The sequence below is a fragment of the Streptomyces sp. GESEQ-4 genome (assembly GCF_017948455.1).
GTDB lineage: Bacteria > Actinomycetota > Actinomycetes > Streptomycetales > Streptomycetaceae > Streptomyces.
In genome coordinates, this window is sequence record NZ_JAFFSU010000001.1 from 514126 (window position 1) to 969062 (window position 454937).

General features: G+C 70.9%; 419 protein-coding genes and 8 pseudogenes (2 of these 427 only partly in view). 240 read left to right on the plus strand and 187 right to left on the minus strand.

Annotated features, from left to right (window positions below; translation table 11 throughout):
* The 5 genes from KCH48_RS02270 to rhaI form a co-directional block, all read right to left on the minus strand.
* Positions 1-569: the beginning of a LutB/LldF family L-lactate oxidation iron-sulfur protein gene (locus tag KCH48_RS02270; protein WP_210569843.1), read on the minus strand. Its footprint begins 925 nt before the window's first position; only the first 569 of its 1494 coding nucleotides appear in the window; the start codon lies at positions 567-569; the stop codon falls past the left edge of the window.
* A 28-nt stretch (positions 570-597) separates the two neighbouring features.
* Positions 598-1353, minus strand: a complete 756-nt coding sequence (locus KCH48_RS02275; RefSeq protein WP_210569845.1) for a (Fe-S)-binding protein — start codon at positions 1351-1353, stop codon at positions 598-600.
* A 71-nt stretch (positions 1354-1424) separates the two neighbouring features.
* Positions 1425-2873 (minus strand): rhamnulokinase family protein, encoded by a 1449-nt coding sequence (locus tag KCH48_RS02280; RefSeq protein WP_210569847.1) that lies wholly within the window; start codon positions 2871-2873, stop codon positions 1425-1427.
* The gene (locus KCH48_RS02285) at positions 2870-4909 is read right to left on the minus strand and encodes a bifunctional aldolase/short-chain dehydrogenase (RefSeq protein WP_210569848.1); all 2040 of its coding nucleotides are present in this window, start codon (positions 4907-4909) and stop codon (positions 2870-2872) included. Before KCH48_RS02285 ends, KCH48_RS02280 begins: the two co-directional genes overlap by 4 nt.
* Before the next feature lie 114 nt (positions 4910-5023).
* Complete coding sequence (rhaI, locus tag KCH48_RS02290; RefSeq protein WP_210569849.1) at positions 5024-6184, minus strand: L-rhamnose isomerase; 1161 nt, start codon at positions 6182-6184, stop codon at positions 5024-5026.
* 287 nt (positions 6185-6471) lie between these two features.
* Here rhaI and KCH48_RS02295 point away from each other — a divergent pair, with 287 nt between their 5' ends.
* From KCH48_RS02295 to KCH48_RS02325, 7 genes are all read left to right on the plus strand, one after another.
* Positions 6472-7989 (plus strand): sugar ABC transporter ATP-binding protein, encoded by a 1518-nt coding sequence (locus KCH48_RS02295; protein WP_210569850.1) that lies wholly within the window; start codon positions 6472-6474, stop codon positions 7987-7989.
* Positions 7986-9023, plus strand: coding sequence for an ABC transporter permease (locus tag KCH48_RS02300; RefSeq protein ID WP_210569852.1), 1038 nt, complete (start codon positions 7986-7988; stop codon positions 9021-9023). The genes KCH48_RS02295 and KCH48_RS02300 overlap by 4 nt, the downstream gene beginning before the upstream one ends.
* The gene (locus tag KCH48_RS02305; protein ID WP_210569854.1) at positions 9016-9987 is read left to right on the plus strand and encodes an ABC transporter permease; all 972 of its coding nucleotides are present in this window, start codon (positions 9016-9018) and stop codon (positions 9985-9987) included. The genes KCH48_RS02300 and KCH48_RS02305 overlap by 8 nt, the downstream gene beginning before the upstream one ends.
* Positions 9988-10067: 80 nt before the next feature.
* Positions 10068-11150, plus strand: a complete 1083-nt coding sequence (rhaS, locus tag KCH48_RS02310) for a rhamnose ABC transporter substrate-binding protein (protein WP_210569856.1) — start codon at positions 10068-10070, stop codon at positions 11148-11150.
* A gap of 17 nt (positions 11151-11167) precedes the next feature.
* Positions 11168-11488, plus strand: a complete 321-nt coding sequence (locus KCH48_RS02315) for an L-rhamnose mutarotase (protein ID WP_210569857.1) — start codon at positions 11168-11170, stop codon at positions 11486-11488.
* 15 nt (positions 11489-11503) lie between these two features.
* Entirely contained in the window at positions 11504-12937 is a 1434-nt protein-coding gene (locus KCH48_RS02320; RefSeq protein WP_210569859.1) for a BNR repeat-containing protein, read from the plus strand.
* 90 nt (positions 12938-13027) lie between these two features.
* Complete coding sequence (locus tag KCH48_RS02325; protein WP_210569861.1) at positions 13028-14056, plus strand: LacI family DNA-binding transcriptional regulator; 1029 nt, start codon at positions 13028-13030, stop codon at positions 14054-14056.
* 104 nt (positions 14057-14160) lie between these two features.
* Here KCH48_RS02325 and KCH48_RS02330 read toward each other — a convergent pair whose 3' ends face one another.
* Positions 14161-14361 carry a DUF5999 family protein gene (locus KCH48_RS02330; protein ID WP_210569863.1) on the minus strand — a complete coding sequence of 67 codons (201 nt, stop codon included), beginning with the start codon at positions 14359-14361 and terminating at the stop codon, positions 14161-14163.
* 149 nt (positions 14362-14510) lie between these two features.
* On the opposite strand from KCH48_RS02330, the gene KCH48_RS02335 reads away from it, so the two are divergent.
* The gene (locus KCH48_RS02335) at positions 14511-15341 is read left to right on the plus strand and encodes a pentapeptide repeat-containing protein (protein ID WP_210569865.1); all 831 of its coding nucleotides are present in this window, start codon (positions 14511-14513) and stop codon (positions 15339-15341) included.
* Here the strand turns inward: KCH48_RS02335 and KCH48_RS02340 are convergent.
* Complete coding sequence (locus KCH48_RS02340) at positions 15303-16808, minus strand: cytochrome P450 (protein WP_210569866.1); 1506 nt, start codon at positions 16806-16808, stop codon at positions 15303-15305. The genes KCH48_RS02335 and KCH48_RS02340 overlap by 39 nt on opposite strands.
* A gap of 108 nt (positions 16809-16916) precedes the next feature.
* Here KCH48_RS02340 and KCH48_RS02345 point away from each other — a divergent pair, with 108 nt between their 5' ends.
* A complete protein-coding gene (locus KCH48_RS02345; RefSeq protein WP_210569867.1) occupies positions 16917-17525 on the plus strand; it encodes a TetR/AcrR family transcriptional regulator in 609 nt (202 codons plus the stop codon).
* 94 nt (positions 17526-17619) lie between these two features.
* Positions 17620-18345 (plus strand): DUF2470 domain-containing protein, encoded by a 726-nt coding sequence (locus KCH48_RS02350; RefSeq protein ID WP_210569869.1) that lies wholly within the window; start codon positions 17620-17622, stop codon positions 18343-18345.
* Here KCH48_RS02350 and KCH48_RS02355 read toward each other — a convergent pair.
* The 3 genes from KCH48_RS02355 to KCH48_RS02365 form a co-directional block, all read right to left on the minus strand.
* Positions 18313-19503 (minus strand): lactonase family protein, encoded by a 1191-nt coding sequence (locus KCH48_RS02355; RefSeq protein WP_210569872.1) that lies wholly within the window; start codon positions 19501-19503, stop codon positions 18313-18315. The two genes, KCH48_RS02350 and KCH48_RS02355, sit on opposite strands and share 33 nt — an antisense overlap.
* Before the next feature lie 98 nt (positions 19504-19601).
* Complete coding sequence (locus KCH48_RS02360; protein WP_210569874.1) at positions 19602-20648, minus strand: hypothetical protein; 1047 nt, start codon at positions 20646-20648, stop codon at positions 19602-19604.
* Between the two features lie 44 nt (positions 20649-20692).
* On the minus strand, positions 20693-21949 hold the full coding sequence (locus tag KCH48_RS02365; RefSeq protein WP_210569876.1) for an FUSC family protein: 1257 nt from the start codon (positions 21947-21949) through the stop codon (positions 20693-20695).
* A gap of 361 nt (positions 21950-22310) precedes the next feature.
* Between KCH48_RS02365 and KCH48_RS43105 the strand changes: the two are divergent.
* The 6 genes and pseudogenes from KCH48_RS43105 to KCH48_RS02390 all read left to right on the plus strand — a co-directional run.
* Positions 22311-22406 (plus strand): annotated as a pseudogene (locus tag KCH48_RS43105) (hypothetical protein); the annotation flags it as partial.
* Positions 22407-22515: 109 nt separating this feature from the next.
* Positions 22516-22974: an erythromycin esterase family protein gene (locus KCH48_RS43110; RefSeq protein WP_307840777.1), complete on the plus strand. Its 459-nt coding sequence runs from the start codon at positions 22516-22518 to the stop codon at positions 22972-22974.
* 56 nt (positions 22975-23030) lie between these two features.
* Positions 23031-23930 (plus strand): DUF3626 domain-containing protein, encoded by a 900-nt coding sequence (locus tag KCH48_RS02375; RefSeq protein WP_210569878.1) that lies wholly within the window; start codon positions 23031-23033, stop codon positions 23928-23930.
* Between the two features lie 92 nt (positions 23931-24022).
* Positions 24023-25003: a phosphotransferase family protein gene (locus tag KCH48_RS02380; protein ID WP_210569880.1), complete on the plus strand. Its 981-nt coding sequence runs from the start codon at positions 24023-24025 to the stop codon at positions 25001-25003.
* 37 nt (positions 25004-25040) lie between these two features.
* On the plus strand, positions 25041-26330 hold the full coding sequence (locus KCH48_RS02385) for an ROK family protein (protein ID WP_210569882.1): 1290 nt from the start codon (positions 25041-25043) through the stop codon (positions 26328-26330).
* Between the two features lie 147 nt (positions 26331-26477).
* Positions 26478-26699, plus strand: coding sequence for a hypothetical protein (locus tag KCH48_RS02390; protein ID WP_210569884.1), 222 nt, complete (start codon positions 26478-26480; stop codon positions 26697-26699).
* Positions 26700-26938: 239 nt separating this feature from the next.
* Here the strand turns inward: KCH48_RS02390 and KCH48_RS02395 are convergent, their stop codons facing one another.
* Positions 26939-27973, minus strand: a complete 1035-nt coding sequence (locus KCH48_RS02395; protein WP_210569886.1) for a PHP domain-containing protein — start codon at positions 27971-27973, stop codon at positions 26939-26941.
* Positions 27974-28091: 118 nt separating this feature from the next.
* Here KCH48_RS02395 and KCH48_RS02400 point away from each other — a divergent pair, with 118 nt between their 5' ends.
* Positions 28092-28328, plus strand: coding sequence for a hypothetical protein (locus KCH48_RS02400; RefSeq protein WP_210569888.1), 237 nt, complete (start codon positions 28092-28094; stop codon positions 28326-28328).
* 92 nt (positions 28329-28420) lie between these two features.
* Entirely contained in the window at positions 28421-29281 is an 861-nt protein-coding gene (locus KCH48_RS02405; RefSeq protein ID WP_210569889.1) for a DUF1963 domain-containing protein, read from the plus strand.
* 18 nt (positions 29282-29299) lie between these two features.
* Here the strand turns inward: KCH48_RS02405 and KCH48_RS02410 are convergent, their stop codons facing one another.
* Entirely contained in the window at positions 29300-30517 is a 1218-nt protein-coding gene (locus KCH48_RS02410; RefSeq protein WP_210569892.1) for a GNAT family N-acetyltransferase, read from the minus strand.
* A gap of 245 nt (positions 30518-30762) precedes the next feature.
* Positions 30763-31611, minus strand: coding sequence for a family 16 glycosylhydrolase (locus tag KCH48_RS02415; RefSeq protein ID WP_210569894.1), 849 nt, complete (start codon positions 31609-31611; stop codon positions 30763-30765).
* A gap of 192 nt (positions 31612-31803) precedes the next feature.
* On the opposite strand from KCH48_RS02415, the pseudogene KCH48_RS02420 reads away from it, so the two are divergent.
* Positions 31804-32611 (plus strand): annotated as a pseudogene (locus tag KCH48_RS02420) (IS5 family transposase).
* A gap of 4 nt (positions 32612-32615) precedes the next feature.
* Here the strand turns inward: KCH48_RS02420 and KCH48_RS02425 are convergent.
* Positions 32616-33089 (minus strand): hypothetical protein, encoded by a 474-nt coding sequence (locus KCH48_RS02425; RefSeq protein WP_210569895.1) that lies wholly within the window; start codon positions 33087-33089, stop codon positions 32616-32618.
* An 89-nt stretch (positions 33090-33178) separates the two neighbouring features.
* Positions 33179-33862, minus strand: coding sequence for a VanZ family protein (locus KCH48_RS41935; protein WP_307840778.1), 684 nt, complete (start codon positions 33860-33862; stop codon positions 33179-33181).
* A 299-nt stretch (positions 33863-34161) separates the two neighbouring features.
* Here KCH48_RS41935 and KCH48_RS02435 point away from each other — a divergent pair, with 299 nt between their 5' ends.
* Genes KCH48_RS02435 through KCH48_RS02460 form a run of 6 tightly spaced genes read left to right on the plus strand, consistent with a single transcriptional unit; the run spans position 34162 to position 37875 of the window.
* Positions 34162-34344: a hypothetical protein gene (locus KCH48_RS02435; RefSeq protein ID WP_210569896.1), complete on the plus strand. Its 183-nt coding sequence runs from the start codon at positions 34162-34164 to the stop codon at positions 34342-34344.
* Positions 34341-34793, plus strand: coding sequence for a monovalent cation/H+ antiporter complex subunit F (locus KCH48_RS02440; protein WP_210569898.1), 453 nt, complete (start codon positions 34341-34343; stop codon positions 34791-34793). Before KCH48_RS02435 ends, KCH48_RS02440 begins: the two co-directional genes overlap by 4 nt.
* Positions 34786-35037 carry a hydrogenase subunit MbhD domain-containing protein gene (locus tag KCH48_RS02445; RefSeq protein ID WP_210569899.1) on the plus strand — a complete coding sequence of 84 codons (252 nt, stop codon included), beginning with the start codon at positions 34786-34788 and terminating at the stop codon, positions 35035-35037. Before KCH48_RS02440 ends, KCH48_RS02445 begins: the two co-directional genes overlap by 8 nt.
* Entirely contained in the window at positions 35034-35771 is a 738-nt protein-coding gene (locus tag KCH48_RS02450) for an MnhB domain-containing protein (protein ID WP_210569901.1), read from the plus strand. The genes KCH48_RS02445 and KCH48_RS02450 overlap by 4 nt, the downstream gene beginning before the upstream one ends.
* Positions 35768-36118, plus strand: coding sequence for a sodium:proton antiporter (locus KCH48_RS02455; RefSeq protein WP_210569903.1), 351 nt, complete (start codon positions 35768-35770; stop codon positions 36116-36118). Before KCH48_RS02450 ends, KCH48_RS02455 begins: the two co-directional genes overlap by 4 nt.
* Positions 36118-37875, plus strand: a complete 1758-nt coding sequence (locus KCH48_RS02460) for a complex I subunit 5 family protein (protein ID WP_210569905.1) — start codon at positions 36118-36120, stop codon at positions 37873-37875. Before KCH48_RS02455 ends, KCH48_RS02460 begins: the two co-directional genes overlap by 1 nt.
* On the opposite strand, the gene KCH48_RS02465 is transcribed toward KCH48_RS02460, so the two are convergent.
* Positions 37876-38556, minus strand: coding sequence for a DUF4230 domain-containing protein (locus KCH48_RS02465; RefSeq protein WP_210569907.1), 681 nt, complete (start codon positions 38554-38556; stop codon positions 37876-37878). It abuts the gene before it with no gap.
* 210 nt (positions 38557-38766) lie between these two features.
* On the opposite strand from KCH48_RS02465, the gene KCH48_RS02470 reads away from it, so the two are divergent.
* Complete coding sequence (locus tag KCH48_RS02470; protein WP_210569909.1) at positions 38767-39720, plus strand: ribose-phosphate pyrophosphokinase; 954 nt, start codon at positions 38767-38769, stop codon at positions 39718-39720.
* A 31-nt stretch (positions 39721-39751) separates the two neighbouring features.
* On the opposite strand, the gene KCH48_RS02475 is transcribed toward KCH48_RS02470, so the two are convergent.
* Positions 39752-40132 (minus strand): anti-sigma factor antagonist, encoded by a 381-nt coding sequence (locus KCH48_RS02475; RefSeq protein ID WP_210569910.1) that lies wholly within the window; start codon positions 40130-40132, stop codon positions 39752-39754.
* Positions 40133-40254: 122 nt separating this feature from the next.
* Entirely contained in the window at positions 40255-40692 is a 438-nt protein-coding gene (locus KCH48_RS02480) for a MarR family winged helix-turn-helix transcriptional regulator (RefSeq protein ID WP_210569912.1), read from the minus strand.
* A gap of 116 nt (positions 40693-40808) precedes the next feature.
* Here KCH48_RS02480 and KCH48_RS02485 point away from each other — a divergent pair, with 116 nt between their 5' ends.
* Both KCH48_RS02485 and KCH48_RS02490 read left to right on the plus strand, forming a co-directional pair.
* Positions 40809-42263 carry an aldehyde dehydrogenase gene (locus KCH48_RS02485; RefSeq protein ID WP_210569914.1) on the plus strand — a complete coding sequence of 485 codons (1455 nt, stop codon included), beginning with the start codon at positions 40809-40811 and terminating at the stop codon, positions 42261-42263.
* A 25-nt stretch (positions 42264-42288) separates the two neighbouring features.
* Positions 42289-43395 carry an NAD(P)-dependent alcohol dehydrogenase gene (locus KCH48_RS02490; RefSeq protein WP_210569915.1) on the plus strand — a complete coding sequence of 369 codons (1107 nt, stop codon included), beginning with the start codon at positions 42289-42291 and terminating at the stop codon, positions 43393-43395.
* A gap of 6 nt (positions 43396-43401) precedes the next feature.
* Here the strand turns inward: KCH48_RS02490 and KCH48_RS02495 are convergent, their stop codons facing one another.
* Positions 43402-44352, minus strand: a complete 951-nt coding sequence (locus tag KCH48_RS02495) for an NADP-dependent oxidoreductase (RefSeq protein WP_210569917.1) — start codon at positions 44350-44352, stop codon at positions 43402-43404.
* 71 nt (positions 44353-44423) lie between these two features.
* Between KCH48_RS02495 and KCH48_RS02500 the strand changes: the two genes are divergently transcribed.
* The 7 genes and pseudogenes from KCH48_RS02500 (at position 44424) to KCH48_RS02525 (ending at position 50847) form a co-directional block, all read left to right on the plus strand.
* Positions 44424-45371, plus strand: coding sequence for a GlxA family transcriptional regulator (locus KCH48_RS02500; RefSeq protein ID WP_210569918.1), 948 nt, complete (start codon positions 44424-44426; stop codon positions 45369-45371).
* A 228-nt stretch (positions 45372-45599) separates the two neighbouring features.
* Positions 45600-45896 (plus strand): annotated as a pseudogene (locus tag KCH48_RS43115) (urease subunit gamma); the annotation flags it as partial.
* Between the two features lie 15 nt (positions 45897-45911).
* Positions 45912-46457 (plus strand): urease subunit beta, encoded by a 546-nt coding sequence (locus KCH48_RS43120; protein ID WP_307840809.1) that lies wholly within the window; start codon positions 45912-45914, stop codon positions 46455-46457.
* Positions 46454-48490, plus strand: a complete 2037-nt coding sequence (gene ureC / locus KCH48_RS02510) for an urease subunit alpha (protein ID WP_210569919.1) — start codon at positions 46454-46456, stop codon at positions 48488-48490. Before KCH48_RS43120 ends, ureC begins: the two co-directional genes overlap by 4 nt.
* A gap of 98 nt (positions 48491-48588) precedes the next feature.
* On the plus strand, positions 48589-49263 hold the full coding sequence (locus tag KCH48_RS02515) for an urease accessory protein UreF (protein WP_210569920.1): 675 nt from the start codon (positions 48589-48591) through the stop codon (positions 49261-49263).
* Positions 49264-49291: 28 nt separating this feature from the next.
* Positions 49292-49987: an urease accessory protein UreG gene (gene ureG, locus KCH48_RS02520; RefSeq protein WP_210569921.1), complete on the plus strand. Its 696-nt coding sequence runs from the start codon at positions 49292-49294 to the stop codon at positions 49985-49987.
* Positions 49984-50847: an urease accessory protein UreD gene (locus KCH48_RS02525; RefSeq protein WP_210569922.1), complete on the plus strand. Its 864-nt coding sequence runs from the start codon at positions 49984-49986 to the stop codon at positions 50845-50847. Before ureG ends, KCH48_RS02525 begins: the two co-directional genes overlap by 4 nt.
* A gap of 194 nt (positions 50848-51041) precedes the next feature.
* On the opposite strand, the gene KCH48_RS02530 is transcribed toward KCH48_RS02525, so the two are convergent.
* Together KCH48_RS02530 and KCH48_RS02535 are read right to left on the minus strand one after the other, a co-directional pair.
* A complete protein-coding gene (locus KCH48_RS02530; protein ID WP_210569924.1) occupies positions 51042-51605 on the minus strand; it encodes a TetR/AcrR family transcriptional regulator in 564 nt (187 codons plus the stop codon).
* The gene (locus KCH48_RS02535; protein WP_210569926.1) at positions 51602-51964 is read right to left on the minus strand and encodes a DUF1304 domain-containing protein; all 363 of its coding nucleotides are present in this window, start codon (positions 51962-51964) and stop codon (positions 51602-51604) included. Before KCH48_RS02535 ends, KCH48_RS02530 begins: the two co-directional genes overlap by 4 nt.
* Before the next feature lie 164 nt (positions 51965-52128).
* On the opposite strand from KCH48_RS02535, the gene KCH48_RS02540 reads away from it, so the two are divergent.
* Positions 52129-52521, plus strand: a complete 393-nt coding sequence (locus tag KCH48_RS02540) for a VOC family protein (protein WP_210569928.1) — start codon at positions 52129-52131, stop codon at positions 52519-52521.
* Between the two features lie 72 nt (positions 52522-52593).
* Here KCH48_RS02540 and KCH48_RS02545 read toward each other — a convergent pair whose 3' ends face one another.
* Together KCH48_RS02545 and KCH48_RS02550 are read right to left on the minus strand one after the other, a co-directional pair.
* Positions 52594-52857, minus strand: coding sequence for a DUF4235 domain-containing protein (locus tag KCH48_RS02545; protein WP_210570897.1), 264 nt, complete (start codon positions 52855-52857; stop codon positions 52594-52596).
* 65 nt (positions 52858-52922) lie between these two features.
* Positions 52923-53939 (minus strand): glutathione S-transferase family protein, encoded by a 1017-nt coding sequence (locus KCH48_RS02550; protein ID WP_210569930.1) that lies wholly within the window; start codon positions 53937-53939, stop codon positions 52923-52925.
* A gap of 162 nt (positions 53940-54101) precedes the next feature.
* On the opposite strand from KCH48_RS02550, the gene KCH48_RS02555 reads away from it, so the two are divergent.
* The gene (locus KCH48_RS02555; protein WP_374104650.1) at positions 54102-55019 is read left to right on the plus strand and encodes a cation diffusion facilitator family transporter; all 918 of its coding nucleotides are present in this window, start codon (positions 54102-54104) and stop codon (positions 55017-55019) included.
* Positions 55020-55079: 60 nt separating this feature from the next.
* On the opposite strand, the gene KCH48_RS02560 is transcribed toward KCH48_RS02555, so the two are convergent.
* Positions 55080-55529 carry a nitroreductase family deazaflavin-dependent oxidoreductase gene (locus KCH48_RS02560; protein ID WP_210569934.1) on the minus strand — a complete coding sequence of 150 codons (450 nt, stop codon included), beginning with the start codon at positions 55527-55529 and terminating at the stop codon, positions 55080-55082.
* A gap of 175 nt (positions 55530-55704) precedes the next feature.
* Between KCH48_RS02560 and KCH48_RS02565 the strand changes: the two genes are divergently transcribed.
* Positions 55705-56139: a nuclear transport factor 2 family protein gene (locus KCH48_RS02565; protein WP_210569936.1), complete on the plus strand. Its 435-nt coding sequence runs from the start codon at positions 55705-55707 to the stop codon at positions 56137-56139.
* A 12-nt stretch (positions 56140-56151) separates the two neighbouring features.
* On the opposite strand, the gene KCH48_RS02570 is transcribed toward KCH48_RS02565, so the two are convergent.
* Positions 56152-56784, minus strand: a complete 633-nt coding sequence (locus KCH48_RS02570; protein ID WP_210569942.1) for a LysE/ArgO family amino acid transporter — start codon at positions 56782-56784, stop codon at positions 56152-56154.
* 298 nt (positions 56785-57082) lie between these two features.
* Here KCH48_RS02570 and KCH48_RS02575 point away from each other — a divergent pair, with 298 nt between their 5' ends.
* Both KCH48_RS02575 and KCH48_RS02580 read left to right on the plus strand, forming a co-directional pair.
* Positions 57083-58270 carry a cytochrome P450 gene (locus KCH48_RS02575; RefSeq protein WP_210569944.1) on the plus strand — a complete coding sequence of 396 codons (1188 nt, stop codon included), beginning with the start codon at positions 57083-57085 and terminating at the stop codon, positions 58268-58270.
* Between the two features lie 12 nt (positions 58271-58282).
* Positions 58283-58483, plus strand: coding sequence for a ferredoxin (locus tag KCH48_RS02580; protein ID WP_210569946.1), 201 nt, complete (start codon positions 58283-58285; stop codon positions 58481-58483).
* Between the two features lie 13 nt (positions 58484-58496).
* Here KCH48_RS02580 and KCH48_RS02585 read toward each other — a convergent pair whose 3' ends face one another.
* On the minus strand, positions 58497-59051 hold the full coding sequence (locus KCH48_RS02585; RefSeq protein ID WP_210569948.1) for a TetR/AcrR family transcriptional regulator: 555 nt from the start codon (positions 59049-59051) through the stop codon (positions 58497-58499).
* Positions 59052-59143: 92 nt separating this feature from the next.
* On the opposite strand from KCH48_RS02585, the gene KCH48_RS02590 reads away from it, so the two are divergent.
* Together KCH48_RS02590 and KCH48_RS02595 are read left to right on the plus strand one after the other, a co-directional pair.
* Positions 59144-59602 (plus strand): nuclear transport factor 2 family protein, encoded by a 459-nt coding sequence (locus KCH48_RS02590; protein WP_210569950.1) that lies wholly within the window; start codon positions 59144-59146, stop codon positions 59600-59602.
* Positions 59603-59611: 9 nt separating this feature from the next.
* Positions 59612-60142, plus strand: a complete 531-nt coding sequence (locus KCH48_RS02595; protein WP_210569952.1) for a flavoprotein — start codon at positions 59612-59614, stop codon at positions 60140-60142.
* 1 nt (position 60143) lies between these two features.
* Here the strand turns inward: KCH48_RS02595 and KCH48_RS02600 are convergent, their stop codons facing one another.
* On the minus strand, positions 60144-60983 hold the full coding sequence (locus KCH48_RS02600) for a hypothetical protein (protein ID WP_210569954.1): 840 nt from the start codon (positions 60981-60983) through the stop codon (positions 60144-60146).
* A 122-nt stretch (positions 60984-61105) separates the two neighbouring features.
* Positions 61106-61855 carry an endo alpha-1,4 polygalactosaminidase gene (locus tag KCH48_RS02605; protein ID WP_246884807.1) on the minus strand — a complete coding sequence of 250 codons (750 nt, stop codon included), beginning with the start codon at positions 61853-61855 and terminating at the stop codon, positions 61106-61108.
* A 216-nt stretch (positions 61856-62071) separates the two neighbouring features.
* Between KCH48_RS02605 and KCH48_RS02610 the strand changes: the two genes are divergently transcribed.
* Positions 62072-63040 carry an aldo/keto reductase gene (locus KCH48_RS02610; RefSeq protein WP_210569955.1) on the plus strand — a complete coding sequence of 323 codons (969 nt, stop codon included), beginning with the start codon at positions 62072-62074 and terminating at the stop codon, positions 63038-63040.
* Positions 63041-63131: 91 nt separating this feature from the next.
* On the opposite strand, the gene KCH48_RS02615 is transcribed toward KCH48_RS02610, so the two are convergent.
* Positions 63132-63950, minus strand: coding sequence for a phytanoyl-CoA dioxygenase family protein (locus KCH48_RS02615; protein ID WP_210569956.1), 819 nt, complete (start codon positions 63948-63950; stop codon positions 63132-63134).
* A 69-nt stretch (positions 63951-64019) separates the two neighbouring features.
* Here KCH48_RS02615 and KCH48_RS02620 point away from each other — a divergent pair, with 69 nt between their 5' ends.
* Both KCH48_RS02620 and KCH48_RS02625 read left to right on the plus strand, forming a co-directional pair.
* On the plus strand, positions 64020-64928 hold the full coding sequence (locus tag KCH48_RS02620; RefSeq protein ID WP_210569957.1) for a helix-turn-helix domain-containing protein: 909 nt from the start codon (positions 64020-64022) through the stop codon (positions 64926-64928).
* Between the two features lie 241 nt (positions 64929-65169).
* Entirely contained in the window at positions 65170-67017 is a 1848-nt protein-coding gene (locus KCH48_RS02625) for a ricin-type beta-trefoil lectin domain protein (protein ID WP_307840779.1), read from the plus strand.
* A gap of 15 nt (positions 67018-67032) precedes the next feature.
* Here the strand turns inward: KCH48_RS02625 and KCH48_RS02630 are convergent, their stop codons facing one another.
* Together KCH48_RS02630 and KCH48_RS02635 are read right to left on the minus strand one after the other, a co-directional pair.
* Positions 67033-67731: a DUF4232 domain-containing protein gene (locus KCH48_RS02630; protein ID WP_210569959.1), complete on the minus strand. Its 699-nt coding sequence runs from the start codon at positions 67729-67731 to the stop codon at positions 67033-67035.
* A 110-nt stretch (positions 67732-67841) separates the two neighbouring features.
* On the minus strand, positions 67842-69206 hold the full coding sequence (locus tag KCH48_RS02635; RefSeq protein WP_210569961.1) for a serine/threonine-protein kinase: 1365 nt from the start codon (positions 69204-69206) through the stop codon (positions 67842-67844).
* 81 nt (positions 69207-69287) lie between these two features.
* Between KCH48_RS02635 and KCH48_RS02640 the strand changes: the two genes are divergently transcribed.
* Complete coding sequence (locus KCH48_RS02640; RefSeq protein WP_307840780.1) at positions 69288-69839, plus strand: RNA polymerase sigma factor; 552 nt, start codon at positions 69288-69290, stop codon at positions 69837-69839.
* Between the two features lie 122 nt (positions 69840-69961).
* Here KCH48_RS02640 and KCH48_RS02645 read toward each other — a convergent pair whose 3' ends face one another.
* Positions 69962-72334, minus strand: coding sequence for a SpoIIE family protein phosphatase (locus KCH48_RS02645; RefSeq protein WP_210569964.1), 2373 nt, complete (start codon positions 72332-72334; stop codon positions 69962-69964).
* Between the two features lie 255 nt (positions 72335-72589).
* On the opposite strand from KCH48_RS02645, the gene KCH48_RS02650 reads away from it, so the two are divergent.
* Together KCH48_RS02650 and KCH48_RS02655 are read left to right on the plus strand one after the other, a co-directional pair.
* Complete coding sequence (locus KCH48_RS02650; protein ID WP_210569967.1) at positions 72590-75685, plus strand: glycoside hydrolase family 2 TIM barrel-domain containing protein; 3096 nt, start codon at positions 72590-72592, stop codon at positions 75683-75685.
* A gap of 153 nt (positions 75686-75838) precedes the next feature.
* The gene (locus tag KCH48_RS02655; protein WP_210569969.1) at positions 75839-78073 is read left to right on the plus strand and encodes a glycoside hydrolase family 9 protein; all 2235 of its coding nucleotides are present in this window, start codon (positions 75839-75841) and stop codon (positions 78071-78073) included.
* Here the strand turns inward: KCH48_RS02655 and KCH48_RS02660 are convergent.
* The 3 genes from KCH48_RS02660 to KCH48_RS02670 form a co-directional block, all read right to left on the minus strand.
* Positions 78018-79544, minus strand: a complete 1527-nt coding sequence (locus KCH48_RS02660) for a cytochrome bc complex cytochrome b subunit (protein WP_210569971.1) — start codon at positions 79542-79544, stop codon at positions 78018-78020. The two genes, KCH48_RS02655 and KCH48_RS02660, sit on opposite strands and share 56 nt — an antisense overlap.
* Positions 79541-80470: an RNA polymerase sigma factor SigJ gene (gene sigJ / locus KCH48_RS02665; RefSeq protein WP_210569973.1), complete on the minus strand. Its 930-nt coding sequence runs from the start codon at positions 80468-80470 to the stop codon at positions 79541-79543. Before sigJ ends, KCH48_RS02660 begins: the two co-directional genes overlap by 4 nt.
* Before the next feature lie 110 nt (positions 80471-80580).
* Complete coding sequence (locus KCH48_RS02670; protein ID WP_210569975.1) at positions 80581-81303, minus strand: 2OG-Fe(II) oxygenase; 723 nt, start codon at positions 81301-81303, stop codon at positions 80581-80583.
* A gap of 184 nt (positions 81304-81487) precedes the next feature.
* Here KCH48_RS02670 and KCH48_RS02675 point away from each other — a divergent pair, with 184 nt between their 5' ends.
* From KCH48_RS02675 to KCH48_RS02685, 3 genes are all read left to right on the plus strand, one after another.
* Positions 81488-81733 carry a hypothetical protein gene (locus KCH48_RS02675; protein ID WP_210569977.1) on the plus strand — a complete coding sequence of 82 codons (246 nt, stop codon included), beginning with the start codon at positions 81488-81490 and terminating at the stop codon, positions 81731-81733.
* A 3-nt stretch (positions 81734-81736) separates the two neighbouring features.
* Positions 81737-82114: a toxin Doc gene (locus KCH48_RS02680; protein ID WP_210569979.1), complete on the plus strand. Its 378-nt coding sequence runs from the start codon at positions 81737-81739 to the stop codon at positions 82112-82114.
* 501 nt (positions 82115-82615) lie between these two features.
* Positions 82616-84211, plus strand: a complete 1596-nt coding sequence (locus KCH48_RS02685) for an RICIN domain-containing protein (protein ID WP_210569981.1) — start codon at positions 82616-82618, stop codon at positions 84209-84211.
* 17 nt (positions 84212-84228) lie between these two features.
* On the opposite strand, the gene KCH48_RS02690 is transcribed toward KCH48_RS02685, so the two are convergent.
* The 4 genes and pseudogenes from KCH48_RS02690 to KCH48_RS02705 form a co-directional block, all read right to left on the minus strand.
* Positions 84229-85209, minus strand: a complete 981-nt coding sequence (locus KCH48_RS02690) for a 2-hydroxyacid dehydrogenase (protein ID WP_210569983.1) — start codon at positions 85207-85209, stop codon at positions 84229-84231.
* Positions 85206-86375, minus strand: coding sequence for a lactate 2-monooxygenase (locus tag KCH48_RS02695; protein WP_210569985.1), 1170 nt, complete (start codon positions 86373-86375; stop codon positions 85206-85208). Before KCH48_RS02695 ends, KCH48_RS02690 begins: the two co-directional genes overlap by 4 nt.
* Positions 86376-86449: 74 nt before the next feature.
* Positions 86450-86566: pseudogene (locus KCH48_RS43355) on the minus strand (alpha/beta hydrolase); the annotation flags it as partial.
* 6 nt (positions 86567-86572) lie between these two features.
* The gene (locus KCH48_RS02705) at positions 86573-87124 is read right to left on the minus strand and encodes a hypothetical protein (protein ID WP_210569986.1); all 552 of its coding nucleotides are present in this window, start codon (positions 87122-87124) and stop codon (positions 86573-86575) included.
* Positions 87125-87450: 326 nt separating this feature from the next.
* On the opposite strand from KCH48_RS02705, the gene KCH48_RS02710 reads away from it, so the two are divergent.
* Positions 87451-87882, plus strand: a complete 432-nt coding sequence (locus tag KCH48_RS02710) for a protease inhibitor (protein WP_210569987.1) — start codon at positions 87451-87453, stop codon at positions 87880-87882.
* 132 nt (positions 87883-88014) lie between these two features.
* Here KCH48_RS02710 and KCH48_RS02715 read toward each other — a convergent pair whose 3' ends face one another.
* The 7 genes from KCH48_RS02715 to KCH48_RS02745 form a co-directional block, all read right to left on the minus strand.
* Complete coding sequence (locus KCH48_RS02715) at positions 88015-88491, minus strand: STAS domain-containing protein (RefSeq protein WP_210569988.1); 477 nt, start codon at positions 88489-88491, stop codon at positions 88015-88017.
* A gap of 137 nt (positions 88492-88628) precedes the next feature.
* Positions 88629-88844: a CDGSH iron-sulfur domain-containing protein gene (locus KCH48_RS02720; RefSeq protein WP_210569989.1), complete on the minus strand. Its 216-nt coding sequence runs from the start codon at positions 88842-88844 to the stop codon at positions 88629-88631.
* Positions 88825-89490, minus strand: coding sequence for a HemK2/MTQ2 family protein methyltransferase (locus tag KCH48_RS02725; RefSeq protein ID WP_210569990.1), 666 nt, complete (start codon positions 89488-89490; stop codon positions 88825-88827). Before KCH48_RS02725 ends, KCH48_RS02720 begins: the two co-directional genes overlap by 20 nt.
* Before the next feature lie 21 nt (positions 89491-89511).
* Positions 89512-90525: an iron-containing redox enzyme family protein gene (locus KCH48_RS02730; RefSeq protein ID WP_210569991.1), complete on the minus strand. Its 1014-nt coding sequence runs from the start codon at positions 90523-90525 to the stop codon at positions 89512-89514.
* Between the two features lie 60 nt (positions 90526-90585).
* Positions 90586-90777, minus strand: coding sequence for a hypothetical protein (locus KCH48_RS02735; protein ID WP_210569992.1), 192 nt, complete (start codon positions 90775-90777; stop codon positions 90586-90588).
* Between the two features lie 71 nt (positions 90778-90848).
* Positions 90849-91856, minus strand: a complete 1008-nt coding sequence (locus tag KCH48_RS02740; RefSeq protein ID WP_210569993.1) for a Ppx/GppA phosphatase family protein — start codon at positions 91854-91856, stop codon at positions 90849-90851.
* Positions 91857-92033: 177 nt separating this feature from the next.
* Positions 92034-93536, minus strand: a complete 1503-nt coding sequence (locus KCH48_RS02745) for an MFS transporter (RefSeq protein WP_210569994.1) — start codon at positions 93534-93536, stop codon at positions 92034-92036.
* Positions 93537-93742: 206 nt separating this feature from the next.
* On the opposite strand from KCH48_RS02745, the gene KCH48_RS02750 reads away from it, so the two are divergent.
* Positions 93743-94087, plus strand: coding sequence for a helix-turn-helix transcriptional regulator (locus tag KCH48_RS02750; RefSeq protein ID WP_210569995.1), 345 nt, complete (start codon positions 93743-93745; stop codon positions 94085-94087).
* A gap of 6 nt (positions 94088-94093) precedes the next feature.
* Positions 94094-94621: an SRPBCC family protein gene (locus tag KCH48_RS02755; protein ID WP_210569996.1), complete on the plus strand. Its 528-nt coding sequence runs from the start codon at positions 94094-94096 to the stop codon at positions 94619-94621.
* 90 nt (positions 94622-94711) lie between these two features.
* Here the strand turns inward: KCH48_RS02755 and KCH48_RS02760 are convergent, their stop codons facing one another.
* The 5 genes from KCH48_RS02760 to KCH48_RS02780 form a co-directional block, all read right to left on the minus strand.
* Positions 94712-97528, minus strand: coding sequence for an NHLP bacteriocin export ABC transporter permease/ATPase subunit (locus KCH48_RS02760; protein ID WP_210569997.1), 2817 nt, complete (start codon positions 97526-97528; stop codon positions 94712-94714).
* 1 nt (position 97529) lies between these two features.
* The gene (locus tag KCH48_RS02765) at positions 97530-99755 is read right to left on the minus strand and encodes an NHLP family bacteriocin export ABC transporter peptidase/permease/ATPase subunit (protein ID WP_210569998.1); all 2226 of its coding nucleotides are present in this window, start codon (positions 99753-99755) and stop codon (positions 97530-97532) included.
* Positions 99752-100558, minus strand: a complete 807-nt coding sequence (locus tag KCH48_RS02770) for an HlyD family efflux transporter periplasmic adaptor subunit (protein ID WP_210570000.1) — start codon at positions 100556-100558, stop codon at positions 99752-99754. The genes KCH48_RS02765 and KCH48_RS02770 overlap by 4 nt, the downstream gene beginning before the upstream one ends.
* 118 nt (positions 100559-100676) lie before the next feature.
* A complete protein-coding gene (locus tag KCH48_RS02775; RefSeq protein ID WP_210570002.1) occupies positions 100677-100892 on the minus strand; it encodes a type A2 lantipeptide in 216 nt (71 codons plus the stop codon).
* A gap of 458 nt (positions 100893-101350) precedes the next feature.
* A complete protein-coding gene (locus tag KCH48_RS02780; RefSeq protein ID WP_210570954.1) occupies positions 101351-101509 on the minus strand; it encodes a hypothetical protein in 159 nt (52 codons plus the stop codon).
* A 177-nt stretch (positions 101510-101686) separates the two neighbouring features.
* On the opposite strand from KCH48_RS02780, the gene KCH48_RS02785 reads away from it, so the two are divergent.
* A complete protein-coding gene (locus KCH48_RS02785) occupies positions 101687-103012 on the plus strand; it encodes a S1 family peptidase (RefSeq protein WP_210570004.1) in 1326 nt (441 codons plus the stop codon).
* Positions 103013-103164: 152 nt separating this feature from the next.
* Here the strand turns inward: KCH48_RS02785 and KCH48_RS02790 are convergent, their stop codons facing one another.
* A complete protein-coding gene (locus KCH48_RS02790; RefSeq protein ID WP_210570006.1) occupies positions 103165-105315 on the minus strand; it encodes a SpoIIE family protein phosphatase in 2151 nt (716 codons plus the stop codon).
* Between the two features lie 164 nt (positions 105316-105479).
* Between KCH48_RS02790 and KCH48_RS02795 the strand changes: the two genes are divergently transcribed.
* From KCH48_RS02795 to KCH48_RS02815, 5 genes are read left to right on the plus strand one after another with little or no spacing between them, the layout of a single operon-like run.
* Positions 105480-107936, plus strand: a complete 2457-nt coding sequence (locus KCH48_RS02795; protein WP_210570008.1) for a SpoIIE family protein phosphatase — start codon at positions 105480-105482, stop codon at positions 107934-107936.
* 45 nt (positions 107937-107981) lie between these two features.
* Entirely contained in the window at positions 107982-109049 is a 1068-nt protein-coding gene (locus KCH48_RS02800) for a glucose-1-phosphate thymidylyltransferase (protein WP_210570010.1), read from the plus strand.
* On the plus strand, positions 109046-110017 hold the full coding sequence (gene rfbB, locus KCH48_RS02805) for a dTDP-glucose 4,6-dehydratase (RefSeq protein WP_210570012.1): 972 nt from the start codon (positions 109046-109048) through the stop codon (positions 110015-110017). Before KCH48_RS02800 ends, rfbB begins: the two co-directional genes overlap by 4 nt.
* Complete coding sequence (gene rfbD / locus KCH48_RS02810) at positions 110014-110889, plus strand: dTDP-4-dehydrorhamnose reductase (RefSeq protein WP_210570014.1); 876 nt, start codon at positions 110014-110016, stop codon at positions 110887-110889. Before rfbB ends, rfbD begins: the two co-directional genes overlap by 4 nt.
* Entirely contained in the window at positions 110886-111689 is an 804-nt protein-coding gene (locus KCH48_RS02815; protein ID WP_210570017.1) for a class I SAM-dependent methyltransferase, read from the plus strand. The genes rfbD and KCH48_RS02815 overlap by 4 nt, the downstream gene beginning before the upstream one ends.
* Here KCH48_RS02815 and rfbC read toward each other — a convergent pair.
* Together rfbC and KCH48_RS02825 are read right to left on the minus strand one after the other, a co-directional pair.
* Complete coding sequence (gene rfbC, locus KCH48_RS02820) at positions 111679-112281, minus strand: dTDP-4-dehydrorhamnose 3,5-epimerase (protein WP_210570018.1); 603 nt, start codon at positions 112279-112281, stop codon at positions 111679-111681. The two genes, KCH48_RS02815 and rfbC, sit on opposite strands and share 11 nt — an antisense overlap.
* A 4-nt stretch (positions 112282-112285) precedes the next feature.
* On the minus strand, positions 112286-114193 hold the full coding sequence (locus KCH48_RS02825; protein ID WP_210570020.1) for a glycosyltransferase family A protein: 1908 nt from the start codon (positions 114191-114193) through the stop codon (positions 112286-112288).
* Positions 114194-114330: 137 nt separating this feature from the next.
* Between KCH48_RS02825 and KCH48_RS02830 the strand changes: the two genes are divergently transcribed.
* Entirely contained in the window at positions 114331-114834 is a 504-nt protein-coding gene (locus tag KCH48_RS02830) for a metallophosphoesterase (RefSeq protein ID WP_210570021.1), read from the plus strand.
* Between the two features lie 49 nt (positions 114835-114883).
* Here KCH48_RS02830 and KCH48_RS02835 read toward each other — a convergent pair whose 3' ends face one another.
* Genes KCH48_RS02835 through KCH48_RS02865 form a run of 7 tightly spaced genes read right to left on the minus strand, consistent with a single transcriptional unit; the run spans position 114884 to position 122293 of the window.
* Positions 114884-115501, minus strand: coding sequence for an SRPBCC family protein (locus tag KCH48_RS02835; RefSeq protein WP_210570022.1), 618 nt, complete (start codon positions 115499-115501; stop codon positions 114884-114886).
* A gap of 11 nt (positions 115502-115512) precedes the next feature.
* On the minus strand, positions 115513-116616 hold the full coding sequence (locus KCH48_RS02840; protein ID WP_210570023.1) for an XdhC family protein: 1104 nt from the start codon (positions 116614-116616) through the stop codon (positions 115513-115515).
* Complete coding sequence (locus KCH48_RS02845) at positions 116609-117715, minus strand: VWA domain-containing protein (protein ID WP_374104638.1); 1107 nt, start codon at positions 117713-117715, stop codon at positions 116609-116611. Before KCH48_RS02845 ends, KCH48_RS02840 begins: the two co-directional genes overlap by 8 nt.
* A gap of 5 nt (positions 117716-117720) precedes the next feature.
* A complete protein-coding gene (locus KCH48_RS02850) occupies positions 117721-118605 on the minus strand; it encodes a MoxR family ATPase (protein WP_307840810.1) in 885 nt (294 codons plus the stop codon).
* A gap of 6 nt (positions 118606-118611) precedes the next feature.
* On the minus strand, positions 118612-119466 hold the full coding sequence (locus KCH48_RS02855) for a xanthine dehydrogenase family protein subunit M (protein ID WP_210570026.1): 855 nt from the start codon (positions 119464-119466) through the stop codon (positions 118612-118614).
* Positions 119463-121826 carry a xanthine dehydrogenase family protein molybdopterin-binding subunit gene (locus KCH48_RS02860; protein ID WP_210570034.1) on the minus strand — a complete coding sequence of 788 codons (2364 nt, stop codon included), beginning with the start codon at positions 121824-121826 and terminating at the stop codon, positions 119463-119465. The genes KCH48_RS02855 and KCH48_RS02860 overlap by 4 nt, the downstream gene beginning before the upstream one ends.
* Positions 121823-122293 (minus strand): (2Fe-2S)-binding protein, encoded by a 471-nt coding sequence (locus tag KCH48_RS02865; RefSeq protein WP_210570037.1) that lies wholly within the window; start codon positions 122291-122293, stop codon positions 121823-121825. Before KCH48_RS02865 ends, KCH48_RS02860 begins: the two co-directional genes overlap by 4 nt.
* A gap of 268 nt (positions 122294-122561) precedes the next feature.
* Here KCH48_RS02865 and KCH48_RS02870 point away from each other — a divergent pair, with 268 nt between their 5' ends.
* From KCH48_RS02870 to KCH48_RS02880, 3 genes are all read left to right on the plus strand, one after another.
* On the plus strand, positions 122562-124532 hold the full coding sequence (locus tag KCH48_RS02870; RefSeq protein ID WP_210570040.1) for a translation factor GTPase family protein: 1971 nt from the start codon (positions 122562-122564) through the stop codon (positions 124530-124532).
* A 73-nt stretch (positions 124533-124605) separates the two neighbouring features.
* Positions 124606-126465, plus strand: a complete 1860-nt coding sequence (locus tag KCH48_RS02875) for a cellulase family glycosylhydrolase (protein WP_210570041.1) — start codon at positions 124606-124608, stop codon at positions 126463-126465.
* A gap of 120 nt (positions 126466-126585) precedes the next feature.
* A complete protein-coding gene (locus KCH48_RS02880) occupies positions 126586-126951 on the plus strand; it encodes a hypothetical protein (RefSeq protein ID WP_210570042.1) in 366 nt (121 codons plus the stop codon).
* A gap of 20 nt (positions 126952-126971) precedes the next feature.
* Here the strand turns inward: KCH48_RS02880 and KCH48_RS02885 are convergent, their stop codons facing one another.
* Positions 126972-128228 (minus strand): YncE family protein, encoded by a 1257-nt coding sequence (locus KCH48_RS02885; protein ID WP_210570043.1) that lies wholly within the window; start codon positions 128226-128228, stop codon positions 126972-126974.
* 184 nt (positions 128229-128412) lie between these two features.
* Between KCH48_RS02885 and KCH48_RS02890 the strand changes: the two genes are divergently transcribed.
* Together KCH48_RS02890 and KCH48_RS42800 are read left to right on the plus strand one after the other, a co-directional pair.
* Entirely contained in the window at positions 128413-129069 is a 657-nt protein-coding gene (locus KCH48_RS02890) for a TetR/AcrR family transcriptional regulator (RefSeq protein WP_210570045.1), read from the plus strand.
* 783 nt (positions 129070-129852) lie between these two features.
* The gene (locus KCH48_RS42800) at positions 129853-130488 is read left to right on the plus strand and encodes a TetR/AcrR family transcriptional regulator (protein WP_210570047.1); all 636 of its coding nucleotides are present in this window, start codon (positions 129853-129855) and stop codon (positions 130486-130488) included.
* Between the two features lie 9 nt (positions 130489-130497).
* On the opposite strand, the gene KCH48_RS02900 is transcribed toward KCH48_RS42800, so the two are convergent.
* Complete coding sequence (locus tag KCH48_RS02900) at positions 130498-131709, minus strand: FAD-binding protein (RefSeq protein WP_210570049.1); 1212 nt, start codon at positions 131707-131709, stop codon at positions 130498-130500.
* 285 nt (positions 131710-131994) lie between these two features.
* Between KCH48_RS02900 and KCH48_RS02905 the strand changes: the two genes are divergently transcribed.
* Complete coding sequence (locus KCH48_RS02905; protein WP_210570051.1) at positions 131995-133296, plus strand: MFS transporter; 1302 nt, start codon at positions 131995-131997, stop codon at positions 133294-133296.
* Between the two features lie 41 nt (positions 133297-133337).
* Here KCH48_RS02905 and KCH48_RS02910 read toward each other — a convergent pair whose 3' ends face one another.
* The 6 genes from KCH48_RS02910 to KCH48_RS02935 all read right to left on the minus strand — a co-directional run bounded on the left by KCH48_RS02910 (position 133338) and on the right by KCH48_RS02935 (position 140667).
* Positions 133338-135089, minus strand: coding sequence for an iron ABC transporter permease (locus tag KCH48_RS02910; RefSeq protein ID WP_210570052.1), 1752 nt, complete (start codon positions 135087-135089; stop codon positions 133338-133340).
* A 4-nt stretch (positions 135090-135093) separates the two neighbouring features.
* On the minus strand, positions 135094-136302 hold the full coding sequence (locus KCH48_RS02915) for an ABC transporter ATP-binding protein (protein WP_210570055.1): 1209 nt from the start codon (positions 136300-136302) through the stop codon (positions 135094-135096).
* Between the two features lie 76 nt (positions 136303-136378).
* Positions 136379-137443 carry an ABC transporter substrate-binding protein gene (locus tag KCH48_RS02920; RefSeq protein ID WP_210570061.1) on the minus strand — a complete coding sequence of 355 codons (1065 nt, stop codon included), beginning with the start codon at positions 137441-137443 and terminating at the stop codon, positions 136379-136381.
* A gap of 287 nt (positions 137444-137730) precedes the next feature.
* Positions 137731-138828: an NADP-dependent oxidoreductase gene (locus KCH48_RS02925; RefSeq protein ID WP_210570063.1), complete on the minus strand. Its 1098-nt coding sequence runs from the start codon at positions 138826-138828 to the stop codon at positions 137731-137733.
* Complete coding sequence (locus KCH48_RS02930) at positions 138825-139580, minus strand: SDR family oxidoreductase (protein ID WP_210570065.1); 756 nt, start codon at positions 139578-139580, stop codon at positions 138825-138827. The genes KCH48_RS02925 and KCH48_RS02930 overlap by 4 nt, the downstream gene beginning before the upstream one ends.
* A 46-nt stretch (positions 139581-139626) precedes the next feature.
* Entirely contained in the window at positions 139627-140667 is a 1041-nt protein-coding gene (locus tag KCH48_RS02935; RefSeq protein ID WP_210570074.1) for an NAD(P)-dependent alcohol dehydrogenase, read from the minus strand.
* A 120-nt stretch (positions 140668-140787) separates the two neighbouring features.
* On the opposite strand from KCH48_RS02935, the gene KCH48_RS02940 reads away from it, so the two are divergent.
* The 5 genes from KCH48_RS02940 to KCH48_RS02965 all read left to right on the plus strand — a co-directional run bounded on the left by KCH48_RS02940 (position 140788) and on the right by KCH48_RS02965 (position 148447).
* Positions 140788-141588, plus strand: a complete 801-nt coding sequence (locus tag KCH48_RS02940) for an SDR family NAD(P)-dependent oxidoreductase (RefSeq protein WP_210570076.1) — start codon at positions 140788-140790, stop codon at positions 141586-141588.
* 206 nt (positions 141589-141794) lie between these two features.
* Positions 141795-142958, plus strand: coding sequence for an acyl-CoA dehydrogenase family protein (locus KCH48_RS02945; RefSeq protein WP_210570078.1), 1164 nt, complete (start codon positions 141795-141797; stop codon positions 142956-142958).
* Positions 142959-143022: 64 nt separating this feature from the next.
* On the plus strand, positions 143023-144969 hold the full coding sequence (locus KCH48_RS02950) for an FAD-dependent oxidoreductase (protein WP_210570080.1): 1947 nt from the start codon (positions 143023-143025) through the stop codon (positions 144967-144969).
* 403 nt (positions 144970-145372) lie between these two features.
* Entirely contained in the window at positions 145373-146830 is a 1458-nt protein-coding gene (locus KCH48_RS02960) for an aldehyde dehydrogenase (protein ID WP_210570084.1), read from the plus strand.
* 87 nt (positions 146831-146917) lie between these two features.
* Positions 146918-148447: a GMC family oxidoreductase gene (locus KCH48_RS02965; RefSeq protein ID WP_210570086.1), complete on the plus strand. Its 1530-nt coding sequence runs from the start codon at positions 146918-146920 to the stop codon at positions 148445-148447.
* A gap of 125 nt (positions 148448-148572) precedes the next feature.
* Here the strand turns inward: KCH48_RS02965 and KCH48_RS02970 are convergent, their stop codons facing one another.
* Positions 148573-149436, minus strand: a complete 864-nt coding sequence (locus KCH48_RS02970; protein WP_210570088.1) for a 3-hydroxybutyryl-CoA dehydrogenase — start codon at positions 149434-149436, stop codon at positions 148573-148575.
* A gap of 240 nt (positions 149437-149676) precedes the next feature.
* Between KCH48_RS02970 and KCH48_RS02975 the strand changes: the two genes are divergently transcribed.
* From KCH48_RS02975 to KCH48_RS03050, 16 genes are all read left to right on the plus strand, one after another.
* Positions 149677-150465, plus strand: a complete 789-nt coding sequence (locus KCH48_RS02975) for an enoyl-CoA hydratase/isomerase family protein (protein WP_210570090.1) — start codon at positions 149677-149679, stop codon at positions 150463-150465.
* 5 nt (positions 150466-150470) lie between these two features.
* Positions 150471-150866 (plus strand): Zn-ribbon domain-containing OB-fold protein, encoded by a 396-nt coding sequence (locus KCH48_RS02980; protein WP_210570092.1) that lies wholly within the window; start codon positions 150471-150473, stop codon positions 150864-150866.
* A complete protein-coding gene (locus KCH48_RS02985) occupies positions 150863-152008 on the plus strand; it encodes a thiolase family protein (protein ID WP_210570094.1) in 1146 nt (381 codons plus the stop codon). Before KCH48_RS02980 ends, KCH48_RS02985 begins: the two co-directional genes overlap by 4 nt.
* A gap of 18 nt (positions 152009-152026) precedes the next feature.
* Positions 152027-153244 carry an acyl-CoA dehydrogenase family protein gene (locus KCH48_RS02990; RefSeq protein ID WP_210570097.1) on the plus strand — a complete coding sequence of 406 codons (1218 nt, stop codon included), beginning with the start codon at positions 152027-152029 and terminating at the stop codon, positions 153242-153244.
* Complete coding sequence (locus KCH48_RS02995) at positions 153241-154215, plus strand: phosphotransferase family protein (protein WP_210570099.1); 975 nt, start codon at positions 153241-153243, stop codon at positions 154213-154215. Before KCH48_RS02990 ends, KCH48_RS02995 begins: the two co-directional genes overlap by 4 nt.
* Positions 154216-154260: 45 nt before the next feature.
* Positions 154261-155490, plus strand: a complete 1230-nt coding sequence (locus KCH48_RS03000; protein WP_210570104.1) for an acyl-CoA dehydrogenase family protein — start codon at positions 154261-154263, stop codon at positions 155488-155490.
* Positions 155487-156284, plus strand: a complete 798-nt coding sequence (locus KCH48_RS03005) for an SDR family oxidoreductase (RefSeq protein WP_210570105.1) — start codon at positions 155487-155489, stop codon at positions 156282-156284. The genes KCH48_RS03000 and KCH48_RS03005 overlap by 4 nt, the downstream gene beginning before the upstream one ends.
* Entirely contained in the window at positions 156281-157054 is a 774-nt protein-coding gene (locus KCH48_RS03010; protein ID WP_210570107.1) for an SDR family NAD(P)-dependent oxidoreductase, read from the plus strand. The genes KCH48_RS03005 and KCH48_RS03010 overlap by 4 nt, the downstream gene beginning before the upstream one ends.
* Positions 157051-157854: an enoyl-CoA hydratase/isomerase family protein gene (locus KCH48_RS03015; protein WP_210570110.1), complete on the plus strand. Its 804-nt coding sequence runs from the start codon at positions 157051-157053 to the stop codon at positions 157852-157854. The genes KCH48_RS03010 and KCH48_RS03015 overlap by 4 nt, the downstream gene beginning before the upstream one ends.
* A 47-nt stretch (positions 157855-157901) precedes the next feature.
* Positions 157902-159050 (plus strand): acetyl-CoA C-acetyltransferase, encoded by a 1149-nt coding sequence (locus tag KCH48_RS03020; RefSeq protein ID WP_210570112.1) that lies wholly within the window; start codon positions 157902-157904, stop codon positions 159048-159050.
* An 85-nt stretch (positions 159051-159135) separates the two neighbouring features.
* On the plus strand, positions 159136-159759 hold the full coding sequence (locus KCH48_RS03025; protein ID WP_210570114.1) for a TetR/AcrR family transcriptional regulator: 624 nt from the start codon (positions 159136-159138) through the stop codon (positions 159757-159759).
* A 192-nt stretch (positions 159760-159951) separates the two neighbouring features.
* Complete coding sequence (locus KCH48_RS03030) at positions 159952-160332, plus strand: nuclear transport factor 2 family protein (RefSeq protein WP_210570116.1); 381 nt, start codon at positions 159952-159954, stop codon at positions 160330-160332.
* Entirely contained in the window at positions 160329-160706 is a 378-nt protein-coding gene (locus KCH48_RS03035; RefSeq protein WP_165256547.1) for a hypothetical protein, read from the plus strand. The genes KCH48_RS03030 and KCH48_RS03035 overlap by 4 nt, the downstream gene beginning before the upstream one ends.
* 49 nt (positions 160707-160755) lie before the next feature.
* Positions 160756-161082 (plus strand): EthD family reductase, encoded by a 327-nt coding sequence (locus KCH48_RS03040; RefSeq protein ID WP_210570118.1) that lies wholly within the window; start codon positions 160756-160758, stop codon positions 161080-161082.
* A 31-nt stretch (positions 161083-161113) separates the two neighbouring features.
* Complete coding sequence (locus KCH48_RS03045; RefSeq protein ID WP_210570120.1) at positions 161114-162622, plus strand: class I adenylate-forming enzyme family protein; 1509 nt, start codon at positions 161114-161116, stop codon at positions 162620-162622.
* A gap of 79 nt (positions 162623-162701) precedes the next feature.
* Positions 162702-163742: an MBL fold metallo-hydrolase gene (locus KCH48_RS03050; RefSeq protein WP_210570123.1), complete on the plus strand. Its 1041-nt coding sequence runs from the start codon at positions 162702-162704 to the stop codon at positions 163740-163742.
* Between the two features lie 82 nt (positions 163743-163824).
* Here KCH48_RS03050 and KCH48_RS03055 read toward each other — a convergent pair whose 3' ends face one another.
* Genes KCH48_RS03055 through KCH48_RS03065 form a run of 3 tightly spaced genes read right to left on the minus strand, consistent with a single transcriptional unit; the run spans position 163825 to position 166887 of the window.
* Positions 163825-164583: an SDR family NAD(P)-dependent oxidoreductase gene (locus tag KCH48_RS03055; RefSeq protein ID WP_210570125.1), complete on the minus strand. Its 759-nt coding sequence runs from the start codon at positions 164581-164583 to the stop codon at positions 163825-163827.
* A gap of 55 nt (positions 164584-164638) precedes the next feature.
* A complete protein-coding gene (locus tag KCH48_RS03060; RefSeq protein ID WP_210570127.1) occupies positions 164639-165688 on the minus strand; it encodes a phosphotransferase family protein in 1050 nt (349 codons plus the stop codon).
* The gene (locus KCH48_RS03065) at positions 165685-166887 is read right to left on the minus strand and encodes an acyl-CoA dehydrogenase family protein (RefSeq protein ID WP_210570130.1); all 1203 of its coding nucleotides are present in this window, start codon (positions 166885-166887) and stop codon (positions 165685-165687) included. Before KCH48_RS03065 ends, KCH48_RS03060 begins: the two co-directional genes overlap by 4 nt.
* A 203-nt stretch (positions 166888-167090) precedes the next feature.
* Here KCH48_RS03065 and KCH48_RS03070 point away from each other — a divergent pair, with 203 nt between their 5' ends.
* Positions 167091-167816: a TetR/AcrR family transcriptional regulator gene (locus tag KCH48_RS03070; protein ID WP_210570132.1), complete on the plus strand. Its 726-nt coding sequence runs from the start codon at positions 167091-167093 to the stop codon at positions 167814-167816.
* Positions 167817-167818: 2 nt separating this feature from the next.
* A complete protein-coding gene (locus tag KCH48_RS03075) occupies positions 167819-168586 on the plus strand; it encodes an SDR family NAD(P)-dependent oxidoreductase (RefSeq protein WP_210570134.1) in 768 nt (255 codons plus the stop codon).
* A 34-nt stretch (positions 168587-168620) separates the two neighbouring features.
* Here the strand turns inward: KCH48_RS03075 and KCH48_RS03080 are convergent, their stop codons facing one another.
* A complete protein-coding gene (locus KCH48_RS03080; RefSeq protein WP_210570137.1) occupies positions 168621-169490 on the minus strand; it encodes a DUF72 domain-containing protein in 870 nt (289 codons plus the stop codon).
* Between the two features lie 58 nt (positions 169491-169548).
* A pseudogene (locus KCH48_RS03085) lies at positions 169549-169784 on the minus strand (hypothetical protein); the annotation flags it as partial.
* 246 nt (positions 169785-170030) lie between these two features.
* Here KCH48_RS03085 and KCH48_RS03090 point away from each other — a divergent pair.
* Positions 170031-171977 (plus strand): ricin-type beta-trefoil lectin domain protein, encoded by a 1947-nt coding sequence (locus KCH48_RS03090; protein ID WP_210570139.1) that lies wholly within the window; start codon positions 170031-170033, stop codon positions 171975-171977.
* Between the two features lie 155 nt (positions 171978-172132).
* Here KCH48_RS03090 and KCH48_RS03095 read toward each other — a convergent pair whose 3' ends face one another.
* Positions 172133-172489 carry a nuclear transport factor 2 family protein gene (locus KCH48_RS03095; RefSeq protein ID WP_374104639.1) on the minus strand — a complete coding sequence of 119 codons (357 nt, stop codon included), beginning with the start codon at positions 172487-172489 and terminating at the stop codon, positions 172133-172135.
* A 189-nt stretch (positions 172490-172678) separates the two neighbouring features.
* On the opposite strand from KCH48_RS03095, the gene KCH48_RS03100 reads away from it, so the two are divergent.
* The gene (locus tag KCH48_RS03100; protein WP_210570141.1) at positions 172679-174139 is read left to right on the plus strand and encodes an aldehyde dehydrogenase family protein; all 1461 of its coding nucleotides are present in this window, start codon (positions 172679-172681) and stop codon (positions 174137-174139) included.
* Between the two features lie 9 nt (positions 174140-174148).
* Here KCH48_RS03100 and KCH48_RS03105 read toward each other — a convergent pair whose 3' ends face one another.
* Positions 174149-175903 carry an ABC transporter ATP-binding protein gene (locus KCH48_RS03105; RefSeq protein WP_210570143.1) on the minus strand — a complete coding sequence of 585 codons (1755 nt, stop codon included), beginning with the start codon at positions 175901-175903 and terminating at the stop codon, positions 174149-174151.
* Positions 175904-175979: 76 nt separating this feature from the next.
* Here KCH48_RS03105 and KCH48_RS03110 point away from each other — a divergent pair, with 76 nt between their 5' ends.
* The 5 genes from KCH48_RS03110 (at position 175980) to KCH48_RS03130 (ending at position 179483) form a co-directional block, all read left to right on the plus strand.
* On the plus strand, positions 175980-176267 hold the full coding sequence (locus tag KCH48_RS03110) for a metal-sensitive transcriptional regulator (protein ID WP_210570145.1): 288 nt from the start codon (positions 175980-175982) through the stop codon (positions 176265-176267).
* 93 nt (positions 176268-176360) lie between these two features.
* Entirely contained in the window at positions 176361-177449 is a 1089-nt protein-coding gene (locus KCH48_RS03115; RefSeq protein ID WP_210570147.1) for an S-(hydroxymethyl)mycothiol dehydrogenase, read from the plus strand.
* Positions 177449-178078, plus strand: coding sequence for an MBL fold metallo-hydrolase (locus tag KCH48_RS03120; RefSeq protein WP_210570149.1), 630 nt, complete (start codon positions 177449-177451; stop codon positions 178076-178078). Before KCH48_RS03115 ends, KCH48_RS03120 begins: the two co-directional genes overlap by 1 nt.
* Positions 178068-178466, plus strand: a complete 399-nt coding sequence (locus tag KCH48_RS03125) for a DUF4180 domain-containing protein (RefSeq protein ID WP_307840781.1) — start codon at positions 178068-178070, stop codon at positions 178464-178466. The genes KCH48_RS03120 and KCH48_RS03125 overlap by 11 nt, the downstream gene beginning before the upstream one ends.
* 102 nt (positions 178467-178568) lie before the next feature.
* Positions 178569-179483 (plus strand): SDR family oxidoreductase, encoded by a 915-nt coding sequence (locus KCH48_RS03130; protein ID WP_210570151.1) that lies wholly within the window; start codon positions 178569-178571, stop codon positions 179481-179483.
* Between the two features lie 41 nt (positions 179484-179524).
* Here KCH48_RS03130 and KCH48_RS03135 read toward each other — a convergent pair whose 3' ends face one another.
* Positions 179525-180157, minus strand: coding sequence for a DUF2461 family protein (locus KCH48_RS03135; protein WP_246884695.1), 633 nt, complete (start codon positions 180155-180157; stop codon positions 179525-179527).
* 74 nt (positions 180158-180231) lie between these two features.
* Between KCH48_RS03135 and KCH48_RS03140 the strand changes: the two genes are divergently transcribed.
* Positions 180232-181014: an SDR family NAD(P)-dependent oxidoreductase gene (locus KCH48_RS03140; protein WP_210570152.1), complete on the plus strand. Its 783-nt coding sequence runs from the start codon at positions 180232-180234 to the stop codon at positions 181012-181014.
* Between the two features lie 94 nt (positions 181015-181108).
* On the opposite strand, the gene KCH48_RS03145 is transcribed toward KCH48_RS03140, so the two are convergent.
* Positions 181109-182497 (minus strand): pyridoxal-dependent decarboxylase, encoded by a 1389-nt coding sequence (locus tag KCH48_RS03145; protein ID WP_210570153.1) that lies wholly within the window; start codon positions 182495-182497, stop codon positions 181109-181111.
* A 183-nt stretch (positions 182498-182680) separates the two neighbouring features.
* Here KCH48_RS03145 and KCH48_RS03150 point away from each other — a divergent pair, with 183 nt between their 5' ends.
* Positions 182681-183376 (plus strand): L,D-transpeptidase, encoded by a 696-nt coding sequence (locus KCH48_RS03150; RefSeq protein ID WP_210570902.1) that lies wholly within the window; start codon positions 182681-182683, stop codon positions 183374-183376.
* 28 nt (positions 183377-183404) lie between these two features.
* Here the strand turns inward: KCH48_RS03150 and KCH48_RS03155 are convergent, their stop codons facing one another.
* The 4 genes from KCH48_RS03155 to KCH48_RS03170 are packed head-to-tail and all read right to left on the minus strand — an operon-like array spanning position 183405 to position 187886.
* Complete coding sequence (locus KCH48_RS03155) at positions 183405-184607, minus strand: Gfo/Idh/MocA family protein (RefSeq protein WP_210570903.1); 1203 nt, start codon at positions 184605-184607, stop codon at positions 183405-183407.
* A gap of 14 nt (positions 184608-184621) precedes the next feature.
* Positions 184622-185971, minus strand: a complete 1350-nt coding sequence (locus KCH48_RS03160) for a sugar ABC transporter substrate-binding protein (RefSeq protein ID WP_210570155.1) — start codon at positions 185969-185971, stop codon at positions 184622-184624.
* A gap of 10 nt (positions 185972-185981) precedes the next feature.
* A complete protein-coding gene (locus tag KCH48_RS03165; protein ID WP_210570157.1) occupies positions 185982-186902 on the minus strand; it encodes a carbohydrate ABC transporter permease in 921 nt (306 codons plus the stop codon).
* A gap of 18 nt (positions 186903-186920) precedes the next feature.
* A complete protein-coding gene (locus KCH48_RS03170; RefSeq protein WP_210570159.1) occupies positions 186921-187886 on the minus strand; it encodes a carbohydrate ABC transporter permease in 966 nt (321 codons plus the stop codon).
* Positions 187887-188045: 159 nt separating this feature from the next.
* Between KCH48_RS03170 and KCH48_RS03175 the strand changes: the two genes are divergently transcribed.
* Together KCH48_RS03175 and KCH48_RS03180 are read left to right on the plus strand one after the other, a co-directional pair.
* Positions 188046-189206, plus strand: a complete 1161-nt coding sequence (locus tag KCH48_RS03175; RefSeq protein ID WP_210570161.1) for an ROK family transcriptional regulator — start codon at positions 188046-188048, stop codon at positions 189204-189206.
* Positions 189207-189279: 73 nt separating this feature from the next.
* Positions 189280-189465 carry a hypothetical protein gene (locus KCH48_RS03180; RefSeq protein WP_210570168.1) on the plus strand — a complete coding sequence of 62 codons (186 nt, stop codon included), beginning with the start codon at positions 189280-189282 and terminating at the stop codon, positions 189463-189465.
* Positions 189466-189522: 57 nt separating this feature from the next.
* On the opposite strand, the gene KCH48_RS03185 is transcribed toward KCH48_RS03180, so the two are convergent.
* Together KCH48_RS03185 and KCH48_RS03190 are read right to left on the minus strand one after the other, a co-directional pair.
* Positions 189523-190908 (minus strand): S1 family peptidase, encoded by a 1386-nt coding sequence (locus KCH48_RS03185; protein WP_210570169.1) that lies wholly within the window; start codon positions 190906-190908, stop codon positions 189523-189525.
* Between the two features lie 96 nt (positions 190909-191004).
* Positions 191005-192036: a hypothetical protein gene (locus KCH48_RS03190; protein WP_210570170.1), complete on the minus strand. Its 1032-nt coding sequence runs from the start codon at positions 192034-192036 to the stop codon at positions 191005-191007.
* A gap of 25 nt (positions 192037-192061) precedes the next feature.
* Between KCH48_RS03190 and KCH48_RS03195 the strand changes: the two genes are divergently transcribed.
* On the plus strand, positions 192062-193240 hold the full coding sequence (locus tag KCH48_RS03195; RefSeq protein WP_210570172.1) for a MalY/PatB family protein: 1179 nt from the start codon (positions 192062-192064) through the stop codon (positions 193238-193240).
* Between the two features lie 24 nt (positions 193241-193264).
* Positions 193265-193651 carry a PPOX class F420-dependent oxidoreductase gene (locus KCH48_RS03200; RefSeq protein ID WP_210570174.1) on the plus strand — a complete coding sequence of 129 codons (387 nt, stop codon included), beginning with the start codon at positions 193265-193267 and terminating at the stop codon, positions 193649-193651.
* 110 nt (positions 193652-193761) lie between these two features.
* On the opposite strand, the gene KCH48_RS03205 is transcribed toward KCH48_RS03200, so the two are convergent.
* Positions 193762-196536, minus strand: coding sequence for a hypothetical protein (locus KCH48_RS03205; protein WP_210570176.1), 2775 nt, complete (start codon positions 196534-196536; stop codon positions 193762-193764).
* 173 nt (positions 196537-196709) lie between these two features.
* Between KCH48_RS03205 and KCH48_RS03210 the strand changes: the two genes are divergently transcribed.
* Positions 196710-198062 (plus strand): Gfo/Idh/MocA family protein, encoded by a 1353-nt coding sequence (locus KCH48_RS03210; protein WP_210570177.1) that lies wholly within the window; start codon positions 196710-196712, stop codon positions 198060-198062.
* A gap of 162 nt (positions 198063-198224) precedes the next feature.
* Here the strand turns inward: KCH48_RS03210 and KCH48_RS03215 are convergent, their stop codons facing one another.
* Both KCH48_RS03215 and KCH48_RS03220 read right to left on the minus strand, forming a co-directional pair.
* Positions 198225-198638, minus strand: coding sequence for a Zn-ribbon domain-containing OB-fold protein (locus tag KCH48_RS03215; RefSeq protein ID WP_210570179.1), 414 nt, complete (start codon positions 198636-198638; stop codon positions 198225-198227).
* A 160-nt stretch (positions 198639-198798) separates the two neighbouring features.
* On the minus strand, positions 198799-199476 hold the full coding sequence (locus tag KCH48_RS03220) for a TetR family transcriptional regulator (protein ID WP_210570904.1): 678 nt from the start codon (positions 199474-199476) through the stop codon (positions 198799-198801).
* A gap of 199 nt (positions 199477-199675) precedes the next feature.
* Between KCH48_RS03220 and KCH48_RS03225 the strand changes: the two genes are divergently transcribed.
* The 4 genes from KCH48_RS03225 to KCH48_RS03240 all read left to right on the plus strand — a co-directional run bounded on the left by KCH48_RS03225 (position 199676) and on the right by KCH48_RS03240 (position 204987).
* On the plus strand, positions 199676-201232 hold the full coding sequence (locus KCH48_RS03225; RefSeq protein ID WP_210570187.1) for a hypothetical protein: 1557 nt from the start codon (positions 199676-199678) through the stop codon (positions 201230-201232).
* A 214-nt stretch (positions 201233-201446) separates the two neighbouring features.
* The gene (locus tag KCH48_RS03230) at positions 201447-202742 is read left to right on the plus strand and encodes an AAA family ATPase (RefSeq protein ID WP_246884697.1); all 1296 of its coding nucleotides are present in this window, start codon (positions 201447-201449) and stop codon (positions 202740-202742) included.
* Between the two features lie 128 nt (positions 202743-202870).
* Positions 202871-204076 carry a VWA-like domain-containing protein gene (locus tag KCH48_RS03235; protein ID WP_307840811.1) on the plus strand — a complete coding sequence of 402 codons (1206 nt, stop codon included), beginning with the start codon at positions 202871-202873 and terminating at the stop codon, positions 204074-204076.
* A gap of 233 nt (positions 204077-204309) precedes the next feature.
* On the plus strand, positions 204310-204987 hold the full coding sequence (locus KCH48_RS03240) for a peptidoglycan-binding protein (protein WP_210570189.1): 678 nt from the start codon (positions 204310-204312) through the stop codon (positions 204985-204987).
* 22 nt (positions 204988-205009) lie between these two features.
* Here the strand turns inward: KCH48_RS03240 and KCH48_RS03245 are convergent, their stop codons facing one another.
* The 5 genes from KCH48_RS03245 to KCH48_RS03265 form a co-directional block, all read right to left on the minus strand.
* A complete protein-coding gene (locus tag KCH48_RS03245) occupies positions 205010-205387 on the minus strand; it encodes a hypothetical protein (protein WP_210570190.1) in 378 nt (125 codons plus the stop codon).
* A 278-nt stretch (positions 205388-205665) separates the two neighbouring features.
* Positions 205666-206589, minus strand: a complete 924-nt coding sequence (locus KCH48_RS03250) for a MurR/RpiR family transcriptional regulator (protein ID WP_210570191.1) — start codon at positions 206587-206589, stop codon at positions 205666-205668.
* 58 nt (positions 206590-206647) lie between these two features.
* Positions 206648-208360 (minus strand): phospholipid carrier-dependent glycosyltransferase, encoded by a 1713-nt coding sequence (locus tag KCH48_RS03255; RefSeq protein WP_210570197.1) that lies wholly within the window; start codon positions 208358-208360, stop codon positions 206648-206650.
* Positions 208361-208453: 93 nt separating this feature from the next.
* A complete protein-coding gene (locus tag KCH48_RS03260) occupies positions 208454-210394 on the minus strand; it encodes a phosphatase PAP2 family protein (protein ID WP_210570199.1) in 1941 nt (646 codons plus the stop codon).
* A gap of 101 nt (positions 210395-210495) precedes the next feature.
* A complete protein-coding gene (locus tag KCH48_RS03265) occupies positions 210496-211404 on the minus strand; it encodes an N-acetylglucosamine kinase (RefSeq protein ID WP_210570201.1) in 909 nt (302 codons plus the stop codon).
* 262 nt (positions 211405-211666) lie between these two features.
* Here KCH48_RS03265 and KCH48_RS03270 point away from each other — a divergent pair, with 262 nt between their 5' ends.
* The 6 genes from KCH48_RS03270 to KCH48_RS03295 all read left to right on the plus strand — a co-directional run bounded on the left by KCH48_RS03270 (position 211667) and on the right by KCH48_RS03295 (position 219905).
* Positions 211667-212797: an ROK family transcriptional regulator gene (locus KCH48_RS03270; RefSeq protein ID WP_307840782.1), complete on the plus strand. Its 1131-nt coding sequence runs from the start codon at positions 211667-211669 to the stop codon at positions 212795-212797.
* A 276-nt stretch (positions 212798-213073) separates the two neighbouring features.
* Entirely contained in the window at positions 213074-214402 is a 1329-nt protein-coding gene (locus KCH48_RS03275; RefSeq protein WP_210570205.1) for an extracellular solute-binding protein, read from the plus strand.
* A 117-nt stretch (positions 214403-214519) separates the two neighbouring features.
* Complete coding sequence (locus KCH48_RS03280; RefSeq protein ID WP_210570208.1) at positions 214520-215431, plus strand: carbohydrate ABC transporter permease; 912 nt, start codon at positions 214520-214522, stop codon at positions 215429-215431.
* The gene (locus tag KCH48_RS03285) at positions 215428-216330 is read left to right on the plus strand and encodes a carbohydrate ABC transporter permease (RefSeq protein ID WP_210570210.1); all 903 of its coding nucleotides are present in this window, start codon (positions 215428-215430) and stop codon (positions 216328-216330) included. Before KCH48_RS03280 ends, KCH48_RS03285 begins: the two co-directional genes overlap by 4 nt.
* A 2-nt stretch (positions 216331-216332) precedes the next feature.
* A complete protein-coding gene (locus KCH48_RS03290; RefSeq protein WP_210570212.1) occupies positions 216333-218051 on the plus strand; it encodes a hypothetical protein in 1719 nt (572 codons plus the stop codon).
* A gap of 24 nt (positions 218052-218075) precedes the next feature.
* Positions 218076-219905, plus strand: a complete 1830-nt coding sequence (locus KCH48_RS03295; RefSeq protein WP_210570214.1) for a hypothetical protein — start codon at positions 218076-218078, stop codon at positions 219903-219905.
* Here the strand turns inward: KCH48_RS03295 and KCH48_RS03300 are convergent.
* Positions 219889-220542, minus strand: a complete 654-nt coding sequence (locus tag KCH48_RS03300) for a nucleoside/nucleotide kinase family protein (protein WP_210570216.1) — start codon at positions 220540-220542, stop codon at positions 219889-219891. The genes KCH48_RS03295 and KCH48_RS03300 overlap by 17 nt on opposite strands.
* Before the next feature lie 237 nt (positions 220543-220779).
* Here KCH48_RS03300 and KCH48_RS03305 point away from each other — a divergent pair, with 237 nt between their 5' ends.
* The 3 genes from KCH48_RS03305 to KCH48_RS03315 all read left to right on the plus strand — a co-directional run bounded on the left by KCH48_RS03305 (position 220780) and on the right by KCH48_RS03315 (position 224635).
* Positions 220780-222258, plus strand: coding sequence for a hypothetical protein (locus tag KCH48_RS03305; protein ID WP_210570218.1), 1479 nt, complete (start codon positions 220780-220782; stop codon positions 222256-222258).
* Between the two features lie 185 nt (positions 222259-222443).
* Positions 222444-223298, plus strand: a complete 855-nt coding sequence (prcB, locus tag KCH48_RS03310) for a proteasome subunit beta (protein ID WP_210570220.1) — start codon at positions 222444-222446, stop codon at positions 223296-223298.
* 206 nt (positions 223299-223504) lie between these two features.
* Positions 223505-224635, plus strand: coding sequence for a HoxN/HupN/NixA family nickel/cobalt transporter (locus tag KCH48_RS03315; RefSeq protein WP_210570222.1), 1131 nt, complete (start codon positions 223505-223507; stop codon positions 224633-224635).
* 15 nt (positions 224636-224650) lie between these two features.
* Here KCH48_RS03315 and KCH48_RS03320 read toward each other — a convergent pair whose 3' ends face one another.
* The 3 genes from KCH48_RS03320 to sthA all read right to left on the minus strand — a co-directional run bounded on the left by KCH48_RS03320 (position 224651) and on the right by sthA (position 228733).
* Positions 224651-225610, minus strand: coding sequence for a hypothetical protein (locus KCH48_RS03320; RefSeq protein ID WP_210570224.1), 960 nt, complete (start codon positions 225608-225610; stop codon positions 224651-224653).
* A gap of 11 nt (positions 225611-225621) precedes the next feature.
* Positions 225622-227094, minus strand: coding sequence for an APC family permease (locus KCH48_RS03325; protein WP_210570225.1), 1473 nt, complete (start codon positions 227092-227094; stop codon positions 225622-225624).
* A gap of 235 nt (positions 227095-227329) precedes the next feature.
* The gene (sthA, locus tag KCH48_RS03330) at positions 227330-228733 is read right to left on the minus strand and encodes a Si-specific NAD(P)(+) transhydrogenase (protein ID WP_210570227.1); all 1404 of its coding nucleotides are present in this window, start codon (positions 228731-228733) and stop codon (positions 227330-227332) included.
* Between the two features lie 146 nt (positions 228734-228879).
* On the opposite strand from sthA, the gene KCH48_RS03335 reads away from it, so the two are divergent.
* Positions 228880-230004 (plus strand): sulfite oxidase, encoded by a 1125-nt coding sequence (locus KCH48_RS03335; RefSeq protein WP_210570228.1) that lies wholly within the window; start codon positions 228880-228882, stop codon positions 230002-230004.
* 76 nt (positions 230005-230080) lie between these two features.
* Here the strand turns inward: KCH48_RS03335 and KCH48_RS03340 are convergent, their stop codons facing one another.
* Together KCH48_RS03340 and KCH48_RS03345 are read right to left on the minus strand one after the other, a co-directional pair.
* Positions 230081-230284, minus strand: a complete 204-nt coding sequence (locus KCH48_RS03340) for a hypothetical protein (RefSeq protein ID WP_210570229.1) — start codon at positions 230282-230284, stop codon at positions 230081-230083.
* Between the two features lie 157 nt (positions 230285-230441).
* A complete protein-coding gene (locus KCH48_RS03345) occupies positions 230442-231632 on the minus strand; it encodes a glycoside hydrolase family 64 protein (protein WP_210570230.1) in 1191 nt (396 codons plus the stop codon).
* 337 nt (positions 231633-231969) lie between these two features.
* On the opposite strand from KCH48_RS03345, the gene KCH48_RS03350 reads away from it, so the two are divergent.
* Complete coding sequence (locus KCH48_RS03350; RefSeq protein ID WP_210570232.1) at positions 231970-232866, plus strand: GNAT family N-acetyltransferase; 897 nt, start codon at positions 231970-231972, stop codon at positions 232864-232866.
* Positions 232867-232949: 83 nt separating this feature from the next.
* On the opposite strand, the gene KCH48_RS03355 is transcribed toward KCH48_RS03350, so the two are convergent.
* Entirely contained in the window at positions 232950-233822 is an 873-nt protein-coding gene (locus tag KCH48_RS03355; RefSeq protein WP_210570233.1) for a Gfo/Idh/MocA family protein, read from the minus strand.
* Positions 233823-234037: 215 nt separating this feature from the next.
* Here KCH48_RS03355 and KCH48_RS03360 point away from each other — a divergent pair, with 215 nt between their 5' ends.
* The 3 genes and pseudogenes from KCH48_RS03360 to KCH48_RS43360 all read left to right on the plus strand — a co-directional run.
* Positions 234038-234895, plus strand: a complete 858-nt coding sequence (locus KCH48_RS03360) for an aldo/keto reductase (RefSeq protein ID WP_210570234.1) — start codon at positions 234038-234040, stop codon at positions 234893-234895.
* A 176-nt stretch (positions 234896-235071) separates the two neighbouring features.
* Positions 235072-235308, plus strand: coding sequence for a hypothetical protein (locus tag KCH48_RS41940; RefSeq protein WP_246884698.1), 237 nt, complete (start codon positions 235072-235074; stop codon positions 235306-235308).
* 539 nt (positions 235309-235847) lie between these two features.
* Positions 235848-235913 (plus strand): annotated as a pseudogene (locus tag KCH48_RS43360) (hypothetical protein); the annotation flags it as partial.
* A gap of 234 nt (positions 235914-236147) precedes the next feature.
* Here the strand turns inward: KCH48_RS43360 and couO are convergent.
* Genes couO through KCH48_RS03390 form a run of 4 tightly spaced genes read right to left on the minus strand, consistent with a single transcriptional unit; the run spans position 236148 to position 241680 of the window.
* Positions 236148-237014 (minus strand): 4-hydroxyphenyl-beta-ketoacyl-CoA hydrolase, encoded by an 867-nt coding sequence (couO, locus tag KCH48_RS03375; protein WP_210570235.1) that lies wholly within the window; start codon positions 237012-237014, stop codon positions 236148-236150.
* A 42-nt stretch (positions 237015-237056) separates the two neighbouring features.
* On the minus strand, positions 237057-239024 hold the full coding sequence (locus KCH48_RS03380) for an acetoacetate--CoA ligase (protein ID WP_210570236.1): 1968 nt from the start codon (positions 239022-239024) through the stop codon (positions 237057-237059).
* Entirely contained in the window at positions 239021-240322 is a 1302-nt protein-coding gene (locus KCH48_RS03385; RefSeq protein WP_210570237.1) for an aspartate aminotransferase family protein, read from the minus strand. The genes KCH48_RS03380 and KCH48_RS03385 overlap by 4 nt, the downstream gene beginning before the upstream one ends.
* On the minus strand, positions 240319-241680 hold the full coding sequence (locus tag KCH48_RS03390) for an aminotransferase class III-fold pyridoxal phosphate-dependent enzyme (RefSeq protein WP_210570244.1): 1362 nt from the start codon (positions 241678-241680) through the stop codon (positions 240319-240321). The genes KCH48_RS03385 and KCH48_RS03390 overlap by 4 nt, the downstream gene beginning before the upstream one ends.
* Before the next feature lie 273 nt (positions 241681-241953).
* On the opposite strand from KCH48_RS03390, the gene KCH48_RS03395 reads away from it, so the two are divergent.
* From KCH48_RS03395 to KCH48_RS03415, 5 genes are all read left to right on the plus strand, one after another.
* On the plus strand, positions 241954-243270 hold the full coding sequence (locus KCH48_RS03395; protein WP_307840783.1) for an MFS transporter: 1317 nt from the start codon (positions 241954-241956) through the stop codon (positions 243268-243270).
* Positions 243267-244295, plus strand: coding sequence for a phosphotriesterase (locus KCH48_RS03400; RefSeq protein WP_210570248.1), 1029 nt, complete (start codon positions 243267-243269; stop codon positions 244293-244295). The genes KCH48_RS03395 and KCH48_RS03400 overlap by 4 nt, the downstream gene beginning before the upstream one ends.
* Positions 244292-245269, plus strand: a complete 978-nt coding sequence (locus KCH48_RS03405; protein WP_210570249.1) for a phosphotriesterase — start codon at positions 244292-244294, stop codon at positions 245267-245269. The genes KCH48_RS03400 and KCH48_RS03405 overlap by 4 nt, the downstream gene beginning before the upstream one ends.
* 59 nt (positions 245270-245328) lie before the next feature.
* On the plus strand, positions 245329-246045 hold the full coding sequence (locus KCH48_RS03410; protein WP_210570250.1) for a TetR/AcrR family transcriptional regulator C-terminal domain-containing protein: 717 nt from the start codon (positions 245329-245331) through the stop codon (positions 246043-246045).
* 494 nt (positions 246046-246539) lie between these two features.
* Positions 246540-247358 carry an SAM-dependent methyltransferase gene (locus KCH48_RS03415; protein WP_210570251.1) on the plus strand — a complete coding sequence of 273 codons (819 nt, stop codon included), beginning with the start codon at positions 246540-246542 and terminating at the stop codon, positions 247356-247358.
* A 21-nt stretch (positions 247359-247379) separates the two neighbouring features.
* On the opposite strand, the gene KCH48_RS03420 is transcribed toward KCH48_RS03415, so the two are convergent.
* Both KCH48_RS03420 and KCH48_RS03425 read right to left on the minus strand, forming a co-directional pair.
* A complete protein-coding gene (locus KCH48_RS03420) occupies positions 247380-248300 on the minus strand; it encodes a helix-turn-helix transcriptional regulator (RefSeq protein ID WP_210570252.1) in 921 nt (306 codons plus the stop codon).
* A 95-nt stretch (positions 248301-248395) separates the two neighbouring features.
* Entirely contained in the window at positions 248396-248626 is a 231-nt protein-coding gene (locus tag KCH48_RS03425; protein ID WP_210570906.1) for a DUF397 domain-containing protein, read from the minus strand.
* A 292-nt stretch (positions 248627-248918) separates the two neighbouring features.
* On the opposite strand from KCH48_RS03425, the gene KCH48_RS03430 reads away from it, so the two are divergent.
* Positions 248919-249377, plus strand: a complete 459-nt coding sequence (locus KCH48_RS03430) for a hypothetical protein (protein ID WP_246884835.1) — start codon at positions 248919-248921, stop codon at positions 249375-249377.
* 6 nt (positions 249378-249383) lie between these two features.
* Here the strand turns inward: KCH48_RS03430 and KCH48_RS03435 are convergent, their stop codons facing one another.
* Together KCH48_RS03435 and KCH48_RS03440 are read right to left on the minus strand one after the other, a co-directional pair.
* A complete protein-coding gene (locus tag KCH48_RS03435; protein WP_210570255.1) occupies positions 249384-249737 on the minus strand; it encodes a hypothetical protein in 354 nt (117 codons plus the stop codon).
* A 197-nt stretch (positions 249738-249934) separates the two neighbouring features.
* Positions 249935-250900: a GlxA family transcriptional regulator gene (locus tag KCH48_RS03440; protein WP_210570256.1), complete on the minus strand. Its 966-nt coding sequence runs from the start codon at positions 250898-250900 to the stop codon at positions 249935-249937.
* A 177-nt stretch (positions 250901-251077) separates the two neighbouring features.
* Here KCH48_RS03440 and KCH48_RS03445 point away from each other — a divergent pair, with 177 nt between their 5' ends.
* Entirely contained in the window at positions 251078-251548 is a 471-nt protein-coding gene (locus KCH48_RS03445) for a hypothetical protein (RefSeq protein WP_210570258.1), read from the plus strand.
* Positions 251549-251649: 101 nt separating this feature from the next.
* Complete coding sequence (locus KCH48_RS03450; protein WP_210570260.1) at positions 251650-251868, plus strand: hypothetical protein; 219 nt, start codon at positions 251650-251652, stop codon at positions 251866-251868.
* Between the two features lie 35 nt (positions 251869-251903).
* Here the strand turns inward: KCH48_RS03450 and tgmB are convergent, their stop codons facing one another.
* The 3 genes from tgmB to KCH48_RS03465 form a co-directional block, all read right to left on the minus strand.
* Positions 251904-252881 (minus strand): ATP-grasp ribosomal peptide maturase, encoded by a 978-nt coding sequence (gene tgmB, locus KCH48_RS03455; protein WP_210570262.1) that lies wholly within the window; start codon positions 252879-252881, stop codon positions 251904-251906.
* A gap of 16 nt (positions 252882-252897) precedes the next feature.
* Positions 252898-253089, minus strand: a complete 192-nt coding sequence (tgmA, locus tag KCH48_RS03460; RefSeq protein WP_210570264.1) for a putative ATP-grasp-modified RiPP — start codon at positions 253087-253089, stop codon at positions 252898-252900.
* Positions 253090-253266: 177 nt separating this feature from the next.
* On the minus strand, positions 253267-253563 hold the full coding sequence (locus KCH48_RS03465; protein WP_210570266.1) for a DUF1232 domain-containing protein: 297 nt from the start codon (positions 253561-253563) through the stop codon (positions 253267-253269).
* 199 nt (positions 253564-253762) lie between these two features.
* On the opposite strand from KCH48_RS03465, the gene KCH48_RS03470 reads away from it, so the two are divergent.
* Positions 253763-254794 carry a hypothetical protein gene (locus KCH48_RS03470; RefSeq protein ID WP_210570268.1) on the plus strand — a complete coding sequence of 344 codons (1032 nt, stop codon included), beginning with the start codon at positions 253763-253765 and terminating at the stop codon, positions 254792-254794.
* A 12-nt stretch (positions 254795-254806) separates the two neighbouring features.
* Here the strand turns inward: KCH48_RS03470 and KCH48_RS03475 are convergent, their stop codons facing one another.
* Positions 254807-255913, minus strand: a complete 1107-nt coding sequence (locus KCH48_RS03475; RefSeq protein WP_210570270.1) for a hypothetical protein — start codon at positions 255911-255913, stop codon at positions 254807-254809.
* A 345-nt stretch (positions 255914-256258) separates the two neighbouring features.
* On the opposite strand from KCH48_RS03475, the gene KCH48_RS03480 reads away from it, so the two are divergent.
* Positions 256259-256849 (plus strand): DM13 domain-containing protein, encoded by a 591-nt coding sequence (locus KCH48_RS03480; protein WP_210570272.1) that lies wholly within the window; start codon positions 256259-256261, stop codon positions 256847-256849.
* A 59-nt stretch (positions 256850-256908) separates the two neighbouring features.
* Here KCH48_RS03480 and KCH48_RS03485 read toward each other — a convergent pair whose 3' ends face one another.
* The 4 genes from KCH48_RS03485 to KCH48_RS03500 form a co-directional block, all read right to left on the minus strand.
* A complete protein-coding gene (locus tag KCH48_RS03485; protein ID WP_210570274.1) occupies positions 256909-258273 on the minus strand; it encodes an FAD-dependent oxidoreductase in 1365 nt (454 codons plus the stop codon).
* Between the two features lie 183 nt (positions 258274-258456).
* Entirely contained in the window at positions 258457-259263 is an 807-nt protein-coding gene (locus tag KCH48_RS03490; protein ID WP_210570276.1) for a chitosanase, read from the minus strand.
* A 169-nt stretch (positions 259264-259432) separates the two neighbouring features.
* Positions 259433-262171, minus strand: a complete 2739-nt coding sequence (locus tag KCH48_RS03495; RefSeq protein WP_210570278.1) for a SpoIIE family protein phosphatase/ATP-binding protein — start codon at positions 262169-262171, stop codon at positions 259433-259435.
* 70 nt (positions 262172-262241) lie between these two features.
* Positions 262242-264737 carry a SpoIIE family protein phosphatase gene (locus tag KCH48_RS03500; protein ID WP_210570280.1) on the minus strand — a complete coding sequence of 832 codons (2496 nt, stop codon included), beginning with the start codon at positions 264735-264737 and terminating at the stop codon, positions 262242-262244.
* 262 nt (positions 264738-264999) lie between these two features.
* On the opposite strand from KCH48_RS03500, the gene KCH48_RS03505 reads away from it, so the two are divergent.
* From KCH48_RS03505 to KCH48_RS03530, 6 genes are all read left to right on the plus strand, one after another.
* Complete coding sequence (locus tag KCH48_RS03505; RefSeq protein ID WP_307840784.1) at positions 265000-266151, plus strand: SpoIIE family protein phosphatase; 1152 nt, start codon at positions 265000-265002, stop codon at positions 266149-266151.
* Between the two features lie 136 nt (positions 266152-266287).
* Positions 266288-267676 (plus strand): rhodanese-like domain-containing protein, encoded by a 1389-nt coding sequence (locus KCH48_RS03510; RefSeq protein ID WP_210570284.1) that lies wholly within the window; start codon positions 266288-266290, stop codon positions 267674-267676.
* Positions 267673-268041: a rhodanese-like domain-containing protein gene (locus KCH48_RS03515; protein ID WP_210570286.1), complete on the plus strand. Its 369-nt coding sequence runs from the start codon at positions 267673-267675 to the stop codon at positions 268039-268041. Before KCH48_RS03510 ends, KCH48_RS03515 begins: the two co-directional genes overlap by 4 nt.
* On the plus strand, positions 268038-268994 hold the full coding sequence (locus KCH48_RS03520; RefSeq protein ID WP_210570288.1) for a sulfite exporter TauE/SafE family protein: 957 nt from the start codon (positions 268038-268040) through the stop codon (positions 268992-268994). The genes KCH48_RS03515 and KCH48_RS03520 overlap by 4 nt, the downstream gene beginning before the upstream one ends.
* Positions 268995-269055: 61 nt before the next feature.
* Positions 269056-269643: a rhodanese-like domain-containing protein gene (locus tag KCH48_RS03525; RefSeq protein ID WP_210570290.1), complete on the plus strand. Its 588-nt coding sequence runs from the start codon at positions 269056-269058 to the stop codon at positions 269641-269643.
* A gap of 172 nt (positions 269644-269815) precedes the next feature.
* Entirely contained in the window at positions 269816-271294 is a 1479-nt protein-coding gene (locus KCH48_RS03530) for an MFS transporter (protein WP_210570907.1), read from the plus strand.
* Positions 271295-271666: 372 nt separating this feature from the next.
* Here KCH48_RS03530 and KCH48_RS03535 read toward each other — a convergent pair whose 3' ends face one another.
* The 6 genes from KCH48_RS03535 to KCH48_RS03560 form a co-directional block, all read right to left on the minus strand.
* A complete protein-coding gene (locus tag KCH48_RS03535) occupies positions 271667-272413 on the minus strand; it encodes a carbonic anhydrase (RefSeq protein ID WP_210570291.1) in 747 nt (248 codons plus the stop codon).
* 187 nt (positions 272414-272600) lie between these two features.
* Positions 272601-272975 carry a peptidase M23 gene (locus KCH48_RS03540; protein WP_210570292.1) on the minus strand — a complete coding sequence of 125 codons (375 nt, stop codon included), beginning with the start codon at positions 272973-272975 and terminating at the stop codon, positions 272601-272603.
* A gap of 53 nt (positions 272976-273028) precedes the next feature.
* On the minus strand, positions 273029-273415 hold the full coding sequence (locus KCH48_RS03545; RefSeq protein ID WP_210570293.1) for a hypothetical protein: 387 nt from the start codon (positions 273413-273415) through the stop codon (positions 273029-273031).
* A gap of 2 nt (positions 273416-273417) precedes the next feature.
* Positions 273418-273774 (minus strand): SH3 domain-containing protein, encoded by a 357-nt coding sequence (locus KCH48_RS03550; RefSeq protein WP_210570294.1) that lies wholly within the window; start codon positions 273772-273774, stop codon positions 273418-273420.
* A gap of 111 nt (positions 273775-273885) precedes the next feature.
* Entirely contained in the window at positions 273886-274338 is a 453-nt protein-coding gene (locus KCH48_RS03555; protein WP_210570296.1) for a hypothetical protein, read from the minus strand.
* A 196-nt stretch (positions 274339-274534) separates the two neighbouring features.
* Positions 274535-275686, minus strand: coding sequence for a S1 family peptidase (locus KCH48_RS03560; protein WP_210570298.1), 1152 nt, complete (start codon positions 275684-275686; stop codon positions 274535-274537).
* A gap of 247 nt (positions 275687-275933) precedes the next feature.
* Here KCH48_RS03560 and KCH48_RS03565 point away from each other — a divergent pair, with 247 nt between their 5' ends.
* Positions 275934-276572, plus strand: coding sequence for a cyclopropane-fatty-acyl-phospholipid synthase family protein (locus KCH48_RS03565; RefSeq protein WP_210570300.1), 639 nt, complete (start codon positions 275934-275936; stop codon positions 276570-276572).
* Positions 276573-276592: 20 nt separating this feature from the next.
* Here KCH48_RS03565 and KCH48_RS03570 read toward each other — a convergent pair whose 3' ends face one another.
* Both KCH48_RS03570 and mgrA read right to left on the minus strand, forming a co-directional pair.
* Positions 276593-277273, minus strand: coding sequence for a class I SAM-dependent methyltransferase (locus KCH48_RS03570; RefSeq protein ID WP_210570301.1), 681 nt, complete (start codon positions 277271-277273; stop codon positions 276593-276595).
* A gap of 159 nt (positions 277274-277432) precedes the next feature.
* Positions 277433-278476, minus strand: a complete 1044-nt coding sequence (gene mgrA, locus KCH48_RS03575) for an L-glyceraldehyde 3-phosphate reductase (protein WP_210570908.1) — start codon at positions 278474-278476, stop codon at positions 277433-277435.
* 311 nt (positions 278477-278787) lie between these two features.
* Between mgrA and KCH48_RS03580 the strand changes: the two genes are divergently transcribed.
* Positions 278788-280770, plus strand: a complete 1983-nt coding sequence (locus tag KCH48_RS03580; protein ID WP_210570909.1) for a DUF1996 domain-containing protein — start codon at positions 278788-278790, stop codon at positions 280768-280770.
* Positions 280771-280871: 101 nt separating this feature from the next.
* On the opposite strand, the gene KCH48_RS03585 is transcribed toward KCH48_RS03580, so the two are convergent.
* On the minus strand, positions 280872-281798 hold the full coding sequence (locus KCH48_RS03585; RefSeq protein WP_210570304.1) for a GNAT family N-acetyltransferase: 927 nt from the start codon (positions 281796-281798) through the stop codon (positions 280872-280874).
* Positions 281799-282044: 246 nt separating this feature from the next.
* Here KCH48_RS03585 and KCH48_RS03590 point away from each other — a divergent pair, with 246 nt between their 5' ends.
* Positions 282045-283703, plus strand: coding sequence for a hypothetical protein (locus tag KCH48_RS03590; protein WP_246884699.1), 1659 nt, complete (start codon positions 282045-282047; stop codon positions 283701-283703).
* Between the two features lie 167 nt (positions 283704-283870).
* Here KCH48_RS03590 and KCH48_RS03595 read toward each other — a convergent pair whose 3' ends face one another.
* On the minus strand, positions 283871-284503 hold the full coding sequence (locus KCH48_RS03595; RefSeq protein WP_210570305.1) for a TetR/AcrR family transcriptional regulator: 633 nt from the start codon (positions 284501-284503) through the stop codon (positions 283871-283873).
* Positions 284504-284583: 80 nt separating this feature from the next.
* Here KCH48_RS03595 and KCH48_RS03600 point away from each other — a divergent pair, with 80 nt between their 5' ends.
* Together KCH48_RS03600 and KCH48_RS03605 are read left to right on the plus strand one after the other, a co-directional pair.
* The gene (locus KCH48_RS03600) at positions 284584-285507 is read left to right on the plus strand and encodes an NADP-dependent oxidoreductase (protein ID WP_210570307.1); all 924 of its coding nucleotides are present in this window, start codon (positions 284584-284586) and stop codon (positions 285505-285507) included.
* A gap of 155 nt (positions 285508-285662) precedes the next feature.
* Positions 285663-286256: an alkyl sulfatase dimerization domain-containing protein gene (locus KCH48_RS03605; RefSeq protein ID WP_210570312.1), complete on the plus strand. Its 594-nt coding sequence runs from the start codon at positions 285663-285665 to the stop codon at positions 286254-286256.
* Positions 286257-286291: 35 nt separating this feature from the next.
* Here KCH48_RS03605 and KCH48_RS03610 read toward each other — a convergent pair whose 3' ends face one another.
* Both KCH48_RS03610 and KCH48_RS03615 read right to left on the minus strand, forming a co-directional pair.
* Positions 286292-287593 carry a hypothetical protein gene (locus KCH48_RS03610; protein ID WP_246884700.1) on the minus strand — a complete coding sequence of 434 codons (1302 nt, stop codon included), beginning with the start codon at positions 287591-287593 and terminating at the stop codon, positions 286292-286294.
* Positions 287577-288899: a family 43 glycosylhydrolase gene (locus KCH48_RS03615; RefSeq protein WP_210570313.1), complete on the minus strand. Its 1323-nt coding sequence runs from the start codon at positions 288897-288899 to the stop codon at positions 287577-287579. The genes KCH48_RS03610 and KCH48_RS03615 overlap by 17 nt, the downstream gene beginning before the upstream one ends.
* 292 nt (positions 288900-289191) lie before the next feature.
* On the opposite strand from KCH48_RS03615, the gene KCH48_RS03620 reads away from it, so the two are divergent.
* The 10 genes from KCH48_RS03620 (at position 289192) to KCH48_RS03665 (ending at position 300976) form a co-directional block, all read left to right on the plus strand.
* On the plus strand, positions 289192-290433 hold the full coding sequence (locus tag KCH48_RS03620; protein ID WP_210570912.1) for an ROK family transcriptional regulator: 1242 nt from the start codon (positions 289192-289194) through the stop codon (positions 290431-290433).
* A gap of 19 nt (positions 290434-290452) precedes the next feature.
* Positions 290453-291265: an ABC transporter permease gene (locus KCH48_RS03625; RefSeq protein ID WP_210570314.1), complete on the plus strand. Its 813-nt coding sequence runs from the start codon at positions 290453-290455 to the stop codon at positions 291263-291265.
* Positions 291262-292041 carry an ABC transporter ATP-binding protein gene (locus tag KCH48_RS03630; RefSeq protein WP_210570317.1) on the plus strand — a complete coding sequence of 260 codons (780 nt, stop codon included), beginning with the start codon at positions 291262-291264 and terminating at the stop codon, positions 292039-292041. Before KCH48_RS03625 ends, KCH48_RS03630 begins: the two co-directional genes overlap by 4 nt.
* Before the next feature lie 66 nt (positions 292042-292107).
* Entirely contained in the window at positions 292108-293094 is a 987-nt protein-coding gene (locus KCH48_RS03635; RefSeq protein ID WP_210570319.1) for an aliphatic sulfonate ABC transporter substrate-binding protein, read from the plus strand.
* Between the two features lie 88 nt (positions 293095-293182).
* Positions 293183-294667, plus strand: a complete 1485-nt coding sequence (locus KCH48_RS03640) for a sulfatase-like hydrolase/transferase (protein ID WP_210570913.1) — start codon at positions 293183-293185, stop codon at positions 294665-294667.
* Positions 294664-295665, plus strand: coding sequence for a formylglycine-generating enzyme family protein (locus KCH48_RS03645; RefSeq protein WP_210570321.1), 1002 nt, complete (start codon positions 294664-294666; stop codon positions 295663-295665). The genes KCH48_RS03640 and KCH48_RS03645 overlap by 4 nt, the downstream gene beginning before the upstream one ends.
* A gap of 12 nt (positions 295666-295677) precedes the next feature.
* Positions 295678-298341: a LuxR C-terminal-related transcriptional regulator gene (locus KCH48_RS03650; protein ID WP_307840785.1), complete on the plus strand. Its 2664-nt coding sequence runs from the start codon at positions 295678-295680 to the stop codon at positions 298339-298341.
* 144 nt (positions 298342-298485) lie between these two features.
* Entirely contained in the window at positions 298486-300102 is a 1617-nt protein-coding gene (locus KCH48_RS03655) for an MFS transporter (RefSeq protein ID WP_210570325.1), read from the plus strand.
* 15 nt (positions 300103-300117) lie between these two features.
* Positions 300118-300633 (plus strand): hypothetical protein, encoded by a 516-nt coding sequence (locus KCH48_RS03660; protein ID WP_210570327.1) that lies wholly within the window; start codon positions 300118-300120, stop codon positions 300631-300633.
* A gap of 145 nt (positions 300634-300778) precedes the next feature.
* Positions 300779-300976, plus strand: coding sequence for a hypothetical protein (locus tag KCH48_RS03665; protein ID WP_210570329.1), 198 nt, complete (start codon positions 300779-300781; stop codon positions 300974-300976).
* Positions 300977-300979: 3 nt separating this feature from the next.
* Here KCH48_RS03665 and KCH48_RS03670 read toward each other — a convergent pair whose 3' ends face one another.
* Positions 300980-302389, minus strand: coding sequence for a DUF2252 domain-containing protein (locus KCH48_RS03670; protein ID WP_210570331.1), 1410 nt, complete (start codon positions 302387-302389; stop codon positions 300980-300982).
* Between the two features lie 219 nt (positions 302390-302608).
* On the opposite strand from KCH48_RS03670, the gene KCH48_RS03675 reads away from it, so the two are divergent.
* The 4 genes from KCH48_RS03675 (at position 302609) to KCH48_RS03690 (ending at position 305738) form a co-directional block, all read left to right on the plus strand.
* Positions 302609-303271: an HdeD family acid-resistance protein gene (locus KCH48_RS03675; RefSeq protein WP_210570333.1), complete on the plus strand. Its 663-nt coding sequence runs from the start codon at positions 302609-302611 to the stop codon at positions 303269-303271.
* Positions 303272-303342: 71 nt separating this feature from the next.
* Complete coding sequence (locus KCH48_RS03680) at positions 303343-304686, plus strand: hypothetical protein (protein ID WP_210570335.1); 1344 nt, start codon at positions 303343-303345, stop codon at positions 304684-304686.
* Positions 304687-304799: 113 nt separating this feature from the next.
* A complete protein-coding gene (locus KCH48_RS03685) occupies positions 304800-305252 on the plus strand; it encodes an SHOCT domain-containing protein (protein ID WP_210570337.1) in 453 nt (150 codons plus the stop codon).
* Between the two features lie 39 nt (positions 305253-305291).
* Entirely contained in the window at positions 305292-305738 is a 447-nt protein-coding gene (locus KCH48_RS03690; protein WP_210570339.1) for a hypothetical protein, read from the plus strand.
* A gap of 107 nt (positions 305739-305845) precedes the next feature.
* Here the strand turns inward: KCH48_RS03690 and KCH48_RS03695 are convergent, their stop codons facing one another.
* A complete protein-coding gene (locus tag KCH48_RS03695) occupies positions 305846-306196 on the minus strand; it encodes a DoxX family protein (protein WP_210570341.1) in 351 nt (116 codons plus the stop codon).
* 118 nt (positions 306197-306314) lie between these two features.
* Between KCH48_RS03695 and KCH48_RS03700 the strand changes: the two genes are divergently transcribed.
* From KCH48_RS03700 to KCH48_RS03710, 3 genes are all read left to right on the plus strand, one after another.
* The gene (locus tag KCH48_RS03700; RefSeq protein WP_210570343.1) at positions 306315-307211 is read left to right on the plus strand and encodes a LysR family transcriptional regulator; all 897 of its coding nucleotides are present in this window, start codon (positions 306315-306317) and stop codon (positions 307209-307211) included.
* A 69-nt stretch (positions 307212-307280) separates the two neighbouring features.
* Complete coding sequence (locus tag KCH48_RS03705; protein WP_210570345.1) at positions 307281-307643, plus strand: helix-turn-helix transcriptional regulator; 363 nt, start codon at positions 307281-307283, stop codon at positions 307641-307643.
* Positions 307636-308268 carry an SRPBCC family protein gene (locus KCH48_RS03710; protein ID WP_210570347.1) on the plus strand — a complete coding sequence of 211 codons (633 nt, stop codon included), beginning with the start codon at positions 307636-307638 and terminating at the stop codon, positions 308266-308268. The genes KCH48_RS03705 and KCH48_RS03710 overlap by 8 nt, the downstream gene beginning before the upstream one ends.
* A 48-nt stretch (positions 308269-308316) precedes the next feature.
* Here KCH48_RS03710 and KCH48_RS03715 read toward each other — a convergent pair whose 3' ends face one another.
* Both KCH48_RS03715 and KCH48_RS03720 read right to left on the minus strand, forming a co-directional pair.
* Positions 308317-308964 (minus strand): lipoprotein, encoded by a 648-nt coding sequence (locus tag KCH48_RS03715; protein WP_210570349.1) that lies wholly within the window; start codon positions 308962-308964, stop codon positions 308317-308319.
* 67 nt (positions 308965-309031) lie between these two features.
* Positions 309032-309355, minus strand: coding sequence for a DUF6010 family protein (locus KCH48_RS03720; RefSeq protein WP_246884846.1), 324 nt, complete (start codon positions 309353-309355; stop codon positions 309032-309034).
* A 212-nt stretch (positions 309356-309567) separates the two neighbouring features.
* Between KCH48_RS03720 and KCH48_RS03725 the strand changes: the two genes are divergently transcribed.
* Together KCH48_RS03725 and KCH48_RS03730 are read left to right on the plus strand one after the other, a co-directional pair.
* Complete coding sequence (locus tag KCH48_RS03725; protein ID WP_210570351.1) at positions 309568-310146, plus strand: TetR/AcrR family transcriptional regulator; 579 nt, start codon at positions 309568-309570, stop codon at positions 310144-310146.
* Positions 310147-310162: 16 nt separating this feature from the next.
* Positions 310163-311347 carry a GDSL-type esterase/lipase family protein gene (locus KCH48_RS03730; protein WP_210570353.1) on the plus strand — a complete coding sequence of 395 codons (1185 nt, stop codon included), beginning with the start codon at positions 310163-310165 and terminating at the stop codon, positions 311345-311347.
* A gap of 26 nt (positions 311348-311373) precedes the next feature.
* On the opposite strand, the gene KCH48_RS03735 is transcribed toward KCH48_RS03730, so the two are convergent.
* Both KCH48_RS03735 and KCH48_RS03740 read right to left on the minus strand, forming a co-directional pair.
* Positions 311374-312075, minus strand: coding sequence for a VOC family protein (locus KCH48_RS03735; protein WP_210570355.1), 702 nt, complete (start codon positions 312073-312075; stop codon positions 311374-311376).
* Positions 312076-312118: 43 nt separating this feature from the next.
* Positions 312119-313318 (minus strand): hypothetical protein, encoded by a 1200-nt coding sequence (locus KCH48_RS03740; protein ID WP_210570357.1) that lies wholly within the window; start codon positions 313316-313318, stop codon positions 312119-312121.
* A gap of 91 nt (positions 313319-313409) precedes the next feature.
* Between KCH48_RS03740 and KCH48_RS03745 the strand changes: the two genes are divergently transcribed.
* The 13 genes from KCH48_RS03745 to KCH48_RS03800 all read left to right on the plus strand — a co-directional run bounded on the left by KCH48_RS03745 (position 313410) and on the right by KCH48_RS03800 (position 329776).
* On the plus strand, positions 313410-314387 hold the full coding sequence (locus KCH48_RS03745; protein ID WP_210570359.1) for an ABC transporter substrate-binding protein: 978 nt from the start codon (positions 313410-313412) through the stop codon (positions 314385-314387).
* 104 nt (positions 314388-314491) lie between these two features.
* Complete coding sequence (locus tag KCH48_RS03750) at positions 314492-315553, plus strand: iron ABC transporter permease (RefSeq protein ID WP_210570914.1); 1062 nt, start codon at positions 314492-314494, stop codon at positions 315551-315553.
* On the plus strand, positions 315550-316557 hold the full coding sequence (locus KCH48_RS03755; protein ID WP_210570364.1) for an iron ABC transporter permease: 1008 nt from the start codon (positions 315550-315552) through the stop codon (positions 316555-316557). Before KCH48_RS03750 ends, KCH48_RS03755 begins: the two co-directional genes overlap by 4 nt.
* Positions 316558-316577: 20 nt before the next feature.
* Positions 316578-317399, plus strand: coding sequence for an ABC transporter ATP-binding protein (locus KCH48_RS03760; RefSeq protein ID WP_210570366.1), 822 nt, complete (start codon positions 316578-316580; stop codon positions 317397-317399).
* A gap of 57 nt (positions 317400-317456) precedes the next feature.
* Positions 317457-317570 (plus strand): streptamidine family RiPP, encoded by a 114-nt coding sequence (gene amiA, locus KCH48_RS41950; RefSeq protein ID WP_246884701.1) that lies wholly within the window; start codon positions 317457-317459, stop codon positions 317568-317570.
* Positions 317571-317660: 90 nt separating this feature from the next.
* Positions 317661-318497 carry a hypothetical protein gene (locus tag KCH48_RS03765; protein ID WP_210570368.1) on the plus strand — a complete coding sequence of 279 codons (837 nt, stop codon included), beginning with the start codon at positions 317661-317663 and terminating at the stop codon, positions 318495-318497.
* Positions 318494-319975 carry a CocE/NonD family hydrolase gene (locus tag KCH48_RS03770; protein ID WP_210570375.1) on the plus strand — a complete coding sequence of 494 codons (1482 nt, stop codon included), beginning with the start codon at positions 318494-318496 and terminating at the stop codon, positions 319973-319975. Before KCH48_RS03765 ends, KCH48_RS03770 begins: the two co-directional genes overlap by 4 nt.
* A complete protein-coding gene (locus KCH48_RS03775; protein WP_210570376.1) occupies positions 319972-321351 on the plus strand; it encodes a YcaO-like family protein in 1380 nt (459 codons plus the stop codon). Before KCH48_RS03770 ends, KCH48_RS03775 begins: the two co-directional genes overlap by 4 nt.
* 11 nt (positions 321352-321362) lie before the next feature.
* Positions 321363-322496, plus strand: coding sequence for a SagB/ThcOx family dehydrogenase (locus tag KCH48_RS03780; RefSeq protein WP_246884702.1), 1134 nt, complete (start codon positions 321363-321365; stop codon positions 322494-322496).
* Positions 322493-324232: an ABC transporter ATP-binding protein/permease gene (locus KCH48_RS03785; protein WP_210570379.1), complete on the plus strand. Its 1740-nt coding sequence runs from the start codon at positions 322493-322495 to the stop codon at positions 324230-324232. Before KCH48_RS03780 ends, KCH48_RS03785 begins: the two co-directional genes overlap by 4 nt.
* The gene (locus tag KCH48_RS03790; protein ID WP_210570381.1) at positions 324229-325971 is read left to right on the plus strand and encodes an ABC transporter ATP-binding protein; all 1743 of its coding nucleotides are present in this window, start codon (positions 324229-324231) and stop codon (positions 325969-325971) included. The genes KCH48_RS03785 and KCH48_RS03790 overlap by 4 nt, the downstream gene beginning before the upstream one ends.
* A gap of 187 nt (positions 325972-326158) precedes the next feature.
* Positions 326159-327847, plus strand: coding sequence for a hypothetical protein (locus KCH48_RS03795; RefSeq protein WP_210570383.1), 1689 nt, complete (start codon positions 326159-326161; stop codon positions 327845-327847).
* Positions 327848-327946: 99 nt separating this feature from the next.
* A complete protein-coding gene (locus KCH48_RS03800; protein WP_210570385.1) occupies positions 327947-329776 on the plus strand; it encodes an NAD(P)/FAD-dependent oxidoreductase in 1830 nt (609 codons plus the stop codon).
* 7 nt (positions 329777-329783) lie between these two features.
* Here the strand turns inward: KCH48_RS03800 and KCH48_RS03805 are convergent, their stop codons facing one another.
* The 4 genes from KCH48_RS03805 to KCH48_RS03820 all read right to left on the minus strand — a co-directional run bounded on the left by KCH48_RS03805 (position 329784) and on the right by KCH48_RS03820 (position 333173).
* Entirely contained in the window at positions 329784-329999 is a 216-nt protein-coding gene (locus KCH48_RS03805; protein ID WP_210570387.1) for a DUF4177 domain-containing protein, read from the minus strand.
* A 47-nt stretch (positions 330000-330046) separates the two neighbouring features.
* Entirely contained in the window at positions 330047-330523 is a 477-nt protein-coding gene (locus KCH48_RS03810; RefSeq protein ID WP_307840786.1) for a transcriptional repressor, read from the minus strand.
* A gap of 9 nt (positions 330524-330532) precedes the next feature.
* On the minus strand, positions 330533-332743 hold the full coding sequence (locus KCH48_RS03815; protein ID WP_210570389.1) for a cation-translocating P-type ATPase: 2211 nt from the start codon (positions 332741-332743) through the stop codon (positions 330533-330535).
* A 115-nt stretch (positions 332744-332858) separates the two neighbouring features.
* Complete coding sequence (locus KCH48_RS03820) at positions 332859-333173, minus strand: DUF1490 family protein (RefSeq protein WP_246884703.1); 315 nt, start codon at positions 333171-333173, stop codon at positions 332859-332861.
* A gap of 252 nt (positions 333174-333425) precedes the next feature.
* On the opposite strand from KCH48_RS03820, the gene KCH48_RS03825 reads away from it, so the two are divergent.
* The 5 genes from KCH48_RS03825 (at position 333426) to KCH48_RS03845 (ending at position 336912) form a co-directional block, all read left to right on the plus strand.
* Positions 333426-334367 carry a metal ABC transporter solute-binding protein, Zn/Mn family gene (locus KCH48_RS03825; RefSeq protein WP_210570391.1) on the plus strand — a complete coding sequence of 314 codons (942 nt, stop codon included), beginning with the start codon at positions 333426-333428 and terminating at the stop codon, positions 334365-334367.
* A gap of 11 nt (positions 334368-334378) precedes the next feature.
* Entirely contained in the window at positions 334379-335245 is an 867-nt protein-coding gene (locus tag KCH48_RS03830) for a metal ABC transporter ATP-binding protein (RefSeq protein WP_374104640.1), read from the plus strand.
* A complete protein-coding gene (locus KCH48_RS03835; protein WP_210570392.1) occupies positions 335242-336123 on the plus strand; it encodes a metal ABC transporter permease in 882 nt (293 codons plus the stop codon). The genes KCH48_RS03830 and KCH48_RS03835 overlap by 4 nt, the downstream gene beginning before the upstream one ends.
* A gap of 129 nt (positions 336124-336252) precedes the next feature.
* On the plus strand, positions 336253-336555 hold the full coding sequence (locus tag KCH48_RS03840) for a hypothetical protein (protein ID WP_210570393.1): 303 nt from the start codon (positions 336253-336255) through the stop codon (positions 336553-336555).
* 51 nt (positions 336556-336606) lie between these two features.
* Positions 336607-336912, plus strand: coding sequence for a helix-turn-helix transcriptional regulator (locus tag KCH48_RS03845; protein WP_210570395.1), 306 nt, complete (start codon positions 336607-336609; stop codon positions 336910-336912).
* A 68-nt stretch (positions 336913-336980) separates the two neighbouring features.
* On the opposite strand, the gene KCH48_RS03850 is transcribed toward KCH48_RS03845, so the two are convergent.
* Complete coding sequence (locus KCH48_RS03850; RefSeq protein WP_307840787.1) at positions 336981-337574, minus strand: TetR/AcrR family transcriptional regulator; 594 nt, start codon at positions 337572-337574, stop codon at positions 336981-336983.
* Between the two features lie 113 nt (positions 337575-337687).
* On the opposite strand from KCH48_RS03850, the gene KCH48_RS03855 reads away from it, so the two are divergent.
* Together KCH48_RS03855 and KCH48_RS03860 are read left to right on the plus strand one after the other, a co-directional pair.
* Positions 337688-338707 (plus strand): aldo/keto reductase, encoded by a 1020-nt coding sequence (locus KCH48_RS03855; protein WP_210570397.1) that lies wholly within the window; start codon positions 337688-337690, stop codon positions 338705-338707.
* 160 nt (positions 338708-338867) lie between these two features.
* Positions 338868-341705, plus strand: a complete 2838-nt coding sequence (locus tag KCH48_RS03860; RefSeq protein WP_210570399.1) for a BTAD domain-containing putative transcriptional regulator — start codon at positions 338868-338870, stop codon at positions 341703-341705.
* 93 nt (positions 341706-341798) lie between these two features.
* Here the strand turns inward: KCH48_RS03860 and KCH48_RS03865 are convergent, their stop codons facing one another.
* Both KCH48_RS03865 and KCH48_RS03870 read right to left on the minus strand, forming a co-directional pair.
* Positions 341799-342299 (minus strand): cysteine dioxygenase family protein, encoded by a 501-nt coding sequence (locus KCH48_RS03865; RefSeq protein ID WP_210570403.1) that lies wholly within the window; start codon positions 342297-342299, stop codon positions 341799-341801.
* Between the two features lie 34 nt (positions 342300-342333).
* On the minus strand, positions 342334-343224 hold the full coding sequence (locus tag KCH48_RS03870) for an amidohydrolase family protein (protein WP_210570405.1): 891 nt from the start codon (positions 343222-343224) through the stop codon (positions 342334-342336).
* Between the two features lie 144 nt (positions 343225-343368).
* On the opposite strand from KCH48_RS03870, the gene KCH48_RS03875 reads away from it, so the two are divergent.
* Together KCH48_RS03875 and lpdA are read left to right on the plus strand one after the other, a co-directional pair.
* Entirely contained in the window at positions 343369-344373 is a 1005-nt protein-coding gene (locus tag KCH48_RS03875; protein WP_210570406.1) for a LacI family DNA-binding transcriptional regulator, read from the plus strand.
* Between the two features lie 135 nt (positions 344374-344508).
* Positions 344509-345909 (plus strand): dihydrolipoyl dehydrogenase, encoded by a 1401-nt coding sequence (gene lpdA / locus KCH48_RS03880; protein WP_210570409.1) that lies wholly within the window; start codon positions 344509-344511, stop codon positions 345907-345909.
* Between the two features lie 34 nt (positions 345910-345943).
* On the opposite strand, the gene KCH48_RS03885 is transcribed toward lpdA, so the two are convergent.
* Together KCH48_RS03885 and KCH48_RS03890 are read right to left on the minus strand one after the other, a co-directional pair.
* Positions 345944-347488, minus strand: coding sequence for an FG-GAP and VCBS repeat-containing protein (locus KCH48_RS03885; RefSeq protein WP_307840788.1), 1545 nt, complete (start codon positions 347486-347488; stop codon positions 345944-345946).
* A 147-nt stretch (positions 347489-347635) separates the two neighbouring features.
* Positions 347636-348052: a MarR family winged helix-turn-helix transcriptional regulator gene (locus tag KCH48_RS03890; protein WP_210570411.1), complete on the minus strand. Its 417-nt coding sequence runs from the start codon at positions 348050-348052 to the stop codon at positions 347636-347638.
* A 108-nt stretch (positions 348053-348160) separates the two neighbouring features.
* On the opposite strand from KCH48_RS03890, the gene KCH48_RS03895 reads away from it, so the two are divergent.
* Entirely contained in the window at positions 348161-349075 is a 915-nt protein-coding gene (locus KCH48_RS03895; RefSeq protein ID WP_210570413.1) for an alpha/beta hydrolase, read from the plus strand.
* 97 nt (positions 349076-349172) lie between these two features.
* Here KCH48_RS03895 and KCH48_RS03900 read toward each other — a convergent pair whose 3' ends face one another.
* A complete protein-coding gene (locus KCH48_RS03900; protein ID WP_210570414.1) occupies positions 349173-349748 on the minus strand; it encodes a hypothetical protein in 576 nt (191 codons plus the stop codon).
* Positions 349749-349822: 74 nt separating this feature from the next.
* Here KCH48_RS03900 and KCH48_RS03905 point away from each other — a divergent pair, with 74 nt between their 5' ends.
* Positions 349823-350689: an NAD(P)H-binding protein gene (locus KCH48_RS03905; RefSeq protein WP_210570416.1), complete on the plus strand. Its 867-nt coding sequence runs from the start codon at positions 349823-349825 to the stop codon at positions 350687-350689.
* A 13-nt stretch (positions 350690-350702) separates the two neighbouring features.
* On the opposite strand, the gene KCH48_RS03910 is transcribed toward KCH48_RS03905, so the two are convergent.
* Positions 350703-351272 carry a carboxymuconolactone decarboxylase family protein gene (locus KCH48_RS03910; protein ID WP_210570418.1) on the minus strand — a complete coding sequence of 190 codons (570 nt, stop codon included), beginning with the start codon at positions 351270-351272 and terminating at the stop codon, positions 350703-350705.
* 285 nt (positions 351273-351557) lie between these two features.
* Here KCH48_RS03910 and KCH48_RS03915 point away from each other — a divergent pair, with 285 nt between their 5' ends.
* The 3 genes from KCH48_RS03915 (at position 351558) to KCH48_RS03925 (ending at position 355799) form a co-directional block, all read left to right on the plus strand.
* On the plus strand, positions 351558-353882 hold the full coding sequence (locus KCH48_RS03915) for an MMPL family transporter (RefSeq protein WP_210570419.1): 2325 nt from the start codon (positions 351558-351560) through the stop codon (positions 353880-353882).
* A 74-nt stretch (positions 353883-353956) separates the two neighbouring features.
* Entirely contained in the window at positions 353957-355114 is a 1158-nt protein-coding gene (locus KCH48_RS03920) for a sensor histidine kinase (RefSeq protein ID WP_210570420.1), read from the plus strand.
* A 16-nt stretch (positions 355115-355130) separates the two neighbouring features.
* Positions 355131-355799 (plus strand): response regulator transcription factor, encoded by a 669-nt coding sequence (locus KCH48_RS03925; protein ID WP_210570421.1) that lies wholly within the window; start codon positions 355131-355133, stop codon positions 355797-355799.
* A 33-nt stretch (positions 355800-355832) separates the two neighbouring features.
* Here the strand turns inward: KCH48_RS03925 and KCH48_RS03930 are convergent, their stop codons facing one another.
* Together KCH48_RS03930 and KCH48_RS03935 are read right to left on the minus strand one after the other, a co-directional pair.
* The gene (locus KCH48_RS03930) at positions 355833-356603 is read right to left on the minus strand and encodes a hypothetical protein (RefSeq protein ID WP_210570422.1); all 771 of its coding nucleotides are present in this window, start codon (positions 356601-356603) and stop codon (positions 355833-355835) included.
* Entirely contained in the window at positions 356603-357457 is an 855-nt protein-coding gene (locus tag KCH48_RS03935) for an enoyl-CoA hydratase/isomerase family protein (RefSeq protein WP_210570423.1), read from the minus strand. Before KCH48_RS03935 ends, KCH48_RS03930 begins: the two co-directional genes overlap by 1 nt.
* Before the next feature lie 100 nt (positions 357458-357557).
* Between KCH48_RS03935 and KCH48_RS03940 the strand changes: the two genes are divergently transcribed.
* The 5 genes from KCH48_RS03940 to KCH48_RS03960 all read left to right on the plus strand — a co-directional run bounded on the left by KCH48_RS03940 (position 357558) and on the right by KCH48_RS03960 (position 361794).
* Positions 357558-358193, plus strand: coding sequence for a TetR/AcrR family transcriptional regulator (locus KCH48_RS03940; RefSeq protein WP_210570424.1), 636 nt, complete (start codon positions 357558-357560; stop codon positions 358191-358193).
* A gap of 130 nt (positions 358194-358323) precedes the next feature.
* The gene (locus KCH48_RS03945) at positions 358324-359619 is read left to right on the plus strand and encodes an amidohydrolase family protein (protein ID WP_307840789.1); all 1296 of its coding nucleotides are present in this window, start codon (positions 358324-358326) and stop codon (positions 359617-359619) included.
* Positions 359607-361085 carry an MFS transporter gene (locus KCH48_RS03950; RefSeq protein WP_246884705.1) on the plus strand — a complete coding sequence of 493 codons (1479 nt, stop codon included), beginning with the start codon at positions 359607-359609 and terminating at the stop codon, positions 361083-361085. Before KCH48_RS03945 ends, KCH48_RS03950 begins: the two co-directional genes overlap by 13 nt.
* A complete protein-coding gene (locus tag KCH48_RS42810) occupies positions 361048-361323 on the plus strand; it encodes a RidA family protein (protein WP_282615092.1) in 276 nt (91 codons plus the stop codon). Before KCH48_RS03950 ends, KCH48_RS42810 begins: the two co-directional genes overlap by 38 nt.
* A 72-nt stretch (positions 361324-361395) precedes the next feature.
* Positions 361396-361794, plus strand: coding sequence for a pyridoxal-phosphate dependent enzyme (locus tag KCH48_RS03960; protein WP_210570430.1), 399 nt, complete (start codon positions 361396-361398; stop codon positions 361792-361794).
* A gap of 223 nt (positions 361795-362017) precedes the next feature.
* Here the strand turns inward: KCH48_RS03960 and KCH48_RS03965 are convergent, their stop codons facing one another.
* The 4 genes from KCH48_RS03965 to KCH48_RS03980 all read right to left on the minus strand — a co-directional run bounded on the left by KCH48_RS03965 (position 362018) and on the right by KCH48_RS03980 (position 366178).
* A complete protein-coding gene (locus KCH48_RS03965; RefSeq protein WP_210570432.1) occupies positions 362018-363040 on the minus strand; it encodes an Lrp/AsnC family transcriptional regulator in 1023 nt (340 codons plus the stop codon).
* A gap of 105 nt (positions 363041-363145) precedes the next feature.
* Complete coding sequence (locus KCH48_RS03970; protein ID WP_246884706.1) at positions 363146-364363, minus strand: HAMP domain-containing sensor histidine kinase; 1218 nt, start codon at positions 364361-364363, stop codon at positions 363146-363148.
* 16 nt (positions 364364-364379) lie between these two features.
* Positions 364380-365066 carry a two-component system response regulator CseB gene (gene cseB, locus KCH48_RS03975; RefSeq protein WP_210570436.1) on the minus strand — a complete coding sequence of 229 codons (687 nt, stop codon included), beginning with the start codon at positions 365064-365066 and terminating at the stop codon, positions 364380-364382.
* 77 nt (positions 365067-365143) lie between these two features.
* Complete coding sequence (locus KCH48_RS03980) at positions 365144-366178, minus strand: endonuclease/exonuclease/phosphatase family protein (RefSeq protein WP_374104651.1); 1035 nt, start codon at positions 366176-366178, stop codon at positions 365144-365146.
* 307 nt (positions 366179-366485) lie between these two features.
* On the opposite strand from KCH48_RS03980, the gene KCH48_RS03985 reads away from it, so the two are divergent.
* Positions 366486-368042, plus strand: a complete 1557-nt coding sequence (locus KCH48_RS03985) for a trypsin-like serine protease (RefSeq protein ID WP_210570440.1) — start codon at positions 366486-366488, stop codon at positions 368040-368042.
* A gap of 15 nt (positions 368043-368057) precedes the next feature.
* Here the strand turns inward: KCH48_RS03985 and KCH48_RS03990 are convergent, their stop codons facing one another.
* The 3 genes from KCH48_RS03990 to KCH48_RS04000 all read right to left on the minus strand — a co-directional run bounded on the left by KCH48_RS03990 (position 368058) and on the right by KCH48_RS04000 (position 370680).
* Complete coding sequence (locus KCH48_RS03990) at positions 368058-369125, minus strand: hypothetical protein (protein WP_307840790.1); 1068 nt, start codon at positions 369123-369125, stop codon at positions 368058-368060.
* A gap of 245 nt (positions 369126-369370) precedes the next feature.
* Positions 369371-370009: a hypothetical protein gene (locus KCH48_RS03995; protein WP_246884708.1), complete on the minus strand. Its 639-nt coding sequence runs from the start codon at positions 370007-370009 to the stop codon at positions 369371-369373.
* Between the two features lie 263 nt (positions 370010-370272).
* Entirely contained in the window at positions 370273-370680 is a 408-nt protein-coding gene (locus KCH48_RS04000; protein WP_210570442.1) for a VOC family protein, read from the minus strand.
* Positions 370681-370771: 91 nt separating this feature from the next.
* Between KCH48_RS04000 and KCH48_RS04005 the strand changes: the two genes are divergently transcribed.
* Together KCH48_RS04005 and KCH48_RS04010 are read left to right on the plus strand one after the other, a co-directional pair.
* The gene (locus KCH48_RS04005; protein ID WP_210570444.1) at positions 370772-371758 is read left to right on the plus strand and encodes a threonine/serine dehydratase; all 987 of its coding nucleotides are present in this window, start codon (positions 370772-370774) and stop codon (positions 371756-371758) included.
* Positions 371759-371842: 84 nt separating this feature from the next.
* Positions 371843-372175 (plus strand): annotated as a pseudogene (locus tag KCH48_RS04010) (maleylpyruvate isomerase family mycothiol-dependent enzyme); the annotation flags it as partial.
* 9 nt (positions 372176-372184) lie between these two features.
* Here KCH48_RS04010 and KCH48_RS04015 read toward each other — a convergent pair.
* A complete protein-coding gene (locus KCH48_RS04015) occupies positions 372185-374194 on the minus strand; it encodes a transposase (protein WP_307840791.1) in 2010 nt (669 codons plus the stop codon).
* A gap of 160 nt (positions 374195-374354) precedes the next feature.
* On the opposite strand from KCH48_RS04015, the pseudogene KCH48_RS04020 reads away from it, so the two are divergent.
* The 8 genes and pseudogenes from KCH48_RS04020 to KCH48_RS04055 form a co-directional block, all read left to right on the plus strand.
* Positions 374355-374696 (plus strand): annotated as a pseudogene (locus KCH48_RS04020) (hypothetical protein); the annotation flags it as partial.
* Between the two features lie 58 nt (positions 374697-374754).
* On the plus strand, positions 374755-375222 hold the full coding sequence (locus KCH48_RS04025) for an SRPBCC family protein (protein ID WP_210570446.1): 468 nt from the start codon (positions 374755-374757) through the stop codon (positions 375220-375222).
* A 232-nt stretch (positions 375223-375454) separates the two neighbouring features.
* Positions 375455-375793, plus strand: coding sequence for a hypothetical protein (locus tag KCH48_RS04030; RefSeq protein WP_210570448.1), 339 nt, complete (start codon positions 375455-375457; stop codon positions 375791-375793).
* A complete protein-coding gene (locus KCH48_RS04035) occupies positions 375790-378036 on the plus strand; it encodes a glycoside hydrolase family 95-like protein (protein ID WP_210570449.1) in 2247 nt (748 codons plus the stop codon). The genes KCH48_RS04030 and KCH48_RS04035 overlap by 4 nt, the downstream gene beginning before the upstream one ends.
* Positions 378037-378133: 97 nt before the next feature.
* Positions 378134-378856, plus strand: coding sequence for a heparin lyase I family protein (locus KCH48_RS04040; protein WP_210570450.1), 723 nt, complete (start codon positions 378134-378136; stop codon positions 378854-378856).
* Between the two features lie 73 nt (positions 378857-378929).
* Positions 378930-379718, plus strand: coding sequence for a hypothetical protein (locus KCH48_RS04045; RefSeq protein WP_210570451.1), 789 nt, complete (start codon positions 378930-378932; stop codon positions 379716-379718).
* Positions 379719-379795: 77 nt separating this feature from the next.
* Positions 379796-380233, plus strand: coding sequence for a hypothetical protein (locus tag KCH48_RS04050; RefSeq protein WP_210570452.1), 438 nt, complete (start codon positions 379796-379798; stop codon positions 380231-380233).
* Between the two features lie 371 nt (positions 380234-380604).
* Positions 380605-382329 (plus strand): dolichyl-phosphate-mannose--protein mannosyltransferase, encoded by a 1725-nt coding sequence (locus KCH48_RS04055; RefSeq protein ID WP_210570458.1) that lies wholly within the window; start codon positions 380605-380607, stop codon positions 382327-382329.
* A gap of 44 nt (positions 382330-382373) precedes the next feature.
* Here the strand turns inward: KCH48_RS04055 and rox are convergent, their stop codons facing one another.
* The gene (gene rox, locus KCH48_RS04060; protein ID WP_210570460.1) at positions 382374-383801 is read right to left on the minus strand and encodes a rifampin monooxygenase; all 1428 of its coding nucleotides are present in this window, start codon (positions 383799-383801) and stop codon (positions 382374-382376) included.
* A gap of 151 nt (positions 383802-383952) precedes the next feature.
* Positions 383953-384828 (minus strand): helix-turn-helix transcriptional regulator, encoded by an 876-nt coding sequence (locus KCH48_RS04065; RefSeq protein ID WP_210570462.1) that lies wholly within the window; start codon positions 384826-384828, stop codon positions 383953-383955.
* A 105-nt stretch (positions 384829-384933) separates the two neighbouring features.
* Between KCH48_RS04065 and KCH48_RS04070 the strand changes: the two genes are divergently transcribed.
* The 7 genes from KCH48_RS04070 to KCH48_RS04100 all read left to right on the plus strand — a co-directional run bounded on the left by KCH48_RS04070 (position 384934) and on the right by KCH48_RS04100 (position 392066).
* On the plus strand, positions 384934-385629 hold the full coding sequence (locus tag KCH48_RS04070) for an SDR family NAD(P)-dependent oxidoreductase (RefSeq protein ID WP_210570463.1): 696 nt from the start codon (positions 384934-384936) through the stop codon (positions 385627-385629).
* 102 nt (positions 385630-385731) lie between these two features.
* A complete protein-coding gene (locus KCH48_RS04075; protein ID WP_210570471.1) occupies positions 385732-386301 on the plus strand; it encodes a dihydrofolate reductase family protein in 570 nt (189 codons plus the stop codon).
* A 131-nt stretch (positions 386302-386432) separates the two neighbouring features.
* A complete protein-coding gene (locus tag KCH48_RS04080; protein ID WP_210570473.1) occupies positions 386433-387248 on the plus strand; it encodes an ABC transporter ATP-binding protein in 816 nt (271 codons plus the stop codon).
* Positions 387245-389731, plus strand: coding sequence for an FtsX-like permease family protein (locus KCH48_RS04085; RefSeq protein ID WP_210570475.1), 2487 nt, complete (start codon positions 387245-387247; stop codon positions 389729-389731). Before KCH48_RS04080 ends, KCH48_RS04085 begins: the two co-directional genes overlap by 4 nt.
* A 214-nt stretch (positions 389732-389945) precedes the next feature.
* The gene (locus tag KCH48_RS04090) at positions 389946-390905 is read left to right on the plus strand and encodes a sigma-70 family RNA polymerase sigma factor (RefSeq protein WP_210570476.1); all 960 of its coding nucleotides are present in this window, start codon (positions 389946-389948) and stop codon (positions 390903-390905) included.
* A gap of 51 nt (positions 390906-390956) precedes the next feature.
* Positions 390957-391499, plus strand: coding sequence for an MmcQ/YjbR family DNA-binding protein (locus KCH48_RS41955; protein ID WP_246884709.1), 543 nt, complete (start codon positions 390957-390959; stop codon positions 391497-391499).
* Positions 391500-391535: 36 nt separating this feature from the next.
* A complete protein-coding gene (locus tag KCH48_RS04100) occupies positions 391536-392066 on the plus strand; it encodes an AAA family ATPase (RefSeq protein WP_210570925.1) in 531 nt (176 codons plus the stop codon).
* A gap of 15 nt (positions 392067-392081) precedes the next feature.
* Here KCH48_RS04100 and KCH48_RS04105 read toward each other — a convergent pair whose 3' ends face one another.
* The 4 genes from KCH48_RS04105 to KCH48_RS04120 form a co-directional block, all read right to left on the minus strand.
* Positions 392082-392891: an SAM-dependent methyltransferase gene (locus KCH48_RS04105; protein ID WP_210570478.1), complete on the minus strand. Its 810-nt coding sequence runs from the start codon at positions 392889-392891 to the stop codon at positions 392082-392084.
* 32 nt (positions 392892-392923) lie between these two features.
* On the minus strand, positions 392924-393448 hold the full coding sequence (locus KCH48_RS04110) for a hypothetical protein (RefSeq protein ID WP_210570480.1): 525 nt from the start codon (positions 393446-393448) through the stop codon (positions 392924-392926).
* A gap of 220 nt (positions 393449-393668) precedes the next feature.
* On the minus strand, positions 393669-393914 hold the full coding sequence (locus tag KCH48_RS04115; RefSeq protein ID WP_210570482.1) for a DUF397 domain-containing protein: 246 nt from the start codon (positions 393912-393914) through the stop codon (positions 393669-393671).
* A gap of 3 nt (positions 393915-393917) precedes the next feature.
* The gene (locus tag KCH48_RS04120) at positions 393918-394739 is read right to left on the minus strand and encodes a helix-turn-helix transcriptional regulator (RefSeq protein WP_210570926.1); all 822 of its coding nucleotides are present in this window, start codon (positions 394737-394739) and stop codon (positions 393918-393920) included.
* A gap of 289 nt (positions 394740-395028) precedes the next feature.
* Here KCH48_RS04120 and KCH48_RS04125 point away from each other — a divergent pair, with 289 nt between their 5' ends.
* On the plus strand, positions 395029-396441 hold the full coding sequence (locus KCH48_RS04125) for a hypothetical protein (protein ID WP_210570484.1): 1413 nt from the start codon (positions 395029-395031) through the stop codon (positions 396439-396441).
* A 14-nt stretch (positions 396442-396455) separates the two neighbouring features.
* On the opposite strand, the gene KCH48_RS04130 is transcribed toward KCH48_RS04125, so the two are convergent.
* The gene (locus KCH48_RS04130; protein WP_374104652.1) at positions 396456-397277 is read right to left on the minus strand and encodes an SDR family NAD(P)-dependent oxidoreductase; all 822 of its coding nucleotides are present in this window, start codon (positions 397275-397277) and stop codon (positions 396456-396458) included.
* Between the two features lie 150 nt (positions 397278-397427).
* On the opposite strand from KCH48_RS04130, the gene KCH48_RS04135 reads away from it, so the two are divergent.
* From KCH48_RS04135 to KCH48_RS04145, 3 genes are read left to right on the plus strand one after another with little or no spacing between them, the layout of a single operon-like run.
* Complete coding sequence (locus KCH48_RS04135) at positions 397428-397874, plus strand: ATP-binding protein (protein ID WP_210570486.1); 447 nt, start codon at positions 397428-397430, stop codon at positions 397872-397874.
* The gene (locus KCH48_RS04140; RefSeq protein WP_307840793.1) at positions 397871-398488 is read left to right on the plus strand and encodes a DUF6624 domain-containing protein; all 618 of its coding nucleotides are present in this window, start codon (positions 397871-397873) and stop codon (positions 398486-398488) included. Before KCH48_RS04135 ends, KCH48_RS04140 begins: the two co-directional genes overlap by 4 nt.
* A 55-nt stretch (positions 398489-398543) precedes the next feature.
* The gene (locus tag KCH48_RS04145) at positions 398544-401087 is read left to right on the plus strand and encodes a polysaccharide lyase family 8 super-sandwich domain-containing protein (RefSeq protein ID WP_210570928.1); all 2544 of its coding nucleotides are present in this window, start codon (positions 398544-398546) and stop codon (positions 401085-401087) included.
* A gap of 110 nt (positions 401088-401197) precedes the next feature.
* On the opposite strand, the gene KCH48_RS04150 is transcribed toward KCH48_RS04145, so the two are convergent.
* Entirely contained in the window at positions 401198-402334 is a 1137-nt protein-coding gene (locus KCH48_RS04150; protein ID WP_210570487.1) for a sorbosone dehydrogenase family protein, read from the minus strand.
* Positions 402335-402628: 294 nt separating this feature from the next.
* Between KCH48_RS04150 and KCH48_RS04155 the strand changes: the two genes are divergently transcribed.
* The 6 genes from KCH48_RS04155 to KCH48_RS04180 all read left to right on the plus strand — a co-directional run bounded on the left by KCH48_RS04155 (position 402629) and on the right by KCH48_RS04180 (position 408896).
* Entirely contained in the window at positions 402629-403984 is a 1356-nt protein-coding gene (locus KCH48_RS04155) for a prolyl oligopeptidase family serine peptidase (RefSeq protein ID WP_210570488.1), read from the plus strand.
* 52 nt (positions 403985-404036) lie between these two features.
* A complete protein-coding gene (locus KCH48_RS43125) occupies positions 404037-405368 on the plus strand; it encodes a discoidin domain-containing protein (protein WP_307840794.1) in 1332 nt (443 codons plus the stop codon).
* Positions 405369-405432: 64 nt separating this feature from the next.
* On the plus strand, positions 405433-405975 hold the full coding sequence (locus KCH48_RS04165; protein WP_210570489.1) for an RNA polymerase sigma factor: 543 nt from the start codon (positions 405433-405435) through the stop codon (positions 405973-405975).
* Entirely contained in the window at positions 405962-406702 is a 741-nt protein-coding gene (locus KCH48_RS04170; protein WP_210570491.1) for a hypothetical protein, read from the plus strand. The genes KCH48_RS04165 and KCH48_RS04170 overlap by 14 nt, the downstream gene beginning before the upstream one ends.
* Before the next feature lie 76 nt (positions 406703-406778).
* Positions 406779-407537 carry an IclR family transcriptional regulator gene (locus KCH48_RS04175; protein ID WP_210570493.1) on the plus strand — a complete coding sequence of 253 codons (759 nt, stop codon included), beginning with the start codon at positions 406779-406781 and terminating at the stop codon, positions 407535-407537.
* Positions 407538-407636: 99 nt separating this feature from the next.
* Positions 407637-408896 (plus strand): PP2C family protein-serine/threonine phosphatase, encoded by a 1260-nt coding sequence (locus KCH48_RS04180; RefSeq protein ID WP_246884710.1) that lies wholly within the window; start codon positions 407637-407639, stop codon positions 408894-408896.
* A 30-nt stretch (positions 408897-408926) separates the two neighbouring features.
* Here KCH48_RS04180 and KCH48_RS04185 read toward each other — a convergent pair whose 3' ends face one another.
* Positions 408927-409505 (minus strand): dihydrofolate reductase family protein, encoded by a 579-nt coding sequence (locus KCH48_RS04185; RefSeq protein WP_210570495.1) that lies wholly within the window; start codon positions 409503-409505, stop codon positions 408927-408929.
* A 181-nt stretch (positions 409506-409686) separates the two neighbouring features.
* Between KCH48_RS04185 and KCH48_RS04190 the strand changes: the two genes are divergently transcribed.
* Both KCH48_RS04190 and KCH48_RS04195 read left to right on the plus strand, forming a co-directional pair.
* A complete protein-coding gene (locus tag KCH48_RS04190; RefSeq protein ID WP_307840795.1) occupies positions 409687-411321 on the plus strand; it encodes a helix-turn-helix domain-containing protein in 1635 nt (544 codons plus the stop codon).
* A gap of 235 nt (positions 411322-411556) precedes the next feature.
* A complete protein-coding gene (locus tag KCH48_RS04195; protein ID WP_210570497.1) occupies positions 411557-413020 on the plus strand; it encodes an amino acid permease in 1464 nt (487 codons plus the stop codon).
* 102 nt (positions 413021-413122) lie between these two features.
* Here the strand turns inward: KCH48_RS04195 and KCH48_RS04200 are convergent, their stop codons facing one another.
* Positions 413123-413902, minus strand: a complete 780-nt coding sequence (locus tag KCH48_RS04200) for an inositol monophosphatase (RefSeq protein WP_210570499.1) — start codon at positions 413900-413902, stop codon at positions 413123-413125.
* Positions 413903-413957: 55 nt separating this feature from the next.
* Between KCH48_RS04200 and KCH48_RS04205 the strand changes: the two genes are divergently transcribed.
* Positions 413958-414857, plus strand: a complete 900-nt coding sequence (locus tag KCH48_RS04205) for a LysR family transcriptional regulator (RefSeq protein ID WP_210570500.1) — start codon at positions 413958-413960, stop codon at positions 414855-414857.
* Here the strand turns inward: KCH48_RS04205 and KCH48_RS04210 are convergent, their stop codons facing one another.
* From KCH48_RS04210 to KCH48_RS04230, 5 genes are all read right to left on the minus strand, one after another.
* A complete protein-coding gene (locus tag KCH48_RS04210; protein ID WP_210570502.1) occupies positions 414858-415466 on the minus strand; it encodes an NAD(P)-dependent oxidoreductase in 609 nt (202 codons plus the stop codon).
* Between the two features lie 253 nt (positions 415467-415719).
* Positions 415720-416343 (minus strand): DedA family protein, encoded by a 624-nt coding sequence (locus tag KCH48_RS04215; protein WP_210570504.1) that lies wholly within the window; start codon positions 416341-416343, stop codon positions 415720-415722.
* A gap of 60 nt (positions 416344-416403) precedes the next feature.
* Positions 416404-417312, minus strand: coding sequence for a PDR/VanB family oxidoreductase (locus KCH48_RS04220; protein WP_210570506.1), 909 nt, complete (start codon positions 417310-417312; stop codon positions 416404-416406).
* Between the two features lie 13 nt (positions 417313-417325).
* On the minus strand, positions 417326-417970 hold the full coding sequence (locus KCH48_RS04225) for an MSMEG_1061 family FMN-dependent PPOX-type flavoprotein (RefSeq protein WP_307840796.1): 645 nt from the start codon (positions 417968-417970) through the stop codon (positions 417326-417328).
* 84 nt (positions 417971-418054) lie between these two features.
* Positions 418055-418426 (minus strand): NAD(P)/FAD-dependent oxidoreductase, encoded by a 372-nt coding sequence (locus KCH48_RS04230; RefSeq protein WP_210570510.1) that lies wholly within the window; start codon positions 418424-418426, stop codon positions 418055-418057.
* A gap of 90 nt (positions 418427-418516) precedes the next feature.
* On the opposite strand from KCH48_RS04230, the gene KCH48_RS04235 reads away from it, so the two are divergent.
* Positions 418517-419434, plus strand: coding sequence for a LysR family transcriptional regulator (locus tag KCH48_RS04235; RefSeq protein WP_210570511.1), 918 nt, complete (start codon positions 418517-418519; stop codon positions 419432-419434).
* Here KCH48_RS04235 and KCH48_RS04240 read toward each other — a convergent pair.
* From KCH48_RS04240 to KCH48_RS04250, 3 genes are all read right to left on the minus strand, one after another.
* Positions 419378-420466 carry a terpene cyclase gene (locus tag KCH48_RS04240; RefSeq protein ID WP_210570513.1) on the minus strand — a complete coding sequence of 363 codons (1089 nt, stop codon included), beginning with the start codon at positions 420464-420466 and terminating at the stop codon, positions 419378-419380. The genes KCH48_RS04235 and KCH48_RS04240 overlap by 57 nt on opposite strands.
* A 20-nt stretch (positions 420467-420486) precedes the next feature.
* Positions 420487-421866 carry a cytochrome P450 gene (locus tag KCH48_RS04245; RefSeq protein WP_210570515.1) on the minus strand — a complete coding sequence of 460 codons (1380 nt, stop codon included), beginning with the start codon at positions 421864-421866 and terminating at the stop codon, positions 420487-420489.
* 73 nt (positions 421867-421939) lie between these two features.
* On the minus strand, positions 421940-422989 hold the full coding sequence (locus KCH48_RS04250) for an amidohydrolase family protein (protein ID WP_210570517.1): 1050 nt from the start codon (positions 422987-422989) through the stop codon (positions 421940-421942).
* Positions 422990-423205: 216 nt separating this feature from the next.
* Here KCH48_RS04250 and KCH48_RS04255 point away from each other — a divergent pair, with 216 nt between their 5' ends.
* A complete protein-coding gene (locus KCH48_RS04255) occupies positions 423206-423877 on the plus strand; it encodes a TetR/AcrR family transcriptional regulator (protein WP_210570518.1) in 672 nt (223 codons plus the stop codon).
* Here the strand turns inward: KCH48_RS04255 and KCH48_RS04260 are convergent.
* From KCH48_RS04260 to KCH48_RS04310, 11 genes are all read right to left on the minus strand, one after another.
* Positions 423847-424590: an ABC transporter ATP-binding protein gene (locus KCH48_RS04260; RefSeq protein ID WP_210570519.1), complete on the minus strand. Its 744-nt coding sequence runs from the start codon at positions 424588-424590 to the stop codon at positions 423847-423849. The two genes, KCH48_RS04255 and KCH48_RS04260, sit on opposite strands and share 31 nt — an antisense overlap.
* Positions 424591-424594: 4 nt before the next feature.
* A complete protein-coding gene (locus KCH48_RS04265; protein WP_210570520.1) occupies positions 424595-426403 on the minus strand; it encodes an ATP-binding cassette domain-containing protein in 1809 nt (602 codons plus the stop codon).
* On the minus strand, positions 426396-427262 hold the full coding sequence (locus KCH48_RS04270) for a branched-chain amino acid ABC transporter permease (RefSeq protein ID WP_210570521.1): 867 nt from the start codon (positions 427260-427262) through the stop codon (positions 426396-426398). The genes KCH48_RS04265 and KCH48_RS04270 overlap by 8 nt, the downstream gene beginning before the upstream one ends.
* Entirely contained in the window at positions 427259-428506 is a 1248-nt protein-coding gene (locus KCH48_RS04275; RefSeq protein WP_210570522.1) for an ABC transporter substrate-binding protein, read from the minus strand. Before KCH48_RS04275 ends, KCH48_RS04270 begins: the two co-directional genes overlap by 4 nt.
* A 133-nt stretch (positions 428507-428639) precedes the next feature.
* Positions 428640-429554 carry a triacylglycerol lipase gene (locus KCH48_RS04280; protein ID WP_210570523.1) on the minus strand — a complete coding sequence of 305 codons (915 nt, stop codon included), beginning with the start codon at positions 429552-429554 and terminating at the stop codon, positions 428640-428642.
* Positions 429555-429821: 267 nt separating this feature from the next.
* Positions 429822-431525: a CocE/NonD family hydrolase gene (locus tag KCH48_RS04285; RefSeq protein ID WP_210570524.1), complete on the minus strand. Its 1704-nt coding sequence runs from the start codon at positions 431523-431525 to the stop codon at positions 429822-429824.
* Complete coding sequence (locus KCH48_RS04290) at positions 431522-433120, minus strand: AMP-binding protein (RefSeq protein WP_246884711.1); 1599 nt, start codon at positions 433118-433120, stop codon at positions 431522-431524. The genes KCH48_RS04285 and KCH48_RS04290 overlap by 4 nt, the downstream gene beginning before the upstream one ends.
* Before the next feature lie 20 nt (positions 433121-433140).
* Positions 433141-433878 carry an SDR family NAD(P)-dependent oxidoreductase gene (locus KCH48_RS04295; protein ID WP_210570526.1) on the minus strand — a complete coding sequence of 246 codons (738 nt, stop codon included), beginning with the start codon at positions 433876-433878 and terminating at the stop codon, positions 433141-433143.
* Positions 433875-434999: a hypothetical protein gene (locus KCH48_RS04300; RefSeq protein WP_210570528.1), complete on the minus strand. Its 1125-nt coding sequence runs from the start codon at positions 434997-434999 to the stop codon at positions 433875-433877. The genes KCH48_RS04295 and KCH48_RS04300 overlap by 4 nt, the downstream gene beginning before the upstream one ends.
* On the minus strand, positions 434996-435448 hold the full coding sequence (locus KCH48_RS04305) for a Zn-ribbon domain-containing OB-fold protein (RefSeq protein ID WP_210570530.1): 453 nt from the start codon (positions 435446-435448) through the stop codon (positions 434996-434998). Before KCH48_RS04305 ends, KCH48_RS04300 begins: the two co-directional genes overlap by 4 nt.
* A 33-nt stretch (positions 435449-435481) precedes the next feature.
* Entirely contained in the window at positions 435482-436669 is a 1188-nt protein-coding gene (locus tag KCH48_RS04310; RefSeq protein ID WP_210570532.1) for a thiolase family protein, read from the minus strand.
* Positions 436670-436955: 286 nt separating this feature from the next.
* Here KCH48_RS04310 and KCH48_RS04315 point away from each other — a divergent pair, with 286 nt between their 5' ends.
* The 12 genes from KCH48_RS04315 to KCH48_RS04370 all read left to right on the plus strand — a co-directional run bounded on the left by KCH48_RS04315 (position 436956) and on the right by KCH48_RS04370 (position 451779).
* A complete protein-coding gene (locus KCH48_RS04315; RefSeq protein ID WP_210570534.1) occupies positions 436956-438248 on the plus strand; it encodes a beta-ketoacyl synthase in 1293 nt (430 codons plus the stop codon).
* On the plus strand, positions 438245-439927 hold the full coding sequence (locus KCH48_RS04320) for a CoA-transferase (protein WP_210570536.1): 1683 nt from the start codon (positions 438245-438247) through the stop codon (positions 439925-439927). Before KCH48_RS04315 ends, KCH48_RS04320 begins: the two co-directional genes overlap by 4 nt.
* Positions 439924-440931 carry a ketoacyl-ACP synthase III gene (locus tag KCH48_RS04325; RefSeq protein WP_210570538.1) on the plus strand — a complete coding sequence of 336 codons (1008 nt, stop codon included), beginning with the start codon at positions 439924-439926 and terminating at the stop codon, positions 440929-440931. Before KCH48_RS04320 ends, KCH48_RS04325 begins: the two co-directional genes overlap by 4 nt.
* Positions 440931-441722, plus strand: coding sequence for an SDR family NAD(P)-dependent oxidoreductase (locus KCH48_RS04330; RefSeq protein ID WP_210570540.1), 792 nt, complete (start codon positions 440931-440933; stop codon positions 441720-441722). The genes KCH48_RS04325 and KCH48_RS04330 overlap by 1 nt, the downstream gene beginning before the upstream one ends.
* A gap of 198 nt (positions 441723-441920) precedes the next feature.
* On the plus strand, positions 441921-443600 hold the full coding sequence (locus tag KCH48_RS04335) for a CocE/NonD family hydrolase (RefSeq protein WP_210570542.1): 1680 nt from the start codon (positions 441921-441923) through the stop codon (positions 443598-443600).
* Positions 443597-445201, plus strand: a complete 1605-nt coding sequence (locus tag KCH48_RS04340) for an AMP-binding protein (RefSeq protein ID WP_210570543.1) — start codon at positions 443597-443599, stop codon at positions 445199-445201. Before KCH48_RS04335 ends, KCH48_RS04340 begins: the two co-directional genes overlap by 4 nt.
* Positions 445198-446205 (plus strand): ketoacyl-ACP synthase III, encoded by a 1008-nt coding sequence (locus tag KCH48_RS04345; RefSeq protein WP_210570545.1) that lies wholly within the window; start codon positions 445198-445200, stop codon positions 446203-446205. Before KCH48_RS04340 ends, KCH48_RS04345 begins: the two co-directional genes overlap by 4 nt.
* Before the next feature lie 49 nt (positions 446206-446254).
* Positions 446255-447625, plus strand: coding sequence for a beta-ketoacyl synthase N-terminal-like domain-containing protein (locus tag KCH48_RS04350; RefSeq protein WP_307840797.1), 1371 nt, complete (start codon positions 446255-446257; stop codon positions 447623-447625).
* Positions 447615-448874 (plus strand): beta-ketoacyl synthase N-terminal-like domain-containing protein, encoded by a 1260-nt coding sequence (locus KCH48_RS04355; RefSeq protein WP_210570549.1) that lies wholly within the window; start codon positions 447615-447617, stop codon positions 448872-448874. Before KCH48_RS04350 ends, KCH48_RS04355 begins: the two co-directional genes overlap by 11 nt.
* Positions 448871-450331, plus strand: a complete 1461-nt coding sequence (locus tag KCH48_RS04360; protein ID WP_210570551.1) for an SDR family oxidoreductase — start codon at positions 448871-448873, stop codon at positions 450329-450331. Before KCH48_RS04355 ends, KCH48_RS04360 begins: the two co-directional genes overlap by 4 nt.
* Positions 450328-451101 (plus strand): SDR family oxidoreductase, encoded by a 774-nt coding sequence (locus KCH48_RS04365; RefSeq protein ID WP_210570553.1) that lies wholly within the window; start codon positions 450328-450330, stop codon positions 451099-451101. The genes KCH48_RS04360 and KCH48_RS04365 overlap by 4 nt, the downstream gene beginning before the upstream one ends.
* A gap of 3 nt (positions 451102-451104) precedes the next feature.
* Positions 451105-451779, plus strand: coding sequence for a CoA transferase (locus KCH48_RS04370; protein WP_210570555.1), 675 nt, complete (start codon positions 451105-451107; stop codon positions 451777-451779).
* A gap of 28 nt (positions 451780-451807) precedes the next feature.
* On the opposite strand, the gene KCH48_RS04375 is transcribed toward KCH48_RS04370, so the two are convergent.
* A complete protein-coding gene (locus KCH48_RS04375; protein WP_210570556.1) occupies positions 451808-452428 on the minus strand; it encodes a response regulator transcription factor in 621 nt (206 codons plus the stop codon).
* A gap of 444 nt (positions 452429-452872) precedes the next feature.
* Between KCH48_RS04375 and KCH48_RS04380 the strand changes: the two genes are divergently transcribed.
* The gene (locus KCH48_RS04380; protein WP_210570557.1) at positions 452873-453502 is read left to right on the plus strand and encodes a TetR/AcrR family transcriptional regulator; all 630 of its coding nucleotides are present in this window, start codon (positions 452873-452875) and stop codon (positions 453500-453502) included.
* 184 nt (positions 453503-453686) lie between these two features.
* Here KCH48_RS04380 and KCH48_RS04385 read toward each other — a convergent pair whose 3' ends face one another.
* Together KCH48_RS04385 and KCH48_RS04390 are read right to left on the minus strand one after the other, a co-directional pair.
* Complete coding sequence (locus KCH48_RS04385; protein ID WP_210570558.1) at positions 453687-454457, minus strand: 3-hydroxyacyl-CoA dehydrogenase; 771 nt, start codon at positions 454455-454457, stop codon at positions 453687-453689.
* Positions 454458-454519: 62 nt separating this feature from the next.
* On the minus strand, positions 454520-454937 hold the final stretch of the coding sequence (locus tag KCH48_RS04390; protein WP_210570559.1) for a thiolase family protein. 746 nt of this gene lie beyond the right edge of the window; 418 of the gene's 1164 nt are visible here — the last part of the coding sequence; the start codon falls outside the window, past its right edge — the gene reads right to left on this strand; the stop codon is at positions 454520-454522.

Sequence of the window (454937 nt, forward strand, 5' to 3'; positions counted from 1 at the left end):
GCGGGTGTGTCGGTGAGGCCGTCGGGTGCGGGGCGGCCCCACTCGCTCATCTCGCGGGCGAAGATGTCCCGGATCTCGCCACGGTTGCGGTGGATCGCCGGGACGAGGATGTGCGAGGGCCGGTCCTTGCCCAACTGCACGATCAACTCGGCGAGATCGGTCTCGTATGCGCTGATCCCCTCCTCCTCCAGCGCCTCGTTGAGCCCGATCTCCTGCGTGGCCATCGACTTGACCTTGACGACCTCCGACTCGCCGGTCTCCTTGACCAGTCGCGTCACGATCCGGTTGGCCTCGTCGGCGTCGGCCGCCCAGTGGACCGTACCGCCCGCTGCCGTGACCGACTCCTCCAACTGCTCGAGATAGCGGTCGAGATGGCGGAGCGTGTGGTCCTTGATCTGCTTGCCCGCCTCACGCAGCGCCGCCCAGTCGGAGACCTCGGCGACCGCCTTCTCGCGCTTGGCGCGGATGGTGTGGGTGGCGTGCCGCAGATTGCCGCGCAGCGTCTGGTTGTGCACCGCCTCGTGCGCGGCCTTCGGGAAGGCCGGCATCCCTACGAACGTCCCGCTCATGCGCGCGGCTCCTCTCCGGTACGCCCGCTCATTCCGCCGGCTCCTCTTCCGTGCTCGCCAGGATCTCCGCGATGTGGACCGGCCTCATACCGGTGCCGATCCGGGTCATCGTCCCGCCGATGTGCATGAGGCAGGAGTTGTCGGCCGCGCACAGCACCTCGGCGCCCGTCGACTCGGCGTTGCGTACCTTGTCCGCGCCCATCGCCGCCGAGACGTCGGAGTTCTTCAGCGCGAAGGTGCCGCCGAATCCGCAGCACTCGTCGGCACCCGGCAGCTCGGCCAGCTCCAGCCCCTTGACGGCCTGGAGCAGCCGCCGCGGCCTGTCCCCCAGGCCCAGGCTGCGCAGCCCGTGGCAGGTCGGGTGGTAGGTCACCTTGTGCGGGTAGTACGCGCCGACGTCCGTCACCCCGAGGACGTCCACCAGGAACTCCGTGAGCTCGTACGTCTTCGGGACCACCGGTGCCAACGTGGCCGCGAGTGTGTCCCCGCGCCCCTCGGCCCGCGCCCGCTCGCCCATCCGCGGATACAGCTCCCGCACCATCGCCCCGCACGACCCGGACGGGGTCACGATCGCCTCGTACTCCCCGAAGACATCGGAGAAATGCCGGGCGAGCGGCTCCGCCTCATGCCGGTAGCCGGTGTTGTAGTGCGCCTGCCCGCAGCAGGTCTGGGCCATCGGGAAGTCGACGTCGACGCCCAGCCTGGTCAGCAGTTTCACCACGGCGCGGCCGGTGTCCGGATAGAGCGTGTCGTTGACACAGGTCAGGAACAGGGCGACACGCATCGCGGCTCCTTGTGGTTGATCATCGGATGAGTGCAGCGTAGTCCGGCATCAGGACGTGGGGGAGTCCCCGGTCACCGCCGGGTGAGCCGGGCCTCCGCCTCGCGCCAGCGCGCGATGTCGCCGCGCGGCTCGTATCGGGTGAGCGGTTGCGTACGGGTGAGCAGGCGCCGCATTCCCGCGAGGTCGCCGACGAGCCCGTGGGCCCGCGCCTGGACCAGGACGTTCCCGAGGGCGGCGGCCTCCGTCGGGCCCGCCACGACCGGCAGTCCGCAGGCGTCGGCGGTGAGCTGGCACAGCAGCGCGTTGCGGGTGCCGCCGCCCACGATGTGCACGACGTCGACCGGGTGCCCGGCCAGCCGCTGCGCCTCCTCGACCGCCCGGCGATGGGCGAGCGCGAGGGAGTCCAGGATGCAGCGCGTGATCTCGGCGGGCGACTCGGGCACCGGCTGCCCCGAGACCCGGCACGCCTCGGCGATCCGCTCCGGCATTCGCCCCGGCGCGAGGAACGCGGAGTCGCCCGCGTCCACGACCGACCGCAGCGCCGGCGCCTTGGCCGCGTCGAGCAGCAGCCCGCCCAACTCCGGCTCACCCCAGGCCCGTACGCACTCCTGGAGCAGCCACAGTCCCATGATGTTGCGCAGATACCGGACCGTGCCGTCCAGCCCCAGCTCATTGGTGAAGTTGGCGGCGCGGCTCGCCTCGCTCAACACGGGCGCGTCCAGCTCCAGGCCCGCCAGGGACCAGGTGCCGGTGCAGATGTACGCGAACCGCTCACCCTCCGCCGGTACAGCGGCAACCGCCGACGCCGTGTCGTGCGAGCCGACCGTCGTCACCGGCACCGGCCCGGTCAGCCCGGTCTCCTCCAGCACCTCGGGCCGCAGCACGCCCGCCGGATCCCCGGGCTGTCTGAGCGGCGCGAACAGGCCGAGGTCGATCCCGAGCCGGGCGGCGACGTCGTACGACCACTCCCGCGTCCGGGGATCGATCAGCTGGGTCGTCGAGGCGTTGGTCAGCTCGGTGCCCTGCTCGCCGGTGAGCCAGTAGGCGAGCAGATCCGGGACGAGCAACAGGCGCTTGGCGTACGTCAGTTGCTGGGTGGAACGGGCGGCGACCAGCTGGTACAGCGTGTTGAAGGGCGCGTACTGCAGTCCCGTCGCCGCATACAGCTCGGGGGCGGGCACCGTCGCCCACACCTTCTCCGCGATGCCCTCGGTCCGCCCGTCCCGGTAGTGCACGGGGTTCCCGAGCAGCGCCCCGTCGGCGTCCAGCAGCCCGTAGTCCACGGCCCAGCTGTCGATGCCGACGGAGTCCACCTGCCCCGCCGCCCTGAGCCCGTCCAGCACCCCGGCGTACAGCCCGAGCACATCCCACCGCAGCCCCTCCGGCACCCGCACCGGCCGGTTCACGAACCGGTGCGCCTCCGTCAGCTCCAGCGAGTCGGGCCCGACGCGGCCGACCATGACGCGCCCGCTGGACGCGCCGAGGTCGACCGCGGCGTACGACTTCACGGCCGTGCTCATCGCAGGAACGCGGCCGCGACGCCGGCGTCGACCGGGACATGCAGCCCGGTGGTGTGCGTCAACTCCCCACCGGTCAGCGCGAACACGGCGTTCGCGACATGCTCGGGCAGCACCTCGCGCTTGAGGATGGTCCGCTGCGCGTAGAACTCACCCAACTTCGCCTCCTCCACCCCGTACACGGCCGCCCGCTGCGCACCCCAGCCACCGGCGAAGATCCCGGACCCACGCACCACGCCATCGGGATTGACCCCGTTGACCCGGATTCCGTGCTCACCCAACTCGGCGGCCAGCAGCCGCACTTGGTGTGCCTGATCGGCCTTGGTGGCGGAGTACGCGATGTTGTTCGGCCCGGCGAAGACGGCATTCTTGGAGGCGATGTACACGACGTCGCCGCCCAGCCCCTGCGCGATCATCACCCGCGCCGCCTCGCGCGAGACGAGGAACGACCCCCGGGCCATGATGTCGTGCTGCAGGTCCCAGTCCTTCACCGAAGTCTCGAGCAGCGGCTTGGAGATGGAGATACCCGCGTTGTTGACCACCAGATCGACCCCGCCGAAGGCGAGCACGGCCGCCTTGAAGGCATCGGCGATCTGCTCCTCGGACGTCACATCCACCGTCACGGCGACGGCCTTGTCGGGCCCGCCCAGCTCCTCGGCGACGGCAGCCGCGTTCTCGGCATTGAGATCCGCGACGACGACACACGCCCCCTCGGCCACCAGCCGCCCGGCGATCGCCTTCCCGATCCCACTGCCCGCCCCGGTCACCAGCGCGACCCGCGTCGCCAGCGCCTTGGGCTTCGGCATCCGCTGAAGCTTGGCCTCCTCGAGCGCCCAATACTCGATACGGAACTTCTCGGACTCCTCGATCGGCGCGTAAGTCGACACGGCCTCGGCCCCGCGCATCACATTGATGGCGTTGACATAGAACTCACCGGCCACCCGCGCGGTCTGCTTGTCCTTGCCGAAGCTGAACATGCCGACCCCGGGAACCAGCACGATCGCCGGGTCCGCGCCGCGCATGGCGGGGGAGTCGGGCAGGGCGTGCCGCTGGTAGTAGGCGGCGTACTCCTCGCGGTAGGCGGCGTGCAGCTCCTTCAGCCGTGCGATCGCCTCGTCCAGCGGCGCGGTCGGCGGCAGGTCGAGAACCAGCGGCCGTACCTTCGTGCGCAGGAAGTGATCGGGGCAGGACGTACCGAGAACGGCGAGCCGAGGATGCTCGGCGGACGCGAGGAAGTCGAGGACGACCTCGGAGTCGTTGAAGTGGCCCACCTGAGGGCGGTCCTGGGACGCGAGGGCACGCACATGAGGCGCCAGCGCGGCCGCCCGCTCCCGCCGCTCGCCGGCGCTGAGGGCGGCGTACCCCTCGATGACCGGCCCGAAGGGCTCGGCCTTCCCGCGCTCCTCGAGAAACGCCTCGGCGGTACGGATGATGTGCAGCGAGTTCCGCTCGCACTCCTCGGAGGTGTCACCCCAGGCGGTGATCCCGTGCCCGCCGAGAATGCACCCGATGGCCTGCGGGTTGGCCTTCTTCACGGCCGCGATGTCCAGCCCGAGCTGGAATCCCGGCCGCCGCCACGGCACCCACACCACGCTGTCCCCGAAACACTCGGCGGTCAGCTTCTCCCCGTCGACGGCACAGGCGAGCGCGATACCGGAGTCCGGATGCAGATGATCCACATGCGCGGCCTCGACCAGCCCGTGCATCGCCGTGTCGATCGACGGAGCCGCCCCACCCTTGCCATGCAGGCAGTAGTCGAACGCGGCCACCATCTCGTCCTCGCGCTCGACCCCCGGATACACCTCGACGAGCGCCCGCATCCGATCCAGCCGCAACACGGCCAGCCCGGCCTCCTTGAGAGTCCCGAGGTCACCCCCGGACCCCTTGACCCACATCAGCTCCACATCACCACCGGTGACGGGATCCGTGTCGGTCCCCTTGGCGGACGTGTTCCCGCCGGCGTAGTTGGTGTTACGAGGATCAGCGCCGAGCCGATTGGACCGGGCGAGGAGGGAGACGGCTTCGGGGTGCGGTGCCATGAACGGTCAGTCCTTACTTGAGAGAGGGCGAGTGCACTTACCTAGGGGCGCGGGGAACTGCGCGACCAGCCACAACGGACCCGCACCCCGCAACAAACAGAACCCGGCAGACGCTTACGCGCCCCAACCGGCCTGCTCCCCACCAACTCGCTCAGCGACAATCTTCTCGGCCCACCCGGACCGTCGATACGCAGCCATCGGGTCCCCGTCCAACCCCATCTCCTCGCGCACTTCACGAAGCAACGGCCGCACGTCAGTGTTATACGCATCCATCAGCACGGCATTCGCCTCCAGGACGTCACCCGACGCCTGCGCCGCAGCCAACGCCGACCGATCCACCAGCAGCGCCTTCGCCGTGGCCTCCTGCACATTCATCACCGACCGGATGATCGCCGGAATCTTCGCCTCGATGTTGTGACACTGATCGAGCATGAAGGCCACGTCGGACGTGAACCCACCCCCACGCACCACCTCATACATGATCCGGAACAACTGGAACGGATCAGCCGCCCCCACCATCAGATCGTCGTCCGCATAGAAGCGCGAGTTGAAGTCGAACCCCCCGAGCTTCCCCTCCCGCAGCAGCGTCGCCACGATGAACTCGATGTTCGTACCCGGCGCATGATGACCGGTGTCAACGACCACCTGAGCCTTCGGCCCCAACTTGAGGCAGTGCGCATACGCCGTGCCCCAGTCCGGCACATCGGTCGAATAGAAGGCAGGCTCGAAGAACTTGTACTCCAGCAGCATCCGCTGCCCCTCACCGAGTCGCCCGTACACCTCGGACAGCCCCTCGGCCAGCCGGTCCTGCCGCTCCCGTAGATCATCCTGCCCGGGATAGTTCGTACCGTCTGCGAACCACAGCTTCAGATCGGCGGAGCCCGTCGCGTCCATGATGTCGACGCACTCCAGCAAGTGATCGACGGCCTTGCGCCGCACCACCGCCTCCGGATGGCAGATGCTGCCGAGCTTGTAGTCGTCGTCCTGGAAGGTATTGGAGTTGATCGCGCCCAGCTTCACGCCGCGCTCCTCGGCGTACTTCGCCAGCGCCGCGTAGTCGTCGACCCTGTCCCACGGAATGTGCAGGGCGACGGTCGGCGCGACACCGGTGAACGCGTGCACCTGGGCCGCGTCGTCCAGCTTCTCCTGAGGCGTCCGTGGCACGCCTCGCTGCGCGAACACCTTGAACCGCGTACCCGAGTTCCCGTACGCCCACGACGGCGTCTCGACGGCCTGGGTCTTCAGGGCGGCCTTCACCGCGGCGAGTTCGGTCACTTCAGGACTCCTGTGGCATCGGGTCGTAACAACTGCGGCAACGACTGCTGGAATGACTGTCGCATGAAACGATTCAGAACGGGAAGCTATGGCGCCTCCGAAGGGGTGTCAACCCCTCTGACCAACCCCGATGTCCGTGACTGGTCCGTGACCTTCGGCTATCGAAATTTTTTCGACACAGACCCATTGACGTGACATGGCTCCGGTGCCTAACGTCCCGGCAACCCAGTTGAAACCTTTCACGACGCGGTGAGGCCAGTCCCGCCGGTGTCGTCGAGGAGCCCCCAATGACCCACCCGTCCGACACGGGTCCGGCCCCGGTGCTGGCACTGAAGGACGTTTCCAAGTCCTTCGGCGCCGTGCGCGCTCTGCGGGACGTCTCCCTGGAGTTGTTCCCCGGCGAGGCGCACGCACTCGCCGGTGAGAACGGCGCCGGCAAGTCGACCCTCATCAAGACGCTCGCCGGAGTGCACCGGCCGGACGCCGGCCAGGTGCTGCTCGACGGTGAGCCCGTCGTCTTCCACGGCCCCGGCGACGCCCGCGACGCCGGTATCGCCGTGATCTACCAGGAGCCCACGCTCTTCCCCGACCTGTCGATCGCCGAGAACATCTTCATGGGCCGCCGTCCACGGCGCACCCTCGGCCGGATCGACCACAAGGCCACGCACGCGGCCACCGCCGCGCTGATGCAACGCCTGGGCGTCGAACTCGACCCCGACCGCCCTGCCCGTGGCCTGTCCATCGCGGACCAGCAGATCGTCGAGATCGCCAAGGCGCTCTCCTTCGACGCCCGCGTCCTGATCATGGACGAGCCGACCGCCGCCCTCACCGGCAGCGAGGTGGCCCGTCTCTTCGGCGTCGTACGCACCCTGCGCGAACAGGGTGCCGCCGTGCTGTTCATCTCGCACCGGCTGGAGGAGATCTTCCAGATCTGCCAGACGGTGACCACGCTGCGCGACGGCGCCTGGATCGCCAGCGAGCCGCTGGACGGCATGACCGAGGACGACCTCGTCCGCCGCATGGTCGGCCGCGACCTCGACGAGCTGTACCCGAAGCAGGACGTCCGGCCCGGTGAGGTCGCCCTGAGTGTCCGGCGGCTGACCCGTGAGGGCGTCTTCACCGACGTCTCCTTCGAGGTCCGCACCGGCGAGATCGTCGGCCTCGCGGGGCTCGTCGGCGCCGGTCGTACGGAGGTCGCCCGCGCGGTCTTCGGCATCGACCGCTGGGACGCCGGCGAGGTCGAGGTGCAGGGGCGGAAGCTGACCAACGGAGCCCCCTCGGCCGCCATGGCCGCCGGGCTGGCCCTCGTCCCCGAGGACCGGCGCGCTCAGGGCCTGGTGATGGACATGTCCATCGAGCGGAACATCGGCCTCACCGGACTCCGTACGACTGTCAGGGCGGGCCTCATGGACCGCGGGGCCGAGCGCAGCCGCTCACTCGACTGGGCGGTCAAGCTCCAGGTCAAGTACGCCCGGATCGCCGACACCGTGAACACCCTCTCGGGCGGCAACCAGCAGAAAGTCGTCCTCGCCAAGTGGCTGGCCACCGGCCCCAAGGTGCTGATCGTCGACGAGCCCACCCGCGGCATCGACGTCGGCACGAAGGCCGAGGTCCACCGGCTGCTCAGCGAACTGGCCGCCGACGGGGTGGCCGTCCTGATGATCTCCTCCGACCTGCCCGAGATCCTCGGTATGGCCGACCGCGTGCTGGTGATGCACGAAGGCCGGCTCACCGCCGAGATCCCGCGCTCCGACGCCACCGAGGAAACCGTGATGGCCGCAGCCACGGGGAGGGCCGCCGCATGACGGTGACCACCGACCCGGCTCCCGTGACCGAGGTGTCCAAGTCCAGCGGCACCCGGCTGGTCGACCGTGTCTTCAAGATGCGGGAACTGGCCATCCTGGTCGTGTTCCTGGTGATGATCGTCATCACCCAGCTGGGCAACAGCGAGTTCCTGAGCGAGCAGGGCATCAAGGACCTGCTGCTCAACGCGACCATCCTGGTGCTGGTCGCCACCGGCCAGTCCCTGGTCGTCATCACCCGCAACGTCGACCTCTCGGTCGGCTCGACGCTCGGCATCAGCGCCTTCGCGGCCGGGACCTACCTCCAAAACGGCGGCAACTCCGTCGTGGCCGTCCTCCTCGCCGTCCTGCTCGGCATCGGCTTCGGCCTGCTGAACGGCCTGCTCGTCAGCCTCGGCCAGGTGCCCGCCCTCGTCGTCACCCTCGGCACGCTCTACATCATCCGGGGCATCGACTCGATCTGGGTCGGCTCCCGTCAGATCACGGCCGCCGACCTCCCGGACGGCTTCGTCGACTTCGGCTCCGGCGGCATCTGGGCGGTGCCGTGGCTGGCGCTGATCGCGCTGGCGGTCCTGGTGGCGACGGCGTACTACCTCAAGCACTACGGCAGCGGACGCGAGCTGTACGCGCTCGGCTCCAACCCCGAGGCCGCCCGGCTCGCCGGCATCCCGGTCCGCAAGCGGATCCTGGCCGCGTACACCTTCTGCGGCGCCCTCGCGGGTCTCGCGGGCGCGATGTACCTGGCCCGCTTCGGCAACGTCGACTCCGGCACGGGTAACGGCTACGAACTCACCGTCGTCAGCGCGGTGGTGGTCGGCGGTGTCGTCTTCACCGGCGGCTCCGGCAGCGTGTACGGCGCCGCGCTCGGCGCGTTGCTGCTGACCTCCATCAACAGCGTGCTGCCCGCCCTCGGTGTCAGCTCCGTGTGGGTGCTCGCCATCAACGGCATCCTGCTCATCCTCGCCATCGCGGTCGACCGGGTCGTCGCGCTGCGCGTGGCCTCGGCCCTGAAGAAGAGGAACGCCCGCCATGCCTGAGTCCTTGACGCGCGCGGTCCGCTGGGACACGGTCGTCGGCGCGCTTCTGATCGTCGTGCTGCTGCTTTCTTTCGGCACGGTCGACGGTTTCGGAAACGCTCTCAACCTGTCGTTCCTGATCGGCAACACCCTTCCGATCGCCTTGATCGCCCTGCCGATGACCCTCCTGGTCGTTTCGGGGGAGATCGATCTCTCGGTCGCCTCCACCGCCGGTCTCTCGGGCGCCGTCATGGGCGCGCTGTGGAACGAGGGCATGACGATCGAAACGATCATCCCGATCTGTCTGCTGCTCGGCGTGGTCTGCGGCCTCATCAACGGTCTGCTCGTCACCCGGCTCGGGCTGCCCTCCCTCGCCGTCACCATCGGCACCCTCGCCGCCTACCGGGGTATCGCACAGATCGTGCTCGGCTCCGACGCGGTGACCGACTTCCCCACGCAGTACCTGGACTTCGCGTCCGGACGCATCGGCGACACGTTCATCCCGTACGCCTTCCTGCCGTTCCTGGTGCTTCTCGCGATCGGCGTGATCGTTCTGCACGCCACCCCGTTCGGGCGGTCGGTCTTCGCGACCGGGGCGAGTGAGGAGGCGGCGCGGTTTGCCGGCGTCCGGGTCAAGCGGCAGAAGCTGATCCTGTTCACGGTGACGGGGCTGATGGCTTCGCTGACCGGGATCTTCTGGGCACTGCATTACGCGTCCGCTCGGTATGACAACGCCACGGGGCTTGAGCTGTCGGTTGTCGCTGCCGTGTTGCTCGGTGGCATCGACTTCGACGGTGGCAAGGGGACGTTGGGCGGTGCGATCGCCGGTGTCTTCCTGCTGGGTGCGCTGCAGAACGTGATGAGTCTTCAGGACATTTCCGCGCAGACGCAGATTCTCGTCACCGGTGTGCTGCTTGTTCTTTCCGTGCTCGGGCCTCGGGTTGCTCGGCAGATCGCCGTTGTGCGTGCTCAATCTTCCGGCTGACTGTCCTCTGTGGCTGGTCGCGCAGTTCCCCGCGCCCCTGTCGGGGCGCTTCCACTCACCCTCGTTTGAAGGAAACCGTCATGCGTAAGTCATCCGTCCGCCGTACCTGTGCGGCACTCGCCGCCGCCACCTCGCTCGCTCTTGCCCTCACCGCTTGCGGAGGTACCACCAAGAAGGACGTCGCCAATGAGGACGGCTCCGCTGCCACCGCCGGTAAGGCCGACCCGAATGCCGAGCTGAAGAAGGGGCTGACCGTCGGGTTCCTGCCCAAGCAGGTCAACAACCCGTACTTCACCTCGGCCGACAAGGGTGGCGAGGCGGCTCTGAAGGAGCTGGGGTCCAGCTACAAGGAGGTCGGTCCGAGCAGCGCGACGGACACCGCCGGGCAGGTGAGTTACGTCAACACGCTCACCCAGCAGCAGGTCGACGCGATGGCCGTCTCCGCGCAGGACCCGGGCGCGCTGTGCACGGCGCTCAAGCAGGCCATGAAGAACGACATCAAGGTCGTGACGTACGACTCCGACACCAAGGCGGACTGCCGCAACGCCTTCGTCTCGCAGGCGTCCGCCGAGGACCTGGGCCGGACCGAGGTGCAGCTGCTCGCCGAACAGATCGGCTACAAGGGCGAGATCGCGATCCTGTCCGCCGCGCAGACCGCGACCAACCAGAACACCTGGATCGAGTTCATGAAGGACGAGCTCAAGGATCCCAAGTACAAGAACATGAAGCTGGTGAAGGTCGCGTACGGCAACGACGACGCGCAGGCGTCCTTCCAGCAGACCCAGGGGCTGCTCCAGGAGTACCCGAACCTGAAGGGGATCATCTCCCCGACCACCGTCGGCATCAAGGCGGCGGCCCAGTACCTGTCGGGCTCCAAGTACAAGGGCAAGGTCAAGCTGACCGGCCTCGGCACCCCGAACGACATGCGCAAGTACGTCAAGAACGGCACCGTCGAGGCGTTCGAGCTGTGGGACCCGGCGAAGCTGGGCGAGCTGGCCGCCCGTACGGCCGTGGCGCTGGTGTCGGGACAGATCACCGGCAAGGAAGGCGAGACGTTCAAGGCCGGTGACATGGGCGAGTACACCATCGGCAAGGACGGCGTGATCAGCCTCGGGAAGCCGACCGTCTTCGACGCCAAGAACATCGACCAGTTCAACTTCTGACATCCAAAGGGGTGTTGATGCAGCGCGTGTGCTTTCTGCTGAAGGTCCGGGCGGACCGCCTCGACGAGTACCGCGAGCGGCACACCGCCGTGTGGCCGGAGATGCTCGACGCACTCTCGGCCACCGGCTGGCACAACTACTCGCTCTTCCTGCGTGAAGACGGCCTGCTGGTCGGCTACTTGGAGACCGAGGACTTCGCCGCCGCCCAGGCCGGCATGGAGGCCGCCGAGGTCAACGCCCGTTGGCAGGCGGAGATGGCGCCGTTCTTCGAGTCCCTGGACGGCGCCCGACCCGACGAAGCGATGCAACCCCTCACCGAAGTCTTCCACCTAGCCTGAGCCGGAGTCGCTGTTATGAGAAGACGTGCCTTGCTCGGTACGGCCCTGCTGGCCTCCGTCGCCGGACCCGGCCTCGGCGCCGGCACCGCGAGGGCCGCCGACCCCGGCCCCTCCGTCACCCGGACCGGCACCACCACCCTCGACACCCGGGCCATCTTCTTCGTCTCCTACGACGGCCTGGTCAACAACAACTCCTTCCAGAAGAACGGCCTGCTGACCTACAAGGGCTACCAGTACGCCGTCTGGTACACCGCCGACCGCAACGCCGTCGTCGGCCGCCGCGCACTCGGCGCCGCCACCTGGTCCACGGTCAATGTCGGCCACACACTCCGCTACAACGACTCCCACAACGTCATCTCCATGGGCGTCTCCAGGACCGACGGCCGGCTGCACCTCAACATGGACTCCCACAGCGACGGCTTCACCTACGTCAAGTCGGCCGCCGGGCTTCTGGACAACCCGGCCGGTCTCAGCTGGACCGCGAGCCGCTTCGGGGCACCCCAGTCCACCCTCGACGGGGTGGCGCTCACCTCGCAGTTCACGTATCCGCAGTTCATCTCCACCCCCGAGGGCAGGCTCCAACTGAGCTACCGCGTGGCGATCTCCGGCAACGGCCGCAACGCCCTCGCGGAGTACGACGGCACGCGCTGGACCAACCTCGGCGAGTGGACCAGCTCCACCGGCACCTACACCAGCGAGCACGGCTCCAGCACGGCCCGCAACATGTACCTGCACGGCATCGACTACGACCGCAACGGGCGCCTGCACGCCATGTTCACCTGGCGCGAGCAGAACAACGCCGTGATGTGCAACAGCGGCGGCATCACCAACCACGACACCGGCTATGTCTACTCCGACGACCGTGGCCGCACGTGGCGCAACAACGCGGGCACGGTGGTCGGCACCACCGGAAGCTCCGGCAGCGCCGACAGGGTTTCCGTCACCGATGCCGGACTGGTCGTGGACCCGCTCAACCCGGACCACTCCCTGATGAACCAGGAGAGCCAGTTCATCGACTCGGCCGGCCGCCCGCACGCCATCATCAGCTACGTACCCGGCCGCTTCGGCCAGTGCACCACGAACTATGTCGCCAACCGCACCGCCAACGGACGTGCCTTCCTCGTCCGCAAGAGCGCCTCCGGCCCCTGGCAGAAGACCGAGATCCCGGTCCCGCTGAACTCCAGTCAGCGCACCAAGCTGGTCATGGACAAGTACAACAACACTTACGCGATCTTCCCGTTCGGCCGGATCGCCGGAGCCTCCGCGGCCTCCGGACACACCGACTGGAGGATTCTGTTCGACGGCGCCGGGCTCAACGCCTTCGGTGAGGTCGTGATCGACGAGACGCGTATCGCGCAGGACAACGTGCTGTCGGTGATGTACCAGGAGAAGTCCAGCGGTACGACGCCCTCGGCGCTCCGAGTCGTCGACTTCCGGCTCCCCGCGTGACCGACGCACCACCGCACCACTGGTGGGGCGGCATGACGGTAATGTGAAGACCTTCCCGCCGCCCCTCGTTTATCTGGAGGTCCCTGCCTGATGGCCCAGTCGGTGGGTATCAAGGACGTCGCCCGCGCCGCCGGAGTCTCCGTCGGCACGGTGTCGAACGTGATCAACCGCCCGGACTCCGTCGCCACGGAGACCCGTGCCCGGGTGCTGTCCGCGATCGACCGGCTCGGCTACGTCCGCAGCGAGTCCGCGCGCCAACTGCGCGCGGGCCGCAGCCGGATCATGGGCCTGCTCGTCCTCGACATGGGCAACCCCTTCTTCGTCGACGTCGCGCGCGGCGCCGAGCGGGCCGCGCGCCAGGCCGGGCTCGGCGTGATGGTCTGCAACAGCGCGCAGAGCGCGGGTGAGGAGGCCGACTATCTGTCGCTCTTCGCCGAGCAACGCGTTCGCGGCGTCCTGTTGACGCCCACCGACGCCAGCGGCCGCAACATCGACGCGTTCCGCCGCCACGGCATCCCCTTCGTGCTGGTCGACCGTGTCGCCGAGGGCACCACCGAGTGCTCGGTCTCCGTGGACGACGTCGCGGGCGGCGCGCTGGCCGTACGCCATCTCGTGGACGCCGGGCACCGCTCCATCGCGTACGTCAGCGGGCCGCCCGGCCTCAACCAGGTGCGCGACCGTCGCACCGGCGCGCTCAACGCGCTCACCGAGGCGGGTCTCGGTCCTGGCGCCCTGCGCGAACTGCCCACCGAGCGGCTCGACGTCGCCGCCGGCCGCGACGCCGGCGCCCGCCTCCTCGGCCTCGCCGACCGCCCCACCGCCGTCTTCTGCGCCAACGACCTGCTCGCCCTCGGCGTCCTCCAAGCCATGTTCGCGGCCGGTGTCGGCGTCCCCGACGACCTCGCGATCGTCGGCTACGACGACATCGAGTTCGCCGCAGCCGCCGCCGTCCCCCTCACCTCGGTCCGCCAGCCCGCCGTCACCATGGGCGCCCTCGCCGCCGAACTCCTCCTGGAGGAAACCGACGCGGAAAGCACCGGCCCGCGACGACACGAGCACCGCCGAGTCGTACTCCAGCCGGAACTGGTAGTACGCCGCTCCAGCCTGTCGGCCCGCTGACCGAATGCCCGCGCCCCGGAAGGGGCGCGGGGAACTGCGCGACCAGCCACGACGGCGCCGCACCGGTCAAACTGGCTAGCACCCCGCCAGCACGGCCGGAGGCCTCACGCCGCGACGGCCAGCGCGCCAAGGATGCGATGCGGGTTCACGACCCGCCCGTCCGGCAACAGTTCACCGGTATCGTCGAAGACAATCGTGCCGTTGCACAGCAGGCTCCAGCCCTGTTCGGGATGGGCCGAGACGATCACGGCGGCGTGGTGGTCCGCGCTGTCGGCGGTGGGGCACGAAGGCTGATGGCTGCACATGATCTCTCTCCTCGATCCGTTGGCTCCTGCCTTGCCGGCTCGTATCTCTTTGGTAGCCGAGCTTGTTTTCTGTTGTATGTGGAGACCCCCACACCTCCGGAAATTCATCGGTGAGCTTTCCTTTCGGGGGCGGACATTAGGCTGGTCGCATGGAAGATCAACCCGGCGACCTCCTCGACCTGCGCGGAGACTGCGCGAACTGCTTCGGCCTGTGCTGTGTCGCCCTGCCCTTCACCGCCTCGGCGGACTTCGCGATCGACAAGGACGCGGGGACTCCCTGCCGGAACCTTCAGGACGACCACCGCTGTGGCATCCACGCCCGTCTCCGGCAGAAGGGCTTCACCGGCTGCACGGTCTACGACTGTTTCGGCGCCGGGCAGAAAGTCTCCCAGGTCACCTTCGGCGGACAGGACTGGCGCACGGGCCCGCGTGATCAGGCCCGCCGGATGTTCGACGTGTTCCCGGTCGTCCGCCAGCTCCACGAACTGCTCTGGTACCTGACCGAAGCCCTCACCCTGCCCGCGGCCCGCCCCGTCCACGCCGATCTGCGCCGGGCCCTGGAGAAGACCGAGGAGCTGACCCGCCTGACTCCGCAGGAACTCGGCGCGCTGGACGTCGGCGCCCACCGGCAGGACGTCAACGCCCTGCTGCTGCGGACCAGCGAACTGGTGCGGGCGGGTACGCGCGGCCGCCGGAAGGACCGCCGGGGCGCTGACCTCATGGGCGCCCGTCTCAAGGGCGCCGACCTGCGCGGCGTCAGCCTCCGCGGCGCCTACCTCATCGCGGCCGACCTGACCGGCGCCGACCTGCGCGGGGCGGATCTGATCGGTGCCGATCTGCGGGACGCCGATCTCACGGACGCCGACCTGACCGGCGCGTTCTTCCTCACCCAGCCCCAGGTGAACGCGGCCAGGGGCAGCGCGGGCACACAGCTGCCGCCGTCAGTCGCCCGCCCCGCGCACTGGACAGGGAGCCTCTGACCGAGGAGGAGGAGCCGGCACCGCCTTGCGCCGCGGCTCCAGGTGCAGCCGCAGCCCCTCCGGCATCAGCGTCAGCCGCTCCGTCACCCGCAGCCGGTACGCCGGGTCGGCCCGCAGTTCGTAGCGGCGCAGCAGCAACCCCAGCACCAGCGTCGCCTCGTGCAGCGCGAACTGGCGGCCGATGCACGCCCGCGCCCCCGTGCCGAACGGCTTGAAGGTGTGCGCGGGACGGGACCGTACGGCCGTCGCGTCGAAGCGGTCCGGGTCGAACCGCTCGGCGTCGTCGCCCCACACCTCGGGCTCGCGGTGCAGCATCGGCGTGAGCACCAGCGCCCAGGCGCCCCGCCGCATCGGATGCTCTCCGGCCAGCACCGTGTCCTGGCGGGCCTCGCGGGCATAGGCCGGCGCCGTCGGCCACAGCCGCAGCGACTCGTCCAGCACCCGGCGCACATAGCGCAGCTTGGCCACCTGGTCGTAGCCGGGTGCCTCCGAGCCGCCCCAGACGCGGTCCACCTCGGCGCGGGCGCGGGCCGCGACCTCGGGGTGCCGGGAGAGATAGTGCAGGGCGAAGGAGAGCGCGCCGGACGTGGTCTCGTGGCCCGCCACCAGGAAGGTGATCACCTGCCGACGGACGTTCTCCGGGGACAGCCGCTCGCCGGTCTCCGGATGGGTCGTGTCCAGCATCCGGTCGAGCAGGTCGCCGTCCCCGCGTCCGGAAGCGCGGCGGGCGTGCACGATGTCGTCGACCGTGCGGTTGAGGACGTCCATGTCGGAGTCGTTGCGCCGGGAGGCACGTTTGAGCAGCAGCGGAGCCAGCGGTGGCGGCACGGTGTTGAGCCGCTGGGCGTAGGAGAGCGTGCCGATCATCGCCGTGACGAAGGGGTGCGGCCGGGATCGTTCGAAGGAGCCGAAGTCGTGCCCGAACCCGGTGCGCGCGATCGTCTCCAGGGTCAGCTTCGTCATGTCCCCGGGCACGTCCACGGCCCGGCCCGCCGCGAGCTCCCGGTCCCAGTGGTCGGTGAGCCGCCCGGCCACGTCCAGCATCATCGGGTGGTAGCCCGCCATGGCCTCCCGGCTGAAGCCCGGGGCCAGGACGTCGTGCGCCAGCTGCCAGTTGGGCTCGTGGTTGTACGCGGTGAACAGCCCGTCCCCGACGATCGGCCGCAGGTTGGCGATCCCGAGGCCCACGTGCTTGGCGAAGCGTGTCTCGTCGGAGAGGTCGGCCGTGAGGCCCGCGCCCCACACGAACACGATCTCGTTGGCGAACGCCTTGCGCCGGAAGATCGGCCCCAACTGCCGGGCGTAGCGCAGGGAGTCCTGCAAGGGCTTGGTCCTGCTGGCGCCGAGCACATCGCCGAGCAGCGGGAGCCGGCGCGGGGGATGCGGAATGCGGTGCAGCTGAGGCCAGCCCTGCTCGGCGCTGCGGAACCCCTTCGGCACCGCGGCCCTGGTCGTCGTCTCCGCCATGACGCGATCTCCCTTGATCCAGCGGTGCGTTGAGCGTGTTGTACGCGGGTTCAACAACGCGATCCAGTCTGGTCCCGCTATTGAATCGACGTCAAGTAGAGTGCGGACATGGCCGCTGAACAGAGCGGGCCGATACGCCGTCGGCTCAGTACCGAGGAGCGCCGCGAACAACTCCTCGGTGTCGGGGCGCGGTTGTTCTCGGAGAGTCCGTACGACGACGTGTGGATCGAGCAGGTCGCCGAGATCGCCGGGGTCTCGCGCGGACTGCTCTACCACTACTTCCCGACGAAGCGTGACTTCTTCGCGGCGGTCGTGGCGCGGGAGAGCGAGCGGATGCTGCGGATGACCGCGGCGGCGCCGGGAGTGCCGGTGCGCGAGCAACTGGCGGCCAACCTCGACACGTACCTGGCCTATGTCGAAGCCCACGCGCACGGCTTCCGCGCCTTCCACCGGGCCGACGCGGCGGGGGACCAGGCCGTGCGCCGCATTTATCAGCGTGCCCTGGGAGCCCATGAGCAGCAGATCCTGGCGGTGCTGGCCGAGGATCCCGAGTTCGGCCCCGTCGCTCGGGAGCGCCCTGATGTCCAACTCGCCGTGCGCGGTTGGCTGGCGTTCACGACGGCCGTCTGTCTGGAGTGGCTGCGGGGCTCGGACCTCTCGCGGGAGCAGGTACGGGACCTGTGCGCACGGGCCCTGCTGGGTGTGCTCGGGCCCTGAATTCTCATCGCCGCCGCACAGGTTCGCGTGACCTGGTTGGCGTGCGCCCCGATCTTGGGTAAGTTAGGCAAGGCTTACCTAAGGAGGTTTGGGGATGGGTGACAGCCAATCCTGGACGGCCGCGCCTGCCGCGGCGGAACGGGCCCGTTCGCTGCTCGCCACCGCGTGGTCCTGCGCGGTGACCGCGGACGGCGGCCGGGAGGAGTTCGTCGGCGCGCACTCCGTGGACGACGACGGACGGGTGCTCCTCAGTGTGCCCGAGGACAGCGCGCTGCTCGCGGCGGCCATCTGCGCGCCCCGCGGCGAGCCGTCCGCCGTCCTGGAGTTCGCCGACGTCGCCCCCGTGCCCGTACGCAGCCGGATCCGCGCCCGGCTCTGGCTCGCCGGCTGGTTCGTCCCCGAGGGCGACCTCCTCGCGTTCCACGCCACGCGCGTGGTGCTGCGGCAGCCCACCGGCGCCGTGGTCGTCGACCTCGACGAGTTCGCCGCCGCCGCACCGGACCCGCTGGCCACGGCGGAGTCCCGGCTGCTGACGCACCTCGCCGACTGCCACGGCGACGCCGTCGAGCGGCTCACCCGGCTCGTCGAACCCGAGAGCCTGCACGGCGCGGTGAAGGTCCAGCCCCTCGCCGTCGACCGGCACGGACTGACACTGCGCATCGAACGCACCCGCGCCCACGGCGACGTACGACTGGCGTTCCACCGGCCCGCCGACGACGTCGCGCAGCTCACCGAGCGCATGCACATCCTGCTCTCGCAGGCCAGCGCCGCCTCCTGCCCCCGCGCGCTACAGCGGCAGCGCACAGACGGCGACGGGTGAGGCGAACGGGTCGCCCGCGAGCCGCAGTTCACCGCTTGCGGCGTCCACGTGGAACACGCTCACCGTGCTCGACCTCTGATTCGCCGCGAACAGCAGGGTCCCGTCCGGCGCGAGGGCGATCTGCCGGGGGAAGTCACCGGACACCGGCACCGTGCCCAGCAGCCTGAGCCGGGCGCCGTCGGCCTCGATCGCGTAGCGGGCGAGGCTGTTGTGACCCCGGTTGGCGAGATAGGCGTACGCGCCGTTCGGTGTCACCACGATCTGCGCCGGGTAGCTGGTGCCCTCGCCGGTGCCCGTGGACTGCGGCTCACCGATGGTCAGGCGGCCGGAGGCGCGGTCGTATCCGCACACCGAGACCGTGTCGTCCACCTCGTTGGCCAGGTAGGCGTACCGGCCGCCCGGGTGGAAGGTCAGGTGCCGGGGGCCCGCGCCGGCGCGCGTGTGGGCCTGGGAGACCTCGGTGAGGGTGCCTGCGCCGGTATCGAGGCGGTAGGTGTAGACGGTGTCCGTGCCGAGATCGACGGCGAGGACATGGCCGCCGTCGGGACTGGTGACGAACTGGTGGGCGTGCGGGCCCTGTTGACCCGGGCCCGGGGCCGGACTGGTGTGCGTGACCAGGTCGGTGCGCTCGCCGAGTGCGCCCGAGGTGTCGATGGGGTGCACGGCCACACTGCCGGAGGCATAGTTGGCGCTCAGCAGCCAGCGCCCGCCCGGATGCACCGACAGATGGCAGGGGGCCCCGCCGCCGGTGCTCCGGCTGCCGAGGATCTTGTGGTCGGACAGCCGGACGGCGGTCACGGCACCGTCCTCGCGCTCGTTGACGGCGTACAGCGTGCGGCCGTCCGGATGGAGCGCCAGATACGACGGGTCGCCGACGTCCTCGATGGTTTCCTCGCCGGTGATCCGGCCGGTGGCGGCGTCGTACGTCGCCAGGCCGATGCCCTTGCCGCCGCCGTCGACCGAGGTGTACGTGCCGAGGTAGAGGGGGCGAGGGCCGGAGGGCTTGGCGGCCTCGCGGGGTGTGCTCGCGCTCGGCTCGGGAGGTGTCGTGTCCGCGGCGGGCGCCGGGGCCTTGTCGCACGCCGGGAGGGTCATCGCGGCGCCCGTTCCCGCGAGCGCGCCGACGAACCGGCGCCTGCTCAAGCCACCACTGCTCATGTCCACACCTCAGGTCGTCGGTCGTCCCGACAGCCACCCTCGCGTGGATCACCCTTGGCATGCAAGAACAGCACCGTGCGTTGCAGGCGCCGCAACGGTCACCAGTCGCCGTCCTCCACCGCTTTGCCGGGCGCGTCCTTGAGGGGCTTCACCTGGCCCGGCGACGGCTCCTGCCAGGGCTCGTGGTCGTCACCGATCCAGTCGCCGACCGGTTTCACCCCTTCCAGGGTGTCGGTGGGTGCGAGGTCCTCCGCGTCCTGGTCGAAGTAGTCGAACCACGGCAGGCCCGCGTTCGTGTAGGCCGCCCGGTCCACGGGTGACGGCGGCGGGACCTCGCCGGTGATACGGCGCCATTCCGGGGGCGTCACCAGATGGACGTAGACCCGCCCGGCGGGCTCCTCGGACCAGTCCGTCGCCGGCCGGTCGTCCTGGTAGACCTCCTGGCGCATGGAGCCGCCGACGCCCAGCCCCATCGCCGCGGCGGGCCGCGCCCGGCCGGCCGGAGCGGCGCCGGGAGCCGCGGGTGCCGACATCGGCAGCGCGGCGCCGAAGCCCCCGGCCGCCTGCCGGGACCGCACCGCACGCTCGGCCCGCAGCCGCTGCTCCTCGCGCCACACGGCCAGCGCCCCCTCGTTCAGCGGGAAGGACTGCAGCTGTACGCCGCCCCAGACCTCCTCGCCGGTGACCTGCCCCTCGACGGTCGCCCCCATCCCCAGCGGCACCGCCACGAACTGGCGGACCGTGCCCTTCCCGGAGTTGATGCCGTCCAGCCAGGGCTGGCGGGGGAGCACCACGTAGTTCTGGGGTGTGCGGGAGAGCCGGTCGCTCCACGGCCGGCCCGAGACGGCGCACACCTTTCCGACGCCGACCTGGAGGGCGGCCGGTTCGGTGGTGCCCGCGAAGCTCAGCCACATCGCCTCACGCAGGTACACCGGCAGCATCACACCGCCGCGCGAGCGCCACTGCCCGGGCACGGTGTCCGGATAGTCCGCCACACGCCGGACCGGGAACTCGCCCAGCCCCGGCGGCAACGCGTGCGTGCCCGTCTCGGGCAGCCGCAGCGTACGGATGAACCGCACCGCCACCCCGCGCGGCAGCCGCAGCGTGTTCCCGTCGATCCGCACGGTCGTGTCGGCATCGGTCATCGGCCCGCTCCCTCGTATCGGGTGCCGGCCCGTCCCGGCGTCCCCTACCGGAAACGCCCGCCCATGCCGGTACGGTTCCGCCACAGCTGTTCCTGGACGCCCAGACGTTCCCGCAGCCGGGTCAGACGCGGCATCCGCTCGCGCTGGTCCTGCGACACCCGGTCCAGTTCCTCCAGCAGCCGACGTGTGCGGTGCTCGGTGTCGAGCTCGTCGAGGATGCGGTTCACCTCGGTCAGGACGGCGCCGAACAGCTGCCAGTGCCGGGTCTCGCGCTCGGCCTCCTCGCGCAGCAGCTGGGCGAGCTTGTCGCGGGTGGCCGCCGCGGTGTGCAACTCGGCGGTGAGCCGGGCCTCAGCCGACTCGGCGTTGGCGCTGACGCTGGTGGTCACCAGGACGGCGAAACTGACCACGGCGTCGGCGATCTCGGCAAGGAGCTGTTCCACCGCGGCACCCGTCGGCGGCGTGAACAGCGGCTCGGGCTCGCGTTCCTTGGCCAGGTCGGTGAAGCTGCGGGCGAGGACGCGCAGGACGACCGTGCAGATCTCCAGCGTGTCCAGGCCGGTGCGCAGCACGACCCGGTGCAACAGACCCTCCCGCACGCGCGGGTTGAGCCGCAGACTGTCCTCCGCCTGCCGCAGCGCCGCGTCCACCTCGACGATGTCGTGATCGAGCCGGCGTGCCTCGTGCAGCCGTGCGGCCGTCCGCTCGACCGGGGTACGGCCGGCCACCTCCTCACCCATGCTCAGCATCAGCTGCCGCAGCCGGCGGGCCAGCCCCTCGATGGACTCACCCGCCTGGTCGACCCACACCGGCGGCGCCAGCAGCAGATTGAAGCCGAGTCCGACGACCGCGCCGATCAGCGTCTCCACCACCCGCGCCCATGCCGTGTCCCCGACGGTCGTCACACCGAGGACCAGCATCGCGCTGATCGCGACCTCGGGGACGTACTCGTCGACCCGCACCAGATGTCCCACCCCCAGCGCGGCGAGGATCAGCAGGGCGAGACTCCACCAGGTCAGCCCCACCAGCAGGCTGAAGGCGATGGCCACGAGGACGCCGGCCACCACGGAGTTCACCCGGCGGATGCCGTTGGTGAGCGTGGCGTAGAGCGTGACCTGGACGACCAGCAGCGCGGTCAGCGGCGCGGTGAGCGGCAACTGCTCGGGGCTCAGGCGCAGCGCGATGACGTAGGCGATCGTCGCGGCGGCGGCCGACCGCAGCGTCTGGACGACGACGGGGTCCCGGCGCCGCTTCTTCACCAGGCTCTCGAGGGACTCCGTCCGCTCACGCACATCTCGCATCCCTTGGGATCTTCCCTTCCTCAGGCGCATCGAACGTACTGAGGAAAACCCCCGCTGTCGCGCTCCGGATGTCCGCGTCCGAGGACGGTGGACGGCCGGATGGTGCCGGCGGGGCCGGGCAGCGACAGCCTTGGATCATGAAATGGCATCGGACCGGAACAGTCCTGACCCGTCGAACCCGGCGGCGGCACCGGCGATCTGCGCCCCCTCGACCGGATGATCGGGGACGCGCAGGTGGTCGGCGTCGGGGAGCCAGCCATGGCTCGCACGACTTCTTCGCCCTCAGGGACCGCGTCTTCCGCCACCTCGTCGAGGAAAGGGCTTCCGCACCTTCGCCCTGGAGGCCCCCTGGAGCACGGGCCTGCGTCTCGACGCCTACGTGCGGCATGGCAAGGGCGACCCGCGGCGCATCATGCGCGAGGAGTTCCAGCGCGACTACCTGTGGTGGAACAACACCGCCTATCTGCGGCTCGTCGAGTGGAAGCGGGCGTACAACGTCCGGCATCCCGGCGACCAAGGCCTACATCGAGCAGTACCTGAGCAAACCGTATGCGGAACGGCGGGAGATGGCCGAGCGCACCGGCGAGGCGCTGGACCTGCTGCGCGGCCAGGGCCCCGGCGCGGACCGGACGGCGTACGACCGTGCTGTGCAGAACGCCAATGTCGTGTGGTGGCAGCGGCACACCGGTACGAAGGTGCTGCTGTCGGCGCATGACGAGCACGTCGGCTATGTGGCGGTCGATCCCGCGTCGAACCCGAAGACGCAGGGCGCGTTTCTGCGGGAGACTCTCGGCGCCGGGTATGTGAGCGTCGGCGTGACCTTCGACCGGGTGCGTCACCGCGACTACGTCGTGGACCTGCGGTCGGTCGGATCGCCGGCCCGCGAGTGGCTGGCGAAGGCCCGGCCGACGCGCACCATCGGCACCGCGTATCCGGACGGCCCGAACGACATCGTGCTGAGGCGCTCGCACGACGTCCTGATTCACCTCCACGAGGTGGAGACTTCGACGCTGCGGGACGTCTAGGGAGGTCTCCTGGGACTGTGGATCGTTTCCTAGGTAGCCCGCGGGAGGGGAAGCCAGTGGAATTCGGGGACGTCGGGTCATCGCGGGCGCGGGCGGCGCTGGGGCATGTGGCGGGCCGTTCCGCCGGGCCGGCCGTCGACCGGGAGCTGCGCATCACACTCAACTTCCACCCGGACCGGCTGGTCGGCGGCGCCCCCATCCTCGAGGCGCTGGCCCGGGACGGCACGTACCACTCGCAGTTCGTCACGGGCGTGAGCAACGGCGGCCTCACCGCACATCCCGGCGGCGACCGCTGGCGCTGGGAGAGCCGGATCTTCGGCGGGGCGTACGACGACGCCGACTCGCAGGACCGGCCTGTGTACGGCGCTCTGAACTTCCGGCGCCAAGTGGTCGGCGCAGCCCCACGGTTCGGGTCCTCGCACCTCCGGCTGACCGGCGCCACGCTCGACCGCGCCACCTTCTGCTACCCCGACAGTGCGGCCGAGCCCGCCGACTTCGGCGTGGCCGCCGGAATGTCCCTGATCGCCCTGGCCGAGGCGGACCGGCAGGACGCGCTCAACGACTACATCGAGGCGCAGGTCCACGGCGGCGTCGTCCTCGCCCGGGACGTGGAGGCGCTTGTCCTGGACGCGAGCTACCGGGGCACCGCGGTCGAGGAGGCGGCCCGCGCGCTGCCCTTCCCGCTCGAATGGCACCCCGGCTACCGGCTCACCGTGGCGGAGTTGCGCGGCCATGCGGACTACCGCGGCCCCGAGTACGCCGACCTGGGCGCCCGGATCGCCGAGGAGGCCCGCCTCGACCCGCGGATCATCGGAAACGCGGCCCGCACGGGACACCACGACCTCCAGGACCTGAAAATGGTGTGGCACACCCTCGCCCGCTTCGGCGCACCGGAGGGAGCGGGTACGGCCAGTGTCGGTGGCCGTACCCCGGGAGCGAGGACGTCCAGCACATAGGCGCGGGCGACCCGTTCGGTGCGCGGCGCGTTCCGTACCCTGTAGCGGACGTGTACGCCGCAGGGTGTTCGAAGGGGAGGGGTGGGCGCACGGTGGTGGACTCATGGGAGCGGGCGCGAAACGTCCTGGAGGCGGCGCAGATCCCGCCCGACCGCCTCGCTCACCTGCGCCCGCTGCACGGCGGCACGTACAACACGGTCGAGGAACTCCGGCTCACCGACGGCACCCGCTACGTCCTGAAGATCCCACCCGCTCAGACCACGCCCGGCCTGCGCCACGAGCGGGAACTCCTCGTCTCCGAGGCCGAGTTCTACGACGGGGCCGCCCAGGCGGACGTATCGGCGCCGCGCGTCGTGGCGGTCGGCGGGGACGCGGGCGCACGTCATCTGCTGATGACCGCCTGCCCGGGCGACCCGTGGGACGATGAGCTCACCGAGGCCGAACGGGTCGCCCTGCGCGCGGAGTTGGGCCGTCAGGTGGCGCGGCTCCACCGGGTCACGGGCCCCGGCTTCGGATACCCGTCCGGCGCCCTCGGCCCGCTCGCCGGCGACTGGCGGACCGCGTTCACCGGCATGCTCGACGCCGTACTCGACGACGCCCGCGACTACCGCGCCCGGCTGTCCCGCCCCGCCGACGAGGTGGCCCGTATTCTCCGGACCGCCTTTCCCGCCCTCGACGAGGTCGACGTCCCGTACCTCGTCCACTTCGACCTCTGGCAGGGCAACATCCTGGTGGACCGCTCGACGGGGGCGGCCCGTATCGGCGGCCTCATCGACGGGGAGCGCATGTTCTGGGGCGACCCGCTCGCCGACTTCGTCTCCCTGGCGCTGCTGGATGACATCAAGAAGGACGAGGACTTCCTGGCGGGCTACCGGGAGGCCGGGGGCCGCGCCGTCTTCGACACTCCGGCCCGCCTCCGCCTCGCCCTCTACCGCAGCTACCTCTACCTGATCATGATCACCGAGACGGTCCCACGGGCGACGGGCGAGGAGCGCGACGGCTGGGTCCAGACCGTGGTCGCACCCGAACTCCTCCTCGCCCTCGACGAGATCCAGGAACTGGCCGCTCGCTGACCCGACGAGGGTCCTCAAATCAGATCGAGGGAACCACATGGCGGGGCGGAACGGGCGCACGGTACGCGACCTGAGACGGGCCAACCGTACGGCCGTACTCCAACGGCTGTACTTCGACGGACCCCTCAGCCGCTTCGAGCTCGGCCCGGTGACCGGGCTCAGCTCCGGCTCCGTCAGCAACGTCGTCGCCGACCTGGTCGCCGACGGCCTGCTGGAGGAGGCCGGCAGCGTCGACTCCGACGGCGGCCGCCCGCGCACCCTGCTGCGCGTGGCACCCGGCAGCGGCCACATGATCGGCGTCGACGTCGGCGAAACCCGGGTCCGCATCGAGCTGTTCGACCTCACCCTCACCGAACTCGCCCGCACCGAACGCCCGTTGACCCATCAGGGCTACGACGTCGAGGTCATCGTCGGTCACATCCGCGACGGCATCACCGAGGTGCTCGCGACCGCCGAGATCGCGCCGGAACAGCTGCTGGGCGTCGGCATCGGCGTCCCCGGCATCGTCGAACACGCACCGGACCGCGGCACCGTGGTCCACGGGCAGACCATCGGCTGGGACGCGGTCCCCCTCGAAGCGCTGCTCCGTGACGGCTCCCCCCTGCCCGACACCGTCCCGTACTTCATCGACAACGGCGCCAAGACCCTCGGCCAGGCCGAGATGTGGTTCGGCGCCGGACGCGGCGCCCGCAACGCGGTCGTCGTGCTCTTCGGCTCGGGGGTGGGCGCCTGCCTGGTCACGCCCGAGGCGGAGCACGGGCGGGCGGTGGAGTGGGGCCATCTGACGGTACGGGTCAGGGGGCGCCGCTGCCGGTGCGGTGCGCTCGGTTGCCTGGAGGCGTACGCGGGCGCCGAGTCGCTGCTCGAGCGGTGGGGCGAGCAGGGCGGGCGCCCGCCGGCGGACACCGATGAGGAGACGGCGCTGGCGGCGATGCTGGCCGCCGCGTATCCCGCCGGGGGCGGTGCGGCCGACCCGGTGGCGCTCGCCGTCCTGGAGGAGACCGCCGAGTACCTGGGCGCCGGGCTGTCCGACCTGATCAACCTCTTCCAGCCCGAGCGCATCCTCATCGGCGGCTGGGCCGGGCTCCAGCTCGGCGCGCGGTTCCTGCCCGCCGTACGGCGCCATGCCGTGTCGTACGCGCTGCGCCACCCGGCCGAGCGGGTCACCATCGACCTCGGCCGGCTCGGCCCCGACGCGGTCACCGTCGGCGCCGCGATCCTGCCGCTCGCCGACTTCTTCGCCCGCGGCGGCCGCCGCGCCGAGCCCGTACCCGAGGGTCCGGCGCCCGCCTGGCGCGCGGCGCTTCGGGAGCGGGCTCCGCAGTGAGGTTTCGCCGGTGACCGGCGGAGGTACTCGGGGGCGCCAAGCGCTCCGCGGGGTGCCGTGATGGGCCGTCGTTCGTCTGCGGCTTCGCTGTGGCTGGTCGCGCAGTTCCCCGCGCCCCTACGGGGCGCTACGCGAAGGGAGGACGCCATGGCTGACGACCGACGCGAAGGTCCCGTGCCGCGGGATCCGCAGGACCAGCAGTCCGACACGGGCGACGACCGGTGGGAGGTGCCGCCCGAGAACGCGACCGACGACACCGACGAGGCCGAGCTACCTGACACCGACGAGGCAGGCACCGGCCGCCAGGGCTCCCCGCAATCGGCCGGCGTCCACCCGGAACAGCCGGTACCGGACGAGCCCTCCGGGTGACGTTGCGGCTCGCCCGGTGCAAAAGGAAAGCCCCGACCGGACGGGGGAATCACGGTCGGGGCGGCCAAAGGGTGGGCACGGATGGCGGTCGCCTCTCGGCGAAAGGCTCCACAGGGCTTCAGCCGAACGATCGTCCCTGTGGGCAAAAGGTGAGGCCCGGGGACACTGTCCCATCCGCACCCACGGTCTGTTCAACGGGGAACCACCTTGGGCTGTTCCGGCGCCCGCGGTGATCTGGGTCACCCGGGCAGCCGACGCTCCCCGGCCCAGGTCAGCAGGTCGTCCACCGGCCAGGTGGTGACCACGCGTTCCGCGGGCACCCCGCACTCCTCGGCCCGCGCGCAGCCGAGGATCTGCCAGTCCAGCTGGCCCGGCGCGTGCGCGTCCGTGTCGATCGAGAAGAGCACGTCCGCCTCCACGGCCCGGCGCAGCAGCCGCCGCGGCGGGTCGAGCCGCTCCGGACGACTGTTGATCTCCAGCGCCGTACCCGTCTCGGCGCACGCGGCGAACACCTCGTCCGCGTCGAACCGCGACTCCGGCCGCGGGTCGCTGCTACCCCGCCCGATGACCAGCCGTCCCGTGCAGTGCCCGAGGATGTCCGACAGCGGATTGCGTACGGCGGCCACCATGCGGCGCGTCATCGCGCGGGCGTCCATCCGGAGCTTGGAGTGCACCGACACCACCACGACGTCGAGCCGGTCCAGCAGCTCCGGCTCCTGGTCCAGCGAGCCGTCCTCGAGGATGTCGCACTCGATGCCGGTGAGGAGCCGGAACGGCGCCCACTGCTCGTTCAGCTCCGCGACCACGTCCAACTGTGCGCGCAACCGGTCGGCGGACAGGCCACGAGCCACGGTCAGCCGGGGTGAGTGATCGGTCAGGACCGCCCACTCATGCCCGAGCCCTGCCGCGGTCCGGCCCATCTCCTTGATTGAACTGCCGCCGTCCGACCAGTCGGAGTGAAGATGGCAGTCACCCCGCAGCAGCGCCCGCAGCCGTTCACCGCCCTCGGTCTGCGGACCTCCCGCCTCGTCCTCCAGCTTCCGCAGATATCCGGGCACGTCGCCGGCCAGCGCCTCCCGCACCACCTGCGCCGTCTTCGGGCCGACCCCCTTGAGCTTCTCCAGCGACCCGCCGTCCGCCCGCGCACGCACCTCGTCCTCGGACAGCTCGGACAGCACCTCGGCGGCGGTGCGGAAGGCGCGTACGCGGTACGTCGGCGCAAGGGACCGCTCCAGCAGGAAGGCGATCCGTTCCAGGGCCTCGACGGGATCCATCGCCACCTCCTCCTCCAGGGTTGCCCAGTGCCGCAGGGAACGCGACCGGTCGTTTCGCCCCGCTTCAAGGGCGGCTCAAATGGTTCGCGACGGCCGGATCCGCTCTACGCTCTATTGCATGACCGAAGCAGCGAGCCCCTACATCTCCCACCCCCGGATCATGGTGCTCGGGGTACAGCCGGGCACGCCGCCGTTCCGCATCGTGGAGATCGACGGAGAAGTGGTCGGTGAGGCCAAGACCGTCACCGACGTGCTCCAGGCAGCCGCCGCCTGGGGCATCACGGTCCACGACCTGGACGACCCGGACGTGGTCCGCTGGGTCGGCGGCGACAAGTTCACCTGGCGGATGCACTAGCACCGCGACCTCGTGCGCACCCGCCGCGGTAGCCGCGGGTGGGGAGCACCCTGCGCCACGCCTGTGTCAGCGCCTCCCTCTACGGTTTCCCCATGACTCCAGAGATGCGGGACCGGTTAAGACCCTTCCATGACGAGGCGATCGCGCGGGGCATACCCGCCGGCGACGTGGAGCGATGGCTGGCCACCGCCCGCCCCTGCGTGACGCTGACCCCGGACGGGGACGGCCCGGTCGTGGGCCACTTCGGCGGTCCGCTCCTGCTTCCGGCCGATACCCCGGACCCCGCCCACCCCTACGTCGCCTCCCTCGACCTCGCGGCCCTGCCCGCCGACGCGACGGACCTGCCCCTGCCTCCCGACGGCCGCCTGCTGCTGTTCGCCTTCCCCGAGACCGCCGACGATTACAAGACCATGGGCAGCGTGGTGTACGTCCCCGCCGGCTCGGCCGTGGTGGAACGGGACCGGCACGCCTGGAACTCCCTCGACTTCGAGGACGAGGAAGAGATGTTCGAGGCGTTCCCGCAGGGCCCACTGCGGGCGACGTCCCATGTGTCGCTGCCCCACCACCAAGCGGTCGAACTCCCCGGCCGCCCGGGGAGCGTTCCGCTGCCCGGGCATCCCCGCTCCGAGGAACTCGTCGCGGTCTGGAAGAGCCTCCGTGACGACATCGCCCCCGAGGGGCCGCTGCAGATCGGGGGATACGCCGATGAGGAGGCCATCTACACCGACCCGGTCGCCATCGCCGTGACCAGAGCCGTGAAAGCGGTGGAAGCGGGCCGGTGGGACGAACCGGTTTCGGATGACGTCTCGGACTGGCTGCTCCTGGCCGACTGGCAGGCCGGCATGGACGTGGCGGGCTGGGAGAGCGCCACCGTCCACTGGGTGATCCAGCGCGAGGACCTGTCCGCGCGGCGCTTCGACCGCGCGTTCGCCTCGGTCTTCTGGAACCCCTGAACAAGATTAATCCAACCGTCAGAACCAGTGCAGGCAGTGCGGGGAGCGCTCTGCGCGGAAGAGTGCGTCAGCGAGGGTCGCAGCGCCCGGGTGGTGGGCCCGGATGTGTCCGGCACGCACGAGCGTGCTCGGGGCAGTGCCGCCGAGGTAGACGGAGCCCAGGTCGCCGATGTTCAGGGACAGGTCGGGCTTGCGGTCCGTCGGGACGCAGTCGGCCTTGCCGTCCCGGACGGTCAGCAGGTAGCGGTCGTGTTCGCCGAGGAACGGGTCGTCGATGTCGAGGACCAGCTCGCCGTCCATGGACCAGCCGCGCGCGGTCAGCGCACGCGGGACGTCCAGCAGCCGCACCCAGAGCCAGTCCATGTAGCCGCTCACCTCGCCGGCGCGGATGTCCGCGAACTGCCGGCGCAGCGGGTGCTCGGGCGGGACGTGCTGGAACACGACCTGAGAGACCAGGTCGTGACCGAGCGCGAAGCGGGCCAGGGCCGTGAAGACGGCGTCGTCGGTGGTGATGATCTCGTCGACCGTCAGGGTGCCGGACTCGACCGAGTAGCTGGCGTACCCGTCCGGGACGCCGTCGGCGTCCCGGTGCACGGCGATGTGACGCGGCGCCGGCGAGATCGGGGGCTGCCCGGCGCGCAAGGCCCACCAGCGGTGCGGCCGGGACAGTGCGCCGGGCTGGGCGCGGCGATAGCGGTCGTAGACCTCTTCCAGAATCTCGCCGCACTCGGCCCGGCGCAGTACCTCGACCGAGCCGGTCGCCGATGCGTGAGCCACTCCGCGCGCCCGGGGAACGGCGAAGGCGGCCTTGTGACGCGGCACCGTCAGCCGCGCCGTGTAGGTCGCCGGTCCGTAGCCGAACCTCCCGTAGATCGGGGCCTCGGAGGCCAGCAGCACGGAAAGGAACTCCCCGCCGGCCCGCAGCCCGGCGAGCTGATGCCGCATCATCGCGCTGAGTACGCCCTGGCGCCGGTGCGAGGGCAGGACGCCGACGGCGGTCACCCCGGGGGCCGGTACGAGGGTCTCACCGGGCAGGGTGAGCTCGAAGGCGTGCGTGGCGGCGGTGCCGACGGGCCGCCCGTCCGCTGTCAGGGCGAGCAGGCAGCGGTCCATCTCGAGCGCCGACCACCACAGCCCGCCGCCCTCGACCGGTGTTTCCGGGAAGCGCCCGAACGCGGAATGGACGGTGTCGACGAAGACGTCGAGATCCTTGTCGGTCGTGGGACGGATCTCCATCGCTGCTGCCTCCCGGGATACCGGCACCACGACGCGTGATGTCCGGCCACAGTGCAGCGCCAACCCGTGGCAAGGGCAAGCGAATTACGGCCGGGCCCGCGGCCGCATCGACGGCTACCACTCTGTGGTGGACGCCAGTCGACTGCGGTTCGGCCGCGCCCCGAAGGGGCGCGGGGAACTGCGCGACCAGCCACGACGGCGCCGCAGCGAACCGACGGCCCATCGCGGCAGTTCCAGCGGAGCGCCTAGTCGCCCGTGGTCACCGAGACGTGGTCCACCACCAACTGCTGGGGGAAGACCGTGGAGCCGTCCGGGTCGCCGGGCCAGTAGCCGCCGACCGCGAGGTTGAGGATCAGGAAGAACGGCTTGTTGAAGACCCAGGCGTTGCCGCCGAGGTCGGCGGGGGTGCGCCGCTGGTAGACGTTGCCGTCCACCGACCAGGTGATGGAGTCGGGTGCCCAGTCGACGGCGAAGGTGTGGAAGTCGTCGGCGAATGCCTGGCCGCCCGGCAGCGAGTAGGCCGCGCCTATGCCGCCCGATCCGGAGTAGCCGGGGCCATGGATCGTGCCGTGCACGGTCGAGGGCTCGAAGCCGACGTTCTCCATGACGTCGATCTCGCCCGAAGCGGGCCAGCCGACCTGCCCGAGATCGTTGCCGAGCATCCAGAACGCGGGCCACATGCCCTGCCCGCGCGGCACCTTGATCCGTGCCTCGACATGCCCGTACTGGGCCGTGAACTTGCCGGCGGTGTTGAGCCGTGCCGACGTGTACTCGCAGGTGCCGTACCAGCACTGGTAGTTGGCCGGGTTCTCACGGCGGGCCGTGATCACCAGATGGCCCTGGCCGTCCAAGGCCGCGTTGTCGGTGCCCGATGTGTAGTACTGCCGCTCGTGGTTGTTGACGTTGTCGCCGGTCTCGAGCTGCCACTTCGAGGAGTCGACACCCGCGTCGGCGGGCCCGTCGAAGGTGTCGGAGAAGGTCACGGCCCGGACGTCGGCGGGCTCCGCCCCGGCGGGGGCGACGGTGGCGGACGCGACCAGTCCGGCGGACAGGGCGGTGAGGAGGCAGATGCGGAGTGAACGTGGGGCGACCACGGCTGTCCCTTCCGTACGGCGTCCCGGCGTACGGGTGCGCCGACCGAGGTGGGGGGTAAGGGTGTCGCCTCTTGATTTAAGGAGTGAGATAACAGGGCGTCAATACCTTGGTACAGACCAAATGGTGCCCGGCGCGGCACCATGCCGTTCCGGTGCCGCGCCGACGGCTAGGCGTGGGCGCGGGTTGAGCCGTTGCTCCCAGACCGGACACCGAGGCGGGGTGGCCGCTGGCGGGACCATCGGGAGGTGATCGACGTGATCGCCTACACGTTCCAGACCGGGACCCAGTGGGTGCATCTCCCGGACAAGTACGGCAACTGGCGAGGCGTCTACAACCGGCTGCGGATGTGGGCCGTCGATGGCACCTGGGAGCGGGTGTTCACCGCCCTGGTGGCCCAGGCGGACGCGAACGAGGACCTGGAATGGGCCGTCTCGGTGGACTCCACCATCGTGCGCGCTCACCAGCACGCGGTCGGAGCCCGCAAAAAAGGGGGCTCCGACTGGCGAGCCGGACGACCATGCGGTCGGTCGCTCCCGCGGTGGACTGACCACGAAGATCCACCTCGCGGCCGACGGTCGGTGCCGGCCGCTGATGTTCGTCCTCACTGCCGGACAGGCTGGCGACGCACCCGCCTTCACGGATGTGATGGCCCGCTTGCGCGTTCCCGCCGCCGTGGACGACCCCGCACCAGGCCGGGCATCGTCCTGGCTGACAAGGCGTGCTCCTCCCGCGAGATTCGGGACCATCTGCGCAGGCGCGGTATCCGCGCGGTGATCCCGGAACGGGTGGACCAGCGGGCCAACCGGATACGACGCGGACGGGCCGGTAGCAGACCTCCTGCCTTCGATCGGGAGGCGTACAAGCAGCGCAATACCCGTCGAGCGGTGCATCAACCGTTTGAAACAGTGGCGCGGCATCGCCACCCGCTACGAGAAGACCGCGACCGTCTACCTGGCCGGACTCCACGTCGCAGGCATCTTCCTCTGGTCCACCGGGTGATCCGCTAGCTCAAGTGATGCTGTGCCCACTCAGAGACGCCCCTCAGCCGGGCGGCGGCTTTGACCGGGTCACCGGTTTGGGTGGGCTGGTTTACCTCGAAGTCGTGGCCGGTCAAGCCGCTCTCGTCCTCGACGATGCGAGCGATGCGATAGGCCAGCTCCATCACTTCCAACGCCGCCGGACCCGAGTGGCGGTAGGCGATCTCGATGTGGGCTGTATCGCCACAGTAGTCGAGCTGCACGCGTCCTGGCGGACCAACGGTCTCAAGGGTGAGGCTGTACAGGTACTCCTCAGACTCGACGGGACCAATGTCCCGCGAGACTCGTCTCAGGATTCGGTCCCACTCGTTCCGTTGCGTCTGAGTAAGTCGGAGCAGGGGCAGGTCGGCATCGGGATCAAAGTCGGCGTTGAGGTGGTCAAGCGTCTTCTGAAGCGTCAGGCCCGGCTGCACCCGCACGAGCATGATGTCGTAGGTCACCGGGTGAATGTATGCAACCTTCTGCTACTCGGCTACAGCGCTAATCCTGCCTCCAGAACTGACGCTCGTAGTGATCCAAACGATGGGCCCTAGGAGTGACGCTCCCTGGCATGCACGGCCCGGCTCATACGCCGCCCCAGGACGAAGTAACCGATCAGCGCGCCCGTGGTGTTGAGGATGACGTCGTCGATGTCGAAGGCGCGCCCTTCGACCATCACGCCCTGCACCAGCTCCACCAGCAGCATCACGGTCGCGGTCAGCAGGAGGATGCGCAGTGGCCCGCGGGTGCGCGGGGCGACGACGGGGGCCAGGATGCCGAACGGGATGCCGAGCAGCAGGTTGCCGCCGATCTGCTTCACGGCGTCACGCAGCTCCGGCTGGTCGAGATAGGCCTTGAGGGAGCGGCCCGGCCGCAGGTTGGTGTGGGTCAGCGCCTCCGAGGCGGGGGAGGGCTGCAGGGTCAGCCGGGCGAGCACGACCGCGAACGCCACCATGAGCACGAACGCGCACAGCACCGCCAGCAGCCGCGCGAGGAGGCGAAGTGGATCGCGTCGTTCCCGACGGGCGGACTGCGGCGCCGGCTTGGACTTCGGGGCCTGTCGGGTTTTTGGAGCCTGCTTGCTCTTCGCCGCCCCGGCCGCCCCGGTCGCCTTGGGTGTCCGCTTGAGCTTGGAAAGCCAGGCCGCCTTGAGGTCGCGCTTGGACGGGGGCGGCTCCTCGGACTTCGGCTCCCGCTTCGACTTGGGCGCCCGCTTCCCCTTGGGTACCCCCACGGACGCGGACGTGGCTGTACGGAGCCGGAACCCGGCACGGGATCGTGAGGCTGTACGGGCCATGCGGTCCTCCAGTCTTCAACTTCCCCTTGTTATAGGGCGGTTACCCGCGAACCGGCCGAAGATGCCGCCGCGCGATCCCGGGCTCCCGGTTTCCCCGCGCGCTGCTGGGGCACTCCGGGCGGAGACCCGCGCGCCGTCACACCGCACGGCGGACACGGTGCTTGGATGGCGCGAAAGCGGCGTAACCGGACGTATCGCCGCGTCGGTCGGAGGCCGAGGCTCGGGAGGTGTGGCGCATGAACCGGCGTACGACACTTCTCGCCGCCGCCGAGATCCTGGCGTGGTGGGCGGCGCTCACCGTGCTGTGGCTGGTCCTCGTCAGCACCGTGGACGCCCTGGAACCCGCGGTCGGCGCGGGCGCCGCGGCGGTGGCGGCCCTCGCCGCGCGGGCGGCGCGCAGGGCGGTGGCCGGACGGTGAACGGCTGGATGCCGGCGGCGGCCGTCGTCCTCGCGGGCGGCGTCGGAGCCACCCTCTGGGGCGTCGCCACCGGACCGCTGCGGCGCGCGGTCGTGGCACAGAACCTGGCCACCGCGTTCGCCTGCCCGGCCCTGCTCCTGCTGTCCCAGGCCTACGACCGCCCGTCCTACGTCGATGTCGCCCTGGTCCTCGCCCTGCTCGGCCCCGTCGGCACGCTGGTCTTCGCCCGGCTGCTCGCCGCCGAGCTGACAGCTGATCCGCCGGGCGCCTGGGGCGTGACGTGGGTGGCGGCGGGCGTCGGCGCGGTGGTCGTGCTGGTGCTGTGCGTGGCCGTGGGACCGAGTCGGGCCATGGTCAAGCTGCTGGTCACCGGCGCGCTGCTGATCGGCGGGAACGTCGTCGCGTCCCACGCGCTCTCCGGCGGATTCGGTGGAGCCCGCCGTGGCTGACGCGGTCATCGTCATCGCCCTGCTGCTGGTCGCCGCGACCGCGACCCTCGCGGTCGCCGTCCGCGACCCGGTGCGCCAGGCCCTCGTGCTGGCCGTCCTCGGCGTCGTCCTCGCCGTCCTGTTCACCGTGCTCCAGGCACCCGACGTGGCCCTGTCGCAGCTCGCCGTCGGATCCGCGCTCACCCCGCTGTTGCTGCTGCTCACCGTCCGCAAGGTCAAACGGCCCAAGGGACGCGACCGATGAGCCCCCGCACCCGACTGTGGCTCGTCCTCGCGGCCGGCGCCGGACTCGCCGTCCTGCTGGTCGCCGCCTGTCTGGACCTGCCCCGCTTCGGCGGCGACCGGCACCCCTACGGCGACCGTGCCGTGCGCGAGGCCCTCGCCCGGAACGCCGCCAACACCGTGTCGTCCGTCAACTTCGACCAGCGCGCCTTCGACACCCTCGGCGAGATGAGCATCCTGTTCGCCGCCGTCCTGGGCTGCGTCGTGCTGCTGCGCCAGACCCGCGACGAGCACCGGGCCCGCCCCGAACCCGCCGAAGTCGCCATCTCCGTACGCCGCTACGCCCTCGTGGTGCTGCCCGTCGCCCTGCTCACCGGCCTGTACGTCATCGCCCACGGGCAGCTCACCCCCGGCGGCGGCTTCCAGGGCGGCGTCGTCGCCGCGACCGCCCTGCACCTGCTCTACCTGGGCGCCGACTACCGCGCCCTGGAACGCGTCCGGCCGGTCGGCCTGTACGAGGTCGGCGACGCGCTCGCCGTCTCCGCGTTCGTCGTCACCGGCCTCGCGGTCCTGATCGGCGGCACCGCTTTCCTGGCGAACACGCTGCCGTACGGCACGTTCAACACGCTGTCCTCCGGCGGCACCGTCCCCTTGCTGAACGCGGCCATCGGCATGGAGGTGGCCTGCGCGGTCGTCGTCCTGCTCGCCCGTTTCCTGGACCAGGCCGTCGAGATCGAGGAGGAGAGCGGGACATGATGGACGTACTGCCCTACCTGGTCGCCATGTGGGTCTTCCTGGCCGGCTGCTACGGCCTGGCGACCAGCCGCAATCTGATCCACGCCGTCGGCTGTCTGACCGTGTGCCAGGCCGCCACCTACGTCCTGCTGCTGGCCGTCGGCTACCGCGACGACGCCACCGCCCCCGTCTTCTCCGACGTACAGCCCGGTTCACGGCCGGTCGTCGACCCCGTCGTCCAGGCGCTGGCCCTGACCGACGTCGTGGTCGGCGCGACCGTCACCGCGCTGCTGCTCGCGCTCGTCGTGCAGATCTCCAAACGGCACGGCACCGTCGACCCCGACGAGCTCTCCGAGCTGCGCGGCTGATGAACGACCTGCTGCCGCTGCTCGTCGCCGTCCCCGTCCTCGGCGCCGCCCTGCTGGTCGCGGGCGGACGCCGGCTGCCCCGGGTCGCCGCCGAGTCCGTGGGCTGCGCCGTGTCGGCGGGCACGGCGGGCCTCGCGATCGTGCTGCTCCTCAACTCCTCGCCCCCGCACGTCGAATGGGTCGGCGGCTGGCGGCCGAAGGGCGGGGTGAGCGTCGGCATCGTGCTGACCGGTGACGGGCCCGGGCTCGGGATGGCGGCGCTCGCCTCGCTGCTGACGCTCGCGGCCCTGGCGTACTCCTGGCACTACTTCGACGAACCGCCGCGCCGCCACGCCGGGTCGTTCCCCGGCCTGATGCTGCTGTTCCAGGCGGGCATGTGCGGCTTCGCGATCGCGGGCGACCTGTTCAACGCGTTCGTGTTCTTCGAGCTGATGAGCGTGGTCGCGTACGCGCTGACCGGGCACCGGGTCGAGGAGGCGAAGGCCGTGCAGGGCGCGCTGACCTTCGCGGTCGTCACCTCGCTCGGCGCGTACGCGATGCTGATGGGCATCGCGCTGCTGTACGGCCGTACCGGCGAGCTGGCCATGACGCAGATCGGCCGGGGGATCGACGCGCAGGGCGGGCCCGACGCGCTGGTGCTCGCCGCGTTCGTCCTCGTGCTGACCGGTCTGCTGGTGAAGGCAGCCGCCGTGCCCTTCCATTTCTGGCTCCCGGACGCGCACGCCGTCGCGCCCACGCCGGTGTGCATGCTGCTGTCCGGCGTCATGGTGGAGCTCGGCGCGTACGGCGTCTGGCGGGTGTACGGCACGGTCTTCGCCGGGCCCGGCGGGGTTCCCGCGGCCGACCTGGAGCAGGTCCTCGTGACGCTGGGGGCGGTGACGGCCGTGATCGGCGCCGTCATGTGCTGGTACCAGCGGCACATCAAGCGGCTGCTCGCCTACTCGACCGTCGCCCACATGGGGCTGTTCCTCATCGGCATCGGCGTCCTGACGCCCAAGGCCGATGACGGGGTCGCGCTGTACATGCTCGGCCACGCCGGGGTGAAGGCGTCGCTGTTCGCCTGCGCGGGCATCCTGCTCGACCGCTACGGCAGCGTCGACGAACACGCCCTGCACGGACGGGCCCGGCAACTGCGGGGCGTCGCCGTGCTGTTCGCGACCGGGGCCGTGGCCCTCGCCGGGCTGCCGCCGTTCGGTACGGCGTTCGGCAAGGCCGTCACGGAGGAGGCCGTGGGCGGCCCGCTGACCGTGCTCTATGTCGTGGCGACCGCCCTGACCGCGGGAGCGGTGCTGCGGGTCGGCGCGCGTGTGTTCCTCGGGCTCGGCCCTCATCCCGAGGAGCACGCCGGGTACGAGACGACCGGCTCCGGCGAGGAACCGGAGACCGGGCAGCGGCTGAGCCGGATCCCCGACACGATGACGGCCGTGCCCGCGCTGCTGCTCGCCGGAGCACTGACCGTCGGCGTGGCCCCCGGATTCGGTGACGTCGTGGCGCACGCGGTGAACGAGGCCGGGTCCGGCGGTGCGCATGTCTCCGTGCACTGGACCCCGGTGGGTGTGCTGCTCGGTCTCCTCTCGACGCTGCTGGCGGCGGGTCTCGCGGCCGTCGCCGTCACCCGTCCCGGGCTGCTCGCCGCACCGGAGTGGGCACTGCCGCTGCGGCGACTGCAGTCCGGGCACGTCGGCGACTACGTGGCATGGATGCTGGTGGGCGCCGCGCTGCTCGCCGCACTCGCCCTGCCGGGGATCCTCGCCTGATCAGGCACCGTTCTTCGGCCCCGGCCCGTACGAGACCTCCACCTCCTTGAAGCCTAGGGAGTGCAGCAGGCCTTCGAGCATGCCGGTGGTGTTGGCCTCGGCGCGCTTGGTCAGCTCGCTGCTCTTGGCGGCGTCGCCGATGTGCCGTGACGCGAGTTTCTGCACGGCCTGTTCGCTGTTCGGGTTGTCGGAGAAGAGGTCGCCGAGCCGGTCCAGCAGACCGCGCTGCTTGGACACGGCGTAGGAGCGCTCGGGGTCGAGGGCCGGTTCGCCCAGTGCCGCGTGCGGCAGCCGGAGCGTGGCGGACGTACGGTCCTCGTTGACCGTCACGTCCTGCTTGCCGACCTGTCCGAGGTCGACGTAGGCGTCCACGGTGCCCGCGCCGACGTACAGCGTGCGGGTGCCGCGGATCGCGTCGGGAAGGTACTTGGCGTCCTTCTCCAGGTCCACGACGACCTGGAAGTTGCCGGAGGCGGCGTCGTAACGGCTGATGTCCTGAATGGACTCCAGCAGTGCGGGACCCGAGCGGTCGTGGGTCTCCGTACCGAAGAAGTCCTTCAGGCCCGGGAGCAGACTCAGCCGGATCCCGGCGAACATCACGGCGAGCACCAGTACGACGGCGGTCACCAGCTTCGCCCAGCCGGGCATGCGCCTGGGTAAGCGCTTGATGGAAGTCGTCATGGCGACGGTCCTCCCTTCCTCCCTGACCGGATGCCCCTCAAAATCCGTGTCAGACAGGGTTGTTGGGCAAACAGGACAGTTGACGCAGGCGCGCACCGGCGTACGCGGTACCCAAGGCGCAGTTCGCGGTCCTGGATGCGGTCCGCAGCCGCTTTTCCGTGGTCAGTAGCATGAGGGCGGCAGCCCGGAATGATCATGCGAGGAGCGGACGTGCGAGACATCGCCGTGTTCAGCGGTAGCGCCCACCCCGAACTGGCGGCGGAGGTCTGCCGGCATCTCGGCGTGCCGCTCAACCCGATCCGGGTCAGCCGTTTCGCCAACGACTGTCTGGAGGTGCAGCTCCAGGCCAACTGCCGAGAGCGGGACGTATTTCTCGTCCAGCCGCTGGTCACCCCCGTCCAGGAGCACCTGGTCGAGCTGCTGATGATGTGCGACGCGGCCCGCGGCGCGTCCGCCCGCCGGATCACCGTCGTCATGCCGCACTACGCCTACGCCCGCTCCGACAAGAAGGACGCGCCCCGCATCTCCATGGGCGGACGGCTGGTCGCGGACCTGATGGTCGCCGCCGGCGCCAGCCGGGTCCTCGCCATGACGCTGCACTCGCCGCAGGTCCACGGCTTCTTCTCGGTGCCCGTCGACCATCTCCACGCACTGCGCGAGCTGGCCGCGCACTTCCGGCAGTACGACCTGACCCGCACCACCGTCGTCTCACCGGACCTCGGCAACGCCAAGGAGGCGGCGGCCTTCGCCCGGCTGATCGGCGCCGGGGTCGCGGCCGGCGCCAAACAGCGGTACGCGGACGACCGGGTCAGCATCAGCACCGTCATCGGCGATGTCGCCGGGCGCGATGTCATCGTGCTGGACGACGAGATCGCCAAGGGCAGCACCGTGCTCGAACTCCTCGACCGGCTGCGGGAGTTGGGGCCGCGGTCGATCAAGGTCGCCTGTACGCACGGCCTGTTCGCGGCCGGTGCGCTCAAGCGGCTCAGCGAGCAGCCCGACGTGGACGAGATCGTGTGCACCAACACCGTGCCGGTCCCCGCCGAAGAGCACACGGACAAGCTGCGCATCCTGTCCATCGCCCCCGCCCTCGCCGAGGCCGTGCGCCGCATCCACAACGGCGAGTCGGTCAGCGCCCTGTTCGACGCGCCGCGGAGCGAATAGTCAGGGACGGCAGCAGAGCTGACCTGCCCCGTCAGACCTGACCGGACGTGGCCTCGGGCTGGCTCAGGGCCGCGTCCAGCGTCGGGGCCGGAGGCAGAAGCCGGGCCAGTCCGGTGACCCGGAGGACGCGCAGCGTGAGCGGGTGCGTGCAGACGAGGTGGAGCTGTCCGTCGCGGTCGTGCACCCTGCTCCTGGCCCGATAGAGGAGGCGCAGCCCGGAGCAGTCGAAGAACTCGACCCCGCTGAGATCGAGCACGACCCGGGGGCCTGATCCGGTGGTCGCCCGGTCGAGGAGCGGGATGATCTCCACGGACGCCGCGATGTCGATCTCGCCGCGAAACTCGAGCACCGTGAAGCCGCGGTCCTGCCGGATACGCAGATACCGGGTGACAGGTGCGGGTTCCTGCGGCACGACGACGTCGCCTCCAACCGGTTCCCTGGGCGGCAATTCCTTTTCCCGCCCAGCAAGTTACCCCCGATCGAGCGAATCTGCGCAAGTTCGATTGACATATGTCTTCGTGTCGCCCCCAAGCGTTACGACAGGGCCTGCCAGGCCCGGGTGAGCGCCTGCCGGAACTGCTCGGTCTGGTGTGCCGTGAGATCGCGCACCATCCGCTCCTCCAGCTCCCGCACCGGCCCGGCATGCCGCTCGAGCAGCTCCCGGGCGGCGTCGGTCAGCAGGATCAGCAGCTCGCGCCGATTGCGCGGATTGCGCTCCCGCCGGATCAGGCCGCGGTTCTCCAGGGAGCGGACCAGGTCGGCGATGGACTGGGCGGTGACGAACGAGTCACGGGCCAGCTGTGCCGCCGACAGTCCGTCGTGTCGCTCCAGGACGGTGAGCGCGGTGTACTGGAGAGCGGTGATACCGGACGGCTTGACGAGCTCGTCCAGGTGTGAGCGCACGACGAGCTCCACCTGCTTGACCATGTACAGCAGGGACGGGGGTGCCTTGGTTGCCTGGGTGCCGACCATGAGATCGAGCCTAGAGCATTGACAGGAAACCTGTCTGTAAAGAGACTGCGAACCAAACGACTCACCAACAGGAATCCTGTTGGTTGAAATCTTGGCAATGGAGCTGAGGAGTGGCGATGACCACCTTCGAGATCGAACCCGGGCGGCTGTTCATCGGGGGACAGTGGCGCGATGCCGCCGACGGAGCGCGCACCGAGGTGGTCGACCCGTCCCGGGGCACGGTCGTCACCACCGTCGCGGAGGCGGGCGCCGCCGATGTGGACGCCGCCGTGCGCGCCGCCCGGGAGGCCTTCGACGACGGCTCCTGGTCCGGACTGAGCGGCCGTGAGCGGGGCCGGATCCTGCACCGCGTCGCCGAGCTGATCCGCGAGAACGCCGACGAACTCGCCCGGCTGGAGAGCCTCGACGTCGGCAAGCCGATCACCCTGTGCCACGCGGTCGACATCACCAACGCGGCCAACGACTACGAGCACTACGCGGCCCTCGCCCACTCCCTGCACGGCGCCAACCGCGACACACCCATGAACGCCCTCGCCTACACCCGGCGCGAGCCGCTCGGCGTGGTCGCGGCCATCACGCCCTTCAACTTCCCGCTGATCCTGGCCGGTTCGAAGCTCGGCCCGGCTCTCGCGGCCGGCAACACGGTGGTCCACAAGCCGGCCGACGAGACCCCGCTCAGCGCCCTGTACATGGCCAAGCTGCTCCAGGAGGCGGGCATCCCGGACGGCGTGGTCAACGTCGTGACCGGCAGCGGCCCGGTGGCCGGCGAGGCACTGCTGCGCCACCCCGGCGTGGACAAGGTCGCCTTCACGGGCTCCACGACCGTCGGCCGGCACGTGGCGAGCGCGGCGGGCGAGGCCCTCAAGCCGGTCACCATGGAGCTCGGCGGCAACGCGGCCCACATCGTCTTCGAGGACGCCGACCTGGAGAAGGCCGTCGGCGCGGTCATCAAGGCCTTCGTCTTCAACACCGGACAGTTCTGCATGGGCGGCCCACGCCTGCTGGTGGCCCGCTCCGTCCACAACACCCTGCTGGGCATCCTCGCCCAGGCCGTCCCCGGCGTCCCGGTGGGCGACCCCCGCGATCCCGAGACGGTCGTCGGACCGATGGCGGGGCCGAAGCACCTGGCGAAGGTCGAGGAGTACGTCGACCTGGCCCGCAAGGAGGGCGGCCGCATCGTCTGCGGCGGCGAGCGGCTCGACCTGGACGGTGGCTACTACTACAAGCCCACCGTGATCGCCGACCTGCCGAACGACTCCCGCGTCGTCCAGGAGGAGGTGTTCGGCCCGGTCCTCACCGTGCAGCCCTTCGACTCCGAGGACGAGGCCGTCGAGCTCGCCAACTCCACGCCGTACGGCCTGGCCTCGGGCATCCAGACCGGCAACCTCGCCCGCGCGCACCGCGTCGCCGACCGGCTCCAGGCCGGCATCGTCTGGGTCAACGACTGGGCGATGCTCGACCCCGCGGTCCCCTTCGGCGGTGTCAAGGACTCCGGGTTCGGTCGCGAGTACGGCCCCGAGGCGCTCACCGCCTACACCAAGGTCAAGTCCGTCGTCGTCTCGCTCGACTGAGCACCGCCCTCAAGGAGTTCCTGCGATGTCCATCACCACCCGCGCCGCGGTCGTCGAGTCCGGCGGCGCACCCTTCACCCTCTCCGACGTGGTCCTCGACGAGCCCGGCCCGCACGAGGCGCTCGTGCGCATGGTGGCGACCGGCCTGTGCCACACCGACCTCGGCGTCGCGAGCGGCGGACTGCCCTTCCCGCTCCCGGGAGTTCTGGGACACGAGGGGGCCGGGGTCGTCGAGGCCGTCGGTTCCGCCGTCACCGGGGTCGCCCCCGGTGACCACGTCCTGCTGTCCTTCACCTCGTGCGGCGGCTGCCGCAACTGCCGGGGCGGGCACCCCGCGTACTGCGCGACCTGGCTGCCGCTGAACCTCATCGGGGGCCGGCGGGCGGACGGCAGCAGCACCGTCAGCCGGGGCGGCGAACCGCTCGGCGGCCACTTCTTCGGCCAGTCCTCGTTCGCCGAGCGGGCCCTGGCGGACGAGCGCAGCCTCGTCAAGGTCGACGCGGACGTACCGCTGGACTCCATCGCACCCCTGGGCTGCGGGGTGCAGACCGGAGTGGGGGCCGTCTGGAACGTCCTGAAGCCGGTCACCGGCAGCACGGTCGTCGTCCTCGGCGCGGGAGCCGTCGGCCTGTCCGCGGTGATGGCCGCCGCGCTGACTCCGGCCACCACGATCATCGCGGTCGACAAGGTCGGCGAACGGCTGTCCCTCGCCAAGGAGTTGGGCGCCACCCACACCGTCGACGCCGGTGAGGCCGACCTCGGCGAGGCGATCGCGTCGCTCACGGGCGGCCAGGGCGCCGACGGCATCGTCGAGACCACCGGCAGCGTCGCAGTACTGCGCCAGGGCGTCGACGCGCTCGCCGCCCGCGGCACCCTGGTCGTCGTCGGCGCCCCGCCGTTCGGCACGGAGGTGTCCCTGGACGTGAACGGGCTGCTCGGCGGCAAGCAGATCGTCGGTCTCACCCTCGGCGACAGCGAGACGCAGACCCTCATCCCGGCCCTGGTCCGCATGGTGAAGGAGGGCCGCCTCCCGCTGCACCGCCTGATCAGCACGTACCCGTTCGCCGACATCGACCAGGCGGTGCGCGACATGAGGGCGGGCAAGACGATCAAGCCCGTGCTCACGTTCTGAGCGACGTCAGTCGACCAGCAGGACCAGCTTTCCCGTGGTCCGGCCGGTGCCGCCGAGCCTGTGTGCCTCGGCGGCATCGGCCAGCGGGAAGGTGCCGGCGATCGCGGGGCGCAGCTTCCCCGCCTCCACCAGCTCCGTGATCGCCGTAAGGCCGCTGTACGAGGCGTCCACGAGCATCCGCAGCGACCGGACACCGAGCCGCTCGGCCTCCTCGTGGAAGTCGTCCGAACCCACTGGCAGGATCGACACGACGATCCCGCCCGGGTGCAGCACGCGCAGCGAGCGCGTCGAGGTGTCGCCGCCGATCGTGTCCAGGACGACGTCCACGTCCTTCACGGCCTCGGCGAAGTCCGTCTCCCGGTAGTCGACCGCCTCGTCCACGCCGATCTCGCGCAGGAACTCGTGCTTGCCCGCGCTCGCCGTGCCGATCACATACGCGCCCCGCGCCTTGGCGATCTGCACGGCCACGTGCCCGACCCCGCCGGCCGCCGCGTGGATCAGCACCCGCTGCCCGGGCCGCACGTCCGCGTACTCGACGAGCGCCTGCCAGGCGGTCAGCGACACCAGGGGGAGCGCGCCCGCCTGCGTGTGGTCGAGCGAGGCCGGCTTGTGGGCGAACCAGCGCGCCGGGGCGGCGACGTACTCGGCGTGCGAGCCGTGGCCGAACGGGTACGACAGCATGCCGAAGACCTCGTCGCCGGGCTGGAATCGGGCGACGCCGATCCCCACGGCCTCGACGGTGCCTGAGACGTCCCAGCCGAGGACGAAGGGCGGCTCGCCCAGGAAAGCGCCGGTGGCGCGGTGCTTCCAGTCGGTCGGGTTGACTCCGGCGGCGCGCACCCGGATCAGTACTTCGTTGGTCCGCGGCACGGGCCGCTCGATCTGCACTTCCTTGAGGACCTCGGGACCGCCGAGGACGTCCTGGCTGATGGCTCGCATGGTGTTCACATCGCTCATGGTCGTCCAGCCTGCCGGGGGCCGCCCCTCGGGACAATGGCATGATGGCCACCATTCGATAGGATCGTGCCATGCGACAAGTGGAGCGGGTCGTGGTCCTGGCCCTCGACGGCGTCTATCCCTTCGAACTCGGCATCCCCAGCCGGATCCTCGGCGCGGCGGACGGCCGGTACTCCGTGTTCACCTGCACCGTGGACGGGCGCCCGGTCCGCACCAACGCGGACTTCTCGATCACCGTGGAGCACGGTCCCGAGGTGCTGGCCACGGCCGACACCGTGATCGTCGCGCCGGTCTCACCGTCCCTCGTCACCGCGGAACTCCCCGACGAGGTGGCGGCCGCACTCGCGCTGATCCGGCCGGAGGCGCGCATCGTCTCCATCTGCACCGGCGCGTTCGTGCTGGCCGCGGCCGGACTGCTCGACGGCCGGACGGCGACCACGCACTGGCACCTCGCCGACACCTTCCGGCGGATGTTCCCGCATCTCGCGCTCGACCCGGACGTGCTGTTCGTGGACGACGACCGGATCCTCACCTCGGCCGGGGCCGCCTCCGGCGTCGACGTCTGCCTGCATCTCGTGCGCAAGGACCACGGCAGCGAACTGGCCAACACGGTCGCCCGCCGCTGCGTGGTCCCGCCGTTCCGGGACGGCGGCCAGGCGCAGTACATCGAGCAGCCGGTCCCGGAGGCCGGCGCCGCGAGCACCTCCGCCACCCGGGCCTGGGCCCTGGAACACCTCGACGAGCCGCTCACGTTGGCCGGCCTCGCCGCCCACGCCCGGATGAGCCTGCGCACCTTCGCCCGCCGCTTCCACGACGAGGTCGGCGTCAGCCCTGGCCGCTGGCTGATCCAGCAACGTGTCGCCAGGGCCCGGCATCTGCTGGAAGCCAGCGACCTGTCCGTCGACCAGATCGCCGCCCACGTCGGCTTCGCGACCGGAGCCTCACTGCGCCAACACCTGCACGCCGCGATCGGCGTCTCGCCGCAGACGTACCGGCGGACGTTCCAGGCGGCGCGCTGAACGTGATGTCGAGCCGGCTTCGAGTCCTGGCAGGGCTGCCTCTGCCCGGCGGGATGTCGGGGTATTCGCTGATTCACCAGATGGTGTAGATCAATCGCCGTTTGACCATCTCGTCGTTCTTCTCCGCTGATGCTCGGAGAGCGCCCGTTGCCATCCCGGGGGAGCGTTGTCCGTGACCTTTGGGAGGCCCGGCCGCACGCAAGATCCGACCAACAGAGACGAGTCACCGTGCACTTGACTCCGCATGAGCGGGAGCGCTTGCTGATCCACGTCGCGGCCGATGTGGCCGGCAAGCGCCGCGACCGGGGGCTGCGTTTGAACTACCCCGAGACGATGGCCCTCTTGACCGTTCACGTCTTCGAGGCGGCGCGCGACGGTAAGACGGTCAGCGACATCATGGACTCGGGCCGACGGGTGCTCACCCGTGACGACGTGATGGACGGCGTCCCGGAGATGATCAAGAACGTCCAGGTGGAGGCGACCTTCCCGGACGGCACCAAGCTGGTCACCATCCACGACCCCATCCCGGAGGCCACGGAGGTGCCCGAGGTCTACCCGGGCAAGGTCGAGCACCCCCAGCCGCCCCGCAAGCCTGGCTCCCCGGTCGACTGCGACGACAGTGGCAACTCGTCCGTACGCTCCGACGAGGACGACGAGATTGCCTGCCGGTACGACGCGATCTGCTTCAACGTCCACCTCGACGGGGCCACGCAGGGCGTCAGCCTGCAGACGGACGCCACCACCTTGCCGGGGCCGGGCAAGACGAAGATCAAGGTGAGGAACGAGTCGGACCGTCCCATCCAGGTCGGCTCCCACTATCACTTCGCCGAGGTCAACCCGGGGCTCAAGGTCGTCAGCGTCGAGGTCCCCGCCGGTCGGACAGTTCCCCAGGACCGCAGTCTGTGGAACTGCGATGCGGCGCAGGGCCGGCGGCTCAACATCGCCGCAGGCACGTCCGTGCGTTTCGAACCGGGCGACGAGTGCTGCGTGGAACTGGTGCAGATCCAGGGTGAGGTCACGGCCGGCGGCAGCGACATCAGCGACCTCACCAAGATCCAGGGACTGCGCGAGGGGATCGTCCGATGAGCAATCCGCAGGAACGAGACCGGGGTCGGGCGCCGAAGCCCGGGAAGAGCCGGCCGAAGCCGAGTAATGAGCTGACGCGGGCGGACTACACCGCGCTGTACGGGCCGACCACGCGGGACAGGGTCCGGCTTGCCGACACCGCCCTCACGTTGGAGATCGAGGCCGACTGGAGCGGCGGTCCCTCGTACAGCGGCAATGAGATGATCTTCGGCGGCGGCAAGGTGATCCGCGAATCGATGGGGATGTCGCACCTGGCCAGAGACGGGCGGAACAGCAAAGGCGACGCCACGGATTACGCGCCCGTGGACACCGTCATCACAGGCGCGCTGATCCTCGACTGGTGGGGAGTGGTCAAGGCCGACATCGGCATCCGCGACGGCAGGATCGCGGCCATCGGCAAGGCGTACAACCCCGAGACGATGGACAACATCTCGAGCTTCGAGATGCCGGATCGCGGGCCCACGAAGGAAGCCCCGCCGGTGACGCCGACAAACTTCGTGATCGGGCCGAGCACCGAGGTCATCTCGGGCAACGGGCGGATCCTCACCGCGGGCGGGGTGGACACCCACGTTCACTTCATCTGTCCCGAGGAGATCCACGAGGCCCTGGCCTCCGGCGTGACCACTCTCATCGGCGGCGGTACCGGCCCCGCCGAGGGCAGCACGGCGACCACCGTGACCCCGGGCGCGTGGCACATCACCCGGCTCTTCGAGGCGCTGGACGAGTTCCCGGTCAACATCGGCCTGCTCGGCAAGGGCAGCACGATGAACAAGCACGAGCTCAATGCGCAGGTGGACGCCGGTGTCTGTGGCTTCAAGGTCCACGAGGACTGGGGCGCCACGCCCGCGGTGATCGACCGGGCCCTGGACGTCTGTGAAGAGCGCGGTGTCCAGCTCGCTCTGCATGCCGACTCGCTGAACGAGTCGGGGTTCCTGGAGAGCACACGGGCAGCCTTCACCGGCGACGCAAGGAACGCAGACGGGAAGTTCTCGGCGAAGAAGGCACGCTCCCTCCACGTCTTCCATGTCGAGGGCGCCGGCGGCGGTCACGCGCCCGACATGATCGAGCTGGTCAAGGATCCGAACGTCCTACCGGCCTCGACCAACCCGACGCGTCCCCTGACGGTCAACACCGTCAAGGAGCACGTCGACATGATGATCGTGTGCCATCACCTCAACCCGGAGATCCCGGCCGACAGGGCCTTCGCCGACTCCCGGATCCGGCCGTCCACCATGGCCGCGGAGGACCTCCTCCACGACATGGGCGCCATCTCGATGATGTCCTCCGACGCCCAGGCGATGGGCCGCATCGGCGAAATGATCATGCGTACCTGGCAGACCGCGCACGTCATGAAGTGCCGCTACGGGGCCCTGAAGGAGGACCTCGAAGCCGCGAAGGTCCGCACGATCACCGATGACACAAACCATTCCTTCAACGACCAGCAGCTCCAGCCCAACGACAACTTCCGCGCCCGCCGGTACGTCGCCAAGTACACGATCAACCCCGCGATCACACACGGCATCGACCGCCACACCGGCTCCGTTCAGACCGGGAGGCTCGCCGACCTGGTGCTGTGGGAGCCGAAGTTCTTCGGCGTCAAACCGCACATGCTCCTCAAGGGCGGCCAACTCGCCTACGCCCAGGTCGGCGACGCCAACGCGTCGATCACCACGCCACAGCCCTACCTGCCGCGCCCGGTCTGGGGCTCCACCGGCCGCTCCCCGGGACGCAACTCGGTCAACTTCGTGGCCCCTGGCGTTGCCGGCAACCTCAACGGAGACGGCACCAGCAGTAATCCGGGTCTCGGTCTCGACAAGGACTTCGTGGACATCACCAGCACCCGGCACGTCACGAAGGCCGACATGAAACTGAACGACACAGTTCCCGACAGCCTCGAAGTCGACCACAACAGCTTCGAGGTCACCATCGGCGGTGCGACGACGAGTGACGCCCGCACCGAACTCAACGGGGCGACCGTGCCCCGCTCCTACGTCACCGAAGTCCCCCTGGCACAACGGTACTTCCTCTTCTGAACGGCCGCCGGACCCGCCGTACGGCCCCGGGCGGGCTCGATGTGCCCGCCCGGGCCACCGCTCACCATCCGACCCTGCGAAAGGTCAGCCGCTCACCCATGAGCCGCGCAGCCCTGCTCCTCCTGGCCGACGGCCGCTTTCCCGCCGGCGGGCATGCCCACTCCGGCGGCGTCGAAGCCGCCGTCGCCTATGGATCCGTACACGACAAGCACAGCCTGGAGGCGTTCTGTCGCGGACGTCTGCACACCGCCGGCCTGACGGCGGCGGGGCTGGCGGCCGCGGCCGCCGTCGGCGTCGATCCGCTGCTGCTGGACGACGCCGCTGACGCACGCACCCCCGTTCCAGCACTGCGTGCCGTCGCCCGTCGGCTCGGCCGGCAGATGATGCGTGCGGCCCGTGCCACCTTCCCGTCCGAAGACCTGGAACTGCTGGCCGCCGCGCGTCCCCAGGGCGCCCACCAGCCCATCGTGCTGGGCCTTGCTGCCCGGGCCGCCGGGCTCCCCCCGCTGGACGCCGCCTACGCCTCCGCGTACGAAAACATCGGCGGCCCGGCCACCGCGGCAGTGCGCCTGCTGAGCCTCGACCCGCTTGACGCCTCAGGGCTGCTGGCCCGCCTCAGCTCCGACACTGACGCCGTCGCCACAGCTGCCGCACAGGCGGCGGACCGCGTCACGGCCGAGGGCATCGACGTCCTGCCGTCCGCGTCCTCGCCGCTGCTGGACATCACCGGTGAACAGCACGCCGCCTGGACCGTCCGGCTCTTCGCCTCCTGAAACCGCCCCTCCCCGCCTGGAGTACTTCGTGCACCTCGACCACCCCGGGACCATGCAGCAGCGCCACACCCACAGCGCCGAGCCGCTCCGCGCCGACGGCAGCCACCGCGCGCTGCGCGTCGGCCTGGGCGGCCCCGTCGGCTCCGGCAAGACCGCGACCGTCGCCGCGCTCTGCCGCACCCTGCGCGACCGCTGGTCCATCGCCGTCGTCACCAACGACATCTACACCCGCGAGGACGCCGAGTACCTGCGGCGCGAAGCCGTCCTGCCGCCCGAGCGCATCACCGCCGTCGAAACCGGCGCCTGCCCCCACACCGCGATCCGCGACGACATCTCCGCGAACCTGGAGGCCGTCGAACATCTCGAAGAGACCCTCCACCCCGTCGACCTGGTGCTCGTCGAGTCCGGCGGCGACAACCTGACCGCCACCTTCTCCAAGGGCCTCGTCGACGTGCAGATCTTCGTCATCGACGTGGCCAGCGGCGACGACATCCCCCGCAAGGGCGGCCCCGGCATCACCACCGCCGACCTCCTCATCATCAACAAGACCGACCTCGCCCCGCACGTCGGCGCCGACCTGGACACCATGGCCATCGACGCGAAACGACAGCGCGGCGACCTTCCCGTCATCTTCACCAGCCTCACCTCCGACGACGGCATCCGCGAAGTCGCCGACTGGGTCACCGGCCACCTCACCCAGTGGCGTGCCGGGGCAGCCGTATGAGCCCCTTCTCCCAACTCGCCGCCGCCCGAACCACATCCGGCCCCACCACTCCTACACCTGGTGCCCAGGAGCCCGCCGGACACCTCGACGGCGTACGTGCCACGGCCCGGATCCGCGCCGCGCACAACGGACGCGTCACCACCCTCCCGCAGCTGCGCAGCGACGGCCCCTTCCACCTACGGCGTCTGCGCACCCACGGCAACGCCGCCGCGGTGGGGATCATCGGCGCGATGAGTGCCCCGTTGGGCGGCGACCGGCTCACCCTCGACATCACCGCAGACGACCGGTCCGAACTGGAGGTCACCACAGCCGCCGCCACCCTCGCCCTGCGCGGCCCCACCACCGACGCCGCCACCTACGACGTGCGGCTCACCGTGGGAGAACACGCTCATCTGCGCTGGCTGCCGCAGCCCCTGATCAGCGCCGCCGACAGCAACCTGCACCAGACGTACACCGTCGAACTCGCCGCCACCGCACGGCTCGTGCTGCGAGAAGAGCAACTCCTGGGCCGTGCCGACGAGGAACCCGGCCACCTCGTCAGCCGGATCCTGGTCCACCGCGCCGGACGCACGCTGCTCGACCAACACACGGCGTACGGGGCCCCGGAACCCGGCTGGGACGGCCCAGCCGTCCTGAACGGACACCGCGCCGTCGGCCAACTCCTCATCGTGGGCCCGCGCCTCGACGTCCGACGAGACCCCGTACTGCTCGGCGAAGGGGCCAAAGACGGGTGCGCCGTCCTCGCACCGCTGGCAGGCGGCCCGGCACTGCTCGCCACCGCCATCGCACCCACCACCTCAACGCTGCGGGAACTGCTCGACGAGGCATACGCGCACGCGCTCGCCCGCTCATGCGGATAGGCCGCCGTCCCGTAGGCGAGGTTCGTGGACCAGGGCCGGTGCAGCTGAGCCGACGTGCTGCCCAGCAGCCGCCTGCGACGCAGCCGACGCTTGCTTGCGTCACGAATGCACGGCACCTCGAAGTACGGCACGGCCCCGTCCGCCCCGCCGGTACGTTCCAGGCGGCGCACTGATCCGTTGCGGACGGATGACCTTCACCGGCTGGCGTGCAGGGCAACCAGCAACTGCCAGACCTGGTCGGCGACTTGCTCGGGAGATGCATCGAGGAGCCCGTGCAGCCAGTCGGCCAGGACGCCGGCGAAGGTCGCGGCGACCGCCGAGGCGACCAGCGGGGCGTCCGCCGCGCCGGCGAGGCGGCGCTCGGTCAGGCTGCGGGCCCGTAGATCGCGGTGCAGGACGCGGCCGAGCGGGCCGCCGCCGCCCGGGCTCAACAGGGCGCGGTACAGGGCCGCGTGCGGGGCGAGGCCCGCGAAGAACTCCAGCAGCGCGGCAGGCGCGTGTACCGGATCGGGGCGGCCCCGCCAGGCGTGCAGCGCATCGACGGCGTCCCGTACGACATCCGCGCAGGCGTCCACGGCCAGTGCCTCCAGGTCGGCGTAGTGGACGTAGAACGTGGCCCGGCCGACACCGGCCCGGCGCACCAGCGCGGCGACCCCGACCTCGGCCAACGGCCGCTCGGCGCACTCCGCGAGCAGAGCCTCGCGCAGCCGCGCCCGGGTGCGGGCGGCCCGGGGATCCTCGGGCACGCCGCGGGTCACCGCGCGACGAGGACGGCGGCCAGGGCGAGCGCGCCGGGCAGTGCCTGGGCGAACAGGATGCGGATGTTCGCGGTGACCGCGCCGTACACGCCCGCGACCACGACGCAGGACAGGAAGAACACCTGCGCCCTGAACCCGGTCGGATCCGCGGCGATCAGACCCCACACCAGACCGGCCGCGAGAAACCCGTTGTAGAGGCCCTGGTTGGCGGCCATCGGCGCGGTCGCCCGCGCCATCTCACGGTCGAAGCCATGGAACGACCTGCCCGGCTTCTTCTGCCACAGGAACATCTCCAACACCAGGATGTACGCGTGCAACGCGGCCACCAGTCCGACCAGCACGCTCGCGACGGTCTCCATGCTTTACCTCTGTTTCCTGGACGTCTGTCCACTATAGCTGGACGTCTGTCCAGGAAATGCCTGCCGGCGGGGAGTGGGAGTGGCTCGTGGCCGACTGAATCCGCGGAACGGGGTTAACCGGGACGTGCGGGGAACCGTACGTCCCCGACCCATACGGAGGAGACATGGCACTGGTGGAAGCGGGCCTCGTGGTGCTCGACTGTGCCGAGCCCGAGAAGCTCGCCGTGTTCTACAAGGAGCTCCTGGAGGCGGAGGAGACGCACGCGACCGCCAACCGGGTGGAGATCAAGGGCGCGGGCGGCACGCGGCTGGCGTTCCGCCGCGATGTGAACGCCACGCCGCCGAGTTGGCCGCGCCCCGAGAACTCCCTCCAGGCCCACCTCGACTTCGTCGTGACCGATCTCGACGAGGCCGAGCGCAGGGTCGTCGGGCTTGGTGGGCGCCCGCTGGAGACCAAGGACGCGTCCGGTCCCTTCGAGGAACGCGGTTACGCCGATCCGGCCGGCCACTCCTTCACCCTGCGCTGCGTGCCGCCCACGGCGCCGAAGCAGGGGTAACAGTCCGTCGTTCGTCTGCGGGCCCGTCGTGGCTGGTCGCGCAGTTCCCCGCGCCCCTTCGGGGCGCTGACGTCAGCCTTCTTGTTTCTTGCTCCTGTCCCCAGTCGGCCATACCCCGGTTGAGCGCTCCACGGCCTTCGCGCCCGTGCGGTTCAGGGCGCTGCGGACCACGGCGAAGATCGCGCCCTGGATGGCGGAGGCCAGCAGGATCTCGCCCCAGCCTCGCTCCCGGTCCAGGGGGTCGGGTGCGTCGTCCTCGTGCCGGATCGCCTTCCACGTCGCGTTGAAGGCGAAGGTCGCCAGCGCTCCGCCCGCCCAGCCGATCACGAACCCCATGGGTTTGTAGGCGAGGGGGAGTTTGAGCTTCTGCTGCTTCTTGCCCACGTCTGCCTCCTGTGTGGTCAGGGCCGCCCTCGCGCCGGAACCTGCTCGGCCGGGGGCACCGGCCCGGGCGGTGTGCCCTCGCCGAACGGCCGGCCGCCCAGCCTCTCCCGGTGGTGCGGGGTCCGCCAGCCGGACAGGTCCGGTCCGAGGGGCACGATGCCCGTCGGATTGATGCCGGTGTGCACCTGGTAGTAGTGCCGCTTGATGTGGTCGAAGTCGACGGTGTCACCGAAGCCGGGCGTCTGGTAGAGGTCACGGGCGTACGCCCACAGCACCGGATTCTCCGACAGCTTCCAGAGATTGCATTTGAAGTGGCCGTGATAGACGGCGTCGAAACGCACCAGCGTGGTGAACAGCCGGATGTCCGCCTCGGTGATCGTGTCGCCGACCAGATAGCGCCGCTCCTCCAGCCGCCGCGACAGCAGCTCCAGCCGCCGGAACAGGGCCGTGCAGGCCGCCTCGTAGGTCTCCTGGTCGGCGGCGAACCCGGCCCGGTACACACCGTTGTTGACGTCCTCGTAGACGTCCGCCATGACCGAGTCGATCTCGTCGCGCGACGCCCGCGGGTACAGATCGGGCGCCCCGTCCCGGTGCAGGGCCGTCCACTCCGTGGCGAGGTCCAGGGTGAGCTGCTGGTAGTCGTTGGTGACCAGCTTCCCGCTGGGTACGTCCACGATCGCGGGCACGCTCACCCCGCCCGGGTAGCCGGTCTCGCGCCGGTCGTAGGCCTCGCTGAGGAACCGGATGCCGAGGACCGGATCACGCCCGTCGGGGTCCAGGGTGAAACGCCAGCTACGGTCGTCCTGGATCGGGTCGGCGACGGCCAGCGACAGGGCGTCCTCCAGGCCCAGCAGCCGCCGGGAGATCACCGCCCGGCTCGCCCATGGACAGGCACGGCTCGCCACCAACCGGTAGCGGCCCGGCTCCACCGGCCAGCCGTCCCGGGCGTCATCGGTGATCCGGTCCGTGAAGTGGGACTTGGACCGCTTGAAGGGCTTCCTGCCGTAGGCGCTGTTGCCGTCATCGCCGCTCATCACCGGGCTCCTCACTGCCGACTACCTCCCCGGTTTCCCCGATTTCCGCAGACGAGACGGTGTGAGCCGGACCGAGAAGGGCAGTCGGCGATGATGAGTGGGAAACCCTCGAACGCGTCGAAACCCGCCGGCCGGAAGGCCGATCGCAGAACTCGCGTCACCGTGCTGGTGGCGCTCGCCGCCAACCTGGTCATCGCCGTGGCCAAGGCGGTCGGCGGCCTCGCGGCGGGCTCGCCCGCACTGCTGTCGGAGGCGGCGCACTCCGTGGCCGACAGCCTGAACGAGGTCTTCCTGCTCGCGGCGCTGCGCCGCAGCCGCCGCCCCGCCGACCAGCGCCACCCCTTCGGGTACGGCAAGGAGCGCTTCTTCTGGTCGCTGCTCGCGGCCGTCGGGATCTTTGTGATGGGCGGCTGCTTCTCCTTCTTCCAGGGCTTCGAGGCCCTCCGGAACGGCGCCGAGGAGAAGCTCAGCGGCTATGTGGCGGGCCTGATCGTGCTGGGTGTCGCCTTCGTCGCCGAGGGTGGCTCGCTGGCACGGGCGCTGTACCAGGCGCACCGCCAGGGCGGCCGGGACCGGCTGCGCGACCCGGCGCTGCGTACGGTGATCGCCGAGGACGGGACGGCGGTGCTGGGTGTGAGCCTGGCCGCCGCCGGCATGCTGCTGCACATGACCACGGGGCAGGCCGTGTGGGAGGCGTGCGCCTCGTTCGCGATCGGCGCGCTGCTGGTGTACGTCGCCTACCGGCTGGGACGCGACGCGCGCGACCAGCTCATCGGGGAGGCCGCCGCCCCGGAGGCGGCCGAGCGGATCCGGGCCCTGCTGCGGGAGCAGCCCGAGATCGACAGCGTGGAGGCGCTGTACACGATGAAGGTCGGGCTCGACGCGACCCTGGTCGCCGCCCGTATCGACCTGGTGCCGGGCATGGACAGCGAACGGGTCGAGGAGGTCGCCGTCCGTATCAAGCGCACTCTCGCCCGCAGCGTGCCCGAGGCGGGTGAGATCTTCCTCGACGTGACCGACCGGTCGGCCCAGGAGGCACGCGAAAGCCCCGCCGCGACGGGGGAGCGCGGCGGGGCCTGAGCCTCGGGTGCCCGGCGGACACGGGTTCATGCGTCACGCCGGGCAAGATTTTTCGCGCCGTCACCCGCCGTCGGACGGCTCCAGCACGAACACGGGAATCTCCCGGTCGGTCTTCTTCTGGTAGTCGGCGTACGGCGGATATGCCGCCACCGCACGCTCCCACCACTCGGCCTTCTCCGCGCCGGTCACCTCACGGGCCGTCATGTCCCGCTTGGCCGGGCCGTCCTGGAGCTCGACGTGGGGGTCGGCCTTGACGTTGAAGTACCAGACGGGGTGCTTGGGAGCGCCGCCGAGCGAGGCGACGACGGCGTAGCGTCCCTCGTGTTCCACGCGCATCAGCGGTGTCTTGCGGAGCTTCCCGCTCTTCGCGCCACGGGTCGTCAGCAGGATGACGGGCATTCCCGTGTCCATCAGGGTCGTTCCCTTGGTGCCGCCGGAGCTCTCGTACAGCTCCACCTGGTCGCGCACCCACTGCTCCGGGCTGGGTTCGTACTCTCCCTCAAGAGGCATGGCATTCCGTTCTTCGGTCGGCCAACTCATGTGCGGCCCAGTCAACACCGGTCCGCACGGGTTTCACCCCTACCCCGTGCCCTGAACCCGCCGTGTCCATTACTTCGGCGGTAATCGCCCGGCCCGGCCGCCTCCGGCACAGTCGTGACCGACCCCGCCGGACGAGAGGCCCACCATGACGAAGACCACCGACACGACGACCCGCGCCGTGGTGGAGGAACTGCTGCTGCGGATCGGTCAGGGCGACGCGGAGCGCATCGCCGAGTTGTACGCCGACCGGGCCGACTGGAAGCTGAGCTGGCCCGAGAACGAGCACGGCCGCACCGCCACCCCGTGGATCCGGCCCCGCGCGACCCGCGCCGACGCGGCCGCCCACTACCGGGAGCTTGCCGCACATCACGTCCCCGGCGAGGCCGCCACGGAGATCAAGCGCGTCCTGGTGGACGGCGCCGACGCCGTGGTGCTCGGCGAGATCCGGCAGACCGCCAAAGCCACCGGGCGCCCGTATCGCGCCAGATTCGCCCTGCACCTCACCATCGAGGACGGGCTGGTCGTCCGGCACCACGTGTACGAGGACAGTCTCGCCGTCGCCCGCGCCTTCGCGCCGTGACGCCGGTACCCGTCACGCGGGCGTCGCCACCATCCGTACGGCGAGCGCCAGCATCACCGCGCTCGACACCAGCGCCGTCGCCAGTCGGCCCCGCCGCCCGGTCAGCGCCCGGCCGAGCAGCGCGCCGCTCCCGGCGAGCAGCAGTTGCCAGCTCGCGGACGCGAGGAAGGCGGCCAGCACGAACACCGCCTGATCGAGGGGCGGCACCGGGTCCGCCGTCCGGGTGCCGAGCACGAGGGCGGCGAAGTAGATGACGGTGGTGGGGTTGAGCAGCGTGATGCCGAGCAGCCCGAGATACGCCCGCGCGGGGCTCGGGGGAGGGGACGCGGACCGGGTGGTGAGCCGACGGCCCCGGTAGCGGCGTACGGCCGTGACCGCGCCCCAGACCGCCAGCGCGATCAGCACCAGCACGGACGCCCAGCGCAGCGGCACCAGAGCCGGCTCCAGCGCGACGGCGAGCGCGGAGCCGCCGGCCATGGCCGCCAGCGCATAGATCCCGTCGGCCGTCGCGACGCCGAGGGCGGCGCTGGAACCGATGCGCAGCGAGGTACGGGCGGAGAGGGAAACGAGGTAGGCCCCGACGGCACCGACCGGTACGGCGATGCCGTAGCCCGCGATCAGCCCCGCGACGAGTGCGCCGGTCATGACGCGGGAAGCGTCGACCTCCGGGGGCAGCCGGGCTGCTGCTGGTACCGCACCGGACGAACGGCGACGGTCGACGGCAGCGAGGAACGGGTCATAGGCATGGCCGGATTCTGCGGGCGGCGACCGCGTACCGACAAGCGAATTTCCCCGCGGCGCTACGTCGTGGCATCGGGACGACGGCGATCCCCGGCCATATCGAGCGGCCGGGTGATCTGGCCGAACTTGATGTGGCCGGAGTAGATGCCCAGGGCATCCAATGGCGGACGGAACGAGGCACTCCATCGTCTGCGAGGCCCCCATGACGCAAACGGAACCCGTCGCCTTCCCGCAGGACCGGACCTGCCCCTATCAGCCGCCCACCGCCTACGACCCGCTGCGCGCCACCCGCCCCCTCGCCCGGATCACGCTCTACGACGGCCGCCCGGCCTGGCTGGTCACCGGCCACGCCCTCGCCCGCGACCTGCTCGCCGACCCCCGTCTGTCGAGCGACCGCACCCACCCCGACTTCCCGGCGGCCACCGCCCGTTTCGCGGGGGTCCGCGATCGCAGGACCGCACTGCTGGGCGTCGACGACCCCGAGCACCGCACCCAGCGGCGCAAGGTGATCCCCGGATTCACCCTCAGGCGTGCCGCCGAACTCCGCCCGCGGATCGGACAGATCGTGGACGAGCGGCTCGACGCGATGATCGCGCAGGGACCGCCCGCCGACCTGGTGACCGCCTTCGCGCTACCCGTGCCCTCGATGGTGATCTGCGCGCTGCTCGGCGTCCCCTACGCCGACCACGACTTCTTCGAGGAACAGTCACGACGGCTGCTGCGCGGCCCGGCGGCCGCCGACACGCAGGACGCGCGCGCCCGACTGGAGGCGTACCTCGGCGAGTTGATCGACCGCAAGCAGACCGAGCCCGGCGACGGCCTCCTCGACGACCTCGTCCACCTGGGCGACGGGACGCCGACCCGGCAGGAGCTGATCTCCCTGGCCGTCATCCTGCTCGTCGCGGGCCACGAGACGACCGCCAACATGATCTCGCTCGGCACCTACACCCTCCTCCAACACCCCGAACGCCTGGCCGAGTTGCGTGCGGACCCGGCCCTGCTCCCCACCGCGGTCGAGGAACTGCTGCGCCTGCTGTCGATCGCGGACGGGCTGCTGCGCCGCGCCACCGAGGACATGGAAGTGGACGGCACCAAGATCCGTGAAGGCGACGGCGTCCTCTTCTCGACCTCCGTCATCAACCGCGACGAATCCGTCTACGCCGATCCCGACATCCTGGACTGGCACCGCCCGGCCCGCCACCACGTCGCGTTCGGCTTCGGCATCCACCAGTGTCTGGGGCAGAACCTGGCTCGCGCCGAGCTGGAGATCGCCCTGCACGCCCTGCTCGACCGCCTGCCCGAGCTGCGTCTGGCCGCCCCGGCGGACGCGATCCCCTTCAAACCCGGCGACACGGTCCAGGGGATGCTGGAACTCCCCGTGACCTGGTAAGAGGCTCCCCTCATGCACATCGACATCGACACGGACGTCTGCATCGGCGCGGGCATGTGTGCCCTGACCGCCCCGGACGCCTTCACCCAGGACGACGACGGATTCAGCACCCTGCTGCCGGGCAAGGAGGACGGCGGCGGCGACCCCCTGGTGCGGGAGGCGGCCCGGGCCTGCCCGGTCAGCGCCATCACGGTGTCCGACACCGGGAGTTGACCCCGGCCCGCCGTCACTCGCAGGACGCGAACAACAGCCGTACCGCCTCCCGTGCCTGAGCCGCGGGCGCCGTGCTCCCGGTGATCCCCGCCGTGACCATGGCGCCCTCGGCCAGCAGATACACGGCCGAGGCGAACGCGGAGTCCCGCCCCGCGTCGGCCACCAGCCCTCCGACGTAGTCCCGGAACGCCTCCTTGTGCGCCCGGACCCGCTCCGCCACCCGGGTGGACGTCGCGCCCAGCTCGCCGTACGAGTTGATCCACGCGCAGCCGCGGAAACCGGGCTCCCCGAACCACCGCTCCAGCCAGTCGAAGACGGCGAGAATCCGCTGCTCGGGATCCTCGTGACGTTGCACGAATTCGGCCAGCCGCCCGCGCCAGCGCACGTCCCGGCGCTCCAGATACGCCTCGACCAACCGCTCCTTCGCCGGGAAGAGCTGGTAGAGCCGCTTGAGCGAGACGCCCGACGCGCCGCGGATGTCGTCCATTCCGACGGACTGGATGCCCCGCCCGTAGAACAGCTCCTCGGCCGCGTCCAGTGCCTGCTCCCGGGCGGCTGCGCTGTCCATGGGACGACCACTCCTTGACGTGAGAACGAGCGTTCTCCTACCGTAGCAGTCAGCTCGGAGAACGCACGTTCTCCGCTGATGGAGGAGACACCGTGACCGCCCGACCGCCCCTGCCGCCGTTCACCCGGGAGACCGCCGCACAGAAGGTCCAGGCCGCCGAGGACGCCTGGAACAGCCGCGACCCGCAGCGGGTCTCGCTCGCCTACTCGCCGGACTCGGTCTGGCGCAACCGCGACACCTTCGTCACCGGCCGCGCGCAGATCGTCGACTTCCTCACCGCCAAGTGGGAGCGCGAGCGGGACTACGCGCTGCGCAAGGACCTGTGGGCCTTCGACGGCGACCGCATCGCGGTCCGCTTCCAGTACGAGTGCCGGGACACGGACGGCCAGTGGTGGCGTTCGTACGGCAACGAGCTCTGGGAGTTCGACGCGAACGGGCTGATGACCCGGAGGGAGGCCAGCATCAACGACGTACCGATCGAGGAGCGGGAGCGGCGGATCTTCGGCGCCCGGCCCGAAACCGAACGCGGGCGGTCCTTCCCGGTTGAGTAGGGTTCCCGGGTGACCGAACAGGACGGGAAGCCCTTCCTCTACGTCGTCGTCTGCGCGGCCGGGATCGCGGCGGACGTCAGCAAGCTGATCACCGCCGCGCAGGAACGGGACTGGGAGGTCGGCGTCATCGCGACCCCCGTCGCCCTGAACGGCTTCTTCGACACCGCCGCGGTCGAGACGCAGACCGGGCGCCGGATCCGCTCCGCCTGGCGAACCCCGGGCGATCCCCGCCCGTTCCCGCCGCCCGACGCCGTCGTGGCCGCGCCCGTCACCTTCAACACCGTCAACAAGTGGGCGGCGGGCCTCGCCGACACCCTCGCCGTGGCCACCCTGTGCGAGGCGTACGGCCTCGGCGTCCCGATCGCCGCCCTGCCCTGCGTGTCCGACGCGCTGGCCGCCCACCCCGCCTACCAGGACAGCCTCATCCGGCTGCGCGGCATGGGCGTCCGCTTCGGCGAGCCCTACTCCGGGGAGCCGGACGAGCACGGCAGGCGGCCGGAGTTCCGCTGGGAACACGCACTCGACCTCGTGGAGCGCTGACCTATCGGCAGCCGACCGTCGGCCCCACGAGCATGCCGCCCGTGTACACGGCCTGGCCCTGCGGCATCCAGTAGCCCAGTTTGGAGACGACGGTGGAGCACCTGTCCGGCACCGCGACCCGCACGACGACCTTGGCCGGACGCCCGGGCTGAAGGTCGGTGAGCGCGCAGTCGAGGGCGTGGAGCTGACGGGTTGTCGACGGATGGCGGCCGATCAGCGGATTGACGCAGCGGGCGTCGGACGTGGTCAGCTCCACCCCTGACGCCTCCTCCCCGATGAGCCCGAAACGCGCGCTGCCGTCGCCGCGGTCGCTGTCCCGCGACACGGTGTACGTCAGCGTGGACACCGAGCCTGACCGCAGCGTGGTGCCGTCGCCCCGGACGCTGTGCGTCGGCTCCGGCTTCGGCGCGGTCAGGGTGAGCGTGGCGCGGACGGTGCCGCGCAGGTCCACACCGGCGGGCGCGGACCGTACCCGGACGTCTGCCTCGATGTCGTAGGTCCCCGGGCCCGGGTAGGCGTGCGAACCGGGAAGCGGCCCCGACGCCACCGTCGCCCCGTCGCGGCGGGCCGTCCAGGTGCCCGAGGTGAGACAGGCAGAGCGGCGGCAGGTCGCGGGCGCCGAGACCGCCATCATCGGGGTGCCGCTGCCCGTGCACAGGCTGACCGAGGCCTGCTGCCCGCCCGGTCCGCGCAGGGTTCCCGCGGGTGCGCACAGGGTGGCCGGGGGCTCGGCCGGCGGGGCCTGCTCCGGGATCGGCCGCCCCCAGGCCGGCGAGACGACGGCGAGCACCAGCACCGCGGCCCCGAAAAGTGTCCTCAGCGTTGTCGGACGTGTTCGCACCCTGTGCCTCCCGCACGGCCCCGACCGGCCGGACGCCGGTCGTCTGCGCCGAGAATGCGGGACCCCGCGGACCGCCCGACGACTCCCACGCCGGGCGGTCACCTGCAGGCAGCAACGGGTGTTCAGCGCGTCCGGCGGACGTAGCCCTCGCTGCCCGGAGTCGACACCATCACGTCCCGGCGCACGATGCTCAGCCGGTCGCCGAAGTCCGAAAGAGCCTTCCGCAGGCCGCTGTCGGTGTACTCGACGTCGACCACCCGGTCGTCGAAGGCCTCGGCGTACACTCCGCACTCGTCGTACTGACCGCACTCCTCCGCGACCGCGAAATCGAGCCCTGCCTTCTTCCGCTGCCCGGCCAGCTCCACGGTGTTCTTCTGGCCGATGGCGAGGTGCCGGGCGTGGGCATGCTGCGAAAGCAGGGCGATGAAAGCGGTCGCGTCGTTCGCGGTGAGCAGGCCGTCCGAGCGGGTGTAGCTGTCGTAGTTGTCCGGCTCGACGGCGTCGAAGCCCTTGTCGGCGCAGCCGTCGATCCACTCGCCCACCCGCGTGGCGATCCGCTCGCGCTTGGCCGCCGTACCGATGTCGAGCAGCGCCTCGTCCCAGTCCTCGTCGACGACCACCTCGCCGTCCGCGTCGCGCAGCAGCAGGTCGGCGGGCCACGACCGCTCGGCGTCCGGCTGGGCCTGGAAGGCGTTGACGTAGCAGATGTTGTACAGGCCGGGCGCGGGGGACGCCGTACGGTCGCGGGCGACGATGCGGACGCCGGACGGGGGCTTGTAGGGGCCGCCGATCTGGTAGTCGAAGCCGGCGTTGCGTGGCGGGAGGCGCACCTGTGAGGACGTGGCCTCTTCGGAGGACCCACAGGCCGTCATGGCGAGGGAGAGGAGGCCCGCGACGGTGGCGAGAGCCGCGACGCGGGGGACAGTCATTCCGTTGTGCGGCACGTCGGTGATCAAATCGCCCGCGGGCCAGGGCCGTCAAGCGGGGATCGCGCTGTCCGGAGGGCATCGATGGGGGAGGGGCGGGCGGGACGGACGACGTACGCTCCCCTCTGTAGCCAGCCACCCCCGAAGGCAGGAGCAGCAACGATGCAGTACGTGAAGCTCGGTTCGACGGGCCTGGACGTCTCGCGGATCTGTCTGGGCTGCATGACCTACGGCCTGCCGGACCGCGGCGTGCACGAGTGGACCCTCGACGAGGAGGCGTCGCGCCCGCTGATCCGGCAGGCGCTGGATGCCGGGATCAACTTCTTCGACACCGCGAACGTCTACTCCGACGGCACGAGCGAGGAGATCGTCGGCAAGGCGCTGCGGGACTTCGCCCAGCGCGACGAGATCGTGCTGGCGACGAAGGTCAACGGCCGGATGCGGCCCGGCCCCAACGGCGGCGGCCTCTCCCGCAAGGCGATCATGGCGGAGATCGACCACAGCCTCAGCCGCCTCGGCACCGACTACGTCGACCTCTACCAGATCCACCGCTTCGACCGGCACACGCCGGTCGAGGAGACGATGGAGGCGCTGCACGACCTGGTGAAGGCGGGCAAGGTCCGCTACATCGGGGCGAGTTCGATGTACGCGTGGCAGTTCTCGAAGATGCAGTACACGGCCGAGCGGCACGGCTGGACCAAGTTCGTCTCCATGCAGAACCACTACAACCTCCTCTACCGCGAGGAGGAGCGCGAGATGCTGCCCCTCTGCGCCGACCAGGGCGTCGGCGTACTGCCCTGGAGCCCTCTCGCCCGCGGCCGCCTCACCCGCGACTGGGGCACGGTCACCGAGCGCAGCGCGGGCGACAACTTCGGCAGCCGCCTCTATCCCGAGAGCGACCGCACGGTGGTGGAGTCGGTGACGCGCATCGCGAACGACCGCGGCGTCCCGCGCGCCCAGGTAGCCCTCGCCTGGCTGCTCCACCAGGACACCGTCGCGGCACCGATCGTCGGCGCGGCCAAGCCACAGCACATCGAGGACGCGGCGGCGGCAGTCGAACTCCGGCTCAGCGACAAGGAGATCGAGGAGCTGGAGCAGCCGTATGCTCCGCATCCAATCATCGGCCACTGAAGCGCCCCTTCAGGGGCGCGGGGCTGTATCGATATGCGGCTCCGCCGCGTGGGCGCGATCAGCCCCCACGAACCCGCAGCCAACAGACGGCCTAATGGGGCCCGTGCGCCGCGAATGCGTTGCCGCACGGCCCCGCCCCCTCGCTCTCCGGCAGCCGCACCCGCTCTCCGCTCATCGTCAGCGTGCGGTAGTGCTGACCGATGCGCTCGGCCGACCGGCCGACGTAGTGGGCGATGAAGGACCGCCGGAAGCGATCGGCGGTGTGATTCGGCTGTGAGCCGTGCACCAGGCTGCCGTTGAAGAACAGGACGTCCCCCGGCTCCATGTCGACGGGCACGGGCGACAGACCGGGCGGCGGCGGCACGTACTCCCGTGCGAAGGACAGGTCCTCGTCCGCCTCCTCGGGACAGAAGATGTCCATCCGGTGCGTGCCCGGCACGATCTCCAGCCCGCCGTTGTCCCGGTCGATCACATCGCAGGCGATCCACGCGGCCACGCAGGTGCCCGGCTCGACCCGCAGATAGAAGTTGTCCTGGTGCAGCGCCTGACCCCGGGCGCCCGGCGGCTTGAAGTAGAACATGCTCTGCGCGGCCAGCACCTCCTCGTCCAGCAGCACCTCCAGCACCTCACGCAACCGGGCATCCAGCAGCACGCTCCGCGCCAGGTCGTTGATCACATGCGGGTGCATCACCCTCGGGTGGGTGAGCAGCGGGTCGGTGGACGGACGCGGCTCGAAATGCCCCGGCACCGGCCCGGCCGCGTGCAGCGCCGAGAACTGCGCGCACAACCGGTCGATCTCGTCGTGGCCGAACAGCTTCCGTACGACCGTGAAGCCGTCCTCCCGGAAGCGGTTCAGGCCTGCCTCGGTCAGGATGGGAGCGCCGGCGGCGCCGATGTCCGTGGCTGTCATGCGTCCACTCCTCGGTCGGGTGTCCTCGGTACGACACGCTAGGCCGCAGGGTGCTTCAGGAGGATGCCCATGAGCGCTGACGGATTGCCCGGGACTGCTGCGCCCGGCGTCCCCGCGCCGCCGCCGGGCCTGGTGGTGGTCGGCCGCTTCGACCAGCCCGAGGGCTACGCCGTCCAGCGCCCGCGCGGTGCCGACAGCTGGCTGTTCACCTGGACGACCGGCGGACGGGGACAGCTGCGCCAGGGGAGCGCGCGGGCACGGGCGGCGGCCGGGGACCTCGTCGTGCTCGCGCCGGGCGTCCGGCACGGCTACGGCGTCGAACCGGGCGCCGGGCGCTGGGAGTTCTGGTGGGTGCACTGCCAGGCGCGTCCGTCGTGGTCGTCCTGGCTGCGGCCGTACGACACCGGGGACGGGATGTACGTCGTCACGCCCACGCCGGCCGGGCTGCACGGCCGCCTCGACGCAGCGTTTCGCCGGATGCTCGCCGACGCCCGCTGGACGGGCACCGGGACACCGCCGTCGACCGGGCCGGAGGACGACCGGGTGGCCGTGGCGCACGGCACCGCGGCCCGGGAACTCGCGCTGTGCTCCCTGGAGGAGATCGTGCTGCTCACCGCGGCCACCGCACGGACGTCTTCGCCCCGGCCCGGCGTGGACCCGAGGGTGCGGAGGGCGCAGGCGCTGATCGACGCCGACCCGGGTGCCCCGCACACCGTCCGCTCGCTCGCCGAGCAGGTCGCGCTGTCGCCCTCCCGCTTCGCGCACCTGTTCACGCGGACGCTGGGGCAGTCGCCGATGCGGGCGCTGCGCGAGGCACGGCTGCGGCATGCCGCGCGGCTGCTGGAGAGCACCGATCTGACCGTGGAACGGGTGGCCGCGGCTTCGGGCTTCGCGAGCCCGTTCCATTTCAATCGGGTGTTCCGGCAGCGGTACGGGGTGCCGCCCGGAGCGTACCGAGGCGGGCCCGTGGCCAGGTGAATGAAGGCCACTATTTCCATGTCGGTACGGCGTCAGCCGGAAATGGATCCCAATAGCACCCCGGATTGACATTCTGTCAAGTCTCCGTCAAGACAAGGTAATCCACAAAACCATGAGATCACTTGTTCCGCTTCGCTGAGCTGTGTAAAGGTGTGCTCTGTCGGCGTGCAGTCAGAACATGCAGCCCACATACCCCTTGGTATGGACTTTACGCCGGATGCCCTTGAGAGGAAATGCAGCCGTGAAAGACGCTGGCCTGCCGAATTCCCCCACGTCCGCGCCCTTGTTCGAGGTGACGGACGAACAACTCAGCACCGAGCTGAGGAAATGGACGGGAACGGCGCCCGCGCTGCACCCCGTCGGTGAACTCCTCGACCGGCACTGGGAAGCGGCCTTCGCCTACGCACGGCTGTGCACCGACGGTCCGCGGGCCGCGGGCATGCTCACCACGGCGGCCTTCACGAGGCTCTTCGGCGAGTCCCTGCGGCAGACCGGGCCGACGGCCGCTTGGCGGCCTCATCTGCTCGTCACGGTGCGCCGGATCGCCGCCGAGTGGGACGGCGACCGCAGACGCGAACAGCTCCACCCCGAGCTGAGATCCGAGGCCGGGGACGGCGAGCGTGTCGCGGCACGCCTGCTGCCGCCGGCGGACCGGCGCCTGATCTCCGGGGCCTTCCAGCGGCTGACCCAAACGGCCCGCTGCCTGCTCTGGCACGTCGAGGTGGAGGGCGAGCCCCTTCGGACTCCGGCCGCACTGCTCGGCCTCGAGGAAGAGTGCGCAACCGTCGAACTGCAGCGCGCCCGGGAGCGGTTGCGCGAGGAGTGCCTCCAGGTGCACCGCGAACTCGCCCCCGAGCAGGAGTGCCGGCGCTTCCAGCGGATGCTCGACGTCACCTACCGGCGCGGCGGAGTCGACGTCGACCCCGATCTGCGCACGCACCTGGACGGCTGCAAGCACTGCCGCCACACCGCCGGCCAGCTCGACCACTTCAACGACGGGCTCGGCACGGCACTCGCCGAAGCCGTCCTCGGCTGGGGCGCGCGGGCTTACCGCGAGTACTGGGCGCAGGTGCCCGAACTGGTGGAAGAGATATCACTCGGGCAGGAGCTCCAGGCACAACCGCCTTTTCCAGGCGAGGAGTTCGCACCTCCGATGCCTGCCCATCGCCCGCCCTCCCCTCGCTCGGCCCACAAGGCCGCCCGCCGCGCCGCACGCCGCCGGAACGTCACCATGGCCGTCGCGATCGTGGGCGGCCTGATCGTCCTCCCCCTCGTCCTGTGGTCCGCGTTCGGCTCCGGGGACGACACCACCCCGTCCGACGGCGACCGCTCCTCCGACGCACCCGTCACGGGCACAACGCCCGGCAACCCCTCCTGGGTCGGGTCGGGCGAGGAGACGGACGGCGCCCTGAGCGGCCGGCTGCACAACGTCGACTCCGGTCTCTGCATCGGCATCGAGGGCAAGAAGGCCGTAGACGGCGCGGAGGCCGAGGTCACCCAGTGCTCCGCCGCGGCCGGTCAGCAGTGGACGTACGAGACCGACGGGCTGCTGCGCAACGTGGCCGACCCCGACCTCTGCCTCGACTCCCACCTCGGCTACTCGGTCCGGCTCGCCCCCTGCACCGGGACGTCCCAGCCGGACACGAAGAACGTCCGCTACGACTTCACCCTCCAGGGCAGCCTGGTCCCCCGCTGGAACCAGGACCTCGCCCTGACCTCCGCCGGCGACAGGGCCGGTGCGCTGGTGCTCAAGAACCGCGACGACAGCACCGCCCAGCGCTGGGTGATCGACACCGCCAAGACCGACCTCCAGATGGAAGTCGTCCACTGGGAAGCCGCCGCGAGCACGTCGAAGCCGCCCGCCGCCCCGACGCCCTCGAAGCCGCCCACACCCACCGCCACGCCCGAGCCGACGCCCACCGCGACCCCGTCGACCGCACAGCCGACGCCGACGCCGTCTTCGTATCCCTCCTGCTACGGGTACTACTGCTCCTGGAACAACCAGTACGGCCAGTACGGCTGGTACGGATACGGACAGGGGTACGGCTATGGGAACGGCGGCCACGGGTACGACGGCTGGCGTCGCTGACCGGCACGGTGGAGGTCAGGCGCCGGTGCCGGGGCTGAAGACCGTCAGCCACACCGAGGACTCGTTGCCGCCCACCGGAACCTCACCGGCCGTCCAAGCCACCTTGAGCGGGTCACGCTCGTCGGGCGGCGTCACGAGCAGGGCGTCCGGTGTGGCCGTACGGGCCCCGCTGATCTCGGGGCTGGAGTACGACAGCCCGGCCCAGGCGCTACTGCCGGGCGTCAGGGTGACCGTGGCGGGAGAGCCGTCGGAGCGCTTCGGGTCCGGGCCCAGCTGCTTGCCGGAGGCGTCGACGAAGGCGGCGCCCGGGTAGCCGCGCACCGTGCAGGTGCCGGACGAGGTGTTGGTCAGCACGATCGGGTAGTTCCGCTGCCCGGCTCCCGGGTTGACGCGCCCGACGGACGCACGCAGCTCGGAGGTGTGGCAGCGGGTGCTCGTGGCGGGCCGGGTCTGCTCGGCTGGGGCGGACGAGGAGGGCGTCCCCGGTGTCTCAGGTGTGTCAGGTGCTTCAGGCGTGACGCTCGGCTGCGTGGTCGTGGGGGAGGCCGATGCGGGGGTGCTGGTGCCGGTCGCGGGACCTGCCGTGCCGGGCAGCGTCTCCGGTGTGTTCGCGGTGTTGCTGCTGCCGTTGCCGCAGCCGGTCAGCAGTCCCAGCACGGCGACGGCGCTCGCCAGCAGGGTCGCCCGGCGTACGGACCGGTGGGTGTTCGCCATGGTTCTCAACGCTCCTGAGATGTCCCGCACCCGTCGTGACGCGTGCGTACGGCGCCTTGTGCCCCGTCACTCGTGTCCGATGCGCGCGGAGCGGGAAAAGTTCGCGGCTTTCATCCCTTCGCTCCTACCGAGTCCAGGATGCGCTCCGACTGGGAGGGATCGCCGTTCTGGCGGATCTGCACATACACCTGAGGCCGCGCGTCGCCGCCGGCCGGAGTGAGCCCGGCCTCCGTGATCGACCCTCCGCCCGGGCAGTCGGTCCAGGTGCGGACCCGGCCGTGCCACCGCTCCCCGGTGTAGGAACGGCCGCCGTCGTAGTGGCAGCCGGCGTGGGTGAGGGCGTTCACCTGCCCGGTGACGTCGCCGTGTTCGCTCAGGCCGACGAACACGCCGTTCACGTCCGACGTCAGGTCCTGCCACTTCGCCAGATCGTCCGCGACGGTGAACCCCGGTTCGCGTCCCGGACGCAGGCCGATCGACGCGGGATCCCACCCCGAGTCGCGTACCTGCCGGCCCCATGCGCCGGGCACCTCGGCCGTCACCCGGCCGCTGGAGTCCTCGACACGGATGCCGGGGGCCGGGGACTCACGGGTCACCAGCGCCAGGGTCACACCGACGGCCGTGAGCAGCAGCAGCGCGGAGGCGGTCAGGGCGAGGGCCCTGCGGGGCCGCCGGGGGCGTGGCGCCCGGGACGCCAGCCGTTCGATCTCCTCGGCGAAGGCCTGGGCCGTGGGCCAGCGGCGCCCGCGGTCCGGTTCCAGTGCGCGTAGCAGGGCCCGCTGCACGCCCGGGTCGAGGCCGGGGCGCAGCCGCCCGGGCGGTACGACGTGTCCGGGCTCGCCGGGCACGGCGCCGGTGACGAGGTGGTAGCCGACCGCACCCAGGCTGTACACGTCGGCCCGCTCGTCGATACCCGCGCCGGGCCCGGCCTGCTCGGGCGGCCGGTATCCCGCCGAACCCGCAGCGAGGGTGAGACCGGACGCCTCCGCCAGGCTCTTGGCCAGCCCGAGGTCGGCCAGCAGCACCCGGGCGGCGCCGCCGGGGGAGGTGCGCAGCAGCACGTTGGACGGCTTGATGTCCCGGTGCACGATCCCCGCCTGGTGCAGCGCCGCGGCGCCCCGGGCGGCCGATGCCGTCAGCCGCAGCGCCTCCGGCACGGGGAGCGGACCCTCGGTGAGCAGGTCGGCGAGGGTGCCGCCGTCGGCGTACTCCATCACGAAGTACGGCCTGCCGTCGGGCAGTTCGCCGATGTCGTAGACCTGGACGACCCGGTCGGAGCCGGCCCGGCGCAGCATCCGCGCCTCGGACAGGAAGCGCTCGCGGACGTCCAGCCGGTGCGCCCAGTTGTCGGCGAGCACCTTGACGGCCACGAGGGCGTCGAGCTCGTCGTCGTGGGCGAGCCAGACCGTGCCGAACGCCCCGGTGCCCAGGCGGCGTTCGGGGCGGTAGCGCCCGATCCGCTCGACGGAGTGCATACGACTATCATGCCTGGCCTCAGATCCGCACCGAGGACCCGTGCCGAGGATCTGTCGACCGCGAGACCGAGGGGAGCCCCCGTGTCCGACGCCGCGCTCACCGAGGACCTGGCCCGGCGCGCGGCCGCGGGCGACGGTGCCGCCCTGGACGAGCTGCTGCACGCGATCCGGCCCGAAGTCGTCCGGCGCTGCGGGCGGTTCCTGCCCAACCGGGAGGACGCCGAGGAGGCCGCGCAGGACGTGCTGCTCCAGGTCGCCCGGAAGATCACCGGGTTCGAGGGCCGCAGCCGCTTCAGCACCTGGCTCTACACCGTCGTCGCCAACTGCGCCCGCCAGAAGTACCGCGAGCTCAAGCGGCGTGCCGCCGAACAGCCCGCCCCGATCGACGACGCGCAGTACGTCGACCCGCGCACGACGAGTGTCATCGCCGGCTCCCGCGTCGACCTGCTGGAGGCGCTGGACCGTCTGGAGCGCGAACACCCGCATCTCGTCGCCCCGTTGGTCTACCGCGACATCTGCCAGCTGAACTACGCCGAAGCCGCCGAACGCACCGGCGTCCCCCTGGGCACCCTGAAGTCCCGCCTGCACGAGGCCCGCAAGCAGATACGCCCCTGGCTGTCCGACACGCCCTGAGGGAGCGCCCCTTCAGGGCGCGGGGCTGTGTCAATATGCGGCTCCGCCGCGCGGGCGCGACCAGCCACGACGGCGCCGCAGTGAACCGACGACACATCGCGGCACCCCCCCCAGCGGAGCCCTCACCCCTCGAGCGGCCCGATCTCCGCCCAGATCGTCTTACCGTCCCCCGTGTGCCGGCTCCCCCAACGCTGCGTGAGCTGGGCAACCAGCAGCAGCCCGCGCCCACCCTCGTCCCAGGTCTTGGCGCGCCGCAGATGCGGAGCCGTATGGCTGGTGTCGGACACCTCGCAGATCAGCGTGGCCGTGTCATGGATGAGCCGCAGCCTGATGGGGTGGGTGCCGTACCGGATGGCGTTGGTGACCAGCTCGCTCACCACCAGCTCGGCCGTGAACGAGGCGTCCGGCAGCCCCCAGAGGTCGAGCTGCCCGACGACCTGCTTGCGGATCGGGGCGACCAGGGCCGGGTCGGCCGGGATGTCCCAGGTCGCGACGCGGGAGGTGGGCAGCCCCTGGGTGCGGGCGAGCAGCAGGGCCACGTCGTCGGAGGCGCCGCCCGTGGGGAGCAGGGTGTGCAGGATGCGGTCGCAGGTCTCGTCCAGGGAGCCGGAGGGGGCGGCGAGGGCGTCGCAGAGCAGTGCGTGCCCGGCGTCGACGTCACGTTCGCGGGACTGGATGAGCCCGTCGGTGTAGAGCGTGAGCACCGTGCCCTCGGGCAGTTCGATCTCGGCCGGCTCGAACGGCAGCCCGCCCAGGCCCAGCGGCGGCCCCGCCGGCAGGTCGATCTGCCGGGGCCTGCCGCCGGGCGGCTGCATCACGGGCGGCGGATGCCCGGCGCGGGCCAGGGTGCAGCGCCGGGACACCGGGTCGTAGACGGCGTAGAGGCAGGTGGCGCCGACCGCGGCGGTGCTGCTGTCGCCGCCCGCCTCCGCGGACAGCCGAACGACCATGTCGTCGAGGTGGGTGAGCAGCTCGTCCGGGGCCAGGTCGATGTCGGCGAGCGTGCGCACGGCGGTGCGCAGCCGGCCCATGGTGGCCGAGGCCTGGATGCCGCGGCCGACGACGTCCCCGACGACCATCGCGACCCGCATCCCGGACAGCGGGATCACGTCGAACCAGTCGCCGCCCACCCCGGCCCGCGCCGCCGGAAGGTAGCGCGAGGCCGCGTCCAGTGCCGCTGTCCGCGGCAGTGACTGGGGGAGCAGGCTGCGCTGCAGGGCGATGGCCGTCTCGCGTTCGCGGGAGTAGCGGCGGGCGTTGTCGATGCAGACCGCGGCGCGGGCCGTGATCTCCTCGGCCAGCAGTTCGTCGTCCGGCGTGAAGGGGTCCGGGCGGCGGAAGCGGGTGAGGACGGCGACGCCGAGGGTCGCGCCGCGGGCCCGGATCGGCACGGCCATCGTGGAGTGGATGCCGTACTCCCTGACCCGCTCCATACGGGCCTTGTCCCAGGTCAGCCACTGAGTGAGGTCACCGGAGGGCACCGCCGCGACGATCGTGCGGCCGGCCAGCAAGGAGTCGGCCTGGGGAGACGTGGCCGGGTACACGTCCAGCTGGCCCAGCTTGACGACGGCCTCGGGGCTGCCGGGATTGACCGACTGGTGGGCCGCCCGACGCAGCGTGACCGGCGCGGTCACCGGCCCCGTGGCAGGCTCGCCCGTGGGCTCGGGCGGGTCCAGGAGGTCGACGCTGACGAAGTCGGCGAGCGCGGGCACGCACACGTCCGCGAGTTCCTGTGCCGTGCGGGTGATGTCCAGGGTGGTGCCGATGCGGACGCTCGCCTCGTTGACCAGTTGGAGCCGCTCGCGAGACTCGTACTGCTCGGTGAAGTCGTGCGCGGCGACACACACCCCGCGCGCCCGTCCCGTGGCGTCGGTGATCGGTGCCATCCGGGCCAGCCAGGCGTTGACCCGGCCGTGCACGCCGATCGGCACGTAAGCGCGTACGTCGTTGCCCCGGCCGGTGGTGAGGACCCGGTGCAGCTGCTGCTCGATCCTCTCGCCGTCCAGCCGGCCGCTGAGCTCGGGCACGCGCAGTCCGCGGATCCGCTCCTCGGGCAGTCCGATCACCTCGGCCATGGCGTCGTTGATCCGGTGCAGTCGGAGCCGCTCGTCGTAGATCGCGACGGCACAGGGGGACTGGGTGAGGCCGGCCTGTTCCAGCGGATCGTCGGGCTGCGGCGGCCGGTCGCCCTCCAGCGGGGTGACCGCCAGCCAGTCGCCGGTGCCGCCGTTCTTCGGCTGCCGGTGGTGGACGAGCAGCCATACGGTGACCGTATGGCCGTCGCGGTGGCGCAAAGTGACCGTTCCGTCCCAGCGGGGCGGTCGGACGGCGGGCGGCGGGCCCTGGATCAGCTCGGCGGCGAGGCGCCCCACGACGTCCTCGGCCGTCCAGCCCAGCAGTCGCCGGGCCCCCTCGCTCCACTCGGTCACCGTGCCGTCGCCGTCGAGGACAGCCCGGGCCGTGGCGGCCTCGTCGAACGGATACACCGGGCTCATCGTCGTCGCTCCATCGCGCGTACGCACAGTGAACAGCTGGGTCACTTCAGTTCCAGCCTAGTGCGTCACGGTCCCGCGCGAACGGGAACCGAGAGTAGTCCGGCACCCTGGGTCAAGAGAGAGATCCGGCCGATGTGGCCCCTGGGACAGAAGCACCTCACCCGCCCCTTGACGCCCTCATGTGGGTCACCGTCAGAATCTGTTTGTTCACGATCAGTTGTGAGTACTTCTGGGCCCTGATGAGGGAGAGCCGCCATGACGGTCACTCGCAGATCGGTTTTGATCGCCTCTACGACCGCACCCGCCGCCGGGGTGCTCCTCACCACCCCGGTGGCACGGGCCGCCGAGGCGGTCGCGGGCGGATCCGGCCGCCGCACCGTCGCCCTGCGCGACGGCTGGCGTTTCGCGCTGGTCAACCCGGGCGGCATCACCGACCCGACCGGCGCCTACGCCGACGCCGCCGCGCCCGCATACGACGACTCGGACTGGCGCGAGGTCGCCGTCCCTCATGACTGGAGCATCGAGCAGACCCCGACCACCGAGCACGGCACCACCAGCGGCACCGGCTTCCTCCCCGGTGGCCTCGGCTGGTACCGCCTCGCCTTCACCCTGCCGCCCGCCTTCGCCGGCCGCCGGATCTCGGTGGAGTTCGACGGCGTCTACATGGACTCGTACATCTACTGCAACGGCAAGGAAGTCGGCCGCCACCCCTACGGCTACACCGGCTTCGCCCTCGACCTCACGGACCTCCTGCACACCGACGGCACCACCGAGAACGTCCTCGCGGTCAAGGTGCAGAACCAACTCCCCAGCAGCCGCTGGTACTCGGGCAGCGGCATCTACCGCGAGGCCCGGCTGGTGGTCACCGAGCCGGTGCACGTGGAGCGCTGGGGCACCTACGTCACCACGCCGGAGATCACCGAGGAGCGGGCCGTCGTGCGGGTGCGGACGTCCGTGATGAACGAGTCGGGCGATGTGCAGGAGGTCGAGGTGAGATCGCGGGTCGTCGACGCCGGCGGCCGTACGGTCGCCCGGACGTCCACCACCGTCACCGTCGACGACCGGACGACGCAGACCCACGAACTCACCGTCGGCAGACCCAGGTTGTGGGACTTTACGGACCCCCACCGCTACCTCCTCCACACCGAACTCCGTATCGACGGCAAGGCGGTCGACACCTACCGCACCCCCTTCGGTATCCGCACCTTCCGTATCGACCCGGACGACGGATTCCGGCTCAACGGGGTCCCCGCCAAGCTCAAGGGCGTCGACCTGCACCACGACCTGGGCGCGCTCGGCGCGGCGGTCAGCGAGGACGCGGTGCGCAGACAGATGGTGATCATGAAGTCGATGGGCGTCAACGCCCTGCGCACCTCGCACAACCCGCCCGCGCCGGAGGTCATCCAGGTCTGCGAGGAACTGGGCGTGGTGATGCTGGTGGAGAACTTCGACTGCTGGCGCACCGGCAAGAACCGCTACGACTACGGCCGGTTCTTCGACGAGTGGTGCGAGAAGGACACCACCGAAATGGTCCGCGCCGCCCGCAACTCGCCCGCCGTCATCATGTGGTCCATCGGCAACGAGGTCCCCGACTCCACGACCACCGCCGGACTCGCCATGGCGGACCGCATCATCGCCGCCATCAAGGCCGCCGACGACACCCGCCCCCTCGTCATCGGCTCCGACAAATACCGCCGCCTCCCGGCGAAGGGTTCGGCCGCCGACCTGATGCTGGCCAAGCTCGACGGACTCGGCCTGAACTACAACACCGCCAAATCCGTCGACCAACTCCACGCCGCCTACCCCCACTTGTTCCTGTTCGAGTCGGAGTCCTCGTCCGAGACCTCCACCCGCGGCACCTACCAGGAGCCCGAGCGCCTCAACACCGGCGAGAACTACACCCCCGGCAAGCGGGCGACCTCCTCCTACGACAACAACCTCGCCTCCTGGACGATGAGCGGCGAGTACGGCCACAAGAAGGACCGGGACCGGAAGTGGTTCACGGGCCAGTTCCTGTGGTCGGGCATCGACTACATCGGGGAGCCCACGCCGTACGACGTCTTCCCGGTGAAGGCGTCCTTCTTCGGCGCGGTCGACACGGCGGGCTTCCCGAAGGACATGTACTACCTGTTCCAGAGCCAGTGGCTCAGCAAGCCCATGGTGCATCTGCTGCCCATGACCTGGAACCACGCACCGGGGGACGTCGTGGAGGTGTGGGCGTACGCCAACGTCGACACCGTCGAGCTGTTCCTCAACGGCACGTCCCAGGGCGTACGGCGCTTCGACACGAAGAAGACCGTCGACGGCCGCGCCTACCTGGAGACCACCGAGGCCACCGGCGACGACAAGACCTTCACCGACGGCCCCTACCCCGGCAGTTACACCAGCCCGAACGGCAGCGCGGGCAAGCTCCACCTGACCTGGAAAGTGCCGTACACACCCGGCGAGTTGAAGGCGGTGGCGCGCAGCGACGGCAAGGTGGTCGCCACGGATGTGCTGCGCACGGCCGGAAAGCCGTATGCCGTACGGCTCACCCCGGACCGCAAGTCCCTTGCCGCCGACGGCCGTTCGCTGGTCTTCCTCACCGCCGAGGTCGTCGACGCGCGCGGCGTGGTCGTGCCCGACGCCGAGCACCTGATCACCTTCGACGTGACCGGCGGCTCCCTCGCCGGGCTCGACAACGGCAGGCAGGAGAGTGCCGAGCGCTATCAGGCCAGTACCCGGACCGCCTTCCACGGCAAGGGCCTCGCGATCGTCCGGTCGGGCGCGAAGGCGGGCACGCTGAAGGTGACGGCACGGGCGCAAGGTCTGCGCACGGGCACGGCGGCCGTACGCACCACTCCCGCCCGGTCGGCGGCGACCACCCCCGCGGCGCCATTCAAGCCCGACCACCCGGCACCCCCGAACTACCCCTACGCGGACGCCAGTTACTCCGGCCGCCCCGACACCCTGCCCGCCGCGATGCTCGACGGCGACCCGGCCACCGGCTGGTCCAACGCCTTCTTCAAGGCCGCCACGCCCCTGCTGCCCGCCTTCGACGGGGCCCGGGAGGAGGACTGGGTCTCCGTCGACTGGGGGCGGTCCCGGACCCTGGACCGGGTGGAGATCTGGTTCACCGTGGACTCGACGCACTCGCTGCCCGCGTCGGTCGAGGTCGCGGTGTGGGACGGCCGCCGGTACGAGCCGGTCGCCGGGGCGGCCGTCGACTGGGCCGGCGCCTCGGGCGAGCCGACTGTGATCACTTTCGACGCCGTACAGGGCTCCCGGCTGCGGCTCACCATGACGAGTGGTCATCCGGGCGAGGCCCGAGGGGCGGTGCGCATCAGCAGGCTGGAGGCTCCGGCCGGCTGATGTGCCCGCGTGGTCCGGACGGGAAGGCGTCCAGCCAGTCCCGTCCGGACCGTTGACGTGCCGTCAACTCTCCTACAAGCATGGTGCGCGCCCGCATCTGGGAGCGCTCCCACGCCGGTAGCGTCACCCGTACCTCTCCCGAGGAGCCCAGACGTGAAAAGACGCAGAACCGCCTTGTTGTCCCTGATGGCCCTGCTGGCGGCGGCGCTGACCGCGCTGCCGGCCGCCGCCGACGAGGTCGAGCAACTCAAGAACGGCACTTTCGACACCACCGTCGATCCCTGGTGGACGACGACCAACGTCACCGCCGGTCTGTCCGGCGGACAGCTCTGCGCGGACGTCCCGGGAGGCACCGCCAACCGCTGGGACGCGGCCGTCGGCCAGAACGACGTCACCCTGGTGAAGGGGGAGTCGTACCGGATCTCCTTCACCGCGAACGGCACGCCCGCGGGCCATGTGGTGCGTGCGATCGTGGGGCTGTCGGTGGCTCCGTACGACACCTGGTTCGAGGTGAGCCCGCAGCTGAGCGTGTCCGGTGACTCGTATGCCTACACGTTCACTTCGCCCGTCGACACCACCCAGGGCCAGGTCGGCTTCCAGCTCGGCGGCCAGGCGGACGACTGGCGGTTCTGCATGGACGACGTGTCGCTGCTGGGCGGGGTGGAGCCGGAGCCGTACGAGCCGGACACCGGGCCGCGCGTGCGGGTCAACCAGGTCGCCTATCTGCCGGCGGGACCCAAGAACGCCACGCTGGTCACCGACGCCACCGGCAAGCTGCCCTGGCAGGTGAAGAACGCCGCCGGGACGACGGTCGCCCACGGCTGGACCGTGCCGCGCGGCACCGACGTGTCGTCCGCGCAGAACGTCCACTCGATCGACTTCGGCGCCTACCGCGGGCGCGGACAGGGCTTCACCCTGGTCGCCGACGGGGAGACGAGCCGCCCGTTCGACATCGACGCGCGCGCCTATGAGCAACTGCGCGTGGACGCGGTGAAGTACTACTACACGCAGCGCAGCGGCATCGCCATCCGCGACGACCTGCGGCCCGGCTACGGACGCCCCGCCGGCCATGTGAACGTCGCGCCCAACCAGGGCGACGCGAACGTCCCCTGCCAGCCCGGCGTCTGCGACTACACCCTCGACGTGACCGGCGGCTGGTACGACGCCGGCGACCACGGCAAGTACGTCGTCAACGGCGGCATCTCCACCTGGGAGGTGCTCAGCACCTACGAACGCTCCCTGCTGGCCCGCACCGGCCACCCGGCGAAGCTCGGCGACGGCTCGCTCGCCATACCGGAGAGCGGCAACAAGGTGCCGGACATCCTCGACGAGGCCCGCTGGGAGCTGGAGTTCCTGCTGAAGATGCAGGTGCCGGACGGGCAGCCGCTCGCCGGCATGGCCCACCACAAGATGCACGACGAGCAGTGGACCGGCCTGCCCCTGCTGCCCAGCGACGATCCGCAGAAGCGCGAACTGCACCCGCCGACCACCGAGGCGACGCTGAACCTGGCGGCGACGGCCGCGCAGGCGGCCCGGCTGTACCGGCCCTACGACCGCCAGTTCGCCACCGAGGCACTGGCAGCCGCCCGCAAGGCCTGGTCCGCGGCGCTCGCGCACCCCGCGGTCCACCCCGACCCCAACGACGGCACCGGAGGCGGCGCCTACCCCGACACCGACGCGACCGACGAGTTCTACTGGGCCGCCGCCCAGCTGTATCTCACCACCGGGCAGAAGGAGTTCGAGCGGTACATCCTGAACTCGCCGGTCCACACGGCCGACATCTTCGGGCCCCTCGGCTACGACTGGGCCAGGACGGCCGCCGCCGGACGACTGGACCTGGCGACCGTCCCGAGCAAGCTGCCCGGCCGGGACAAGGTGCGCCAGTCGGTGATCAAGGGCGCCGACACCTACCTGGCCACCCTGAAGTCACACCCGTACGGCATGCCGTACGCCCCCGCGGACAACCTCTACGACTGGGGCTCCAACCACCAGATCCTGCACAACGCGGTCGTCATCGCCACCGCGTACGACCTCACCGGCGCCTCGAAGTACCGGGACGGCGCACTGCAGAGCATGGACTACATCCTCGGCCGCAACGCGCTGAACATCTCCTACGTCACCGGCTACGGCGACGTCGACGCCCGCAACCAGCACAGCCGTTGGTACGCCCGCCAGCTCGACCCGAATCTGCCGAACCCGCCGAAGGGCACGCTCGCCGGAGGCCCCAACTCGAGCATCCAGGACCCCTACGCACAGAGCAAACTCCAGGGCTGCGTCGGCCAGTTCTGCTACATCGACGACATCCAGTCCTGGTCGACGAACGAGCACACCATCAACTGGAACTCCGCCCTGACCCGGATGGCGTCCTTCGTGGCGGATCAGGGCTGAGGCTCGCGCGTTCCACCTTCACCAGTTCCCCTGGCCGCTCATGGGCGGTCAGGGTGTGGAGCCGGGCCTGATCGAGCGGCTGGTGCACCTCGACGTACTCGCCGTGCGGCAGCCGCTTGATCACACCGGTCTCCCGGCCGTGCGCCACCAGCTCCCTGTCGCGGAGCTGGAGACCGAGACAGATACGCCGGGTGACGACGAAGACGACCACCGGGACCACGAACACGGCGATCCGCACCGCCCACGTCACCGTGTTGATCGACAGATGGAGCCGGGTCGCCACGATGTCGTTTCCGCCGCCCGCCAGCAGGATCAGATAGAGGCTGATCCAGGCCGCGCCGATGCCCGTACGCACCGGGCGGTTGCGCGGCCGGTCCAGGAGGTGGTGTTCCCGCTTGTCGCCGGTGATCCGGGCCTCCAGGAACGGATACACGCCGATGAAGAGCAGCAGGAGCGGGAAGACGACGACCGGGATCAGCACACCCATGACCAGCGTGTGACCCCACAGATTGATCTCCCAGCCCGGCATCACCCGGACCAGACCCTCGGCGAACCCGAGGTACCAGTCCGGCTGGGCGCCGGTGGAGACCTGATCGGCGCGGAAGGGGCCGTACTGCCAGACCGGGTTGATCGTCGCGATGGCCGCGATCAGCGTGAGGACGCCGAAGACCAGGAAGAAGAAGCCGCCCGCCTTCGCCATGTACACCGGCATGAAGGGCGAGCCGACGACATTGCGCTCGGTGCGGCCGGGGCCCGCGAACTGCGTGTGCTTGTGGTAGAAGACCAGCAGGATGTGCGCCACCACCAGCGCGGCCATGATGCCGGGGACCACCAGGATGTGCAGCGAGTAGAAGCGGGCCACGATGTCGTCGCCGGGGAACTCGCCGCCGAACAGGAACATCGTCAGATACGTCCCCACGATCGGCACCGACAGCAGCGCGCCCTCGACGAACCGCATCCCCGTCCCCGACAGCAGGTCGTCCGGCAGCGAGTAGCCCATCAGGCCCTCGAACAGGCCGAGGAAGAGTATGGACCAGCCGAACAGCCAGTTGATCTCACGCGGCTTGCGGAACGAACCCGTGAAGAAGTGCCGCATCATGTGCGTCAGCATCGCGGCCACGAAGATCAGCGCCGCCCAGTGGTGCAGCTGCCGGATCAGCAGCCCGCCGCGCACATCGAAGCTGATCTCCAGGGTGGAGGCGTACGCCTCGGACATCCGGACGCCGTTCAGTGGGACGTAACTGCCGTGGTACACCACCTCGTTCATCGACGGATGGAAGAAGAAGGTGAGCCACACGCCGGTGAGGATCAGCACGATGAAGCTGTACAGACAGACCTCGCCGAGCAGGAACGACCAGTGGTCGGGGAAGACCTTCCGCAGGTACTTCTTGCCGAGCGTGTGGGTGCCGAGGCGGCCGTCGAACCAGTCGGCGAGCCGCTCGCCCTTCCCGGGCCGCACGGTGGTGGTCACGCCTCCTCCTTGTGGACGTGCGTGAGCTTGTCGGGATTGCTGACGATGTAGACGCCGGACACCCGGTCGCCCTCGGGTGTGAGGTCCATGACCATTACCGCGTACGGCTCGTCGCCCTGGAACAGCACCATCGCCTCGTCGCCGTTGACCCGGCGGTAGCGCAGTTCGAGGCTTTGTGCGGCACCCCGGGCGCCGAGCGAGCCGATGAGGCGGACCGCCTTGTCCCGGCCGCGCACCGGGCGCAGCGCCGTGCCCCTGCGCTTGCCGCCGCCGTCCGACCACACCGTCACGTCCGGGGCGAGGATCTCCATCAGCGCGGCGATGTCCCCGCCGAGGGCCGCCTGCACGAACCGCTCGGTCGCCTCCCGGCGCACCCGCGGATGCGCCTGGTACCGCGGCCGCCGCGCGTGCACATGCGCCCGCGCCCGATGCGCCAGCTGCCGTACGGCCGCCGGGGTGCGGTCGATCAGCTCCGCGATCTCGGTGTGGGCGTACCCGAACACCTCGCCCAGCACGAACACCGCGCGCTCCAGCGGTGTGAGCGACTCCAGCACCACCAGCATCGCCAGCGACACGGACTCGGTGCGCAGCGCGGGATCGTCGGCGCCGTCGTCGGCGACCAGCGGCTCCGGCAGCCAGGGACCGACGTAGGTCTCACGGGACCGGTTGATCGCGGCGCGCCGGGTCAGCGCGTGGTTGACGGCGATGCGGACCAGATACGCCCGGGGGTTGTCGATCCCGTCGAGGTCGCGGCCCCGGCCCCGGGCCGTCCAGGACAGCCAGGTCTCCTGGAGCACGTCCTCGGTGTCCGCGACACTGCCCAGGATGTTGTAGACGAGGCCGAACAACAGCTCACGGTGGTCGACGAAGACTCCGGTCGCCTCGCTGAGTCGCTCGTCGGTGTCGGGCACAGGGAACTCGGACATGAACAGGCCTCCGCGGTGGTGCGCTCACTACTGCGAGGGCCGCAGGGGGCCGGACTGTGACATCGACGGCCGAATTGTGACCTATGTCTCACCGCTCGCCCCTGCCGGACTCAGGACGCGTCGTGGAAGACGAGCCCCAGCGAGTGCCGGTGGCCGGATCGCACCGGGCTCACTCCGTGCCGCATCGCCCCGGCCGACCAGCCGCGCCGGGTGCGCACGGGCCGGTCCCGGGTCGTGAAGACCAGGCCGTGGCCCTGCTCGAGCGCGGTGGCGGTGCCCCGCGACTGGGCCCTGGGCCGCTGCTCCACCATCAGGAACTCGCCGCCGGTGTAGTCGGTGCCGTACGCGTCGAGTCCGACGACCACCTGGAGCGGGAAGAGCATCTCCCCGAACACATCCCGGTGCAGCGCGTTCCAGTCGCCCTCCCCGTAGCGCAGCAGGATCTGCGCCGACCGGTCCTGCCCGGCCATGTGGCAGCGCTCCAGCCACTCGTCGAGCGCGTCCGGCCAGGGCGCAGGGCGGTCGAGCCGGGCTGCCCAGTCACGGGCGATCGGCAGCAGACGCGGATAGAGCGCGGCGCGCAGGGCGGCCACCGGGGCGGGCAGGTCATGGGTGAAGTAGCGGTACTCGCCGGAGCCGAAGCGGTGCCGTGCCATGTCGACGGTGGTCCGGAACAGCTCCGGCTTCTCGTACAGCGCCGCCAGGTCGCGGCACTCCGCCGGGGTCAGCAGCCGGCCCGTCCGCGCGCTGCCGTACGTGTCCAGTTCCTCGGCGAGGGCGGCCCAGTCCGTCCCGTCGACGCGGCGGCGGGCCCGGTCGGTGGTGAGCGTCATGAGAGGGTCACCGTCCTGTGCGATTCGTTCGTCGTGCTCTCGCTTCCTCTGCCGAGTCTGCCGCCCCGCCCGCGTCGCGTCCGGCGGGAATCGGACATGGCGTTCCGACCTCGGGGTACCGCGCGATTGACGCTGTGACCTGGCGGTATTTACGGGTAAGTACCCGCGCGGTACCCTCAAACGCATGCCAGCCCTCAACGTGGAGTTCAGTGACCGCGAACTGGAGGACCTGCGGCAGATCGCCAAGGAGCGGGGTACGTCGATGAAGGCGCTCGTGCGTGAGGCCGCAGCCGCCGACATAGCCCGCCACCGTGCCCTGCAGGAGGGCGCGGAGGCCTTCCGCCGGTTCTTCGCGTCCCACGCCGACGAATTCGCGGCCGCCTTCCCCGACGACGAACCAGCCATCAAGAGCGAGGGGCGGGTCGCCTGACCGATGGCTCCCGTCGTCCATATCGACGTCCCGTGGCTGCTCCAGCGCCACGAAGAGGTCCTGCCCGACCAGCCGACCATCAACGACTTCTCGGCCCTGGTCGCCGCCGTCGCCCGCCATCGCGTCGACCCGCCGCGCCTCGGCGTGGACTCCGACCCGGCCTGGCGGGCCGCCGCCCTGCTGCACACCCTCGCCCTGCTCAAGCCGCTGCCGGCGGCCAACGCCCGCTTCGCCTGCGCCACCGCCGTGGCCTACATGTTCGTCAGCGACGTCGGCATCGACCCCCCCTACGGCGCCCTCGTCGACCTCGCCCGCGACCTGATCTCCGGCAAGGCGGACATCTACGGCGCGGCCGACCGGCTGCGCTCGTGGCAGATCTGACGGGGCCGGCGACGCAACGGCCCGCCCACCCCGAGGCCGCCGGCCGAGGGCGGGAGGAACAGGGCCGGCGGCCGGGTTCGCGCAAGAGAGCCGCCATCTCGCGCGCGGCCTTCCGAGGTGGGCCGCCACCAGTGGACTACGCGGGGGCGTGCGCAGGGGAGCGTGCGCGGCGCACCGGCGAGTGCGCCCGATTCACACGGGGCGCGGGGAAAAACGGGAAAACAGGTGCCCAGAGGCGAGTTGCGGCCGCTTCTGACTTACTTTCAATGAGGCGGATGTTGCTCGAGTGCCTTGTTGGTCATGAGTGTGTTGTGCAAGGGTGAACAGCGCATGTGGGGGGCATTGGCGGAGCCGCATTCGTCCTGGGGGGAACAGGGCCGGACCGGCACGCGAATTCATGCTCCCCGCGTCGTCGCCCAAAAGGTACGCACCAACACTGAGTTCCCTTTTCGGCGGCCGGAACATCTGAGAGTCACCTGCGCGTGGGAAGGAATCCGCTCAGTGCCCACCCCCCACCCTCCTCGCCCGCCCTACCCCCCGCCCGGCGGGGTTCCCGCAGAATCCGACGAGGGCCTCGCCACCCGGCTGAGAGGCCGTACGGACGCCGAGGCCTCTCCGTCCGTCGCGCTGCTGATGGCGCGGCACTGGCGGCCCGCTCACGAATACGCGGTCATCTGCCTCGCCGCGAAGTCGGACGTCGCCTCCATGGTCACCGCCGCCGCGTTTCACCAGGTTCTCGACCGGCTGGCGCTCGGCGAGCCGGCCGACGCGGTGCGCCCGCGGTTCCTCGTGGCCGTGCGGGACACCGTCGGACGATGGTCGTCCGAGGAGCGAATATCCGGTGTTCTGCCGGATTTGGTGAAACCCGCCGGGGGTCGCGGCATGCGTGCCGCGAAGTCCATGACGCCGGAAAATCGCAAGCTGGCCGAGCGTTCATTCCACGCCCTTCCCGGACTCGCCCGGTGTCTGCTGTGGCACACCGAGGTCGAGGCGGAACCGATAACCGTTCCCGCCGGACTGCTGGGCATGGACATCGACACCGCGACGGCCGCTCTCGAACAGGCGCGTGAAAAATTCCGCGAGGGTTGTGTACACGCTCATCGGGAACTCGCACCGAGCAAGGATTGCCGCTTCTACAACCGACTCCTCGATGTCCCGATCCGCCGGGGCGGCGCACTGCTTCCGGATGTTCAGCAGCATCTCGGAGAGTGCCGCTACTGCCGTTTCGCCGCCGAACAACTGAGTCATTTCGAGAGCGGATTGGGTGTGCTGCTCGTCGAGGCCGTGCTCGGCTGGGGAGCGCGCCGCTATCTCGACTCCCGTCCCGGCCGCGCCGAGCAGGCCACGCGGGCACGCGGCTCCGGCCGGCACGGCAGAGCGCGCCAGCGGATCCTGTCCCGTGTCCCCGCGCCGGCCCGTCGTCGTATCGCCGATGTCCCGCGGCCCACCCGGGCGCTGCTCACGAGCGTGGGTATCGCCTCCGCCGGGCTCTTGGCGGGTGTGCTGGTCTCCAGCCTGTGGGCCACGGACGGCGTAACCGACCCGACCGAGTCCGCCGCCGCGACCGGTGCCCCGGAAACGACCACCCGGCCGGGCACCGCCCAACTCCCCACCGCCCCCCTGCAGTCCACGCTGCGCAACGAGGCCGCGAACCTGTGCCTGGACATCCGCGGCGAGGTCAAGGCCGGCGCCGGGACCGAACTGGCCGCCTGCTCGTCCGACGCGACCCAGCAGTGGTCGTACGAGGTCGACGGACTGCTGCGCAGCGTGGCGGATCCGAACCTGTGCCTGGACTCGCGAGCGGACGCCGGTGTCGTCATCCTCGGCACCTGCGCCCCCGACGACTCCGAGCGCGGCGACGACGTCCGCTACGACCTCACCGTGCGGGGCGAGTTGCTGGCCCGCTGGCAGGAGGGGCTCGCGCTGACGTCCACCACCAAGGACGAGGGCGCCGACATCGTCGTCAAGGTCCGTGACGGTTCCGCCGAGCAGCGCTGGCTGACCGACCGGGCGTCGGCCGACACCGGGTCGCTGTCGATCGCCGGGACCGACGTCCCCTCCGTGCCGCCCACCCGGCTCACCGGCCGGACGGCCTGAGGGGGCGCGGCTTCCGGCTAACTCACCACGTCCTGCGGGGGGTTGCCCGCCAGGAACCCGGCCACGTTCTGGACGGCGGCCAGGGCGATCCGGATCAGCGTCTCCCGGGTGACCCCCGCGGTGTGCGGGGAGAGCACCACGTTCGGGGCTTTGAGCAGACGCAGCGCCGGGGTGGGCGGTTCGGGGTCGAAGACGTCGATGCCCGCCCCGGCCAGGGCGCCCCGCTCCAGCGCGTCGGCGAGGGCGTCCTGGTCGATCAGGGCACCCCGGGCGGTGTTGATCACGAACGCGGTCGGCTTGAGGAGCGCGAGGCGTTCGGCGTTCAGCAGCTGCCGGGTCTCCTCGGTGAGGGGCGTGTGCAGGGAGACGTAGTCGGCGGTGCGCAGCAGCTCGTCGAGCGGCACATGACGGGCGCCGCCGAGGCGGGCTGCCGTCTCCGGCGGCACGGGGCGCCGCCCGGCGTAGACGACGGTCATGTCGAACGCGACCGCGCGCCGGGCGACTTCCTGCCCGATCTGCCCCAGGCCCACGATGCCGAGGGTCTTGCCGGACAACTCGGTGAGGGAGCTCTGCAGCCGGGGGAGCGCCCAGTCGGCCTCGACGAGGGCGGTGTGCGCGGGGATCAGCTGCTTGGCCAGGGCGAGCATGAGGGCGAAGGTCTGCTCGGCGACGTTCTGCGCCTCGGCGCCGCTGGAGCCGATCGTGCAGACGGGCACGGAGCGGGCGCGGGCGGCGGTCACGTCGACGTAGTCGAAGCCGTGGCTGGCGCACTGCACCAGCTCCAACTCCGGTGCGGCGGCGAGATGTTCGACGGTCACCGGGGCGAGCGCCGTCACGATGACGTGCGCCGCGCGCAGGGCGGCGGGGTCCTCGTCGGTGGCCTCGACGACGGTGACGTGCGCCTCGCCGGAGAGCAGGCCGGCGAGTCCGGCTCCGGTCGCCCGGCCGCCGACGTGGGGTGGGACGACGGCGAGGACGTTCTTCTTCGCGTCGGTCATGCGGGGTCCTCGACGAGGTCGGCGGGGCCCACCGTGGCGGGCGTGGCGTGTCCGGACAGGGCGAGGGTGAGGTCGAACTCCGCGAGCAGACAGCGGATCACATGCTCGACGCCCGCCTGTCCGTCGAGGCCGAGCCCGTAGACGTACGGCCGTCCGACCAGCACCGCCCGCGCGCCGAGCGCGAGCGCCTTGAAGACGTCGTCGCCGGTGCGCACCCCGCTGTCGAAGAGGACGGTCAGCCGGTCGCCGACGGCTTCGACGACCCGGGGCAGCGCGTCGGCCGCGGCGACGGAGCCGGCGACCTGGCGCCCGCCGTGGTTGGACACCACGACCCCGTCCATCCCGGCGTCGGCGGCGAGCCGGGCGTCGTCGGGGTGCAGGATGCCCTTGAGGACGATCGGTCCGTCCCAGTTCTCCCGCAGGAACGCCAGGTCGGGCCAGGTCTTGCCGGGATCCGCGAACATGCCGACGAAGTGCATCACCGCCGCGTTCGGATCCTCGTGCACCGGCTTGGCCAGGCCCGCCTGGAACGCCGGGTCCGAGAAGTAGTTGGCGGTGCCCACGCCGTGCAGGAACGGCAGATACGCCTGGTCGAGGTCGCGGGGCCGCCACGCCAGCATCGGCGTGTCCAGCGTGACGACCAGCACCGAGAACCCGCTCGCCTTGGCCCGGTTCAGGAAACTCCGGGTCACCTCGCGGTCCTTGGCCCAGTACAGCTGGAACCAGCGCTCGGCATCGCCCATCGCCTCGGCGACCTGCTCGATCGGCGTGCTCGACGCGGACGACAGGATGTACGGCACGCCCTGCGCGGCGGCGGCACGGGCAGCGGCCGACTCCGCGTCCGGGTGCATGATCGACAGCACGCCGACCGGCGCCAGCGCCAACGGGGCGGGCAGCGCGCGGCCCAGCACCTCGACCGACAGATCCCGCTCGTGCACGTCCCGCAGCATGCGCGGCACGATCCGGCGGCGCGCCAAAGCGGCCCGGTTGGCACGCGCCGTGCTCCCGTCGCCGGCACTGCCCGCCACATAGCCGACGGGGCCGGGACCGAGCCGCTGCTCGGTCAGCTCCTCCAGCCGGGTCAGATCGGTGGGCAGCCGGGGTACGGCGCCCGACATGCCGTTGAGGTAGATCTCGTACTGGAAGTCGGCCCAGTGCTTGCCCATCTCCTGCATCCCGCCTCTCGTCGCTGAGAACGCGCAGTACGCCGACCATACCGACCGGTAGGCAGACGGGACGATCAGGGTCGGGTCACCGACTCGCGCAGGACACGGGCGAGTTCGCGCGGCTGGGAGAACAACGGCCAGTGGCCGGTGTCGAGCAGGTATGTGATGTACGTGGCCGGCACCTCGGCGATGCCTCCCTACTCGCCGTCTGCCGGGGTGTCCTCGGGTTCCGTGTCGGGGCCCTGGGCGCGCACCCGCTGGACGTGTTCCAGGGAGTCCCTGAGTTCGGCGAGCCAGTCGTCGGTGTGGCGCTGGACCAGGCGTACGCACCAGGCGAGGGCGTCGCTGCGGCTGCGGGCGACTCCGGCGGCGATGAGCGTGTCCAGGACCTGACGTTCGGGCTGGCGCAGCCGGGTCATGACCGGTGCGGCGATATGCGTGAACAGGGTGCGCTCACCGCCGCACTCCACGCCCCAGGACACCTTCCGGCGGAACCGGTGCTCGGCGTCGCGGGCCACCGCGATCCGGGCCTCGCGGGTGCGCTCCCGGAACTCCTCGATCCGGCCCTGCACGGCCGCCTCCCGCTCGGCCGCCGGGGCGTCCTCCGCCAGGCGCGGTTCGGCGATCCGGCCGATGACGGTGATCTCCTCGCGGTCCACCATCACCTCGACCAGCTCTTCGAAGAGGTCGTCGGGCAGTCGGCCGGCGAACCAGCCGCGCAGCTTCTCTCGTTGCTCTGTCGTAATCATGTAATGACGATTACTCCGTTCCGGCGCGAAGGCAAGGGGTCGCGGCGGAAGTGCGCCGAGGGCTGAACCGGAATGTTTCAGGACGATTAACGAGCACCGGGAAACCGGCCACTCAAGCGCTTTCGGTGATCAAGAGTGGCTTGGCCATGGGCATGAAACGTTCGAATTCCGTGACTTCGCGCCACTGATTCAATACGCAAGGTTACTGAAACCCATGGGTTCGATGTGACCTGCGGCGGCGGACTCGGCAGACTCGCGCTCGCCGATCCGGCACCGATCGAGCCGGCTGAGGCAGACCCTCTTTTTCGAGCGGAAGGATGCACACAATGCGGAACACCGCGCGCTGGGCAGCGACTCTCGGCCTCACGGCCACCGCCGTCTGCGGGCCCCTCATGGGGGCCGCGCTCGCCACCCCGGCCGCCCCCGCCTCGCTCTACGCCCCCTCGGCGCTGGTACTCACCGCCGGCCACGGCGAGAGCGCGGCCACCGTCACACCGGAACGCGCGGTCACCCTGACCTGCGCTCCGAAGGCCTCCGGCACCCATCCGGTGGCCGCCGACGCCTGCGCCGAACTGCGCGGAGCGGACGGTGACTTCGACGCACTGAAGAGCAAGGACGGTGTGCTGTGCACCAAGCAGTACGACCCGGTGGTCGTCACCGTCGAGGGCGTCTGGCAGGGCAAGCGCGTCTCCTATGAGCGGACCTTCGGCAACGAGTGCGTGAAGAACTCCTACGGGGCGAGTGTCTTCGCGTTCTGAGGGACCGGGATCGCACGGGCCCCGTGATCACCAGCAGGGCACGTAGCTGGGGAGTGCGGACCCTGTGACGGGGCCCCTGTGATCTCGCACAAGGCCGGCGGGCGGAGTGGGGCCGCCCGCCGGCCCGCAAGCTCACTCCCGGTCCTCCGGGGGACCGGGAAGCTTCTCCGGGACACTTGGCAGTTCCTCCGGGACACCCGGAAGTTCTTCCGGGACGCCGGGAAGCGGAGGGAACCGGTCCAGCAGGCCCGATGCGCGCAGCAGCCGGCGCAGCAATGGATCGTCCGCGACGATCCGCAGCCGGCCACCGCGTGCCACGGCGCGTTCCTCGGCCCGGCACAGCACGCGCAGGCCGGAGCAGTCGAAGAAGTCCACACTTCGCAGATCGACCAGCACATCCGGCTCCGGCCCCGCGGTCGCCGCGTCGAGATGCTCCGCGAGGAACCCCGCGGTCGCCAGATCGATGTCACCGGCCGCCTCGACCACGGTGAACGGACCGTGCGAGCGGGTCAGGGCATGAGTGTTCGGCGCGGGCCGCGCCGTTCTGAAGGCGTCCACGACCGTGCCCTCGGCCCGCTCGCGGGCGCGGTCGTCTGCTTCCGGCGTCATGTCCGCTCCACCTCTACAGGGGGCGTATTCGATCTCGGTAGGTACCCCGCCGCGGTCTTGACCATCCCTGTGGAGCGGCCCTGCAAGATCTGGTTCACCCGACCCGGTGAATTTCCCTTGCGGGCATTGACTTTCTGTCAATCCTCGGATGTACGTCGAGTCCGCCTGCGGTGGCTCGTGTCGCACCAGGGGTAACGGCGGCTGCGCCGGCAGGTGCACAGGGCGACCCGGAAGCGGTCGGAGGTGACGGTGGTGCCGTCCTCCAGTTCCACCTCGACGGGTCCGTCCACGAGGAGTGGGCCCGGCTCGTGGAGGGTGAGACGGCGCGGTCGGTCAGCGGGGGCGTTCGGCACGGATGACCACCAGCTCTTCCTTGTCCTGGGCCGCGCTCAGCAGGCCCCGCTCACGCAGCCAGTCCTGCCGGGCGCGCAGCACCGGGCCGAACGCGATGCGCCTCCGCACTGTCACGGCGGTCCTCAGGCCCGATCCACGCAGATACGCGAGGGTGCGGCCGGGACCGCTCAGCGCGGAGTGCACGACCAGCAGGACTCCGCCCGGGCGCAGCAGGGCGGGTGCCTCCCGGCAGAGCGGGTCGAGGACGAACCGGCCGTCGCGGCCCGCGTCCCACGACCGCGCCCCGCCGCTATGCCGCGGCCGGGCGTCGGGCGCCGGTACGTACGGCGGGTTGGCGAGGATGAGGTCGAACTTCTGCTCGCGCACCGGGGCGAACAGATCCCCGTGCCGGATACGGATCGGAAGTCCGGCCAGCCAGGCGTTCAGCCGTGCGGTCCACACCGCCAGCCATGACACGTCCACCGCGGTCACCAGGGTGCCCCGGCGCGCGGCCTGGAGCGCCAGCGCACCCGTCCCGGTGCCCACGTCGAGAACCTCCGCGTTCGGCGGGAGCCGTTCCTGGGACAGGGCTCCGGCCAGCAGCGCGGTGTCGTCCTGCGGGGCGTACACGCCGGGTGGGGAGAGCGGAAGCGCCAGAGCGTTCATGCCTCCCAGGTACCCCTCATTTCATGAGATACCGGATATGTCGTGCTCCAGCGGTCTGCGGAGCGACGACCGGCCCGCCCGCCACTGCGCGAGCAGGGCGGTGGCGAGACGGTCCTCCAGGTATCCGGTGACGTCGACACCGAAGGCCACGTCCGCCGCGAGGTGCGGTTCCGCGTCCAGCAGCCCGCCGATCACGTCGTGGCGTACGACCTGCTCGTGGACCGCGTCGGCCTCCACGTGTTCGTCGTAGAAGAACACGGCGGCGGGACCGGCTCCGGTGCGGCGCAGGGCATCGGCGAGTCGCCGGGAGCCGGGGGACGAGGTGATCTCGACCGCCGCGAAGTGGCCCACCAGGGCGCCCCGCAGGGACCGGTGCAGGCCGAGGAGGGACATCAGGTTCACCGTGGCCAGGGTGTCGGCGGAGGCGGCGTCGAGGTAGCGGCCGTATGTCGGGTCCAGGCCGAGGTCCGTCATCAGGTCGGCGAACAGGCGCGCGTGCAGCCGCTCGGGGCGGCCCCCGCCGTACTCGTCGAACTCCACCGCCGCCATGGCCGACTTGGCCCGGCCCGACAGCCGCGGCAGCACCCAGGCGTGCGGGTCGGCCTCCTTGAGGTGGTACAGGGAACGCTGGGCCGCGTACTCGCGCAGCTGCCACAACTCGCCCTCGTCGCAGAGGTAATGGGTGACCCCGGAGCCGTCGACGGGCTCGACGAGGAGCTCCGCCAGCGAGCCGTCGACGGTGTCGTGGACCGGGGAGTCGGCGCGCAGGGCGGACAGGAAACGGTGCTCCAGCGCCGCGCGGACGCGCAGCAGATCCGGGTCCCACTCACGGTCCGGGGGTACGCCCGCGAAGCCTCGGTAGTGCAGTTCGTAGCACAGGTACAGGGCGAGCTGGAGGTCGTCGCCGTAGGCGGGTGCGGCGGTGATGTCCTCGGCGCGCGGCAGCGGTCCCGCGCCCAGCAGGTACTCCCCGACGGCAGCGGAGATCCGGCCGCGGGCCGACGGCAGCGAGGGTTCCGTGCGGTGCTGCTCCATGCGGCCCGGGTACCCCGGTGCCGCCGTGCGACCCGGCCGGTTGAAGTCGGCCGCCGGTCGTCAGTCGCCCCGGGACTCTTCCTGCGCCTGTGTGTTGGGGGTGATGGCCTCGCCGGCCTCACCCCTGCGGTGGCGCTGCCGCTCGGAGTCCTCGGGGTCCTCGACGCGGTGTTCGGCCTCCCCGATCTCGCGGAGGACCTCGTCGACGGCCCGCTCGGGCTGGTCGTCGGGCCGGTGATCGTGCTGGGGCACGGTGTCTCCTCGGTCGATGCGGTTCTGTGCAGTGCAGTGCAGTGCAGTGCAGTGCTGTGCTGTTCGGTTCGTCAGTCCGTCGCGGTCGCCACCCGCAACGGCACCGGCTCCGGGGGAGGGGCTTCCTCGGCGTGCCGGGTGATCTCCGCCCACCAGGCGGAGCCGTCCTCGAGGTGCCGCAGCAGGATGCCCTCGCGCAGTGCCCAAGGACAGAGGGTGACCGCCTTGAGGCCGGTCAGCTTCATCGCGGTGTGCCCGACCACCGCGCCTGCCAGGCTCTGCTTGGCCCGCGGCGCGGAGATGCCGGGAAGTTCGGCGCGTTCGGCGGCGGGCAGCGCGGCCAGCCGGTCGATCGCCGCGCGCAGGTCCGAGCGGCGCAGCAGCCGTTCGGTGAACGGGCCCTTCCGGCCGGGCGCGGCTCCGCACAGCCGCCCCAACTGCTGGAACGTACGGGAGGTGGCGACCGCGCTGCGCGGCCCCTCCCAGCGGATCCGGGCCGCCACGTCCCGCAGCTGGTGCCGGACTCTGCGGCGCAGCGCCTTCACCTGCTCCGGCGGCGGGGGATCCTGGTCGTCGAAGAACTCACGCGTCAGCCGTCCCGCGCCGAGCGGCAGGGAGGCCGCGAAGTCCGGCAACCGGCCGCGGCCGAAGGCCACTTCGAGAGAACCGCCGCCGATGTCGAGCAGCGCGAGCGGCCCCGACTGCCAGCCCATCCAGCGCCGGGCGCCCAGGAAGGTCAGCTCGGCCTCGACCTCGCCCGGGAGGGTGCACAGCTCGACTCCGGTGCGCGTCCGCACGGCGCGCAGGACGTCCTGCCGGTTCGGGGCGCCCCGCACCACAGCCGTGGCGAAGGCCAGCGGGCCCGCGGCGCCCCATTTCGAGGCGGTCGTGCTCGCCTGGGCCACCGCGTCGACGAGTCGTTCCACCGCCGTCTCGGGAATCCGGCCGCCGGGCCCGACCTCGTCGGACAGCCTCAGGCGCCACTTGGCGGTGTGGACCGGCAGCGGCGCCCCACCCATCGCGTCCGCCACCACCAGCCGGACCGTGTTCGACCCCACATCCACCACGCTGATTCGCATGGGCTGACGAGTACCCAGCCGGCGGACGGACGAACGGGATCACTCCGCTCGCCACGGCGTCAGCGGCGGCCACCAGTCCCCGACTGAGCCGGTGAGCGCGCATACGGCCACTCTGACAGCGGGAGGGGCCGCCGTCTCCCTGCAGACGGCGGCCCCTCGGTCGGGAGGCGGTACCGCTCACATGTGGACGACCGGTGCGGCGTCCGGGTCCTGCTGCGGCACCCCGCGGCGGAAGAGCAGGAACGCGATCACCGCGCCCGCCGCGAAGAAGCCCGCCGACCACCAGAACGCGGTGGTGTAGCTCTCGATCGTGGACTGTGCCTGCACCAGCTTGTTCGTGGCGTCCCGGCCGGAGAGGTAGCTCGTCGCGGCGCTCGCGGCGAGCGTGTTGAGCAGCGCCGTGCCGATCGAACCACCCACCTGCTGCATGGCGTTGACGGTGGCGGAGGCCACGCCCGCGTCCTCGGCGGCCACCCCGCCGGTGGCCATCTGCATGGCCGGCGGCATCACCAGGCCGAGGCCCACGCCGATGACGATCAGCTGCGGCAGCACCGCGCTCACATAGTCCGAGCCGAGCCCGATGGCGGTCAGCCAGGCCATGCCGCCCGTGGCGATCGCGAAGCCCAGTGGGATCACGGCCTTGGGGCCGAGCCGCGGCACCAGCATGGTGGTGCCGACCTGCGCCGCCACCATCAGCGCCGCGACCATCGGCAGGAAGGCCACGCCGGTCTTCGTCGGGCTGAAGCCCAGGTTCAGCTGGAGGTAGTAGGTGAGGAACAGGAACACACCGAACATGCCGGCGCCGGTGATCAGCATGGCGAGGAGCGAGGCCCCACGGTCGCGGTCCAGCAGGATGCGCAGCGGCAGCAGCGGGTGCGACGCACGGGTCTGCCACCAGGTGAAGGCCGCCAGCAGAACGCCGCCGGCGAGCAGGAAGCCCCAGGTCTGCGGCGCGGACCAGTCGTGCGTCTCGGCGTTGGAGAAGCCGTAGACCAGCGCGAACAGACCACCGGCGACCAGGATCGTGCCGGGCACGTCGAGCTTGGAGCCGGCCGCGTCGCGGTGGTTGCTCAGCAGCATCCAGCCGCCGACGAAGGCGACGAGGGCGATGGCCACGTTGACGTACAGCGTCCAGCGCCAGTCCAGCGCGTCGGTCAGGATGCCGCCGAGCAGCAGGCCCACCGCACCGCCGGCGCCGGCGATGGCGCCGTACACACTGAACGCCCTGGCGCGCTCGCGGGCGTCGGTGAAGGTGGTGTTGAGGAGGGAGAGCGCGGCGGGCGCGAGCAGGGCGCCGAAGACACCCTGGAGGGCACGGGCGGCGACCAGCATCTCGAAGCTGGTCGCTGCGCCGCCTAGTGCGGAGACGGCACCGAAGCCGGCAACCCCCACGAGGAAGGCGGTCTTGCGGCCGAACAGGTCGGCGATCCGTCCGCCGAGCAGCAGCAGGGAGGCGAACGCGAGCGCGTACGCCGTCACGACCCACTGCCGGTTGCCGTCGGAGAAGCCGAGGTCGGCCTGGGCCGACGGCAGGGCGATGTTCACGATCGTGGCGTCGAGGACGACCATCAACTGGGCGAGCGCGACGATCGCGAGGATCCACCACCGCTTGCCGGAGGCCGCCTCGGTCGACGCCGCGGCGCCCGCGCGGGCGCCTTCGGACAGGGTTTTCTGGGACATCGGGAACCACCCAGGGAAGTCGTTCGGAGGTGAACAGGTTCGTCGAAGGTCAAGAGACCGTAAACGAAACTGTTTCGTACACATCGAAGCTAGACCTGTTTCTGCGAAACGGCAACGTTTCGCTGAGAAGGGGTCGTGTGATGTGGGCAACGCCTGGCGCCGAGTATGCCTTGACAGGAATATAACCGCAGAGGCATATTGGACTCATGTCCGACGCCGCCCTCTGGACCGCCCTCGCCGATCCCCACCGGCGGGCCATCGTCGCGCTGCTCCTGGAGCGGCCGCGGCCCGTGGGGGAGATCGTGGAGGCATCCGGGCTGAGCCAGCCGAGCACGTCGAAGCATCTGCGGGTGCTGCGGGATGCCGGTCTGGTGCGGGTTCGGCAGGACGCGCAGCGCCGGGTCTACGCCCTCGACCCGGCGCCGATCGAGGAACTCGACGCCTGGCTGGCCCCGTACCGCAAGCTGTGGAACCGCAGCCTGGACGCGCTGGGCCGCCGCCTGGACGAGACGTCGGACGACCCCACCGAGGACCCCTCTCCGAAGGACTGATCCACCATGTCCGTCGAACGCACCGGCACCTATCTGACCCTGGACGACGGCCGCCCCGCCGTCCGCTTCACCCGTACCTACGACCATCCCGTCGACCGCGTCTGGCAGTTCGTCACCGACGCCGACGAACTCGCCCACTGGTTCCCGTCCCGCGCCGAGATCGAGCTGCGCCCCGGCGGCACGGTCAAGTTCAGCGGCGACCCGGCCCTGGAGGACACCACGGGCACGGTGCTCGCCGTGGACGAGCCCCGGCACCTCTCCTTCGAGTGGGGCGGCGACGAACTCCACTTCGACCTCGAAGCCCTGGACGACAAGCGCACCCGCTTCACCCTCACCAACATCCTGGCCGCCGAAAACACCGCCGCCCGCAACGGCGCAGGCTGGGACGTCTGCCTCACCGCCCTCGACGCCCGAGCCAGGGACGACCACTTCGAGGGCCCACACGCCGGGACAACCGCACCGTGGGAGGAGGTCTACGCAAACTGGGTAGAGGCGGGAGTCCCCTCCGGCGCCCCGATCCCCGGCCGGGACTGAAGCGCCCCCAAAGGGGCGCGGGGAACTGCGCGACCAGCCACGACGGCGCCGCAGAAGACCAACGACCCATCGCGGCACCCCAGCGGACCGCTACGCCATCTGCCGCCGAACCAACTCATGCAGCCGCCCACCCGTATCCGCCAGCAACTGCGCAGGCGGCCCCTGCTGGGCGACCTTCCCGTCCTCCATCACGATGACGCGATCGGCGTCCAGCACCGTCGACAGGCGGTGCGCGATGACGATGCGGGTGGCGTTGAGAGCCTTCGTGCTCTCGATGACCGTGCGCTGCGTCTCGTTGTCGAGCGCGCTGGTCGCCTCGTCGAAGAAGAGGATGCGGGGCCGCCGGATCAACGCCTGCGCGATCATCAGCCGCTGCCGCTGGCCGCCGGATATCGCGCCGTTGCCCGCGACGATCGTGTGCAGCCCCATCGGCATCCGCTGGATGTCCTCGGCGAGCCCCGCCATCGCCGCGGCGGCCATCGCCTCGTCAGGCGTGTAGGGCTCGGTGCCGCAGATGACGTCCAGGATGGAGCCGGTGAACGGCTGCGCATGCTGGAGCACCACCCCGCACTGCCTGCGTACGGCGGACTGGTCGAGCGCCGCCAGGTCCTGGCCGTCGTACAGCACACTGCCCGAGACCGGTTTGTCGAAGCCGATGAGCAGCCGCAGCAGCGTCGACTTGCCGCAGCCGCTGGGGCCGACGATCGCCACGAACTCGCCCGGCCGCACCTCGAACGACACGTCGTCCAGGACCAGTGGGCCGTCGTCCGAGTACCGGAACGACAGCCGTCGTGTCTCGATCGCTCCGGTCAGCGGTCCCGGCCGGGTGCTCGCCGTGCGCACCTCGGGTGTCGCGTCGAGCACCGGCTTGATCTCCTCGAACAGCGGCAGCGCGGCCACCGCCGAGACGAAGGCGCCGGTGAGCTGGGTGACCGAGGTCAGCAGCATCGTCACCGACGTGTTGAAGGTGAGGAAGGCCGCCGCCGACATCTCGCCGCGCGCCGGACCGGCCAGCAGCATGAACATCAGCAGGGTGCACAGCGGCAGATACACCGCGCTCAGCACCGCGTTGAGGTTCTTGATGTGGCCCGCCTTCTGCTGCAACTCGCGGCTGCGGGCGAACTCGGACGCCCAGGCGGCGTAGGCGTAGTTCTCGGCCGCCGCGACCCTGAGCTTCGGCAGGCCGCGCAGCGTCTGGAAGGCCTGGTTGTTCAGCTTGTTGCCGAGTACGACGAGCCGCCGCTGCCAGCGCACCTGCCACAGCCCGAGCCCCAGGAACACCGCCGCGATGACCACGAGCATCCCGATCGCGGCGAGGGCCATCGGGACGCTGTACCAGAACAGCAGCGCCAGGTTCATCACGCCGACCGTCAATGACTGGGCGACCACCGGGCCGACTCCCGCCATGAGCCGGCGAATCGAGCTGATGCCCATGGCGGCGCTGGCCAGCTCGCCTGTCGACCGCTCGGTGAAGAACTTCGTCGGCAACCTGAGCAGCCGGTCCCAGACGGCCGGTTGGAGCGTCGCCTCGATACGGCCCTCCAGGCGCAGGATCGTCAGGTTCTGCAGCAGCATGAACGCCGCCGCCACCACGCTGCTGACCATCACCGCCAGACAGACCTGCACGATCAGCCCGGTCTGGGCCTTCGGCACGAACTCGCCGAGCACCTTGCCGGTCGCGATCGGCACCAGCGCGCCGATGGCCACCGTGACCAGGCCGCTGATGACGAGGCTCGTCAGATCGCCGCTCGTGCCCCGCATGCTGAACCGCAGCAGCCGCAGCGGGGTGAGCCCGCGGTCCGGCAGCGGACGGTAGAACATCACGGCACGCGGCTCGAACTCCTCCGCGTTGGCCTTCTCGATCGGGGTCTCCCGGCCGGTCGCCGGATGGACGGCGACATAGCCGCCGCGCCGCCACAGCAGGGCGACCGGCGCTCCGGACAGCGCCCGGTGGCCGACCATCGGGCCGACGTTGTCCCGCCACCAGCGGCCGTCCAGGCGTACGGCCCTGGTGCGGACGCGGGAGGCCACGGCGATCTGCTCGACGGGATCGAGCCGGTCACTTCCGGTGCCGGTCTGCGCGGGCTCCGCGAGAGTGATCCCCGAGGCCTGGGCGACCAGCTTGCACGCGGCGTAGGAGGCGTCCGCGTCGGCGGCCGTCGCACGCTTCGCCGACGACTTGCCGATCGACGCGAGCAGCGTCCGGTCGGCCTCGGCGCGCACCGCCTCACCGGCCTTGATACCGGCAGCCGTCCGCGTCTCGTGGGTGCGCTCCAGCTGTTCGATCCAGCGGTCCAGCGTCGCCAGCAGCCGGTACTGCTGGTCGACCATGCCCTGCCAGACACCCGGGTCCATCAGCAGGTCGGCGGCGGCCTCCGCGCCGTACAGGGAGCCGTACTGCACACTGCCCGGCGGGACCTGCATCCAGAACACGTCGTCGTCGGTGGGCGCGGCGGCGTTGTCGCCGGCCATCGGCGCCTGGAAGAGGATCGACAGGCTGCGGCCGACGCCGAGCGCGAGGGCGTACTCGAGCGGGCTGGTCGTGGGCGGGACGTACTGGGGGTTGCCGTACTCGTCGTACGACCAGGTCTGGGTGTTCGCGGGCTGGTACAGCTCGCGCAGCCCGATGCGGTGGACGACGCAGCCGCGGGACGGGCGGGCGACCAGGGTGTGCTGGGGACCCGGGACAGGGCCGAGCAGCAGCGAGCCCGTCTCCAGGCGGCCGAGGTGGTGCCAGTGGCCCTGCTGCTCGGCGTCGACCGCGAACAGGTCCATGGCGCCGGACGCGACCAGCCACAGCACCTGCGGGCCTTCGAGATCGAGGCGGTTGAGCCCGGTGCAGTCGATCGGCGTGCCCATCTGACCCAGCGCGCCGAGGACCAGGTCGCCTTCGTGAACGGACGTCATCTCACCGCTCCTTGACCAGCGCGGCGTAGGTGCCGCCCGCCGCAACCAGGGCGTCGTGCCGCCCGCGTTCCACGATCGTGCCGTGCTGGAGTACGACGATCTCGTCGCTGTCGCGCACGGTGCTGAGCCGGTGCGCGATGACCACGCAGGCGCAGCCGCGCTTGCGCAGGTTGTCCATCACCGTCAGCTCGGTCTCCGCGTCCAGGGCGCTGGTCACCTCGTCGAGGACGAGGATGCTCGGCCTGCGCACCAGCGCCCGCGCGATCTCCAGGCGTTGCCGCTGTCCGCCGGAGAAGTTCCGGCCGTCCTGCTCGACCCGGCTCTGGATCCCGCCCGGCCTGCGCATGACGACGTCGTACAGCGCCGCGTCCCGCAGCGCGTCCACCACCGCCTCGTCCGGGATCGAGGGGTCCCACAGCGCCACGTTGTCCCGGACGGTGCCCTCGAAGAGGAAGACGTCCTGGTCGACGAAGGAGACGGAGGCGGCGAGTGCGCCGCGCGGGATGTCGTCGAGACGCTGTCCGTCGATGCGGATCACGCCGTCCCAGGGGGTGTAGAGGCCCGAGATGAGGCGGGACACCGTGGACTTGCCGCTGCCGGAGCCGCCGACCAGCGCGACCTGCTGGCCCGGGCCCACGGTCAGGTCGAAGCCGGTGAGCAGGGGCTTGTCGAGCGGGTTGTAGCCGAAGGTGATGTTCTGCAGCTCGACGTGTCCGTGCAGGCGGCGCGTCGAGTCGCCGGTGCCGGAGCGGCCGTAGAGCGGGTCGGCCTGGAAGTTCTCGACGTCCTTCAGACGGGCCACGTCGGCGGCGAAGTCCTGGATGCGGCCCGCGACGCCGTTGAGGCGGGTGATCGGGGCGGTGAAGCGGGTGACCAGCGCCTGGAAGGCGACCAGCAGGCCGACGGATATACCGCCCTCGACCGCCCGCATGCCGCCGATCCACAGGATCAGCGCGCTGTTGAGGGTCGCGAGCGTCGGTGCGACCACGCCCAGCCAGGCGCTCGGCACGCCGAGTCGCTGCTGCTCCTCCAGCGTGGTGGCGTGCTGCCCGGCCCACTTGCGGAAGTAGCCGTCCTCACCGCCGGTCGCCTTCATCGTCTCGATCAACTGCAGGCCCGTGTACGCGGTGTTGGTGAGCCGGGCACTGTCCGCGCGCAACTTCGCCGTCCGGGTCGCGCGCAGCCGGATGACGACCCGCATCGCCACCAGGTTCAGCAGAGCGACGCCGATGCCGACGAAGGTGAGCTGGGGGTCGTACGTATAGAGGAGGATGGCGTAGAGGACCACCACCACCGCGTCCACGCCCGCCGCCGCGAGGTCGCGGGCCAGCGTCTCGGCCACCTGGTCGTTCGACTGGAGGCGCTGCACCAGGTCGGCCGGGCTGCGCTGGGAGAAGAACGTCACCGGCAGCCGCAGCAGATGGCGCAGGAAGCGGGCGCTGGAGAGCGTGGAGGAGATGATGCGGCCGCGCAGCAGGTTCGCCTGTTGCAGCCACGTCAGCACGAGCGTGAGCAGCACGCACGTCCCCATCGACGCGAACAGCACGCCGAGCAGGGACGTCTGGCCCCCGATGAGGAACATGTCGATGTACGTGCGGCTCAGCGCGGGCACCGACGCACCGACCACCACCAGCAGCAGGCTCGCCAGCACCGCGGCGGGCATCGTGCCCGCGGTGCCGCGCAGCCGGGCGGGCATCGCACCCAGGACGCCCGGCTTCCGGCCGCCCTTCGTGAACTCCTCGCCCGGCTCCATGACCAGGACGACGCCCGTGAAGCTGGAGTCGAAGTCCTCCATCGGCACGAAACGGCGGCCCTTGCCGGGGTCGTTGATGTACACCCCGCGGCGGCCGAGGCGGCGCCCCATGCCGTCGTAGACGACGTAGTGGTTGAACTCCCAGAACAGGATCGCGGGCGCCTTCACCTCGGCGAGGGCCGCGGTGTCCATCTGCATGCCCTTGGCCGTCAGGCCGTAACTGCGCGCCGCCTTCAGCAGGTTGCTGGCGCGCGAGCCGTCCCGGGACACGCCGCACGCGATGCGCAGTTCCTCCAGCGGGACATGCCGTCCGAAGTGGCCGAGCACCATGGCGAGGGAGGCGGCGCCACACTCGACGGCCTCCATCTGGAGCACGGTGGGCGTACGGACGCTCTTGCCCCGGCCCTTGGGCACCGGCCGGCGCTTCGGCGGCGCGGCCCGGCGCCTGCCGCGGGTCTCCTGTGCGGCGCTCACGGCAGCAGCCAATCCACGGGACGCTGATCGTCCAGCCGGATCTGGCCTTCGGCCGAGGTCATGGAGGTGAGGGCGAACGGCGGACCGTCCGCGGACGACCACTTGTAGCCGCTCTTCGTGCTCTTCTTCTTGTCGAGCCTGACCAGCACGGCCACCGGCCTGCCGTCCTTGGTGAACTGCTCGCCCAACTGGCTGTCCCCGAGGAACGCGGCGATCTGCTGCGCCGACTGCGCGGAGCGGTCCACGGACTTCACATGGCCGCGCAGCACGCCGTACTCCTGGGTCGGCACGGACTGCACGGTGAGGTCGACGGTCGCGTTCTCGGGGATGGAGGCCGCGTTCTCGGCGGGCACGTACACCGTCGCGTACAGCGGGTCCTTGGCGCGGGCGACCTTCTCTACGGCGGCGACGTTCGCGCCGGTGGAGATGATCTGCCCGATGGTGGCGGCGAGCGCGGTGAGCCGGCCGGCGGCGATGGTGCGGACGACGGTGTCGCCCTCACTTGTACGGACCTTCAACACCGGCGAGTTCGCGGGCAGCTGCTCGCCCTCCTCGGCGAGGATCGCGGTGACCTGGCCGGCGACCGGGCTCTGCAGGATGTAACTGCCCTGTCCGTGCGTGAGGATGGCGGGCGCGCTGACCGTGGAGGCCACCGAGCCGGTCACCGCCCATACCGAGGCGGCCGCCATGACGACCACCGTCACGGAGAGGACGAGCCAGCCCTGGGGGCGGGCGAAACGCACCGGAAGGTCGAGTTCCTCCGGCGATTGGAGCTTGGCGAGGGCCTGCTGGCGGAACTGCACGGAACTTTCCCTCACCTGCAAACGACAACGGACCGGCTCTCCCGAACCGGCTGAAGGATGGCATCCGAGAGTCCCGGAACCGGTGTACGGCTCCGGGACTCTACGGAACAGGCTGCGATCAGAGACCGGCGACCAGGCTGGTGACCGGCGCGGTGTTCAGGCCGGTGGCGCCCTCGACGGTGCCGACGACCGTGTCGACCAGGCCGGAAACCGGAGCAATGCCGTCCACGATGCCGGTGACGGTGCCAAGGGCGTTCACGGACAGACCGCCGGAGACGTTGTCCAGCTCGGCGTCGGAGATCTCGACGGTCTCAACCTGGGGGGTGGAGTTCATGATGGAACTTCCCTTCATATGGATATCTCACAAGGGGGGAGCGGCCCCCTTCTGGGGGACAGACCGAAGGCCGCGAACCGCAGGTGCCGGGCACCCGTTTCCGGGGTCCCTTCGCGGCCCCCGCGGTGCAACGGATCAAAGCACGCGGCCACCGTGGGCTTCCAATCAACCAGTGGCCTCACCAGGACACTTGAGTCCCACACGCCCCGTTCCGTGCAGGCGTGCGCACGGCTCGGCGGCGAGTTCTTCACATCCGGCACCGCATTGGCGCGCGCGACCCCCTTCCGGTCGCGCGGCAGAATCCGACACTCCGGCCACAAAGGCGTGCCGTGGGGCGCGGGCATGTGCAGAACCCTCGACCACGGTGACTTGGTTGCGTATTCAATGTGCAGATTCGCTGAAGCCGGGATTCCGATCGTGATTTCAAGCAGACCGTAATTGATCGAATACTGAACGTGTCAGGCCAGTAGGGCGCACGTGCCGGCGCACGCCATCCGGCGGCCCAGCCTGGGCACCACCGATTCGATCAAGCCATCCGCGCCGGTCACCGCGCGCTGGAACGACGTGGACTGCTGCACCGTCGTCATCGCGCGGTGGTCGCCCAACGTCTGGCTCATCGTCATATGGGGTGTTGCTCCCGGCGCCCGCGCGTGGGACGCCGACCGTGGCCGAATCGCCGTGGCCCGTAAGCGGAATTGAACGCCCCGAGCGCCCGCTGCGTACCCATGGCCATCCAGGCGCCCCAACAGTTGCCGCACGGCAGCACAGACCCCGTCCCCGGGAGGTCGAGAAGTTTGAGTCACAAGCGAATTCCGAAGCGCAAGGCCGCGATAGCGGCGGGCAGCATCGTGGCGCTCGGCGCGGCCGCGATTCTGCTGCCCAACGCCAACGCGTCCCAGGACGGCGCGTCGGACGGCGCCGCGCCCAAGACTCTGAAGGCGGCGGACGCCTCGGACCTCGCCTCGCAGCTCGCCGGGCTGCTCGGCGACGCCTTCGCCGGCTCCTACTACGACGAAGCCGACCAGCAGCTGGTCGTCAACGTGGTCGGCGGCGACAACAACAACGTGATCGTGGAGGCCAAGAAGGCCGGCGCGGAGGTCCGCGAGGTCGACAACAGCATGGCCGAGCTGGAGTCCGGTGCGGCGACGCTGAAGTCCGAGGCGACCATCCCGGGCACGGCCTGGGCCGTCGACCCGCGCACCAACAAGATCCAGGTCACCGCCGACTCCACGGTCACCGGCGCCAGTTGGGACAGACTGGAGTCGACCGTCCAGGACCTGGGCGGAGACATGGCGACCATCAAGAAGTCCGCCGGCACCTTCAAGACGTTCGCGTCGGGCGGCGACGCCATCTTCGCCGACGGCTCGCGCTGCTCCCTCGGCTTCAACGTCACCGCGGGCGACGGCACCCCCGCCTTCCTCACCGCGGGGCACTGCGGGGTCGCGGCCGAGGCGTGGTCGGACTCCGAGGCCGGGGCGCCGATCGCCACCGTCGACCAGGCCGTCTTCCCCGGCGAGGGCGACTTCGCGCTCGTCAAGTACGACGACCCGGCGACCGAGGCCCCGAGCGAGGTCAACCTCGGCGACCAGACCGTCCCGATCGTCCAGGCCGCGGAAGCCGCCGTCGGTCAGGAAGTCTTCCGGATGGGCAGCACCACCGGCCTCGCCGACGGCACCGTCACCGGCCTCAACGCCACGGTGAACTACCCGGAGGGCACCGTCACCGGGCTCATCCAGACCGACGTCTGCGCCGAGCCCGGCGACAGCGGCGGCTCGATGTTCACCCAGGACGGCAGCGCCATCGGCCTGACCTCCGGCGGCAGCGGTGACTGCACCGTCGGCGGCGAGACGTTCTTCCAGCCGGTCACCACCGCCCTGGAAGCGGTCGGCGCGACCCTCGGCGACGCGGCGGGCGGCGGCGCGGGCGCCGGCGACGAAGCGGGCGCGGGCGAGGACGCCGGTGCCGGTGAAGACGCCGGAGCGGGCGAGGAAGCGGGCGCCGGTGAGGAAGCCGGTGCCGGTGAAGAGGCCGGAGCGGGCGAGGAAGCCGGTGCCGGCAACGCCGAGGGCACGGGCAACGGCCTCGGCGAGATCGTCGGCAACGGCGTCGGCGTGAACTGACGCACCGATTCCGGCGGCGTGAACTGACACACCGATTCCGGCGCACGGATCCGAGCAGATCCGCAGGAACGTGGTCCGGCCCTCCGGCGGGAGGGCCGGATCGCCTGTGTGTGGGGCCGGATCGCCCCTGCGTCGGGGATCGTTGAAGTCCCTCACTCCCGCGCCCGCAACAGCAGCAGCGCCACGTCGTCCAGCCGTTCCTCGGTCGTCGCGCTTCGCTCCACCAGGCGGTCCGCCAGTTCGTCCAGGGGCAGGTCGCCGGCCTCGCCGAGCCGTTGCCCGAGATCGGCGAGGGCGTCCTCGATGTCGATGCCGGGGGATTCGATCAGCCCGTCGGTGTACAGGACGAGGACACAGCCGGGGGCGAGGTCGACCTCCGTCGTCGGATACGTGGCCGACGCGTCGATGCCAAGGAGCGGACCGCCCGCCAGGTCGAGCACACGGACCCGGCCGTCCGCCCGGCGCAGCAGCGGCGGCGGATGCCCCGCCCGCGCCATCACGGCCCGCCCGCGCGCGGGATCGAGCCGCAGATACAGACAGCTGGCGAACAGATCGGCGCCCAGGTCGATCATCAGCCGGTTGGTGCTGCGCATGACCTCCTCGGGAGCCTGCCCGACGGCCGTGTACGCACGTACGGCCGTACGGAGCTGCCCCATCAGCCCCGCCGCCGTGACGTTGTGCCCCTGCACGTCCCCGATCACCGCGGCGGCCAGCGGCAGGCTGGGCACCAGGTCGTAGAAGTCGCCGCCGATCTCCATGCCCTGGGTCGCGGGCAGATAGCGTGCGGCGGCGTCGATACCGGGCAGCTGCGGCAGCGAGTGCGGCAGCAGCGCCGCCTGCAGTCCGTGGGCGAGCTGGTGCTTGGCGTCGTAGAGCAGGGCCCGCTCCAGCGCCTGCGCGATCAGCCCGCCCAGACTGTTGAGCACCGCACGCTCGTCGGCGGGGAAGGGGTGCGGCTCGGCATAGGCGAGCACACAGGTGCCCACTGGCCGGCCGGAGGCGATCAGCGGCAGATACGCCCAGGCAGCGAAGCCGTCCGGGGTCGCCTGCCGCAGCGGGTACAGGCGCTCCAGCTGCTCCCGGGACTCGAAGAACGCGGGCACCCCGGTGGTCAGGGCGTGGGTGCCCGGCGTCCGCTCGGTCATCGGCAGTCCGTCGAACCGCTCCACGATGTCCGGATCCGGGTAGCCGCGATGCCCCAGCACATGCAGCCGGCCGCCGCGCGAGCCGAGGAGCACCAGGGCCTGGCAGCCCACGGCAGGCGCGATCTCGTCGGCGACCAGCTGCACCACGTCCTGCACGCTCACCGCCTCGGTGAGCGCGCCGGCCAGACTCAGCACCTGGGAGATGGTGACCAGCCGGGCCGGCGCACCACCCGGCTTCGGCCCGGCCCTGCTCATCTCGGCCACGGCCCGCGCCCGGTTGATGCGCACGCTCAGCCCGGTCGTGCTCGGATACAGCCGGAACGACAGCCAGTCACCCGGCGGACGCAGCGCCACGAACGACGTGGACTGCTGGCTGAACAGCGCCGCCCGGTAGCGGTCCTCGTACACCGGGTCGTTCAGCCAGGGCACCGCCGCCCACAGCTGCGTGCCCAGCAGCCCGCTCACCGGCTTCCCGATCAGCTCGGCGGCCGCCGCGTTGGCGAAGCAGATACGGCCGTGCAGATCGAGCGAGCACAGGCCGTACGGCAGCCGCGCCACCATCCGCGCCGCTTCGACCGTGCCGAGCGTGCCGGCCGCCCCGCCGAGCAGCGGCGCCGACAGCAGATCCGGCTCGGGATGCGGCGGGCGGTTGTCCTGCACGGCCCGCTCCAGCCGTACCGCGAGCCGGTCGCAGGCGGCCGTCAGGTGGTCCCGCTCCCGGTCGGACAGCTGAGGCGCATGCGCCCCGGGCCAGGTCACGAACACGGCCCCGTACTGGGTGGTCGGCGTCGCCACCGGCAGCGCCGCCAGCGCGAACGGGTACGGGAGCACCACGGCGATGCGCGGATAGCGGCGTGCCATGTCCTCCTCGCCGGCGATCCAGACCAGCCGCCGCTCCCGCAGTGCGTCCGCCACCGGGATGGGGGCGCTCAGGCCGACCCGCTCCCACGGGGCGGCGAACGCCCGGGGCAGCCCCGCCATGACCGCCATCTCCAGCACCGGCTCGTCGGCGGCCAGCAGATACACCGCGCCGGAGTGCGCGTGCACCTCGTCCATCATCGAGGCCAGCGCGAGCGACAGCAGCGGTCGGCCGACCCGCGTTCTGGCGGCCGCCGGCGCCTGTGCGGGCGGCTGCTGCCCCTCGGACACGCCGACCACCTCCTCGCAGGGCCGCGCGGACGGGTTCCCGGGATCAAATCTCTCTCCTGCCGGGCCGTCGCGCACGGCGAGCGCCCCACGAAGCCGGGCGCGGCACGCGCAGGGGAGGGCGCGTAGCCACCGAACCGTCACAGGGGCTGCGCACGCGCCCCATACGCGCTGTAATGACGGACGTGGTCACTGAGGGCGATGCGGAACGCGGCACGCGAACCCTGCGTGCCGAAACCGCCCTCAAGACGCTGACGGCCGATGCCGAGTCCCCCGACCGGCTGCGCCGGATCCTCGAACAGATCCTCGTCTTCGCGCGGGCCTCGTTCGCCGCCGTGTACACCCCGAGCGGAGACGGCGAAGCACTGTGCCTGGTCGAGTCGGCAGGTGTGCCCAGGACGCTCTACGGACTGCGCGACAGCTACCCGGTGTCCGGACGGTCCCCGGTGGCCGACGCCCACCGCCTGGGGCAGGCCGTGTGGCTCGGCCCGCCGGAACTCGCCGAGGGAGCCGAGGCACGGCGCGTGCCCTCCCGCGAGTTCTTCCTGGCCGCCCTGCCCGTGCACGGCGCCGGCGGTAGCGCGCTCGTCGCCCTGAGTGACAACCCCGACGGCTTCGACACCGACGACCGGGCCTGTCTCGAACTGATTGCCGACGCCGTCGTCTCGCCCGTGCCGACAGCGTCCGCCGAAGGCGGCGAACTGCCCTCGGGCGAGTTCAGCCTCGCCATGGACAGCGGTCGCGTCGAGATCGGCGACGACATCCTGGAGCTGTTCGGTCTCGACCCGGCGGACTTCGACGGCCGGGTCGAGACGCTGCTCGGCCTGACCGTCCCCGAGGACCTGCCGTCCCTGATGTCCGTCGTCGAGGCCGACCACATGTCCATCGGCGAGCGCGAGCTGGAGTTCCGGGTCCTGCAGCCGGCCGGCCCGCCGAAGTGGCTGCGGCTGCGCGGCCGGCTGGCGCCCGGCGGCGAGGGCCGCCCGGCCCGGCTCGTCGGCACCGTCGCCGACGCGTCCAAGCTGCGCTCCGACGTCACCGACGTGGCCCGCGTTCAGCGGCTGGCCGCCGCGCTGGCCATCGCCGGGACCGTACGCGACGTCGGCAAGGCCGTCGTCACGGCGCTGCGCGGGCCGCTGCGGGCCGACCGGATCGCGCTCGCCGAACTGGAGGCGGACCGGCTCGTCGTCACCGTCCTCGACCCGCCCGAGCCGGAGTCCTGGCCCGAGGTGTGGCGCGCCGAGTGGCGCACCGAGTGGCCGGACGCGCCCGTGCGCGCGATGCCCACCCTCGCCGCCGCCCTGCGCGAGGGCCGCGCCCAGATCTGGCCCGCCGGCACCGCGCTGGAACCCGCGCTCGCCGAGGTCGGCCCGGGCGGCCTCGCCGTGCTGCCGCTGCCCGGCGCGGGCCGCATGGCCGGCGCCTGCCTCATCGGCTGGGACCTCCCGCACGACTTCGGGCCCGACGAACGTGCCCTGCTCACCGCCTCCGCCGGCCTCGCCGGGCAGGCCCTGATGCGGGCCCGCGCCTTCGACGCCGAGCACGAGCTCGTCGGCATGCTCCAGCGCCAGCTGCTGCCGCGCCGCCTGCCCAAACTGCCCGGCGCGGAAGCCGTCGCCCGCTACCTGCCCAGCACCGCGGGACTGGAGCTCGGCGGCGACTGGTACGACGTGATCCCGATGCCGGACAACCATGTCGCCCTCGTCATCGGCGACGTCCAGGGCCACAGCGCCGCCGCCGCCACCCTCATGGGCCAGATGCGCACCGCACTGCGCGCGTACGCCGCCGAAGGCCACCCGCCCGACGTCGTGGTCTCCCACTCCAACCGGCTCCTGATGGAGCTGGAGACCGACCTCTTCGCCACCTGCTGCTACGTCGACATCGACCTGGAGGAGGGCTCCGCCTGGTGCGTCCGGGCCGGCCATCTGCCGCCGGTGCTGCGCCACCCGGACGGCAGCACGGAGATCGCCGAGGCGGAGGGCGGCCCGCCGCTCGGCGTGGTGAAGCAGGCCGAGTTCCCGATGAGCCCGCTGGGACTGCAGCCGGGCACGCTGATCGCCCTCACCACGGACGGTCTGGTCGAGTCCGTCGACGCCGACATCGACGAGGGCATGGACGGGTTCGCCCGCGACCTGGCCCGCTCCGACCCCGCCCACCTCGGCCTCGTCGCCGACGGCCTCCTCGGCAACGCCCGCCGCAGCGACGACGTGGCCCTGCTCCTGCTGCGCTACGACGGCATGGACATCCGCCCGCTGCGGGAGAGCTGGACGGTGTGGCGCGTCCCCGAGGCCGTCCGGCACGCCCGCCGCTTCACCCGGCGCACCCTGCGCGCCTGGGGCGTGACCGAGGAACAGGACGCCGTCGCGCTCGTGGTCTCCGAACTGGTCACCAACGCCCTGGTGCACACCGACGGCCGGGTCCGCCTCGACCTCACCCTCGTCAACCACCGGCTGCGCGTCGCGGTCGCCGACGCCTCGCCCCGCAGCCCGATCAAGCCGACCAGCATCGGTTGGGAGGCCACCGGCGGCCGTGGCATCCTGCTCGTCGAGGCCATGTCGCTGTCCTGGGGGACCGTCCCGGTCAGCGGCGGCAAGCAGGTCTGGAGCGAGATCGTTCTCGAGCGGATCAAATAAAGGGTTAACGTTCCCTTTCCGCCGAACGAGGCTATGGTGAACCAGATGAAGGCTCTCGTGCTGTCCGGGGGCGCCGGTACGCGCTTGAGGCCGATCACCCATACATCGGCCAAGCAACTCGTACCGGTCGCCAACAAGGCTGTGTTGTTCTATGGGTTGGAGTCCATCGCCGCCGCAGGCATAACCGAAGTCGGCATGATCGTCGGCGACACCGCGGCCGAGATCGAGGACGCCGTCGGCGACGGGTCCAAGTTCGGCCTGCAGGTCACGTACATCCCGCAGGAGCGGCCGCTCGGGCTGGCTCACGCGGTACTGATCGCTCGTGACTATCTCGGCGACGACGACTTCGTGATGTACCTCGGCGACAACTTCATCGTCGGCGGCATCACCGACCTCGTCGACGGCTTCCGCGCGAACCGCCCCGACGCCCAGATCCTGCTCACCCGCGTCCCCGACCCGCGCGCCTTCGGCGTCGCCGAACTCGACGCGGCCGGGCAGGTGATCGGCCTCGAGGAGAAGCCGGAACACCCCAAGAGCGACCTCGCCCTCGTCGGCGTCTACCTGTTCACCCCGGTGATCCACGAGGCCGTGCGCGCCATCGAGCCGTCCTGGCGCGGCGAGTTGGAGATCACTCACGCCATCCAGCACCTCATCGACGCCCACGCCGACGTCCGCTCCACGGTCATCCACGGCTACTGGAAGGACACCGGGAACGTCGTCGACATGCTCGAGGTGAACCGGACCGTCCTGGAAGGCCTCGAACGCCGCATCGACGGCGAGGTGGACGAGCGGTCCGAGACCATCGGGCGGGTCGTGGTCGAGGAAGGCGCGCGCGTCACCGGCTCACGCATCGTCGGCCCCTGCGTCATCGGCGCCGGAACCGTCGTCAGCGACTCCTACATCGGCCCGTTCACCTCCGTCGCGGAGAACTGCCGTATCACCCACAGCGAGTTGGAGTTCTCCATCGTCCTGCGGGACTCCTCGATCGACGGAGTGGGCCGCATCGAGAGCTCCCTCATCGGGCGGCACGTCCAGGTGACCCCGGCGCCGAACGTGCCCAGTGCTCATCGACTCGTCCTCGGAGACCACAGCAAGGTGCAGATCCACACATGAACCTCCTCGTCACCGGCGCCGCCGGGTTCATCGGCTCGACGTACGTCCGTACGCTGCTCGCCGCCGACGGCCCCGACATCACGGTGCTCGACAAACTGACCTACGCCGGCACGCTCGACAACCTCGAACTCGACCATCCCCGGCTGGAGTTCGTGCAGGGCGACATCTGCGACGCCGAGCTCGTGGACAAGCTGATGTCCCGGGCCGACCAGGTCGTGCACTTCGCGGCGGAGTCCCACGTGGACCGCTCGATCACCGGCGCCACCGATTTCGTACGCACCAACGTCCTGGGCACGCAGACCCTCCTGGACGCCGCCCTGCGGCACGGTGTCGGCACGTTCGTGCACGTCTCCACTGACGAGGTCTACGGCTCCATCGACACCGGATCGTGGCCGGAGGACCACCCGCTGAGCCCCAACTCGCCCTACTCCGCCTCCAAGGCCTCCTCCGACCTGCTCGCCCTCGCCTACCACCGCACCCACGGCCTGGACGTGCGCGTCACCCGGTGCTCCAACAACTACGGCCCGCACCAGTTCCCCGAGAAGGTCATCCCGCTGTTCGTGACCAACCTCCTCGACGGCAAGAAGGTCCCGCTGTACGGCGAGGGACTCAACGTCCGCGACTGGCTGCACGTCGACGACCACTGCCAGGGCGTGGAACTCGTCCGCACCCAGGGCCGCCCCGGCGAGGTCTACAACATCGGCGGCGGCACCGAGTTGAGCAACAAGGAGCTGACCGGGTTGCTCCTGGAGGCCTGCGGCGCGGGCTGGGACCGGGTGGAGCACGTCGAGGACCGCAAGGGCCACGACCTGCGCTACTCGGTGGACTGGAGCAAGGCCCGCACCGAACTCGGCTACCGGCCCCGCCACGACTTCGCCACCGGCCTCGCCGACACCGTCGCCTGGTACCGGGAGAACCGCGCCTGGTGGGAGCCGCTCAAGCAGCGCGTCGCACGGGAGAGCGCATGAACTGGCTGGTCACCGGAGCGAGCGGCATGCTCGGCCGCGACCTGGTCGATGAACTGCGCGGCCGGGGCGCACCCGTGGTCGCCCTGGACCACGCCGCTCTCGACATCACCCGGCCCGACGCCGTCTCGGCCGCCTTCGCCGAGCACCGCCCGGACGTCGTCGTCAACTGCGCGGCCTACACGGCCGTCGACGACGCCGAGAGCGACGAGGAGCGGGCCCTGCGGATCAACGGCGACGGACCGCGACTGCTGGCCCGCGCCTGCGCGGCGGGCGGCGCCCGTCTGGTCCACGTCTCCACCGACTACGTCTTCGCCGGTGACGACCGCGCAGCCCCCTACCCGGAGGACCACCCCCCGGCCCCGCGCACCGCGTACGGCCGCACCAAGCTGGCCGGCGAGCGCGCCGTACTGGAGGAACTCCCGGCCGCGGGCGCCGTCGTACGCACCGCCTGGCTCTACGGCGTCCACGGCCGCAGTTTCGTCCGTACGATGATCGAGCTCGAGGGACGCCGGGACACCCTGGACGTCGTCGACGACCAGCGCGGACAGCCCACGTGGAGCGCCGACGTCGCCGCACGCATCGCCGATCTCGGCCCCCGCGTCGGCCCCGGCGCGCACGGCGTGTTCCACGCCACGAGTTCCGGCGAGGCCACCTGGTACGAGCTGGCCCGGGAAGTCTTCCGGCTTCTCGGCGCCGACCCGGACCGGGTGCGCCCCACCGGCAGCGAGGCCTTCCCCAGGCCCGCACCCCGCCCCGCCTACAGCGCCCTCGCGCACGGCCGGTGGCAGCAGATCGGCCTGCCGGCTCCGCGCGACTGGCGGGACGCCCTGAATGAAGCAATGCCCCATATCCGCAAGGAGATTACGTCGTGAAACGTCATGAGTTCCTGCGGGAACTCCACAAGGTCAGCGCGAACCGGAACTACCTGGAGATCGGTGTCAACGACGGCCGCAGCCTGACACTGTCGCGTGTGCCCAGCATCGCGATCGATCCCGCGTTCAAGGTGGTCACGGAGATCCGCTGCGACGTCCATCTGGCGAAGGCGACGAGCGACGACTTCTTCGCCCGTCAGAACCCGCTGGGGCATCTGAAGGGCGGCCGGCACCCGCTGCGCAATCTGGCCCGCAACCGCAGCCCGTTCGGCCACTGGCAGCGCACCACCCTCGACCTGTCGTTCATCGACGGCATGCACCTCTTCGAGTACACGCTGCGCGACTTCATCAACGTCGAGAAGCACTCCGACTGGGCCAGCGTCATCGTCTTCGACGACATGCTGCCGCGCAACGTCGACGAGGCCGCCCGGGACCGGCACACCGGCGCCTGGACCGGCGACGTCTACAAGATGGTCGAGGTGCTGAACCGCTTCCGCCCCGACCTGGTGACCGTCCTCGTCGACACCCAGCCGACCGGCCAGCTCGTCGTCTTCGGCGCCGACCCCGGCAACACTGTCCTCTCGGACAAATACGACGAGATCCTCGCCGAGTACGTCGTCCCCGACCCGCAGAAGGTGCCGGAGACGATCCTGGAACGGACCTCGGCGGTGAAGCCCGAGACGCTGGTCGAGGCCGGTTTCTGGGCGCCGCTCGTGCGGGCCCGCAACCGCGGAACCAAGCGGTCCCGCGGCTGGGAGCCGTTGCGCCGCAGCGTGGAGCAGCTCAGCGTCAGTCGCTGAGCCCGCGCAGCCGCCGGTAGTAGGCGGAGCAGTCCTGGTACGACGGCAGCAGCCCGGACCGCTCCGCCTCCGCCAGCGAGGGCGCGGCCGCGTCCTTCTCCGACAGCACCGGCGGGATGTCCCGGGGCCACTCGATCCCCAGGTCCGCGTCCAGCGGGTCCACGCCGTGCTCACGACCGGGCGCGTACCCGGTCGAGCACAGGTACATCACCGTCGCGTCGTCGGTGAGCGCCATGAACGCGTGCCCGAGCCCCTCCGCGAGGAACACGGCGTGCCGGGTGTCGTCGTCGAGCCGCACCGCCTCCCACTGCCCGAAGGTCGGTGACCCCACCCGGATGTCGGCCACCACGTCGAGCACGGCACCGCGCACACACGTGACGTACTTGGCCTGGCCGGGCGGCACATCGGCGAAGTGCAGACCCCGCAGCACGCCCCGGCGGGAGACCGAGCAGTTGGCCTGGGCGAGCGTCAGGTCGTATCCGGTGGCCTCGCGGAACTCCTCACCGCGGAACCACTCGTGGAAACTGCCACGCTCGTCCGGGAACACCTTGGGCTCCAGCACCCAGGCACCTTCGATCCCCAGTGGTCGCATCCGTTCACGTCCTCCGATTCCTGATGCGGGCCGCCGCCTTTCGTACGACCCTGCCCAGCGCGCGTCGCAGCCGTCGTAGCGCGCTGGGAGACTGCTGCCGCTTCCGCACCACGCGCACCCCGCCGACACCGGCCGTGAGGGTGAACGGCAGCGCGAGGAAGCGCGGTGCGGCGGTACGCGGACTGATCGCCACCTTCCACGTCGCGCCCTTCAGACGGTCGGCGGGCAGGACGGCCTCCAGCCGCGCCCCGGATCCGTCCGGGTACAGGGTGCCGGGCACGTCCACCTCAGCGTCACCGGAGCTGACACGCAGCAGGACCTCGGTGTCACCGGCGACGTACAGCGGCAGCGCGGCGCGGAGCCGGCCGCCGGAGACCGAGACGGCATCCGGAGACAGCCCGCCGAGGCCGAGGCGGGTGCTCGCGCGGTCGATGTCCAGGGAGAGGTTGGCGTGCGGTTCGGTCCAGTACGGCAGCACCACACGGCCGCCCACCACACCGGCGTGCGGGGCGCGGCGGGCATCCCGAGGGGCCGGACCCAGCCGGCACTCCTTGGTCCAGCCGCCCAGCCGGACCCGGACGTACGCGTCCCACGCGCCGTCGCCCGCCACGGCCGTGGGATCCACGGTGGCCCCGGCGCGCAACTGGAGCCGTACACCGTCCTCGTCCTCGATCCGCTCGCGGGTGAACTCCACCGGCTGGAAGTACTGGGCGGCGCTGGAGCGTTGGCGCAGCAGCAGGTCGACTCGGGCCTCGCCGAACCGGGCGGCGGTGTCCGCGGAGACCCAGGCGACCGGGTCGGACACGTCCAGCGGCGTACGTTCCCCGTCGGCGGGAAACAGCAGGGGTTTGCCGCGCGACACGTACTCGGCGGTGAAGTCGATCCGCAGCGTGCCGTCCTGCCAGGTGAGGCTCTCCGGCGCGGCCTTCGGTACGACGGAGCCCTCCCACTCGGCGAAGGCCTCGACCTCGGCAAACCGGTCGGCGGCGATCAGGGCGGCGACGACCTGCTGGGTCGGCTGCAGCCCGGCCGCGACACCCGGCCCGAACCGCTCGACGACGACGCCGCGCATCGCGTCGAAGAGCTCCTTGCGGTAGTCGGCGGGCATCGCCAGCAGCCTGCGGCCACGCATCCGCTCGACGATCTCCACCCGCAGCCAGCGCCGGTGCAGCCGGTCCCGCAGCGGTCCCGGTTCGGTGTAGCGGTCGACGACGTCGAGGGCCTCGCAGAGGTTCTTGAAGTAGCCGACGGGGTCGAAGCGCTGGAAGCCCGCGTTCGAGGCGTCGTCCCGCTTGACGTGGTAGTAGCAGACGTAGTCGCTGAGCACCGAGACGTTGTCCGCGCGCAGATACGCCTCGGCGATGAAGACGTGGTCCTCCAGCCGCCGCCGGCCCTCGGGGAAGCGCAGACCGATCCGGTCGAGGAACTCCCGGCGGATCATCTTGTGCGGGGTGAGGCTGTCGATCAGCGGGGCGTTCTCGACGGTGGCGTGCGGGTGGTTGCGGCGGAACAGCTCCACCGGAACGCCGCGGCCCTTGCCGGCCATCTTTCCTACGACGACGTCGGCGCCGTTGGCCACGCCGTAGTCGTACATCCGCTCCAGGGCCTCGTCGCCCAGGTAGTCGTCGTTGTCGACGAACATCACGAACTCGCCCTTGGCGGCGGCGATGCCGACGTTGCGGGGCTTGCCCGACCAGCCGGAGTTCTCCTGGTGGATGACCTGGACGAGACCGGGGTGGTCGGCGGCGAGCGCGTCGAGGCGGGCCGGGGTCTCGTCGGTGGAGCCGTCGTCGACGAAGATGACTTCGTACTCGTCGGGCGGCAGGGACTGCCGCAGCAGCGAGGCGATGCAATCCTCGACATATGGCCCGGGGTTGTACACCGGGACGACGACGCTGACCTTGACCGGCATCCGGCTGAAGCCCCCTTAATTCGCTTCCCGTTTCCACTGTGGCACGGTGGGCGTCGCCCGATGCTAACCCGTTTGCCTGGGCCACCACGCGCAGGGTCAACCGCGTGGCGCCGATCACCGCGGCTTAGGCTGACGAGGTGCGCCTGCTCCTGATGTCCGACACTCATCTCCCCAAGCGCGCCAAGGCGCTGCCCGCGCAGCTCCTCGCCGAACTCCCGCACGCCGACGTGGTGTTCCACGCGGGCGACTGGGTCGACACGGCCACGCTCGACCTGCTGGAGTCCCACAGCCGCAGACTGATCGGCGTGTACGGCAACAACGACGGCCCCGAGCTGCGGGCCCGGCTCCCCGAGGCGGCGTACGCCGAACTCGGCGGTCTGCGGTTCGGGGCCGTCCACGAGACGGGCTCCGCCCAGGGCAGGGAGGCCCGCTGTGCCGCGCGCTTCCCCGACCTGGACGTCCTGGTCTTCGGCCACAGCCACATCCCGTGGGACACCACCGCCCCCAACGGGCTGCGCCTGCTCAATCCCGGCTCCCCGACCGACCGGCGCCGCCAGCCGTACTGCACGTACATGACGGCGACGGTGGCCGACGCGCGCCTCACGGACGTGGAGCTGCACAGGTTGCCGCGGGGTCGCTGAGCCGGCGGACCAGGTCGGCGGGCCGGTCGGGCAGGGGATTGCCCACCGTTCAGCCGCGGCGCCCCAAGATCCGCCGCACCCCCACGACCACCAGCACCACCGCCGCCACCGCCCCCGCGATCCCGGCCGCACGCTTGGCGACCGGTATCGCGATGAGGCGGAACACGTCCAGCGGCTGGTCCGGGTACTCCTCGGTCTCCGCGGCGGTCTCCCCGGCGCCCACCGTCTCGCCCAGCCGCTCGGAGAGGCATGCGGCGAACTGCCCGACCAGCCGGTCGCCGACCTCCGCCAGCACCCCGCGCCCGAACTGGGCCGGACGTCCGGTCACCGTCAGATCGGTCCGCACCGACACGGCCGTACCGCCGTCGCGTTCGCTCAGCGTGCCGGTGACCGTGGCGCGTGCGGTGCCCTGGCCGCGGGTCTCCCGGCCGCCGGCGATCAGGACCATGCGGTGTGCCGACTCGTCCTGCTCCTCGAAGACGGCCGTGCCCTTGTAGGTGACGGTGATCGGGCCGACCTTGACCTTCACCGACCCGGTCACGGTCTTGCCGTCGTACTCCTCGACGCTCGCGCCCGGCATGCAGGGTGCGACCCGCTCGATGTCGAGGAGCGTCCGCCAGGCGTCGTCGACCGGGACGGGCACGGTGAACTCGTGGTGCAGCTCCATGACTTCCTCCTTCACGCTCCCTGCGGATGGATGGCTCCGGCCGTCGCCGTCAGCGGGGCCCCGGTCCCGCCCCAGCGCAGCGCGACGATCTCGGCGGCGACGGACACGGCGACCTCCTCGGGCGTACGGGCGCCCAGGTCGAGCCCGACCGGGGAGCGCAGCCGGGACAGCTCGCGTTCGGTGAGTCCGGCCTCGGTCAGCCGTTTCGTCCGGTCGGCGTGCGTACGGCGGCTGCCCATCGCCCCGATGTACGCGGCCGGCCGGCGCAGCGCCTCCTCCAGCAGCGGCACGTCGAACTTCGGGTCGTGGGTGAGGACGCAGATCGCCGTGCGCTCGTCGGTGTCGGTGGAGCGTAGATAGCGGTGCGGCCAGTCCACGACCACCTCCACGGCCGCCGGGAACCGCTTCGGCGTGGCGAAGACCGGGCGGGCATCGCACACGGTGACCCGGTAGCCGAGGAAGTCACCGATGCGGGCGACCGCGGCGGCGTAGTCGATGGCGCCGAAGACCAGCATGCGCGGCGGTGGAGCGAAGGAGTGCAGGAAGACGGTGACGGCGTCCTCGCGGCGTTCCCCGTGCGGGCCGTAGTGGCGCGACCCCGTGGCGCCGAGGGCGAGTTCGCCGCGTGCGTCGGCGGTGACAGCCACGTCCAGGCCCTCCGTGCCGAGCGTGCCGGACACCCGGTCCGGCCAGACGGCGAGGGTGGCGCCGCGCGGGGCGGGACCGTCGGTCACCGTGGCGACGGTCACGGGGCGGTGTGCGGCGACCGACTCGGCGACCGCGCCGAAGGAGGGGTCCAGGGGGGCCGTCACGGGACGTACGAGCAGGGTGATCTCGCCGCCGCAGGTGAGGCCGATCGCGAACGCGTCCTCGTCGCTGTACCCGAAGGTCTCAAGGCGGGCCTCGCCGCTCGCCACCACGTCCTGGGCGAGTTCGAAGACGGCTCCCTCGACGCAGCCGCCGGACACACTGCCGACGACCTCGTCGTCCGGTCCCACGGCCATCGCCGCACCGGGATCGCGCGGCGCGCTGCGGCTGGTCGCGACGACCGTGGCGAGGCCGAACGGGACCCGTGCCGTGTACCAGCCGTGCAGCACCGGGAGGATGTCACGCATCGTCGGCTCCTTTCACCACCGCCGCCAGCCGTTCCAGCGCGGCCACGCTGTGCCCCTCGACGAACGCGTCCACGCTCGGCAGCGCCGCCGCCATCCCGCCGGCGACGGGTGCGTAACCGGGCCGCGCCTTGCGGGGGTTGGCCCAGATCACCCGGTGGGCCAGCCGGTGCAGACGGCGCATCTGGTCCGCCAGCAGTGCGGGGTCGCCGCGCTCCCAGCCGTCGGAGAGCAGGACCACCACCGCTCCGCGCGCCAGACCGCGCTGCCCCCAGCGGTTCAGGAACTCCCGCAGCAGTTCGCCCAGCCGGGTGCCGCCGCGCCAGTCTGGCACCGCCGCCGCGAGCGCGGCCATCGCCAAGTCCGGGTCGCGGTGCGACAGTTCGCGCGTGACCCGGGTCAGCCGGGTGCCGATGGTGAAGACTTCGGTGTGTGTCCCGCGGGCGGCCGCGTGCGCGAAATGCAGCAGCGCGTCGGCGTACGGCGTCATGGAACCGCTGACGTCCACCAGCAGTACGACCCGCCGGGGCCGCTCGGCCCGTGCGTGCCGGAGCAACCGCGCGGGCTCCCCGCCGCGCCGCAGCAACTCCCGTACCGTCCGGTGCGGATCGACCTGCCCGCGCCGGGCCGGGCGCCGCCGCGCGCTGCGCCGGGCCTCGCCGCGCAGCGCGAACGCGGCCAGCAGCCGGCGCACCTGCTCGCGTTCGGCGGCGTCCAGCTCGGCGACGTCGCGGTGCCGGAGGACCTCGGCGGGGCTGGCCAGGGCGGCGGCGGGCGGCCCCTGCCGATCTCCTTCGTGGTGGCCCCCGGCGTGCGCGTCCCGTACGACCAGCCGCAGCCGGGGCCGCGGTGTGGTCCGTACCGCCTCCGTGGCGGGCGAGCCGGAGCCGAAGTACGCGGCGAACACCCGCTCGTACCGCTCCAGATCGTCCCGGCCCCCGCACAGCGTCAGCCGCCCCGCCCAGTACACGTCCGCCCGCGCCTCCGGCCGCAGCAGGTCCACCGCGCTCAGGAACGCGTGCAGCCGTTCCGTGCTCGCGTCGACGCCGGCCGCCCGCAGCGCACGGGCGAAACCGAGGAGGGCGGCGTCCGCGGCGAGCACGCTCCTCACGCCCCTCGTACGGCGAGCACCGCCGCCAGATCCAGCCCGCGCGCCCGCTCGGCGTCCTCCCGGTACTTCAGCACCGAGCCCAGCGTCGCCACCGCCAGCTCCGCGTCCACCTCGGTCGCGCCGAGCGCGTCGAGGGCCTGCGCCCAGTCGATCGTCTCGGCGACCCCGGGCGGCTTGAGCAGGTCCTCGCCGCGCAGCGCCTGCACCAGAGCCGTCACCTGCTCGGCCAGGCGTGCCGACACGCCGGGCAACCGCCGCCGTACGATGGCCAGTTCGCGGGCGAAGCCGGGGTGGTCGAACCAGTGGTAGAGGCAGCGGCGCTTGAGGGCGTCGTGCACCTCGCGGGTGCGGTTGGAGGTCAGGACGACGACCGGCGGCTGCTCGGCCCGCAGCGTGCCCAGTTCGGGGATCGTGACGGAGAACTCGGACAGCAGCTCCAGCAGGAACGCCTCGAACTCGTCGTCCGCGCGGTCGATCTCGTCGACCAGCAGCACCGACGGATGCGTCTCCAGGGCGCGTAGCAGCGGCCGGGCGATCAGGAACCGCCGGTCGTACAGCTCGCCCTCCAGCCGGTCGGCGTCGGTGACCCCGGCCGCCTCCGCCGCCCGCAGATGCAGCAGCTGGCGCGGGAAGTCCCAGTCGTACAGGGCCTGGGAGGCGTCGATGCCCTCGTGGCACTGCAACCGGATCAGCGGGGCGTCCAGCGCCTCGGCGAGCGCGGACGCGAGCGCCGTCTTGCCCACGCCCGCGTCGCCCTCGCAGAACAGCGGCCGGTGCAGGCGCAGGGCCAGGAAGCAGGCGACGGCCAGACCCTCGTCGACGAGGTATCCCGTCTTCTCCAGCCGGGCCCGCACCTGCTCCGGCCCGTCGATGTGCGTGATCGGCCCTCACCCCATTCCGGCGGCGGCCAGCACCGCCCGCTTGGTGAGCACCCGCGCGAGATGCGCCCGGTACTCCGGCGACGCGGACGTGTCCTGCGACGGCCGGGTACCTTCCGCCGCCGACTGGGCGGCCCGCGCCACGTCCTGCGCGTCACCCGCACCCGACAGGGCGTCCTCGGTCGCGGACGCGCGCAGCGCCGTGGAGCCCATGTTGGTCAGGCCCACGCGCGCCTGAGCGATCTGCCCGTTGTCGCGCCGCACCAGCGCGGCCACGCCGACGATCGGCCAGGACTGTGCCACCCGGTGGAACTTCTCGTAGTGGAAGCCCCAGCCGTCCGTCTTCGGGATCCGCACCTCGACCAGGAGCTCGTCCGGTTCCAGCGCGGTCTGCAGATAGTCGACGAAGAACTCGCGTGCCGGGATGGTGCGCCGCCCCCGCGGCCCCTGCGCCACCAGCTCGCCGTCCAGCGCCAGCACCGCGGCGGGCGGGTCCCCGGCCGGGTCCGCGTGCGCGAGCGATCCGCCGAGGGTGCCCCGGTGGCGTACGGCGGGGTCCGCGACCGTGGCGGTGGCCGTCGCCAGCAGTCCCGCGTGGCGGCGGACGAGCGGGTCGTGGATGACGTCGTGGTGGGTGGTCATGGCGCCGATGACGAGGGTGTTCCCGTCCTCGCGCACTCCGCGCAGCTCGGGGATGCGGCCGACGTCGACGACCAGTTCGGGGAAGGCCAGCCTGAGCCGCAGCAGCTGCAGCAGGCTCTGCCCGCCGGCCAGCACCTTCGCGTCCTCGCCCGCGTCGGCGAGGGTGCGCACCGCCTCGTCGACGCTGCTCGGCCGGGCGTAGTCGAATGCCGGGGGGATCATCGCGCCGCCTCCTCGATCGCTTCCCACACCCGCTGCGGGGTGCAGGGCATCCGCACGTCGGTCACGCCCAGCGGGCGCAGCGCGTCCACCACCGCGTTGACGACGGCCGGCGTCGAGGCGATCGTCCCCGCCTCGCCGACTCCCTTGACCCCCAAGGGATTCAGGGTCGACGGCGTCTGGGTCCGGTCGGTCACGAAGTCCGGCAGGTCCGCCGCCGACGGCACCAGGTAGTCGGCCATCGTGCCGGAGACCAGGTTGCCCTCGTCGTCGTAGACCGCCTCCTCGTACAGCGCCTGACCGATGCCCTGGGCGAGGCCGCCGTGCACCTGGCCCTCGACGATCATCGGGTTGACGACCTTGCCGACGTCGTCGACACAGACGTACGACCTGATCCGTGTCTGTCCGGTCTCCGTGTCGACCTCGACCGCGCACAGGTGGGTGCCGTGCGGGTAGGAGAAGTTCTCCGGGTCGACGAGGTGCTCGGCGTTGATGGTGGGCTCCATGCCGTCGGGCAGGTCGTGCGAGGAGAACGTCTCGAAGGCGACCTCCTGGATGGTCTTGCGGGCCTCCGGGGAGCCCTTCACCGAGAAGACGCCGTTCGTGAACTCCAGGTCGTTCTCGCTGGCTTCGAGCAGATGCGCGGCGACCTTGCGGGCCTTGGCGACCACCTTCTCGGCCGCGTGGTGCACGGCGATCCCGCCGACGACCAGCGACCGCGACCCGTAGGTGTCCATGCCCTGCGGGACCGCCCTGGTGTCGCCGTGCACCACCTCGATGTCCTCGAAGGGCACGCCCAGCGCGTCGGCGGCGATCTGGCTCCAGCAGGTCACATGGCCCTGCCCGTGCGGGCTGGTGCCGGTGACGACCTCGACCTTGCCGGTCGGGAGCATGCGGATGGTCGCCGCCTCCCAGCCGCCGGCCGCGTACCTCAGGTCCCTGAGCACCCGGCTCGGCGCGAGCCCGCACATCTCGGTGTACGTCGACACGCCGATGCCGAGCCGTACGGTGTCGCCGCGCTCGTTGCGGTCCGCCTGCTCGGCGCGCAGCTTGTCGTAGCCGAACAGGTCGAGTGCCTTCTCCGTGGCGGCCTCGTAGTTGCCGCTGTCGTAGGTGAGCCCGGCGATGGCGGTGTACGGGAACTCCTCGTGCCGGATCCAGTTGCGGCGCCGCAACTCGATGGGATCCAGGCCGAGTTCGACGGCCAGATCGTCCATGATGCGCTCGATGGCGAAGGTCGCCTCGGGCCGGCCGGCGCCCCGGTAGGCGTCGGTCGGCGTGCGCGTGGTGAAGACGCCCGTGCACGTGAAGTCGTAGGCGTCCATCTTGTAGATCCCCGGGTACATGAACGCGCCCAGCAGCGGAATGCCCGGGGTGATGATCATCAGGTAGGCGCCCATGTCGGCCAGCAGGTCGACCTTCAGGCCGAGCAGCTTGCCGTCGCGGGTGGCGGCGATCTCGATGTCCTGGATCTGGCCGCGGCCGTGGTGGGTGGCCTGGTAGTTCTCGGAGCGGGACTCGGTCCACTTCACCGGCCGGCCCAGCTTGCGGGCCACGGCGAGCGCGAGGGCCTCCTCGCCGTACACCTGGAGCTTGGAGCCGAAGCCGCCGCCGACGTCGGGCGCGATCACCCGCAGCTTCTGCTCGGGGATGCCGGTGACCATGGCCAGCAGCACCCGTGCGATGTGCGGGACCTGGGTGGAGGAGTACAGGGTGTACTCGCCGGAGGCCGCGAGCGGGGTGACGACCACCGCGCGGGGCTCCATCGCGTTGGGGATCAGACGCTGCTGGATGTAGCGCCGCTTCAGGACGATGTCGGCGCGCTCGCGTACCGCGTCGAAGCTCTCGCCGGTGGCGAGCGGCCAGACGTAGCAGCGGTTGGTGCCCTTGTCGGAGTGGACCAGCGGGGCGCCCTCGGCGAGCGCGTCCTCCAGGTCGAGCACCGGGGGCAGCGGCGTGTAGTCGACCTCGATCGCCTCCAGCGCGTCCGCCGCCGTGTACCGGTCCCGCGCCACGACGACCGCGATCGGGTCGCCCGCGTACCGCACCTCGTCGACCGCCACCGCCGGATGGTCCGGCATGACGATGTCCTCGGTCACCGGCCACACGCACGGCATCGAGCCCATGCCGTCGGCCAGGTCGCGCCCGGTGAAGGCGGCGATGACGCCCGGCCGGTCGAGGGCCGCGGAGACGTCGACGCGATCCAGGCGGGCGTGCGCCATGGGGCTGCGCAGGATCGCCAGATGCAGCAGACCGCTGACCTGGATGTTGTCGGTCCAGTTGGTCTGGCCCGTGATCAGGTGGGCGTCTTCCTTGCGGGCACGTGAGCGGCCGACTTCGGGTCCGGCCATCTGGTCGGTCATGCCGGCACCTCCTGCCCGGAGGCGGCGAGCACCGCGCGCACGATGTTCTGGTAGCCGGTGCACCGGCAGAGGTTGCCCTCCAGGGCCTGGCGTACGTCGTCCGAGCTGGGGTGCGGGTTCTCCCGCAGCAGATCCCGGGCCGCCATGATCATGCCTGGGGTGCAGTAGCCGCACTGCAGTCCGTGCTGCTCGTGGAACGCCTTCTGCAGCCCGGTCCACTCGCCGTCCCGGGCGAGCCCCTGGACCGTGGTCACTTCGCTCCCGTCCGCCTGGACGGCGAGGACCGAGCAGCTCTTGACGCTCTCCCCGTCGAGCTCGACCATGCAGGCCCCGCAGTTGGAGGTGTCGCAGCCGATCGGGGTGCCGGTCAGACCGAGGCGGTCGCGCAGGTAGTGGATCAGCAGAAGACGGGGCTCGACCTCGTCCTCGTACGTCGTGCCGTCCACGTTCACCGAGATGTGGGTCATGTGCCCTCCAGGCCGTGCGGCGGAAGCGAGGGAAATCGGCGACGAAACGTGATGCAGGTCACTCGATGTACGTCACTCTATGACCGCACCCCGACGGCGGCGAGTGCTGCGACGGGCTTCGTTGACGGTTAATCCATTGCTGCGGTGCGTCCGGTTCTGCTGCAATGCATCAGACCGCGTCGTCACGACCCGAGGAGCACACAGATGCGAGCTACGCGCATGTCCACCCAGGAAGGAATCCCCCCGATGACCAAGGACATGACGCTCAGTGCATCTGCTCAATCTCGGAATTCTCGCGCACGTAGACGCCGGTAAGACCAGCCTGACCGAGCGGCTGCTGTACGCCGCCGGAGTCGTCGACGAGATCGGCAGCGTCGACGCCGGCTCCACGCGGACCGACTCGCTCGCGCTGGAGAAGCAGCGCGGGATCACCATCAAGTCCGCCGTCGTCTCGTTCCCTCTCGACGACGTGACGGTCAACCTCATCGACACCCCCGGCCACCCGGACTTCATCGCCGAGGTCGAGCGGGTCCTCGGCGTGCTCGACGGCGCCGTCCTGGTCGTCTCTGCCGTCGAGGGCGTCCAGCCGCAGACCCGCGTCCTGATGCGCACGCTGCGGCGGTTGCGCATCCCCACGCTGATCTTCGTCAACAAGATCGACCGGCGTGGAGCGGGGTACGAAGGGGTGCTGCGGGCGATCGCCGAGCGGCTCACGGCCTCGGTCGTACCGATGGCCACGGTCTCCGGACTCGGCACACGCGGCGCCCGCGTCACCCCGGGGCTCGCCCCGGCCGCGATCGACGTCCTCACCGAGCACGACGACGACCTGCTGTCCGCCTACGTCGAGGACGCGGTTTCGTACGACCGCCTGCGCACCGCCCTCGTCGACCAGACCCGGCAGACCCTCGTTCACCCCGTCTACTTCGGGTCCGCCATCACGGGCGCGGGCGTGGACACGCTCATCGCCGGGATCAAGGAGCTGCTGCCCGCGGCCGAGGGCGATCCGGACGGGCCGGTGTCGGGCACCGTGTTCAAGGTCGAGCGGGGACCGGCGGGGGAGAAGATCGCCTATGCGCGGATCTTCTCCGGGACGCCGGCCGTCCGCGACCGGATCCGTTTCGGAGACGGTGACACCGAGGGCAAGATCACCGCGATCAACGTCTTCGAGGAGGGCACGGACTCCCGTGCCGAGACCGTCCCGGCAGGCCGCATCGCCAAGCTCTGGGGCCTCGACGCCATCCGGATCGGCGACGCGATCGGGGAGCCGCGCAAGGCGTACGAGCACTTCTTCGCGCCGCCCACCCTCGAAACCGTCGTCGTGCCGGGCGCGGGCGTGGACAAGCGGTCCCTGCATCTCGCCCTGACCCAACTCGCCGAGCAGGACCCGCTGATCGGCCTCCGGCACGACGAGATCCGGCAGGAGATCTCCGTGTCCCTCTACGGCGAGGTCCAGAAGGAGGTCATCCAGGCCACACTCGCCGACGACTACGGCCTGGACGTCACCTTCCGGGAGACGTCGACGATCTGCATCGAGCGTCCCGTGGGCACGGGAGCGGCCGTCGAGTTCAACAAGAAGGACGCCAACCCGTTTCTCGCGACAGTCGGCCTGCGTGTCGACCCGGCACCGACCGGCTCGGGCGTCGCCTTCCGGCTGGAAGTGGAACTCGGCTCCATGCCGTACGCGTTCTTCAAGGCCGTCGAGGACACCGTGCGCGAGACCCTTACGCAGGGCCTCAGCGGCTGGCAGGTCACCGACTGCACGGTCACCATGACCCACTCCGGTTACTCGCCCCGGCAGAGCCACGCCCACCAGGGCTTCGACAAGAGCATGTCCAGCACCGGCGCCGACTTCCGCGGTGTGACGCCACTGGTCCTGATCGAGGCGCTGCGCAGGGCGGGCACCCAGGTGTACGAGCCCATGCACCGCTTCCGCATCGAGACGCCCGTGGACACCCTGGGCGCGCTGCTCCCGGTGCTGGCCGCGCTGCGGGCCGTACCGCAGACCACCGGGACGCGGGGTGGCGCCAGCGTTCTGGAGGGTGCCGTTCCCGCGGGCCGGGTACACGAACTGGAGCAGCGGCTGCCGGGGCTCACCCGGGGCGAAGGCGAGTTGGAGAGCGCCTTCGACCACTACGCGCCGGTCATCCGAGGCACGGCCCCGCGGCGTCCGCGCACCGACCACAACCCGCTCAACCGCAAGGAATATCTGTTGAACGTGACGCGCAGAGTGGGCGGTTGAGCCGGGCGGGATTTAACTTACTCCAGAGTCAGGGGTGTTGACGGTGTCCTGAAATTACCGGACGGTAGTGAACATGCCGAATAAGCGTGCGCGTGTGCTCCTTGTTCTGGTTCTCCTCTGTGGGTTCCTGTCGGTGGCGGGCGCCCGTCCCGCCACCGCCGCCTCCGTCCCCGACTCCCTCTGGTTCGACGAATCCCCGCTCACCGTGCAGAACGGCCGCTTCACCGACGGCCACGGCCGTGAGGTCGTGCTGCGTGGCTACAACGTCTCCGGCCAGACCCAGCTGAAGGAGAACAACGGCCTGCCCTTCGCCTCGGTCGCCGACGCGAAGAAGTCCGCGAGCGCGCTGAGAGCGCTCGGCGGCGGCAACTCGGTCCGCTTCCTGCTGTCCTGGGCGTACGCCGAGCCCGTGCGCGGCCGGGTGGACAACGCCTACCTGGCCGCCGCCACTGCCCAGATCGGCGCCTTCCTCGACGCCGGGATCCGGGTGTACCCCGACTTCCACCAGGACCTCTACTCCCGCTGGCTGTTCGACTCGGACAGCTGGTACACCGGCGACGGCGCCCCCAAGTGGGCCGTGGACCTCGGTGACTACCCGGACGAGTACTGCGGGATCTGCCCCTTCTGGGGCCAGAACATCACCTCCAACGCGGCCGTGACGGAGGCGACGTACGACTTCTGGCACAACACGTACGGCCTGCAGGACTCGTTCCTCGACACCGCCCAGAAGACGATGGCGTACCTCAAGCAGAACCTCACGACCACCCAGTTCACGGGCGTCGTCGGCTTCGACCCGTACAACGAACCCCATGCGGGCGTCTACGACTCGGGCCAGTCCAGCCGGGCCTGGGAGAAGGACGTCCTGTGGCCCTTCTACGCGAAGTTCCGGGCGCGGATGGACGCGGCCGGCTGGCAGAACAAGCCGGCGTTCGTCGAACCGAACCTGTTCTGGAACGCCAACCTGGACTTCCAGAAGCAGGAGGGCGGCCTGCTCGACGCGGGCACGCTGGGGCCGCGCTTCGTCTTCAACACCCACTTCTACGACCAGAAGGCCATCTCCGGCATCTTCATGTGGGGGAAGGCGGCGGACGGACAGTACGCGGGCGACTTCGGCATGGTGCGTGACCGGGCCTCCGCCGCCAAGACGCCCGCCATTGTCAGCGAGTTCGGCCACCCGCTGGCCGGCACGGTCTCCGACAAGGCGCCGACGGTCCTCAAGGCGATGTACCAGGCCCTCGACTCCCGGGTACCGGGGAAGAGTTGGTGGACGAACCCGACCGGCTCCGGTCCCGTCCTCTCCGGCAGCCAGTGGCAGTGGGACATCTACCACGGCCGCCACCACGAGCTGATGAACGACAACCCCGACAAGGTGCAGACCGAGGGCGACGCCTGGAACGACGAGGATCTGTCCGCCGTACGCCTCGACGACTCCGGTAAGGCCGTCCTGCGCCAGGACACACGGCTGCTCGACCGCGTCTACCCGAGCGCCACCTCCGGTACGACCGTCGCCTTCACCTACGAGGACCGCTCCCGCGACGGCTCCACGACCCTGACCTGGAATCCGGTTCCCAAGTCCATGCCCAACGTGGACCGGCTGGTGGGCTCCGGGCAGTACAGCCTGCTCGTGTGGCGCTCGGGCAGCGGCTCGGCCCCCACCGAACTGCACCTCCCGGCATCCTTCCCGACCTCGAGCACCACCGTCGTCTCCGACCTGGGCACGGCGCACGCCCCGCCCTCATACACGACGTCGACCCCGATCGCGGCGGCCTCCGAACCTGGCGGCACCGGCAGCCGCCGCCTGCTGCTGACAGACTCCGACTCGGGCACGCTGCACTACGCGCTCGTCACCAACGGCGCGACGAATCCCTCGTCGTCCCTGATGAACGCGGCAAAGGCGGAACTGGCGGCCTGGGCGACCCAGCGCCTCGGCTGACAGCCTCCCCTCGCGTCGGGGTCGAACCGGACCCCGACGCGAGGGCAGGTCGCAGCAGGCCCGGCCCGGACGTCGTAGGATCACCCACCGCTGACGGGCACATCTGTGGGGGAGACGACGTTGCGGAAACCCGATGACCGACGCGCGGCCGTCCCGCGCTTCGCGACCGAACTCGTCGCCTGGGTGGCCACGCCCTGGGCGCTGGCCGGGTACTCCTGGCCGCTCGCGGTGCTGTCCGTGGTGGTGCTGATCGGGCTGCCGACCGTCTTCACCACACCGGGGGACAAGGCCCACGGGATCGTGCCGGTGCCCGGGGCGGTCACGATCCTTCTGGTGCTGCTCCAGCTGGTGGCGGCCGTGGTCTCCGCATGGCTGGCCTGGCCCGTGTGGGCGGCGGTCGCGGTGTCCCTGCTGGCCGCCGCCACGCTGGTCACGGAACGCCCGCGGTGGCGGTGGCTGGTGTCCGGGCACCGCGCCACCGCCTGAACCGCTCGGGTCTCAGCGTCTCAGCCGGAGGTTCCCGTCCAGTCCGCGGCCACATGCCCCAGCCGCACGCGCTGCGGATGGTCGCCGACCGGGACGGACACCGTCTTCTTGCCGGTGGCGAAGTCGATGGCCGTGACCTGGTCGGTGCCGCTCTCCGACACCACGCAGCTCTTTCCGTCGCCGCTGACGGTCGCCCAGTACGGCTTCGAGGCGGTGACCAGCGGGCCCTCCTGGAGAGTGGCGCGGTCGACGACCGTCGCGTAGTCGTCCATCGTGCCCGCGACGCACAGTTTGCTGCCGTCGGGGCTCATCGAGATGCCGTGGTGGCGCGAGTCGTTGACGAAGGTGGTGCGGTCGTCGTTGGTCGCCGGGTTCTTCGGGAGAGTCTTCGTACGGGTGATCTTGTCCGTCGCGATGTCGTACTCGAAGAAGCCGTTGAAGAACGAGACCTGGAAGTACAGCTTGGACTCGTCGGGCGAGAACACGGCGGGCCGGACGGCGTCGGAGTAGTCCGTGAGGCCGATGGCGTCCAGCCGCTGCCGCATGTCGATGACCTTGACCCGCTCGTACGTGGTCGCGTCGACGACGGTGATGTACCGGTTGCCCTTCGTCCAGTCCAGCCAGGGCGCGTCGGTCGCGGTGTTCACATCGCCGATGCCCATGTTCCAGAGGTACTTGCCGTCCTTGGTGAAGATGTTCTCGTGCGGCTTGTCGGCGGTGGCGACCGAACCGAGCTGCTTGCCGGTGACGATGTCCAGCACGTGCACGGTGTTGGAGGTCGAGGCGGACACGGCGACACGCTTGCCGTCGGGGGAGACCGTCATGTGGTCGGAGCGGTAACCCGACACGGGGAAGCGCCAGTTGATGTCTCCGGTGGCCAGGTCGATCGAGACCACGTCGGCGAAGCTCGGACGGGAGACGACCACCGAGGAACCGTCCGGCGTGGTGTACATGTCGTCCACGAACTGGTCGTGGCCCTCGCCGACGCTGTTGCGGATGGCCATGAAGTAGATCCACTTGATCGGGTTCGCGTTGATCTCCGCCATCCGCGCGTCCTTGTCGGGGATGACGTTGATCCGGCCGATCTTCGCGAAGTCGCCGGAAGCCTTGATGACGTCGGCGGTGCCGTCCCAGTTGTTGCCGACGAACAGCACTTCGCGCAGGGCGGCGGCGTCCGAGGGGCCGGTGGCGGCGGTGGCCGCGGTCGCGGGGGCGGTGACGGTCAGGACGAGGGCGGCGGCCATGGAGCAAAGGTGCCTGGTGCGGATGGCAGGCATGGGTGCTCTCTTCTCTGGGGGGCGGGTGCCAGGGGCGGGGCATGCCAAGACGGGGTGGTGAATCTGAACACAACTACTTTCACAGTGGACTTACTGAAAAGTAAGGAGCGGGTGTCCTGTTCGACAAGACCGCGTACACGACAAAATTGATCGACGGGGTCAGACGAGGGAACGGGGAGGGTCCGTGACGGGCAGGCTCAGGGCGCCGACCGGCCGGTACAGGGGCAAGTCCGCGGAGGAGCGGCAGGCCGAGCGCCGCCGCCGCTTCCTGGACGCCGCGCTCCAGATGTTCGGCGACTCACCCGGCTACCGGGCCACGACCGTGGCCGCGCTGAGCGAGGCCGCCGGGCTCTCCACCCGCCAGTTCTACGAGGAGTTCCGCACCCTCGAGGACGTCCTGGCCGCCCTCCACCTCCAGGTCAACGACTGGGCCGAGGAGGCCGTACTCGCCGCGGTGGCCGCCGCGGCCGACCTGCCGCTCGCCGAACGCGCCACCGCGATCTTCCGCGCCTACGCCGCCAACGTCACCGCCGATCCACGCCGTATCCGCATCACCTTCGTCGAGATCATCGGCGTCAGCCCCCGCCTGGAACACCAGCGCCTGGCCCGCCGCGCCCGCTGGGTCGACCTCGTGTGCGCCGAGGCGGACGCGGCGGTCGCCCGGGGTGAGGCGGCGCCCCGCGACTACCGGCTCGCCGCGACCGCCTTCATCGGCAGCGTCAACGGCCTGCTCCACGACTGGAGCGCCGGGTGGGTGGACGCCACGCTGGAGGAGGCGGTGGACGAACTGGTCCGGCAACTGCTGGGGATTCTGCGGCCGGCGGGGTGGGAGGCGGGGTGACGGACCGGGGGGAGCGGTCGCTCGTGGGCCACCGAGTTGACGGTGCGGTACCTGGTCGTGCCGGCCGCAGATGCGCTTGGCGCGCGTCAGTCACTCAGCCCGTTCACCGCGGCGAACTCCGGCGCGATCCCGTCGCCAGCCTCGAGCAGTCCTTCACGGACCCCGTCCCCGAGAACCGGGATCATGTAGCTGATGGGCTGACCCAGCGGCTTGGACGCGGAGCGACCTTCGGTTCCAAGGCGTTCGAACGCCGGGCGCTGAAGCCGTCGCCGGTTGAGAGCGAGCGGAGTTTGCGCTGCCGGTAAGCGGCTGCAATCCCGCGGCGAGCGCCATCGGGTGGTGGCGCTCGTAGCCGTCGTAGTGGTCGCGGTGAACGTTGCGCCAGATCGTGATGCGCATGGACTGCTCCTGGGCGGGCTTGGACAGGGCTCAGCGGGCGCGCGCGGTCAGCAGGGCGCTGCCCGGCTGCGCGCGGCGCAGATCTCCTCGGCGGCGTTCGTGATGCTCACGCCGACGCCGTTCTCGGTAACGTTGGCGAGATGCCGCCGCCTCCGGCAGGAAAGACATCGGTCCAGCGAGGCACAAGAGTTCCCATTGATTACGGAGGTCAGGGACGGGGCGGAAGGCGTTGGCCGAGTTCAGCCGGCCAACGTACGTTTCCCGGTACGTCGACGTGCGGCGCTCCAGGGGAGCCGCGGTCCCGGATACGTTACGGTGAGCCCGGCGGAGTGGGTTTACGCGTGCGGCTACGGGGCGTTAGCCAATGGACGAGGCAGGGGTAGCGTGACGTCAGAGCGCGGCAGTCGGTCGGCGGTGACTGCCCGGAGGCGAACGGCGGTCGGCAGGTCCCCGGGACCGCGTGCGGCGGAGATCAGGGCCGCAGCTCTCGTCCTGTTCGCCGAGCGCGGGTACGCCGCCACCACGATGGCCGACATCGGCGAAGCCGTGGGGATGCGCGGGCCGAGTCTGTACAAGCACGTGGGGTCCAAACAGGAACTGCTCGCGCAGATCATGACGGGCACGATGGACGACCTGCTGCGCAATCACCGCATCGCGGTGGCCGGCTGCGAGGACGTCGTGGAGCGGCTGCGCCGGACCGCCGAGGCGCATGTCCGCTACCACGCCCGGCACCGCCTGGAAGCGTTCGTGGGGACCCGGGAGATCCGCAGCCTGGAGGAGCCGCACCGCACGGAGGTCCTGCGGCGGCGGGCGGCCTACGAGCAGGCGTTCCGGACGTTGCTCACCGAAGGTGTGGAGGCGCGCCGCTTCGCGATCACCACGGTGAAGCTGACCTCCTACGCGATCCTGGACCTCGGGATGGGCGTGGCCGTCTGGTATCGCGAGAACGGCGATCTGACGGAGGATCAGGTCGTCTACCAGTACGGCGACTTCGCCTTGCGGCTGGCCGGAGTGCGCTGAGCCGCCCGGTCAGGTGTGGCGTACCACTCTGGTGGCGATCTCGGTGGCGGTGTCTGCGGCGGTCAGTCCGTACACGAGGGCTGAGGCGAGTCCGCCCGTGTAGGCGCGGTGCCACAGGCCGCCCGTGTCCGATCCGGCGGCCAGGAGTCCGCCGAGCGGTTGGCCGTCCTCGCGCAGCACGCGGGCCCGGTCGTCGATACGTACGCCGTGAAATGGGAAGGTGATAGCCGGCACCGTCTCGATGACGTAGTACGGCGGTTCGTCCAGCGGCAGACGGTCCAGTTCTCGGCCGGGCGCCGGTTCCAGCCCTGCCGAGGTCTGCTCGTTGAACCGCTTGACGGCATCACGGACGGCGTCGCCCCGGTATCCCCATTCCTCCGGCAGCCAGGCCAGTTCGTCGAGGTCTTCGGCGAGTCCGACGCGGCCGCCTCGCTTGCTCGCCAGGGCGAACTTGTCGACGGCGACCGCGCCCTCGACGTACGAGCCGACGATCCAGTCGCGGAACACCCGGGCGTCGGCGATGAGCAGACCACGGCATTCGGGCTGCTCCAGCAGCGTCATGGCGGTGAGATGGTCGCCCAGGGTCTCGTCGGTGAACCGCTCGTTCCGCAGATTGAACAGGAGGGCGTGCTCGCTGTAATAGAGCGACATGTCGACGAAGTCGGCTGGGTCGGCGAAGGGGATGCCGCTGGGAATGAGATGGCCGTAGAAGCCGGCGTCATGGTGGCCGGTGGCAGCGCCGACGCGGGTGGCCAGGCGGTAACCGCCGCCGCGGCTGTGGGGGTTGGAGCGGAGTTCCATGCGGTCGGCGTGGGGGTGCACATGCGCGGCGCGCAGGGCGGGGTCGCCCTGGAATCCGCCGGTCGCGAGAAGCGTGGCCCTGGCCCGCACCTGTCTGCGGGTGCCGTCGGCCGCCCTCAGCTCCGCTCCGACCACGGTGCCGTGCTCGACCACGAGCCGTTCGGTGTCGGTCTCCAGCAGCAGCTCGCCGCCGCTGTCGAGGACGAGCCGACGGCAGGTGTCGACGTAGTGGTTGGTGTCGAACTGGTGGCCGCGGCCGAAGCTGCTCCACGCGTAACCGGCGAAGCGTGCGGAGCCGCCGACGTCCCCGCCGATCTCGGCGATCAGCACGGACAGACCGTTGCGAACGGCGCGGGCGCCGGCGGTCAGTCCTGCCATACCCGCACCGACGATCAGCAGATCGACGTCATCTGGGCGCATGGGACGCTCCTTCGGCCAAGGGATCGACTCTCCAGCGAGGTTCACGAGGTCCACCCAACCTCTTGCGAGTAAACCGAACCCGATTCAAAATCTCAACCGTCGGACTCGTGTGGATACGGTGACCATGTCGCGCGGTATGGCCCCACACGCACGTCCAGCACGTCGCTTTTTCGCTCCGCTTTCCGGGAAATCCGTGCGTGAAGGATAGCCGTACTGAGTTCAGTTCTGTACCGTCCCGGGCGTCGGCAGGGTATGGGACCGTGCCGTGGGAAGGAGAGTCGGAGCATGAGTGCCACTCATCGGTCCGCCGCAGCAGAGGCGGAGTCGGCGACGTACGATCCGGTCACGGTGCGCCGCGCGATGCTCGCCGGCAGCCTCGGGACCCTCATCGAGTACTACGACTTCAGTGTCTACGGCTATCTCGCCGTGGTGATCGCTCCGCAGTTCTTCCCGAGCGACGATCCCGCGGCCTCACTCCTGGCGGCGCTCGCGGTGTTCGCCACCGGCCTCGTGGTACGGCCGGTCGGCGGAGTCTTCTTCGGGTGGCTCGGCGACCGATGGGGCCGTCGCAAGGCACTGGTCTCCTCGGTGCTGTGCATGGGAGTGGCCAGCAGCATCACGGGACTGCTGCCCACCTACAGCCAGATCGGCGTGGCCGCCGCCGTACTGCTCCTGCTCGCCCGGCTGGTGCAGGGCATCTCCACGGGTGGCGAGTCGGTCGGCGCCTACACCTACATCTACGAGTCGGCGCCGCCCAAGCGCAGGGCCTTCCTCGGTGCCGTCACGCCCATCGGGTCCAACCTCGGGTTCATGTTCGCGGCCGCCACGGCCGGGGTGATCTCCGCGCTCGCCACGAAGGACCAGATGGCCGACTGGGGCTGGCGATTGCCCTTCCTGATGGCGATACCGCTCACCGTGTTCTGCCTGTGGGCCCGGCTGCGGATCGAGGACACCCCGGAATTCGAGGAGGCGGCACGCCGCGCCGACATCCCCACGGCTCCGATCCGCGAGGTCCTCTCCACCCACCGCGCGGCGCTTTGGCAGTCCATCGGCCTGTCCATGGCGCAGGGCGGCGCCATCTTCCTCGGACTGACGTACATCGGCATCTACCTGACCAATGACCTGGGGTACGACTCCACGCAGGTGCTCTGGCTGAGCGCGGGCGTCGTGCTGGTCACCGTGCTGCTGATGGTGCCGGCCGGCTGGCTCGCAACCCGGTTCGGCTCGCGTCGCATCCTGCTGTGCGGACTGCTGGGATTTCTGGTGACGGCCTACCCCACGATGATGCTCATGGACCAGGACAGCCTGGCCCTGGCCGGCCTGGCCTACCTGCTGTTCATGCTGAGCAGCGCGTTCGTGCAGGTCCCGGCGGCCAGTCTGTGGCCGCATCTGTTCGAGCGCCGGGTCCGCTACACCGGCATGGCGATCGGGTACAACGTCGGCACCGTCCTCGCGGGCGGTACGGCTCCGTACATCGCGACCTTCCTGGTCCAGCGGACCGGAAACCTGCTCTCCCCGGCGTTCTTCGTCATGGCGGTCTGCGTGATCGGGATCGGCGCCCTGGCCACCGTCCGCAAGGATGTGTAGGAGGGGGCGGCGGGTACGACGGCCCGGCCCGCCCCGTCCCCTCAGAGCTTCTCGAAGATGTCGGAGCCGGCGACGGACATGGCCACGAAGACACCCGCCGACGTCACCAGCGTCATGACCAGGGCGATCGCCGCGACCAGCGGGTACGAGCCGTTGGACCAGTAGTCGAACAGGATGGTCCCCATGACCTGGGTCGTGGGCGCCCGCACCAGCAGCGAGGCGGTGAACTCGTGGGTGAGCAGCACGAACATCAACGCTCCGGCACCCGCGAGAGTGGGGCGCAGCAGCGGCAGCACGATCTCGGTGTTGGTCCGCAGTGCGCCCGCCCCGCTGGTACGTGAAGCCTCCAGGTAGGTATCGCCGAGCGCCACCATTCCGGACAGCTGCATGCGGGTGGCGAAGGGCAGCATCAGCGTCACGTAGACGAGGACGATCACCGTGCGGGTGCCATACAGGATGAACGGCTCGCGGCTGTACGTCAGCAGGAAGCCGGCGCCGAAGACCACCGCGGGGATCCCGAGGGGCATCGCCACGATGAAGTCGACCGCCGCCCGGATGACGCGGAACCGGCGCCCCTTGAGCAGCAGCGAGGCGGCGACGAAGCCGAGCGGGAGCGCGATGGCGACGGAGATGACCGAGGTGACGAGACTGTTGACGATCGCGTCCGTGATCCCTGACTCCTGGAACACACGCCGGAAGTTGTCGAGCGTGAAGCCGCTCGGTTCGATCTTCCCGCTCCAGAAGGCGGAGAGCGACACCACCGTGAGCGCGCCCAGCGGCAGCGCGAGCGCGACCAGGCCGTAGAGGACGATGCCGGTGACCGCCACCCACGACGGCCGCCCGCCGGACCGGAACGCCTTGCCGCCGTGCGTGACGAAGCGGCTGTGGTCGCCGAGGATCACCTTCTGGAAGAGGACGACGGCGATGCCGAAGAGCAGCAGCGGTGAGCCGATCGCGGCGGCCCTGCCATAGTCGACCGGGCTCTGTGACACGGCGACGTACATGTCCGTGGTGAGCACGTTGACGCCGTTGTTCCTGCCGAGCAGCAGGGGGCCCGTGAACTGGCCGAGCCCGAGGAGCAGGGCCACAAAACCCCCGTACACCAGGACCGGGCGCAGCAGCGGCAGCGTCACCCGGAAGAACACACCGGCCGGCGATGATCCGCTGACCTGGGCCGCCTCGATCAGCTCCGCGTTGATGTTGCCGAAGCCGGCGCTGACGAAGAGGTAGACGAAGGCGGTCAGGCCGAAGCCGGTGATGAGGACGATCCACGGCAGCGTGTAGATGTCGACGGGGCCCTCGTCGAGATGGTTCCACCAGGGCAGGTTGCGCAGCGCCGCGTTGAGGTAGCCGGGGCGCGGCGAGAACAGGAACGCCCAGCCGGTCACCGCGGCCACGGCCGGCACCACGATGGGCAGCACGGGCAGGACGCGCAACAGCCGCAGGCGGGGTGGCAGTCGGGTGGCCGCCCAGGCCAGGAACGTGCCTAGGACGAGCGCGATGGCCAGCGAACCCAGCGCCATACCGGCCGTCGTGCGCAGCGTCTCGGCCATGTCCGGGCTGTCGAAGGCGGTGCTGTAGCCACGGGCGTCGTCCTCGAAGGCCAGCCGTTGCAGGCCCACCAGCGGGGCGATCACCAGGTAGCCGATGGCGGCCAGGAAGGCGAGCGCGCCCAGCCGTGGCAGGTGGCGCCGCGCACGGGTCAACGCCGTCGGCCGTGGCGGGGCCGGGTGCGGCGGTGTCGTCGTGGGGGAGGGAGAGGGGGAGGGCGCGGGTACGGCGGGTGCGGCCACGACGTCACGCTCCCACTGCGGCGGGGGTGTGCACGGCTGTCCGTACCCCGTCGGCGTCGTAGTAGATGGCCGCGTCCTTGGCGAACCACGCGGTCACACGCTGCCCGCGCGCCAGACTCCGCGCCCATGGCTTGCCGGTCAGCGGCGCCCGCGCGTGCAGGCGGCTGTCCGCGATCGCGACGACCACATCCATGTGACGCCCGCCGAACTGCGCGTCGACGACCTCCGCCAGGAGGCCGACGCTGTGGGCCGGCGGTTTCTCGTCGGCCGGACAGAGCTGAAGGTCGTCGGGGCGCAGCCGGGCGGCGACCTCGCTGAGCGAGCGGGGCACCGGCAGCTCGCCGGCCACCGCCTGGCCCGCTGCGCCTGCTTGACTCGCTGCGTCCGCGTGGCTTGCGGCGCCTGATGGGACATCGGCGCCCGGGTCGTCGGCGAGTACCCATTCGCCGCCCTGACGCCGGAGCGGAAGCCGGTTCGACATGCCGATGAACCCGGCGACGTATTCGGTGGCCGGTTCCTCGAAGACCCGTTCCGGCGTGTCGAGTTGCTCGATCCGCCCGGCTTTCATGATCGCCAAACGGTCGCCGAGCGCCAGCGCCTCGCTCTGGTCGTGGGTGACGAACACGGCGGTGAAGCCCAGCCGGGCGTGCAGCTCGTGCAGTTGGGCGCGCACCTGGTCGCGCAGCCGGGCGTCGAGGTTGCTCAGCGGCTCGTCGAAGAGGACCAGGTCGGGCTGGGCGGCCAGGCCGCGGGCCAGGGCGACCCGCTGCTGCTGGCCGCCGCTGAGCTGTGCCGGATAACGGTCGAGCAGGGCGGCACAGTCGACGAGCTCCGCCGCCTCCTCGATCCGCGTGCGCGCCTGCTCACGGGCCACCCGTCTGGTTCTCAGGGGATATCCGATGTTGCGGCGCACGGTCATGTGCGGCCACAGCGCGTACGACTGGAACACCATCCCGATCCGGCGCTTGTTGGGAGGGAGGTTGACCTTCCCCCGTACATCCAGCACCGTCTGGTCGCCCAGGGAGATGCGTCCCTCGTCGGGCGTCTCCAGACCGGCCAGACAGCGCAGAGTCGTGGTCTTCCCGCAGCCGCTGGGGCCGAGCAGAACGATGAACTCGCCCGGCTCGATCTCCAGCGACAAGTCGTCCACCGCGACCGCCGGCGGCTTGCCGGCGAACCTTTTCGTCAGGCCCTCGATGCGCACGTGGGACACGGGGGACTCCTTATTTCCAAGTGTTCAAGGATCAGGTGAGTGGGCACCCGTCGCCTCGGGTGCCCACGCTGCTGGACTACTGGAACAGGGACTTCCACTTCTTCTGGTACGAGGCCACGGCCTCGGGTGTGAGCTTGGCCGGATCCTGCACGCGCACCTTGTCGTTGGTGATCACTGTGCCGGGGACCTTGGGCAGCACCGAGCCCGCGGACGGTGTGATCAGCTCCTGCCCCTTGGCGGTCACCATGAAGTCGGCGAACAGTTGGCCGGCGTTGGGGTGCGGGGCGCTCTCCAGCACCATGCCGTAGTACCGGGCGCCCCACGCGCCGTCCGGCGGCATGCGGTAGTCGACCGGCGCACCCTTCTTCTTCGCGGGCTCGAGCGCGATCGGCGCTATGAAGCTGCCGGCGGCTATCTCGCCGGACTGCAGGGCCTCACCCATCGGCAGAGAGCTGGGGTAGATACGCGGCTTCTGGGCGGCCAGCTTCTTCACGAAGTCGGCGCCGTACGTCTCCTCCAGCCACAGGTAGAAGTCGACGATCGAGGGCGCGGTCGGCTCGATGACGCCGATCTTTCCGCCTGCGAGCGAGGGGTCGAGCAGGTCCGGGTAGTCGGTCAGCCCCTTGGAGTAGAGCTTGGAATTCCAGCCGAACGTGAGCACCGCGGAGTTGGTCTCGAAGTAGTTGCCGTCGTGGACGTACTGCTTGGCGTCATAGTCGCCCTTGCCGGTCAGTTCGGGACCGGTCGGCGCCAGGAACCGCTTGGCCTCGGCCTGCGGCTTCACCCACGACAGACTCGCGCTGACATACATGTCGGCGATGCCCTTGCCGGTGTTGAACTCCGTCTCGACCTTCACCCCGAGGTCACCGTCGACGCCCCGGACGGTCTTGACGTCGATCCCCGGGTACTTGGCCTCGAAGGCCTTTGCGAGGTTGTTGAGGGCGGTCAGATCCTGGGCCGAGTAGACAGTGATCTGTCCTTCCTTCTTCGCCGCTGCGACCAGTTCTTCCATGCCCGCCGACGCGGGCACGACCTTGGACTCGGCGTTGTTGTCGTTGCCGCCGCCGCACCCGGCGGCCAGCAGTGTCGTGATCGTCAGCAGGATGAGCAAAGCCCCGCGCCGTTGCGGATCTGATCTCATTCTCGGCTCCCTTATGTGAAACCGGCTCCCGGCCGAACCGGCGCACTAGCGAGAGGGCTTTGCGCTGGACGGTGACCGAATCGCCAAGATTTCGTGAAATTACCAAACTGAACTAGGTTAGGCAATAGAATGCGCAGCCATGCGGCGAAAGGGTGGCTCAAGGGTGACTCGGGGTGCCTTCCATGCCGGTTGCCCCTCAGCGGCCAGTCTGTCTGCAGACTGCGGGGCGGTGGCCCGGCCGTACGGCCGGGCCACCGCCCCGTGGCGTCTGTTGGACTTATTTCAGTTCAGTTGAGGCGCGAGGCGCCGTCGATCCGCACCAGTGTCTTACCGGTGTTGTCGCCCCGCAGTAGTCCCGCCAGCGCCACCGGCGCCTGCGGCAGCCCGTCGATGATCGTTTCGCGGCAGCGGAGGCGGCCCTCGCGGACCCACGCGCCCACCTGCCGTTGCATCTCTGGCAGTAAGCGGGTGTGCTCGCTGCCTCGGAAGCCGCGAATCGTCAGGCCCTTGGTCACCGCCAACATGAGGTTTCCGGGCCCGTGTGGCGACTCCTCGGCCGCGTACTCCGAGACCATGCCGCAGATCGCGACGCGGCCGGACCTCCGCAGTGCTCCGAGGGCGGTCTCGAGATGGTCGCCGCCGACGTTGTCGAAGTACACGTCTATGCCGTCCGGAGCCGCCTGGCGCAGGAGGTCGGGGAGCGTGCCGCGCCTGTAGTTGAACGCGGCGTCCAGACCGAGCTCCTCCAGGAGGTAGCGCACCTTCTCGTCGGAACCAGCGCTGCCGATGACACGATGTCCGCGGATCTTCGCCATCTGCGCGGCGAGGCTGCCGACGGCGCCGGCCGCGGCGGAGACCCACACGACGTCGCCCTCGCGCAGGCCCGCGGCGTGGAGGAGGCCGGCGTGCGCGGTGAGTCCATTGGCGCCGAGCGCACCGAGATAGGTCTGTGGAGGCGCGGCGTGTACGTCGAGTTTCGTGAGCGTGCCGACACCGCCGAGCGCCTGCTTCTCCGCCTCGACGACCGCGTAGTCGCGCCAGCCCGCTGCGTGCCAGACCGTGTCGCCGGGGGCGAAGCCATCGGCGCGGGACTCGATGACCTCTCCGACGGTCATGATCCCGTCCATCGGTCCTTCGAGAGGGAAGGCCGGGAAGTATCCCGTCGGCGCCGTCTCCCTGAGCCGCAGCCGGAGAGCGGCGTCGACGGAGGTCCACGTGTTCCGCACCAGCACCTCGCCCGGCCGCGGCTGCCGCACCTCGACTTCGACGACGCGGAAGTCCGACGCGCGGACCTCGCCACGTGGGTAGGCGATCGGCCAGACCTCGCGGCCGGTCCTCGTCGCGCCTCGCCGGGACGTGTGGCCGGACCCGGCTCTGGGCCTCACCCGCGTTCCGCTGTCGTGTGCGCGTGACCGGCGTGACCGATGGTCTGGCCGCCGTCGACCAGGAACTCGCCCCCCGTGGTGTAGGAGGCCTCGTCGCTCGCGAGGAAGAGCACCATGCGGGTGACCTCCTCGGGTTCACCGATGCGCGGTACCGGCTGCTGAGCGAACAGTTCGGGTGCGGCGCTCTCGCCCATGGGCGTACGGATGACTCCCGGATGTACGGAGTTGATGCGCACCCCGGTGCCCGCCATGTCCAGCGCGGCGGCCTTGGTCATTCCCCGGATGCCCCACTTGCTCGCCACATAGCCGATGCCGTCCGCGAACCCCATGAGGCCGGCGGCAGAGGAGATGTTGACGACGGCTCCGCGACCGCGGCCGCGCATGCCGGGGAGCACGGTGTGCATGCCGAGGAAGGTGCCCACCACGTTGACGTCGAGAATCCGGCGGAAGTGTGCGGGCGACTGCTCTTCCACGCCGCCGAAGTGAATGATCCCCGCGTTGTTGACCAGGACGTCCACGGGGCCCAAGGAGTCCTCGACGGTGCGGACGACGGACTGCCACTCCTCTTCGCCGGTGACATCGAGGTGGCAGTACTGAGCGTGGGGAAGTTCCTCGGCCAGGGCCTTTCCCTCGTCGTCCAGCACGTCGCAGACGGCGACCCGGGCGCCTTCCGCGGCCAGCCCGCGTACATGTGAGACACCCATGCCCCGAGCCCCGCCGGTGACGATCGCCACTTTTCCGTCGAAGCGCATCCCGAGCTTCCCTTCTGTAGGCGTTTGCAGGCGTTGCCATGGCCGGTCAGTCGGGGACGAGCACGGCCCGCCCTCGCATCCGGCCCTGACGGAGCCGGTCGATCGCCTCCGGTGCGGCGGCCAGCGGGAACCGCTCCGTCTCGACGTGGATCGCCCCCGAGCGTGCCAGCGCCACGACCTCGGCGAGTTCGGGGCGGGTGCCCCAGAAGGGCAGTGAGAGCCTGAACCCCGGCGGGAGAACGCCGGGTTTGGAGACGGTGAGGTGACCGCCTCCGCTGCCCACGACGGCCACTTCACCACCCGCGCGCAGGATGCCGGTCGCGAGTTCTAGCGTTTGCGCGGTGCCGACGAAGTCGAGGACGGCGTCCACTCCCGCGCCACCGGTCCGCGCCTTCAGAACACCGCCGGTGTCCGGCCGTACCAGCGTGCCGAAGTCCGCGCCCGAGCGGTCCGCGAGAGCGAGCGCATCCTCCCGGGTGTCGACCGCCAGCACGCGGGTCGCGGTGGTCGCGCGGAGGATCTGTACGGCCAGGTGGCCGAGCCCGCCGATGCCGATGACGGCGGTGGTGGTGCCCTCCTCGAGTGCGGGCCGGAGGCCGGCCACGGCGTGGTACGACGTCAGGCCCGCGTCGGTGAGCGGCGCCGCCTGATCGGGCGGCAGGTCGCCGATCGGCACCAGATGGCGGGCGGAGGGAACGAGCACATACTCGGCCATGCCGCCGTCCCGGCCCAGTCCCACCCCGTGCCAGGCGAGGGTGTCACGCCGGTCGCAGTAGTTGTCCCGGCCCGCGGTGCAACGGTCGCAGGTGCCACAGCCCCACGGTCCGTACAGCACCACCCGTTCACCGACCGCCACTCCGTCGGCGTCGGGCCCAAGGGCCGCGGCCCACCCGGCGACCTCATGGCCGAGGGTGAACGGAAGCCGGTAGGGGAGTGCTCCCGGAGCCGCGTCGACGACGTGCAGATCGGAGTGGCAGAGCCCGGCGGCATCCACCCGCACCAGCACCTCGGTGCCGTGGGGGACAGGTTGCTCGACCTCGGCCGGCGTCGGAGGTTTCCCCCACGCGGTCAGCCGCAGTGCCCTCATCTTCACCGTCCCACGTCTTGTCAGCCCCGTGGCCGCCACGGTAACAGAGGTGAAGTCGGTTCAATATGCGGCGTGCGGTGAAGTCCATGTACGGAGTTCGGTCAAGGAGTGATCGGTTTGATGCACGGAGATGGTCAGGCGGACAGGTTCACGGGCAAGGTCGCGATGGTGACGGGCGCCGGCTCCGGCATGGGCGCGGCGGTCGCCCGGCAGTTGTCCGCGGAAGGGGCGCGGGCCGTCGTCCTGGCGGATGTGAACGGCGACGGCGCCGCGGACGTCGCCAAGGAACTGCCCGTCGGGCGGCCGGTCACCCTCGACGTGGCGAACGCGGCGGGCGTCGACGGCGCCGTCCAGGACGTACTGCGCCGGTACGGACAGCTCGACGTCCTGGTGCACGCGGCCGGGGTCGACGACCCCGAGGCCAAGCGGCGCATCGCGGAAGCGGTGGTCGAGGGGCGGCCGGCCGAAGTGACCGATTCCCTCGACGACGCGTCCTGGCGGCGCGTCATGCGGGTGAACCTGGACGGCACCTTCCATGTGCTGCGCGCCGGCGTGCGGGCCATGCGGCCCTTCGGGGCCGGGGCGATCGTGGTGATCGGCTCGTCGTCGGCCTTCGACACCCCGGTCGGCTACCCCCATTACGCCGCCTCCAAGGCGGGTGTGCACGCCCTGAGTCAGGCCGTGGCCAAGGAGGTCATCGCGTCCGGGATCCGCGTGAACGTGGTGGCTCCGGGGCCGACGGAGACGGGGATGGCGGCGCGCACCCCGGAGGCGCTGCGTGCCGGATTCGCCGACCCGCGGCTGCGCCCGTACGCGACACCCGAGGAGATCGCCGACATCGCACTCTTCCTGGCCAGTGATGCCGCGGCGAACCTGGTCGGCGCGGTGCTGCTCGCCAACGGCGGGCGGTTCACTGTCTGATCGCTGTCTGGGCGGTTTCCGGTCCGCCCCGCCCTGTCGGGCCTGTCGGGAACTGACGAGGCCCGAATCGACTCGTGCACGGGTCTTGCCCGGTCCGGACAGTGATGCCTATGTTCATGAATTGAGTTCAGTTCTTAGGTCATAGTGTTGGCTCAGAGTTCCTGTCTTGATGCCGTTCTCCAGCACACGAGCACGATGGAGACCCCATGCACCCTCGCCACCCCGAGATCGACCCCCAGCTGCTGTCCGAAACCGACGAACAGCGGCAACTCCGCACCGTTCTGCGGGACTTCTACACGGAGGCGAGCGGTCCCGAGGACGTCCGCAAGCATCTGGCCACCCCGCGTGGATACGACGAAGTGCTCTGGACACGACTCGCCGGCGAGATCGGTGTCCACGGACTGGCCGTGCCGGAGGAGTACGGCGGGTCGGGCTACACGTTCGCCGAACTGGCCGTGGCCCTGGAGGAATCCGGGCGCGCCCTGTACTGCGCGCCCCTGTTGCCCACGGTGGCCCTCGCCGCCCACGCCCTGCTGCACAGCGGCGACCGGGACGCATGCGAGCGCTACCTGCCGCGGATCGCGGACGGCACGCTCACCGCGACCGTGGCCGGGTTCGACGCCGGAGAGTCCGAGGAGCCCGGCGACCCCGCCGTCACCGCCGAGCAGGGCGGCTCCGGCTGGGTGCTGCGCGGTCAGGCGGACTTCGTGCTCGACGGGGCCGGAGCGGACCTCATCCTGGTACGGGCCCAAACGCCCGCCGGCGCCCGGCTGTTCGCGTGCGAACCGACCCCGGACACCTGCCTGCGGACGGCGCGCCGCGTCCTGGACGAGACGCGCCGCCAAGCGCTGGTGGAGTTCCGCGGGGCACCGGCCACTGCCGTCGGCACGGCGGAAGCCACCGGCGACACGGTCTCGGCGACCCTCGACACCGGGCGGGCCGCACTGGCGGCCGAACAGGTCGGCGGCAGCGGGCACGCACTGGACGCCACGGTCGAATTCACCGCACAGCGCCACCAGTTCGGGCGTCCCATCGGTTCCTTCCAGGCCGTCAAGCACCGGCTGGCCGATGTGCTGGTCGCGCTGGAGGCGGCGCGCTCGGCGTCCGCGTACGCGAGTGCCTGCGCCGCCGTCGGCTCGCCGCAACTGCCGGTGGCCGCGAGCGCCGCCGCCGTGGTCTGCTCCGAGACCTTCCGGCTGGCGACGGCCGAGTACGTCCAACTGCACGGCGGCATCGGCTTCACCTGGGAGCACCCGGCGCATCTGTACGTACGCCGCGCACGCAGCAGCGAGGTGCTGTTCGGCACCGCGGACCGGCACCGGACCCGACTCGCCGAACTCATCGGTCTCTCCACACGGTCCGCTGCCTGAACAGGCAAAGAGAGCAGGCAGTCAGAGCAGACGACAGGCAGTCAGAGCAGACGAAGAGAGCCGCATGACGTCACGCACCGCGCCCGCCCTCGCCGCGCCGTTCACGCTCGGCGGTCTCACCCTCCGCAACCGTCTTGTCGCCACCGCCCACGCCACCGCAGCCGTCACCGAGGGTGCCCCCACCGAGACCGACGCGGCCTACTGGAGACGGCTGGCCCAGGGTGGCGCCGGGATGGTGATCACCGGAGGTACCGCCGTGGCCCCCGAGTCGACTCTGCCGCAGCGGTATCTGACCGAAGCGTGGCGCCCCGAGATCAAGGACGCCGTGCGCCGCCGCGCCGAGGCCATCACCGACGGGGGAGCCGTGGCCGTCGCGCAACTCGTCCACCTCGGCCGGGAGACCCTGGGCGCCGGCACCTACTACGCGCCGGTCTCCGCCGCGGCCGTCCGCTCGCCCCGCGAGGCGACCGCGCCCCACCCGCTGAGCACGGAAGAAGTGCGCGGCGTCGTCGACGCCTTCCGTATCTCGGCGGCGAACAGCGTGCAGGCCGGCTTTCACGGCGTGGAACTGCACGCCGGCCACGGCTATCTGCTCGCCCAGTTCCTGTCCCGGGTCAACAACACCCGCGACGACGAGTACGGCGACCGGATCGCCCTGCTCGCCCAGGTGATCGACGCGATCCGCACCGAGATCGGTGAACTCCCCATCGGCGTACGGGTGTCGGTGGAGCCCGGCGAGGACTCCGGACTCGGCCTGGACGACCTGACCGAACTGCTTCCGCGTCTCTGCGCCGCCTCGCCCTTCGCGTACGTCAACGTCACCACCGGTGTCCGCAACACCTACGTCCCCGGCATGGCCACCGCCCGCCCACCGCTGCTGGAGTCCGTGGCCAGGCTCCGCGCGGCAGTCGCACTGCCGCTCCTGGTCAGCCAGAGCTTCCGGACGGTCGCCGACATCGAGCGGGCGCTGGATTCCGGGGCCGATCTGGTCGGCATGGCCCGCCCGTTCATCGCCGACCCGGACTTCGCCCGCAAGGTGATCGCGGGCGACGAGCGATCCGTACGCCCCTGCACGGGCTGCAACGAGGGCTGCCGGACCTTCGAGCCCACGGGGTCGTGCGCGGTGAACCCCGAGCTGGGCCCGCCGGGAGCGGCCACCCGCCCGGCCGTACCGCTGCTGCTCACCCGGCCGGGCAGCCGGAACCACCCTGTCGCCGTTGTGGGGGCGGGCCCCGCCGGCATGGAGTGCGCGATGGCCCTCGCCCGGTCCGGCGCCGAGGTGACCGTCTTCGACACGGCCGGGTATGCGGGCGGACAGGCCCGCCTCGCCTCCCTCGCCCCGCACCGCTCCGGCTGGCAGAGGTTCGTCGACTATCAGCGCGACCAGCTCACCGACCTCGGGGTGCGCGTATCGCTGGGGACCTCCCTGGGAGCGGACGATCTGGCGGCGTACTCCCAGGTCGTGCTCGCCACCGGCGCCGAGGAAGCGTCCGTCCCCGTGCCGGGCGAGCTGGCGACCCTCACAAGTACGGAGTTCCTGCGCCGGTATGCGGATGTCGTCCCCGACGCGGCAGGCGTCGTCGTCCTCGACGACGGCTTCGGCTGGTGGCAGGGCATCAGCGCCGTCGAGAGCGCGCTGGCGGCCGGTGCCCGGGAGGTCACCGTCATCACCCCCGGCACCGGGTTCGCGACGGGTCTTTCGCCGGAGAACCGCACCCAGCTGATGAACCGGCTCACCGGTGCGCCCTTGCGCGTCGTCACGATGAACACCGTGACCTCGACAACCACCGAGGGCGTACGCCTGCGCCATGTCCTGGACGGTCAGGAGACACACCTCCCCGCCGACGTCCTGGTCACCGTCGGTGAACGCCGCCCGCGCCGCCCTCACTTCACCCCGGGCCCCCACCAGACGGTCCGCGCGGTCGGCGACTGCGTCGTGCCGCGCCGTATCGCGCACGCGGTCGCGGAGGGGCGTGCGGCCGCGGAGGCCGTCGCCGCGAGGCCGCTGTGACGAACCGGCCCAACGCGCTGGCCGCCCCGCCGGGTGCGGCCAGCGCGGCAGCACCTGGCCCGGGCCGGGCTCCGGCACCGCGACGCAGCGCACCGTGGGCGACGGTCCGGTCGTGGGTGACGGTCCGGCCGTGGGTGAGGAATCTCCGTCGGCCGGGCCGACCCGGGACGCCCCCGTCCGGGTTCCGGCCCAAGCCCTCACGACGCCGGAGAACCGACGTCGTGCACCGCGGGGGTCGGCCGACGGACCTCCGCTCCCTTCCACCGTGTGCACCCGGGGCGATGCCCTGCGGCCGGCCGTGCGACCGGAAACCGAGCCCGCATCTCCTGCCCCGCACCCTCCTCCCCGCACCCCTCCGCCCCACACCTTCCGCGCAGTGTTTCCGCAGAGAGGCAGTCACCCCATGGCACACCACTACGACCGCATCCTCATCGGAGGACGGCTCACCGCCCCCTCCACCGACCGCGTCGCGCAGGTCGTCTCACCCAGTACCGAGGAGGTCATAGGCCACGTCCCGCTGGCCTCCACGGAGGACATCGACGCCGCCGTCGCCTCGGCCCGGCATGCCTTCGACGCCGGCCCCTGGCCGAGCTGGACCGTGAGCCGGCGCGCCGCGGCCCTGCGCGACCTCGCCGACCGCCTCGACACGCGGGCGGCGGAACTGGCCGAGCTGGCCATGGCCGAGACCGGCAGCCCACGCGGCTTCGCCGAGGGCTACTTCGCCGTCGCGCCCTCCCACTACCTTCGCTTCTACGCCTCGTTGGCCGAGGAGTTCGTCTTCGAGGAGGAGCGGGTCAACGGACCGACCCGCACCCTGATCGTGCGCGAGCCCGTCGGTGTCGTCGTGGCCATCCCCGCCTGGAACGGCCCACTCACGCTGACCGCCCAGAAGATCGCCGCCGCCCTCATGGCCGGCTGTACGGTCGTCGTCAAGGCGCCCGTGCAGGACCCGCTCGCCTGCCATGTGTTCGCCGAGGTCGTCGCCGAATCGCAGGTGCCCGAGGGCGTCATCAGCCTGTTCGCCGCCGATGTCGCGGAGAGCGAGTACCTGGTCGCCCACCCCGGTGTGGACAAGGTCAGCTTCACGGGCAGTACGGCGATCGGCGCCCGCATCGCCGAAGTATGCGGCCGCGACATCCGCCGTACGACGCTGGAACTCGGCGGCAAGTCGGCGGCGATCGTCCTTGACGACGCCGACATCGACACCGTCGTCCCTGCTCTCGTCGGCTGCGGCGCCGCCTTCATGCAGGGCGAGATCTGCACCGCCCAGACCCGCATCCTGCTGCCGCGCGCCCGCTACGAGGAGTTCACCGAGGCCCTGGCCCGCCACATGAGCACCCTGCCCATCGGTGACCCGGCCGACCCCGCGACCGTGATCGGACCGCTGATCACCGAGGCGCACCGGGCGCGCGTCGAGGAGTACATCGCCCTCGGCAGGAAGGAAGGCGCCACCGTCGCCTGCGGCGGTGGCCGACCCGAGGGCCTGACGACCGGCTGGTACCTCGAGGCCACCCTCTTCACCGACGTCACCAACGACATGCGGATCGCACAGGAGGAGATCTTCGGCCCGGTCGTCGTCGCCATCCCGCACGACGGTCCCGACCATGCCGTCGAGCTGGCCAACGACTCCCCGTACGGGCTCTCCGGAACCGTCTGGACCCAGGACGAGGACGCCGCCCTCCGGATCGCCCGCCGCGTGCGCACCGGGACGTTCAGCATCAACAGCTACACCCTGGACATCAACGCGCCCTTCGGCGGCAGCAAGAAGTCGGGCATCGGCCGCGAGAACGGCCCCGAAGGCCTCGACGACTACCTCGAACCCAAGTCGATCGCCCTGTCGGGCGCGCCCCTGAACGGCTGAAAGACCGCCCGCTCCTTCACGAACCCGTTTCTCCACGAACCCGTTCTTTCCGAACCCTTCGTCTCAAAGAAGAGAAGAGAGGCAACCATGGCGCGTCGCATAGTGGTGTGTGGCGGAGGTTCCGCCGGTGGAGTCCTGGCCGCCCGGCTGAGCGAGGATCCCGCGAACACCGTCACGCTGGTCGAAGCGGGGCCCGACTACCGCACCGCGCAGGAGACCGCACCCGAGGTGCTCGACGCCGACCAGTTCGGATTCACCACCCATGACTGGGGCTACGAGTCGGCCGACCACGTCGTCGAGGGCGACAGCATCCCGATGTTCGGGATCGTCCAGCAGGGCGTCGTGCCCGTCCTGCGCGGCAAGGTCATCGGCGGCTCCTCGTCCGTCAACGGCGCCAACGCCCTGCGGCCCACACCCGAGGACTTCGCCCGCTGGACCGGACTCGGCAACGACCGCTGGTCCTGGGACGAGGTCCTGCCGTATCTGAAGAAGCTGGAGGACGACCCGGTAGGCGGGGAACTGCACGGCACCGAAGGCCCCGTACACATCGAGCGCTTCATCGAGGGCAACGGGCTGCGCCCCGTCATGTCCGCGTTCCTGGAGGCCTGCGCCCAGGCCGGCCACACCATTCACCAGGACATGAACGGCGCCGGCCGGCGCGGCGCGGGCCCGGTCCCCTTCAACCGCAAGGACGGCGTCCGCCAGAGCTCGGCCATCGCCTACCTCGGACCGGCCCGCGAACGCGACAACCTGACCGTGCTCGGCGGACAGACCGTCGACCGCGTGGAGTTCACCGAGGACGGGACGGCCCGCGCCGTGATCCTCGCCGACGGCACCGCTCTCGAAGCCGACCTGGTCGTCCTGTCGGCCGGAGCCATCGGCAGCCCGGCGATCCTGATGCGCTCGGGCATCGGGCCGCGGCGGCTGCTCGACAGGCTGTCCATCCCCACGACCCAGTGCCTCGAAGGCGTCGGCAGGAACCTCCGCGACCACCCCATGGTGTACCTCACCTACGCCGTGGACGAGGCGACGGTCGGCGAACTCATGCCCCCCTTGCAGACCGCCCTGGCGTTCTCCTCGGCAGGGGCAGGCAGCCAGGGCGAAGTCGACCTGCACGCATTGCCGTTCACCATGGAGCCAGGGGTGATGCTGGTGCCCCTCGCTGTGGTCCGCCCGTACTCGCTGGGCAGGGTGGAGATCACCTCACGCGACCCTGATGCCGACCCGTCGATCCGGCTCGGCCTGCTGGACCACCCAGACGACCTGCGGCGCATGGTGGCCGGCATCCGCCAGGTCCGGGAGATCATGGGCTCCGGCCCACTGGAGAAGTACGTACGCGCGGAGCAGTGGCCCGGACCCGAGGCGACCACGGACGCCGACCTGACCCGCGCCGTCCTGCAGGGCAAGAACACCTACTGCCACGCCGTGGGCACCTGCGCGATGGGCGGTGAGGGCACGCCGAACGCCGTGGTCGACCAGAGCGGCAAGGTGCACGGCCTCGACGGGCTGTACGTGGTCGACGCCTCGATCATGCCGGACATCCCGGCCACGCCGACCAACACCACCGTGATGATGATGGCCGAGCGCTGCGCGGACGAACTGCGCCGGAACGCCTGACCGGCCGCGGCACAGGTGCCTGCCGGTCCTCCCGAACCAGAGCGCGCGGTTGCGGGGCAGGGGGGCGGCGGGCGCCTGGCCGTCACGACGGCCTCGACGCACGCCGGTCCCCGGCCCTGGACGGCTTATGTCTCGTACACGTAGAACCCCCGGCCGCTCTTACGGCCGAGGTGGCCCGCGGCGACCATGCGGCGCAGGAGCGGGGGAGCGGCGTACAGCGGTTCCTTGTACTCCTCGTACATCGACTCGGCGACGGCCTGTGCCGTGTCCAGGCCGATCAGGTCGAGCAGCCGCAGCGGACCCATCGGGTGGGCGCAGCCGAGCTCCATGCCGCTGTCGATGTCCTCCACGCGCGCCATTCCGGACTCGACCATGCGGATCGCGGAGAGCAGGTACGGCACCAGCAGCGCGTTGACCACGAAGCCCGAGCGGTCCGGCGCCTGGACGACCGTCCTGCCCAGCTGTTCGGCGGCGAAGCCGCGGGCGCGGGTCAGGGTGTCGGCGCCGGTGGTGAGGGCGGGGATCACCTCGACCAGCTTCTGCACCGGTACCGGATTGAAGAAGTGCAGCCCCACGACATGGGAGGCCCGGCCGGTGGCCACGGCGAGATCGACGACGGGGATCGAGGACGTGTTGGTGGCGAGGACGGCCTCCGGGTCGGTGACCGCCTTGTCCAGCTGACGGAAGACGTCCAGCTTCACCTCCCGGTTCTCGGCGACGGCCTCCACGACGAACTGCCGGTCGGCAAGGTCGCCCAGGTCGTGGGTGAAGGAGAGCCGGGCCAGGGCCTGGTCGCGGTCGGCTTCGGTGAGCTTTCCGCGCCGCAGCCCGCGATCGAGGGAGGCGGTGACACGGTCGCGGCCGGCGGCGGCCAGTTCGGGGCTCGATTCGGCGACGGTCACATCGAGACCGCGCAGTGCGGCGACCTCGGCGATGCCGGAGCCCATGAGGCCGCAGCCGACGATGCCGAGACGGGAGATGCCGGACATGAAGGTCCTTCCGGGGTGCGGTCATTGGGAGGGGGAGGACCCCTCCGTCATATTGAACCGAAGTAGGTATGCTCCTCAAGAGCGAGTTTGAATCAGGTTCGGTTCGATCATTGGCGTGATCTCTCTTGCTTGGATCGCAGGATCCCTTCACCTGATGAATCAGTCTCGATCTAAGGGTTGACAGGACATCTTCCCCCTCCCAGACTCGTAGTGAATTCAGTTCAATCTGGAGGCGAAGAGATGGCAGTGGAAGACGAGATCCAGTTCGAGCGTGACGGCCACGTCGCCCGTGTCTGGCTCAACCGCCCGTGGAAGAAGAACTGCGTCACCGTGCCGATCCTGAACCGGCTCGACGAGATCATCACCGAGGTCGACGAGGACCCCGAGCTGCGCGTTCTGGTGTTCCGCGGTCGTGGCGGGACCTTCTGCTCGGGCTTCGACCTCGACAGCCTGAAGGCGGAGTACGTCGGCAAGTCGAACGCGATCGACGTCGCGGTGAAGTCCGCGAAGGTCTGCGACCGCCTCTACTCGATGAAGACCCCCTCGGTCGCCGTCCTGGAGGGCCACGTCACCGCCGGCGGCTTCGAGATCATGATCTCCTGCGACTTCGCCATCTCCGCGGACGACGCCAAGATCGGCGACTTCCACATCCGCCGTGCGCTGTTCGGCGGAGCCGGCCCGATCTACCGGGTGCCGCGCATGATCGGCATCCGCAAGACCAAGGAGCTGATGCTCACCGGCAAGCTGCTCTCCGGGGTCGAGGCCGCGGAGTTCGGGCTGATCAACAAGTCCGCCCCGGCCGACAAGCTGGACGCGACGGTCGAGGACTTCATCGGCGACCTCGTCGACAAGAGCCCCTTCACCATGTGGCTCACGAAGATGACGATCGACCGCAGCCTGGACGCCGACACCCAGTCGCTGATGGTGATGGAGCACCTCGCCGTGGGCGTGGCGCTCAACTCCGAGGACGCGAACGAAGGCGTGTCGGCGTTCCTGGAGAAGCGCGAACCCAAGTGGACGGGACGCTGATCCGGATGGCCACGGATCCGCGGAGTCCGACCGCCACCGCCGTCGGGCTCCAGGGCTCACGCTGCTCCGGCGACGGCTGCGCGGTGACGGTCTACCCCGCGGATGACGCGTGCCCGCGCTGCGGGGGACCGGCCGATCCGGTCGTCCTCCACGGCACCGGCACGCTGTGGACCTGGACGGTGCAGCGGTACGCCCCCAAGTCCCCGCCCTATCAGGCCCCGCCCGGCGGCTTCGTGCCGTTCGCGCTCGGTTACGTCGAGCTGGTGGAAGGCGTGCGGGTGGCCGCCGCACTCGAGGTCGACGACCTCGACGACGTCCGCATCGGCATGCCCCTCACCGTGACCGCGGGCCACGGCGTCCCACGGGCCAGGCCCACGACCCCCGGCGAGGAGGGCTCATGAGTACCGACGTACTGATCTGCGGCGCCGGGCGCACCCCGTTCGGCCGGTCGGAGACGAGTGGCCGGCAGTTGGCTGTCGGTGCGGTGAACGCCGCGCTGGCGGACGCCGGGATCGAGTGGTCGCGGGTGCGGGCCGCGTTCGGCGGCAGCGACAGCGCGGGCCTCGCCGACACTCTGGTGGCCCAACTCGGCCTGACCGGGCTGCCGTTCATCAACGTCAAGAACGGCTGCGCCACCGGCGGCAGCGCGCTGATCTCCGCCGTGAACGCGATCCGCTCCGGCATGGCGGACGTCGTCCTCGCGGTCGGCTTCGACAAACACCCGCGCGGCGCCTTCGACCCGCGGCCCGAGGACTGGGGGCTGGGAGCGGAGTACGGCAGCGACGGACTGATGGTGACCACCCAGTTCTTCGGCATGAAGATCCAGCGCTACATGTACGACCACGGAATCACGCCCCGCACTCTCGCCCTGGTCGCCGAGAAGGCGTACCGCAACGGCGGTCTGACCCCTGAGGCATGGCGGCGCAAGCCGGTGTCAGCCGAGGAGATCCTCGAATCCGGCATGGTCAGCGATCCGCTGACCCGCTACATGTTCTGCTCCCCGGGAGCAGGCGCGGCCGCGCTGGTGCTCTGCTCGCCCGAGGCCGCCCGCGCCCTGGACGGCCCGTCGGTCACCCTGCGCTCGGCGGCCGTACGCACCCGGCGGTTCGGCTCGTTCGAGGTGTTCAGCCCCTGGATTCCCGGGGGCGAGCTGACCAGCGTCAGCCGTGATGTCTCGGCTGCCGCCTTCGAGGAGGCGGGGATCGGGCCCGGCGAGATCGACGTCTGCCAGTTGCAGGACACCGAGAGCGGCGCCGAGGTCATGCACATGGCCGAGTGCGGGTTCTGCGAGGACGGCGAGCAGGAACGACTGGTCGCCTCCGGCGTCACCGAGATCGGCGGCGCCCTGCCGGTCAACACCGACGGCGGCTGCATCGCCAACGGCGAACCCATAGGCGCCTCGGGGCTGCGCCAGGTCTACGAGGTCGTCCAGCAGTTGCGCGGACGGGCCGGCGAACGCCAGGTCCCCGGTGAACCCAGGGTCGGCTTCACCCATGTGTACGGCGCACCCGGCGTGAGCGCCTGCACGGTGCTGTCCCGCTGAATGGAGGTGGAGGACGAGATGAGCGCCATCCCGGAACCCGAGGAGTTCCGTGCCCAGGCCAGGCAGTGGCTCGCCACGGTCGCCCGGCCGCGCGCGGAGCACGGCGAGTGGGGCAGCGGCTCCGACTCCGTCGCCGTCTTCGAGAACTGGAGCGAGGAACAGGAACACGAGCACACCGCCCGCATCCAGGAATGGGAACGCACCCGCTACGACCACGGCTGGGGTGCGCTCAACTGGCAGCAGGCGTACGGAGGCCGGGACCTGCCCGCGTACTACGAGCAGCTTTACCGGACCGAAGAGGCGGCCTTCGACGTGCCGCACCGCACCGAGGTCTTCCCGGTGACGCAGCAGCTCGTCGCCCCCGCGATCGGTATCTGGGGCACGGAGGAGCAGAAGCAGCGCTGGCTGCGGCCCATGCTCCGCACCGACGAGCTGGCCTGCCAGCTGTTCTCGGAGACCGAGGCCGGATCCGACCTCGCCGCGGTGCGGACGAAGGCGGTGCGCGACGGCGACAACTGGGTGCTGAACGGGCACAAGGTGTGGACCTCCGGGGCCCGCGTCGCAACCTGGGGCGTCGCGGTGTGCCGTACCGATCCGGAGGTACGCAAGCACGCCGGCATCACCGTCTTCCTGGTGCGCATGGACGCGCCGGGCGTGACGGTACGGCCCATCCAGCAGATGACCGGCGGCACCAGCTTCAACGAGGTCTACCTGGACGGCGTGATGGTGCCCGACACCGACCGGCTGGGACCGGTCGGCGAGGGCTGGCGGGTCACGCTCAGTGTGCTGGCCGCCGAGCGGCTCGACTCCGGCAACCTCGGCCTGGACAACGCCGACCGGGCACTGGAACTGGCCGGGAACCTGCCCCGCCCGCTCACCGGCAGCGAACAGCAGCGGGCCGCCGACCTCCACATCCGCACCCTCGTCCAGCGGCTCATCGGACTGCGGGTGACCGCCGCCCTCGTCGCCGGACGAGAGCCCGGCGCGGAGGCCTCGGTCGGCAAGCTCTACGCCACCGAGACCATGCGGCGCACCAGCGATCTGGTCTCGGAACTGCTGGGCCCGAGCCTCGTCGCGGACACGGGGGAGTGGGGCACCTACGCCTGGACGGAGCACCTGCTCGGCGCTCCTGGCTACAGCATCGCGGGCGGCACCGACGAGATCCAGCACAACATCCTCGCCGAACGCGTCCTCGGCCTGCCCAAAGAGCCGCTGCCCAAGGAGCCCGTCCGATGAGCACGGCCACCGAGGTGCCTCAGCTGGCCGTCCGGGTCCGCGACCGGCTCGCCCGCCGTCATCCAGGCACTCCCATAGGCGAGTTGACGGTGCTGCCCGGCGGCCACTCGGGGCTGACGTACTCGGTTACGGCAGGCGATGCCAAGTACGTCGTCAAGGCGGTGCCTCCGGGGCAGCGGCCCGTGGGACGCAACGATGTGCTGCGCCAGGCGCGGGTACTGGGTGCGCTGGCCGGGTCCGCGGTGCCGGTGCCGGGCGTCGCCGCAGTCGACGAGACACAACCAGCGTGGTTCGCCATGGACTTCGCGGCCGGGGAGGCCGTCGAGCCCGTACTCGACGAGCCCGAGGTGCCCGCCGCCACGGCCCGCGCCAGAATGCTGGAGATCGCTTCCGTCCTGCGGCGGCTGCACGCCACCGACACCCGTACGCCCGGGCTCGACGCACCCGAACCGCTCGACGCGGCAGGTGAGTTGGAGCGATGGAGCCGCACCCTGCACGCCGTGCCACCCGAACTCCGGCCGGGCGGCGAGGAGTTGCTGGCCCGCCTCGCCGCTGATGTGCCCGGCGGCCTCCCACCGGTTCTGCTCCACGGCGACTTCCGGCTCGGCAACGTGCTGTGCGTCGGCGAGCGCGCGGTGGCCGTCGTCGACTGGGAGATCTGGAGCGTCGGCGACCCGCGCATCGACCTCGGCTGGTTCCTGCTCTTCGCCGACCACCGCAACTTCCCTCAGCTGGGGCGCGCCGTACCCGGCCTGCCCACCGAGGCCGAACTGCTGGACGCCTATCTCGACGGCCGGCCCGCGCTGCCCGCGATGGACTGGTTCCGGGCGCTCGGCCGCATGAAGATGGCCGCGATCATGGGCCACAACCTGCGCCGGCACCGCGAGGGCAAGCACCACGACCCGGACCAGGAGCGACTGCCGCCCACCATCGCCGCGATGATCCGCACGGCACGCGACATCCTCGGCTGATCCGGACCGACCACACGAACCCCGGCACCCCGGACAGGAGCAATCGTGGATTTCGGATTCTCGCCACGGGCGAGTGAACTCCAGGACCGCATGCGGTCGTTCATGGACCAGCACGTCTTCCCCGCGGAAGCGGTCTACGACCGGCAGCTGGCCGAGGCGGACGATCCGCACGCGCTGCCGTCCGTGATGACCGAACTGAAGGAGAAGGCACGGGCCGAGGGCCTGTGGAACCTGTTCATGGCGCACGGTGACTGGGGCGCGGGGCTCACCAACCTCGAGTACGCGCCGCTCGCCGAGCTGGCGGGCCGCTCCGTCATCGGCCCCGAGGTGTTCAACTGCTCGGCGCCCGACACCGGCAACATGGAACTGCTCGCGCTGTACGGCACACCCGAGCAGCAGGAACGCTGGCTCAAGCCCCTGCTGGACGCGGAGATCCGCTCGTGCTTCGCCATGACCGAGCCGGAGGTCGCCAGCTCTGACGCCCGCAACATCCGCACCCGTATCACCCGCGACGGCGACAGCTACGTCGTCAATGGCCGCAAGTGGTACACGTCCGGGATCCTCGACCCCGACTGCAAACTGATCATCCTGATGGGCAAGACCGACCCGGACGCGCCCACCTACCGGCAGCAGAGCATGCTGCTCATCCCCCGGGACACCCCGGGCATCACAGTCCTGCGCGACCTGCCGATGTTCGGCTACACCGACCGGCTCGGACACGGTGACGTGCTCTTCGAGGACGTCCGCGTGCCGGTGGAGAACATCCTCAGGGGCGAGGGCGAGGGCTTCGCGCTCGCCCAGGGGCGGCTCGGTCCGGGGCGGATGCACTACGCGATGCGCGCCGTCGGCTTCGCCGAACGCGCCCTGCAGCTGATGTGCGAGCGCGTCACCGCACGCATCGCCTTCGGCGGGCCCCTCGCCGACCAGGGCGTGGTGCGCGAGTGGATCGCCCGCAGCCGCATCGAGATCGAGCAGCTGCGCCTCCTCGTCCTGAAGTCCGCCTGGCTGATGGACACCGTCGGCAACGCCGCCGCCCGCATGGAGGTCGCCGCGATCAAGGTCGCGGCGCTGGAGGTCGCCCACAAGGTGGTCGACCGCGCGGTGCAGGCACACGGCGCGGCGGGAGTCAGCGACGACACCGTACTGGCCCGGCTGTACGCCATCACGCGGGCGCTGCGGATTGCCGACGGCCCGGACGAGGTGCATCTGCGGACCGTCGCCCGCCAGGAACTCGCCAAGTACAAGAAGACCGACACGAAGACGGGGGCAGCGTGAGCGCCAACACCTACGACGGCGGCGGCAACACCCTCCGCGGCCGGGTCGCCGTCATCACCGGCGGATCCCGCGGCATCGGCCTGGGCATCGCCACCGCCTACCGGGCGGCCGGAGCGCACGTGGTGATCGCGGCCCGCAAGGCGGCCGGACTCGCCGCAGCGCGCGAGGAGTTGCTGCGGGTGAAGGGCGACGGCGACGTCCACACGGTGGTGGCCAACGCCGGTGAGCCCGACCAGGCCGAGGCCTGCGTCGACGAGACCATGATCCGCTTCGGCAGGGTCGACATCCTCGTCAACAACGCGGCGACCAACCCGTACCACGGCGATCTGCTCGACCTGGACCTGTCGCGCGCGGAGAAGACCGTTCGCGTCAACCAGTACGGCATGATCGCCTGGACCCGGTACGCCTGGCGGGCCTGGATGGCCGAGCACGGGGGAGCGGTGGTCAACATCGCCTCCGTCGGCGGGCTGATCGTCGATCCGCACATCGGCTACTACAACGCCACCAAGGCCGCCATGCTGCACATGACCCGGCAGCTCGCCTACGAACTCGGGCCGCGGGCACGGGTGAACGCCATCGCCCCCGGACTGATCAAGACGGAGCTGGCGCGGGCGGTGTGGGAGGTGCGCGAGCCCATCCTCACCGCCAAGCTGCCGCTGCGGCGCCTCGGCACGGTGGACGACGTGGCCAACGCGGCGCTGTTCCTGGCCTCCGACGCCTCCTCCTGGATGACCGGCCAGACCCTGGTGCTCGACGGCGGCGCGACCGCCCTGCCGATCGGGGTGGACGAGTGAGCGCGCCGCGATCCGCCGCCGAACTCTTCTCACTGGAGGGCAGGACAGCGATCGTCACCGGCGCTTCCGCCGGGCTCGGCGCACGCTTCGCCGCCGTCCTCGCGCAGGCCGGCGCCACCGTGTTCGCCGCCGCCCGCCGCACCGACCGGCTGAAGGAACTCGCCGACTCCGACGCGCGCATCCACCCCGTCGCCTGCGACGTGTCCCTCGAAGCCGACCGTACGCGGCTGACGGAGACGGCACTGGCCGCCACCGGCCGCATCGACGTCCTGGTCAACAACGCGGCGACGTCCGGCGAGACGCGCGCCGAGGACGAGTCCCCGGAAGCCTTCGCCGACGTCCTGGGCGTCAACCTCACCGCTCCCTTTCACCTCGCCCGGCTCATCGCCGAAGGGCCCGGTCAAGCGGGCGGCACAAGCATCATCAACGTCTCCTCCATCCTCGGCCTGGTGAGCGCCGCCCCTCTCGGCGGCGCGAGCTACTCGGCGTCCAAGGCCGGACTGATCGGGCTGACCCGGGAGCTGGCCGGACAGTGGGGCGCGAGCGGCATCCGCGTCAACGCCCTCGCCCCGGGCTGGTTCCGCACCGAGATGACGGCGGACCTCTTCGGCGACGAGCGCTCCAGCCGCTGGGTCGAGCGCAACACCCTGCTGCGGCGCGGCGGCGACGGTCATGAACTCGACGGCGCGCTGCTGTACCTCGCCTCGGACGCCTCCTCGTACTGCACCGGGCAGGTCCTGACCGTCGACGGCGGCTGGACGGCGCGATGAGCGTCGGCATCGACATCCACGGCGACGGTCTGGCCCACGTCACCCTGCGCCGGGGCGAGGCGGGCAACGCCATCGGCCTCGACATGGCGCGCGGACTCCTCGACGCGGCGCGAGCCTGCGAGCGCGGGACCGTACGGGCCGTGCTGCTCACCGGCGAGGGGAAGTCCTTCTGCGTCGGCGGCGATCTCAGGGAGTTCTCCCGGCTCTCCGGCGAGGCACTGAAGAAGCACCTCACCGCGGTGACCGACGCGCTGCACGAGGCTCTGCGTACGTTCGCCGCGATCGACGCGCCGATGGTGGCCGCCGTGCGGGGCGCGGTCGCCGGCGCGGGCATCGGCCTGGCCGCGGCCGCCGACGTCACCCTCGCCGCCGACAACGCCTCGTTCACCGCCGCGTACACCGGTATCGGCTACTCACCGGACGCCGGAGTCAGCTGGTTCCTGCCCCGGCTCGTCGGACCCAAGCGAGCGCTGGATCTGCTGCTGACCAACCGCCGCATACCGGCGGCGGAAGCCGCGGCGATCGGACTGGTGAGCCGGGTCGTCGCCACCGACCAGCTGGCCGCCGAGGCCGCGCGCACGGCCGGGGCCCTGCGCCGCGGACCCACCGCCGCCCTCGGCACCACCCGCCGGCTCGTCGCCGCCGGGCTGACCGAGGACCTGGGCCCGCACCTGGACCGCGAGGCACGTGCGCTCGCCGCCGCGGCCGCCTCCGACGCGGGCCGCGAGGGCGTCGCCGCCTTCCTCGACAAGCGGACGCCGGACTTCACGCGCGTACCGCCCAGGATCTCCGGAACCTGATCCCGTACCCGAAACCCATGGAGCCCACCGTGCCCAGCCTGCCCACCGTGTCGGAAGCATTCATCGTCGGAGCCGTCCGCACCCCCGTCGGCCGCCGCAAGGGCGCGCTCAGCGGTGTGCACCCCGCCGACCTCGGCGCCCATGTGCTGCGCGCCCTGCTGGAGCGCACCGGCGCCGACCCGGGCGCGGTCGACGACGTGTACTTCGGGTGCGTCAGCCAGATCGGCGCACAGACCGGGAACATCGCACGCACCGCCTGGCTGTCGGCGGGACTGCCGCAGCACGTCCCCGGTACCACCATCGACCGCCAGTGCGGCTCCTCCCAGCAGGCCGTGCACTTCGCCGCCCAGGCGGTCGGCTCCGGCGCCGCCGACCTGGTGGTCGCCGGCGGCGTGGAGGTGATGAGCCTGGTGCCCATCGCGAGCCCGATGTTCGTCGGCGAACAGGCCGGCATGGGCAGCCCGTTCGCGGGCGACGGCTGGCGCGAGCACTTCGGGGACCAGGAGGTGTCGCAGTTCCGCGGGGCCGAGCTGATCGCCGAGAAGTGGGGCATCTCCCGTACGGACATGGAGCGGTTCGCGCTCACCAGCCACCAGCGGGCCCTCGCCGCCCAGGCCGACGGCGTCTTCGACGACGAGATCACCCCGGCGTTCGGGCTCGCCGCCGACGAGGGCCCGCGCGCCGACACCACGCTCGAGAAGATGGCGGGACTGAAGACCCTCACCGAGGACGGCCGGCTGACCGCCGCCGTCGCCAGCCAGATCTCCGACGGTGCCGCCGCCCTGCTGATCGCCTCCGGGGAGGCGGTACGCCGCCACGGTCTGACCCCGCTCGCACGCGTGCACACCATGGCTGTGGTCGGCTCCGACCCGATCCACATGCTGACCGGTCCGATCCCCGCCACCGAGAAGGTCCTGGACAGGGCCGGACTGTCGATCGACGAGATCGACCTGGTCGAGATCAACGAGGCCTTCGCCTCCGTGGTGCTGGCCTGGCAGAAGGAGATCGGCGCCGCCGAGGAACGGGTCAACGCCTTCGGCGGCGCCATCGCGCTCGGGCATCCGCTCGGCGCCACCGGCGCCCGGCTGATGACCACGCTCGTCCATCAGCTGCGCAGGACCGGCTCACGCTATGGGCTGCAGACGATGTGCGAGGGCGGTGGCATGGCCAATGCGACAGTGCTCGAGCGCCTTTGACCTGAAGTCGATTGGCAACTGAGTTCAGCTTGGGGCTACTCTCGGGTACCTACGAGGTGGGCGGCAGCCAGGAGACAGGTAGGTCATGGCGACAAGGATCGTTGAACCGGAAGCGGGGCCGAGGTCCAAGCGTGCCGCCATTCTGGCGGCTGCCGTCGACTGCTTCGGCGAGACAGGGTTCGAGGCCACCAAGTGGTCCACCGTGGCGGAGCGGGTCGGCATCGGGCAGACGGCGCTGTATCACTACTTCGAGTCGAAGACCCACTGCCTGCTCACCATCATGCGGCTGGAGCTCCAGCGCTCCCACGACAAGTTCACGGAGGCGACCGTGGACGTCGCCGACCCGGTCGAGGCGCTGCGGGCGGCCGTACGCGCGGCGTACGACGTCTCCGACCAGGAGGTCCTGCAGATGCGCATCCTGCAGAACCACATGGATCTGCTCTCGGGCGCCCGGAAGTCCAAGCGTGAGGAGGCCGAACGCGTCGCGGCCCGTCAGCTGGTCCAACTCGTCGAGCGGGACTGGACGAACCTTCTCGTACGGGGCATGTCGCAGGGCGCGTTCCCGCTGCGGGACGCGCAACTGCTGGGCTCGAGCTTGCTCGGCCTGATCGTCAGCGTCTGGCGGTGGTACCGGCCGTCGGGGCCGACACCGCTGTCGGAGGTCAGCGAACTGATCGAGGGCGCCTGCGTACGGATGGTCGCCACGTGACGCCCTGAGCGGCCCGCCCCGCTCTCCTCCTTGCCCCCTGCCGGACATCCGCCAGGGGGCTTCGTCGTTCCCGCTTCCGGCGCCGCGCTACCGCCGCGGAAGCTTCGTGACGCACTATTGCCAGGTCTGTTTCCACGGGATTACCATCCAAACTGAATTGAATTTGACTCAGGTTGATCTGAAGGGGCTCCTATGGCGTTGCGTGCGTACATGGCCAGCATGGACAGTGGGCGTCCCGAGCGGACACTGGACCTGCTCGAACCCGACTTCCGCTTCCTCATCGCCCTGCCGGGCAAGGAGGTCATCGGCAAGTCGAAGGAGGACTTCGCCGCATACATCGCCGGCCGCAATCCCGTGGACCGGGCGCACGAGATCCTGCGCTACAGCCGGGACGGCGACGTCGAAACCGTCTACGGGGTGGTGACGGAGGGCGGGCGGTACACCGGTTCCTTCCTGTCCGCGGCGGTCGTATCGCCCGCCGGACTCCTGGCGCGCTACCAGTCCTTCTTCACCACTTCCTTCGAGCTCGTCGACTGGTCCGGGCAGTCCACGAACGACGGGAGCCGGACATGACGGACACCTCGACCGCCGCCCCCTTCCTCACCGCATGGTTCGAGATCCTCGACGGGGACGAGCCGTCCAAGATCCTCGACCTGATCAGCGACGACTTCTCGCTCTCCATCCTGTTCTCCACCGGTGACGGCAACGCCACCGACTTCGCCGGCGACCGCGCCGCCCTCGTCGGCTACCTCGAACAGCGCGAGAAGGGCACCCGCACCCACCATCGGCTGTCGGCGACCACGCTCGGCCAGGACGAGCTGTTCCTGGGGGAGGTACGACGCGCCGGTGTCCCCGAGGCGAGCTTCGTCGCCGCGGGGCGGGTGAACGGCGAAGGCCGGCTTCAGCGCCTGCTGATCGGCCGCTCGTCCGAGATCCGCTTCGACTGACCAGACACTGACCCGAACACTGGGACCCGATCGCGTACGGAGGACCGTCATGTACAACCTCGTCCTGCTGGCAGCCCGGCCTCCGGAGTGGACGCACGAGCAGTTCATCGAGTGGTGGCGCGGCGACCACGCGGAGCTGACCTACCGCCTGCCCGGACTGCGCTCCTGGCGGCACACCGAGATCGATGCCGCCCTGGAGCCGCGCTCCGAAGGCTGGGACGGAATCTCCGTGCTCGGCTTCGACTCCCCGGAAGACCTCAAGAAGGCCCTCGCGAGCCGCGAATGGGCCGATGCCGTGGCACAGGTCGGCGACATGAAGGGCCGCCGCATCGCGGTGATGGGGCACGAGGCGGAGATGCTCGGCGGCGTTCAGTAGACGGAGTTCGGCACGCGCAGCGAGGGACAAGATGCGACAGGTAGTGCGGGAGTTCCAACAGAAGGCGGATCTGGCCGACTTCGTTGCCGTCATCGACGACACGGGCGTCCATACGGCACGGGAGCTGCTCGGCGAGGCCACGCGGCTGGCCGGAGCGCCGGCCATCGGCACGGCCGGCGGAGGGGGCGGCACCGTCATGGTCCAGGCCGACAACTCATGGCGTACCGTCGCCGCCACTCTTGCCGTGGGCCTGAGCGGCGGAGTGATCGCGGTGGTCAATCGGCACACCACACAGGCCGAGTTCGCCGCGGCCTGGGAGGACATCCGCCCGGATGCCGTCGTCGCCGAGCCCTCGGCGATCGACGAGTGGGCGGTGCCCGAACGGCTGCCGGGCCCGGAGCAGACCGTGCTCGACGGCTGGAGGTGCCTGTCCGCACCCGGCAGACGTGAGGTGTCGCGCTGGTCGGGCGGTGCCCTGATCGGCCTCACCTCCGGGTCGACCGGACGGCCCAAGGGCGTCGTACAGTCCGAGCCGGCCCTGCGCTATGCCGCCGAGAGCACCATCGCCGTCAACGGCCTGTCGCCCGGCGATGCCGTCGCCGCGATCGTGCCGCTGTCGTCGACGGCGGCGTACTGCTTCGGTGTCTACCTCTCCCTCCTGCTGCGCGGGCCGCTCGTGATGACAGGGAAGTGGGACAGGGCCGCCGTGCTGCGGCGGATGGCCGACGCCGACGTCCGCTGGACCATGTGCGTACCGACGATGGCGCTGCAGATGGGCACCGAGGCGGCAGGCTCCGGCATCCTCAGCGGCGTCCGGTCGATCACCGTCGGCGGCGGGCCGATGGACCGCGGGGCCCTGGCCCGCGCCGAACAGTCCCTGGGCACGAAGATCCTCCGCGTCTTCGGCATGTCCGAGTGCCTCGGCCACACCTCGCCGAGCCCCGACGAACCCGAGGAGATCCGGCTCGGCAGGGACGGCCGCCCCTTCCCGGGTACGCACGTGCGCGCGCTCACTCCCGACGGGCAGGTGGCCGGACCCGGCGTGACCGGCCGCGCGCAGGTGCGCGGTCCCTCCCTCTTCCTCGGTTACGCCCGCGACGGCAGGGTCGAGCCGCCGGCGCTGACGGAGGACGGCTATCTGCCCACCGGCGACCTGGTGATGACGCACGAGGACGGCACCGTCACCATCATGGGCCGAGAGAAGGACATCATCATCCGCGGCGGCCGCAATATCGACATCACCGAGATCGAGCGCGCGGTTGCGAGCTACCCGCGCGTGGCCAGGGCCTGTGTCGCGGCGGTTCCCGACGACGTGCTGGGCGAACGCGTGGCACTGCTCGTCGTCACCGAGGACGGCGACACCATCGAACTGGGCGAGGTGACCGGGCACCTGGAGAGTGTCGGCCTGTCCAAGACCAAGTGGCCCGAATTCGTGTACGGCATCGAGGAATTGCCCCAGACCAAGGTGGGCAAGCTCGACCGGAGCGGGGCCCGGGATCTGGCCGTCCGACTGCATACCCGTACCCCCGACCAGGCCTGACGAGGCCACACATTCACGGACCGCACCGTCGCGCATGCCCTCCGGCATGATCCGCGGCGGTGCATCGGTAAGGAGAGTCATGACAGCGCGGTTCGACCAGGGCCCGTGGGCCGCCGCCGGAGTCCAGACCGTACAGCCCGGAGTGCACCGCGTTCCCCTGCCACTGCCCAACGACGGCCTTCACGCCGTCAACGTCTACCTGCTGGAGGGCCTGGCCGACGACGACGGCATCGTCATGATCGACGGCGGCTGGGCGATCCCCGAGGCGCGCAAGGCGCTCGAGGAGGCCATGGCCGCCATCGGCCGCGACCTCGGCGACATCAGCCACATCCTGGTCACCCACATCCACCGCGACCACTACACGAATGCGGTGGAACTGCGCCGGCTGCTGGGCTCGCGCGTCTACCTCGGCGCGGGGGAACGCCCGGGCCTGGAGATGCTCGACCGGCTGCGCAGCGATGAACCCGCCGGCTCACTGGAGACCCTGCGCAGGGCCGGAGCGGGCGAACTGGCCGACCGTATCCAGGCGATGGACCACGGCGGTTACGACCCGAGCGTGTGGGAGGCTCCCGACCGCTGGCTCGCCGCGGAGACGCTCCGCTTCGGTGACCGAGAACTGCATGTCGTGCCAACTCCCGGACACACCAAGGGACATGTGGTCTTCCTGGACGAGCAGCGGGGCCTGCTGTTCTCCGGGGACCATGTGCTGCCGCACATCACGCCGTCCATCGGCTTCGAACTGGCCGAGCCGGGCGGCCGTCCGCTCGCCGACTACCTGGACTCGCTGCGGCTGATGAGCCGGTACGCCGACGCCCGCCTGCTGCCCGCGCACGGGCCGGTCGCCGACAGCGCGCACACCCGGGTCGCCGAACTGCTCGCCCACCACGACGACCGGCTGGCCAAGAGCTTGGCGGCGCTCGGTGAGGACACACTCGACGCCCACGCGGTGGCGCGGGGGCTCGCGTGGACGCGCCGGGAGGTGCCGTTCGGCGACCTCAGCGCCTTCAACCAGATGCTCGCGGTCAACGAGACGGCGGCGCACCTGGATGTCCTCGTACTGCAGGAGAAGGCGACGGTGGCGTTCGTCGGTGGCGTGAACCAGTACACGCGCGTGCGCTGACATCGCACGAAGGGGGCGCGGCCGAGGAGGGGGTACGGCGGGTGCCTCACCGCACCGCCCCGTCCGCTGTCGGGTCTGTCGGTCAGCGCGCCGTCCAGCCCCCGTCCACGTACAACTCGGAGCCGGTGACGAAACTCGCGTCGCTCGAAGCGAGGAACGCCACCGTCCCCGCGACCTCGTCGGGCCGGCCGAGGCGTCCCATCGGGGTGCCCTCCAGCATCGCGGTGTGCCGGGGCGTGCCCCGCCACAGTTCGCGGGAGCGGGGTGTCTCGATGAAGCCGGGGTGGATGGAGTTGACGCGCACGCCGCGCGTGGCCCAGTGCAGTGCGGCGTTCTTCGTCATCAGCCGGACCGCGCCCTTGGCCGCGTGGTACGAGAACTGGCTGCCGAAGCCGCCGACCGTACCGAAGATCGAGGCGATGTTGACGATCGAGCCGCCGCCGGAGCGTTCGATCGCGGGCCCCGCGTACTTCATGCCCAGCCAGACACCGGTCTGGGTGACCGCGATGACCTTGTCCCAGGACTCCTGGGTCTCCGTCTCGACGGTCCGCAGCTCGGCGATGCCCGCGTTGTTGACGAGCACCGACAGGCCGCCCAGCTCGGCGACGACACGGTCGACCGCGGCGCGCCACGCCTCCTCGTCGCTGACGTCGAGCGCCAGGCCGAGCGCCCGCGCCCCGCCGTCCGTCAGCTCCATCGCCAGCGCCTCGCAGCGCCCGGCGTCCACGTCGGTCACCGCCACCGCGGCACCCTCGGCGGCCAGCCGGCGCACGACGGCGTCACCTATGCCGCCGGTCGCGCCGGTGACCAGGGCGATCATTCCGGACAGTCGGTCTCGCACGGACCCTCCTCGGTTCAGTGCGTACGCGCTTGGTTCCGTGCGTACGTGCCAGTGGTCACGGCAGCAGTTCAAGGCCCGAGCCCAGCAGCGCCGGGACCGCGGAGCCGACCCGGTCGAAGCCGGTGCCGACGGTCTGCCCCGCCGAGAAGCGGGCGTGGATGCCCTCGGCGATGACCGCGAGCTTGAAGCAGCCAAGGGCCTGGTAGAAGGCCAGGTCCGCGATGTCCCGGCCGGACCCTGCGGCATACCGCTCGGCCAGCTCACGGCCCGAGGGGAAACCGGGGTTGGCCGTCGGGACGTGGCGCGCCCCGAGCACCGGCTCACAGGTCGGGTCCCAGTACATGAGCAGCATCCCGAGGTCGGCGAGAGGATCGCCGAGCGTGGCCATCTCCCAGTCGACGATCGCGGCGATCCGCCCGAAGTCGCCGGGCGCCAGGATGGTGTTGTCGAGGCGGTAGTCGCCGTGCACGATCGCCGGGGTATCGCTGACGGGCAGGGCGCGGGCGAGCCGGCGGTGCAGCGCGTCGAGGTCGGGCAGCGTACGGGTGGCGACCTTGTCCCACTGGCTGCGCCACCGCCGCACCTGGCGCTCGAGATAGCCGTCGGGACGGCCGAAGTCGCCGAGTCCGACATCGTCGGGGTCGACGGAGTGCAGTGCCACCAGGGCGTCCACGAGTGCCTCGGCGCTGCGTCGTGCGTCGGCCGGCGGCAGCTCGGCGGCCTCGTCGCCGTCGCGCAGCACGGCGCCCTCGACGAAGTCGACGACGCAGAACGGCGCCCCGATCACCGCCGGGTCGGTGCACGACAGCACGGCTCGCGCCACCGGCACCCCGGTGCCGTCGAGCGCCGCGACGACGCGGTACTCGCGGTCCATGTCGTGCGCGGTCGGCGTGAGCACGCCCAGCGGCGGGCGGCGCAGCACCCACCGGTGCGTCCCGTCGGTCACGTCGTAGGTGAGATTGGAGCGCCCGCCGTGCAGCGGCTTCACCCTCAACGGGCCCGTGCACTCCGGTACGTGGCGCTCGAAGTAGCGCCGCAGGCCAGGACCGGCGATGCCAACCACGGCCGTGTCGGGGGCAGTTGTCGCTGTCTCGGGTGCGGTCATCGTCCGGCCCTCCGCTCGCGCGCCGCCCGCACCGCGCGCTTGGCGATGGCCCAGCGGTGGGTCTCGGACGGGCCGTCGTAGATACGGAACGGGCGCACCTCGCGGTACAGCCGCGACAGCGGCGCGTCCCCCGAGATGCCGAGCGCGCCGCACACCTGCACGGCCCGATCGACGACCCGGTTCACCGCCTCGGAGACGTACGTCTTGGCGATCGAGGTGTGCTGGGCGGCCGAGCGGCCCTGGTCCAGTTCCCAGCAGGCCCGCCACAGCACCGCGCGGCTTGTCTCGATGTCGATCTCGGAGTCGGCCAGCAGCTGCTGCACCATGCCCAGTTCGGCCAGCGGCCGGCCGAAGGCCGAGCGGTCCGCCGCGCGCTCCAGGGCGATGTCCTGTGCTCGGCGCGCCACCCCCAGCCAGCGCATGCAGTGCGTCATACGGGCGGGCCCGAGACGCACCTGCGCCTGTGTGAAGCCCTGGTCCACCCGGCCCAGCACGGCGTCGTCGCCCACCTCGCAGCCGTCGAGGACGACCTCGCTGTGCCCGCCGAACAGGCCCTGATCCAGAGTGTCGATGTTCCGGACGATCTTCATGCCGGGGTTGTCGGCGTCGACGAGGAACATCGTCGCGCCGCCCGCGTCCCCGGGGACGCCGCTGGTGCGGGCCATGCAGATGGAGAAGCCGGCCCCGTCGGCGCCGCTGATGAACCACTTGCGGCCGTCGATCCGCCAGCCGCCCCGGGTCCTCGTCGCGGTGGTGGCCAGCGCACGGGGATCGGATCCGGCGCCCGGCGCCGGCTCGGTCATCGCGAAGCAGGAACGCACCTCACCGGCCGCCAACGGGCGCAGATACCGCTCCTTCTGCCCCTCGGTGGCGACCACTTCGAGCAGGTGCATATTGCCCTCGTCGGGCGCCGCGCAGTTGAGCGCGAGGGGGCCAAGGAGCGAGTACCCGGCCGCCTCGAACACCACGGCCTGCCCGCAGAGATCAAGGCCGAGCCCGCCCCACTCCGCGCCCACGTGCGGAGCGAACACCTCCGCCGCCCTGGCCGCCTCCTGCAGCCTGCGCCGCAGCGGCTCCGGTCCGTCATGGACGTTCCCGTCGCACGCCTGCTCCTCGGGCAGCACGACCTCCCGTACGAATTCGCTGGTGCGCCGTGCGATGTCGGCGACCCTCTCGTCGATCGAGAACCCGATGGACACCTTGACCCCTGACTTCGGCTACTGAGCATTAGCCATCACAGGGGCAGACGGGTGAGCGTGTCAAGAGTGCTGCTGGAACTTGGCGATTGCGAGGTTGGCTGTGGCTAATTGGAGGTAGCTAAAGTAGGCCCCCTGTCGGGAGATGTTCATGTCTCAATGGGACAGAAGTCTCGACGGGACATGATGGGTGTACGGTGAAACTCATGAAGGCGAAGGAGCCGGACACCGGCACACCAGCCGGCGCACCGGCCGAGGACCGCAGGCAGCGCAAGGCCCGGCAGACACGGGAGGCGATGGCCACCGCGGCCGTCGACCTGATCCTCGAACACGGCGTCGCGGCCGTCACCGTCGAGGCGATCGCCGAGCGCGCCGATGTCACGCGCCGCACCTTCAGCCGTCACTTCCAGGGCAAGGAGGACGCGGCGCTGGACTTCACCCGGGCCGACGGGACGCGCATCAACGCCGCTCTGCGGGGACGCCCCGTCGACGAGCCACCGCTGATCGCCTACCGCAACGCCGTGGGGGAGTGGCTCGCCGCCCGGGAATCGCTGGGCAGGCGCGCCTACGTGCGGTGGCGTGAACTGCTGCGGCTCGTGGACGCCGAACCGACGCTGTTCGCCGCGTACGAGCGGATCCGCGTCGACGCCCAGGACGAGTCGATCGCGGTCATCGCCGACCGGCTCGGCACCGACCCCGCCCAGGACATGCGCCCCGCCGTCGTCGTCGGGGCCGCCGCCGGGGTGCTGAGCGCCGCCCTGCGCACGTGGGCGCGCCAAGAGCACCGGGGCGACCAGGACGCGGCAGGACTTCCGGCCTGGGTGAACCGCGCCTACGACACCCTCACCGAACAGGCGGCCGGAGCCTTGGGCCGCAATGTGGCCGCAGCTTCCGTCCACCCTTCCCACCCCATCACCGCAAGGAAAGAGTGACCATGAGCACCACCGAATACGCCACCGAGTTCGACGGCAGGACAGTCTTCGTCACCGGCTCCGCCTCCGGAATCGGCCTCGCCGTCGCCCGCCGGCTGGGCCAGAGCGGCGCGGCAGTCGTCATCGCCGACTACAACCTCGAAGGCGCCGAAGAGGCCGCGGAGCAGCTGAAGTCGGAGGGCATCAAGGCGGCCGCCGTACGCGTGGACGTCTCCGACGCCGCCTCGGTCGAGGCCGCCGTACGCTTCACCGTCGACACCTTCGGCGCCCTGCACCTGGCCGTGAACAACGCGGGTATCGGTGCCGACGGCACCCCCGTCGGCGAGTACGACATCGACGTCTGGAACCGTGTCGTGCGCACCGACCTCGACGGCGTCTTCTACTCGATGCGCTACGAGATCCCCGCCATGCAGACCGCCGGTGCGGGCGCCATCGTCAACGTCGCGTCCATCCTCGGCTCCGTCGGCTGGGCGGGCTCCTCGGCCTACGTCGCCGCCAAGCACGGCGTCCTCGGCCTGACCAAGGCTGCCGCGCTCGAGTACGCCGACAAGGGCATCCGTATCAACGCCGTCGGCCCCGGCTTCATCGAGACCCCCGCCCTGCAGGCCATGGACCAGGACGCCTACAACGGCCTCACCGCCCTGCACGCCACCGGCCGCCTGGGCCGCCCCGAGGAGGTCGCCGACCTGGTCGCCTTCCTCCTCTCCGACCGCGCGTCCTTCATCCACGGCAGCTACCACCTCGTCGACGGCGGCTACACCGCCCGCTGAACCGAGCGCTGTGCCGACCACCGGACGTGGGAGGTCAGGGCCCGGGCCGAGGTGTGAGCAATTGGCGCAACGACTGTGCGGCGCGTACGGCGGCGTCCGCGCAGCAGTTGTTGAACAGGACGTGGAGTTCGTCGCAACGGTCGGCCATCGAGTGCAGCCGTGGTAACCACTCCGCCAGTTCGCCGGTCGTGTACGTGTGCCGGAACCGGTCCTCCTTGCTGCCGGTTCCCCACGACTTGCTCCGCCCATGAAAGCGTGCGACCGCCAGCCGTGGTGTGGTGACGGTGGTGACCGGAGGGACCGCGTCGGGCACCGACTGCGCCATGTCCACAGCCACAGCGCTCATGCCCAGCCGTGCGAGCAACTGTGAGGACGCGTCCCGCCGTTCCGCCCGCCACCACTCGGGATGCCGGAACTCCACGGCGACCGGCCACCTTTCCGTGCGCTGGGCGCACTGTCGCAGGACTGCTTCGGCGTGGGCACCGGGCGTGAACCAGGGCGGAAACTGGAACAGTACGGTGCCCAGCCGTCCGGCCCGCCGCAGCGGTTCGAGTGCCGTGGCGAACCGCTGCCACACCTCGTCAAGCAGCCCCGGATCCGCGGCGTTTCGGGCCTGGGCGTCCCGCAGATCGGCGGGCAGGGCTGCGGCGCGTGTCGGATGCCCCGTGAGTAGCGAGAATGCCTTTACGTCGAACCGGAAGCCGTTCGGTGTCCGCTCAACCCACAGACCGCTGTTGCGCTCTCTGGGCAGGCCATAGTAAGTAGCGTCCACCTCCACCAGGGGGAACCGTTCCGCGTAGTACTGCAGCCGCCCCGCCGCGTCCCGCCGCCCGGGTGGGTACCAGCCACTGGACATCAGTGCCGGATCCGTCCAGGAACATGTGCCGACCAGAATCCTGCCCATGCCCGACCGGTAGCCCGGGATCGCCGCCCGACACCTCTGCGAAGCTCGCCCGTGGATGTCAGGAGTTGGCGTGGAGCTTGGCCATGGCCCGGTTGATATGGGTTTTCGCGGTCATCGGGCTGATCACCATGCGGTCGGCGATCGCACGAGGAATCCGGCGGCGCCGGCGCGCAGCGCGTTGAAGACGTATTCGTCCAAGCCGTAGTTGGTCAGGATGACGACGTGCACCTGGGCCAGGGCCGGGTCGGCGGCGATGCGCCGGGTCGCCTCGATGCCGTCGAGGGCGGTGACGCGTTCACGCATGCCGAGCAGCCCGATGCCGGACATCAGGGGATCCGCATCCCCAACGCCCGCGCCCGCTGCCGGTACCCGGGCGTCAGGGTTCCGTCGGCGCAAGACCGTATGCAATCCCGCACCCACACGCGTCACATCCGTTGACTTGCACCCCTCGCGGCTCTACTTTCAGCGCGCGCCGCACTGTTCGGATAACCGATCCTCGTTCGATATTTCGGCCATCTCGGCCGTCGGCAAAGGAGCCGCATGTTCCGCACCCTCGTCCTGCGCACCGTCGCCTTACTGGCGGCCGTGGCAGCCGTACTCCTCGTCGCCAACCCGAGCGCACCGCTCAAAGCGGCCCCGGCCGCCGTGGCGACCCGTCAGATACCGGTCCCCACCCCCCCGATGGGCTGGGCCTCCTGGAACAGCTTCGCCGCGAAGATCGACTACAACGTGATCAAGCAGCAGGTCGACGCGTTCGTCGCCGCCGGTCTGCCGGCCGCCGGATACAAGTACATCAACATCGACGAAGGCTGGTGGCAGGGCACCCGCGACAGCGCCGGCAACATCACCGTCGACGAGGCCGAGTGGCCGGGCGGTATGAAGGCCATCGCCGACTACATCCACAGCAAGGGCCTGAAGGCGGGCATCTACACCGACGCGGGCAAGGACGGCTGCGGCTACTACTTCCCGACGGGCCGCCCCGCCGCGCCGGGTTCGGGCAGTGAGGGCCACTACGAGCAGGACATGCTCCAGTTCTCCAAGTGGGGCTTCGACTTCGTCAAGGTCGACTGGTGCGGCGGCGACGCCGAAGGGCTCGACGCGAAGTCGACGTACCAGGCCATCAGCGACGCGATCGCCAAGGCCACGGCGACCACGGGCCGTCCGCTCACCCTCTCGATCTGCAACTGGGGCAAGCAGAACCCCTGGAACTGGGCCCCGGGCCAGGGCGCGATGTGGCGGACCAACACCGACATCATCTACTGGGGCAACCAGCCCTCCATGTCGAGCCTGCTCGCCAACTACGACACCAACCTGCACCCCACCGCCCAGCACACCGGCTACTACAACGACCCCGACATGCTGATGGTCGGCATGGACGGCTTCACCGCCGCCCAGAACCGCACCCATATGAACCTCTGGGCGATCTCCGGCGCCCCGCTCCTCGCCGGCAACAACCTCGCGACGATGACCGCCGAGACCGCGAACATCCTCAAGAACCCCGAGGTCATCGCCGTGGACCAGGACCCGCGCGGCCTCCAGGGCGTCGAGGTCGCCGAGGACACCACGGGAGCGCAGGTCTACGGCAAGGTCCTGTCCGGCACCGGCAACCGCGCCGTCGTCCTCCTCAACCGCACCTCGGCCGCGAAGAACATCACCGTCCGCTGGGCCGACCTCGGCCTGACGAACGCCTCCGCGACCGTCCGGGACCTGTGGGCGCGGCAGAACGTGGGGTCGCACGCCACCGGCTACACGGCCAATGTTCCGGCGGGCGGCTCGGTGATGCTCAGGGTCACCGGCGGCACGGAGGCGGCGGGCAGCACGTACACACCCGCTTCCACCGGACGCTTCAACGGCGTGACGGCGGCGAACACGGGCGTGAAGGTCGTGGACGTCTCCTACACCAACAACACCTCCGCGACCCGCACGGCGACCCTCCAGGTCAACGGCCAGACCAGCACCACGGTCGCCTTCCCGCCGACCGGATCCGCCGCGGGCACCGTCTCCGTCCAGGTCTCCCTCTCCAAGGGCTCCGCCAACACCCTCACGTTCACCGGCGGCCCCGCCGTCGAGGGCATCGCGGTCCGCCCCCTGCCCGGCACCAACGGCAACCAGGTCGTCGGCGCCCAGTCGTCCCGCTGCCTGGACGTCCACGACAACACCATCACCAACGGCATCCAGGCCGAGCTGTGGGACTGCAACGGAGGCCGCAACCAGTCCTGGACGTACACCTCCCGCAAGGAACTCGTGGTGTACGGCAACAAGTGCCTCGACGCCTACAACCTGGGCACGACCAACGGCACCAAGGTCGTGATCTGGGACTGCAACGGCCAGGCGAACCAGCAGTGGAACGTCAACGGCGACGGGACGATCACCAACGTCCACGCCGGTCTGTGTCTCGACGCATCCAACGCGGGCACGGCCAACCGCACCCCGCTGGTGCTGTGGTCCTGCGGCACGGGCGCCAACCAGAAGTGGACGCTCACCTAAGCGCTCCGCTGGAGGTGCCGCGATGGGCCGTCGTTCCGCTGCGGCGCCGTCGTGGCTGGTCGCGCCCACGCGGCGGAGCCGCATATAGATACAGCCCCGCGCCCCTTTGGGGCGCTTCCGACCGCCCCGGCCGTCATGGCCGGGGCGGCGGACGGCTACTCGTCCCAGGCCTGGATCATGGTCTGCTCGGCGATCTTGCCGTCGCGCAGCGACACCATCGACTCGGAGAGGACCCGGACGCCGTCCGAGTACTCGCAGGACTCGCTGAACGCGAGGTCGTCGCCCTGGACGACGCACCGCTCCAGCTTGTGCGACTTGATGTCGCGGCTGTAGACGTCGGCGAGCATCTCGGCGATCTCGTCCCGGCCGTGCAGGACCTTGGGGTGGCTGGGCTGGGTGTTGCGGTCCACGATCCGCAGCTCCGCGTCGTCCGCGTAGAGCGAGAGGAGCGGCTGCTCGGAGTGTCCTTCTATGGCCTGGCGCAGTGTGTTGCTGTCGAACGTGCCCATCATCGACCTCCTTCGAAGGCGGCGGCCCGACGGGGAGCGGGCCATGCGAGCCCTCACCTCCGAGGCTCCTCTGCCCCGCCTGGCCAGGCAAGCGCAGCCGCGGCCTGAGACCCTTGACATAGCCGCACCCGGCTCGCAGCATGCGCGGTAGAGTGGATCAACTTTCACACGGCGAACACAAAGGTCGGCGCCATGCCCATCACGCGTGAACTGTTCATCGGCGGCAAGGACGTGCCCGCCGCCTCCGGCCGCACCACGGAGGACGTCAATCCGTATACGGGGGAGGTGTACGCGACGGTCGCCGCGGCCGGACCCGAGGACGTGCGCCGGGCCGTGGACGCCGCCGACGCGGCGTTCGAGGAGTGGGCGGCGCTCGCGCCCTTCGCGCGCCGGGCGATCTTCCTGAAGGCGGCCGACCTGCTGGACGCCCGCGGCGATCAGGTCGCCGAGCTGATGGCGAACGAGGCCGGCGGCACCCGCCCCTGGGCGTACTTCAACGTGGCCCTCGCGGCGAACATGCTGCGCGAGGCGGCGGCCGCCGTCACCGCGCCGCGCGGTGAGGTGCTCAACGCCCAGGCGCAGGGCGCGCTGGGGCTGGCGGTGCGTGAACCGCTGGGCGTGGTCGCCGCGTTCGCGCCATGGAACGCGCCGGTCATCCTCGGCGTACGGGCCGTCGCGGCGCCGCTCGCGGCGGGCAACACCGTGGTGGTCAAGCCGAGCGAGGACGCGCCGATCGCCTGCGGGCTGCTGGTCGCCGACGTGCTGCGCGAGGCGGGACTCCCGGACGGCGTGCTGAACGTCGTCACCAACGCCCGTGAGGACGCCGCCGAGGTCGCCGAGGCGCTGGTCGCCGACCCGCGGGTGCGAGGCGTGAACTTCACCGGCTCGACCCCCGTGGGCCGGATCATCGGCGAGCACGCGGCCCGCCATCTCAAGCCCGCCGTCCTGGAGTTGGGCGGCAAGAACGCGGTGATCGTGCTCGACGACGCCGACGTGGAATACGCCGTCAACGCGGCCGTCTTCAGCGTGTTCATGAACGCCGGCCAGATCTGCATGTCCGGTGACCGCATCCTCGTCCACGAGTCGCTCGCCGCGGAGTTCACCGAGCGCTTCACCACGAAGGTCGCCTCCTTGCAGTCCGGTGACCCGGGCGACCCGCACACCGTGGTCGGCCCGCTGGTGGCCGCGTCGTCCGCGCAGCGCGTGGCCGGACTGGTGCGGGACGCCGTCGCCAAGGGGGCCAAGGTCCTCGTCGGCGGCGGGGAGCCGGAGGGGGCGGTGCACCCCGCGACCGTCCTCACGGAGGTGCCGAAGGAGGCCGACCTGTACCACGCCGAGGCGTTCGGGCCGGTGTGCGTGGTCGAGTCGTTCGCCGACGACGCCACCGCCGTCACTCTCGCCAACGACACGGAGAACGGCCTGACCTGCGGCATCATCACCGAGAACGCCACTCACGGGCTGGCCGTCGCCCGCCGGATCCGGACCGGGATCGTGCACGTCAACGACCAGTCGGTGGCCGACGAACCGCACGCCCCGTTCGGCGGTGCCAAGGCCTCCGGATACGGGCGGTTCGGCGGTCGCTGGGGCATCGAGGCCTTCTCCAACACCCGCTGGGTGACCATCGCCACCCAGCAGGCCCACTACCCCTTCTGACCGGCCCGGTCAGCCGGCCGTCGCCAGGAACTGCGTGGCCGCCAGCTCCGCGTACAGCGGGTCGGCGGCCACGAGTTCGCGGTGCGTGCCCACCGCGCGTACCTTGCCCGCGTCCATGACGACGATCCGGTCGGCCATCGTCACCGTCGACAGCCGGTGGGCGACCACGAGCACGGTCGTCGTACGGGCGACATCGGCGACGGTGTCCCGCAGCGCCGCCTCGTTCACCGCGTCCAGCTGCGACGTGGCCTCGTCCAGGAGCAGCAGCCGGGGGCGGCGCAGCAGGGCACGGGCGATGGCGACCCGTTGACGTTCACCGCCGGACAGCTTGGTGCCGCGATGCCCGACGAGCGTCTCCAGACCGCCCGGCAGCCTGTCCACCATGCCGTCCAGCCGGGTCGTCTTCAGCACCCGCGCCAGGGCCGCGTCGTCCGCGTCCGGGTTCCCCAGCAGCAGGTTCTCCCGCAGCGAGCCCGACAGCACCGGCGCGTCCTGCTCGACGTAGCCGATCGCGGACCGCAGCTGGGCCAGCTCCCAGTCCGCCAGATCCCGGCCGTCGACGGTGATCACGCCGGACTCGGGGTCGTAGAACCGCTCGATGAGCGAGAAGACGGTGGTCTTGCCGGCGCCGGACGGGCCGACGAACGCCGTCATGCCCTGCGCGGGCACCTCGAACGTCACTCCGTGGTGGACGTACGGCAGGTCGTCGGCGTACCGGAAACGGACGTCGGTGAAGGCGAGCGCGGCCGGCTGTGCGCCGGGCGAGGGCAGCGGGGCGGGCAGGGCGGCCGGCTCGGCGGGCAGCGCCAGCGCCTCCTGGATACGGGCGAGGGCCGCGGCGCCCGTCTGGTACTGGGTGATCGCGCCGACGACCTGCTGGATCGGCGACATCAGATAGAAGACGTACAGCAGGAACGCCACCAGGGTGCCGACGTCGACCGCGCCGGTCGCGACCCGTGCCCCGCCCACCGCGAGGACGGTGATGAACGCGATCTGCATCGCGAGACCGGCCGTATTGCCCGCCGCCGCCGACCACTTGGCGGCCCGCACGCTCTGCCGCCAGGACTCCTCGGCCGCCGAGTGCAGCGTCTGCTCCTCGCGGTGCTCCGCGCCGGACGCCTTCACCGTGCGCAGCGCGCCCAGGATTCGCTCCAGCGAGGCGCCCATCACGCCGACCGCGTCCTGCGCCTGCTTGCTCGCCCGGTTGATGCGCGGCACGATCACGCCGAGGATCGTGCCCGCGCCGAAGATCACGGCCACGGTGACGCCGAGCAGGACCGGATCGACCAGGCCCATCATCACGATCGTCGCGACGAGCGTGAGCCCGCCCGTGCCGATGCCCACCAGCGAGTCGGTGGTGACCTCACGCAGCAAGGTGGTGTCGGAGGTGATCCGGGCCATCAGGTCACCCGGCTCGCTGCGGTCCACGGCCGCGATCCGCAGCCGCAGCAGATACGACGACAGCGCGCGCCGCGCGCCGAGCACCACCGACTCGGCCGTGCGCCGCAGCACATACCCGCCCAGCGCGCCCACCGCCGCGTTGGCGACCACCAGACCCGACATGACGAGGAGCGCGCCGGTGATGGTCCGGTCGTGCGAGAGGTCGTCGATCAACTCCCGTGCCACCAGCGGCAGCAGCAGCCCGGTGGCGCCGGTGACGAGGGAGAGCACGGCACCCGCCAGCAGGGCCCAGCGGTGGGGTCTGACGTAACCGAGAAGGAGCCGCCACGTGGGCGTACTGCTCTTCGTCGCTGCGATGCTCACGGCGCTCCTTGGGAGTCGGGCGGAGTCTTCAGGCTACGAGGTAAAATACCCCTAAGGGTATACAGAGGGAGTGATCGTGGAGCTGCAGTTCGAAGGTGACGAGCTCAAGTCGGTGCTGAACCGGCTGAAGCGGGCGCAGGGACAGATCTCCGGAGTGATCAAGATGATCGAGGAGGGCCGTGACTGCGAGGACGTCGTCACCCAGCTCGCCGCGGCGTCCCGCGCACTCGACCGGGCCGGATTCGCGATCATCGCGACCGGCCTGCAGCAGTGCCTGACCGATCCGGCCCAGGGGGAGCGCGACGGCGAGAGCCCGGCGCAGATGAAGGCCCGGCTGGAGAAGCTGTTCCTGTCGCTCGCGTAGAGGTACCTGTGACTTGATCCGGCGGGTGACGTTACTGATCAGTCGCACGTAGTGTCGACTGGCCAGGACATCGTTGGTGAAAGGGGTCCCACCATGGCGCAGGAAGTACGCGGCGTGATCGCACCGGGCAAGGACGAGCCCGTCAGGGTGGAGACGATCCTCGTACCCGACCCGGGGCCGGGAGAGGCCGTCGTCCAGGTCCAGGCCTGCGGGGTCTGCCACACCGACCTGCACTACAAGCAGGGCGGCATCAACGACGAGTTCCCCTTCCTGCTGGGCCACGAGGCCGCCGGTGTCGTGGAGGCGGTCGGCGACGGCGTCACGGACGTCGCCCCCGGCGACTTCGTCATCCTCAACTGGCGTGCGGTGTGCGGCCAGTGCCGGGCCTGTCTGCGCGGCCGGCCCTGGTACTGCTTCGACACGCACAACGCCAAGCAGAAGATGACCCTCGCCTCGACCGGGCAGGAGCTGTCCCCGGCCCTCGGCATCGGCGCCTTCGCCGAGAAGACGCTCGTCGCCGCCGGACAGTGCACCAAGGTCGACCCGGCGGTCTCGGCGGCCGTGGCCGGGCTGCTCGGCTGCGGGGTGATGGCGGGCATCGGCGCCGCCATCAACACCGGCAACGTCGGGCGCGGCGACACGGTCGCGGTCATCGGCTGCGGCGGCGTCGGCGATGCGGCGATCGCCGGGGCGAACCTGGCAGGCGCCGCGAAGATCATCGCGGTGGACATCGACCAGCGGAAGCTGGAGAAGGCCCGCTCGATGGGCGCCACCCACACGGTCAACTCCAAGGAGACCGACCCCGTCGAGGCGATCCGCGAGCTGACCGGCGGTTTCGGCGCCGATGTCGTCATCGAGGCGGTCGGCCGCCCGGAGACGTACCAGCAGGCCTTCTACGCCCGCGATCTCGCCGGCACGGTCGTCCTCGTCGGCGTCCCCACCCCCGAGATGAAGCTCGAACTGCCCCTGCTGGACGTCTTCGGACGGGGCGGCGCGCTCAAGTCCTCCTGGTACGGCGACTGTCTGCCCTCCCGCGACTTCCCCATGCTGATCGACCTGCATCAGCAGGGCCGCCTGGACCTGGAGGCGTTCGTGACCGAGACGATCCAACTCGACGAGGTGGAGAAGGCCTTCGAGCGGATGCACCACGGCGACGTCCTGCGCTCGGTGGTGGTGCTCTGATGGCCGCCCGCATCGAACGCCTCGTCACTTCAGGGCAGTTCACCCTCGACGGCGGCACCTGGGACGTCGACAACAACGTGTGGATCATCGGCGACGACCACGAAGCCATCGTCATCGACGCCGCCCATGACGCCGACGCCATCGCCGAGGCCGTCGGCGACCGCCGGCTGACCGCCATCGTGTGCACCCACGCCCACAACGACCACATCGACGCCGCTCCCGCCCTCGCCGACCGCACCGGCGCCACCATCTGGCTGCACCCCGACGACCTGCCGCTGTGGAAGCTCACCCACCCGGACCGCGACCCCGACGCCCATCTCACCGACGGGCAGGTGATCGAGGCCGCGGGCGCCGACCTGACCGTGCTGCACACCCCCGGGCACGCGCCCGGCGCGGTCTGCCTCTACGACCGGGGCCTCGGCACCGTCTTCACCGGCGACACCCTCTTCCAGGGCGGCCCGGGTGCCACCGGCCGCTCCTACTCCCACTTCCCGACGATCGTCACCTCGATCCGGGACCGCCTGCTCACCCTGCCGCCGGAGACGAAGGTCCTCACCGGACACGGCGACTCGACGACCATCGGGGCAGAGTCTCCCCACCTGGAGGAATGGATCACCCGTGGCCACTGACGCCGACGTCCTGCCGCCTGCCGACGAGATCGTGACCCTGCACGGCGTCACCCTCCTGCGCTGCGCCCCCGACGGCCCACCGCTCGACGGCGAGCGCGCGGCACTGGACCTCATCGGCGACGCCGGGTGGCGCGAGGCGGAACTGGTCGCGGTGCCCGCGGAGCGAGTGGCGGACGAGTTCTTCCAGCTGCGCTCGGGAATCGCGGGCGCGATCGTGCAGAAGTTCGCCCAGTACCGGCTGCGCCTGGCCGTCGTCGGGGACATCTCGCAGCACGTCGCCGACAGCCAGGCCCTGCGGGACTTCGTGTACGAGAGCAATCAGGGCCACCAGCTCTGGTTCCTGCCCGGCTACGACGATCTGGACGAGCGGCTGCGCCCGACTGGCTGAGCGCCTGACAACCCGGCCGGATGAGAGCCTGAAAAACACGACAGAAGATGTCCGGCTTACCCGTCACCCTCGTATCAGAGACGGTCACACGGGAGGCAGGACATGTCACAGCCACTGCAGGGCAAGGTCGCGCTGGTCGCCGGGGCGTCACGGGGAGCCGGACGCGGCACCGCCGTGGAACTCGGGGCGGCCGGCGCGACCGTCTACGTCACCGGCCGCACCACCCGCGAAAAGCGCTCGGAGTACGACCGCCCGGAGACCATCGAGGACACCGCCGACCTGGTCACCGAGGCCGGCGGCCACGGCATCGCCGTACCCACCGACCACCTCGACCCGGCACAGGTCCGCACCCTCGTGGACCGCGTCGCCGACGAGCAGGGCCGCCTCGACATCCTGGTCAACGACATCTGGGGCGGCGAGAAGCTCTTCGCGTGGGACAGCCCGCTCTGGGAGCACGACCTCGACAACGGTCTCAGGCTGCTCCGACTCGCCGTCGAGACACACGCGATCACCAGCCACCACGCCCTGCCGCTGCTGCTGCGTCACCCCGGCGGCCTGGTGGTCGAGATGACCGACGGCACCGCCGAGTACAACCGCGACAACTACCGCGTCAGCTTCTTCTACGACCTCGCCAAGTCGTCCGTCCTGCGCATGGCCTTCGCCCTCGGCCACGAACTCGGCCCGCGCGGCGCCACCGCGGTGGCCCTCACCCCGGGCTGGCTGCGCTCGGAGATGATGCTCGACCACTACGAGGTACGCGAGGAGAACTGGCGCGACGCCCTGGAGATCGTGCCCCACTTCGCCATCTCGGAGACCCCGCGCTACGTCGGCCGCGCCGTCGCCGCCCTAGCCGACGACCCCGACGTCGCCCGCTTCAACGGCGAGTCCCTCTCCAGCGGCGGCCTCGCCCAGGTCTACGGCTTCACCGACCTCGACGGCAGCCGCCCGGACGCGTGGCGGTATCTGGTCGAGGTGCAGGACGCGGGGAAACCGGCGGACGTGACCGGTTATCGGTGAGATCAGGCGCTGCTCGCCGCTCGGTACGGTGCTGCGCCCCTTCAGGCGGCACGCTTCACGTGGCGGACCAGCCACATCAGCAGGGCGTCCAGGTCGGCGGCGGCCGAGAGGACCCGGTCGACCGCCTCGGGGGTGTGCAGCCACTCCCCGCAGCCGAGGGGACGGGCGGCGATCAGCGAACGGTGGCGCAGCAGGTCCGTACGGGCGTGGTCCGTCGGGTAGCCGCGCGGGGGGCGTTTCATCACGTCCCCGGAGATGTCGTAGCCCTTCTTCCGTACGTCCTCGACGATGGCGGACAGTTCGCGGCCGCTCCTCTCGGAGGCCACGGCCTTGCGGAAGGTGTCCACCTGGCCGGGATCGGGGTACCACCAGGCGCCCTGGATCCGCAGGCCGTCCAGGGAGAACCGTAGACCGATCTCGATCTTGCGGCCGAGTCGGATCACCGCGACCTGGTTCTGCCACCACCAGGAGTCGGTGCGGTAGTGCCAGACGGAGAAGTCCTCGTACCGGGGGTCGGCGTCCGCGACCTCGTTGAGCAGGGCGATCATCGGCTGCCGGACCAGGCGCTCGCGGTCCGCGCGGCAGCGCTCGCGGGTCGCGTGGGCCGGTTCGCCCTGGAGCTGCCACAACACGTCCATGGCCTGCTCCGGCCAGCCGGTGAACTGTCCACGCATGCGGGCAGGTTAGCTCACCGCCGGACGCGGTAAATGAGCCGCGCGACTCCACCGGAGCGCCTAGGTTCTGGTTCATGACGCACACGACACGCTTCCAGGGCTACGGAGTCCTCGTCACCGGCGCGGCCCGCGGTATCGGCGCGGCCGTCGCCCGGAGGCTCGCCGAGGAGGGCGCCCGCGTCCTCGTCACCGACAGGGACGGGCCGGAGGCGGACAAGACGGCGTCGGCGCTGCGTGAAGTGGGCCTGGCCGCCGAGGCGTTGGTGTGCGATGTCGCGGACCGGGCCTCGGTCGAGGCGGCCGTCGCGCACGCCGTCGAGTCCTTCGGGTCCCTCGATGTCCTGGTCAACAGCGCGGCCTGCTGCACCGCCGACACCCCCCTCTTCGAGGACGGCCCGGACGAGGCGTGGGACCGCGACATCGACATCACCCTGACCGGCGCCTACCGCTGCTGCCGCGCCGCCCTGCCTCACCTGGCCGCCTCCGGGCGCGGCGCGATCGTCAGCATCGGCTCGGTCAACGGCGCCTACGACTTCGGCAACCAGGCCTACAGCGCCGCCAAGGCGGGCCTCGCCTCCCTGACCCGCACGCTCGCCGGGCACGCCGCCCCGCGCGGAGTCCGCGTCAACCTGGTGATGCCGGGCACGGTGCGTACGTCCGCCTGGGAGGGCCGGGACGACGAACTCGACGCGTTGCGGCCGCTGTATCCGTTGGGCCGCGTCGGTGAACCGGAGGACATCGCAGCGGCCGTCGCCTTCCTCGCCTCCCGCGACGCGGCGTGGATCACCGGCACGACGCTGGCCGTCGACGGGGGCATCACGGCTGTCAACACCGGGTTCCGCACGGTGATTCGGTGACCCGGAGACGTGTGTCGTCTGCGGCGCCGTCGTGGCTGGTCGCGCCCACGCGGCGGAGCCGCATATCGATACAGCCCCGCGCCCCTTCGGGGCGCTACCGGACCGCCGAGCTGATCGCGCCCACGATCCTGTCCACATCCGCCTCGGATGTACGCCAGTTGGAGAACGCGGCCCGCAGGCCGGGAGTGCCCCTGTACACGGTCGGCGTCAGGTACGCCTCGCCCGACTCGGCCACCGCCTGCGCCAGCGCGTCCACCCGCTCGCGGGTCGGCTCGTCGGTCAGGGTGAAGCAGACGACGTTGAGGCGGACGGGTGCGAGGAGTTGGAGGCCGTCCAGCTCGGTGAGGCGGTCACCGAGGTCGCGGGCGAGTGCGACGGTGCGCTCGACGATCTCGCGGTGCCCCTCACGGCCGTATGCCATCAGGGAGAACCACGCAGGCAGGGCGCGCAGTCGGCGTGAGCTCTCCGGGGTGAGATGGAGGAAGTCGGGGTCTTCGGTGGGCAGTCCGATGTACGGGGACGCGTTGTGGAAGACCCTGACCTGGAGGTCCTGGCGGCGGGTGAACTGGACGGCCGCGTCGTAGGGCACGTTGAGCCACTTGTGCAGGTCGACGCAGACCGAGTCCGCGACGTCGAGACCGTCGACGAGATGGGCGTACGCGGGGGAGAGGGCAGCGAAACCGCCGAACGCGGCATCGACGTGGAGCCAGAAGTCGTACCGCTCCTTGAGCGCGGCGACGGCCCGCAGGTCGTCGAAGTCGACGGTGTTCACGGTCCCCGCGTTGGCCACCACGATGGCTGGACGGCCGTCCAGTGCTTCGAGGGCGTCGGCGAGCCGGTCGACGTCCACGGCCTCGCGGTTGCCGGGCAGGAGCGGCACCGGACGCAGCCGGTCCCGGCCGATGCCGAGGACGGACAGCGCCTTGAGGACGGTGGAGTGCGCGCTGCCGGACAGCACCTCGACCGGGCCGAGCGCCCCGATGCCGTCCCGGGCCACGGAGACACCGGCGCGCTCGCCGAGCCATTCCCTCGCGACGGCGAGCCCCACCAGGTTGGACGCGGTCGCACCGGTCACGAACGCGCCGCTGTGCGCCTGGCTCAGCCCGAACAGCTCGCGAAGCCAGCTCACCGTCTCCCGTTCCAGAGCGGTCGCCCACGAGTCGGCGGCATTGATCGCGTTCTGGTCGTACGTGCTCGTCAGCCAGTCCCCGGCGAGCGCGGCCGGCGTCGCCCCGCCCGTCACGAACCCGAGATAGCGCGGGCCCGCCGAACCGGACATACCCGGCGCCCACCGCTCGGCGAACCGCGTAAGAGCCGCCTCGGCGCCGACCCCGTCGGCCGGGAGGTGCGCGCGGTCGGGTGCCTTGTCCAGGCGTACGACCGGACGCTCGGCCATCCCCGCGAGCTCCCGGGCGGCCAGGTCGCGGACGGACTGCAGGAGTTCGGGAAGCCGGGCGAGGTCCTCGGCGAGTGAGCGCTGCATGAACGGCAGCGTAGGCGGGGCCGGCCGGCAGGACGCGGTCCAATCCGGGATGACTGGCCCCGAATCCCCCTCACGCGGAATGTCACCGTTTCGTCGCGGTGCGTGGCCCACCACAACCGAATCCGCCCGACGCCGGTCTAGCTGGTGGCAAACGACACGCACATTCGTATGAAGGGCCAGGCCATGGGGGACATACGCAGACGGGGAGCCGTCGCACTCGGGATCACCGGACTGGTGGCACCGCTCACGATCGCGCTGGGCGCCACGCCCGCGCAGGCCGCGAGCTGCACCACACAGACCGGCCCGTATCAGAAGCAGGTGGAGAAGTTCCTCGGCCGCCCGGTCGACGGCAAGCAGTCCGCCGCCGACTGCAAGGCCATCCAGGGCTTCCAGACCAAGCACGGCATCACGCCGAACATCGGCTACGCGGGTCCGGTCACCTGGGGCGTGATGGACCTGATGAACAAGCAGAAGGCCGTCGGGAACAACCCCAACAAGGCCGGCAAGTGCCCGGTGAACAAGGGCCGTATCGCCTGCGTGAACCTCTCCCTCCAGCTGAGCTGGATCCAGGACGGCAAGAAGCTCGTCTACGGTCCTGTGCCGGTCCGCACCGGCCGCAACGGCTACGAGACCCGGACCGGTCTGAAGAAGATCTACTGGCGGAACATCGACCACTGGTCGACCATCTACGACGTCCCCATGCCCTACGCCCAGTTCTTCGACGGCGGCCAGGCCTTCCACTCCGCCGGCGTCAGCATGTGGAACCCCCCCGGCTCGCGCGGCTGCGTCAACATGACCAAGACCGTGGCCAAGAAGTACTGGTCGCTGCTGAAGAAGGGCGACGACGTCTTCGTGTACGGCCGCAAGCCGGGCACCTGACGCACGGTGCCCGGCCCGTCGGGACGCGTCACTGAGCCGGCGCGTCCCCGAAGTCCGGGATCTCCAGCCTGACCCCACCCTGCCGCGCCGACTCGTGCGCGACGATGCCCGGCAGGGTGTAGCGGGCGGCGACCCACGCGTTCACCGACGGCAGGCTCCGCGTGTTGACCGCGGTCACGAAGTCGTCGACCAGGAAGTGGTGGCTGCCCTCATGGCCGTTGTGCAGATGGTCGAACTCCCGGGGCAGCCGGGACCGGTCGTGCACCGGAGCCGAACCCGAGGTGAAGGCGGCCCGCAGATCCGGCGCGATGTGCTGCAGTGACGGGTCGTCAGGAGACAGGGTGGGCTTGGGTTCCAGCAGCTCGCTGATGTCCTTGACGCCCTTCTTGTCCTGCCAGAAGGCCACCGTCGCCAGCTGCTCCATGCTCGCGTCCGTCCCGAAGAACCGGAAACGCGACTCCCGGATGTGGGACGGATAACCGACCCGCCGGAACTCGTTCGTACGGAACGAACCGCCGCCCGCCACCTCGAACAGCGCGGTCGCGTTGGAGACGTCGTTGCCGAACTGGCTGACCTGCTGGTCGAAGACACCGTCCCCGCGCTCGTCACGCACCCCGATCGCCGACACGCTCACCGCATGCGTCTGCCAGGCACCCAGCACCCCGCCCACCGAGTGCGTCGGGTACAGCAGCGGGGGATAGGACGCGGTCGACTTCCACTTCTCGCCGCCGCTGTACTGGTACGCCTCGTAGAACCCCAGATCCATGTCGTGGACGTAGTCGCCCTCGGCGTAGAAGATCCGCCCGAAGGCGCCCTCGGCGATCTGGTTGCGGGCGTGGACCGTGGCCGGGTTGTACTGGCTGGTCTCACCCATCATGTACGTCAGTCCGGTCGCCTTGACCGCGTCGATGATGGCCGCTATCTCCTCCGTGGTGATCGCCATGGGGACGGCGGAGTAGACATGCTTGCCGGCGTTCAGGCCCTGGAGCACCAGCGGGCCGTGGGTCCAGCGCTGGGTGAAGATCGCGACCGCGTCGACCGCCGTCGACTCGAGCATGGCTTCGTACGAGGGGAAGGTCCCGGCCAGTCCCTGCGCGGCGGCGAGCTGCTCGGCCCGCTCGGGCAGCAGATCGGTGACGTAGACGTCGCCGACACCGGGGTGGGCGTGGAACAGCGTGGCGAACTGGCCGGAGAACTGGCCGGCGCCGACGATGCCGAGGGAGAACGTCATGAAATGCGTGCCCTTCACTGGGAGAGGATCAGGTTGATCTGGTCGTTGGTCTTGTCGAGGCTGCTCACGGGCTTGCCGTTGCCGTAGATGTCCTCCATCGCGGGCTCCATCAGCGCCTGTACGTCCGCCGCATAGCCGGTGATCGGGTAGGAGAAGGTGGCGAAGTCCTTCTTGTCGGCCACCGGTTCGGTGAACGCCGAGACGTCGATGCCCTTCTTCTCGTACGCCGCCACCGCGGCGTCCGTGCCGTCGGGCGTGGCCGGGAAGACGATGCCGGAACGGCCCACCGTCGTCTGGCACTCGTTCGACGCCAGGTACTTCACCCACTTCTTGGCGCCAGCCTTGTTGCGGGCGTTCTTGGTGATGGAGTCGGCGAGGCCGTTCATCATCGTGGCGCGCTTGCCGGTGGGACCCTCGGGCGTGAGGGCGGTGCGGATCTTCATGCCCTTGAAGCCGGTGTACGTCGAGATCATCCACGCCCCGTCCAGCGAGGACGCCGCCTTGCCCGCGGCCACCTGGACGTTGCCCTCGTTGGACTGGGAGTTGTAGTCGGAGAGCGGTGCCATGTAGCCCTTCTTCGCCAGGCCGAAGTACCACTTGATGACCGACTGGAAGGTCTTGTCGTCGTACTGGTACTCGGTGCCCCACCGCTTCTTGTCGGTGTAGTTCCAGCCCGCGGAGGCGGCGAAGCTGCTCCACTGGGTCTGGCCGTCGGCGTAGCCACCGCCCTTGGACGCCAGGCCGTACACCTTGACGTTGTTCTTGTCGAAGCCGGGCTCGTCGCCGCGCTTGCCGTTCTTGTCGACCGTGAGGTGGGCGATGGCCTTCTCGAAGGAACCGCCGTCCTTCGGGTTCCAGGAGAGGTCGCCCAGCTGCTCGCTGGTGAGGCCCGCGTCCTTCGCCATTTCCTCGTTGTAGAAGAGGGCGACGGTGTCCCAGTCCTTCGGCGCGCCGTAACGGTGGCCGTCCTGGCCGATCCAGTTGGCGGCCAGACCCGGCTGGTAGTCGGAGTCCTTGATGCCGAGGTCGTCGAGCGGTTCCAGCACCTGCAGGTCGGCGAACTGGCCGAACTTCTGGATGTGGTCGGTGAAGACGTCGGGCTGGGTGCCCGCGATGAAGCTCGCGGTGAGCTTGGTCCAGTAGTCGTCCCAGCCCATCTGGGTGATCTGGACGTTCAGACCCGGGTTCTGCTTCTCGAAGTCCTTGGCGCAGGCCTCGTAGGCGGGCAGCTGGTTGGCGTCCCACAGCCAGTACGTCACCGTCTTCGCGGACGAGCCGGTGCCGCCGTCCTGGGCGCACCCGGCCGTCAGGGACAGCGCCAGGGCTCCGGCCAGCGCCCCGACCGTACGGAATCGAAATCGCATGACCATTCCCTCACTTGAGCCCGGTGAAGCTGATGGAGCTGACGATGCGGCGTGCGAAGAAGCCGAACAGCACGAGCATCGGCAGGGCCGCGATGAGCGTCGCCGCCATGAGCCCCGACCAGTCGATGCCGGACTGCGGGGTCTGCGCCCGGAACATGGCCAGCGCCACGGTCAGCACGCGCGAACTGTCGCTGTAGGAGACCATCAGCGGCCAGAAGTAGTCGTTCCACGAGGTGATGTACGTCAGCACGGCCAGGGTCATGACGGGTGTGGACGCCATCGGCAGCAGTACCCGGAAGAAGATGCGCACCTTGCCGGCACCGTCGAGGAGTGCCGCCTCCTCGACCTCCTTGGGGACGTTCATGAAGAACTGGCGCAGGAAGAACACCGCGAAGGGCGTCATGAACATCGTCGGCAGCGCGATGCCCAACAGGTTGTCCACCAGGCCGAGTTCCTTGATGAGCACGAAGTTCGGCAGCAGCGTGAAGATGGTCGGCACCATCAGTCCGGCCAGGAACAGGGCGAAGACCGTGTCCCGGCCCCGCCAGCGCAGCCGGGCGAAGGCGTAGGCGGCCATCGCGGAGAAGAAGATCTGGCAGGTGGTGATCAGCGTCGAGACCAGCACCGAGTTGAGCAGGTAGCGCCAGAACTTCAGCCCGCCGCCCGCGCCGCCCTGCGCGACCGCCTCCTCGGTGGACTGCAGGCCGAGCGCCCGCTCGAAACCGCCGAGGGTCAGGTCGACCGGCAGCGGATCGGCCGGCTGGGCGTTCAGCCCCGGGTTGGAGGAGAGCGCGGTGCGCAGGATCCAGTAGAACGGCACCAGGGTGATGAGCACGATCGCGACCATCACCGTCCAGGCCATGACCCGCCCGAAGGAGGGCCTGCGCCGTTCGGGCCGTACGGTCGTCGTCGTTTCTGCCACGGCAGCCATGTCGGCGTCTCCCTTCCGTCAGCCGAGGTCGGTCTGGCCGGCCCGGGTGAGCCGGTACTGGAGGATGGTGATCGCGCTCAGCACGACGAGCAGGGCTACGGACATCGCGGAGGCGTAGCCGAACTGGAAGCGGCCGAAGGCGGAGTCGTAGATGTAGAGCTGGAGCACGTTGGTGGCGTTGGCCGGTCCGCCGTCGGTCGTCACGGCGACCGTGTCGAACACCTGGAACGAACCGATCACCGTCATGATCAGCACGACCGCCAGCACCGGACGCAGCAGCGGCATGGTGATCCGCCAGAACATCCGCCACTCGCTCGCGCCGTCCACCTTCGCGGCCTCGTACATGTCGTTCGGGATGGCCATGAGCCCCGCGAACAGCAGCAGCGCGGTGTAGCCGACGTGCCGCCAGACGTTGATCATGGCGATCGTCGGGATCGCCCAGGTCTCGTCCGCCAGGAACGGGATGCGATCGGCGCCGAGCCCCGCGATGATCTCGTTGCCGATGCCGAGCTGGGTGTCCAGGATCCAGAGCCAGACGATGCCCGCGACGACGTTCGACATCAGATACGGCGCCAGCACGATCCCGCGCAGCACCGACGACTGCGTCAGCCGCTGGAGCAGCACGGCGATGGCGAGCGCCGCCACCGTCTGCACGCCGATGTTGAGGATCACGTACTCGACGGTGACCCAGAGCGAGTTCCAGAAGATCGGGTCGTTGACCATCCGGACGTAATTGTCCAGGCCCACCCACTCCGCCGGTGTCAGCAGGTTGAAGTCGGTGAAGCTCAGGTAGATACCGCGCAAGGTGGGCCAGAGCAGGAAGACCAGGAAACCCAGCATGGCCGGGGCGAGGAACACCGCGGCGAGTCGTCCGTCACCTGGTTTCTCACCGGCTTTCGCCCGGTTCGTGCTCGGCCTGGTCCGTGCCCCCTCCGCGGCGCCCGGTGGCAGACGCGACGGTGGGCTGCTGGAGGCGATGGTCATCGGAGACTCCCTCGTCTGCGGCTCGTCCTCGGCCACTTACTTTTGTGGCGGAAGAATCCTGGCGTCAAGGGGCGTGCGAACATCTTTTCCAGGGCGGCGCAACGTCATAGAGTTGGCCATGTTGATTTCGCTGCAAAAGAATCTCTGGGGGGCGACCTCATGACCGCAGCAGCCGCCAGCTGGCTTCCGCTGAGTCCGGGCGAGCGCTCGGTGGCGATCGAGGTGCTCGTCCACGGCCCGCTGTCGCGCACCGAACTCGCCCGGCGGCTGGACCTGTCGGCGGGCAGCCTCACCCGGCTTACCAAGCCGCTGCTGGAGTCCGGCCTGCTGATCGAGGCCCCCGAGACGCCCGCCCTGCCCGAGGTCCGCCAGGGGCGCCCCTCGCAGCCCCTCGATGTCGTCGCCGAGTCCCGCTCCTTCATCGGCTTCAAGATCACCGAAGACATGGTCTACGGCGTCGTCACCACCCTCAGAAGTGAGATCGTCGCCCGTCACGACCGCCCGCTCACCACCCATGACCCCGCCGGGGTCGCCGACCTGCTGCGGGAGATGACCGGGGAACTGGCCCGCACTCACCCCCGGCTCGCCGGGATCGGCATCGGTGTCGGCGGGCTCGTCCAGGACCGGACCATGGTGGGGGAGTCGCCGTTCCTGCAGTGGCGGGACGTGCCCCTGGCCGAGCTCGTCGAGGAGCGCACCGGGCTGCCGGTCGTCGTCGAGAACGACGTCGCCGCCCTCGTCGAGGCCGAGACCTGGTTCGGCGCCGGCCGCGGACTGGACCGGTTCGTCGTCCTCACCATCGGGGCCGGCATCGGCTACGGGCTCGTCCTGGGCGGCAAGCGGGTGCCCTACGCCGAGGAGGACCGCGGCTTCGGCCGCCACTGGATCATCAACCCCAACGGGCCGCTCACCCCCGACGGCGCACGCGGCAGCGCGGTCTCGCTGCTCACCATCCCCAACATCCGCTACCAGGTGCGGGCCGCCACGGGTGAGGACCGGACGTACGAGGAGATCCTCGCCCTCGCGGCCGCCGGCGAACCCATGCCCGCCCGCGTCATCGACGAGGCCGCGCGCGCCCTCGGCACGATCGTCGCCCAGATCTCCAACTTCGCGATGCCGCAGAAGATCGTGCTCGCAGGGGAGGGGGTCGGCCTGATGGACGTCGCCGGGAAGACCGTCGACGAGGCGATCAGGGCCAACCGGCATCCGCTGGCCGCACCCGTCGACCTGGAGACCAAGGTGTCCGACTTTCACGACTGGGCGCGCGGGGCCGCCGTACTGGCGATCCAGGTGCTGGTTCTAGGGGCGGTTGAAAGATGACGTGATCAGCAACACGGTCCGGTATGTCCGGAATGCTCGTGATGACTCACGGGGCCTTCACCTCTGGAGCCGTATGCTTCACAGCATGTCCACCACTGTTGAACCCGCCTCCGCTCGGACGGCTGACGAGGTCAACGAGGAGATCCGGGCCCTGTGGCGCCGGTCGGGCGGGACACTGAGCGGCGAGCAGCGCGAGAAGTACCAGTTGCTCGTCCTGGAGTGGGCCGCCGCGGCCCCGCAGCCGGCGAGGGCGGCCTGAGCATCCCGATCCGATGAAGGCCGCCGCGCGTCATCGGCGGCCCGGATTCCCCCCTCGTCAGCTCCACGTAGCCGAGTAATAGCGCTGGTATGCCTTGCGGTCCTGTTCCGCGCGGATGTACCGCGTGGCCACCAGCGCGATCAGGCTGCCGCCCATGACCAGCAGACCCGGGCCGATGTTCCGGGGATTCGCGAGCCGTGACAGCAGCGTCGACGCGTCCACGATGCCCTCCACCGGAGCCGACGACCCGGGCGACGCATCGCCGGGAGCGGCCGCGCCCTGCGTGCCACCGGCACCGGCGGACGGCTCCGCCGACGGCGAGGCGCCCTGCCCGCCGCCCGCCGGAGCGGCCACCAGCAGCTTCAGACCGAGCTCGCCCAGCGCCTTCGTCACCGGCTGGAAGAACGTCGTACCGCCCGACGTGCAGTCGCCGCTGCCGCCCGAGGTCACGCCCAGGGCGACCCCCTCGGAGAACATCGGCCCGCCGCTGTCACCGGCTTCGGCGCACACGTTCGTCTCGATCAGGCCGCTGACCGTGCCCTCCGGGTAGTTGACGGTGGCGTTGACCGCCGTCACCTCACCGTCCTGGAGCCCGGTCGTACTGCCGCTGCGGAACACCTTCTGCCCGACGGACGCCTCGCCCAGGCCCGTGATCCGCACGCCCCGCCCCTCGCCGATGGAGACGACGTCGGCGCCGTCGCCCGCGCGGCCGTTCGCGTACTGCACCAGCGAGTAGTCGTCGCCGGGGAAGCTCTGCGTGGTCGTCCTGCCCACCTGCTCCCTGCCCCCGTTGTCGGAGAACCAGACGGAACCGGTGGGCCCGCAGTGCCCGGCGGTGAGGATGAAGTCGCGCTGCCCGTCGGTCACGTTGAAGCCCGCGGAGCAGCGGCCCGCGGTGGACAGGATCGGCTGCGCCCCGTTGATGCGGGTCGTGAAGGTGCCCTCGGTGCGCTCCATGCGCACCGAGCCGCCGATGGCGTCGGCGATCTCGTTCAGCTCGTTCCACTCGGCGGTGGAGACGGTGCGGTCGGCGCGCACCACGACCTCGTTGGACCGGTAGTCCACTGCCCATGCCGTGCCGGGCACCTTGGGCGTCGAACCCAGCGTCGACGTGGCCGACTTGAGGTCGCGCATGCTGTAGCGCACCATCTTGGCCTCGGCCCCCGCCCGCTTCACCTCGGCGGCGGCCTCCTCGTCGGTGACCGCGACGACCGACCGGCCCTGGGCATCCACCCAGCTGCCCGCCGTACGGGACGTACCGAGCCGGGACACCAGCCCAGCACCCGTGTCGCCCGCGGCCTGCGCCAACGTACGTGGCAGTTCGGCGCCGTCGGACGGCTCACTCGCCACCGCCCGCGTCACCATCGTGCCTCCCAGGAGGAGTCCGCCGACCGCCGCCAGACGTGCCACTCGCCGGACGACCCGTCGTCGTGCGTGCCTCATGCATGGCTCCCGAACCAGAACAACGCGGTGTCAACACCACGGGACACTCCGTCAGTTGAGCACCCTCCCTAGGTACGTGGCTCGGCCCCGGGGCGTTCAGAGGATCGGTGATCCTTTCAGGGCGCGCGGCTCGTCCATGCTGTCGTCCACCGGTCCCAGCCGCTCCCAGCTGCGCTCGTCGCCCCAGATGGACGCCGCGTCCACGTACGGGCGAACCAGCGCCGTGAGGACCGGGTCTCCGTGTCCGTTCAGCTCGTCGGAGGCGATCTTGCGGGCGATCCCGGCGAGGAAGTCGGCCAGCTGCACGCGCGGATCCAGCCCCGCCTGGACGAGCCGCAGCCCGCCGAGCCCGAACCCGGCCTGCCTCGCGGACTCCTCGATCCAGGCGATGCGGTCCGGCGTGAGCATGTTCTGCCGGTCGTGGACCAGCCGCACCGGCCGGCCATCCGCGCTCCAGTAGGCGGCGGTGTGGACGATCGCGGGCAGCAGCGGATTGAGAAGGGGAATCAGGGTCGGACCGTTCAGGATTCCCGCCCGATAGGCATCCGCCCGGGAGCGTGCCGCCGCGAGCCGTTCCAGGGTGCCCGCCAGTTCCGTACCGGAATGTGCTCGCAGCAGTCCGTGGACCGTTCGGAAGAACGTCTCGACCGGCAGCTGTGGCTCTCCGTCGTTCCTGACCCGCAGCAATTGGTTCGCCGCCTCGAGGAATTCCCGCCAGCCGGCCTCCCCGAAAGTCCGCGGCCCCTGCCGGAACAGCACGACGGCCGCGGAGCTGTCGCCGAGCAGCAGGTCGACGGCCCGGTCCACCACGAAGAACGCCTTCTCGGTGAGATGCACATGGGCGTGCCCATGGATCGGGCCCGAGGGCGCGAGCAGCCATTCCAGTACCGCGCGGTGTTTCTCCCGCAGGAGATGGTTCGCCTTGTACTCCTCCGCGGGCGAACGGATCCGGTCTCTTATCTCCTGCACGAATCCGGCCGCGGAATCCATGGGCAGCAGCACACTGCCGTGTGCGAAGACATCGGTGTTCCCGCCGGTGAGATTCTCCCCGTCCGAGCCCGATTCGTCGCAGGCCACCTCGGGAATGCCGTCGACCGCCACTGTCCGTCCCCCGTGATTCCACGTCACGCCACAGCCCCCTATCTTGTGCTTCATGACCAGGATCCCGCACGAAGCGTCCGGTGAACCGAATCCGCTGCAAGCCCTTACTCTCGACCGTCTCCGCCGCCGTACGAGCATGAAATGGCGGACCTACCCCGACGACGTGCTGCCGCTGTGGGTGGCCGAGATGGACGTGCCGCTCGCCGAACCCGTCGTCCGCGCGATCACCGACGCGCTCGCGCTGGGGGACACCGGCTATGCCGCGGGCACCGCCTACGCCGAGGCGCTCGCCGACTTCGCCGGCAAGCGGTGGGGCTGGGACGGGCTCGCGGTGGAGCGCACCGCGATCGTGCCCGATGTGATGCTGGGCGTCGTCGAGATGATCAAACTGGTCACCGGCCCCGGGGATCCGGTGGTGGTGAATTCACCCGTGTATCCGCCGTTCTTCCAGTTCGTGGAGCACATGGAACGGCGGGTGCTTCAGGCCCCGCTGGGTGCGGACCTGCGGATCGACCTCGGGACGCTGGAGGAGGTCTTCCGGCAGGCGGTCACGGACGGTCGACGCGCCGCCTACCTGCTGTGCAGCCCGCACAACCCGACGGGCACGGTGCACACCGCCGGCGAGCTGGCCGCGGTCGCCCATCTCGCCGACCGGTACGGCGTCCGTGTCGTCGCCGACGAGATCCACGCGCCGCTCGTCGCCGGCGGCGTCGACTACGTGCCGTATCTCAGCGTGCCGGGCGGCGAGCACGGCCTGTCGGTGATGTCGGCCTCGAAGGCGTGGAACCTGGCCGGGCTCAAGGCCGCGCTCGCGATCGCGGGCCCCGCTGCCGCCGCCGTCCTCGACCGGCTTCCCGAGGAGGTCAGCCACGGCCCGAGCCACCTCGGCGTCATCGCCCACACCGCCGCCCTGCGCGACGGCACCGCCTGGCTGGACGCGCTGCTCGCCGGCCTCGACGACAACCGGCGCCTGCTCGCCGACCTGCTGGCCGAGCACCTCCCCGCGATCCGCTACCGCCCGGGCGAGGCCACCTACCTCGCCTGGCTCGACTGCCGCCCGCTCGGCCTCGGGGACGACCCGGCGCAGGTCTTCCTGGAGCGCGGGCGCGTGGCGCTGAACTCGGGGATCCCGTTCGGCGCGGGCGGAGCGGGACACGTACGCCTGAATCTGGCGACGTCGCCGGAGGCGCTGGGGGAGGCGATACGACGGATCGCGGCGGCGTCGGGGTGAGGTGACCGGCCTAGACTCGCCGTCATGGACGACACTGCGTTGGAGCGGCTCGGTGCGGGCAAGTACCTGCTGATCACCAGCTATCGCAGGAACGGCACTCCGGTCGCCACCCCGGTGTGGGTGGTGCGCGACGGGGACACGCTCGGCGTCTGGTCCGTCGCCGACTCCTGGAAGGTCAAGCGGATCCGGGCGCGCGGCGATGTCCTCGTCGGCCCCTGCGACGCTCGCGGCAACCCGACCGGCGACCAGGTTCCGGCCACCGCCGAGATCTGCGACGAGGCCACCACGGCGCGCTACCGCGCCCTCCTCGCCCGCAAGTACCCCATCGTCGGACGCCTCACCCTGCTCGGCAGCAGGGTGAGGCGCGGCCTGAAAGGGACTGTCGGCATCCGTGTGACGCCTACGCCTTGAGAAGTGCCGCGATGGGCTGTCGGTTGTCTGCGGCGCCATCGTGGCTGGTCGCGCCCACGCGGCGGAGCCGCAAATAGATACAGCTCCGCGCCCCTTCGGGGCGCTCTTGCTTAGGACGCGTCCAGTACCGTTCCGCTGATCACCGCCCCGTCGGGCTGCGGCTCGCCGTCGTCGGCGGCCTGGCGGAAGCGGACCGACTCCTCGGGCTCGGTTGCCGTGTCCTTGAGTGTGGGCAGGGACACGTCGACGGAGGTCTGGCCCGCCGGGACACTGATCCACAAGTACAGGCCCTCCAGCTGGGAGAGCGGGCGCTCCGGGTCGGGCGACTCACCCGAGTACTCCTCCAGCCACCCCGGGTCGACGTCCTTCGTGGACAGCTCGGCGCCACCGGTCACCGGCTCCACGCGGAACAGCGGCGAGATCTCCGTGTCGGCCGGCTCGGACAGGGTCACCCGCCACGTCAGCGGCCGGCCCTCGGTCACCCGGTCGGCGACCGGCGTGACACTGATCGTCGGCACGGGGTCGTCGTTCACCGCGGTCACACCGCCGACGTACGAGCCGATCACCGAGTTCCGGACCGCCTTCACCAGCACGTCGTGCGTCATGTCGTACGAGAAGCGGGTGTTCCCCTCGACCTTCACCGGTACGTCGATGTCGTTGCCGCCGGGCCGTACCGTGACGAGCCGTTCCTCGCTGTTCCCGGTGTCCGGGTTCAGGACGTACACCCGGACCTGGCCGCTGCCCTGTCCGGACACCCGCACGGGCACCCGGTAGGTCCGCACGCCCGAGTCGCCCTCGTCGACGGTGAGGCGGCCGATGTCGACGCGCGGCAGGGCGGCCTCGCGGACCGCGGGTGTGCCGGGGCGCCAGCCCCAGGCGTCCATCAGCCAGGCCTTCCCGGACCCGGAACGCGGCGTGAGCTGCAGGGAGTTGATGTGCCGCAGATCGAGACCGGCGCGGCCGGCCGCCGCCAGGGACACGCGGACCTCGCGGGCCCAGTACGAGGCGGTCCGCTCACTGCCGGGCAGCCCGTCCACGCGGACCCGGCCCAGAGTGGCCCGCCGCCCTGAGGTGTCGGCGATGGCCACGTCCAGCTGGGTGCCGGTGGTGTTCGGCGGCACGATCACGCGCAGCGTCAGCCCCTTCGCCCCGCCGAGGGACAGCGGCTTGTCGGTCCGCACCCGGGCCGCGGACCCCGGCTCGGACCAGCGCAGCGCCACCGCACGGCGCCCGGACTCCGGTCCCGCCCCCCACCAGGGCACGAAGTGCGGGGAGGAGCCCGGGGTTTCACGGTCCAGGCAGGCCACGGCCGGGTCGGGATCGGTGACGGAGCACAGCTTCGCGCCCGTGACGGAGACCTTGCCGCTGTCCGGCAGGAACCCGGCACGGCGGTTCGCGCCGACCGCGTGCGTGAGGACGCGCGCGGGGTCCGCCGAGGGTGCCCGCTTGCCCGAGCCGTCCAGCAGCGGCCGTACCCGGTCGTCACCGACGACGAACAGCCTGGCCGCCGCCGCGATGTACGTGGCGCCCGCCTTGTGCTGCTGGTCGGCCGTCAGCCGGGTCCGGGTGCCCGTCGAGCACACCGGGTCCGGCCGCTCCTCGTCCTCGTAGAAGTCGTCGTCCGCGGGCGCCTGGGCCTGGCCCGGCGTCCACTCGCTGTTGAAGAAGTTGTGGTTGGCGCCGACCATGTAGACGGCGCTGTGCAGGGCGCTGCCCCGGCTGACGCCGCGGGTGCCGTCGACGTACAACTCGCCCTGGAGATCGGAGACATCGCCGTCACAGCCCGGCAGGATCGTCAGGGACGGCACATCGGGGACCGGGTTCTGGCCGAAGATCGTCGGGCCGATGAGCACGGTGCCGCGGATGTGCCAGCGCACCCGGCCGTGGTACCCGTCCTGCTGGGCGGGCGGCGGGTAGAGACTGTCCGTCGCGGCCCGGTTGACGCCCTCGCCGCCGCGTGAGTGGCCGACCAGCAGGACCCGCGAGAGGTCCGTCTTCGGCGCCTTGCGTACGATCGCCGGGGCCGCGGCCGGGTGCCCGGCCCAGTCGGCCCAGCGGGCGAGATGCTGCCGCACCAGCGACGAACGGGCCTGCGCGCCGCCGTCCTCGGCCGCGAAGTCCTGGCCGTTGACGCCGTTGGCCGAGATCGACACCGTCACATAGCCCTGCGAGGCCAGCAGCTTCTGGTCGCGCAGATAGCCGCGATGGCTCGGGATCGACTTCATGCCGGCCGGGCAGGGCCAGTCGCCGGTCACGTCCTCGTTGCCCTTGTAGCAGGTGCCATGACGGCCGTGCAGGAAGAGCGCGAGCGGGCGCTTGCCGGTGGCGCCGGTCGGTGCCACCACGACGGCCTGCATCTCCACGGGGTGCGGGAAGTCGGGCAGCTTCACGGAGTCGAGCTTGTACTCGCCGGAGACCGTCCGGTACGAGCCCGGCTTGCCCGGGTCGACGGAGTTGGCCGGCAGTGCGGCCGACGGGTTCGCCACCGCCGGGGAACGCCGGTCCTGCCGCTCCTCCTCGGCGACCCCGACCGCGTCCAACCGCCGCCCGCCGGACAGGACTTGAAGGTCCTTCGCGGAGTTCAGCGGTGCGGCGTCGAGGTCCAGCCGGAACGTACGGCCGTCCCTGCCGGGCACCGGTCTGCCCAGCAGCCGGTCGCCGTCGTAGAACTCGACCCGCGCGTCACCCATGGGCACCGGCTCTGCCGACCGCCACACCAACTGCCGGTCCTGGCCCTCACCGGTGACCTGCCAGCCCGGTGGAAGGTCCGCCGACACCGAGAGCGGGGCCGGTCCGGCCGGCTGCGCCTGCGCCAGTCCTGGTGTTGCCCCCACCACCGCGAGCACCGCCGCAGCGGTCACCCATATTCGCCCGGCACGTAACACCGTTGTCCTCCTCCGCACTGGGCTCGGGCCCTCCGGCTGCTCCGGACGGCCCTCACGCCACGGAGGACGGCGTGCGGGGTCTGTGGGTTGCCTGTGAAGAGGGGACAAGCGGGGGTGGGGGAGCAGGAGTTGACCCAGGACTGGCCGGGACGGTCAGCGGGAAGGGCTTGATCATGAGCCGATCAACTCCCCTGCGCGCGGCCGTCGTCGGTACCGGCCACCGCGCCCAGACCTTCACCCGCGCCCTCGCCGAACGCCCCGGCCACCGGGTCGTCGCCCTGTGCGACCCCAACCCGACCCGGATGGCCTTCCACGACCGGCTGCTGACCGCCGCCGGCGAACCGCCCGCCACCCAGTGGGAACCCGAGCAGTTCACCGACCTGCTCACCAAGGAAGACATCGACGAGGTCGTCGTCACCACCGTCGACGCCGAGCACGACCGCTACATCGTCCCCGCGCTGAGGGCGGGCTGCCGGGTCGTCACCGAGAAGCCGATGACCGTCGACGCCCAGCGCTGTGCCCGCATCCTGGACACCGTCCGGGATGCGGGCAACTCCCTCACCGTCGCCTTCAACTACCGCTTCAACCCCGTCCACGAGAAGGTGCGCACCCTGCTCGCCGACGGCGCGATCGGCGAGATCCTGTCCGTCCACTTCGAGTGGCTGCTCGACGTACGCCACGGCGCCGACTACTTCCGCCGCTGGCACCGGGAGAAGCGGCACAGCGGCGGACTCATGGTGCACAAGTCCTCGCACCACTTCGACCTGGTCAACTGGTGGCTCGCCGACGAGCCCGCCGAGGTCTTCGGCTACGGCAGGCTCGGCTTCTACGGCCATGAGGCGGGCGCCCGTCACGGACTGCGCCGGGAGTACGAGCGCGCCCACGGCGCCACGGCAGCCGCCGACGACCCCTTCGCCCTGGACCTCGCGGCCAACGACACCCTGCGAGCGCTCTATCTCGACGCGGAACACGACGACGGCTACCTCCGCGACCGCAACGTCTTCGGCGGGCCGATCACCATCGAGGACGACATGGCCGTCCTCGTCCGCTACCTGCGGGGCGCCACGATGACGTACCACCTGACGGCCTACTCCCCGTGGGAGGGCTACCGGGTCATGTTCAACGGCAGCGCCGGCCGCCTGGAACTCGAGGTCGAGGAGAGCAACTGGCAGCCGCCGGTGACCCGGATCGCCTCCCACACCGGCGCCCTGCACGGGGACACGGCCGCCGAACACGCGGGCGGGGTACGCCTCACCCTGCGTCCCCTGTGGCAGCCGCCGAAGGAGATCGACGTGGAGACCGCGCACGAGGCCCACGGTGGGGGAGACCCGCGCATGCTGGCCGCGCTCTTCGGGCCGGTCCGCCCCGGGGATCCGGTGACCGGCGGCGTGGCGGCGGCTCGGCCGGCCACGGAACGGGACGGGGCGCTGGCTCTGGCGGTCGGACTCGCCGCCAACTCATGCTTCGAGACAGGGCAACCGGTGCTCGTGCGGGACCTGATACCCGGTCTGTACGGCGAGCCCTGAGCGGGTCCGGCGCGGTTCGGCAGCGCCCCAAAGGGGCGCGGGGCTGCATCAATTTGCGGCTCCGCCGCGATGGGGGTCCCCCCGCTCGAGCGGATTCGAGAGTGGGGGAGCGACCAGCCACAACGGACCCGCAGCCGACACACCGGCCTTCCCGCGGAGCGCTCAGCTCCAGGCCCGGTACGGCTCGTCGACCAGCTGGAACACCGGCTCGCCGCGGACGGGGTCCTTGGCCGTCGACAGCCGGACCCGGTCGCCGCTGTGGATGCCGATCGGCGGGCCGATGACCCGGCCGCGCACGACGAACCCCTCGGCCATCTCGACCAGCGACACATTGCGCGCGGCGGGGGAGTTGCGGTGCACCACCGACGAGTGGCGGACCGTACCGACCCCCTCGCTGCGCTCTGTGCGCAGGTCGCTGCCCTGGCAGACCGGACAGAGCAGACGGTGGTACATGGCGGTGCCGCACCAGGTGCAGCGCTGGTAGAGGAGGGCATCCGCGTCCCGGGGCGCGGGGTCGAGTACGCCGGCCGCGGAGCCGGCTGTCGGACGGGCAACGCTTCCTGAGTGGTGGTACACGCTGTCAACTCCCTGCACTCGGCCGGAATCCCGCGTGCGCGGGTCGCCCGTGCACGCACGTGCCCGGTTCACCGTGCCACCGTGCACAGCATCAGCGTATGGCACTCAGTGCCACTCGTAAAGGTACTGAGTGCCCTTGGATGTGGAAGGGCTGTGGGGATCAGTCGCGTCCGAGCGTGGACTCGATCTCCTGGACGACCCGCCACAGGGGCGCTCCCCGGCGGGAGACGACGACCACGACGTCCTCCGGCTGCTCACCCGCGAGCGGGGCGGAGGGGGCCAGGGACGCGCCGAAGGCGGACTGTACGTACCCGAGGGCATGGTCCACGGCCGAGTCCGCGTCGTCCTGTCCGTCCGAACGCAGCCAGGAGCGCAGCGCGTTGTTGTGCGCCGCGACCACGGCCGCCGCGATCACGTCGGCCTGCAGCGTTCCGTCCGGCCGGCCGGCGAACCGTCCGCGCAGATACGCGGCGAGGGCGCGCTCGTAGCGCCACACCACGGACAGCTCGTACGCCCTCAGCCCCGGCACCTTCTTGGTGAGGCGGTAGCGCTGCACCGAGAAGGTCGGGTTCTCGGCGTACATACGCAGTACCAGCCGGGCCGCGTCGCAGACCCGGCGCACCGGCTCGTCGTCCTCGGCGCTGGCGGCGAGGAAGGCCGTCATGTCCGCCAGGCACCGTTCGTGGTCCGGGAAGACCACGTCCTCCTTCGAGGGGAAGTAACGGAAGAACGAGCGCCGCCCCACCCCCGCCAGCGCCACGATGTCGTCGACGGTGGTCTGCTCATAGCCCCGCTCCAGGAACAGCTGGAAGGCCGCCGCGACCAGGGCGTCCCGCATGGGCGGTTTCACGGTGGAGCTCATGGTCGGGAACGTAGCACCCGACCCCGGGACGTGGCACTCAGTGCGCTGTGGAGGGGGAACTGAGTGCGCTGGAAAAACGTGGCTGACAGATCGACGTCGCGGCGGTTACGGTGTCGGGGATGAAGACCTTCTCCTCGTACGGATTGGGGGAATCATTCGCGCAAGGTGAGTGCTGATGGCACATCACTTCGCGAATGAGATTCCGTCCCGCCTGTTGATGTGGCAGCGCGTGCGTGAGTACGCCGTGCCACCGTCCATGATCGAGACCGCGACCGCACGGCGTGCCGTCGGCGACTGGGCGGGGGCCTGTGCCGCCGTCCGTATCGACGTCGATCTCGATCTGCACGCCGTGCGCGCCCGCCACGGCATCGATCTCGTCACCCGTCTCCGAGCGGATCTGCGCCGACTGGCACCGGATCTGCTCCGCTGGCACATGCCCCGGATCGCCCCCGACGGACGGCTCCGGCCCGGCCTCACCATCTGTCTGGCGCGTTACCGGAGTTCGGGCGCCACGCCGGTGCAACTGGTGGTGCGTACACCGCCGGCCTGGGCGGACGCCGGACAGCGGATGTCGCTGGCCGTGTGGGAAGGGTCCGGGACCGGCAGCCCTGGGCCTCATCCCCATCCCCATCCCCATCCGCATCCCGACCGGCGTTTCCGGCTCGACCTGCACCGGCATCTCTGGGACGCCGGAGTGAGCGGCGAACTGACGCGTCGGTGCGGTGCGGGTGGCGCGTCTTTCACGGTGCTGCCGGACCGACGGAATCCTGCCGGCCGGGCAGAGCTACCGGACCGGCTGCACCTACCCGGCCGGGCAGAGCCGCCGGACCGGCTGCACCCACCCGGCTGGGCAGAGCTGCCGGACCGGTCCGCCGTTCACGAGGGCCCGTGGGCGGTGGCACGCTGGGCTGCCGAGGCGGAGTCGCTGTTGCGGGCCGATGGGCTTCCACGCGGGGCCTTCACCGTGCGGCTCGGTGCGCGCAGACATGCCGTGTTCGAACTCGTCGCCCCCGACGACAGCCATGCTCCGACGCTCCGGCCGCTGCGTGAGGCGGTGACGCCGCAGGAGGTCGCGGCGCTTCCGGTGCTGCCGGAGGTCGCGGCACGGGTCCTGCCGGATCTGGAACTGCTGCGGGCAGGGCTGGTCACCGCCGAGCGGCTGCACCCGCTCGTCGCCTCGGCGCTGGAGGCGTCCGGCTCGGTGCCGGTGCCAGGCCCGGCGCCGGGACCCGACCCTCGCGATCCGCACCGGGTGCGGTGCCGGGGCGAGGTCCACCGGATCGCGCTGCGGGACGGGGTGCTGACGGCGATCGATCACGACCCGGCTCAACTACGCCGGGAAGAGCTGCTGGTGGCCCTCGGCGGACCGCCGCTGCCCTGCTTGCGCGCGATCGACGCGGTGCACCGCGACCCGGAGGCACTGCCCGCGGTCCGGGAGCGGCTCGGCCACGGTGACGTCGCCGGGGCGCTGGCCGTGGTCGAGGGACTGCTCGGGCCCGCCGCGGTCCTGCGCGACGGACCGCTCCGGGAGGCACTGGAGTCGGCCGCGGCACGCCGCATCGACCACGGGCTCTTCCGCTCGGGACTGGCCGGTGCGGGCGCCGCCGGAGAAGAGACCGCCCCGGACGTGCGGCACGCGCGCCACCGCCCCCGGATCGACCGCCGCACGCCACCCGCGACGCGCCGCAAGCGGAGCACCCGCTCCCGTCCCCGCACCGGCCTGACTTGCTGACGGGCCGCCCTGACCGAAGTCCCTTTCCCGCACTGCGCGTTCTGCGCCGCACGCCCTCGCCATCCCGGACGGGTCGTCCCGTCCCTGCATCGGCCTGACTTGCTGACGGGCCGCCCTGACCGAAGTCCCTTACCCGCACTGCGCGTTCTGCGCCGCACGCCCTCGCCATCCCGGACGGGTCGTCCCGTCCCCCGACCCACCCCAGGTGATGCCCATGACCTTCAGTACCGTCCTGCCCGCCCCCGTTCTGGCCGCCGGCACGTCCGCACCCGCACCCGCCCGCGCCTCCGCGACCGGCACCCATCTCGCCCTGGCCGACGACCTCCTGAGCCTCCTGCGGACGACGACCACCGAACCGCGCCCCGACGAGCAGCTCGAAGCGCTCACCCTGGCTGTCGCGGCCGATCTGCCCGTGCTGCTCTGGGGCGAGCCGGGCATCGGGAAGACGGCGGCCCTCACTCAGCTCGCCACCTCTCTCGACCTGCCGCTGACGACCGTGATCGCCAGCGTCCACGAGCCGTCCGACTTCTCCGGGCTGCCCATCGTGGGCGACGATCCGGCGGTGCGGGGGGTGCCGATGGCGCCGCCGCAGTGGGCCGTGGAGCTCGTGCGGGCCGGACGGGGGCTGCTGTTCCTGGACGAACTCTCCACCGCCACCCCGGCCGTCCAGGCCGCGCTGCTCCGGGTCGTCCTGGAGCGGAGGGTCGGTGCGCTGCAACTGCCACCGGGGGTGCGGATCGTGGCCGCCGCCAATCCGCGCGCGTCGGCGGCGGACGGGTGGGAGCTGAGCCCGCCACTGGCCAATCGGTTCGTTCATCTGAACTGGGTGCACGACCGGGAGGTGGTGGTGCGCGGGCTCGGCGGGGTCTGGCCCCGGGCCGAACTGCCCCGGCTGGTGCCGGAGCGGCTGCCGGAGGCGGTGGCCTTCGCCCGGCGCGCCGTCTGCGGCTTCCTGGAAGCGAGGCCGACGCTGATCCATCGGCTGCCGAGCACCGAGACGCGGCGCGGCGGCGCCTGGCCGTCCCCCCGCAGCTGGGAGGCCGCGTTGACGCTGCTGGCCTTCGGCACGGCTGCCTCCGTCTCCCGGGAGGTGCTGGCGCTGCTGGTTCGGGGTGCGGTGGGGGACGGGCCGGGGCTCGAACTCCTCGCCCATCTGGACCGGATGGACCTGCCGGACCCGGAGTCGCTGCTGGCCGATCCGGCCGCCGCCGAGCTGCCGGTGCGGGGAGATCTGCGTCAGGCGGCCCTGGAGGCTGTGGTGGCCGCGGTCGGGGCGCGGCCGGAGCGGGAGCGGTGGGAGGCGGGCTGGGCGGTGCTGGTCAGGGCGCTGGAGACCGGCGCCCCGGACCTGCTGGTCGCCCCGGCGACGGCGCTGGCCGCGCTGCGGCGCGACGACTGGGAGGTGCCGGAGGCGATGGAACGGCTGACCGGGGTGATCGGTCTCGCCCGGCGGGCGGACCGGTCGGTGGGGCGGATCACGGCTGGGCGTGAGCAGGGGGTGCGCCGATGACCGGGGCCGTGCGGCGCCCGGTGCCGCGCCCGATGTCTCCGCCCCCGCCACCGCGCCCCGTGCGGGCCACCGTGCCGAATCCGCCGGCCGGTTCCGGCGGACCGGACGGGCCCGAACTCCCGCTGGACCTGGAGAAGTTGCTGGCGGCCAGGCTGCACGCCGTGAAGGTCCGCCCTTACCTTGCCGCCGCACTCTTCGCGCTGCACGTGGTGGAGGACCGGTCGGTGCCGACGATGGCGGTGGACGCGCACTGGCGCGTGTACGTCTCGCCCGGCTTCGTGGCGCGCACCCCGGTGGAGGAACTGGCGGGCGTGTGGGTGCACGAGGTCTCCCATCTGCTCCGGGACCACCACGGGCGGGGCGAGCGGTATGCGCGGGAGCACGAGGAGCACGGATCGGGCGAGAGGCTGCGGCGGAACATCGCCGCCGACTTCGAGATCAACGACGACATCTACGGCGACGGTCTGCCCCTGCCGGTCGGGGCGGTCCTGCCGTCGCTGCTGCGGCTGCCCGACGGGCTGCTGATGGAGGAGTACCTGCGCACGGCGTCGATGACCGGGCTCACCGCGGACCTGGCATGGCTGGACTGCGGCAGTGGCGCCGACGGGCAGCAGCGGCCGTGGGAGCTGGGGCCGGACGGGGCACACGGGCTGAGCAGGCAGCAGCGGGACGCGGTCCGCTTCCGGGTCGCCGAGGGGATCAAGGGCCGGCCGGGCGAGACACCGGACGGGTGGCGGCGGTGGGCGGACGAGGCGTTCCATCCGCCGCAGCCGTGGCGGCAGTTGCTCGGGGCGGCGGTCCGTTCGGCGGCGGGTGCGCCGGGGGTGGGCGAGAACCACAGCTACCGTCGTCCGTCCCGGCGGTCGGCCGGTGTCCCCGGGGTGCTGCTGCCCAGCCTGCGCCGCACGCCGCCCCGGGTCTGTGTCGTGATCGACACCTCCGGGTCGGTGAGCGACGCCGAGTTGGGCAGCGCGCTGCTGGAGGTGGCGGCGATCTCGCGGGCGGTGGGCGGGCGGCGCGACCTGGTCTCGGTGATCTCCTGCGACGCGGCCGCCGGGGTCGCCGTCCCGCTCTGCCGCGCCGAGAGCATCGCCCTGATCGGCGGCGGGGGAACGGATCTGCGCTCCGGTTTCGCCCGGGCACTCCGCTCGCGACACCGTCCGGACGTCATCGTCGCCCTGACGGACGGTCAGACGCCATGGCCCTCGGCGCAGCCTCCCTGCCGCACCGTCGTCGGTCTCTTCCCCCGCCCCGCCCACGCCGTGAACGAGAGGAATCCCGACTACACCCCGGAATCCCCGCCGCCCTGGGCGCATGTCGTCACCATCGGCTGAGAAGGCGCCGCGGGTGGACAGCCGTCGCCCCACAGCAACTGCCGCCACGACTTCACACGACTTCAGCGGATGGATCGCCTCGTCCACCCATCGCCGCCACCCCTTGGCACACCACTGCCGCGGGCCGGCCGTGCCAGGTCTGCGGAGTCCCGCTGAACTCCCGGTGCGGCTGCCACGTATCACTCCACGGGGACCGCCCGGACCCCAGCGCACGGGACGGAAGGAGAAGAGCGGTGCCGACACCGTCCGAACCCCGGCAGCCGTACGACGACCGGCCACCCCTGGAACCGGTACGCGTCGTGCGCCCCCGCCGCACCGACGCCCTCGCCGAACTGCTCAAGGATCTGCCGCCGAGAACCGGCGCCTACGAGACCGTGCCCATGCCGGCGCCGCTGCCCGGATCCGAGGACTGGACGCAGGAACTTCCACCCGTCCGCGCCGACGAGGAGGACCGCCCCACGGGCTCCGGCCGTCGCGGCGTGGGTCGACGCCATGCCGCCATGGCGGTCGCCGTGGCCGCTGCCGCCGTCATCGGTTTCGGCTGCGCCTTCCTGCTCCCCGACCGGAACGACGCCGACACGGCCGCCCCCGCACCCGACGCCCCTCCCGCGTCCGCCGCGCCTCCCACGTCCGCCGCCCCGCCCGCCGCGGGCGGCGGTGCGGCGGTCGACCCCGACGGTGCCGGCACCCTCCGCCAAGGAGCGTCAGGCCCTGAGGTGACCGACCTCCAGGAGCGGCTGCTGCGTATCCCGGACGTCTACCAGGACGGGTCCACCAGCGGTCAGTACGACGCCGTCCTCACCGAGGCGGTGGCCCGCTTCCAGCTCTGGTACGGCATCCGCGGCGACGAGACCGGCGTCTACGGCGACGACACCCGCCGGGACCTGGAATCTCGTACCGGCACCGGCTGAACCCGCCCTTGCCGTGCGGCGGTCAGCGCGCGGAGGTGTCCACCAGGGCATGGGTGACCGCCCGCACGCTGCGCGCGATGTGCTGCAGTTGGAGGACCTCCGCCGCGTACAGCTTGATCGTGTGCTCGATGACCGACTCCGGCAGACCGAGGGCGGGCAGATCGGCGCGCGCGGTCTGCAGGGCGGTGCGGGCGACGCGTATCTCGTGCTGGACCTGGATCTGCGCATGGCGGGCGAGCAGCACGGGGTGGCGGATCAGGGCCGGGTAGCTGGCGTAGCGGGCCGGCACCAGTTCGCGCAGCCACTTGGCCGCCGAGCGCTCCCAGTCGTAGCTGCCGGGGGTCTTGACCTGGCAGGGCCAGTCCGGGCTGATGCGCGTGGTCGTCAAGGGCATGATCATCGCTTCCGGGTGTGCGGCGTCGTGAGGGGTGGTCCGACGGTTTGTGGCGGCCCCGGCCTAGGGGATGGCCGGAGCCGCCGCGGGCGCTCGCGCAGGCGATGCCCGTTCGAACACCCTCGGCGCCGACGCGGGTGGGTGACGGCGGCTCCGGGCGTCCGGGTGTGAAGTATTTATATATACCGTCCGGTTTGCAAGACGCATGAAAACATTCATGCGTAGTTTGAGGTGATTGGTGCCCTTGTAGCCCTCCGTGGGACGTGGTGTGGGCGCGCTGCTCGTCAGTCCCTGAGGAAGAACTGGTGCTGGTCGGAGATCTGCTCGTACTCCTCGAGCCGCGCCTGGGTGCGCTCGGGGTCGGCGTCGGTCATGGCCTGCAGCAGCGCCGCCGCGATCACGCCGGGCGCGGCGTAGGAGTCGAAGACCAGCCGGGAGCCGGTGCCGGTGGCGAAGGTGACGTCGGCCTCGTCGGCCACCGGTCCGAGCGCCAGGTCGGTGATCAGCGCGACCTTCAGTCCCGCGTTGCGCGCGACCTGTACGGCGTTGAGGGTCTCCTGCGCGTGCCGGGGCATGGAGAACGCCAGCACCCATGTGCCGCCCGCCTCACGGGACTGGAGCAGTGCGTCGTAGGCGACGCTGCCGCCCCGCGTGACCAGCCGTACGTCCGGGTGGACCCGGCGGGCCGCATACGCGAAGTACTCGGCCAGGGACACCGAGATGCGCAGGCCCAGGACGGTCAGCGGTGTCGACTCCGACAGCTTGCGGCCGGTGTCGATCACCCGGCCGGGGTCGGCGAAGTCCCGGCGCAGGTTCTCCAGGTTCTCGATCTCGGCGTCGACGGCCGCCTGCAGCTCGTTGCCCTGGTTCTCCTCGGCCGCCGGGGGGCCGCCGGCGAGCGTGCCGAGCGCGATCGACTGGAGCTTCTCCCGTAGCGCGGGGTAACCGCTGAAGCCGACCGCCGCGGCGAACCGTGTCACCGAAGGCTGGCTGACGCCCACCCGCTCGGCGAGATCGGTGATCGAGAGGAACGCCGCTTCGGTGATGTGCTCGATCAGGTACTGGGCGATACGCCGCTGTCCCGGCGACAGCCGCGGCCGGTCGAAAAGCGTCCTGAGCTGGGAACTCGGAGCGGCCTCCGCCTCCGGAGCCGACTTGCCCGAGGTGATCGCGGACGCCTGTGCACGTGCCTGCTGCGGCGATGGCACCGGTGCGCCTCCTTTGTCTCCCACAGTCGTTCAACATAGCTCAGACACCCCAAAACGATCACCGTCGGTAGATCGTGATCGAATGACCGACCGTGTCGATGGGACGACTGCTGTCGATCAACTCGGCCAGCCGCCCTTTCGCCTTGGCGACGCTGGAGTCCGACACGACCAGCAACCCGCGCACCTCACGGGCGGGCACCGTACGCGGGTCGGTCGCGTCGATGCCGTAGTACGACGGCACCCCGCTGCCCTTGTACACCAGCCAGATCCGCTCACCCGGATAGCGCTCCCGCAGCCGGTCCGCGAGCCGGCCCAGATCCTGGCCCCAGTCCACATTGGAGTCGTGCAGCCGCAGATGCGTCTTCGCGGGCCCGCCGAACGCCTCGTTGGAATACGGCAGATAGTAGGGAAACGTCCGCAGCGAGCTGACCGCCACGAACAGCACCAGCGCGCCCGTCGCCACGAAGCGCCACCGCCACCGCAGCGCCAGGACACCGGCCGCCGCCACCGCGAGGAACATCGGCACGAAGACGGCGTACCGCGTGCCGAAGTCCCGCGCCCCGTTCATGGCCACGGCCGACAGGACGGCGGGGGCGAGCAGCAGATACGGCGCCGCGGGCCGCAGCCGCCGGACCGCGAGCAGTGCGACGGCGCCGGCCGCCCACAGCACGAGCATGCCGAGCGGCGTCTTCACCAGCAGCGCCGACGGAAGGTAGTACCACAGCGACCCCGTGTACACCCGCCCGAACAGGAAGCTCTGCCAGGGCCGGGTCTCCATCCCGAACTGGATGCGCATCCCGTCCCGGTACGCCTCCGGCAGCGGCAGCAGATCGACCAGCAGCCCTCGCAGCCCTGCCACCGCCGGCACAGGCTGCTGCGGCGTCCAGCGCAGCCGCGGGTCGACGGCCAGATAGGTGGCCCATACGACGGCGACCGCGGCCAGCACCAGCACGCCCGCACCCGCGGCGGCGCGCAGCAGCGCCCTGCGACGGTCTTTCCACGCGCCCGCCCGGCGCCCGTTCGCTTCGGCCGTCCACACCGACACCCCGGCGAGCACCACCAGCACCGGAACCGCCGCCAGCGCGCTCATCCGCGTCGCCAGGGCCGCACCCAACGCCACCCCGGCGAGCGGCAGATACAGCCGTGGCCGGACCCGCACCCGCCACAGCAGCCACACCGAGGTCAGCAGGAAACCGGCCGCCGGTACGTCGAGTGTGGCGAGGGAGCCATGGGCGATGACGTCGGGGGAGAAGGCGTACAGCGCGAGCGCGGTCAAACTGCCCGCCGTGCCCACGAGTTCACGGGCGAACGCGAACACGACCAGCCCGAACAGCAGCGTCAGCACGATCACCGGGAGGCGGGCCCAGAACATCAGCTGCCACGGGTCGTTGCCGGACTTGTACAGCAGATCCCGCCCCATCGCGCCCTGATTGCTCGGCAGTGGCCGGTCGACGTGCGGATCGGCGAGCGCCACCCCGACGCCGATCACCAGCTTCCCCAGCGGCGGATGCTCGGGGTTGTACCGCAGGCTGTGGTCGTGCAGATAGACGGCGGCCGTGCCGACGTACACGGGCTCGTCGATGGTCGGCGTCTGCTGCACCGCGGTGGTCACCATCGCCACGGCCATCTGGGCGAGCAGTACGACCACGAACAGCGGCACCAGCAGGCGCCTGCGCGACGGGCGTGGCGGGGCCACCGCCGTCACGGGCGGCGGAGGGTGTCCCTCCGTCCCGGGATCGAGGACCAGTTCCCGTTGTTCGCGCGCCATCATCCACCCCGCGGTGACACCGGCCGCGCGGTGACGGGAGTGATCCAGAGCCGCCTCATGGGGCCACTCTGCATCAGCTCCCGCCACGCCGGGGCGTTACCGCTTCAGGAGTCGTACCGACAGACCATCCGCCGTGTAGACGGGTACGGCCCGCAGCGTGTCCGAGTTCAGCTCGATACGGTCGAATTGGCCACGAAGCACCGGGGCGCCGATCACACGCACCGTGCTCCCCGCGGCCGGCGGCTTGTCGGCGTCGAGCCGCAGCGACAGCGAGCTGCCCTTGCCGAGCACCGCCCGCCGCGTGACCTCCAGGGCGGGGCCGCGACCCGAACGCAGCGTCACCTCGAGCGCGGCCGACTCCTGCGCGTACGTGCCGTGGATCTTCACCGTCGACCTGGTGGCCACCCGCAGGGCGCCGCCGGTGACCCGCACCGCGCCGTGGCCCAGGGCGTGCGCCGAGGCGGCGACGAGGACACCGTCCGCCAGTACGGTCCCGCCGGTGTACCGGTTGTGGCCGGTCAGGGTCAGCGTTCCCGTGCCGTGCTTGGTGAGGCCGCCGTCGCCGTCGATGTCGTTGCGCCAGCTGTCGGCCGCGCCGAAGCCGCCGGCCGAGGCGTCCAGCGTGACGGTCACGTCCGAGTCGAAGGCGCCGTAACCGTCCGCCGCCGCGAACAGATTGAGCCGGCCCCACTGCTCCCAGCCGTCCAGCAGGACGTAGCCCGAGGGCAGCGCGGTCGTCCGCAGCACCTCGCGCCGCTGCGCCGCGTCCAGATACGACAGCCGCGTCTCCAGCAGCACCTCCGCGCCCTTCGGGACGGTGAACGGCCGGTTGCCGCCGCGCCGGGTCAGCACGTACGTCAACTTCGGCTTGACCGTGCGGGCGTTCGCGGCACGGTCCGCATACGGGTCGGTGTCCGTGCCCGCTGAATGCGCGTAGGTGTACAGCGTGTCGGCCGTCGTGCCGGTCTGCTCCTGGAAGTACGCCAGGGCCTGCGCCCGCGCTGCCTTCTTCAGGGGCGCGTTCGCCGGGTCGGCGAGGGCTGCGGCGGCCAGGGCGGTGGCCATGACGCGGCCGCCGATGACGTCGACCGTGGAGTGCATGCCCGACACGATGCGGGTGTGGCTGAGCTCGAAGGCGCGGGTCACCATCTCCTGGAAGCGCTCGGGGACGGCGTACGCGAAGGCCAGGGCCGCCAGGTGGATGGCGTTGGTGTGGCCGCTGGGGAAGCCGCCGTCCTCGGCCGGCGTCTCGCCGCGCTGCCGCAGCAGCTGCGGGGCGACGATCACGTCCGACTCGTAGACGGGGAAGCCGAACGCGTCCTTCTTCCCGGTGTCGACGACCTCGCTGTCCTCGTTCATGCGCCACGGACGCGGGTACTGGAAGGCGAACTTGGCCGGGTTGCTGGAGGCGAAGGGGCCACGCACCGTGTCGACCAGCTTGGCCACCTGACCGAGTGCCGAGTCGTACGACCCGGCGCCGAGCGCGGATCCGGCCGGGGCGTCGGCGGGCAGGGTGTCGCTGATCTTCGCGTCCGGGATGCCGTCGGGCGCGCTGGTGATCGACGTGACCGCCTTGGCACCCGACTTGTACAACTCGGCCAGCGGGCCGAGGCCCCCGATCACCGAGTAGCTCTGGTGCTGGCGGTCGTAGATGAACGCGTCCTTCGCCTGGGCGTCGGTGCGCGTGGCCGTGACGCGGGCGCAGTAGCGCATGTTGGCGCGCAGCACCTCGGGCAGCAGCGGTATGCCCGTGTTCCAGGCGCCGCCGGTCTTCCAGACCTTCGCGAAGCCGCCGAGGGCGCGGACCACCGCGTTGGTCTCGGGCGTCAGGTTCGCCGTGACGTTGGTCTTGTAGTCGTCGACGAACGCGGCGGCGGCCGTGGCGGCCTTCGCGTCCGCGGCGCCGAGCCATGCCGCGAAGGTGGGCGCGGCCAGGACGCCGGCCGAGACACCGAGGGAGGTCCGGAGGAACCCCCTTCTGTTCACGGCGAGTTCACTGACCGGCGCGGTGGACCGGGGCCCGGCGGATGACGGCATGCTGCTGCCTCTCTGGAGTTCTTCGGCCGTTCGGCCGGGGACGAGCGAAGATCTACGGGCGGGTCGTGTCGGACGAGGATGGGCCCGGCGTCCGGCAGGCGTCACAGAAGTGAACGCGCCAGCGCCACCGCCCCCTCGGCCGGCGGCACCCGCAGCGGCTGTGGCCTGGCTGTGGGCACGCTGTCCGTGAGGGCGGAGGTGAAGGCGTCGTACAGGGCGGGCTGGGCGAGGACCGTGCTGCCCGCCACCACCACGTCGTCCACCACGACCCCACGTGCGGCGAGCCGTTCGACGAGCGCGGCCAGCGACCGGCCGCCGTCGGCGATCACCGCACGGGCGAGCGGCGAGCCCGCCTCGGCGGCGGCGAACACGGCCGGTGCGTGCCGGCCCCACTCGGCGGAGATGTCCTTGGCGGCTTCCAACGCCGCTCCGAGCGCCGGGACTTCGGCGACGTCGAAGGAGGCGAGGAGACCGAGTGCGAGGGCGTCGGGCTCCTCCCCGCGGTCATGGGCCGCCCATACGGCGCGTGCGGCCTCGCGGACGAGACCGGCGGCGCCGCCCTCGTCGCCGAGGACCGCGCCCCAGCCGCCGACCTGGACGGGACGGCCGTCGGCGAAGCGCCCCACCGCGACCGAACCGGTGCCGGCCACCAGGCCGACGCCCTTGTCCAGGCCCGCCGCGGGGACGAGGAGTTCGGCGTCGCCCACGACCAGTGCGGGCGCGTCGAAGTGGAGTTCCAGCGCGGTACGGATCTGGGCGCACTGACGGACGGTCTCGCAGGCGTGACCGCCCACGGCCAGAGCGGACGGGCGCGAGCCCGTGGGCAGGGCCTCGGCGGCCAGCACGGCCAGCCAGCCGGCGGCGGCCACGGGGTCGTGCGGCCGCCAGCCACTGCTGGAGCGGACGTGATCGGCGACCGGGGTGTCGCCCGCGAAGGCGCGCAGATGCGTCTTGGTGCCGCCCACGTCGATACCGACCACGAGAGGGCCAGAAGGTGAAGCGTCCTGCACGGATCCTCTTTCGTCGTTGCACTGTGCTGCGACGGCGGGCGAGACCGTGTGGGGAGGAAGGGCAGTTGAAGAACCTAGGGAAGCCCCGGGACGGGCCTCTGACGGACCACGGCAGGCGAGTACCGTGACTTCGTTAGGAAGTTAACTAACGAAGTACAGTGCGTCAAGAGAAATCGCATGGCATCCCATCGCCGCATCCCCTGGAGAGGCACGACCCGGAGCGCGGCGCTCGACCTCGCGTGGGAGAACTGTGGAACACGACGTGGCGGAACCACCCCGCCTGACCGAGAGCGCGAGCGCGGTGTTCGCCGTGCTGGCCCGGGCGGGCACGGCGACCCGTCCGCAGCTCGCGAGCCTGGCGGGCCTGTCCAAGCCGACGGTGTCCTCCGCCGTCGCGGAACTGGAGAGCGCCCGTCTCGCCGCACACTCAGGCACCGCCTCCGGCGCCACCGGACGCTCCGCCGCCGTCTACGGACTCGGACCGGCCGCCGGTGCGGTGCTCGCCGTCGACCTCGGCCCCGCCCTCACCCGGGTACGCGGCTGCGCTCTGGACGGCACCCTGCTCGCCCAGGCCACCGGCTCCCGGGACGAGGCCGCCGACGTCGTGCGCGAGGCGGTCTTCGCGCTGCCCGACGGTGCCCCGCTGCGCTCCATCGTCGTCGCCGTCGGCGATGTCCCGGCGGGGGAGGGGGGCGTGGGCCAGCGCCCCGCGACCGCCAAGGCCGGCCCCCTCTTCGACGCCATGGCCGTCGCCCTGCCCCGGGGCGTGCCGGTCCACCTCGAGAACAACGTCAACTGCGCCGCGCTCGCCGAGCTCCACGAGGGCGCCGCCCGCGGCCGGAACACCTTCGGCTATCTGCGGATCGGCGTCGGTATCGGCCTCGGCATCGTTGTCGGCGGCCAGGTGCTGCGCGGGGCGAACGGCGCCGCCGGTGAGCTCGCCCGGCTGCCCTACCCCTGGGACGAGGGCCGGGAGCCACACCAGGACGCCCTGGAGGAGTACATCGGCGCCCGCTCCCTGCTGCGCCGGGCCGCCGAGGCCTGGCCGGACGCCGACGGGTCCTGCCCCCGCACCGCCGAGCAGCTCTTCGCCCTCGCCCAGGAGGGCCGTGCCACCGCCCGTACGGTCGTGGACAGCCATGCCGCCGACATCGGCCGGCTGGCCGCCGCCGTGACCGCCGTACTGGACCCCGGACTGATCGTCCTGGGCGGCAGTACCGGCGCGGATCCGCAGCTGCTGCCGGGGGTGCGGGCCGAGATGGCGCGTCTGAGCTGGCCCACCGAGGTGGTGAGCAGCACGGTCGGTGATCTCGGCACCGTGGTGGGTGCTTCCCGGCTCGCGGTCGCCCAAGGAGTCCAAACCGTGACCGACGCCGAGGGGGCCAAGGATTGACGGGTTCCGGCTCGGTCTGCCAATGTCCGGACAAGCGCTTTCTAGGTCGGCCGGGACGCCGGCTTGGAGCGAGCGTCCCGCCGGTACTCGATGTACGGCAACCGCACGAGGGCGTGCCCGTGCGGTGACGGCCATGACGGCCGGGGACCTCGCCCGTGAGGATGACGCGGCCGGGCGAGGCCGCGCCCCCGGAAAGCGACGTTTCCTGCAAAATGCATCCGTGCCGCCTCGGTCGGCGCCGTGCTCCGTCCCCTGCGACGAAAAAAGGGATCGAAGATGACCAATGTAGGTGCGCGGCGCTCCCGCCGACTCGGCCACGGCGGCATACGCCGCCTGGTCCCCCTCGCTGCCGTGGCCACGGCAGGTGCCCTGCTGCTCTCCGCCTGCGGAGGGGAGTCCGGCTCGGGCGGAACCTCCAAGTCGCTGACGTTCTGGATCTCCACGGTTCCGGGGCAGGACGCGGGCTGGAAGAAGATGGTGGCGCAGTACAAGAAGGAAGCCGGCGTCGACGTCAAGCTCGTCAACATCCCTTACGAGGGCTATACGGCGAAGCTGCACAACGCCGCGCAGGCGAACTCCCTGCCCGACGTGGCGGCCGTCCCGGCGCTGGACCCGATCTGGTCGAACAAGCTGATCGACCTCAAGTCCATCGCCAACAACAAGAGCAACAAGATCAACGCCAACTTCATCGCCAAGGACTCGTCCGGGAAGGTGCTGTCCATCCCCTCGGACGTCACCGCGTCCGGCATGTTCATCAACGAGACGCTGTTCAAGAAGGCCGGCGTCTCCTTCCCGACCTCGCCCCAGAAGACCTGGACTTGGACCGACTTCATCAAGGCGGCGAACGAGGTCCGCGAGAAGACCGGCGCCAAGTACTCCCTGACCTTCGACCAGTCCCCGTCCAGGCTTCGCGCCATGGTGTACGAGATGGGCGGCAAGTACGTCCACGCCGACGACTCCGGCGAGTTCTCGGTGGACGCGGCGACCAAGAAGGCCGTGAACACCTTCGTCGGATGGAACGACGACAAGACCATGCCGAAGTCGGTGTGGACCAGCGGCGCCGACCCGTCGGCCATGTTCCAGAGCGGTGATGTGGTCGCCTACTGGTCCGGCGTGTGGCAGGTTCCCGCCTTCGCGGAGAGCGTCAAGAAGTTCGACTGGGCGAGCGTGCCGACTCCCGCCCAGCCGGTGCAGGCCAGCGACGTCAACGCCGGCGGCATGATGGTGGGGTTCAACAACAACGGCGCCGCGGCCACCGCCACGGAGAAGTTCATGTCCTGGCTGTACGAGCCGGCCCACTACCAGGCGCTGTGCGAGGCGTCCGGGTTCCTGCCGGTCGAGAGCGGTCTGAACCCGAAGTACCCCTTCAAGTCCGAGGCGGCGCAGGCGGCGTTCAAGCTGTACAACGAGTCGATCCCGCTCTACGACCCGATCTCCGGCTACTTCAACACCGCTCAGACGGACTGGGTGCTCAGGGGCAAGAGCATCACCGAGGACCCGACCAAGACGGAACTCGGCAAGGCGATCAACGGCCAGCAGTCGGCCGACAAGGCCCTGGAGAACATCGTGGCCGGCTACAACCAGCAGGTCGGCGGCGGATCGTAAGCCACAGGGCCGGGCGGCGGGGTCGACACACCGCCGCCCGGCCCTGTCGCCCAGGTGATGCCGGGCTCATGGCGTGAGCCCACCGGGAATCCATTCCACCAGCACGGAGTCGGGAAGATGACAAAACGCGCCTCGGACGTGTCCGTGAGCCCGCGCAGGAGACGCAACACCTACACCATCGCGCCGCTCGTCCTCATCGCGGCCAATGTCGTGCTCTTCGCGCTGTTCTTCGTCTGGCCGGCGGTGATCGGGCTCGTCTACTCCTTCACGAACTACACAGGTGTAGGGGCGTTCCAGTTCATCGGACTGGACAACTACGACAACCTGTTCGGGGACTCCACCTTCTACGGCGCGCTGACCCGGACGCTGCTGTACACCGTGCTGTTCGTTCCGCTGAACTTCGGGCTCTCGCTGTTCGCCGCAAACTTGGTGGTGAACAAGCACGCCAAGGGCGCGTCGGTCGCCCGCGTCCTCTTCTTCATCCCATGGCTTCTGTCGCCCATCGTCGTGGGCGTCCTGTGGCGGTGGCTGTTCGGTGAGAACTTCGGACTGGTCAACTACGTCATCGAGAAGCTCGGCGGAAGTGCCGTTCCGTGGCAGTCGAACGCGGATCTGTCGTTGATCGTGGTCGTGATGGCGGCATCCTGGGCCTGGACGGGCTTCTCGATGCTGCTGTTCATCGCGGCGATCAAGAACGTACCCGTGTCGTACTACGAGGCGGCCTCGCTCGACGGCGCGGGCCCCTGGCGCCAGTTCATCAGCATCACACTGCCGAGCATCGCGCCCACCTCGTTCATCGTCATCCTGCTCAACACGATCAACTCGATGAAGGAATACCCGGTGTTCGTCGCCCTCAACAACGGCGGACCCGGAACGTCGAACAACCTGCTTGTCCAGTACATCTATGAGACCGGCTTCAAACGAGGCCAGATCGGCTACGCGAGCGCCGCGTCATTCGTGCTCATGCTCATCCTGATGGCCGTCGCGATCATCCAGCTGATCGTCAACCGGCGGGTGGAGAACCGATGACAACCACAGACTTGCCACGCCCGGTCGACGCCGCTCCCGGACGGGCCGTCTCCAAGAAGCGGCCCCGCAAGGCGGGTAGCGGTGGGCTCCGGCGGGCGGTGCCCGCGACGACACTGCTGTGGATCATGGCGTGCCTGTACGGGGTGCCGGTGCTGTGGTTCATCCTCAGCTCCCTCAAGCCGGCCAGCGACCTGTTCTCCTATCCGCTGACGCTGGTTCCCGACGACGTCACCCTGTCGGGTTACCTGACGGCATGGCGCAGCGCCAACTTCTCCCAGTACTTCATCAACACGGCCATCGTGTGCGTGATCACGACGATCCTCACGGTGGGAGTCAGCTGCTGCACGGGGTACGCGCTGGCCAAGTACGACAACAAATGGCTCAAGGCGTTCTTCATCTGCATCCTGGCCACCACGATGCTGCCGGGCGAGGTCATGCTCGCCCCGTCGTTCCTGGTGGTCCGCGACCTCGGCCTCTACAACTCGTTCGCCGGCATCATCCTCCCGGCAGTGCTCACCGCGACCGGATGCTTCATGTTCCGTCAGTTCTTCCTGACGGTCCCCGACGAGCTCGTGGAGGCCGCCCGCATCGACGGTGCTCGCGAACTGTCGATCTTCCTGAGGATCATGGTGCCGATCTCCCGGCCCATCATGCTGACGCTCGCCATCCTGTCGTTCCAGTGGCGCTGGAACGACTACATCTGGCCGCTTCTGATGCTGAACGACCCCAACAAGTTCACCGTGCAGATCGGCATCCAGAGCCTTGTCGGGGCGCAGAACATCAACTGGTCGGTGCTGCTCGGCGGATCGGTCATCTCCATGATCCCGCTGATCGTCGTCTTCCTGGTGTTCCAGCGTTACGTCATGAACGCCGACATCAACGCCGGACTGAAGGACTGACCGTGCCCACCCCGCTCGACCACGAGTTCGTCCGGTCGGCGGCCCGCGCCGCCGACCGGCTGGCCGCCCCGCTGGCGGCCGGCCCCGACGAGGAACTCGCCGGCGTGCCCCACCGCGCGCTGGCTCGCCGCGTGAAGACCCTGATCGCGGCGTACCGTTCCCCGGACTCGGCACTGCACGGCAGCAGACAGGCCGTGACCGCCACGATGGCCCACCTCCGTGCCCTGCTGGCCGTGCAGACAGCCTCCGGCCTCTTCGCGGGCGGCGACAACGTGCAGTCACCGCCGGACTCCGCGTTCACCGTCAACGACGTGTGCGACGCGCACGTCCTCGCTGCCGGCGCCGGGCCCGAACTGCGCGAGGTCACGGCCGCGCTCGCCGAGATCGCCGGCGCCGCCACCGGCAGCCTCCTGACCGGCGGGGTGCACACCCCGAACCACCGCTGGGAGCTGAGCGCGGCGCTGGCCCGGCTGCACCGGTCCTTCCCGGACGACCGGCTGCTCGGCCGCATCGAGGAGTGGCTCGCCGAGGGCATCGACATCGACGCGGAGGGCCTGTACTCGGAACGCAGCCCCAACTACGCGGCCCACGTGTCCAACCCGGCGCTGCTCCTGCTCGCCGAGGTCCTCGGCCGCGCCGACCTGCTGTACGCCGTCGAACGCAATCTCGCCACGACCCTGGACCTCATCAGGCCGGACGGCACGGTGGAGACCGTTCACTCGCGGCGGCAGGACCAGCACCAACCGTTCCCGCTGGCGCCCTACCTGCCGCACTACCGGCTGCTCGCGATCCGCACCGGCCGGGGCGACTTCGCCCGGGTGGCGCGGCTCGCGGCCGCCGACGGTATCGACGACCCCGACCTGCTCGCCGAGACCCTCCTCACCCCGGACCTGTGCCGCGCCCTGCCGGCCCCGACCGCGGAGCCCCTTCCGCGCGACCGGTACCTCACCACCGCACGCCTCGCCGCACGCGCCTCGGCCACCGCGCACACGGTGGTGTACGGCGGCTCCGACGTGCCCGAGCACCGGCGCATCCGCTCGGGCCTCGCCTGCAACCCCACCTTCCTGCGCCTGTTCGCGGGCGATGCCGTCCTGGACGCGGTCCGCCTCTCGCGGGGGTTCTTCGACCTGGGCCCGTTCCGCGCCGCCGACATGCGACAACTCACCGACAACCACTACCGGCTCACCGAAACCCTCACGGCCGCCTACTACCAGCCGCTCCCGCCGGACCAGAGGCGGGACGACGGCGGCTACCGGCTCGTGGACGAGGGACGCTTCTCCGCCGCGATGGCCTTCCCCGACCGGCCCCGGGACGAGGTCTCCCACACGACCCGCGTCGAAGTGGACCTGAAGGAAGACGGCGCCGACCTGCGGATCGACATCAGCGGACCACGGGTGCCCTGGGCCCTCGAACTGACCTTCCGCCCGGGCGGCGTGACAGAGGGCGCCGTACCGATCGGCGACGGACGCTGGTGCCTGACGACCGAACCGATGACCTACCGGGTCGGCGACGACGAGATCCGGATCGAGGCCGCCGTCGAGGAGGGCGAACCGCTCGCCGGGCCGGACCGGAGCGACGTACTGCGGTACGACCCGGGGCAGGACTACACCGTGGTGGGCGGCACCGACGCGACGACCGGCAACCGTGTCTACCTCGGTGGACTCGGCCCGCACACACTGACCGTCGCACTGCGCGCCCGCCGGTCCGCACCTGTCTCATGACCCCCACGGCGGAGGACAGTTCAGATGCATCTCCCGCACCAGCGCGGCCCGTTGCACGATCTGCCGGACACCCCCGAGGCATACGACGCCGTCCTCGCCGACGTCACCGAGCAGGCCCTGGCCCGCATCACACCGGACGGCAATCTCGAGCACCCCGACGCGGTCGACGACATCGGCGACACCTCGCTCGGCGTGACGTCGCTGCTGGCGTTCGCCTGGCAGCGCACGCAGGATCCCCGGCTGCCGGAGGCGGTGCGCCGCAGTCTCGCCTTCCATCTGCGGGAGCGGGTGTACACCGAGGACAACCCCGGCTACCCGAACCTGAATGTACGCAACTCCGGTCTGCCGTACGCCCGTTACACCCTCGCGGCGGGCGCGCACCCCATCGGGGACTGGCCCAGCACGGTGTGGGCGCTGCTCCAGACGGTCAACCTGCTGGACACGACGGACGGCCTGGTCGACGACGAACAGCGCACCGAGTTGCTCGAGTTGGCGCACGGCTACTGGCGATGGCTGACCGAGGCGACCTTCTTCAACCCGCAGGAGGCGGGCAACCAGGCCATCGGCTGTGTGGTCGGCGGCCTGATGCTGGCCCGTCATCTGCGGCGGGGTTACGGGGAGTTGGTCAGCGCCCGGGCGCTGCGGCTGTACACCGACGAGATCCGTGCCCACCGGGTGCGCGACCGGGCAGCCCTGCTGCCCCCCGAGCACGGCGGCGCCTACGACAACAACTACGGCCCGATCTCCCTGTCCTTCCTCGCCCAGGCCCACCGGGTCAGCCACGAGGAGATCTTCGCCGAGGACGGCGACACGCTCGCCCGCTACATCGACGCCCGCCTGACGAACGGCGGCTTCGACATCGGCGGCCCCCGCTACAGCGAACAGCACTCCGGCTTCGAATCGGTCCTGGGCCTGCGCTACTTCAGTCGCCGTATCGGCTCCGACCTCGGCCGCTACCGGGGTGACACCCGCTGGGGCCGGCACGCGGCGCAGGCGGACGGCGGGATCGACGGCCACTTCGCGTGGATGCTGATCTGGCAGATCCAGGACGGCACACGCTGGCACCGGGAGCCGGCCATGGCGGCGGCCCGGCACCAACTGCGCTCGGGCACGGTCTCGGTGGCCTTCGACGACCGGATGACCCCGGCGGTGGTCGAGGCGGGCGGCACCTACTACCTGCCCGCCGCCGTCAACCGCCAGCACGGCTTCGGCCCGGTCACGGACGGCTTCCTGCACTGCCGCCCCATGGGCGAGGTCCGCGTCCGCGACCTGCGCGCCGACGGTCTGACCGCCAAGCTGGTCACCAAGCCGGTCGTCGGCCGCGACCACGTCCTGCGCCATGTCCGGTCCCTGTACGTCACCGACGGCACGCGGCTGTGGATGACGGTGGCCGTCGAGCGGCTGCCGGGGTCGCCGTATCTGCTCGCCGGACTGCCGTACGCCGCCGACGACGGCGACCGTGTGCGCAGGGTCGCGACCGGCGAGGTGACGGCGGCGGGCGAACTCCGTCCGACCCACCCGGAGCCGGGGCGCACGGACCACTTCGACGCCCGCTCGGAGACGACGCAGGAGCTGGCGGCCTTCGCCCTGGCCGCCGATCCGCGCGGCTACGGCAACCCGGACGAGGGCTGGCGTCACCTGGTCGCGTCCACGGCGCTGGAGGCCGGACCGGCGCCGGGCGCGCCCGGTGACCTGCATGTCTTCGCCTTGCGCTACGGCGCCGAGGGCCCGTTCGCCCCGGAGTTCGAGCTCGGGGAGCAGGGGCTGACGGTACGGACCGAGGCCTTCACCGCCGTGATCGGGGAACCGGCCGGCGACGAGCGAGGGGAACCGCTGCTCACGCTGCGCGGCTGAGCCGCAGGGACGTCGGGACGATCAGGTCGGCTCGGTCCCGGGTCGCGGCAACGAGGTCGGCGTTGCGCTGGTCCGTGCCCAGCACCCACGCCACCGCCTCCGCGTGACCCTTGCCGAACTCCTCGTGCCGGGCGATCAGCCGCCGGATCCGCTCGTCCTCGTCCGGTTCGCAGAACCACACCTCGTCCAACTGCGCCCGGACACGCGCCCACGCCCCCGTCCCCAGCAACAGGTAGTTGCCCTCGGTCACCACCAGCCGGGCCGTCGGCGGCACCGGAATCGCGCCCGCGATCGGCTGCTCCAGCACCCGCTCGAAGCCCGGCGCGTACACCGTGCCGTCGACCTCCTCCCGCAGCCGCCGCAGCAGCGCCGCGTACCCCGCCGCGTCGAAGGTGTCGGGCGCGCCCTTGCGCTCCCGCAGACCCAGCCGGTCCAACTCGACGTCGGCCAGATGAAAGCCGTCCATGGGGACATGCGCGACCCACTCCTCCCCGGACGCGTTCAGCTCCCGTACGAGGGTCTCGGCGAGCGTCGTCTTGCCCGCGCCGGGGCTGCCCGCGATCCCGAGGACGCAACGGCGGCGGCCCTCGGCGAGGCCGCGGGCGCGGGTGAGGAGGTCGTCGAAGGTCACAGGCACACAGCAGAGTGTGGCACCCTGCCCGGCGATGAGGTGCGCCGATGCGGGGAGTCGGTAGAGGACAAGGTCACGCCCTGCTGCGCTGCGGCATGGAGGGCGTCACGCTCCTGGGCGCACACAGAGGGGTGACCATGCCCTGCCCGGGATACTTTGTCCATGTTTCCGGGGCTCCCGCCCGCAGCCCCTCCGGCTGGCGGGCAGAGGAAGCCCACCACATACAGGGGTGAGGGGTGGACGATGGCGCGCGGGTCGAACACCATGCTCGTCGGCAGGGGCGGACGCGACGAGGCGACAGTGCCCGGTGCGTTCGGCCGGGCCCAGGGCAGGGGCCCGCTCGCGGTGGTCGCCGGTGCCTTCACCCTCGCCCAGCTCGCGCTCGTCCACCCCTCCATGGGCCTCGGCTGGGACGAGACCGTGTACGTGAGCCAGGTCGGCACCCAGGCACCGGCCGCCTTCTTCAGCGCCCCGCGGGCCCGTGGCGTCTCCGTGCTGGTGGCGCCCATCGCCTCCTGGTCGACGTCGACCACGCTGCTGCGCGTCTACCTCGCGCTGCTCGCCGGAGCCGGTCTGTACCTCGCCCTGCGCGCCTGGCGCGGACTGTTCCCGGCCGGCGTCCTCGCCACCGCCGGCGCCCTGTTCGCCACGTTGTGGGTGACCCTCTTCTACGCCCCGCAGGCCATGCCCAACTACTGGGTCGCGATCGGCGCCCTGGTCTGCGTCGGCTGCTTCCTGCGCGCCCGCTCCGACCGACAGGACCGGCGGGCCCTGTGGGGCGTCGCGGCGGGCGCCGCGCTCATGGCGTTGATGCGGCCCACGGACGCCGCCTGGGGCGCGTTGCCCCTGCTGGTCCTGGCGATACGTCAATGGAGGCTCGCCCTCGTCCTGGTAGCGGGGCTCGCCTCCGGTGCCGTCGCGTGGGTGATCGAGGCGTTCGTCAGCCACGGCGGCCTGTTCGAGCGGCTGTCGGAGGCCTCCCGGATCCAGGGCGGACTCGGCTGGCACAACGCCGTCGACGACCAGCTGCGCAGCCTCGTCGGACGCACCCTCTGCCGCCCCTGCACCATGGAGATGCCCAACCCGGCGGTGACCCTGTGGTGGTTCGTGCTCCCGCTGCTCGCCGCCCTCGGCCTCGCGGTCGCCGTGCGCGCCGGACGCACCGCGCGGACCCTCGTACCGCTCCTGTGCGCCACGACAGCCGCCGTTCCCTACCTGTTCCTGATCGAATACGCCGCCCCCCGCTTCCTGCTGCCCGCCTACGCGCTGCTCGCCGTCCCCGTCGCCGACGCGCTGCGCCACCTCGTCACCGCGCCGGACGGGCGATGGCGGCCGGTCGGCGCGACACTGGTCGCCGTCGGGCTGGCGGGACATCTGGCCGTGCAGTACGTCGTCCTGGATAGCGTCGTGGAGCGCACGACCGCCGACCGCCGCGACTGGACCCGCAACGCCGCCGAACTGCACCGCCTGGGCGTGCGCCCGCCCTGTCTGCTCACCGGGCACGAGGCCATCCCCGTCGCCTACTACACCGGCTGCTCCTCCGGCGCGATTCGCGGCCACAACGCCAACACCACGAAGGCGGACATCCTGCGCACCGCCCGCACCATCCCGGTCGCCACCCTCACGCCTCCGGGCGGCACCCCACCCGAATTCGCCAGTACCTGGCGGACCCACCGCCTCGACGGCCTGGACGTCCACATCGCGCCGGGGCCCGCAGCATGACGTCCGAGCAGGTCCTCGCCCCGCCCGACCGCAGACGCGCGTACGGGCACAGCGCCCTCACCCTCGCCGACCAGGGCTGCGGGTGCTCGGGTCGCTGATCCGGCGCAAGGCAATGTGAGGAGTTTCCGGCGGGCCGGGTTCAGGTAGGAGTCGTCCATCGGGGTTCCGGCGTGAGGGGGAGTGCGATGGCGGGCGAGGAGACCGGTGGCCGGCTGGGGGAGGAGTTCTTCACTCCGGGAGGCTCGTCCTTCACGGCGTTCCTGGCGGCGCACCGCCCCGAGTTGCTGAGCACCCGCAGCCCGCTCCCGGACGGCCTCCGGGCCGACCCCGACCGCGTTCCGCACGGCACCACGGTCCTCGCCCTCACCTACCGCGACGGCGTGCTGATCGCAGGAGACCGCAGGGCCACCATGGGCAACCTCATCGCCCAGCGCGACCTGGAGAAGGTGCACCCGGCCGACGACTACACGGCCGTCGCCATCGCCGGCACGGTCGGCCTCGCGCTGGACATGGTGAAGCTGTACCAGGTCGAGCTGGCGCACTTCGAGAAGATCGAGGGCACGGCGATGAGCCTCAACGCGAAGGCACGCCGCCTCGCCGGCATGATCCGCGACAACCTCGGCCAGGCCATGCAGGGCCTCGCCGTCGTCCCGCTCCTCACCGGCTACGACCCGTCCGCCCCCGAGGGCGAGCGAGGCCGTATCTTCAGCTTCGACGTCGCCGGCGGCCTGTACGAGAAGACCGACTTCCACGCCGAGGGCTCCGGATCCCCGTACGCCCGCGGCGCGTTGAAGAAGCTCTTCCACCAGGGCATGTCCCGGCGCGACGCGGCCCTGGCGGCGCTCCAGGCGCTCTACGACGCCGCGGACGACGACTCCGCGACCGGCGGCCCCGACATCAACCGCCGGATCTTCCCCGTCGTCTCGGTCATCACCGAGGACGGTTTCGAGCGGCTGTCCGAACCGGAGACGGAGGAACTGAGCCGCGAGATGGTCGAGCAGCGCCGCGGCAACCCGGACGGACCGACCGCGACGGTCTGACGAGGGACCGCGTCCTTGCCGAGGGTGCCCCGCGCGACCCCGCGCTTCGGTGGCCTGCCCTGACGACACACCGCCGCGGCCCCTGACATCGGCCTTTCCCCGGCCATGGTGAAGACCTGCCACGGGCTTTACTGCACATCCATTGCAAGTACCGCAGGATGGCGGAAGGCTGCACAGTGCGGCCGTTCACCGACAGAAAGCCCCTGATGACGGCCGCCCCTGACTCCGCTCCACACCTCCCCGCCACGCCTTCCGCGAACGGCTCGGCCTGGCACCGCGTCCGCACTTCCATGACGCGGCAGGAGTGGATCAGGGTCGGGGGCATGGCCGCCTTCATCCTGGCCCTGCATGTGATCGGCTGGTTCACCCTCGTCGCCTTGGTCGCGCCCGAGCACTACAGCATCGGCGAGCGGTCCTTCGGCATCGGGATCGGCGTGACCGCGTACACGCTCGGCATGCGGCACGCCTTCGACGCCGACCACATCGCGGCCATCGACAACACCACCCGCAAGCTGATGGGCGACGGGCAGCGCCCGCTGTCCGCGGGATTCTGGTTCTCGCTGGGCCACTCCAGCGTGGTCTTCGCGCTGGCGTTCCTGCTCTCCCTCGGCGTGAAGACCCTCGTCGGACCGGTCCGCGACGACGACTCCCACCTCCACGAGGTGACCGGCCTGATCGGTACGGCCGTCTCCGGGGCGTTCCTCTACGTCATCGCCGCGCTCAACCTGGTCGTGCTGGCCGGCATCTGGAAGGTGTTCCGCCGGATGCGCTCGGGCCACTTCGACGAAGCCGCGCTGGAGGAGCAGCTCGACAACCGCGGCTTCATGAACCGCCTCCTGGGCCGCCTCATGAAGTCCATCACCAAGCCGTGGCAGCTGTACCCGCTGGGCCTGCTCTTCGGCCTGGGCTTCGACACCGCGACGGAGGTCGCCCTGCTCGTCCTGGCCGGTTCGGGTGCCGCGTCCGGGCTGCCCTGGTACGCGATCCTGTGCCTGCCCGTCCTCTTCGCCGCCGGTATGTCCCTGCTCGACACGGTCGACGGCACCTTCATGAACTTCGCCTACGGCTGGGCCGTCTCCCGGCCCGTCCGCAAGGTCTACTACAACCTCACCGTCACCGGCCTGTCCGTGGCCGTCGCCCTCCTCATCGGCACGGTCGAACTCCTCGGCCTCCTCGCCGACGACTTCCACCTCCACGGCCCCTTCTGGGCCTGGATCGGCACTCTCGACCTCAACACTCTCGGCTTCGCCATCGTCGGCCTCTTCATCGCCACCTGGATCATCGCCCTGCTGGTGTGGAGATTCGCCCGCATCGAGGAGAAGTGGACGGCGGACTGACTCCCTGCTCCCGCTTCACGCGCGCAGACCCAGCTCTGCCCGCCACTTGGGGATCTGCTGCTCGGGATCCCCGGTGAAGGACCAGGGCGTGCGGGTGGCGCGTCGGCCGACCAGCTGCAGCAGCGGGGCGGCGAGGTCCGGGAGGCCCGCGAGGCAGGCCGCGTGGGCCAGGTAGTGGAGGTCGCGCAGCTCGCCGGGGACGACGGCGCCCTCCGCGCGGCCCGTGATCCAGCGCTGCCAGGTGCGGCGTACGTCGCTGAGGGCGCCGTCGTGGTTCCAGTGCTGGCTGAGCATCACGGCGGCGTGCCGGCCCTTCGCGGCGTCGAGGGCGTAGCGGAACTCCTCGACCCGGGCGTACTGCACCAGCACCGGCAACGCGCAGCCGTGCGGTGCCGCGCCGGCCGCGTCGCGGGCGAAGTCGTACATGAGGCCGTGCGTGCCGTGCCAGCGGGAGGAGTAGTAGTGCAGCACCTGAAGATGGCCCTCCACGCTGTACGGGTCCCGCCGGTGCAGTTCATCCCACCAGCGGGCCAGCTCCTGCCGCCGTACGCCCGACGGATACAGCCGGGCGACGGAGATCAGGGAGATCCACGGCGTGGGATCCTCCGGGTACGCCTCGGCGGCGTGCAGGCACGCGGTCACCGCGGCGTCGATGCGGCGCTGGTCGATCGGCACGCCCCGGCCTGCCGCGATGGCCAGGTTGAACGCCCGGGTGATCTCCGTCGCCGCCCGCAGCACCAGCGCGTCGGCGCTGCGCGGCTCGGCGGCCAGCCACGACTCGACCGTGGAACTGCTCGCGCACGCCTGTGCCAGCGCCCGCACGCGGTGGCCGCGCGCCAGCCAGTCGGCGCCGGTGGTCCGCAGCAGGTCCCGGACGCCCTGCCAGCGGCCGATGACGATGTCCTGGCGGGCGGCGGTCAGCGGCGCGTCCCCGCAGTCGGGGTCGAAGTCGGGGGTGAAGTGGTCTCGCGCCATCGGGATCTCTCTCAGAAGTCGGTGGGGAGACCCTCGTGGACACGCGCGTGCTCGTCCGCGCGGCTGTCGGGCACATAGTCCACGGTGACGGTACGGCTGGCGTCGAGTTTCGCGGGGTGGTAGTAGTCGCTGCCCTGCCGCCAGTACCAGAGCATCGGGATCAGCCCGACGGCGAGTCCGCCGATGCCGATCACGATCGCCGGAGTGCTCAGCTCGCCCAGCGACTCGATGAAGATCCAGAACATGAAGAGCGCGCCGAGCAGCGGCCACACTCCGCCGAGGAGGAAGTTCGCGGGGGACTTCAGGAGCATCTTGCGGTAGGCGACGACCACGGCGAGCCCCGCGAGACCGTAGTACACGGCGATCTGCAGACCGATCGCCGAGATGGCGTGGCCGAGGATGTCACCGACCGTCCCGAGCGCGTTCGAGGCGATGATCATCAGCAGCGCCACCGCGCCCACCACCGCGATCGCCACCCACGGCGTGTTCCAGGTGCGGTGCACCCGGCCCAGCGCGGACGGCAGCGTACGGTCGCGGCCCATCGCGAACAGCGAACGCGTCACCTGGATCAGCGTCGTCTCCAACGTGGCGATGGTGGACAGCATCACCGCCACGATCAGCAGCTTGCCGCCCCAGCCGGGCCAGATCTCCTCGCCCAGCACGGCAAGGACGTTGGAGTCGTTCTCCTGGATCTGCCGCGTGGACAGCAGGACGTTCACCGCGATGGTGAACGCCTCGAAGAGCAGGAAGACGATGCCGACCCCGATGAGCCCGGCGATTCCCGTCGTACGACGGCTGTTGCGGGTCTCCTCGCTGAGGTTGCTGGTGACGTCCCAGCCCCAGTAGTAGAACGCGGCGATCAGCGCGCCCGACGCGAACCCCGACACGCCGTCGAAATGGCTGAAGCCGAGCCACGACCAGTCGAAGGCTCGCGCATTACCGGAGTGAAATACGGCGAGCACCACGAAGAGCGCCAGGATGACGAGTTCGATGCCGGACATCACCAACTGCGCGCGGACGGTGAGCCGGGCGCCGCCGAGGACGACGAACAGCATGAGCAGGAACCAGGCCGCCCCGACGAGCGTGGACAGCAGGGTGTTGTCGGCGAGTTGCTCGTCGAAGAGCGCCAGCGTCAGCGACCCGGCGGGCAGCGAACCGGCCACCATGAAGATGGTCGCCGAGATCACCAGCGCCCAGCCGCTGATGAATCCCAGAAAGGGATGCAGCGTCCGCCCCACCCAGGAGTAGCTGGCGCCCGCGTTCACATCGATCCGGCCGAGATAGCTGAACGCCAGCGCGATGCCCAGCATGGGTATCGCGCAGTACAGCAGGGCCGCGGGACTCGCCACCCCCACCGAACCCACCAGGACCGCCGTGGTCGCCGCGATCGAGTACGCCGGCGCGCTTCCCGCGACCGCCATCACCACGGTGTCGAACGTGCTGAGGGCATTGGCCTGAAGCCCTCTGCCCCTGCTGTTGCTCATGCGTGTGCTGCTTTCGGTCGTGCACGCCGCCCCGGGCATGCCGCGGCGGCGTAAAGGTGGGGGGTGAACCCGCCGCGCACCGGCGAGGGTTGACTCACCGGCACGGACGGCACAAGGGGGGCGGCGGATACCGGCAGCGTTGTGTCGGCAGATGGTCACGCCTTGTGTGCACGTGATGATAGCCCTACCCGACGACCACTCAAGTCGCGTGTCTGAATCGGTATTCGGGCCGGTGTCAGTCCCCGATCCGGTCGATCTGCCGCAGCTTGTTGGTGGCGTCCAGGGCGGCGACCTTGTACGACTCCGCGAGCGTCGGATAGTTGAACACCGCGTCGACCAGATAGTCCACGGTGCCGCCGCAGCCCATCACGGACTGCCCGATGTGAATCAGTTCGGTGGCCCCGGCGCCGAAGCAGTGCACTCCCAGCAGGGAGCGGTCCTCGGGGGACACCAGCAGTTTCAGCATGCCGTGCGAGTCGCCGACGATCTGCCCGCGGGCCAGCTCCCGGTAACGGGCGACACCGACCTCGAACGGCACGGAGTCCTCGGTGAGTTGGTCCTCGGTCCGCCCGACGAAGCTGATCTCCGGGATGGTGTAGATGCCGATCGGCTGAAGGTTGTGCATCCGGCCCACCGGCTCCCCGCACGCGTGATACGCCGCCGCGCGCCCCTGCTCCATCGACGTGGCGGCCAGCGCCGGAAAGCCGATGACGTCGCCGACGGCGTAGATGTGCGGAACCTCCGTGCGGTAGTGCTCGTCGACCTTGATCCGGCCGCGCGGATCGGCGGTCAGGCCCGCCTTGTCGAGGTCGAGTTCATCGGTGAGGCCCTGCCGGCCGGCCGAGTACATCACCGTGTCGGCGGGGATCTTCTTGCCGCTCTCCAGAATGGTCAGCGTGCCGCGCGGATGACGCTCCACGGCTGCGACGGTCTCGCCGAAGCGGAACGTGACCGCGAGGTCCCGCAGGTGGTACTTGAGCGACTCGATGATCTCGACGTCGCACATGTCAAGCATCGCGGCACGCTTCTCGACGACGGTGACCTTGCTGCCGAGCGCGGCGAACATGGAGGCGTACTCCATGCCGATGACTCCGGCGCCGACGATGACCATGGAGCGCGGTACGCGTTCGAGGGTGAGGACGTTGTCCGAGTCCATGATCGTCCGGCCGTCGAACTCGACGCTGTCCGGCCGCGCGGGCCGGGTGCCGGTCGCGATCACGATGTGCTCCGCGCTGATCAGCCGCTCATGGCCGGTGACCTCGCGCAGGGCCACGGTGTGGTCGTCGATGAAGTGGCCGGTGCCGGCGTACAGGGCGATGTGGTTGCGGGAGAGCTGGTTGCGGATGACGTCGACCTCGCGGCTGACCACGTGCTGGGTGCGGGCGGTCAGGTCGGCGACGGTGATGTCCTCCTTCAGCCGGTAGCTCTGCCCGTACAGATCGCGCTGGGTGAGCCCGGTGAGATAAAGCACCGCCTCGCGCAGCGTCTTGGAGGGGATGGTGCCGGTATGGATGGAGACCCCACCGACCATGTCGGGGCGGTCGACTACGGCGACCCGGCGGCCGAGCTTGGCCGCGGCGATCGCGGCCTTCTGGCCACCCGGACCGGATCCGATGACAAGCATGTCGAAGTCTGGCACCTCCGGAGTCTGTCAGCCGGGCGACCTCCCGCGAAAGAGTGAACCGGCAACCACCTGGTCGGGAGGGGCCACCGCAAGTCCCCGAGGCCGATGGGAAGTTGCGCCCGCCGCTGCGCCATCCGACCTCCCGGCGCGATAATGCCCCCATGGGCCATCGACTCGACGACGCGAGCGCACCCGCCCGGCTGGCCGGCCCCGACGAGGGCATCGGCCAGGACGAGCTGGCCCTCGCCACCCGCAACCACGGACTGCCGCTCGAGGCGCTGCGCTACGACATCACGCCGCCGGGCCTGCACTACGTCCTCACGCACTACGACATCCCGTACGTCCCCCAGGACGAGCCCTGGACCCTGACCATCGGCGGCCTGGTCGACCGCCCGCTCCGTCTCGACCTCGCCCACCTCCGGTCGTTTCCCCCGGTCACCACCCGCGTCACGCTGGAGTGCGCGGGCAACGGCCGCGCCCTGCTGACCCCCCGGCCGGTGAGCCAGCCCTGGCTCGTCGAGGCGGTCGGCACCGCCGACTGGACCGGCGTACCGCTGCGGCTGCTGCTCGCGGAGGCGGGCCTCGCCTCCGACGCGGTCGACGTGGTCTTCACCGGCGCCGACCACGGCGTGGAGCGCGGCGTCGAGCAGGACTACCGGCGCGCGCTGCCCGTGGACGTGGCGACGGGCGCCGAGCCCGAGGTGCTGGTGGCGTACGCGATGAACGGCGCACCGCTGCCACCGCAGCACGGCAGCCCGCTGCGCCTCGTCGTGCCCGGCTGGTACGGGATGGCGCACGTGAAGTGGCTGCGCGAGATCACCGCCATCGACACACCGTTCACCGGCTTCCAGCAGGCCGTCGCCTACCGGCTCAGGCAGCACCCCGGGGACGAGGGCGAGCCGGTCACCCGCATCGCACCCCGCGCCCTGCTGGTCCCGCCCGGCTTCCCGGACTTCATGTCCAGGACCCGCATCGTCCGGCCGGGCCCGGTCACCATCGAGGGCCGCGCATGGTCCGGCCAGGCCCCGGTCACCCGCGCCGAGGTCAGCACCGACGCCGGACACACCTGGCACCCGGCCGAGCTGACACCGGACGACGGACACCGCTGGGCCTGGCGCCGCTGGCACTTCACCTGGACGGCAACCCCCGGCGAGCACGTCCTCAGCGCCCGAGCCACCGACATCGAGGGCCACACCCAGCCGCTCGAGACCCCCTGGAACCGCGGCGGCTTCGCCAACAACCTGGTCCAGCGGGTACCGGTGCTGTGCGTATCGGCGGATGCGTAGCGCCCCCATAGGGGCGCGGGGAACTGCGCGACCAGCCACGACGGACCCGCAGATAACCTACGGCCGCCGCGGAGCGCTACGGCAACATCTTGTCCAGCGCGGCCGGCCCCTCCTCCGCCAGCTTCCGCTTGGCCCACTCCATATTGCGCGGCGTGATGTCCTTGCCGGAGGCAAGCACCAGGTCCTCCGGCGACACATCCGTGCCGGTGCGGGCGTGGAGCAGGTCGTCCGGGGTGGCGCGGTCCTCGGACGGCCCCGACGCTGACTGTGACGTCGTCATGATCTCGCTCCTCGGGTCCGGGTCGCTGCTTCGGCCCCGCTGCGTTCATCGGGTCCACTATCACCATCGATCGCGGAGGCCCGCCCTGCATCCGGAAGCGCCGACGGATGTGACCCGAGGGCCCGGAGAAGCGCATGTGACGCCCGGTGCGCCGCCCCTAGAACGGCGTCAGCGTCAGCCGCACACCCGTGGGCGCCGTGTCCTGGATGTACGACGCGAAGTCGGCGACGTCGTCGAAGGCGAAGCCGTACGCCTTGCCGTCCTCGGTGGCCGCGTGCATCGCCTTGGCGTAGTGGTTGGTGAGGCCGGTCGTGTAGAAGGCCGCGGGATCGGTGACCGGCTGGGCCGCGGTGGAGACCAACGTCGAGCGGTTGAAGCCGGCGCCGAGGACGGCGGCGACGGGACCGGTCGTGCCGTCGTTGGGCGCGGCGAGGCTGCCGTCGCAGAAGAGCACGTCCCGGGTCGACGGCTTGGCGAAGGAGACGGCCGCGGGCCCCTCGAAGGTGAGCTGGTCGCCGCGGACCCGCCCGGTGAAGGTGCCCGCGTTGGTGGTGACCTTGAGGTCCCGCCCGGCGTACGTGCTCCACACCTCGTCGATGTACGGGGCGAGGTAGTCGTCCGCGAACAGGCCCGCGTCCAGACCATGACCGGGCGCGATGACGCGCGTGTCGTCCACGACGAGGGAGCCGAAGCCCTCGGTCTCCCGGACGGCGGCGAAGGCGGCCGCACGGCCTCCGTCGCGCAGCGTGCCGGTCGTCTGGTCCTTGGCGCCGGTCAGTTGGATGCTCAGCGGGACGCTGAACATGTCGACCATGGTCGTGTTGCAGAACATGCCGGCCGCGTTGTACGTGAACTCGGCACAGTCGTGCAGCACCGGGTAGTTGGGGTCCGACTCGACCCAGCCCGCCGGGTACTGCAGCGCGGCGTTGCCGTTGCCGTCCGTGACCGCCTTGAGCTTGAGCTTCTCACCCAGGGACACATAGATACGGCCCGACATGTACGGCAGGTTGAGCCGGGTCTCGCCGCTGCCGGCCAGGCTGATCGCGTAGTCGGTGAAACCGTCGGCGCCGTTGTCCGAGGCGGCGATCGGTGCGAGCGTGCCGTCGGGCGTGACGCGGACCTGCTTGCCGTCCTGGTTTCCGACGATGTAGACGTGGACGGAGGCGTTGTCGAAGGAACCGCTGTTGTTGACGAGCGTCAGCGGAAGGGCGCCGTCCGCCGCCTTCGTGGTGTTTCCGGCGAGGGCGTGGGGGGCGATCGCGGCGACGCCGGGCGCGGCCACCGCCGCTCCCGCGAGAGCGACAAGGAACCTGCGACGGCCGAGGGTGCGCTGGTGACGGGGTGTCATGTGGGGCTGTCTCCCGTGTAGTTGACGAAGATCTGAGAGCGCTCTCAGTCGCATCCCTTTTACCTCTGGGCACTTGGGAAGTCGATGGGCGGCACGATCGTTTAACCCATGGATAAGGCGCGCTTAAGTGATCTCGCAGGGGGAGCCGGTCGTGCGAAAAGGCGATGGACAGGGGCAGTTGGGCTCCCGTACCGTGTGACGCCCACGCCCCGAGTTGGCCGGAAGGAGGCGAGTGCCGTGCAGTCCACCACCACCCCGCGCTCCCTTTCCGTTGCCCCGGCGTGCTTCATGTGACCGACCGGGAGCGCTCCCCGCAGCATGCATCCCGGAGGAATCCGTGACCGACCTGGTCATTCGTACGCTCGACGTGAGCGACGCCCATCTTTTCGACATGGCCCCCGACCCGCTGGGCGCCCGCGAGGCCCACCGGCTCACCCACCACCGCCCCGACTGGAAGCGGGTGGCCCTGCGCGACGGCACCGTCGTCGCCCGCGCGGCCTGGTGGGGCGGCCCCGACGACACCGAGCCGCTCACCGTCAACTGGTTCGACGTGGCCGACGGCGAGGAGGAAGCCGGAGCCGAACTCCTGCGCACCGCGCCCTGGCAGGTCGAGGAACTGGAGTTCAACCTCCCCGGCGGCTGGCGCGACACGCCTCAGCTGAGGGCGGCTGCCGAGGCCCGCTTCACGGCCGTACGAGCCGCCGGTTTCGAGCTGCTCGTGGAGCGCTTCCTGTACCGCTGGACCCCGGAATGCGGGCTGCCCGAGCGACCCGGACGCCTGCTCTTCGAGCCGGAGCCGGACGACGCGGTCTTCTACGACGCACTCCGCCGCATCCACTCCGTCACCCTCGACGCCCACGCCCGAGCCGCCATCGACTCAGGCGGCGTCGACCAGGCGGCCCAGGAGGAACTCGACTTCTTCCACTGGTGCCCCTCACCCCGGGAATGGTGGCAGGTGGCCCGCACGCGCGCGGGCGATCCGGTCGGCATCCACATCCCGGCCCACAACCCGTCCGGCCCCTGCATCGGCTTCATCGGCGTCCTGCCCGAACAACGCGGACACGGCTACGCCTACGACCTGCTCGTAGAGTGCACGCGTTTCCTCGCCGAACAGGGCGCCGAGTTCATCTCCGCAGCAACGGACCAAGGCAACTTCCCGATGGCGGCGCACTTCGCCAAGGCCGGTTATCCAGTGGTGCGGGAACGGATCAACTTCCGGGCGATCCAGATGTAGGCCCGGATCCCCGCGCCCCGAAGGGGCGCGGGGAACTGCGCGACCAGCCACAACGGACCCGCAGACGAAGCACACCGCACCGCCTAGCGCAATTCCCGCTCGGCCGCCGCCAGGATCTCCGTGACCCGCAGCGCGAACCCGGCGTCGCACGCGTGCGGTTCTTCCCCGCGGGCAGCGCTGCGCAGCGCGTCCGCGGCCCGCGTCAGCGCGGCCACCGCCCCCTCCGTACCCTCCGGCAGCAGCGTCACCCCGGCCTCGCCCCGCAGCTCGACCTCGGCCCCGCCCGCCGCGGGCGGGGCCGTGAGGCTCAGCGTCAGCGTGCTCGACGCGCCGCCGGCGTGCTCGAGGACGAGATGCGCGGTGTCCCCGGGACCGGACGCCGCGGCCGCCACACGTCGTACGTCGCCCAGTACCGGCAGCAGGACGGACAGGGCGTGCGGGCCGACGTCCCACAGCGCGCCCTTCTCCCGCCGCCACGGCGTGGCGAAGGGGCTGTCGCTGGTGAACACCGAACCCAGCCACTGGGCCCGTGCCGTGAACCAGCCCCCGCGCTCCGCCTGCTCGGTGATCCATGCCTCCGTACGGGTCTGGAACCGGGTGGTGAAGAAGACCACCGAGGCGACACCGGCCTCCCGCACGGCCTCGACGACCGCCCGCCCCTCCTCGACCGTCAGCGCGAGGGGCTTGTCCAGCAGCAGATGGCACCCGGCCCGTGCGGCCCGCGCGGCGAGCCCCGCCTGGACGTCCGGAGGCAGGGCGACCGCGACGGCGTCCACATCGGCGAGCAGGGCGTCGACATCGTCGTACGAACGTGTCCCGTGCCGTTCGGCCAGTTCCTTGGCGGCCTCCGGACGACGGCCCCACACGCCCGCGAAGTCCAGGTCGGGGTGGTCGCTGAGGGCGGGTGCGTGAGCCATCTGTGCCCAGGGGCCGGTGCCGAGCAGTCCTATGCGCATGCCGTCGCCTTTCCGCGATGCCGAGCCGGGTGCCGGGCGAGCCTCGCACATGGACCCGGCCAGGGAGCAACCCGGTCGACGCAAAGACGCACGCGAGCGCGGATTGAGTCGCTCGTGTGCTGAATGCGTTCTCTTTCTTCTATTGGACTGCTGGCGGCAGGCCAGCGAGGCTAGGGGGTGATCTACCAACGACAGCCGAAAGAGGTCACGACCACATGCACACTCGCCGCATCGGTGACGTCGACGTCAGCGCGATCGGCCTGGGCGGTATGCCCATGTCGATCGAGGGGCGGCCGGACGAGGCCCGGTCCCTCGCGACCATCCACGCCGCGCTCGACGCCGGCGTGACCCTGATCGACACGGCGGACGCCTACCACCTGCACGCCGACGAGGTCGGCCACAACGAGACGCTGATCGCCAAGGCCCTCGCCTCCCACGAGCGGGGAGCGGACGTCCTGGTCGCCACCAAGGGTGGTCATCTGCGTCCCGGCGACGGCAGCTGGACCCTGGACGGCAGCCCCGAGCACATCAAGGCGGCCTGCGACGCGTCCCTGCGCCGGCTCGGCGTGGACGCCATCGGCCTCTACCAGTTCCACCGCCCCGACCCGCGCGTGCCCTACGCCGAGTCCGTCGGCGCGGTGCGCGACCTGCTGGACGACGGCAAGATCCGCATGGCGGGGATCTCCAACGCCGACCCGGACCAGATCAAGCAGGCGAACGAGATCCTCGGCGGACGCCTGGTCTCCGTACAGAACCAGTTCTCCCCGGCCTTCCGCTCCAGCGAGCCGGAGCTGCGCCTGTGCGACGAACTCGGCATCGCGTTCCTGCCCTGGAGCCCGCTCGGCGGCATCGCCCGCTCCGGTGAACTCGGCTCCGTCCACGCGCCGTTCGCCCGCATCGCCGAGGCCCACGGCGTGAGCCCGCAGCGCGTCTGCCTGGCCTGGATGCTCGCCAAGTCGCCGGTCGTCGTACCGATCCCGGGCGCAAGCCGGCCGGAGACCATCCGTGACTCCTGCGAGGCGGCGGATCTGGTGCTCACCCCCGAGGAGATCGCCGAGCTGGACGCCGCCTGAGCCGACGCGGCTTCCGCCATCAGGCCGGGGTACTGGCCCCGGCCCCCACCTGCACCCAGCGTCTGGCCCTGCGGTGGCTGACCAGGCGCCCCGCCCAGCGCATCGCCCTGGACACCGTCCCCGGATCCCTGCGGTTCTGCGCCGCCGTCGTCGCACTCGTCAGCCTGCTCGCCGGATTGTTCGCCATGAGCCACGGCGTCCCCGCCGACGTCGGGCTGCCGGCGATGCTGCTCGCGCCGCTGCTCGCCGAGCATCTGCCCGGCCGCTTGGACGCCCGGGCCCGCGAGCACGTCCGCAGCGTCGAAGGCGCCAGCGCCTGCCGCTACCTGCAGCGCCTCGCCGCCTTGCACACTTCGCTCGTCCAGGCCGCTGCTGTCAGCCTTCCGGGAGCTCGTCCAGGGCTTCGTGGGTGAGGGGGCGGCGGCCGGAGCCGAGATCGGACAAGACGGTGGAGACGATGCCCATGGAGGGCCACCGCATCGCGGTGACAGCGCGTTCGGTCCCAGCTCGCCATCGGGCTCAGATCGAGATCGACTGCGACGGCCACCGCGGGCGACCTCCCCAGACGCGTCCGTCCTGCCCGAGATCGGCCGCACCCTGCACAGCGCGGGCTGCCTGGACGGCGACTCGCCCACGCCGGTGAGTCCTACTTCGCCTACACCGCCAAAGAAGAGCGCCGAGGGGCCAGCCCCAGACCCAGGGCGGTTTCAATGTCCGGTGATCACGTGAGTCTGCAGGTCGCGACGGTATGACGATGCGTGGTCGGCGCGGTCCGTACGCAACGAAATCATCCCGGGCTCTGGCGGGCCCGCCCCGTGGCCGGGAAAATTCGGGGTGGTGTCCGTCCGGAGGACGTCGATGGAGCTTGGTGCCGAGGTCTTGAGCCCGAAACGAAGTCGGACGCGGGGGCCGTGCGATTCGCCACCGCCGCCACCTCGCCTCCTGGGCGGGGATATGCTCGGGCAACAACGAGTCCGCCGGGAAACGACTGTCCGGCCGAACAACCCGCCACGGCGACACCTGGCTCAAGATCGCTTTGTACATGGCCGGTTCAAGCGCCGCCCGGATGAATGGCACCTACCTCGGCGCCCAGTTTCGAAGGCCGGTGCCGCACCGCGGCGTGAAACGGGCGGCCGTCGCGCTCGACCGGGAACGGATCGCCGCCGCGGGCCACTCGCCCGTCCTCGACGGCGACGACACGCCTGCGCGGACACTGGCCGTGCTGGACGGAACTGGCCGGGCGCTTCCGCTACTACTCCCAGCCCAGTACCCGTGCCGCGTTGTTCTTGAGGATCAAGGGTCGTACATCGTCCTTGATCGCCAGCCCGGTGAAGTCGGCCATCCAGCGGTCGGGAGTGATAACGGGGAAGTCCGAGCCGAACAGCACCTTGTGTTTGAGGAAGCTGTCGGCGGCGCGTATGAGCTGGGGCGGGAAGTACTTCGGTGACCAGCCCGACAGGTCGATGTAGACGTTGGCCTTGTGGGTGGCGATGGAGATCGCGGCGTCCTGCCAGGGCACCGAGGGATGTGCCATGACGATGGTCAGGTCGGGGAAGTCGGCGGCGACGTCGTCGAGGAGCATCGGGTCGGAGTGGCGCAGCTTGATGCCTCGCCCGCCGGGCAGACCGGCGCCGATGCCGGTCTGGCCGGTGTGGAACAGGGCTGGGACGCCGAGTTCGGCGAGGGCTTCGTAGAGCGGGTAGTGACGGACATCATTGGGCTGGAAGGCCTGCAGGCTGGGGTGGAACTTGAAGCCGCGAACGCCGTGTTCGGTGACGAGCCGCCGGGCACGGGTGATCGCGGCCTGTCCGGCGTGCGGGTCGACCGACCCGAAGGGGATGAGTACGTCGGGATGTTCGGCGGCCTGGTCGGCGATCTCCTCGCTGGAGAGGGCCGGATGGCCGGTTGCGGCGGTGGCGTCGACCGTGAACACGACTGCGGCCATGCGCCTTGCGCGGTAGTGCTCGGCGATATGGGTGAGGGTGGGCGTGCGGTTCTCGGAAGATTTGAAGTAGGACGCCGAGGCGTCCATGAGCTCGTCGTCGAGTGAGTAGCAGCCGTGGGCGTCCTGTTCGACGTGGACGTGGACATCGATGGCGTCCAGTGTGGTGAGTTCCATGCTGTCTTCTCCGGGTACGGGTGGTCGCCGTGGGCTGTCGCGTCAGTGCGCGGAGCGCTGGGCGGCCAGAGCGGTGAATGTGTCCAGCCCTGTCGGTTCGGCCAGGGTGTCCCGGTCCACGACGTCGGCCGGAGCGGCTCCCAACAGGATCTTCTTCGCGGGCAGTTCCAGTTTCTTGCCGGTGCGGTTCCGCGGGACGACCGGCACGGCGGTGATGCGGTCGGGCACATGGCGCGGGGAGAGGGCGTCTCGCAGCGCTGTCGTGATCCGTCGTCGCAGAGCGTCGTCCAGTTCGGCGCCCTGGCGCGGTACGACGAAAAGGAGCAGTTCGCCGGGGCCGCCGGCGGGGTCCTCCAGGTGGACGACCAGGCTGTCGTCGACTTCGGGCAGCTCTTCGACGACGCGGTAGAACTCCGCCGTTCCCAGGCGCACCCCGCCGCGATTGAGTGTGGCGTCGGAGCGTCCGGCCACCGTGCAACTGCCCGTCGCCTCGCTGAAGCGCACCCAGTCCCCATGTCGCCACACTCCGGGGTAGGTGTCGAAGTAGGCGGCCCGGTAGCGGGAGCCGTCAGTGTCGCCCCAGAAGCCGACGGGCATCGAGGGCATGGGCCGGGTGATGACCAGTTCGCCGAGCTCGTCTGTCACCTCGTTGCCCTGCTCGTCGTACGCGGTGGCAGCGACGCCGAGGCAGGGGCCGGAGATCTCTCCCGCCCGGACCGGCTGGAGTGGGCCGCCCTGCAGGATTCCCGTGCACACGTCGGTGCCGCCGCTGCCTACGTTGAGCAGCACGCGGGGGCCGAACTGCTCGCGCACCCAGTGGAATCCCTCGGGTGGCAGCGGACTTCCCGCAGCGCCGATCTGGCGCAGCCGGGACAGGTCGTGGTCCCGCGCGGGGGTCAGGCCCTCCTTGCGGCAGGCCATCAGGAATCCGGGGCTGGCGCCCATGAGGGTGGCACCGGTCTCCTCGGCCAGCCGCCACTGCCAGTCCAGGCCGGGGTGCAGCGGGTTGCCGTCGATCAGCACGATGGAGGCGCCCACGAGCAGCCCGGAGACCAGCGAGTTCCACATCATCCACGCGGTGGTGGTGAACCACAGGATGCGGTCGCCGGGGCGGAGGTCCCAGCTCAGGGAATGGTTTTTCAGATGCTCCAGCAGGATCCCGCCGTGGCCGTGGACTATCGGTTTGGGTTTGCCCGTGGTGCCGGAGGAGAACAGCACGCACAGCGGGTGGGCGAAGGGGACGGGGTCGAAGCCGGGGTCGGCGGGTGCGGCGAGCAGGTCCGCCCAGGCGACCGTGTCGGTGAGTTCCCCGGGCCCGTACGGTACGTGGACGGTGTGGCGCAGGGTGGGCAACCCGGCGCGGACCGCGGCGAGTTCGTCGCGTCGGTCGATGTCCTTCACGCCGTAGCGGTATCCGGCGGTGGCCAGAAGGATGGTGGGCTCGATCTGAGCGAACCGGTCGATGACGCCGCGGGCGCCGAATTCCGGTGCGCAGCTTGCCCAGATGGCACCCAGGCTCGCGGTCGCCAGGAACGCCACGAGGGTTTCGGGGATGTTCGGCAGGTAGGCGACGACGCGGTCACCCCTTCCGACACCGAGGCGGCGCAGACCGGCGCGGGCGCGGGCGACCTGGTCGGCCAGTTGCCGCCAGGTCAGCTCCATGGGTCCGCGGGTCTGCGAACGCGCCAGCACCGCCGCGTCGTCGGGCGCGGCTCCCGCCGGCCGTAGGGCGTGCTCGGCATAGTTGAGCGTCGCGCCGGGAAACCATTCGGCGCCGGGCATGTCCCGTCGGCCGAGTACCCGGTCGTAGCGAGTGTGCGTACGGACGCCGAAGTGGTCCCAGATCGACGACCAGAAGCCTTCGAGGTCCGTGACCGACCAGTGGTGCAGGTCGTGGTAGCCGGTGAAGGCAAGATCCCGGGTGCGCTCCAGCCAGGTGAGGTAGTCACCGATCGCGGTGGCGCGGCGCACGTCGGGAGCCGGTTCACGCAACAGCTCGGGCTCGTTCATGGGGTGACCTCCGCCTCCGCGAGCCGCTGGAAGGCGTGGGCGTACGCCCGTGCGGCGCGGTCGAGGTCGTTCGTGCCCAGCGCGGTCGACAGGTTGATCATTCCTCGCGGAGTCGTGTAGACGCCGTCGAGGAGCAGCGCCAGGTGCAGGGCGCTGAGCAGGGGGGTGGCGGCGGCCCTGCGGGCCTGTTCGGCGTCGACCGGCGCGGTCGGGGTGAAGTGCACGTTGAGGATGGATCCGGCGCGGGTCACCGTGGCCGGGATTCCGGCTCCGGCCGCCGCTGTGGTGATGCTGTCGGCGAGGCGGCGTGCGGCCCGGTCCAGGCGGCCGATCGCGGGGGCGTCGAGGTGCCGGAGGGTGACGGCACCGGCGGCCGCGGCGGTGAGGTGGCCGTTGAAGGTGCCGGAGTGCGCCAGGCCGCGGTCGGTACTCGCGGCGGTCAGTCTCAGCAGTTCCTCGCTTCCGCCGATCGCGCCGATCGGCATGCCCCCTCCGATGACCTTGCCCATCACGGTCAGGTCTGGGCGGAGTCCGAGCCGGGTCTGCTCGCCGCCGACTGCGTTGCGCAGCGACTGCACCTCGTCCAGGACGAACAGGGCCCCGCGCGCCCGGGCCAGGTCGGCGACGGACCGCAGAAAGTCCGGGCGGCCCGGGATCACGCCGCCAGCGCCCAGGAAGGGCTCGGCGAACACCGCGGCGACGTCCTCGGTGAGCGCCTCTCGTGCGGCGTCGACGTCGTTGTAGGGGACGGTGACGACTTCGGGGCCGTCGGGCAGCAGCGGGGGTGCGCTGCCGTGGTAGGCGCCGTCGAACAGCAGCAGCCGCCCGCGCCCGGTGGCGCGCTGGGCGAGTCGCGCGGCCAGGACCGATGCCTCGGTCCCGGAGTTGGTGAACCGTACCCGCTGCACCGACGGGAGGCGGGCGGCGAGCAACTCCGCGAGTTCCACCTGGAGTTCGTGCGGGCTGGGGAAGACCGCGCCCGAGGCCAGCACCTCCGCGGCCGCCGCCGTGGCCGGTGGGTAGGCGTTGCCGTGGATGAGCGAGGTGTAGTTGTTGACCAGGTCCAGGTACTCGGTGCCGTCGACATCGGTCAGCCGCGAGCCATGGCCCTCGGCGAGGATGACCGGGTACGGCGGGTAGTAGGTGACGAACCGGGTCTCGCCTCCAGGCAGCACCGCGGCGGCCCGACGGAAGGCGCTCGCCGACCCGGGGGTGCGGGCGCGGTACTCGGCGAGCAGGGGCCGCAGCCCGGCGGTGTCGCGGGCCGGGCGTGGACGGTCGGCAGGCAGTGTCGTCATGCGGTGGGGGCCCTCTTCCCGCTCAGGGTGGTCAGTGCGGCGTCGAGGAGTTCGAGCAGCAGATCGATCTCCTCGGGGGTTGTGGTCAGTGGAGGGGCTACCAGGACGGCGTCGTTGACCCCGCCGGTCGCCGGGTAGACGAGCAGCCCCTGGTCACGGGCGGCGAGCACGACCGCGCGGGTCAGAGAGCCGACGGGTTCGCCGGGGCTCCTGGTCGCACGGTCGCCGACCAGTTCCAGCCCCTGGAGCAGACCGAGTCCGCGGACCTCGCCGATGATCTCGTGCCGCCGGGCCAGGTCCTCAAGCCCCGCGCGCAGTTGCTTGCCGCGCACCGATGCCTTGGCCACCAGATCCCTGGACTCGATGGCCTCCAGGACGGCAAGGGCGACCGCGCTGGCGAGCGGGTTGCCGCCGTAGGTGTGCCCGTTGGTGACGGACGCGGTCCCGGCGGCGATGGTGTCGATGAAGTGCTCGCTGACCAGCACCGCCGACACGGGCGCGTATCCGGCGCCCATCCCCTTGCCCAGGACGACCATGTCGGGGTGTACGTCCCAGTGCTGCGCGGCGAGCATGGTGCCGGTGCGGCCCATGCCGGTCATGATCTCGTCGGCGATCAGCGGCAGCCCGCGCTCGCGGCACAGGCCGGCCAGTGCGGGCAGGTAGCCGTCGGGCGGTGTGATGGCGCCGCCGGCCGCGCCGCCGACGGGCTCGACCACCACGCCGGCCGCGGTGGGGCCGTGGGAGTCCAGCACCTGGCCCGCCCGCTCGGTGAGGAGCGCGGTGAACGATGCGTCGTCGCGGCCCTGGGCGTACCGGTAGGCGTAGGGCGGGGTGAGCTCGTTGAAGCCGTGCAGCAGTGCTTCGGCGGCCCAGCGGCGCTGCGGATGGCCGGACAGCGACAAGCCGCCGAGGGTGGCGCCGTGGTAGCTCACCGCGTGCGAGACGAACCGCGCCCGCTCGGGCTCACCTCGCTCCCGCCAGTACTGCAGGGTCAGCCGCAGCGCGGTCTCCACGGCCTCCGACCCGCTGTTGCAGAGAAAGACGTACGGGTAACCCGTCATCTCGCTGAGCCGGTCGGCCAGGCGTTCCGACTGCTCGCTGTGGAACGAGCCGCGGTGCGCGAAGGTGATCCGTTCCGCCTGCTCGCTCATGGCCCGCAGGATCTCCGGGTCGGCATGCCCCAGATTCGCGGTCACCGCCCCGGAGCACCCGTCGAGGTATCTGCGCCCGTCGGTGTCGTACACGAACACCCCACGCCCGTGGCTGACGGAGGGGAGGTCCTCACCGAAGTAGAACTTGATCAGTCGGCTGCCGTCGGGCCGCATAGCCGTACGGGGCGGCGAGGTGGCTGGGCGCATGCTGGGCTCCTGGATCGGGCGGGACGAGGAAGGGAGCAACCCCGGTCATGTACATCGGCCAGTATGCATTGTACGCGGGACAAGAATGAAGAGGCGGTGTTGCGGGGGTGCTACGCGGTGTTATGGCAGGCGTCGACCTATTGACTGTTGTACGTCGGACAAGCAACCCTGTCCAACGTACAGCTCTCCGTGGCTGCCCTGTCCCCCCGCTCCATCGATGCCCCCGGAGTCACCATGACGGCAACCTCCCCCTCCCCGAAAAGAACCTCTCCCGTGTCTCCCGAGAACGAGCTCCCGCCCACCGGCTCCCGCCGGGTGCTGGTCTCGGCGTACCTCGGCAGCGTCATGGAGTGGTACGACTTCCTGCTCTACGGCACGGCCTCCGCGCTCGTGTTCAACAAGCTCTTCTTCCCCGAACTCAGCTCGGCTGCCGGCACTCTCGCCTCGTTCGGGACACTGGCCGTCGGCTACGTAGCCCGCCCTCTCGGCGGCATCCTCTTCGGACACTTCGGCGACCGCCTCGGCCGCAAGAGCATGCTGGTGACGAGCATCCTGTTGATGGGCGTGGCAACCACCCTGATCGGGCTGCTGCCCACGCACAACACCATCGGTATCTGGGCCCCGACCCTGTTGGTGCTGCTGCGCCTCGTGCAGGGAGTCGCCGTCGGCGGCGAGTGGGGCGGCGCGGTACTGATGACCGTCGAGCACTCCGGAAAGGGGCGGCGCGGGCTCTGGAGCAGCGTGGCGCAGATGGGAGCGCCCACCGGTCTGCTGCTGTCGACCTTCGTCTTCTCGCTGGCCAACAGGCTGCCCGAGTCGGCCTTCATGTCCTGGGGCTGGCGAGTGCCGTTCCTGATGACCGTCGTCCTGGCCACCGTGGGTCTGTGGATCCGCCTCGGAGTGTCCGAGACCCCCGCCTTCGAGGCCGCGCAGTCGGAGCTGGCCGCGAAGCGGGAACGGGGCGAGCGGACCCGCCCGCCGATCGTCGAACTGCTACGCACGCAGCCCAAGGATCTGCTGCTGGCGTCGCTCATCGGGTTCGGCCCGTTCGCGGCCAACTCGGTGCTGATCACCTTTGTGATCTCGTACGCCACCCAGGTCGGGCACAGCCGTTCCACCGCCCTGGACGGCCTCATGGTCGCCTCGGCGGTCTCCCTGGTCTGTCTGCCGCTGGCCGCCGCGCTGTCCGACCGGGTGGGCCGCCGCCCGGTCTACTTCGCCGGCGCGGTACTGCTCGGCCTCAACTCCTTCCTGCTCTTCCCGCTGGTGAACGCGGACTCCACCCCGCTGTTCCTCCTGGGGTACGCGCTCGCGCTGGGCCTGCACTCCCTGATGTACGGGCCGATGGGCGCCTTCCTGGCCGAGCTGTTCGGTACCGGAACGCGCTATACCGGGGCCTCGTTGGGCTACCAGATCGCCTCCGTGGCGGGCGGTGCGCTGGCTCCGATCGCCGCGACCAGCCTGCTGGCCGCGGGCGGCGGAGCGCCCAACGCCGTGTACGTGTCCTGGTTCATGGCGGGCACCTGCGCCGTGACCGCGCTGGCCGTCCTGCTGACCCGGGAGACCCACAAGACCGAACTGGGCGCATGAGCGGCGTCGTCCACACCGTACTCGGGCCGGTCGCTCCCGACCGGCTCGGGCACGTCCAGCCGCACGAACACCTGCTCGCCGATCTCAGCCGTTACGCACCGGACGACGCCGTCGACGAGCCCCTCACCCCCGCCAACTACTTCGCCGTGCGAGTGGACCGGAACAACCGGCGGGACATGGTGCTGGACGAGGTGGACACCGCCGTCGACGAACTGGCCCTCTACCGCGAGGCCGGCGGCGGCACCGTGGTGGACGCCACTCCGGTGGGCCTGGGCCGCGACCCGGCAGGGCTGCGCGAGATCTCCCGCCGCTCCGGTGTCCACGTGGTGATGGGCAGCGGCTACTACGTCGCCGCGTTCCACCCGCCCCAGGTCGCCGCCCTCTCCCGCGATGCCATCACCCGGCAGATCACCGGCGACATCGAGGAGGGCGCCGATGACACGGGTATCCGCGCCGGTGTCATCGGTGAGATCGGCATGTCGTGGCCCGCGCACCCGGACGAGGTGAAGGTCCTCCAAGGGGCCGCCCAGGCGCAGGCTGCGACCGGCGCCGCCCTGCTGATCCACCCCGGACGGCACCCCGAGGCCCCACTGCTGCACCTGCGCCAAGCCGTCGACGCGGGCGCCGACCCCACGCGAACCGTCCTGTGCCATGTGGACCGCACACTCTTCGAACCCGACGAGATGCTCGCGCTCGCCGACACCGGCTGCGTACTCGAATTCGACCTCTTCGGCACCGAGTCCAGCTACTACCCGCCCGATCCCACGGTCGATCTGCCGAACGACGGAATGCGGGTCCGCCACATCGCCGCGCTCGTCGCGGCCGGGCACGGCGACCGCATCACCATCGCCGAGGACGTCTGCCGCCGCACCCAGCTGACCCGCTACGGCGGCGAGGGGTACGCCCATATCCTGCGCCGCGTACTGCCGTTGATGTCGGCGCGCGGCATCGGTCCCGAGGACATCGCCCGGATCACCCGGACCACCCCTGCCCGCCTCCTCACCCTCCCCGGAAGGACCGCATGACCAGCACGGTGTCCACCGCTCGCGGCCTGGTGGCCCGCCAGGAACTGGGTACGGTTCTGCCCCACGAGCACCTGTTCATCAACCTGATGCGGGAGCGGCGCGCCGATGGGCTCATCGCCGACGAGGCCACCGTCACCGAGGAGTTGAACGTCTTCACCGCCTTGGGCGGCGGCACCGTCGTCGACCTGACCACCGCCGAGCTGACCCCCGGCGCCGCCCCGGACGCCGGGGCTTCTCCGCCCCCGCCCGGTGCCAGCCGGGACCCGGCCAACGTCCTCGCCGTACAAAGGGTCGCCGAAGCCACCGGACTGCATGTGGTGCTCGGGACAGGGCACTACCGCGACCCGTTCCTGGACCGGGACTGGTTCGACCGTCACGGAGCCGACGCCATCGCCGAGGAGATCGTCCGCGATCTCACCGAGGGCTTCCCCGGCACCGGGGGAGTCCGCGCCGGGATCATCGGCGAGGTGGGCTGCGACAAGTGGTACATCTCCGCGGCCGAGGAGCGCTCGCTGCGCGCGGCCGCCCGCGCGCAGCGAGCGAGCGGAGTGGCCGTTCACACCCATGCGGCCCGTTGGCCGGTCGGCCTGCCGCAGTTGGACCTGCTCACCTCCGAGGGAGCCGACCCGGCGCGCGTCGCCATCGGCCACTGCGACACGGTGACCGCCCCCGGCTACGCCGAACAGATCGCCCGCCGTGGCGCGTACGTCGGCGTCGACACGATCAACACCGACCATGCCGGCGAGGTGGACCGCCGGGTACGGATGGTGCTGGATCTCGTGCGGGCCGGGTACATCGACAACATCCTGCTCTCCCACGACGTATGTCTGATCTCGCAGCTCCGCGCCCACGGTGGGGGCGGGTACGGATTCGTCCACACCCGATTTCGCGAGCAGCTGCTGGCGGCCGGACTCGACGCGGGCGAGTTCGAACACATCACGACGGCGAACCCGGCCCGCCTGCTGTGCTCCTGACCTGAGCCCGCGGGCTAACGTATCTCCGTTCGCAGCAACCGTGGAGAGAGGGACAACCGATGGGCGAGAGCAGCGGCCGTCGCGGGGGCAGGCAGGCGGCCCGCAATCCGCTGTCGCGTGCGGAGGTGATCGACGCGGCTCTTCGCTATGTGGACCTGCACGGCCTGGACGCGCTCACCATGCGGGCGCTCGCCAAGGAAATGGGGGTCTACCCCACGGCGCTGTACTGGCACACCGGCACCAAGGCACAGCTCGTGGCGGCCGTCTCGGCACGGGTGCTGGAGGACATCGTGCTCCCCGCCGACCACGGCATGGCCTGGGACGAGTGGCTGACCGAGGTCGCCCGGCTGTGTCGGCAGGCGATGCACCGGCACCCTAACCTCGCCCCGATCCTGGGCTCCCAGTTGGTGGTGAGCACCACCGCGGTCCCGTTCGCGGAGCGCGTGGTGGGTGTGCTGGAGCGAGCCGGCTTCTCGGGGCGGGACTTGGTCGAGGTGTACAACGCGGTGGTCGGATTCGTGCTCGGCTGGGTGACCCTTGAGCTCTCCAGCGTGCCGGCGGATGTGGAGGAGGGCTGGCAGAAGGAATACGCGGCCCAGCTACGGACGGTGAACCCGAACGCTTTCCCGGCCCTGACCCGCAATCTCAGTCTGCTGGAGAACAACGCGTTCCTGGTCCGCTGGGACTCCGGCAGGGACCGGCCCATGGACGGCAGCTTCGAGACCACACTGGAACTGCTGCTCCTGGGGTTGCACGCCAAGCTCACCGCACAGTGATGAGGCGAGCGAGCCTTCGCGGTGAGCGAGCACACCGACACCTCCGGATCCCGGGCGCGACCACGTAGTCACCCGGTTCCTGTCGTCCTCGGCCTACGACGACGCCCACCACGAGGGCGACGTGGGCGCCGATCAGTGGGATGACGTCGTGGCGGCGTCCGCGACCGTACCGCCCGGGACCCGCGCGCAGCACATCTTTCGTACGTCGTTCTCTGGGGGTGGGCTGGGTGTGGTGTGACGTGGGGCGAGGGAGGTTCGTTGAGCCCTTGGGACTCGTTCGCGGCGGGGTGCCTCTATGTCTTTCGTCAAGCGAGGCGTGGGGTTCTGGGTTCGTAGAAGGTGCCGTCGCGGAGCACCGGTCACCACGGCGTTCACCAAGTCCTCCATCCGGAGGGCCGGTTCGCCGATGGGCTGGTCGCGCGGGTCGCCGGGTCCCTAGGATGTATCCCCAGTCAGGCCAGTCCAGTTGGCGCGGCAACGAGGCCGGGGGAACGATGCACACCGACAAGCAGCTGTCCACGTCGATCGACGCCGATGTGCCGACCGCCGCCCGGATGTACGACCACTACCTGGGCGGCAAGGACAACTACGCCGCCGACCGCGCGGCCTGCGCGGAACTCGACAAGGTCGTGCCCAGCACCCGCCGGCTCGCCGTCAACAACCGGCGCTTCCTCCAGCGCGTCGTCCGGACGCTCGCCGAGGACTACGGAATCCGCCAGTTCCTCGACCACGGATCCGGCCTGCCCACCCAGGACAACGTGCACCAGGTCGCCCAGCGCGTGCACCCCGACTCCCACGTGGTCTACGTCGACAACGACCCCATGGTGCTGGTCCACGGCCGGGCCCTGCTGGAGCAGGACGAGCGTACGGCCGTCATCCACGCGGACATGCGCGAGACCGACGCGATCTTCGCGCACCCCGACACCCGGCGCCTGATCGACTTCTCCCAGCCGGTCGCCGTGCTCTTCAACTCGGTGATGCACTGCATCCCGGACAGCGACACGGACGGCCCCCTCGCCGTGGTCCGCCGCGTGGCCGCACGGCTGGCGCCCGGCAGTTTCATGGTCATGTGCCAGCTGGTCAGCGAGGACCCCGAAGTGCGCGCCTTCGTCACGGACTTCATGGACAAGGCCACCCAGGGCCACTGGGGCCGGGTGCGGCAGGAGAAGGACGTCGCCGCGCTCTTCGAAGGACTGGAGATCCTCGAACCGGGCCTCGTCGAGGTGTCCACTTGGCGGCCCGACACCGAGGTGGCGCCCCGTCAGCTCACCCACGAGTGGATCGAGTTCGGCGGCGTCGGCCGCCTCCCCTGAGGCTGAACGGGTCCTGGGCTGTCAGGCCTGGGAATACCGCTGTTCCATCGTCTCGCGCAGCCGCTCCAGCGACGCGCGAGGCGTGAGCGCCTCGTCGGCAAGCCGGTCCAGGGCGAGCCGGTACTCCTCCGTCTCGTCCTGGTCCTCCAGGAAGTTGGCGCTCTTGATGTGCTCCAGATAGACGACGTCGGGCAGATCGAGACCGCCGAAGCGCAGATATGTGATCGGTATGGCCGGCGCCGACGCGTTCGTCACGTCCAGCGGCACGATCTGCACGGTCACGTTCGACCGCTGAGCCATCTCGACCAGATGCGCCAGCTGCTCGCGCATGACGTCCACGCTGCCCAGGACCCGCAGCAGCACCGATTCGTCGATCACCGCCCACAGTTGCGGAGCATCCGCCCGCAGCAACAACTCCGTCCGCCGCGTGCGCAGTTCGACCCGGCGCCGTACCTCGGCGGCGGGCGCGGTCGGCAGACCCCGCCGCACCACGGCCCGGGTGTACTCCGGAGTCTGCAGCAGACCCGGGACGTACTGGATCTCGAAGGTGCGGATCGCGGCCGCCGCCTCCTGCAGCCCCACCAGCCGGTCGAACCACTCGGGCATCAGGCGCTTGTCGTAGCGCTGCCACCAGCCCGGCTCACCGGCCCGGTGCAGCAGCTTCAGCAGCACCGACGCCTCGTAGTCGTCCGTGCCGTACAGCTCCAGCAGCGCGCGGACGTCACTCTCCGCCGGGGGACGGCGGCCCTTGCCCGCCTCGATGCGGGAGAGCTTGGCGGGACTGAAGCCCAGGGCGCGTGCCGCCTGGTCCTGGGCGAGTCCGGCGTCCTCACGGAAGCCCGCCAGCTGCACACCGACCAGCATTTTCAGCAGAGTCGGCGCGGGCTCGGGCCGGTCGAGATAGGGTTCGAGCAGGGAGAGGCGATGCGACTCTGCTGACATCCTGACTCCCGCGGACCGGCATGAGGGTGACTCACCTTATCGCAACGGGCATACCTGCCGCATGCCCGTCGCAGCAAGGGAGTTGACCGGTCCGGCTACAGCAGATGGTCGAACTCGCCGTCCTTCGCCCCGGCCAGGAAAGCCGCCAACTCGGCCGCCGTGTAGACCAGTGCGGGACCGTCGGGGTCGCGGGAGTTGCGCAGCGCGACACCTCCGTCGACGAGTGTGGCGATCTCGACGCAGTTGCCCTCGGCGTTGCTGTGCCGGCTCTTGATCCAGCGGGCGTCCAGTGAACTGGCCCGCACTCCGTTGTGTACTGGTGGCACCGCAGTCTCCTCGCTGTTCAGGATGCTGTTCACGACCCATGTCCCCGCACATGGGGCATCGCGACGGTCCTACCCGCTCCGGCCTGATTCTCACGCAATTTCCCGTGCAATTGCACGAAGGGCCGTTCGCTGTGGATAATAGCTGCGGCGTCAACACTGCGTCCGGCGCCCCATTCTGACGTCGCATCGGGGAGATGCCGTGTCATCACCTGCGGACCTACCACGCCACACGTCGAGCGATGCAGCGCGGCGCGACGTACAGCCGACGGGCGTGGCACGCACCACGCCCCTGATGGCGCTGGGGCGGGTTCCGTGGCGCGAGATCAAGGACTCCACCGGCTCCGCGGCGGCCATCCCGCTGCTTCTCAACAGCGTCGCGTGGGGTGACGCCGCCACCGCCCGCTCCGCGCTCGACGAGCTGCGCACTCGCATCTGTCAGTACGGCTTCGTGGTGGAGCAGGCGACGGCAGCCACCGTGCCGTTCCTGTGGGAACTCGCCCAACTTCCCCGTGTGACCTGCCGCGCGCAGATCATCCAGCTGCTCAGGAGCATCGCCGACGCCCGCCAGTGGGAGAGCACCGCGGCCGTCTACCCGAAACTGCTTCACCACCGCGAGAACCCTGTGGTCTGGGAGCGCCAGGCACGCCAGGCCGTGCGTGCCCGGCGCGGCGAACTGGGGCGGCTGATGAACGACGAGGACGCCGAGATCGCCCAGGCCACGACGGAACTGGCGCGGGCCATAGGGGCCTGATCGCAGTCAGGCGGCGCTGCTTCGTGGGATCCGATGCGGGCAGGACGTGTCGTGGTCGGTGCCGCAACTCGTCCACCAGCGCTCGCAGCAGGCGGCGTACAGCTCCGAGCGGACGATGTCGTCGGCGGCTCCCTCGCCACGCCCCCGCGCGGCGGCCTGGGCGCGCAGCGCGGTGACGGTGCGGCGCTCGTCGTGCAGGACCGTTTCCCGTACGACGGCGATGACCGGGACGAGACTGGCGGCCGTGAACAGCAGCGCCGCCCACACGAGACCGCAGAGGAGTTCGAGGACCGCCGTCCAGGCGAGTCCGGCGCTGGTGAGGACGTACAGCCCGCAGAGCAGGCGATGGGAGGCGTGCATGGGCGAAGACCGTTCCTACTGAGGGGGATGCCTCCTGCTCAACGGCCCGCGGTGGCACGGGGAAGCGGGTGTTTTCGGGCGGATCGTCCGTGACCGGGTGTCTGTCGTGACGTTGGTCGGATTCGAGCGGCAATCGTCAGCAATGGGTCAAGTGCGAGCCAGGAAACGGAAGATGGGCGTCCGTGTGCGGGAGCGCGTCAGGAACGCTTCATCGCCCCGGCCTTTGTGTGGAAGGCCGCCCGATATGCCTGCGGACTGGTGCCGACCACCCGGCGGAACCGCTCCCGGAACGCGGTCGCCGAGCCGAACCCCGCGAGCTGCGCGACCCGTTCGACCGGATGGTCGCTGTTCTCCAGCAGATACTGGGCCCGCCGCACCCGCGCCCGGAGCACCCACTGCAAGGGCGTGCTGCCCGTCTGCTCGCGGAAACGACGACTGAAGGTGCGCTCGCTCATCCCGGAGCGTGCCGCCAGCGCGGACAGGGTGATCTCGTGGGCGAGGTGGTCCTCGATCCACTCCAGCAGCGGCTCCAGCGTCGAGCCGCGTGGCACGGGCGGGTGTTCGTGCACGATGAACTGGGCCTGGCCGCCCTCCCGTTCCAGCGGCATGACGGACAGCCGGGCGGCGTCCGCGGCGACGGCCGACCCCAGGTCCCGGCGGATCATGTGCAGGCACATGTCGAGTCCGGCGGCGGCGCCGGCCGAGGTGAGGATCTGGCCGTTGTCGACGTACAGCACGTCCGGCTCCACCTTGATGTCCGGGAAGCGGTGGGCCAGCACATCGGCGGCCACCCAGTGGGTGGTGGCGCGCTGCCCGTCCAGCAGCCCGGTCTCCGCCAGCACGAACGCGCCGACGCACACGGACGCGATCCGCGTGCCGGCCCGCGCCGCCTGCCGCAGCGCCGCGACCACCCGGTCGGACGGGGGAGGCGCGCCCTGGGCGCAGCCCGGCACGATGACGGTGTCGGCCTCCGCCAGCGCCTCCAGCCCCACGTCGACCCTCAGCGCGAAACCGTGGGTGCGCACCTCCGGGGACTCGGCGCAGAGCCGGACCCGGTAGGGATGGCGGCCGTCGGGCAGTCGTGTCAGTCCGAACACCTGCAGAGGTGTCGCCATGTCGAACGGCACCACCTCGTCGAGGACCAGGATCGCCACACTATGCATGAAGGCCACGATAGACGGATTCCCGCCACCCGATTCACCGGCGGACTCAGGAGAAAAGGCCTGGTGTGCGGCTTGGCGAGAATCCGTTGAAAGCTGTCATTCCAGCCCCTGTGCGGCCGCTCCGAAGATCCATAACGTGGACCGGGCCCGAGGCCCTTCGACCCTGGACGCTCCTCGATGACCAAGATCCTCCTGTCCCTGCACGTCCTCGCCGCGATCATCGCCGTCGGCCCCGTCACCGTCGCCGCCAGCATGTTCCCGCCGGCGGCCCGGCGCGCGCACACCGACGGCGAAGGGCCCGATCCCGCGGCGGTGAGCACCGTCCGGATGCTGCACCGCATCTGCCGCGTGTACTCCGGGATCGGACTGGCGGTGCCGCTGCTGGGGTTCGCCACGGCTGCCGCGATGGGGGTGCTGGGCGACGGCTGGCTGATCACCTCCATCGCCCTGACCGCCGCGGCGGCAGGCGTACTGGTCGCCTTCGTGCTGCCCCGCCAGGACGAGCTTCTCGGCGAACTCGGCGCGAATCGGCCCGTGGAGCGCGCGCACACCGCCCAACTCGCCATGTTCACCGGCATCTTCAATCTGCTGTGGGCCACGGTCACCGTCCTCATGATCGTCCGGCCCGGTTCCACAACCGGCGCCTGACGTCAAGCCACCGGCGGAATTCACGCCCCCGTGTGCCGCTGCGCCTACACTCGACAGTCGTGCCCATGCGCATGGGCCATGACTGAAAGGCACGTTGACGGGTGTTCCAGGATTCCCCCATCTACGACCGGCTGGTCGCCGAGCGCGGCGACGTACCCTCCCAGACCCGCAGGGAGGCCGAACGCGTCAGCAGGGAACTGGAGTTCGCCATGCGGCCGCTGCAGTCCCACGGGCATGCGCCCGGCCTTGAGCAACGCTCGTCGCATCCGGGCGCGGGGTGGCAGCGCTCGGCCCTGCCGCCGAGCCCTCGGCCGCACTGACCTCCAGGCCACCTGGCCGCCCTGCCGTCCGTCTGTCAAGAAACCGCCCTGTTCGTGCCGTTGACCTGCGAGCGCCGTTCAGGACCCGGTTGCGCCAGCCACTCCGCGATGCTGCGGGCGATCGGCTGACCGGTGTCCACCTCGACGAAGCCGAACTGGCCCGACTGGTTGCACTCCAGGAACCACCAGGTGCCGTCGGCGTCCTCGGCGAAGTCGAAGGCGCCGTAGGCCAGTTCCGCCTCACGGAGATACAGGCGGACAGCGGCGGCGACACGTGGCGGCACCTCGGCCGCCTGCCACGGGGAGTCGGAGAGGGCGAAGCGGACGTCCACCTGGTCGGGGTCCGTGTCCGCGGCCTTGCGGGCGGCTAGCATCCGGTCGCCGACGGCCGTGAGGCGGATGTCGGCCCGCTTGGCGATACGCCGTTGCAGCAGCGTGGGGCCGAAGGCGACGGCGGCGAAGTCCGTGCCGGGCGCCACCCTGCTGGTCGGCACCGCCCGCGGCGGGTCCTGCGGATGCGCCCCGGAGACCGGCTTGACGACCAGATCGGGGTAGCGCTCGGAGAACTCGCGGGCGGCCTGCGGGAACGTCGTGATCAGGGTGGCCGGCACGGGGAGGCCGCACCGCTGGGCCAGCCGGAGCTGCCACGGCTTGTGGCGGGCGCGGCGGGCCGCGTCCGGATGGTTCATCCAGCGCGCGTCCGAGCCGCGGAGCATGCCGTACAGAGCCTGTGAGGCCTCCTCCGTCAGCCACGAGGACGGCGCGGGGGCGCGCGTGGCCGCGGCCCCCGGCCTGCGCACCCAGATCGAGCGCACCCCCTCGATGCTCACCAGCCGCCCCCCGGCCGACAGATGGCCGCGGAACCCACCGTGCACATACTCCCCGGACAGCCCGACATCGCCGGTCAGGTCGGCCGGGTCGAGCCGGATCACCGGTACTCCGGACACGTTGAGGTGCACCACCACCAGGTCGGCCGTCACATCCGCTTCAGAGGTGAGGATCAGGACGGTCATCGTCGCCGGTCCGTGTTCAGTCGTCGAAGTGAGTCTTCGAGCCCGCGGTCGACGTCGTGGTCCCCAGTTCCCTCATCAGCGCGAAGTCACGGGCGGCTATCCGCCCGTCCATGAGCACGTTCAACTGCAGTCCGGAGTCATAGATGTACGGAGTGGTGACTTCCAACTCTGCTGCCGGACGTGCGTAGTTGAGCGTGAATGGTTGCATCGTCTCTCCCTCGTCGGTGCTGTGCCGATCAGCTGTGGTCGGCTGGCGGCAAGGCATGGTCCGCCGACTTCCTTCGTTTTCCAGAGACTTATACGAATCGAACGAGTGAATGGTTTCCTTACGCTGCGTAGTCACAGTCAGTTCCCGTTCTTGAGACGCGAAAAGACGTCATCGGGTTCAGGCGGGACCATTCCGGTGGTCGGCGCGCGAAGGGCCGATGGGCGCGCGCAGGGAGCGCAGGGCGAGGAGCAGTACGCCGATGTCGTCCAGGTACACCGGGTCCGGCACCAGGTCGGTGGGCAGCACGAAGTAGAGCAGGGCACCCCAGAACACCCAGCGTGGCCCGGTGGGCAGTCCCGCCCGGCGCAGCGCGCGCCGGGCCCGGACCAGCCGCACCAGAAGGGCGACGGCCACGGTCAGCAGGGCCGCCGCCAGGACCGCCGCCACGACGATCCATTCAGTGGTCGAATCCACGGAACCTCCTCGCGCCGGGCTTCTTCTATGCGGATTGCCCGTTTGCGGTGCTTGTATCGCCTGTCGGGGTCAGCACAGTCATACCTGTGGCCCACCTGAGTGGCAGGGTGCCGCGCGTGGGCCTGGAATGGTCAGCGATACGTCGCGTGTCGCGCGTCGGGGGCGCGAGAGCAACCGCACTCTTCCCAGGGAGCCGACCATGACGACCAGTTCCGCATCGCCGGGCTCGAACGAGCATGTGATACCCGCCACAGGGGCGCGGTACGGCGACCCGCTCGGCGGCCTCGTACAGGCCGCCGTCGCCGACCGGCCCGTGGAAGAGGTCGCCCACCTCATCACGCTGTTGGAGCGGTCACCGCAGTACGCACAGGCCACGGTGGACGCGCTTCGCGCGGTGGGAGTGACCCGGTCCGTGGAGGACGTCACCCGGCTCGTCATCCTGCTGACCCGGCCGCCGCGCGACGCCGGCTGCGCGGACGAGGCGATCCGCGCCGCGGCGGGGGCCCGCCCGGTGGAGGAGGTGACCCGGCTGATGGACCTGATGCACCGGGCGCCCCTGGAACCCCACTGCGGGCAGGAGGCCATACGGGCGGTCGCGACCGGGCGGCCCGTCGAGGAACTCGTGGAGCTGATCGGGAGGCTGGCCGTCGCGCGCAGCGCGGAGAGCGTCGACGAGCCGCCTGACTGGCCGCCGTTCGGCCAGGGACCCGAGGGCGCACCGACCCTGGGCGCCGTCCCTCCGCCGCCTCCCGGTCGCCCGCCCTCGGTCAACCGGGCTCCCCGCTGGCCGAGTCGGCTCTCCGTCGCGGTCCTCGCCGTCTGCGGCCTGCTCTGGTTCCCGCCGCAACGCGACGGCGCCACGCCCCAGGTGTACGGCTTCGCGCTCGGCGTGTCGGCCCTGTGCCTGGTCCTGGCCCTGCTGCTGACCGTGCGGGCCGCGCTGCCCCTGCTGGCGGCGGCCGTCGTGGTCCCGGCGGCGCTGGCCGCGACCCAGGTCTTCGAAGCCTGGCTGGACTCGCCCGACCTGTCCCGGGCACTGGATCTCACCCTCGCACCGAGCTGGGCCACGGGCCTGACCGCCGTATGCGCGGCACTGGCCGCACTGATCGCCCTGCTGGTGAACCTGGCGGCACAGTCACCCGGCGCGGACTCGGTGGCACGCCTGATGGCGGAGGCACAGCGCACGGCCGACGCGCCGCGTACGGCGCAGGCGCACCGTACGGGCGACTGACCCTGGCCTCGCTCAGCCGGCGTCGTCCTCGTCACGCCGCCGCGCTCTGGCGGTGCCCTTGAAGCGTCCGAACGTGCGCGTCAGCTGCTGGAGCGGGGAGCCGGCGTGCCCGTCGGGCGCGACCGGTTCCTGGAGTGCGGCGGCGGAGGACTCCCGGTACGCGGCCAGTGCCTCGTTGGCGCGCTCGGCCGCCTCCCGGTACAGATCCCGGGACTTCGTCATGGCCTCGAGTGCGTCGGCGTACATGGCCACCAACTGGCGCTGGCGCACGAGGTCCTCTTCGACCGTCAGCAGCCGCCAGCCCTCCCGGAACGCGCTGATGGCCGCATCGGCGCCGTCCGGCAGCGGCCGGGCGGAAGCGGCGTACCGCGTCAGGATGTCGATCAGATCCGTCGGCTCCGACCCGTCCAGGAAGACGCTGCGTACGGCCAGGTCCTGGGCGTCGTCCCCGTCGCGGGCCGGCGCCTTGGACAGCACCACGGCGCCACCGCGCGGCACCTCCACGCCGAACTCGCGCAGCGCCCAGTTCACCGCGCGCAGCTGCTGCGGCGCGGCCCGGTGCTCGACCACGCAGTGCCGCAGGCTCGGCGGCAGCAGCCGGGCCAGCGGCAGCAGTCCGCGCTCGTCGGGGGTCATGGCCTCGTGGACGACGATGTGGATGCCCCAGCTGCCGCGCACGGAGTCCCGCAGGACGCGTCGCAGGGCCTTGTCGTCCGCGGGCAGGCGGTTGGCGTCCCGGAAGCGCAGTCCCGTGACCGGCTCGAGGTCCCAGGCGGAATCCGGTGCCTCGGGCCAGAACATGGTGACGGGGGAGGGCCAGTCGGGGTCCCACGGCCGCTCCGCCTCCGCGACCAGGACCCACTCCCGGCCGTCCTCGGAATCGGGGGCGAACGTCAGCCGGGCCCGTACGGTCACGGCGTCGGCGACCTGCCATCGGGCCTCGAAGATCCCTTCGGGGGCGTCCTCGGTGACCTCGAGGTGGTCGTCCAGGACCCCGTTCTGCTTGCGCCGCCGGAGCGTGAGCCGGACGACGGCGTCTGCGTCGGGTCCGGCGTAGCGGCCGCGGGCGAGCCACACGGTGGACGGAATCGTGGAGTGGACGGCGGGGGTGGTCGTCATGAGTCCATCTGTATGCGAGGTGACCGTACAACTGCCAGTATCGTCGCCGCAGGTCGATCCGGAACACGCGGGGTCCCGCCCGTGCGGGCACACGGGAGGCGCGAAACGCACACGGGGTGTGATCGTCGCACTTCGGCGAGCTGCCCTTCACTCATGGCCCGGCCCCAGCCCGACCATGACAATGTCTCCCGGCGAACAGGGCTTGCCCACCATCCGCATTGGGGCGGGCCCTGTTCGCCGCCCCGGCCATCGACGTAAGACTTCCGTCATCACCTGCGACATGTGCGAGGGCCCCCCGGTCCGCTGAAATGGGGGCGACAGGCAGTTCTCAGGAAGTGGGGCGGGATGGGGCGCGTGCGCAAGGTGCTGGGCAAGCCATGGGTGATCGGGGCGCTGGTGGTGGCGTTCGCCGGAGTCGGTGCGGGGCTTTACTGGTTCCAGCCCTGGAAGCTCTGGCAGGACGAGACGGTGGTGGAGGCGCTCCCCGAGGTCGCCCCGTCCTCGTCCCCCTCCCCGTCCTCATCCCCGTCCCCGTCGTCTTCCGCGTCGGCCGAGGCGGCGCCGTCACCGGTGGCGCAGGAGCCGCGGACGCTGGCCAGGGGTGAGTTGATCAGCCATGAGCACGCCACCTCGGGCACGGTGAAGCTCGTACGACTGGCCGACGGCTCCCATGTCGTACGGCTGGAGAGCCTTGACACCAGCAACGGTCCGGACCTCCGCGTGTGGCTGACCGACGCGCCGGTGAAGGAGGGCGTCGCCGGGTGGCACGTCTTCGACGACGGCAAGTACGTCAGCCTCGGCAAGCTCAAGGGCAATAAGGGCAGCCAGAACTACGCCCTGCCCAAGGAGGTCGACCCCGCCGAGTACAGCAGCGTCAGCATCTGGTGCGACCGGTTCGACGTCTCCTTCGGTGCCGCCGAACTCAGGTCCGCCTGACGCGGTGCGCGCAAGGGGTCCGGGAGCACCGCTCCCGGACCCCTCGATCAGTCGCTCTCTTACGCGCCGCTGGCCTTCAGCATGTCCTCGCGCTCGACGAGCTTCACCCGCTCGCGGCCCTCCGGCTCGCCCAGCGCCTTCTCCGCGGCGTCCAGCTTGTACCAGCCGTCCCAGGTGGTGAACCGGACGTTCCGCTCGGCGAGGAACGCGTCCACGGCGTCCGGCTCGGGCGAAGCCGGCGTGTGCAGACGGCCGTTCGCGTGGTCGGCCAGCAGGTTGGACACCGTCTCGTTGGCGTCGCCCTTGGTGTGGCCGATCAGACCCACCGGACCGCGCCGGATCCAGCCGGTGACATACGTCGACTGCAGGTGCTCGCCGCTCTCCTGGATGACCCGGCCGCCCTCGTCCGGGACCGTGCCCGAGTCGAGGTCCCAGGGCAGCTTGGGGAGCTTGTCGGAGAGATAGCCGACGGCGCGGTAGACCGCCGTGACGTCCCAGTCCTTGAACTCCCCGGTGCCCTTGACGTTGCCGGTGCCGTCGAGGGCGGTGCGCTCGGTGCGCAGGCCGACGACCTTGCCGTCCTCGCCGACGATCTCGGTGGGCGACTCGAAGAAGTGCAGGAACAGCTTGTGCGGCCGGTCGCCGACGTCGCGGATGGCCCAGTTCTCCAGGGTCTTGGCGACCATGTCGGCCTGCTTGTTGCCGCGCCGGGTCTCGATCGAGCCCGCGTCGTAGTCGATGTCCTCGGGGTCGACGATGACTTCGATGGTGGGGGAGTGGTCCAGCTCGCGCAGTTCCATCGGGGAGAACTTCGCCTGTGCCGGGCCACGGCGGCCGAACACATGGATCTCCACGGCCTCGTTGGCCTTCAGGCCGTCGTAGACGTTCGGCGGTATCTCCGTGGGCAGCAGCTCGTCCGCGGTCTTGGCCAGGATGCGCGCCACGTCGAGCGCCACGTTGCCGACGCCGAGGACGGCGACCTTCCTGGCGGTGAGCGGCCAGGTGCGCGGCACGTCCGGGTGGCCGTCGTACCAGGAGACGAAGTCCGCGGCGCCGTACGAGCCGTCGAGCTCGACGCCGGGGATCGACAGGTCGCGGTCGGCCGTGGCGCCGGTGGAGAAGATCACCGCGTCGTAGAACGCGCGCAGGTCGTCCAGGCTGATGTCGGTCGGGTAGTCCACGTTGCCGAACAGACGGATCTGCGGCTTGTCCAGCACCTGGTGGAGGGCGGTGATGATGCCCTTGATCCTGGGGTGGTCGGGGGCGACGCCGTACCGGATCAGCCCGAACGGGGCCGGCATGCGCTCGAAGAGGTCGATGGACACACCGGGTTCGGCGGCCACGTCGGACTTGAGCAACGCGTCGGCGGCGTAGATCCCGGCGGGGCCGGCTCCGACGATGGCTACCCGCAGGGGGCGGGGCATGATCAGGTTCCCTTCGAGCGGCGACAGACGATCTCGAACGGGAAGCCTAAACTAAGGTAACCCTAAGTCGGTACGCGGGTCCGGTCTATGAGCTCATAAGGCTACGTTATGAGGGGTACGGGCCTCGCGGCGCCCCCAGTGGGCTGCCGCACCAGGTGCGGTGCGGCAGCCTCGACGGCGGGCTCAGCCGATGTGGTAACTGTCCCCGTAGACCTTCCAGTTCAGCGGCGGGTCGAGGTCCAGGTTCCCCTCGCGCAGGAAGACCCGCTGGGCCGTGTCGACCCGGCTGGTGTCGCTGTGCGCCTCCTCCTGCTTCATCGCCCACACCCGGGCGTCGAGGAAGGCGTCCAGGTACGTCACCTCGTCGCCGCCCTGCGCCGGCGGCCGTGCGCTCCGCAGGGCCCGGCTGCGGATGCTCCCGAAACTGGCGCTGTCGGAGCCGTCGCCGTGCATGACCAGGGCGTCGTAGTACGCGAACTGGCCCAGCACGCGCAGCCCGTCCGCCTTCCCCTGCCGTACGGCCGGGTCGAAGTACACCCGGTCGCGTTCGTCGTTCTGCGCCTGCTGGAAGGTGCTGTCCTGTGCGGCCCGGCGCCAGTCCCGGGGGTAGTCCGGGTCGAGGCCCTCGTGCGAGTCGGAGCCGTTGACCTCGCGGAGGGCGGGCAGGTACTTGGCGAGCACGTTGCCGGGCTTGCGGTCGGCGTAGAGCTCCACCAGGTCGAGCATGTCGCCGGTGCCGGAGCAGAAGCCGACGATCCCGGCGGTGTAGCCGCGGCCGTCGCCGATGTCCTCGATGTACTGGTACTGCGCCTTCCAGTCGAGCGAGGAGTTCTCCGCGCTCGACACGAGCTTCATGGCGATCTCCTTCTTCGCCGGGTCGTCGAGTCCGGGCGCGCGGACGGCGCCGGCGTGCGGGGCGTTGAACAGGGGGATCGCGGTGGCCGACACGCCGATCGCGGCGAGCAGGGTACGGCGAGTGGGGTGCCTCACGGGTGCTCCAAGTGATGGTGGGGGGTGGGGGATTGGAGGGACGTGGCACTGATAGGAAGGTTTCCTATCAGAGGTTGGAGGCGTTGGACACCCGTCGCGGCACAACTTCGTAGGGATGAACAAGCGGGGGATGAACAAGCGGGCGGGCCTCAGCGCCGCCCGCCCGGAGTCACGGCAGTGGCTGTTCCGCCCAGATGACCTTGCCCTCGGGCGTGTAGCGCGTGCCCCAGCGCTCGGCGAGCTGGGCGACGAGGAACAGGCCCCGCCCGCCCTCGTCCGTCATCGCGGCATACCGCAGATGCGGAGAGGTGCTGCTGCTGTCGAAGACCTCACAGATCAGGGTGCGGTCGCGCAGCATCCTGACGTGGATGGGGTCGCCGCCGTACCGGATCGCGTTGGTCACCAGCTCGCTCAGGATCAGCTCCGTGGCGAACGTCAGCTCGTCCAGCCCCCAGTGCGCCAACCGGCGCGTGACCTCGGCCCGTACGTCCGCGACGGCCGCCGGGTCGGACGGCACCTGCCACTCGGCGACCCGGTCGGCGTCCAGCGCCCGGGTGCGCGCCACGATCAGGGCGATGTCGTCGCTCGACCGCGCCGTGAGCCGGGAGTCGAGGACGACCCGGCAGGTGTCCTCGGGCGAGTCGTCGGCCTGCTCCAGCGCGGAACGCAGCAGCTCCAGACCGACGTCGATGTCCCGCTCCCGGTCCTCGACGAGCCCGTCCGTGTACAGGACGAGCCGGCTGCCCTCGGCCAGTTCGAGGTCGACCGTCTCGAACGGCAGACCGCCCAGGCCGAGCGGGGGACCGGCCGGGACGTCGGCGAACTCGACGCTGCCGTCCGGGTGGATGAGAGCCGGTGGCGGGTGCCCGGCGCGGGCGACGGTGCAGGTGCGGGAGACCGGGTCGTAGATCGCGTACAGACAGGTCGCGCCGGTGACCGGAGCGCTGCCGCCCTCCACCGTCTCGTCCTGGTCGATGCGGCCGACCAACTCGTCCAGCAGGGACAGGAGTTCGTCGGGCGGCAGGTCCAGCGCGGAGAAGTTGTGCACGGCCGTGCGCAGCCGCCCCATGGTGGCCGCGGCATGCAGCCCGTGGCCGACCACATCGCCCACGACGAGGGCGACCCGGGCGCCGGACAGCGGCAGTACGTCGAACCAGTCCCCGCCCACGCCCGCCTGGGCGGGCAGATACCGGTAGGCGATCTCCAGGGCGTTCTGCTCGGGCAGGTTGCGCGGCAGCAGACTGCGCTGCAGCGTCACCGCCATGCTGTGCTCGCGCGTGTAGCGGCGGGCGTTGTCGATGGACACGGCCGCCCGCGCCACCAGCTCCTCGGCGAGGGCGAGTTCGTCCGCGTCGAAGGGCTCCGGCTTCTCGGAACGCCAGAAGCTGACCACGCCCAGCACCAGGGAGCCCGCGCGCAGCGGCACCGCGATCAGCGAGTGGATGCCGTACTCCACGACCTGCGCGGACCGCTCCAGGTCCTGCGCCCGCCAGCCCGGCGCCTCGCTCAGCCGCGGTTCGAGGACCGCCTGGCCGGAGCGCACGGCACGGGCCTGGGGCGACGAGGGCACGAGCCGGATCTGCTGGCCCAGCGGGTAGAGCGGCGCGTCCTTGCGGATCCCGCTGACCGCCGTACGGCGCACATCGGCGCCCAGGTCCGGCTGCCCGCCGCTCAGCACCGCCTCGAACAGGTCCACGGTGGCGAAGTCCGCAAACCGCGGTACGGCCAGCTCCGCCAGTTCCTCGGCGGTTCGGGCCACGTCCAGGCTGGTGCCGATCTCCACCCCGGCGTCGTACAGCATGTTGAGCCGTTCGCGTGCCGTCTCGGCCCGGCCGGACAGGGCCCGCAGCTCGGTCGAGTCCCGGAGTGTGGCCACGCTGCCGGCCGGTGCCCCCTGGAGGTCGGTCGGGCGCTGGTTGACCGCGAGCAGCCGGTCCCCGACCCGGTGCACCTCGTCGGTGGCCATCCGGCCGGAGGCCAGCAGGTCGGCGGTGTCGGGTGCGAGGCCGAGGTCGCGCACCTGCCGCCCCGTGGCGTCCGCGGGCAGGTCGAGGAGCCGGTGCGCCTCGTCGTTGGCGAGCAGCAGCCGCCCCCCGTCGCCGACGATCATCACGCCCTCGCGCACGGCGTGCAGCACCGCGTCGTGATGCTCGTACATCCGGGTCATCTCGTTCGGGCCCAGACCGTGGGTCTGCCGCAACAGCCGTCTGCTGACCAGCGCCGTACCCGCCATGGCGAGGGCGAGCCCCGCGGCCCCGGCGGCCAGCAGGACCGGCAGCTGCTCGTTCGCGGTCCCGCCCACGTTCTCCGTCGTGATGCCCGCCGACACGAGCCCGACGACCTTCCCGTCGTCGTCCTTGATCGGCACCACGGCCTGGACCAGGGGGCCGATCGTGCCGTCGATCTCCTCGGTCACGACGCCCCCGGCCAGCGCGGGCTGGAGGGTGCCGACGAACTTCTTGCCGATGCGGTCGGGGAAGGGATGGGTGTAGCGGGTCCCGTCGGTGTTCATGACGACGATGAAGTCGACGCCGGTCGCCTCACGGGCCGCCTCGGCCCGCGGCTGCAGCACAGCCGTGGGATCGGGGTCGTCCAGCGCCTCGCGGGTGCCCGGCGCGTTCGCGAACGCCTCGGCGACGGCGACCGAGCGGTTGCGGGCCTCGATCGTGCTGTCGTGCCGCACCTGCAGCACCAGCGCCACCACGGCGGCCACGACCAGCAGCAGCACGATGACGACCTGCAGGACGAACACCTGCCCGGCGACGCTGCGCCCGCTCAGCGCCGACCGCAGCGCCGCGGCCGGCCCGCGGCGCTGGTTCGCCCCACGGGCAGGGCCGGGCGCGCGCTGCACGCGCGGACCACTGGGGCGACGGGTCGTCACCTCGGATCGACCCCCATGCCGGACCATGTGCCATGTCTACACTGCGAGACCTCGGGAGGCGAGGGGCGTCACCCAGGGTGACAGCGCTGCCGCGCGGTCACGGGCGTGGGGGTGCGGGGCGGCGTGTGGCCAGCAGGAGCGCGATGTCGTCCGGGCGGTCGCGGGCGTGCCGGGCCCGGGCGGTGAGCCGGTCGGCGAGGCCCGTCAGCGGCAGGCCGCCCGGTGTGCCCGACTTGGCGAGGGCCACGCGCAGTTCCGTGATGCCGACGTCGATGTCGGCGCCGGGCCGCTCGACCAGACCGTCCGTGTAGAGCGCGAGGACGGCGCCCGGCTCCAGCCGCAGCTCCGTCACCGGGTAGTCGGCGTGCGGGTCGACGCCGAGCACGACACCGCCGGGCAGATGCAGGACGTGCGTGCTGCCGTCCGGGTCACGCAGCAGCGGCGGTGGATGTCCCGCGCGAGCCGCTTGGACGGCACCGGTCGCCGGGTCCAGGCGGATGTAGCAGCAGCTCGCGAACTGTCCCGGATCGAGGTCGATCAGCAGCCGGTTGACGCCGCTCATGACCTCGTCCGGCGGACGCCCGCCGAGCGCGAACGCCCGTACGGCGCTGCGCAGTTGCCCCATCGTGGCCGCCGCCTGCACCCCATGGCCCTGGACGTCCCCGATGACCAGGGCGAGCCCGTCCCCGGCCTCCACGACGTCGTACCAGTCGCCGCCCACCTCCATGCCCTGCGTGCCCGGCAGATAGCGTCCCGCCGTCTCCACCCGCGGATGTGCCGACAGACGCCGGGGGAGGAGGGCCTGCTGCAGTCCGCGGGCGAGAGCCGCCTCGCTCTCGTAGCGCTGGGCCTTCTCCATGGCGTGCGCGATCAGCCCGGCCAGCGCGGTGAGCACCGTCCGCTCCTCGGAGCTGAAGCTGTGGGGGCGCTCGAAGCCGAGGATGCAGGAGCCGACCGGGCGGCCGGAGGCGATCAACGGCAGGAAGGCACGGGCCCCTTCCGTGGCGTCGAGCGGGATGCCCGGGTACGTGGCGGCCAGATCCTGCATCGAGTCGAAGAACAGCGGCCGGCCCGAGGTCAGCGTCTCCACACCGGGCAGGTGCGCGTCCAGGGCCACCCCCTCGAACGGGGCCAGGAACCCCGGCGGGAAGCCGGTCTCCCAGGCCAGGTACAGGTGCCGCTCCTGGAGCAGGTAGATGGCGAGCCGGCGGCCGCCGAACGCGGGCAGCAGTTCCCGCATCACCACCGCGGACACCTGGCGGGCGGTGACCGCCTCCGTCAGCGCGATGGCGAGGATGATGGGCCGGTACAGCGGCGCCATGGACGGGTCGCCGGACGCCGGGGCGCGCCCGGTCGGCGAGTCCGTGATCCGCCCGGCGGGCTGGAGGGTGCAGGTCAGGTGGTCCGGGCCCGGATACACCGACAGGGCGAGCCAGTCGCCCTCGAACTCCCCGCCGTCGTCCGCGGGCCGCCGGACGTGGCAGTGCACCGGATCCGGTGCCAGCAGGGCGCTGCGCAGATGGTCCTCGCAGGCCGGCTGGTTCATCCAGGGCACGGCCTCCCACAGGGAGCGGCCCAGCAGTTCCTTCCGCGACCGGCGCAGCAACCGCTCGGCCCGCGGATTGACGTACACCACCAGCCCCAGCCGGTCCAGGCAGAACACGCCGTCCGGCAGGAGGTCGGCGGCCGTGTCCGCCGCGGCGCCGGGGCCCGGATCCAGTACGACGCCTCGAACCCGGTACGGGTCCGGGTGCTCGGCCGGTGTGTCGTACGCCGTCCAGAGCTCCATCAGCCGCAGCGCCCCGTCCTCGGCCCGTACGTACAGCGGCAGCGACGGAGGTCTGCCGGAGGCCGTCTCCCGCAGCGCGGCGAGCACGCGGGGCGCGTCTGCCGGTGTGGCCACCGCTTCGGCGAGGTCCTGCACGGACGGGGCGGCGTCCGAGCCGCGCAGCAGGGCGTGCAGCCGCTCGTCCGCCTCCACGGCCCCGGTCGCCGGATCCCAGGCGAACCGGGCGGTGCGCCCCGTGGCCGGGGACGCGCTCGGCGGCCGTACGCACAGCGGTTCACCGTCCCAGACGACCGGCGGGACGGCCCCGGTCTCCAGGCCCCGCAGGTCCGCCCCCAGCTCCTCGGCGATCCGGGTGAGGCGGTCGCGGGCGGGAAGCAGTTCGGTGGCGTCCGGGGCTGTGGCGCGCAGGACGGTCAGGACGCCGTACACCCCTGACGAGCCGGCGGATCCGGCCGCCGCCACGACGGGCACGTACAGCGAGCCGAACGGGAACGGCAGCCCTGCCGCGAACTGGGGGTAGCGGCGCATCGTCTCCGTGGCGTTCGGCAGGATCACCTGCACGCCGAGCCGATAGGCGTCGGCCACGGGGAACGGGCGGTCGACGTGCATCCGCCACCACGGGCGGAAGAGCTGCCCGGGCAGTCCGGAGAGCACCGCCAGGCGCAGCAGTCCGGGCGTGCTGGAGCGCAGATAGACCCCGCCGGCGACACCGCCGGCCGCGTCGACCGCCTCCGTCGAAGCGTCGGCCAGCAGCGCGGCGAGCCGTCCGGGCATCCGGTACGTGTCCTCGGCGCTCCGAGTCATCGGCCCTACCTCGTCCGTGCGCCGCCACTCGGGCGACACAGCAAGAATGCGCCACGACGCGGCCGGTTCGCACCTGGGCGACGGGAACCGTCGCTCCGGACCGGGAGCCGCTCGGGGTCGGGTCGGCGCGCTGCGGCGCCGCCGCTGGAATACATCAGCCGATACTTGAATGAATGCGGCCGAAAGGGATGTAGTGGAAGACGACCGGGCTGTCCGACCCGCAGCGGCCTCGGCCGATCGATTCGCGCTCGCGGAACGGGCCGTGGCCGCCATCGGCACGACTCTCGACGAACGCAGGACGGGCGCCGAACTGGCCGCTTTCCTCGCCGAAGTGCTCTGTGACGCCGTGGCTGTCGACCTGTTCCCGCAGGACCGGGAGGCGGACGCCCCGCCGGATTCCCTGCGGCCCGTGGCGGCGGCAGGCCGGCGCGATCTGCTGGACGACCTGCGCCGGACCCCGCGCGGCGAGGTCCTGGTCCGGGCTCTTGACGAGGGCCGTCCCCTCACCGCGTCGTTCACCCGGGCGGGCGGCAACCTGCTGGCCGCGCTGTCCGTGCCGCTCCTGGCCGGGGACCGGGCCTTCGGGGTGGTCCTCGCCGTCCGCACCGACCGTGCATTCACCGACGACGAAGCGGCCGTGGCCCACTACGCCGCTCGTCTCGCCGCCGCCCACCTCCACCACGCCGCCGAGCACCACATGGCCCGCAAGACCGTCCTCGATCTGCAGGAGGTCCTGCTCCTCGCCCCCAGCCAGCCGCATCCGAACCTGGACATGGCCACCCGCTACCTCCCCGTCGGCAGCGGCGCCCTCGTGGGCGGCGACTGGTACGAGACGGTACGGCTGCACTACGGCCGCACCCTCCTCGTCATCGGCGACGTCATGGGCCATGGCCTGGACGCCGCCGTCGACATGAACGCCTACCGGTCGATGCTGCGATACGTCGCCTCCACCGATCTGCCCCCGCACCGCATCCTGCGCCAGATGGACACCTCGATGTCCGAGGACAGCAACCGCAGGCCCGCGACCTGTCTGCTCGCCCTCCTGGACCCCGCGCGCGGGACCGTCGCCTTCTCCAGCGCGGGCCATCTGCCGCCCGCCGTCTTCCACCGGGACGGCACCGGCGAGCTGATCGAGCTACCCGTCGGCCCGCCCCTCGGCACCGGCTTCCCCGACTACGAGTCGGCGACCGTGCCGCTCACCCACGCCGACACCCTGCTGATGTTCACCGACGGTCTCGTCGAACGCCGCGACGAGGACATCGACACCTCCCTCGCCCGGCTGGCCCGCCTTCATGTGAAGCCCGGCCTCGACGTCTCCCACCTGCTCGACGAGGTCCTCGACCACCTGCGCGCCGACGCGGCGGACGACGACGTCGCCGCGCTGGCGGCACGCCTGCGGCACCGGGTCAGGTGACGCCGGGTCTGCCTTCAGGCCTCCTGAAAATACCCCCGGGGGTACCCGTGCTAGTCTTCGCCATATACCCCCGGGGGTAATTTTCACGCCTTGGGGAATCGCGACCGGAAGTTCGACTGGGAAGGGGGTGCTCGGCGTGTTCTTCGTCGACACCATCGAGGTGACAGGACTCGGCAACCGCGGCTATCTGGCGGGCGGTGAACGGACGGCGGTGGCCGTCGACCCGCCGCGCGACGTGGACCGGGTGATCGCGGCGGCGGCCCGGCGCGGCGTGCGGATATCCCACGTCGTCGAGACGCACGTCCACAACGACTACGTCACCGGCGGCCCGGAACTGGCCCGCCTCACGGGCGCCGCGTACCTCGTCCCGGCCGCCGCCCGGATCACCGTCGGCCACACCCCCGTCCACGACGGGGACGTCATGGCCATCGCCGCCGAAGACGCCCTGACCCTGCGTGCACTGGCCACGCCCGGACACACCCCGCACCACACCTCGTACGTCCTCGAAGAACACGGCGCCGCCGTCGCGGTGTTCACCGGCGGTTCGCTGCTGATCGGCACCGTCGGCCGCCCCGACCTGGTCGAACCGCGCCTCACCGAAGACCTGGCCCGCGCTCAGCACGCGTCCGTCCACCGCCTCGCGGCCGAACTCCCGGACGAGACGGAGGTGTTGCCCACCCACGGCTTCGGCAGCTTCTGCGCTTCCGGCACGGCCGACGGCACCGCCACGACGATCGGCAAGGAGAAGGCGGCCAACGCGGCGTTCACGCGCGACGCCGACACCTTCGTCGCCGACCTGCTGGCCGGTCTCGACGACGTCCCCGCCTACTACGCGCACATGGGCCCCGCCAACGCCGCGGGCCCCGCACCCGTCGACCTCACGCCGCCCGCCGTGGCCGGCGCCGACGAGATCGCCGAGCGCCTGGCCGCGGGGGAGTGGGTGATCGACCTGCGCAACCGGGTCGCCTTCGCCGACGGGCATGTCGCGGGCTCCCTCAACTTCGAGGCCGAAGGACAACTCGCCACCTATCTGGCCTGGCTGACCCCCTGGGGCAGGCCGGTGACCCTCCTCGCCGAATCCCCTGCCCAACTGGCCGCCGCGCAGCGCGAGTTGGTCCGCGTCGGCGTGGACCGCCCGGCCGCCGCGGCGACCGGCGATCCGTCGGCCTGGGTGCGCCGGGGGGAGACCCCGGCCTCGTTCCCGCGCGCCACCTTCGCCGACCTCGCCGCACAGCGCCGGACGCGGGACATGGTCGTACTGGACGTCCGCCGGTCCTCCGAACGCGCCGCGGGCCATGTCGAGGGCTCGCTCCACATCTCCCTGCACACCCTGCACCGGCGGCTCGCGGAGGTTCCGGCGGGCGAGGTGTGGGTGCACTGCGCGGGCGGCATGCGCGCCGCCATCGCCGCCTCCCTGCTGGACGCGGCAGGCCGTGACGTCGTCGCGGTGGACGACACGTTCGCCGCCGCCGAGCAGGCCGGCCTCACCGTCCGCGGGTGTCCGGGGAGCGAGCAGCGCCGATGAGCCGACTCCGGTACGGCCCCGGCCGGATCACCGCCCTCGAGGCCGCCCACCGCACCCACCCCGCCGCCACCGCGACGTCCGTACTGCTCGACGTACGGGAAAAAGACGAATGGCAGGCGGGCCATGCACCCTGGGCGCTCCGCCTGCCCCTTTCCACGCTGAGTTCAGAGATACGACTGCCTCCCGAGGCCCGGGACAGGCAGTTGGTCGTCATCTGCCGCTCGGGCAACCGCTCCCGACAGGCCGCCGAACTGCTCACCGCACAGGGCGCCGACGCCGTCGACGTGATCGGTGGCATGCGGGACTGGGCGACCGCCGGCCTGCCCGTGACCGACCGGCACGGCGAGGAAGGCGCCGTCACGTGAGTGCCCTGATCCTCGCCCTGTGCGCCGGGGCCGTGACCGGTCTCGCGCTCGGGGCGCTCGGAGGCGGCGGCAGCGTGCTGACCGTCCCCGCCCTGATCTACCTGCTCCACTTCACCCCGGCCGCGGCCACCACCGCGAGCCTGGCCATCGTCGCCGTCACCTCCGCCACCGCGCTGACGGCGTACGCCCGCGATGGTCACGTCCACTGGCGTACGGGGCTGCTGTTCGCGGCGGCGGGCAGCGGACCGGCGATGCTGGGCGGAGCGGTGGCGGGGCGACTGCCGGATGCCGCGCTGACGGCCGCCTTCGGGGTGCTCGCGTCCATGGCGGCGGTACGGATGCTGCGGGGGCCGGGGCCGACGGATGCCGGGCAGGCTGTCCTGGCGGGCCGGCCGACGCGTCCCGGACGGTCGTCTGTCCGGCTGGATCGGCGAACGCGCGCCAGGGAGTCGTTCCGCCCGGACGGACAGGCGGACGCGGAACGGTCTGTCTCCCTCGACCCCACGGCGGATGCCGAATCGCCCGTCCGGCCGACTGACTCCGGGCCCCCGGACCGACCTGCTCGGCAGACGGACACCCGGCAGCCCGTCGGCCCCGGTCGTGCGGCCGCCGCGGGTGCCGGGCTCGGCGCGGTCACCGGAGTGCTCGGAGTCGGCGGCGGGTTCCTCGCCGTACCCGCGCTGACCGGTCTCCTCGGCCTGCGGATGCGCGCGGCGGTGGGCACCAGCCTCCTCGTGATCACGGTCAACTCGCTGGCCGCGCTGGCCTGGCGGGCCGGCACGGTGGACTCCCTGGACTGGGCCGCCGTAGGACCCTTCGCCGGGGCCGCCGTCCTCGGTGCCTGGGACGGCCGGCGGCTGGCCGCGAAGGCCTCCGCCCGCGTCCTTCACCGGACGTTCGCCCTGGCACTGCTGGCCGTGGCAGCCTTCATGCTGATCGATTCCGTATTCTGAGACCACGCTTCCGTGACGTGAGACACCAGCTCATCAGATCGACCCACCGAAAGGTTCGCCCATGACCGCCGCCTCCGCGCCCGTCACCCTCGACACCGACGAGGCGCACGCCCGGTTGCACGAGCTGACCGTCATCGACGTGCGGACCCCCGGCGAGTACGCCGCGGGCCATCTGCCCGGCGCGCTCAACATCCCCCTGGACCGGATCCCGCGCACACTGCCCGACCTCCGGAACGCCGCGGAACGGTTCGACCTCCTGCTCGTCTGCGCCTCCGGCGCCCGCTCCGAGAACGCCCGTACGGTTCTGGCCGAACAGGGCATCTCCGCCGCCTCCCTGGCGGGCGGCACCGACGCCTGGGCCGCCGCGGGCCACGACGTGGACCGGCCCGCGACCGGCGCCCCCCGCGCGGCCTGGAGCATGGAACGCCAGGTCCGCCTGACCGCCGGCTCCATCGTCCTGCTCGGCCTGCTGCTCGCCCTCCTGGTGCATCCGACCTTCCAGCTCCTGTCGGCGGGCATCGCCGGAGGCCTGGTCTTCTCCGCGCTCACCAACACCTGCGGAATGGCCGTGATCCTGTCCAAGCTGCCCCACAACCGTCCCCGTGAGACGGACCTCGCCGCCACGATCGCGGCTCTGCGCGACAGGTGATCGCGTGGTAGATCGAGTGGTGGTCCGCCGGGCTGCGGCGTACGGTCGAATGGTGGCCGGAACCGGCCACTGATCCGCCGCACGGCGCACTGTCATGACCAGCCCGCAGCCCGCACCCCACGCACGGACCACCACTCAGCAGGAGAGAGAGGGCGGTGGCCGGGGCAGCGCGATGGCGCTTCTGGTCATCGCCTCATGCCAGTTGATGGTGGTCCTCGACATCACCATCGTGAACATCGCCCTGCCGGAGATCCAGCGGGACCTCGACTTCTCCACGACGAGCCTGTCCTGGGTGGTCAACGCCTACACACTGACCTTCGGCGGACTGCTGCTGCTCGGCGGGCGGGCCGGTGACATCCTCGGCAGACGGCGCGTGTTCATCTTCGGCGTGCTGCTCTTCGTCCTCGCCTCGCTGCTGGGCGGACTGTCGCAGAACGCCGGCCAACTCCTCGCCGCCCGCGCCCTCCAAGGGGTCGGTGGCGCCATCGCGTCCCCGACCTCGCTCGCCCTGATCAGCACGACGTTCCGTGAAGGCCCCGCACGCAACCGGGCGTTCGGTGTCTTCGCCGCGGTCTCCGCGGGCGGCGGCGCGATCGGGCTGCTGGCCGGCGGGATGCTGGTGGAGTGGCTCAACTGGCGCTGGGTGCTGTTCGTCAACGTGCCGATCGGGCTGCTGATCGTGCTCGCCACCCCGCGCTGGATCCGGGAGTCCGAGCGTCACCCGGGCCACTTCGACGTGACCGGCGCGCTCACCTCGACCGTCGGCATGGTGCTGCTGGTGTACGGGTTCATCCGGGCCGCCCAGGACGGCTGGCGGGACCCGCTCACCCTGGCCTCGTTCGGCGCGGCCGTCGTGATCCTGCTGCTGTTCATCCTCGTCGAGCGCCGCTCCAAGCAGCCCATCACGCCCCTGCACATGTTCGCCGACCGCAACCGGGCCGGCACCTACGGGATGATGCTGAGCCTCGCCGCCGCGATCTTCGGCATGTTCTTCTTCCTGACGCTCTTCGTGCAGAACGTGCTGGACTTCAGTCCGCTCATGACCGGCCTGGCCTTCCTGCCGGTGAGCGCGGTCATCGCCGTCGGCGCGGGCCTCGCCTCCCAACTCCTGCCGAAATACGGGCCCAAGCCGTTCATGGTGACGGGCGCGATCCTGGCCGCCGCCGGCTTGGGCTGGCTGACGCTCACCGACGTCCACTCCACCTACGCGGGCAGCATCCTGGGCCCGATCCTCGTCTTCAGCCTCGGCATGGGCATGGAGTTCGTGTCCCTGACCCTGATGGCCCTGTCCAACGTGCCCGTCCACGAGACCGGCGCCGCCTCCGGCCTCCTCAACGCCACCCAGCAGGTCGGCGGCTCCCTCGGACTGTCCATCCTGGTGACGATGTTCGGCACGGCCAGCAACAACGAGGCGGAGAAACAGATCCCGGCCTTCCTGTCCCAGGCGACCCCCGCCGAGCGGCTGCGCTTCGAACGTACCGGCCAGCTGCCGTCCCCATGGGCCGACGAGGTCCTCGCCTCCGGTGTCTCCGCCGCCTTCATCGTGGCCGCGATCTTCACCGCTGTCGCCGCGGTGATCGCCCTGCTCGTCATCCAGGTCCGCCCCTCCGACCTGGAACGCCTCAACGGAGGGGTGGGCCCGGTCCCCTGAGGCATCGCGCGCGGCGCGGCTTGCGGCCGACGGAACCGGCACGGCAGGGTTCGCTCCGCGATTTATGTTCGGCACGCTGAAGCATTTCTTCGACCAGGTGTACTTCCCTGCCTGGACGAGCCCCGTGGCAGGTCGTTCGGCTACTGAGCAGGTCGGGCGAAGTCCACTGCGCTTCGGCAGCGCCCTGGGGGCGCGGGGCTGTATCGATTTGCGGCTCCGCCGCGTGGGCGCGACCAGCCACGACGGCGCCGCAGACGGCCGGCACGCCGGACAAGGCCGATATCGACGCGTGCTGGGAACTCGGCGCGACCCTCGCCGCGGGACTGATGAACTGAGAGAGGAGGGGCGCGGGTCACGCGCCCCTCCGGACCGTCAGACGATGCTGTGGACGCGCTGCGTGTTCAGTTCGTAACGGGCGCCCACGATGGCCAGTCGGCCGCCGGTGACCTTGGCCGCGAGGTCAGGCTCCGCGGCGAGCCGCGAGCGTACGAGCCGTACGTTGGCGTCGATCGTGGCGTCGACGCGGGCGTCGCCCGCCACACTGCGGTCGATGGCCGGCTTGATCTGGTCGGCCAGGTACTGGATATGGGCCGGCAACCGCTCACCGGACTCGTCCGACTCGACAGCGGCCTTCACGGCACCGCACGACTGGTGGCCGAGCACCATGACGAGCGGGATGTCGAGTTCGAGCACGCCGTAAGCGACGCTGCCGAGGACCGCCTCGTCCAGCACCTCACCGCCCGACCGCACGGTCATCAGATCGCCGAGGCCTTGGTCGAAGACCAGCTCCGGGGGCACTCGGGAGTCGATGCAGCCGAGTATGAGAGCGAAGGGATGCTGACCCGACGTCAACTCCGTCCGTACCGCGCTCGTCTCGTCCGGGTGCTGTTCCCGGAAGGTGCGCCAGCGCCGGTTTCCGGCGGCGAGTTCGCGCAGGGCTGCTGCGGGGGTGGTGGGACGGGGCCGCGTGGTGGTGGCAGGGGCCGCGGACGCGGTGGAGATGCCGGTGGACGCGGCACCGAGGACCGCGGCTCCGGTCAGCCCGGCGCGCAGGAGTGTGCGTCGGGCGGGCGTCGTGGCGGTCGGCTTGAGGCCGACTGCTCTGTGGGGAGTGTTCACGTCGCAGAACGTATGTGCGGATCGGAGGCTGAACCCCCGCCTTGCCGAATCATGGCCGGCCGTGACGCAATCATGGGCAAGATCGGGCCCGTGTTTGGTGCTAGTGAGGGCTGCCCTTGGCAGAGTCGCGGGGCGAGCCGGTCGCCCGGCTCGCCCCGCATGCCATTAAGGACCCGATCGGCCCGCGTCAGCAGTCCGGCACGCCCTCGATTTTCTCGCCGCCCTGCAGGTACAGGTTGCTCACCCAGGCGATGTCGCTGCCGGCGAACTCCTGGACCGCGGTCCACCAGCTGTTCGTGCCGACGGCGGGGTCGGTCACGGGCTGGCCCTGCTTCTGGCACACGGCGTCCAGCCAGTGCTGCGAGCGGACCGCGAGCACGTTGGACGAGGTGTTCGTGTCCTCGCGGAGCTGGACGTCGGTCGCCCAGATGTAGACGTCGGTGAGGGCCGGGTCGCCGTCGTTCGGCGCGGCCGGGGCGGCCTGGGCCGTGGCGGCGAGGGCGCCGGTGGTGAGCGTGGCCACGGCGAGCGCGGTGGCGGTGCGGCGGATGAGCTTGTTCATGTGAGTCTCCCCCGGAGATGGTGGTGGGTGTGGTGACGGGTGCGGGGCAGCGGTCAGCCGCCGGCCCAGACGCATTCCGTGGGCACCCCGTCGATCCAGTTGGTGGCGTTGTCGATGTAGTAGCTGGGCATCACCCCGTACTTGGTCCAGCCGGGCACCTCGACGACCACCCAGTACGGGTTCCCGCCGATCGTCTGGCCCGGGAACTGGCAGCGCACGAAGACCTCGGTCGGCGCGCTCACCTGACCCAGTACGGACGGGCAGTTGGTCGTGGACGGGTGGTCCCAGCAGGCGTCGGGGTAGACCTCGCGAATGTTGACGTCGGTCGCCCAGACGCCGTACATGCCCTGTCCGTGTCCGTCTGCGGTGGCCGTCGAGGCCGTGGCACCGACCAGGGCGAGTGCCCCGGCGGTGGCGAGCAGTCCGATTCTCCTGCGCATGGTCAGCAGGTGGCGGAGGCGGGCAGGTCGCCGTACTCGTTGCCCTTGAGGTAGACGGCGCTCACATAGCCCTCCACGAGCTGCACCCAGACGTCGTTGGTGACGCCGTGGTCGCTGACGGTCTCGCCGCGCGTCCAGCAGTAGGCGCCGCGCGGCTGGTCTGCCGCGACGCTGCCGACCTTGGCGGTCGAACTGGCCGGTCCCTGGCGGACGTTGACGTTCTCGTACGGGACGACGGCGTACGGCGCCGCCAGGACACGGGCGTCGGACGCGGAGGCAGCCGTGGCGGTGAGCGGGCCGAGCAGGGCGAGTGCTCCGGCGCCGACGAGTGCGGCCCTGGTGAAGGTGCGGGTGGTCATGGTGCGTGTTCCCCCTGTGCTGAGGTGGTGCTGTTCCGTGCTGAGGTGGTGCTCTTCGGCGAGGCGGTGCTCTTCAGCGCGGTGCGTGCGCGCGTGTGCCGTACGGACGGCTCAGTGCCAGCCCGTCTCGGCCAGGACATGGCCGTCGCAGGTGAGCAGCGCGTGCGAGACCCGGCCGTCGAGGTTGTTGCCGATCTTCGTGTAGGCGTAGTCGATGCCCGCGTCGACGGTCTCGGAGACCCAGCCGTCGGGGCGCGCGGCTCCGGAGTTCGAACGCTCCAGCACGGCGGCGCAGTTGTCCCGGGAGTTCTCGATCCGGGCGAAGGAGCCGCAGCTGTCGGAGTAGAAGTACTTCAGCGCCATGCCCTCGGCGTACTGGGTGGTGCCGACCTGCCGGAACGTGCCCGAGCAGCCGGAGACGGTGGGGTACTGGCCCTCGTGGGCGAAGGCCCCGTAGTTGCCCCCGGAGTGCGGGGCGGCCTGAGCGGTGAACGGCGTGGTCAGTGCCAGCGCTGCGGCGGCACCTCCGGAGATGAGCAGGGTCCTGAGCGAACGGCGGCGCATGAGCCCTCTTTCGTGGGTCGCGTTGTTCATGGCGTTACGGCGGACGGTGACCGGCTGCGTGGCTGGTCATCGCCCTTGTTCGCGACCTTAGGGTTCGTCAGCGCGTCTGCGGCACCTGACAATTGTCAGGACGCGGAAGGCTCCGCCGGGCAGCCCGGCGGAGCCTTGGGTCGTCGTTTGGATCAGGTCGTAGGGATCAGGCGGTGTGCAGGGTGAGGCCGTAGCGGCCCAGGATCTCGTTCACGGGCTGGAACCAGGTCTCCCCGCCGCTGGAGCAGTTGCCCCAGCCGCCGGAGGTGACGCCCTGTGCCTGGTCCCCGCTGATGTAGGAGCCGCCGGAGTCGCCGGGCTCGGCGCAGACGCTGGTCTTGGTCATCTGGTGCACCGAGCCCTGGCTGTAGTTGACGGTCTCGTTCATGGCCAGTACCCGGCCGCAGTGCCAGTGCGTGGTCGAGCCGGAGCGGCAGATGGAGCTGCCGACGGGCGCCACGGCCGAGCCGCGCACCAACTGGTCCGGGACCGTGCCCCAGCCGAGGACCACCGGCACGGTCCACCAGCCGCTGCCGACGTTGACCCAGGCGTAGTCGTCGCCCGGGAACGAGGAGCCCTGGAAGTTGCCGATGTACGAGCCGTCCCAGCCGCGCACCCCGGCCCCGGCCCCACCGCAGTGCCCGGCGGTGACGAAGCCGCCGTGGACGGAGAAGCCGATGGAGCAGCGGACGTTGCCGGTGTAGTAGGGGTCGCCGCCGACGGTGCCGGCCGCGAAGGTCTCCGGCGCGTCCGAGACGGTCCGCACCGTCACCGGTCCGGTCTTGCGGGCCTGCGAGAGGAACCGCTGGACATCGTTGTCGGCACGCTCGTCGTCGACCACGTTCACCACGACGGTGTTCGCGGCCGGATCGACGTGCCAACTGCTCACGCCCGAGGGTGCGGAGAGCCGGTCGATACGTGCCTTCGCCGCGTCGAGCTGTCGCGCACTGCGCTCGACGGTGCGGACGGTGGCGCCGGCCGCCTCGACGGCCCGTACGGTCGTGGGGGAGGCGTCCGGGGTGACGCCTACGGTCAGCCGTCCGCTCTCGGCGTCGAACCATGAACCGCCGTACGCGGCTCCGGCGGCCCGGCGGACCGTGGGTGCCAGCTCCGTGGCGGTCCGCTCGGCCTTCAGCCGCGCTCCGGCCTGGTCCTTCGACAGCCCGAGATCCCGCTGCATCGCCTGCAGCAGGCCGGTGGAGAGGGATGGTGTGTCGGGGGAGTCGCTCGCGGCGGCCGGCAGTGTTCCGGCGGCGGCCCAGCTGCCCAGCATCAGGAGGGTGGCCAGGCCGGCGCGCATGAGTCTGGTGCGTCTCATGGATGTTGCCCTTCGTCGTTCCAACGAGGTGGGGGTGGAACAACCGCAAACTGAGAGCGCTCTCACCGGGGTTGAGCCGAGCTTAGCCACGCACTCCTATCAGGTCCATGCCAATGCCGTTGATTGTTCCGAGGGGATGCGCCCCGACGTCGCCCCCGGTTTGCGGAACCGGCAAAGAAGCTTTGCGGTGGATGCCGTATCGGCGCAGGCTGCACTTCTGGATCGCTCAGCACCTCAGGGAGGCACCATGACCGACATCCCCGCCACGGAGCCCGCCGCATTCTGGGAGGCCCGCTACCGCGACAGCACCCGAGTATGGAGTGGGCGCCCGAACGGCCTGCTTGTCCGCGAGGCGGCCGGCCTCCGCCCGGGCACCGCCCTCGACCTGGGGTGCGGTGAGGGCGCCGACGCGGTCTGGCTGGCGTCGCGCGGCTGGCGCGTCACCGGTGTCGACATCTCCGCCACCGCCCTTGAGCGCGCCGCCGAGCACGCCGTCGAGGCCGGTGTCGGCGACCGGGTCACCTGGGAACGCCACGAACTGGGCGAGACCTTTCCGCAGGGACGCTTCGACCTGGTGAGCGCGCACTATCTGCAGTCCCCGGTCGGGATCGATCAGGAGGGGGTGCTGCGACAGGCCGCCGCAGCGGTCGCTGCCGACGGCACCCTGTTGCTCGTGCTGCACGCCGGCTGGCCGTCGTGGCAGACCGAAGCGCCCTTCGACGTGGAGTTCCCCACGCTCGACGCCGTGCTCGCCCAACTCGCCCTGTCCGAAGGGAGTTGGACCGTCGAGACCATGGAGACGGTCCGCAGCCCGAGCGTCTCGCCCGACGGCATCGAGGGCCATCGGGAAGACAACGTCTGGCGCATCCGGCGCACCGGCCCCTGACCGGATCGGCCTGCTCCGGATCAGCCTGCCGAGGGCTCCCGCTCGCAGTGCACGAACAGATGCGGCTCGGGCGGGGCATCGGGGAGCGCGGGCGTGAACATCACGGTCTCCTCGGACAGCACCGCCAGGCCCGCGGCGGCGAGCATGGCGGTGAAGTCCTCGGCGGAGAAGCTGGTCGCGCGCACGGACTGCCCCATGAAGACGGTCTCGAAGTCCTCGACGTCGACCGGCACCGTGGCGAGCGCCATCTGCCCGGTGGGCTTGAGCGCACGCGCCAGACGCCGTACGAGGTCGGACTGCTCCCGGCGGGACATCTGCAACAGCGAGAAGTACACGCAGACCGCGTCGAACACGTCCTCGTCAAGGGGAACTTCGCGGATGTCGGCACAGCGGAAGGCGGCGTCTGGCACCTGCCGGGCGGCGAGGTCCACCATGACGGGGGAGACGTCGATCCCGAGGACGTCATGTCCCGCCGCGGCGAGCGTCTCGGCTGTGGGCCGCCCCGTGCCGCTGCCCACGTCCAGCACCCGGCTGCCGGGGGAGAGCCGGCCGAGGAGCCGTTCCAGCGAGGCCCGATGCGCCTCGGACCGCGCGAAGGCCTTCTCGTACGTCGCCCCCAACGCGTCGAACACCACCGCGGCAGATGGGCGTTGGTCCTCTGTGGTCACCCTTCCCCCTTCGCTGTGCGCATGCTCGGGCATCGTCGCAACAGGGCGGGACGGCGCACAACCCGCAGGCCTCACTCCCGCCATGCCCCGGCAGGACGATTCTCGCGGCCCGCGGTCAGTGTGGGGCGACATGGGGCGGCAGGTCCGTACGCGCGGCGCCTTCCTCGTCGCGCGCAGCGCCCCAGCGCCGGTTCAGCGGAGCTTGCCGAGGCGGGCGTCCTGCCACAGGTCGACGCCGCCGTCGCCGGCGTACTTGTCGATCTCGGTGAGCTCCTCGGCGCTGAAGTCGGGGTTCTCCAGCGCGGCGACGTTCTGCTCCAGCTGTTCGGTCCGCGAGGCGCCGATGACGAGGGAGGTGACGCGTGCGTCGCGCAGTGCCCACGCGAGGGCCATCTGGGCCAGGGTCTGCCCACGTCGGGCGGCGATGTCGTTCAGCGCCCGCAGCCTGTGCAGCATCTCCTCGGACAGCCACGTGGTGTCGAACGACGTGCCCTGCGCGGCCCGCGAGTCGTCGGGAACGCCGTTCAAGTAGCGCCCGGTCAGCAGTCCCTGGGCGAGTGCCGTGAACCCGATGACCCCGAAGCCCTCCTCCTGCGCGGCGTCGAGCAGCCCGTCGGTCTCGATCCAGCGGTTGAGCATGCTGTACGACGGCTGATGGATGAGCAGCGGGGTGCCCAGCTCCCGGAGGATGGCGGCCGCCTGCCGGGTGCGTTCGGCGTCGTACGAGGAGATGCCGACGTAGAGCGCCTTGCCCTGGCGCACCGCGGTGTCCAGCGCGCCCATCGTCTCCTCGAGCGGGGTGGTCGCGTCGAGTCGGTGGGAGTAGAAGATGTCCACGTACTCCAGCCCTGTCCGGCGCAGCGACTGGTCCAGCGAGGCGAGGACGTACTTGCGGGAGCCGCCGCCCTGGCCGTAGGGCCCGGGCCACATGTCCCAGCCGGCCTTGGTGGAGATCACCAGTTCGTCCCGGTACGGGGCGAGGTCCCGCCGCATCAGCCGACCGAAGTTGATCTCCGCGGCCCCGTACGGCGGGCCGTAGTTGTTCGCGAGGTCGTGGTGCGTGATGCCGAGGTCGAACGCCCGCAGGGCGATCTCGCGCTGGGTGTCGAAGGGGCGGTCGTCGCCGAAGTTGTGCCAGTAGCCCAGGGACAGCACGGGCAGGTCGAGTCCCGAGCGTCCGGTGCGCCGGTAGCGCATGGTGCCGTTGTAGCGCTCGGGATTCGCGACGTGGTTCATCGGGTGGTCTCCGGGTGGTGCGGTGCGGGGTGCCCCGCCGGAATCGCGGGACATGTCCACCCTGCTCCTGCGTGATCGAGAAGTCCAACAGCTCGCCGTCATGCCATTCAGCGCTCGCGTCTCTGAATCGAACAATCTGAGAAATTTCCAAGAATCTGTGAGGGGTTTGAACACGCGAGGGCTGAGTTCCGTATGGGGCGTGGGGATTCCATGCCGAGCAGATCCACACGCGTAGGAGTACTTCCTTGACTCGCACCTCGCGCAGACGTCCAACGGGCAAGCGGCGCGCGACCTTTGCGGCGGTCGCGCTGATGCTGGGCGGAGGTGGACTGATAGCCGCGAACGTCTACGCGTCGGCGACCGAGGACGGCGCCACGCAGAGCGGGACCGATCAGGTCCTCGCCTCCGGAGCCGCCACGATCGACTGCCCGGACGTGGGTAGCCGGCTGACGACGGTGCCGGACACCGCGCGGCCGGACGTCGACCGTGAACTGGCCGTGCTCGACCAGCAGATCACCGACGCCTACCAGCGTCTGAGGGAGGCCCAGGCCGCTCAGCAGGACGGCGGCTCCGTCGACGGCGGGATCATGAACCCGCTGAAGGAGGACCGGACCGCCACGATCGAGCGCATCACCCAGGCCATCGACGGCGTCGGCGACCGCCCCGAAGGCCTCGACGCGCTCGCGGCCTGCGAACTGCGCGCCCCCGAGGCCCCGGTCGAGAACGCGGACCAGAACGGCCAGGACCAGGCGGAAGGCGACGCGGGCCAGGAGGCGGGCGAGGGCCAGGACCAGGAGCAGCAGGACGGCCAGGGCGGGGGCGACCAGCCGGCCGGCAACGGCCCCGTGGCCGCCGACTACGCGGACATCACCGCCGTCCAGCCCACCGCGCCGAGCCCGGCGAACGCCTCACGCGGCACCTTCACCACCAGCTGCGGCGTCAACGAGAACGGCCTGTTCAACTCGGACAACGTGATCGTGGCCCCCGGCGTCTCCAACGGCGCCCACCACTTCCACGACTACATCGGCAACCAGGCCAACGACGCCTTCGCGAGCGACGACGACCTGGCCGCCGCCGACACCAGCTGCGAGGACGCGGGCGACAAGTCCACGTACTACTGGCCCGTGGTGCGCCTGCAGAACGGCGTCCAGGAGCAGGACGCGAACTCTCCCGGCGGCGGCATCGAGGGCAACACCGGTGAGATCGTCACGCCCAAGCAGGTCACGCTGAACTTCGTGGGCAGCCCGCAGGGCGACGTCACGGCCATGCCGCGGTTCCTGCGCATCATCACCGGCGACGCCAAGGCGTTCGTCAACGGCACCGCCAACGCCAACGCCTCATGGAGCTGCACCGGCTTCGAGGACCGGCAGCTCAAGGACAAGTACCCGCTCTGCCCGCAGGGCAGTGACGTCGTGCGCACCTTCAAGTTCCAGAGCTGCTGGGACGGCTCGAACATCGACAGTGCCAACCACCGCACGCACGTGGCCTTCGCCGCGGCCGACGGCAGCTGCCCGTCCGGCTTCAAGGCCATCCCGCAGCTGGTGCAGCGGATCGTCTACGACATCGACGCACCGAGCCTCGACGACGGCGGCCGTACGACGCCGCTGTTCGCGGTGGACGCCTTCCCCGAGCAGCTGCACAAGCCGGTCACGGACCACGGCGACTTCATCAACGTCTTCGACGAGGACCTGATGGCGGAGATGGTGGACTGCATCAACAGCGGCCGCCAGTGCGGCGCGGGAACCGGTGACGGTGGGGGCGACCAGCCGGAGCAGCCGACTCCGCCCGCGGACGAGCCCGAGCAGTCGGCGCCGCCCGCCGACGAGCCTGAGCAGTCGGCCCCGCCCGCGGACGAGCCGGAGAAGCCGTCGCCGAGCGCGGACGACCCGTCCGGCGGCGACAACGGCGAGGCCACTCCCGGCGACCCGGGCAACGGACAGCAGGACGAGGAGCCCCCGGCCGACACGCCGGCCACCGAGCCGGAGAACGGCGCCGCGAACCCTCCGGCCGAGGCCGACCAGCCCAAGGTCTACGCCACGCCGTCCCCGGAGCAGTCCGACGCCGCCGCCCCCGCACAGGGCGGCGCAGGACAGGACCAGGAGATCGGGGAGGCCGCGACCCAGCAGCCGGTGGCCAACGACGCCGGGTCCGACCAGCAGGCGGCGGGACAGGCCGAACCGCAGACCGTCGACGGCTCACTCGCCGAAACCGGCGCGAAGCTGTGGCCGGCCGCAGCCGGGGCGGTGCTCCTGATCTCCGGTCTGCTGCTATTGCGGCGACGCGGCTCGGCATGACACTGACCGCTCCCGCGGGCACCTGAACGGCGGCCGGACCTGCGAGGCAGGTCCGGCCGCCGTCGTTCCCGCACCGGGAGGGGCCTCGCAGCCCCCGCCGGTCACATCAGGACCGCCTCCCACGTGTCGACGGCGTAGTGGACGGTCATGCCGTGGCGGGCGTACAGCCCGGGAGCCCCGGTGGCGTTGTCGGTGTCCACGCCGAGTCCCACGGTGTCCCGTCCTCGCGCGGCGAACGCGGCGAACGCCTGCCGCAGCAACAGGCCGCCCAGGCCCTGGGCGCGGGCTGCGCCCAGGACGCCGATGCTCCGGATCCACCCCATGGCCGCGCGGTCGTCACGGGCGATCAGGAACCCGACGTCGCCCAGATCCTCGGTGCTCACGATCCACACCAGGGACCAGTCGAGGCTCTCGGCGTCGATGTCATGCAGCCACTGCCGACAGGTACGCGGCTGGAAGTCGAAGTGCTCGGCGAACGTGCCCTGGTACAGGGCGTGCACCCGCACCCGGTCCGCCTCGTCGGCGCACGTCCGCAGGCGCACCCCCGGCGGCAGCTGCGGCGCACCGTCCCGGGTGGGATCCAGTTGGCGGTGCAGCACGTGATAACGCCGTACGACGGACCAGCCCCGTGGCCGGATCAGCTCCGTGTCCAGCGTGGGCGAGGTGTTCAGGTGCAGATGCACGACGGCCCTCGCCGCGCCGTTCTCGCGGGCCTTGCGCAGGGCCCTGGCCTCCATCGCCTCCAGCATGCGCAGCCCGGCCCGCTGGTGATCGGGGAGCACGTAGTGGTCGATGTCGATGCGCTCACCACCCGACTCGTCCCACAACAGGCCGTAGGCCACCGGCCGGTCCCCGTCCAAGGCCAGCCAGGAGTCCTGCTCCAGGTCGGTTTCCGGGTGCTTCAGGTCGGCCTGCACGGTGTGCAGGTCGGTCTCGGGCCGACCGATCTCGATCCGGTCGATCTCGTTGAGCAGATCGGTGATGACGGCCGCGTCGGTCAGCGCGGCGGGGCGCAGGGTGTAGGCCATGGGGTCAGGGTCCGGGGGAGGGGGAACCGGCCGCAACGCATTAACGGCCGCTGAGCGGACGGCCGTACAAGACACGGGCAGCGCCTCGGCCGATCGGCCGAGGCGCGCAGCTCAGGCATGCGCCAACGCCGACCGATCGGCCGAGGTGCCGGAGGGGCGCGCGGGACGAGAGTGGCACAGCGGCCGTCACGACACCGGCCGTGACCTGCCACTTCTCGTCACTCCGCCGCCCCCAGGAACAGCGCCATGCCCGTGCAGCTCCCCGTGCTCGCTCCGCCGCAGCCGCCACCGACGGTCCGACGGCAGGTCCGGCCCTCTCGGCCTGCTCGCCGGTATCGGGTCCCGCTCCTCGCCGTCCTCGCCATCAGCCCGCTGTACGGGGTGTGGGCCGCGCATCTCGCGACGGTCGGCGGCGATCTCGCCGCGCAGTACGCCTGGGCGGGCTTCTTCACCCGGCACCCGGACGTTCCGTACGGGCTGTTCTGGTTCGGCGGCCTGCACACCGCCAACTACAGCGTCCTGTCACCCCCGTTGATGGCACTGTTCGGTGTCCGGACCGTCTCCGTGCTGGCCGGCCTGAGTGCCACCTGGCTGCTGGCCGCCCTGCTGGTCCGCACCGCTGGGCGGGTGGCGCTGTGGCCCGCGCTGGTCGGCGCGCTCGGTCTCTGGTACGACGTCGCGCTCGGCCGGACCACGTTCGCTCTCGGCCTCGCCTTCGCCCTGGCCGCCGTACTCGCCCTGGCCGGCCGCCCGCCCCGGCCCGCGCGGCTCACCGCTGCCGCCCTCGCCGCACTGTGCGCCACCATGAGCAGCCCGGTGGCCGGACTGTTCCTCCTGGTCGCGGGCGCCGGACAGCTGCTCGACCGGCAGTACGCCAAGGCCCTCGTCCTCGCCCTGCCACCCGTGGCCGTCGTCGCCGCGACGACCCTGCTCTTTCCGTATCAGGGCGAGCAGCCCATGTCCGCGGGCCGCATGGTCCTGCCCCTGCTGCTGTCGCTCGGCACGGCGCTGACAGCGCCGCGCGGCTGGCGGGTGGTACGGGCCGGGGCGTTCGTGTACGCCGCCGGAGTCGTCCTGTGCTGGCTGATTCCCTCACCGATAGGCTCCAACGTCGAGCGCCTCGCCGTACACCTCGCCCCCGCCGTACTGCTCGCGGCGCTGCTCAGCACCCGCTCCGGCGCCGCCCGCAACGCCCTGCCGCCGCCCCGCGTCCGCGCCTTGGCCGCCGTAGCGATCTTCGCGGTGGTGCACCTCTGCCTGACGTCGACGAACCCGCTGCGAGGCGCGGCCCCCGCTCCGGCCTGGGCCACGCACACCGGCCCAGTCGTCGCCGAACTGCACCGGCTGGGCGCGGACCGCGGCCGAGTCGAGCTGCCGACCGACCGTGACCATCGTGGGGCGACCCTTCTCTCCCCGCATGTGCAGCTGATGCGGGGCTGGAACCAGCAGTTGGACCAGGACAGAGGGCGGATGTTCTACGAAGGCGACCTGGACGGCCCTCGCTATCACGCCTGGCTGCGGCAGTGGGCGGTCGGCTACGTCGTCGTCCACGACGGCCCGCCGGAGGCGACCGCGGTGCGCGAGACGGCCCTGATCCGGGACGGGCAGGACTGGCTGGAGCCGGTCTGGCACGACCGCCACTGGAAGATCTACCGGGTCCACGACACCCTTCGGCTCGCCTCGGCCCCGGCCCACGTCCTGAAGGCGGGAGAAGCGGACGTGACGCTGAGCATCCCCCGCCCGGCCACGGTCACCGTCCGCATCGTCCACTCCCCGTGGCTGCGGGCCGATGGAGCGTGCGTCAGCGCCGACGGCTCCTGGACCCGCCTCACCGTGGCCCGGGCCGGCGTATATCGACTGACCTCCGGGTACGGCGGGGCCGGTGCCGGGGCGAACGGCTGCTGACTGGCGACACCGCCCGGTGGACGTGGACGTGGTCGGCCGGACCACCGGACGGGGGGAAGCGGGTGGCTCGCCGGCGCGAAAGAGGTGATCGTTTCGCGGAGTCGCCCTGGCCAACCTGGGCGACGTGCCCCCTCGAAAGCGGCGGTTCGGGCACCGCCCACTCATCGTCAGTGAGAGTCCCCCCGCTGAGTCTGGTCAGAGCAACGAGTCGCCGACCGAAGTGGCGCCTTATACACGGACAAGACGTTGGCTCCCACTTCACTGAGGGCTTGCCGGGCAATGGCACTGAACTCATCGGTGTTGCCCAGGTCGCTCCACCGTTCGTAGGCGATCTTCAAGGCGAGTGCCCCCAGTTCCGCTGTCACTCGGGCGGCGAGGTCGGGTAGACCGCGGTGCGACATGGCCCGGGCCATCGAAGCGGTGAGGCTCATGCCCTTCAGGGCTTCGCGCTCCTGGAGCTCGGGATGGGCATCGATCACCGCTCGTCTGCGGACGGTGAACGCGCGGCGGTCGGGCGTGAAGATGTCCTGTCCGAGCGCGTCGAGGCCGTACGCCACCGTTTCGAGCGGGGTCGCTTCCGTGGGCGCCTCCACGATCGCGGTGACGAGTCGTCCGGTGAGCGCATCCTCGCTGAAGAGCACCTCTCGCTTGTCCTGGAAGTGCCGGAAGAAGGTGCTCTTGGTGAGTCCGGCGCGCTTCGCGATGTCGAGCACGGTCGTGTTCTCGTAACCGCGTTCCGCGAACAGTTCGAGCGCGGCCTGAGCGAGCCGTTGCGATGCGTTGGGTTCCCAGCGGGCCATGAACACACCTTACGGGACTCAGTCCCATCACCATGTACAGTGATGGGACTCAGTCCCATCACTAGGTGTGGAGGCACGCCATGACCCGAGCCGTCAGGTACGAGACGTTCGGAGGACCTGAGGTCCTGAAGCTGCGCGAGATCCCCGAGCCGCATGCGGGAGCCGGTGAGGTGCGCGTGAGGGTGGCCGCCGTCGGCCTCAACCCGATGGACTGGCTCCTGTCCTCGATGCCGGAGACGGCGCGGCAGTTCGGCATCACCCTGCCGTCCGGCTTCGCCACCGACTTCGCCGGCACCGTGGACGAGGTAGGCGAAGGCGTCTCCGGGTTCACCGTGGGCGACCGCGTCTACGGAGGTGCGACGGGCCGGGCGGCTGCCGACCTCCTGGTGGTCGACCCCGCCGGGGCGGATGATCTCCTCCGCACTCCAGCGGAGATCGGCGACGAGATCGCCAGCACGCTCCCGGTGGCCGGACGGACCGGCTTGGCGGCGCTCGCAGCGATCGACGTCAAGGCTGACGACACCGTCCTGATCGGAGGCGCCGCCGGCGGTGTCGGCATATTCGCCATCCAGCTCGCCAAGCTCGCCGGTGCCCGAGTGATCGGAACCGCCTCCGAAGGCACCCACGACTTCCTTCGGCAGTTCGGCGTCGACCCGGTCACCTACGGTCCCGGCCTGGAGGACCGCGTGCGCGCGATAGCTCTCGACGGGGTGAGCGCGGCGGCCGACCTGCACGGCACTGACGCAGCCGAGGCGGCGCTCGCGCTCGGCGTCCCCCCGGAGAGGATCTCCACGATCGCCGCCGGCCCCAATCCGCCCGGGGGCGTGCGCTCGACCACCGGCTTCCATGCACAGCCCGAGGACTTGAAGCGGATCACTGACGCCATCGTCACCGGTGAGATCACTGTGCCGATCGCCGCCACCTTCCCCATCCAGCAGATCCAGGAAGCCGTGCGACTGCAAGCAGGAGGCCACGTCCACGGAAAGATCGTGGTCACCCTGTAAAAGCTCCTGGCGGCCGAAGTCGGGGGGCGTGGCCCCGGCTGCACGAGGTCCTCCTGGTCGAACATTCACCCCACTGATCTCACGAACGGCCAGCTCAGGCCGCGTGGAGAGGCAGAACGTCATGCGCGCAGTCCGTTATCACCGACGCCGAGCTCATGCTCGGCAGCCACGGCATCCCGGTCGTCGGCGCCGGCCGCGTCCGCGAGGCCCTGGAGAACACCGCGTGCTATCTGGAGACCCTCGTGGACCAGACGATCGCCTGCCTCAACGACGGAGCGACGCTGGTCGAGACCCTGCACCGGGTGCGGGTGCCGGACGACTTGATGGCGCTGAACTACCTGCAACCGCTCTACGACGAGCCGGAGTTCGTCGTCCGCAACGTATGGCGCCAGTTCGCCGGCTGGTACGACGGCAACCCCGCCCACCTCAAGCCCGCCCCGGACGAGGAGCTCGCGAGCGAGCTTGCCGCACTGAGCGGGGGCGCCCAGGTCCTCGCCGACCGCGCGCTGGAGCTGGCCCATGCCGGCTCGCACCGGCTGGCGTGCCATCTCGCCCAGCTCGCCGGCGACGCCGCACCGGACGACACCGCCGTCCACACCAACCGCGCCGAGGTCTACGCGCTGCGTGCCGCCCAGGAGCGCAGCACCATGTCGACCGGCATCTTCAGCTGGGCCGAGGCCGAGTCGCGGGGCGTGATCGCCGGCACCGACACCATGACCGAGCTCGCCTCGACGGCGCCGCCACACTGAGCACGCGGCCTGCCGCCACGGCGTGCGGCCGTTGTTCAGGACCCGCTGGAGGAGTCCTGGAGGGCGCGGAAGTCGTCGAAGAACGCCGGGTTGTGCGCCATGTCGCCGTTCGCGGAAGGCCGAGCGACGAGGTTGGCGTACAGGCTGTTCAGCAGCCACGGCGTCTTCGTCGGCCCGATGTCGCGGACCATCGCGGGTCCCTGGAGCGTGCCGTAAGTCGCCACCGCCAACCGTCCGGTGGCACGGAACTGCCGTACCTGGGTGGTCAGCCAGTCCTTGCGCGAGGCGAACCACGGGCTGTTCATCAGCAGGTCGTGCCACCGCTGCTGCGTAAACGGGTCCGCGGCAGCGTCGCGTACTTCCTGCCAGAACGGGGTTCCGGTCGGTACCCCGTAGCGGTCGGCGTAGGTGGCGGGGACCGGGTCGCTCCAATGCTGCTTCCACCAGTGCACCAGGGAGAACTCGGTGGCCAGAAAGCGCTGTTCGGGGCGGATCCGGGGCAGCACGTAATCCGTGAACGCCTTGGCCTGCTCGATCGAGGAGACGTGCGGATGGATGTCGACGCCGTCCATCTCGGGGACGGCCTTGACGTGGCCCAGCCAGCGGTTGACGGCGGGGGTCTGCCAGGCGGGCTCGTGGAGGCGGTTGAGGGCGCCCATGTACAGGCGGGTGCGGCAGCCGGGCCCGCAACGCTTCTCCCGCTCGGCGATCACATGCGCGGCGACGGCCTCGTAGAAGGGGTTGAGCAGGGTGGCGCGGTCCTCCTGGCGTGTCTCGATGAACGGCTCGTTGCCGATGACCAGGATGTCGACCTTGCCGAGTACGGCACCCAAAGCCTTGTCGACGCGGGCGAGTTCGATGTCCATCGCGCTGGTGCCCGGCCGCGGGAGAGGCTTGTTCTGGTAGGGGAACTTCAACGACAGTACGGTGCCGTAGCCGGAGTCGGCGAACGACAGCAGGGTCCTGATCGCCGGTTGCCGGGCCGCCTCCACACTGTCCAGCTCGGGCATCGGGGTGAAGCCGCGCACCCACTTGGTACGCAGGTCGTCGAGGACCGCGGCGGTCATGCCCCGCGGCTCCTCGTTGAAGTTGGAGCCGAGCACGCCCTCCGGGGCCGCGGGACGACTCGCCTGCCTGGTGGGGCTGTCCGCATCGCGGGTGCCGCCGCCTGCGGACCCGCCCGTTCCGTCCCATCGGCACCCCGCGAGCAGTAGAGCGCCACTGCCGGCGAGGCCGAGGAGCCTGCGACGGCTGGGACCCGGACGAGTGGCCCCGAGCTCGGTGTTCGGCACATCGTGCTCAGTCGTTATTCGGCCGGTCTTAACGACGTCGGACATAGAGGCGCTCCCCTTCCGGTCCCGTCCACTCCAGGCGTACGACGCCGGGGACGGCGGCGTTCGCGATGCGCGACGGATCGGACCAGTAGCCGGCGTTCGGGTTGCGGAAGAACGTGGCCCACAGGCCCCCCGCGTGGTCGGTGAAGAAGTTGTTGTGGCCCGCGCCGACGCCCGCGGTCCACCGGCGGGAGTACGGGCCCTCGAAGCGGTCGGCGACGGCGACGACCGCGTCGTACTGGTACTGCGTGCGGCCGGTGCCCGGTGGGTCGTAGGCGTAGCGCGTGCTGCCGTCCGGGGCGACGGACGAGCGGTTCCAGGCGGCGTGCAGGAGGTAGTACTTGCCGCCGTGCTTGAAGACGTACGCGCCTTCGAGGTACGGCTCCGGAGAGTAGGGCGACTGCTGGAACTTCGGGAGGTCCGTGGTGGGGACGATGTCCTCCATGTCGGCGCGGAACTTGGCGTACAGGTCGTTGTGCAGCACGAGCCAGGCGTCGTGGCCCTCGGCGTAGATGCTGCCGTCGATGTGGTGGTACGCGCCGGGTGCGATGAACGACGGCCCGCCGATGAACGATTCGCCGAACGGCTTGTCGAGGTTGCCCTCGGCGAGCCGGTACGGACCCGCCACCCCGCCCTCGCTCACCAGCAGGAACGAGCCGACCTTGCGGGAGTGGTCACCCATGCACGCGACGATGTACCAGCGGCCGCGGACGTGGTGCACTTCCGGTGCCCACACGTTGCCGCGCTTGCCGAACGCGTCGTCGTGCCAGTACTGCTGCCAGGGGGCGACGACCGTGCGCCCGGGCCGGTTCTCGCCCGCGAACTCGGGCGACCAGACCTTGCCGCGCTCGGCGCCGGGACGGATTCCGGTGGTGTCGGCCAGCCGCCACGGTCCGCGCAGCGACCGGGACACCCACACGAAGATGCCGTCGTTCCACGGTGCGGCCGCGCCGAGGCCCGGAACCCGGGAGGTGCCCGTGGCGACGTAGAGCGGACGGCCTCCGACGACGAAGCAGTTGACATAGGTGTCCCGCATCCAGACCACGCCGCGCTCCTTGTCCCGAGGGCGCAGTTCGAGCGGGAGGACGAAGGAGTTGTCGTCGCGCGGCCAGAGATCGGGGCGGGTGTCGGCGAGGCCGTACGGTTCGGGGTCGGGCCAGTTCTCCGGACAGGCCGCGGCGTGTCCACGTCGCGTCGCCGGGTTCGCCTGTGCGGAGGCCGTGGGCAGCGCCGCCGCCACTCCCAGCGCGCCGGCACCTGCCAGCAGGGTTCTCCGGCCGATGGGCGGCCGGTTCGTGTTGTCGATCATCCGCCATGTCCTCCTCGTCAGGCCGCCCGGGGACGGCATGACGCCCAGGATGCGAACGGCAGCGGTATTTCGTCAACAGCCCGGAAAATTAATCCGGATCGGGTGCTCCGGGGGCGTGGTTTCGGCCGGGGCGGCCCCAGTCTTCGTGCGTTATCGAAGCGTTACGAGCCGGGTGGTGACGTAGACTTTTCAAGTAACCCCAGGTCACGAGCGCTGGTGTCGGCTGCGTCCGAGGGGTGGGGGCGGTGAAATGATTTCGTCCGACTCGTTGACGAAAATATTCGGCCCCCACATGCTGTCCGGCATGCACCCACACGACGGTCCGCTGACACGACTGAGGCGCAGCCATGAGCAAGCTGTACTCGAGCAGCTCCGCAAGTACGGTCCGCTGAGCCGTGCCGAGCTGGGCACCCGTAGCGGGCTCTCCCGCACCACGCTCTACGACATCGTCGCCGGCCTGGTGACCAGCGGTGCGGTGGTCGCCGGCACGCCGTACGTCGAGGCGCGCAAGCGGGGGCGTCCGGTGGAGAAACTCAGCCTCAACCCGGCCGCCGGGGAGGCGGTGGGCATCGACTTCGCGCGCCGTGCCGTGCACGTCGCCGCGGTCAACCTCGCCCACGAAGTGGTCGGTTCGGCCAGCGAGGGGCATGCCGGGGACCTGTCCTGGCCCGAGCGGGTGGACATCGCCGTACGGCTGCTCGACTCGCTGACGACCGGTGCGCCGGGGGAGTCGGGGGCCGGCGGCTCCGGGCGGGCACAGGCCGTCCATCTCGGCGCGCTCCGTGCGATCGGCGTCGGCGTGGTCGGTCCGACCAGCGACCCCGGCAGCGAGAGCGCCCACGCGCAGGGCATCGACGGTCTGCCGGACCTGCTGCGCAAGCGGTTCGGGGTGCCGGTGCTGCTCGACAACAACACCCGCCTCGCCGCGCTCGCCGAAGCGGTGTGGGGTGCCGCGGCGGACAGCGGCGACGTGCTGTACCTGAGGCTCTCGCACGGCGTGGGCGGCGGCCTGGTCGTGGGCGGCGCGCTGCACCGGGGCAGGCACGGACTGTCCGGCGAGTTCGGGCACATCACCGTGGACCCGGCCGGCGAGCGGTGCGAGTGCGGCAAGACCGGCTGCCTGGAGACCCTCGCCTCACTCGATGCGGTCCTGCGCCGCTACCGGGCGGCGGGTGGCAGGGCGGACAGCCCCGCACGGTTCCTGGACGCCGCAACGGCAGCCGACCCGCCCGCACTTGAGGTCCTTGCCCGCGTCGGCGGCGAGGTCGGCGAAGTCCTCGCCGCGGTCTGTCACGCCGTCGGCCCCGGCGTCATCGTCGTCGGCGGTGAACTGGCCCAGGCCGGCAACGCCCTGCTCGAACCGGTCGAACAGGCCCTGCGGCAGCACCTGATGCCGCTGGCCCGCCTCCACGTGGACGTGCGGCGCGCGACGCTCGGCGAGGCCGGCAGCGCCCTGGGCGGCATCGCCCTCGTACTCCATGAAACCCCCCTGCTCACCCATTACCCGCAGCCCGTCTCCGAGGAGAACGCATGAGGCCACCAGTGAGGAACCCATGGCTGTGATCACCCCTCTCGACAAGACCGCCGCCCCTGAGCGGCGGCAGCAACAACACCGTCGTACCGTCCGACCACTGGTCCTGGGCGGACTGGCGCTCGCGGCTGGTGTCGCCGCCTGGGCCGTCGTGGCCGCCCTTGGACTCGTCGAGAACCTGCCCACGCCTGCGGCGGTGGCGAGCAATGCCGGCACCATGATCGCCGACGGCACGCTGGCCTCCGACACGCTCGCCAGCCTGCGCCGGGTCTTCATCGGCTACGCCCTCGGTGTGGTCGTGGCGGTCCCGGTCGGCTTCCTCATGGGCTGGTACCCGGCGGTGCGCGCCGTGATCGAGCCGTACATCCAGTTCTTCCGCACGATCCCGCCGCTGGCGATGATCCCGCTCGCGGTGGTGCTGCTCGGTATCGGCGAGGTCCCGAAGATCGCCGTGATCTACCTGGCCTCGTTCATGGCCTGCGTCGTGGCCTCCTTCCAGGGAGTCGTCGACGTGGACAAGACCCTGATCAACGCCGCCCGGGTGCTGGGCGCCTCGGACCGCGTCATCTTCGCCAAGGTGGTCGTGCCGGCGTCCACGCCGTTCATCCTCGTCGGCATGCGGATCGGCCTCGGCGCGTCCTGGGCCACCGTGGTCGCCGCCGAACTCATCGGCGCGCAGGAGGGATTGGGCTACCGGATGCAGAAGGCGGCCACCTGGTTCGACATGGACGCGATCTTCGTGTCGCTGATCACTATCGGAGTACTCGGGCTCGTCATGGACCGGCTGTTGCTGCTGGCCGAGCGACGCCTCACCGGCTGGCAGGAGCGACGATGAACAGCAAGATCAGTTTCCGTGGCGTGGTGAAGACGTTCCCGCTGAAGGGCGCCACGTTCACGGCACTCGGCGGAGTGGACCTGGATATCGCGGACCAGGAGTTCGTCACCGTCGTGGGCCCGTCCGGCTGCGGCAAGTCCACGCTGATGAGTATGGCCGCGGGACTGCAGGAGCCCGACTCGGGCAGCGTCCTGGTCGACGGGAAGCCGGTGTCGGGTCCCGGCCCCGACCGGGGGGTGATCTTCCAGCAGTACGCCCTGTTCCCCTGGCTGACCGTGCGGCAGAACGTGGAGTTCGGGCTCAAACTCGCCTCCGTACCCGCCGAGGAGCGCAGGCGGCGCGCGGACGAGGCCATCGCCCTCGTCGGACTCGATGAGTTCGCCGACGCCCTGCCCAAGACGCTGTCCGGCGGCATGAAGCAGCGCTGCGCCATCGCCCGCGCGTATGCGGTGGACCCTCAAGTGCTGCTGATGGACGAGCCGTTCGGTGCTCTCGACGCGCTCACCCGGGTGCACTTGCAGGACCAGCTCCTTGCGACCTGGAGCCAGGAGAAGCGGACCGTGCTCTTCATCACCCATGACGTGGACGAGGCCGTCTACCTGGCGAACCGGGTCGTCGTCATGGCGGCGGGCCCCGGGCGCATCCACCGCGTCATCGATGTGGACCTGCCCTATCCGCGTACGGAGGAGATCCGGCTGTCCGCCGAGTTCCGCCGCATCCGCAACGAAGTCTGGACGTCCGTCTATCACCAGGACGAAGCCGCCTCGGCCGCATAACCGCCGGTCGGCTTTCCGTTCCCCACCCTTTACTGCCTCGTACTGCACCGAGAGGATCCACCCACCATGTCCCGAAGCACGGTCAGGCACGCCCTCAGGACACTGCCCGCCGTAGTCATGCTATCGCTGTCCGTGAGTGCGTGTTCCGGGAGCGGCTCCGGCGACGACTCCACGGTCAAGTTCGGCTACATCGGCGACTACAACGGGGCCAGCCTGCTGGCGATAGCCGAGGAGCAGGGCCTGTGGAAGGAGGCCGGACTGACGGCGGAGGTGAAGGCGTTCAACAACGGTCCGGTGCAGATCCAGGCGCTCGGTGCCGGCGACCTGGACTACGGCTACATCGGCCCCGGCGCCGTGTGGTTGCCTGCTTCCGGCCAGTCCAAGATCATCGCCATCAATACGCTCACGTACGCGGACCGGGTCATAGGCCAGCCCGGGATGGAGTCCATGAAGGACCTCAAGGGCAAGCGGATCGGCGTGCCCGAGGGCACCTCCGGCGACATGATCCTCAACATCGCGCTGGAGGAGGCCGGGATGACCGACAAGGACATCTCCAAGGTCAACATGGATCCGTCCACGATCGTCTCCGCCTTCTCGTCCGGGCAGATCGACGGCGCCGGCTTCTTCTATCCGGCCATCGACACCATCAAGCAGAAGGTGCCGGACCTGGTGGAGGTCGCCAGCACCAAGGACACCGGGGACTCCTTCCCCACCGCGTTCGTCGCCGGCAACAAGGTGCCCGAGGAGAAGAACAGCAAGGTGGTCAAGGTCCTTCAGCAGGCCAACGACTGGCGTCAGGAGCACCCCGAGGAGACCATCGCGCTCACCGCGAAGATGCTCGAGGTCTCCGAGGCCCAGACGAAGGCCGACGCCTCCCACGTCGAGACCCTCTCCACCGCGGACCTGGTCGCCAAGTCGGAGAGCGGTGAAGTGGACAAGTGGCTGAAGACACTTGGCGACTTCTTCGTACGCAACAAGCAGTTGGACGAGAACCCCGATCCGGCCGAGTACTACGCGGGCGAGCTCTACGAGAAGGCGCAAAGCGGCGAGTAGGGCGGGCTCCTGCACCGTCCCGACCCGCCCGCGAGGCAACGCGAGTACGCCTCGTACGACCCGAAAGGCAGCAGTCTTGCGCCACAACATGCTCTTCCTCATGACCGACCAGCATCGCGTCGACACCCTCGGTGCCTACGGCAACCCGCACGTACGCACCCCCAACCTGGACCGGCTCGCCGCGCAGGGCACCCGCTTCGACAGCTGCTACACACCGACCGCCATCTGCACTCCGGCCCGGGCCAGCCTGCTCACCGGCGCGGCCCCCTTCAGACACAAGCTGCTCGCCAACTACGAGCGCAACGTAGGGTACTTGGAGGACCTGGCCGACGGCCAGTTCACCTTCGCCGAGCAACTGCGCAGCGAGGGCTACAACCTGGGCCTCCTCGGCAAGTGGCACGGCGGCGTCCGGCGCACCGCCGCCGACTACGGCTTCCAGGGCCCCGACCTCGTCGGCTGGCACAACCCCGTCGATCACCCCGACTACCTGGCCTACCTCAAGGAGAACGGCCTGCCCGGCTACGCCATCAGCGACCGGATGCGCGGCACGACCCCCAACGGCAGCCCCGGCAACCTCCTCGCGGCCCGGCTGCACCAGCCCGTCGAGGCCACCTTCGAGTACTACTTGGCGACCCGCACCATCGAGATGCTCCACCGCTTCGCCGGGAACGAGCAGGCCGGGGAGGGCGTCCCGTTCTTCCTCGCCACCCACTTCTTCGGCCCGCACCTGCCGTACATCCTCCCCGACGAGTACTTCGACCTGTACGACCCGGACCTGGTGGAGCTGCCCGCCTCCATCGGCGAGACCTTCGCGGGCAAACCACCCGTGCAGAGCAACTACAGCAAGCTGTGGGCGTTCGACACCATGCCGATCGAGGACAGCCGCAAACTCATCGCCGTCTACTGGGGGTACGTCACGCTCATCGACGAGCAGATCGGCCGCATCCTCGACGCCGTACGGGAGCTGGGCCTGGACGAGCGCACCGCGGTGTGCTTCACCGCCGACCACGGCGAGTTCACCGGCGCCCACCGGCTGCACGACAAGGGCCCCGCCATGTACGAGGACATCTACCGCATCCCCGGGCTGCTGCGGGTGCCGGGCGCCGTACCCGGCCAGGTGCGCGAGGAGTTCGTCTCCCTCACCGACTACACGGCCACCATCCTGGAACTCGCCGGCAGCGACCCCGCCCCGGCCGTCGACAGCCGCAGCCTGCTGCCCCTCGCCCGCGGCGAACGACCGGCCTGGGACGAGCACCATCTGGCCGAGTACCACGGCCACCACTTCCCCTACCCGCAGCGAATGCTCCGCACCCGGCGCTACAAGCTGGTCGTCAACCCCGAGTCGCACAACGAGCTGTACGACCTGCAGACCGACCCGGACGAGCTCCTCAACCGCTACGACCACCCCGAACTCCGGGACATACGCACACAGTTGATGCACCGCCTGTACCGCTTGCTACGGGACCGCGGCGACAACTTCTTCCACTGGATGACACCCATGTACGACGTGCCGACCGACCACGACACAACCCTGTCGTCGTTCGAGACCGAGAAGGCCGGCGGCGCGGGATGAGCAGCACACCGAGCGCGAGCCGGGCCCATCCCTCCTGCTGCGCCCCCTCCCGCGCCGGCGCCGATGCCGCCGGCGCGGGGCCGGTCGCCCTCGTGCCGACGCCACCCACCGCACGCACGCGGCCGCCCGGCCACGACACCCGCGTCACCCTGCCCGGCGGAACCTTCCGTATGGGCACCGAGGACGCGGACGCCAACCCCGGCGACCGGGAGGGCCCCATCCGTGAGGTGGCCGTGGACGCGTTCGCCATCGACGCCTACGCCGTCACCACCGCCCGCTTCGCCGCCTTCGTCGCGGACACCGGGCACCGCACCGAGGCCGAGCGCCACGGCTGGAGCTACGTCTTCGCCCGCTTCCTGCCGGGCGACTTGAGACGCATCTCCCCCCGCCCCGACGCCACCCCGTGGTGGTGCGGCGTGCGGGGAGCCACCTGGCGCACCCCGGAGGGACCCGGCAGCGACCTCGAAGGGCGCTGGGATCATCCCGTCACCCACGTCGGCTGGTCCGATGCCAAGGCGTTCGCCGAGTGGGCCGGCGGACGGCTGCCCACCGAAACCGAATGGGAGTACGCCGCCCGCGGCGGCCTCGACCAGGCCCGCTACCCATGGGGCGACGAACTCACCCCCGACGGCGAGCATCGCTGCAACATCTGGCAGGGCACCTTCCCCACCAAGAACACCGCCGAGGACGGCTACACCGGCACCGCGCCCGTCCACGCCTTCCCGCCGAACGCATACGGGCTCTACAACGTTTGCGGAAACGTGTGGGAGTGGTGCGCCGACCCGTGGGACACCGAGTCCCCGGAGCTGAGGGTCATGCGCGGAGGCTCGTACCTGTGCCACGACTCGTACTGCAATCGCTACCGCGTCGCCGCCCGCACGGCCAACACCGCCGACAGCACGACGGGCAACCTCGGCTTCCGGGTCGCCTTCTCGGACAGCGCGCGCATGCGGAGCAACACTGGGATCCTGAGGAGGAGAGAGCTGCCCATGACCTGACGGACCGTGGGGGTGACCGACGTGTCCGGCACCGAGGACGAAGGGGCGGGACCGGCCACTCCCTGCGCCGATCCGCTGGGAGATCCCTTCCTGGCCGCGAGTTTCGCCGTGCCTGCGCGGCCGGCCACCTTTCTCCGGCGGGACAGGCTGGTCCGGCATCTCGACCAGGCTCTCCTGACGCCGTTGACGATGGTCAACGGAGCCGCCGGCGCGGGCAAGACGCTGCTGGTCGCCGACTGGGCCACGGGGCTGGACCGGCCTGTCGCCTGGCTCACCACCGACGCGGTGGACCAGGGTCCCGGGATGTTCTGGGCGTATCTGACGCAGGCCCTGCACGCCTCCGGCACCGCGGTACCCGCGTCGGTCGGCCGGCCCTCGGACGCGCACCACGTGGACCACACGCTGCTGGCCCGTCTCGCCGCCGATCTGAGCACCCGCGACCGTCCTGTGATCGTCGTGCTCGACGAGTACGACCGTGTGTCAGCGCCGGAGATCGCCGATCAGCTGGAATTCGTCCTGCACCACGCGGGTGCGGGCCTGCGTCTGATCCTGGTCACCCGCACCGAACCGCTGCTCCCCCTGCACCGCTACCGGGCCGTCGGCGCCATGACGGAGATCAGGGGAGCGGAGCTCGCCTTCACTCCCGAGGAAGCGGCGACGCTGGTGGCCCGGCACGGCTTGCGCCTCGGCGTCAGCGCGGTGCGCGCGCTCGTCGAGCGCACCCGGGGCTGGGCCGCCGGGCTGCGCCTGTGCGCTCTGGCCGCGCTCGACAGCCCGGACCCCGAGCTCTACCTGAAGGAGTTCGAGGCGGACCGCAGCGCGGTGGCCGACTTCCTGCTGGCGGAGGTGCTCAAGCGGCAGAGCGCACCGACGCAGGACCTGCTGCTGCGGGTCAGCGTCCTGGAGCGCTTCTGCCCCGACCTGGCGAACGCGCTGACGGGGCGCACCGATGCCGAGCCGCTGCTGGCCGGGCTGCACCGCGCGAACGCGTTCGTCGAGCACCTCGGGCACGCCTGGTACCGCCTCCACCCGCTGTTCGGGGAGATCCTGCGCGCACACCTGCGGGAACGTGCTCCCGGACTGGAGCCCGAACTCCATCGGCGAGCGGCACGGTGGCTGCGGCACTCCGGGTTCCTCTCGGAGATGCTCGCGCACGGCATGGCCGCCGGCGACTGGGAGTTCACCGCCAACGCCCTGGTCGAGGAACTCGCGATCGGCCAGCTCTTCACGGGCCCGCGCTCCGCCGACCTGGCCGAGCTGGTCTCCCGGACGGGCCCCGAGGCCGAGAGCCCGGCCATGAGCCTGGTCCGCGCGGCCCGTGAGCTGTCCCGGAGCGACCTCGACCGTGGCCTGCCCCATCTGCGCCACGCCGAGGAAAGCCTGGCCGCGGACGACGCCCCCGGAGCCGCGGCGGCCCGGCTGAGCTGGGCCCTGCTGGAAGTCCTGGCGGCCCGGCTGACCGGATCGCCGGGACGTGCGGAGCAGGCCGCGGAAGCGGCCCGGCACCTGCGCACGGAGGTCCCCGAGCACCTTCTGGACAAGCATCCCGAGCTCAACGCGCTCACGCAGACCCATCTGGGCTCGGCACGGCTGTGGGCCGGACGCTTCGAGGACGCACGAGCCGCCCTGTCCCCGGTGGCCGGCACCACCGGTGGAGCGGCCACGGCCCTCCCGCGCGAGGAGTCCCTGGGACACCTGGCGTTGATCGACTACCTGAACGGCTGGCCCGGCAGGGCGGAGCGCAAGGCCCTGGCGGCGATGAGCGAGACGGAACGGCTCAGCCGGGACCCCCCGTCCGGCTCCGGCATCGATCGGATGGTCCTTGCCGCGGTGGCCGTGGACCGCAACGAGCTCGCGCAGGCCCAGTCCCTCCTCGACGCCGCGGCAGACTCGCCTCCCGCGCTGCGGGACCCGGTGACCGAGGCGGGCCGGATGATCGCCACAGCGCGGCTGCTGCTGGCCCGCGGCCACCCACGGGCCGCCCTGGAAGCGGCGGAACCGGCGGTCCCGGCGGATGTCGTCTCACCCTGGGCGGAGGGCCAGACGGCGCTCGTCGCCTCAGCCGTACACCTGGCCGAAGGCCGACCGGAAGCCGCCGCCAGGATCCTGCGGGCGGTGCCCCACAGCCACCCGGCGTGCACCGTCGGGGCCGCGCGGGCCGAACTCGCCGCGGGGCGACCGGACGTGGCGATGGACCTGCTCGACGGTGCGCGCCCTGAGGGCCGCGCCGGCCCCGCGGTGACCGTCCGGGCCGCGCTGCTGAGGGCGCAGGCCGCCGACGGCGCGGGGGACTCCGCCACCGCGCGCAGACACGTCGGCCAGGCCCTCCTCGAGGCCCGGCGAGAGCGGCTGCGGCGCCCCTTCCTCGAAGCCGGACCCTGGCTGCGGCCCCTGCTGAGCACGGAACCCCTGCGCGGGCTGGGCGCCGGCTGGCTCACCCCAGGCCCCTCATCCGCCCAGGCGCAGCCGTGGGCGCCGGTCGTGGAGGAGCTGAGCGGACGCGAGCGCGATGTCCTGCGACGGCTGGCCCAGATGATGTCGACCGAGGAGATCGCCGCTGATCTGTACGTGTCGGTGAACACCGTGAAAACGCACCTCAAGAGCGTCTACCGCAAGCTCGCGGTGAACCGGCGCAACGACGCGGTCCGCCGGGCCCGCGAGTTGCGGCTGCTGTGACCGCACACCGAGGAGCGGCTCGCCCGTGACGGGTGAGGCGCCCGGCGGTCGGTTCGGCTGCCATGGAATCGGCGGCAGGCCCAGACCGGCCGCTGCCCGGCCGATTCCGCCGGCATCCCGGGCCGACTCGGCGAGGGAGACACCGTGAACCACTGGCGGGCTCTGATCGTCCTGGGTACCGCCCAGTTCCTGATGGTCCTGGACACCTCCGTCATGAACGTGTCCATCAGCCAACTGGTCGAGGACTTCGACACCGAGGTCACCGCCATCCAGGCCGTCATCACGCTGTACGCGCTGGTCATGGCGGCGTTCATGATCGTCGGCGGCAGACTCGGAGACATCTTCGGACGACGTCGCCTGTTCTTCCTCGGCCTCGTCGTCTACGGCACCGGATCGGCCCTGACCGCCGTCGCGCCCACCCTGTGGGTGCTCACGCTGGGCTGGTCGGTCATCGAAGGACTCGGCGCCGCGATGGTGCTGCCCGCCATGGTGGCCCTCGTCGCCGAGTCCTACCGGGGCAGGGACCGGGCCGTGGCCTACGGCGTCATCGGCGGACTGGCCGGCGCGGGGATCGCGGTCGGCCCGCTGCTCGGCGGCTGGGTGACGACGTATCTCACCTGGCGGCTGGTCTTCGCCGGCGAGGTCGTGGTCGTCGCGGCCATGCTGTGCTTCCGCCGGGTGATCACCCAAGCGCCCCGGACCGGTCCGCGCACCCGGCTGGACGGGGTCGGCGCCGCGCTGTCGGCGGCCGGGCTGGCGCTGGGCGTGCTCGGGGTGCTGCAGAGCGGCTCATGGGGATGGGTGCAGCCCCGCAACCCGCCTTTCACCGTGCTGGGATTCGCGCCGACGCTGTTCGTCATCGGCGCCGGAGCGGCCGTACTCGCCGTCTTCGCCCACTGGGAGCGGCGACGCGAGGCGCACGGCACCGAACCGCTGGTGCATCTGGCTCTGCTGCGCAAGCCCGCGCTGCGGGCCGGCCTGATGTCGTTGCTGAGCCAGAACCTCATCCTGCTGGGACTGTTCTTCGCCATCCCGCTGTATCTGCAGGTGGTTCAGGGATTCGACGCCTTCGAGACGGGTCTGCGGCTGCTGCCGGTGTCCGCCACCATGCTCGCGGCCTCCCTGATCGCCGCGCGGCTGGGGCGGCTGGCGGGACCGCGCCGGGTGGTCCGGCTGGCCCTGGTGACCCTCGCCGCGGCCATCGTGTGGCTGCTGGCCACCATCGATCCGGTCATCGACGACGCACAGTTCGCCGGGGCGATGGCGCTGCTCGGCGTGGGCATGGGTCTGCTCGCCTCGCAGCTGGGCAACGTCGTTCAGTCCAGCGTCGGCGAGGAGGAACGCAGCGAGGCCGGCGGACTGCAGTTCACCGCCCAGCAGTTGGGCTCCGCGCTGGGCACCGCGCTCATCGGATCGCTGCTCATCGGAGCCCTGGCGCACGCCTTCACCGCGCAGGTGGAGAACGACCCGCGGCTGTCGGAGGAGGCACGCCAGCAGACCGGCATCGCCCTCAACGCCGGCATCACCTTCGTCCCGACCGAGCAGGCGCGCTCGGCCGCCGAACGCGCCGGGCTGCCACCGTCCGAGGTCGACGCCCTCGTGGAGTCCTACGCGTCGGCTCAACTCGACGGCCTGAAAGCGGCGATCCTCGCCACCGGGGGCATCACCCTCGCGAGCTTCCTCGTCACGCGGCATCTCCCGACCCGGACCGGGCGGCCGGAGAAGGCGGCACCGGCCGACGCGACGGGCCCGTCCCGCTGACTCGAGGAGGCCGCGATGTCCAGGACCGGGCATGTCGCGCAGAGCGCTGCCGAGCGCCGGGCCCGCGCCGACTACACCGGCGGCGTCTACGGCTCGATGCTCGCCGCCTCAGTGGTCGTCGGGGCCGGCGGCACCCTGGACCACTTTCCCCGCGTGGAACTGGTGCTGCTGCTGTTGCTCACCGGGGTGGCGTTCTGGATCGCGCACGTGCACGCCCAGCTCTTCGGTGCCCGTCTGGCACAGCGGCGGTTGAACCGCCGTACCGTGCTGGAGGTGTGCCGTGAGGAGTGGCCGATCGTCAACGCCGCCATCCCGCCCGCCACCGCCGTGGCCATCAGCCCTCTGCTCGGCCTCGATGTTCCGGGTGCGCTCTGGCTGGCGCTCTTCGTGGCCGTGGCCGGGCAGGTGGGCTGGTCGGTGGCCGCGGCGCGACGGGCCGGTGCCTCCCGGCGGCTGATGGTCACCACCGCCTCGGTGAATCTGGTGCTCGGTCTGCTGATCATCTCGTTCAAGATCTACCTGACCCACTGATATCTACCTGAACCACTGATCGGGCGCGGCCGCGACGAAGCCGTCACTTCACCTGCGGCGGGTGAGGGCGGGCGTCGCGGCGACGCGGACGATCGCAGGTGAGGACGGACTCCGCCCATCCCAGGCCGCCGCGGGAGGGCAGCTCATGCGCTACGAGATCCGCGTCGAAGGCCATGTGTCTCAGACGCTGGCCAAGGCCTTTCCGGAGCTGGACCATGTGGTGATGGCCGGTCAGACCGTCCTGTTCGGCCCCGTCGTCGACGAGGCGCAGCTGTACGGTCTGCTGGCCCGCTGCCAGTCGCTGGGGCTGCGGGTCGTGGAGATGCGCCAGTTGCCGGAGTGACCCTCACAGGCTCTGCGTACGCACCCGCCCGGAGCGGGCCGCGGCGGCCAGCGCCTCGAAGTCGCGCTCGTTCCGGTCGGCGTAGGCCTGGGCGAAGCCCGTGAGTGCGCGGTCGAAGCGGTCGCTCCCGCCGAGGTAGGCGGCGATGGCGACGGGGTCACCGGAGCGGGCGTGGGCACGCGCCAGGCTGCCGCCGCACAACTGCCCGAACAGGCGCAGCAGATAGGGGTCCATGGTCTCCGGCCGCGCGATGCCCTTCCAGTCCCGCAGCTGCCGTACGTAGAAGTCCCGGCCGCGCCCGTCGAGGCCCACGACGTGCGTCCAGCCCAGGAAGATGTCGCTGGTCGTCTGGATCAGCCGCTGCCCGGTCACCACACGGCGGCCCTGGTTGTCGTAGGAGGTACCGCCCGTGTGGGCCGCGAGCACCGACTCCTGCGCCTCCTTGGCCTGCAGCAGCAAGGGATCGTCGTCGTCCCGGCCGAGCAGTAGCAGGACCCAGCACCGCGTGCCGACACTGCCGACGCCCACCACTTTCCGGGCCATGTCGACCAGGCGGTAGTGGCGCAGCAGGTGCCGGCGCTCGGACGACAGGGTGTGCGCGTAGTCCTCCACGAGGGTCTGGAGTTCCTTCTCCTGCGCGTCGTCCGACGGGTCGGTCAACAGGTCCTGGAGCGGGGTGATCAGCGGCGGGTCCGGTGCGATCCGGCGGCCTTCCTCGGTGATCCGGGTGAGTTTGTCGACGGCTTGGAGATAGGTGCGGGTACGGGCGCGTGCGGTCGCTTCGGCGGTACGGCGCCGGGCCCGCTTGCTCATCGACTCGGCCATCAGCTCCCCCAGCCGGTCGGCGTCGTCCTGCGCGTACCAGATGTCCAGGGTGCGCATGCCGGCGAACTCCCGGAGGCGCTGCCGATAGGCGCGTACGCAGGTCAGGACCGCTTCGTCCTGCTCTCCGACCGAGAACCCGTTGGCCCGGCCGGCGATCGCGAAGCTGGCCGCCAGCCGTTTGACGTCCCACTCGAAGGGCCCGGGCAGGGTCTCGTCGAAGTCGTTGATGTCGAACACGAGACGGCGCTCGGGCGAGGCCAGCAGCCGGAAGTTCAGCAGGTGGGCGTCGCCGCAGAGTTGGACCGTCAGCCCGCTGTTCGGGAGAGGGCCGAGGTCCGCCGCCATGATCGCTGCCGCGCCCCGGTAGAAGCGGAACGGGGACTCGAGCATGCGGCCGTACCGGATCGGGACCAACTCCGGCACCCGCGGGGCCGATTGGCGCTCGATCACATCGATCGGGTCGGGGCGCTCCGGTCCCGTCTCGAACCACGCCTGGCGCGAACGAGGGGCGCGCTTGCGCGCGTTCCTGCCGTACGCCGCTCTGTCGGCGGGGGACAGGGAGGCCGTGAAGTCGCTGGGTGTGGTCATGGCTCCACCTCCGACAGGAGCAGCCCGCCCGCCGGCTGTCCAGGCATCGTCGCGCGCATCTCCGCTCCCACCCACCTCATCGCCCCGGTGGTGTGCCCGGATCACCCGCCGCGGGTGACCCGGCCGCCGGCGCAGGGCGGGACGCTGGCCCGTGAGGTCTCCGCACGCCGCCCCGCCGGCGGTCCGGGAGCGATCCGCCCGATCACGCGAGGAGGAGCCATGACCGTGTCGCGTGGTCCGGCGCCGCGCACCGGACCGGAGCACATGCCGGGCGGGGCGGTCCCCGGACCGACGGGTGACCCCGCGGAGGCCCTCGCGTCGCTCGGACGCTCCTGGACGTGGCCCCTCGGCTCGGCGATCGCCACGCTCGTGCCGGGCATTCTCATCCTGGTCTGGCCGGACGAGACCCTGCACGTCCTGGCGGTCCTGATCGGCCTGTATCTGCTCGTGATGGCGGCCTTCCGGTTCGTCGAGGCGTTCGCCCGCGAAGAGCCGGGCGAACGGGTGACCCGGCTGCTCCTCGCCCTGCTGTACGTCCTGGCGGGGGTGCTCTGCCTGAGGAACCCGCTGCAGACCATCGCCGCGCTCTCGCTGATCGTCGGGGTCGTCTGGCTGGTGTCCGGCATCCTCACCCTCCACACGGCCATCGCCGCCAGAGACCTGCCGCACCGTGGCTTCGTCGTCGGCGTGGCGGTGATCGGCATCGTCGCGGGGATCGTGGTGCTGGCCCTGCCGTCGGAGTCGGCGCGCGCGCTGACCCGGCTGCTCGGTCTCTGGCTCGTCCTGCTCGGCCTCGCCGAGGCAGCGGTCGCCTTCGCCTGGCGGGCCGCACTGCGCAGGGCGGGCGTCCCGGTGGCCGGTGGCGCCGCGGGAACTCCATAGCCCTCGGGGGAGGCCGGTGGCTCCGCGGGAACTCCGTAGCCCTCGGGGGGAGACAGGACCCGGGAGGATCCATGGCCCCGGACAAGATCCCCGACGCGCCCCACACCGGCGGAACCGGCCACATCCTGAGCCAGGAGGAGCGCGCCGAGTACGAGCGGCTGCGCCGGGCCGCGACCGTACGGCACCGGCGAGCGCGCAAGGCGGGCGCCACGGTCCTGTTCCTGCTGACCCTCCTGCTCGCACCGCTGGCCGTCGTCGCGGCCTGGGTCGACGACGAGGTCTCCGACACCGATCGGTACGTCCAGACCGTCGCGCCGCTGGCATCCGAACCCGCCGTCCAGAAGGCCGTGACCGACCGGCTGACCAAACGCGTGGTCGATCAGGTCGACGTCGAGGCGGTGGCCGCCGCGCTGTCGAAGACGCTTGCCGACGCCGGCGCGCCACCCCGCGTGGTGGAGGCGTCGCGGTACCTCGCCGGTCCGCTGCGCTCCGCGGTGACGACCGTCGTGCACAACAACGTCGAGCGCGTGATCACCAGCGACGCGTTCCAGCAGGCCTGGGAGACCTCCAACCGAGAGGCGCACGCCGCCGTCGTGAACGTACTCACCGGAGAGCGCGAGGGCCCGCTGCGGGCGACGGGCGACACCGTCCAGCTGGACATCGGAACCGTCGTCGACCAAGTACGGCAGCGCCTGGTCGACCAGGGCTTCGACAAGGCCGCCGCCATCCCGGACGTCGACCGCACCGTCACGCTGTTCCACACCGAGGAGCTGAGCCAGGCACAGGACGCGATGCGGCTGCTGGACATCATGGGCACCTGGCTGCCCGTGCTGACCGTCGCCCTGGCCGCCCTCGCCGTGTGGACCGCTCCCGCACACCGGGTGATGCTGATGATCACGGCCGTCGGCATCGGCGTGATGATGGTGGTGCTGCTCGTCGCGCTGGCCGTCGTACGCCGGGTCTACCTGGACTCGGTCCCCTCGGCGACGCTGCCGACCGACGCCGCCGCGGCGATCTTCGACACCTTCCTCCGCTTCCTGCGCGACAGCGCCCGCACGCTCCTCGTCGTCGCCGTGATCACGGCCCTGGCCGCCTACATGTACGGTCCGGGCCGGGTGGCCCGGGGTGTACGGAGCCTGGCCCGGCGGGGTGCCACAGCGGCAGGGCGGGCGCTGAGCGGTACCCCCGTGGTGCGCACCGGTTCGACGGGTCGCTGGCTGGACGCGCACCGCTCGTGGACCGGCGGCGCCGTCATCGGGGCGGGTGCCCTGGCGCTCCTGCTCTGGAATCACCCCACGGTGGGTGTGGTGGTGCTCGTTCTCGTCCTGGTCCTGGTGGTGCTGGCCGTCATCGAGGTGCTCGCCGCGACGGGCGCGGCCGACGGCGAACCGGGCCGGGCGGAAGCAGGAACCTGATGACCCCCACGCTCACCCGCCTCGGGTGAGGCCACCCGATCCTTGCCGTGGGCACGCTGAAACCGAACGGCTGCCGGGCGAGCGCCGGCGAGCGCCCTGGACGGAGGAGAGACATGAGCGCACAGACGTACCTCGCGTACGACTATCCGCTGTTGAGCGCCTTCTGGACCATCTTCGTGGTCTTCCTGTGGATCCTGTGGTTCGTCCTGCTCTTCCGGGTCATCGTCGACATCTTCCGTGACGACGACCTGAGCGGCGGGGTCAAAGCCGGCTGGCTGGTGTTCTGCATCGTCCTGCCCTTCCTCGGTGTCTTCGTCTACGTCGTCGCCCGCGGCAAGAACATGGGGCACCGCGAGGTGGCGCAGGCCCGTGCACAGCAGGAGGCCTTCGACAAGTACGTCCGGGAGACCGCCGGCGCCGGTGAGCACCGGCCCACCAGCGCGGACGAACTCGCCAAGCTGTCCGAGATCCGTGCCCGCGGTGACATCACGGACGAGGAGTTCAGCAGGGCGAAGGAACTGGTCCTGAGCGACTACGGACCCCCGTCACCCCCCTCCGGCCGCTGAGCGACGCCGGACCACACCACACCGAATCGAGGCAGCAGGATGACCGCCACACACCCCGCACACCCGCGGACGGCCGGCCAGGCATGGGCCGGCGGCCTGACCGTCTTCGCAGCCGTCATGCTCATGATTGGGGGCGTCCTCGACATCCTGCGAGGCATCGCCGCGATCGCTGAGGACGACGTCTTCGTCACGACCCAGGACTACGTCTTCGAGTTCGACCTCACCAGCTGGGGCTGGATCCACCTGGCCCTCGGCGCGGTCGCCGTCCTCATCGCCTTCGGGCTGTTCCAGTCCGCGATGTGGGCACGCGTCGCGGGTGTGGCCATCGCCGGGCTGGTCCTCATCGCCAACTTCCTTTCCCTGCCGTACTACCCGGTCTGGTCGGTCGTGATGATCGCGATATCCGGCTTCATCATCTGGGCCCTGTGCGTGTCCCGTGACAACCAGTCCGCCGCATCGGCCGAGGGCTCGCCCCGGCAGCTCTGAGTCCAACTCCGCTGGGGTTCGGCAGCGCCCCGAAGGGGCGCGGGGAACTGCGCGACCAGCCACAACGGACCCGAGGCCGATTGCTGGCGCCACTTCCCGCGGAGCGCCTAGCGTGCGACCCCCAGCACGAGCGCAGCGACAGCCAGCGCCAGGAAGCCGCCCGGAAACACCATCGTGGCAAACACGCGGGCCCGGACATGCGCGGCCACGGCGCCCACGTAGAACAGCACGAGCCCCGCGGCCGCGGCGATCCCGACGCCCGGGACCCCGAGCAGCCCGAGGAGCAGACCGGCGGCTCCCGTGGCCTTGAGCGCACCGAGCCACGGAAGCCACGACCGCGGCACCTCCACCGCGGCCGAGTTCGCCAGGACGAACCGGGCCCTCGCGAAGTCGGCGCCCGCGATCGCCGCGTTGGCCAGGATCGTGACGACGGTGACGAACACGTAGGCGGTGACCATGTATCCCGCCCTCCCTTCGATGCCGTTGCTTCGATGTCGTCCCTTCGACCGGGGCTCGCTGAACAGCCTCGTCGCGCCCTACGGCGACGTCCAATACCTGCGTCCATAACCTGACGGCATGGATGTGGACACCCGGCTGCTGCGCTCCTTCGTCGCCGTCGCGGAGGACGGCACCCTCACCCGCGCCGCGGAACGCCTCTACGTCTCCCAACCGGCGCTGACCAAACAGATCAAGCAACTCGAAACACAGCTGGGCGTACGGCTGTTCACACGCTCCCGCACCGGCATGACCCTCACCGCGTCGGGCCGTGCCCTGGCCGAGCGGACGCCCGCCCTGCTGGCCGCGTGGGACCAGGTGCTGCGGGAGACCAAGAGCACCGCCAGCCGGGCCGCCCGAGTGCTGCGCGTCGGCTTCCTCGCCAGCGCCGCCAACGAGGCGACCCCGCGTATCGTCGCGGAGTTCTCCCGGCGCCGCCCCGGCTGGCGCGCGGACATGCGCCAGGCCTCCTGGTCCGACCCGAGCGGCGGCCTCGCCGACGGAGAGGTCGACGTGGCACTGCTACGGCTCCCTTTCCCGGGACAGGACACACTGCGCACGGAGCCGCTCTTCACCGAACCGCGCTGGGTGGCCCTGCCCGCGGACCACGCCCTCGCCGCCCACGACGAGATCCGCTTCCAGGACCTGTGGGACGAGCCGTTCGTCGCCGCACCGGCCGAGACCGGCCGGTGGCGTGAGTACTGGCTGGCCATGGACGAACGCGAGGGCCACCCCGTCCGCATCGGCGCCGTCACCGACCTGCCCGACGACTGGCTGAACGCCATCGCCAACGGCTACGGCGTAGCCCTCGCCCCCGCGTCCGCCGCCCGCTTCTACGCTCGCCCCGGCATCGTCTACCGCCCCGTCAGCGGCATCGGCCCCAGCCAGGTGGCCGTCGCCTGGGCGCCCGCCGACGACACCCATCCGGCCGTCCAGGACTTCGTCCACTGTTGCCTGGAGTACGGCGTCGCGGACTGACCGCTGCAGGGCCCCGGGCCCCTCCTTAAGCCTTGCCTTATATAAGTCGACGATGGCATAGTCGTTCCCGTGCACGCCTTCGACGTCCTTGGGGATCCGGTCAGGCGCCGGATATTGGAGCTACTCGCATCCGGTGAGCAGGCGTCGGGCGAGATCAGTGCCGTGATCCGGGGCGAGTTCGGGATCTCCCAGCCGGCCGTCTCGCAGCACCTGCGGGTGCTGCGGGAGAGCGGCTTCGCGTCCGTGCGCGCGGAAGGCACCCGGCGGCTGTACGCCGTCGACGCCGCGCCGCTGCGCGAGGTGGACGCCTGGCTGGAGCGGTTCCGGGGGTTCTGGGATCAGCGGCTCGACGCGCTCGGGACGGAGCTCGCGCGGGGCAAGCGCGAGCGCAGGCTGAGAGAGGAAGAAAAGGGAGTGAGCGGGGATGAGTGACATCGTCGACGAGATCAACCGTCGCCACCGTGAGGTCGGCGCCCGCCAGGTCGAGGCGGGCGAGGCGAAGACGGTGCTCCTGCGGCGGACCTTCGACGCCGACATCGTCGACGTGTGGGACGCCGTGACCTCGCCCGAGCGGATCAGCCGCTGGTTCCTGCCGGTCAGCGGTGAGCTCAAGCTCGGCGGGCGCTACCAACTGGAGGGCAACGCCGGCGGCGAGATCCTCGAGTGCGCCGAGCCGACCCGGCTGCGCGTGAGCTGGTTGTACGGGCCCGACCCCGGCTTCAGTGAGGTCGAGGTGCGACTCACGCCGGACGGCGCGGACCGCACGGTGCTGGAGCTGGAGCATGTGGCCGTGGTGCCGGACGACTTCTGGGACCAGTACGGGCCCGGCTCGGTCGGTGTCGGCTGGGACCTGGGGCTCCTCGGACTCGACAGGCACCTGGCGGGCGGCGAGATCAGCAGGGAGGAGGCGGAGGCCTGGGACACCTCGCCCGAGGGCAGGGAGTTCGCGACGCGCTCGGGGGAGGCATGGGGTGCCGCGTACGCCGCATCCGGTGCGGAGGCCGAGGTCGTGGCGGCCACGACGGCTGCGACGATCGCGTTCTATACGGGAGCGTAGAAGGCCCGGATCGTCACCGGCCCCGGTCGCCGCGCCGGGCCTCCGTGCTCAGTTGCCGCGCAGGGTCCGCTTGGCGAGCTGATACGCCGGGAGCATCTCCTCGTGTTCCTCGGTGTCCATGCCTCCGAGATGCATGACGACCGGTCCGTCGGATGTGACGACGGCGAGGGCGCGCTCCTTCTTCGTCTCGTCCAGGAGTTCGCTGGTGTAGAGGTACTCCACCTCCGCGCCGTCGAGACCGCCCGTCTTGAACGTCCGGTACGTCTCCTTGCTCGCGCCGGCCTCGGCCTCGACGAATGCCTCCAGTACGGCGCGCGCGTCGCCCTTGGCCGGGGTGCCGGTCCAGACGCGCAGGTAGCCGATGTTCCCCGCGGGCTTGGCGTCGATCTCGCAGGTGAGGGTGACCGGGCCCCGACGGAGAAGCTCGTCGGCGATGTCCCCGGCGGCAGGACCGACGTCCACGGTCTCGGCCGTCCACTCCTCGGCGATGTCGAAGGTGACCGGGAGTGCGCAGGAGGAGCCCTTCGCGCCGATGGTGCCCCCCTTTGCGGCGACCGTCCCGTCGGCGCTCGCCGACGCCGAGGCCCGCTTGTCCTCAGGCTTCTGAGGCGTGGCCTGCGAACACCCCGTCAGCACCCCCGCCAGCAACGCCACATGCACCGCACCACGCCCCGCGATCCCCGCCCTGACCTGCATCGAATCCCCTCCCCAGTGATCCCGGCGGGACACTGTATCGGAGGCCCGTCGGCGACGCTCGCGGACGTCATACTGCCTGGTCGTGGACGGCAGCGGGCCTTCCCCGGCGGAGGAGCTCGCGCGGTGACAGTCCGCCTGACAGGCACCACAGCGCGATGACGGGATCGCAGATGGCGCACCCCAGCGACGAATCGTGCAGGAAGGGGATCAGAGGGCTGCCCTTGATGAGGTGGATGACGTCCCACACCGTGTGCAGCAGCCAGCCGATGCCGATGAACGTCCACGAGTCCAGGCCACGGAAGGCGACGTAAGTGACGAGCGCGGTGAAGGCGAACTCCCACCCGCCCAGACCGCCGGTCCCGAGGTAGGCGGCACCGGCTCCGGCGACCATGACCGCGTTGAAGCGGCGCCGGTGGGGACGGTACGTCGGCCGCGCGGCGGGACGGCTCACACGCTAGGTCCGTACCGGGTCGCGCCCCAGGGGGATTACCGACACCTTCCGACGGGATGCCGCCACCGTAAGGCGAAGTCGAATGGTCCAGGTGATTTGCCTAAGAGCTTTAGGCAAGTGCATAATCGATTTCGGTGAACGAGAGGACGGTTATGGCACGAGTGGGGCTGACAACAGAACGCCTGATCCGGGCAGGCGCGGAACTGGCCGACGAGGTCGGCTTCGATCAGGTGACTGTCTCCGAGCTCGCCCGTCGGTTCGACGTCAAGGTCGCGAGTCTGTACTCGCATGTGAAGAACTCCCAGGACCTCAAGACCCGGATCGCCCTGTTCGCGCTGGAGGAACTGGCCGACCTGTCCGCCGACGCGGTGGCCGGGCGGGCCGGCAAGGACGCCCTGACCGCGTTCGCGAACGTCTACCGCGACTACGCCCACGAGCACCCCGGCCGGGCCGCGGCCGCCCGGATGAGACTCGATCCCGAGACGGCGGCCGCCAGTGCCGGGGTCCGGCACGCCCGGATGATGCGGGCGATCCTGCGCGGCTACGACCTGGCGGAACCCGACGAGACCCACGCCGTGCGGCTGCTGGGCAGCGTCTTCCACGGCTACGCGAGCCTCGAAGGCGCGGGCGGTTTCAGCCACAGCGCCCCCGACAGCGAGGAGTCCTGGGCGCGGGTCCTGGACGCCCTCGACACCCTGCTGCGCAACTGGCCCGCCCACCCCACCTCTTGATCGACAGGCTGAGGACATGAACACCGAGCACGACTGGATCACCACGCCCGTCACCGCCGGCCTCCTGCGCGGCGCCCTCGACGTGGAGCGCACCGAGCACGGGGTACTGCCGCACCGGCTGCCCGCGTGGGCCCGTGCCCAGAACACCGACGCCCAGCTGGCCATGGTCGAGTCCCAGCCCTCCGGCGTACGGCTGGTCTTCCGTACCCGCGCCACCGCGGTCGAGCTGGACACGCTGCCCACCAAGCGGGCCTACGTGGGCGCGCCGCCCCGCCCGGACGGGGTGTACGACCTCGTCGTCGACGGCCGCCCGGCCGGACAGGCAAGCGTCACGGGCGGCAACACCGTGACCATCGACATGACCGCGGGCACCGCCGAGATACAGCCCGGCCCACCCGGAACGGTCCGCTTCACCGGTCTGCCCGAGCGTGACAAGGACGTCGAGATCTGGCTGCCGCACAACGAGACCACCGAAGTCCTGGCCCTGCGCACCGACGCCCCCGTCGAGCCCGCGCGGGATTCGGGCCGCAGGGTGTGGCTCCACCACGGCAGCTCCATCAGCCACGGTTCCGACGCGGCCAGTCCCACCACGACCTGGCCCGCGCTGGCCGCCGGCCTCGGCGGCGTGGAGCTGATCAACCTGGGCCTGGGTGGCGGCGCCCTGCTCGACCCGTTCACCGCACGCACCATGCGCGACACCCCCGCCGACCTGATCAGCGTCAAGATCGGCATCAACCTGGTCAACGCCGACCTGATGCGCCTGCGCGCCTTCGGTCCCGCGGTCCACGGCTTCCTCGACACCCTCCGCGAGGGCCACCCGACCGTGCCCCTGCTGGTCGTCTCGCCCATCCTGTGCCCCATCCACGAGGACACGCCGGGCCCCGCCTTCCCCGACTTCAGTGAGATCAGCGAGGGGCGGCTGCGGTTCGCGGCCCTGGGCGATCCGGCGGAACGCGCGAGCGGGAAGCTGACGCTGCGCGTGATTCGCGAGGAGCTGGCCCGCATCGTGGCGCAACGGTCGGCGGACGACCCGAACCTGCACTACCTCGACGGCCGCGAACTCTACGGCGAGGCCGACTACGCCGAACTGCCGCTCCCCGACGAGCTCCACCCGGACGCCGCCACCCACCGCCGTATGGGCGAACGCTTCGCCGCACGCGCCTTCACCGCCGACGGCCCCTTCGCTGACGACGGCGCCTGAGGCCGACAAGTGGCTGTAAGGAGACGTCAGTCGCGCAGCTCTTCAAGGCGCTCGAGGTCGTCGTGAACCGACTCCCGTTCCTCGGCGGTGAGTTGGACCGCGGCGGCCTCGGCGAGCGCCGTCGTCGCGGTCTCTTCGTCGCCGAGGCGCCCGGCGACGTCCGCTCGCAGCACGAGGAGGCGCAGCAGTTGTACGGGCGTGGGCCGCTCGTCCTCCAGGTGAAGCACCCGGTCAATGATCTTCGCGGCGCCCGCCGGGTCTTCCTTCGAGTCCGCGAAGAGGGAGGCATGGTGCAGGGCGCGGGCGAAGGTCTCCTCGGGGGCGGGCCGGTGGTGCTGGTCCTCGCTCGTCGGCTGCCCGATGCGGATGCAGTTGCCGCCCGGATCGGTCATGAGGAACTGCCGCACGCCGTACGACATGTCCTTGAGCGGCCCGATACGCGGCAGTCCTCGGGTGGGGATCCTTCCGTACGCCGCCTTGAGCCCCGTCCGGAAGGCGGCATGCAGTCCGTCGACGTCATCGGTGAGGACGTAGCACGTACTGAAGGACTCGGCCGGCTCGTACTGCTTCATGCCGAAGAACTGGAGCTCGATGCCGCCGCGCTCCACGACGGCGTAGGGGTTGGGGCTCTTCTGCTGGAACGTCACCTCGAACCCGAGGGCGGTGTAGAAGTCGAGAACGGGCTGAAGGGTCTGGCACGGCAGGATCGGAATGGTTCTCTCAGTCATGGGCCCACTCTAGTCAAACTTGAATAGATCGTGCTGGTGATTGTCACCGGCCCACAGGATCGCCTTCGGCGCCGTCGGTCTGCGTGCGCAGCATCATGTGGCCGCCGTGATGCAGGGGTGTGTCCAGCTTCAATCGGGCTGCTTCGCCGCCTGTTCCGGCGTCGACGATGTGGACTTCGCCGTGGCCGCCGCGGGTGACGGCTATCCAGTCCGCGCCCGGTGAGGCGGCCACCGCGCGGCGTTGGACGCCTTCCCAGGGGGTGCCGCCGCGGCGGGGTGCGCCGTCCATGGCGGGGAGGGGGACGTGACGGGCGGTGTCGTCGGCGTCCAGGAGGATCAGTTCGTCGCCGTCCGGGTGGATACGGGTGAATGCGGTGTGGTGTCGGGCGAGGGTCAGCCGGAAGACCAGGCCGGGGCCGAGTCCGGTGACAGTCGTGCGGTTCGTCTCCAGGTCGTGGCGCCATGCCTGGTTGGTCCACTCCGGCCAGCGCAGCGCGTCTGCCGGGCCGCCCCGCAGCGTCGACCACAGCGCCCGTCGTCGTGGGTCGAGTCGTAGGTACCAGCCCCGGGCGGGCGAATCCCAGGGGATCGTCTGCTCCCGTACCAGTGCGTCGCCCTCGCGGCGTGCCCGGTGCACCCCGTCGCTCGTGGCCGCGAAGACGTGGCCGGAGCGCGGGTCCTGGGCGTCCCCGTGTCCGTCGTCCGGCAGCGGAAGGTGTGCGTGCGGCGTGACCGGCGGGCAGCCGGGCGGTGCCTCGAGCAGGTCGGCGAACCGATGGGCGGCCAGCGCGCCGGGTTCACGGTGGCGCAGGACGACCAGCGGATCGCCATTGCCCAGGACCGTGACACCCGGTTCGCCGACGCGGGTGCGTACCCGGGCCGCGTCGCCCGTGGTGAGGTCGACGACCGTCAGCAGGTCCGACCACGGCTCGGCGTTCTCGCCCAGGCCGGCGGTGACGGCGACCCACCGTCCGGACGGGTCGCACGCGAGGTGCTCGGCCGGGGCGGCGACCGGGACCGCGGTTTCCACCAGTTCATCGCCGAAGGGGTCGAGCACCAGGAGCTCGCCCCTGCGGTCGTCGACGCAGGCCGCCCGCCCGCCGGGCAGCGCCAAGAACCCGGCGTGCTCGGAGAGGTGACGGCCGGTGAGGCGGCCCGTCTCGGTGCCGTCCGGCACGGTCAGTACGTGGACGGATCCCTCCATGTGGTCGGAGATGAGCAGTAGGGGAGAGGTGGCGGTCATCGATGCCTCCAGGCAATCGGGGTGATGTTGAAAACGATTATCATGTATCTTCGGGTCGTTCCGGGGTCCCTGAGAAGAAGCGAGGGCATCGATGCTGCGCTCACCGTCACGATTCGTCCGAAGCTGGATCACCGCAGCCCTGGTGGGTTCGGTGCTGGCCGGGTGCGGCTCGTCCACCGAACCGGCGAGCGAGAAGGCCGCCGCGGCGGGTCCGAAGACCGATGTCACCGTCGAACCCATCAAGGCGACACGGGAGTTGACCGACACGGGCGGCGTCAAGCTCTCCCTCAAGGAGGAGCCCAAGAGCATCGTCTGCCTGTTCGCGCTCTGCGACGACATCCTGACCGAGCTGGGCATCGTCCCCACGGCCACGAACAGCGTGCTCCTCGCCCAACCCGGCTTCCTGGGGGAGCAGAAGGCGAAGGAGGCCGACGTCATCCCCGGCGGGTTCATCGCGCCCGAGGTGGAGGCGATCCTCTCCCACAAGCCCGATCTCGTGATCGGCCTCAAGGACACCCACGGCAAGCTGGCCCCGGCCCTGAAGGGCGCCACCACCTTCTGGCCCATGCAGCCCGAGACATGGGAGGACAGCGTGGGCTACCTGCGGGATGTCGCCGCGCTCACCGGCCGCACCGCCGAGGGAGAGAAGGCCGAGAAGACCTTCCGTACCAAGCTCGCCGAGGCCGAGAAGACCAGGAGCGACAAGACCGCGCTCATCATCTACGGCAGCGACGAGAACTTCGGCGTCGCCACGCCCGAGACGGACGTGGGCGCCAGCCTGTTCCCGAAGCTGGCCGACTACCCCTGGAAGTCCCGCGGCGTGGAGGGGAGTTACAGCCTCGAGGAGATCCTCGCGGCGGACGTGGACGTGCTGTTCGTCGAGACGTTGAGCTTCGGCGAGGCGGACGGCAAGCTGTCGGAGAAGCTGGCGAAGAACCCCCTGTGGAGCAAGATCCCGGCTGTCAGGAACGGGGACGTCCACGAGGTGAACTCCGAGGTATGGGCGAAGGGACGCGGTACCCGATCGCTGGGCATCATCCTCGATGAGGCCACGGCCGCGCTGCGGTGAGCGCGCCCACCACGACGCCCATCACGGCAGGTGACCCGGCATCGGGCACACGGCGGTCCGTGCGCCCCACGGCAGTGTGGCAACTGCCCGTCGTGGTCGCCCTGTTGGTCGCCGCGTCGGCCTGTGCGCTGACCCTGGGCACGCCCTACGTCCCGCTGCACCAGTTGCCCGGTGCGGTGCTGGACGCGGACAGCACTCTCGCCGGGATCGTCGTCACCGAACTCCGCGTGCCCCGGCTGGTGCTGGCGCTCGTCGCCGGTGCCTGTCTGGGTGCGGCGGGGCTCGTGCTCCAGGAGGCGCTGCGCAACCCTCTGGCCGTCCCCGAGATGCTGGGCGTGTCGTCCGGGGCAGCGCTCGGAGTGGCAGCGCCGCTGGTGCTGGCCGTGTCTCTCCCCGCCGCCGTCCAGCCCCTGCCGGCCATCGGCGGGGCCGCGCTCGGCGGCGGACTCCCCCTGCGGGCCGCGGGGTGGGGGCGCAGCCCGTCCGCCGTACTGCTGACCGGCGCCGCGGTCGCCGCCGCCCTGCAGGCCGCGCTGCTCGTGCTGATGGTGATGGCCGACCAGCTCGACCTCCAGCTGATCTACCGCTACTTGCTGGGTTCTCTGTCCGCCCGTACCTGGGACGACGTCACCGGGCTGTGGCCGTGGCTGCTCGTCGCGGTGCCCGCGCTCGTACTGTGCGCGCCGGTGCTGTCCGTGCTGCGGCTGGGGGACGAGGACGCCGAGGCACTGGGGGTGCGCGCTCAGCGGGCACGGCTGGCCGCGCTGGCCATCGCCGTCGTCCTGATCGCGCCCGTGACGGCCGTGTGCGGGCCGGTGGCCTGGGTCGGGTTCCTCGCTCCGCATCTGGCGCGGTGGTTCAACCCCGCGGCGGGTGCGGTGCGTTGGCTGCCCTGGTCTGCCGCGTGGGGCGCTGTCGTCGTAGCCGTCGCCGACGTACCGGCCCGGCTGGCGCTGGCGCCCGTGGAGACACCGGTCGGTGCCTGGACGGCCCTGCTCGGCGTGCCCGCCGGGGTCGCCCTGCTCCGGTCGGCCGACCACAGACCGGCGGCCCGGCGCGAGGCGGCGGACGCGGCTGTCGCGGGCTCGGCGCCGCAAGGTGCCGAAGCGGTGCCTTCAGGCCCTTCCGGAGTTCCCGCCGACCACCATGAGAAGGAGACCCGGTGAGCCGGCGCTTCGTGGTGCTCGCCGCACTCGTCGTCGTATGCGCCTGCGTGGAGCTGGTGGCCGGGCGGGGCATGTCCCCGTCCGTCGTCTGGGACGTCCTGGGCGGGGGCGGCGACAGGACGGAACGGCACATCCTGCTCCAACTCCGGCTGCCCCGGCTCCTGGTGGCCCTCGGTGCGGGGGCGTGCCTCGGCGTGGCGGGTCTGGTCCTGCAGTCGGCGCTGCGCAACCCGCTGGCCGGGCCCGAGGTGACGGGTGTGACTCCGGGTGCGGTGCTCGGGGCCGTCACCGCGACCAGCCTCGGACTCGCGGGGTGGGAATCGCCTCTCGCGGTGGTCGTCGCCGCGTGTGCGGGCGGCTGCGCCGGTGCGGCGCTGCTGTGGCTGCTCGCCGGGCGCGGCCGCAGCGACCCCGCGCAGACCGCCGTGCACGGGGTGCTGGTGTCGGCGGTGCTCGGCGGGCTCACGGCCATGGTGCTGCTCGTCGATCCGGGCGAGCTCGGCAGCGTCGTGCAGTGGCTCGTCGGCACGACAGAGGGCCGGGTGTGGCAGCACTGGCATCTGCTGTGGCCGTGGGCGCTGGCCTGGGGAGTGGCGGCGTGGCTGCTGACCGGGCCGCTGACCCTGCTGCGCTGCGGGGACGAACTCGCCCTCGCCGCAGGGCTCTCCGTGCGGCGGGCCCGGACCCTCGCCCTGCTGTGCGCGGTGGCGCTGACGGCGGGTGCGGTGGCCGCCGTAGGGGCGCTGGGGTTCGTCGGGCTGCTCGTACCGCACCTCGCCGTGGCCGTCTTCGGGGCCGACCTGCGGGTGACGCTGCCCGGCGCCGCCCTGGTGGGCGCGGTGGTGGTGTGCGGGGCGGACGCGCTGGCACAGCTGTCCTCGCGGCTGCTGGCGGCCGCTCTGGACTCCGGTCGGCTCACGCTGCCGGTCGGGGCCCTCACCGCCTGCCTCGGGGCCGCGCTGCTGCTGGTCGTCGTACGCCGCGCGCCGAGCCGTACGTTCTGATGTCGACTTAAGGACAGAGCATGACCGAGTCCGTGGGGATCCGCGTCGAGGGGGTCCACTTCGGCTACCCCGGCCAACCCGTGTTGCGGGGCGTCGACATGACCGTCGAGCCGGGTGAGCTGACCGCTCTCATCGGCCTCAACGGCTGCGGCAAGTCGACCCTGTTGCGGCTGGCCGCCGGGCTGCTGCGGCCGGACCAGGGGCGCGTGCTGCTCGGCGGGGACGACCTCGCCCGGCTGTCCCGGCGGGCCACCGCCCGACGGGTCGCGCTGCTGCACCAGTCGGCCCCGGCCGTACCCGGCATGACGGTGCGTCACCTCGTGCGGCAGGGGAGATACGCGGCGCGCGGCCCGCTCGGCATGCTGCGCGAGGGCGACGACGCCGTCGTACGCCGCGCACTGCGCGACGTCGGCGTGGAGCAGTGGGCTGAGCGGGACGTCGACGCCCTGTCCGGGGGAGAGCGGCAGCGAGTCCGGCTCGCGATGGCGCTCGCCCAGGACACTCGCGTCCTGCTGCTGGACGAGCCGACCACCTATCTGGACCTGCACCACCAGCTCGACGTGCTGCAGACGGTGGTCCGGCTGCGGGAGGAACGGGGCCTCACCGTCGTGATGGTGCTGCACGACCTGGCCCACGCCGCCCGGTTCGCCGAGCGGATCGTCGCGCTGCGCGACGGCCGCGTGGTGGCCGACGGGACACCCAAGGAGGTGGTCAGGCCCGGGCTGCTCGCGGACGTTCTCCGGGTGGCCGGCCGGGTCGGCCGGGACCCCGAAGGGGGCTGGCCCGTGTGTTACCCAGATCACCCTCTCCCAGCACTAGAATATGAAAATCATATTCATTAGAGTCAGCGACGGCGCTCACCCGAACGCCGTATCTCCCCTGACGAACAAGGAGAGTTCATGGACAACGAGCAGATCTTCACCCCGATCGCCGACCAGGGCCAGCTGGCCCACGCCTCGGCCTCCCACTCCAACGCTCTCGTCGAGAACCCCTTCGAGGACACCGAGGAGTAAGCGAGGGTCCAGCTCCCTCGACCGTGGGCCCGCCCGTCACTGTGCGGGCGGGCCCACGCCGTACCAGGCCCTTCCCACAGGAGGATCGACGTGTCCCGCAGCCAGCTCGCCCCCGGTGTCGAGGTCGTCGCCGTACCCGGGCGGGGTCTCGCCGTCCGTACGGCCGAGGGGGAGTTCCTCAGCGTCAGGACGAGCGACGCGGACGAGCACGCCCTGCTCTCCCGCCTCTCCGGTACGATGACCGAAGGCGGGCCGGACGACGAACTCGACCGCATCGTCCGGGCCTTCGAGGGCGCCGGGTACCTGGCGGACGGACCACGCAGCCCGCGATGGCCCGCCGACCGCCGGGACATCCGGCTGCTGGGCGACCCGGTCCTGACCGAGCAACTGGCCGCACTCCTGCGCGCACTGGGCGCCGAGCCGACGCGACCAGCGCCCGACGCCACGGCTGACGATCTGCCCGCCGACGAACCCGCCGCCGTCGTGTGGTGCCTCGACGGGCCCGTGCCCGACGGGCTGTGGGACGCCGCCGACCGGCTGCCCGAGCGCGGCGTCGCCTGGCTGCGCTGCCACCGCGAGGGCTGGCAGGCGTACGTCGAGCCCCTCGCCGCCACTCCCGGCGACGTCACCTCGGCACACGTCCGGGCCCGCCGGCTCGCCGCCACCCCCGCGCACCGCGAGCTGGCCGCCTACTGGAGCGGGCCCCGCACGTCCGGCGCGCCCGTCCACCTCACCGCCCCCGCCGCGGGGCTGCTGGCCGCCCTGCTCGCCGACGACCTGAGCCGGTGGGCCACCGGCGCACCCGACACCGGCGACCTGCCCGCGCGGCGGCGGCTCCGGTGCGTCGACCTGCGCACGCTGACCGTCACCGAGCACCCCGTGCTGCCCGTGCCCGACGTCGCCCGGATACCTAAGAAGGCCGGATGACGCCGTTCACCGTGGCCGTCGCAGGGCTCGCCACCGACGTCCGTCTCCCGGACGGCGACGGTCCCTTCCCGGCCGTCCTCATCCGCACGCCCTACGACCGCGGACGGCACCGGGCCGAGCTGCGCGGCTGGGCCCACCGCGGGTTCGCCGCGCTGGTCCAGGACGTACGGGGCCGGCACGCGTCGCCGGGGGAGTGGCACCCGTACGCGAACGAGGCCGCCGACGGAGCGGCGACCGTCCGCTGGATTCGCGGGCAGTCATGGAGCGACGGGCGGTTGGTCGCCGTCGGCGCCTCCTACGCCGCCCACTGCGCCCTCGCCCTCGCGCTCGACGCGCCCACGGAGGCCCGGCCCGACGCCGTCATCGCCGCCGTGCCCGCGCTGGGCCACGCCGAGACGGCTCGCGAACCCTCTGGCGTGGAACGGCTGCTGGCCCGCGCCGGGTGGTGGGCGGCGCACGGCGACCGGCCGGACTCCGACGAGAGCGCCCTGGGCAAGGCCCTCGCCGCGGACCCCGGTCTGCTCACCCATCTGCCGCTGACCGGCCTCCCCGAGCGGCTCGCCCGGAGCCTGCCCTCCTGGCCAGGCCTGTGGCGGCAACGCGAGCGCGGCCGGCTCGTCTCGGCGGCCGAGCACGCCGGGATGCCTCTGCTCGCGGTGGGCGGCCACCACGACCACTTCACCGACGACACCGTCGCGCTGTGGCGCCGCTGGGGCGGTCCGTCGGCGCGGCTGCTGCTGGGCCCCTGGGGACACGGCCTCGTCGCCGAGCCCGGCCCCGACGCCGAGCCCGCGCACCGGCTGAGTCTCGGCGAGCTCTACGTACGCTGGGCCCGCCGTGCCCTCGCCGGGGACCTCGGCCCCGGGCACCGTGGAGCGGTGGGCCTGGGCGGCAGCCCCCTGTGGATGCCCGCCGACACCGAAGGAGAGCCGCGTACGCAGAATGTACGGCTGCTGCACGGCTCCTCCTTCACGGCCGATCCGGAACGCCCCGTGTCCTCCGAGGACCTGGCCGTCCCCACGGACGGTCACCCCGACCGCTGTCTGCTGGCCACCCCGCCACTGCCGCGTCCGCTGGACGTGGTCGGCCCCGTAGAGGTGCGGCTGCGGGCCACCGCACACACTCCGTCCGCCGACTGGGCCGTCCGGCTCGTCGCCATCACGCCGGCCGGAGTGGCCCAGCGGCTCGCCGTCGGCGTCGTCCGACGCGACGAACCACCAGGTAGGGACGCCGAGTTCACCGTAGGACTCGGCCGGATCGCGCGGCGACTGGCCGCGGGCACCCGGCTCCGCCTGGAGATCGCCGGCCACCACTTCCCGGCCCACGCCCGCAACCCCCACACCGGCGACGACCCGGTCACGGCCACCCGGCTGCTGCCCTCCCGGCGTGAGGTCGACGCCGCGAGTGTGACGCTCCGGCTGCCCGTGCTCCGGTCCCGTCCCACCCCCACCGATCCCGCACAGGAGATCCTGCGATGACGGCGCTGCCGCTGGAAACCCTCGTCGACCCCGTCTGCGGCATCGTCCGCGCGGTCAAGCCCGTGGAGCACCCCGAGGGCGCACCGCCCCGCTACACCGCGCTCACCGCGGAGATCGCCGACGCCCGGCGGCTCGGTCTGTGGCCCGCCGACCGGGTGTCGCTCGGCACCACCTTCGGTGACCCCGAGGGTGCCCGAACAGCCGCCATAGCGGAGGGGATCGAGCGGTACTGCGGCAACCGCGTGCCGCCGCCCGGCCGCCCCGACGCCCCCCTGCGCGCCACGGCCACCGACCTGGCCGAGAAGGGCCTGCGGCTGTACGGTCCGGGCGAGCTGCCGGCGTACGCCGACTGGCAGTACGCCCGGGAGAAGTTCCCCTATCGCCCCCTCACCGCCGACACGCCGTCCCTGTGGACGCGCGGCACGGAACGGCTGCCTGGCGGCGGCACCGCCGAGGTCTGGGCGCCCGTCGCGCTCACCCACCTCAACTGGCGCCAGGGCGACCTGCGTTCGCTGCCGCGCACCCACCACCTCAACTACGCCGGGATCGCCACCGGGCAGGGTCTCGACGACGCCGTGGAACGCGGCCTGCTGGAGATCGTCGAACGCGACGCCCTCGAACTGTGGTGGCACCTGGACGGCCCGACCCGCGGCATCGACCCGGCGAGCGTGCCCGGCCTCGCCGACGACCTCGCCGGATCCGCGTTCGACGTCCATCTCGTCGAGATGCCCTCGGAGTTCGCCCCGTGCATGGCCGCGCTCGTCCACGACCGCCGGCTCGGCCTGTACGCCGCCGGGTTCGCCTGCAAGTACGACCCAGCCGAGGCCGCCCGCAAGGCCGTGCTCGAAGCCGTCCACACCTGGGTCTTCACCCAGGGGCTCACCGGCCCCGACGGCTGGGTGTTCCGGGCCGTCGAGGCAGGGCTGCTCGCCCGCGGACTGTATCTGGACCACCGCGAGGACGGCCGCTATCTCGACGTCTGTGGCGAACAGTTCGAGCATGTACGGGACTTGGGCGCGCACGTCCAAGTGTGGCTGGACGAGCGGATGGCGTCCGAGGCCCGGCGGTTCACGGACCCCGCGCACGGGACTGTCTCCATCGACGCGGTCGAGCCCGGCAGCCGGGACCGGCTGGAACGTGCCCTCCACGAGGGCGGCCACCGCGTCATGACGTTCGACCTCACCACCGAGGACGTGGCCGAAACGGCGCTGCGCGTGGCCCGGGTCCTCGTCTCCGGCCTGATCCCCAACGCCCCTGCGGCTTTTGGGTACTTCGGCTCCCCGCGCCTCGGCGACGCCGCCGTCGCCCGTGGCTGGCGTACGACCGCGCCGAGCGCACCGGAGGACTTCACGCTGGCTCCTCCGCCGCACATGTGAGGGACCTCCCTGTGGACCTCACTCATGAGCCCGTGGATCTCGTCACCGCCCTCGCCCGCGCCCGTTCCCCCGAGCGGCCCGGACCGGACACGCCCGCCGGGCCCGCCGTACGCCCGTGGCCGGGACCCTCGCGTCCCCTGCCGGAGGCAGGCCCGGGGGAGCTGGACCTGGACCGGTTGCTCCGCCTCTCCCTGGCGGCCTCGGACGGCTCCGGGCGGCTGCGGCCCGCACCCTCGGCGGGCGCGCTGCACCCGGTGGACGCGGAACTCGTCGTAGGCACCGGCTGTCCGCTGCCGCCCGGGCGCTACGGCTACGACCCGCTGCGCCACCGCGTGCACCGACTCGGCAGGGAACCCGACGGCACCCTGCCCGGAGTGACGGTCGAACTGTCCGTCACCCCGCAGCGCACGGTCTCGCACTACGGCCACCGCGCCTGGCCGCTGATCCTGCTGGACACCGGGCACGTTGCCGCGGCGCTGTGGCTCGCAGATCACGCCTTGGGCATGGCAGAGCCGGTACTCCGTTTGGACGGGCTGCCCGAACATCCCCTGGCCGCACTGCACTTCGCCCCGCCTGAGAAGAGGGGCCACGTTTCTCAGTCCCAGGAGGTGGGCCCACCCATGGACATGCCCGCTCCCCGCGAACTGCTGGCCCGCCGCAGCGCCCAGCCACCGCTCACCGGCGCCCCGCCCCCGGACGTTCTGCGTGCGGTGCTCGCAACAGCCCTCCAGGCGAGCGCCGGTGAGCTCGCCTGGTGTGCGGCCGTCGGCGAACCGCGGCCCGAACTGGTCGAGTTGGCGCCCGACGGCACACTGCGGCGGCTCGCGGCGGGGGAGGCCCGGCCGACGCTCGCCGTATGGGCCGCCGGCCAGGCATGGATCGCGGACGCGGGCGCCGTACTGCTCGCGTACCGGTGCCCGGCAGACGCCGACGCTCCACGGATCCGCCGAGCGCACCTACGGGCCGGTTTCGCCGTTCACCTCGCCCATATGGCCGCCGTACGGCACGGGTCGGCCGCCCGCCCCGTCGGCTCCTGGCAGCAGGCGGACCTGGGCGCCGCGCTCGGCGCCCCACCGGGCCGGGACTGGATCGTCCACGGCCTGGCCCTCGGCACCACCCACTCCGACCAGGAGAAGACCTCGTGATCGTCCACCCCGAGCTGCTCCGCGCCGCACGGCACGCACGGCGCCCCCTGCTCGCGGCCACCCTCCTCCAGGCGGCCGTCACCCTCACCCACCTTGCGCAGGCCGTACTCCTGGCGTTCGCCCTCGCCGACCTGGCCCGCGGGGACACGGACCGGCTCCCGCTGCTCCTCGGCGCGGTGCTCGGCGTCGTCGCCGCCCGCGCCGGACTCGGCAACTGGCAACGGCGCACCGCCACCCGCGCCGGGGCCAGGGTCAGGGCGGCTCTGCGGGACGAACTCCTCGCCCACCTCGGACGACTGGGGCCCGCCCACCTGACCACCGCACGCGCCGGGGCCGTCCGCACCACCCTCGTCGACGGGGTGGAGGGCGTCGACGCCTACGTCTCCCGCTACCTGCCCCAGCTCCTGATCACCCTCACCGTGCCGCCCCTGCTGCTGGCGGCCTTGGCAATCATCGAACCGGCCGCCCTCCTCGCCCTCGTCCCCGCACTGCTGCTCGCCCTCGTCGGGCCGCGCGCCTGGGACCGGCTGCTGGCCCGTCGCGGCAAGGAACACTGGGACACCTACGAGGAACTGGGCGCCGACTACCTCGAGGCCCTGCAGGGCATGCCCGCCCTGCGGGCCGCCGGCGCCGTCGGGCGCACCCGGGAACGGCTGGAGAAGCGGTCGGCGGCGCTGCACCGGGCGACCGTCGCCAAGTTGCGCGTGTCCCTCGTCGACACCGGCATCACCGATCTGGCCATCCAGGGCGGCACCGTGGCCGCCGCGCTCCTCGCCTGCTGGTCGGCCGTCACCGGATCCACCATGGCGACCGGCACCTACCTGGTGCTGCTCCTCGCCTCCGAGTGCTTCGGGCCGGTCCGCGACCTGGCCCGCGAATGGCACGCCGGATACCTGGGTGTGTCGGCCGCGGACGGACTCGCGGCTCTGCGCACCGCCGAACCCGCCGTCCCCGACACGGGCACGGCTCCGGCGCACTGGCCGGGCCCGCCCGAACTGCGCTTCGAGGACGTCGAGTTCACCTACGACGGCGCCGAGACGCCCGCGCTCAGCCACGTCACCTTCACCGCCGAAGCGGGACGTACGACCGCGATCGTCGGCCCGTCCGGAGCCGGCAAGTCCACACTCCTCGCCCTGCTCCTGCGCCACCACGACCCGCAAAGCGGCCGGATCACCCTCGACGGCCGCGACGTGACCACGTACGCACTCGACTCGCTGCGGCGGGGCATCGCCGTCGTCTCCCAGGAGACGTACCTCTTCCACGCCACCATCGCCGACAACCTGCGCCTGGCCCGGCCGGACGCCACGGACGACGCGCTGATGCGCGCGGCACGCACCGCCGGCATCCACGACGAGATCGCCGCCCTCCCCGACGGCTACGCCACCGTCCTCGGCGAACGGGGTGCCACCCTGTCCGGCGGCCAGCGGCAGCGGCTCGCCCTCGCCCGAGCCCTGCTGGCCGACGCCCCGGTGCTCGTCCTCGACGAGGCCACCAGCGCGGTCGACGAACGCCGTGAGGCGGACATCATCCGTGAACTGCTGGACGCCGCGGGCGGCCGGACCGTCCTGGTGGTCGCCCACCGGCTCGCCGCCGTCCGGCACGCCGACCGCATCGTCGTCCTCGACGGCGGACGCGTGGACGCCGTCGGCGAGCACACCACCCTCGTCGAAGCCGGGGGCGTCTACGCGGAGCTCGTCAAGGCGGGCCACGCTCACCAGGGAGGGCTCGCCGCATGAGCAGCAGCATCCGAACCGATCTGCCCGCGCGCGGCTCACTGCGCGCCCTGCTCCCCGCCCTCGCCGGGCACCGGATCATGATGGCCCGCACCTGCGGTGCCGCACTCATCGAACAAGGCTCACTCGTCACGTTGCTGACGCTGGCCGCGCACACCGTCGGAACCGCCGTCATCGAGGACCGCGCCCCCTCGGCCGGTACGGTCACCGCGCTCGTCGTCCTCGTCCTCGTACGCACCCTGATGACCTGGCGCGAGATGGACCTCAGCCACGACCTGGCCTACCGGGTGCTGGCCGAACTGCGCGTGCGCGTCTTCGACGGGCTCGCCCGCAGCGCGCCCGCCCGCGTCGCCGGCCGGCGCAGCGGGGACCTGGCCGCCACCGCCATGGCCGACGTCGAGGCACTGGAGTTCTTCTACGCCCACACCACCGCTCAACTCCTCGCATCCGGGGTGGTGTTCACCGGCGGGTCCGCTGTTCTGGCCACGGTGGAGCCGTGGTTGCTGGTGGCGGTGGTGCCGGTGGCCGCGCTGCTCGCCGTGGCGCCCTTCGCCGACGCAGGCGGACGCGCGGCGCGCGGGGCCCGCACCCGGGCGGCGGCCGCGAAGCTGTCGGCCGACACCGTGGAGACAGTCGACGGGTTGCGTGAGCTGCTCGCCTTCGGAGGGCTTGCCGAGCGGCGCGGCCGTCTCGCCGAACAGGGCCGGCAGGTGGGTGACGCCCAGCGGGCCGAAGCCACCTGGGAAGCCATGGCCGCCGCTGTCCGCGACCTTCTCATCGTCCTCGCGGTCCTCGGCGTGGTGGCTGCCGCGGCGCAGTCCGTGACCTCCGGGCGGCTGCACGGCGCATGGGCGCCGGCGGCGATGGCGCTGGCCCTGTCGGTGCTGGGCCCGGTCGCCGAATCGGCCAGGGCACTGAGCCAGGCAGTGGGACTGCGCGCCGCGGCCGCCCGGGTCGACGCGGCCCTGAAGGCCCCCGCTCTCGCCCCGCCGCCCGCCTCACCCCGCCCGCTCCCTTCCGGCCCGCTGGGCGTCCGGCTGCACCAGGTGAGCTTCGACTACGGAGGCAGGCCCGTGCTGGACGGAGTCGACCTGACGGTCCGCTCGGGACAGACCTTCGCACTGGTCGGCGCCTCGGGGGCCGGCAAGTCGACCTGCGCCCACCTGCTGGCCCGCTTCTGGGACCCGTCCGAGGGCACCGTCCACCTGGTGCCCGGCACCGGCGATCCCGTCGACGTACGTGACCTGGACGATGCCGAACTCCGCCGTGCCCTCGCCGTGGTGGGCCAGGACACCCCCCTCTTCCACGGCACCCTCGCCGACAACCTGCGGCTGGCCGCGCCCGAGGCGGACGACGACCTCCTCACCGAAACGGCCCGGCAGTGCGGCGTCGACCGGATCGCCCCCATGGACACACTCGTCGGCGAGCGCGGCTACACCCTCTCCGGCGGCCAGCGCGCCCGGATCGCTCTCGCACGCGCGTTGCTGGCCGAACCGAGCGTCCTCGTGCTCGACGAGACCACCGCCCACCTGGACAACGCGAGTGACGCCCAACTCGCCACCGCTCTCAGCAAGGAAGGCCGCACCACGATCGTCATCGCCCACCGCCCCGCCACCATCCGCCGCGCCGACCGCATCGCCGTCCTCGAAGCCGGCCGCATCACCGAGGAAGGCACCTGGGACGAGCTCACCAGCCGCCCCGACAGCGCACTCAACCGCGTCCTGGCCGTCACTCCCCAGTGACCACCCATGCCTGCCGGAGGTGCCGGGAGCAGCGACGACGGTTGGTGCCGAGGGCGAGAGCGAACGGAAAGTGCGCCTGAGGCAGCCACCAATGGGCGGATGCGACGTTCTTGAGGGTGGGTAGGCCTGGCCGGTGGTGCGGCCGGCAGATCATGACCAGACTGATGGCGGACGCGAGGAGAAGCCCATGGACTACTACGATCTCGGCACCCACTCCCGCCCCGTGACGACCTCGTCCGCCGAGGCCCAGCTGTGGTTCGACCGCGGCCTGGTGTGGACGTACGCCTTCCACCACGAGGAAGCCGTCCGCTGCTTCGAGGCCGCGGCAGCGGCGGACCCGGGCTGCGCCATGGCCCAGTGGGGCATCGCCTACGCGCTCGGCCCCAACTACAACAAGCCGTGGGAGGCCTTCGACGGCGACGACCTGGAACGCACCGTCGACCGGACCCACGCCGCCGTGGAACTCGCCCACGACAGGGCGGCCGGCGCCACCCCCGTCGAGCGGGCCCTGATCCAAGCCCTGCGCGCCCGCTATCCGCAGGCCGAGGCGGTGGAGGACTGCTCGGTGTGGAACGCGCCCTACGCCGACAGCATGCGCGCCGTCTACGACCTCGCTCCCGACGACCTGGACGTGGCCACGCTGTACGCGGACGCCCTCATGAACCTCACGCCCTGGCAGTTGTGGGACCTGCCCACCGGAGAGCCCGCCGAAGGTGCCCGCACGAGGGAAGCCAGGGCCGTCCTGGAACGCGCACTGGCCACCGAGGAGGGGGCACGCCACCCGGGCCTGCTGCACCTCTACATCCACCTGATGGAGATGTCCCCGACCCCGGAGACCGCCCTTCCCGTCGCCGACCGGCTGCGCGACCTGGTGCCGGACGCGGGGCATCTGCAGCACATGCCCTCGCACCTGGACGTGCTGTGCGGCGACTACCGGCGCGTCGTGTCGGACAACACCCGTGCGATCGCCGCCGACGAGAAGTTCCGCGCCCGCTCCGGCGCGATGAACTTCTACACCCTGTACCGATCGCACAACTACCACTTCAAGATCTACGGTGCGATGTTCCTCGGCCGGTCCCGAACCGCCCTGGAGACGGCCGCCGAACTCGAGGCCTCCCTCCCCGAAGAACTGCTGCGGGTGCAGAGCCCGCCCATGGCCGACTGGCTGGAGGGCTTTCTGGCCATGCGGGTCCACGTCCTGATCCGCTTCGGCCGCTGGGCGGACATCCTCGAACTGCCCCTGCCCGCCGACCCGGAGCTCTACAGCGTGACCACCGCGATGCTGCACTACGCCCGCGGCGTGGCCCTCTCGGCGACCGGCCGCATTCCGGAGGCCGAGACCGAACGCGAGCTGTTCCACGGCGCGCTCGCCCAAGTCCCGCCCACCCGCATGCTGTTCAACAACACCTGCGCCGACATCCTCGCCGTCGCCTCGGCGATGCTGGACGGGGAGCTGGAGTACCGCAAGGGCAACCACGACACCGCCTTCGCCGCCCTGGAACGGGCCATCGACCTGGACGACAACCTCCCGTACGACGAGCCCTGGGGATGGATGCAGCCCACCCGGCACGCGTACGGCGCCCTCCTCCTGGAACAGGGCCGCGTCGCGGAGGCCGAAGCGGTCTACCGCGCCGACCTGGGCCTGGACGACTCCCTCCCGCGCGCCCTGCAGCACCCCGGCAACGTCTGGTCCCTGCACGGTTTCCACGAGTGCCTGCTCCGCCTCGGCAAGCTGGGGGAGGCGCGCATCGTCGCCCAGCAGCTGAAGATGGCCGCCGCCATGACGGACGTTCCCGTCGCGGCGTCCTGCTTCTGCCGCCTGGAGCGGGCGTCGGACGGTGATGCCAAGGGTGACTGCTGCGCCACGGAACACTGACTGACGGGGGATGGCCCTCATCGTCGCGGCGATCCCACCATGGCCAAAATGTAAGTCAGTTGATTGACGTAAATGATCGCGGCCCGATTGACTGCGCCCATGACCTCCCCCCACGCCTCACCCGGCCCCGACGCGCCCGGCCTCGACCTCGAGTCTCTGCGCGCCCGCTACCGAGCCGAGCGGGACCGCAGAATCCGCCCCGACGGCCGCGGCCAGTACCAGCGGCTCGCCGGAGAGTTCGGCTACTACGCCGACGACCCCTACGCCGAACCCCTGTCGGTCCGTGAGCCATTGACCGACGGGGTCGAAGTCGCCATCGTCGGCGGCGGGTTCGGCGGACTGCTCGCCGGCGCCCGGCTGCGGCAGGCGGGCGTCGAATCGATCCGCGTGATCGAGAAGGGCGGCGACTTCGGCGGCACCTGGTACTGGAACCGGTACCCCGGCATCCACTGCGACATCGAGTCGTACATCTACATGCCGCTGCTGCAGGAGGTCGGCTACGTCCCGCAGTGGAAGTACGCCCCCGGCGAGGAGATCCGCCGCCACGCCCAGGCGATCGGGCGTACTTTCGACCTGTACCGCGACGCCTGCTTCCAGACCCAGGTCACCGAACTGCGCTACGACGACGCCGAGTCGGAGTGGATCGTCACCACCGACCGGGGCGACCGGATGCGGGCACGCTACGTCGTCACCGCCAGCGGCACCCTCAGCGAGCCCAAGCTCCCCGGCATCCCCGGCATCACCGACTTCAAGGGCCACACCTTCCACACCAGCCGCTGGGACTACGCGTACACCGGAGGCGACGCCGACGGAAACCTCCACCGGCTCGCCGACAAACGCGTCGGTCTGATCGGCACGGGCGCGACCGCGATCCAGTGCGTCCCGCATCTCGGCGCCGACGCCCGGCAGTTGTACGTGTTCCAGCGCACGCCCTCCTCGGTCGACGTACGCGGCAACCGCCCCACGGATCCCGACTGGGCCGAGTCGTTGACGCCGGGCTGGCAGCGTCGCCGTATGGAGAACTTCCTCACCCTGGTCACGGGCGGCCCGGTGGAGGAGGACCTCGTCGACGACGGCTGGACTCACACCGCCCGGCTGCAGCAGAAGCTGATCCCCAGCGACAGCCACCGCCGGCAGCTGCCGCCCGAGGAGCGGGAGCGGGCGTACGAGATCGCCGACTTCCAGAAGATGAACGAGATCCGGGCCCGGGTGGACGCCCTGGTCGACGACGGGGAGACGGCCGAGCTGCTCAAGCCCTGGTACCGCTACATGTGCAAGCGGCCCACCTTCAGCGACTCCTACCTGCAGACCTTCAACCGGCCGAACGTCACCCTCGTCGACACGGCCGACAGCCACGGCGTGGAGCGGATCACCGAGGGCGGGGTCGTCGTCTCAGGCCGGGAGTACGAGGTCGACTGCATCATCTTCGCCACCGGCTTCGACGTCGGTGTGTCCGGCGTATTCTCCGGACGGCTCCCCGTCCACGGCAGGGGCGGCGTCTCTCTGACCGAGGCGTGGCGGCAGGGCCCCAAGACCCTGCACGGCTTCTACAGCCACGGTTTCCCCAACCTCTTCCAGCTGGGCCCGCTGCAGAACGCCAGCTCCGTCAACTTCGTCCACGTCCTGGACGAACAGGCCACCCACGTGGCCGCCGTGATCCGCGCCGCACGCGACCGGCGGGCGCCGCGGGTGGAGCCGAGCGCCGAGGCCGAGGCCGCATGGGTGGCGACGATCCGTCAGAAGGCGGCCGACCTCTACCGCTTCCAGGCCGAGTGCACCCCCGGCTACTACAACAACGAAGGCCGGCCCAGGGAGCGCAGCGAGTCGTACGGCGACGGACCGGTGGCCTTCCACGCCCTGTTGGCCAAGTGGCGCACGAACGGCGGCCTGAGCGAGGTCCTCGTCGACGGCGACGGAGGCACGGCGTAGTACTCCGTCAGCCGCGCGGCCGCTCCAGCGTCAGCAGCAGCCCCTCCACCGCGCCGGGTCCCACGCGGCCCTTGACGTCGGCGGACGTGATGGCCTTGAGCGCCCAACCGTCCTCGGCGTGCTTGTTGAGGACCTTCTCCAGCTTGTCCCCGTCCAGTGCGTCGCCGATCAGCGACTCCCGGAAGGTGACGACCTTGTACTCGTACGTCTGAGGGCTGCTCATGGCTACGGGCTCTCCTGTGCGTCGGTCGGCGTGTCCGGGCCACCCAATCACACGCCGGAATCCCAGAGGCCTGACGGCAGTTTCCCTTCGTCCGCGCTGGTCTGACAGCCGGCGCAGACCCCGGTGAGTTCGACGGTGTGCTCCACCGCCGCGAATCCGGAGCCGGCGGCGATCCGTCCGGCCCACTCCTCGACCACCTCGGAGTCCACGGGCCGGCTGCTGCCGCAGGCGCGGCAGATCAGATAGTGGCGGTGTCTGCCGGCGGGCCGCCATCGGTAGAGCCGTTCACCGGCGCCGGCCTGCACGACATCCACCGCGTCCGCGGCCTCCAGGTCGCGCAGGGCCCGGTACACGGTGGTCAGTCCGATCCGCGCGCCGTCCTCGGTCATACGAGCGTGCAGGTCCTGTGCGGAGACGAAGTCGTGGCAGCTCGCGAGAGCTGAGAGGAGGGCCGACCGCTCCAGGAAGGCAGGCCCTGGGAGTGCACCTGGTGTGAGCAACCCGACGAGGCAACAGCGGCCCACCTGCCAAAGTCAGCGCACGCGCCGCTCCTCCAACGGCGCGGCGCGCAGCCGTGCTGTGGCGTCGCTCGGCAGGTGGGGGGTGTGGCCCACCAGCCGGGCGGAGTTGGCGACCACGGCGATGCTGCTGGTGTTGTGGAGCAGGGCGGCCAGCACGGGGTTGATGGAGCCGCCGGCGCCCGCGATGAGGCCGACGAGGTTCACGCCGATGGACAGGGTGTAGTTCTGCCGTACGACGCGCAGGGTGTGCCGGCTGAGTTCCACGACGGCGGCGACATTGCGCAGGTCGTTTCCGGCCAGGGCGATGTCGGCGGTCTCGAGGGCGACGTGGGAGGAGTGGGCACCCATGACGATGCCGACGTCGGCGAGCGCCAGCGCCGGGGCGTCATTGGTGCCGTCGCCGACCATCGCGACGCTGTGGCCCTCGGCCTGGAGGTCGCGGATCAGCTGGAGTTTGGCCTCGGGCAGCGCGTGGGCGTGCACCTCGGTGATGCCGAGGGCGTCGGCCACGGCCTGGGCGGTCTCGGGCGCGTCGCCGGTCAGCAGCGCGATGCGGGTGACCCCGAGGTCGGTCAGCTGGCGGACGACGGTGTCGGCTCCGCCGCGTACGGCGTCGGACAGGCCGAGCATGCCGATCAGCCTGTCGTCGTGGGCGAGGCAGATGACGGTCTCGCCGGCGGTGCGCAGTCGGCTCGTCCAGTCCTGGGCGACGTCGGAGAGTTCCAGGCCGTGGCGGCGCAGCAGGGCGGGGCTGCCCACGAGCAGGCGGGTGCCGTCGAGTTCGGCGCGTACGCCCATCCCGAGCACGACCTCGCAGGCCTGGTGGATCGGGATGTGCAGGTGCTGTTCCTCGGTGCGCCGGACGATGGCCTCGGCGAGCGGGTGCCGGGCGTGGAGTTCGCCGGAGGCCGCCAGGCTCAGCACCTCGTCGGCGGTGACCGCTTCGTCGAGCGTGACCACGCTGGTGACCAGGGGGCGGCCGAGGGTGAGGGTGCCGGTCTTGTCGAAGACCACGGCGGTGACGCGGCCGATCCCTTCCAGGTGGGTGCCGCCCTTGATGAGGGTGCCCCTGCGGGCGCCGTTGCCGATGGCCGCGCTGATCGCGGTCGGGGTGGCCAGGCCCGCGGCGCAGGGGCAGGCGATCAGCAGCATCGTCATCGCCCGCCGGGCGTCCCGGGTCAGCACGTACGTGATCCCGGCGAGGGCGAAGGAGACGGGCACGAAGCGGCGCGTGAAGGCGGCGGCGACGGTCTGGATCGGGGCCCGGTCGGCCTGCGCCTCCTCGACCCTGCTGATGATCCGCCCTACGACCGTGTCCTGCCCGACCGAGGTGGCCCGGACGGTGATCGAACCGGTGGAGACGAGGGTGCCCGCGTACACCTCGGTGCCCGGCTGCACGTACACCGGAAGCGCCTCGCCGGTGATCGCCGCCTGGTCCACCAGCGCCTCGCCGGACTCGGCGGTGCCGTCGACGGGGATGCGGTGGTGCTCGTAGACCGCTACGACGTCCCCGGTCCTGACCTCCGTGAGGTCGGCCTCCACCTCCACGCCGTCGCGGACCAGCCAGACCCGCTCCTCGCCGATGGAGAGCAGTTCCTCGATGGCGCGACGGGTCCGCCGCAGGGTGATGGCCTGCAGGAACTCACCGATGTTGAGCAGCCACAGCACCATGAGCGCGACCACGTTCTCGCGCAGGACCAGCGAGATCACGGTCGCGGTCGTCACCAGCAGATCGGTGCCCGCGTGGCGTCTGCCGCCGAGACTGCGTGCGGCGCCGCGGAAGAACGGCAGCCCGGTGAAGACGGTGACCGCGCCGAGCAGGCCGGCCGAGCCCGCCGGGGTCCACGGGGGCCGGCCGAGCAGTCGCCGCAGGGCCACCACAGCGAGCACCGCACCGCCGACGACCAGCCGCGCGACCTCCCCCGTGGAGGAGTCGGCCACGGACCGGCTGTCCCTGGCCGGCACTCCCGGTGGCGGCGCCTCGGCGAGGGCGGCGACGAGCCGGTCCACGTCGACCAGGTCGGGCTGCACCCAGACGATCACGGCGCCGGTCCGCGGGAAGATCCGCAGCGCCCGGAAACCCGGCAGATCCGTGAACCGCTCATCGACGATCCCGGCACAGCCCGGCCGCGCGCGCAGCCAGGGAACCAGCAGCCGTACGCGGCCGGCGGCGGCGGACCGCACCACCACCCCGGAACCGGATCGCGGGCTTGTGCCGGACATGGCAACCACCTCTCAGATGCCCCCTAGGAGGCCGCAGGCCTCTTAGGGGCGCGGGGAACTGCGCGACCAGCCCCCACCGGCCCGCGGAATCCCCACTGTCCTTCCAGCGGAGCGCTCAGTGCTCGTGGTCGTGGGCGTGCCCCTCCACACCGACCGCCGAAGGCGGCGGCGCCTCCTCGCCCAACTGCTCCCTGGCCTCCGCCAGCAGGTCTCCCGCCTTCAGGCGAGCCTCCTCGGCGGTCTCCCCGAGCCGGCGCCCCGTCGTGATCCCACCGGCGATGCCGCTGACCAGCAGCCGGCGGGCCACGGGTTTCGCCTTGGGGGCGGCCTTGGCGGCTCCCCGCAGAACCAGTACGCCGGCGGTTCCGGACAGGGCGTAGTGCGTGATGCGGCCCACGACCACACCCGCGAAAGCGGCGGGATGCATCATGGCCTCCTTCCGCGGAGCCCGCGAAGGGGATTCATCCTTCTTCGGCGCGGTATGTCCATTCTCGTCCCGCGGCGGCTGTCGCGCATCAGCCGTACCGCGCCGACCCAAGGCGACAGAGGGTCATTTCCCGGTAATGATTGTCATATGGAATGGCTGGAAGGCCTTCTTGACATCCGTTTCCATCTAGCGTGGTGCTGACGCCGGGACGGTTCGAGCTCGGTGGACGTCCCCCTGGTTGCGGAGGAATCATTCATGCCTGCGTCCTCACCCCGGCGCCTGGCGCCGCTCATCACCGGTGCTTCCCTGGTCCTGCTGGCCGGTTGCGGCGGCTCGTCCGACTCCGGCAGCGACACCGCCGCAGGGCAGAGCCCCGTATCCGCGTCCGCCGTCGCCGTGGTGGCCTCGACGAACGTCTACGGCGACATCGTCAAGCAGATAGGCGGCGGGAAGGTCGACATCACCTCGATCATCAGTGATCCCGACCAGGACCCGCACTCCTACGAGGCCAACACGCAGAACCAGTTGGCGCTGTCCAAGGCGAAGGTCGTCGTCGAGAACGGCGGCGGTTACGACGACTTCATCGACCGCATGCTGAAGAGCAGCGACAACTCGTCCGCCGAAGTGATCAACGCCGTCAAGGTCTCCGGGAAGACCGCCCCGGCGGGCGGGGAACTCAATGAGCACGTCTGGTACGACTTCCCCACGACCGCCAAACTCGCCGACCGCATCGCGGCAGCCCTGACCAAGGCCGACCCGGACGATGCCGCCACCTTCACCAAGAACGCGGGCGCCTTCAAGGCGAAGCTGAAGCCGCTGGAGGCGAAGGAAGCGCGGATCAAGGCCGGCCACGGCGGCGAGCCGATCGCCATCACCGAGCCGGTGCCGCTGTACCTGACCGAGGCGAGCGGCCTGGTGAACAAGACGCCCGAGGAGTTCAGCGAAGCCATTGAGGAAGGCGACGACGTCTCCCCGAGGACCCTGCAGGAGACGCTGGCGCTGTTCACCGACAAGAAGGTCCAGGCGCTGGTCTACAACGACCAGACCTCCGGTCCGCAGACCGAGAAGGTCGAGCAGGCGGCCAAGACCGCCGGGATTCCCGTCGTCCCCGTCACCGAGACCCTGCCCGAAGGCAAGGACTACATCGGCTGGATGACCGCCAACGTCGACGCGCTCGCGAGCGCGCTGGGCAAGTGAGGCGGCCCACGGTGACCTCCTTGCCCCGTGCCCGCGAGAGCAGGACCGAGGACCGCGGCACGGACGCCGCGGTGATCAGCTTGCGCGGTGCGGCCCTGTCCTACGGCGAGCGGGTGCTGTGGCAGGACCTCGATCTCGACGTCCGGACAGGGGAGTTCCTGGCCGTGCTCGGGCCCAACGGATCGGGCAAGACCAGCTTCGTACGCGCCCTGCTGGGCCAACGACAGCTGTCCGCAGGGAAGTTGACCGTTCTGGGCCGTCCGCCGCACAAGGGCAGCAGGCACATCGGCTACGTCCCGCAGCAGGCCACGCTGTCCGAGCAGGCGATGCTGCGCGCCCGGGACCTGGTCCGCTTCGGCATCGACGGACACGGCTTCGGACCCCGGCTGCGCTCCGGCGCCGTACGCCGCCGCGTGGACGAGGTCCTCGCCTCGGTCGGGGCCGCCGCGTACGCGGATGTCCCCGTCGCCCTGCTCTCGGGCGGCGAACGCCAGCGCGTCCGCATCGGGCAGGCGCTGGCGACCGACCCGCGCATCCTGCTGTGCGACGAGCCGCTGCTCTCCCTCGACCTGCACCATCAGCGAGCCGTGACGGAACTGGTGGACGCCCGGCGCCGCTCGCACGGCACGGCGGTGGTGTTCGTGACCCACGAGATCAACCCCGTGCTGGGACTGGTGGACCGCGTGCTGTACCTCGCCCGCGGGGGCTTCCGGGTCGGCACCCCCGACGAGGTGCTGACGTCGGAGGCGCTGTCGCAGTTGTACGGCACACAGGTCGACGTCATCCGGGTCCGGGACCGGATCACGGTCGTCGGCGTGCCCGACGAGGTGGCGGTACCACCGCATCACTCCGAACTGCCCCACGGAGTACGGCCATGACGATCGCCGAGGGGATCTGGCAGCAGATCTTCAACTTCGACAACTACGGCGAACTGCTCGCCCTGGTCCGCAACTCCCTCATCGCCGGCGTCGCACTCGGCCTGGTCGGCGGCCTGGTCGGGGTCTTCGTCATCATGCGGGACCTGCCGTTCGCCGTGCACGGGATCAGCGAGCTGTCGTTCGCCGGGGCCTCGGCCGCGCTGCTGCTGGGTGTGAACATCGTGGGCGGCTCGATCGTCGGCTCGCTCATCGCCGCGGGAGCCATCGGGCTGCTCGGTTCGCGTGCGCGGGACCGCAACTCGGTGATCGGGACCCTCATGCCCTTCGGCCTCGGCCTTGGCGTGCTCTTCCTCGCCCTGTACAAGGGCCGGGCGGCGAACAAGTTCGGCATCCTCACCGGGCAGATCGTCGCCGTCGACACCCCGCAGATGTCCTGGCTGCTCGGCACGTCGGCCGTGGTGCTCGTAGCGCTGATGGTGATGTGGCGCCCGCTCGCCTTCGCCAGCGCCGACCCGGAGGTGGCCGAGGCCCGGGGGGTGCCGGTCCGGGCCTTGTCGTTCGCCTTCATGCTCGTGCTGGGGCTCGCGGTCGCGCTGTCCGTGCAGATCGTCGGCGCGCTGCTGGTCCTCACCCTCGTCGTCACGCCAGCGGCCGCCGCGGCCCGGATCACGGCGTCTCCCGTACTGCTGCCCGCGCTGAGCGTGCTCTTCGCGGTGGTTTCCATCGAGGGCGGGATCCTGCTGGCCCTGGGCAGCAGCATCCCCATCAGCCCCTACGTGACCACCATCTCGTTCGCGATCTACCTGGTCTGCCGACTGGTGGGCACGTACCGGACCCGGCAGTGGGGAACGCGGGAAACCGTTCCCGAGTCCGCCTGACCGACCGTCATCGGCTGCCCGAAGACCGCACCTGCCGGGCAGGATGCATGCAGGAATTGCTATATGTTAATGTCGCAATGGATCGGCCGGCATGAGTCCGCGGCCGGTAGGAATGCGCAAGGAGCCCCCATGAGCACTGCCACCGACCACCGCACGCACCAGGACCACGTACACACCCACGGTGAGGGCTGCGGACACGTGGCCATCCCGCACGGCGACCACACCGACTACGCCCACGACGGCCACATTCACCGGGTCCACGGCGACCACGTCGACGAATGCGCCGCCGGCGGTCATGCCGCCCACGAAGACCACGACCATCAGCACGGTGAGGGGTGCGGACATGTCGCCGTCCCGCACGAGGACCACACCGACTACGTCCACGACGGTCACCGTCACGCCGTCCACGACGGGCACTGGGACGACCACTGAGGATCCGCGGCGCTGGGAATCATTGCCATATGCTAATTTGTGCATGTGGCGATGACTTCCCCTTCCCCAGCCCGTGAGCCGCTGGAGACTCTCCAGGCGGCCAGCGACCTGCTGCGCGCGCTGGCCTCACCCGTGCGCGTCGGCATCGTGCGCGAACTGGCCGGGGGCGGGAAGTACGTCCACGAACTCGTCGCCGCGCTGGGCGTGAGTCAGCCGCTGGTCTCCCAGCATCTGAGGGTGCTGCGCACCTCGCGCATAGTCACGGCCCGGCGCCAGGCCCGCGAGACCCAGTACAGCCTGACCGACGACCATGTGGCGCACATCGTGCTGGACGCCATCCGGCACGCACAGGAGTAGGCACACCGCCCGCGAAACGAGACACGTCGACGGCCGCCCGGCTTCCCGCCGGGCGGCCGTCGACGTCTTCACTGTGGTCGGCGCAGGCCCGCGATGAGGAGTGCGACCAGTTGGCGGGCGTCGTAGCGGGGATCGCTGTCCGCGCCGATGCAGAGGTTGCCGACGCCGCGCATGAGCGCGTAGGCGTCCACGTCGGTACGGATCTCCCCAGTGGAGGCCGCGGCTTCGAGCAGTTGCGTGCAGACGGGCACGAGGCGGTCGAGGAAGTAGGCGTGCAGCGTGTCGAAGCCGGAGTTGTCGGACTGCAGCACGGCGGCGAGTCCGTGCTTGGTGACCAGGAAGTCGACGAAGAGGTCGATCCACTGTCCCAGTGCGGCATGCGGGGTCGGGGCGGCCGAGAGAAGGGCCGGTCCCGCCTCGGCGCAGGCGTCGACCTGGTGCCGGTAGACGGCGATGATGAGATCCGCTCGGGTGGGGAAGTGGCGGTAGATCGTGCCCATCCCGACGCCGGCCCGGGCCGCGATATCGCGTACCGGCGCGTCCACGCCCGCGGTGACGAAGACCGCTGCGGCCGCGTCTAGCAGGGTCTCCTTGTTGCGCCGGGCGTCCGCCCGCTTGGGGCGTGCCGGGCGTGCCACGCCCTCCTCGCTGCTGTTCCCCACGCCATGTCCTCCACTGATCTGCCGGCCGGACTTGCTAAGCGGAACATCGCTCCGTATCGTTAACGGAGCAGCGTTCCGCTTATTCATCATATCCGCCATGGAGGCATACGGTCATGCAGTACCGCACCTTGGGCCGCACCGGCGTGCAGGTCAGCTCCCTCGCGCTCGGCGCGATGAACTTCGGCAGGATCGGACGTACCACTCAGGACGAGGCCACCGCCCTCGTCGATGCCGCACTCGAGGGCGGGATCAACGTCATCGACACCGCGGACATGTACAGCGCGGGCGAGTCGGAGGAGCTGGTCGGCAAAGCCATCGTCGGCCGCCGCGACGACATCGTGCTGGCCACGAAGGCGAGCATGCCGATGAGCGACGAACCCAACCACCGAGGCAGCTCACGCCGTTGGCTGGTCACCGCCCTGGACGACAGCCTGCGCCGCCTCGGCGTGGACCACGTCGACCTCTACCAGATCCACCGGTGGGACCCGACCACCAGCGACGAGGAGACGCTGTCGGCGCTGACCGACCTGCAACGCGCGGGAAAGATCCGCTACTTCGGCTCCTCGACATTCCCCGCCCACCGCATCGTGCAGGCTCAATGGGCCGCCCGCGAGCATCACTTGAGCCGCTACGTCACCGAACAGCCCAGCTACTCGATCCTCCAGCGCGGCATCGAGACCCATGTGCTGCCCGTGACCGAGCAGTACGGGCTCGGGGTGCTGGTGTGGAGCCCGCTGGCCTCGGGCTGGCTGTCGGGCGCGGTCCGCGAGGGCCGGGAGGTCACCACCAGCCGCTCCACGTTCATGCCCGACCGATTCGACCTCTCCCTCCCCGTCAACCGGGCCAGGCTGGAGGCCGTCGAGCAGCTGGCCAAGGTCGCCGACGAGGCCGGGCTGACCATGATCCAGCTCGCGCTCGGATTCGTGACCGCGCATCCCGGCGTGACGAGCGCGCTCATCGGCCCCCGCACGCTGGACCACCTGCACGCGCAACTCGCCGCCGCGGACACCGTGCTCTCCGCCGATGTGCTCGACGCGATCGATGCCATCGTCGCCCCCGGCACCGACCTCGCCCCGCACGAGAAGCACGACACCCCGCCCGCGCTGCTCGACCCGTCACTGCGACGCCGCTGATCACCCGAAGCGGCTCTTCCTCCTTGGTCGAGCGGGTCGGTGACTCCCCGCGTGGTCACCGACCGCTGCCCCCACGGTGTGGCGTGAATGTGGACGGGAACCTTGCGAGAACCTTGCTTCACTGGTGAGGGGCTCGTGCACGGTGACCTCGGGGGAGCGCATGACGGACTTTCTGCTGTTGGGCACGGTGGAGTTACGAGGCGCGGACGGCGCGGTGCTGGACGCCGGTCCGGCCAAGCAGCGCACGGTACTCGCGGCGCTGCTGGTGGATACGGGCCGCTGGGTGGCTACGGACACGCTGATCGACCGGGTCTGGGGAGAGGACCCGCCGGCCCAGGTGCGTCCCTCGCTCTACGCGCACATCGCCCGGATCCGACGGATGCTGGCGAGCACGGGTGCGCCCGTCGGCTCGGGCGAGGGCAGCCCAGTACCGCAGCTGCGGCGCGGCCCCGGCGGCTACCTGCTCGACGTACCGCCCGACCGGGTCGACGTGCACCGGTTCCGGCGCCTGCTCGAACAGGCCCGGGAGGCGGGTCGCACCGATGCCGAGCGGGTGGCGATGCTGCGTGAGGCGGTCGGGTTGTGGCGCGGTGAGCCGCTGGCCGGGCTGGCCGGTGCGTGGGCGGACCGCACCCGGGAGAGCTGGGAGCAGCAGCGTATCGAGGCGGTGCTGGCCTGGGCCGATGCCGAGTTCCGGGTGGGCCGGCACGCCAGGGTGATCGGCACGCTGACCGCTTTGGTCGCCGAGCATCCCCTGGTCGAGCCGCTCACCGTGGCGCTGATGCGGGCGCTGCAGGCCGCCGGACGCGGTCCGGAGGCCCTGGCCCGCTACACCGACCTGCAGAAGCAACTGTCCGAGGAGCTGGGGACGGACCCGGGGGCCGGGGCGCAGCGGACGCATCTGGCCATCCTGCGCGGCGAATCCGCCTCGGCGACGGCCCGTGACGCGCTGCCGTCGGCCGAGGCGGGGCCCGGTCGCCGGGCGGTCCCGGCGCAATTGCCTTTAGTCGCAAGGGGGTTCACCGGGCGGGAGGAGGAACTGGCGCGGCTGGACGGGATCCTGGCCGCAGCCGCGGAACGGCCGGCCGCGATCGTCATCTCGGCCATCGCGGGCGCGGGCGGCATCGGCAAGACCTGGCTGGCGTTGCACTGGGCACACGGCCACACCGAACACTTCCCGGACGGTCAGCTCTTCGTCGACCTGCTGGGCTTCAATCCGTCCGTGCCGCCCATGGAACCGGCCACGGCCCTGCGCGGCTTCCTGGAAACGCTGGGCGTGGCCCCGCACGCCGTGCCGTCCACGCTGCAGGGCCAGGCCGGCCTGTACCGGAGCCTGCTGGCGGACAAGCGGATGCTGGTGGTGCTGGACAACGCCGGCAGCCCGGACCAGGTCGTCCCCCTGCTGCCGGGCAACCCGGACTGCGTCGTCCTGATCACCAGCCGCCGCAGACTGACCGAACTGGTCACCCGTCACGGTGCCCGCCCCGTCGTCCTCGACCCGCTGAGCGCGGAGGAATCGCGCCGCGTCCTGGACGTGCGCCTGGGCACCGCACGGGCTGCCGCCGAGCCGGACGCCGTCGAGGAACTGCTCACCTGGTGCGGCGGATACCCCCTCGCGCTGGGCATCGTCGCCGGCCGCGCCGGCTGCACCCCACGCCTTCCCCTGGTCCGGATCGCCGCCGAACTCCGCGAGGCCACGACCAGGCTCGACGCCCTCGACGACGACACGCCCGCGGCGAGCCTGCCGAAGGTGCTGTCATGGTCGTACGACGCCCTGACCGCCGTACAGGCACGGCTGTTGGCCCTGCTGGGCCTTGCTCCCGGACCCGACATCGGGCTGTCCGCGCTCGCTTCCCTCGCCGGCCTGCCCACGCCGGAGGCCCGCGCGGCGTTGCGTGCGCTGGAGGACCTGCATCTTGTCGAGCAGCACGAGCCCGGACGCTGGCGCATGCACGACCTGGTGCGTCTCTACGCCGCCGAGCGGGGCCGGCAGGACCTCGCGGCCGATGAACGGGACGCGGCGCTGCGGCGACTGGTCGAGTTCTACCTGCACACCGCGTGCGCGACCCGCGGCCTGATGGTGCTGGAACTGGACGACGCACCTCCCCAGCTGGGCCCGCCCGGCCCCGGATGCCGGCCGCAGCAGCTGACCACGCAGGCCGAGGCGGTGCGGTGGCTCGCCGACGAACTGCCCAATCTGCTCGCCGCGCAGGAACTGGCGGCCGACCGCGGCTGGCGCCGGCTCGTGTGGCAGCTCGCATGGAGCCTGGACCACTTCCAGAGCCTGCTGGGCCATGTTCACGACCGAGTGGCGATGTGGCGGGCCGCACTCGCCGCGCTCGATCCGGACGACTCGCTCGACGTGCACGTGCGGGCCCAGTGGCGGCTCGGGCACGCCGCCGCCTATGCCGGAGCACACGAAGAGTCCGCCAAGCAACTGGAGCATGCGCTGAGCCTGGCCGAGCAGGCCGGTGATCACGGCACCCAGGCCCGCATCCACATCGCGCTGGCACAGGGGCACGGGCGCCAGGATCACCTGCGCGCGGCGCTGGACCACGCCACCCTCGCCGTACAGCTGGAGCGGGAAGCGGACCTGCCGGCGGTCAGGGCCGCCGCGCTCAACTCGGTGGGCTGGTACAGCGCCCGGCTCGGGGACTACGACCAGGCGCGCGTCCACTGTGCGGCAGCGCTGCCGTTGGCCCGCCGTATCCGGCACGAGGGCGTCGAAGCCGACATCCTCGACAGCCTCGGCTACATCGCCCACCACACCGGCCACCACGACGAAGCGGTGGGCCACTACCGGCTCGCCGTGGCCCGGTACCGCGGCATCGGCGGAGACTACTGGGCCGCCGACACGCTCGACCGCCTGGGCCACGCCTACCACACGCTCGGCAGCCCCGAACAGGCCCGCACCACCTGGCAGGAGGCAGCCGCGATGTACCGAGACCAGCACCGCCACCAGCCCGCCGAACGCGTCCAACGCCAACTCGACGCCTAAGTAGCGCCCCGAAGGGGCGCGGGGAACTGCGCGACCAGCCACGACGGCGCCGCAGCGAACCGACGGCACATCGCGGCACGTCCCGCGGAGCGCTCACGCGGCCGAGTTGTCCAGCGGCCGCAGTTCGTCCGCGTAGGAGACGGAGATCCGGCGCATCACACCGTCCGCGGTGATGTCGTACTGCCCGAGGCGCCACAGCGGCGGCGAGTACGCGTGGATCGAGACCGTGTCGTCGGTGGCGCCGGTGAGACGGTGAATGTGCTCGGGCCCGAAGCAGAACGCTCCGCCGCCTCCGACCGTGCTGGACAGGTGGCTGCCGCCGATGCGCGGGTTGGACTCGTTGAGCGCGCCCTGGACGACACGGACCGCGCCCGAGGAGATGTCGTGGTCGTGCCAGCCGGTGTCGTTCTGCCGGGTCCAGCACAGCAGCCATACGTCGACGTACTCGTCCCGGTACAGGGAGGCGTAGTGCCGCTGCTCGTCCGAGAAGGCGATCTGCTCGCGCCAGAGCTCGGGGCGGGCGGCGAGTTCGTCGACGAGGGCCCGGAGTTCGTGCTTGTCGAGCGTGCGGTCCGGGAGGGACTCGTAGGTCACGGGTGGCTCCTTTCTGTCTTTGCGTCGGCGAGGCTCATGTGCGGCCTCGCAGCAGGCGGTCCGGGTTGGTGGTGCGCAGGGCGTGGACGGCGGCGTCCGTGCCGATGTCGGGGATGACGGGCGACGCGTAGGGGCGGTCGCTGCCGTTGACGATCACGTCGATGCCGACGGCCCGGACGAGGGCGTCCACGGCGCGGGTCCCGTAGGAGGACGTCTCGTAGAAGACGTCGAAGTCGATCTCGCCGCGTCCGCCGCCCCGGGCCGCCAGCCGCTCGCCGTGCAGCGGGGCCAGACCTGCGAGGGCGGCGAAGCAGACGCGCAGGCGTGGATGGCGGGCGCGGCCGAAGGCGCGGAACGCGAACCATGACGCGTGCATCTGGTGCAGGTAGGGGACCAGCGCGGGCCACCACGGGGGCGTGTCCTGGGTGGTGGGGGCGGCACCCGGGTGAATGAACAGGGGCTTGCCGAGGCGGGTGAGGAGGTCCAGGAGCGGGGCGCACTCCTGCCAGCCCGCGGCGTCGAGCAGTGCGGTGGCGGGGAGTTGGAGGCCGACGCAGCCCCGGCGCAGCTCGTGTTCGACGGCCTCGGGGTCCGGCTCGGACAGACAGGGCGAGGCCCAGACGCCGAACGGGGCCGGGAGCGCGAGGGCGCCGTCGTGGAACGCGGTCAGCAGCTCGGTGGCCTCGGCGGGCGGCAGGTACTCGATGCCGAGCGGGCTGGAGAGGGAGACCAGCGCCAGGCCGAGCCCGTCGGCGACGGCGAGGCGGGCGCGCGCGGCGACGTCGTGATCGGCGGGGTCGACCACGTACGGCGGCTCGCCCGCGAGGTGCAGGGTGCAGCCGTCCAGACACGGCGGCGTGGTGCGGGCGCGCAGCACCTCGATGAAGGCGGGTGGCCAGATGTGCTGGTGGACGTCGATGAGCACGCTGCAGTCCTCGGGAAGCGCAGGTCGGCGGGGTTACGGCAGGGCTGTTAAGCGCTTCAGTGATGCGGTTAACTTAAGCGGTTAACCAGATGTGGTGTCAAGCGTGCGCCCACAGTGCGGACAGGGCCCGGTAGGCTTCCCGCCATGGCCAGGCCCAATAAGCGCACCACCCTCCGTGAGGTGGCCGAGGCCACGGGCCTTTCCACCGCAGCTGTCTCCTATGCCCTGCGCGGCAAGCAGGTCTCGAAGGAGACCGAGGAGCGGGTACGCAGGGCGGCGGCCGAGCTGGGCTACGAGGCCGACCCCATCGCCCGTGCCCTGGCCAGCGGCCGCACCAGCATGGTCGGAGTCCTCGCCGGCGATCTCCAGGACCTGTGGCAGCAGCAGCTGATGGCGGCCATCGGCCGGGAACTGCTGGCCAGCGACCACTACGCGTTGATCCTGGACGCGGGCGGCGACCCCGAACGCGAGCTGGCGCTCGCCAAGCAGCTGCGCGACCAGCGCGTCGACGCACTGCTCGTCTCGCCCGTCAACCCCTCGGCGGAGAGCTGGGCCGCGATCGCCGACGCACTCCCGGTGGTGGCTGTCGGGGACTCGCTGAGCCGGGCCCGCACGGCCGGGCAGGTCATCTTCGACAACCGGGCCGGCATCGACGCCGTACTGGAGTATCTGCACGGACTCGGCCACCGCCGCGTGACCGTGCTGACCCCGACCCGGCCCAGCACACCCGGCCGGCCCGCCGACGTGTACGTCCGCGAGGCGGCCGACCGGCTGGGGCTGTGGGTCGAACTGGTGCCGTGCCCGCAGGAGTTGGGCGAGGCGACGGCGGTGGCCCGGCGCGTCCTGGACGGCGACTGGTCCGCGACCGCCGTGTTCTGCTTCTCCGACTCCCTGGCGTACGGCGTGTACGGCGCGGCGGCCGAGGCCGCCCTGGAAGTGGGCCGGGACGTGTCCGTGGTCGGCTTCGACGACCACCCGGTGTCACGGGTGCTCACGCCGCCCCTGACCACGGTGGACTGGGGGCTGGCCGAGATCGCCGTGGAGGCGGCCCGGCTGACCGTCGCGGCGATCGAGGGGAAGCGGGTGCGCAGGAAGCGGATCCTGTGCGCGCCGCGGATGAGCGAGCGGGGGTCGGCGGTCCGGGTGTGAGCGGCCTCGCCCCTGCTCACCTTGTCGGCCCAACGACGGTGGACCACCGGCTTGGCTGGCCCCGGCCCGTTTTCGCCACGGCGTCAGCCGAAACCGCACAGATGATCCGAACGGAAACCGCCTAGGCTGGCCGGCATGAGCGCACATTTTGACGTGGTGGTCCTGGGCGCCGGCCCCGGGGGATATGTGGCAGCGATCAGAGCGGCCCAGCTCGGCAAGAGCGTGGCGATCGTCGAGGAGAAGTACTGGGGCGGCGTGTGCCTGAACGTGGGGTGCATCCCGTCGAAGGCGTTGCTGCGCAACGCGGAGCTGGCCCACATCTTCACCCAGGAGGCCAAGACCTTCGGCATCCAGGTGAACGGCGACGTGACCTTCGACTACGGCGCGGCCTTCACCCGCAGCCGCAAGGTGGCGGACGGACGCGTCAAGGGCGTCCACTACCTGATGAAGAAGAACAAGATCACCCAGTTCACCGGCCGCGGCACCTTCAGCGACGACCGCACCCTCCAGGTCTCCCTCACCGACGGCGGCACGGAGACCGTCACCTTCGGCCACTGCATCATCGCCGCCGGCGCCACCACGAAACTGCTGCCGGGCACCTCGCTCAGCGAGCGCGTGGTGACGTACGAGGAGCAGATCCTGTCCGACACGCTCCCGGAGAGCGTCATCATCGCGGGCGCCGGCGCCATCGGCGTCGAGTTCGCTTACGTCCTGCACAACTACGGCGTCCAGGTCACCCTCGTCGAGTTCCTCGACCGCATCGTCCCGCTGGAGGACGAGGAGGTCTCCGCGGAACTGACCCGCCGTTACAAGCGGCTCGGCATCAACGTGCTGACCTCCACCCGGGTCGAGGCGATCAACGACTCGGGCGACTCGGTCAAGGTCATGGTGACCACGGGCGGCCAGCGGCAGACACTGCAGGCCGGAAAGGTGCTCCAGGCGATCGGCTTCCAGCCGCGCGTGCAGGGCTACGGCCTGGAGAAGACAGGCGTCAAGCTCACCGACCGCGGGGCGATCGACATCGACGCCCGCTGCCGCACGAGCGTCCCGCACATCTTCGCCATCGGCGATGTGACGGCGAAGCTGATGCTCGCCCACGCCGCCGAGGCGATGGGCATCGTGGCCGCCGAGACGATCGCCGACGCCGAGACGATGGAACTCGATTACGTCATGATTCCGCGGGCGACCTACTGCCAGCCGCAGATTGCCAGCTTCGGCTGGACCGAGGCCCAGGCCCGCGAACAGGGCTACGACGTCCAGGTGGCGAAGTTCCCGTTCACCGCCAACGGCAAGTCGCATGGCCTGGGGGACACCGCGGGCTTCGTGAAGATCCTCAGCGACGCCAAGTACGGCGAACTCCTCGGCGCCCACCTGATCGGCCCCGAAGTCACCGAACTCCTCCCGGAGTTGACCCTCGCCCAGCAGTGGGACCTGACCGTCCACGAGGTCGCGCGCAACGTCCACGGCCATCCGACGCTGGGCGAGGCGGTCAAGGAGGCCATCCACGGGCTGGCCGGCCACATGATCAACATGTGACCGGGGGCGTAGGGAGGAACGGTACGACTCCGTCCTAGCGGGCGATCCCCCAGCCCATCAGGAGGGACGGCACGCCCTCAGCATCGCCGAAGGAACTGCCGTGCAGGCGGGTGACGCCCTGGGTGGACGGGCCGTCGGCGGAGCCGGGCAGCAGCCACGCCGAGCTGGGGGCGGTGTCGTCGCCCGGTGCCGACACGACGAGTTCGGCCCGGTGGTCGCCGTCGAGGTCGGTGAGGCCGACGGCCTGCCCGAAGGCGTGGTTGCGGCCCGGGTCGCCCCGGACGTCGCTCTCGTCGAGCACGCGGGCGCCGCGGCCCGTCAGTCCCTGCCGTCCGCCCAGGAAGAGCAGCACCTCCTCCGGGCCCGCCTGCGCGTACACCTCGGCCCGGGGTGCCCCGGCCACGACATCGGCGTAGCCGTCGCCGTTCACGTCGCCGGCGTCCAGGGACGTGAAGACGGCGTCCTCGTTCTGGGGTTCCTTGCCGGGCACGCCCGGGGAGTCCCGGTCGAGGGTGGTGGTCCGAGGCCCCGGGCCGTTCTCGGTGCCGTATGCCACCGTCACCGAGCTGCGGCTCGCCCGGCCGCCCCGAGGGCTGACGATCAGGTCGCCGTAGCCGTCCGCGTCCACGTCGCCGACCGTGGCCGTCGCCCCGGTGGGGACGTGCGTGGCGTCGGGCCGCGCGAAGCCGTCGCGGCCGCCCCGCAGGTAACTGCCGGACCAGTGCAGGTCGGACCACCCTTCCTCGCCGCCGGTGTCGTCGTCGTGGAAGCTCACCAGATCGTCGATGCCGTCGCCGTTGAGGTCCCCGGCGACGAGATCCCGGTACGCCGCCTCGCGCGCGAAGTCGGCAGGCATCCGCGGTGCGGGCACCGGACCGGTTCCGGCGGGAGTGCCGTCCCGCCGGAACGGGCCCTTCAACAGCCCCTTGTCGGAGCCGAGTCCGAACACGAGGTCGGCGTGCCCGTCACCGTCGAAGTCACCGGCGGCGAGCTGCTCCTCGAGGAGGGGCTCCTGCACTCCGGGCACATGGCTGCCGTCCGTCCCCGGCACCCGTGCGGCGCGCGTCAGCCCTTGCGGTGAGCCCCACATGACGATCACGCGGGCGCCGTCCCCTTCGAACACGGAGGCCGCGAGGTCGGTGTAGCCGTCGTCGTCGAAGTCCCGGGCCACCGCGTCGGACCCGAACATCGCCTCGTCGCGCGCCGTGCCGGGTATGCCGGGGTCGTTCTGCGTGAGGTACTGGCACCGCTCCAGGCCCGTCCCGGAACCCGAGCCGTACGCCACCTGGATGCTCCCGCCGAGGTATCCGTTCTCGACGTCTCCCGGGCCCGCGGTGAAGGCCATGTCGGGGTGGCCGTCGCCGTCGAAGTCGGGTGTGGGGGAGGCGGCGGCGGGCGGCTTGGCGCGCGCGGTCCCGTCGAGGGGTGCGGTGCCGCCGACGGTGGTCCGGCAGGCGTGCGGCGCGGCGATCTCCGGCGGCTCGTCGTCCGCGAGTACGGACCCCACGACCAGCACCACCGCCAGACCTGCCGCACCGCCCCCGATCGCCAACTGCCGTTTGCCGATACGTCCCCGCACGCGCCCCTCCTGTTCGCCTCACGCGTCCCGTAAGCGCAAGAACGCCTCAGCGGCGGCCGCGGTTCCACACAGTCGCATCGCGGCGCCTGCGTCGGCGCGACGTCAACGCCCATCTCCCGGGAAGGCCAACGGCTCGTCATCGTGGCCTCAGTCCGGAGACTTGAGCATCTCCTGAAGGATGCGCTGCAGCTCGGTGCGGTCCCGCGGGGTGATCCTCGCCAGCCTGCGGTCGAACTCCGCCGCAAGCGCTGAGAGCGCGCGGTCACGTGCCGCCTCGCCCTCGGCAGTCAGTATGAGCCGATGCCGCCGCAGGTCCTCGTCGTCGATCTCGCGCCGGATGAACCCCTTTGCGACGAGGTTGCGGACGTAGACCGTCACGCTCGCTTTAGGGATCATCAGCGCCGCCGCGAGTTCGGCAGGGTATGGCGACGCGGCCACCTCGGCCAGAACGAAGAACTCCTTCGTCTCCAGCCCGAGCGCGGCCAGTTCGGCGCCGCAGGCATCCATCACGACGCTCAGCAGACGGTGGTTGAGCGTCCACAGCTGTGCCCCGTCGACCGCCACGCAAGCCTCCATCTGGTGGTACAGTTCTGAATTAGTTCGAAACTGTACCAGAGTGCGTTTCGTACTGGACCGTTATGGAACAAGCACCGACCCGAAAGGTGTCATCAGTTGCTTCAGCACATCACGATCCCGCGTGGGCCGATCGATCTCGCGGCCGACCTCTACCTGCCCGACAGCATCGACGGCGCGGCGCCGCTGCGCGCCGTGGTGCTCTCCACGCCCGGCAGCAGCGTGAAGGAGCAGATCGGCGCGAACTACGCATCCCGCCTCGCCGTCCGCGGCATCGCGGCGCTCGTGTTCGACCCCGCCCATCAAGGTCAGAGCGGCGGAGAGCCCCGCGACCTCGAAGACCCCTACCGCCGCGGTGAGGACATCTCCTACGCGATCGACGCGCTCAGCGTGATCCCCGGCATCGACCCGGAACGCATCGGCGTCCTCGGTATCTGCGCCGGCGGAGGCTACGCAGTGCACACGGCCCGTACGGACCACCGCATCAAGGCGGTCGGCACGGTCGTCCCCGGCAACATGGGCACGTCGTTCCGCGGCTTCCAGCCGGACGGCGCGGTGGCCGCACTCGACACCATGGCCGACGCGCGCATCGAAGAGACCCGCTCCGGCGAGCTGACCCGTGTGAACTGGCTGCCCGACACCTTGGCGGAAGCCGCAGCAGTCGGGCTGACCGATATCGACACGACCCAGGCCATCACCTACTACCGCACGGAGCGGGGCAGGAGCGAACACTCCACGAACCGCCGCCTCTCGCGCGGCGACTCGCTGCTGCTGGGCTACGACGCGTATCACCTGGTCGACCAGCTCATGACCCAGCCCCTGCAGGTCATCCTCGCCGGCCGCATCGGCAACACCGGCTCCTACGAGTCCGGCATGCAGCTGTGGAAGCTGGCCCCCAACCCGGTCGACCTCATGGTGATCGACGGCGCCGGCCACTACGAGATGTACGACGAGCCTGCGTACGTCGATGCCGCTGTCGACCGGCTCGTCACCTTCTACTCGAACAACCTGTAAATCATCCAGCCGCAGTCGCCTTGCCCTGCACCAGGTGCCTACCACCTGATACGACCGGCTTCCGGCCCTTCTCAGGACCAGTCGCCGGCCGTGTCTGTCAGGACGATGGCGTCGCCGCTGTGGCGGGCGGGAAGGTGGGAGGGACGTAGATCGGGGGCTCCGCTTCGTAGTAGCAGCGTGCGATCTCGTCGTCGTCGCCCTGGATGGAGCAGTAGTCCGGGAAGCTGTCGGCATCCCATGAGTCGTCGTTCAGTTCCAGGCGGAGCTCGAGCCCTGACGTCCAGTCCCCTGCGCACGACGTTCCCGCCATGCAGGTGTACGTCCCGGTGGTGGTCGAGGTGGCGCAGTCGTCCTCGTCGTCCGAGGTGCAAGTGTCCGTGTCCACGGAGACGCGCGTCGTGTCATGGCGCACGTACAGCTTCGACTTGATGCTCTTGATGTCCGGATCGCATTCGACGCGTCCGTCGGCCTCGGCTTCGACCTTGGTCAGGGTGTACTCCTTCCAGAGCGGAAGCCGACGAAGGGTGTCGTAGGCGTCGTCCAGCCGCCCGCGTCTCCGGGAGGCGAAACGACATGAGTAGGGACGTCTCACAAGGTCGTCCTCCACGTTCGAGTTCTCCTCCTCGGCCCTGACCGTGGAGCGAGCTCGGCGGCGGCTCGAGAAGTAGGACACTTTTCGTCCTAGATGCACCCTAGCGTCGGCTCCTCGGCAGGAAAGTCTGCTGACCCCATCGAGAGGGAGCCCCCATGACGATTCTGGTGACCGGCGGGACGGGAACTCTGGGCCGTCACATCGTGGAGCGATTGCTCCGCACGGGCCGGACGGTCCGCGTGCTGACCCGCGATGCCGGCGCCGCCCGACTGCCGCAGGACGTCGAGGTGGTGGAGGGCGACGTGACCCAGCCGGCATCACTGGCTGCGGCGCTGGACGGCGTCGGCGCCATGCACCTGCTCGGCGCCACCGGGGCGGACCACACACCGTTGCGGACGGGAGGCGAGATCCTGGCGATGGCATACCAAGCGGGCGTGCGCCGGATCACCGTCCTGTCGCCCGGCGACGGGCAGGAGCTGGACGATGCGGTGCGTGGAAGTGACCTGGAGTGGACGTTCCTTTGGCCGATCGACCTGATGGCAAACACCTTGGCATGGGCCGACACGATCCGAGCCGAAGGGCGGGTGTGCGAGCCGTACGGGGACCGGCGTACCGCCTCAGTGCACGAGGAGGACGTCGCTGACGTCGTCAGCGCCGTCCTGACCGACGGCGGGCACGCCGGCCGCAGCTATGTCCTGACCGGACCCGAGCCACTCACCCCTGCAGACAAGGCCGCCACCCTCGCGGTGGCGACCGGCCGCGGGATCCACTTCACGCACCTGACGGACGACCAGGCGCGCGAGAGGTGGCGGGCAGAGGGGTGGCCGGAGGAGGGCATCGACTTCATGCTGCGTATGTGGGCGACGGCGCCCCCCACAGTGGCCGATGTGACGTCTTCGGTGGAGCGTGTCACCGGCTGCCCTCCGAGGAGTTTCGCGCAGTGGGCCACCGCACACGCCGAGGTGTTCCACGGCATCCACGCCGACGGCCTCGCCGCGCCCCTGAAGACCGTGAGCGCCTGAAGTGACCGTCCCGTCACCCGGCATCCGCCGGCAGCGGGACGTCGAAGGCGTTGAGTATCACGGAGATGCTGGAGTACTGCGCGATCAGGAAGACGAGTTCCGCCGTCCCCTGCTCGCCGAAGGACTCGATCGCGCAGCGGTAGAGCGCTCCCGGAAGCGGCGCGCCCGCGTGGAGGCTCGCTGCCACATCGTGAGCGACCAGTTCCTCCGGCGTCAGAGCCGACGGCCGTTGTCCGGCGACCAGAGCTGCGACGACGCTCTCGGACAGGCCGACCGCCAACGCGACTCGGCTGTGCGAATAGAGTTCGTAGGCCGCGCCGTACCGTGAACCGACGGTGAGGATTGCTACTTCGCGCACGCGCGGCGCGAGCACGCTGCCGCTGGTGACGGTCGTGAACCACTCCAGCAGGGGCCGGGCAAGGCCGGGAAAGCGCAGCATCACGGGGAACGGGCCGATCAGCGCGCCGTTCTCGTCCGTCGCGGTGAAGGGTGTCCGCAGCCCGTCCATCATCCGCCGGACATGCTCGTCGAGCACGCGCTGCTCGTCCGAGAGGGCACTTGGCTCGATGGCGGGCATCCTCATGGCTTCCTCCTGCGAAGTGGACCTGCCGACCACCATCCGTCGACGTGATGTCGTAAAGTACACCGGCTAGTGTGATTTTAGGAATGGTGAGTGCGCCGCGGCTCATGGCGTGCCCGCGTACTGCCTGCGCAGAGGTGGGCGGCCTCGTAGTTCTCACGGCGGAGGGCAGCGGTGAGCCGTACTTGAATCTCAGTAGGCGGATTGCCGCAGCACCGATGACGACTCGGAATGGTGCTTGTCGGGAGGCTGATGGGGTTCCCGACACGAGATACGGAGACTCCTTCGATGGCGACCTTCTTGTACCAACTGGGCCAACGGGCCTTCCGACGGCGTCGGTTGGTGGCCCTGCTGTGGGTGGCTGTGCTGGCTGTCGTCGGCATGGGTGCCCTCAGCGCCGCGGAAGCCCCTGACGATTCGTCGTCGATGCCGGGGATCGAGTCCCAGAAGGCGTTCGACCTCATCAACGAGCGGTTCCCCGGCAGTGAGGCGAACGGCGCGAGTGCCCGGATCGTCTTCGTCGCGCCGGACGGCCAGAAGATCACCGCGATGGGCCATCGGTCGGCCGTCGACCGGTTCCTGACGGAGGCGGCCGACGGGCCACAGGTCGCCGACGTGTCGAGCCCGTTCGACGGGCCGGGGCTGAGCAAGGACAAGAGCACGGCCTACGCCACGGTCACGTACGAGACCAAGGACGACGAACTCACCGATGCGAGCAAGAAGGAACTGGAGGGGGCCATCGAGGAGGTTCGCGACACCGGCCTGACCGTCGAGGTCGGCGGAAGCGCGCTGGCCACCGAGGCTCCCGCCGGAATGGGCGAGATCGTCGGCGTCCTCGTCGCGGCGGTCGTACTGCTGATCACCTTCGGCTCCTTGGCCGCGGCAGGGCTTACGCTGACCACCGCCGTCATCGGCGTCAGCATCAGCCTGGCTGGGATCACCGCTCTCGCCAACGCCTTCGGACTGTCCTCGACCAGTGGCGAGTTGGCCATGATGCTCGGCCTCGCGGTCGGTATCGACTATTCCCTGTTCGTGGTCTCCCGCTACCGGGAGGAACGGGCGAAGGGGAGTGGTCCGGAGGAGGCCGTCGGTCTGGCCGTGGGCACCGCTGGTTCCGCGGTCGTCTTCGCCGGCCTCACGGTCGTCATCGCGCTGGCCGGGCTCTCGGTGGTCGGTGTACCGATGCTGACGAAGATGGGGCTGTCCGCCGCAGGCACGGTCGTTGTCGGCGTACTGATCGCGCTCACTCTGGTTCCCGCACTGCTCGGCTTCTGTCCGAACGCCGTCCTTGCCCGTCAGACCCGTAGGGGCCGGGCCCGCACGTCCGAGCGCGGCACGCGCATCCCCAGGATCAGGATCCGCCGTCGCGGCCGGTACCTGAGCAGGAGTCAGGAACACGGCGAGAGCCAGGCACCCGGCACGAACCGGGAGCCCCGCAAGCGCGAGGCGACCGGAAGCTGGAGCGTCCGCTGGGCGAGTTTCGTCCTGCGACGGCCCGCAGCGGTCCTGCTCGTCACCGTCGTCGGCCTGGGCGCTCTCGCCGTGCCTGCCCTGGATCTGCGGCTGGGCATGCCGGGTGACGAGGCCAAGCCCACCTCGACCACTGAGCGCCGTGCCTACGACGCCCTCGCGGAGGGTTTCGGCCCCGGCTTCAACGGTCCGCTGACGATCGTCGTGGACGCGCGGGACGCCGATGACCCGAAGGCCGCGGTGGAGACGGTCGCCGAGAGGATCGGCGCCACCAAGGGCGTCGTATCGGTCTCCCCGGCCCAGTTCAACGAGGCCAAGGACACCGCGGTGCTGTCTGCCACCCCCTCCACCGCTCCCACCAGCGAACAGACCAAGAATCTCGTCCACACCATCCGCGATGAGCGCTCGGCGACGGAGACCGAGACCGGTGCCACCTTCGAGGTCACCGGCACCACGGCGTTGAACATCGACATCGCCAAGAAGATGCAGGACGCGCTGATCCCCTACCTCGTGGTCGTCGTGGGCCTGGCCTTCCTCCTGTTGCTGGTGGTCTTCCGCTCCCTGCTGGTGCCCCTCAAGGCGGCTCTCGGCTTCCTCCTGTCGGTTCTCGCGTCCTTCGGTGCCGTGGTCACGGTCTTCCAGCACGGCCACGGGGCCAGTCTCCTCGGAGTCGACCAGACCGGGCCGATCATGAGCCTGATGCCGATCTTCCTGGTGGGCATCGTCTTCGGACTCGCCATGGACTACCAGGTGTTCCTGGTGTCACGGATGCGCGAGGCCTACGTCCACGGGGAAGGGGCCGGCCAGGCGGTCGTCGCCGGCTTCCGCCACAGCGGCCGGATCGTGGTGGCGGCCGCGCTGATCATGATGGCCGTGTTCTCGGGCTTCATGACGGCCGGCGATTCCATGGTCAAGATGGTCGGCTTCGGCCTCGCCACCGCTGTGCTGTTCGACGCGATCGTCGTCCGGATGGTCCTGGTTCCCGCTGTGCTCGCGCTGCTGGGCAAGCGGGCCTGGTGGCTCCCCGGCCGGCTGGACCGACTTCTGCCGCGGGTGGACATCGAGGGCGAGGCCCTCAACCGCCGGGCCGCTGGACTCCCTGCCCCGACCGGCGAATCACACCAGGACATGGTGCGTGTCTGACCGACAGGCCAGAGGGGAGGGGCCCCATGCCGGACATGGGGCCCCTCCCCGCTCCACCCCCAGCGGAGAGACTCATGCGCGCGACTTGGCGGCGGTACGCCGGCCGACACCCCCGGCTCGTCGAGGCGGGATTCCTGCTGCTGGTGTACGCGGCCACCAGCAACCAGTACAACGAAGGAGGGCAAGGCCGGTGGCCCGGGCTTCTCTTCGCCACTGCCGCGTGTCTTTCGCTGCTGTGGCGGCGCAGCCATCCGGGCGCGGTCGTCGCGGTCACCTCGGTCTGCGCCGCGATCTCCGGCAGCATCGGCCATCTGATCAGCCCTCTCCTGCTGCTCCCCGTGATCGTGGCGCTCTACGAACTCACCCTGCGCACCCCGCAGAAGACCGCGCACGCCTACGGCACCGCCGTGATCGCGCTGATCGTCCTGACGGCCCTTCTCTCCGACGACAACAACCAGCCCTGGGGACTCAAGACGGTCAGTCCCGCCTTCTGGATCATGCTTCCGGTCGTTCAGGGCTCGGCGGTCCGGGCAAGGCGGGCCTACCTGGAAGCCGTTCACACACGAGCCGAGCACGCCGAACGTACGCGGGAGGAGGAGGCACGCCACCGTGTCGCCGAGGAGCGGATCCGCATCGCCCGCGAACTCCACGATGTCGTCGCCCATCACATGGCCCTGGCCAATGCGCAGGCCGCCACCGCGGCGCACCTCGCCCGAACCCGACCGGAGCAGGCGCAGACGATTCTTGCCGAGCTCGGCACCACGACCTCATCGGCGCTGCGCGAACTCCAGGCCACCGTCGGCCTTCTGCGCCAGTCCGACGACGCCGAGGATCCCCTGGAGCCGAGTCCCGGGCTTGGGCGTCTACCCGAGTTGGCATCCGCTTTCGGTGCCGCCGGACTCACCGTCCTCGTCACGGTGCACGGCGAGGCACTGTCCTTGTCACCCGGAGTGGACCTGACCGCGTTCCGGATCGTGCAGGAAGCGCTGACCAACGTGGCCAAGCACGCCGGTGCGAGCACGGCCCGAGTCGAACTCGCCTACACCGCCGACCGTCTGACCCTGACCGTCAGCGACGACGGCGGCACCGTCCCGCGCGCACCTGCCCCCAGCGGCGGGTTCGGCCTCATCGGAATGCAGGAACGCGCACAGTCTGCCGGCGGCCGTCTCCAGGCAGGGCACCGACCTGAAGGCGGCTTCGCCGTCACCGCTCACCTGCCCATTCACGCCTGACTCCGGAAAGACCCCGATGACCATCCGTGTACTGCTCGCCGACGACCAGGCCCTCCTGCGGGCGACATTCCGCATCCTGATCGACTCCTGTGACGACCTGGAGGTGGTGGGGGAGGCAGCCGACGGTGCCGAAGCCGTCGACCTCACACGCGCCCATCACCCCGACGTCGTCCTCATGGACATCCGTATGCCCGGCACCGACGGCCTCGCCGCGACCTCTGCCATCTGCGCCGACACGGATCTGCAGAACACTCGCGTCCTCATCCTCACCACGTTCCAGAGCGATGAGCATGTGGCCCGGGCCCTGCGCGTGGGCGCCAGCGGCTTCCTCGGCAAGAACGTCACTGCTGATGAACTCCTCGGCGGAATTCGCACCGTGGCCTCCGGAGACGCGCTTCTGTCCCCCGCGGCGACACGCTCCCTCATCGCACGCTTCCTCGCCACGCCCGACCGCGGGGACGGCCCGACCCCGCGGGTTCTGGAGAACCTCACCCCTCGCGAGCGGGAGATGGTGGTTCTCGTAGCGGAGGGGAAATCTGACGACGAGATCGCCGAGGAGGTGTGCCTCAGCCCATTGACGGTCCGGACGCACGTGCAGCGGGCGAAGATGAAGATGGAGGCACGCAGCCGCGCCCAGTTGGTTGCCATCGCCTACCAGGTGGGTCTGGCGCGACCTCTTCCGTGAGGCGCCACCAGGAGCCAGGCGGTACGGCGACCGTCACGGCTCGGACGGAATGCCGATCGCGTCGGCCCACACGTGAATCGACTCGGTGTGGCCGGTGAAGTGCCGGCGCCGGACGACTCCGGAGGGGTCGACATGGCGTGGCTCGGAGACTCCGAACTGCCGCAGCAGGTCGACGAGGAACGGCCGCGCGGTAGTGGCGAGTCGGGGTGACAGGCACGGCGTCAGGTCTACGGCGGAACGAGCGGAGCCGACACTGGTGTACCGGCGCTTCCCTGCCGGACCATACGCGCCACCGGCGTGGTTCCACACCTGTATCGGAGCTGTGGGGCCGGGGCCGGCAGGGCAGACGACAGTGACGTCCACGGCGGCCTCGCCCAGGGCCGAGACGTGACGGGCGAAGGCCGCGTTGAGACGCAACATGGCGATGGTGATCCAGGCGACAGCTCCCTCGCCCAGTGCCCAGACGGGTTCGCCGTCCGGGGGATTGTGCTGAAGTGTCCCCACCTGCAGCCCACCGAGCACTGACCCGTCCGAATGGAACTCGTAGTAGTACGAGTTCGCCGTACGGCCCGGTTGCCGCGGTGGCGCGAATGTCAGCCTGTCCGCGCGGACGTCCGGGTGCTCACTTCCGAGAAGGATCGGTGCGGGCCAGTCGGCAACCTGCCGGGCGATCCATCGCCGGATGTCCTGGCCGCTCGCTGCGTCGAAGTCGGCCGATGCCGGGCGGGCCGGCGACGTGGCCACCACGAGCCAGGGCGAGGAGGCACCGAGTTGTGCGGTCGCGCCGGTGACCAGGCTCCCCATCAGAACAGCTTGCGGGCCTCGGAGTCGGCGAGCAGTTCCGGGTCGGGAACCCGGGACTTGCTGGCGACGTTGGCGAGCATCTGATGCGCCATGTGGAAGCCGAAGTCCTCGGCCACCGTCTTCTTCCAGTGCCGCGACACGATGTTGTGCGTGGCCCACCGCGTGTAGCGCGGCCGCTTCATGATGAACCGCGCGAGTTCCCAGGACCGGTCGAGGAGTTCCTCGCGGGGGAGTACGTCGCTGACGATCCCCCACTCGAGGGCCTTGTCAGCCGGGATCGACTTGGCCGCATAGATGTAGTACGCGGCGCGCTTGGGACCCATCAGGGCTTGAAGCGCCATGTACTGACCGTCCCCGGGTGGAGAACCGAGCCAGAAGTGCGGGTCCATGAAGTCGGCGTCCGGCGCCGCCAGTGTCACGTCGCTCATCATGGCGAACTCGGTGTGCACGCCGGGGCCGTTGACTGCCGCGATCGTCGGAATGTCGATGTTGTTGGTGAAACTCTCGATGAGTTTCCAGCCGTCCGTCATCCGCTGGTAGATGTGGTCGGGATCCAGGTCGGAGGCGGGTTTGGGATTGAGCCCCTTGGGATTGCCGGTCATCCACCGGTCGCCGGTGCCGGTGATGATCAGCACCTGGTTCTCGGGATCGTTGCCGATCTCCTGCCAGACGCGAGTCCAGACATTGTGTGCGGCATGGGTGTGCGCGTACGGGCCGTCGTCCGTGTGCAGGCGGACCTCGATGATGCCGTCCTCCCGCCGCATCCGGAAGAAGTCCGCGTACCTGGCCGAGTACTCCTCGAAGTCGGGCGGAGCAAGGTAGCCCTCCCAGTGATCGGCCGGATGGAAAGCCATGTCAGTACCTCCACGTAGTGGGCGGCAGCCCCTCGATGCCCCTCGATGCCACAAAGTACACCAGCGGGTGTGGTTTTAGGGTCGACTGTACGCTGAGCCCATGTCGAGGGCTATCGCGGCGGTTCAGACTCCCGGGCGCCGGCGGCGTTCCGAAGGCAAGAAGGCGGCGATCCTGGAAGCCGCGGAAGCGCTGTTTCTGGCGGAGGGCTACGAGCGGGCGAGCGTCGACGCCATCGCAGGCCGGGCACAGGTCTCGAAGCGGACCGTCTACGACCACTTCGGGGACAAGGCAACGATCTTTCTGCGGGTGATCGAGCGTGCCCACGACGCGGTGGTCGCCACCATTCGCTCCGCGCTCGACGAGGAGCTGGCTCGGGGCCGTGACCTGCGCGAGGCCTTGACGGCGTTCGGGCAGCGAGTGGTCACGCAGACCTTTCCGTCGTCCGACTACGTGACCTTCCGGCGACTGACCTCGCAGCGATGGGCGATACCGCAGCTGGCCGAGGCCACCCGCGACCGCCCCGAACGGATGCTGGAGGAGCGCTTCGCGGTGCTGGTCGCCGACGGCGAGATCCGCGCCGAGGATCCTGGCCTTGCGGCGCGCCACTTCACGGCCCTCACCATCAGTCTCGCGCTGGAGACCCTCGACGTTCGGGGGGATGCCGAGGCGGCGGAAACGGAGATCCTGGCGCTCATCGCCGACGGTGTCGATGTGTTCCTGCGGGCGTACCGGTAGCCGGCCCTTCGAAGTTGTTTTCGTGCAGCAGACCGGACGTTGAGGCGGATTCCATGCATCTTTCAGGCTGAATCGCAGGACCGCTTTAGCGTGACGACTGTCCAGAAGGCCAATGAGGGCAGGTCGGCGCGTGGGACTCAACGACGGAGCCGCGTTGCGGGTGAGCAACGTGCGGCTCATCGACGGTGTCAGCACAGAGGCGGTGGACGATGCTGTGCTGGACGTCGACGACAACGGCTGGATCACCTACGCCGGGCCGGCGGCACAGGCGCCCGAGCCGACCCCCGGCGTCAGGGCGATCAATGGTCGGCGGGGAACACTCCTCCCGGGACTGTTCGACTGTCACACCCACCTCGGTGTGGCCTCCGACCGGTCGATCCTGGAAGCCGCCCTTCTGACGGACCCTGTCCTGGGTGTTCTCCAGACAACTGAACGTCTGCGCCGGACGCTCGACGCCGGGATCACGTCCGCTCGAGACCTCGGTGGACTTCCCACCGGATTCCGCGACGCCGTCGCATCAGGACTCATCACCGGCCCACGCCTGCAGACATCGGTCGGCGTGATCAGCCACACCGGCGGACACGCCGACGACACCTTCCCCAGTGGAAGAAGCCTCGGCCTCGACTACTGCGAGATCGCGGACGACGTGGTGGGCGTGCGGAAGGCAGCGAGGCGGATGCTGCGCGCCGGCGCCGACGTCATCAAGATCTGCACGAGTGGCGGGATCAGCAGCGCCCACGACGACCCCGACGACCAGGACCTGCTCGACGAGGAGATCGCGGCGGTCGTGGACGAGGGACATCGCCACCGAGGACGCCCGGTCGCCGCACACGCACAGGGCCGGGCCGGCATCCTCGCCGCGATCCGCTGCGGTGTCACGTCGATCGAGCACGGTTTCGGCATCGACGACCAAGGATGCGACCTCCTCAGAGAGAAGGGGGCCTTCCTCGTACCGACCCTGTCGACCGCCTTCCAGCCACTGGACCCGCGGAAGACCGCGCCGTGGCACTACGAGAAGAAGCTTCGCTGGAACGAGCGGACCAAGGAGAACATCGCCGCGGCCATCGCGCGGAAGGTGAACATCGCGGTGGGCACGGACGCCGGCATCACCCCGCACGGGCAGAACCCGTTCGAGCTGTCGTGCCTAGTGGAACTGGGGATGTCGCCGATCGACGCCATCCGCGCGGCGACATCCAACAGCGCCCGGCTCCTCGGAGTGGCGGACACACTCGGGACACTGCGTCGCGGATGCGTCGCGGACCTCGTCCTGTGCACCGAAGATCCGCTGCGAGACATCGGTGTGCTGTCGGCGCCCGAGAACATCGCCCTGGTAGCTCAACAGGGCGTAGTCCGCAAGTGCACGCTCGCCGACTCCGTGATTCACGTCTGCATGTCCTCCGAAAGGAGCCGCTCATGCACGACATGAGCCCGAGCCTCACCAGAGACGAGCCGGCGACCGAACTCAACACCGGCTGGACCAAGCCGGTCGTCGGCTATGTCGCCATCCTCATCCTGGTGAACGTCATGGTCGACACTGTGATCGCGTCGCCCACCTTCGTGCTTCCGCAACTGAGCGACGCCTTCGACACCAACCAGTTCGCGTGGATCGATTCCAGCGCGATGCTGGCGGGAGCCACCTGGGCACCACTGCTCGGCAAGAGCGCCGACATCTACGGCAAACGCAAGGTGCTCGTGATCACACTGATCGTCGCCGGCCTCGGCGGAGTCGTGTGTCTCCTCGCGCCCCACATCAGTGTCTTCGTCCTCGGACGAGCCCTGCAGGGCGCCGCGGTCGCAGGCCTGTTCCTCACCGTCGCCATCATCCGCGACATCTGCGCGCCCAAGTTCGCCATGGTGGTGACAGGCATCGTCACCTCGGGCTCGTCCGTCTTCGGGATCGTCTCCCCCTTCATCCTGGAGTTCGCCACCGAGGTGTTCGGCTGGCAGTTCGTCTTCGTGGTCTCCGCGGTGTTCGCGGGAGTGGCCGCGCTCTGCGTCCGCCTCGTGATCCCGAACTCTCGCATCCGCACGCCGGGCAAGGTCGACGTCGCCGGGGCGCTCACACTCGGCTGCGGCCTCGCGGGCGTTCTCGTCTACATCAGCCTCGGGCAGGAATTCGGCTGGCTGGGGATCGCCCCGCTCGCCATCCTCATCGGTGGTCTGGCCGCGCTGACGTTCTGGTACCTCGTCCTGAGCCGCGTCCCGGAGCCCGTGATCGACATCCGTGGCATCTCACTGGCTCTCGGACTCGGTCTCCTCGTCGTCGTGATGGGCACGGGCGCCTATCGGAGCATGCTCCAGCTCTTCAGCCTGCTGATCGACGTCTCTCCCGACGAGGGCCTCGGATACGGCATCAACGGCCCCGGAGCGCTCGGCCTGATGTTCGGCATCCCATCGATCGGGATCATGCTCGGCGGCATCGTGGCGGGTGCGATCGCCACCCGTGTGGGCCCTGCCCGGCCCCTGGCCGTGGGCTTGGCGCTCGGCACGATCGCCTCCTTCGTGATGTTCTCGGCCGGCGCCGACAACCTTCCGATCGCCGTGATCTGCTCGTTCATGCTGAGCATGACAGCAGGCTCGCTGGTCACCTCCGGGTTCAACCTCGCGTCCGTCCTCGCGCCGCCCGAGCGGCAGGGCACCGTCTCCAGCATGGTCATGGTGATGGTCGCCGTCGGTTCGGTGACGATGAGCTTCATCGGATCGGCGATTCTCGCAGCCAACGAAATCGTCGTCGACGGAGAGATGGTCAACTCGTCGACGGGCGTGCACACGTATATCGCCGTCGCGGGCTGCACGTTCATCCTCGCCGCCGTCCCGATGGCCTTCCTGGTACGGAAGTTGCGAGGCCACGCGGATGTCCCCGCAGAACCCGACCCAGGAGCAGGAGCATGACGAAACGACAGGTCCTGGCCAATCTCCGGAGCAAGCCGGCCTCGGTGGGCTGGAGCTGCGGCATCTCGTGAAGATCACGGTCTATCTGGCCTCGATGGACGACCGCAACGCCATGGACGCGATCTATCAGGAGGTCCTCGCCGAGCCCCTGCCGGCCCGCACGTGCGTCGCCGTCGCCGAACTGCCCTACAGGGCCCGGGTCGAGTTCGACGCCATCGCCGTCCGGGACGGGGCCTGAATGCGTGACTCCCTCATGAGACGCGGTACGAGCAGTGTCTGACGTGGTGCGGACTCCGCTGCTGCCCGCCTCGTGGGCGCCGGGCGACCTCTGGCTGAAGGCCGAAACCTCCAGCCGATCGGTGCCTTCAAACTGCGGGGTGCCGTCAACGTGATCAGACGTCTCGATCCGGACGTCAGGGCACGTGGCGTGGTCACGCATTCGAGCGGCAACCACGGCCAGGCCGTTGCGTGGGCAGCCCGAGCGGCAGGAGTCCGGGCCGTGATCGTCATGCCGGAGGAGGCCATGCCCGTCAAGGTGGAGGCCACCAGTGCCCTGGGCGCCGAGGTCATCATGGCCCCCGGCGCCCGCCGGGAGATCGTCGCCGAAGCCGTGGGGGCGGAGCGGGGGATGACGCTGATTCCTCCCTTCGATCATGCCGACGTGATCTCCGGGCAGGGGACGCTCGCCGTCAAGGAACCACGCACATGACGTATGCGAAAGCCGTCGCCGACGGCATTTGGGCGGCAGGCACCGCGCGGGTCGGGTACATCCCCTCTGTGAGCGTGGCCCCGGTCGTCAACTCGTTGGTCGCGACCGATGGCGGCACGGACGGCGTCTCGCCGCGTGTCACACCGCTCTCGCGGGAAGAAGAGGCGATCGGGGTCATGGGGGCGGTCGCGTTCACCGGCGGACTCGGCTACGACGAGACGCGTCACCGATGCTCGGATGCGGAGTCCTCAGCCAGCAGCGGTACGGAGCGCACCGACCTTCCCTCCGAGTCCAGGATGCGGCCGAGCAGTTTGATCGTACGGAGAACCAGCGACCGGTCCTGAATCCGCAGCGCGGGCAGGACCTGTCTCATCTTCCGTTCCAGGTCGTGCGTCTCCGCCGTCGACCGCAGCCAGGCGTCGATGATGACGTTGTGCGGACCGGCCACGATGCTGCACGCCCGGACTCCCGGCAGCGTACGGATCCGCCCCTCGGCCTCCTCGAGCTCGTGGGCGTCGAGTGACCCGAAGTAGACGGCGGCGATGGCATGTCCCGAGATGAGACGCGAGGTGTCACAGCGGAAGATGATGAGTCCCGCCTCCTCCAGCCGTGTCAACCGGCGCCGCACGGCGACGGGACTGAGACCGACCTGTGCGGCGATCCGCTCGAACGACATGCGCCCGTCGATGTTCAGCGCCCGGATGATGCGATGGTCGGGGGCCTGGAGGGCAGCGGCGTGATCCGGTCGGGTCCCGGTGTCGGTACGCAGTTGCCGGCGCTGCTCCTCGTTGAGTGCGCCTTCGCGCCATCGACTGGCCTCCAGGGCCGACCGCGTGACGATGTGGCTGTGGATGGACGTGACCCCGGGGACGCGCTCCACCCGGTCGAGGAGGTAGCCCGAGAGAGCCTCGAAGTCCGGGGCTTGCGCCAGCACTACGACATTCCGTGCACCGGAGGTCAGCTTGACGGTGGCAGCCTCGATGTCGGCGGCGAGGACGTCCGCCACGGTGCCCGATCGCCCCGGGACGCAGGTGATCTCCACCAGGGCACAGGCGGGTGTCGCGCTCCCCGCCGGGTGGGCCGTGACCCACGCGACTCCCTCGGAGTGCATGCGAGACCAACGGCGGCTGATGGTTGCCGGATCCACGCCCAGCACTGGCGCCAGATCGCGCCAGCTCACGCGCGGGGCCGAGCGCACGGCGTCCACGATGGCGATGTCGAGTTCGTCGAAGGGGGAGTTCCGCATGCCGCAGCATCGGTCCTTTCATGCACGAGAGACGTCATTCTCGTGGAGTGCGTGCAGCATTTCATCCGATTCTTAGGATTGTGGCGCTCGATCTTGTGAGCCCTGTCAGCCGGGCGGGAGGCGCAGTGTCGCCGTCGCGCCTCCGTCGGGCGCATTGGCGAACTCCAGGCGCGCCTGGATGACTTGTGCCTGGCCCAGCGCGATCGTCAGCCCGAGGCCGTGGCCCTGGCCGCGCTCGACCGCTCCGGTTCGGAAGCGTTGCGGCCCGTGGGCAAGCAGCTCCGCCGGGAAGCCCGGGCCGTGGTCGCGTACGACGACGGTGGCGCCGTCCACCGCCACGGTGACCGGTGCCCGCCCGTGCCGGTGGGCGTTGCCGACCAGGTTCGCGAGGATCCGGTCCAGTCGCCGTGGATCCGTGCGTACCGTCCCGGCACTCGCCGCCGACACCCGCACCGTCAGCCCGGTGCGCCGTACCGAATCCTCCACCAGTTCGCCGAGCGGAACGGTCACCGGCTCAGCCTGTTCCGCGCCCGCGTCCAGCTTCGACACCTCCAGCAGCTCCTCGACGAGCGTGCGCAGCACCCGGACCCGGTCCCGCACCAGATCGGTCGCCTCGCTCTCGGGCAGCAGTTCCGCCGAGGTGACCAGTCCCATCAGCGGGGTGCGCAGTTCGTGCGCCACATCGGCGGTGAACCGCTGCTCGCTGCGCAGCCGCCGCTCCAGACTGCCCGCCATGTGGTCGACGGCCACCGAGATGTCCGCGATCTCGTCCCGGCTCCGCCCCGGCCCGCCGGTCCGCGCGTCCAGTTCGCCTTCGGTGATGCGGCGCGCTGTGGCGGCGACCCGGCGCAGCCTCCGGACGAGGAGCTCGGTGGCCAGCGCTGACAGCGGAAGCACCAGGGCCAGCGCCGCGATCGCCGCGTACGCCATGTGCCGGTCGAGTGCCTTACGGCTGAGCCAGTCGAGGTCCATGTGGACGCGGACGCCCGTCCAACGGCCCTCGGACTCCTGGGCGGCCCACATCGAGGGCACATGCGCCACCCGTGTGTCGTACCAGGTCTGGGGCCTTCCGTCGGCCTTCCGTACCTGCTCGCGGAGGGTACGGGGCAGTTCGCGGGGGCTTCTGATGACGGCGTCGGCCGCGCCGGCCTTTTGTTGCGACGCGTCGGCGAGCTGGGTGAGGGCCTTGGCCTCGCCCTCCGCGATCGAGCGGTCGTACGTCGCCCCGTGCACGAGGACCCCGATGACCAGGGCGACCACGCAGCAGGCGGTGCCCACCAGAGCAGTGATCTTCCAGAGCAGCGAGGCGAAGGGGCGTGTCATGTCAGGGTGTGTCATGTCAGCGCACGAGCTTGTAGCCGAAGCCGCGGACCGTCTCGATCCGCTCGGCGCCGATCTTCTTTCGCAGCCGCTGCACGCACAGGTCCACGACCCTGCTGTCACCGTCCCAGCCGTAGTCCCATACGTTGCGCAGCAGCGTCTGCCGCTCCAGCACCGTCCCCGGATGCGCGGCGAACTCCAGCAGTAGCCGCAGCTCGGTCGGCGTCAGGACCACGGGCTCACCGGCCACCCGCGCCTCCAGCCCGTCCGTGTCGAGCGTCAGGTCTCCGAAGGTGAGCACCGACCGGCCGTCGACGGCCGGCTCGGCGCGGGTGAAGGTGGCCCTGCGCAGCAACGCGCGTATCCGCGCCACCAGAACCGGGGACTCGACGGGCTTGACGACGTAGTCGTCCGCGCCTGCCTCCAGTCCTCCGACCACGTCGAGTGAGTCGCCGCGCGCGGACATCATCAGGATCGGCACCAAGCTGGTCTCCCGCACCCGTCGGCACAGTCCGATCCCGTCAAGGCCCGGCAGCATCACGTCCAGGAGCAGCAGGTCGTGTCCGCCCGCGCGGAACAGCTCAAGCCCCGCCAGCCCGTCCTCCGCGGATGCCACCGTGTAGCCGTAGCGCTCCAGCATGAGCCCCACGGCCCTGCGGATCACGGCGTCGTCCTCGACGAGGAGCACGTTCACGGACTCGGACACCTGCCTCACCTGCTTACCTGTTCGCGCGCACGATTCAACGACACCAAGCACCACACGAGTAAGAAGGATGACAGCCCTCAGAGGTTGACCGAAGCGGCGACCGGGCGGTGATCGCTCCCGGTACGCGGCAGCGTCCATGCCGCCACGGGATCGACACCTTGTGTGAACACGTGGTCGATCCGCACCACCGGCAGGGCGGCCGGCCAGGTGAAACCGAAGCCGGCGCCGGCCACCTGCTGCGCCGAGCGCATCACCGAGGTCACCGGGGTCAGTCCGCGGTCGTCCAGGGACCCGTTGAAATCGCCCATGAGGATCCGCCGCCGCTCCGGAGCACGGTGGACCGCGTCAGCAAGCCGCACCACGGCGTGATCACGCCAGTTTGTTGTGAACCCTTCGGCCGGCCGCACCCGCACCGACGGCAGATGGGCCACGAAGACCACGACAGGTCCCTTCGGTGTCTCGACCGTCGCGCCCAACGCCCGCGTCCACGCCATGATCGGCACCGGCCGCACGTCCCGCAACGGCCGCCTGCTCCACAACCCGACGGTGCCCACCACATGGTGGTACGGGTAGGCGTCGGCGAGCACTCGCTCGTACGCGGGGACGTTCGCGTCGGTCAGCTCCTCCAGCCCGAGCACATCGGCGCCGGAGGCGGCCAGTGCACGGCCGGCCGGGTCGGGGTCGGCGTCACCCACGTTGTGGCTGACTACGGTCAGGTCACCGCCCGTGCCGCGTTTGTCGGCGAGCGTGCCGCCGAAGAGGGACACCCAGGTCACGGCCGGCAGCAACACGGCGACCAGCGCCGTCGCCGACCGCCGGACCAAGGCAATCAGCAGCAGAGACAGCACGGCCGCGCCCATCCAGGGCAGAAAGCTCTCGACGAGCCTGGCGGGCCGGCCGGGACCGTCGGGTATCCGGCGGTGCAGCAGGAGCACGGTGGTGCACAGCAGCGCGAGCACCGCTGTCACCTGCCCGCGCCGCCACGACCACGGCGCTCTCGACTGACCGTCGGCCAGCCGGGGGAGCTCTGCCGCGAAGGCGGAAAGCGCCGGGTCCGCCACCGCGTCGCAGCCGTTGCTGGACCCGAGTCGGCCGGGCTGGGTGTGCGGCAGCATCGGACAACCTCCGAACCGTTGAAAGTGGGATGCCGCCCACAGTCCGGCGCCCGTGTATCGAGAGCACGGTGACCGTGTATCAGCCGCCGCTGAGCTGTGTATCGGTTGCGTATGCCCGCATCCGGCCGCGACCGCTCCACGGCTGACACACAACTGAGCGGCTGCCGCGACTCGCCTGATACGCGGGCGAGACCAGCCGGATGACTGCTGGGCCCAGGATCGGGGCCGACGGGACGGCCGGGTGCTGTTCCTCCGTACAGGACCGCCGGAGCGGTGCCAGGCGGCGGACGAAGGGGAGTCACTGATGCGTAAGTGGACGACAAGCCGAAAGGCGGCCGCGGCCCTGTCGACGGGGGCGGTGACCGCGACCCTGATGGCTGCCTTACCGGCGCAGGCCATCGTGGGTGGCACCGAGTCAACCCGCGCCTACTCGTTCATGGGCTCGTTCCAGCCGTCCTTTCCCGCGCCACCGCGCCCGGACGGACACGGCTGCGGGGTGGCGGTCCTCGCTCCGCAATGGGTCCTGACCGCCAGCCACTGCGCCGGCCGGAACCCGACAGGGGCGAAGACAGGTGTCCCGCGTGGCTGGAAGGTCCGGGTCGGGTCACTGGACACCCGCTCCGGAGGCGAGGTCACCGAGGTCGACCACTACTACCGGCTGGCGACCAGTAACGATGAGGGCGGGTTCTGGGGCCGCGACCTCGCGTTGCTGCACCTGAAGACCCCGGTGCGGGCCAAGCCGGTACGGATCGCTTCGACCACGCCGCCGGACAACACACCCGTCCGCATCATGGGCTGGGGCATGACCTGCGACGACACCGACAACGCGGCGTGTTTCCCTACGCGGCTGCGGGAGGCTGACACGGTGGTGCAGCCGATCTCGACGTGTCCGTCAGCCGCGGCCGGCGGAGAGCTGTGTATCGGTAGCAGCGACGGCCGCGTCGCCGCGTCCAACATGGACTCCGGCGGCCCCGCTCTGGTCCGCGACGGCGGCCGGTGGGCCGTGGCCGGTGTGGTCAGTGGCCCCGACGAAAGCGGCAAGACGCTGTACACCGATGTCACTCGGCACGCCGACTGGCTCAACGGCATCACCAAGGGCACCGACGTACCCCCCGATGATCCGATCCCGGACGTGGAAGGCACGGTGGACCTGGGTGGCTGTGCGGGCTCGGTGGTCCGCACCCCCACCTCCCGGCCGCGCGATCCGGCACTGTTGCTGACCAACGGTCACTGCGTGGAAGAACAGCGGCCCGCCCCCGGAACCGCGACAGTGGACCAGCCGGCCGACCGCGAGGTGCCCATCGCCGACCGCCAGGGCTACCCGCAGACCACCGCCCGTGCGAAACGGCTGGTGTACGCGACGATGACCGGGACCGACATCGCGCTCTACCGCCTGGACAAGACCTACGCGCAGTTGAAGGCCGAGGGCGCGAAAGTCTTCCGGCTCACCTCCAGTCCCGTGCGCGCGGGTGACCCGCTGACCATGGCCTACACCAGCCGCCGCTTCGACTGCACCGCCGAGGCAGTGGTCACGCACCTGCGGGAGGGCGGCTACCAGCAGGACGACTCGATCCGCTACGCCGCCGGTGAAGACTGCGCACCCTGGCACGGCACATCCGGTTCGGCGCTGCTGGCACCCGACGGCACCACGGTCGTGGGGATCCACAACACCCACAACGATGCCGGTGAGCAGTGCACCGACAACAACCCCTGCGAAGTGGGCCCGGACGGAGCCGTGACCTCCGTGCAGGGCCGTGGCTACGGCCAGCAGGTCCACTTGATAGCGGCCTGCCTGGCCGAGGGCTCACAACTGGACCTGTCCCACCAGGGCTGCACACTCGCCGGTGCCACGCCCCGTTGACCTGACGCTGGGCGGTTACTCCACGAAGGAGACGTCAGGGAGACGTGGCGACGGGCCGTCGAGGAGGTGGTCGTCGCGGCCTCGGAGCCAGCGGTCGAAGAACGAGGTGACACAGGCCCGGACCGTCGCGACCGCACGGGCGGGGTCGATCGTGCCGATGGTCTCCTCGACGACATCCCGGCCGAGCCCGGTCTGCGGCATCACCGTGGCGAGGTCGGTGTACGTCTGGTGCCGGGAGCCGCGCAGGGTCAGATCGCGGCGCCAACCGGTGCTGTGCGACCAGAACGCCGCCCAGGACGGCTCGGTCGTGTGATCGCTGCCTTCTCGGCCCATCAGGAGGAACGGCCGGCCCAAGCCGTGCCGGGCGACCGGTGAGAGGTGCGTTCCGTTCGGCTCCTGGTTGAACTCCAGGGTGCCGTCCAGGTCGACTCCGGCGTGGATCCGCCGGTCCTCGTACATGCTCTGCGCGGCGGTGAACCCGCCCGCCGACTGGCCGGCCATGCCGATCCGACGCAGATCGAGCACGTCGGACAGCCCGTACGGCAGCGCACCCAGCTGGTCCACGACGAACCGCGTGTCGGCGACCCGGACGCGCAGCGTCTTCTCCAGCAGCGCGGGCACAGTGCCCTCGCGCCGCGCCCGCGCGAACTCCTCGAGCAGCACCTCGTTGGTCCTGACCGAGCCGTCGGGAAACTGCACCCCCGGGGACTCGTAGGTGTGGTCGAGGGTGACGACGACGAACCCCTGGCCGGCCAGTTCCTCCACCAGCACGGTGCCCCAGCCGCGCGGATCACCGGCGCCCGGCGAGTACAGCACGACCGGCCGCCGCCCGCCCCGTGGATCCGCGGGCGCCTCCCGGTAGGCGTGTGTGCGTGTGCCCGCCCAGTCGACCGTCCCCGAGGGGATCCGGTGGGGCGACTGCGCGTCGAAGGCCTGGGCCGCTCCGCGCTCCATGTACGGCGCGAGGCCATGACCGCGGCCCGGCGCGAGAGCCGGATACCAGACGCTGATCATCAACTCGCGGAACGGCCTCGACGGGATCCACGGGTCGGGTCGGGTACGGTCCACCAGCCGCCGCGACACCGTACCGATCGTGCAGGCTCCTGTCGGCGCGGGCAGACGCAAGCGCCGCCTCGCCGGGCGCCGGGTCGGCCGGGCGTGTGCGACGGACGTACCCACAAGGGGCAACGTCGCCAGGGCAGTTGCAGCTACGAACTCCCGCCGGGGGAGGGAAGAGGAAGCCATGCCGCCATCCTGACCAGGCCCCGTCGCGGCGTCATTGGTGACACCCCCAGCAGTGTCGTTCGGGTTTCCCCCCGGGACCAGGGTCAGTCGCGCCTCGCAGGCATGACTGGACGATCTGCGCGACGAGTGGGGCGTCGGCGGGGTGCGACCGCCGGACTCTGATCGCCGGTGAGCCTCCGTGCGACGGACACGTGCCGACCGTCGCCCCACTGTGTGTCCGACGTCGTCGTCTGGCTGTGCGTGGCGGGCGCGGGGAGACCCGGGAGTCCCTGGAGGCGGGACAGCTCGCCCGCGCACCGCTGCAGCGCGACTTCCAGAACCTCGGGCATGGTCAGGGTGCCGGTGCCGTCCGGCGGGACGATCCAGCGCAGCGCGCCCCAGCGGCAGTGCGGCGCGGGAGCGGCGATCCACGTCCCCCGGCCGAGCAGGCGCAGCCCGGTGCCGATCCAGACGGCATACGGCTCCGGGGGCAGGAGGAAGCCCACATGACGGCGACGGGTATCCAGCAGGCAGGGGCCGGGGTTGAGCAGCGGCAGCTCCTCCAGAAGCTCGGCGACCCGCAGCCCGAGTTCTTCCGGCACGACGAGCACGTCCCAGAACCGTCCGGCGGCCAGCAGGGTGACCCCGGTACTGCCGTTCTGCCACTCCTCCTTGCAGGCACGGGGATCCTCCGACGCCGCGGCCAGCCACTCCATTGACCTCGTCCACTGCGTGAGTGCCATGAAAGCCTCCTAGTAGTGCGCCGATGTACTGCACTGCCCGCCCGGGGCTGTTCGGTGTGACCTTTCGGGGTGACCTGTGGTGATCGTGGGTTGTTGGGCTGGAATGACAGATGTGGATGATCGGTTGATGCCCCAGTGCATCGGGTGCCGGGTGCCGCGAACAGACGGCCGGGGCTCAATTCCCCGTATGGGGGGAGCGCCCGCGCACCAAACCGGCAGGTATAGGCACGGGCGCGCTCCGGCGCACACAGGCTTACGGGCCGTCAGTTCCCGCTACTGCTCGGCCGGTTGCGCTGGCGCAGCGAGATCCGGTTGCCGTCCGGGTCCACCGCCTCGATGCGGACCCCGAACGCGTAGTCCTCCGGTTCGGGCTGGTCGAATGCCACGCCGCGGTCGCGCAGCACCGTGAAGTCCTTCCTCAGGTCGTCCGATTCGAGGAAGACCGGACCGGGCGCGGTCGCCGGGTCGGCCTCGGCCGGCTGCCCCGAGGCCGCGGCGTGCGGCCAGAGGAGGATCTCGACGGGACTGCCGGGGACGCCGACGGTCAGGAAGCGGCCCAGCGGGCTGGAAACGTCGACGCGCTCCTCCAGACCGAGCTGTTCCGTGTAGAACCGCAGCGCGCGGTCCTGGTCGGTGACGTAGAGCGTCACGTACATGATGTTGGTCAGCATCGTGGTGTCCGTTCCTTCGTGGGTCCGACCCGAGTGAGGGTCGTGTTGCTTCGTCACGGCACTGACGGACCCCGACGGGAGAATGTGACGCATGGACGCCAACACGACGCGCCTCGACACCGCTCGGATCCGGGCGGCTCGCCGGTTGATCGACCCGGTCTTTCTCGACACTCCGCTGTACCGCTGCGAGCCGCTGGAACCCGACCTCGGGTGCACGGTGAGCATCAAGCTCGAAACGGCGAACCCGGTCCGCAGCTTCAAGGCCCGCGGCACCGAACTGGTCGCGAGCCTGCTCGCCGACGATGACTCGCGGGCCGTGGTGTGCGCCAGTGCGGGCAACCTCGGCCAGGCGCTGGCCTGGTCCGGTCGCGGCCGGGGGCTCGATGTGACCGTCGTGGCCTCCCGCTTCGCGACCGTGGCCAAGCTTGATCGCATCCGTGACCTGGGCGCCGGGCTTGAACTGGTGGACGGCGACCACGAGTTGGCTCGCGAGCGGGCGGCGGCCATCGCACGGTACGAGGGCATCCGGCTGGTCGAGGACAGCCTGGACATCGAGACCTGTGAGGGCGCGGCGACCATCGGCCTGGAACTGGTCGACGCCGCGCCGTCGTTCGACGCCGTGCTGATCGCTCTGGGCGGCGGGGCGCTGGCCACCGGCGTGGGGCACGTGCTGAAGTCCCTGGCTCCCGACGTCGAGGTGATCTGCGTCCAGCCACTGGGCGCACCGGCGATGACACGGTCGTGGCGCGGGCGGCGCGTGGTCACCACCGACTCGACGAACACCATCGCCGACGGCGTCGCCGGCCGGTATCCCATCCCGGCCGTCCTGGACGACCTCCTCCTGGTCGCCGACGACGCCGTCCTGGTCCAGGAGGCGTCGATCATCGCCGGTATGCGGATGCTCCTCGACCACGCCGGTCTCGTCGTCGAACCGTCGGCGGCGCTCGGCATCGCGGCGATCCTCGAAGACCGTGACCGCTTCGCCGGCCGGCACGTCGTCACCATCGTCTGCGGCAGCAACGTCGACGTGGATACGTATCACCGCTGGGTCGGTGCGGCTCCCGGCCACGGGCCGTGACACTGGCGGGCGATGAGTTCGCCCCGCGGCAACGGTCTCCTCTCCGGCAAGCAAGAGCAGGGCCCTGACAGGAGACGCTCCCGCATGACTGAACCGGAACTGGCAGCAGACCGCTCCCGGAAGACCGGCGTCTGGCGCTCGATCCGTACTGAGCGAGCGGCGCTGGCGGCCGATCTCGCGGGTCTGACGGACGAGCAGTGGCAAACGCCGTCGCTGTGCACCGAGTTGACGGTCCGTGAGGTACTGGCACATCTCACTGCCGCGGCGAGTCTCAACTCGGTGCGGTGGCTGGCGGGTGTGCTCCGCTGCCGGTTCGACTTCGACCAGCAGGTGGCGATGCGGCTGGCCGAGCAACTGGGTGCGACGCCGGCCGAGACGCTGGCGAGATTCCAGCGTGTGGTCCCCAGTACGACCAAGCGTCTCTGATCAGCATGGTGATCCCATGTCAGGCATGGTGTCTGGCGTGGGCTCTGTCCATCGTGGAGGGGTGGCGTGGGCGTGCAGGTGGAATCCTGCTCCCAGTGCTGCTCCTCGTGGCCGGTGTCGGCCGGATGGGGGTTCCCCCGGACGGAGTCCGGGGAAGGGTGTGCTGATCGTCGTCACGTCCTGGTGCCGGCGGGCTGCGCGGGGCAGTCTCCTCCGGCCCGGTGGTGCGTGTCCCTCCGGACGCTGGCCCGCCGGACCCGAGGGCCTGGTGGGGGAGGGTGCCTTGCGTCGCCTGGGCGCGGGGCGTGTGGTGTGCCGCCGGGTGGGGCCGGTCTTGGACCGGTCGGCCCGGCTGGTCGGGGCGGTCTCGGTGATGACCGCCTGGGTTTCGAGTGTGTCGACCACCGTGCGGATCGCTATCTGCCTGGTGGCCCGGTCGGTGACGGTCCTGGTCTGATGGGTGAGGCCGCGGGCGGCGATGCGTTGCCAGGCGCCCTGGTCGCGGTCGCCCTGCCAGCCGCATCCGGCCCGGTCGGGGCAGAGGGCCCATTTCCAGCCCGGTGTGGTGGGGCGGTCGGGGGCCTTGCGGTGCCGCAGCGGGGCCAGGCATCGGGGGCAGTGCCGGGAGGTGCCCGGGGGCGGGACGGTGACGACGGCGATCCCGGCCTCGGTGGCGAGGTGCCGGATGTGGTCGGCGATCTGCCCGCGTACGGTCTGGGACAGGCGGGTGTCGTGGGTGCGGCCCATGCCGCCCGCTTCCATCGACCGCAGGTCTTCCAGGTAGATCACCGTGGCGTGGGCGGCAACCGCCTGGTCCACGGCCCAGCGGGCGGCGGCCCAAGCCAGTGCGTCGTTGAGGTTCGACCTGCGGTCGCAGACTCGGTGGTTCTCCTCACGGAGCACATCGTGCTTGCCGGTGAGCGGATGCCCGGTGGTGTCGTCGATGAGCCGCTGATACTGGTCGGCCTTGGTGTGCAGGTGTTCCGACAGGCGCCGCAGCCGGTGCTGCTTCGCGAGGATCCCGGCGGCCCGGAACTGGCCACCGTGCCCGAGCGCGGTGATGTGCCCGTCGTCGTGTAGCCGCACCGCGCCCGCGGACAGCAGGGTGTTCAGGCCCCAGTCCACACCGAGCGCCACGCTGTGGCCGGTACGCCGGGGCTTGTGTACGGCGTGGGTGTAGGCCAGGTCGGCGCACACCTTTCCGCCCGTGATGCGCAGGGTGGGCAGGTGCAGCACCGCGCCGGGCGGGATGGTGGGCGGCAGCGTGAGGGGGCAGGCCACCCATGTCCAGTCCCGGTAGGAGCGCGGTTCGGGCCGGGTGGGCAACTGCAGGCGCAGCAGCGCGCGTTGCGGGGCGTCCTCGCCGCGTTCGATGGTGGCCTGCTGCCCGTCACACGCCGACAGCAGCAGCATCCGCGCCGCCCCAGGCGGAGCCTCCAGCTCGAACACATCGGCCGGCAGGCGGCCGTGCTGCGTGGCGAAGGCGGCGATCTGCCGGGTGCGGGAACGGATCACACTCGACGGGAGGTGCTCGCCGTCAGGGACCGCCTCCCGCACCCGGTCCCACTCCTCAGGGGTGCGCTTGCCCGGTTCGGCGGGCCACGTCGTGCGGACTCCGGCGGTGAGGTCGGCCCGCCATTTCGCCGACCGCAGCGTACGTCCGGCCTGTTCCTGGGCCATGCGCACGATCCGGTCGTTGACCCTCACGCCCCCGGCCGGGGCGGCCGTCCAGCCCAGCCTCCGCAGCGCCATCCACGCATTCGACGGCAGCTTCCGCCCGCCCGCATCCTCACCCGAGGCCAGCATGTCCACATCGGCGGCGTTCCAGTGCTCGGCCAGCAGTTCGGCAGCCATGCCGGAGACCAGATCGGCGGCCCAGCCGACCCGCTGTGCTAGCACGGCGGCCGACAGGACCTCGCCCGTCTTCTCCACCACGCCCGCACGCAGCAGACCACGGGCGCAGGCGGTCCGGGCCGTTTCGCCCTCGCCGAGCGCCAGCTTCCGGCTCACCGGTCCCCCCTTTCCTGCCCGTGGTGCTGTCATACGATCAACGACACTCCCGCGAAAAGGTCACGCATTCGATCCGCGCACCCACATGCGACGCCGAGGCCGGTACCGGACACACGGCACGACACCGACAGACGATGCATCGCTACGGATACCAAAGGAAACACATGAGCCTCCGCTCCCCGTCATCGCGATGCTCGGCGAGACGATCGTGCACGCGGAGGACATTCGCCGCCCGCTGGGCATCGGCCGTGACTACCCGATCGACGTGGTCACGCGGGTGGCGGAGTACTACCGGGGCTCCGACCTCGTGGTCGTGGCCAAGGGGCGCGTTGACGGGCTGAAACTCGTCGCGAAGGACGGCCCCTTCACCACCGGCTCCGGGCCCCTCGTCTCGGGTACGACCTTGGCGCTGGTCATGGCGATGACCGGGCGCGCGACGTACTGCGACGATCTCGAAGGCGACGGTGTCGAGCTCTTGCGCGGTCGCTGCGGGACGCGATGACCGCGACCGACTCCACGCACGCCGCCACCAGAGGTATCTCCGGTCCTAGACTCTGCTCATGGACAGGATCGACCGCGCCAGCCGGGTGATCGCGGCGCCACCAGAGGCTGTCTACGGAGCCCTCCTCGACCGGGAATCCCTTGAGGCATGGTTGCCGCCGGACGGCATGCGCGGTCGGGTCGAGCGATGGGACCCCCAGCCCGGCGGCGGGTTCCGGATGGTCCTCACTTACCTCGACCCCACCGACAGCCCCGGCAAGACGTCGGACGCGACGGACGTCGTCGACGTCGAATTCGCCGAGCTGGTGCCGCCGGAACGCGTGGTGCAGCGGGCGGTGTTCGAGGCCGACGACCCGTCCTACGCGGGCACGATGACGATGACCTGGTTCCTCGCTGCCGCCGGTGACGGGACGGAGGTGACCGTCACCGCCACGGGTGTGCCATCCGGCATCGACCAGGCGGTCCACGAGGAGGGGATCAGTTCCTCGCTGGCCAATCTGGCGTCGTATGTCGAAAGGGCCGACTGACTCAGGCTGGCCGCCAGTAGCGGCAGTCATCGGATGTCCCCTGATCGCTGACCCCGCCAGCTGCGTGATGGGCCTATGCTCCGGCCTCATTCACCCGATCAATTCTTGTTCCGTGACTTGACGAGTGCATGCAATGTCGCCGATTCTGCGGGTCGTCCAACGTATCGGCATGAGGAGACGGCGCATGCCCGAATCATCCTCGTCCAGACGCACATTCCTCGGAGCTTTAGTGGTGGGGGGTGCACCGCCTTGCTGTCCGCCGCGGACCGGCTCGGCATCGACGACCAACTGGCGCCCCGCTGGCGCGAGGTGCTGGACAGGCTCGCCGATTACACCGTGGACGGGAACGGCTACCTGGGAGCAGCCGGAGTACCGCGAGCCGATCGAGAAGTCGCTGAACCACTGGATCGACTTCACCGGCAACACCGAGGTGCGTCGCACCGAGGTCGGCCTTTTCGCGACCGTGATCGCCCTCGACCCGGCCGGAGAGCTGCGCAGCCTCACTCTCTCGGTGGCCACCCGCCCCCAACTGCACCTGTTCGCCGTCTCCTTGGAAAGGTCGAAGCCATGACCCCGATCTCCCGGCGGGCCTTCGTCGCGGGAAGCTCAGCGGCCGTGTTCGCGGCCGGTTCCACGGCGGCCTGGGCGGGCCGCTCACACCATCGCGATGTGCACGGCGGCCTGCTCGACGACGCCGCGATGCTCTGGAAACGCGTCCCCGGCAGCTGGCAAGAGGGACCCTTCCTGGGCAACGGCTATATGGCCGCGCACCTCTACCGGAAGCCGGGCGAGAACAACGTCCTGCGCATCATGGTCAACAACGGTCTGGTGCAGGACCAGCGCGGCCAGTGGGAGGCCGCGATCGGATACTCGCGGCTCGGCGTCGGCCACCTCACCCTCACCTTCGCCGGCGCCATCACCGCCGTGGACTGGCGGCTCGACCTCGACGACGCCGAGCTGACCGGCACGATCACCACCACGCGCGGGGGAGCGAAGTTCAGCGCCCTGATCCTGAACCACCGCGACGTGCTGCTCGTCCGCCTCGAACCCACCGCGGGTGAGGAGTCCGCGACGTGGGGCTTCACCCCGCTGCCCGCGCGGACGACCCGCACCATCCGCCTGCCACCCGACTACACGGGCAACCCGGACCCCGCCGTCACCCTCGGCCTGGTCGAGCAGCCGCTGCACGCCGGCGGCGGCTACTCCACCGCCTGGCGCGAGGTCCGCTCCGGTACGCGGCGGCTGCTGGCCGCCTCCATCGCGTACGGCTACCCGGACTCGACGGGTCGCGAGCAGGCGGTCCGTACGGTCGACGAAACGCTCGACGGCGCCCCGGACCGCGAGATCGCATGGCACCGGCGCTGGTGGCACGGCTTCTACCGGCGCAGCCTGGTCTCCGTACCCGACAAGAAGGTCCAGCGCTTCTACTGGATCCAGCTCTACAAGCTGGCCTGCGCCACCCGGGCGGGCGGCCCGGTCACCCCGGTCTTCGGGCCCTGGTTCCCGGAGTCGGGCAACGGCTGGACCAACATCTGGTGGAACACCAACGTCCAGGTCACCTATCCGCTGGCCAACGGCTCCAACCACCGTGAACTCGACGCCATCACGCCCACCTTCGCCCGCTACCACGAGAACCTGGAGACCAACATCCGGCCGGAGCTGCGCGACGGCGAGACATACGCGCTCTGCCACCCCGGCGACTGGCAGCTGCGCTCCGGCCCGCGCTACGTGGGCCGTCCCGGCATCGACCCCAACGACCACACCGGCAACCTCATCTGGGCGCTGCACAACAGCTGGGTCACCTACCGCCACCACATGGACGACAAGGTGCTGCGCCACGTCATCCACCCGGTGCTCACCAAGGCGGTCAACCACCACGCCCGCTTCCTCACCGAAGGCGCGGACGGCAGGCTGCACCTGCCCGAGACCCGTTCGCCCGAATACGCCAACGCCACCGACTGCACGTACGACCTGTCGCTGCTGAAGTGGGGCTGCGCGACGCTGCTGGCCTCGGCGAAACGACTGCGGCTTGACGACCCGCACGCCGGGCGATGGCGCGACATCCTCGCCCGCTTGGTGCCGTACCACGAGAACGAGAACGGCGTGATGATCGGCGCCGGCGTCCCGCTCGCCGAATCCCACCGCCACTTCTCCCACCTGCTGTGGCTGTACCCCCTCCAGGAGAAGCTGGAGCGGCGCACCTTCGACCACTGGACCTCGATGCAGGCGCGCTGGCACGGCTACAGCTACGCCGCCGCCTCGTCCATGGAGACCCTGTTCGGCAACGGGAAGGAGGCGCTGACGTATCTGCGCTTCTATCTGGACGGAAACGTCGTCGACAACTGCGCCCTGACACCGAACACCATGTACCGCGAGGGCTCCAACTTCGCACTGGAGAGCCCCATCAGCGCGGGCCAGTCGCTGCTCGACATGGTCACCCAGAGCCACGGCGGCGTGGTGCGGGTGTTCCCCGCCGTCTCCTCGGCCTGGCCCGACGTCTCGATCTCCCAGGTCCGTACGCAGGGCGCCTTCCTCGTCGACGCCTCCCGGTCGGGCGGCCGGACCGACTGGATCGCCGTGACGAGCGAGGCGGGCGAACCGCTGGTGCTACGGCACGGAATCGACGGCGAGATCGAGGTCCGCGACAAGGCGAACGGCTCCCGGCTCCCGTACCGCGACCGGGGCGACGGGACCATCGCCGTCGGCGTTCGCCGGGGCCGTACGGCCGTCGTGACCCGGCGCGGTGACCGGCCGCGACTCACACCACAGAACGTCCCGGCCAACGGCGACGCCCCGGCGTGGGGCCTGCCGTAGCGACGCCCGGCATTCGTGACACCCGACATCCGTGACGCTCGACATCCGTGACGCCCGACCCCCCACCGATCGACACCATCGACACAGGAGGGCACATATGAACACCAAGCGCAGAGCACTCGCCACCGTCTGCACCGCCGCCGCGGCCGTCATGACCCTGCTGGCCGGCCAGGCCCATGCCGCGGTGATCTGGGACGGCGACGCCTCCCGAGGCACCGGCGTCTTCGGCCACATCGGCAGCAACTGCGCCGCGCCCGGCGGCGTGACCGCGGTGGACGACTCCGCGCGGGGCGAGGTGTGGCGCTACCGCAAGCCGGCCGGCTCCAACCGCTGCGAGAGCCGCGGCATCGTCGTGGGCGGCGACGAGTACACCTTCACCAACGGCAGCACCCGCTACCTGGGCTGGGCCAGCAAGCTCTCCAGCGCGGTCGACAACAACGCGATCTTCCAGTGGAAGTCGTACGGCGACCACCAGCAGAACTGGCCCGTCGTGCTCAAGATGATCGGCGGCAAGCTGACGATGATCCAGCGGCAGCCGGACGGAACCGTGCACACGATCTGGTCCAGGTCCGTCTCCGCCGGTGCCTGGAACCACATCGTCATCGGCCTCCACCTGTCCGACCAGACCCGCGGCGGCTGGGTCGAACTCTGGTTCAACGGCGCCAAGCAGACCTTCAACAGCGGCACCCGGCGCTGGAACTGCCGGACCTTCGACAGCGAGAACCACCCGAAGTGGGGCGTCTACGGCGCCGACTCCAACTCGGTGGACCACTACGTGGACGCTCTGAAGATCGGCACGTCCTACGGGGACGTGGACTGAGCCTTCGGCGACGAACGGCAGCGTCCGGCGGCGCACTTCAGCCGCCGGCTCTGCGGTCGGTTACTGTGCGCGAATGTCAAACGCGCGCACGCATGGCGGCTATCGGACGGGCGGCTTATGGGCCGCGGCAGGAATCTCCTTCGGCGCTGTGATGGTCGGCTCGGCCATCGCCTCGTTCGGCATGATGGAGTTCGACGAGCGGTGCCAGCACGGGCTGATTCAGGGGCCGGGCCGACTCCTGCGGGTGCGGGATCAGGCGTTTCCGCCGGCCACCATCTGCGAGTTCCAGTACGGAGAGGTCTCCTCGATCGGCGGCGGGGGAGTGCTCAACGTGCTGCTCTGGGGCAGCATGCTGATCCTGGTCACCTGTCTGCTCGTGGCCCTGATCGCCGAGTGCCTCGATCCGTCACTCGGCAGCGAGCTCGTCGTGCCGATGTCCAGGGGCGCGAAGCTCCGCCGTACGGGAGCGGCGTTCTTCGTGCTCGGCTCCGTCTTCCTCATGGTCTACGCGTTCGCCGGATGGCGGCTGGTCGCGGGGCCGTCGTCGGCCTGCGCGGCAGGGGCGGACTGGGGGAACCAGGCGCCGAAGACGCTGGAGTACAGCTTCTTCCCGCCTCAGGCGACCTGCCAGTACACCAGTGGCCTGACGCGGCAGATGAACCCCGACTGGGTGGCATCGCTGGCAACCGAGTTGGCCGTTCCCGCGCTGATGGCCGGAGTGGGCTTTGCGCTTGCCTTGCGGCGCTGGGCCGTGGATCGGGCGCCCGATTCAGGTCCGGCGATGAGGAATTGGGGACGGTCGCGTCGGACTTCGACGGCTGAGACCGATCACTCCGTATCCCGCTCCGGCAGCGGCGAGTAGCGGGTGGGCCCGGTGACCATATGACGCACTGTCCAGCTTCGGGAGGGGTCCCGATCCCCGCCACTACGATCCGCCCCATGCGATGGTTCCGCAGGAGAGGCAAGAAGAGTCAACTGACCGGCGAATCGGGGGGCATGGCAGCTCCCGAGAAGGGACCAGAACCCGAACCTGAGTCAACCCCGAAGCAAGCGGGCAAGCTCGGAACGGAGAAGTCCCACCGCATTGAACCGCATCCGAAATGTGTGAGTTGCCGACGAAACATCGATCCTGAGGACTTGCGTCCCGACCCGATGGGGGAGCGGGGCATATGGGACATCGCCGCGAACCTCGGTCTGACCCAGGAGGATCTCGCTGGGCCGATGGCCGATGTCAGCGCCCAGCTCTACGCGCGGCGGTGCGATCGCTGCAATTCCTGGATGTGCCATGTGTGTGTGGACAAGGTCACCGGGCACGGCCGGCGGCCGGCCAGGCACCAAAGCTGCGGAGGCATCTTCCGGCCGAAACAGGTCGGTTGACGGAACCGGGAACCGCTCTTTCGGCCCTCGACGCGAGAGGGCGACAGAGAAGGGACTGAGCCATGACAGACGATGCCGTTGCCTGGATCGGATCAGGTGCCGCTCTCGGGATAACGCTGCTGACGTGGGCATATTGGGTGTGGAGCATGCGTGACGCGGATGAGCCCACGGAGCCGCCTCGAAGGAAAACCGCGCCGACGCCGCATCCGGCATATACGCTCTCTTGCGCCTACTGCGGCTATATGTGGCCGGTTCTGGATCCTGCGTCTGAGACACTGAAATGTCCCAACCCTGCGTGCGGTCGAACGCATCAGGGAATCCGGTACCCCGACCCTTGGGGCCGACCATACCGGTGAGCTTAAGGTCATCCGGTGACGAGTAGCAACGCGCCCCGTTCCCATGTCCTTGAAGGCACCCGTCCGGCAACGCCGCCCATCAACTGGCGTTACCGGCTTCGCCAGTTCGGATACACCGAACGCCCCCGGACCGACACCCGCGAGCGCCTGGTTCCGCCCTTTCCGAAGCCGTCCACTCGCCTCTGGGAGTTCCTGGGCTTCAGCCCGGCACCGGCCCACCGCCTCGGGAGGGCGATGGACTGGCTGGGGCCGGTACTCGTCGCCGTATTGGCCGGAGCGATACGTTTCTGGCAGCTCGGCCGTCCACATGCCTTCGTCTTTGACGAGACCTACTACGCCAAGGACGCCTGGTCCCTGCTGCGGTTCGGTTACGAGGGCACCTGGCCGGACCGTAAGATCGCCGACCCGCAGGTACTCGCGGACCCCCAGGTGATCTCGCTCACCGACACCGGGGCCTTTGTCGCGCACCCGCCCATGGGCAAGTGGGTGATCGCCCTCGGCGAGGGGATGTTCGGCCTCGACCCGTTCGGCTGGCGCTTCATGACGGCGGTCCTGGGCACGCTGTCGGTGCTGATGCTGTGCCGAATAGGCCGCCGCCTGTTCCGTTCGACGATGCTGGGTTGCCTGGCCGGCGCACTGCTGGCGATCGACGGCCTGCATGTGGTGATGAGCCGTACCGCTCTGCTGGACCTCGTCGTCATGTTCTTCGTGCTGGCGGCGTTCGGATGTCTGCTGATCGACCGGGACCAGGCGCGGGCCCGGCTCGCGGCGGCCTTGCCGGTCGGCGAGGACGGCCGTACGCGTCCGGACGGGGACACGGGTGATCATGCCGGGACGGGCTTGCGTCCATGGCGGCTCGCGGCCGGCGTCTGCCTGGGACTGGCGGCCTCGAGCAAGTGGAGCGGCCTGTATTTCCTGGTCTTCTTCGTGGCGCTGACCCTGCTGTGGGACGTCGGCGCGCGCCGCGTGGCGGGGGCGCGCCGCCCGTATCGCGCGGTGTTGCGCAAGGACCTCGGCTGGTCGGTGCTGTCCGTCGCCGTTGTCAGTGTGGTGACGTATGTGGCGACATGGAGCGGCTGGTTCCTGTCCGGCAACGGTTACGGACGCCACTGGGCGGACGGTCGCGGCGGCACCTGGTCGTGGATTCCGGCTCCGCTGCGCAGCCTGTGGCACTACGAGTACGGGGTCTACCAGTTCAACGTGGGGCTGCACACTCCCCACAAGTACGAGTCCAATCCCTGGAGTTGGCTGGTCCTCGGCCGCCCCGTGCTCTTCCACTACGAGTCGCCGGCGCCCGGGAAGGACGGCTGCACCGCGACGACCGACTGCTCACAGACGATCCTCGCGCTGGGCACGCCGCTCCTGTGGTGGTCGGCCTGCTTCGCGCTCATCTACCTGCTCTACCGATGGGCACTGCGCCGCGACTGGCGTGCCGGCGCCATCCTGTGTGCGGTGAGCGCCGGTTATCTGCCCTGGTTCCTGTACCAGGACCGTACGATCTTCTCCTTCTACGCCGTCGTCTTCGTGCCGTACCTGAGCCTGGCCGTGACGATGATGCTGGGAGCGGTGCTGGGGCCGCCGGGGGCGGCTGAGAAGCGTCGCATACAGGGGACGGTGGCGGCGGGCGCGCTCGTGCTGCTCATCGCCTGGAACTTCATCTACTTCTTCCCGGTCTACATGGGCCAGACGATCCCGTACGCCGACTGGCGCGCAAGGATGTGGCTCGACACGTGGATCTGAAGCCACGGCAGGCCGCGAAGGCGGCGAACGTGCGCGCCACGGCGTCAACTGGCGGCAGCGCCGAACCACTTGGGCAGCCGACTGAGCAGGTCCTGCTGATCGTCGCCGACCCACGCCACATGGCCGTCCGGCCGGAGGAGTACCGCGGGCACGTCCAGTTCCTCGCTCACGTCGACGACGTGGTCGACCCGGTCGTCCCAGCCCGCCACCGACAGCCGGCCGGTCTGGTCGAGCAGCAGGCCGCGACCGCCGTGCATCAGTTCGTAGAGGTTCCCCCGCTTCAGCTCCACGTCCCGCAGCCGCCGGCCGAGGAGTTCGTGGCCCTCGCCGAAGTCGTAGCGGATCCCGGTCGCGGTGATCTTCTCGGTCAGGTACCGGTTCACCTCCTCGAAGTCCATCAGTTCCGACAGCAGCCTGCGTACGGCCTGGGGGCCCGGCTCGTTGGACAGCAGCTCCATCTGCGCGCGGGTGTTGTTCAGCACGTCGGCGGCCACCGGGTGCCGCTCGGTGTGGTAGCTGTCCAGCAAGCCCCGCGGTGCCCAGCCGCCCACCTCGGCGGCCAGTTTCCAGCCGAGGTTGAACGCGTCCTGGATGCCGAGGTTGAGCCCCTGACCGCCGACCGGCGGGTGGATGTGCGCCGCGTCGCCGGCCAGCAGCACCCGGCCGACCCGGTAGCGCTCGGCCAGCCGGGTGGCGTCGCCGAAGCGGGACAGCCAGCGGGGTGAGTGCACGCCGAAGTCGGTGCCGGCGATGACCCGCAGCTGTCGCTTGAACTCCTCGAGAGTCGGCGGTACGGAGCGGTCCTCGGCCACCCCTTCGGCGGGCACGCCGACGCGGTACACCCCGTCCCCGAGGGGCATGGCGCCGAACCGCTTCTCGGTCTTGCGGACTTCGGCCATCACGGCGGCCAGCGTCTCGGGCTCCGCGGTCAGCTTCATCTCGCCCAGCAGGGTCTCGACGCGGCTGGGCTCGCCGGGGAAGCCGACGCCGAGCAGCTTGCGCACCGTGCTGCGGCCGCCGTCGCAGCCGACGACGTAACGTGAGCGCAGCCGCGTGCCGTCGGCCAGCTCGGCGCTCACCCCATGGTCGTCCTGGCTCAGCCCGGCCAGCGCGCAGCCGCGCCGGACCTCGGCGCCGAGCTCGGTGGCGCGCTCGGCCAGCAGGCGGTCGGTGGTGGTCTGCGGGATGCCGAGGACGTACGGATGTGAGGTGTCCAGCCGTTCCGGCGCGGGCTTACTGATTCCGGCGAAGTAGCCACCGACCGGGTACTGCTGACCGAGCGCCAGGAATCGGTCGAGCAGCCCGCGCTGATCCATCACCTCGATGCTGCGCGCGTGCAGTCCGAGCGAGCGGACGATCGGGGTCGGCTCCACGTCCTTCTCCAGCACGACCACGTGCACACCGTGCAACCGCAATTCGCCGGCCAGCATCAAACCGGTCGGTCCGCCGCCGACCACGATCACGTCAATCATCTGAAGACCCCCGTCATTTTCCGCAGCTTCTGGCTTCGGCCGCTCATTCTGCGGCCCGACCAGGGCCTTGCCGCAAGCCCCCCAGTGCGCTATAGGTTGAGAGTGGCAAGGAGTACACACGCTCCTTGCCTTTGCGCTTTTTCCGCGCGGGTCAGTTGTGCGTGGTGGCCGGTGGGCCGGTGATGGCGGTGAGGTGGAGTTTGGTCTCGTCCTCGCTGGCGGGTGCCGCGGTCATGATGACGATCTTGAGCTCGGAGTCGCCGTCGGTCAGGACGTCGCAGTCCACCGTGATGGGGCCCACCGACGGGTGGTCGATCGTCTTGTGGTCCTCGCGGTGCGCGGCCACCGCTCCCGTCGCCCATAGCGCGGCGAACCTCCTGTTGCCCGCGTTCAGTTCGCGGATCAGCGCGGCCAGGCGGGCGTCCTGGGGGAAGCGGCCGGTGGCGCGGCGCAGGTCGGAGACGACGGCGGCGTCAGTGGCGTCGCGGTCCGCCTCGGTCACCGGCCACAGCGCGAGGCGGGGGGAGGCGCCGTCGACCGGGAATCTGTCGCGGGCGAAATTGCGCAGCCGGGGCGGGGTGGGAGAGGGGTCGCCCAGCAGGGCGGCCCACCCACGATTCCACCGCACCAGTTGCCAGTCCGCCGCGAACACGGCGACCGCCACGTCCCCGAGGCGGGCCAGGACCCGCTGCAGGCCGGGCGGCAGATGGTCGGAGATCGCGCCGTCCACCGGCGGTACGAGCTGGGCCAGCCGGTACAGGTGGTCCCGCTCGGTGATGGACAGTTGCAGGGCGCGCGCCAGGGACGCCACCACCGATGCCGAGGGTGTCGTGGCCCGTCCTTGTTCCAGGCGCACGACGTAGTCGACCGACACCCCGGCCAGGTCGGCCAGTTCTTCCCGCCGCAGCCCTGCCGCCCGGCGACCGCGGGCCACCGGCAGCCCGGCGGCCGACGGGGGCAGCCGGTCCCGCCACATGCGGAGCACCGCGCCCAGTCCGGTTCCGGGTGACATCGACATGACCTCCATCGTCCCGCATCCCCGGTCGTCTGTGGGGGCGCGAGGGTGGTACTGGTCGTCCTACCGTCGAAGCCTCCCTGGTCCGCCTTACCGCCCCGGACCACCATCGAAGGCATGACGATCACCTTCATCACCGGAGCCAACAAGGGTCTCGGCCGCGAGACCGCCCGCCGCCTGATCGAGTACAGCCACACCGTGCTCGTCGGCGCCCGCGACCGCGAGCGGGGCGAGGAGGCCGCTGCGGCGCTCGGCGCCCGCTACGTCCCCATCGACGTGACCGACGACGCCTCCGTGGCCGCCGCGGCCGCGGACGTCGCCGAACACGAGGGCAGGATCGACGTCCTGATCAACAACGCCGGCGTGCACGGCCCCATAGGCGATCCCGGCGACCTCACCGCCGCCGACGCCCGCGCCGTCCTGGACGTCAACGTCATCGGCGTGGTCCGCACCACCACCGCGTTCCTGCCGCTGCTGCGCCGCTCGGACGACCCCGTGATCGTCAACGTCAGCAGCGGCATGGGCTCCCTCGCCCTCACCCACGACCCCGACCGGCCCGAGTCGCGTGTCGTCGCGCCTCTGTACACCTCGTCGAAGGCGGCCCTGACGATGCTGACCACGCAGTACGCGAAAGGGCTCAAGGACATCCGCGTCAACGCCGCCGACCCCGGCTACACCGCGACCGACCTCAACGGGCACAGCGGCCCCCAAACCGTCACCGAGGGCACGGACGCGATCGTTGCCCTGGCCACCGAGGGGCCCGGAGCCGGCACCGGGCGCTTCGTCTCCCGGCATGGCGAGATCGCCTGGTAGCCACGAAGAGTCGCGGCCGGCCCAGGGGATGCCGCGAGCCGCGATGAGTTCTGCGGCGTCCGGCAGTCATACTGCCGAACCCGTTACCGAGGAGGACTCCTGATGCGCAGCGTGACCTATTCGATGGGCGCCTCATTCGACGGCTACATCGTCGGGCCGGACGGCAACTTCGACTGGACGGCGCCCGACGAGGACGTCTTCCGCTTCTGGATCGACGAGATTCGACAGGTCGGCGTCCACCTGCTGGGACGACGGCTGTACGAGACGATGCTGTACTGGGAGACCGCCGACCAGGATCGATCGCTCGACGAGGCCGAACTCGAGTGGACCGCGCTCTGGAACCCGCTCCCGAAGGTGGTGTTCTCCACCACGCTGTCGGCGGTGCAGGGCAATGCGCGCCTGGCCTCCGGCGGCCTGGCGGAGGAGATCGAGCGGTTGCGAGCCGAGCCGGGGGAGGGCGAGATCGCGATCGGCGGCGCGACGCTCGCCGCCGAGGCCGCCGCGCTCGGGCTGATCGACGAGTACCGGGTCATGGTCCACCCGGTACTGGTGGGCGGCGGCATTCCGTTCTTTCCCCGGCACGAGCGCCGGGTGGATCTCGAACTCGTCGAGACACGCACCTTCAGTTCGAAATTCGTCTACCTCCGCTACCGCGTGGCGTCGGCGAAATGAGCCGCCGCAGACGCAGGTAAGGCGCCTGGGGTTATCCCCACCCCCGATCCGCCAGCAGCCGCCATGGTTCGCCATGACCGTGATCCGTAGCTTCGAGTCATCGGCTCGAAAAGATCGCGAGAGGACGGACCATGAGGCTGCGCAGCGGCAAGCGGCAGAAGACGGACGACCGGCCGGAGGCCCAGGGCACGCCCGGTCTCGCCGTCGAACTGCGCGGCGTCCGGCGGCAGTACGGCCGCGGCGCCGGTGCCGTGCACGCGCTCGCGGGCATCGACCTCGCCCTGCCCCGCGGCACGTTCACCGCCGTCATGGGCCCTTCCGGCTCCGGCAAGTCCACCTTCCTGCAGTGCGCCGCCGGCCTCGACCGGCCGTCGGCCGGCTCCGTGCGCCTCGGCGGTACGGAGATCACGGGCATGCGGGAGAACCAGCTCACCGAACTGCGCCGCAGCCGCCTCGGCTTCGTCTTCCAGGCCTTCAACCTCCTGCCCTCCCTCACCGTCGAGCAGAACGTGCTGCTCCCGACGCGCCTCGCCGGGCAGCGCCAGGACCGCCGACGCGCACAGGCGGTGCTCGCGCAGGTCGGCCTCACCGACAAGGCGAAGCGGCGGCCCGGCGAGCTCTCCGGCGGCCAGCAGCAGCGCGTGGCCATCGCCCGCGCCCTGATCACCAGCCCGGACGTGGTGTTCGCCGACGAGCCCACCGGCGCCCTCGACACCGGCACCGCCGCCGAGATCCTCGGCCTGCTCCGGCACGCGGTGGACACCCTCGGGGCCACCGTCGTCATGGTCACCCACGACCCGGCCGCGGCCGTCTGGGCCGACCGCGTGCTGTTCCTCGCGGACGGCGTCTTCGCCGGTGGCCTCGACCGCGGCTCGGCGGAGCAGATCGCGGCGCACATGGCCGCCCTGACCTCCCGTTCGGGCGCGATGGTGGGGGCGGCGGCGTGAGGAGCTTCGCCCCCAACGGCCTCGCCCGCGCGGCCGTGCGCTTCAAACCAGCGTCGTTCGCGGGCACGTTCGTCGCGCTGATGATGGCGGCGCTGATCGTCTCCGCCTGCGGCATCCTCTTGGAGACGGGCGCCCGCGCCTCGGTTCCGCCCGAGCGGTACGCCAAGGCGCCGGTGGTCGTGGCCGCGGACCAGTACGCCCGCTTCGTCACGGGCAGCGGGGACAGCCGGTCCGTGTCGGCGGACCTGCTGCCGGACACGGCGCGTGTGGACGCCGCACTGGCCGGCAAGGCGGCCCGCGTGCCCGGCGCGGAAGGGGCGGTGCCGGACTTCACGTTCCCGGTGCGCCAGGGCGACGGCGCGCTGACGGGCCACGGCTGGGGAGCGCACATCTTCACCGGTGCCGCGCTCACCTCCGGTGCCGCACCCCGTATCGGCGAGGTGGTGCTCGACGCCGCCGCCGCGCGGGCCGCGAAGGCCGGCGTCGGCGACACGGTCACGCTCGAAACCGCCGCCGGACGCGCCGATTTCCGCGTCTCCGGGCTGGCGCAGGCCGGAGACGGCGACGTGGCCGAGGGCGCCACGGGCTGGTTCGCCGACGCCCAGGCGTCCGCGCTGGCCGGGCATCCCGGCAAGGCCGACGCAATCGCCGTACTGGCGAAGGACGGGGCGGACGCCGACGCGCTCGCCGCCGGTGTGAAGAAGGCGCTCGCCGGTTCCGGCGCCAGGGTGCACACCGGCGACGAGCGCGGCGCCGTCGAGGACCGTGGACTCGGGTACGCCAAGGAGATGCTCACCGGGCTCGGCGGCTCCTTCGGCGGGATCGCCGCCATGGTCGCCGTCTTCACGGCGTCCGGCACGGTCGCGCTGTCCGTCGCCCAGCGGGCCCGGGAGTTCGCGCTGCTGCGCGCCGTCGGGGCCACTCCGCGGCAGATCCGCCGCGCGGTCGCCGCGGAGGCGCTGCTCGTCGCGCCCGCCGCCGGTCTGGTCGGCTGCCTGCCGGGGATCGGGCTCGCCCACTGGTGGTTCGGGCAGTTGCAGGACCGCGGGGCCGTGCCGGAGGCCGTGGACCTGCACATCTCCTGGATCCCGCTCGTCGTCGCCGTCGGCGCGGGACTGCTGACCGCGCTCACCGCCGGCTGGGCCGCCGGACGCCGGCCCGCGAAGATCAGGCCGGGGCAGGCGCTCACCGAGGCGTCGGTGGAGCGACTGCGGCCAGGCGTGATCCGTACGGTGCTGGGCCTGGGCGCCCTTGTCGGCGGCGGGCTCCTCACCGTCGTAGCCGCCCGTTCGGCGGGGGAGGACGCGGCCAACGCCGCCCTTGGCGTCGTCATGCTCTTCATGCTCGCCGTCGCGCTGCTCGGCCCGCTGGTGGCGCGGCTGTGCGCGGAGCTGTTCGGGCTCCCACTGAGCGGCGGCGGTGCCTCGGCCTCGCTCGCGGCCGCCAACTCCCGTACGAACGCCCGTCGGCTGGCCTCCGCGATCACCCCGATCGTGCTGGCCATGGCCTTCGCCTCGACGCTCGTCTTCATGCACACGAGCGAGAGCCATGTCGCCGCGAAGCAGCTGCGCGCCGGCGTCACCGCGGACCATGTGGTCACGGCCCCGGCCGGGCTGCCCGCCGACGCCGTCGACCGGGCCGCCCGCGTGCCCGGCGTCGACGCGGCCGTCGGCCTGCTCGACACGCAGGTGCTTGTGCCCGTCGGGTCGGGCGGCGACCGGTGGCTGCAGAGCTCGGCGGCCCAGGGCATCTCCGGTTCCGGCGCGCAGCTCGCGAAGGTGCAGGACCTCGACGTGCGCGACGGCAGCCTGGACCGGGTCGGCAAGGGTCGGCTCGCCATCGACAAGGCGCTCGCCACGTCGGCGAAGGTCAAGGTCGGCGACACACTGCCCCTCTACCTTCCCGACGGCACCAGGACCAGCCCAGAGGTCGTCGCCGTGTACGGCCGCGGTCTCGGCCTCGCCGCGGTGACCATGGACCGCGCGTCCCTGGCCGCCCATGTCACCTCGGTCTTCGACAGCACACTCCTGGTACGGGGCGGCGACGCACAGGCCCTCGCCCCGCTCGGCAAGGTCACCGACGCCTCCGGCTACGCGGTCGAGCAGAGCACCGACCGCGAGCTCAATGCCTGGGCCAACTACACGATGGCCGGCGTCCTCGGTGGCTTCGCCGCCGTCGCCGCCGTCAACACGCTCGTGATGACCGTCCTCGACCGCCGCCGCGAACTCGGCATGCTCCGCCTCGTCGGTTCCACGCGGCGCCAGGTGATGCGGATGCTGCGCTGGGAAGGCCTCCTGGTGGCGGTGACCGGCATCGTCCTCGGCACGGCCATCGCCGCCGCGACGCTGATCCCGATGATGCGCGGCCTCACCGGCGAGGCCCCGTACGTACCTCCCCTGGTGTACGCGGCCTTCGCCGGCGGCGCGGTGGGCCTGGGCCTGCTGGCAGTGACCCTGCCGGCGAGGGCGGCGCTCCGGCGCTGAGGAACGGTAGCGCTGAGGCACGCCCCGCAGAGCAGGGACTCAAGTCAACAGGAGCAAGCGAACCGCAGCCTTGAGGTCACCGAGCACGGTCGGATCATCGTCGATCGCACCATGCGGTCGGTCTGCCTGCCCAAGCGCAAGCGCCGCCTGGCCTCGCGGGACGCGTTGGCCGAAATAGCCCTCGCTCAGCCGCCCCCTATCTAGGGTGGTCCATGTGGACAGCACCGACATCGACCGCTTCGACACCAGTCGATTCGAGGCCAGCCGGAACCGGCTGGCCTCGCTCGCCTACCGGCTCCTGGGCTCCGCCACCGACGCCGAAGACGCCGTGCAGGACGGGTTCCTGCACTGGCAGGCCGCCGACCGGGAGCACATCAAGGTGCCGGAAGCGTGGCTGACCAAGGTCGTCACCAACCTGTGCCTCGACCGGCTCCGCTCGGCACAGGCCCGCCGCGAACGCACCGCCGGGGCCTGGCTCCCCGAACCGCTCCTCGACGGCGACCCGATGCTCGGCCCGGCCGAGACGTTCGAGCAGCGGGAATCGGTCTCCCTGGCCGTGCTGACGCTCATGGAGCGACTGTCACCCGTCGAGCGGGCCGTCTACGTCCTGCGTGAAGCGTTCTCCTACAGCCACGCCGAGATCGCCGAGATCCTCGACATCACCGAGTCCGCAAGCCAGCAGCACCTCCACCGGTCCCGCCGCCGCATCACCGCCGAGCGCCGCCGCGACGGCGGCGAGCTCGACCCGGCATCCGCCCGCAGGATCGTCGAGGAATTCCTCACCGCCGCCACCTCGGGCCGCACCGAACGGCTGGTGGCGCTGCTCACCGACGACGCGATCGCGATCTCCGACGGCGTCGGCGGCATGGCGGAGAAGCTGCTGCGGTTCGACACTCCGCAGCGCGTCGCCGCCGTCGTACGAGCCGGCCTCAAACCCACAGCCGCGAAACGGCGCCTTGCGGGCGGCACGCCTGCCATCCACTACGCGCACGTCAACGGCGCCCCCGCCATCCTCTTCGTGATCGGCGACCAGGTCAGGGGCATCGCGACGTTCGACCTCGCGAGCGGCCGGATCGAAACCGTGCGCGGCATCGCCGCCCCCACCCGCCTCGCCCGCCTCACCGCAGCCTGGCGCCGACAGGAACCGGACACACCGCTCATCACCCAGTGGTGACCCGGCGCCGACATGGAATCCACGAAGGGCCCGGTGTGCCAACGTGTGCCCATGACGACTCTTGCCCAGCTCCGCAAAGCGGCGCTCTCCTTCCCCGAGACCGTCGAGCAGGCCACCCGCACCGCGACAGCCGCCTTCGTGGTCGGCGACAAGCCGTTCGCCTCGCTGGGCAAGGACAAGTACGTCCACCTCCACCTTCCGGCCGAGGATGCGGAGGTGATGCTCGCCGCGCACCCGGTCGCGAAGCCGTACACCCGCGGCGCAGTGCGGATCGGCGTACGCGTCCCGTTGGGAGAGATCGACGGGCAACAGCTCAACCACTGGGTACGACGCGCCTGGTTGGCGCATGCCCCCAAGCGTCTCGCCGCGCAGGTGGCGGCAGCCGACACCGCGGCCCCCGGCGCGGTCGGCGACCTGCCGAAGGCGATCGGCAGGCCCGCGACGCAGGCGCTCGCCTCCGCCGGGATCACGACCCTCGACCAAGTGGCAGGCCTGACCGAGTCGGAGCTGTCGGCCCTGCATGGCGTCGGCCCGAAGGCCGTCCGCATCCTGGCCGAGACCCTGTCCGCCACCGGCCGCGCCTTCAAGGGCTGAAGCGGTTCACCGGCTGTCGGTAGCGTGACCGCCGTGATGGTGGGCACCGAAGAAACGCGGCTGGTCATCCTGCGGGGCAACAGCGCCTCGGGCAAGTCGACCGTCGCGGTCGGACTTCGCGAGCGGTTCGGCCGTGGTCTGGCCCTGGTCGGCCAGGACAACATCCGCAGGGTCGTCCTGCGCGAGCGGGACCGGCCGGGCGCCGCGAACATCGGCCTGATCGACCTGACGGCCCGTTACGCCCTGGACGCCGGGTATCACGTCGTCGTCGAAGGCATCCTCTACGCCGATCGTTACGGCGACATGCTCGCCCGGCTGCGCCGCGACCACCGCGGCCCGACCCACGCCTACTACCTGGACGTCCCGTTCGCCGAAACCCTCGCCCGGCACGCCACGAAACCGATCGCCGACGAGGTCGACGAGTCGCAACTGCGCGACTGGTACCGGACCTTGGACCTGCTGCCCGGTGGCATCGAGACGGTCATCGGCGCCGACAGCACCCTGGCCGCGACGGTGGACCGCATCATGGCCGAGACAGGCCTGACCGGCCTCCCGGCGCTGGAGTAGCTGCGCGGCGGCGCGTCAGGGCTTGCGGGCCACCCCGCCGTAGACATCCGTGGGCTCGGGCGTGGTGCCGGGCTCGGGGTGCCACAGGGGGCAGGAGACGATGCCGGGTTCGAGCAGTTCCAGGCCCTCGTAGTAGGCGGCGAGTTGCTCAGGGCTGCGCAGGACGTACGGGATGGCGCCGGTGTCGTCGTAGCCCTGCTGGGCCCGCTTGAGTTCCTCGTCCGTGTCCGTGCTGTCGTAGTGCACGAAGTAGCTGCCGGGACACAGGGCCGCCTGGAGGCGGCGGACGATGGACTTGGCCTCCTCATAGTCCTGGATGTGGCCGAGGATGCCCATGAGCATGAGGGCGACCGGCTGGTCGAAGTCCAGGATCCGGCCCGCCGCTTCGAGGATCTTCTCCGGTTCGTGCAGGTCCGCGTCGACGTACTCGGTGACGCCTTCGGGGGTGCTGGTGAGCAGGGCCTGGGCGTGCCGGAGGACGAGCGGGTCGTTGTCGGCGTAGACGATGCGGGACTCGGGCGCCACCCGCTGTGCGACCTGGTGGGTGTTGTCGTACGTGGGCAGGCCGGTGCCGATGTCGAGGAACTGCCGGATGCCGAGATCGCCGGCCACGAAGGTGACGGCGCGGATCAGGTACTGGCGGGAGGCGCGGGCCATGGTCTCGATGTTCGGCGCGGTCTCGCGGTAGGCGTCGCCCGCGATCCGGTCGACCTCGTAGTTGTCCTTGCCCCCCATCCAGTAGTTCCAGATGCGGGCGGAGTGCGGCACCGTGGTGTCGATCTTGGACAGTGCTTCCTGGTCGGGGGCGGGCCGGCCGTCTGCCATGGGAGTTCTCCTGCCGTGCGTCACGGGGTCGGTTACCAACGTATCGTCAACTGCTGCTGCTTCCGCCCGAGTTCGCAGTGCGCAGGGAGGCCGGGGCGGGGTAAGTGGGTGAGGTCGGCCGCGTCGAGGCGGACGACGGGGACGTGTTGCGCGAGGGTTCGCATCGCCCGCGCATAGGCGTCGGCCGCCTCGGTGAAGTCCGTGGGGGCGGGCCGGAGGAAGCTCACGGATGCCGTCAGGTGAATGAGGGCGCCGTCGCGTTCGGCCACGGATTCGGCGAAGTCCAGTGCCTGGATCCAGGTCACCCGGGAGTGGCCGCGGCGCAATGGTCCGTAGACGAGTTCGTGGATGATGCTGCCGTCGAGGGCCACGCGCCCCGGCGTCGCGAGGAGTTCACGGTAGGGCCGGGTCGGGTCCACGTGGTGCAGGCGGTCCGGCAGGTGCTGGACCGGGAAGCCGTGGTGGGCCAGCTGGGCGATGAGGCCGTTGCGGGGGACGCCGTCGGCGCCCTCGATGACCAACGTCCGGTGGCTCAGGAGCGCCTGCGGGAGGTTCATGCCGTCGCCTCGGGGCCGACTCGGGTGGTTCGGCGCGGAGCGATGCGGCCCGGGCGGGTGGCGGGCACGGTCCGGCGGGAGAGTCGGGGTGACGCGTGCATACCACTTCCTTCGAGGCGACAGACCTGTTCAGTGTGGTCGGACGACCCGCACGCCGGGAGTGGGCGTGCGGGTTGTCCGGTTGTGCGCGCGTAGTGGTGTGCCGGTACGGGTGGCGGCGTCAGGCGACCAGGAAGTCGGCCTGGCCGGCCTTGGCGCCTTCCAGGAACACGATCATCTCGTCGCGGGAGTAGACCAGCGCGGGGCCGTCGGGGTCGGTGGACTGGCGGAAGGCGACGCTGCCGTCGGGCAGTCGCTTGGCCTCGACGCAACTGCCGCCGTTGGTACCGCTCCAGGGCTTGTGCCAGCCCTCGGTGCCCAGGTCGGAGGCCGGCATACCGCTGTAGATGGGGCCTTTGGATCCCATGGATCACAACTCCTTACGCAGTTCACCCAGGATGGCCCGGGTTCGATCGACCGGCTCCGCCTGCACGGACATCCGGTCCAGTACTTCGAGGTAGGCGCCGACGTCCTCGGGCCGGTCGACATAGACCGCGCCGGCCAGGCTCTCCACGTAGACGATGTCGGGCAGTTCGGAGAATCCGAAGCGAAAGTGGTGGAACGGGCCGAAGGCGCCGGGGTGGGCGCCCGCCGCGAAACGCATGATCTGGATCCGGACCTTCGGCAGGTCCAGGGCCTCGTGCAGCCGGTCTATCTGAGCCCGCATCACCTCGGCCCCGCCGACCGCCCGGCGCAGCACCGTCTCGTCCAGGACGGCCCAGAGGGCGGGCGCGTCCGGTTTGGCGAGCAGGTCCTGGCGTTTGAGTCGCAGGTCGACGCGGCGGGCCGTCTCCTCCTTGGGCTCGTCGGGGAAGCCGACGCGCATGAGCGCCTCGGCGTACTCGTGCGTCTGCAACAGGCCGGGGACGTAGTGGGGTTCGTAGAGACGGATGACCGAGGCTTCGCTCTCCAGGCTCACGTACGCCTTGAACCACTCCGGGAGCACGTCGCGGTACTGGTACCACCACCCGGGCTGGTTCGCCTTGCGGGCCAGATCCAGGAAGTCCTCGATCTCCGCCGCCGGGACGCCGTAGGTGTGCAGCAACTCCTTCACGTACGGAATGCGCAGCCCGACCTCGGCCTTTTCGATCCGCCGGACCGTGAGCGCGGTGACCTCGATGGCGCGCGCCGCGTCCTCGAAGGACAGTCCGGCCTGTTCCCGCAGCTGCTTCAGCCGCTTGCCGAGCACCATCCGCAGGACGGTGGGTGCACTGCCGCTCGAGCGGTTCTCGCCCACGTCCTACCTCCCTCGGCGGCCATCACAGCGTGCAGTGTGCCACGCGGTCCAACGACACAGACAGAGCGATGCGGATCGATACGAAATTATCAGAACGCCAGTTGCGTATCGAGTATCCACGCGACCATAGTTCTCGTGGGACCTCCGCGCGGAGCGGCGCGACGAAGGTCAACTCTGCCCGGGCAGTGCTGACTTGACGGCCCGGCAGGTACAGCGCAGCTACACGATCTGATGCGAGACCTGGATGGCCACCGTGACCGACGGACACGCAAGGAGCCCGGGCAAGGGCCCCGCCGGAGGCAATGCGGCACTGGCGAGCGCGCTGAAGGAGGCCGGCTGCTCGTACGCCTCCCTCGCCCTTCGGGTCAATGAACTCGGCCACTGCCAGGGCGCCGACTCCAGCTACGACAAGGCGTCGGTGACCCGCTGGCTGCAGGGACAGCAACCCCGGGGCAGAACACCGGAGTTGATCGCCGCGGTGCTGTCCGAGCGGCTCGGCCGTTTCGTGTCACCCGCGGATCTCGGCTTCCATCCCGACCAGCAACGCCCGGTCGTGGCCAGGACGCTCGCGTTCGGCGAGGACATGGCGGACACCCTGCACGCGCTCGCCGAGCTGGGGTCGACCGACATCTCCCGGCACAGCCTGCTCGGCTCGGTCCCCTTCGTCGCCGGCGCCCTGACCCACCCTCAGCGCGAGTGGCTGCTGTGGCTGCTGGAGAACCAGGACACCGGGCAGCTGACGCCGGTGGCCGACGGCGGCCCCGTCGAACAGGTGCACGCGATGATCGCCATGTTCGACGAGATGGACAACCACTACGGCGGCGGCGGAGTGCGCACCAGCATCGTGCACTACCTGTCCACCGAGGTCGTCCCGATGCTGCAGCGGCGCGGCACGTCCCCCCAGGTGCAGCGCCCCCTGTACACCGCCGCGGCCCGCCTCGCCGCGATGGCCGGCTGGAGCTCGTACGACGCGGGGGAGTACGGGCTGGCGCAGCGCTACATGATCCAGGCGCTGCGCCTGTGCGCCGAGGGCCGCGACCGGGTCCTGGGCGGGCAGATCCTGGCCGGACTGTCCCACCTGGCCACCAGCCTCGGCCGTCCCGACGAGGGGGTGTGCCTGGCCCGCGCGGGCATCGTCACCGCCAAGGAAGCGGGCAGCCCGCTGGGCCTGATGCGCCTGTACGCCATGGCGGCCCGCGGACACGCGGCCCAGGGGCACGCGCGTGAAGCCGGCGACGCCCTGCGCCGGGCCGAGCAGCACCTGGACGCCAGCCGCGGTGCCGAACAGGAATCCCCCTGGGTGCGCTTCCTCGACGACCACTACCTGCAGGCCGAATCGGCGCTCTGCTTCCGTGACTTGGGGCTCGCCGCCCAGGCCGAGCGCACGGCGAGCGAGTCGGTGAGTGCCAACGCCGACCGGCGCAGGCGCCAGGCCATCAGCCGCTCCGTACTGGCCACGGCCCACCTGCAGCAGAACCGGCTGGACGAGGCCGTCGGCACGGCCACCGAGGCGCTGGACGCCCTGGCCACCGTGCACAGCGAACGCTCCATACAGGCTCTCCGCGACTTCCGCAGGCGGCTGGAGTCCCGCCGGGATGAACCCCTTGTACGGGAGTTCGAGCGCCGCTCCCGCGCGGTGCTGGGGGCGGCGGCGTGAACGGTCGACCCGCCTCAGTACCCGTCCGGGGACGGGGCGTTCTGCGCCCGGTCCACCGGCACATGGGCCCCCGACACACCGCTCGACCAGTCGGACAGCAGGAACGCCACCACCCGCGCCACCTCCTGCGGCGCAACCGGCTCTCCGCCCGGCAGCTCCGCGGCCGCGAACCCGGCGAACCGCTCGGGATCCTCCCGGCGCATACGGTCCCAGCGTCGGCCGGGGATGAGCATCGACCCCGGGGAGACGGCGTTCACCCGGATCCCGTCCGGACCGAGTTCACGGGCGAGCGACGCGGCCAGGTGGATCTGGGCGGACTTCGCGACTCCGTACTGGACGGGCGGCCCCGGCTTCCAGCCGGAGATCGACGAGATCAGTACGACCGAGCCGCCGCCCGCGTCCCGCAGGTGCGGGATCGCGGCACGCACCAGCCGCACCGCATGACCGACGTTCAGCTCCCAGGTCGCGGCCCAGTCCGCGGCGTCCGTCCGCTCGAAGCCCCCTCCGTGAGAGCCGCCCGCACACGCGACCACCCCGTCAAGGCCGCCCAAACGCTTCGCCGATGCCGTGACGAACCGCTCCAGACGCTCCGGCTCGGTGACGTCGAGCGCCCGGGTGAACATGGGCCCGCCGTCCTCACCCCGCAGCGACAGCTCCAGCGCCTCCAGGTCACGCGCGGTACGCGCACACGTCGCCACCCGCGCCCCTTCGGCCACCAGCAGCCGTACGATCTGCTCGCCCAGACCCCGTGTGCCACCCGTGACCAGCACGCGCTTGCCGCGCACGCCGGACCCGCCACGGGACTCCTCGCGCGCCCCCACCCGGCTGCCGTGCACGTTCCTCACGCTCTCGAACATACCTCCCGCGCCACTACGCACCCGCAACCGGACAACCCGCACACCCCCTGGTCCAGCAGCCGGTCCGGGTTGTTGGCTGCATATGCAGCCAGCACTTCCCCGACCGCGCTGCCCCCACAAGGAGGCTCCATGACGGCACCCAGGGCCCAGCGCCACCAGCCGTCGCCCTCCCCGGCACGCCTCCACGCCACGATCCCCGCCCAGCCCTCGCGCGCCGCAGACGTGCGGCACCTGGTCACCGAGCACCTCAGGCGGCTGCGGCTGCCGCCGGAGTACGTGGACAACGCCGTCCTCGCCACGGACGAGTTGTTCGCGAACGCGGTCCGGCACGCGCGTACCGGCCCCGGCGACACGGTCACCCTCACCATCGAGTGCGGTGAGTACGAGCTGCGGGTGACGGTCGGCGACCACTCGCCGCTCCCGCCGCGGCTGCGTACGGCGGGCGGGGCCGAGGAGTCCGGTCGTGGGCTGGCCATCGTGGCCGCGGTGGCCGATGACTGGGGTGTCGCGCCCCCGGAGCCCGGCAGCCCGGGCAAGCGGGTGTGGTTCACGCTGGAGTTGGGGTGGGTACCGTGACGAGCGCGCTGGGGCGGCAGTCGCAGGTCGAGGCCGCGGACGAGAGCCGTCTCGCCGATGCGTCGGTGCGCTCCGACGACGGCGCGGCAGGTACCGAGACGGCAGACCCGTTGGCGCCGGTGTCGGAGGCTGCCCTGGCCGCGGAACTGCTGCACCGGGCCGACCACGAGCGGGACCTCATGCGGCGGGCGCAGGCCGACCCCACCCCGCAGCGGCGGTCCGAGATCATCGCGTGCCGTCGCGCCAACGCCGACGCGCTCAAGGGCGTCGTCCACCGCCATGGCTGGCCGTCCGCCGACCGGGTGGGCGCCACCGCCTCGACCGCGGCCCTGATGATCCTGCTGCACGCCCCGGACCTGGACTTCCAGCTCTCCTGCCGGGACCTGATCGCCCAGGCCACCCTGGACGGCCGCTGCCCCGCCGTCCACCTCGCGTACATCGCCGACCACTGCGCCGTCGAGCAGCGCCTGCCGCAGTTCTACGGCACCCGCGTCAACCCGGCCACGCTGCGCCCGTACCTGATACGCCGGCCGGAAAGCGTCGACGAACGCCGCCGCGATGTCGGCCTGGGTCCGCTGGAGGAGCAGATGGAGGCACTGCGACACGGTTGCTGAGACCCATCCGCGAAGCCACCCTCCATCTGTGGACGCGGAACCGATGGAGGACGCCATGGACATCACTCGCAGACGCCTGTTGTCCGTACTGTCGGCCGCCGGGCTGATGGCGGGGATTCCCTCCCGGTCGGCGAGCGCGGAGGAGGTCGCCGTGAGCATGGCACGGATTCTGGCCAACACGGTGGAGGTCTTCGCCGGGACCGCCGAGTCCAATGCCCGGCCGGAGACGGCGGCCAAGGTGGCGACCGTTCACCAGGCCGCGCGGGCGAATCTGCGGTCGATGGACGATGCCGGAGCGGGCGAGCTGTTCGCCGGTCTGGAGCTCGGCGCCGATCCGGCCCGCCTGGACACCGCCTTCCGGCGGCTGTACGAGATCGCCCTCGCCACCCGCACACCGGGCGCCGCCGATTCGGACCTGTTCGGGAACACCGCCGTGCGGCGCCGGGTGATCGACGGTCTCGTGTGGCTGCACGAGCGCTACTACGGCGACCAGTCCCAGGGCTACTACGGCAACTGGTTCCACTGGGAGATCGGTCTGTCGCAGCACATCAGCAGAACGCTCGTGCTCCTCGCGGACCAGGTGCAGGCCCACCGCCCGGACCTCCCGCGCACATACGTCGCCTCGATGGACGCCTATCTCCGCAACGGCATCGACGGGGACGTGAACCTCGACTCGCGCTTCCACACGGGCGCCAACCTCGCCGACATCACCACGAACCGGATCCTGCAAGGCGCGCTTCTCGGCGACGACGCCCGCATCCGCAAGGCCCTCACCGACCAGTCGACGGTCTTCGCCACCATCGACCCGTACCACCTCAACCACGGTGTCACGGACGGCCACTACGCCGACGGCTCCTTCATCCAGCACGCCTCGGTCGCCTACACCGGCTCATACGGCAAGGCCCTGCTGACCCGTGTCGTGCAGACCCTCAAGATCCTCGACGGCACGGGCTTCGCACACGGTGAGGACCTGGTGTCGACCGTCCAGGGCTGGGTGCGGAACGGCTTCGCCCCGCTCGTCTTCGAGGGCTGGATGATGGAGATCGTCAAGGGGAGGGCGGTCTCGCGGACGAATACCGGCTACGGCGATGTCGCCGTGGTCGTCGAGGCCGTAGTCGATCTGTCGTCGCTCGCGGACGGCGCCGACGCCGCCGCCCTGAAGAGCTACGTCAAGCACATCCGGTCGACCTCGCGCACGGCTCCCGACCCTTCCGCTTTCGTCTCCCCGGTCAGCATCGTGCGGTACGCCGACATCATCGGCGACGCGACCATCCCACCCGCAGACCTGGGCCCCGCCTCGCGCAGCCTCGCCTTCAACGCGATGGACAGGACCGTGCACCGCAGACCCGGATACGCCTTCGCGCTCGCCCGCAGTTCCGACCGGATCAGCAAGTACGAGTACATGAACGGCGAGAACCTCATGCCCTGGTTCCAGGGCGACGGCGCTTACTACCTCTACCTCTCCGGACAGGACCAGACCCAGGCGTACGGCATCGACTACTTCACCACCGTCTCCCCGTACGGCCTCGCCGGAGTCACCGCACCGGTCGAGCAGCGGGACACGATCCCCGAGCTGTACGGGAAGCCGTTCTACGACAATCCCGGCCACCCGCTGAACTTCACCTCGTCCTCCGAGTCGCAGAACACGTACGTCTACTTCCCGCGCGGCACCAACCGGCACTCCGGCGGCGCGGTCCTCGGGACGTACGGGGCGGCCGGGATGGTGCAGTCCGGCGATGTGGCCCACCGCGACAAGGCGGCAGGTCTGCTGCCGGACGATTTCGTCGTCTACCGCAATGCGACCGCGACGAAGTCGTGGTTCCTCCTCGACGAGGAGGTCGTGGTACTCGCAGCGGGCGTCGGGGACAGCGCCGGGCGGGCCGTGACCACGACCGTCGACGCCCGTATCGCCGCACCGGACGACCAGGTCTCCGTCACCGGGAGGCTCCGCGACGGCCGCCCCTGGACCGGCACGGGCACCGGTGACCTGCGCTGGCTGCGCTACGCCAATGCCACGCAGCGGACCGCCGTCGGCTACGTCTTCCTCGACACTCCGCCCGTGCGGGTCGCCGTGAACGAGATCACCCGCAGCCGCCGGGTCGTGCGCACCTCGAACCCCGACACCGCGGTGACCCGCGGCGTGTTCGGTGTCACGGTCGACCAGGCTCCCGGAGCACAACTCGCCCGCCTGGCCTACGCGTTGGTGCCGAACGCGGGGGAGAACCGACTTCAGGCGTACCAGCACGGACCGCTGAAGGTTCTGTCGAACACCTCCGGCCTCCAGGCCATCACCCACACCGGCCTCGGCCTGACGGCCGCCAACAGCTTCACGCCCGGCCACCACGAAACCGCCGGGCTACGCATCGAGGGACCCGCCTCGGTGATCGTGCGGCGCGAGCGACACGGCCTGACCACCGTCGCCGTGTCCGACCCGACCATGGACCGGGACACGGTCGGCGTCCTCCTGCTCGGCCGGCCGCTACGCGCGGTCACGTCCGACGCAGGAGTTCGCGTGAGGTCGGAACGGGGCGGAACCCGCCTGGAGTTCGACACCCGGCACGCGTACGGCCGGAGCTTTACGGTCGTACTGCGCGGCTGAAAACGTGCGGACTGCGTGCCGGATCGCGAGGTGGGCCGGCCGGAGATCCCGGAGGCGCTCCGGCCGACTTGGAGGGCACTGCGCTGTTCTGCGGCTCCTTCCGGCAGCTGTTACGCCGGGTCGATGCGGGAGACGCTGCCGCCAATGGCGAGAACGTACAGCTCGCCATCGCCGCCCTGGACGAACGAGACGACCTCACCGCCGTCGACGCCGAGGTCGTTCACGCCGGTCACCTTGCCGTTCTCCAACTGCAGAGAGCGGACGGTGCCGTCGCAGAAGTCGCTGAACACGTACTGACCCTTGAGATCCGGGATCGCGTTGCCCCGGTAGACGTATCCGCCGGTCACCGAGCAGCCCGGCCCGCTGCGGTCGTACTCGTGGATCGGTGGCACGTGGTTCGCGGGCTCCGTGCCGCCCCGGAAGGGATGGTTGCCCTCCATCTGGTTCCAGCCGTAGTTCTCGCCGCCCTTGCTGCTCGCCGGGGCCCAGTCGATCTCCTCCCAGGCGCTCTGGCCGACGTCACCGATCAGCAGGTCGCCCGTGCCCGCGTCGAAAGAGAACCGCCACGGGTTGCGCAGCCCGTACGCCCAGATCTCGTCCTTGGCGTTCGGGTCGTCCACGAACGGGTTGTCCGGCGGGATCGCGTACGGTGTGCCGCCGGTCGGGTCGATGCGCAGGATCTTGCCGAGCAGCGTGCCGAGGTTCTGCCCGTTGCCTTGCGGGTCGCCGCCCGAGCCTCCGTCGCCGAACGCGATGTAGAGGTAGCCGTCGGGGCCGAACGTGATGTCGCCGCCGTTGTGGTTGGCGTAGGGCTGCGTCTGGGTGAGGACGGTGCGCCGGGTGTCCGGCTGGATCTTGCCGTCCCGTACGGCGAACTCGTCGATGGTGCTGGTGCCTTGGAGGTTGGTGAACGAGATGTAGAAGTGCGCGAATTCCTTGTCGAACGCGATACCGAGCAGGCCGCGTTCGCCGTCGGTGGTGGTCTCGCCGGAGATGTCGAGGACGGGCTCGCCGAGTCCTTGATCGTCCAAGACCCTTACGGTGCCTGCGCGTTCGGCGATCCAGACCGTGCCTCCGGGACCGGCGGCGCCGGCGGTCGGATTCTTGGCCGTGGCCACATTCGTGAGGGCGACCTGCGCTGCCTGCCGTGGGGCGGCGGGCTCACGGGCGGACGCCGTGGCTGAGGAGAGGGACGCGACGAGGCAGATGGTGCCGATGATCGCCGCGCTTCTGGTGCGAACTTTCACCGTGATCCTCCTGGAGGCGGTGAACGGGGAGGTCACCCGGCTGCTTGGGCAGGTTCAGGGGTGTCGCCCGCGCCAGCACGCAACCTGGGTGGGGGGATGGTGTGCTACTGGCCATGGATGAGGATATTGGGACAGGGGCGCCTGGAGTAGACCAGGACACGCCACGGTCTGCGCTGGGCGCCCCCGGCTCGGATTGATGCGCTGGACGCATGAACAGATCTCGGTTTGATGCTGGACACCGATCCACCGGTGCTTCGAAACTCTCGCCAACGACAGTGACCGAGACGAGGACCGATGAGACGGATCACCAGACGTACGGCGCTCGCCGTCACAGCGGGTGCGGTCGCGGCGCCTGCCGTGGGCACGGCAACCGCCGAGGCCGCCGACACCGCGACAGCCACATCTCAAGGACGACAGGCGGCCCCCGGACTAAATCCGGTCCTGCGAACGGACCTCGTCACGCGGGTGACACCGAGGAACAACTGGCTGGTGACAGCCGTCGTCATCCAGTACTCGCATCGCATCGACTTACGCGGCGGCGTGATCCCGCCCTCGGCCTTCCAGGTGAAGGCCACGGTGGGCGGGCAGACGGCGGCTCGCACGGTGACCCGGGTCTACTCCACAGGGGACGACCGCCTGATCATCGAACTCGACCCGAACGACTCCAACGCGCGGGCCGCCGGCACCGATCCCCTTCCGCTCGACCGCGCGTACTCCGTCAGACAGGTGGAGGACGTACGCAGCCCGGGAGGTGAACTGGTACTCAAGGCCGGTCCGTTCGCGAGCCGGAACGACGGCGTCATCAATCCCGTGGTCGACGACTTCGCCGCCGGTTCCTTCACGGACTCCGCGGGTTTCGAACTGGACTTCCGGCTGCACCGGCCCGAGGGATTCGTACGGAACCCGCGGACGCGCAAGCGGTACCCGCTCGTCGTCACCCTGCACGGCGGCGGCGAAGTCGCGGACAACAACATGACCCAGCTCACCTCCAACCGGATCGCGGTCACGTTCGCCAAACCGGAACGACAGCGCCGCGACCCCGCGTTCGTCCTCTCCCCGCAGATCCCGCTGCCCCGTCCCATGGACGGACCCGACGGCACGGACTGGACCGACGCCAAGGTCCAGGCCGCGCTGAGCGAACTCATCGACACCTTCGTCAGCGAGCACTCCCGCAACGTCGACACAGCCCGGCTCTATCTCGTCGGCCTGTCCTCGGGCGGGCGCGGTATCTACAGCCTGCTCGCGAAGCGACCCGACGTGTTCGCGGCAGCCCTTCCCACGGCCGGCTGGGGCGAGACGGCCGCTATGGAGAAGATCACGCACATCCCCATGTGGGCCGACCACTCCGTCGACGACCCGGTAGTCCCTTACCGGGAGGGCCGGTTCGGCAAGCCCGGCACGTGGACGCTGATGAATTCGCTGGAGACCGCCGGCGCACGGGTCACCCGCGGGGAATGGGCCAACGATCTGCCGAAGGCACAGTTCGAGGCCCATTCCCGGGCGCTCCTGCGGGAGGCCCGGGCCACGCGCAGTCATGTCCTGTTCACGAGCTACGCGGCCGGAACGACACCGGTGAACCCGCACCTCTCATGGGCCCAGACGTACGAGAACGACGTGGTCCTCGACTGGCTCTTCGAACAGTCCCGGTAGCCCACTTCGCTATCCGGTTGCCGCGCTCTCACCGCTATCCGGAGGTAAAGCCATGCGTCCATCCAGTCGCTCCGCTGACACGACCGCGCCGTTACGGACCCGCCCCCGTGCCCTGACGGCACTGATCGCCCTGGCGACCACCATCGGCTTGGCCCTGACTCTGCTGACAGCCGCCGCCCCACCGGCGGCCGCCGCCGACCTGCTGTCCCAGGGCAAACCCGCGACCTCCTCGTCCAGCGAGAACGCGTCCACTCCCGCGTCCGCGGCCGTGGACGGCAACACCAGGACGCGCTGGTCGAGCACGTTCAGTGACCCGCAGTGGCTGAGCATCGATCTGGGCGCCACCGCCACCATCAGTCAGGTCGCGCTGCGCTGGGAGGCCGCGCACGCCCGCGCGTTCCAGATCCAGACCTCCGACAATGGCACCACCTGGACCACCGTCTACTCGACCACGACCGGCAACGGCGGCGTGCAGACCCTGGACGTGAACGGCAGCGGCCGGTACGTCCGCTTCCACGGCACCCAGCGCGGCACCGCCTACGGCTACTCGCTGTGGGAGTTCCAGGTGTACGGCTCCGGTGCAGGCACCCCTCCGGGCAACGGAATCCCGGATCCGACGACTGCCTCCCTGGAGGCCACCAACGGGCCGCTGACCACCGCCGCCTACACCGTTCCCAACCCCACCGGGTACGGCTCCGGCACGGTCACGTACCCCACGAACAGCGGCTCGTACCCGGGCGTCGTACTGATGCCGGGCTATCAGGGCACGCAGCAGAACCTGCAGTGGCTCGCCCCCCGCCTCGCCTCTTGGGGCTTCGTCGTCGTCAACGTCGGCACCAACACACTCACCGACGATCCCGAGTCGCGCGGTCGCCAGATCACCGCCGCCGGCACTCAGTTGCTCGCGCTCGGCAGCGCCGCCGGTAACCCGATATCCGGGAAGGTCAACGGCACACTCGGGGCGGTCGGTCACTCGATGGGCGGCGGTGGCGTCATGGCGGCCCTCCGCGACGACGCGCGCTTCCGGGCGGGCGTGCCCACGGCCCCGTACCACCCGAACGCGAACTTCTCCGCGGTCACCGAGCCCACGTTCTTCCTGACCTGTCAGAGCGACCCTGTCGCCCACGGCGACGACTACGCCGTGCCCTGGTACAACTCCATGTCCCGGGCCGAGAAGCTCTACATCGAGGTTCCCGGCGACCATCTGTGCCCGATGACTGGCTCTGGCAACAAGGCCAAGCAGGGCAAGTGGATCGTGTCGTTCCTCAGTCACTGGCTGCGTGCCGACACCCGCTTCAGCCCGTTCCTGTGCGGTCCCGCGCGTGACGCCGACAAGAACAACACATCCCTGGTCACGCGCTGGATGGACAACTGCCCGTTCTGACCACAGAAGAAGAGTGTCGCTGCCGGTTGGTAAGCGACCGCGCGATGCCGGACATTGCTGGGCTATGGATGCGGATGAATCCGAAGAGCGGCTGGAGCAGTTGTTCCGGCAGACGTTCCGGCGGGTGATGGCGTACTGCCTGCGCCGGACCGGTGATACGGCGGCACACGACGCCGTCGCAGAGGTCTACGCGGTGGCGTGGCGCCGGCGCCGTCATCTGCCCGACGACGGTGAAGAGGCGGTGCTGTGGCTGTTGGGCATCGCGCGACGCGTGCTGGCCAACCAGGCGCGCAGTCAGCGGCGTTGGTCCCGGCTGCTGCTGAGAGTGGCGGAGCAGCCGGATCCCCCGGGGCCACGCCACCAGGAGCATGACACCGGCGATGAGCTCTCGGCCGCCCTGGAGCAAGGGTCGGCCGCCGATCGGGAGCTGTTGCGCCTGGCCTACTGGGACGACCTGTCCCGTCAGGAGATCGCGGCGGTCCTCGGCATCTCCGTCGGTGCCGTCGACACGCGCCTGCACCGGGCCAGGCAGCGGCTGAAAGAACGGCTCGCGGCACCGAGCTCCGATCCGCGTGCGACCAAGGAGAAGGATCATGCTGAACGATGACGAACTCGTCCGGATGATCCGGGCCCGCGATCCACGCCCCGACCCGTCAAAGACCGATCCGGACTCGCCGGTCGCCGACCGGATCCTCGCCCGCGTGCGTGAACGTACCCGGCGGCGGCGCAAGCGCACGATGGTCGTGGTTCCCGTGGTGGCCCTGGCCTTGGTCGGCGGCACTGCCGCGACCTATGCGTGGGTCGCCGGTGACGGCGCCGGCCACACGCTGGACTCGAGCGGGCTGACCTGCGTCGGGTCCGAGCAAGGCGACGCCGTGACCGGCTTCGATCCCGTCGCCGACGACCCGATCCGGGTGTGCCGGCAGCTGTGGCAGGACACCTTCGGCAGTCCGGCGCCACAGACGCTCACAGCCTGCGTCGACAGCTCCGAGCAGGGCTCGATCCAGGTCTACCCCGGCGGTCGGGACCAGTGCGCACGCCACCGCGCGGATCCGTACCGCGGACCGACCCGCGAGCAGCTGAACCTCGCCCACTTCCGCACCGACCTCAAGGAGCGTGTCGCCGAACGCGACTGCATCAGCTACCCGGAGTTCCGGGACGTGGTCAGCGAGCTTCTCGCCAAGCACCGCCTCACCGGCTGGTCGGCAGGCCACTTCCAGACCGGTGACAAGGAGCCGGAAGGCCCCTGCGCGGAGGTTTCCTACTTCGACGAGCCGGAGCGGAAGATCTGGCTCGGAGACGCCAAGGCAGGCGACCCGATCTACGTGCCGTAGATGAGCCGCTGATGGTGGCCGTGGCCGTGGGCTGACCCACCTTGCTCGCCGTGTACGCCTGGCGCAAGCTGGTCGTATGGGTGCGGAGGATGGCCCTACGCTCATCACGTCTGTCCAGCGGGCTCTGCGCCTGCTGGAGGCGGTGAGCGCGCACGAGAACGGCGCGCCGGCGAAACAGCTGGCACGTGAGACGGGCCTGCCCTTGGCGACCGCCTATCACCTGCTGCGGACGCTGGTCCACGACGGATACGTGCGGAAACTGAACGACGGCGGGTTCATCCTCGGCGACAAGCTGGAGTCGCTGCAGACCACGAGCCGTGGACAGGCGCTGCTCAGCCGCGTCCGTCCCACGCTCGCCGCGCTGCGGGACGAACTCGCGACCGCCGCCTACCTCACCTTCTACGAGGACGGCGAAATCCGGGTCGCGGAGATCGTCGACGGCCCTCGGGCGCCCCGCGTCGATCTCTGGGTCGGGTTCGAGGACGCGGGGCACGCCACCGCGCTGGGCAAGTCCGTGCTCCGGGAACTGAACGAGGCCGACCGCAAGGACTACCTCTCGCGTCACCACCTCGCCGACCTCACCCCACGGACGATCACCAGCCTGCCGGAACTGCTCCGGCGACTGGAGTCCTCACCCGGGGCGCCGGCCGTCACCGACCTGGAGGAGTACGCCCTCGGCACGGTCTGTGTCGCCGTACCTGTCTACAGCGGGGACACGCTCGGCTCGCTCGGAGTCTCCTTGCCGGCGGACCGGCTGTCCCGGCTCCCCGAGATCCGGGCACGGCTGATCCCGACCGCGAGTCGTGTCACCAGGAGTCTTTCGCTCACTATCTGAAAATCCTGTTCTTGTGGGTGGCCGAGATGACCCGTTCTCTGGAGGAAACAGGCATTTTCGGATGTGTGCCCTGGGCACAGGTGAGGACTGCGGACGAACATGAGTCAGGCCCGAGACCATGGTGGCAACCACTGGCCGATGCGGCTCTTCAAGAACCGAGTGACCCGTCCTGGGCCTTCGGCCCGCAGGCGCGTTGTCGCGCAACTGGCCGCCGGTTTGCCCGTCCTGCCCATCCTGCCCGTGCTGATCGTCTCCGTCGTCGTATGCGTCGATCTCGCCGATGGAGCGGGGATGATCTGGCTGCCGCTGCTCGCGGCTGGGCCCGCCTTGGCCGCCACCACCAACGGACCCCGCGGCGTGCTCTGGGTCGGGCTCCTCACGGTGGTGCTGTGTGCCACGCTGGGCACCCGGGACGGTGTTCCGGGCCGTGAACTGACCGCTGTGCTGTCCGCCCTGGTGGCTGTCGCCCTTGCGAGCGGCCTGGCCAGCGCGTTGCGCGGGCGCCGTGAACGGGTGCTCGCGGCGGTCCGCTCGGTCGCGGAGACGGCACAGCACGCGCTGCTCAAGCCGGTGCCGGCGACCGTCGGGCCGTTCCAGGTGGCGGTCCGCTACAGCGCCGCGGCGGCCGAGGCCCGTATCGGCGGTGATCTCTACGCTCTGGTACCCACCCCGTACGGAGTGCGGCTGATCGTCGGCGATGTGCGCGGCAAAGGCCTGCCGGCCGTGGGAACCGCCGCCCTGGTGCTCGGTGTCTTCCGCGAGGCCGCCTACGACGAGCCCGATCTCCTCGCCGTGGTCGACAGGATCGAGCGGAGCCTGGCGCGCAATCTCGGCCATGACGACTTCGTCACCGCCCTGGTCGCCGGGTTCCCGCAAGCAGGGCATCTGGAGGTGGTGAACTGCGGACACACGCCTCCGTTGCTGGTACACGCCTCCGGGAGGGTCGCGGCGGTCGAGCCCACGCATCCGGCCCCGCCCCTCGGACTGCGCGCCCTCACGGGTGACACGCCCGGCCTCCAGGTTCTGCCCTTCACGGACGGGGATCAACTGCTGCTCTACACCGACGGGGTCACCGAGGCCCGGGACCGCGGCCGTGCGTTCTATCCGCTGACCGAGGGGCTGGAGCGCCACGTCTCCCACGAGCCGGCGCACACCCTCGACGCGCTCCATGACGAACTGCTGGCGCATGTCGGCGGTCGACTGCACGACGACGCGGCGCTGCTCCTGATCCGCAAGCCGACGCTTTCCGAATCACGGGTTCCCGAAGCGACCGTTCCCGCGGCGACCGTTCCCGAGCCGGCGCACCTGCCCCGCGGCCGGTGCTTCTCCGAGGCCTCGGACATGGCTGCGGGCCGTTGACTCGATCTGACGCACCCGGGACCGGGCTCCTCAGACATGCAGGGTGGGCCGGTAGACGAGCTCCTGGATGTGGCCGTCGAGGGTCCGGTGCTCGATCAGCTCGAGGTCGAAGTCGGCCGCGCCCTGGAAGATCGGGTCCAGCCCGGTCCGACCGGTGATCACGGGGAAGAGCGTCACCTGGACGCGGTCGACCAGACCGGCGGCCATCAGCGCCCGGTTCATGGACAGGCTGCCGTGCGAGCGCAACGGCACCTCGGACTCCTCCTTGAGCCGGGCGACGGCGTCGACGGCGTCGCCGCGCACGACAGTCGCATCCGGCCAGTCGAGGGGGCCGTCCAGGGTGGTCGACACCACCGTTGCCGGCAGGCTCCTCATCCGCGTGACCCATGGGTCACGCACCTCGGACTCCTCGGTGCTCGAGGCCAGCATCCCGGCGAACGCCCGATACGTGTTGGCCCCGAAGACCATCCGCTGCTCCTCGCGGTACTGGGCGAGGCGGTGGGTGAGGAGCTCGGGGCCCTGCTTGCCCCAGTACCCGGTCCAGTCGCCGCCGGCGGCGCCGAAGCCGTCGAGGCTGGAAAAGACGTCGAAAGTGTAGGTAGCGGTCATCACGGTCTCCTCGAGTGCGGTTGATCGCCTGTCGGGGATACAGACTGGCGATCACGGCGTGACTCATCGGTCCGGGCGCGTGGCTCACCATGCTCCTCTGCCGTCCCCATTCCGCCCTGCGGATAGCATCAGGGGTCCGGCATGGCTCCCAGCAGAGGCGACGATCATGGATCCGGCCGCGGTGTCTTCCTCCGCAGCGAGCATCAGCCTGCGGCAGTTGCTGATGGCGCTGGGGGACTCGCTGGTGGAGGTGCAGGCCGCTCCGGCGGGGCTGGATGTCGAGATCCGTGGCGTTGCGCTGCTCGATCCCGAGGATCCGCCGACCGCGCAGCCGGGTGAGCTGGTACTCGCCATCGGTGCCCGTGGCCGAGCCGCTTCTCCCGTGCTGCGGGCCGCCGGGCGGGACGGCGCCGCTGCCGTGGTGGTCAAGCTGGACGGAACCGGCCAGGCCGCGGCGCTCAGCGAGACCGCTGCCGAGGCCGGGATCGCCCTGCTCTCACTGCGCAGCGATGCGCGCTGGGAGCAGGTGAACGCGCTGGCCCGGGCCGCGCTCGACGACGCACCGCCGGGTGAGTCCGGCCAAGGTGCCGAGGAGGGCGATCTGTTCTCGCTCGCCCAGACCACCGCGATCCTCACCAGCGGCATCGTCAGCATCGAGGACGCCGCGAACCGGGTGCTGGCGTACTCCCGTACCACCGACTCCGACGAGGCGGACGACCTGCGGCGGCGTTCCATTCTCGGCTGGCAGGGACCGGAGGGGTACCTGGCGAAGCTGCGCGAGTGGGGCGTGTTCCAGCATCTGCACTCCAGCGACGAGGTGATCGCCATCGACAGCCACCCCGAGCTGGGCATCCGCCGCCGTCTCGCGGTGGCCATCCGGTCCGGGGACCGGCAGCTGGGCACCATCTGGGTGCAGGAGGGCTCGACTCCGCTGTCCGACCGCGCGCCCCAGGCACTGCTCGGTGCCGCCCGGGTCGCCGCGCTCCACCTCGTACGCCGGCGCCGAGAGCTGTCGGAGGACGTGACGCTCACCCGGACCCTGCTGGCCGGACTTCTGGAGGGGAGTACCGGGCCGCAGCCGCTCGCCACCCACCTGGGATTCGACGCCCGGCGCCCGGCCGCCGTGCTGGGCTTCTCGTACCGGACCACTGAGGCGCAGGAGACCGCGGAGGTCGTCGCCGCGCCCGAGCTGACCCACACGGAGGTCACCAACCTGGTCTCCGTGCACATCGCTGCCCGGCACCGCAGCGCCCTGGTCACCCAGGTCGACCCCCGCATCTACGTGCTCCTGCCTCAGCTGCCCCGCGGCATCGACACGGACACGCTGCGCGGCTGGGCCCAGGAGATCACCGACGCCGTACGCCGCCACCTGGGCCTGCCGCTGCGCGGCTCGGTCGGCTGTCTGGTGCCCGGTCTCGGGGACGTCCCCGAGTCACGCCGGGAGGCCGACCGCATTCTCGACGCCATGGTGAGCGCCGGTGTGCCCACCGCCGTCGCCGCGCTTGTGGACATCCAGGCGGAAGTGCTGGTCAGCGAGATCGTGACGTTGCTCGCCGCCCACCGCGAGATACGGGATCCACGACTGACCGCCCTGGTCGCGCACGACAGCCGGCACCAGGGCCGGCTCGCCGAGACCCTGCTGACGTACCTGAACTGCCTGGGTGACATACGGGCCGCCGCCACCCGGCTCCATGTGCACCCCAACACCCTGCGATACCGGCTTCGCCGGGCCGAGGAGCTGACCGGACTCGATCTGAGCCGTCCCGACCAGCGTCTGCTGGCCATGCTCCAACTGCGGCTGCCGCCCGACGACTGACCCGGTTCCGCATTGGACGGACGTACAGCCATTGAGGGCGAGTTTGTTCGACCTTCACAAACACAGGGCCCCATGACCGCTCATACGCTTGCGCAAATCAATTTCCGCAGGTGATGCGGTTCACCTCCCACGAGGAGGTACCGCGCGCGCATCGCACCGTGAACGCTTCCGGAAATCGTCAGTGCCCTGATCGCCCGCTCCGCACGGCACTCCCAACCACCCCATGGATGTCGACATGACTACACGTCCCCCAGATTCTCTGGCCTCCGACACCGCTCCTCCCACCAGTGGTCAGCCTCCGGAGCAGCAGGCAGGTCTCCAGGCCGGTCTCAAGAACCGCCATCTGTCCATGATCGCCATCGGCGGGGTGATCGGCGCCGGTCTCTTCGTGGGCTCCGCCTCCGGCATCACCGCCGCGGGCCCCGGCATCCTGCTGTCCTACGCACTGGTCGGCGCTCTCGTCGTCTTCGTGATGCGGATGCTCGGCGAGATGGCCGCGGCCAACCCGACCTCCGGCTCCTTCTCCGCGTACGCGGACCGGGCGCTCGGCCGCTGGGCCGGGTTCTCGATCGGCTGGCTGTACTGGTTCTTCTGGGTCGTCGTCCTCGCCGTGGAGGCGACCGCGGGCGCGGTGATCCTGGAAGGGTGGGTGCCGGGCGTACCGCAGTGGGCCTGGGCCCTGATCGTGATGGTGGTGCTCACCGCCACGAACCTGGCCTCGGTCGGCTCCTTCGGCGAGTTCGAGTTCTGGTTCGCCGGCATCAAGGTCGTCGCCATCACGGGCTTCATCGTGCTCGGCGGACTGGCGATCTTCGGTGTGCTGCCCGGCTCCGACAACGCCGCGACGGGCTTCGGCAACCTCACCGAACACGGCGGCTTCCTGCCCAACGGGCCCGGAGCGATCCTCACCGGCATCCTGCTGGTCGTCTTCTCCTTCATGGGCAGCGAGATCGTCACCCTCGCCGCCGGTGAGTCCTCGGACGCGGCACGGGCGGTGGCGAAGGCCACCCGGAGCGTGATCTGGCGGGTCGGTGTCTTCTACGTCGGTTCGATCCTCGTCGTGGTCGCCCTGGTGCCGTGGAACGACCCCTCGATCGAGAAGAAGGGCTCGTACGTCGCCGCCCTCGACTCGATCGGCATCCCGCACGCCGGCGAGATCATGAACTTCATCGTGCTGACCGCCGTACTGTCCTGTCTCAACTCCGGCCTCTACACGGCCTCCCGGATGGCCTTCTCGCTCGGACAGCGCGGCGACGCCCCGCGATCCTTCGTCCGGACGAACCCGCGAGGTGTCCCGCAGGCCGCGATCCTGGCCTCCGTGGTCTTCGGCTTCGTGGCGGTCGCCTTCAACTACCTGTGGCCGGACACGGTGTTCCAGTTCCTGCTGAACTCCTCGGGCGCCGTCGCGCTCTTCGTGTGGCTGGTGATCTGCTTCTCGCAGCTGAAGATGCGGGGGATCATCCTGCGCGAGAGCCCGGAGAGGCTCGTCGTGCGGATGTGGTTGTTCCCGTATCTGACGTGGGCGACCATCGCGATGATCGCGTTCGTGCTCGTCTACATGCTCACCGACGACAAGGAGGGCGGCGGCCGGAGCCAGGTGCTCCTGTCGGTGCTCGTCGCCGCTGTGGTGATCGCGATCTCGTTGGTCCGGGAGCGGTCCCGCGGGAAGGACACGGAGGAGACGGTCGTACCGCGGTAGCCGCCGCGGATCGCCGACAGCGGCCGGGGGGTGGGTGTGGGGCCTTCGTTCCCCAACCCCACTCCTTCCCGGTTGCATCGAAATTGCGCTACGTCCCATGGGTCAGCCGGTGAGGACGTCCAGTGCGGCGGCGTGCACGCCGGGCGCGGCGGCGAGGTAGCTCTTGGTGGCCGGCTCCCATGGTTTGCCGTCGAGGTCGGTCACGAGACCACCGGCTTCCTGGACCAGGAGCACGCCTGCCGCGTGGGAGCGGACGTTGTCGAACTGCCAGTGCAGGTCCATCCGGCCGGCGGCGACCTGGGCGAGCTGGCCGGTGACCGGTACGGAGACCTGCACACACAGAGCGGAGTTCAGCATCGCGGTAAGGGCGGCGCCCATCCGCTTGGCGAGGTCGGGGTCGTGGCCCGGCTTGGCCTGACCGGTCCCGGCCAGTGCGCCGTCGAGCGAGGTCTTGGCCGAAACCTGAAGCCGTACACCGTTGAGGAACGCCCCACCGCCCTCGGTCGCGGTGAACAACTCGTCGAGGACCGGAGAGTAGACCACGGCCAGGACCGGGCGGCCCTCACGGACGAGGCTCACGCCGATGTTCCAGTCGGACATGCCGTGTACGGCGTTGACGTTGCCGCCGACCGGGTCGATGAGCCACCACTCGCCCGCGGCCATCGGTCCCGATCCGTGTTCGTCATTGAGCCAGCCCGCGCTCGGCAGCGCCTCGGTCAAGGCGGGACGCAACGTGTCGACGACGGCCGCGTCATTGGCCTGGAGGTTCTCGAGCAGTTCGGGGAGGCCGGACTGGCGGGACTCGGTGGAATAGCGCGTCATCATCCGGGCGCCGGCGTGGCGGACGGCGGCGACGGTCGCGGCAAGCAGTTCCTGGTTCATGGGGGTCCTCCGGAGTTGATTGAGGTGGATCTGTGTCTGGCTAGGATTTACTTCCATGCAATTGGACTTGAATCTGCTGACCGTGCTGGACGCCCTGCTCGAGGAGGGCAGCGTGATGGGCGCGGCCCAGCGGCTGCACTTGTCCTCGCCCGCGGTCAGCCGCACCCTCGGCCGACTGCGCGCCGTCACCGGGGACGACATCCTGGTGCGCACCGGCCACTCCATGGCCCCCACCCCGTACGCGCTGTCGGTGCGAGAAGACGTGCACCGGCTGGTCCGGCAGGCGCACGAAGTGCTCTCGCCGATCCGTGAGCTGAACCTGGCCGAACTGGAGCGCACCTTCACGATCCAGTGTCACGACGCGGTGGCCGCGTCACTGGTGCCGGTGCTGGTCGGCAGGATCCAGCAGCAGGCTTCCGGGGTGCAGTTGCGGGTGCTGGCGGAGAACCGCGTCGACACCGACGATCTGCGACACGGCCGCGTCGACCTGGAACTCGGTGGCGGCAGGCCCACTCAGCCCGAGTTCCGGTCCGAGCCGCTCGGCGACGACCGGCTCGTCGTGGCGATGCGCGCCGACCACCCGTGCTCCGTCGCACTGGACCTGGCCTCCTACGCGGCGCAGCCGCACGTGGTGATCTCCCGGCGTGGCCGCCTGACCGCGCCGATCGACGACGCGCTGGCCGCCGATGGCTTGCGGCGCCGGGTCGTCGCGGCGGTGGCCACGGTGTCCACCGCCCTGCAGATCGCCGCTCGCAGTGACGCGCTGGTCACCTGCACGGAGATCCTCGGCCGCCCGCTCATCGAGGCGTTCGGCCTGGTCGCCCGGCCGCTGCCGATCGAATCCCCGGCGGCGACCATCAACTGCAACTGGCACCAGCGCTACGACTCCGATCCCGCCCACGCCTGGCTCCGCGATCAGGTCCGGGCGTCGATCGAGGAGATCACCGCCTGCTGACTACTCCGCCAACGGCAGGGCCACGGCACCGGGAAAACCAGGCGCCTCGGCTTCGTCGAGCATCGCCGCGGCGACGGTTTCCCGGCTGACCCGCGCACCGAGGTCGAAAGGAGGCGCGGCCTCCAGGCCGACCGTGCGCCGACGAGGGCTTTCCGGCCCGTCGGCAAGCATCCCGGCATGGAAGACGGTGCCCCCGGCCGCGAGAACGGTGTTGTCGGCTTCGACCTTGTCCGCCAGCCGGTCGCCCAGCACCGTGGCGAGCACACCCGCGCCTTCCCCCGCCACTTCGGCCGACTTGCCCGTGCCGTAGGCGCCGAGCCAGATGACACGTCGAGGGCCGGCGGCGACCACGGCCCGGGCGCCTGTCAGGAGAACTCCGGCCCGGTCCGTGCCGAGCGCGGAAAGGACCACGGAATCCGCGTCCACGGCGCTGGCGATACTGGCCGCGTCGTGCACATCACCCGCCACTTTGCGCAGGTGCGGGGAGTCGGGCAGCGCGATCCGCTGGGGATCACGTGCGATGGCGGTCACGGTGTGACCACGTCGCAGCGCCTGTCGGGTGAGGACGATTCCGGTCCGGCCGGAGGCCGCGAGGACGGTGAGGTTCATGCCGAGAACGCTAGAGATCCCGCAACTTAACATCAAGTGCAAGTATCTGACTTGATAAGTTACTCAGACGCAATCAATGTGGGAACTCCCCATGCCCTCGTGGAGTGCGTCGCCATGCCAAGGAGGAGGTCCCTGGGTCACCACCGGCGTCAAGCGCCGCCCGCACGCCCGCTGCGGGCGCCACGTCGGACACAGCCGCGGCTGACGGCGGCTGTGCGCAGGCAACTCGCCGCGGGAGTAGCGGGCGGAACGGTCAGTCGATGGCTGTGTCCGCTGCGACGGCAGCCCTGCGGCGGCGGAGGTGACGTATGCCTTCGATGGCACCGGTCACCACGAACGCCAGTCCGACACCGACGGCGATGGCCAACAGCGTGTTCTCCTGGAACAGGACGCCACCGAAGTAGCCGGTGAGTGCGGTGTAGGCGCTCCACGTGGCGGTGGCGAACGCGACGAACAGGACGTATTTTCCCAACGGGTAGCCGACGAGCCCCGTGGACAAGGTGGCCAGGTAGCGCCCCACCGGGATGAACCGTGTGGTCACCAGGATGAAGCCGCCGCGAGCGTCGAGTTCGCGGGCGAACCAGTCGTGTGCCGTCCGGCGTTTCGAGCCGGGTGGCAGGCGCTTGAGTATGCGTTCACCCAACAGTCGTCCGACGGTGTAGGGAACGAGATCGCCGAGAAGGGCGCCGAGCGTCGTGGCGGCGATGACGAGCACGATGTCCGTCTGCCCGGTGGCGGCGTAGACGCCTGCGACGATCACGACGGGTTCGCTCGGGATCAGCGGGAGGAAGGAGTCGAGGAAGGACACCGCGATGAGTACCGCGTACAACCACGGTGAGGTGATGACCGATTCGGCCAGCTCGAGCCAGTCGATCATAAGCGCCAGGCCTTGGTCGGCAGGTGCGGATGGATGGTCACGGGCTCTCTCTCGATAGGGTCAGAGGTCGACGGTGAGGTTGGGCGACAGGGCCCGCGAGACGCAGCAGTACATGTGGCCGGGCGGGGCGCCGATGTCGTCGCGGTGCTCCGGTTCTCCGTCGACGACGGCGATCTCGCAACTGCCGCAGACGCCTTCACGGCATCCGGACGGTATGCGGAATCCCGCGTGGTTCAACGCGTCCAACATGGAGTCCTCCGCACTGACCCGGACGGTCCGTCCCGACCGGCCGCAGCGCACATCGAAGGGCTTGTTGGGCGCGAACTCCTTGGCCACCGGCCGGAAATGCTCGATGTGCAACTGCTGTGCGGGGAACGCTGCCTCGGCCGCGTCGAGCATCGACGTGGGGCCGCAGCAGTACACCAGCACCTGAGGGTTCAGCGCTGCCGCCTCTACGGCGAAGTCGGGCCTGCCGTGCTGCTCGGTGGCGTGGATGCGCACCCGGCTGCCGTGCGCGGCCCGCAGTTCGTCGGCGAACGGCATGGTGGCCAGGGACCTGCCCACGTACACCAACGTCGCCGCGGCGCCCGCTTCGGCCGCCGCTGTCAGCATCGGCACGATGGGGGTGATGCCGATCCCGCCGGCGAGGAACAGGTACTCCGGTGCGGGCAGCAGGGGAAAGTTGTTGCGTGGCACCGAGACGTCGAGTGTGTGGCCCTCGTTGAGGAACAGGTGGATGTACTCCGAGCCGCCACGGCTGAGCCGGTCGTGACGGACGGCGACACGGTAGGTGTCGCGGTCGGCCGGGTTCCCGCACAGCGAGTACTGCCGGGTCAGCCAGTTGGGCAGTGTCAGATCGATGTGCGCGCCCGGTTCCCAGGGGGCCAGCGGGCCGTCGGCGCCGCGCAGGAGGAGCGAGACCGCGCCCTCGGCGACCGGCTCCACCTCCTCAAGGACTGTTCGTTGCATGGCCGTACCGCCTTCAGTACAGGTGCCGGTAGTCGTCTTCGAGCATCTCTGCCAGCACCGCCGGATCCGCGTCGGCGAGCCCCATCTGGTCGACGGCGATCTCACCCATCGACGGCAGTTCCTCGGCCAGGGCCTGGCTCGCCGGATCCCACAGCCGGGAGCGGATCAGGGCGCGGCCGCAGTGGAAGAAGACCTCCGTCACTTCCACGACGATCGCCAGCCCGGCCTCCTTTCCCTCGGTGCGCATCCGGGCGAGCACGTCCGGTTCGTCGGTGGGATAGGCACGACCGTTGACGCGCAGCACTTCCCGCACTCCGGGGACGACGAACATCAGCCCGATCCCGTCGTTCTCGGCGAGATTGCGAAAAGAGTCGGCGAGGTTGTTGCCTGGCCGGTCGGGAATGGCGAGCGTGCGCTCATCGAGAACTTTGACGAATCCCGGATAGTCACCGCGCGGTGAACTGTCGGGGAGTCCTGTCGCGTCCGACGTGGCCATCGCCAGGAAGGGGGAGTGGGCGATGAAACGGCGGCAGTGCCCGTCGAGGCGGTCGTGTATTTTCCGCTTGATCAGGTCCTCGGGCTCGCCGATCCGGGCGCGTACGTCCGCGAAGGAAATCCGGCGCGGACGGGTCTCGGCAATTGCGTCATCGCTGGTCACATGATGGTCATGAGTGATCATTGAGGTTGCTTTCTACTCGCTTCCACAAGGCCCGCGACGGGCCCAGACGGCGTCTCGTGGGGGTCACCGGACGGCGTCGTACGCGGTGAACCCGGTGGCCAGGCGGATGTCGCCCCGCCCTACGGCGTCGGCGAGCAGATCGTTGAACTCGGCCCGGTGCACCAGCAGGTACTGATGGTCCTCGGGACCGAACTCCGGGGTGTCGAGCAGCCGCACGGCGGCATCGTGGGAGTACATCTCGGTGGGGACGCTGATACAGCGCACTTGTTCGCCGACGGCGAGGTCGTCGAGGACCGCCAGCGCATTCGCCCAGAGCCCCAGCGAGGCCCCGTCGGCGCGGATCTTCGGCGCGCGCTCACAGATCACCACCTCGGTCCCTGCATGGCGCAGCGCGAGCCCGGTTGTCAGGCGGATGTCCACTGCGAGCTCCCTCATGTCGTCGAGTGAGTTCGACGTTAGGAAGCGCAGCCGATTCACACCAGTGCAACCTTGGTAAGGAGTCCTTTCGCCAGTGATAATCCGGGGATGGACCATGTCGATCTGAACCTCATCGAGGCGTTGGACGCGCTGCTCGCCGAGAACAGCGTGACGAAGGCCGCGGAACGCCTGCACACCTCGCCACCGGCGATGAGCCGCGCCCTGGCCCGGTTGCGCCGCGCCTTCGACGACCCGCTCCTCGTGCGTGCCGGACGCGACCTCGTACCCACGCCCCGGGCCCTGGAACTGCGTGGTGAGGTGCACGCGGTCGCCACCCGGGCGCGTGCGCTGTTCGCGCCGTCGAACTCCGCCGATCCCCGAACCGCCGTGCGCACGTTCGACCTTCAGGTCAACGACATGCTGTCCACGACCTTCATCCCGTCCCTCCTCGACGACCTACGGGTCCAGGCGCCCGGTATCTCACTGCGGTTGCGGCCGGAGAGCCTCGAGGACACCCCGGCCCTGCGCGAAGGACTGGTGGATCTGGAGATCGGGATCGTGCGTCCCGGTGATCCGGAGATCCGCTCGGAAACACTCCTCACGGAGACCCTGATCGGCGTCGTGCGGCCGGACCATCCACTCACGAGGGCGAGAACCGTCACACCGCGGCGGCTCGCCGCCACCGACCACGTCGTCGTGTCGCGACGCGGCCGAGCTCACGGCCCGATCGACGAGCAGCTCGCCGAACTGGGCCTGAGCCGGCGCGTGGTGGCCGTGGTCCCCAGCGTCGCGACCGCGCTGTTCCTGGCCCGCGAAACCGACGTCGTCAGCGTTGCCCCGGCCGGACTCGGACGGCCGATGCTGAACACACTCGGGCTGCACACGTTCCCGATCCCCCTGGCGCTGCCGTCCCTGACCATCGGCATGGCGTGGCACCCACGTAACCACCACGACCGCACGCATCAATTGCTACGCGAACGTATCCGCCACATCATGACCACCGCCGTCGACGACGGAGCCGCGTGAGCAGTCCGGCTTCCATCCTCCGGCCTCCATGAGCCGGGCTTCGAGGTACTCGTCGGGGCGCTCCGTGTCGCCGTCGACGGTTCGGGCGTAGCGCTGTGTGTGTCTCGACCAGTCGAGGTTGCCGCGCATCCACGTCCGCATGCCGGCGAGACAGGGGGCGAGTTGGCCGGCTCGGTGGGGATGTGCGGTGAGGAGTCGGGCCTCCGCTCGCAGGAAGCGGTCCGTCTCCTCCCGGATGGCTGCGTGGACGTGGTCCAGCGCGGCCGACCGGCCCCATCCCCGATGGTGCTGGACGAGGAAGACGAGGTTGTGCACCTCACCCCGTGAGCGCTCCTTGGCCAGCGAGTAGACGTCGTTGGTCCAGCAGACGACGTTGCAGGCGGCATCGAGGGCGGAGGTGAACTCGGCGGCGGTGTAGAGGGTGTCGGGCACCGAGACGTCCACCGCGATCTCTATGAGGTCCATGCAGACGTAGATCGCGCCCGTGTGCCGGCGGTTGACGACGTACGCCTCCTCCGACGGGACGGTGCCGTGGACTCGATGCCCCACCTCCCAGACGGCCGCTGTCCTCAGACATGTCTCGAGGTGCCCGGCGAATCGACGGTGCCACCCGGGATGTCCGAGCGGCGCCGTGCGCTCCCACAGATCGGCCAGTGCGGAGACAGCGGTGGGAGTGTCCGGTCTCGGTGGGTCGGCGGGGCGGTGCCCGGTCAGTACGGCGCACATCTGGTCCGCGATCCGCAGTGCCCGTGCCGGGTCGCGTCCGACCCCTCCGTCGTCGAGCTGGTCGTCGACCAGGAACAGCCAGGCGAACCAGTCGGCCATGAGGTCCAGGCGCGAGGCGTCGGCGGTCGGATACACCGCTGCCGCGAACCACCCGAAGTCCGCTCGCTGGAAGCGTCTCCAGGCCGATTCCCGGTGGACGAGACCGGTGCGCCGTACCCAGTCGGCCACGTGACGGCGCGTCCGCTCCGCATGCGGATTGAGCCGGTGCGGGAACGCGCTGAGGATGTCCTGCTGAGAGGTGTCCATGAACGTACGGCCTTCTCGTGTCAGCGGTGCTCGAGTCGCAGCCGCATGCCGCCTCGGGGACGCAGCGTGATCAGGGCCTCCGGATGGACGTCGGGGGCGTCCGCGGGCAGGACCAGGCGGTGGGTACGCGCGACGGTGGCGAGCACCAGGGCGAGTTCGGTCAGGGCGAAGTGCCTGCCGATGCAGACGCGTTGCCCGCTGCCGAACGGGATGTAGGCGTGCCGGGGGCGGCGGGCGGCCTCTTCCGCGCCGAACCGCTCGGGACGGAAGGTTTCCGGCTCGTCCCAGAAGTCCGGATGCCGGTGCAGGACATAGCTGTTGATGAGCATGTTGCTGCCCGCCGGTATGCGGTATCCGGCGATCTCGTCGTCCTGACGCGCGTGGCGCATGAACTGGTAGGCGGGGGAGTAGATGCGCAGCGTCTCGTCTACGACCATGCGTGTGTAGGCCAGTTCGGGCAGGTCCTCGAACCGTGGGATCCGGCCGCCGAGCACCCGGTCGACCTCTTCGTGCAGCCGCTTCTCGGCATCGGGATGGCGCGCGAGGAGATGGAACGCCCAGCACAGGGCGTTGGTGGTGGTCTCGTAGGCGCCCACACAGAGGTTGAGGACCTCGTGGTGGAGCCGCTCGAGGCCCATTCCGCTGCCGTCTTCCTCGTCGACGGAGTGCAGCAGGAGGGTCAGCAGATCGGGTTCCGGGTCCGTGTTCGCGTCCGGGTCCGCGCTCGCGTTCGCGCGGAGCCGTCCCTGGACGAATCCGGAGACGAAGGAGTCCATGGCGTCGATCGCGCGCCGGAGCCTGCGATGGCCGGGGGTGGGCACGCTCAACGGCGGGAAGGGACGCCGGAAGAATGCCGCGAGGACGCTGTTGGCCACCCCGAAGGCCTGCTCGAAACCCTGGGCCGTCGCGCTCACGTCCGCACTGAACAGCGACCTGTTGACGATGGCGAGCGCGAGCCGGCCGAACTCGTCCATGGCGTCGATCACCCGCCCGTCGCGAGGGTCGCGCTCCCAGCGGTCCAGCATCTTCACGGTCTCGGTCGTCATGTTCCGGGCGAACGAGCCGACCGCGCCCGGGGTGAAATGCGGTGCCATCATGCGACGTTGCCGACGCCACTGCTCCGTGTCCGCGTTGGCGATCAGCCCCGTGCGCAGCACCGGACGTACGGCTTTGAAGAGAAAGGCGTTCTTGTCGTACTGCGCGCTCTTGTCGACGAGGATGCGGCGGATGTGGTCCGGGTGATTGACCATCACCATGGGGACGCCGAGCGTGCGGAAGCGGAAGATGTCGCCGTACCGCTCGCGGCCACGCGACAGAAAGGCCAGCGGGTCACGTCTGAAGGTCGGTGACCCGCGGAGACGGTCGGTGAACCTGACGGACGGCAGAGCCCTTGGAGACATGAACATCACCTCTGAACTGGGTAAATGAATGTTCATTAACATCCAATAACCTGGGGCACGCGGGGCCGGACCGTCAAGGAGTGCGCCCCAAGTCGACCGAATACCCGAGCGATCCGGCCGTAAGTCGCCGGTCGGCTTCCAGGCCCAGCAGCCGCTGTGCGTTGCCGAGCAGCCAGTCATGGGTGACCGCCTCGCCCAGGCCGAGTTCGGCCACCTCCCGGATCAGGGTGCGCACGGGCACGGAGTGGACCCAGGTCGCGGTCCCGAACATGACCTTGTGGCGCAGGGTGCTGCGGCCGTACAGCAGGAAGGGCTCCCAGCCCGAGCCGGGACGCGACATCCAGCTCGCGCGATGGGTGGAGAACTCCACGAAGACATGGGGGTGCCGTTGGGCGACCGAGATCATCTCGTGCAGCCACGGCCAGCCGCCGTGGCCCGCGACGATCCTCAGCTCCGGGTGGCGGCCCGCGAGCGCGTCGATGACCCTCGGGTGCGACAACTCGTTCGGGCGTCGGGTGCACAGGTGGTGCCCGGTGTGGATCCACACCGGCAGCCTCAGCCGCTCGGCCGCCGCGAAGACGTCGGCGTAGCGCGGCGCCTGCGGTTCGACGCCGTCCCGGAAGGCGATGACGGTGACGCCGCGCATACCCAGCGCGTGGCAGCGCTCCAGCTCCACCAGCGCGGCGTGCGGATCGCTGAGGTTCAGGCCCGCCCAGGCCTCCACCCGCCCGGGGACACGCGCAGCGAAGGCGGCCACACGGGTGTTGACGCTGTCACCGTCGTGCAGCCGGGCGCTGGACCCCATCAGCACCTGATAGGCGACGCCCTGATCGTCCATGGCGCGCAGATGGGCCGCCACGTCGATGTCGTCGGGCTGGTTCGCCACGAGGACCTCGACGGCCGCGTCCAGGTCGCCGGCGTCCAGCAGCCGGCGGTAGTGGGGGAAGTCCGCGCCGAAGACGGTGGTCATATGGCGGCCGAAGGCCCGCAGATAGGCCGGTGCCTGGACGCCCAGGTCGCGGAAGTAGGCGCCCCACGACTCGCGGTCGTACACCAGGGCGCACATGTCGATCGCGCTGATCCCGTCCTTACCGTCCGTCCCGCTCTCGTCGAGGACCCTCAAGATCTGCTCCCGTCCCGGGTGCGGTGAGCACGCGCCCGTCTCGGTCCGTGAGCCTCCCGGTGAGGAGGCTCCGCCTGGTAGTACCCGGCGTACCTTTCTGCTGCGGTGTGATCGCCATACGGCCGGTTGAGCCCGTAAAGTGAGCAGGTGAACGGCCATTCACCGGCTCCCCGCGACGCCGACGGCCGGCCGCCACCGAGGGACGGGAAGCACTCCATGGCCATGTCGACCGAGGGAGCGTTCGCCCCGCCGCCCAGGGGGAGCACGCGGAGGCAGATCGAGTCGGTCGCCGCCGAGTTGTTCTACCGGCGGGGATACGGCAACACGAGCGTCCGGGAGATCCTGGCGGCCCTCGGTATGACGCCCGCGGCCATGTACAACCACTTCAGGTCCAAGGAGGAGCTCCTCCACTCGATCGCCTCGCGGACCTGTGCCGAACTGGAGCGCCAGCTCGCGGATGCCTTCGAGCGGGGCGGCGGGGACCCCGTGCGCGAGCTGTGGGAGGCGGCCCGGACACTGACCGTCTTCCACACGACGTACCGCCTGGAAGCGGTCGTCAGCCGGTCGGAGACGCATCACCTGCCGCCGTCTCTGTCCACAGAGATCCGCGACAGCGAGCGCCGCATACGCCGGGAGTTTGAGCGGATGCTGGAGCAGGGGCGGACACGGGGTGCGTTCCGGGCTGCGCTGCCCGGTGGGCGGGAGGCGGACATTCCGGTCACCGCGAAGGCGTTGCTGGACATGTGCATCCACGCCGGGCTCTGGTTCCGTCCGGAGGGCAGGCTCAGCGCCGAGGAGATCGCCGAGCAGTACGGCGTCCTGGTGCTGCGGGCGGCGGGGGTCGGCCATGACGAGATTCAGTCGCTGTCCGCGAGCGTGCCCAAGTAGGCCTCCTGCAAGGCCGGTCCCTCACGCAGCCGGGCGGCCGGTCCCTCGGCCACGATCCGGCCCGTCCGCATGACGTAGGCCCGGTCGGCCAGGCCGAGGACGCGCTCGACGGCCTGGTCGACGAGGAGCACGGTCAGGCCTGTCGTACGCAGCTTCGCGACCGTCTCCAGGACCCGCTCGGCGGCGAGCGGCGCGAGGCCCAGCGACGGCTCGTCGATCAGCAGCATCCGCGGCTTGGCCACCAACGCCTGGGCGATGGCGAGGAGTTGCTGCTCCCCGCCGCTGAGCACCTCGGCCCGCGCCCGCAGCTTGTGTTCCAGGACGGGGAAGAGGCTGAACGTCCACTCCAGACGCTCGCGTTCCTCCGGTGCGGTCACCTTCCGCTTCCACAGGCCCAGTTCGAGGTTCTCGCGCACGGTGAGCCCGTGGAAGACGCGACGGCCCTCCGGCACCTGGACCAGTCCGCGCAGGCTGATCGCCTCGGGCCGGTCGCGGGTGATGTCGGCGCCGGCGAACTCGACCGTGCCCGCGGTCGGGCGCAGCAGTCCCGAGATCGTGCGGAGCAAGGTCGATTTTCCGGCTCCGTTCGCGCCGATCAGAGCGCAGATCTCGCCCTCGCGCACAGCGAGCGTGACGTCGTGGACGACGGGGACGGGGCCGTAGCCGGAGTGCACGCCACTCAGGCGAAGCAGCGGCGGTTCGGGCGTGGACATGGCGTCAGCTCCCCAGGTAGGCGTGGAGTACGCGGGCGTCGTGCAGCGCGATGGAGGGCTCGGCCGAGACGAGGGTGACTCCCGCGTCCAGCACGGTGACGTGATCGGCGACCGCCGCCACCAGCTCGATGTGGTGCTCGACGAGCAGCACCGTCATGTCGTGGGCCCTGATCTCCCGCAACAGCCCGTCCAGCATGGCGAGTTCAGCGGGCGAGAGGCCCGCGGCCGGTTCGTCCATCAGCAGCAGCCGGGGACGCGCCATGAGCGCGCGGGCGATCTCCAGCAACCGCTGGTTGCCGTGCGGCAGGATTCCGGCCGGGGTCCGGGCGTACGGCGTCAGGCCCACGAAGTCCAGGTAGCCAGCGGCCTCTTCGCGCAGCAGACGGGACTCGCGCCACCCCCGGGGGAGCGCGAGCGCGTGCTCGACGACGCTGACCCGCTCCCTGGCATACGCCCCGAGCAGGACGTTCTCCAGCGCGCTCAGCCGGGGCAGCAGCAGGGGAGTCTGGAAGGTCCGCGCGACCCCGAGGCGGGCGATCCGCTCGGGAGCCCGGCCGCTCACCTCCGTCCCGCTCAGCAGCACCCGGCCCCGCTCCGCGGGCACAAGACCGGTCACGGCGTTCAGCAGCGTGGTCTTCCCCGACCCGTTGGGGCCCACCAGCGCGTGGATGGTGCCCGGCTCCACCGACAGCTCGACGCCGCCCAGCGCGTGGACACCGCCGAAGGAGCGCCGAAGGTCCGTCGTGCGCAGCCGCAGCCCACTCCCCGGGCGACTGGTCATGGGAGTGGGCCGCGGCGCGGGCGCGTCCATCGACGGCACCGCATCTGCTCCCTCGGAGCGGTGCCGTCCTCCCGCGGTCAGACGCGCCACGATCCTGGGGCCGTGCTCCTCCCACGCCCCGGCGATGCCGTGCGGCACGTACACGATCAGAACGAGCAGGGCCACGGCGTAGATGAGCAGCCGCCACTCGGCCAGGTCGTCCAGCAGCTCGGGCACCACGAAGAACGCCAGCGTCCCCAGGAACGGCCCTGCCGTGCGACCAGCGCCGCCGATGATCACCACGAGGAGGAAGAACAGCGAGAACTCGATGGGGAAGTCGTCGGGGGTGACCATGCCGCGCGTCGTGGCCAGCAACGCACCCCCGAGTCCGGCGAGCGCGGCGGACAGACAGAAGGCGAAGATCTTCAGCCGGACGGGAGCCGCGCCCACCGTGCGTACGGCGTCGGGAGCGTCGCGTACGCCGGTGAGCGCCCGGCCGATCCGGGAGCGCAGCACGTTCGCGACCAGCCAGGTGGCCACCACGACCAGGGCGAGCACCAGCCAGTACAGCTGCTCCTCGGTGAGCGGCGTGCCGCCCGCCTCGGGCAGGGGGACACCGATGATGCCCGCGAACCCGCCGGTGAGGTCCCGCAGTTCGGTCAGCAGACTGCCCACCACCATGGCGAAGGCGAGGGTGATCAGCGCCAGATGCCAGGAGGACAGCCGGAGCGCGGGCAGGGCCATCAGCCCGCCGACGGCGGCCGACACGGCCATGGCGGGACCGACAGCCGCCCAGAACGACCAGCCGTTGTCGACGGTGAGCACGGCCGCGGTGTAGGCGCCGACCGCCACCAGGGCGCCGTGCCCGAGCGACACCTGCCCGGCGTACCCGAACAGCACGTTCAGGCCCATGGCGATCAGCACATAGATGCCGACCACGGTGGCGACGTGGAGGACGTAGCCGTCCCGGGTGAGCGGGGGCAGTACGACGGCCAGGACGAGGGCGACGCCAAGTCCCGTGCGTCGCAAGGAAGGTGACAGTAACTCAGACACGGCGCAGCTCCTCGCTTCCGCGCAGCCCTTGGGGCCGGACCAGGAGGATGGCGAGCGTGACGGCGAACAGGACGGCGGTCTGGGCGCCCGGTGAGACGTAGTCGGCGCCCGCGGCCTCGACGACGCCTACGATCCAGCCCCCGAGCAGTGCCCCGCGCACATCGCCGACCCCGCCGAGGACGGCCGCGAAGAAGCCCTTGATGAGCAGCCCGAAGCCCATCGCCACCGACGCCAGCGTCAGCGGCGCCGCCAGCGCACCGGTCAGCCCGGCCAGCGCCCCGCCCAGCAGGAAGGCCCGGCGGCTGAGCCGCGCGGGATCGATGCCCCGCAGCTGGGCCGCGTCCCGGTCGGCGGCCACCGCCCGCACGGCGCAGCCGGTGCGGGTCCGCGCGTGCGCCTCCAAGGCGGCGACCACGCCCAACGTGACCAGGACGACGGCCAGTTGGTAGCTGTTGAAGCGGACACCGAGGAACGTGAGGGGGTCCAGGGAAAGCGGCGCGGGGGGCTCCACGGTGCGCGGTTCGTCGGTCCACAGCCGGCCCGCCAGCTGGTTGAGCGCCAGCGAGAACGCCAGCGTCGTGATCACCCAGGCACTGCCGTACGGCGAGCGCCGCAGCACGGGCGCCACGGCCACCCGCTCCTCGACCAGCGCGACGGCGGCGACCCCGGCGGCAGCGATCGCCGCCGCGAGCGGCCAGGGCAGCGCCAGCACCGCCATGGTCATCGCGCCCATCATCACCAGGTCGCCCTGGGCGAAGTTGAGCACCCGGGTCGGCCGGTGCAGCACCGTGAGGCTCACGGCCACCAGCCCGTACAGGCTGCCGTACACCAGGCCGGGCACCAGCACGTCGTTGATCATGTCTGGCCGCCCGGGGCCAGCTCGCGGAAGATGCCGTGCACCGACTGCTTCCTCTTGGCGGACAGCAGCGAGGCGACGACGAGGGCGCCGTCGTCGATGCCGGTGTGCCGCGCGGAGGTGAACGAGATCCGTCCCCGGGGACCTTGGTGGTCGGTCACCTTGTCGAAGGCGGCCTTGAGCCTGTCCGGGGCCAGGGTCTTCTCCCGCTCGACGAGGTCGGCCAGCAGCTTGAGGAAGTCGTAGTAGGGGGAGGTGGCGGCGGTGAACTCCAGCCCGGCGGCGGTGGGTTCCGCCGCGATCCGCCGGGCGTACTCCATCGCCGGGCCCTGGGCCGGCGTCTCGTCCGGCCGGTAGCTGAAGGCGGCGTAGGTGGTGGTGTACAGCCGTTCCATCAGCTCCTCGGGGAAGGCGTCGTAGGCCTTGATGTAGCTGAGTTCATGGGAGACGACCGGCGGCGCGAAGCCGGTGGCCGCCATGGCCCGCAGGGTCAGCACGGAGGTCTGCGGTTGGCCGCTGAACAGGCCGACGGCGGCGGCGCCGTCGCGGTCGAGCTGTTTGACGAACGGGGTCATGTCGGGGGCGGCCTGGTTGAAGACCTGGACGGAGACGGGGCGCGTGCCGTAGCGGTCGTCGAGTACGGCGGTGAAGGCGTCCCGAATCGCTTCCCCGTACTCGGAGTTCTCCACCAGCAGCCCGACCTTTCTGAGACCACGTACCTCGCACAGGTAGCGGGCCACGGCGGCCGTCTGCTGCCGGGTGTTGAAGACCAGTTGGTAGTGGTAGGGGAACTGCCCTCCGTCGCCGAGCCGTTCGGCCACGCCCCAGGCGGACTGGAGTACCTCCGCGCGGCCCAGCACACTCGCCGACGCCACCGCCTGGGAGCTGCCCGTCGGCCCCAGCGCGAACTGCGGCCTGTCACGCAGCAGCCGTCGGGCCACCATCGGCTGCGTCCCGGGCTTGCCCTCGTCGTCCTCCTCGAGGAGTTTCAGCGGCCTGCCCAGCAGCCCGCCCGCCTCGTTGATCTCCCGCACGGCGAGCCGGGCCGCAGCGTAGGCCGGCTTGTACGCGGACGCCAAGGCGCCGGAGGCCGGCTGGATCCAGCCGAGCCGGGCCTTTCCGTCCGCGTCGCCGGCGTCGTCCGAGCCGCCGCAGGCGGCCAGGGCGGGGGCCGCCCCCAGCCCCATCGCGGCGGCGAGGCCGAACCGCCCGCTGCTGCGCAGCAGATCGCGACGTGACAGTTGCATGGCGCTCCCTCTCCCTGGTGCGTATGTGGACCTGTGTGTAGGTGGAGTCGATTCGTGGTGGCGCTGCCCGGGCCCGCCCCTTCGTCGGCGGGAAGGGGCGGGCGGGGGCGAGCAGTGGCTCGCCGGCTCCGGCTCAGCACGTGGGCCTGAGCTCCGGGTCCGCGGGACCGGGGCGCTGCAGGGCGTTGGTGATCCACTGCAGCGGGACCTGGTCGAAGGCGAGGTTGAGATGGTTGATCGTGCTGTCCGGGCACCTGTCCTGGACGGTGACGTTGGTGACCTGGCTGGAAGCTCCCTTCAGATGGGCGCTGGCGTACGGCAGGATGTACTCGTCGAACTCGGTGCTGATCGTCGTGTAGCTGACGCCCGGCTCCACCTCACGGCTCTCGTTGAGGTGGGTGAGGAACGCCGAGCCGACGTCGAACTGCAGGCAGGACGGGCAGAACGCGGTGGCGACCCACTCGGGCATGTCGTGCCAGGGCGAGTGGAACGTCGTGCCGTGATTGGGTGGTCCGAGCGCCACGAAGTCGTCCACCCACCTGGCTCCGCCTTCGAAGCGCAGGTACTGACGGGGCATCAGGCCACCGGCGCTGTGCCCGACCAGGTCGACCTTCAGAGAGCCCGTCGTGATCCGGACGCGGTCGACGAACGCCTTGAGATCCTTGGCGGATTCCTCCAGTGGCGCGACGCCCGGCAGCGGGTATTTCCCCTGCCCGGTGCCCCAGGTCAGCGCGTAGACGCAGAACCCGGCCTTATGAAGGTTTTCCGATACGAACGGCCAGTTGACGTCCGGTGTGGCGTACAGGCCGTGCACCAGGACGACCGGTTCGGGGTGCTGCCGGGTGGGCCGGCACCGCCAGTCGTTGGCTCCGGGCAGTGGTGGGGCGGACGGTGGGTCGTCGACGGCCGCGGATCGGTGGTGCGGCTCGGGTTGGGCCGAGGACGACGCGGACGGCAGTCCCAGTGCCACTGCGGCGAGTGCGGTCACGCACGCCAGCCGGAGGAGGGTGTGGATCCGGCGGGTGCGAGAGGGGCTTTGGTTGGGCAAGTGCGGCTCCTTCGGTGAGGCCGGGCGGGGTCCCGACCCTGCCCGGCCGTCGGAGCGGTCTTCGTCCGTGGTGGGGGACCGGTGGGTCCTCCGGTACGGGCCGGACCGCGGTGTGCGGTGTCGCGTACACCGGCCGCCCGGCCCGGCGCCCGATGCGGAACACCGGTCGCCTCCGGGGAGCCGAGTGCAGCGTGCGGGGGCGGCGGACGGACGGGGTGGGCCCGTCGGCCGCGGGGAGGGGCGCTGAGGTGGCAGGGCGTGCGCCGGTCATGCGGATTGCTCGCCTTCGGCCGTCGTGTCGGTGCCGTGGAGCATGGTGAGTTCGAGCCAGGAGAGGTTCTCGGGGTCGTGGTGGACCGTCTGTTCGGCCACGATCGGGACGCTTTCCTGGCCGATCGGGCCGCCGGTGTTGAGGTTGCGGTCGTACTGGGGGAAGTTGCTGCTGGAGACATGGATCCGCAGGCGGTGCCCGGCAGGGAGGCGCCAGGCCGTGTGCCCCAGGTCGAGGCGGAGCGTGCTGACCGTCCCGGGCGTGAGGGGCCGTTCCGTGTCCGGTCCGTGGCGGTGGCGGGCCCGGGTGATGCCGTCGGCGACGAGCAGGGCGCGGCCGTCGGGGAGGACGTCGAGGAGTTTGCCGGTGAAGTCGGTGTCGGGTGCGCTGCTTTCGACCGACAGCGCCAGCCGGACGGGGCCCGCCAGATCGAGGGTCTCTGTGAGCGGCTCGGAGGTGTAACTGAGCACGTCCAGGCGGTGTTCGAGATGGTTCTGGGCGAGCGGCCCGGGTACCAGGTCGCCCAGGTTGAGCACTCGTCCGCCGTGGCTGGGCACCGGGTCGGCCGGATCGTAGCGGTAGTGGGCGGGCGGCTCGTGCCGCTCGGGTGCGTTGCCCAGGATGCCGCCCTGCCGCAGGTACCACCGCCGGGTCACCGCGCGCGGCGGCGGCCACCGGGCGCTCGTACGCCACTGTCCCGCGCCCATGAGGAAGTACCGCACCCTTGGCAACTCCCGCTGTGCGCCGCGCAGATAGCGGTCGAAGAACGCCAGGTGCTGTTCGGCGAGCCCGCCGAAGCGCGCGGAGGAGGCCAGGCCGAAGTTCATCTCGCCCTGGATCGGCAGCAGTGAGCTCAGGTGGGCCCAGCTGCCCATGATCAGGTGGTGGTGGCCCGCGCGGGATGTCAGGTCCTGGTGCAGGGCGAGGGTGGCGGTGGCGTAGATGTCGTACCAGCCGCTGAGGGAGAGCGTGGGGATGTCGATGTCCTCGGCGTGGACGTCCGGGATCTCGGTCTGGCCCGCGAGGACGTCCCTGAGCAGTGGGGGGAAGTCCTCCAGGTCGAGGATGTCGGTGAGGGGGAGCTGTTCCATCGCGCGCCGTGGATTCCTGGCGCAGTCCGCGATCGCCTCGATCGTCTTGCGCGGTGGCGGATCGCCGCCGGCCAGCCGGCGGCGCAGCCACTCCGGGGCCATCAACACCGCGGCCCAGCTGACCAGTTGGTCCAGGCGCAGTGCCCCGCCGGTGGCGCGGGCGTCGTAGTCGCCGACCGCGCACATGGCCGGGGCGATGGCACGCAGGTGCGGCGGGCGCAGCGCGGCGCCGACCCACTGCACGATGCCGAGGTAGGAGGGACCCACCATGCCGACGTTGCCGTCGCACCACGGGCGGGTGGCGATCCACTCGACGGTGTCGTGGGTGTCCAGCGCCTCCTGCCGCCACATGACCGGCTGCCAGTCGCCGTCGGAGGCGAACCGGCCCCGGCTGTCCTGGAGGACGACGGTGTAGCCGGCCTCCACGGCCAGGGCGGCGGGCAGGACGTCCAGCAGGGGCATCCGGCGTTTGTCGTAGGGGCCGCGGTAGAGCAGTGCGGGCGTGAGGCCGTCGGCGGGCGGGTGCCACACGTCGGCGCGCAGGACCACTCCGTCCCGCATGGGGGCGGGCACGTCGCGCTCGATCGTCTCCGCCTGGGGTGCGGTCATGGCTGTCGGCTCCTCCCGAGGGACTCACGTTTGACCGTGATCCCGGCCTGCCGCCGGTCCCAGGTGTCGTCCGTCAGGCCCTCCGCGCGCAGCGCGTGCTTGAGCACCTTCGCGGTGGGTGTCTTGGGCAGTTCGTCCAGGACGCGGACATAGCGCGGCACCATGAAGTGGGGCATGCGCGGGACGAGGTACTCGATCAACTCGGCCGGGTCGACGGCCCGGCCCGGTGCGGGGGCGACCGCGAGGAGGACCTCGTCCTCGCCGTGTTCGCTCGGCACGGCCACCGCGGCCGACTCGCGCACCGCCGGATGGGTCATCGCCTCGGACTCCACTTCGAAGGAGGAGATGTTCTCCCCCCTGCGGCGGATCGCGTCCTTGAGGCGGTCGACGAAGAAGACCCGGCCCGCACCGTCCCGGCGCACCGCGTCCCCGGTGTGGAACCAGCCGTTGCGCCAGGCCGCGGCCGTCGCCTCCGGCATCCCGGGGTAGCCGTGAGACAGCGACCACGGCCGGTCGGCGCGCAGCACGAGCTCACCGCTGTGGCCCGGGGGCACCTGCCGGTCGTACGCGTCGACCACGCGGATCTCGATGCCGGGGCGCGGCGTTCCGCACAGTCCGCTCTCCTTCGGATCCGGCTCGGAGATCAGCGGGACCGATGTCTCGGTCATGTTGAACAGGGTGTGGACCTCGATGCCGAAGCGCTGCGACAGCTCAGCGCTGTTGTCGCCGAGCGGAAGCAACCACACCCATTTCAGCGGGTGTCGGACGTCGCTTTCCGCCGGGTCGCGCGTGAGCAGGAAGGACGCCATGACGCCGAGCAGGGTGCAGCAGGTGACGCGGTGGGCCCGTACGACGTCCCAGAACGCGTCGGTGGCGAAGGAGTCGACCACGAGAACGGACCCGCCGAGCAGCAGCATCGCGTACACCCCGATCGTCCCGCCCGCATGGAACAGCGGCAGTTGGACGAGGTAGCGGTCCCCCTCCCCGGCCCGCCCGGCGAAGGCGGCGACGGCCGCTGAGTAGTGGTGGACGTAGGAGCACAGCACGCCCTTCGAGGGGCCGGTCGTGCCCGACGTGTAGATGATCCCGAACGTGTCCCAAGGCTCCGCTGGATACGGCTCGAAGCCGCCCGGATCGGCGTGGAGTTCCTGCGGGCCGACGACCGTGGGACGCCGGTCCCCGGGCTCGATCTCCGCCAGTCGCGGGGCGAGTTCGCGATGCGCGACGACCAGCGCCGCCCCGGAATTGGCCAGTACGTGCTCCAGCATCCGGCCCCGGTAGGCGGTGTTGACGGGTACGCAGGTCGCGCCCGCGAGGTTGGTGCCGAACCAGGCCAGCAGCGCGTCCGGCCCGTTGGGCAGCCACGAGAGCACGCGGTCGCCCGGTCGCACCCCGTGTGCCGCGAGGGCCGCCGCGGCGCCGAGCGAGCGCCGCAGGGTTTCGCCGTACGTCCAGCTCTCCCCGTCGGCGAAGACGGCGAAGACCCGGTCGGGGTGCGCGCGGGCACGGGCGGTGAGCAGTCCGGCGACCGTGCAGGACGCGGCGTCCGGCACCCGTGGATCGTCCATGGCCAGGATCCGGACCGGCGGAGTCATGACCGTATCCATCGGCGGTGTCATGACCGTATCCATCCGCCGTCGACGAACAGGCACTGACCCGTCACATAGCTCGCCTCGGCGGAGGCCAGCCATGCCACGGCCGCCGCCACCTCCTGCGGAGTGCCGAAACGGCTGATCGGCTGGGTGCGTACGTGCTTCTCGCCGATCCGGACGAGGTCCTCGGCCATGGCGAGCATGGGCGTGTCGACGAAGCCCGGGCAGACGGCGTTGGCGCGCACGCCGGCCGGGCCCAGCTCGGCCGCGAGGGACCGCGTGAGGGTGGCGAGACCGCCCTTGGACACGTCGTACGCCACCTGTCCGACGTTGCCGATCATCGCCACGGAGGAGAGGTTGACCACCGCGCCGCCGTCGGCCCGGGCGAGCAGGGCCGCGGCGCGGCGCGACAGGAAGAAGGGCGCGTGCAGGTTGACGGACAGCACCTTGTGCCAGATCTTCGGCGTGTGGTCCGCGAGCGTTCCGCGGAACCCGATGCCCGCGTTGTTCACCAGCACATCGAGTCCGCCCCAGGCCCGCTCGACGCGGTCCACCACGTCCTGGGCCTGCTCCTCGTGGGCGATGTTCGCCGGTACGGCGAGTCCGCCCACCTGCGCGGCCATGCGCTCGGCGGCCTCCTCGTCGATGTCGTTGACCGCGACCGTCGCGCCCTCCTCGGCGAGCCGGGTGACGATCGCCGCGCCGATGCCCCTGCCACCGCCGGTGACCAGCGCGGTGCGTCCCTTGAACAGTTCGTTCATTCGTAGCTCCCCACGAGTCGCTCCAGTGCTTGGAAGTGCCTCTCGTGCCTGCTGGCCGTCGCGTAGTCCACCGGGCGCCGCCGCGTGAGCGCCGCTTCGAGTCCGGTGTGCGTGGCCGGGTTGCGTACGGTCAGCAGCAGGGCGTCGCTGCCCGCGCCGCAGCCGTAGCCGAGGACCGCGATCCGGTCGCCGGGGAGGGCCAGCTCCAGTGCCCGGGCAAGTCCCAGCAGAGGTGCCGCCGCGCCCGTGTCGCCTATGCCGTGCGCGACGACGCAGGGCAGGGCGGAGCGGTCGGGCTGGCCGAGACGCCGGGCCAGCCGGATCGGGGTGATGGCGTCCGGCTGCGGGCCGGCCAGGAAACGCAACGGCTTGCTGGGCGGGCCGAGTTGTTCCCAGGCGGTGACGCAGTGGTCGTACAGCCCGATGTCGGTGGCCGTCATCACCGCCCCGCCGGTGCGGATGTGCCGCTCGCCGTCGGCGCGGAAGCCGTCGTTGGTGTCGGAGACCGCCGAGCCGACGGCGTCCACGGTGGCCAGCGTGGCGTCGCGGGTGACCAGGAGTGCCGCCGCTCCGGAGCCCGCGGTGTACTCCTGCGGATCGCCCGGCGCGATATGCGGTCCCAGCGTGTCCGTCCCCACCGCCAGCGCCGCCTCGGCGAAGCCGGCCCGCACCCAGGCCAGCGCGCACAGCAGGGCGGCCGTCCCGGACTTGCCGGAGAACTGCACGTCGGCGGCGAAGGACGCGGGCGGCAGGCCGGCCATGTCGGCCAGCAGCGCCGCACTGGCCTTGGTGAGGTACGGGCCGGTCTGCGAGCCGAAGAAGACCGCCTGCGGTGTCGCGGACGCCTCGCGCAGGGCGACGGCCGTGGCCTCGGCCGCCAGCGTCACCGCGTCCGCGTCGGGGTCGCACACGGCGCGGTGGGTGACGCCCTTGCGCCGCACCACGTCCAGCGGCACATTCCGCCACACCTCGTGGATCTCCTCCACGGCGAGCCGGCCGGCGGGGAGCGCCGTGCCGATCGCGGAGATCCCCACGTCGTGCGGGGCGGGACCGGGCGTGTTCCCGGCGGCGTCGGTGACGTCCACGGGGATGCCGGTGAGCCGGGGCCAGTCGCCGCTCATCGCGCCCTCCGCGGCCGGAACTTGTAGCCGTACTGGTAGGGCCCCGAGGCCTCGCGCCGCCACTTGCGGACGACCAGCTCGACCTCGGTCCCTTCGGCCACGGCCGGGGGATCGCCGTCGTGACCGGCGTCGACGTCGACGAGTTCGGTGAGCACGTGGGGTCCGTCCTCCAGCTCGACGATGGCGAAGGGGCGGGCGGCGCGGCCGGCGTGGCCGATCAGCGGGGTGTGGTCCTCCGCCGTGCCCACCACCCGGCCGAAGGGCGCCAGTTCGCTCTCGCGCAGGTCGCGCGAGCGGCAGTCGGGGCAGACACGGCGTGCGGGGAAGAACGTCAGCCCGCAGCTCGTGCAGTGGTTGCCGACGAGGCGGTAGCGACCGGCACGCGAGCGCCAGGCCTTGGCGGGGGTCGGGGTGGCGATGCGGTAAATCGGTTCCGTGGGGGACCACATGGAGCGCTGTCCCTCCTTTCCTGCGTGGGTCGTTCAGCGTGGGCGCCGCAGCACGGCGACGGCGCTGGTGGCGTTGGAGCCGCCCATGGACTGGCAGACCGCGATCTCCGCGTCCGGCACCTGGCGTTCCCCGCACCGGCCCCGCAGTTGGAGTGCCGACTCCACGGCGACGCTGATCCCGGTGGCACCGGTGGGATGACCGAGGCCGATCCGGCCGCCGTCGGTGTTGGCGGGGCAGCGGCCCTCCAGCGCCGTCTCCCCGTCGGCCACCGCCGCCGCGGCCTTGCCCGTGGGGAAGATCCCCAGCCCCTCCAGGTGCAGCGCGCCCATCACGCTGAAGCAGTCGTGCACCTGGGCCAGATCGATGTGCTGCGGCTCGATGCCGGCCTGCGCATAGGCGGCCTTGGCGGCCACCGCCGTCGGCACCGCCTCGGCGATGTCGGCGCCCGCAGAGGCCGGATGGCCGAACTTCGCGGCCAGGACGTTGGGCCCGGTGGCCTGCGCGATGCCCGCGATCTCCACCGGCTCGCACGCTCCCGGAGTGTCGTCGCGGCGCATCAGCACGACCGCCGAGGAACCGTCACAGGCCCGTCCGCAGGCCGCCCGCGTGATGGGCCGCGACACCATGGGACTGTCGAGGACCTGCGGCACGGTGAGTTCGGGCCGCCCGTGATCGACGGCGTTCGGGTTGCGTGTGGCGTACCAGCGGTCCTGTACGACCCACTGGGCGATCGCCTCGTGCGTGGCGCCGTACTTGCGCATGTACTGGTCCTGCATCAGCGCCATGAGGTCGACGTAGTCGAAGCCCGCCGGCGCCTCGAACTCGGCGTCGGGGAAGTGCAGCATCGAGTCGGCGGTCGACGCCGTGTCCGACACCTTCTCCACGCCGATGACCAGCACGGCCCGCGCCATGCCGGCGGCGAGGGCGGCCACGGCGCCGCGCAGGGCCACCGTGCCTCCGGCGCAGGCGGCGTTGACCTGGCTGAAAGCCCTCGGGGCGAGGCCGAGTTCGTCGGCGGCTACGGCACCGAGGTTCTGCTGCTCGAACGTCTCCGGCAGCGATACCGACACAAAGCCGTCGGTGATGTCCCCGGCGTCGAGGCGCGCGTCCTCAAGGGCCGAGAACGCGGACTCGACGACGAGGTCCTTCCAGTCCCGCGCCGGGAAGAAGCCGTGCCGCGTGATCGCGGCGCCGGCGATGACAACTCCCGTTCCATCCATGGGAAGACCCCGCTTCACGAGGGTTAATGAATGTTCATTAATGTCCGGGAGGATGTACGGACTGTCAAGGCGGTGCGCACGAGGTTTCTCCGGCGGGCGGCGCCGGAGCACCGGGGCGGGCGCGCGGAGGCCGACCGGCCGGTACCGCGAGTCCCGGCGCGGCCCTCCGGGCGGTACCTGTCGTGCCTGGCCGCCCGGGCCGTGCCGGGATGTGCTGATGGGGAGCGCGTTTCCCGGCTCACTCACCACGCTCCGGCGACCAACCGCTGTCGACAGGGAGGCCCCCATGCCGCATTCGGCCCGCGTAACCGGTACGGCGTTCGAGGACGTGCTCATCACCGGTCTCGGCTTCGTACTGCCGGGCGCCGACAGCCCAGAGGTGGCCTGGCGACAGTTACGGGAAGGAGACTCCCAGCTCAGCGCGCTGCCGCCGGTCCTCTCCTCCGGCACCGGCATTCACAGCGCCGGCCGGCTGGGGGACTTCGAGCACACGCCCTACCTGCCGGACCTGCCCGACAACTTCGCCAAGCGGTACAGCCGGGAGATCCTCGTCGTCCTCTCGGCCGTGCAGAACGCCGCGCGGGACGCCGGACTGGCGGACGACGGAGCGATCGACCCGCCACGCACCGGGGTCGTCGCCTCCTGCTCCCGCGGACCGGCCGAGTGGTGGTCCCAGACCGCCTCGGGCACGGCCTGGGACCCCGCCCGCCCCCCGGTCTCCCCGGCCCAGGCGGTCTTCGCCTCACTGGCCGGGACACCCGCGTCGCTCAGCGCCGTCCGGCTGGGCGCGCAGGCACTGGTCTCCACCGTCAGCAACGCCTGCGTGGGCGGCCATCAGGCGCTGGCCCTGGCAGCCCACGAGATCCAGCGCGGCGCCGCCGACGTGATGTTCGTCGTCGGCCACGAACTCCCGCTCACCCCCGAGGTGTTGCAGGTCTACTCGGCGTCCGGCACCAGCGTGCTGTCCCGGGACACCGAACCCCGGCGCGCGATCAAGCCGTACGACCTGCGCAGGGACGGCTTCGCGCTCGGCGAGGGCGCCGTGGTCGCCGTACTGGAACGCAGACAGCACGCCGAGGCCCGGCAGGCACCCGTCTACGCCGCGCTGCGGGCCTGCCACAGCATCAGCGAGGCCGCCCACGCGACCCGGATGGACCTGAGCGGGCAGAGCACGGCGCGGCTGATGGCCGACACCCTCGACACGGCGGGCGCCTCGCCGGGGGAACTGGACTACATCTGCGGTCACGGAACCGCCACCCGCTACAACGACCTGGCCGAGAGCCGCGCGCTCGGCCACCTCTTCGGACCCCGGCGCGGCGACTGGACGCCGCTGGGCTCCGTCAAACCGGTCTACGGCCATCTGCTGGGCGCCGCGGGCCTGGTGAACTGCGCCGCGCTCGCCCTGATGCTCAAACACCAGTGCCTGGCGCCGACGATCAACTGCGAGACCGTGGAGCCCGAGTGCGACCACGACCACGTCACCGAAGGCGCCCGCCCCGGCGAGGTACGCCTGGCGATGTCCCTGGCCTTCGCCATCGGCAGCCAGAGTTCCGCGCTGATCATGGAGGCCGCCGGATGACCCCGGTGATGGCCGCCGACCCCGACGAGCTGTGCGGGCGGTTCCTGAGGCCGGGCATGCAGGTGCACATCGCCTCGACCATGTCCCGCCCCAACGCCCTGGTGCTGGCGCTCGCCCGGGTCTTCCGGGGCACGGGCCAGTTCCGGATCAGCGTCAACGCCCTGCACGCCGGCGTGCACGCGCTGACCATGGCGGGAGTGGTCGAGCACGCCGTCATCGGCTTCGCGGGCGACACCTTCCCGACGTCCCGCCCCAACCGGCTCTACGCGAGGCTGCCCGAGGGCGACCCGTTCCCGGTCGAGGAGTGGAGCCTGCTCTCCCTGCTGCAACGGCTGATGGCGGGAGCCACGGGCGCCCCGTTCGCGGTCAGCACCTCGCTGTCCGGCTCCGATCTGCCGCAGGGGCACCGGCAGTTGGACGCGCTGCGGCACGAGACGGGAGAGGCCGTGCTGGTGCCCGCGCTCCGCCCCGACGTGACGCTGCTGCACGCGCAGTGCGCGGACGAGCGGGGCAACCTGTCTCTCTCCGGTCCCGTCGCGGAGGGCTGGTGGGGCGCGCTGGCGGCCGAGCGGGGCGTCCTCGCCACGGTGGAGACGGTGCGCGCGGACCCACCCGCGGGCGCGGCCTGCCAGATCCCGGCCGAGCGGGTGCTGGGCCTCGCCCCCTGCCCGTACGGCGCCCACCCGCAGGGCCTCACACCGCTGCCCGACGCCGGAGTGGAGGGCTACCTCGACGACTACCTGTTCCTGGAGGACCTGGCCCAGGCGTGTGCCGATCCCGCCCTCACCGAGGAGTGGTTCGAACGGTGGGTCACGGGAACAGGCGGACACCAGGGATACCTGGCCAGGCTGGGGGAGACACGGCTGGCCGGCCTCCACCCGGCCGCGCCGGTCACCGCGGCCGTGCCCGACGTCATCGCCCGCTCCGCGCCACCGACCGACCGCGAACACCACCTGGTGCTGGCGGCCCGCACCATCGCCCGCACCCTACGGACACGGGGCTACGGCACCGTCCTCGCCGGCATCGGCACGGCCCACGTGGCCAGTTGGCTGGCCGCACGCCTGCTGCACGAGGAGGGCGTCCACGTCCAGGTCGTCAACGAACTCGGCATGATCGACTTCCTGCCGCGGGCCGGGGACACCTTCCTGTTCTCCCAACGGCATGTGCAGGCGTGCCGTCAGCACGCCGGGACGTGGGAAGTGCTCGGCGGCCTCGTCGCGGGCGGAGCCGACCGCACCCTGGGCGTCCTGTCCGCAGCGCAGATCGATCAGCAGGGCCGGATCAACACCAGCCGTACGCCCGGCGGCGGCTTCCTGGTCGGCTCCGGCGGCGCCAACGACGTGGCCAGCCATGTGGAGACGATCGTGGTGACGGCCGCATCACCGCGCCGCTGCCCCGAGACGGTCGGCTTCGTCACCAGCCCCGGCCGCAACGTCAGCCAAGTGGTGACCGAGTTCGGCTGCTTCGAACGGGACAAGACGGGCGAGCCCTTTCGCCTCGCGACCTGGGCACCTCCGCCCGGCCTCGTCAGCGCCGACGCCGCGGGCCCCGCCGAGACCGTGCGGGACCGCACCGGATGGCAGGTCAGGATCGCCGACCCGCTGCGGCACGAACCGCCCCCGACCGCCGGCGAACTGGCCCTCCTGCGCTCGATCGACCCCGAAGGGATCTACCGATGACCGTCTTCTGCCCGCCCGTCCAGCTCGCCGGGATCGGCCACGACTTCCCCGGAGAGCCGGTCCGCAACGACCACTTCACCAGCAGGCCCGAACTGGGCGTGGACGAGGAGTGGATCCTGCGCCACACCGGCGTCGCCGCCCGGCACTGGCCGCCGGAGGGCGAACGGCACGTGGACATGGCCGAGCGCGCCGCCCGCCGGGCGCTCGCCGAGGCCGAGCTGGACCCCGGCGACATCGACGTCATCCTCGGCACGAGCGCCACCGCGCGCCCCCGCGTCAATCCCACGAGCCCCGGCAACAACTACATGGACGTCGCCCTGCCGGTGCAGCGCCGCCTCGGCGCCCCGAAGGCGATGTGCCTGGACGTGACCGGCGTCGCCTGCTCCGGCTTCCTGCACGCCTCCGCCGTCGCCCGCGGCCTCATCGCCACCGGCCACCGCACCGTCCTGATCGTCTGCGCCGAGAACCCCCGGCCGATCCTCAACTTCTCCTACCGCAACTCCGTCCTGTTCGGCGGCGGCGCCGCCGCGGGCGTGTGGCGGGCGAACCCCGGGTCGGACGACGGTCTGCACGCCGTGACACTGCACTCCGACGCCACCCACTACGACGCCTTCGACATCGACGAGCACGACACGATGGTGATGAAGGGGAAGGTCGTCGGCGAGTTCGCGCCCGGCGTGCTGGCGGACGCGACCCGGCGGGTTCTGCGGCAGGCGGACGCCGACCTCGACGACGTCGACTGGATCATCCCGCACCAGGGCAACATCAACCTGATCCACGACGTGCAGGACGCCCTCGGCATCCGCGACGACAAACGCGTGCTGCTCAACATCGAGCGGCGCGGCAACACCTCCAGCGTCAGCGTGCCCAGCTGTCTGTCGGAGTACGTCCACGACGGCACGATCGCGCGCGGCGACCGCATCCTGAGCATGGCCATCGGCCGCGGTTTCAGCTGGGGCGCGATGCTCTTCAGCTACGGCCGCCCCCGCCCGTGGGAGCAGTGATGCCGAGGCGGGGACAGGCCGTCGTCATCGGCGGCAGCCGGGGCCTCGGTGCCGCGATCGCGTACGCGCTCGGCGCCGCGGGATGGGCGACGACCGTCGCGGCCCGGGACACCGAGCAGTTGGAGCGCTGCCGCAAGGAAGCCGCCGAGCGGGGCGTGGAGTTGGCGACGGCACAGGTCGACACGCTCGGGCCCGCCGACGTGCGGCGCCTCTTCACCGACCTGGCACAACGGGGTCAGCTCGACGTGTGCGTCATGGCCGCGGGCCGCAACCTCTCCCAGCGGCTGCTGCGCCCGCCCCGTCAGGCGGGCGGCGCCTGGAGCGCGCACGGCATCGAGGAGTGGCACGCCACCGTCGACCTCAACCTCACCGGCACGTTCCTCGCCGGCCGCGAGGCAGCGCTCACCATGGCGCAAGCGGGTACCGGCGGCGTGCTCGTCCCCGTCGTCAGCTGCACCTGGCAGGGCTCCTGGGGCCAGTCGGCGTACGCGGCCGCCAAGGCCGGCGTGGTGTCGCTGACCCGCAGCTGGGCGCTCGAACTGGGCGAGTTCGGCATCCGGGTCGTCGCCGTCGCGCCCGGTGTGGTGGACGGCGCCGCACTGCGCGAGAAGGGCGCACGGCACCCCGCCCACGCCCGCTACATGGAGCGGCTGCGCGAACAGGTGCCGCTGCGCCGGTTCGCCGCCGAGCACGAGGTCGCGGAGACGGTGCTGCACGCCGTGACCAACCAGTACCTGACCGGCACCGTGATCGAGGTCGCCGGTGGGGGGTTCCCGGCCCGCATTCCCTGAACCGGCGGGCTCCACTGGTGGGCTCCACTTCAACTCCCTTGAGCCGGTGACCGGTACCGCAAGTCCCGGCCGGCCCGCCGAGCAGGTACTCGGCGGCCGATGTGATCGCCGTCCGCGCTGCCTAGCGTGGTCGGCGCCCTCACCTCGTACGACCGAACTTCCCCTCGTACGCCCGAACTCCCTTGACGGAGGTGTCCCTTGGCGAGCGGAATTGTCGTCGACCAGGATGTCGAGATCCCCATGCGCGACGGCACGGTGCTGCGCGCCGACGTCTGGCGGGTGCCGGGCGAGGCCCGCCCCGCGATCGTCTACCGGACGCCGTACGACAAGACGGCGACCAGGATGGACCCGCTGCCCCCGGACCGCTGCGTCCGGGCCGGTTACGCGGCCGTCGTGCAGGACACCCGGGGACGCTTCGCCTCCGACGGCGAGTGGGACACCGGGATGTGGGCCACCGAGGCCCGCGACACCCACGACACCGTCGAGTGGGTCGCGGTCCAGGACTGGTGCGACGGCGCCGTAGGGATGAGCGGGATGTCGTACCTCGGCATCGTGCAGTGGCTCGGGGCGATGCTGAAGCCCCCGCACCTGCGGGCGATCGCCCCGGCGATGACCACCTCGGCCGCGCACGACCCGCAGGCCACCGGCGGTGCGGTGCGCCTGTCCCACCTCGCCGGATGGCTCGGCTTCATGGCCGTCGACTGGATGCGCCGGCAGACGGCCAAGGAGCGCGGGCACGGCTTCTCGTCCGTGCTCCGTTATCTCAACTCCCCGCAGGAGCAACTGCGTCGGCTTCCCCTCGGCCGCATCCTGGACGTGCCGGACAGCCCGCTGTCCCTGGGGGCGATGGTGGAGCGGGGCCACGCGCACGGGCCCGACATCCGCACCACGGACGTCACCGTCCCCACCCTGTCGCTCACCGGCTGGTTCGACATCTACAACGGGCCGAGCATCGCCCTCCACGGCGAGCTGGCCCGCCGCGATCCGGGCGGCCACCGGCTCCTCATCGGGCCCTGGAGCCACTCCGGAACCCTGCCGCAGTACCAGGGCGAGCTGAACTTCGGGCTCACCGCGGCGGGGGAGTACGGCCCGGTGGCCGAACGGGTCCTGGACTTCTTCGACACCCACCTCAAGGGCGTCGAGCGCGCGGCCGATCCCGTGAGCTACTTCATGATGGGCGCCAACGAATGGCGCACGGCCCGGACTTGGCCGCCCGAGGAGTCGGCCGCCGGCCTGTGGTACCTGCGCGAGGGCGGCCGGCTCGCCCTGTATCCGCCGCAGGACGACGAGCCCGCCGACACCTACACCTACGATCCGGACGACCCGTCACCTACCCACGGGGGCCGCGTCCTGGCCCTCGGGGAACTCGTCGGCGGGCCGCTCAACCAGCGGCACCTGGAGGAGCGCGCCGACACCGTCGTCTACACCGGACCCGAACTCGCCGTCGCCATGGAGGCCGTCGGGCACGTCACCGCCTCCCTCTGCTTCGCCAGCACGGCGCCCGACACGGACATCGTCGTGAAGCTCACCGACGTCTTCCCCGACGGCCGTTCGATCCTGGTCTGCGACGGCGCGCTGCGCACCCGCTACCGCGAAGGCTTCGACAGTGAGAAGCCCCTCACCCCGTCGGTGCCCGAGCGGTGCACCGTCGACCTCGGGCACACCGCATGGCGGTTCGAGGCCGGACACCGGTTGCGGCTGCTGGTCACCAGCAGCAACTTCCCGCATCTGGACCGGAACATGAACACCGGCCGGCGCCCTGGCCAGGACACCGGGGGAGTGGTGGCCCGCCAGTCCGTCTTCCACGACGCGGCCCGGCCTTCGCTATTACGACTGCCCGTGCTGGGCCGCAGGCAGCCGGGGGAGGACGGCGGATGAGCCCGCACGGCTCCGTGCCCGCGCGCGAGGAGTGCGTCGTCAGCGAGCAGCTCGCCCGGCGGGCCGCCCGCCATCCCGACCGGCTCTTCGCCGTGTTCGAGCACGGCGAGCGATGGACGTACGCCGACGCCTGGCGGCAGGCCGGCTCGACGGGCGCGGCGCTCCGACTGCAGGGCGTGGGCCGCGGGGACGTGGTGATCAGCTGGCTGCCGAACGGGCCCGACCAGCTGCGGACGTGGTTCGGCACCGTCGCCGCCGGAGGCGTGTGGGCTCCGCTCAACACGGCCTACCGATGGCGGATGCTGGAGCGGGTCATACGGGGCCTGGACGCCCGGCTGCTGATCACCTGTCAGGACCTCGCGACGCACCTGCACGGCCTCGACCTCGGTCCGGACCTCACCGTGCTGGTCGTCGACGGCCCGACGGGCGACCCGTTGGCCACCGAGGCCGACCAACTCACCGCCCTCGACGCCCCGTTGGAGCCCTGGGACACCCAAGCCGTCATCCACACCTCCGGCACCAGCGGTCACTCCAAGGGCGTGCTGTGCAGCAACGCCCACCTCCACACCAGTGCCACGGCCGCCTACGGGCAGTGGCTCACCGGCGAGGACCGCTACCTCGTCACCCTGCCGCTCTTCCACGCCGGAGGCGTGCTCGGCGTCCTGGGCATGCTGGGCCTGGGTGGATCGGTCGCCGTCGTGTCGCACTTCCGCACCGAGGCCTTCTGGAAACAGGTCCGCGACCTCGGCGCGACCGCCTGCACCCTCCTCGGCGCCATGGCAGCCTTCCTCACCGAGCAGCCGCCCACCCCCGAGGACACCCGGCATCCGCTGCGCACGGCCTACGTCATCCCCTTCACGGAGACGGCCCTCGCCTTCGGTTCCCGGTTCGGCGTCGAGGTGCGCACGCTGTTCAACATGACCGAGACGTCCTGTCCGGTCATGTCGGGCCCCCGGCCGACCCGGCCCGGCAGCTGCGGCAGGCCGCGCCCCGGCATCGAGGCACGGGTCGTCGACTCGTACGACCGGGAAGTCCCGCGCGGCAGCGTCGGCGAACTGGTGCTGCGTGCGGAGGTGCCCTGGGCGTTCAGCCACGGCTATCACGGCATGCCGCAGGCGACGGCGGCCGCCTGGCGCAATGGCTGGTTCCACACCGGCGACGCCTTCCGTCAGGAGGCCGACGGCGAGCTGTACTTCGTCGACCGGATCAAGGACGCCATCCGCAGGCGCGGCGAGAACATCTCCTCCTTCGAGGTCGAGGAGGAACTGCGCGCCCACCCGGCCGTCCGCGACGCCGCGGCCGTGGGGGTTCCCGGCGAGCACGGCGAACAGGAAGTCCTCGCGGTCGTCAGCCCCGTACCCGGCGAGCACGTCGACCCCACCGCGCTGCTGCGCTTCCTGCGCCCGCGCATGGCCCACTTCATGCTTCCCCGCTACATCCGCACCCAGCCTGAACTGCCGGTCACACCCACCGGCAAGGTCCGCAAGGACCTGCTGCGCGACGCGGGCGTCACCGCCGACACCTGGGACCGCGAGACGGCCGGCCACACCGTCCGCCGCGACCCGGTCACCATCCACCGAGAGGACACCGAACACCCATGACCGACACGGCAGTTGGACCCATCCGCAGCGGAGGAACCTGGGCGGGGGCCGGAATCCGCATCACCGGCGTCGGGCACTACTTCCCCGAACGCGTCGTGCACAACACGCCGGACGCCGTCGGCGCCGAGGAGCGGTTCAACGCGATCGACCAGGCCGTGATCGGCCGGCTGAACGTCAAGTCGCGGCACGTCGCCGACGAGGCGGAGACCATCGACTACATGGCCGTCCGCGCGGCCGAGCACGCCCTGCGCGAGGCCGGCCGCACCGCGCGCGAGGTCGACCTGGTCATCGTCACCAACTGGACCGACCGGCAGTTCATCCCCGAGTACGGCCCCACAGTGGCGCACGAGCTCGGTGCCCGCTGCGCCCTCGGCTTCGACCTGTGCGGGGCCTGCGCCGGATTCGTGCACGGGGTGCAGTCCGCCGCCGCGATGCTGTCCTCGCCCGGCCCCTGGCGCACCGCCGTCGTCGTCAGCTCCGAACAGCTCTCGCGCGGCACCCGGCCGGGCAGCAAGGGCGAGCTGGTCGCGGGCGACGCGGCGGGAGCCGTCGTCCTGGAACGGACCGACGGCCTCGCGCCCACCGCCCCACGGCTGATCGACTCCGTGCTGTTCAGTGACGGCGAGGACGCGCGCGTCATCCACGCCCGCCGTCCCAACGGCTGGCTCACCAGCACCCCCGACCTCATCGAGCGGGCCATCGAGGGCAATCTGCGGGCCATCGAACTCCTCCTGGAACGCAACGGCCTGGAGATCGAGGACATCGACTGGGTGCTGATCCACCCCGGCACCGACCCGCTGCACACCGCCGTCCAGGAGAAGGCCGGCATCGACCCCGACCGCTTCGTGGTCACGATGGAGACGCGCGGCAACACCTCCAGCGCCTCCATCCCCATCGCCCTGTCCGAGCTGATCGACAGCGGCCGCACCCGCCCGGGCCAGCTGTACCTCACCCCGGCGATCGGCTCCGGGTTCTACGAGGGCGGGCTGCTGTTCCGGCTGTGAGCTCGGACTGCCCAGGCCATCAATGTCCCTTGAACGGAAGCGAGTTGACGTGGTGAGTGTGACGGCCGGATGGCGCGACGTGCTGGTGACCGGCATGGGGTTCTGCCTGCCCGGACCCCACCGCACGGTCTGCCGGACCGGCGGCGACCTGTGGCGTACGGTGTCCCGCGCGGCGTCCCACCTGGACAACGACGGCCTGTTCTACGGCCGGGTCCACCTGACCGAGGAGGAGTTCGCGGCGGCGGTCCCCGAACTCGACGAACGCTTCCGGGCCCACTACAACGACGTCCACCGCTACGGCCTCGTCGCCCTGGTCGAGGCCTGTGAGGACGCCGAGCTGAACTGGCGCGGCAACGACCTCGCCGAGGCCGCGGTCCTCACCGGGCGCGCCGGGTTCGACACGATCCTGGAGACATACATGGCGGGCGTGACCGCCGAGCCCTCACGGACCGAACCCGCCGAGGCCCGGTCACTGCTGATGCGCATCCTGCTGTCCGTCACCGCGACCGACGTGGCCTCGGTGCAGGCCGCCCTGCTGCGCAGCGGCGGCCCCAGCTACTCCCTGTCCTGCGGCTGCGCCTCCACCAACGCGCTGCTCGGCGTCGCCGCCCAGCAGATCGCCTCCGGCGAGGTGGACCTCGCCGTGGTCACCGGCGTCGACGCGTACAGCCTCGACTACATCGACCACTTCGAGGAACTGGGCCGGGCCTCGGAACGGACCGGCCGCACCTCCTCCTACGCGGCCCCGACCACCCGACTGCGCTACGACCGCCCGATGCGCCCCTACGACGAACGCGCCGAGGGCTTCAACCTCGGCGAGGGCGCCGCCACCCTGATCCTCGAGAGCCGCGAGCACGCCGAACGCCGCGACCGTCGGCCCTACGGGCGGATCCTCGGCCAGGCCGTCCGGCGTGCCGCCACCGGCAGCGCACTCACCCCCGACGAGGACGGCGCCGCCCTCGTGCGCGCGGTGCGCAGCGCCCTGCGCGCCACGGACAGCCACGAGCGGATCGACCCCGCCACCGTCCCCGTCGTCAACGGCGGCGCCGAGGGCGACCCGCTCTTCCACCTCATGGAGTTCAGCGCCCTGCGCGCCCTCTACGGCACGGACCCGGCCGACGGGCCGCTGCTGACCAACCACGAGGCGTGCTTCGGGCACAACGGCGCACCGCTCGGCGTCATCGGCGCCGCCGCCACCCTGCTGATGATGCGCAACGGACAGGTCGGCCCCACCGCGAACTGCGAGAAGGTCGTCCCCGACGCTCCCTGCACGGTCGTCACCGGCGAGGCCCGGCCGCTCTCCTTCGACCTGGCCCTGAGCTTCAACTACCAGATGGGCGCCGCCGGCGCGCTGCTGCTCGCGGCACCGGAACCCTGCGGCGCGGAGTACGGACACCCGGCGGGTGACGATGAGCACTGAGCCGCTGACCCTGACCGGCATCGGTGCCGTCCTGCCCGGCCCCGACGGACGGCCCTGCACCGACGTCCCGGCCCTGTGGGACATCATCCGCACCGGCGCCACCTGCCTGACGCCCTTCGCCCTCGACGACCTCCCGCTGCGCATCGCGGGGCAGGTCACCGGCTGGGACCCGGTGACGGCACTCGGCGTGCCCCAGCGGGTCGGCGACCGGATGGCCCGCGTCACCGCACTCGCCACCGGCGCCGTCAAGAACGCGCTCGCCGACGCCGGGCTGACGGCCCCGGACATCGACGACGGCCGTACCGTCCTCGTCGTCGCCTCCCTGCAGTTCGCCTTCCAGGAGGCACGCCGCTACTTCACGCTGTACGAGCGGGGCGGCCCGGACGCGCTCGGCATGGAGTACTGGCTCACCGGCACCCCCGGAAGCGTCACCAGCGGCATCTGCTCGGTCCTCGGCATCGGCCCGCAGACCCTGACCGTCTCCGGCGCCTGCAACTGCTCCCTGCGCGCCCTGGAGGTGGTGGCCGCCCTGCTGCGCGACGGCAGCGTGGACCGGGCGATCGTCGTCGGCGCGGACGCCACCCTCGACCCGGTCTGCGTCTCCAGCACCACGCACGAGAGCCGCAGCCGCGGCTTCCGCATCTCCACCTGGTCACCGGACCCGCGCTCCGTACGCCCGCACGACGAGGAGCAGGACGGCAACGCCCCCGGCGAGGGCGCCCTGGCCGTCGTACTGGAATCCGGTCGTACGGCCGGTATCCCGCTGCGCCTCGCGTTCCGCTCCTCGCGCAGCAACGGCACCAACCCGATGATCTCCGGACCACCCGACAACTTCGCCCGGGACGGACACGCCCTGCTCACCGCCGCCGGCATCGGCATGGACCGGCTGGCCTTCGTCAACAGCTTCGCCGACGGCTCACGCCACGTGGAGAACCTCTTCTGCGAGGCCCTCGACGGCCTGCGCAAAGCGATGGACTACGACGGCCCGCTGCTGCTGACCAACCAGGAGGCCGCCTTCGGGCACGTCTTCGGCTTCGTCGGGCTGATGAAGTTCGTCGCCTCGGCCCTCATGTTCCACCACGGCACGGTCGCCCCCGTGACCGGCTGCCGCACTCCCTACGCACGGCTCGACGCGACCCCGGTCCACGGCGACCGCGCCCCGCTGACCGGGCGGCACGCCCTCGTGATGGTGGCGGGCGGCGGGGGAGACGCCACGTCCCTGCTGATCGAGCACCTGGAGGAACGATGACCAAGGACCCGCTGCCGATCCACGGCTCCACGGCGGTCGTCCTGGGGCCGCGCGGGACGGCGTACGACGTCCTCCGCGAGGCCTTCGAAAGCGTCGGCGTGAAGCTCGTCGACGACACCGGTGGGCAGGACGTGGCGGTCCCCGACATCTCCTGCGCCCTGCTCACCGGCACCGCCGTCCTCGACAGCGCCACCCCGTCCGCGCCCCTGCCGCGCAGGACGCTCTCACGGATCGCCGCGGCCATGGCGGACCGCGGATCGGGCCGGATGATCCTCGTCCTGGACGGGGCAGGAGGACTGCACACCGGCGTCCCGGCCGACGAGACGGCGGCGCGGGCAGCCGACCTGGCCTGGTGGCGGCAGCTCGCGGCCCGTCTGTCCCGCCACGGCGTCCTCGCCAACCAGATCCGCGTGGGTATCGCTCCCTGCCTCTCGCACCGGCCCGGTCCGCAGCGCACCGCCGCCGTCCTGCGCCACCTGCCCCTGCGCCGCGTCGCCCAGCCCGCGGACCTGGCCGCCGCCGTCCTGCATCTGGCGTCGGAGGGCTGCACCTACACGGTGGCCGAGACGATCCCGGTCGACGGCGGCATGGGACTGACGATGGTCCCGCCCCTGCGCCCGTCCCGCGCACGCACCGACAGCACGGAACCCTTCGACCGGTCACGGGGCGGAGTCGAGCTGTTCGACCTGCGCGGACGGCACTGCCTGGTCGTCGGCGGGAGCAGCGGCATCGGACGGGAGGCGGCGCTGGAGCTGGCGCGGCGGGGTGCCGACATCACGGTCGTGGCGCGGCGCGAGCGCGAAATCCTCGCCGTGGCCGACGAGATCGGCGCCCTGGGCCGTCGTGCCGAGGCCGTGCGCCAGGACGTGTCCCAACTCGACGCGCTCGAGCCGCTGGTGGAGAGGCTGTGGTCCGCCGCGCGGATCGACGCCCTGGTGTACGCGACCGGATTGTGCGAACCGGAGGACCCGGGGGACCAACCCGCCCTGCGAGAGCGGGCGTTGGACGTCAACTACCGGGGTTACGTGACCCTCACCGACGCGCTGGTACGACGCTGGGCCAGTGACCGGCGCGGCGGCGCTGTCGTCGCGATCGGCTCCGCCGGGGCGGGCTTCGTGCCCGGGCTGGAGAGTTACGCCGCGAGCAAGGCGGCCCTGATCCAGCACACCCGGAGCCTCGCCGTCTCCGGAGGCCGCCACCGGATCCGGGCCAACTGTGTGCAGCCCGGCCTGATCTCCACCCCGATGGCCGACGCGTCGGCGCACGAAGGGTTCCAGGACGCGTGGCTCGCCCGGATTCCCCAGGGCAGGGCGGGCCTGCCGGGCGATGTGGCGCCGCTCGTGGCCTATCTGGCGTCGGACGCGTCCGCGTACGTGACGGGTGCGGTCCTGCATGTCGACGGCGGCCTCGCCCTGGGCGGACTGCCACCGCTGGCCGGGAACGGGGGCCTGGCATGAGCACCGCTGGGTTCTCCGGAGTGGCGGTGGTGACCGGCGCCTCGTCGGGCATCGGAGCGGCCGTCGCCCGGGCGCTGGCCGATGCCGGGGCGCACGTCGTCCTGGTCGCGCGGCGCATCGAGCCGCTGTCCCGGGTGGCCGAGGAGGTGCACTCCCGCGGCGGCCGGGCGAGTGTCCTCGCCGCCGACCTGGCCGCCGAGGGCGAGCCGGAGCGCGCGGTCGCGCAGACCGTGGAACTGTTCGGTGCCCCCACGTCGCTGGTGCACTGCGCCGGCGTGGTGCGGCTCGCCCAGGTCCACGAACTTCCGCCCAGGCACTGGGAGTTGATGATCCGCCTCAACCTCACCGTGCCGTATCTGCTGTGCCACGCGGCACTGCCGTACATGCGCAAGAACGGCGGAGGGACGATCGTGCACATCGGCTCCTCCATCACCCGCGAGACGCTCAGCCACACCGCGGGCTACGCCGTCAGCAAGCAGGGCCTGAACGTGCTCAGCGAGCTGGTGGCGCTGGAGAACCGGGACCACGGCGTGCGGGCCGTGGCGATCTGCCCCGGCTGGGTGCGTACGGAGCTGTCGGCCGATCCCGACGAACTGGGCGTGGGCGCAGAGGAGTTGCTCACCCCCGAGGACGTGGCGGAGACCGTGCTGTGGGCGGTGACCCGGCCGCCACGGGTGAGCGTGGGCCCGGTCCTCCACGTGAGTCCCACGACCAGCCGGGCCGGCACCCGTGCGTCGATCACCCGGCTGACCGGTGACCGGGAGGGATGAGACATGTCCGCTCTCCAAGGCGGCGCCCGTCTTCCGGATCTCGCGACGGCTCTCACGACGGCTCCACTCAAAGGACTGAGGGTCGTCGATCTGGCACCACCGGGCGACACATCCCTGTGCGGGGTGCTGCTTGCCGGCCTCGGCGCCGAGATCGTGCTCGACGACAGGCTCGCGGACGCCGAGGCGCTGCTCGAACTCGCCGCCGGCGCCGACATCGTGGTGGAATCACCGGCCGACGCCCGGGGGCCCGGCCCCGAACGGTGCCTGGCCCGCAATCCGCGGCTCGTCTACGGACGTACGACCATGGCAGGCGCCGCCGACGATCCGGCAGCCGCGCTGCACCTGGCGGTGGCCGTGCTGGCGGCACTGGCACGGGCGGCGCGCACCGGGGAGGGCGGGATCGTCGACGACACCCTCGTGGGCTGCCCGTTCTACGCCGTCTATCGCACCGCCGACGGTCACCGGATGGCAGTCCGCGCCCTGGAACCGGACGGCTACCGGGAGCTCGTCCGGCTGCTGGGCGTCTGGGAGATGGTGCCCGATCACCGGGACCCCTCGGTCTGGGCGGAGCTGAGACGCCTCTTTACCGGCGTCTTTCGCACGCGGACCAGACAGGAATGGCGTGAGGTGTTCGACGGCACCGATGCGTGCGTGAGCCCCGTCCCGCCCTTCGAATGAGGACGTTCCGGGGCTCACCCGCAAGCGTTCACGCGGACAACGCCGACTGGTCGAGGAAAAGTTCTCTGCGGTTGCGGATTCCGACCTTGTGCAGAATATTGCTCACATGGTTTTTGACGGTCTGTCCGGCCAGGGTCAGCTCGCGCGCGATCTCGTCATTCGTATAGCGCCGCAGCAGGAGTGCGAGAATCTGTTCCTCCCGCTCGGTCAGTGGCGTGAGCGGAGAAATGCGGCGGCGGTCCGACTCCTGTCGCCGGCCCGTGTCGCCGAGCAGCCAGACGCGCCGGCCACACGCGGTCTGCCGGATCGCGTCGACCAGCTCGGTGACGGAGGCGCTCTTGTGGACGAAGCTGTCCGCGCCGGAGGTCAGGGCAGCGGCGACCTGGTCGGGAGAGCAGCTGCCGGAGAAGACCATGACCCGCGGCCGCAGCGGTAGTGACCTCGCGCGCCGGCACAGCGCGGCACCCTCGTGGGCGGCGCCGAGCTCCAGCTCTGTCACGACGATGCTGGGACGCTGACTCAGCAGCGCGGCGTAGGCCTGCTCCGCGGTCGCCGCTGAACAGATGACGGGCATGCGGAGATGGGATTCGACCAGTGTGCTGAGTGCCAGACGCATGGAAGGGTGGCTGTCAACGATCATCACGCCCATGCTGGAATTCCCCTTAGGTGATGCGCGGTTATGGGGATCGTATCTCCGGGCTCGGCGACGGCAGACGGCCATCGAGCTTTCTCGGCTATGTGCGGACCATGGCGGGAGGTCGCTGAATCACGAACCATTTTTCTGTTGCCGGTTGATTACGGTGCAGGCTGCACGCTTGTTTTGGAACGACGCGAAGTAGGCAACAAATCACGAGGATTATTTTCTTTGTGAGCTGACTCACGGTAAGTGCTGTCCAAGGACGCGCGACCCGTTTCTGCGAAGGGTTTTCTGTCGGAAATCACCACCAATGTCGGGCGCCCGGCACGGCCCGTTGCGGCGGCCCCTCGCCACCGGATTGTCCGGTTCCCGGCTATGACTTCGGCAAGTGCTCCGGATCGGACCACCCGGTACGCTGAAGTGCCGAAGTCGAGCGGATCTGCGGAGGCGTGGGACATGGCGGACACCGTCGCCGATCTGCGCTCGGACACGCACACCGACTGGCGGACGTACGCCCCGCTGGAGCTGCCGCCGATCCTCGCGCACGCCCTCGACTCCTTCGTGGAGCGGGGCTATCACGCCACCACCGTCCGAGAGTTGGCCCGCCGCGTCGGCGTCACCGTGCCCGCCCTGTACTACCACTACGCCAACAAGCAGGCGATCCTGGTCGAGTTGCTGTTCGGCTCACTCGACTCCGTGCTGGGACGCTGCCGCACGGCCCTGGCGGAGGCGGGCGACGACCCCGTCGACCGCTTCTCGGCGCTGGTCGAGTGCGTCGTGCTGTACATGACCCACCGAGCGCCGCTCGCCTTCCTCGACACGGAGATGCGCAGCCTGGAGCCCGACAACCGGGCACGCTACGTCGCTCTGCGGGACGAGTTGGAAGGGATGCTGCGTGAGGCGGTGCGGGACGGGGTGACGACAGGCGTGTTCACCACACCGGTGCCGGTGGACGCCGGCCGTGCGGTACTGGCGATGTGCCAGGCGGTGGCCCAGTGGTACCGGCCCGACGGCCCGCTGACACCGGACCGGATCGCCGAGCGGTACGTGACGATCGCCCTGGATGCGGTGGGACACCGACGGTAGCGGGGGCCGCGTCCCGAGCCAGGCCGCGGCCCGACGGCGGGCAAGGCTGAAGGGTTCGAGGAGGACAGCGGGTGCGGCGGACTCAGCGGCATCCGGCGTCGGCCACCGAAGGCGCGCGGGGCGCGCGGTCACCCCCGCGGAGCGGACGCGGCCGTCGCAGGTACGGCACTTGGTGGGCGCACGCTCAGCGGGGTGCCATGCGGATGGCGCCGTCCAGGCGGATCGTCTCGCCGTTGAGCATCGGGTTGGCGACGATGTGGGCGACCAGATCGGCGTACTCCTCGGGTTTTCCGAGACGGCTGGGGTGCGGCACCTGGGCGCCCAGCGAGTCCTGCGCCTCCTGGGAGAGGCCGGCCAGCAGGGGAGTGGCGAACAGGCCCGGCGCGACCGTGACGACGCGGATCAGATGCTGGGCCAGATCACGGGCGATGGGCAGCGTCATGCCGACGATCCCTCCCTTGGAGGCGGAGTACGCGGCCTGCCCGATCTGCCCGTCGAAGGCGGCCACGGAGGACGTGTTGGCGATGACGCCCCGCTCCTCGCCGACCGGTTCCGCGGTGGCGATCATGCGCGCAGCGGCCAGCCGGATGACGTTGAACGTCCCGATCAGATTGACCTCGACGGTGCGGCGGAACTCGTCGTAGGGGAACGGGCCTTGCTTGCCCACGACACGGAAGACGTCGGTGCCGATGCCCGCGCAGTTGACGACCACGCGGAGCGTGCCGAGGCCGACGGCCGTGTCCAGGGCGGCGGTGATCTGGGCCTCGTCGGTGACGTCGGCCGGCGCGAAGACCGCACGGCCGTCGAGACCGGCGGCAACCGCCTTGCCGTCGGAGGACGGCAGGTCGACGACCACGACCCGGGCGCCGTCGGCCACCAACCGCCGTACAGTGGCCAGACCGAGGCCGGAAGCGCCGCCGGTGACGAGCGCTACATCGGTGCCGGTGAGGTGCATGGTGCGGTTCCCCTTTCCGAGCCGTTTCGCGCGGCGTCGCGGTCGCATCTCAGAGCCGCTTCTCAGGGCAGCTCGATGATCGTGGCGTTGGCCATGCCGCCGCCCTCACACATGGTCTGCAGGCCGTAGCGGCCCCCGGTGGCCTCCAGATGGTTCACAAGAGTGGCCAGCAACCGGATGCCGGACGCGCCCAGCGGGTGGCCGAGCGCGATGGCCCCGCCGCGCGGGTTGAGGCGTGCCGGGTCGGCGCCGAACTCCCGCCGCCACATCAGGGGGACGGGAGCGAAGGCCTCATTGACCTCATAGGCGTCGATGTCGTCGAGCGACAGCCGAGCGCGGGCCAGGACCTTCTCCGTGGCCGGCAGCACTCCGGTGAGCATCAGCAGGGGATCGCTTCCGACGACGGCGAAGGAGTGGAAGCGGGCGCGTGCCCGCAACCCCAACTGGTCGGCTCGCTCCGCGCTCATGATGAGCGCGGCC

Excerpts from the sequence above, each read along its gene's own strand:
- KCH48_RS04070 (WP_210570463.1), top strand. The coding sequence starts at position 384,934 with ATGACGATCACCTTCATCACCGGAGCCAACAAGGGTCTCGGCCGCGAG.
- KCH48_RS04025 (WP_210570446.1), top strand. The coding sequence starts at position 374,755 with ATGGACAGGATCGACCGCGCCAGCCGGGTGATCGCGGCGCCACCAGAG.
- KCH48_RS04260 (WP_210570519.1), bottom strand. The coding sequence starts at position 424,590 with ATGTCCACGCCCGAACCGCCGCTGCTTCGCCTGAGTGGCGTGCACTCC.
- KCH48_RS03985 (WP_210570440.1), top strand. The coding sequence starts at position 366,486 with ATGCGTAAGTGGACGACAAGCCGAAAGGCGGCCGCGGCCCTGTCGACG.
- KCH48_RS03295 (WP_210570214.1), top strand. The coding sequence starts at position 218,076 with ATGCATCTCCCGCACCAGCGCGGCCCGTTGCACGATCTGCCGGACACC.
- KCH48_RS04230 (WP_210570510.1), bottom strand. The coding sequence starts at position 418,426 with ATGAGGGAGCTCGCAGTGGACATCCGCCTGACAACCGGGCTCGCGCTG.
- KCH48_RS02615 (WP_210569956.1), bottom strand. The coding sequence starts at position 63,950 with ATGACAGCCACGGACATCGGCGCCGCCGGCGCTCCCATCCTGACCGAG.
- KCH48_RS03325 (WP_210570225.1), bottom strand. The coding sequence starts at position 227,094 with ATGAGCAACAGCAGGGGCAGAGGGCTTCAGGCCAATGCCCTCAGCACG.
- KCH48_RS03355 (WP_210570233.1), bottom strand. The coding sequence starts at position 233,822 with ATGCGCATAGGACTGCTCGGCACCGGCCCCTGGGCACAGATGGCTCAC.
- KCH48_RS03965 (WP_210570432.1), bottom strand. The coding sequence starts at position 363,040 with ATGCGGAACTCCCCCTTCGACGAACTCGACATCGCCATCGTGGACGCC.
- KCH48_RS03220 (WP_210570904.1), bottom strand. The coding sequence starts at position 199,476 with ATGCGGGACGCCCTGGTCGCGGCGGCCTTCCAGCTGTTCCTGGAGCGG.
- KCH48_RS02980 (WP_210570092.1), top strand. The coding sequence starts at position 150,471 with ATGGCCACGGATCCGCGGAGTCCGACCGCCACCGCCGTCGGGCTCCAG.
- KCH48_RS02730 (WP_210569991.1), bottom strand. The coding sequence starts at position 90,525 with ATGGAGCAGCACCGCACGGAACCCTCGCTGCCGTCGGCCCGCGGCCGG.
- KCH48_RS03275 (WP_210570205.1), top strand. The coding sequence starts at position 213,074 with ATGACCAATGTAGGTGCGCGGCGCTCCCGCCGACTCGGCCACGGCGGC.
- KCH48_RS03245 (WP_210570190.1), bottom strand. The coding sequence starts at position 205,387 with ATGATCATGCCCTTGACGACCACGCGCATCAGCCCGGACTGGCCCTGC.
- KCH48_RS02780 (WP_210570954.1), bottom strand. The coding sequence starts at position 101,509 with ATGAGCCAGACGTTGGGCGACCACCGCGCGATGACGACGGTGCAGCAG.
- KCH48_RS04320 (WP_210570536.1), top strand. The coding sequence starts at position 438,245 with ATGACCCCGGTGATGGCCGCCGACCCCGACGAGCTGTGCGGGCGGTTC.
- KCH48_RS02295 (WP_210569850.1), top strand. The coding sequence starts at position 6,472 with ATGACCCACCCGTCCGACACGGGTCCGGCCCCGGTGCTGGCACTGAAG.
- KCH48_RS03500 (WP_210570280.1), bottom strand. The coding sequence starts at position 264,737 with ATGACTCGGAGCGCCGAGGACACGTACCGGATGCCCGGACGGCTCGCC.
- KCH48_RS04075 (WP_210570471.1), top strand. The coding sequence starts at position 385,732 with ATGCGCAGCGTGACCTATTCGATGGGCGCCTCATTCGACGGCTACATC.
- KCH48_RS03260 (WP_210570199.1), bottom strand. The coding sequence starts at position 210,394 with ATGCCGTCATCCGCCGGGCCCCGGTCCACCGCGCCGGTCAGTGAACTC.
- KCH48_RS03030 (WP_210570116.1), top strand. The coding sequence starts at position 159,952 with ATGGCGTTGCGTGCGTACATGGCCAGCATGGACAGTGGGCGTCCCGAG.
- KCH48_RS03315 (WP_210570222.1), top strand. The coding sequence starts at position 223,505 with ATGACGGCCGCCCCTGACTCCGCTCCACACCTCCCCGCCACGCCTTCC.
- KCH48_RS03635 (WP_210570319.1), top strand. The coding sequence starts at position 292,108 with ATGTCCCGAAGCACGGTCAGGCACGCCCTCAGGACACTGCCCGCCGTA.
- KCH48_RS04120 (WP_210570926.1), bottom strand. The coding sequence starts at position 394,739 with ATGGTGCTCGGCAAGCGGCTGAAGCAGCTGCGGGAACAGGCCGGACTG.
- KCH48_RS02340 (WP_210569866.1), bottom strand. The coding sequence starts at position 16,808 with ATGGCGGAGACGACGACCAGGGCCGCGGTGCCGAAGGGGTTCCGCAGC.
- KCH48_RS02525 (WP_210569922.1), top strand. The coding sequence starts at position 49,984 with ATGAGCCCCTTCTCCCAACTCGCCGCCGCCCGAACCACATCCGGCCCC.
- KCH48_RS04155 (WP_210570488.1), top strand. The coding sequence starts at position 402,629 with ATGAGACGGATCACCAGACGTACGGCGCTCGCCGTCACAGCGGGTGCG.
- KCH48_RS03660 (WP_210570327.1), top strand. The coding sequence starts at position 300,118 with ATGTCCAGGACCGGGCATGTCGCGCAGAGCGCTGCCGAGCGCCGGGCC.
- tgmB (WP_210570262.1), bottom strand. The coding sequence starts at position 252,881 with ATGACCGTCCTGATCCTCACCTCTGAAGCGGATGTGACGGCCGACCTG.
- KCH48_RS02495 (WP_210569917.1), bottom strand. The coding sequence starts at position 44,352 with ATGAGCGATGTGAACACCATGCGAGCCATCAGCCAGGACGTCCTCGGC.
- KCH48_RS04145 (WP_210570928.1), top strand. The coding sequence starts at position 398,544 with ATGGACATCACTCGCAGACGCCTGTTGTCCGTACTGTCGGCCGCCGGG.
- KCH48_RS03905 (WP_210570416.1), top strand. The coding sequence starts at position 349,823 with ATGACGATTCTGGTGACCGGCGGGACGGGAACTCTGGGCCGTCACATC.
- KCH48_RS03405 (WP_210570249.1), top strand. The coding sequence starts at position 244,292 with ATGACCAGCACGGTGTCCACCGCTCGCGGCCTGGTGGCCCGCCAGGAA.
- KCH48_RS03285 (WP_210570210.1), top strand. The coding sequence starts at position 215,428 with ATGACAACCACAGACTTGCCACGCCCGGTCGACGCCGCTCCCGGACGG.
- KCH48_RS03815 (WP_210570389.1), bottom strand. The coding sequence starts at position 332,743 with ATGTCCGGCACAAGCCCGCGATCCGGTTCCGGGGTGGTGGTGCGGTCC.
- KCH48_RS03770 (WP_210570375.1), top strand. The coding sequence starts at position 318,494 with ATGACGCCGTTCACCGTGGCCGTCGCAGGGCTCGCCACCGACGTCCGT.
- KCH48_RS04100 (WP_210570925.1), top strand. The coding sequence starts at position 391,536 with ATGGTGGGCACCGAAGAAACGCGGCTGGTCATCCTGCGGGGCAACAGC.
- KCH48_RS02305 (WP_210569854.1), top strand. The coding sequence starts at position 9,016 with ATGCCTGAGTCCTTGACGCGCGCGGTCCGCTGGGACACGGTCGTCGGC.
- KCH48_RS03480 (WP_210570272.1), top strand. The coding sequence starts at position 256,259 with ATGGGGCGCGTGCGCAAGGTGCTGGGCAAGCCATGGGTGATCGGGGCG.
- KCH48_RS02570 (WP_210569942.1), bottom strand. The coding sequence starts at position 56,784 with ATGACCGGCGCACTCGTCGCGGGGCTGATCGCGGGCTACGGCATCGCC.
- KCH48_RS03940 (WP_210570424.1), top strand. The coding sequence starts at position 357,558 with ATGTCGAGGGCTATCGCGGCGGTTCAGACTCCCGGGCGCCGGCGGCGT.
- KCH48_RS02690 (WP_210569983.1), bottom strand. The coding sequence starts at position 85,209 with ATGACCGACGCGAAGAAGAACGTCCTCGCCGTCGTCCCACCCCACGTC.
- KCH48_RS03530 (WP_210570907.1), top strand. The coding sequence starts at position 269,816 with ATGGCGCTTCTGGTCATCGCCTCATGCCAGTTGATGGTGGTCCTCGAC.
- KCH48_RS03140 (WP_210570152.1), top strand. The coding sequence starts at position 180,232 with ATGACGCACACGACACGCTTCCAGGGCTACGGAGTCCTCGTCACCGGC.
- KCH48_RS02645 (WP_210569964.1), bottom strand. The coding sequence starts at position 72,334 with ATGAGCCCGGTGTATCCGTTCGACGAGGCCGCCACGGCCCGGGCTGTC.
- KCH48_RS03640 (WP_210570913.1), top strand. The coding sequence starts at position 293,183 with ATGCTCTTCCTCATGACCGACCAGCATCGCGTCGACACCCTCGGTGCC.
- KCH48_RS02330 (WP_210569863.1), bottom strand. The coding sequence starts at position 14,361 with ATGTGCAGCCATCAGCCTTCGTGCCCCACCGCCGACAGCGCGGACCAC.
- KCH48_RS03135 (WP_246884695.1), bottom strand. The coding sequence starts at position 180,157 with ATGCGTGGACAGTTCACCGGCTGGCCGGAGCAGGCCATGGACGTGTTG.
- KCH48_RS03970 (WP_246884706.1), bottom strand. The coding sequence starts at position 364,363 with ATGACACGCCCCTTCGCCTCGCTGCTCTGGAAGATCACTGCTCTGGTG.
- KCH48_RS03935 (WP_210570423.1), bottom strand. The coding sequence starts at position 357,457 with ATGGCTTTCCATCCGGCCGATCACTGGGAGGGCTACCTTGCTCCGCCC.
- KCH48_RS03580 (WP_210570909.1), top strand. The coding sequence starts at position 278,788 with ATGCTGGGCGGAGGTGGACTGATAGCCGCGAACGTCTACGCGTCGGCG.
- KCH48_RS02365 (WP_210569876.1), bottom strand. The coding sequence starts at position 21,949 with ATGCGAGATGTGCGTGAGCGGACGGAGTCCCTCGAGAGCCTGGTGAAG.
- KCH48_RS04205 (WP_210570500.1), top strand. The coding sequence starts at position 413,958 with ATGCAATTGGACTTGAATCTGCTGACCGTGCTGGACGCCCTGCTCGAG.
- KCH48_RS03335 (WP_210570228.1), top strand. The coding sequence starts at position 228,880 with ATGGGCCATCGACTCGACGACGCGAGCGCACCCGCCCGGCTGGCCGGC.
- KCH48_RS03915 (WP_210570419.1), top strand. The coding sequence starts at position 351,558 with ATGGCGACCTTCTTGTACCAACTGGGCCAACGGGCCTTCCGACGGCGT.
- KCH48_RS02650 (WP_210569967.1), top strand. The coding sequence starts at position 72,590 with ATGACGGTCACTCGCAGATCGGTTTTGATCGCCTCTACGACCGCACCC.
- KCH48_RS03700 (WP_210570343.1), top strand. The coding sequence starts at position 306,315 with ATGGATGTGGACACCCGGCTGCTGCGCTCCTTCGTCGCCGTCGCGGAG.
- KCH48_RS03545 (WP_210570293.1), bottom strand. The coding sequence starts at position 273,415 with ATGCGCAGGAGAATCGGACTGCTCGCCACCGCCGGGGCACTCGCCCTG.
- KCH48_RS02545 (WP_210570897.1), bottom strand. The coding sequence starts at position 52,857 with ATGGGGTTCGTGATCGGCTGGGCGGGCGGAGCGCTGGCGACCTTCGCC.
- KCH48_RS03790 (WP_210570381.1), top strand. The coding sequence starts at position 324,229 with ATGAGCAGCAGCATCCGAACCGATCTGCCCGCGCGCGGCTCACTGCGC.
- KCH48_RS04340 (WP_210570543.1), top strand. The coding sequence starts at position 443,597 with ATGAGCCCGCACGGCTCCGTGCCCGCGCGCGAGGAGTGCGTCGTCAGC.
- KCH48_RS03060 (WP_210570127.1), bottom strand. The coding sequence starts at position 165,688 with ATGACCGCACCCGAGACAGCGACAACTGCCCCCGACACGGCCGTGGTT.
- KCH48_RS02865 (WP_210570037.1), bottom strand. The coding sequence starts at position 122,293 with ATGACCCACATCTCGGTGAACGTGGACGGCACGACGTACGAGGACGAG.
- KCH48_RS02385 (WP_210569882.1), top strand. The coding sequence starts at position 25,041 with ATGGCGGGGCGGAACGGGCGCACGGTACGCGACCTGAGACGGGCCAAC.
- lpdA (WP_210570409.1), top strand. The coding sequence starts at position 344,509 with ATGAGCGCACATTTTGACGTGGTGGTCCTGGGCGCCGGCCCCGGGGGA.
- KCH48_RS02975 (WP_210570090.1), top strand. The coding sequence starts at position 149,677 with ATGGCAGTGGAAGACGAGATCCAGTTCGAGCGTGACGGCCACGTCGCC.
- KCH48_RS02795 (WP_210570008.1), top strand. The coding sequence starts at position 105,480 with ATGACGGACGTGGTCACTGAGGGCGATGCGGAACGCGGCACGCGAACC.
- KCH48_RS41955 (WP_246884709.1), top strand. The coding sequence starts at position 390,957 with ATGACGACTCTTGCCCAGCTCCGCAAAGCGGCGCTCTCCTTCCCCGAG.
- KCH48_RS02610 (WP_210569955.1), top strand. The coding sequence starts at position 62,072 with ATGCAGTACGTGAAGCTCGGTTCGACGGGCCTGGACGTCTCGCGGATC.
- KCH48_RS03280 (WP_210570208.1), top strand. The coding sequence starts at position 214,520 with ATGACAAAACGCGCCTCGGACGTGTCCGTGAGCCCGCGCAGGAGACGC.
- KCH48_RS03775 (WP_210570376.1), top strand. The coding sequence starts at position 319,972 with ATGACGGCGCTGCCGCTGGAAACCCTCGTCGACCCCGTCTGCGGCATC.
- KCH48_RS02575 (WP_210569944.1), top strand. The coding sequence starts at position 57,083 with ATGACGCAAACGGAACCCGTCGCCTTCCCGCAGGACCGGACCTGCCCC.
- KCH48_RS04220 (WP_210570506.1), bottom strand. The coding sequence starts at position 417,312 with ATGCAACGAACAGTCCTTGAGGAGGTGGAGCCGGTCGCCGAGGGCGCG.
- KCH48_RS03165 (WP_210570157.1), bottom strand. The coding sequence starts at position 186,902 with ATGGCTGCCGTGGCAGAAACGACGACGACCGTACGGCCCGAACGGCGC.
- KCH48_RS02390 (WP_210569884.1), top strand. The coding sequence starts at position 26,478 with ATGGCTGACGACCGACGCGAAGGTCCCGTGCCGCGGGATCCGCAGGAC.
- KCH48_RS02755 (WP_210569996.1), top strand. The coding sequence starts at position 94,094 with ATGTCCGTCGAACGCACCGGCACCTATCTGACCCTGGACGACGGCCGC.
- KCH48_RS03180 (WP_210570168.1), top strand. The coding sequence starts at position 189,280 with ATGCTTCACAGCATGTCCACCACTGTTGAACCCGCCTCCGCTCGGACG.
- KCH48_RS04215 (WP_210570504.1), bottom strand. The coding sequence starts at position 416,343 with ATGATCGACTGGCTCGAGCTGGCCGAATCGGTCATCACCTCACCGTGG.
- KCH48_RS04175 (WP_210570493.1), top strand. The coding sequence starts at position 406,779 with ATGGGTGCGGAGGATGGCCCTACGCTCATCACGTCTGTCCAGCGGGCT.
- KCH48_RS03855 (WP_210570397.1), top strand. The coding sequence starts at position 337,688 with ATGCAGTACCGCACCTTGGGCCGCACCGGCGTGCAGGTCAGCTCCCTC.
- sigJ (WP_210569973.1), bottom strand. The coding sequence starts at position 80,470 with ATGTCCGAGTTCCCTGTGCCCGACACCGACGAGCGACTCAGCGAGGCG.
- KCH48_RS04180 (WP_246884710.1), top strand. The coding sequence starts at position 407,637 with ATGAGTCAGGCCCGAGACCATGGTGGCAACCACTGGCCGATGCGGCTC.
- KCH48_RS02710 (WP_210569987.1), top strand. The coding sequence starts at position 87,451 with ATGCGGAACACCGCGCGCTGGGCAGCGACTCTCGGCCTCACGGCCACC.
- KCH48_RS03385 (WP_210570237.1), bottom strand. The coding sequence starts at position 240,322 with ATGACGACACTGCCTGCCGACCGTCCACGCCCGGCCCGCGACACCGCC.
- KCH48_RS02540 (WP_210569928.1), top strand. The coding sequence starts at position 52,129 with ATGGCACTGGTGGAAGCGGGCCTCGTGGTGCTCGACTGTGCCGAGCCC.
- KCH48_RS02435 (WP_210569896.1), top strand. The coding sequence starts at position 34,162 with ATGAACCGGCGTACGACACTTCTCGCCGCCGCCGAGATCCTGGCGTGG.
- KCH48_RS03690 (WP_210570339.1), top strand. The coding sequence starts at position 305,292 with ATGACCGCCACACACCCCGCACACCCGCGGACGGCCGGCCAGGCATGG.
- KCH48_RS02410 (WP_210569892.1), bottom strand. The coding sequence starts at position 30,517 with ATGGAGATCCGTCCCACGACCGACAAGGATCTCGACGTCTTCGTCGAC.
- KCH48_RS04080 (WP_210570473.1), top strand. The coding sequence starts at position 386,433 with ATGAGGCTGCGCAGCGGCAAGCGGCAGAAGACGGACGACCGGCCGGAG.
- KCH48_RS03615 (WP_210570313.1), bottom strand. The coding sequence starts at position 288,899 with ATGATCGACAACACGAACCGGCCGCCCATCGGCCGGAGAACCCTGCTG.
- KCH48_RS03745 (WP_210570359.1), top strand. The coding sequence starts at position 313,410 with ATGCTGCGCTCACCGTCACGATTCGTCCGAAGCTGGATCACCGCAGCC.
- KCH48_RS02745 (WP_210569994.1), bottom strand. The coding sequence starts at position 93,536 with ATGTCCCAGAAAACCCTGTCCGAAGGCGCCCGCGCGGGCGCCGCGGCG.
- KCH48_RS03175 (WP_210570161.1), top strand. The coding sequence starts at position 188,046 with ATGACCGCAGCAGCCGCCAGCTGGCTTCCGCTGAGTCCGGGCGAGCGC.
- KCH48_RS03820 (WP_246884703.1), bottom strand. The coding sequence starts at position 333,173 with ATGATGCATCCCGCCGCTTTCGCGGGTGTGGTCGTGGGCCGCATCACG.
- KCH48_RS43125 (WP_307840794.1), top strand. The coding sequence starts at position 404,037 with ATGCGTCCATCCAGTCGCTCCGCTGACACGACCGCGCCGTTACGGACC.
- KCH48_RS03570 (WP_210570301.1), bottom strand. The coding sequence starts at position 277,273 with ATGCCCGAGCATGCGCACAGCGAAGGGGGAAGGGTGACCACAGAGGAC.
- KCH48_RS04270 (WP_210570521.1), bottom strand. The coding sequence starts at position 427,262 with ATGATCAACGACGTGCTGGTGCCCGGCCTGGTGTACGGCAGCCTGTAC.
- KCH48_RS03930 (WP_210570422.1), bottom strand. The coding sequence starts at position 356,603 with ATGGGGAGCCTGGTCACCGGCGCGACCGCACAACTCGGTGCCTCCTCG.
- KCH48_RS02840 (WP_210570023.1), bottom strand. The coding sequence starts at position 116,616 with ATGCGTGACATCCTCCCGGTGCTGCACGGCTGGTACACGGCACGGGTC.
- KCH48_RS04275 (WP_210570522.1), bottom strand. The coding sequence starts at position 428,506 with ATGCAACTGTCACGTCGCGATCTGCTGCGCAGCAGCGGGCGGTTCGGC.
- KCH48_RS03075 (WP_210570134.1), top strand. The coding sequence starts at position 167,819 with ATGAGCACCACCGAATACGCCACCGAGTTCGACGGCAGGACAGTCTTC.
- KCH48_RS03910 (WP_210570418.1), bottom strand. The coding sequence starts at position 351,272 with ATGAGGATGCCCGCCATCGAGCCAAGTGCCCTCTCGGACGAGCAGCGC.
- prcB (WP_210570220.1), top strand. The coding sequence starts at position 222,444 with ATGGCGGGCGAGGAGACCGGTGGCCGGCTGGGGGAGGAGTTCTTCACT.
- KCH48_RS03845 (WP_210570395.1), top strand. The coding sequence starts at position 336,607 with ATGACTTCCCCTTCCCCAGCCCGTGAGCCGCTGGAGACTCTCCAGGCG.
- KCH48_RS02460 (WP_210569905.1), top strand. The coding sequence starts at position 36,118 with ATGAACGACCTGCTGCCGCTGCTCGTCGCCGTCCCCGTCCTCGGCGCC.
- KCH48_RS03920 (WP_210570420.1), top strand. The coding sequence starts at position 353,957 with ATGCGCGCGACTTGGCGGCGGTACGCCGGCCGACACCCCCGGCTCGTC.
- KCH48_RS03155 (WP_210570903.1), bottom strand. The coding sequence starts at position 184,607 with ATGACGTTCTCCCTCGGCATCGTCGGCGCCGGCCAGTTCTCCGGCCAG.
- KCH48_RS03600 (WP_210570307.1), top strand. The coding sequence starts at position 284,584 with ATGACCCGAGCCGTCAGGTACGAGACGTTCGGAGGACCTGAGGTCCTG.
- rfbD (WP_210570014.1), top strand. The coding sequence starts at position 110,014 with ATGAACTGGCTGGTCACCGGAGCGAGCGGCATGCTCGGCCGCGACCTG.
- KCH48_RS02725 (WP_210569990.1), bottom strand. The coding sequence starts at position 89,490 with ATGAACGCTCTGGCGCTTCCGCTCTCCCCACCCGGCGTGTACGCCCCG.
- KCH48_RS03525 (WP_210570290.1), top strand. The coding sequence starts at position 269,056 with ATGACCGCCGCCTCCGCGCCCGTCACCCTCGACACCGACGAGGCGCAC.
- KCH48_RS02355 (WP_210569872.1), bottom strand. The coding sequence starts at position 19,503 with ATGAGCAGTGGTGGCTTGAGCAGGCGCCGGTTCGTCGGCGCGCTCGCG.
- KCH48_RS03675 (WP_210570333.1), top strand. The coding sequence starts at position 302,609 with ATGACCGTGTCGCGTGGTCCGGCGCCGCGCACCGGACCGGAGCACATG.
- KCH48_RS02490 (WP_210569915.1), top strand. The coding sequence starts at position 42,289 with ATGTCCATCACCACCCGCGCCGCGGTCGTCGAGTCCGGCGGCGCACCC.
- KCH48_RS04370 (WP_210570555.1), top strand. The coding sequence starts at position 451,105 with ATGTCCGCTCTCCAAGGCGGCGCCCGTCTTCCGGATCTCGCGACGGCT.
- KCH48_RS03550 (WP_210570294.1), bottom strand. The coding sequence starts at position 273,774 with ATGACCACCCGCACCTTCACCAGGGCCGCACTCGTCGGCGCCGGAGCA.
- KCH48_RS03430 (WP_246884835.1), top strand. The coding sequence starts at position 248,919 with ATGGCGCTGGGGCGGGTTCCGTGGCGCGAGATCAAGGACTCCACCGGC.
- KCH48_RS03445 (WP_210570258.1), top strand. The coding sequence starts at position 251,078 with ATGACCAAGATCCTCCTGTCCCTGCACGTCCTCGCCGCGATCATCGCC.
- KCH48_RS04050 (WP_210570452.1), top strand. The coding sequence starts at position 379,796 with ATGCGATGGTTCCGCAGGAGAGGCAAGAAGAGTCAACTGACCGGCGAA.
- KCH48_RS03995 (WP_246884708.1), bottom strand. The coding sequence starts at position 370,009 with ATGGCACTCACGCAGTGGACGAGGTCAATGGAGTGGCTGGCCGCGGCG.
- KCH48_RS03470 (WP_210570268.1), top strand. The coding sequence starts at position 253,763 with ATGACGACCAGTTCCGCATCGCCGGGCTCGAACGAGCATGTGATACCC.
- KCH48_RS03645 (WP_210570321.1), top strand. The coding sequence starts at position 294,664 with ATGAGCAGCACACCGAGCGCGAGCCGGGCCCATCCCTCCTGCTGCGCC.
- KCH48_RS03045 (WP_210570120.1), top strand. The coding sequence starts at position 161,114 with ATGCGACAGGTAGTGCGGGAGTTCCAACAGAAGGCGGATCTGGCCGAC.
- KCH48_RS02935 (WP_210570074.1), bottom strand. The coding sequence starts at position 140,667 with ATGAGGGCACTGCGGCTGACCGCGTGGGGGAAACCTCCGACGCCGGCC.
- KCH48_RS02450 (WP_210569901.1), top strand. The coding sequence starts at position 35,034 with ATGAGCCCCCGCACCCGACTGTGGCTCGTCCTCGCGGCCGGCGCCGGA.
- KCH48_RS02605 (WP_246884807.1), bottom strand. The coding sequence starts at position 61,855 with ATGACGGCCTGTGGGTCCTCCGAAGAGGCCACGTCCTCACAGGTGCGC.
- KCH48_RS02960 (WP_210570084.1), top strand. The coding sequence starts at position 145,373 with ATGGCACACCACTACGACCGCATCCTCATCGGAGGACGGCTCACCGCC.
- KCH48_RS04355 (WP_210570549.1), top strand. The coding sequence starts at position 447,615 with ATGAGCACTGAGCCGCTGACCCTGACCGGCATCGGTGCCGTCCTGCCC.
- KCH48_RS03725 (WP_210570351.1), top strand. The coding sequence starts at position 309,568 with ATGGCACGAGTGGGGCTGACAACAGAACGCCTGATCCGGGCAGGCGCG.
- KCH48_RS02400 (WP_210569888.1), top strand. The coding sequence starts at position 28,092 with ATGACCGAAGCAGCGAGCCCCTACATCTCCCACCCCCGGATCATGGTG.
- KCH48_RS03805 (WP_210570387.1), bottom strand. The coding sequence starts at position 329,999 with ATGAGCAGCCCTCAGACGTACGAGTACAAGGTCGTCACCTTCCGGGAG.
- KCH48_RS03130 (WP_210570151.1), top strand. The coding sequence starts at position 178,569 with ATGTCACAGCCACTGCAGGGCAAGGTCGCGCTGGTCGCCGGGGCGTCA.
- KCH48_RS04380 (WP_210570557.1), top strand. The coding sequence starts at position 452,873 with ATGGCGGACACCGTCGCCGATCTGCGCTCGGACACGCACACCGACTGG.
- KCH48_RS03255 (WP_210570197.1), bottom strand. The coding sequence starts at position 208,360 with ATGATGGCGCGCGAACAACGGGAACTGGTCCTCGATCCCGGGACGGAG.
- KCH48_RS03800 (WP_210570385.1), top strand. The coding sequence starts at position 327,947 with ATGACCTCCCCCCACGCCTCACCCGGCCCCGACGCGCCCGGCCTCGAC.
- KCH48_RS02905 (WP_210570051.1), top strand. The coding sequence starts at position 131,995 with ATGAGTGCCACTCATCGGTCCGCCGCAGCAGAGGCGGAGTCGGCGACG.
- KCH48_RS02800 (WP_210570010.1), top strand. The coding sequence starts at position 107,982 with ATGAAGGCTCTCGTGCTGTCCGGGGGCGCCGGTACGCGCTTGAGGCCG.
- KCH48_RS04110 (WP_210570480.1), bottom strand. The coding sequence starts at position 393,448 with ATGAACCTCCCGCAGGCGCTCCTGAGCCACCGGACGTTGGTCATCGAG.
- KCH48_RS02950 (WP_210570080.1), top strand. The coding sequence starts at position 143,023 with ATGACGTCACGCACCGCGCCCGCCCTCGCCGCGCCGTTCACGCTCGGC.
- KCH48_RS02990 (WP_210570097.1), top strand. The coding sequence starts at position 152,027 with ATGAGCGCCATCCCGGAACCCGAGGAGTTCCGTGCCCAGGCCAGGCAG.
- KCH48_RS02855 (WP_210570026.1), bottom strand. The coding sequence starts at position 119,466 with ATGATCCCCCCGGCATTCGACTACGCCCGGCCGAGCAGCGTCGACGAG.
- KCH48_RS03875 (WP_210570406.1), top strand. The coding sequence starts at position 343,369 with ATGGCCAGGCCCAATAAGCGCACCACCCTCCGTGAGGTGGCCGAGGCC.
- KCH48_RS04330 (WP_210570540.1), top strand. The coding sequence starts at position 440,931 with ATGCCGAGGCGGGGACAGGCCGTCGTCATCGGCGGCAGCCGGGGCCTC.
- KCH48_RS03390 (WP_210570244.1), bottom strand. The coding sequence starts at position 241,680 with ATGCGCCCAGCCACCTCGCCGCCCCGTACGGCTATGCGGCCCGACGGC.
- KCH48_RS04325 (WP_210570538.1), top strand. The coding sequence starts at position 439,924 with ATGACCGTCTTCTGCCCGCCCGTCCAGCTCGCCGGGATCGGCCACGAC.
- KCH48_RS03735 (WP_210570355.1), bottom strand. The coding sequence starts at position 312,075 with ATGACTGAGAGAACCATTCCGATCCTGCCGTGCCAGACCCTTCAGCCC.
- KCH48_RS04045 (WP_210570451.1), top strand. The coding sequence starts at position 378,930 with ATGTCAAACGCGCGCACGCATGGCGGCTATCGGACGGGCGGCTTATGG.
- KCH48_RS03050 (WP_210570123.1), top strand. The coding sequence starts at position 162,702 with ATGACAGCGCGGTTCGACCAGGGCCCGTGGGCCGCCGCCGGAGTCCAG.
- KCH48_RS03230 (WP_246884697.1), top strand. The coding sequence starts at position 201,447 with ATGACCTTCAGTACCGTCCTGCCCGCCCCCGTTCTGGCCGCCGGCACG.
- KCH48_RS03925 (WP_210570421.1), top strand. The coding sequence starts at position 355,131 with ATGACCATCCGTGTACTGCTCGCCGACGACCAGGCCCTCCTGCGGGCG.
- KCH48_RS04255 (WP_210570518.1), top strand. The coding sequence starts at position 423,206 with ATGGCCATGTCGACCGAGGGAGCGTTCGCCCCGCCGCCCAGGGGGAGC.
- KCH48_RS04345 (WP_210570545.1), top strand. The coding sequence starts at position 445,198 with ATGACCGACACGGCAGTTGGACCCATCCGCAGCGGAGGAACCTGGGCG.
- KCH48_RS03695 (WP_210570341.1), bottom strand. The coding sequence starts at position 306,196 with ATGGTCACCGCCTACGTGTTCGTCACCGTCGTCACGATCCTGGCCAAC.
- KCH48_RS02560 (WP_210569934.1), bottom strand. The coding sequence starts at position 55,529 with ATGCCTCTTGAGGGAGAGTACGAACCCAGCCCGGAGCAGTGGGTGCGC.
- couO (WP_210570235.1), bottom strand. The coding sequence starts at position 237,014 with ATGGAACTCACCACACTGGACGCCATCGATGTCCACGTCCACGTCGAA.
- KCH48_RS04170 (WP_210570491.1), top strand. The coding sequence starts at position 405,962 with ATGCTGAACGATGACGAACTCGTCCGGATGATCCGGGCCCGCGATCCA.
- tgmA (WP_210570264.1), bottom strand. The coding sequence starts at position 253,089 with ATGCAACCATTCACGCTCAACTACGCACGTCCGGCAGCAGAGTTGGAA.
- KCH48_RS03400 (WP_210570248.1), top strand. The coding sequence starts at position 243,267 with ATGAGCGGCGTCGTCCACACCGTACTCGGGCCGGTCGCTCCCGACCGG.
- KCH48_RS03380 (WP_210570236.1), bottom strand. The coding sequence starts at position 239,024 with ATGAACGAGCCCGAGCTGTTGCGTGAACCGGCTCCCGACGTGCGCCGC.
- KCH48_RS03185 (WP_210570169.1), bottom strand. The coding sequence starts at position 190,908 with ATGAGGCACGCACGACGACGGGTCGTCCGGCGAGTGGCACGTCTGGCG.
- KCH48_RS03100 (WP_210570141.1), top strand. The coding sequence starts at position 172,679 with ATGCCCATCACGCGTGAACTGTTCATCGGCGGCAAGGACGTGCCCGCC.
- KCH48_RS03555 (WP_210570296.1), bottom strand. The coding sequence starts at position 274,338 with ATGCGCCGCCGTTCGCTCAGGACCCTGCTCATCTCCGGAGGTGCCGCC.
- KCH48_RS04285 (WP_210570524.1), bottom strand. The coding sequence starts at position 431,525 with ATGACCGCACCCCAGGCGGAGACGATCGAGCGCGACGTGCCCGCCCCC.
- KCH48_RS03360 (WP_210570234.1), top strand. The coding sequence starts at position 234,038 with ATGCACACTCGCCGCATCGGTGACGTCGACGTCAGCGCGATCGGCCTG.
- KCH48_RS02360 (WP_210569874.1), bottom strand. The coding sequence starts at position 20,648 with ATGACCGATGCCGACACGACCGTGCGGATCGACGGGAACACGCTGCGG.
- KCH48_RS42810 (WP_282615092.1), top strand. The coding sequence starts at position 361,048 with ATGTCCCCGCAGAACCCGACCCAGGAGCAGGAGCATGACGAAACGACA.
- KCH48_RS02405 (WP_210569889.1), top strand. The coding sequence starts at position 28,421 with ATGACTCCAGAGATGCGGGACCGGTTAAGACCCTTCCATGACGAGGCG.
- KCH48_RS03665 (WP_210570329.1), top strand. The coding sequence starts at position 300,779 with ATGCGCTACGAGATCCGCGTCGAAGGCCATGTGTCTCAGACGCTGGCC.
- KCH48_RS02280 (WP_210569847.1), bottom strand. The coding sequence starts at position 2,873 with ATGAGCACGGCCGTGAAGTCGTACGCCGCGGTCGACCTCGGCGCGTCC.
- KCH48_RS02485 (WP_210569914.1), top strand. The coding sequence starts at position 40,809 with ATGACCACCTTCGAGATCGAACCCGGGCGGCTGTTCATCGGGGGACAG.
- KCH48_RS04375 (WP_210570556.1), bottom strand. The coding sequence starts at position 452,428 with ATGGGCGTGATGATCGTTGACAGCCACCCTTCCATGCGTCTGGCACTC.
- KCH48_RS03950 (WP_246884705.1), top strand. The coding sequence starts at position 359,607 with ATGCACGACATGAGCCCGAGCCTCACCAGAGACGAGCCGGCGACCGAA.
- KCH48_RS04065 (WP_210570462.1), bottom strand. The coding sequence starts at position 384,828 with ATGGAGGTCATGTCGATGTCACCCGGAACCGGACTGGGCGCGGTGCTC.
- amiA (WP_246884701.1), top strand. The coding sequence starts at position 317,457 with ATGGACAACGAGCAGATCTTCACCCCGATCGCCGACCAGGGCCAGCTG.
- KCH48_RS03200 (WP_210570174.1), top strand. The coding sequence starts at position 193,265 with ATGGACGACACTGCGTTGGAGCGGCTCGGTGCGGGCAAGTACCTGCTG.
- KCH48_RS02480 (WP_210569912.1), bottom strand. The coding sequence starts at position 40,692 with ATGGTCGGCACCCAGGCAACCAAGGCACCCCCGTCCCTGCTGTACATG.
- KCH48_RS02275 (WP_210569845.1), bottom strand. The coding sequence starts at position 1,353 with ATGCGTGTCGCCCTGTTCCTGACCTGTGTCAACGACACGCTCTATCCG.
- KCH48_RS03595 (WP_210570305.1), bottom strand. The coding sequence starts at position 284,503 with ATGGCCCGCTGGGAACCCAACGCATCGCAACGGCTCGCTCAGGCCGCG.
- KCH48_RS02465 (WP_210569907.1), bottom strand. The coding sequence starts at position 38,556 with ATGACGACTTCCATCAAGCGCTTACCCAGGCGCATGCCCGGCTGGGCG.
- KCH48_RS03170 (WP_210570159.1), bottom strand. The coding sequence starts at position 187,886 with ATGACCATCGCCTCCAGCAGCCCACCGTCGCGTCTGCCACCGGGCGCC.
- KCH48_RS04005 (WP_210570444.1), top strand. The coding sequence starts at position 370,772 with ATGGACGCCAACACGACGCGCCTCGACACCGCTCGGATCCGGGCGGCT.
- KCH48_RS02565 (WP_210569936.1), top strand. The coding sequence starts at position 55,705 with ATGACGAAGACCACCGACACGACGACCCGCGCCGTGGTGGAGGAACTG.
- KCH48_RS04165 (WP_210570489.1), top strand. The coding sequence starts at position 405,433 with ATGGATGCGGATGAATCCGAAGAGCGGCTGGAGCAGTTGTTCCGGCAG.
- KCH48_RS02500 (WP_210569918.1), top strand. The coding sequence starts at position 44,424 with ATGCGACAAGTGGAGCGGGTCGTGGTCCTGGCCCTCGACGGCGTCTAT.
- KCH48_RS03685 (WP_210570337.1), top strand. The coding sequence starts at position 304,800 with ATGAGCGCACAGACGTACCTCGCGTACGACTATCCGCTGTTGAGCGCC.
- KCH48_RS43110 (WP_307840777.1), top strand. The coding sequence starts at position 22,516 with ATGGCCGAGCGCACCGGCGAGGCGCTGGACCTGCTGCGCGGCCAGGGC.
- KCH48_RS03670 (WP_210570331.1), bottom strand. The coding sequence starts at position 302,389 with ATGACCACACCCAGCGACTTCACGGCCTCCCTGTCCCCCGCCGACAGA.
- KCH48_RS02350 (WP_210569869.1), top strand. The coding sequence starts at position 17,620 with ATGGGTGACAGCCAATCCTGGACGGCCGCGCCTGCCGCGGCGGAACGG.
- KCH48_RS02985 (WP_210570094.1), top strand. The coding sequence starts at position 150,863 with ATGAGTACCGACGTACTGATCTGCGGCGCCGGGCGCACCCCGTTCGGC.
- KCH48_RS02630 (WP_210569959.1), bottom strand. The coding sequence starts at position 67,731 with ATGGCGAACACCCACCGGTCCGTACGCCGGGCGACCCTGCTGGCGAGC.
- KCH48_RS03210 (WP_210570177.1), top strand. The coding sequence starts at position 196,710 with ATGAGCCGATCAACTCCCCTGCGCGCGGCCGTCGTCGGTACCGGCCAC.
- KCH48_RS03120 (WP_210570149.1), top strand. The coding sequence starts at position 177,449 with ATGGCCGCCCGCATCGAACGCCTCGTCACTTCAGGGCAGTTCACCCTC.
- KCH48_RS03415 (WP_210570251.1), top strand. The coding sequence starts at position 246,540 with ATGCACACCGACAAGCAGCTGTCCACGTCGATCGACGCCGATGTGCCG.
- KCH48_RS04125 (WP_210570484.1), top strand. The coding sequence starts at position 395,029 with ATGGCCACCGTGACCGACGGACACGCAAGGAGCCCGGGCAAGGGCCCC.
- KCH48_RS02335 (WP_210569865.1), top strand. The coding sequence starts at position 14,511 with ATGGAAGATCAACCCGGCGACCTCCTCGACCTGCGCGGAGACTGCGCG.
- KCH48_RS02550 (WP_210569930.1), bottom strand. The coding sequence starts at position 53,939 with ATGAGCGGCGATGACGGCAACAGCGCCTACGGCAGGAAGCCCTTCAAG.
- KCH48_RS03740 (WP_210570357.1), bottom strand. The coding sequence starts at position 313,318 with ATGACCGCCACCTCTCCCCTACTGCTCATCTCCGACCACATGGAGGGA.
- KCH48_RS03150 (WP_210570902.1), top strand. The coding sequence starts at position 182,681 with ATGGGGGACATACGCAGACGGGGAGCCGTCGCACTCGGGATCACCGGA.
- KCH48_RS04245 (WP_210570515.1), bottom strand. The coding sequence starts at position 421,866 with ATGTCTCCAAGGGCTCTGCCGTCCGTCAGGTTCACCGACCGTCTCCGC.
- KCH48_RS02620 (WP_210569957.1), top strand. The coding sequence starts at position 64,020 with ATGAGCGCTGACGGATTGCCCGGGACTGCTGCGCCCGGCGTCCCCGCG.
- KCH48_RS02395 (WP_210569886.1), bottom strand. The coding sequence starts at position 27,973 with ATGGATCCCGTCGAGGCCCTGGAACGGATCGCCTTCCTGCTGGAGCGG.
- KCH48_RS03860 (WP_210570399.1), top strand. The coding sequence starts at position 338,868 with ATGACGGACTTTCTGCTGTTGGGCACGGTGGAGTTACGAGGCGCGGAC.
- KCH48_RS02705 (WP_210569986.1), bottom strand. The coding sequence starts at position 87,124 with ATGATTACGACAGAGCAACGAGAGAAGCTGCGCGGCTGGTTCGCCGGC.
- KCH48_RS04385 (WP_210570558.1), bottom strand. The coding sequence starts at position 454,457 with ATGCACCTCACCGGCACCGATGTAGCGCTCGTCACCGGCGGCGCTTCC.
- KCH48_RS03515 (WP_210570286.1), top strand. The coding sequence starts at position 267,673 with ATGAGCCGACTCCGGTACGGCCCCGGCCGGATCACCGCCCTCGAGGCC.
- KCH48_RS02680 (WP_210569979.1), top strand. The coding sequence starts at position 81,737 with ATGGCTCCCGTCGTCCATATCGACGTCCCGTGGCTGCTCCAGCGCCAC.
- KCH48_RS04040 (WP_210570450.1), top strand. The coding sequence starts at position 378,134 with ATGAACACCAAGCGCAGAGCACTCGCCACCGTCTGCACCGCCGCCGCG.
- KCH48_RS02825 (WP_210570020.1), bottom strand. The coding sequence starts at position 114,193 with ATGCCGGTCAAGGTCAGCGTCGTCGTCCCGGTGTACAACCCCGGGCCA.
- KCH48_RS02695 (WP_210569985.1), bottom strand. The coding sequence starts at position 86,375 with ATGGGCAAGCACTGGGCCGACTTCCAGTACGAGATCTACCTCAACGGC.
- KCH48_RS02885 (WP_210570043.1), bottom strand. The coding sequence starts at position 128,228 with ATGCCTGCCATCCGCACCAGGCACCTTTGCTCCATGGCCGCCGCCCTC.
- KCH48_RS03840 (WP_210570393.1), top strand. The coding sequence starts at position 336,253 with ATGAGCACTGCCACCGACCACCGCACGCACCAGGACCACGTACACACC.
- KCH48_RS03420 (WP_210570252.1), bottom strand. The coding sequence starts at position 248,300 with ATGTCAGCAGAGTCGCATCGCCTCTCCCTGCTCGAACCCTATCTCGAC.
- KCH48_RS02970 (WP_210570088.1), bottom strand. The coding sequence starts at position 149,436 with ATGTCCGGCATCTCCCGTCTCGGCATCGTCGGCTGCGGCCTCATGGGC.
- KCH48_RS03015 (WP_210570110.1), top strand. The coding sequence starts at position 157,051 with ATGAGCGTCGGCATCGACATCCACGGCGACGGTCTGGCCCACGTCACC.
- KCH48_RS04310 (WP_210570532.1), bottom strand. The coding sequence starts at position 436,669 with ATGGATGGAACGGGAGTTGTCATCGCCGGCGCCGCGATCACGCGGCAC.
- KCH48_RS02875 (WP_210570041.1), top strand. The coding sequence starts at position 124,606 with ATGCCGAATAAGCGTGCGCGTGTGCTCCTTGTTCTGGTTCTCCTCTGT.
- KCH48_RS03680 (WP_210570335.1), top strand. The coding sequence starts at position 303,343 with ATGGCCCCGGACAAGATCCCCGACGCGCCCCACACCGGCGGAACCGGC.
- KCH48_RS04305 (WP_210570530.1), bottom strand. The coding sequence starts at position 435,448 with ATGTGGTCCCCCACGGAACCGATTTACCGCATCGCCACCCCGACCCCC.
- KCH48_RS02775 (WP_210570002.1), bottom strand. The coding sequence starts at position 100,892 with ATGAACTCCACCCCCCAGGTTGAGACCGTCGAGATCTCCGACGCCGAG.
- KCH48_RS03825 (WP_210570391.1), top strand. The coding sequence starts at position 333,426 with ATGCCTGCGTCCTCACCCCGGCGCCTGGCGCCGCTCATCACCGGTGCT.
- KCH48_RS03485 (WP_210570274.1), bottom strand. The coding sequence starts at position 258,273 with ATGCCCCGCCCCCTGCGGGTAGCCATCGTCGGAGCCGGCCCCGCCGGG.
- ureC (WP_210569919.1), top strand. The coding sequence starts at position 46,454 with ATGAGCAATCCGCAGGAACGAGACCGGGGTCGGGCGCCGAAGCCCGGG.
- KCH48_RS02835 (WP_210570022.1), bottom strand. The coding sequence starts at position 115,501 with ATGGAGCTGCACCACGAGTTCACCGTGCCCGTCCCGGTCGACGACGCC.
- KCH48_RS04200 (WP_210570499.1), bottom strand. The coding sequence starts at position 413,902 with ATGAACCAGGAACTGCTTGCCGCGACCGTCGCCGCCGTCCGCCACGCC.
- KCH48_RS04290 (WP_246884711.1), bottom strand. The coding sequence starts at position 433,120 with ATGACTCCGCCGGTCCGGATCCTGGCCATGGACGATCCACGGGTGCCG.
- KCH48_RS02920 (WP_210570061.1), bottom strand. The coding sequence starts at position 137,443 with ATGAGATCAGATCCGCAACGGCGCGGGGCTTTGCTCATCCTGCTGACG.
- rfbB (WP_210570012.1), top strand. The coding sequence starts at position 109,046 with ATGAACCTCCTCGTCACCGGCGCCGCCGGGTTCATCGGCTCGACGTAC.
- KCH48_RS03025 (WP_210570114.1), top strand. The coding sequence starts at position 159,136 with ATGGCGACAAGGATCGTTGAACCGGAAGCGGGGCCGAGGTCCAAGCGT.
- KCH48_RS02670 (WP_210569975.1), bottom strand. The coding sequence starts at position 81,303 with ATGACGCTCACCACCGACCGGGCCCGCCGCCGCGTCGACGGGACGGAC.
- KCH48_RS03605 (WP_210570312.1), top strand. The coding sequence starts at position 285,663 with ATGCTCGGCAGCCACGGCATCCCGGTCGTCGGCGCCGGCCGCGTCCGC.
- KCH48_RS02715 (WP_210569988.1), bottom strand. The coding sequence starts at position 88,491 with ATGACGCCGGAAGCAGACGACCGCGCCCGCGAGCGGGCCGAGGGCACG.
- KCH48_RS03410 (WP_210570250.1), top strand. The coding sequence starts at position 245,329 with ATGGGCGAGAGCAGCGGCCGTCGCGGGGGCAGGCAGGCGGCCCGCAAT.
- KCH48_RS03435 (WP_210570255.1), bottom strand. The coding sequence starts at position 249,737 with ATGCACGCCTCCCATCGCCTGCTCTGCGGGCTGTACGTCCTCACCAGC.
- KCH48_RS03560 (WP_210570298.1), bottom strand. The coding sequence starts at position 275,686 with ATGAGACGCACCAGACTCATGCGCGCCGGCCTGGCCACCCTCCTGATG.
- KCH48_RS03540 (WP_210570292.1), bottom strand. The coding sequence starts at position 272,975 with ATGAACAAGCTCATCCGCCGCACCGCCACCGCGCTCGCCGTGGCCACG.
- KCH48_RS02585 (WP_210569948.1), bottom strand. The coding sequence starts at position 59,051 with ATGGACAGCGCAGCCGCCCGGGAGCAGGCACTGGACGCGGCCGAGGAG.
- KCH48_RS03835 (WP_210570392.1), top strand. The coding sequence starts at position 335,242 with ATGACGATCGCCGAGGGGATCTGGCAGCAGATCTTCAACTTCGACAAC.
- KCH48_RS03630 (WP_210570317.1), top strand. The coding sequence starts at position 291,262 with ATGAACAGCAAGATCAGTTTCCGTGGCGTGGTGAAGACGTTCCCGCTG.
- KCH48_RS02940 (WP_210570076.1), top strand. The coding sequence starts at position 140,788 with ATGCACGGAGATGGTCAGGCGGACAGGTTCACGGGCAAGGTCGCGATG.
- KCH48_RS02930 (WP_210570065.1), bottom strand. The coding sequence starts at position 139,580 with ATGCGCTTCGACGGAAAAGTGGCGATCGTCACCGGCGGGGCTCGGGGC.
- KCH48_RS03440 (WP_210570256.1), bottom strand. The coding sequence starts at position 250,900 with ATGCATAGTGTGGCGATCCTGGTCCTCGACGAGGTGGTGCCGTTCGAC.
- KCH48_RS03225 (WP_210570187.1), top strand. The coding sequence starts at position 199,676 with ATGGCACATCACTTCGCGAATGAGATTCCGTCCCGCCTGTTGATGTGG.
- KCH48_RS04365 (WP_210570553.1), top strand. The coding sequence starts at position 450,328 with ATGAGCACCGCTGGGTTCTCCGGAGTGGCGGTGGTGACCGGCGCCTCG.
- KCH48_RS03035 (WP_165256547.1), top strand. The coding sequence starts at position 160,329 with ATGACGGACACCTCGACCGCCGCCCCCTTCCTCACCGCATGGTTCGAG.
- KCH48_RS03565 (WP_210570300.1), top strand. The coding sequence starts at position 275,934 with ATGACCGACATCCCCGCCACGGAGCCCGCCGCATTCTGGGAGGCCCGC.
- KCH48_RS04185 (WP_210570495.1), bottom strand. The coding sequence starts at position 409,505 with ATGACCGCTACCTACACTTTCGACGTCTTTTCCAGCCTCGACGGCTTC.
- KCH48_RS02740 (WP_210569993.1), bottom strand. The coding sequence starts at position 91,856 with ATGCGAATCAGCGTGGTGGATGTGGGGTCGAACACGGTCCGGCTGGTG.
- rfbC (WP_210570018.1), bottom strand. The coding sequence starts at position 112,281 with ATGCGACCACTGGGGATCGAAGGTGCCTGGGTGCTGGAGCCCAAGGTG.
- KCH48_RS04035 (WP_210570449.1), top strand. The coding sequence starts at position 375,790 with ATGACCCCGATCTCCCGGCGGGCCTTCGTCGCGGGAAGCTCAGCGGCC.
- KCH48_RS02900 (WP_210570049.1), bottom strand. The coding sequence starts at position 131,709 with ATGCGCCCAGATGACGTCGATCTGCTGATCGTCGGTGCGGGTATGGCA.
- KCH48_RS03320 (WP_210570224.1), bottom strand. The coding sequence starts at position 225,610 with ATGGCGCGAGACCACTTCACCCCCGACTTCGACCCCGACTGCGGGGAC.
- KCH48_RS04105 (WP_210570478.1), bottom strand. The coding sequence starts at position 392,891 with ATGGCAGACGGCCGGCCCGCCCCCGACCAGGAAGCACTGTCCAAGATC.
- KCH48_RS04360 (WP_210570551.1), top strand. The coding sequence starts at position 448,871 with ATGACCAAGGACCCGCTGCCGATCCACGGCTCCACGGCGGTCGTCCTG.
- KCH48_RS03610 (WP_246884700.1), bottom strand. The coding sequence starts at position 287,593 with ATGTCCGACGTCGTTAAGACCGGCCGAATAACGACTGAGCACGATGTG.
- KCH48_RS04235 (WP_210570511.1), top strand. The coding sequence starts at position 418,517 with ATGGACCATGTCGATCTGAACCTCATCGAGGCGTTGGACGCGCTGCTC.
- KCH48_RS03715 (WP_210570349.1), bottom strand. The coding sequence starts at position 308,964 with ATGCAGGTCAGGGCGGGGATCGCGGGGCGTGGTGCGGTGCATGTGGCG.
- KCH48_RS03730 (WP_210570353.1), top strand. The coding sequence starts at position 310,163 with ATGAACACCGAGCACGACTGGATCACCACGCCCGTCACCGCCGGCCTC.
- KCH48_RS02675 (WP_210569977.1), top strand. The coding sequence starts at position 81,488 with ATGCCAGCCCTCAACGTGGAGTTCAGTGACCGCGAACTGGAGGACCTG.
- KCH48_RS03195 (WP_210570172.1), top strand. The coding sequence starts at position 192,062 with ATGACCAGGATCCCGCACGAAGCGTCCGGTGAACCGAATCCGCTGCAA.
- KCH48_RS02325 (WP_210569861.1), top strand. The coding sequence starts at position 13,028 with ATGGCCCAGTCGGTGGGTATCAAGGACGTCGCCCGCGCCGCCGGAGTC.
- KCH48_RS03145 (WP_210570153.1), bottom strand. The coding sequence starts at position 182,497 with ATGCAGCGCTCACTCGCCGAGGACCTCGCCCGGCTTCCCGAACTCCTG.
- KCH48_RS04240 (WP_210570513.1), bottom strand. The coding sequence starts at position 420,466 with ATGGACACCTCTCAGCAGGACATCCTCAGCGCGTTCCCGCACCGGCTC.
- KCH48_RS03345 (WP_210570230.1), bottom strand. The coding sequence starts at position 231,632 with ATGACACCCCGTCACCAGCGCACCCTCGGCCGTCGCAGGTTCCTTGTC.
- KCH48_RS02580 (WP_210569946.1), top strand. The coding sequence starts at position 58,283 with ATGCACATCGACATCGACACGGACGTCTGCATCGGCGCGGGCATGTGT.
- KCH48_RS02760 (WP_210569997.1), bottom strand. The coding sequence starts at position 97,528 with ATGACGTCCGTTCACGAAGGCGACCTGGTCCTCGGCGCGCTGGGTCAG.
- KCH48_RS04135 (WP_210570486.1), top strand. The coding sequence starts at position 397,428 with ATGACGGCACCCAGGGCCCAGCGCCACCAGCCGTCGCCCTCCCCGGCA.
- KCH48_RS02515 (WP_210569920.1), top strand. The coding sequence starts at position 48,589 with ATGAGCCGCGCAGCCCTGCTCCTCCTGGCCGACGGCCGCTTTCCCGCC.
- KCH48_RS02345 (WP_210569867.1), top strand. The coding sequence starts at position 16,917 with ATGGCCGCTGAACAGAGCGGGCCGATACGCCGTCGGCTCAGTACCGAG.
- KCH48_RS03760 (WP_210570366.1), top strand. The coding sequence starts at position 316,578 with ATGACCGAGTCCGTGGGGATCCGCGTCGAGGGGGTCCACTTCGGCTAC.
- KCH48_RS02965 (WP_210570086.1), top strand. The coding sequence starts at position 146,918 with ATGGCGCGTCGCATAGTGGTGTGTGGCGGAGGTTCCGCCGGTGGAGTC.
- KCH48_RS02455 (WP_210569903.1), top strand. The coding sequence starts at position 35,768 with ATGATGGACGTACTGCCCTACCTGGTCGCCATGTGGGTCTTCCTGGCC.
- KCH48_RS03070 (WP_210570132.1), top strand. The coding sequence starts at position 167,091 with ATGAAGGCGAAGGAGCCGGACACCGGCACACCAGCCGGCGCACCGGCC.
- KCH48_RS03625 (WP_210570314.1), top strand. The coding sequence starts at position 290,453 with ATGGCTGTGATCACCCCTCTCGACAAGACCGCCGCCCCTGAGCGGCGG.
- rhaS (WP_210569856.1), top strand. The coding sequence starts at position 10,068 with ATGCGTAAGTCATCCGTCCGCCGTACCTGTGCGGCACTCGCCGCCGCC.
- KCH48_RS02320 (WP_210569859.1), top strand. The coding sequence starts at position 11,504 with ATGAGAAGACGTGCCTTGCTCGGTACGGCCCTGCTGGCCTCCGTCGCC.
- KCH48_RS04300 (WP_210570528.1), bottom strand. The coding sequence starts at position 434,999 with ATGAGCGGCGACTGGCCCCGGCTCACCGGCATCCCCGTGGACGTCACC.
- KCH48_RS03090 (WP_210570139.1), top strand. The coding sequence starts at position 170,031 with ATGTTCCGCACCCTCGTCCTGCGCACCGTCGCCTTACTGGCGGCCGTG.
- KCH48_RS02860 (WP_210570034.1), bottom strand. The coding sequence starts at position 121,826 with ATGACCGACCAGATGGCCGGACCCGAAGTCGGCCGCTCACGTGCCCGC.
- KCH48_RS03620 (WP_210570912.1), top strand. The coding sequence starts at position 289,192 with ATGCTGTCCGGCATGCACCCACACGACGGTCCGCTGACACGACTGAGG.
- KCH48_RS02635 (WP_210569961.1), bottom strand. The coding sequence starts at position 69,206 with ATGCACTCCGTCGAGCGGATCGGGCGCTACCGCCCCGAACGCCGCCTG.
- KCH48_RS02535 (WP_210569926.1), bottom strand. The coding sequence starts at position 51,964 with ATGGAGACCGTCGCGAGCGTGCTGGTCGGACTGGTGGCCGCGTTGCAC.
- KCH48_RS03585 (WP_210570304.1), bottom strand. The coding sequence starts at position 281,798 with ATGGCCTACACCCTGCGCCCCGCCGCGCTGACCGACGCGGCCGTCATC.
- KCH48_RS04210 (WP_210570502.1), bottom strand. The coding sequence starts at position 415,466 with ATGAACCTCACCGTCCTCGCGGCCTCCGGCCGGACCGGAATCGTCCTC.
- KCH48_RS02315 (WP_210569857.1), top strand. The coding sequence starts at position 11,168 with ATGCAGCGCGTGTGCTTTCTGCTGAAGGTCCGGGCGGACCGCCTCGAC.
- KCH48_RS04000 (WP_210570442.1), bottom strand. The coding sequence starts at position 370,680 with ATGCTGACCAACATCATGTACGTGACGCTCTACGTCACCGACCAGGAC.
- KCH48_RS03160 (WP_210570155.1), bottom strand. The coding sequence starts at position 185,971 with ATGCGATTTCGATTCCGTACGGTCGGGGCGCTGGCCGGAGCCCTGGCG.
- KCH48_RS03710 (WP_210570347.1), top strand. The coding sequence starts at position 307,636 with ATGAGTGACATCGTCGACGAGATCAACCGTCGCCACCGTGAGGTCGGC.
- mgrA (WP_210570908.1), bottom strand. The coding sequence starts at position 278,476 with ATGAACCACGTCGCGAATCCCGAGCGCTACAACGGCACCATGCGCTAC.
- KCH48_RS04295 (WP_210570526.1), bottom strand. The coding sequence starts at position 433,878 with ATGAACGAACTGTTCAAGGGACGCACCGCGCTGGTCACCGGCGGTGGC.
- KCH48_RS04315 (WP_210570534.1), top strand. The coding sequence starts at position 436,956 with ATGCCGCATTCGGCCCGCGTAACCGGTACGGCGTTCGAGGACGTGCTC.
- KCH48_RS03795 (WP_210570383.1), top strand. The coding sequence starts at position 326,159 with ATGGACTACTACGATCTCGGCACCCACTCCCGCCCCGTGACGACCTCG.
- KCH48_RS02945 (WP_210570078.1), top strand. The coding sequence starts at position 141,795 with ATGCACCCTCGCCACCCCGAGATCGACCCCCAGCTGCTGTCCGAAACC.
- KCH48_RS03340 (WP_210570229.1), bottom strand. The coding sequence starts at position 230,284 with ATGACGACGTCACAGTCAGCGTCGGGGCCGTCCGAGGACCGCGCCACC.
- KCH48_RS04115 (WP_210570482.1), bottom strand. The coding sequence starts at position 393,914 with ATGGGATCCAAAGGCCCCATCTACAGCGGTATGCCGGCCTCCGACCTG.
- KCH48_RS02750 (WP_210569995.1), top strand. The coding sequence starts at position 93,743 with ATGTCCGACGCCGCCCTCTGGACCGCCCTCGCCGATCCCCACCGGCGG.
- KCH48_RS02995 (WP_210570099.1), top strand. The coding sequence starts at position 153,241 with ATGAGCACGGCCACCGAGGTGCCTCAGCTGGCCGTCCGGGTCCGCGAC.
- KCH48_RS04195 (WP_210570497.1), top strand. The coding sequence starts at position 411,557 with ATGACTACACGTCCCCCAGATTCTCTGGCCTCCGACACCGCTCCTCCC.
- KCH48_RS03720 (WP_246884846.1), bottom strand. The coding sequence starts at position 309,355 with ATGGTCGCCGGAGCCGGTGCCGCCTACCTCGGGACCGGCGGTCTGGGC.
- KCH48_RS03495 (WP_210570278.1), bottom strand. The coding sequence starts at position 262,171 with ATGGTCCGGCATGGGGGTCGATCCGAGGTGACGACCCGTCGCCCCAGT.
- KCH48_RS02285 (WP_210569848.1), bottom strand. The coding sequence starts at position 4,909 with ATGGCACCGCACCCCGAAGCCGTCTCCCTCCTCGCCCGGTCCAATCGG.
- KCH48_RS03095 (WP_374104639.1), bottom strand. The coding sequence starts at position 172,489 with ATGATGGGCACGTTCGACAGCAACACACTGCGCCAGGCCATAGAAGGA.
- KCH48_RS03590 (WP_246884699.1), top strand. The coding sequence starts at position 282,045 with ATGCCCGTGCAGCTCCCCGTGCTCGCTCCGCCGCAGCCGCCACCGACG.
- KCH48_RS03475 (WP_210570270.1), bottom strand. The coding sequence starts at position 255,913 with ATGACGACCACCCCCGCCGTCCACTCCACGATTCCGTCCACCGTGTGG.
- KCH48_RS03040 (WP_210570118.1), top strand. The coding sequence starts at position 160,756 with ATGTACAACCTCGTCCTGCTGGCAGCCCGGCCTCCGGAGTGGACGCAC.
- KCH48_RS03115 (WP_210570147.1), top strand. The coding sequence starts at position 176,361 with ATGGCGCAGGAAGTACGCGGCGTGATCGCACCGGGCAAGGACGAGCCC.
- rox (WP_210570460.1), bottom strand. The coding sequence starts at position 383,801 with ATGATTGACGTGATCGTGGTCGGCGGCGGACCGACCGGTTTGATGCTG.
- KCH48_RS03080 (WP_210570137.1), bottom strand. The coding sequence starts at position 169,490 with ATGGGCAGGATTCTGGTCGGCACATGTTCCTGGACGGATCCGGCACTG.
- KCH48_RS02300 (WP_210569852.1), top strand. The coding sequence starts at position 7,986 with ATGACGGTGACCACCGACCCGGCTCCCGTGACCGAGGTGTCCAAGTCC.
- KCH48_RS03305 (WP_210570218.1), top strand. The coding sequence starts at position 220,780 with ATGGCGCGCGGGTCGAACACCATGCTCGTCGGCAGGGGCGGACGCGAC.